The following is a 448,428-nucleotide window of genomic DNA, read 5'->3' on the forward strand; positions in this document are numbered from 1 at the left end:
GCCCGGGGGCGCCACGCTGCTCGGGTCGGGCCTCGGCCGGGACAGCGAGATCGCCACGCAGAGCGCGCCGTCCGACGACAAGGCCTGGCCCACGTTCGAGGAGCGCAGCTTCGAGGCCTTCCGCAGCTACTTCGAGTACCTGCCGCGGGGCAAGCACGTGGTCGAGTACACCATGCGGCTGAACAACCCGGGCACGTTCTCGGTGCCGCCCACGCGCGTGGAGGCGATGTACTCGCCCGAGACCTTCGGTGAAGCGCCCAACGCGGCGATCGAGGTGAAGCCGTGAGAGTCCGTCGGGCGGCCGTGATGGTGCTGCTCGCCGCCGTGTCGGCGGCAGCCCACGCGGTGCCCGCGTTCTCCGAGGTGAAGGCGGCGTTCAAGCCGTCCGACGTGACCCTGCTCGACCGCCGCGGCGTGCCGGTGCAGACGGTGCGGGTCGACACCACCGTGCGCCGGCTCGACTGGGTGCCGCTGCAGGCGATGTCGCCGGCACTGCTGCAGGCCATCGTGCTGAGCGAGGACCGGCGCTTCCACGAACACAGCGGCGTCGACTGGGGCGCGGTGGCGCAGAGCGCGTGGGCGAATGTGTGGAACACACGCACGCGCGGGGCCTCCACGCTGACGATGCAGCTCGCGGGCCTGCTCGACGAGGACCTGGCGCGCCCCGTCGGCGGGCGCTCGATCGGCCAGAAGATGGGCCAGGCGTGGACCGCGACCCGGCTCGACGGCCGCTGGAAGAAGAGCGAGATCCTCGAGGCCTACCTGAACCTCGTGCCGTTCCGCGGCGAACTGGTGGGCATCGGCGCGCTGTCGCAGACGCTGTTCGGCAAACACCCGAGCGGGCTCGACACGCAGGAGGCCGCGATCACCGCGTCGCTGCTGCGTGGCCCCAACGCCGGAGCCGATGCGGTGGCCAAACGCGCCTGCGGCGTGCTGCAGCTGCAGAAGCAGTCGTGCACCGGCGTGGCCGCGCTCGCGTCGACCTCCTTGGTGCGGCGCGGCGGACCGGTGCTCGGCGAACAGCTGGCGCCGCACTTCGCGCGCCAGCTCGACCTCGCCCCCGGCAAGCCGGTCAAGACGACGCTCGATGCCCCGCTGCAGCGGTTCGCCCGCGACACGCTGCGCCGGCACGTCGCGTCGCTCACGTCGCGCAACGTCGAGGACGGCGCGGTGCTGGTGCTGGACAACGCGACCGGTGAGGTGCGCGCGTGGGTGGGGTCGAGCGGCGACCTGTCCGACGCGGCACAGGTGGACGGGGTCGTCGCGCGGCGCCAGCCCGGCTCCACGCTCAAGCCCTTCGTCTACGAGCTGGCGTTCGAGCGCCGGCTGCTGTCGCCCGCGAGCCTCGTCGACGACTCGCCGGCCGAGATCTCGACGCCCACGGGCCTCTACCTGCCGCAGAACTACGACCGTCAGTTCAAGGGCTGGGTCAGCGCGCGCACCGCGCTCGGCGCGAGCCTGAACGTGCCGGCCGTGCGCGTGGGCGCGCTGCTCGGCCCCGACGCGCTCGTGGGCCGCCTCGATGCGCTGGGCCTGGCGCTCGCGCACGACGGCAGCCACTACGGCCCGGCACTCGCACTCGGCAGCGCCGAGGTCACGCTGATGGCGTTGACCAACGCGTACCGGGCGCTCGCCAACGGCGGGCTGTACGCGCCGGTGGCGCTGAAGCCGCCGAAGGCCGCGCCGAAACGCGTGGCCGATGCGGCGTCGGTGTTCCTCGTCTCCGACATCCTCTCCGACAACAGCGCGCGCGTTCGCACCTTCGGCCTCGACAGCGCGCTCGTCACGCGCGGCTTCGCCGCGGTCAAGACGGGCACGAGCAAGGACATGCGCGACAACTGGTGCATCGGCTACACCGACCGCTACACGGTGGGCGTGTGGGTCGGCAACGCGAGCGGCGAGGCGATGCACGACGTGAGCGGTGTGAGCGGTGCGGCACCCGTGTGGCAGGCCGTCGTCAAACACCTGCACGAGGGCCGGCCGTCGGTGCGTCCCGCCGCACCCACGGGCGTGGTCGCTCACCGCGTGAGCCCGGGTTCCGAACCGCCGCGCGACGACTGGTACCTCGCGGGCCTGCAACCGGCGAACGACCTGTCCGCGCCGCCGGCCACCGGCCGCTTCGGCATCGTCACGCCGCGCAACGGCAGCATCTACGCGCTCGATCCCGACATTCCGCCGGCCGCGCAGCGCGTCGTGTTCGAGGGCGAACGCGGCACGTGGACCCTCAACGGCCGACGCCTGGGACAGGGCGAACGCCTCACGTGGGCGCCGTGGCCGGGGCGGCACGAGCTGTCGCTGCTGGGCGCGGGCGGGCGCATCGTGCAGACGGTCACGTTCGAGGTGCGGGGCGCGTCGCTCAAGCAGGCGAAACGCTGACACGGCGGCAGGGACTTCGGCTAGGATGGCTCCCAGCCGTGCCCCATTGCACGGCGACGTCGCTCGGACGGTTCCGGGCGCTCACGTGAAAGACCATTCCATGTCCTCTCCGGGCAAGCGCCGCTTCGCGCGCATCGATCGCCTTCCCCCCTACGTCTTCAACATCACCGCCGAGCTCAAGCTCGCGGCGCGCCGCCGAGGTGAAGACATCATCGACCTGAGCATGGGCAACCCCGACGGGGCCACGCCCGAGCACATCGTCAGGAAGCTCACCGAGACCGCCCAGCGGCCGGACACCCACGGCTACTCGGCCTCGAAGGGCATCCCGCGGCTGCGCCGGGCCATCTCGCACTGGTACCGCGACCGCTACGCCGTCGACATCGACCCCGACAGCGAGGCCATCGTCACCATCGGCTCGAAGGAAGGCCTCTCGCACCTGATGCTGGCGACGCTCGACCGCGGCGACACGGTGCTGGTGCCGGACCCGAGCTACCCGATCCACATCTACGGCGCGGTGATCGCCGGGGCCGACATCCGCTCGGTGCCGGTGGGCCCGGGCATCGACTTCTTCGGCGAGCTGGAGCGCGCCATCCGCGGCAGCTACCCGAAGCCGAAGATGATCATCCTCGGCTTCCCCAGCAACCCCACCGCGCAGTGCGTGGAGCTCGACTTCTTCGAGCGGGTCATCGCGCTCGCGCGCAAGCACGACATCTTCGTCGTGCACGACCTGGCCTACGCCGACATCGTCTACGACGGCTGGAAGGCCCCGTCGATCATGCAGGTGCCGGGCGCGAAGGACATCGCGGTGGAGTTCTTCACGCTGTCGAAGAGCTACAACATGGCGGGCTGGCGCATCGGCTTCATGGTGGGCAACGCGGACCTCGTGGGCGCGCTCGCGCGCATCAAGAGCTACCACGACTACGGCACGTTCACGCCGCTGCAGGTGGCCGCCATCGCCGCGCTCGAAGGCGACCAGCAGTGCGTGAAGGACATCGCCGCGCAGTACCAGCGCCGCCGCGACGTGCTCCACAAGGGGCTGACCGAGGCCGGCTGGGCGGTCGAGTTGCCGAAGGCGTCGATGTACATCTGGGCGAAGATCCCCGAGGCCTACCGGTCGCTCGGCTCTCTCGAGTTCGCGAAGCTGTTGCTGGAGCGGGCGAAGGTGTCGGTGTCGCCGGGGATCGGGTTCGGGGACCAGGGCGACGACCACGTGCGCTTCGCCTTGATCGAGAACGAGTCGCGCATCCGCCAGGCCGTGCGTGGCATCAAGCAGATGTTCAAGGAGGATGGTCTGACGCGGTGACGGACACCCGCCCCGGCGCCAGCCGGGGTGCCTTCTTCAGCCCTTGAAGAGGCCTTCCAGGGCGACGTCGATGATGACGCCGCACGCGCTGTAGACCAGCGACCCCAGCAGCGCCCAGCCGAAGCCTGCGACGGACAGGCCGCTCAGCAACTGCGCGGCGAAGTAGAACATCAGCGCGTTGATCACGAAGAGGAACAGCCCCAGCGTGATCAGCGTGACCGGGAGCGTGAGGATCACGAGGACCGGGCGGAGCAGGGCGTTCAGCAGCCCGAGCACCGCGGCGGCGAACAGGGCGGACCCGAAGCTCGCCACGGAAACCCCTGGCAGCACGTAGGCCACGAACAGCAGCGCGGCGGCGAGCAACACCCAACGGACGATGATCTTGACCATGGCGGCAAGCATACCTGCCCGCTATGACCGGGCGTTCGGCCATCGCCAGAAAAAATTGAGTCGAATCAAATGAGAATCGTTCTTGTTCTGTTAGACTCGTTTTTCCCGTTGTGTTGCACGCAATGGGTGTTTCTCCCGAATCCATGTCCACCACCACCCTGATGGCCGCATCCTCCACCTCCGCTCCGTCCCCGATGGCAACCGGGTCGGCGCCGCGTGTCCGGCGAAACGACGCGCTGCAACGCCGCGACGGCCTGACCAAGGGCCAGTTGCGCGCCGTCATCGCGGCCATCGCGGCCATCCACGTGGGTGGGGGCTGGGCCCTGCTGCAGATCCCCGCAGTGCGCGATGCCGTCACCGAGGCGGTGCCCATCTTCGTGAACTTCGTGCCGGCCCCCGAGCCGCCGAAGCCCGACCTGCCGCCGCCTCCCCCGCCGCCGCCGCGTCCCACGCCGCGTCCGCCGGCACCCGCGCCCATCGTGGCCGCGCCGCCGTCGCCGGCCCCCGCGCCGTTCACGGTGCCGCCGCCCCCGCCCGTTCCCGAGCCGGCCCCGGCGCCGCCCGCCCCGATCGAGGCGCCCCCCGCACCTCCGGCGCCGGCGCCGCCGGCGCGCAACCTCCCGCCGGAGGCCGCGAGGTTCGACGGTGAGCCGCGTGTCGTGTACCCGACCGCCTCGAAGCGCTTGCGCGAGGAAGGCACCGTGACCCTGCGCGTCTACATCGGCGAGGACGGTCATCCCAAGGATGTGCAGCTGTCGAAGTCCTCGGGCTTCCCGCGGCTGAACGACGCCGCCATCGAGGCCATTCGCAAGGCCCGCTTCAAACCCTACGTGGAAAACGGTCGAGCCCTTGCGGGCTGGGTGACCGTCCCCCTTGTCTTTACCCTGGAGAATTGACTGTGAACACCGAAACCGCCGCCGCGGCCTCGCAGAACGCCCTCGGCTTCGGCCACTTCATCATGCAGGCCGACTTCGTCGGCAAGGCGCTGCTGGTCATCCTGGTGCTGATGTCCATCGCCTCCTGGGCCATCATCGTGATCAAGGGCATCACGCTCGTGGCGCGCAAGCGCCGCAGCGAGTCGTTCCTCAACTTCTTCTGGAACGCGAGCTCGCTCGAGTCCGTCGAACACGAGATCACCACGCACGGCGCGAACGACCCGTTCTCGCACCTCACCATCCACGCGATCCACTCGCAGGCCCACCACGCCAAGTACGGCGCGGCCAAGCTCGAGGAGGCCGGTTCGGCCGGTGACTTCGTCACGCGCACCATCAAGAAGGTGCTCGACGAGGAAACCACCCGCCTCGAGAACGGCCTGGCCATCCTCGCGACCGTGGGCGCCACCGCCCCGTTCGTGGGCCTCTTCGGCACGGTGTGGGGTGTGTACCACGCCCTGGTCGCCATCGGCGTGAGCGGCGCGGGCACGCTGGACAAGGTCGCCGGCCCCGTGGGCGAGGCACTGATCATGACCGGCCTGGGCCTCGCCGTCGCGATCCCCGCGGTGATGGGCTACAACTGGCTCACCCGCTCGAACCGCGTGATCCTGTCGAAGCTCGACGCCTTCGCGTACGAACTTCACACCTTCGTGTCGATGGGCCAGCCGCTGGCGGCCGGCACCGACAACGCCCCGCTGCAGAACGTGCGTCCCGGCCCGGGCGCCAACCGTCCGCGCGCGGCCTGATCCGCTGAACCTCCGAGGAGCATCCCATGGCATTTGCCAGCTTCGATTCCAAAAACGCCGGCGCCCCGATGGCCGAGATCAACATGGTGCCGCTCATCGACGTGATGCTGGTGCTGCTGGTGATCTTCATCGTCACCGCGCCGCTGCTCACGCAGGCGGTGAAGCTCGACCTGCCGAAGGCGAGTTCGCAGCCGAACGTCGTGAAGGCCGAGAAGATCGAGTTCGCGATCGACGCGTCCGGCCAGCGCTTCTGGAACGGCGAGCCGGTCGACCGCGCCGAGGCCGCGCGCCGCTTCCAGGCCGAAGGGCAGAAGCAGCCGCAGCCGGAAGTGCACCTGCGCGCCGACCAGAACGCCGTGTACCGCAACGTCGCCGAGACGCTCGCGGACGCCTCGAAGGCCGGCCTGAGCAAGGTCGGCTTCATCAGCGAACCCGAGACGCCCTGAGCCATGGGCACCGAGCCGCTCCAACCTCACGCGTCGGTCCCGGGCGATGACCGCGAATCGCTGGCGATGCGCGACGTCGTGCGGGTCCCGGTGCGCAGCGTGCCCCGCTCGCCGGTGGTCTGCATCTCCAGCGAGTCGCTGCTCGCCGGCGCCAACGAGGTGCAGATCGAGCACCGGGGGGCGCTGTACCGGCTCAAGCAGACCTCGCTCGGCAAACTGATCCTGACCAAGTAGTCAGACCTCCGCACCAGCCCGCTCCAGCCAGCCCGTGCAACGCAGCAAGGACATTCCCTTTCTCGTCGCGATGGAGTCCCCGGCCATGTGTGAACCCAAACCCCCCGTCTTCACGTCGCTGGTCGCTCCCGACCTGCCGCCCGAACCGCCGCCGGCCACCGGCTCGCGGCGCAAGCGGCTGTGGGAGGTGCCCCGCACCGCGCACTGCCCGGTCGTCGGCGTGTGCCTGCCGCTCGACACGCTGCGCCGCGTCGTCAACAAGGCGCTGGGGGGCGAAACCGTCGCGGACGACTACGACCTGCACGTCGGTGTCGTCACCGAATGCGGCATGCGCAACCGCGTCTCCGAAGCGGTGCAGCGCGAGCTGGAACGCCGCTGCGCTCACGCCGTGCGCCACTTCAGCCGGGCCAAGTCGGGCGAAGCCATGATGGCCCTGTGGGACACGGCCATCCAGGCCGGTGACGTGGCCGCGCCGCTGTGGGCCGCGCTGACCCACCCGCGCTGCACGCAGGAGCTGCACGACCGCATCTGCCGCGACATCCACATGATCCAGCACCAGGCTGGCGCCACCGTGCGGGCCGACGTGCGGCAGCTCGCCGAGGTCACGCGCGAGAACCGCGAGTTGTCGCGCGAGATCGGTGAAGCCCGCGCGCGGGTCGCGCAGGCCCAGTCCGAGCGTGCCCTCGACCACGACCGCCTCGCCGCGCAGCTGATGCAGGCCCGTGCCACGGCCATCGGCAAGGACACCACCATCGAGGCCCTGCGCAACGAGAACGCGTCGCTGCGGGAATCGATGCCCGAGCTGCAGTCGCGCCTGCACCTGTCGCAGCGGGTCGCCGACCTCACGGCGCGCAACCGCACGCTGGACGCCGAGGTCGACGAACTGCGCCGCCAGCTGGCCGCCGCCGAACGCGAGGTGGACGAGGCCCGGGTCCGCGCCGAGGCCGCCGTGGCTGCCGCGCGTGCATCGGCCGACGACACGGCCGCGGTGCCGGTGCAGCTCGCCGAACGCAGCATCCTGTGTGTCGGCGGCCGCCATGCGCAGATCCCCATCTACCGCGACCTCGTCGAGCGCCACGGCGGCCGCTTCAGCCACCACGACGGTGGCATCGAGGACAACGCCCACCGGCTCGACGCGAGTCTGGCCGCGGCCGACCTCGTCATCTGCCAGACCGGCTGCCTGAGCCACAACGCCTACTGGCTGGTCAAGGACCACTGCAAGCGCACCGGCAAGCGTTGCGTCTACCTCGACCAGCCGAGTGTCGCGAGCTTCACCCGCAGCCTCGCCGCGCTGCCGGTCGAGGACACCTCCACCTCCTGATCTCCCTCACTTCGAAAGCCACCCATGCGTCTCCTTCCCGCGATCTTCGGCCTCGCCTGCATCGTCTCGCTGCCCGCGTCGGCCCACCAGATCTGGATCGAGCAGGTCAACGGCAACGCCCGGCTGTACTTCGGCGAGTTCGGCGACAACCTGCGCGAGACCTCGCCGGGCACGCTCGACAAGCTGCCGGCGGTCGAGGCGCAGGTGGTGACGCTCGAGGGCAACACGTGGCTGACGCCGAAGAAGACCGCCGACAGCTACGACCTCGGTGCGCGCATCACGCGCGGCCAGGTGCTCCTCGCCCAGGACAGCAAGTACCCGTCGTGGGAGAAGAAGGACGGCGACAAGACGATCCGCACGATCTGGGTGCCGGCCGCGCGCTTCGTGCCCGACATGGGCCCGCAGGAACCGAACCTCGCGCTCGACGTGTTCCCCACCCGGTCGTCGGGACAGTTCAAGGTCACCTACCTGAACAAGCCGCTGGCCGGCGCGAAGGTCGAGGTGGTGGCCGCCTCCGGCTGGAAGCGCGAGTTCAAGAGCGACGCCGAGGGCTTCTTCACCGTCGAGCTGCCCTGGAAGGGCCCGTGGGCGGTCGAGGTCCAGCACACCGACAAGAACCCGGGTGAACGTCCCGGTGCCTCGGGTCCCGAGAAGTACGACGTGGCGATGTTCGTCACCACGCTGACCTTCGACCAGCCCACCGGCGCGAAGCCGCCCGCACCGTTGCCGCTCGCCAAGCACGACAAGTAAGTCACGCGCCCCCCGGCGCGACGCGACACACCCCGGAATCGGCCGCCCGCCCGCGCGGCCGGCTCCGGGGTGTTGTCGTGTCCGGGGACGAAACCGATTCCATCCACCCGAGCCAGCCGACCGACGCCAGCCTTCACAAAAAAGTACCGAGAAAGAGAGAGGACCTTCTCCATGCTGTCGCTGTCGTTGTCATCCCGTCCCGCGTTCGCCCTGTGCGTGCTCGCCGCCGCCGTTTCGGGTGCCTGGGCCCAGTCCGAGGTGAAACCGCCGGAGGGCCCGGCCCAGGCCACGCTGCCCGCCGTCAAGGTGCGCTCCGCCGCGAGCGAGGAGTCGGCCACCTCGCCCGTCGCCGGCTACCGCGCCACGCGCCAGATCAGCGCGACCAAGACGGACACGCCGCTCGCCGAAACCCCGCAGTCGGTCACCGTGATCACGCGCGACCAGCTCGACGACCGGGGCGTGACGTCCATCGGGGATGCGCTGCGCTACAGCTCGGGCGTCGTGCCCTCCGCCTTCAACTACGGCGGCGACGTGTTCACCATCCGCGGCTTCGACGTCGGCGTGGCCGGGCTGTACCTCGACGGCCTGCGCGCGTTCACGAACGTGTTCTCCAGCTCCATCGAGACCTACGGTGCCGAACGCATCGAGGTCGTCCGCGGTCCGTCGTCCGTGATCTTCGGGCAGGCGACGCCGGGCGGTGTCGTCAACGTCGTCAGCAAGCGGCCGCAGGCCGAGGCCGTCAACGAATGGGGTTTCGAGATGGGCTCCCCCAGCAGCGGCCAGGTGATGGCCGACGTGGGCGGTGCGCTGACGAAGGACGGCAACCTGCTGGGCCGCGTGGTGTTCCTGGGGCGCGACGGCTCCAGCGAGTACGACTTCGTCCAGGACGACCGCCTCTACGTGGCGCCGTCGCTGACGTGGAAGCCGCTCGCCGGCACCACCCTCACGCTGCTGGGCTCGTACAACGAGGACCGCAACATGTACGTGTGGGGCAACCAGTACCGCCACATCGGCACGCCGGGCCACCCCATCGCCCCGGTCGCCGACACGTACAACTTCGCGGGCCCGGGTGCCGGCTACCACCGGGTCTCGAAGAACATCGGCTACGAGCTCGAACAGAAGTTCGATGCGGGCCTCACCCTGCGCCAGAAGCTGCGCTTCACCGACATCACCACCGACCGCCGCGAGGTGTGGGACAGCTATTTCCTGCCGATGCTGGGCCTTCAGCCGGACGGCCGCACGCTGCTGGTCCTCGGGGTCAACCGGCCCGACGCCGACCAGAGCCTGGGCGTGGACACCAACGTCGAGTGGCAGGGCCGCACCGGGGCCGTGTCGCACACGCTGCTCGCCGGCGTCGACCTGCGCCGCAACCGGATGAGCCAGGGCATCTACAGCGACCTGAACGTGCGGCCGATGGACCTCTACAACCCGGTCTACGTCGAACCCGACTGGAAGTCGTTCGGGGTCAAGGCCTACGAGTCGCACGACGAGGTGCGCAGCGCCGGCCTGTACCTGCAGGAGCAGGCGAAGTTCGGCGAACGCTGGGTGGGTCTGGCGGGCATCCGCCGCGACCGTGTCCACCAGGTCACCACCGGCAGCACCATCAACCCGGCCACGGGGGGCTACTTCGACAGCTTCACCGACGAGGTGACCTGGGACACCACCGGCCGCGTGGGCGTGGTGTACCTCGCCCCGAACGGCCTGTCGCCATACGCCAGCTACTCGACGTCGTTCGAGCCCAACATGGGCACCGACGCCTCGGGTGCCGCGTTCAAGCCGAGCCAGGGCAAGCAGTTCGAGATCGGCGCGCGCTACCAGCCGGCGAACCTGCCGCTGAACGTGCTCGCCGCGATCTACGACCTGCGCAAGACCAACGTGCCGATGTCGGCGGGTCCCACGTCGCCGTTCCAGGTGGCCGAGGGCGAGGTGCGTTCGCGCGGCGTCGAGTTCGAGGCGAACTACGAGGTGCTGCGCGGCTGGGCGCTGCTGGCCAACTACGCCTTCACCGACACCGAGTCGCTCAAGGGCGACAACGTGGGCGAGGCCACGGTCAACATCCCGCGCCATGCGGCGTCCGTCTGGACGAAGGCCCGCATCGACGCGCTCGTGCAGGGCCTGACCATCGGCGGCGGCGTGCGCTACGTGGGTGAGTCGCGCAGCTTCGACCCCGACACCATGAACCCGGCGTACACGCTGGTCGACGTGATGAGTTCGTACACGAACGGCCCGTGGACCCTCTCGGCCTCGGTCGAGAACCTCGCCGACCGACGCGTCCTCACCAACTGCACCCCGACCGTCTGCACCCTCGGGTACGGGCGCGAGATCAAGGCTCGCGCCGTGTTCCGCTGGTGATCCAACACAAGGAGCCCTGAACCATGAACGCCCGCCGCCTGAAGACCTGGGCCTGGATCCACAAGTGGTCCAGCCTCGTGTGCACCGTGTTCATGCTGCTGCTGTGCCTCACCGGCCTGCCGCTGATCTTCCATCACGAGATCGGGCACCTGCTCGGCACGGAGATCGAGGCGGCCCCGATGCCGGCGGACACGCCGAAGGCCAACCTCGACGAGGTACTGCAGGCGGCGAGGGCGTTCTTCCCCGGCAAGGTGCCGCTGTTCGGCGCGCGCGAGGAAGAGGAGGGCAACCTCTGGTTCTTCACGTTCGGCGACTCGGTCACCGACGAGAAGCCGCGCAACGTGGCGGTCGACGCGCGCACCGCGCAGGTCGTGCGCGAGAACGAGTTCACCGGCGGGTTCATGTGGGTGATGTTCAAGCTCCACGTGGACCTGTTCGCCGGCCTGCCGGGCAAGCTGTTCCTCGGGCTGATGGGCCTGCTGCTGCTCGTGGCCATCGTGTCGGGCGTGGTGCTGTACGCGCCGTTCATGCGCAAGCTCGGCTTCGGCGATGTGCGCCGCGACCGGTCCGTCCGTGTCAAGTGGCTCGACCTGCACAACCTGCTCGGCATCGTCACGCTCGTGTGGGCGCTGGTGGTGGGCGCCACCGGCATGATCAACACGTGGGCCGACCTGATGATCAAGTACTGGCAGTTCACGGAGCTGGCCCACATCCTCGAACCCTACAAGGGCAAGACCGCGCCCGCCGCCCTCGGCTCGTTCGACGCCGCGGTGAAGGGGGCGAGTGCCGCACACCCCGGCATGCGGATCGATTTCGTCGCGTTCCCCGGCACCCAGTTCTCCAGCCCGTTCCACTACGCCGTCTTCCTGCGCGGCAACGAACCGCTGACCTCCCGCCTGCTCACGCCGGTGCTGATGGACGCGGTCACCACGCAGCACCACCAGAGCGTGGACCTGCCGTGGTACCTGAAGGCGCTGCTCGTCTCGCAGCCGCTGCACTTCGGCGACTACGGCGGTGTGCCGATGAAGATCCTCTGGGCCCTGCTCGACCTCGCCACGATCGTGGTGCTCGGCAGCGGCCTCTACCTGTGGTGGGCCCGCCGGGGCCGGCCGCAGGAACTCGCGCGCGAGCTGGCCGAGGTGGCCACCGCCGCACCCCAGCCGGTTCCCTCCGCATCACCCCTCACCGAGCCAGCCCGCGCCAGCCAGGACACCTAAGAAAGAAGTACACCGATGAAACATCCCGTCCTGCCTGTCTTCACCCTCTGTGCGCTGGCCGCCGCCGTCAGTGGCGCGTGGGCCCAGTCCGCCACGGACACGCCCGCGGCCGAACCCCAGTCCACCACGCTGCCCGCCGTCAAGGTGCGTGCGGCGGCCGAAGAGTCCGCCACCGGTCCGGTGAAGGGCTTCCGCGCGAAGAACGCGCTGTCGGCCACCAAGACCGACACGCCCATCGCCGAGACGCCGCAGTCCATCACGGTGATCACGCGCGACCAGCTGGTCGACCAGGGCGTCACGAGCGTGCAGCAGGCGCTGAACTACGCGGCCGGCGTGCGCGGCGATGCCTACGGCCTCGACTCCCGCACGGACTCCGGCCGCGTGCGTGGCGCCACACCCGACGAGTACCTCGACGGCCTGCGCAAGTCGTTCAACTGGTACACGAGCCAGTTCCGCGCCGACCCGTACATGCTCGAACGCATCGAGGTGCTGCGCGGCCCGGCGGCCATGCTGTACGGTCAGGGCAGCACCGGCGGTGTGATCAACCTCGTCAGCAAGCGCCCGCAGGCCGAGCGCGTCAACGAGATCGGCGTGCAGTACGGCAGCTACAACCGCAAGCAGGTGCAGGGCGACTTCACCGGCGCCTTCACGCCCGATGGCGACTGGCTGTACCGCGTGATCGGCGTGGCACGCGATGCCGACACGCAGGTGGACCACGTCGAGGACGACCGCCTGCTGCTCGCCCCGTCGCTCACGTGGCGCCCGAACGCGGCCACGTCGGTGACCTTCCTGGGCCTGGTCCAGAAGGACCACACGGGCAGCACGTCGCAGTTCCTGCCCTGGTCCGGCATCCTCACGCCCAACCCGAACGGCCGCCTGCCCACCGACCGCTTCATCGGTGAACCCGATTGGGACCGGTATGACACCGAACGGGCGTCGATCGGCTGGAACGCCGAGCACCGCTTCAGCGACGCGTGGACGTTCCGCCAGAACGCCCGCTACTCGCAGAACAAGGTGGACTACCGCCAGCACTACGCGAACTCGTTCAGCAGCGACCCCACCTTCGGCGATCCGGCCGACCCGACCGAGCGCATCGTCCAGCGCTACGCGGATGCCGGGATCACCAAGGTGAAGATGATCCAGTTCGACCAGAACGTCGAGGGCCGTCTCGCCACCGGCAGTGTCGATCACACCGTGCTGGCCGGCTTCGACTTCACGCGTGGCACGACCACCGGCGAGGCCGGTGCGCTGTATCCCGGCACCGCCACGAACATCGACGCGTACAACCCGGTCTACGGCAACTACGTGGTCCCGACGCTGTCGCCCATCAACAAGGAAACGATCGAGCAAGGCGGCCTGTACCTCCAGGACCAGCTGAAGTGGGGCAAGCTGATCGGCCTCGTGGGTCTCCGCTACGACACCGCCCGCAACAGGACGCAGAACGAGGCCACCGAACGCGATGAAGCGCTGACCAAGCGCCTCGGCGTGATGTACGAGGTGGCCGACGGCCTGCGTCCGTTCGTCAGCTACAGCGAGTCGTTCACGCCGCAGGCCAACCGCGACGGCGTCAGCTTCGATCCGCTGCGCGGCAAGCAGTGGGAACTGGGCGTGAAGTACGAACCCGCGAACGCCGGCTTCGCGCTGGGTGCCACCGCCTACGAACTGAACGAGACGAACCGGGTCGCGGGTTACACCGTGGCGGACTTCCGCCAGCTCGACGACACCAAGACCAAGGGCTTCGAGCTCGAGGCCCGTGGTTCGGTCACGAAGGCACTGGACCTGGTCGCGTTCTACAACTACACGCACGTCGACGACCAGATCGAAGGCCTGCCCGCCCGCCAGGCCGGGGTGTGGGGCACGTACCGCTTCGCCGTGGCCGGCATCACCGGCCTGAGTGCCGGTGCAGGCCTGCGCTACCTCAGCGCGTTCCACGATGGCGTGGCGCCGGAGGTGCCGGCGGTGACCCTGCTGGATGCGATGGTGGCCTGGGACAGCGGCAACTGGCGCGCGGCCCTCAACATCACCAACGTCACGGACAAGATCTACGTGTCCACCTGCCTGAACCGCGGTGACTGCTGGTGGGGCAGCCGCCGGAACGCGATCGCGAGCGTGACGTACCGCTTCTGATCCCGGCGCGCTGAACCCGGGGGGCCCGGCCGCGCCGCGAGGCGCGCCGGGCCCTGCCGCTTTCACAGTCTTTCCTCATTTCAGTTGAGATTGATTCTCATCTGAAGATACACTTCCCCGACACGATTGCCCGCCGACGCCACGCGAATCCGGCTTCTGGGATCCGATGGACACGACGAACCACACTCAACGGCGGGCCTACTGGCTCAAGACACTCCACCAGTGGCACTGGATCAGTTCGGCCCTGTGCCTGCTGGGCATGCTGCTCTTCAGCGTCACCGGCATCACGCTCAACCACGCGGGACAGATCGAGGCGAAGCCGCGGGTGACGACCCGCACCGCCGAACTGCCCGAGGCCGAGCGGGCCACGCTGGCCGCGGCGCCCGATGCGAAGGACTCGCCGCTGCCCGTGGACGTGCGGCGCTGGGCCGCGAAGGCCCTCGCCGTCGACGTGCCGGCCGACGCGGCCGTGGACTGGTCGCCCGAGGAAGCCTACGTCGCGCTGCCGCGCCCGGGCGGCGACGCCTGGCTGCGCATCGACCGCACGAGCGGCGAGGCCGAATACGAACTCACGGACCGCGGCTGGGTCTCCTATTTCAACGACCTGCACAAGGGGCGCCACACGGGCACCGCCTGGAGCTGGTTCATCGACATCTTCGCGGCGGCAGCACTGCTCTTCTCGATCACGGGCCTCTTCATCCTGAAGATGCACGCGGCCAACCGGCCCACCACGTGGCCCATCGTGGGCCTCGGCATCGTGATCCCCGTCGTGCTGGCGCTGCTCTTCATCCACTGAATCACCACTTCCCTCCCACGAGGACTTCCCATGCGAATGCGCTACACCGTTGCCATGACCGCCGTGATGGGCGTGCCGTCCGTGTTCGCGGCCGACCTGACCGTGAAGGTCGAGATCCCGCGCCTCACCGTCGCCGAGTACCACCGTCCCTACACCGCGCTGTGGATCGAGAAGGCCGACCAGTCGTTCGCCGCGAACCTGTCGGTCTGGTACGACCTGAAGATGAAGAACAACGAGGGCACCAAGTGGCTCAAGGACATGCGCCAGTGGTGGCGCAAGAGCGGCCGCGAGCTGCAGATGCCCGTCGACGGCCTGAGCGGCGCCACGCGCGCGCCCGGTGAACACACGCTGACGTTCGGAGGTGCCAAGTCGCCGCTCGACAAGCTGCCGGCCGGCGAATACGCCGTGGTGGTCGAGGCCGCCCGCGAGGTCGGCGGCCGCGAGCTGGTGCGTGTGCCGTTCACGTGGCCGCCCACCGCCGCGCAATCGAACCAGGCCAAGGGCGAACACGAACTCGGCGCCGTCTCGGTCGCCGTCAAGCCCTGATCGATCCGTTCTCCCACCCGAGGAACAAGACATGAACCACCTGATCTCCCGCGCCGCCGCCCCGATCGCCCTGGCCCTCGCCGCGCTGCTGCCCCTGTCCGCCCAGGCCCACCGCGGCTGGATGCTGCCGTCGGCCACCGTGCTCTCGGGCAACGACCCGTGGGTCACGGTCGACGCCGCGATCTCGAACGACCTCTTCTACTTCGAGCACAACGCGATGAAGCTCGACGGCCTGCTGGCGTTCGCGCCGGACGGCTCGAAGGCCACGCCCGAGAACCTCGCCACCGGCAAGTACCGCAGCACCTTCGACCTGAAGCTCGTGCAGAAGGGCACGTACAAGCTCGCGATGGTCAACGACGGCCTGATGGCCAGCTGGAAGGTGGGCGGCGAGAACAAGCGCGCCCGCGGCACCGCCGAGTCGCTCGCGAAGGAGATCCCCGCGAACGCCGAAGGCCTCAGCGTTTCGCGCAACCAGTCGCGCCTGGAAGTGTTCGTCACGTCGGGCAAGCCCACCGACACCGTGCTCAAGCCCACCAACCAGGGCCTGGAGCTCGCGCCCATCACCCACCCGAACGACCTGTTCGCCGGTGACACCGCCTCGTTCCGCTTCCTGCTCGACGGCAAGCCGGCGGCCGACGTCGAGGTCACCGTGATCCCCGGCGGCGTGCGCCACCGCGACGCGCTCGGCGAGATCAAGGTGCGCACCGATGCGGAGGGCAAGTTCAGCGTCAAGTGGCCGTCGGCCGGCTTCTACTGGCTGAGCGCCACGCACGGCGCCGCGCAGCGTCCGGCTCCGGGCGCGGCACCGGCGGGTCCCGCCGGCACGCTGGACAAGCCGGCGCGCCGCGCGAGCTACTCGACCACGCTCGAGGTGCTGCCGCAGTGACGATCGCACGATGAGGCGTGTCCTCGTCCCTGCCGACATCGACCCCGCGGGCCCGGCCCTCGGCGGGCACCTGCACCTGGTGCAGGGGCGGACGATGGGCACGACCTGGTCGGTGCGGTTCGTCGGCCCGGCAGACGCCGACCTGGCCGCGCGTTCGCGTGGCATCCAGGCGGTGCTCGACGCCGTGGTCGCCGAGATGAGCACGTGGGAGGCGGGGTCCGACCTCTCGCGCTTCAACCGCGCGCCCGCCGGCCACTGGCAGACGCTGCCGCCCGATTGCTTCGAGGTGCTGTCCTGCGGCCTCGACGTCGCACGGCGCAGCGGCGGGGCCTGTGATCCCACCGCCGGACGCCTGGTGGACCTGTGGGGTTTCGGTCCCGAAGGCCGCCACGACCAGCCCGGCTTCCAGCCTCCCACCGAGGCGGACGTGCGGGCCGCGCGCGAGGCGAGCGGGTGGACCCGCCTCGAGATCGGCGCCGCGTCGCGCCGCGTGCGCCAGCCCGGCGGGCTGTCGCTCGATTTCTCCGGCATCGCGAAGGGCTTCGGCGTCGACCAGGTCGCGCGCCACCTGCTGCGCCTCGGCGTGCGCGACCACCTCGTCGAGGTGGGCGGTGAACTGCGTGGTGCGGGCGTCAAGCCCGATGGGTCGCCGTGGTGGGTCGACCTCGAGGTGCCGCCCGTTTTCGCGGCGTCGCTGGAGGCCACGCGGGTCGCGCTGCACGGCCTCTCGGTCGCGACCTCGGGTGATTACCGCCGCCACTACGAGCGGGACGGCGTCCGCCACGCCCACACCATCGACCCGCGTGACGGCCGGCCCGTGCGCCATGGCGTGGTGTCGGTGACGGTGCTGCACCGCGACTGCCTGTGGGCCGACGCATGGTCCACGGCGCTGACGGTGCTGGGCGCCGACGCGGGCCTCCCGCTCGCCGACACCGAAGGCCTGGCGGCGCACTGGATCGAACGGGGCGCCGACGGACAACCGGTGGAACGCTGGAGCCGCGCGTTCGAGGACCTGATGACATGAGCGTCTTCGAATGGGGAAGCGCCGCGGCGCGCCAGGGGGCCGCGGCCGCCGTGGTGCTGTTCTGGCTGCTGCTGTGCATCTCGATCGCCCGGGCGCAGCGGCGTGCCCGGCAGGGTGTGGTGCAGGCCGCGGCCGGTTCGGGCGTGCCGGTGCTGGTGGCCTACGCCAGCCAGACCGGTTTCGCCGAACAGGTCGCGCGCCAGACGGCCGATCTGCTGCACACCGCCGGCGTGCCGTCGCGGCTGCTGGCGCTGTCGAGTGTCACGGCCGACGACCTCGCCGCCGCCGAGCGGGCGCTGTTCATCGTCAGCACCTGCGGCGAAGGCGACCCGCCCGACAACGCCGCGGCATTCGTGCGCCGCGTGATGACCGACGGGCGCACGCTGCCGAACCTCCACCATGGTGTGCTGGCGCTGGGCGACAGCGAGTACCGCCACTTCTGCGGCTTCGGCCGCTCGCTCGACGGCTGGCTCGCCGGCACCGGCGCGTCGCCGCTCTTCGAACGCATCGAGGTCGACAACGCCAACGAGGCCGCGATGGCCGAGTGGCATCACCGGCTGAGCCATCTCGCCGGCACGAGCGACCTGCCCGACTGGCAGGCGCCGGCCTGGGAGCCGTGGCGCCTGCTCGCACGCGAGCACCTGAACCCGGGCAGCGCCGGCGGGCCCACGTTCCACCTGGAACTCGCGCCGTCGTCCGGTGTGGCGGCCGACTGGCGCTCGGGCGACCTCGTGCAGGTGCGGGCCCCGGCCGATCCCTCGCGTCCGCGCGAGTACTCGATCGCCTCGATCGCGGCCGACGGCCGCGTGCACCTGCTCGTGCGCCAGGAGCGGCACCCCGACGGGTCGCTCGGCGTGGCCTCGGGCTGGCTCACCGAACAGGCCGAGGTGGGCGCTTCGATCGACCTGCGGCTGCGGCCGCACGCGAACTTCCAGCTGGGCGACAACGCCACGCGGCCGCTGATCCTCGTGGGCAACGGCACCGGCCTGGCCGGCTTGCGGGGCCACCTGCGCGCGCGTGCGGCGGCCGGCGCGGGCCGTTGCTGGCTCGTGTTCGGTGAACGCCAGGGCGCGTTCGACGCGTACTACCGCGACGAGATCGAGGGCTGGCTCTCGAGCGGCGTGCTGGCCCGCGCCGACCTCGTGTTCTCGCGCGACACGCCGCAGAAGGCCTACGTGCAGGACCGCCTGCGCGAGGCCGCGGCCGACGTGAAGGCCTGGCTCGACGACGGCGCCGCGGTGTACGTGTGCGGCAGCCTGCAGGGCATGGCCGGCGGCGTGGACGCCGCGCTCACGGAGATCGCCGGGGCCGACGGCGTGGCGCGGTTGATGGACGGCGGGCGCTACCGCCGCGACGTGTACTGACGACGGGTCAGACGTCGCTCCATTGGCGGAGCAGGTTGTGATAGTGGCCGGTGAGGCCCACGATCTCGGGGCCGTCGCCCACGCGTTGCCGCAGCGACTGGATGTTGCGGTCCAGTTCGAACAGCATCGAGCGGCGCCAGTCGTCGCGCACCATGCTCTGCACCCAGAAGAACGAACACACCCGCGCGCCGCGGGTGACAGGCTCGACCCGGTGCACGCTCGAGGCCGGGTAGACGATCAGGTCGCCGGCCGGCAGCTTGACCTCGTGGGTGCCGTAGCTGTCCACCACCACCAGCTCGCCGCCGTCGTACTCCTCGGGCTGCGTGAGGAACAGCGTGCACGAGATGTCGGTGCGCAGGCGCAGGTTCGTGCCGGGCACCGAACGCACCGACCCGTCGATGTGGTCGCCGTAGTGTTCGCCGCCTTCGTAGCGGTTGAAGAGGGGCGGCACGGTGCGCAGCGGCAGCGCGGCCGAGAAGTACAGCGGCTGCGCGGCGAGCGCGTTCAGCACGATGGCGCCCAGTTCCCGCGACACCGGCGACGACTCGGGCAGCTGCCGGTTGCGCTTCACGAGCGCGCCTTGCGGGCCCACCGTCTCGCGTCCGTCGACCCAGTCGGTGGCATCGAGGCGGCGGCGCAGGTCCGCGACCTGGTCGAGTGTCAGGACGTTGGGGACATGCAGCATCATGGTCGTGGACTCCAGTGAAAAGGCCCCTTCCGGGGAAGGGGCCTCCAGTGTCGCACCGCCGGGTGGGGCGGTGCCTTGCGCGCGGTCAGGTCAGAAGCGCAGGTTGGCCGTCAGCGACGCCGCGCGCGGCGTGCCGAGGGTGTAGCGCGAACCGCCGCTGTTCATGCTCTGCATGTAGAACTTGTCGGTCAGGTTGTAGATGTTCAGCTGGAGCGACAGGTTCTTCGTCACGTCGTACGTGGCCATCGCGTCGAGCACCCAGTAGTCGGGCAGCGTGTCGAGGCCGGCGCCGGTCGAGGCGTTGTTGATCGCCTCGGCGTTGCTGTTGCGCTTGGCCTCGCCCTGGTAGCGGGCGCCACCGCCGATCGTCAGGCCCATCGGCAGGCGGTAGGTGGTCCACGACGTGAACGCGACCTTCGGCGACCACGGCAGCGGCTGGCCCGCCTGGTTGGCGTTGTTGGTCACTTCGACTTCGGTGTCCATCAGCGCGAGGCCGGCGCTCACCTGCCAGGCCGACGTCAGCATGCCGGACGTGGCCAGCTCGATGCCGTCCACCCGCTTCTTGCCGAGCGACGTGATGCCCGTGACCGCGTCGGTCGCGACGACGTCGTTCTTGTTGATGGCGCGGTAGATCGCGGCGGTGACCGCGAGGCGGTTGTCCAGCAGCTCCCACTTCGTGCCGAGCTCGATGTTCGTGGCCTTCGAGGGGTCGACGTTCGGGTTGTTGTTGCTGGTGCCGGACGAGCTCAGCGTGCCGCCGTCACTGCCGGGCGGGCGCTCGGCCGTGCCGTAGGCGATGTAGACGCTGCCGTTCGTGGCCGGCTTCCACAGCGCGCCGAGCTTCCAGGTCGACAGCAGGTCACCCTTGCCGAGCGGCTGGGCACCCGTGGCTTCGTAGGTGGTGCGGTAGCGGTCGAGACGCAGGCCGCCGTTCAGGCGGAAGGCCTCGCTGACCTTCAGGGTGTCGAAGGCGTAGAGGCCCACGGTGGTGGTTTCACCGGTGCCACGGCCGGTGGCCACGGGAATGTTCAACGAGACGTTGGGGTTCGGGTTGTACAGGTTGGCCGCGGGCGCGGTGGTGGTGCCGAACGAGGACGACGACTGACGCTCCTGCATGAACTCGAGGCCGGACACGACGGAGTGCTGCATGCCACCGGCTTCGAAGTCCGCGTTGACGCTCGTCTGGTTCGTCAGGATCAGGTTCTCCTGGTCCTTGGCCTGGCGGCTGCGCGAGACGACCCAGCTGTTCGGGTTGCCGAAGGTCACGCCGGCCGGCGGTGGGGTCACGGTGCCGTTGGTCGCGGTGGTCGAGTTGCCGATGTTGACCGCGTTGACGCCGGTCAGCACGTACTTCTGTTCCGTGCGGCCGAAGCGCGAGACGTTGCGCACGACGACCCCCGGCTTCAGGTCATGCTCGAAGCGGGCCGTGAACATGTCGGCCTTGATGCGGTTGTAGTCGCCGGTGCTGCCGTAGAAGTTGCTGCTGTCCGGTGCGGCCAGCGAGGTCACGCCAGCGGGGTCCATCACGGTGTGGTGGTCGGCGCTGTAGCGGTAGCCGGGCAGGCCGAACGTGGGCACGCCGCCGTCGGGCACGTTGTCCTGGTCCATGTGGAGGTAGTACAGGAACACGCGCGTCGGGGTGCCGAGGCCCAGGGCCAGCGACGGTGCGAAGCCCCACGATTCGTTCTTCACCTCGTCACGGCCGTCGACGCCGTTGTTCTGCGCCATCACGTTCAGGCGCAGCGCGGTGCCCGAGCCCAGGGCCGGCACGGCGCGGTTCAGGTCGGCGGTGACGCGCTTGCGGTCGGCGGTGCCGAGCGTGATCGAGCCGGCGTTCAGCTCCTCGAGCGTCGGGAGTTTCGTCGCGAGGTTGATGTAGCCGGTGGGGGAGCCGCGGCCGATGTCGGCGCCGGCCGGGCCCTTCACGACTTCCACCTGCTCCAGGTTGAACACGTCGCGGCTGATGGAGCCAACGTCGCGGATGCCGTCCACGAAGATGCTGTTCTGCGTGTCGAAGCCGCGCATGAAGATCGAGTCACCGGTCTGCGTGTTGCCGTTCTCGCCCATCTGGAACGTGATGCCGGGCGTGTTGCGCAGGGCCTCGGACAGCGTCGTGCCGCCCTGTTCCTGGATCAGTTCCTTCTTGATCACCGTGATGGTCTGCGGCGTGTCCACCAGGGGCTGGTTGAGCTTGGGCGACACCGACTTGTCCGCCTTGTAGTCGTTCTCGACGGCGGCCTTGACCTTGACCGCCGGCAGGGCGGAGGTGGGTTCCGAGGCCTGGGCCATCGCGAGCGCGGGGGCCATCAGGGCCAGGGCGGCGGTGGTGTGGGTCAGCCGCGAGGGCAGGGGACGGGCCGCATGCTTGCGGCTGATGATGTGAGCCATGGCTCTTTCTCCAACGACGTTGATGATCTTTTTTGTGGGACCGGCAACGTGGGGGAGAGGGCTCAACGCAGCGTGCCGATCGAAGGAGAAGTGGCGGCGGCTGCTTTTCCGAAGCTGCGGATGATAAGTATTCTCATTTCAATTCGTCAAGAAGAGCGTCAAGAATGTGTCGCAATTGACACATGAGGGCCGGGACGCCGGTGGACGAAAAAAAGCCCCGCGGGAGTGGGGCTTCGGTAGGAGGCGGGGTGAGTGTCAGCGCGACGCGCGCGCCGCCGTCGGATCGCTGGCGGGCATTTCCCAGCCGCCGCCGAGCGCCTTGAACAGGTCGACCGACGCCCCGAGGCGCGCCTGCACCACGAGCGCGAGTTCGTTCTCCGCGGTGAACAGCGCACGCTGCGCGTCCAGCAGCGTGCTGAGCGTGGCCGTGCCTTCGCGCAGCTGCACCTCCGACAGCCGCAGCGACCGCGCCGCTTCGTCGCGGATCACCTCGCGCGTCTTCTGCTGTTCGCGGAAGCGGCCCACGTTCGCGAGCGCATCGTCGACCTCCTTCAGCGCGGCATGCACGTCGCGACGGTAGGCCTCGACGAGCGCCCGGCGGGAGGACTCGTTGACCTCGACCTGGTTCTGCTTGCTGTCCGCATCGAACAGCGAGCGCAGCACCGACGCGGTGATGCCGACGCTGAAGGCGGGGTTCGACAGCGTCAGCAGCGAGTCGCTCGCGAGCCCGGCCGCGCCCGACAGCGAGATCGTGGGCAGCAGCGCCGCACGGGCCGCCGCCACGTTGGCGTCGGCCGCGGCGAGCGACGCCTCGGCGCTGGCGATGTCGGGGCGGCGGGTGAGCAGTGTCGACGGTAGCCCGGCCGCCGGCTCCGGCACCGAGATGGCGCTGAAGTCCATGGCCGCCACCGTCATGCCTTGCGGCGGACGGCCGAGCAGGATGGCCAGTGCGCTGAGCGATTGCCGTTCGGCCACCTCCAGCGGCAGGATGGTGGCCCGCTGCGACAGCACCGTCGTGCGCTGCTGGCTCACGTCGAGCGCCGAGGCCACGCCGTTCCGGTAGCGGGCCTCGACGATGCTGAACAGCTTCTCGGCGATCGCGAGGTTGCGGCGGGTGACGTCGAGCTGGATGCGGGCGGCGACCACCTGGAAGTACGCGTTGGCCACGCCCGTCGTCAGCGAGAGGCGCGCCGTCTCGAGGTCGTACCGGCTGCCGCGCAGCGAGGCGCGGGCGCTTTCGTTGACGGCGGCCACACGACCCCACAGGTCGATCTCGTAGTTGATGCCGATGGTGGCGCTGGTGGCGTCGCGCGTGACGCCGGCCTCGCCGCGGGTGCGGCTGTACTGCGAGCCCATGTCGGCGCCCACGCTCACCTGCGGGTACAGCGACGAGCCGGCGAGCCGAGCCGACAGCTCGGCCTGGGTCACGCGTTCGGCGGCGATGCGCAGGTCGGGGCTGCCGGCCTGGGCTTCGTCGATCAGGCGGGCGAGTTCGTCGGAACCGAAACCGCGCCACCAGTCGCGTTCGACGGCGCGGTCGGCCGCGTTCGCGAACGAGGCCTCGGCCCAGGTTCCCGGCAGCGCGAGGTCGGGGCGGGTGGTGGCGATGGGTGTGGCGCAGGCGGCGAGCGCGGCGGCCGCGGCCAGCGCGAGGAGGCGATGGCGCCAGGGGAACGAAGAGGAATGGGTCATGGAATCACTCCGCCGACAGCGCGACCACGGGGTCGAGCTTGGCGGCCTTCTTGGCCGGGAGGTAGCCGAACACGAGGCCGGTCGCGAACGCGCAGCCGAAGGCCAGCACGACCGGCGCGACCGAGTACTGGATGGGGGTGCCGAAGGCGCCGATGATGGCGGCCGTCGCGAGGCCGCCGGCCACGCCGATGGCGCCGCCGAGGGCCGAGACCACCACCGCCTCGATCAGGAACTGCTGCATGATGTTGGCCTCGCGGGCGCCGGTGGCCATGCGGATGCCGATCTCGCGGGTGCGTTCGGTGACCGACACCAGCATGATGTTCATCACCCCGATGCCGCCCACCAGCAGCGAGATCGCCGCGATGGAGCCGAGCAGGATCGTCAGCGTGTTCTGCGTCTGTTCGGTGGCCTCGATGATCGAGGCCATGTTGCGGATCTGGAAGTCCACCACGCCGTGGCGGTCGGCCAGCAGCTTCTCCACCTCGTCCTGCGTCTCGTCGATGCGCTTGACGTCGTCCACCGCCACCGTCACGTTGCGGAGGTAGCGCTGGCCCGACAGCCGCAGGCTGCTCGTGGCGTACGGCACGAACACGATGTCGTCCTGGTCGGACCCCATCGGCGAAGCACCGCGGGGCGTCATCACGCCCACCACCTGGAACAGCAGGTTGTTGATCAGCACGAACTGGCCCACCGGCTCGGTGTCGGGGAACAGGGCCTTGGCGACGGTCTCGCCCAGCACCGCCACCGTGGCGTAGCCCGCCTCGTCGTCCTCGCTGAAGAAACTGCCCTTGGCCACGGGCCACTGCCGGGCGATGGGGAACTTGAACGACGTGCCGTTGACGCTGGTGCTGACGTCCGACGTGCCCACGCGCAGCGTGGCCGTGCTGGTCTGTTCGGGCACCGCGGCGAGCACGTTGGGCACCTCGTCCACCGCGTACACGTCCGACAGCACGAGCGTGGCAGTGCTGCTGAAACCCCGCTGGTTCGGCGCGCCGGGGCGCACGAGCAGCAGGTTCGAGCCCATGGCGCTGATGCGGTCGATCACCTGCTGCTTCGCGCCGTCGCCGATCGCGAGCATGGCGATCACCGAGCCCACGCCGATCACGATGCCGAGCAGCGTGAGCGCCGCCCGGAACACGTTCGCGCGCAGCGAACGGAAGGCCATGCGGGCGGCCTCGACGATGTCGCCGAGGTGCGTGCCCTCGCGCGGCACCACGGGCCGCACGAACGGTTGCTGCGTGGGCGAGACGGGGGCCGGGCCCTGGTCGGAGAGGATGTCGCCGTCGCGGATCTCGATCAGGCGGTGCGCGTGGTCCGCCACCTCCTTCGCGTGGGTGATCAGGATCACCGTGTGCCCGCGGGCCGACAGGTCGGCCAGCAGGCGCATCACGTCGGCGCCGCTCTTGCTGTCCAGCGCGCCGGTGGGTTCGTCGGCGAGCACGATGCGCCCGCCGTTCATCAGGGCGCGCGAGATCGACACCCGCTGCTGCTGGCCACCCGACAGCTGGTTCGGGCGGTTCTGCAGCTTGTCCTGCAGGCCCAGCTCGCTCAGCAGCGCCTTCGCGCGCTCGTGGCGTTCGACGGTGTCCAGGCCCGAGTAGATGGCCGGCACCTCGACGTTTTCGGCGGCGCTGGCGCTCGGGATCAGGTTGTACTGCTGGAACACGAAGCCGAAGTCGTCGCGGCGCAGGCGCGCGAGTTCGTCGCGGTCGAGCTTCGAGACGTCGCGGCCCATGAACTCGTACGTGCCGGTGCTGGGCTTGTCGAGCGCGCCGAGGATGTTCATCAGCGTGGACTTGCCCGACCCGGACGCGCCCATGATCGCGACGAACTCGCCTTCATAGATGTCGAGGTCGACGCCATGCAGCACGGTGACCGCGAGTTCGCCGCTGCCGTAGGTCTTCGTGACCTTGCGCAGGCGGATCAGCGGCACCTCGGTGTCGGGCCGTTCACGCCGCACGAGCGGCGCGGTTTCCTGGGCGCGGTCCATCAGCGGCCCCGGTTGCCACCACCGGCGCCGGGAGGCATGCCGCCCGGCCCTTGCTGCAGGCCGCCGCCCGGGCCCTGTTGTGCGGCCTTCTGCGCGGCCGGCGGCGGCTTCAGGCCGGTGACGACCTCGTCGCCTTCCTTCAGGCCGGACAGCACCTGCGCCTGCACCCGCGTCGTCACGCCCAGTTCGACAGGGCGTTCCTCGATGTGGCCGTCCGCGTCGATCACCTTCACGGTGCCCTTGCGCGGCGCGCGCTGGCCGGCGGTGCCGACGAACCCGCCGGTCATGCCGCGGTTGACGGGGCCGGACGCGGCCGGCTCGGCGGCATCGGCTTTCGCGGCGTGGCGGCGGGGCGACGAGGCCGGGGCCTCGGCCGGACGCGGCGGCGGGGCGGATTCGCCCGCGGCTTCACGCATCGCGCGGCGGCGTTCGCGCATCGCCTGGCGTTCCTCGGGCGACATGGCCTCGAACGCGGCGCGGCGCTCCTCGGGGCTCATCGAGGCGAAGCGGTCGGCGGCCGCATCCCCGGCCGGCGCGGACGCGCGCGGAGCGGGGGCGGAGGCCGCCGTCTCGGGGCGGGGGCGGCGCGGTGCCGAGGCCGCGGCCTGCGGCGCGGACGCCGCACGCGACGGGGCCGATGCGGCCGAAGCGGCTTCACCCGCCGACGCCCGCTCGCCACGGCGACCGCCGCGGCCGCCGGCGCCACCGGGGCCGCGCTGCAGCGTCACGGCCGACGTGGGCACGAGCAGCACGTCCTGCGCGGACGCGGCGATGAAGAAGACCTGCGTGGTCATGTTCGGCATCAGTGCGTTGTTGGTGTTCGTCACGTCGAACAGCGCGTTGTAGAGCACCACGTTGTTGGTCACCGTGGGGGTGGGCTCGACCTTGCGGAGCGCGCCGTACCAGCGCCGGCCCTGGCCGCCGAGCGTGGTGAAGTACACCTCCATGCCCTGGCGCAGCTTCGAGACCTCGGCTTCCGACACCTGCGTCTGCACGGTCATCGTGTTCAGGTCGGCGACGCGCAGGATGGTCGGCGCGGTCTGGTTCGCGTTCAGGGTCTGGCCCTGGCGCGCCGTCACGGACACCACGGTGCCCGACATCGGCGCGAAGATCTTCGCGTAGTTGAGGTTCGCCTCGTCGGCGCGCAGCTGCGATTCGGTCTGCTCGATCTGCGCGGTCACCGCGGCGATCTGGGCCTTGGCCGACCGCAGCGAGGCCTCGGCCACCTGCACCGATTCCTTCGTGGTGGCGTCGGCCGCCATCAGGTTCTTCTGGCGCGTGGCCTGCAGCTGCGCGAGCTCGAGGGCGGACTGCCGATCGAGCAGCGTGGCCTGCTGGTTGCGCAGGCTCGCGCGCCGGCCGTCCACGGTGGCCTTCAGCACGGTGGGGTCGATCTCGGCGAGCAGGTCGCCCGATTCCACCCGCGAGCCCACCTCCACGTACAGCTTCTTGAGCTGGCCGGAGACCTGCGCACCCACGTCCACGTAGTCGCGCGGCTGCACGGTGCCGGTGGCGGTGACGAGGTCCTCCAGGTCACCCTTCTGGACGGTGGCGATCTGATAGAGGTCACGCGGATTCTTGCCCACGCCGAAGGCCTGCCAGGCCCACCACCCGCCGCCGGCCAGCGTGAGCACGAGCACCGACACCGAATACGGATTCAACGCCCGCCGAACCCAGGACTTGCGCGCAGAGACATTCATGAAGAAGAGACCGTCGAGGAATCGATTGAAGAACGATGGCGCCAGTGTCCTCACCGAATGAAGAGCCACTGAGGAAGGAAAAAGGAGAAAATGTAATCCGATGTAACCGAGGCCGCCGGAACCCCATTTCCACAGTGTTTGCCCGATTGGCGCTTAGTCTGCGGAGCATGTCTTCCGAGCTTCCTCCTTCTTCGGCCCCGGGCTGGCGCTGGCCCGCGCGGTTCGACACCCTGCGCATCAAACTGTTCCTCGCGATCGCCGGTGCGAACGCGGTGCTCGCGCTCGCCACGTTCCTCGTGTTCAGCTGGAGCTTCGACCAGGGTTTCGTCGAGTACCTCAACCGCGCCGACGAGGCCCGCCTGCAGCCCGTGATCGCGCGCCTGGCCGAAGGCCACGCACGCGAGGGCAGCTGGAAGTGGGCGACCGAGGACCGCAAGCGCTGGTTCGACGTGCTGCGCGACGTGCTGGGCTCGCGCGTGGTGCGCCGCGGCGACGAGCCGGCGTCGGCCGCGTCGGTGCCCGCCGAACCCGCCGCGTCCGCGCCCGGCGACGCGCCACCACCGGGTCCGCCGCCCGATCCGCTGCTCACCATCGACCCGCGCCTGATGCTGTTCGACGCCGACGGCAAGCTGCTCGTGGGCCGCCCCGAGATGGCGGCCGAGGCGGTGCAGAAGCCCATCGTGGGCAACGGCCAGGTCGTCGGCTACCTCGGCTACGTGCCGCGGCTGAAGACGGTCGCATCGCTCGAGAAGCTCTTCGCCGCGCAGCAGAACCGCAAGTTCGGCGTGATCGCCGTGGGCATGCTGGTGGCCGGTCTCGCGGTCAGCGCGCTGCTGTCGTGGTGGCTCGCGCGCCGCATCCGCCGGCTCGCGGCGGGGGCGCATGCGCTGATCCAGGGGCACTACGAGGTCCGCATCGCGGTCCAGGGTGCCGACGAACTGGCCCAGCTGGCCGGGGACTTCAACCACCTCGCGCGCACGCTCGAGGCCGCGCAGCGCGCCCGCCAGCAGTGGATCGCCGACATCGCGCACGAACTGCGCACGCCGCTGGCCGTGCTGCGCGCCGAGATCGAGGCGCTGCAGGACGGCGTGCGCCCGCTCGGAGCCGCGAGCCTCGGCTCGCTCGCGCAGGAGGTGGCGCACCTGTCGCGGCTGGTGGACGATCTGCGCATGCTCTCCCTGTCCGACACCGGCGCGCTCACGTACCACAAGGAGGCGCTCGACATCGCCGACGTGGTCGACGACGTGCTGCAGGCGCACCGTGCCGCGCTGCACGACAAGGGCTTCGACGTGTCCTTCGAACCGGGGACCGCCGCGCGGGTCTTCGGCGACAGCGCCCGCCTTGCCCAGGTCTTCGGCAACCTGCTGCAGAACACGCTGCGCTACACCGATGCGCCCGCGCGGCTGGCCGTGCGGGTCGGAAACGACGGTGGGCAGGTGCTCGTCACGTGGGAGGATTCGAGCCCGGGTGTCTCCGAGGCCGACCTGCCGCGCCTGACCGAACGCCTGTTCCGCGTGGAGGGGTCGCGCAGCCGCGCCGGCGGCGGATCGGGCCTCGGCCTCGCGATCGCGGTGGCCATCGTCTCGGCCCACGGCGGCGAGATGGCGGCCGGCGCGAGCCCGCTCGGCGGGGTCCGGTGGCAATTGAGGTTCCCGAAGTTCGATGGTGGAGGTGCCCATGGCTGAGCGGATCCTGATCGTCGAGGACGAGGACAAGATCGCCGACATCCTGCGCGACTACCTGCTGCAGCACGGCTTCGAGGTGTCCCGCCTCACGCGCGGCGACGAGGTGGAGGCGTGGATGCGCGACCACGGCGCCGACCTCGTGCTGCTCGACCTGATGCTGCCGGGCAAGAACGGCCTCGACGTCTGCAAGGCGCTGCGCCAGCAGACGCAGGCCGCGATCGTGATGGTGACCGCGCGCGTCGAGGAGATCGACCGCCTGCTCGGCCTCGAGCTCGGCGCCGACGACTACATCTGCAAGCCGTTCAGCCCGCGCGAAGTGGTCGCGCGCGTCAAGGCGGTGCTGCGCCGCACCCATGGCGGTGCATCGGCCGAACACGACCTGGTGCTCGACGATGCCGGCTGGCGCGCCACGCTCGGCGGCCGCGACCTCGGCCTCACCGCGGTCGAGTACCAGCTGCTGAAGGTGCTCGCGGCCCAGCCGGGCCGCATCTTCTCGCGCGAACAGCTGATGGATGCGATGTACCGGGACACGCGCGTGGTGTCCGATCGCACCGTCGACAGCCACGTGAAGAAGCTGCGCAAGAAGGTCGCGGACGTGTCTCCGCACCGCGAGATCATCCACTCGGTGTACGGCGTGGGCTACAAATTCGAGTGGGGTGCGGGCGCGTGATGGCGCACGAGTGCAGCAGACATTGACGCAGCGGGGCGACAAATCGGCTTCCCACGGGGGAAGAATGCGCGTTTTACCTATGAAAACTGCTTCTCAATGCAGCACTCTCGCAGTAGTATTCGCTCCGCACGTGGTCATGGAGAACAGGGGGCTCATGCGGCCTTCACCCAACCCGGGCACATCAACCAACCATTTGATGGAGAAAATTCAACATGGCAACTGCGAAACCCCCCGCCAAGAAGGCGGCTCCTGCGAAGAAGGTAGCGGCTAAGAAAGCCGCGCCGGCCGCCAAGAAGGCAGCCCCCGCGAAGAAGGCCGCTCCGGCCAAGAAGGCAGCTCCGGCGAAGAAGGCCGCTGCAAAGGCTCCCGCGAAGAAGCGCACGCCGAACGCCGCGTTCATGAAGGCCATGACCCCCAGCCCGCAACTGGCCGCCGTGATCGGCGCCACCCCGGTGCCCCGCACCGAGGTCACGAAGAAGGTCTGGGAGTACATCAAGGCCAACAACCTTCAAGACTCCGCGAAGCGCACCATGATCAACGCCGACGCCAAGCTGAAGGAAATCTTCAAGAAGGCGCAAGTCTCGATGTTCGAGATGACGAAGCTGATCAACGGTCACCTGAAGTGATCTCTCGAACCCCGCCAGGGGTTCGTTGCAAAGGCCGGTGTCCGCGAGGATCCCGGCCTTTTTACTTGTGCATCCGCTCGCGCACCGGGAGGGTCAGCCGAGGATCTCGGCGAGCCCGCTGAGCACGTTGGGCACATGCACGGGCTTGGTCCAGTAGGCGTTGTAGCCCGCCGCCAGCGCCGCGTCGATCTGCGGCTGCATGGCATCGGCGGACAGCGCGATGCAGTGCAGGTCGCCCGTGGCCGGCGCCTCGCGCACGCGGCGGATCAGCTCCAGCCCGTTCATGTCGGGCAGGTTCATGTCGATCAGCACGAGGTCCGGGCGCGCGTTCGACAGGTGCGCGAGGCCCGTGGCGCCGTCACCGGCCACGTGCAGCGTCCAGTGGGGCTGCGAGCGGAACAGCTCCTGCATCAGCAGCTGGTTCAGCGGTTCGTCCTCGATGTAGAGCACGTTGCGCGACCGCGCAGACGGCCGTGCCGGCGGAAGCGCCGGGGCCTCGGGCTTCGCCTCGACCCCCTCGGGGGCGCTGCCGGCCGGCAGCGACAGCGTGAAGGTGGAGCCGAGGCCCGGTGCGCTCAGCAGCCGCAGCTGGCCGCCCATCGCGTGCGCCAGCGCCCGCGCGATCACGAGGCCGAGGCCGGTGCCCTCGACCCGGCGCTGCTCGGCGCCGAGGCGGTTGAACGGCTCGAACAGGTGCGCCTGCTGTTCCGGCGTGAGGCCCTGACCCTCGTCGCTCACCGAGAGGTGCACCCACCCGGTCTCGTGCCGCAGCACCACGCGCACCTCCCCGCCGGGGCGGTTGTACTTGATCGCGTTCGACAGCAGGTTGATCAGCACCTGCTCCACCGCGCGGACGTCCGCCACGGACCAGTGCGGCGACGGTGGCGGCATGGCCACCCGCACGTTCGCCTTGTCCGCCAGTGGCTGGACCAGCGCGATGCAGGCCGACACCGAGGCCATGAGGTCCACCGGCTCGCGCTGCATCGACACGTCGCCCTGCTCGATGCGGGCGAGGTCCAGCACGTCGTTGATCAGCTCCAGCAGGTGCCGACCGGCGTACAGCACGCTGTCGAGGCGGTGGGCCTGGTCGGGCGCGAGGGTGTGCACCTGGTCGAGGGCCATCAGCTGCGCGAAGCCGAGGATGCCGTTGAGCGGCGTGCGCAGCTCGTGGCTCACGCGGGAGAGGAACTCGCTCTTCGCGCGGCTGGCCCGCTCCGCCGTTTCCTTGTCGCGGCGGAGCTGCTCGTGCGCCACCTGCTGCGTGACGTCGCGGCAGGTGCCCAGCATGCCGTTGACCTGCCCGCCGTCGTCGACCGTGCAGTGCGCGTGGATCTCGAGCGTGCGCGTCGACCCGTCGGGCAGGGTCATGCGGTACCGCGCCTCCAGCGTGCCACGCCGCGCCATCGCCTGCTCCAGCGCATGCCGGGCGCCGCTGCGGTCGCCGGGATGGAAGTGCTGCAGCCACTCGGCCATCGTCAGTTCGGCGCGCAGCGGCGCGAGGCCGTGGTTCGCGCAGGCGATGGCGTCGAGCGAGATGCGGTCGGAGGGGCGGTCGAACTGGGCGATGCCGATGCCCGCGGCACGGGCGGCCATGCTCCAGCGACGCTCGCCGGTGCGCAGCGCGAGCTCGATCTCCTTGCGCGCGGTCACGTCGGCCGTGAAGCCGTGCCACAGCAATCCGCCGGCCGGATGCGGCTCGGGCAACGCGCGGATCTCGAGCCAGCGCACCTTGCCGTCGCGCAGCGTGCGGTACTCGCGGTTCCACGGCGTGAGCGACCGCGCCGCCTCGACCAGGCTGCGCATGAACCCCGCCCGGTCGTCCGGGTGGACGGAGCGGCACACCACCTCGCGGTCTCCGCCGTCGCCCTCGTGCGGCGGGTCGGCGCCGAACATCTCGCGGCACGCGTCGCTCGCGTAGAGATAGTGAACGGTGTGGTCGGGCAGCAGCCGGAACTGGAAGATCACGCCGGGCACCTGCGACGACAGCTTGCGCAGCAGCTCGGCCTGCGCGTGCGCGCCGCGTTCGCCCGCCACCCGCGCCGACACGTCGCGCGCGGTGCCGCGGTAGCCGCAGAAGCGGCCCTGGGCGTCGTAGGCCGGCACGGCGCTGCGCGAGATCTGCAGCACGCCGCGCTGGGTGGTCTTGTCGGTCAGCACGCGCGTGACGTGCCGCCGCGCGCGCAGCAGGCCGTGGAACGTCTGGCCGCCGGGGAGCGGCTCGCCGAGGTCGTCGAGCAGCGGCGAGTCCGCAATGGTCTGGCCGATCAGCGAGACGGGGGGCATGCCGGTCACCGCCTCGAAGGCGCCCGACACCCACGTGTAGCGCAGGTGTTCGTCGGTCTCCCACATCCAGTCGCCCGAGGCCCGCGCGAAGTCGAGCAGCCGCGCGCGCTCCTGTTCCAGCGACGTGAGCCGCTCGAGGCCGCGCATCAGGCCCAGCGCCACCTTGGCGAGGCGGCGCAGGGCGTCGCGCTGCGCGGGTTCGAGCGAACGCGGCACGACGTCGACCACGAACAGCGAGCCCACCATCACCCCGTCGACACACAGCGGCATGCCGGCGTAGAGCCGCACGTGCGGCTCGCCGGTGACACCGGGGTGTTGCACGAAGCGCGGGTCGAGGCGCGCGTCGGGCACCTCCATCACGTCGGTGCCGAGGATGGTGTGGGCGCAGAAGGTCTGCTCGCGCGGCAGTTCGATGGGGGGCATGCCGACCACCGCCTTGAACCATTGGTGGCGTTCGTCGATGAGGCAGATGGCGGCGATGGGGCAGCCGGTCAGCTGCGCCGCGCAGGCGACGAGTTCGTCGAAGCTTTCCTCGGGAGCGGTGTCGACGATGCCGAACGCCTGCAGGCTGGCGAAACGGCGGTGTTCATCGGGCAGACGCTCTGAATGCATGGGCGGGCACCTGGGAGGAATCCGTCGATTGTCGGTCATGCCCGACTCAGGGAGAACCCGCGGCACGCGTGACATGCCGCACGCGCACGGGGTGTAGGTCGCGTCCGACGGTCTCTGCCCGGCTTGTCCGGCAGACCCTTCATGGCGCCGAACCTAACCTTCGTTTCGTTGGCACATGTTCCGTGCACCCCGCAGGAACCCATCACGACAAAGGAGATTCGACATGAACCACTTCAACCCGATCGCCCGAGCGCTCATCGCCGTGACCGGCGCCTTCGTCTTCGCCGCCGGCGCACACGCCGCGGGCGACAAGGCCACGTACGAACAGCACAAGGCCACGGCCAAGGCCACGTACGAGTCGTCGCACAAGCAGTGCGATTCGCTGTCCGGCAACGCGAAGGACATCTGCCAGGCCGAAGCGAAGGCCGCGCGCAAGAAGACCGAAGCCATGGCCGAGGCCGACTACAAGGGCACGCCGAAGGCGCGCTACGACGCGGCCGAGGACATCGCCAACGCCGACTACGACGTGGCCAAGGAGCGCTGCGACGACAAGGCCGGCAACGACAAGGACGTCTGCGTGAAGGAAGCCAAGGCCGCACGCGACAAGGTCAAGGCCGACGCCAAGGCCGAACGCGACACCAAGAAGGCCCACAACGAGGCCGTCGAGGACAAGAACAAGGTCGCGTACAAGGCCGAGGCCGAGAAGTGCGACGCGCTGGCGGGCGACGCCAAGACGGCGTGCACGAACCAGGCGAAGGCCAAGTACAAGCAGTAAGCACCCCCCGCGGGGCCTCCTCCTGGAGGCCCCGTTCCACATCGAACCCCTCTCTTCCCATTCGCATCGGGAGTCGACCTTGAGCCTCCTCGTTTCCTTCCTCGTGGTCACCGCCGTGCTGGCCCTCGTGATCGGCCTCGGCTTCTGCCTCGTCCACCCGCACGTCTGCGCGCTGATGCAGGGCGACTGGTGCTCGGAGCCCGAGAACGACCCCACCCGGTCGTGACCCGGCCCCCCGCCGGGGCGAGGTGACGGCGCTTCCGGTTTGGCAGACAATCAACCGGCAGTTCCCCCCGTCAACTTCCCCGCCGGTGATCCATGAGCGATCGATTCCGACTGGTCTTTGCCGGTGACGTGCTCGAAGGTCACCGCGTCGAAGACGTCCAGCGCAAGATGGCCGAACTGCTGCACCTGAGCCAGGCGCGGCAGGACTCGATGTTCTCGGGCAAGCGCACCGTGCTCAAGAAGGGCATGGTGTTCGACGATGCCACGCGCTACGTGGCGAAATTCGAGCGCATCGGCGCGAAGGTGCTTGTCGAGCCCGACGAGTCCGAGACGCGCGCCGACCTCGCGGAATCCCGCCGCGACGACAGCGTGCCCGCTTCCGAACCCGCGCCGCGCGCGGCCGCCGCGAAGGCCTCCGCGTCCGCATCCGCCAAGGTGCCTCCGCGCCGCACGGTGGTGATCGCCGGCGCCGCCGCCGTCGTGCTCGCGGTGCTGGCCGGCGCCGGCTGGTACGTCTGGGGCGGCGGTTCGCCCGTCGCGCCGCAGGTCACCGACGAGCGCCTGGGTGTCTACGGCCTCACGGCCGACGCCCGCACCGTCTTCCGCTCCGACTACTGGCCCGCCGGTGGCAACAAGGCCTTCGCGGCGTCCACGGGTGGTGCCTTCGGCTACGTGGCCGGTGCGGCGTCCGACCAGGAGGCCGCGCAACGTGCGCTCGCGGATTGCGAGGGGCGCCGCAAGCCCGAGATGTCGGCCTGCCGGCTCGTCAACCTGACGGGCAACTGGGCACCCGTGGGCCCCTGACGGTTCAGCGGGAGAGCAGCGGCGCGAGGTAACGTCCCGTCACGCTGTCGGGCGCCGCGGCGACCTGCTCGGGGGTTCCCTGGGCCACCACCCGGCCGCCGCCGGCCCCACCTTCCGGGCCCATGTCGATGATCCAGTCGGCCGTCTTGATCACGTCGAGGTTGTGCTCGATCACCACCAGCGTGTTGCCGGCGTCGCGCAGCTGGTGCAGCACCTTCAGCAGCAGGTCGATGTCGGCGAAGTGCAGGCCGGTGGTGGGTTCGTCGAGGATGTAGAGCGTGCGGCCGGTGTCGCGCTTGCTCAGTTCGAGCGCGAGCTTCACGCGTTGCGCCTCGCCGCCCGACAGCGTGGTGGCGCTCTGGCCCAGGCGGATGTAGCCGAGGCCCACGTCCAGCAGCGTCTGCAGCTTGCGCGCGAGGTTCGGCACGGCGCTGAAGTACGCGTGGGCGTCCTCCACCGTCATGTCGAGCACCTCGGTGATGTTCTTGCCCTTGTACTGCACCTCGAGCGTCTCGCGGTTGTACCGCCGGCCGTGGCAGACGTCGCACGGCACGTACACGTCGGGCAGGAAGTGCATCTCGACCTTCAGCACCCCGTCGCCCTGGCACGCCTCGCAGCGGCCGCCGGCCACGTTGAAGCTGAAGCGGCCCGGACCGTAGCCGCGCTCGCGTGCGGTGGGCACCTCGGCGAACAGCTCGCGGATGGGCGTGAAGAGGCCGGTGTACGTGGCCGGGTTGCTGCGTGGCGTGCGGCCGATGGGGCTCTGGTCGACGTTGATGACCTTGTCGAACGCGTCGAGCCCCTCGATGCCGTCGTGGGCCTCGGGTTCGGTGTGGCTGTTGTAGAGGTGGCGGGCCACCGCGGCGTACAGCGTGTCGTTGACGAGCGTGCTCTTGCCCGAGCCGGACACACCGGTCACGCACGTCATCACGCCCACCGGCACGTCCACGGTCACGCCCTTGAGGTTGTTGCCACGGGCGTTGAGGATGCGCAGGCCGGCGATGGGCTCGCGGCGCTGTTCGGGCACCGCGATGCGCAGCACCTGCGCGAGGTACTTGCCGGTGAGGGACTCGGCGTTCGCGGCCACCTCCGCCGCCGTGCCCTGGGCGATCACCTGCCCCCCGTGCACGCCGGCGCCGGGGCCCATGTCGATCACGTGGTCGGCGGCGCGGATGGCGTCCTCGTCGTGTTCGACCACCAGCACGCTGTTGCCGAGGTCGCGCAGGTGGCGCAGCGTGCCGATCAAGCGGTCGTTGTCGCGCTGGTGCAGGCCGATGCTCGGTTCGTCGAGCACGTACATCACGCCGGTGAGGCCCGAGCCGATCTGCGAGGCGAGCCGGATGCGCTGCGCCTCGCCGCCGCTCAGCGTGTCGGCGCTGCGGTCGAGGCTCAGGTAGTTCAGGCCCACGTCGTTCAGGAACTTCAGCCGCGAGCGGATCTCCTTGATCACCTTGTCGGCGATCTCGGCCTTCGCGCCTTTCAGTTCGAGGCGGCCGAAGTCGTCGAGGCACTGGCGCAGCGTCTTGTGCTCCACCGTGTAGATGGGTTCGCCCTTGGAGCCGTCGGCCCCGGACAGGAACACGTGCCGCGCCTCGCTGCGCAGCCGCGCGCCGTGGCACTCGGGGCACGGGCGCGGGGCCTGGTAGCGCGACAGGTCCTCGCGCACGGCGGCCGAGTCGGTCTCCTTGTAGCGCCGCTCGAGGTTCGGGATGATGCCCTCGAACGCATGCGTGCGCCGCACGCTGCGCATCTTGCCGTTGGCGCCCTCGGCCTCGTAGACGAACGCGATCTCCTCCTCGCCCGAGCCGTACAGCAGCGCCTTCTGCGCCTTCTTCGGCAGCTTCTCGTACGGCGTGTCGATGTCGAACTTGTAGTGCCTGGCCACGCTCTCGAGCAGCGAGAACGTGTAGCCGTTGCGCCGGTCCCAGCCCTTGACCGCACCGCTCGCGAGGCTCAGCGACGGGAAGGCGACCACGCGCTCGGGGTCGAACGCGGTCACGTGGCCGAGGCCGTCGCAGCTGGGGCACGCGCCCACCGGCGAGTTGAACGAGAACAGGCGCGGCTCGAGTTCGCTCAGGCTGTAGCTGCAGACGGGGCAGGCGAACTTGCTGGAGAACAGGTGCTCGGCACCGGTGTCCATCTCGAGCGCCATCGCGCGGCCGTCGGCGATGCGCATCGCGGCCTCGAAGCTTTCGGCGAGGCGCTGCTGCAGGCCCGGCTGCACCTTCACGCGGTCGATCACCACGTCGATGTCGTGTTTCTCGCTCTTCTTGAGCTTGGGCACGTCGGTGGCCTCGTACGTGTCGCCGTCCACGCGGAAGCGCACGTAGCCCTGGGTCTGCATGTCGGCGAAGAGGTCGCCGAACTCGCCCTTGCGGTCGCGCACCACCGGGGCCAGCACCATGAGCTTCGTGCCGGCGGGCAGCGCGAGCACCGCGTCCACCATCTGGCTGGTGCTCTGCGCCTGCAGCGGTTCGTCGTGCAGCGGGCAGTACGGCGTGCCGGCGCGGGCGTACAGCAGGCGCAGGTAGTCGTGGATCTCGGTGACCGTGCCCACGGTGGAGCGCGGGTTGTGCGACGTGGCCTTCTGCTCGATGCTGATCGCGGGGCTCAGGCCCTCGATCACGTCGACGTCGGGCTTGTCCATCAGCTGCAGGAACTGGCGCGCGTACGTGCTCAGGCTCTCGACGTAGCGGCGCTGGCCCTCGGCGTACAGCGTGTCGAACGCGAGGCTCGACTTGCCCGAACCGCTCAGGCCGGTGATGACCACGAGGCGGTTGCGCGGGATGTCGAGGTCGATGTCCTTGAGGTTGTGGGTGCGTGCGCCACGCACGCGGATCGTGGGGGCCTCGATGGAGGCTTCCGCGGTCAGGGCCGCCTCGATCCGGGCGGCGGGGTCGTCGGTCAGGGCAGGGCGGGGCGGCATGAGGGTCACGCGGAAGGGAAACGGAAGATGATAGCGAGGCCCCCTGCCAACGCGCGTCAGCAGGGGCACCGTTCAGGGGAGCGTCTCGAGGGCTTCCAGCAACCGGCGTGCCGCGGGCGCCCCCACCGGGGCCTGCCACGTGCCGCCGGGCGAGAACCAGAACACCGCCTGGTCGGTCACCACCCAGCGGTGCGCGGGCTGGCCGTCGAGCAGCAGCTGCAATTCGGCGGCGCCGGTGCGGGGGCCGGAGGCGGCGGTCCAGCCTGAACCGGCGGAGGCGTCGAGCAGGGCGAGCCAGTCCGACACCGGTGTGCCCGCCGGCTGGGCCATGCCGCTCTGGCGCTGCCAGGTCCAGCGGTCCGGCGTGGCGGCGAGGGCGGCGCGCACGTCGGCCAGGCGCGCCGGGGTGGGCGCGAAGGCCGCACCGGCGGACGCCTCCGCCTGGCGGCGCAGCGCGCCGCTCGGGGCCATCGACTTGCGCTGGCTGTCGGCCCGGGCGGATTCGGCGGCCGCTGCGCGGCGTTCCGCCGGGGCCTCGGCGGCGGGTGGGGGCGGGGCGGCTGCCACTGCCGGCGCGGGTGCGGGCGGCGGTGCGGGGAGGGGGACCGCCGTCGTCTCCAGCATGGGCGGTTCCGACCGTGCCGCGGTGTCGGCGGCCGGGGCGGGTTTCATCACGGGCGGCGCCACCTCGCGGGCCTTGGGCGCGGGCGGCCGGGCCGGCGCGGGCTTCGCAGGAGGCGGCTCCGCGACCGGCGCAGGGGCCGGGGCGGCCGGCACCACGGGCGCCTCGGCGGCGGGTGCCCGTGCCGCGGGCGGGGTCGAGGCGGGCATCGGCGGCAGCGGCTCGTCGTGCCACAGCAGCCCCGCCACGGTGACCATCGCCACGCTCGCGAACCCGGCGGCCACCTGCGGCCGCACGATCCAGGCCGACAGCCGCGACCACCACGGCACGGCGGCCGGTGCCGGCCCCGGCGACCGCGATGCGCGCAGGATCGTCTCGCGCAGCGCCGGCGGCACGGGGGTGTCGGGCGCGTGGTCGAGCGCCTTCTTGAGCCAGCCGTCGCGGGGTTCGTCGGTGCTGTGCATCACGGCTCCGAGGTCTGCAGCGGCGCGAGGTGCGCGCCCATGCACGTGCGCAGCTTGGCCATCGCGTAGCGCAGCCGGGTCTTCGCGGTCTCGAATCCCACCTCCAGCGCGCGGGCGACGTCCGCCAGCGGCAGCTCGTCGTCGTGGTGCAGCAGGAACGCGCTGCGCTGCGCGAGGGGCAGCTGTTCGAGGCAGTGCAGCAGGCGTTCACCGGCCTTGCGCCAGAAGGCGATGTCCTCCGTGTGGGGCGCGGGCCAGCGGGCCCAGGCCGAGCCGGCCTCGGCGTCGGGCTCCCACGGTGCATCGCCGTCGTCGACGGGCGTGACCTCGCGGCCGCTGCGCCGCCACACGTCGATCACGCGGTGGTGGGCGAGCGTGAAGAGCCACGTGCGGAAGCTCGCGCCCTGCGGCATCCAGCCCTTGCGGGCGTTCACCACCCGCATCCACGTGTCCTGGAACACCTCGTCTGCCTGCGCGGCCAGCGCCGGGCCGAGCAGCCGCCGCACGAAGCGGTACAGCCCGGCTTCGTGGCGCGTGTACAGGCGCTCGAAGGCGGTGTCGTCGCCGTTGGCGTAGGCGGCCATCAGCAGGTCATCCGGTTCGTCGTCGGGGCGGGCGGTGGGCATCGGTCGAGAGTCTGCCTCATGACGGGGTGATACGTCCGGCGGTGGCGAACGGGGTGATCGGCGGGTGCGAAAAAAAGTTCACCCCGTCCGGCGGCGTGGTGCGTGTCAGTGGAGGCATTCCATCGCGTCCACTGGAGAAGACCATGACCCCGTTCGCCCATTTCGTCCGCCGGCTGCGTGTGCCGGCCGCCCTGTCCGCCCTTGCGCTCGCCCTCGGCGCCCAGGCGCTGTCGCCCCAGCCCTGGCCTCCGTCCTGGAACGACACGCCCGCGGATGGCACCGACTTCTCGCCGGTGCGGTTCACCGCGCCGCAGGCGGCCGACTGCCATCGCCTGCCCGCGGTGCGCGAGGTGCCGGGACCCCAGGCCGAATCGCAGGGGCGGCTGCGGCGTGAGGCCCCGATGCTCGAGCCCGCCGGCGCGTCCCGCGCGCGGGAGTCGGCCGCCGCGGCCGACGAGGCCCGGGCCGTGAGCAAGTCCGCCGCGGCGGCACCGGCCTTCGCACCGCCGCCTTCCCCCGCGCCCAAGCCCCGTCCGCAACAGGAGCCCGCGGTCACCGTCACCGCCGGCGTGGTGGACGACAACGCCGACTTCGGCGAGTACCTCGCGTACCGGCAGCGGCGTGCCCAGGGCGTCACCGTGCGCGACCGCGACGTCAGCGAGCGGTATCCGCTGGAGGTGGTGGACGCCGACGGCCGCCCGGTGCACGACGCCGAGGTCGCGGTGCAACGCCCCGGCGTCGCCGAGCCCGTGGCCTGGGCCCGCACGGACACCGCGGGCCGCGTGTGGCTGCACCCGCGCGCGTTCCTGCCGGGCGACGGCAACGCCGACCGCGTGCTGGGCATCGCCGTGCGCAAGCAGGGCGCGATGGGCCGCGCGACGCTGACCCGCGGCCAGGCCCATGCGGTGCAGGTGCGCCTCGACCGCGCGGCGCCCGTGGCCCGGCCGCGCCTCGACCTCGTCTTCCTCGTCGACGCGACCGGCTCGATGGGCGACGAGATCGCGAAGCTGAAGTCCTCGATGCTCGCGATGTCGCAACAGATCGGCAAGCTGCCCGGCCAGCCCGACATCTGCTACGGCCTCGTCGCCTACCGCGACAAGGGCGACGCCTTCCTCACACGCACGGCCGACTTCACCGACAACCTCGGCGCCTTCCAGTCGGCCCTCGGCCGCGTGCAGGCCGGGGGTGGCGGCGACACGCCCGAGGCGCTGAACGAGGCCCTGGCCGAGACCGTGCACGGCCTCGCGTGGCGCCGCGACGCGGTGCGCCTCGTCGTGCTCGTGGCCGACGCCCCGCCCCACCTCGACTACGGCGGCCCGCAGTACGACCGCGACATGCAGGCCGCGCTCGCGAAGGGCATCAAGCTGTTCCCGGTGGGTGCGAGCGGCCTCGACCCGTCCGGCGAATACGTGTTCCGGCAGCTGGCGCAGTACACCGCCGGCCGCTTCGTGTTCCTGACGTACCGCGACGGCGCCGACCCGTCGAGCGGCCCGGGGTCGGAGACCGTGCACGACGTGCGCCAGTACTCGGTGCAGACGCTCGACCGGCTCGTGGTGCGGCTCGTCCGCGAAGAACTGGCGAAACTCCGCCGGACCTGACTGAAGGCCGCGGGGGATCGGGTATGGTCGCGCGATGCCGAAAACCGCCGTCCTCCTCGCCCGCTCCGCCGCCCTCGCGGGCGTGCTGTTCTCCAGCGCCCCCGCATGGGCCCAGGCCACCGTGCCGGCCGAGACCCCCGTGACTTCGGAGGACGCGCCCCCGGCCGTTCCGCCCGAAGGGCGCCCGTTGTGGGAGGCCGGGGTCGCGGTGCTCGGTGCCAACGGGCCCGACTACCCGGCGGCCGGCACGCGGCGCACCCGCGGCATCGTGGCCCCCATCGTGATCTACCGCGGCGCGTGGCTCAAGTCCGACGACGACGGCGTGCGCAGCGAGGTGCTCAAGCAGGGCAACCTGCAGATCGACCTGTCGGCCTCGGCGGGCTTCAACGCGCGCTCCAACGGCGCCCGCCAGGGCATGCCCGACCTCGACTACATGCTGCAGCTCGGCCCTCAGGCGGTGTACCGCGTGCCGCTCGACGGCGGCCAGCAGGTCAGCGCGCACCTGAAGGCGCGGGGTGTGGTGTCGACCGACTGGCACAGCGTGAACAGCCGGGGCTGGGTCGTCGAGCAGGAGTTCCGCTGGGTGCGCCGCGGCTGGCCCGACGCGGCGAGCCAGGTGATCGCCGGCGCGCAGTTCTTCTGGGCGAGCGAGAAGCTGCACGACTATTTCTACCAGGTGGACCCGACGCAGGCCACCGCGGTGCGGCCCGCGTACGACGCGCGGTCGGGCTACTTCGGCAGCGCGGTGCGTGCGGGGTACTCGCGGCGCCTCTCGCCCACGCTCACGGCCACGGCGGGCCTCACGGTCAACCTGTACGGCGGCGCGGCCAACCGCGACAGCCCGTTGTTCCAGAAATCCACGAACACGAACCTGCTGGTGGCGCTGGTCTGGGTGCCGCTCAAGAGCAGCACGCTCGTCTCGCCCTGACGATCGATCACATCTCCACGGCGATGTGCAGCACGTGCGAGCCGATGCGCTTCTCGATGCGGGGAATGAAGGCGAGCCGGGCGGTGACCCCGTGCACGGTGAACAGGCCCATCGACGGCACCAGCAGCAGCTGCGCGCCGTGCGTGTAGCCGGTGACGGCGCCCGTCGTCAGGTCGAAGCGGCCGTACTGCCAGGTGTAGCCGGCGTAGACGCTGGTCCGGCGCACCGAGTTGCGGTAGATGCCGGCCACCGGCCCCTCGGCCAGGCGGTAGTAGATGCCGGGGTTGATGTTGTTGTAGTCGTCCGCCGGCAGGTGCTGGCTGAACAGGTGGAAGCCGAGGGTGTCCTTCGGCGTGTCGCCGTCGGCGCCCCACGCGGTGGCACAGCACACGGCCGACAGGAGGACCAGCAGACGACGAACGAGATGACGCATGAACCACGACCCGCAACACACTTGTCTCCGGTCATCGGCCGAATGGCCGGCGGGGCAAGGGTCAGGGTGTACCCGAGTGCGTCCGGCGTGCGGAAGCGCACGGCACTAGTTCGCGGAGGCCGTTTTCTGTCGCGGGATGGACACTACGGTCGGGTCGACGGCGCGCCGGGCCAGACCCGGTGGACCTTGCCGCGGAGCTCCGGGGCGTCCATCTCGCTGATCGAGAAGTAGATCCAGCTGGTGTTCACCACCTCCACCGCGCGCTGCTCCGCCGTGATGCGGGCGCCGGCGAGGTCGAGGGTGCTGCCGTCGGTGCGCAGGCCCACCCGGCCGCTGACGTTCACGTTGGTGGCGGTCACGTGGCTGCGGCGCGCATCGACGGCCACACCGTCGGCGACGATCGCGACGTTGTCGAGCAGCACCGACGAGTTGTTCAGCACCAGGCCGTCGAGGTGGGCGTCGCGGATCACCACGTCCTGGCAGTTCCGCAGTTCGACGAGGCCCAGGCGGCCGGTGTAGCGTGCGCCGAGGCGGGCGTCGCACTGGGCCCCGCCCTGGAACGTGTCGATGGCCGGCACGGCCGCGTCGCGCGGTTCCACCGGGCCGGTGAGGGCCTGCATCAGCAGCGGCTCGAAGGCGTCGGGCCGCTGGGTCATCGGTGCGTGGCCGGTGTCGGGGATGACTTCCAGCCGGGCCTGCGGCATCCGCGCCGCGAGCAGGCGGCCGGTGCGCAGGGGCGCGACCGGATCGTCGCGGCCCCAGATCAGCGTGGTGGGCGCGCGCACGTTGAACACCGCCTCGCTGAAGTCGTGCTGCACGAGCCCCACCGCGGCGTCGACCTGGGTGTAGGGGCCGAGCAGCGCGTTGCGCACCGCCGGGTTGCGCTCCAGCCAGCGGGATGGGTCCATGCGGTCGTCGACGCGGCCGGCCACCGAGCGGCTCAGGCCGTTGAAGCCCGCGTCCATGCGGCGCATCAGGCGGTCCACCGGCGTGAAGCCCACCTCAGGGATCGCGAGGCGCGGCGGCATCGCATACAGGTTCATCAGCAGGATGCCGGCGGCGTCCACCAGCACGAGCCGGTCGACCCGTGCGGCATGCCGGTGCGCGAAGTTCAGGGTGACCGCGCCGCCGAGCGAGTGGCCCACGACGTGGGCGCGCCCGCCGCGCGCGAAGCGCGAGACCACCTCGTCCAGCACACGGTCGAGGCCGGCGAAGGAATAGCCGTCGGGCAGGGCTTCGGACGCGCCGAAGCCGGGCAGGTCGATCGCGAGCACGTGGAACTGGCGCGACAGCGGGCCGATCACGTTGCGCCAGTCGCGGTGGGCCATGTGGCCGAGGCCGTGCACGAGCAGCACGGTGGTGTCGTGCTGGCGGCCGGTCTCGCCCATCCACAGCGAGCGGCCGTTGGCCTCCAGCGTGACGCACTCGTAGAGCAGCTCGGGCAGCCGCGCCGGCACGCCGGCGGGGCGTTCGGCCGGAGGCTGGCGGTCGGTACAGGCCGCGGCGGCCGGAGCGGCGAGGGCGGCCCCGAGGGCGAGCGGGAGCAGGGCGCGGAACAGGTGGCGGAGCATCGGGGCGCATTGTGCCTCGGGCCGTGTCCGACATCGGGGGGATGACAGGCGCCCGGCGCCTGCCTACAGTGGCCGCACCACCCGCCGCCGTGCCATGAACGCCGTCGACCCTTCCCCTCGCACCGCCTCCGGCGCCGACACCCCGGAGGCCCTCTTCGCCGAGGAACGGGTGGCCCTGCAGGCGCGCCGCGAAGCCGCCCTCGACACCGCCCCCGGCCAGGCGAACGGCACCCAGCAGGCCGAGCTGAAGCTGCCGCGCGTGGGGCTCGCGTTGTCGGGTGGCGGGGTGCGCAGTGCCACGTTCGCGCTGGGCCTCGTGCGCGGCCTCGCGCAGGGCCGGCGCAGCCCGACGGCGGGGCCGCCCGATCCGTCGCGCCGCACGCTGTCCTCCGACGGTCTGCTCGGGCGCATCGACTACCTCTCCACCGTCTCCGGCGGCGGCTACGTCGGCGCCATGTTCGGCCGCCTCGTCGACACGTACGGCCTCGCCGCGGCCCAGGCGCTGATGACCCGCAGCGATTCGCCCGTGCTGCACTGGCTGCGGCGCTACGGCCGTTACCTGTCGCCGTCGGGGTCGCGCGACATCGGCATCGCGGTCGTCACGTACCTGCGCGCGTGGATCGCCATCCACACCGAGTTCATGTTCGCGTGCATGCTGCTGGGCCTCGTCGTGGTGGCGCCGCACCTGCTCCAGCACAGCACGCAGGCCCTCGACGCGAACGGCTGGTCGCGCTGGGTCACGCCGTGGTGGCCGCTGGCGACGGCGCTGTGGTCGCTGACCGCGCCCGGGCTCATCACCGGCTACTGGGCCGCGCGCGACGACCCCAACCCCGACGCCCGCGGCCACGGCCCCGCGTGGCGCGACCTGCTGCTGCTGGCGGTGATGGCCGCGCTCGCCCTCGTGTTGCTGGGCCACCTGTGGAACGGGCGGTTGATCGTGCTGCACCGGGACGCGCTCAACTGGCCCACGGTGATCGCCTTCGGGCTGGCGTCGGGTGTGGTGGGCCAGGCCCTCGTGCAGGGCTGGATGGCGGTGGGCCGTGAACCGCACGCGCTGCTGGTCGCGCGGGTGCGCAACCGGCTGACGCGGGCGCTGCGGGTCGCCACGCTCGTGTCGCTCGGCATCGCCGGGCTCGGGCTGCTCGACGCGGCGAGCTGGTGGGTGCTGGAGGAACTGCAGTCCGGCAACGACTGGCTGTGGGGTGGCTTCGGCCTGGGCAGCGCCGCGGTCGTGGTGCTGCGCACGATGGTGCAGCCGCTGCAGCGCATGGCCTCGGAGGCCGGGGCACACGCGCGCGACCTGCTGCCGCGCCTGATCGACCTCGCGAGCCTGCTGGGCCTGCTGGTGCTGACCACCGTGTGGCTCGTGGTGATGCAGTGGTTCGTGTTCGCGCCCGAGACGTTCGCGATGTTCCGCAACTGGCCGGCCGCGATGCGCGCCGCGCTGGTGGCCGTGGCCTGGGCCGGCTGGGTGCTGCTCACCGCGTGCAACGCCCAGATGGCCAACACGTCGTCGCTGCACAGCTTCTACCGCGCGCGGCTCGCGCGGGCCTACCTCGCCGTGGGCAACCGCCGCCGCGCGCTCGACGGCAGCTCGCCGCAGGGCCGCGGCGACGTCACGGTCGTGGTCGACGGCGACGACACCGCGCTCGACGACTACCGACCGGAAGCGAAGGGCGGTCCCATCCACCTCGTCAACACGTGCCTGAACCAGACCCGCGACGACCGCAGCGGCCTCTACAACGCCGACCGCAAGGGCACGGGCGTGACGGCCACCTGGCGCGGCCTGGAACTCGGCCCCTCGGAGTTCGTGCCGTTCCGGCCCGGGCACGACATCGGCACGCTCGGCCGCTGGGTGGCGGTGTCGGGCGCGGCGGCGTCGCCCGGGGCCGGGTCGTACACGTCACGCGGGCTCGCGCTGCTCGTGTACTTCCTCGGCGTGCGGCTGGGGCACTGGGTGCGTGCGCCGCAGGAGCGCGTGCAGCTGCGATGGCTCAGCCGGCTCGGCTGGCGCCACCTGCCGAAGCCGCTGATGCTCGCGAGCGAGGCATCGGCCACGTTCTACGGCGTCGAGCGGCCGTGGTGGTACCTGTCGGATGGCGGGCACTTCGAGAACACCGGCGTGTACCCGCTGATCAAGCGCGAGCTCGACTTCATCATCCTGTCGGATGCCAGCTGCGACGCCGCGTACGCCTTCGGCGACATCGAGAACCTCGTGCGCAAGGCCCGCATCGACTTCGGCGCCGAGATCGACTTCTACACGCGCGAGGAAGCGGCGCGCCTGTTCACGCTGGCCGGCGCCGACCTGACGGTGGTCTCGCCCGAGGACATGGCCGACAACCACTCGTGTCGTGGCGTGCTGCTCGCGCGCATCCGCTACCGCGAGCGGCCGGGGCCCGACGGCCTGCCGTTCCGGCCCGAGGGCACGCTGCTCGTCGTGAAGCCCAACCTGCACGACGCGCTCGACGTCGACCTGCTCGCCTACGCGCAGCAGCATCCCACCTTCCCGCACGAGAGCACGGGCGACCAGTCGTTCGACGAGGCCCAGTGGGAGAGCTACCACCGCCTCGGCGAGGACTTCGGCCGCGCGATGCACGACACCTGGCTCGCGCAACTGCCCGGCTGGCGCGCGCCGGCACGCCACGGCATGCGCGTGGCCGCGCGGCTGAGCGGGGTCGAGCCGGCGGCGGGGACGCGGTCCGAACCGCTGTGGCGGCGCAGCGCGCGGGCCGCGGCGCTCGGCACCACGCTGGGCATCGGCGCCTCGGGCACGCTGCTGCTGTCGGTGTGGCAGGTGCAGGAGGCCTTCGTGCGCAACCGCGCCGACCAGCAGGCCGAGGCACGGCAGCTGTTCGGCGAAGTGTCGAAGGGCCTGCAGGCCATCGATGCAGCCTGCCCCGTGGTGCCCGAGGTGCTGGTGTCGCAGGTGTCGCTGCTGCTCGACCTGCGCGGCAGCCCGGCGATGCGGCCGCTGGAGCGGGCGGGCCTCGAGCGCCTCACCGCGCGGCTCGCCGACCAGTGCGTGCGGCCGCTCACCCCGGGGCCCACGTGTGCCACGGCCCCGGGCGGCACGTTCACCGACCTCTGCTCGCTGGTGCTGAAGCCCGCCACCGAAAACACCGCGCTGAACTACTGGCACCCGGGCATCTCGCCGGCCGAGCAGTCGCGCGCGGCCGGGCAGGTGCTCGGCAACGTGGTCGCGGCCTGGTCGATGTCCACGGGCGAGGTGGCTCCGGCGGCGGTGACCCGGCCCGGCTTGCCGGCGCGTCCGGAACCCCCGACCCCCGCGGGCGATCCCGCGGTGCCCCCGCCACCACCGGCGGCGTCGGGGCCGATGACACTCGCCGCCGCGTGCCAGCGGGCCTCGGGCTACACCACGCTCTACATCCAGGTGTACGACGAATCGAGCCGCGTCGCCGCCTCGTCGGTGGCGCGTGCGCTGCGACGCGCGTCGGCGGGGTCGATGCAGATCGCCCCCATCGAGAACGTCTCGCGCACGGCGGAGTTGCGCCAGCAGCGGCGCCCCGCGCCATGGGCGCAGGCGACCTTCGTGCTGCACGATCCCGCGAGCCGCGCCTGTGCCGCGGCGATGGCGGCCCATGTGCGGGCGCCGTGGGTGGTGGGCAGCGACCCGGGGCAGGTGTGGATCCGCGACCTGCCGGCGACGTTGCCGACGCGGCGGGCCGGGGTGATCGAGCTGTGGCTGCCGCCGGTGGCGGTGGCGCCGTCGCCCTGAACGTGCCGGTTCAGTCGAGCGCGGCTTCGAGGCTGTTGCGCGCGTCGCCGAGGGCGTCGAGGCCGGCCAGCCGCTTGCAGTACAGCAGCAGCGCCTCGATCTCGTTGCTCTTGTCGAACAACGCGTCGGCGCCCAGTTCCAGGCACTTGCGGCGCATGTCGGGCGTGGAGTGGTTGGTCAGCACGATCCAGTGGCCGGTGGCGGCGACCTGGTGGCGCGCGGCCAGCACGCCGAGGCCGGAGCCGTCCTTCAGGAAGATGTCGACGATGACGAGGTCGGCCGTCGCGGCGCCATCGCGCAGGGCGGCGATGGCTTCGGTTTCGCTGGAGGCGGAGCCCATCACGGTGAGCGGCAGCGTCTCGTGCATCAGCGCGAGCAGGTTGTCGCGGATGATCGTGCTGTCTTCCACCAGGTAGACGGTCAACGGATCGGCGGCGCCGCCGCGGGGGAACGGCGGGGAGGTCGGTTCGGTGGTCATGGCGTGGCCCGGTGGATGGGAGGAGGGTTTCCCCCAATGATGCCCGCCGGCGGAAAGGCCCTGGGCGCCGGCGGGATTGAGGCGCTGTGTCAGCGCCGTTTCAGTAGCGCGAGCGGCCCATCCACGACAGCAAAGCGGCGAGCGCGGCGCCGGTCGCGGCGGCGATCAGCAGCGACTTCATCGGCTGCTCCTCGATGTAGTGCTTGCCGGCGTCGGCCTTCGAGGAGACCTTCTCCATCAGCGGGCCGGCACGGCCGCGCAGCGACTCCACCCCGCCCGACAGCTTGTCGAAGGCCTTGTTGGTGGCGTACTGGGTGGAATGGATGGCGGAGTCGGCCGACAGTGCGAGGCGGTCGGCCAGGTTCGACTTGGAGTTTTGCATCGAGGTGGCAGTCATGGCGGATCCTTTCTTTGCCGTTTTTGGCGTCGCGCCCTGTGTGCGATGCCGAGCGGCCAGTCTGGACCTCGACGCTGGCGTTGGGAAGGGGCCGATCCACCAAAGCGGTGTCGGACGAGTCCGACCGATGTGGCCGGTCAGCCGCCGAGGACGCGGAGGATCTCGCTGCCGTAGGCCTCGAGCTTCTTGACGCCCACGCCGCTGATCTCGGCCAGCTCGTCGAGCGACGACGGCGCGACCCGCGCCATCTCGGCCAGCGTGGCGTCGTTGAAGACGATGTACGCCGGCAGGTTGTGCTCCTTCGCCACGGCCCCGCGCCACGCCTTGAGGGCATTGAAACGTGCGGTGCCGTCGGCGTCCATGGGGATCGGCGGCGGGCGTTCCTTGCCGCGGCCGGTGGCGCCCCGCGAGCCCTTCGAGCGCCCCTTCGTCTCGCTGGGCACGCGCAGCAGCAGCTGCACCTCGCCGCGCAGCACGTCGCGGGCGCTCGCGGTGAGTTCGAGCGTGTTCCACTCGCCCTCGGTGCGCACGTGGCCCAGCGCGATCAGCTGGCGCAGCACGGCGCGCCATTGCGTCTCGGACAGGTCGGCGCCGATGCCGAACGTGGAGAGGCCCTCGTGGCGGTACTGCGTGACTTTGTCGGTGACCTTGCCACGCAGCACGTCGATCAGGTGGCCCGCGCCGAAACGCTGGCCGTTGTTCTGGTGGAAGCGGTAGATGCAGCTGAGCGCCTTGCGCGAGGCCTCGGTGGCGTCCCACGTGGCGGGCGGGCTCAGGCAGTTGTCGCAGTTGCCGCACGGGCTGCTCGCTTCGCCGAAGTAGTCGAGCAGGCGCACGCGGCGGCAGTCGTGGGCTTCGGCCAGGGCCAGCAGCGCGTCGAGTTTGGCCCGCTGGCCGCGCTTGAACTCTTCGCCGGCCGGGCTTTCATCGATCATGCGGCGCTGGTTGACGACGTCGGCCAGGCCGTAGGTCATCCACGCGTCGGCCGGTGCCCCGTCGCGGCCACCCCGGCCTGTCTCCTGGTAGTAGCCCTCGATGTTCTTCGGCAGGTCGAGGTGGGCGACGAAGCGCACGTCGGGCTTGTCGATGCCCATGCCGAAGGCCACGGTGGCCACCATCACGATGCCGTCCTCGCGGAGGAAGCGGTCCTGGTTGCGCTTGCGCACCGAGGCGTCGAGGCCGGCGTGGTACGGCAGCGCGTTGAGGCCCTCGCTCACCAGCCAGTCGGCGGTTTCGTCGACCTTCTTGCGCGACTGGCAATAGACGATGCCGGCGTCGCCCTCGTGTTCGTCGCCGATGAAGCGCAGCAGCTGGGTGCGCGCGTTGTCCTTCTCGACGATGGCGTAGCGGATGTTCGGGCGGTCGAAGCTGCTGATGAAGACGCGGGCGTCCTGCAGCTGCAGGCGCTCGATCATGTCGGCACGCGTGAGTTCGTCGGCCGTGGCGGTGAGCGCGATGCGCGGCACGTTCGGGTAGCGCTCGTGCAGCACGTCCAGCGAGAGGTAGTCTTCGCGGAAGTCGTGGCCCCACTGGCTCACGCAGTGGGCTTCGTCGATGGCGAACAGGCTCAGCAGGCCGCGTTCATACAGCGAGTCGAGCTGGGCGAGGAACCGCGGCGTGGCGATGCGCTCCGGCGCGGCGTACAGCATCACGAGGCGGCCGCTCATCATCTCGCGCTCGATGCGCATGGCGTCCTCGCCGGTGAGCGACGAGTTGAGGAACGACGCGTGCACGCCGGCTTCCTCGAGCGCGCCCACCTGGTCGTGCATCAGGGCGATCAGCGGGCTCACCACCAGCGCCACGCCCTGGCCCGCGCGGTGCCGCGCGATGGCGGGCACCTGGTAGCAGAGGCTCTTGCCGCCGCCAGTGGGCATCAGCACCAGGGCATCGCCGCCGGCGGTGACGTGGTCGACGATGTCCGCCTGCTGGCCGCGGAACGCCGCGTAGCCGAACACCTCGTGGAGGATGTGGGACGGCACGGCGGACGAGGGGGAAGCGGAGGCGAGGACGGGTTCAGCGGACATGGCGGATCGGGGTGCGGCAGGCGGGTGCCGGAACGCATCGTACCTCCCGCCGCCGGCCCGACCCGCCGGAACCGGCCCCGAAAGGGCGTGGGCTACGACCCGGCGCCGGTGTTCAGGTACTCCCGGAACCGGTTGCCCGACGGGCTGAACGCCCGGCCGGACGTGGACGCCCCCCAGGGCGCCTGCAGCTTGATGTGCCCGTCCATCGTCGACTGCCGGATCACCGCCTGCCCGTTCGGGGACACGCCCGCGCGGTACATGCCCGTGGAGACCCCCTCGTCCCAGCTGCGGCCGATCGACACGCTGTTGCCCGAAGCGCCGTCGTGGGTGAAGCGGCTGTTCACGAACAGGAAGCCGTAGGTGTTGCCGGCCGCGGTGGCGGGGGCGATGTGGTTGCCGCCGTTGCCCTTGCGGCCCTTCAGGTACTTCACCGTGCAGCCGTCGAACACCGCGGTGCCGCGGCCGAAGATGAAGTCCACGTCGCCCTGCACGAGGCTGTTCTTGAAGTAGGACCGGGCCACCACGTCGTAGCCGCCGCTCGAGACGAACAGCGTGTCCTGGTGGCCGAGGAACCGCACCGAGTCGAAGATCAGCCGGTCGCCGGTCGACATCAGCGCGACGGCCTGCTGGCCCGAGCCGGCGTAGGTGTCTTCCACGTAGTCGTTCGAGAAGGTCAGGTTCTTCGCGTGGAAGTCGTTGGCCGCGACCGTGAACGTGGCGCTGCCGGTGGTGCCGTAGGTGGTGGACCCGGTGTTGGGATTGCACGCGTTGGCGGCGGTGTTCGACGACTTCGGCTTCGGGCCTGCGTTGTTGAAGACGATCACGGCCTTCGTGTTGTCGCTGCCGGTGCCGTACAGCGTGATGGGCGGCTTGCCGCGCGGCACGCACACCGTGGCCCGGTAGGTGCCGGGCTTCACCGCGATGTAGACACGTGCGGAGCCCGATGCCGCGTTGACGGCCGCCTGCACGGTGGCGTGGGTGCCGCTCCCGTCGGCCGCCACGGTGTACGTGGCGCGGAACCCGGCGGTGTCGCCCGCGCCGGCCGTGGGCGACCAGCCGTCGCTCACGAGCGCACCGATCGTGCCCGACCGTTGCAGGTACTTCTCGAGGGTGTAGTTCGCCGCGGTGGTCGACGTCAGCATCGGGCGGCTGGCCGAGACGGTGGCGGCGTGGGCGGCGGCGGCGAGTCCGGCGGCGGCCAGCAGGGCGGCGGCGCGCAGGGTCGCGCCGGTCCGGTGGGACGGTTGCATGGTGTTGTCTCCTCGGTGCGCCGTCCGGCGGCGCGTTGTGGTGGATCGCGCCGGGTCGAGCCGGCGCCGTCCCATTGTGGGAAGGGCGCCCGGGGACACCATCCGGGGAACCCAGGCCGGCTGTTCCGTCAGGGAGATTCCGTCGGCCGCCCTGCCGCGCTTCGGCCCGCCTGCGTGAGCGCCTGCAGGCCCAGCCCGAGCCGGGTGACCGTGTGCAGGGCGGCGGACACGGGAATGTCGAGCGGCGTCACCCGGGAACGCTCCACCAGCAGCACGTTGCCGGCCGCCGGCGTCGGCGCGGCCGGCACGAACACGGTGACCATACCGTCCACCGGATCGGCCTGCTCGACGATGAACCCCAGCACGACGTTGTCGTCGAAGGCCACCAGCGCGGGGATGACCCCGGCGTCGCGCTCCTCGGTCGAGAAGCCCGAGACGATCGACTTGTAGAGCAGGAAGCCCGGGATCTTGCGCAGCACGATGCGTTCGATCCACGCGGAGAGGCGCCGCCCCGTCCCCGACCGGGCGAACGCGCCGATGACCACCAGGCCCAGCACCAGCACGGCCACGGCCAGCAGGTCCACCACGCCCAGCCCGAACCAGCTGGCGTCGGGCAGCAGCCGCTGCGCGGGGGCCAGCAGCTTCGTGATCGCCGCGATCACTTTCTGGAGCAGCACGAACACCACGGCCAGCGGCAGCGCCAGCAGCAAGCCGTCGACGAGGAGGTCGCGAAGGCGGCCGATCATGGGGCCTCCCGGGGGTGTGGCCCGGAGGATCCGGACCGGAGCGGGCAGTCTGGCACCGTCACGGGACGCGGTCCATTGGCCTTTGGTGCCGACCCGAAACGGCGGCCTCGCGAACCCGGTCCGGGTTCCGGCCTGAGCGATAATGCGCCGTCCGGCATCTGGGCTGGCCAGATCAGCCCCCCAGCGCGCTGCCCCTCGTGCGGCGCGCACTTTCAGGATTCAGACACCCATGGCGAGCATCAACAAAGTCATCCTCATCGGCAACCTGGGGCGCGACCCCGAGGTCCGTTACACCGCCAACGGCGCCGCCATCTGCAACGTCACCATCGCCACGTCGCGCAACTGGAAGGACAAGAATTCCGGCGACAAGATGGAAGAGACCGAATGGCACCGTGTGGTCTTCTACGACCGCCTGGCAGAGATCGCCGGCGAATACCTCAAGAAGGGCCGCTCGTGCTACGTCGAAGGCCGCCTGAAGACCCGCAAGTGGCAGGACAAGGACGGCGCCGAGAAGTACACCACCGAAATCATCGCCGACAACCTCCAGCTGCTGGGCGGCCGTGAAGGCGGCGGCGGTGGTGGTGGCGACGAAGGCGGCGGTGGCGGCTACGCTCCGCGCGAACGCAGCGCCCCGGCCCCGCGTCCGTCTGCCGCGCCCCGCCAGGCGCCGGCTCCTGCACCGAAGTCGTCGACCGGGTTCGACGACATGGACGACGACATTCCGTTCTAAGTCCTATCAAGCAGATTATCTGTTGGTAGAGGCCCCTGCTCCTTCGGAGCAGGGGCCTTTTTCTTTACCCACACACCTTTTTGTGCTGAAGTGTCGAGGAGCTCAACTGTTCCACAGATGAAATGGTGGGTAGATGACGCAGTTCGTGGCGAAGCGGGTCAAGTTCCGCAACGGTGAGCGCTGCTCAGTGCTCGTGCGTGTCGGAGGGCTGCCGGTTCACGAGGCGACCCTCTTCCTCAACAGATTCAGGATGCGGGGATGCGCAGCGAACACCCTGCACGGGGTCTGCACAACCTTGGCGTTCTTCTACCGTTGGCTAGAGGATATGGAAATAGACCTTCTTGCAAGACTGGAAGAGGGCAAATTTCTGACCGATCCGGAGTTGTACCGCTTGGCTGACATCACTCAGTATCGGGCGGAGGATCTCCCCGACGATAAGGACCGCAAAAGCAGCAAGACTCAGGTCATCAGCCTGAACCGCGTCGGCGTGAACGGAAAGCGTAAGCAGGACGTGCGCCAATCGGTAGTCGTGGGGAGCCAAGCGACGCGACTGCGCTACATCAAGAGCTACTTGGCGTTCTTGGCCGGCTACATCGCCGCGACGTTGACTGCGACAAAGAGTGCGAAGCTGGAGGTCGAAGCCAAGCGCGGAGTGGCGACGTTGTCAGCGCAGATTCCTTGGAAGTCCAACCGCGCCACTCTGGGATCCCGCGTGGGCGTGACGAAGGAACAGCAGGACAGGTTGTTGGCCGTCGTGAACCCCAATTCGCCGGCGAACCCTTGGGTTCGAGATTTCGTTAGGCAGCGCAACTGGCTGATCATCCTGCTCTTGCTTGCTTCAGGGATTCGCCGCGGAGAGTTGCTGAACCTCCAGATTTCAGACTTGATGCAGTGCGAGCCCAGATTCAATGTGCTCCGCCGACCTGATTCCGCGGCTGATCATCGGGTTCTTCAACCCACGCCGAAGACGCGGGAGCGGACCATCGAACTCCTTCCGGCGGTCATGAGGCAGGTTTGGAGGTACGTCTCCCTGAGGCACAAGATCAAGGCTGCTCGTCAACATCCTTTCCTGATCGTGTCCGAGGATGGTGATGCACTGTCGTACAAGACCATCGACAAGATCTTTGCGGACGTAAGGCGTGCTTGGCCCGACCTCAACACCGGCCTCTCCAGCCATGTCATGCGTCACACGTGGAACGAACGCTTCTCCGAGCAGGCCGAGGAAATGGAGATCGACGCTACCGCAGAAGAGCGGGCGCGTGTCGAGCAGCAAGGGTGGAAGGACAACTCTAAGACTTCGCAGGTCTACACCCGGCGGTACGCGGCCCGCAAAGGTCGAGAAATATCGCGCAAGCTACAGGAGAAGCTCGATGTCCCCGATCAATGATCTGAACGCGTCTGCCGAGCTTGGACAGATGCTTCCGACACGAGTGCTCACAAGAGGCGGCGCTCAACTTGATCCGCGACTCGATGTTTGGGAATGGACCGACGGAGTCTTCAAGCTCCGCATCGATTTCTCGTACTACAAGGGGGGCTACGAACGTCACGTGCCGTCGCTAAAGCTGGCACTCGTTCCGTACCTGAAAGGCCACTCCTCATCACATGTGGTCAACCTTGAGCGCGCATATCGGTTTCTCGTGGAGTCCTCGGGCCCTTGCTTGGAGCGAGAGTTTTTGCCGACTCATCTCTCCAACTTCATGGCCGCGCTTGGGCCAAATGAACAATGGAGGGTCGGCACACTTAACGGCCTCATTCAGCGGTGGGTCGCGCTGGGGCTACCTGGAATGCATTCCGAGTGCGCAACGTATTTGGCGCAGCGACGGAAGCCTGGCAACAAGAAGGGCGAAGCCGTCGCAACCAGAGATCCGTTCAAAGGACCATTCAGCGAACTCGAGTACACGGCACTGCATTCGGCCGTGAACGCTGCCTACGGGCGAGGCGACATCCCCCTCTGGCCTGTGATTCTCAGCCGACTTCTGCTTGCCTGTGGCGGTCGCATCTCTCAGTACGCATCGCTCAAGATTTTGGATTTTGATACTGACACGCGCGTGCTTCAGTTGCCGCAAGCAAAGAGTCGACAAGAACATTCGCGTGTGCAGTTCTTGGAATTTGACATCGGCTCGCAGACCAGCGGTTTGTTGGCGAAGTATGTCAATGAGTTGCATGCCGCAGGGTTTCCGGAAGTGGCGCCACTGTTTCCTGAAGATCTAGTCATGGCGCGAAAGGCCGCCAAGCAACTGAGAGCTCCGGAGGACCTTTTCTTTGGGCATTGCGACGCAGCGACCTTGTCTCGGCGCTACCAACGATCTATCGAAGATGTCGCTCCACCCACCCCTCGCCTTGACTTCGCTCCGATGCCGCTGAATCCTCAGCGCTTTCGCTACACGTACGGAACCCGGAACGTTGAGGAGGGCGCGAGTAAGGCCGTGCTTGCCAATCGACTTGGACATGTCGATCTTCAGCACGTGGACGTGTATTACTCGGCTTCACCAAAGGTCGTCGAGAACATCGACAAGGCGATCGGCGTGCAACTGGCGCCGCTGGCGAGGGCGTTCCAAGGTACTCTGGTGGAGGACGAAACGAGCTCCACCCAAAAAGGCGCTTTGGGGAGCCGCATCATCGACTTCCGCGTGTCGACAGATCCGGTGGGGGGATGTTCGCAATGTGCCCGCGATTGCAGCTTCAGCAAGCCTGTTGGTTGCTATACCTGTTTTCGGTTTGAGCCGTTCCTGGATGCTCCTCATGAAGCTCTCTTGCAACTCCTGCTGAGAGAACGCGAGAGGTGGATCGACGATGAGCGAATGGCAGCCATCAACGACGAATCGATCCGGGCGGTGGAGGAAGTCATTGCGCTCTGCAGGCAAGTTCGTGAGGAACGCGCGTTCGGTGAGGAGGCGAGCACATGAGCGCAGCCGTTCTGCATTTTGTACCTCATTCGGAGCTTGATGCCGCGACGAACGTCGAAGCGTTCGTTAGTCTCTGCAGAACGTCGAAGGTGCTCGACTCAAATCTCCAGTTCGGGAAGAACACGTGGAACGTGGGGCATTTCAAGGGCAGGAACGGACTGCATCGGGTGACGTTCAGCACCCTTGAAACCCTCGGCAGGGGGCAAGGGAACGATGCCTTCCCAACCCCGTTCCTGGACTTCGCCAAGGCGATGATCGTTTATTTGCAGGACATGCGACCGGTTAAATCTCAAGGGCCACGGATCGGCGCTCTTCGTTGCCTGGAAGCGGCACTTCGCCAGATGAACAAGGCCTCACGGCCGACAGCAGTCACCCCCGAAGTGCTGGATGTCGCCGTCGAATTAGGCAAGGACCAAGTGAGCCCATCAGTGGCTTACCGCTGGGCGGGGCAACTGGAATTGATCTCGAGGACCATGCACTTAAACGGGTTCATCAAGCTTCGTCAGGCATGGATGCATGGACAGAAGAAGCCTGCGGAGACCGGGACACGGATCTCCAGAGAAGCCCTGGAGGAACGTCAAAAGAAGCTGCCGTCAGGCGCGTGCCTTCGAGCACTGGCCGGCATTTTCAATCAGGCAACGGAGGCACCGGACGTTCTGGTGTCAAGCTTCACCGCCCTCATGCTTTGCGCGCCAGAGCGCATCAATGAAGTTCTGCGGCTGCGCCGGAATTGCCTCGTGCCCGGCGAAGGTGAGTTTGAGGGAAAGCTGGGGCTGCGCTGGCCTGGTTCGAAGGCGTTCCCGAACACGACAAAGTGGCTTCCAACTGAGATGGCGCCTGTGGCCCGCGAAGCATTGGCAAACCTTCTCCAGGCGACTGCAGAAGCACATGCGTTGGCCCACTGGTACACCCAAAACCCCGGCGTCGTCTTTCTGCATGAAGACGCCAAGCATCTCAGGACCCAGCCCTACTTGGCGGCATCAGATATCGCGCTGCTGCTGTGGGGCGACGAGCGGAAGAAGGTGTCAGCAGAGGCTTGGGCAGGCACCACCCACAAACTGTCGCGTTGCAAGGGGCCTGAGGGTGTCGCGCTGTACCGATTCGAGGATGTGGAGCGAGCCGTACTCGGCCTGCTGCCGCGGACTTTCCCGTTCATGCCTGGTGATGCGAATCTTCGATGTGAGGACGCGCTGGCGGTCATGGCAGTCGATGCCATGCACTCGCGCAAGCGCGCGTTCAAATGCATGTTCACCTCTATCGATCACCAAGCGATCTCCAACCGCTATGGTACGACCGACAAGATGGAGTCGATCTTCGAGCGGTTCGGCTACACGGAGGATGACGGATCCAAGATCGGGCTGCGCAGTCACGCCTTGCGCCACTACCTAAACACGTTGGCACAGACTGGGGGGCTTAGCAGCGCGGAGATCGCCCTGTTCTCTGGCCGGAAGGATCAGCGTCAGAACCGCTTCTACGACCACATGACGTCTGATGAGGTGCAGGCACCCATTTCTGTGGCGTTGAAGAACGGATTCACTTCGGAGTTGGTCCCCCTGAAAGGGCGCCGTAGCCTGATCGAACGGCCGGAGTTCCGTGGCTTGGGAATCCCCGCGGCACATACCACCGAATTCGGTTGGTGCCAGCACGACTTTGCCAGCGAGCCGTGCCAGATGTACCGGGACTGCATCAACTGCGAAGAGCATGAATGCATCAAGGGCGAGGCGACCAAGGAGCGCAACCTTAGGCTCCTCGAGGAGGAGACACGTTCTCTTCTGGAACGTGCCAAATCGGCATTGTCCGAGAGCGAGTACGGAGCCGACATCTGGGTGAAGCACCAGACCAAGACACTGGAGCGAGTGCAGAAGATGCTCGCCTTACTTGCCGATCCATCCATTCAGTCAGGTGCGCGGATTCGGCTCGACTTGACGAATGCGCCACTGATCACCACCGATCGAGCGCGGATCGCGTTCGCCGATCCACCCGTTCCGTCGGCGCTCCTGGAAACTCCGCTGGCGCGCTTGGCGAGGCGCGCTCCCCTTGGAAAGCCATACGTGACAGCCGTTGCATTGGTAGAACTCACGTGAGGAAGGCGCGTGCTCCCGACCTGACAGACCAGCTCATCTTGACGGTGATCGAGATCTTGGATGAATGGAAAGGCAAGCTGACCTGGGACCTGCTCCTGAACGTCGTTAAGGAAAAGACGGGCATCTCCTACTCCCGGTTCACGTTCGCGGAGTACCCCAGGATCGCTAACGCTTTCACGCTCCGAAAGAAGGCGCTCAGTGGCACCTGGACGGGCGAGCCAAGCCAGCCGAGAGACGCGCAGGTGCGTGCCGCACTTGAGCAGGCAGAACGGTACAGAGTAAAGGCAGATCGCCTTGAGCAGGAGAACAGGCTGCTGCTCGAACAATTCGTGACCTGGGCGACCAACGCAGAACGGAAGGGCGTCACGATGGCCATGCTCAATGCGCCTCTGCGGAAACCAAACCGCGATTCGTCCGAAGACTCGAAGTGAAAGCTGCCGCGGTACACCTCGTCTCACCGCGAGGCTGGTAGCCGGCTCGTGCTGATCATGAGAATCGCCGTAGCGCAAGGTGGAGACGTTCAAGTACCCCGGAGGCGCTGATTCCGGAAAACGGATGCGTGAGAATGAGGTTGTTCCTCGCATCCTGCGGCCAACCCTCGTCGGTGTCATCAACCGCAAGCCAACGTCGAGGCCTTCGGCGACCCACGTCTGCAAGCACCTCTTCTCCCCGGAGCGCCGTGGGAAACGGGCGCACACCGTCTTCCTTGCCTGTTCGGTGATGTCGAGAGTGGAAAGTGGCGCCGATGCAGCGCTGCTGCAGCTCGTGAGGGAGTCGGCCGCGGGCCCTGTCATAGCCTAGAACCCGCACCCAAGACGTCGAAAGTACTAGCCTCAGACTCGGGTACGGCTCCAGCTCATCGATCAGGACCCGAGCGTTCTCAAATAGCCTCCTGCCGAACGCGCCTCGCAGGTGGATGCCTCGATGCGCATCGATGAAAACGGACTCAGGGTGAAGCACTCCGTCGAAATCAAGGTAGAGGATGTCCGGGGCGTCGTCCATGGTCGTTACCGACTGGCCAGAGCCGTGCTGGCCGGGGAGCAATGGAACGGCGTGAAGCGGTCGAACGTAGAACGGGGCGGTTCCATCATGGTTTACCTCGCCGCTTCTCCTTCCGGTGACCCACCATCGCCGTCACTCCGCGAGGCTCAAGCTTCGCAGACCGAGCGATCGCCTGCGCGGTGAAGGGGCTCGCCGCGAGAGCTTTGCGCAGTCTCTCCTGGACCTCTTTGCGGATCATGACGTATTTCCCTGGTGCTACCTTGACTCGTTTCACGGCTCTTCGTCCTCGATCTTGTCCCGTTGGTCTTTGCGTAGTCTCCGGATTCGGAGCTGGCAATGCGAGCGGGGTGAAACCCACGTCAGTGGAAGACGTTCGACCAGCAGCGCCTTGGATGGAAGGGTTGAACTGCAGATGGCCTCAGATCCTCATCAGCAGGACCCTCTGTTTGAAGCCATCCGCTGTGTCGTGCCAGTTCAACCCATCGAAGAATTTTCCAGGCCGAACTTGAGCCAAGACTGTTCTAACGTTCATGTCGGGGACGGATGCACTCCAGAACGACTCGACATCGTGGCTGTCCCACCCGTCGCCGTGCTCAGCGGGCACCATGACCTGCACGGAGACAACACGCTCGTCGGCAATGGGTTGGAAGCAGTCTCTGAGATGCGGACCCCAACCAGTCAGTGTCGTCTGGAGGAAGCTGTCCCCGTCGTCGACGATCCGGCACGTTGCGATCAGCCACGGCAGTCGGGCAGCCACCTCCATTGACCGAAAGTGATGGCGACCCGGCCAAAGCCCAGCTGGTGAAGGAGCTTCGAAGTGCGGTGCGGATACGAACATCAGATGCATCGAGCAACCGGTGGGGCGCTCCCGTTGAACATCCAAGAATTGTGTTGGAAACCAACGATGGCGGACAGCAGGTTGTCGCGCCAGCTCGGATTTAGATTCAGATTCCGATTATTCCGATGGTGGCCGCAGGAAGTCTTGGTGCAGGAATGCAGATACGGCATATATGCCGTGGCCAAGTTCGAAGCCAAGCCCGAACCTTCGGGCCGTGCCGAGAGTTCCCAGTCCTTCCGCCAGCCCCGCCAAGCGTTCGACTTCGTTCGAGCCGGACGTTGCACGACTTTTGGGGCAGGTGATTCGCAGTGCACGAGAGGTACAGGGGATCGCGCAAGATGCGTTTGCGCTCCGTGCGGGGATCGATCGTTCCTACTACGGGAAGCTGGAACGAGGCGAACGTCAGCCCACCGTTGGCCTCTTGCTTCGGATCGGCCGCGCACTCGAGATTCCAGCCTCCGAGTTGCTCGCCCATCTCGAACTGAACCTGCGAGGATCAAAACCTCGTCGGCGTCAGAAGCCCTAACTAGGGCTCTTCTGGCTGGCCAACGACGCTACGCTCCCCTGGTTGAGAGCAGGAACCTGAACTGCCAGTACCGAGTTGCCCGTCGAGCTGCGTAACGAACGTGAGCAGGTCCGAGTCGAGGGCGCGCAACCAAGCCACGAGCTCCACGATATCGAGTCTGCGCTCTCCCGACTCCACACGGCTGACGATGGCTTGCGATCTCCCAAGGCGGCGCGCCAGATCAGACTGGCGCAAGCGGCGTGCCCTGCGCATGTCGCGCAGGAGGGAAACAAGAACGTCGTTCGGTCGGCTGTAGAGAGACTTGTGCATGGCTTGCTCTGCCCCCAAGCCTAGGCCCTACAGGACAGTATCCAGTTACTGCATGCGCATTCTTCATCCCCGAGGAGGCGCAAAGTTGAACATCGTACGGCATATATGCCGTGCATGCGGTAGATGGAATGCCGCTTACTCGTCCACAGCGAAGACACCGCCCCCCCAGTCGATGCGAGGAGAACCGTTGCCTGCGCGATTCGCAGACAGCGGCGGGCGCGGACCGGGATACGGCGGAATACATCACGCGTGATCGAAATCAGCCGGCACTAGCGTTCAAGCGAATAGCCTCCCTTCATTAGCGCAGCGCTCGGGGATGCAGAGGCGGGTGTCCGTTGTTATTGGCGGCTTCGTGCTTGGGGAAGTGGCCACGTAGAGAAGGCAACGCTCACGAATTTGGCTCAGAGCGGCTTGAGCGTACGCATGGAGCGGTGATCAGCATGTTCGAACGCGGATCGTCCGAGAGTCCGCTTGAACGAGAATTCGTGTTGCCGAGGCGCCGCGAAACGACGGAACACCGTGCTGGAAAGCGCGGATTGCGTTAACCTGGCGGGCCTCGCGCCGAGCTGCCCAGTGGCGTGCTACTCAAAGAATATCCAGCGAAGTTCGATGTTGCGCAAGACCATTCCTGTTGTTGACCTGTTTGCTGGGCCTGGAGGCCTAGGGGAAGGCTTCTCCTCCATCGTAGGCAACGATGGCCGAAGACGATTCGAGGTCAAGGTTTCGATCGAGAAGGAAGAGATCGCGCACCGCACCTTGACGCTACGCGCGCTCTTCCGTTCGTTTCCCAAAGGTAAGGTTCCCGACTGCTACTACGATTACCTTCGCGGTTCGATCACGCGCGAGGCTCTCTTTGCACACCCGGACGTCCCTGAGGAGTCGCGCCGAGCCGCGGAGGAGGCCAAGTGCGCCGAGCTTGGCGTCACGCCGCACGACGAGATCGACGGCTGGATCAAAGCGGCCTTGAACGGAGCCAAGGAATGGGTGCTGATTGGCGGCCCACCTTGCCAAGCCTATTCCATGGCGGGCCGGTCCCGCATGCGGCCGGGGGACTCTGAGAAGTTCGAGAAGGACAAGCGGCACTTCCTCTATACGGAGTACCTGCGAATCATCAAAGAGTTCGGGCCGGCGGTGTTCGTGATGGAGAACGTCAAGGGCATCTTGACGTCGAAGCACGGTGGGTCGCCCATCTTCGATCGTATCCTCGGTGATCTGCGCGACCCGGGAAACGGCTTCAAATATCGGGTGCGCTCTTTCGTGGTTGATGACGACGATCCGTCCCCTCAGGATTTCCTTATCGAGTCGGAGAAGTTCGGGCTGCCTCAAGCACGGCACCGCGTCATCCTTTTCGGCATCCGCTCCGATCTCGCAGAGGCTTCGTGGAAGTTGCTGGGGCAAGCGCGGCGCTTTCGATTGGCGGAGACCTTCCGCCAAGTCAGCGTGCGCGAGGCGTTGGCTGGCTTGCCTCCGCTTCGCAGCAAGCTGTCTCAAGAGCCTGACAGTCGAGAAGCGTGGCTGTCGGCTGTCAGGGAGGCACCCAACGGTTTGAAGGGGTGGCAGGACCCACTTCGCAAAGCGATAGAGACTGAGATGACACGGGCTGTTCACGCGGCGCGAAACAGTGAGGCCTTTGGGGGACGCTTCATCAAGCAGCCCGTTCCACTGGGCGTTGACATGCCCAAGAAATTACGAGACTGGATTGGCGATCCGAAGCTCGGCGGAGTGATACAGCACGAGACCCGAAATCACATGAGGTCGGACCTTAGCCGATACATGTTTGCCTCGTGCTTCGCCGCGATCCGCGGATGCTCGCCGAAGCTGCCGGAGTTCCCGCAAAAGCTGCTTCCTGCTCACGGGAACATGGACGCCGACACCGTACCGTTCCTCGACCGCTTCCGCGTGCAGGTCGCCGGACTGCCTTCCACTACAGTCGTGTCGCACATTTGCAAGGACGGGCACTACTACATCCACTACGATCCGTCGCAGTGCCGTAGCTTGACGGTGCGCGAGGCCGCGCGCTTGCAGACGTTCCCGGACAACTACCTGTTCGAAGGCAACCGCACCCAACAGTATTGGCAAGTAGGAAATGCCGTGCCGCCGTTTCTCGCGCGCCAGATCGCCGAGGTAGTCGTCGATTTCATAGATTCTTCGCGGCGCTGATTTCTCCGCGGTCTTCGAGGCCTTCGATCCATTCGGACAGCATTTCGGACAATTCCGCGACCGTCCTGGGATTGCGCGTGCTGCATTCCCAGACTGTCAGGACGCGCCAGCCAAGTAGTCTCAGCGCGTCGGCAGCGCGCGCGTCCCGGTCGACATTCGCCAGAAGCTTGGTCTTCCAGAACTCGGGACGGGTCGCAGGTAGCTTGGCGTTCCTGCACCCCGAATGCATGTGCCAGAAGCATCCATGCGTGAATATCGCAACCTTGTGGCCCGGGAGGACAACGTCTGGCGACCCCGGCAGGTCCTTGCGGTGCAGTCGAAAGCGGTAGCCCGCTGCGAAGAGAGCTTTGCGCACCACCATCTCGGGCTTCGTGTTCTTCGGCCGGATGTTGGACATCATGCGGCTCCGCACGGCAGGTGACACGACGTCCGTCATGGCGCTAGCTGTGAAGCGTCAAGAGGTTGTATCTCGGCCCGGGTAGTCGAGAGGCCGGCGGCACGCGACCGATGCCGTGGTGAGGCCGGTGCCAGTTGTAGTGATGCTGCCAGCTGTGCAGGACTTCGCGTCGCTCCTCGGAGTTCCGGTACGTCCAGCCGTAGGCCCACTCGCGCAGGGCCGACTGGATGAAGCGCTCGGCCTTGCCGTTGGTTTGTGGACGGTAGGCGCGAGTGAACTTCTGCTGGATGCCCAGCTGCTCGCAAGCGGCCCTGAATAGCTTGGAACGGAAGGCTGAACCGTTGTCGGTCAACAGCCGCTTGATGGTCACGCCCAAACGGTTGTAGTACGCCACGGCATCGCGCAGGAACTGCACCGCGCTCTCTGTGCGCTCGTCGGGGTGCATGGCCGTGAAGGCCACGCGCGCGTGGTCGTCTACTGCGACGAACAGGAACTCCCAGCCTGCGCCATTGACCGAGTCGCGGCGATTGCCGGTTACGCGATGACTCGGGCGCTCGATGCGTCCAAGCTTCTTTGTGTCGATGTGCAGCAGGTCGCCCGGCTGCTTGTGCTCGTATCGCTGTACGGGCTCGCGCGGCTCCAGGTCCGAGAGCTTGGACAGGCCGGCCCGTGCCAGCACACGGCTGACGGTCGCCTCCGACACGCCGACGCTCTTGGCGATGCGCGATTGCAGCATCCGGCGCTGGCGCAGTTCAACGATAAGCAACGCCTTGCCCGGCTCGATACTCCGGGGCGAGCGAGCCGGCCGAGACGATGCATCAGCCAGGGCGGCAACACCTCCTGCCAGGTACCGCCCCAGCCACTTCCTGGCCGTGGGGGGCGTTACCCCGTGCTTGGCGGCCGCTTCACAGGCGCTCAGGCCCTGCTCGGTCATTTCTTTGACCATCTCCGCTCGGCGCGCGTAGGTAAGTCGGGCATGCTTATGGGTGTTCATCCGGTTGGGCCCCTTGGGTGGATTGGGTGTTTGGCGACTTCCAGTCTCTCAAACCCAATCCGGATGAACACCGGATACAACCTATTGAAGCATCACAGCTAGCTAGCGAAGCTCAGGGATGCCCTTGGCAGGCTTGGAGAAGGTCGAACCCATGACCAAGTCGCGGCATTCGGGTTTTTTGGCCCATTCGGAGACCAAGCGGCCATTGGCGGATCGTACGAAGATGTCGTTCACCTCGCCGGCCCAGACCTTGATCTGCTCGAACAACTCGGGCGAGGGCCCCTGGGCGTTCCACACCCGCTCAAGGTCGATTCGATCACCGAGCTGTTGCGCGACGATCGAGATGGTGTAGGCCGCCACGTTGTTCTGACCGGCCTTGAAGGCTTTCAACGTGTACTTGGCGGTGTCCCGGAACAGTTTTGCCTTGGCGATCATCACCTTGTAGTCAGCGACGGTCGGCGCCGGGGCCTCCGCGCCTTCCACTGTGAGCGAACTCATGAACTTGTCGAAGTTCTTCTGCGCCCCAAGGCTCACGAAATCGGGCTGCTGATCCCAGGCCACGATGTACTTCGCGAGGTCCGTCTTCGTGATGCGCCGGGTTGCAGGAATGGCTTCCTTCAAGGCCTTCAGGCGGGCCTCGGTGTTGCCGTCACGCGCCAGCATGGTGGCATAGCTACCGGCTGCGCGCTCATAGAACCATCGCCCGACTCCGTCCGGGCAGTACACGGATAGCGAGAGCCGCTCGATCGCGACATGGAACGGTTTGTTTGCCGAAAGGTCCGATTGGCTCACAGCGTTCTGACTGTTTGCATACCTCGAAATATCCGAGACCAACGCCTCCTCGGCGGCCGCGTCCTGGGTCCGCATGACAATGATCTTGGCCGGGACACGCACTCGAGACAGGTCCGTCTCCGGATACTTTTTCTTCGCGAAGTAAAGCGACGCCGTGGTCTGACCGCCATTGACGATCTGCAGGCCCTTGAGCCAAGCGATTCCCTTCGCGCCATCGACGGCGGTCGCCATGCGCATCTCGTCCGCCACCAGCACGATGCCGTTGTTGTAGGCCATGAATCTGCCTGGAGTGGTCCGCAGCGTCGTCTGGATTCCGGCGTTTACAGTTTTGCGTCCCTTGACGCTCAGAAAGGATCGGACGTTGGCTTCGAGGAGGCGTGCGCCAAATTTCTCGTATAGCAACCGCAGCGCCTCGCCCGGAATGGCCGTGAGTGCGTAGTCGTAGTCGTCGTTGTCGCCCGGAACGAACACGCATGGCAGAGGGGCTCCCGAGACGTCGGTGAAGTCCACCAACAGTTCGTCGCGGGGTTTGCCTTCGGAAAGGTGGCGATGCAACCGCTCGATGTCCATGATCTCCATGCGAACGGCTTTGCCAGCGACCACTCTGGTCTTGAAGAACTTCGACTTGGCGACGCGGTCGGTGAGCAGATAGACGCGCACATTCTCCAGCTCGTCATAGGCGTCGTGCAGGATCTGGGCAAGCGTGCGCGCGTCGTCCGACTCGTCGAGCAGGGGGGCGAGTTTTCCCGCAGCGCTGAGGGAGAGAAAGCTCAGGCACTGCTCTGCAGCTTCTCTGATCTCGGAGGGCGGCACGGAGGTCGGTTTCTCCACTCCGTCGTACAGCGTCACGAACAGGTCGAGCTGAGTGTCGTCGTCAGAGATGGCGTAGCCGCTAAGGCGGAACTGCTCCCGATTCACCGAGTTCTTGACGTGGCATGCAACAGGCTCAAAAGTCATGCCGATCTCAGACATGTGCTTCATCACGATCTCCGTGAATGCCAGCTCGGAATGGGGAACGCCGTCTTCCACCATGGTCGCCACGTCCGCCTGGGTCTCTCGCAAGAATTCCGTCAGATCCATCAGATCGCTCCCAATTTTTTCAATGCTCCATCGAAGCCCACACTTGCTCCGGGAGCGTTCTCGAAGTCGACCTCATACGAGGCGGAAGTCACGCCATGCGGCACTTTCGACGGCGTCAGCCGCGGAAATCCGTCGTCTACGTGAAGAACCCTCGTGCCGGCGACGGTAAAGCGCCTGGAGTACCTGACTGCGTGCGAGTCTCGATAGCCTGCTGCCAAAAGACGGTCCTCCAGGAGTACCTTGGCGACCGAGGTTACGCTGGGGTCGGAGCGAAGCTCATCGACCGTCTCCGGAAGTGTCTTTCCCGAAGCTGTCTCGCGCAGTCGAACGCCCGCCAAGTAGAGTGGCTGCCGAACGGCGTCGTCCAGCTGTTCAAGCGAGCCGATGCGAACTTTGAACCCCGAAGAGGCGTTCGTTGTTTTCACCTCGATGGCCCCGGTTCCGATCTCGAAGTCACGCAAGCCGTCGTTGGGGCCGGTCCAAGCTTCGATCGCAGCGACGGGTTCGACACCTAGAATGAACATCGAGGACAGTGCGTGGAGTTCACCCAAAAGGCCGATCTCTTTTTCGGCGCTCAAAGCCAGCGCACCGTTGCGCATGAACTCCTGCCAGGCGCGGATGCGCCCAAGCATGACTCGCAATGCATGCGCCTCGTCGTCCCCGGGGCAGGCGTCGAGCGCTTCAGCCACGTTGCAGGCCATTTCCGAGAAAAGTTCCAAACCGCCCGACTCGGTGCGCGTCAACGCCAACCAGACCCCGCCGTCGGGCAACGGGCCTGCACGCTCGACGGTAAAACCCAATCCGGCAGGCAGATTCTGCGCAGCCGGTAGCGTCGCCCTGTCGAAGCGCGTCATCAGCGCCTCGAGACCACCGGGATAGCGCCTCCCCGCACGCAGAGGCATCGCCCCAGGTCGCGACATCGGCACAGCTCTCCACCCAGGTCGTGCGTCGCCGTCGACTGGCAACGAACTCCACGCGAGCGAGAGCTCTTCACTCAGACGCGCCATACTCGTTCTTCCAGTAGAGGTGATCGACCATGTATTCGACTTTGACGGTCTTTTCGCTGGACGGGAAACTGGCCGCGAAGGCCATGATCGGATCGTTCCAATCCTCGGGCACCGCGCCCGCCGCGCCGCTCGGCGTCAGCGGATAGAGAAGCAGCAAACCACGGCTGGCTTCACCAATGGCTTCCGGCGACACCAACTGGCGGAGCGCCTTCCCATTGGGGCGGGACGGCGGATCAAATCGGTTACGCGCGGGATCCGGTTTCCACGATTTCAGTGTGGCGTTGAGCGCACTCTTCCACATGTCATAGCCTACGTCGATGGCCTCATCCTCGGGCTCGGTCAACGCCCCGATCGAGTACCTGGACGCATCTCCGCGGTGTGACCGAGAAGGCAAACTCTTCAACGAGATGCCTCGCGGGAAGTGATACGTCTTCTCGCCGTCGGCTCCTTCCGCGACCAACGCGACTGTCCACTTCTTCAACAAACCGATCTCGTTCATCTTCTCGATGAACTCGGCCATCACGCTGCTATTGGCACGCTCGATGCCGGCGGGCACGACGTACGCCTTCAGGAAGTCAATGACGACGCCTGCATCGACCTCACGCCAGATGTACGAGCGCTTCCATTCGTCCGGCTTCTCGTCGCGCTCTTGTCTGGGGGCGCCGGAGGCCGGGGCGCCCATGGCTTGGATCAACTCGAAGGTCGCATTGAGGTTGGATTGAAGGGATGCCTTGTCGTTCTTGAACGTGATCGTCTGAACCGCGCTGCCACTGTATGAGAGGGACAGATTCTGCGCGGTGCGCATCTTTAGTGGGGAAGTAACGAGTAGCGTGTCATGAGAGGCGACCCGGAGCCCGTACTGCTCAGGTGTAGCGCCGCTGGCAGCCATGGCATCGAATTCCTCGCGAAGTTCCTCGGATGCGTCGGCGATGTGACCGAACCAGTCGACCAGATCCTCCGTGGTATAGAGGCGGCAAAGGTCCAAGTAGCCAGGACGGTACCCAAACCAACGTCCCATCTGCAGCAGCGTGTCATACATCTTTGTCGTTCGGACAAAGTAACTGGTGGTCAGGCCTTCGAGTGTGAGGCCACGCGCCAGCTTGTCGCCTCCGATTGCGATCACCTTGAGCCCAGTGGCCTCGCGCTCCGCGTATTCGAAGGCCTCCTTCGCCGATCCGTTGATCGTTCTGAGGGCTATGTCACCTATGGTCTCTGGCAGGATGGCCTCGATTTCGGACCAGGAGTGCATCGGCGAAGTCTCCTTCAGCTCGTCCATCGTTTTCGCGATGACGGCGCTGGTAGGCAAGAAGTCGCGCTCCCACAGATCGCGCAAGTCGGCCAGAACCTTTTCATGATTGATTCTTCGGGTCAGTGCCTGGCGCAGATCCTTGACGACCTGCTCGACCTGCCTGCGCACCTCTGCCTGCACACCCGTGAATCGGGTCACGTGGACCAGCATGGAGGCATGCTTGGTCTTCTGACCTCGGAGTGAGCGCATCGCACATGTGATCAGGAATGAATGGATGGCCTCGCGAAGTGAAGGCGTCACCATCTCTTGGCCCGCGTAAGTGGGCACATGATCTTTCTTGTGCTTCTCAGGCATCCAGCCGTGTGGGCCTTCCCCGTCGATGTGATCCTTGATGATTCGGGTCAGCGGCAACCCACCGACACGTCCGTTGGGCCCTCTCGCCCCGAAGACTCGTGCGGGGCCAACGTAGTTGGAAGGCGCAGTCAGATTCTTGATGAACGAGCGAGGAAAGAGGTCGGATCCTTCTTCCCTGGTTGCAGCCTGCCGGTGGATGAAGATGTTGGCGAACGGTGTCGCGGTGTAGCCAACGTAGGCCGACTTCGCGAAGGAACTGAGAATTCGGCGAATGAGGCTGTTGATTGCCTTCGGCTGATGATCTGGGTCGGCCACGCCCTCGGAGTCGAAAGTCTGCTCGCCGGTGTCCACGGATGCATGGTCGGACTCGTCGTCGATGACCAAGAGCGGCAACTTGGTGACGATTCGCCGTCCGGTGGCTGCGTCAGTTGCATCTGCCACGTGGTGGCCCTGGATCCATTTGAGCAGACGGGCCATCACCGTCTTGTTCTTCTTGATCACGAACAGCCAAGGCCGCTCCTCGGGCGAAATCGCAAAGTGTTTCGCAATGCCTGCATTGAAGTCGCCGTTGTCCTCGCGTGTGGTCGCGCAATGCGGGTGGATTTCCGGATCGCTGTCCTCAAAGAAGACACCGAGCGGCTTGCCAGGATCACGGTTGGGCGATGTCTCGTATCCGAGGAACGCCTCTTCAAGCCGGATCTGCGTCTGCGAGCGCAGGTTGTTGTGCAGACCTGCCAAGACAATGATGATCTTGTATCCCGCGTCTGCTGCTTTACAGATCAGCGCGGAATAGCTGCTGGTCTTTCCGGACTGAACGTGACCAACAACCAGTCCTCGGCGATCCCAGTGACCTTCGCGCTCCGGATCTTCGAGAAGCCCCAGAATTTCGTCTGTGGAGCGGTCAAGAGCGTCGACTACGTCGGCCGCCAGCGTCCTCTCCATGTAGCGGCTGAGTCGATGCCAGTAGCGCCAATCCTTCTTGCGAGCTGCGTTGAGCCAGTCGACATGGCCGGTGACGTCGCTGAGCGTTGCGTCGGTCGAGATCCAATGGCTGAACCGCCGGATCAGCTCCGCAACGGCGGCGGGTTGGTTGATTTCCTCAGCTCTCGACTTGAAGTGGAGTGAGGCGATACCCGCGACAACCTCGGCGATCAGCGTCGGAGAGCGTTTGGTCTCGTCGGGCTCATCGCGCAGCAAGGTCTGTGCGATAGAAATGAGCTTGCCTTGGGTGGGACTTGCATCTGCCATGTCTGGTTCCTAGCTTGCGGCCTGTGTGGATGCTTCGTCGCCCAACCGCTCGACGAGTGCGGGGTAGTTCTGAAAGGGTTCGGTCGAAAGCAATGCTTTGCGAGCGAGTTCGGCGCCCATTCCCTTGCGTCCGACCATGTCGTTGTAGAGCGTGCGCAGAACCTTGCTGACAGACTCATCGGTCTCTCCGGAGAATCCCGTCCGCGGCGTTGTCTTGTTCTCTGCTGTATCGAGCCAGATGCGCTGAACTGGGACCGTCTCTTCGAGGACGCGGAGCATCGCTCGAATCAGCTCACCTTGGTCGGCGCAGGCGTCGAGTACCGCAGCCACCGCTGGGTGTTTTTCGTCGATCCGGAAGCGCGCTCCCGAACTTCCGTGGTCAGTTCTCCAAGCCATCTCGATCGGCGCGCTACCGCGGGGCGCAATCGGGGCGCCGCGAAACGCGAAGACCTTGCGGGCCCTGTCACGCGTATCTTCCGCGAATCGGGTCAGCCAAGGGCGGATCGACACAGGCACCCGAGCTGTGGACTTGCGAATGTCGATCTTCCAATCGGCGTCGGCAGTGTTGGGAATGTCTAGGCGGATGCGCGCCAAGCGAAATGCTTCTTCGCGGTTCCAGGCTCGGCCTTGACCGAGACCGAGCCAGCCACCGGCCACCAACAGCCGCTCATTGCGATAGACGTAGAAGCCTTGCTGAGCATTCCAGCCGCTTTCGCCAGCGCCACGAGAGAAGTCTCCGGGCGACAACTTGTCCTTGTGCGGGAGGACGTGGCACTCCACGGCGACCACGCCGGAGTCGGACCGGAACCTTTCCACGGGGGAGTTCCACGTCTTGGCGGGATGACCCATCATGAACGGATCCCAGGGCTCGACGAGTTTTCCGTTGATGGTCAGTCGAAGCCGCGGCTTGGGCCCATCGAGCAGACGGTGAAACACCATGGCCAAATGCGCCTCGACGCTGTCGATGAGATCGAGGTAGTCCGCCGACGTGTAGCCTTGAGTGACGATGCGATCCATCTCCTCCCACAAGACCAGAGTGCCGTGCTCCTTTTCGGCAAGTGCGTTGAAGTGAGAGTCCGAGCCAGCCGCCGGCCCTTCAAACAAAAGCCAGCCCCCGGTCGGATCCTTCATCAACTCGTCGAGATCCCAACGAAGGCACGAGTGAGCGCCGTCGCGCGCAGTGCCTACGGTGAGCCGGCGGCACTGCGACAAGGATGCGGTCTTCAATCCCATTCCGAAGCGTCCGAGGTCGCCTGCATCGCGCGTGTCGAGAGGGCTCTTGTCGCCGAGCGTCATGGCGCTTTGCAGTTCTTCGTCATGCATGCCTCGCCCGTCGTCCAGTACGCTGACGCTGCTCTTGCTGCCCGCCCATGCGAAGACGATGTCAACCTGCGAGGCCTTGGCCGAAATGCTGTTGTCCACGATGTCCGCCAACGCCGCGCCGGTCGAGTACCCAAGCCCGCGCAGGGCCTCCAGCATTGCTCCGGCGCGAGGCGGCGCCGCTCGTGTGTTGCCGGTCATTTCAACTATCCGTTTCCGTCGTGATGGATGAAGTCCGTTCGCATCGATTCGATCAGTCCCGCGAGTCTGCGCTCTGCGACTGGTCGAACGGTATTCGTGTTGTCTTGGTACTGCCCGCCTCGGCGACGAGTGATCCCAACTTTCGTTGTCCGGCCTGGTCGAGCTCGTCGCCATGAGCCTGCTGCACGGCATCGTCGCTCGGGCGGCAGAGAGTCGCGTCGCGCCCGAGCGCGCTGGCCAGGGTGGCTAAGCGCGCGGGATGCATGAGCGTGAGAATCGCCTTGGCTTCGATCTGGCGCACGCGCTCGCGAGTCACGTCGTAGATCTTGCCGACCTCCTCGAGCGTGCGCGGCTCGACGTCTGCGAAGCCGTAGCGCAACTTGATTACTCCCGCGCTCTTCTTGCCAAGCGATTCCACCGCGTTCCTCAGAACCTTGGCGATGGCGCGCGACTCCGCCTCCGCGAACGCGTCTTGATCGCTGTGCCGTTTCATGTCCAGGTCGAGGGCCATCTCGACGCCCTCAAGAGGGAGGGGATCCGAGATGCATCGCCATAGCTGCTCGAATTTGGGTTCCGGAATGCCGACACGATGCGCAAGCTCAGATGATGTCGGTTCGCGCCCGAGCGCGGCTTCCAGCGCCGCGATCTCCCGCTTGAAGCGACTCGCGATTTCGTAGACGTGCGCGGGGAGGCGAATCGTGAGCGCCGTATTCGCGACCGCACGGCCGATGGCTTGACTGATCCAGGGCACAGCCATCGTCGCGAACCTCGTGCCTCGGCGCCAGTCGAAGCGGTCGACTGCCCGCATCAGACCCAGATTGCCTTCCTGCGACAAATCTTCGATCGGAAGTCCAGTGAAGAGATACCGCTTCACCTCGGGGAAGACCAAGCGAAGGTTGGCCACGGTCATTCGGTCCCGATGCCTTCGCAGTTCGAGTACTGCTGTTCGGAAGGCCAAGGCAGCGCTGGAACAATCGTCGCCCGCTTGGCTTTCAAGCTCGACCAAGAATGAGCGCCTGAAATTGATTGCACTCACCACCGGCCTAACAACGCTCGGTTCCGGCCAGCTGCCGCCGTTAGCAGCCGCGAGCGCATGAAGCTGTTCGAGAGCATCCACCGCATCAGTTTCAACTGCCTCAGGCAATGCCCGTGGGAGCTCGCTGCCAGCTTCTTCGAGATCGTCACCGATGTTGGCAATGCTCGCTGATATGTCGGCGGCTTGTACCGGCGGATCGGAGGGACCTCCGACGTCGTCGTGGCCATCGCCAGCAATCTGAGTCCGCAGCCGACGGCCGGCGCGAACGTCATCGACGATTCGTGCGACTGCGTACAAACCCGCAGGCCAAGCCGACATTGCGTCCAGACAGGTCTCGACGGCGAGATCCATGGCCTTGCCGATCTCGATTTCTTCATCCCGCGTGAGCAGGGGTAGCCTCTGGGTATGCTTCCGCTGCAGTCGCAGGGGATCTTTGGGGCGTCGAGCTGAGGCCTCCAACTCGGCCAGGCCATCGGCGATTGCATCGGCCTCTTCGCGGTTCGCTTCGGCGCCTGTTTCCACCCGGAAATCGTCGAACGGCGATGCGTACTCGAAGCGCTCGTCCACCTCAGCCCCGAGATCGTTGATGACACGCAGTAACGTCGCGTCCGCGTCGAATTCTTGCGAGTGTTCACCGCGGCCCAATGCGTAGACCTGTTCGACAATGTGCGCCGGCACGCTGCCCTCGCGCAAAGCACGCAGAAGCAGTGACTGGAGAGCCTCCTGCAACTCGGCGTCTTCAGCGCGGAGCAGGGGCGCTGCGGTTTCCGGCAGGTAAGCCGCAACTTCGGTCCAGTCGTCGGCGTCGTCGATGGGCACGTGATCGCTGATCGCGCGCTGCGCAGCTGCTTGGTCGCGCGAGGCTGCGGGGTCGTGCTGCGGCGGCGCGAGTTGTTCTTCCTCTTCCCAGTCCCCATAGCCTTCAGAACTTCCTGACCGGTCTTCACCGCAGGGCTTCAGCGAAGCCCCTTCGGGTTGGACGGCCCGTGGGGCAGCGGTCGACGTCAAAACAGCGCCAGTCCGCGTTGGTTCCTGCCGATCCTCTGTGCGGTCTGCGTTCTTCCCTGGCCCCGCTTCGTCAGCGAATGCTGAGATGGCTTCCGCCGCGAGGCCGGCACCTGCATCGAGGGCGATGGCCAGTGCGTCGCGTCCCGCCGCGTCGGTCACAGCCCGATCAACGCCCGCAGCCATCAAGAGAACGCAGACGCCTGCTCGATTGCGCGACGCCGCGATCATCAAGGGCGTAAAACCACGATCGTCGCGCCATTCGAGATCGTCGCCACGGGCGATGTGCTGCCGGACAGCGCTTTCAGAACCGGCGGCAATGGCCAGCTTGAGGAGCCGGTTGACCCCGCGGGCTGCAGGATGTGGGCGGTCGCTCATGGGCGCAGCCACGTTTCGCCTTGATCTGCGGCGGCCCGCGAGATGTCGTCGGCTGTTCTCCCCTTGCTCGACCTGGCTCGCTGATGCGCGGGGCGGTCGGCCACATTCCCGATGGCCATATGGGCTCTATTCCAAAGAATGCACAAATTCTACAGAGGGCCGATTCAGCTCCGCGCGAAATCCGACCGCTTTTTGATTCGGATCTCTGAAGTCGGACAATTGACGTCGTAGGCGCAAATGTGCCGAGGCGATCACCTCGGGTCGCAAGGATGTGGGACGGCAAGCTCATAGGATGAGCGAGCTTGCAAATTTCGTTCGTGCTCCGCTCGACTGAGGAGTCCCCGCTCAGGAAGCATGTGTTGCCGCGCCGCGGGTCGTTGAGCGCGCACGGCACCGAGCCGGTATCATGCGACCCATCCCCCCGGTAGCAGCTGACCCCTATGCAAAGAGAAGTGCAATGAGGATCGAGGCGTTTCAGCGCGTCGTCTATGAGCACAATCCTCTCGCCGAGGTTGTCTGCCAAGTGGCTTTTGAGCGGCTTGAATCCTTGGACGAACGAGTAAGTGCGGCGATGCGCGCGGCGTTTGCTGATTTGGGATATTCAGAGGCCGAGCAGGTCGGAGTGACCGTGGGACTTCCCCCGGGAATCGTCGTCGCGAGCAGTGGCGCCCAGCCCCAAATGACGCAGCACCTGCGGGTTGATCATTTTGGAACTCCGGACGGCGTGTGGAAGGTTTCGTTCTCGGCAGACTTCCTCGCTTTGACCTGCTTGAAGTACTCGGGTTGGAAAGAATTCCTGCCGCGGATGCTTTGTGCAGTCCAAACTGTCGTTGGTTTCTGCGTTATTGACTCACCGAAGCGGCTGGGGCTTCGGTACAGGGATGTGGTCGAGCGCGAGCCATTAGGGCTCGGAGGGAGTTCTTGGCATGAACTCATCGAACCATTTCTCCTTGGCCCGATGGCACCAAATGCTCTCGCGAGCGGGCAAATACCGTCAGAGGATGAAGTCGAGAGCTTCGTTTCTCAGTCGGTCCTGAAGCTCGATAACTCGATGGTTTTTCTCCAAAGCTCTCTCCTACGCTCGCTGGAGGGCAGTCGAAGGGCTTTCATGATCGACGCCGATTTCTACAACGACAGCGGCTTGGAGGCCGATTTGCTCGGCAATGACGCGTCGCTCGAGTTGCGTCTTAATACTTTGCATGAAAACGCCGGCGCGCTTTTCCGACGCGGTATAACGGATACCCTGCACAATGCATTACGTCCACGTTGAACCCTCAAGGGCGGTGATTCTTAGCCCGGCGGGACTCGGCAGTTACGCGGGTGCGCAGTTTCGTGACGCTTGGATGGATTCGGTGCGGGCGCCGCAAACGAATAGCGAATACTCGCAGATGTTCGTGCACGCCAGTTCCGGAGAGGTTCTGGAAGCTGCGAGCGTGAAGTCATATCGACTGGCCGCGGGTGCAAAGAGATGGCAGCGACACGTCTTGGATCCGCATGCTACGGCCGACGTCGATGCCTTGACGGAAACGGTGGAGGCTGCGCTTGAATTCATTTCTGAGTTCGGTCCACCCACTCTATCGCTGGAATATTTTCGAAGCGGCTCAGTCCAGTGCGAGCACTTGGCCGCTGTATTGCGCGCGTCGTGCAGTTGGCGGCAAGAAATCCCCGGTTGGGATGAAGCGGTGGAAGTCGCGAGAGTGGCGGCCGAAGCCGCTGGCCTCGACCCCGAAGATGTCCTCTACGGACTGATCTGACCGAACATGACCCTGGCGAATCTCACTGCAGTCCCTTTCACTCGGGATCAGATCGCAGTGGCCATTTCGCATAGTTCGATGGGGGCGGGCCATGTGGGGATCGGTTTTCACTCCGTCGCGGACGGACCCCAAGTGCTGCATCTTGCGTGGCACCGAAAACTCAAAATTGAACGAGTTCTTGACGAGCTCACCCAATGTTGGGCAGCTGAGCCTTGTGCCCTCCCTCCATCCGCCGGCAAGCAGGTCGTGGCCTTTGTTCGTGCCGTCGCCAAACGTGGTCCGACAATCAACTACGCCGTCGACTTTATTGCTTCAAGAGGCTCATTCAGTGGAAACGGTGCATATAAGGCGCCGAAGGGCAGTCACGGGTTGACGTGCGCGTCGTTCGTTGCAGAGGTGTTCCGTGGGGCCGGTGCTCCACTGGTCAAGAGTGAAACTTGGCGGGACGACTTCGCGAACCGTGAATGGGGCGAGCGGGTCTGCAAACAGCTGGAAGCAGACGAGCACGTCGAGGTTGGCCATGCCGAGGCCGTGCGCAAGACCATTAGTAGCCTTCGCCTGAGGCCATTCGAGGTGGCCGGCGCCTGTCGTGTGTCGCCAAAGGAATGGCCGGCGACGTTTGACGCGGTGCAAGGGCCAGCAGCGCAGATTGCTGCCGAGCTGCCGGGCATCTGCCCGCTTCCCGCGCAGCCCGCCTAACGAAGGGCGGCGTTGCCTCTTGCTCCTACCCACAGCCGGCTTTAGGGCATGAGGACTCCTGTAGACCATTCGGCCCGGAGCCTTCTTATCAACAAAAACATGTGGTGGAAGTGGTCGACCCCGCTCGTAACCCACACTTTTTGGTAGGCATAACCGTTCTGATCGGACCTTTCCGGGATTCGAACAAGGGACCGCGGCGAAAGCCCCGGTCCCTTTTTTGTCGCCTGCAACGTCATGGCTTCCACCGCGTGAACACGTAGTCGCGATCCTTGACCAGCGCCGCATGGCAGGCGAAGCAGGTCTGGTGCTGCGCGAGGTCGGCCGGCTTTCCGTCCACGAACCTTCCGAAACCCCAGCCGCCCGTCTCCGGGTACCGGCGGGCGTCCTTGACCATCACCTGCACCGTGGTGGCCGCGCCGGGCACCAGCGCGGCGCCGAACTCCTTCGAGGGCTCGTGTTTCCACGCGAGCTTCACGAGCACGGTCCCGTCCGGGAAGGGGAGCCGGCCGCGCTGGTAGGCCTCGATGGCCCGCGGGTTGCCGAGCACCGCCCGCAGTTCGTTCAGGGGCGCCGATTCGAGCGCCGGCGCCACCAGTTCCCATCGGCGGTAGCCTTCGGGCACCGTGACACCGTAGATCGGCGAGGCGTCCGGCTTGGCGGGCGGGGGCGCCGCGACGGCGGCGCACGACAGGACGGCCAGCGCGGCGCGGGCGAGGGACTGAAGAGGGTTCATGGTTGCTCCGGACATGTGTGTCACAAGGTCATGACGACCTTGGCCTCGAGGAAGGACTCGAGTCCCTGCACGCCGTACTCCCGCCCCCAGCCCGAGGCCTTGTAGCCCCCGAACGGGGCGAGCGGGTCGTGCTGCATGCCGTTGATGGCCACCCGGCCGACCTGCATCCGGCGCGCCACCGCCTGCGCCCGAGCGAGGTCGGACGAGAACACGTAGCCATGCAGGCCGTAGAGGGAGTCGTTGGCGATGCGGACGGCCTCGTCCTCGTCGCGGTACGTGAGGACGCACAGCACCGGTCCGAAGATCTCTTCCTGCGCGATCGCCATGTCGTTCGTCACCTGCGAGAAGACGGTGGGCCGGACGAAGTAGCCGCGCGGGAGTCCGTCGGGACGGCCCTCACCGCCGGTCACCACCGTCGCGCCTTCTTCGATGCCGCGCCGGATGTAGCGCTGCACGCGTTCGAACTGTGCGGCGTTGACCATCGGGCCGATGGTGGTGGACGGATCGGACGGATCGCCGACCCGCAGCGCGGCCACCCCACGTCGCACGCGGTCGAGCACCGCGTCCAGCCGGTGCTCGGGCACCAGCAGGCGCGAGCCGGCGATGCAGGCCTGCCCGCTGTTCTGGAAGGCCGCGGTCAGCGCGGCCGGCACTGCCGTGTCGAGGTCGGCGTCGTCGAGCACGATCGTGGGGGACTTGCCGCCCAGGCCGAGGCTGAGGCGCTTGAACGTGTCGATGGCCATCCGCGCGATGGCCTTGCCGGTGGCGGTGGAGCCGGTGAACGAGATCTTCGCGACGTCGGGATGCGTGCACAGCGCGCTGCCCACCGCATCGCCCCGCCCGTTGACGAAGTTCACGACCCCCGGAGGCAGGCCGGCCTCGTGCACCGCCTGGGCGACGAGGAGGCTCTGCAAGGGGCTGAGCTCGCTGGGCTTGACGACCGACGGGCAACCGGCGGCGATGGCCATCGCCACCTTCCCGCAGATGGAGCCGGCCGTGCTGTTCCAGGGCGTGATGAGGGCGGCGACGCCCACGGCCTCCATCACGAGGGTGGAGTGACCCACCGGACGCTCGAACGCATAGTCCCGGACCGTCGACGCGGCGTCGAGGAAGGTCTGCGCGGCGAACTTCGAGACCCACGTGGCACGGGAGACGGGGCCGCCGTACTCCTCGATCGTCGCGTCGCGCAGTTCGCCGGTGCGTGCGAGCACGGCGTCGTGCAGGCGCTCCAGCATGCCGATGCGCTCCGCCGTGCTCGTGCGCGAGAAGCCGGGCAAGGCCCGGTGCGCCGCCGCGACGGCGCGCCGGGCGTCCTCCGCGTCGCCCAGCGCGGCGGAGCCCATGGCGATTTCGGTGGCCGGGTCGATGCGTTCGATGCGCTCCCGTCCGTGCGGCTCGACGAAGGCGCCGTCGATGTAGAAGTGATCCAGGGTGTGCGGCATGGTGACGTCTCCCGCCGGTCAGCCGATGGCCAGTTCGATCTCGATGTTCCCGCGCAGCGCGAGGGAGTACGGGCACAGGTCGTGGGCCCCGTCCACGAGGGCCCACTTCTGCGCGTCGCTCAGGCCCGGCAGGTCGACCTTCAGCCGGACGGCGAGCGCGAAGCCGCCGTCACCGGCGACCCCGAGCGTCACCTGCGCCTCGATCGACGCGTCGTCGGGCACGCGGGTGTGGTCCGCCGTCTTCACGCGGCGCATCGCGCCGAGGAAGCACGCCGAGTACCCCACCGCGAGCAGCTGTTCGGGGTTGGTGCCGCGGCCCCCCGAGCCCGGCAGGCTCAGGGCCACGTCGAGCGCGCCGTCTGACGAGGTGCCGGTGCCTTCCCGCCCTCCGGTCGTGACGGTGGTGGCGGTGTAGATCGATTTGTCGATGGTTCGGATCATGGGAGGGTCCTGTTCGGAAAACATGGGAATGGCGTGGTCGCCGCGGGGGAGCCGCGGTTCACCAACGGCTGACGTCGACGATCGCCTTCACGAACGCGTCCGGCGCCTCCTGCGGCAGGTTGTGGCCGATGCCGCCGGTGAGGTTGCGGTGCTCGTACTTGCCGGTGAAGCGCGATGCGTAGGACGCCGGCGCCGGATGGGGGGCGCCGTTGGCATCGCCCTCGAGGGTGATGGACGGCAGGGCCACCGACTTCACCTTGGCGAGCTTCTCCTCCAGCGTGTCGTACTGCGGGTCACCGTCGGCGAGGCCGATGCGCCACCGGTAGTTGTGCACGACGAGCGCCACCTGGTCGGGGTTCACGAGGCTCTGCGCGGAGCGCTCGAACGTGGCGTCGTCGAAGTGCCATTCCGGCGAGGCCTGCTGCCAGATCAGCCGCGCGAACGCCTTCAGGTTCTTCTCGTAGCCGAGCCGGCCGCGTTCGGTCGCCAGGTAGAACTGGTACCACCAGGACAACTCGTCGGCCGGTGCGAGCGGCACGGCTGCGGCCGCCCGGTTGATGACGAGGAAGCCGCTGACCGAGACCAGCGCCTGGCACCGTTCGGGCCACAGCGCCGCCAGCACGCAGGCGTTGCGGGCGCCCCAGTCGCACCCGGCGACGATCGCACGGCGAATGCCGAGCGCATCCATCAGCGCGATCGCATCCGCGGCCAGTGCCGTCTGCTGCGCCGATCGCAGCGTCGCGCCCGACAGGAAGCGCGTGCTGCCGTAGCCGCGCAGGTGCGGCACCACGACCCGGTAGCCCAGCGCGGCCAGCTGGGGGGCGACGTCCTCGTAGCTGTGGATGTCGTAGGGCCAGCCGTGGAAGAGCAGGACGGGCGTGCCGTCGCGCGGGCCGAGGTCGACGTAGCCGACGTCGAGCGGGCCGGCGTCGATCTGGCGCACGGGGCCGAAGGCGGATCGCGCGGTGCCGGCCGGCGACGATGCGTTGGCGGACGCGGCCAGCCCGGCCAGGGCGATGCCGGCGCCGCTGGCGGCGGCCATCGACAGGAACTTGCGGCGAGAGGTTTCGTGGGTCATGGGAATCTCCGGGTGGGATTGGGGGCGGGCGGTTTCAGTCGGCCGACCGGGCCGCGGCTTCGATCAGCGATGCCACGGCGTGCGGATGGCTCACCTGCGGCACGTGCGAGGCGTGCTGGATGACGACCGCCTGGCGGGCGTGGGCGCGCTCGGCCATCCATGCCATCGCCGCCGACGGAATGTTCTTGTCGCCCGAGCCGTAGATGAAGTACGACGGGATGCCCTTCCACGCGCTGCCCGGGCTGCCCTCCTTGAGGGCGGCCTCGGCCACCGGACGCTGGCCGATGGCCATCAGGCGGGCCGCGCCGGGGTTGACGTCGGCGGCGAACTGGCCGCGGAAACGGGCCTGGTCGATGTACAGGTCGACGCCCCCGTCGGGCAGCGGAACCGGCTTGGCCAGCGCGTCGCCGAGCGAGCTGCCCGGGAACTTGCCCGCCAGGTCCGCGACCGATTCGCCGGCCTCGGGCGCGAAGGCGGAGACGAACACCAGCGCCCGGACCTGCGCCTTGCCGACGGCCGCGTTGCTGATGATCGAGCCGCCGTAGGAGTGGCCGACCAGAACGATCGGACCGGTGATCTGGTCGAGCACGCTGGCGGTGTAGCGGGAGTCGCCGGACAGGCTGCGCAGCGGATTGGCGACCGCGACCACGGGGTAGCCCTTGCCGCGGAGTTCACCGGCGACGCCGTTCCAGCTGGACGAATCGGCGAACGCCCCATGGACGAGCACGATGGTCGGCTTGGCGGCCGCCACGGGGTCCTTGGCGACGGTGGCACCGGCCGCGGCCACGAGGGCGAACGGCAGGACGAAGGAGCGGAAGAATCGACGGGACATGGTGGGCCTCTGATGGAGTGGATCGGTCGCCTGCACCCTCGCAAGTCAAGGGTGCCGCGATGTCCCGTATCAGAGCAGTCCGGCCGCGTTCGCAGTATTGAACGCTGGTGTCCCGGACTCATACCTCGGTTTACCCGCCGGCCGCCGGTTTGTCGGGACCGCGCACGCTGTGTATGATCCGCATCTCATGTAGTGATCACTACATGTAAATGATCGAGAGCACATGACGCAACTCAAGCAAGGCAAGCCGGTGCGTGGCACGGGTGTGCGCGAGGCCGCGGCGCAGGCCACGCGTGACAGCATCCTCCGCGCGGCCACGAAGGTCTTCGCCCGCTACGGCTACGACGGCGGCAGCGTCGAGAAGATCTCCCAGACGGCCAAGACGTACGATCGGATGATCTACTACTACTTCGGCAACAAGGAAGGCCTCTTCATCGCCGTGCTGGAGGACATCTACCAGCGCATGGACGACGCCGAGGCGAAGTTCGCCCCCGACCCGTCCGACCCCGTCGAGGCCTTGAAGACCGTCGTGCGCTTCAAGGTCGCGTACTACCGGAAGAACCCCGACTTCATCACGCTGCTGAACACCGAGAACCTGCACAAGGGCAAGCACGTTTCCAAGTCGCCCCGCGCCCGCGAGTTCTCCGCCCAGGCGGTGACCCTGATCGCCGACATCCTCGCCGTGGGGGCCGAACGGGGTCTTTTCCGAAGCGACCTGGACGCCCGCGACGTCTACCTGCTGATCGTCTCGATGTCGTACTTCTACACCTCCAACCGCTACACGATGTCGGCATTCCTGGGCGAAGCCCTCGACGGCGCCGAGGCCGTGGCGCGGTGGGAGGCCGTGGTCATCGACTGCATCCTCCGGACCGTGCGCGTGGACGCACCCTCCCGCTGAGCCTGGCCGTGACCTACCTCGTCGCAGACCGCCTCGACGACGCCCTGTCAGCGCTCGCGCGCGAGCCGCACCGCATCGTGTGCGGCGCGACCGACTGCTACGCCGAGCCGGTGCCCGGCACACCGGGCCCGTGGCTCGACATCAGCCGCATCGGGGCGCTGCGGGGCATCCGGCACGACGGTGACTGCGTCCACATCGGCGCCATCACCTCGTGGGACGACATCGACACCTCCCCGCGGGTGCCCCGAGGGCTGCGCGAGGCGGCCCGTGGCATCGGCTCGCGCCAGATCCGCGTGCAGGGCACGGTCGGCGGCAACCTGTGCCATGCGGCACCCGCCGCCGATGGCGTGCCGGCCCTGCTCGCGCTGCAGGCGCGCGTGCAGCTCGCCAGCGCCCGCGGGCTGCGGGAGCTGCCGCTCGAGCAGTTCGTGCTCGGCCGGCGGCGCACGGCCCTGCGTTCCGACGAACTCCTGAGCGCCGTGGTGTTCGACGCGCCCGGCGCGGCCGACACCACCGCGTTCGTCAAGTGCACCCATCGCGAAGGTCCGGCCCTGGCGGTCGTGTCGGCCGCCGTCCGCCTGCGCTGGCGTGAATGCGGGGTTGTCGCGAGTGCGATGGTGGCGGTCGGCGCGGCGTCCGAGGTCCCCTGCCGCGTGCGGGCCGTCGAAGCCGGGCTGGAAGGCGCCGACCCATCGGAGATGGCCCGGCGCATCGCCGCGTCGCCACTGCCGGAACTGGCCCCCATCGACGATTGCCGCGGCTCGTCCGCCCTGCGGCTGCACCTCGCGCGGGTGGCCATCGCGCGGGCCTGCGAACGCGCCGGGAGACCTGCATGAGCCACGACCCGCACGGCTGGATCGTGGTCAACGGTCAGCGCCACGCCGCGCCGGCCGACGGCTCGCGGCCGGCCACCGACTACCTGCGCGACGAGCTGGGCCTCACGGGCACCAAGGTCGGGTGCGGCCAGGGCGACTGCGGCAGCTGCACCATCCAGGTCGACGGCGAGGCCCGGTACGCCTGCCTGATCCCGGTCGCGCAACTGACGGGCCGCCACGTGCTGACCGTCGAGGGGCTCGCCACCGGCAGCCGCTGTGGGCAGCGTCTGCAGCAGGCCTTCCTCGCCCACCAGGCCGTGCAGTGCGGCTTCTGCATCCCGGGCATGCTGATGGCCTCGGCCGCGGCGATCGACGCCGGCCGCGTCCACGACCGCGGCAGCGCCTGCGATGCGATCGACGGCGTGCTGTGCCGCTGCACCGGCTACCGCAAGATCGTCGAGGCCGTCACCGAGGTGGCGACCGCCGCCGCGCCGCGCGCCCTCACGGTGGCATCGGAAGATGGCCCCGCGGTGGGCCAGCCGGTCACGAGGCTCGACGGACCCGGCAAGGTCGATGGCAGCCAGCAGTTCGGCGCCGACGGCTTTCCGCCGCACTGCCTCTACCTGCGCGCGGTGCGCAGCCCGCACGCGCGGGCCGCGTTCCGCTTCGGCGACCTGGAGTCGTTCGTGCGCGCCCATCCGGGCGTCTCGCGTGTCCTGACCCATGCCGACGTCCCCGCGCTGAACCTGCATGGCGTCGCCACCCCGTACGCCGACCAGCCCGTGCTGCCGGACCGGGAGGTGCGGCACCACCTCGAGGCGGTGGCCCTGGTCGCCGGAGAGCGCGACGCGCTGGCCGCCCTCGACCTGTCCGTGTTCCCGGTGATCTGGGATCCGCTGCCGGCGGTCTTCGATGTCGACGACGCAGCGGGCGGCGACAGCCCGCGGCTGCACGCGCACCGGTCCGGGAACCTGCTGATCGAGGGACTCGTGCGGCAGGGCGACGCGGCCGAAGCGCTGCGCACGGCGCCGCACGTGGTGCACGGCACGTTCGAGTCCAGCTTCGTCGAACACGCGTACCTGGAGCCCGAGGCGGGCTGGGCCCGGCGGGTCGGTGACACGGTCGAGGTCCACACGACCACGCAGGCGCCCCACCCGCACCGCGCCGACCTGGCGCGCATCCTGGGCGTGCCGCCGGAGCAGGTGCGTGTGGTGCCCACTGCCGTGGGTGGCGGGTTCGGCGGCAAGCTCGACATGACGGTGCAGCCGCTCCTCGCGCTGGCGGCCTGGCACCTGGATCGTCCCGTCGCCATGGTGCTGACCCGCGAGGAATCGATGGCCACGTCGACCAAGCGCCACCCCGCCCGCATGGTGTCGAGCATGGCCGCCGACGCGCAGGGCCGGCTGTGCGCCGTCTCGTTCGAGGGCCGCTACAACACCGGTGCCTATGCCTCGTGGGGCACGGCCGTGGCGAACCGCGTTCCCGTGCACGCCGGAGGCCCGTACCGCGTGCGGCACTACCTGGCCAGCGCCCGGGCCATCCACACGCACATCACGCCGGCGGGGGCGTTCCGCGGCTTCGGCGTGCCGCAGACGTTGATGCTTCAGGAGCAGCTCGTCGACGAACTCGCGATCCGGGTGGGCATGGACCCGCTCGAGTTCCGGGCGCGCAATGCGCTGCGGCCCGGTGACCCCATTCCCACCGGCCAGGTGCTCGACGGCAGCGTGGGCTTCCTCGCCTGCCTCGAGGCGCTGCGCCCGGCCTGGGCCGAGGCCCAGGTTCGGGTGGCCGCGCTGAACGCGGCGGCCCCGGCCCACCTCCGCCACGGCGTCGGGCTCGCGGCGTTCTTCTACGGCTGCGGCAACACCGCGCTGCCCAATCCGTCCACGGTGCGCATCGGCCTGCGGCCCGATGGCGCCCTGGTGCTGCACCAGGGCGCCGTCGATGCCGGACAGGGCGCCAACACCGTCATCCCGCAGATCGCGGCCGACGCCTTGGGCGTCCCCCTCGACCAGCTGGTGATCGTCGGCCCCGACACGCATCTGACGCCCGACTGCGGCCGCACGTCGGCGTCCCGGCAGACCTTCGTCACGGGCCGGGCGGCGTTCCTCGCCGGCACGTCGCTGCGCCGCCAGGTGCGGCGACTGCTGGATGCCGGCGAGGACGCCCCCGTTGCCTTCGGCGACGGCTGGGTCGCGGCGGGCGGCGCCCGGATGGCGCTGCAGTCCCTGCCCACGGACCGGCACGGCTACGTGCTGGCCGCGGAGGAATCCTTCGATCCCCCGTCCACCGCGCTGGATGCGGACGGACAGGGACGCCCCTATGCCACCTACGCCTTCGGCGCCCAGCTGGCCGAGGTGCAGGTCGATTGCGAGACCGGGCGCGTGCGCGTGCGCCGCGTCGTCGCGGCCCACGATGTCGGCAAGGCGGTGAACCCGACGCTGCTCGAAGGACAGGTGGAAGGCGCCGTCGCACAAGGGGTGGGCATGGCGCTGATGGAGAAGTACCATCCGGGCCGCCACAACAACCTGCACGACTACCTGATCCCCACGGTGCACGACATGCCCGACGTCGAGACCTTCTTCATCGAGTCGCCGACCCCCGACGGACCCTACGGGGCCAAGGGCATCGGGGAACCGGCCCTGGTGCCCACCGCGGCCGCCATCCTCAACGCCGTCCACCACGCCACCGGTGCGCGCGTGCGCGAGGCACCGGCATCGCCCGACGTCGTGTTGCGCGCGCTGGCGGCGCGCGGTGACGCGCCGTCGCAGGCCACCCCCTCCTGACCATGCGACTGCACCACGCCATCGGGCTGCTGCCCTTCGCCTTCAGTCTGGGCGGTCTCGCCTTCGCCGACCGGGTCCATCCGTTCGTGTTCGGCCTGCCGTTTTTCCTGGCCTGGACCATCGCGGGCGCGCTGCTGTGCGCGGCCGCGATGGCCTGCGTGTACTGCCTCGATCCCGCCAACCGGGGCCCGGACGAATGAACGCCGCCGCAGCGGTCATCGCGCTGACGCTGCTGCTGTCGGTGGGGGTGGGCCTGCGTGCGCGGCGCGGTGCGGCGATGAACCTCGAGCAGTGGGGCGTGGGCGGGCGCGGATTCCCGGCGGTGCTGGTGTTCGTGCTGATGGCGGGCGAGCTCTACACGACGTTCACGTTCCTCGGCGCCAGCGGCTTCGCCTACGGACACGGCGGGGCGGCGTTCTACATCATCGTCTACACCTGCCTGGCGTTCGCGATGTCGTACTGGCTGCTGCCTCCGATCTGGCGATTCGCCCGGCAGCACGGGGCCATCACGCAGCCGGAAGTGTTCGCGAAGGCGTACGGCAGCCCGGCGCTCGGGTGGCTGGTGGCGGTGGTGGCGCTGGTGGCGCTGGTGCCGTACCTCATCGTGCAGTTCAAGGGGCTCGGCCTCATCGTGCAGCTGACCTCGTATGGCGCGCTGACCCCCGCCACCGCGGTGTGGCTCGGTGCCGCCGCCATGACGCTGCACGTGACGCTGTCGGGCATGCACGGCTCGGCCGTCACCGCGGTGGTCAAGGACGTGCTGGTGCTGGCGGTCTGCGTGTTCCTCGGGCTCTACCTTCCGTTCCACCACCATGGCGGACTGACCCCGATGTTCGAGCGCATCGAGGCCGTGCGGCCGGGATTCCTGGCACTGCCGGAGACGGGGCAGAACCGGGTCTGGTTCGCCTCCACCGTCGTGCTGTCGAGCCTCGGCATGTACCTCTGGCCGCATGCGTTCAGCGCCACCTTCACGGCGAAGTCGGAACGCAGCTTCCGCAAGAACGCGATGGTGATGCCGCTCTACGCGCTGGTCATGCTGTTCTCGATGTTCGCGGGCTTCGCCGCCGTGCTGCAGGTGCCCGGCCTCGCCGGCGGGCAGGTGGACCTCGCCCTGCTGAAGCTGTCCATCCAGACCTTCGACCCCTGGTTCGTCGGCGTGATCGGCGCCGCGGGCATGCTGACCGCCCTGGTGCCCGGTTCCATCATGCTGATCTCCGCAGCGACTCTGCTGGTGCGCAACCTCTACCTGCCGCTGCGTCCCGGGAGCAGCGACGCGCACCTCGGGCGTGTGTCCCGCATCGCGGCCCCGCTGTTGACGCTGCTCGCCGTGTCGCTGACCCTGCATGGCGGCTCCAGCATCGTGTCCCTGCTCATCATGGGCTTCAGCATCGTGACGCAGCTGGCCCCGAGCCTGCTGGCCGCGCTGATCGGCCGACCCCGCGTCAACCGGTTCGGCGCGATGGCCGGCATCCTGACGGGGGTGGGGATGGTCGCCTCCACCGTGCTGTCGGGGGCCACGACGAAGACGCTGCTGCCCTTCGCGCCCGGCTGGGTGCACGACCTCAACGTGGGCGTGGTGGGGCTGGCCCTCAACGTGGCGGTGATGCTGGGGGTGAGCCGCGCGACACGTGCCCGCGGTGCCGGCGCGGCGATGCGCGGGGTGCCGGTCCGGTCGCCTGCCTGATGCCGGTGGTGCGCGGCGGCGGGTGAACGTCAGCCGCGCGCCGCGGCCGACAGCGCCCGGCGCACCCAGTCTTCCAGCTCCGCCGCGTCGATCGGCTTTTCGATGACGCACAGCGCGCCCTGTCGGAGCGCCCGTTGGCGGACGCCCTCCGAAGCGAGTGCGGTGATGAACACGGTCGGGACCTGCTGCCCGTTCTCCTGCAGGCGCGCCAGCAGGCCGATGCCGTCGAGTTGCTCCATGCCGATGTCGCACACCAGGCAGTCGGCGAGCGGTGCCACGTCCGCCGCCAGGAAGTCCAGGGCGGACGGAAAGGTGCGCGCATCCCAGCCGAAGGAGCGGACCAGGCTGCTCGTGGCCGTGCGGACGAACGGGTCGTCGTCGACGATCGTGACGAGCGCGCGGACGGTGGAGCCGGTTGTCACTGCGGACGCCTCAACCGACCTCGGGGAGCACACCCAGCGCCTGCATCTTGCGCACGAGTTCCGCGACCGAACGCGACCGCATCTTGCGCATGCCCTGGCCTCGGTGGATCTTCGCGGTGATCTCCGCGATGCCCATCTCTCCGGCGATCTGCTTGTTGAGGCGCCCGGCGGCCACGTGCCTGAGCACTTCACGCTCGCGCGGCGACACCTGCGCCCAGCAGTCGCGCAGCCCGTCGAGCGACCGCTCGGCGGCCAGGCGCCGCGCGTCCGCGTCCAGCGCACCGACGACCGCGTCGATCATGTCCTGCTCGCGGAACGGCTTTTCGAAGAAGTCGCGCGCGCCGGCCTTCATGGCCCGGACGGTCATCGCGATGTCCCCGTGGCCGGTCATGATGATCACGGGCAGGCGGGCGAGGCCGCTGTTCGCCAGCGACTGCTGGAACGCCAGCCCGCTCTCGCCCCGCAGCCGCACATCGAGCACCAGGCATGCCGGGCCCGGCGCCTTGGGCGCCGCGAGGAAGTCCTCGGTGGCCCCGAAATCGCAGACCTCCAGGCCCATGGACCGGAACAGCCCTTTCAGCGAGGTGCGCACGAGGGGCTCGTCGTCGACGACGTAGACCGTGCGCGCATCGGGTGGCGTGGCCACGCTCCGGTGGGGGGTGCCGGCCTCGCCGGCAAAGGAAGCGGAATGCTGCATATCGGGACCTGGGTGGACGCTGGATCTGAAGGTAGCAGAAAGCACGTGCTGCGCGGGCCCACCTATACCAACGCATAGGTCGGTGCGGGCACCACCGTTCAGCCGAACGTGAAGGCGTAGGCGCGGACGCCCGGATCGAGGAAGCGGATCTCGACGCGCCGGTCCCCCGACACCGCCGGCTGTCTCACCAGCTGGTAGAGCCGGCTCGCGTCCACCGTGCCGTGGCCCTGGGCGTCCACGTCGACACCGTGTGCATCGCCCGGTGGTTGTCCGTCGATCGTGAGCACGAAGCGCAGCGGGGCGCCTTGTGGCGGGCGGCCCATCACCAGGTGCAGGTCACGGGCATGGAAGCGGACGGTGAGCTGGCCACCCGCCTCGTCCAGCGTGGCGAACTCCGGGCCCACGGTCCAGAGGCCCGCGAGCGCCCATTCGTCGCGGCCCAGCGGTCCTGCGGCGTACCGGTGAGCCTGATCCCGCACGGCGGCACCGGGAGGCGCCATCGCCGAGGCCTGGTCGTAGCCCAGGTAGGTTTCCGGAGACGCCAGGACCGCCGGGTCCGCGGGCAGGCCCACACCGGTGGTGTCGGGGATCGCCGGCGTGGCGGTCGGGCCCTCTTGCAGCAGCGACTGGATGACCCGCTCGGTGTCCTGCTCGCCGCCTTCGCCGAACTGGTGGTGGCGGATGCGCCCCTGGGCATCCACCACATAGATCGCCGGCCAGTAGTGGTTGCCGAAGGCGCGCCAGATTCGGTAGCCGTTGTCGAGCGCGACGGGGTACGCGACCTTCAGGTCCTTCGCCGCGCGAGCGACGTTGCCGGCGTCCTTCTCGAAGGCGAACTCCGGCGTGTGGACCCCCACCACGGCGAGCCCGTCGCCGGCGTACCGCTCGGCCCAGGCCCGCACGTACGGCAGGGTGCGCAGGCAGTTGATGCACGAGTAGGTCCAGAAGCTCACCACCGTCACGCGGCCGCGCGCCGCGACCGGCCCGCCCGGTGCGGCGTTGAGCCAGGCGGTGGCGCCGCCGAATCCGGGGGACAGCCCCTCGATGGCTGGCGACGGTTCGTTCGCCGAGGGGCGAGTGTCGCCGCCGCCCCACCACGCGGCCCGCTCCAGGCCTTCCGGCACCTGGGCGGCGCCGTCCACGTCCGCGGGGCCGCCGTTGGACCGTGACAGGCGAAGCAGCGTTTCCTCCAGCGTCGCGGTGGCGGCCGACGGGAGTTGCAGCAGCGCGCGTTCGGACACCCCGCTCGCCAGCGCCGCCGCCGAGAGCAGCACCAACGCGCCGAGCACGCGGCGCGGCACGTCGCTGAAGGCGGAGGCCCGGCGAAGGGCGCGTGTCAGGCGCGCACCACCCGCCAGCGCCAGGGCCAGCGCACAGGCCGCCCCGGCCGCGAAGGCGAGCAGCTGCAGCGAGGTGCCGAGGTGCAGACCGCCCAGTGCGGCGCCGGTCAGCACGAGGCCGAGGATCGGTCCGGCGCACGGCGCCCAGAGCAGACCGGTGGCGATGCCGGTGAGCACCCGTGGCCACCATCGTTCTCCTTCATGAGGGGGCGGCAGCAGCCGCTGTCCCAGCGCGACCAGTGGCGAGGCCAGCCGCGTGGCCAGCGCCGGCAGCAGCAGGGACAGGCCGAGCAGGCACAACCAGGCCAGCGCCAGTGCCCGGCCACCCGCACCGGCCCGAGCGGCCCATTCCCCGCCCAGGGCCGTCAGTGAAGCGGCACAGGTGAAGGCCCCGGCCATGCCGAGGAGGACCGGCAGCGCACCGCGGCGGAACGGCCCGTGCGCGCCGGCCAGCACGAACGGCAGGACCGGCAGGATGCACGGGCTCAACAGCGTGAGGGCACCGGCCGCGAACGAGAGAAGGAAGAGCGTCATGGAGGACTCCATCGGGCGAGCGGGTCGCCGCCCATCGCGGAGCGCGAAGGCGGCGACGGGCGGTGCGGGACCGTCAGCCGGCGTGCCCGCCGTGCTGGCCGATCTCCTTCACCAGCGCGGCATAGCGGCCGTTGGCGCGCAGCGCCGCGTAGCGGGCCTGGGCGGCCTGGTAGCCCGGCAGGTCGCCACTCGACACACCTTCGCCGCGGTCGTACTCGTCGAGTCCGGCTTCGCGGTAGATCTGCAGGTCCGCCAGCACTTCGGCGCGGGTGAGCGGGCGGGCCTGCATCATGTCGTTCATCGCGAGGGCGTCGTAGCGGGCGCGCGCCTGCTGCAGCGCGCGCGTCTCGATGCTGTCGTCGCCGTCGCGCTGCCCGAACGCCGCCAGGCCGGACGCTTCATAGCGCTTCAGGTCGGCGACGACCTCGGCGCGGGACAGCATGCGACCCGAGGTCGGGTCGATCATCACGTGCCGCAGCGCCAGGTAGCGTGCGCGTGCGGCCTCCCAGGCGGGCGTGCCGACGCGCGACTGGGTGTCGTCGCTCTCCAGGTCGGCGAGGCCGGAAGCCCGGTAGGCGTCGAAGTCCTGGCGGACCTCGGCGCGCGTGAGCGGGGCGGCGGCTGCGGGCTCGTCGGCCAGCGCGACGGACACGAAGCCGGCGAGCAGCGCGAAGCCCAGGGTGCTCGCGAGCAGGAACTGCTGCGGCATGGAGCGGGAAGGAATGTGCGGTGTGGTCATGGTGGAACTCCTTGGGGTCAGGGGGGCCCGCCGGCAGGGTCGCCGCCGGGCTGGCGGATCGCGGCAATCAGCCCCTTCGAGGCCCTGTCCGCGATGGCATCCATCTGACCAAAGAAGGCCTCGCCGGCCCATCAGACCAAGCGTCGGCCGGGTCCATACGACCGTATGGCCCGGACCCTCCGCGCGATGGCAACGCGCGAACCCCCGAGGGGTCACACCTGTACGAACCGCTCATCGGTGCGCTGCGACGGGACGGGCGGAAGCGAGCGGGTCGCTCGTGGCGGGGCCGGGCCCGTCCACTTCGGAGGGGATCCGGAAGGTCACGCGGGTGCCCCCTTCGCATCGGGCAACGAAGGTCAGCGTGCCGCCATGCGCGTCGGCGATGGACTTGCAGATGGCCAGCCCCATGCCCATGCCGGCACGCTTGGTCGTGAAGAACGGCTCCATCAGCCGAAGTGCCGCTTCGGCGGAGAGGCCCGAACCGCAGTCCTCGACCACGACCTCGACGAAACCTTGCCCGGCGTCCCGCCAGGACAGGAGGAGATCGCGCGTGCCGGCAGGCCGGTTCGCCATCGACTCGGCCCCGTTCATCAGCAGGTTGACGACGACCTGCTGGAGCTGGATCCGGTCTCCGCGGACGCGGCACGCCGCCTGCGGCCCGTCGATCGCCAGCGAGGCGCCCAGGTCCGCCAGCGCGCCGGTCGTCAGGCTCGCGCATTCACGCAGGGCGTCGACCAGATCGATGTCCGAGAATTCCGGCTCGGCTTTCCGTGCCATCGCACGCAGCCCCTGGATGATGCTTTTCGCCCGCTTCGCGCTGAGGCCGACGTGCGTGATCATGGCCCGCGCCTCGTCGATCTCCGGCTCGGCACGGTCGAGCCAGCGGCCGGCCGCGCTGGCCGACGTGTCGATGGCACTGAGCGGCTGGCCGATCTCGTGGACGATGGATGCGACGAGTTCTCCCATGGCCTTCAGCCGGCTCGAACGCTCCAGCTCGGCCAGTGCCGAGCGAAGCTGCTCCTCGGCGCCCATCCGCTGGCGGTGCTGCTCGATCAGCGCTTCGTACAGCCGCATGTTCTCGAGTGCGAACGAGGCCTGGGAGGCGATCACGTCCAGGAGCTCCGCCTTGGCCGCCGTGAACACCCGGGGTGCCAGGTCGTTCTCCAGGTACAGGACCCCGACCAGCTTCGCATAGCGCATCATCGGCACGCACAGCAGCGAGCGGGGACGAGACCGGTTGACGTAGTCGTCCTGCGCGAGCGCCTGGACCGTGCGGACGTCGTCCACCTGCGTGGCCTGCTGCGTGCGTGCCACGGTGAGGGCCACCGTCATCGGCACGACGTCCGCGGAAAGCGCGACGGGCTCCTGTGTCACGACGATGCTGCGGCCTGCCGTGCGCGCGCGCGCGCGCACCTGCCAGACGCCCTCTCGCCACAGGGCCAGTGCACCATAGGACGCTCCCGTGTTCTCGAGCGCGGTGCGCATCGTGGTCTCGATGAGGCGCTCCGGCACCAGGTCGCTGGCGAGGGCGTTGGTGATGCGCAGCACGGCCTGCACATCGAGTTCCCGGAGCCCGCGCGCCGACGGGTCGGGCACATCGGCGTCGAGCAGGCCCGGAAATCGCAGCTGCAGTTGCCGGGCCTTGGCGGCGGCACCCCACCGCTGCCAGGTGGCCACGGCATGGCGCGCATAGGCTCGGGCCTCGATCTCGCGCCGGCGGCCCGCATGAAAGCCGGCGGCCAGCTCGGCGGCCAGGGCCTCGACCTGCGTGAAACCGTGCTCGCGGGCCTCGGACACCGCATCCGCGTAGTGCACGAGGGCCTCCGCATCGTTGCCCGTCACACGCGCCAGTTCCGCCCGCACGAGCGCATGCCGGGCGCCGAAGTTCTCCGGGCAGGTCGCGTCCCACTCGGCCAGCGCGGCGAGATGGCGGTGGAGCAGGGCCTGCTGATCGGGATCACGTGCCGGCAGGGCCAGCAGGGCGAGCGCACCGTAGTACGGCAGCTCCCCGAATTCGGCGAAGGACCGTGCCACCATCTTGCAGGCCTCGGCACGCCGGCCGGCCTCGAGCGCGCCCGGCAGGTCGCCGAAGAGCAGGTCGACTTGCAGGCGGTGCACCCAGTAGGCGAGGTCGACGAGCGTGGCTGGCGCGCCCTCGACGGGTTCGGCCATCACGTCGGCGTCGTACCGTCCGTCCTGAAGCTGGCCCAGCAATGCCCGCTGCGCCAGCAGCGCATCGACGACCAGAACGAAGTTGGCGTCGCGCGCGCGCGCCAGGGCCTGCTCCACCGTCTCGCGCACCTCTTCCAGCGACTCTCCCGCGAAGAGCATGCCCGTGGCCTGGTTCCTGCCGCAGTACAGCGCGAAGGTGTGATCACCCACGCGGTTGGCGATGTCGAAGGCCTTCACGATGTAGCCGCGGGCCTCTCGCGCCGGTGCGGTCCACGGAACCACGAAGGTGCCGTACGTGTGATAGACCCGCGCCTGGTAGCGCCGCAGGCCCCGTTCGTCGACGAGGTGCAGTGCGAGCGCACCGAAGTCGCGGGCCTGCGCGTGGTCGCCGTACCGCATGCCGACGATCTGGTTCATGCACACGTAGCCGTTGGCGGAGGCGTCGGTGTGCCCGTTCCGGATCGCCAGGTGCACCATGCGCACGAGCATCAGGTCGAGCAGGTTCTGGTCGGAGTACAGCGCCGGCGGCAACAGCTCGGCGAAGATGTCGACGATCGCCCGGCGCAGCGGGTCGGTGTCGATCGGCAGGTCTCGCAGCGCCTGGACCCCGTTCACGTCCAGCCAGTCCCGCAGTCGCAGGTACTCGTCCTGCACCTCGGTCTCGCCGGGGTGCGCGGGCACCTCGATGCCCGCCTTGGCGAGGAACCCGAGGCCGACATCGAGCGCCTGTTCGAACGCCCCGAGCGTGGTGTAGAGCGCCGCGCGCAGGCGGGCCAGATCGGCGCCGAACAGCCCGTCGCCGGCGCGGCGCTGAAGCGCCGAGAGCCGGTCTTCCGCGGCTTCGAGCGCGCCGGTCAGGAACTCCGCTTCGCCGCACAGCAGGGTGGCTTCCATGGCGAGGGGAGAGGTGGTGTCGTCCGCGAGGCATTCGAGCGCGGAGCGGAAGAAGGTCAGCGCGGCATGGTGCGCCGTGGCCGCCCGCGCTCGCTTGCCGGCCTGCACCTGGAGGTCGGCGAACGCAAGCCGCTCTTCGCGCGCCTCGACCGCAGGCCGTGCGAGCCGCGCCTGAAGGGCTCTCGAGAAGACGGGCACCACGTCGGCGTGCGCCTGCTGGCGCCGCACGATGCCGAGGTGCCAGGCGGCCCGTTCGGTTTCGGGGATGGACGCGTAGGCGGCGTCACGGAGGTGGTCGTGGGTGAAGGCCCACGCGTCGCCGTCGCGCTCGACGAACCCCGACGCGATGGCGGCGGCCAGCCGCACGGGCACGTCGGTGTCGTCTCCATCGGTGGCAATGGCGAGATCGATCGTGGAGGCGCGGTCGCCGAGGCAGGCCAGTGCCCGCAACAGGCTGCGGGTCGTTGGCGGAAGGTCCTGGACGTCTCGCGCGAGCAGGTCACCGATGCCTGCCAGGTAGTCGTGGGCGGCGGCCGGCCCATCCTGCCAGGTCCAGCACCCGTGCAGCGGGTCGTAGGCGATCACGCGGTCGTTGACGAGGCGACCCAGCAGGCGCCGCATGAAGAACGGGTTGTGCCCCGTCCGCCGCGCGACCACGTCGACCAGCGGACCGAGTTCGCCTGGGTCCCGGCCGAACATCTGGGCGAGGAGTTGGTGCGCGGATTCGGCGTCCAGGGGATGCAGCTTGATGTGCACCGCACGGGAGGTTCGATACAGCGGGGTCGCGCACACGGGATGCTCGTCCGGTGCGCCGGTCGAACGCAGCGACCCCAGCAGCAGGAGCGGCACCTGGGCATGATCGGACAGCAGACGTTCGAGCACGTGGACCGTTTCGACGTCGGCCCACTGGAGGTCGTCGAGCAGGAGCACCAGCGGCCGTTCGGGCACCGCGAAGCAGGTGATCAGGCGCGCCATGGCCCGCTGCACGATCTCGCGCTCGAACCCGCGCGAAGCCTCCACCGGAGCGATGGACGCCGGCACCTGCGGCGAGGCGGCTCCCAGGATCGCGCCGAGGCTCGGCAGGAGCCGGACCAGCGTGGAGACGGCATCGCGTGCCGCATGGGAGAGCCGCTCCCGCCACGTGTCGAACGCCGCATCGGGACTGCCCAGCACCATCTGGAGCAGAGGCTCCAGGGCCTGGGCAAGCACATGGAACGGTTGACCGCCCCGATCGGAAGAAGCCTTGCCCGTCGCCACGCGGGGGGCGGCGGTGGACGTCGCCATGCGTGCCACCGCTTCCCGCAGCAGGGCCGACTTGCCCAGGCCGGGCAGGCCCGACACCCAGCAGATCCCCATGCCGGCGCCGGACTGCACCTCGGCATGCACACTGAGGAGCTGCGCCAGCTCGCGGTCGCGGCCCACGAACACGGAGAGATCCTGGGAGCCTCCCGCGATGGCCGCCCCCGCGTCCAGCGGAAAGGCGGGGATGAGGCCATCGCGCTGGAACAGCGCTTCGCTGGCGCGCAGGTCGGTCAGCAGGCCGGCCGAATCCGCGTACCGCCGTTCCGGCGCCTTCTCCAGCAGCCGGAGCACCAGCCGTGACAGCTGCTCGGGCACCTCGGGTCGCAAGCGGTGGAGAGGCTCGGGGGCGAGGGTGGCGTGGGCGTGAAGGCGTGCCGTCGTGTCGCCCTCGTTGAACGGCGGCACGCCGACGAGCAGCTCGTGGAAGATGCAACCGAGGGAATACAGATCCGCTCGCACATCGATCCGGCGGTTCATGCGCGACCCGAGCTCCGGCGCCAGGTAGTCGATGTCTGCGGCCTCCCAGGCCATCGAGTCGACGATCACCCGGTGCGTGGCGTCGTCGCCCAGGCGCAGCGCGCAGCCGAACCCCGTGAGCATCACGCGGCCCGTGTCTTCGTGCACGAGGATGCGATCGGGCGCCAGGGCGCAATGAACCAGACCCGCGGCATGCATCCGCAGGGTGGCGGCGGTCAATGCAACGGCCAGTGCGAGGAAGCGCCCGGGCGCCAGCGGCCCGGCGTCGCGCTCACGCAGCGGCACGGCTCCGGTGTCCCGCAACAGCAACCGGGTGTCGCCGTTCCGGGACACGAGTTCCAGCGGCATGACCGCCCAATCGTCGTGCAGCGCCACGCGCAGGTCGTACTCGTGTTGCAGCGCCGAGGGTGGAGTTCCGCCCTCGCTGCCCGCTGTTCGAACGAGCACGGACACCCCATCGGAGGTGAAGCCGCGGCGCAGGCGCTCCCCTGGACGGGGTGACTCGGGACAGGCTGACATGGGCAGTCGAATCTTCGTTTGATGTAGGGAACACTACATGAACGAATCATACGCGATGCGTGTCGCCCGGTGCAAGCGGCGCACGTTCTGGTCTCTGTTCCGGAAAAGCGCGAGGGCCTCCAGCAGGAACTGCTGAAGGCCCTCGTGGAGAGCATGCGGCGCCGATGCGGCGGCTTCTCAGTCGCGGGACGGACGTTCGCGCACGGGTTTGAACGCGGCTCTCATCTCGCTGGCGAACAGCTCGGGCTGCTCCCAGGCGGCGAAGTGCCCACCCTTCGCGACTTCGTTGAAGTAGCAGAGCGTGGGGTAGGCGCGCTGTGTCCAGCTCTTCGGCGCACGGTAGATCTCGTGGGGAAACACCGTGACCGCCACCGGAATGGTGATCTCGGTGGTCTTCTGTGCCGCCGAACTGAAGTTGTTGTTGTTGTTCTCCCAGTAGAAGCGGCTGGCCGAGGCGCCGGTGTCGGTGAGCCAGTACAACGTGATGTTGTCGAGAATGCCGTCGCGTGTCAGCACGCGCTCGGGGTCACCATCGCTGTCGGTCCACTCGTAGATCTTTTCGTACAGGAACGCCGCGAGGGTGGCCGGCGAGTCGCACAACCCGTACCCGATCGTCTGGGGCCGCGTCACCATCAAGGCGCCATACGCCGCGTTGCGGGCGAAGAACCTGGCCAGCGTCTCGAACGCGAGGCGCTCGGACTCGGACAGCCCGGGCGGTGGCGGGTCGCCCGCGTTGATCCCTCGGACATGCTCCGCGGGAACGGTGGGCGGCATGTTCACGTGAATGGCCAGGAGGCCGGGGGGCTTCTGCCGGGCCATCGCGTCCGAGATCACCGAGCCGTGATCGCCGCCCTGTGCGACGTAGCGCTCGTGGCCGAGGCGCTTCATAAGCACGTCCCAGGCGCGCCCGATCCGCTCCGGACCCCATCCCGGTTCGCGTGGCTTGCCCGAGAAGCCATAGCCGGGGATCGAGGGGATGACCACGTCGAAGGCGTCCTCGGCCCGGCCGCCGTGAGCTTCGGGATGGGTGAGCGGGCCGATCGTGCCGACCATTTCCAGGATGGAGCCCGGCCAGCCGTGGGTCATGAGCAGCGGCAGTGCGTTGGCGTTGCCCGAACGGACGTGAATGAAATGGATGTCCACCCCGTCGATCTGGGTGATGAACTGCGGCAGGGCGTTCAGGCGTTTCTCCAGCTTGCGCCAGTCGTAGGCTGTCGCCCAGTGCGCGCACAAGGCCTGCAGCCGCGCCAGTTGCACGCCCTGCGAGGTGTCGGCCACCGTCTCGCGGTCAGGCCAGCGCGTGGCAACGAGACGTCGCCGCAGGTCGGTGAGTGCAGCCTCCGGAACGCGGATGCGGAATTCTCGAACCCGCTCGTCGCCGAGCGCGACGGAGGTGGCGCCCGAGGGGTTCGCAGCGCCGACGCCGTCGCTCTGGGCCGCGTGTGTGCCGGACGAGAGCTGCAGCAGGCCGAGGCCAGCGCCGCCGATGGCGGCGGAGCGGGCCAGGAACTGGCGCCGAGGAGGTGGTGCGGTGGGGAAGTCGGACATGTTCTCTCCTGTGGGGATGGGTGACTGCGTACCGGCCTGCTGCGGGCCGTTGCACAGGAAGAGATGACATCAGAACGGGGGCCGGTCGAACATCCAGCGGACGTCTCGTGTGCTCCTACCTAGGTGTTACCCAGCGATGCGGACGCAGGCTTCCGTTCGCGGCACGCCTCGCGGCACCATGTGCGGCACGTCGGCGATGTCGCCGGCCAGCAGGCCCCGCCGCTGCGCGACATGGGCGGCCTCCGTGCGCGTTCGGGCATTCAGCTTTTCGAGGATCGCCTTCACGTGGGTCTTGACCGTGGCCACCGCGGTGCCGAGTTCGTTGGCCACCATTTTGTTGCTCCAGCCCGCTGCGACGAAGTGCAGCACTTCGGCCTCGCGGCCGGTGAGGGACTGGAAACACAGGTGTTCGGCTGCACGCATGGCAGCTGCCTGCGTCAGGTACCGCTGGCCACGGGACAGCGCCGTCACGCCGTCGACGAGGTCGTCGAGCGCGCTGCCGAGCAGCAGGTAGCCCTGCACGCCGCGCGACAGGGCGTGCCGGACGTCGGTCTCGCCATCGCGGTGGGTCACGATCATGACCCGCGGTGGACGGCCGACGTGGCGGGTCGCTGCGGCGAAGGCCACGCCATTCTCGTGGTCGGCGACCACCACGTCCGCGGCGCCCGTCGTGGCGAGGGTGTCGTCCGTGCGGACGCTGAAGCGACCGTCGTCGCGCAGCGCCGCCACGATCCCGAGATGCAGCAGGGGATCGCGATGGCGCACCACGACGGTGATCGCAGGTTGGAGAGATGCGTTGAGGGTGGATGCCACGATGTGCTCCTGCGGGTGGAGTTGAAGGTCACTCCACGATAGGAGGTCGTGCCCGCGGCGCCCATCACGCCTTCGTATAGGTCGCCTGCATCCTGCGGGCGGCGGCACGGGCCTTCCGGATCCGGAAGGCCCGTGCCGCGGGTTCCTCAACGCGCCACGTCCTTCGACCACGCCGCATACCAGGTGCGGAACAGCTGGTACTGGTTCTCCGCGTAGTGGCGCTGCGCGTCGGTCAGCACGTCGGTTTCGTTGAAGTGCAGGGTGTACTCCTTCTGGCCGTTCAGCACGAGCAGGTACTTGTAGTACAGCACCAGGTCGGTCCCTTCGTCGAACGAGGACAGCACGGCCAGCGCCGCTTCCAGTTCGCGGGCCTGGCGGCGCGCGACGACGTCGCCCTGCGCGGCCTTCTTGCACAGGTCGACGAGCTGCAGCACTTCCTTCGGCAGCGCGTTGCCGATGCCGGTGATGGCGCCGGTGGCGCCGCAGTTCACGAAGCCGTGGAAGACCTGGGTGTCCACGCCGACCATGAGGGTCACGGCGTCGTCCTGCGAGGTGATGTGTTCCGCGGCATAGCGCAGGTCCGCGCCGCCACCGAATTCCTTGAAGCCGATCAGGTTGGGGTGCTGGCGGCGCAGTTCGAAGAAGAGGTCGGCGCGCGTCGCGAACCCGTAGTACGGGCTGTTGTAGATGACCGCGGGCAGGTTCGGTGCGGCGTCCAGGATGGCCGAGAAATGGGCTTTCTGGGCGGTGGCCGAGGATCCGCGGGACATGACCCGCGGAATCACCATCAGGCCGTGTGCACCAACCTTGGCCGCATGTGCCGCGTGCGACACCGCTTCCTTCGAGTTCACCGCACCGGTGCCGACGATGACCGGGATCCCGGCGGCCACCAGGCGGGCCACGCCTTCCTGGCGCTGCGCCGCGGTCAGCAGGGGCCAGTCGCCCATGGAGCCGCAGTAGACCACCGCGCTCATGCCCGCGGCGATGAGCTCCTTGCCCTTCGCGACGAGCGCGTCGAAGTCGGGCTGCCGGTCCGCGGTGCAGGGGGTCATCAGGGCGGGGATGGTGCCGGTGAAGATGTTGAGGTTCATGAGATCTACCTTTGTCGAAGAAGAATCACGCCGGGTTGGCGCAAATAGGCTGGAAATATATTAAAGAGACGGAGGTGAGGGCGGCGTGGTCGTTCGGATCAGGGGTGTGGAAGGTGAGGCGCCACGCGAAGCGGCGCGGGCGCCGGGCCCGGCACCGCCACGGGTCGAGGGCGGCGGCCGGGCCGGACGTGTGTCAGAGCGTGGCGCCGACCTTGCGCAGTTCGGCGATCTGCGGCGCCTTCGGCAACCAGATCTTGTCGAACGCCTCGATGGCGGGCTTGATGTCGAAGTCGTTCAGGTCGCGGATGGTGATCGACTCCTTCTTCAGCTTGTCCAGCAGCCCGGCTTCGGTGGTGACGATGTCGTTGATCTGGGCGTCCAGCGCCTGCGCGGTCAGCTGGCGGATCAGCTCGCGGTCCTTGTTGTCCAGCGTCTGCCAGACACGGCCCGAGAACAGCGGCGCGAACGGCATGAACAGCGCGTTCATCGGCATCATCACCTTCGAGACCTTGTCGAAGCGCTGGTTCCAGGAGAACTCCACGTCGGCCTCGAGCCCGTCGACCTGGCCGTTGGTCATGGCGTCGAACACGGCGGGGGTCGGGATCGGGGTGGGGGCTGCGCCGAAGTACTGGTAGAAGTCGCGGTAGACCGGCGTGGGGTTGATGCGCAGCTTCAGGCCCTTGAGGTCGTTCGGGGTCTTGATGTCCTTGGTGGCGAACACCACGCGCATGCCGGTGATGCCCCAGCCGAGGCCCACGCAGCCCGTCTCGCGCGGCAGCACGTCCAGCAGCTTGAGCGCGGTGGGCGTCTTGACCAGCTTGCCCACCGCGGCGGTCGACCGCACCAGGTACGGCGCGTTGATCGACGCCACGCTGGCGACGCGGGTGCCGAGTTCCGCGGCCTGGATCCAGCCCATGTCCAGCGCGCCGGACTGCATCTGCTGCATCATCACCGACTCGTTGCCCAGCTGGCCCGAGTGGAACACAGTGACCGTCAGGCGGCCGTCGGTGGCCTTGGACAGCGCCTCGCCGAAGCGCAGTGCCGCGCGGTTCCACGAGTGGCCGGCGGGGGTGATGATGCCCAGGCGAAGTTCCTTCGCGGCGGCGGCGCGCGAGGGGGTCACGAACGCCATCGGCGCGGCGGCGGCGGCCGAGGTCAGGAGGAAGTTGCGGCGGTTCAGGGTCATGGAAAGCTCCGGGGGAACGACAGGACTACAACAGCCCCAGCGACAGGCTGGGGAACAGCGACAGCATCACCAGCGCGATGCAGCTGATGATGAAGAAGGGCAGGGTGACGATGAACATCTTCCCGGGCTTGGCGCCGGTCACCGCGGCGGCCACGAAGAAGCTCAGGCCCACCGGGGGCGACATCAGGCCCAGCACGAGGTTGATCACGATGACCACGCCGAAGTGGCGCGGATCGATGCCGTAGACCTCGGTGGCGATGGGCAGCAGGATGGGGGCGGTCATGATGAGGCCCGGGATGCCGTCGATCACCGTGCCGATGATCAGCAGGATCACGTTGACCAGCAGCAGGAACGTGACCGGGTCCTTCGCCACCGTCTGGACCCAGGCGGTCACCATCTGCGGCACCTTGCCGTAGATCAGCAGCCACGAGAACACCGACGCCGCGGCCACCAGGAACAGCACGATGGCCGAGTAGATGGCCGAGCGCAGCATGATCGCGCGCAGTTCCGAATACTTGAACTCTCGCGTGACGTAGCGGCCCACCAGCACGGCGCTGACGGCGCCCACCGCGGCCGCCTCGGTCGGGTTCGCGAACCCCGTCAGGATGGAGCCCACGATCACCAGCGGGATCAGCAGCGTGGGGCTCGAGACCAGCACCGTGCGGGCCCGCTCGCGCAGCGTGCGCTTGGCGCTGCGCGGGTAGTTGTACACCCAGCCCATGCACGCGATCACGATGAAGAACAGCACGGTCAGCAGGATGCCGGGCAGGATGCCGGCGATCAGCATGTCGCCCACCGCCACCTGGGCCAGCACGCTGTAGACCACGAACATCACGGACGGCGGGATGATGGGCCCGAGCATGCCGCCATAGACCGTGAGGCCGGCGGCGAAGGTCTTGTCGTAGCCCTGCTTCTCCATCTCCGGCACCATCACCTGCGACATGATCGCCACCTGCGCGGTGGCCGATCCGATGATGGAGGAGACCAGCATGTTGGCCAGGATGTTCACGTAGGCGAGGCCACCCTTGACCGAGCCGATGAAGGCCATGGACAGGTCCACGAGGCGCTTGGTGATGCCACCGCTGTTCATCACTTCGCCGATCAGGATGAACAGCGGGATCGCGATCAGGCCGTAGCTGTCCACGCCGGCGAACATCTGCGTGGCGTAGGACTGCAGCAGGACGGGGTTGTCGATGCTGTAGATGTAGAAGATGCCGGACAGGCACAGGCACAGGCCGATGGGCACGCCCACCAGCATGATGGCCAGGAAGAAGGCGGAGGTCAGCATGTCAGTTCACCACGTCGGCGCTGCCGGTCTTGAATTCGGGGTGCTTGCGCGGGGGCGCGAGCTTCAGGTCTTCCAGCAAGTTCGCCAGGGCGTGCACGCTCATGCACACCGCGAAGAGGGGCATGATCAGCTGCAGCACCCACACCGGCCACTCCAGCGTCTGGGTGCGTTCGGTGTAGAGGAAGTTGAAGGACTCCGCCGCGAAGTCCTTGGCGTCGAAGCCGTGGCGGGCGATGCCCACCGGGTCCATCCAGAGCCAGCACATGGCGATCAGCGCGAGGGCGAAGAACAGCACGCCGCCGGACGCCAGCAGCTTGGCCACGTGGGCGGCGCGCGGACCGAGTTTGTCGGTGACCATGGTGACCGCGAAGTCGAGGCGAAGCCGTGTCATGACCGAGGCGCCGATGAAGGTCAGCCACACCACCGTATAGACCGAAGCCTCGTCCACCCAGTAGAGCGGCATGCCGGTGTATCGGGTCACCACGTTCAGCAGCACGAGCCCCACCAGCAAGGTCATGGTGTACGTGAGCAGCCCGCGTTCGACACGCAGGAGCGCATCGGACGCGTCGAGGACAAGTCGGACGGGCAGCCGCGGCGGGCGGGGGTGATCGGGGGCGAGGGCGTTCATGGGCGGCTGGGGCGGGGTTCGGGGAAAAGCGTGCTGCGCGGAGCTTCGAAAGATGTCTAAAATATATTTACCGTATCCTGATCGGACATCAGCAGAAACCATGCCTAGCGCTCCGCACGTTTTCGTGGCATACCACCGCGCTCGGTGCGTTGCCGCGAATGTGCGTGCGCACCGGCATGGGGATGTTGTCCGATCGGGCTGATCCATCAACACCAATCCGGGGCAGCCGTGCGCTGTCCGCACTCGTCCACCCTTGGAGTCCGTCATGTCCCAGATCACCGGCGAAATGCTCATCGGCGCCCAGGCCGTCCGCGGCCAGGAAGGCCAGCAACGGGCCTTCAACCCGGCCACCCATGCCGACATCCCGGAGCCCGTGTTCGGCCAGGGCGGCACCGCCGAGGTCGACCGTGCCGCCCTGCTCGCGAGCCAGGCGTTCGACACCTACCGCAACCTGCCGCTGGAACGCCGCGCCGCGTTCCTCGAAGCCATCGCCGACAACATCGTCGCGCTCGGCGATGTCCTGATCGAGCGCGCCCATGCCGAGACCGGCCTGCCCGTGGCCCGCCTGCAGGGCGAACGGGGCCGCACCGTCGGCCAGCTGCGCCTGTTCGCCAAGGTCGTGCGCGACGGCCGTTTCCTCGGCGCCACCATCGACCCCGCGTTGCCCGAACGCCAGCCGATGCCCCGCGCCGACCTGCGCCTGGCCAAGGTGCCACTCGGCCCGGTCGCCGTGTTCGGCGCGAGCAACTTCCCGCTGGCATTTTCAGTGGCGGGCGGCGACACCGCGTCGGCCCTGGCCGCCGGCGCCCCGGTGATCGTCAAGGCCCACGGCGCCCACCTGGGCACGTCGGAACTGGTCGGCCGCGCCATCCAGAAGGCCGTGAAGGACATTGGCCTGCCCGAAGGCGTGTTCTCGCTGCTGTTCGGCGCCGGCCGGAAGATCGGTGAAGCGCTGGTGGCCCACCCGGCCATCAAGGCGGTGGGCTTCACGGGCTCGCGCCAGGGCGGGCTCGCCCTCGTGCGTGTCGCCAACGCCCGCCAGGAACCCATCCCGGTCTACGCCGAGATGAGCAGCATCAACCCGGTGTTCCTGCTGCCTGCCGCGCTGGCCGCGCGCGCCGAGGCCATCGGCAAGGGGTTCGCGGATTCGCTGACGATGGGCGCGGGGCAGTTCTGCACCAACCCGGGCATGGTGATCACCATAGGCGACGACCACGTGCAGCGTTTCATCACGGCCGCCGGCCAGGCACTCGCGGCCAAGGCCGCGCAGACCATGCTGACCCCCGGCATCCACGAGGCCTACCTCGCCGGCACGGCGAAGGTCGACGGTGTGGACGGCGTCGAGAAGGTGGCCCAGGGCCTGCCCGCGGACGCGCAGCCGAACGCGGCCCAGGCCGCGCTCTACGTGACCGACGCGGCCCGCCTGCTCTCGTCGCCCGCGCTGGAGGAGGAGATGTTCGGTCCGGCGTCCATCGTGATCCGGGCGAAGGACTTCGACGAAGTGTTGCGGATCGCCGAGCACCTCGAAGGCCAGCTCACCGCCACGCTGCAGATCGATCCGGACGACCATGAGCTGGCCCGCCGCTTGCTGCCGGTGCTGGAGCGCAAGGTGGGCCGCATCCTCGCGAACGGCTTCCCCACCGGCGTGGAAGTGAGCCACGCCATGGTGCATGGCGGCCCGTTCCCCTCGACCTCCAACGCGATGTTCACGTCGGTCGGGGCCACGGCCATCGACCGGTTCCTGCGCCCGGTGTGCTACCAGGACCTGCCCGACGCGCTGCGTCCGCAGGCCCTGCAGGACGCCAACCCGCTGGGCCTGTGGCGTGTGGTCGATGGTGAACTGAAGCGGGCGTGACGGCATGGGGCCGGCCTTGCCCGGCCCCGCACAAACACTCGTTGCATATCTTGTGGATATATCGCACAGTGCGTCAACTTCGCGCTCCCACCAACCTGAAGCTCTCGCCAGTGTCCGCAGCCACCTCCAAGCTCCCGAAGCGTCGCGCCGCGGACGTGGCGTACGACGCCATCGAATCGCTGATCTCCACGATGCGGATCGAGCCGGGCAGTCCCGTCGTCGAAGGTGAACTCGTGGAGCTCACCGGCCTCGGCCGCACGCCGGTCCGGGAAGCCCTGCTCCGCATGACCGCCATCGGGTTGATCACGCAGCAGCCGCGCCGCGGGTTGCTGGTGTCGAACATCGATCTGGCGGACCACCTGGACGTGATCCAGACGCGCCGCGTGCTCGAGGACGTGATCGCGCGCTGCTCGGCGCGGCGCGCTTCCGCGGCGCAGCGCAAGGAGATCGTCCGCTGCGCCGAGCGCATGGTGAAGGCGGCCGAACGCGGCAACCTCACCGAGTACATGCGCGCGGACCACGAGCTCGACCTGATCAACCACCTCGCGTGCCAGAACAAGTCGGCCGTGAACGCCGTCGTGCCGCTGATCGTGCAGTGCCGGCGTTTCTGGTACGCGTACCAGCACCAGGGCGACATCGTCGCCGCCGCGAACGCCCACCTGCAACTGGCCGAGGGCATCGCGACCGGCGATGAAGACGACGCAGTGACCGGCGCGAACAAGCTCCTCGACTACCTCGAGGCGTTCGCGCGGCGCATCATCGACCGATAGGCTCCGCCGCTACAGGTCCACGCTGGCCGACAGCGCGAGCGTGCGCGGCGCCCCGGTGGAGAGCTGCCCCGACGAGGCGGAGGCCGAGGCCCAGTAGTCGCGGTCGAAGGCGTTGGTCAGTCGCGCGCGCAACGTGAGCGGCCGGCTCGCCACGTCCAGGCGATAGGACACGCCGAAGTCCGCTCGTGTCCAGGCCGGGATGGACAGCGCGTTGTTCGCGGTGACGTACTGCCGTCCGGTGTGGACCAGGCCCGCGCTCAGCGTCAGCCCGGAGGCGGCCGGTACGTCCCAATCGATGCCGGCATTGGCCTGCACCCGCGGCGCGCCGACGGCGTGCGCACCGTCGTTCACGCCACCGGCCGTCTTGCGCTGCTCGGCATCCAGCAGCATCAGGCCGGAGATCAGGCGGGTCCCTCGGGCCACTTCGCCGAAGGCATTCAGCTCGACCCCGCGGTTGCGCTGTTCGCCGTCGACGCGGTAGACCGGCAGGCCGCCGCCGGCCACGGGCACGCTGAAGGCGCTGGGCTGTTCGATCTGGAACAGCGCGATGGTGGCACCCCAGTCGTGCTGGTCGAACTTGGCGCCGACCTCGTGCTGCCGCGCGACGTAGGGCGCGAAGACCTCGCCCGCATTGGCGGTGCCCACCGGCGCCACCGGCCCCTGCGCGAGGCCTTCCATGTAGTTGCCGTACAGCGTGATGCCGGGCCGGACCTTCACCGCGAGGGCGACGGCCGGGGTGGCCTTGCGCCGGTCGTAGACGGGCGGGTTCACCGTGCCGTTGGCCGCGTAGTTGGTGTTCTTGACCGACTGCTGCCGCACGCCGAGCGTGAGTTGCACCCGCTCGTCGAGGAGGGAGAGCGTGTCGGCCAGCGCGACGCCGGACAGGCGTTGCCGGTTGATCAGCGGCGGGTCGGTGGCATAGGCCGACAGGTCGGGCGGCGGCAGGAACACGGGGTCGTAGAGGTTCGAGGTGCCCGTGGAGACGGTGTGCGTGAGGTTGTGGCGTTCCTGCCGCAGCGTGCTGGCGTTCAGCACCACGCGGTGGTGCACGCCGCCCGTGTCGAACCGGCCGCGCAGGCCCACCTCGCCGGTGCGCGAGGTGACGTCGTCGAAGAAATAGAGGTTGCGTTCGGTGAACGTGCCGTCGGTGCGGGTGAGGGTGGGCACGCTGACCAGCAGGTCGGTCGGGTTGTCGCGAAAGCCGACGGCCGCGTAGGCGGTGAGGTTGCGGTTCAGGTTCACTTCGCCGCGCACCGCACCGTGCAGCGACTCGAGCGTGACGCTGCCCCAGGGCTCCGCGAAGTTCGTCCCCGCCTTCGGCGCCGCGGGCACCGCGGTGAGGCCGGCGGCCACGCTCGCCGCGCGCATCGGCGCGCGGGTCGTGCGCTTGAGCGAGCCCAGATCGGCGCTGAGCCGCACGCCGTCGGTCCGGTAGTCCATCCCCGCGGCCAGGTGGCGGATGCGTGCGCCCTGGCGATCGATCGCCGTGTCGCCGTCCCCGTAGACGGCGTTCACGCGCAGGCCCAGGTCGCCGGTGGGGCCGAAGCGGCGGCCCACGTCGATGTGGGCTTCGGCATAGCCGCCGGTCTCGACACTCGTGGTCACGCGGGCGAGCGGGGTGTCCCCGGCCCGCTTCGGGACCAGGTTGATCACGCCCCCGAGCGAACCCCCGGGCGACACCCCGGACAGCAGCGCGCTGAGCCCGCGAAGCACCTCGACACGCTCGACGCTCTCGAGCGAGGTGAAGGTGCGCGGCACGATGCCGTAGAGCCCGTCGAACGCGATGTCGCCCGCTCCCAGCGCGAAGCCGCGCATCGTGAAGCTGTCGCTGTAGCCCCCGCGCGAAGACCAGTCGCTGCGCACCGAGGCCTCGTTGGCCAGCAGGTCCCCGAGCGACTTGGCCTGCTGCTGTTCGATGAGTTCCGACGTGTAGCTGGTGATGGAAAACGGCGCATCCATCAGGTCCTCGTTGCCCAGCACACCGACACGCCCGCCACGCGCGACCTGGCCGCCGGCGAAGGCCGGGGGCAGCGAGCCGCCGGACTCCGCGCTGGCGGTCACCCGCACCGCGCCGAGGGTCGCGCCGTCCGCGGAGGGGGTGGCCGCCGCCGGGTCCTGCGGCTGCAGCGTGTAGCCGCCCGTGGCCGTGGCCCGGAGTTCGAGCCCCGTGCCGGCCAGCGCCTGGCGCAACGCCGCGGCCGCGTCGAATCGCCCCTGCACCGCGCCGGCGCGGCGATCCGCCACCAGGCGTGCGTCCACGGTCAGCACGAGACCGGCGTCGAGCGCGATGCGGTTCAGCGTCGTGGCCAGCGGTCCGGCGGGCAGGTCGTAGTCGCGGACGGTGCCCGTGTCGGGCACGGCGGGCGTCGTGGCGGCGGCGGCCGCGGGCAGCGGCTGGGCGCAGGCCAGCAGGACAGCGAGTGCCCAGGGGGCGAGGTGGAACGGCGGACGGGACAGGGGAATCGGGCGGACAGGCACGGCGGGCTCCGGCAAGAGGAACGGTCGACAGGGAGAGTGGCTTTCATTCCCTTGCCGTTCGAGCGCGCGAAAGTGAGAGGGGGTGCGAGAAAAAAACTCAGGGCCTGGGCCGCACGCGCACCCACCACCGTGTGTAGGAGACCACTTCCACGGGCACGGCCGCCTCCAGTGCCGCCAGCGCGTGGTCGGTGTCGTCCAGCGGGAACGTGCCGGTCACCCGCAGGCCGGCCACAGCCGGGTCCACGGACACATGCCCGACGCGGTAGCGCGCGATCTCTGCCACGGCCCGGGCCAGCGGCTGGTCGTCGAGGGCCAGCATGCCGTCCTTCCAGGCCGGCGCGGCTGCCGGCACCGCCACCGGCGCGTCGACCTGGCCGCCGTGCAGCAGCACTGACTCGCCACGCTGCACGACGCGCTCGGCCGAACACACGACGGAAGGGGCGGCGATGCAGCCGTCCGGCCGGGCCGCCACCGCCGAGGCGACGACGGTGAGCCGCGTCGCCTGCGGCCGGGCCAGGCGCTCCACCGTGAAGCGGGTGCCGAGGGCTCGCAGGCTGCCGTCCGGCGTGCGGACGACGAAGGGGCGGGGCTCCGGCGACACACCGTGCGCGGTCTCCACATGGATGGCGCCCGCGCGCAGCACCACGGTGCGTTCGGTGCCGCTGAAGTCGACGTCGATCGCGCTGCCGGTGTCGAGGTGGACCACGCTGCGGTCCGGCAGCGTGACCGCGAGCCGTTCGCCCGTGCCGGTGCGGTGGTCCGCGAGCCAGGCGCCGGCGGGGCCGGCCTGTTCCAGGACGGCCCACCCGAGTGCCGTGGCGGCCAGGACGAGCGCGAGCAAGGGCCCGCGGCCGCGCCAGCGCGGGGAGGGCGCCAGCACCGCGGCACGTGCGGCCGGACCCGCGGCGGGGCGCAGCGATGCGTCGATCTCGCCGAGCTGCCGCCATGCCCGCGCGTGTTCGCTGCGGGCCGACAGCCATTGGCGCAGGCCCGATTCGTCGGCCGCGGCGGCCTCGCCGGAGCCCATGCGGAGTTGCCAGGCGATGGCCTCGTCCAGCACGGCATCGGCGACCGGCTGCGAATCGTCGGGGGGGTGGGCGGAGGTCATCCGCGGACGGTTGCGTCCGGCGCCGGCCCGAAACGCAGCCGATAGGCCTGTCGCGCCGCGCTGGCCAGGTACTGCCGCACCCGGGGCACGGAGACCCCCAGTTCACCCGCGATCTCGGCGTGGGACAACCCGTCGAGCCGGCTGAGCAGCCAGGCCGTGCGGGTCTTCGGTGTCATCGACTCCAGCAGCCGGCCCACCGCCTCCAGCATCTGCAGGGCCTCCAGCCGGTCCTGCGGCGACGGCTGGAGGGCCTCGGGCAGCGTCGCGAGCGCGGCGAGGTAGGCACGCTCCAGGTCGGCGCGCCGGAAGAAGTCGACGACGAGCGCGCGCGCGATCGTCGTGAGGAAGGCCCGCGGTTCACGCAGGCCGGGCAGGTCGTCGGCCCGCGACGTGCGCGAGGCGATGCGCACGAAGGTGTCCTGCGCCAGGTCCGCCGCGTCCTGGGCCGACCCGAGTTTCCTGCGCAACCAGCCCAGCAGCCAGGCGTGGTGGTTGTCGTAGAGCGCGTGCAGTTGCTGCTGCTGGAAGGACTGGGTGGTGGCCGACATCGTCCGCGGCGGACGGACGTGTGGCGCCCGTCAGTGGCAAATGGGAATTGTTCGCATTGTAGGCAGTTCCGGACGCGCTGTCGGCCCCCTGCCTTCAGCGCAGCGGGATCTGCAGGCCCTGGTAGTCGGCCACGACGGGATGAGAGGACGCGACCGGGTGCGAATGCGTGGCCGTGATCACGAGCACCGCCGCCCCGGCCGCCTCGCCGGCCGCGATGCCCGCCGGGGCATCCTCGAACACGAGGCAGTCCTCGGCCGCGACCCCCAGCCGCCGCGCCGCGAGCTGGTAGCCGTCCGGCGCGGGCTTGCCGCGCTCGACGTCCTCCGCCGTGACCATCACCGCCGGCACGGGCAGCCCGGCGGCGGCGAGGCGGACGGTCGCCAGCGCGCGCGACGCGGAGGTCACGACGGCCCAGCGGTCCGGGTGCAGCGATGCGAGGAACGCGGGTGCCCCCGGGATCGGCGCGACGCCTTCGGTGTCGGTGATCTCGGCCTCGGTGACCCAGGCGACTTCCGCGGCCACGTCGATGCCGGGCAGGTTCTGGCGCCGCACGGTGTCCTCGCAGCGCACGCCATGGATCGTGGGCAGGAACGTGTCGACGTCGAGGCCGTGGCGGCGGGCCCAGGCGGCCCACACGCGCTCGGCGGCCAGGATCGAGGTGAGGAGGGTGCCGTCCATGTCGAACAGGCAGGCGGCGAAGCGGCGGTCGGGGAAGGGCGTGTGGGTCATGGGGGTCGGAACTCCAGCGTGGGAGTATCCCTGGTTCGTGGTCCTGACACGTGCACCGCCGGGCTGCGATGATCTCGCCATGAGCTCCACCTTCGCGAACCCCCTCAAGGTCGTCGTGCTGTCCGGCGCCGGCATCAGCGCCGAAAGCGGCCTCTCCACCTTCCGCGGCGCTGGAGGCCTGTGGCGGCAGCACCGCTTCGAGGATCTGGCGAGCCCCGGGGGCTTCGCCCGCGACCCCCAGCTGGTGCTCGACTTCTACAACCAGCGGCGCCGCGACGCGTGGGCGGCCGAGCCCAATGCGGCACACCGCGCGCTCGCGCGGCTGGAGTCGACCCACGAGGTGGTGGTGATCACGCAGAACGTCGACGCGCTGCACGAACGCGCCGGCTCCACGCGGGTGCTGCACGTGCACGGTGAGCTCGCGTACGCGCGTGGCCAGCGCGAAGGCGGCCACCGCGTGCGCCTCGACGACCGCCCCATCGCGCTGGGCGACCTGTGCCCGCGCGGCAGCCAGCTGCGCCCGGACGTGGTGTGGTTCGGCGAGAACGTGCGCTTCCTCGACGAGGCCCGCGACCACCTCCGCGGCGCGGCGAAGGTGCTGGTCGTCGGCACCTCGTTGTCGGTGTGGCCGGTGGCCGGCCTCGTGCACGAGGCGCCCGACGCGGCCGAGAAGGTGCTGGTGGCGCTGGAGGTCGACAGCCCGCCGCCGCGGTTCGAGTTCCTGCGCGACCTCGCGTCCGAGGCCGTGCCGGGGCTGGTGGATCGCTGGCAGGCCGAGGCGCGGTCCTCCTAGCCGAACACGGAGTCCTGCGCCGCCGGCACCGACCGCAGCCACGTGCCGAACGCCTCGGGCGGCAGCGGCTTCGCCAGCAGGTAGCCCTGCGCGACGTGGTAGCCCTGGCGGGCCAGCAGCGCATGCTGCGCGTCCGTCTCGACGCCCTCGGCCACCACGGTGAGCCCGAGCGTGGACCCGATCTGCGCGACCGCGCGGCTCAGCGCGCGGGCCGTGGGGTTGCGCTCGAGGTCGTTGATGAAGCTGCGGTCGAGCTTCAGCTCGCTGATGGGCAGGCGGCGCAGCGAGCTGAGGCTCGAGTAGCCGGTGCCGAAGTCGTCCATCGCGAGCCGCACGCCCATCGTGCTCAGCGCCTGGATGGTCGAGGCCACGCTCGGGTGTTCGTCCATCAGCACGCTTTCGGTGATCTCCACCGTGAGGTCGGTCGGGTCGAGGCCGTGACGGGCGAGGGTCGCGGCCACGAACTCGGGCAGGCCCAGGTCGTGGAAGCTCGTCGGCGAGAAGTTCACCGACACGGATGGCACGCGCAGGCCCTCCGCCCGCCATGCGGCGAGCTGCGTGCAGGCGAGGTTCAGGGCCCACTGGCCCAGCTCGCCGATCAGGCCGCAGTCCTCGGCCAGCGGCACGAAGCGGCTGGGCGGCACCGCGCCGAAGTGCGGGTCGGTCCAGCGCGCGAGGGCTTCCACGCCGTGCAGTTCGCCGGTGTTCATCGACACCTGCGGCTGGTAGTGCAGGGCGAGCCCGCCGTTCTGCAGCGCGAGGCGCAGCGCGTCCTCCATCGCGAGGCGCTCCTGCGCGGCGACGTTGAGCTCGTGGCTGAAGAACGCGAACCGGCCGCGGGTCTCGCCCTTGGCCTGGTACATCGCCATGTCGGCGCGCTGCAGCAGCGTGTCGATGTCGTTGCCGTCGTGCGGGAACATCGCGATGCCGATGCTCGCGGAGCACTGCGTCCGCGTGCCCGCCAGCTCGATGGGCACGGCGAGGCTCGCCTGCAGCCGCTCGACGATGTCGGTGGCGTGGGCCGCGCTGCAGTCCGGCAACACGAGCACGAACTCGTCGCCCGACAGTCGCCCGGCGATGTCGCTGTGCCGCCGAGCCGCGCCGATGCGGTCGGCCACGTGCCGAAGCAGGTCGTCGCCGGCTGCGTGGCCCAGCGAGTCGTTCACGCGCTTGAAGCGGTCGAGGTCGATGAACAGCACGGCCACCGGCGCCCCGTTGCGGCGGGCGGTGGCGAGCGCCTGCGCCGCCTTGCCGAGCAGCAGCGTGCGGTTGGGCAGGTGCGTCAGCGCGTCGTAGAAGGCGAGCTGGCGGATGCGCTCCTTGGCGCGCTCCCGCGTCAGCGCGAGCGCGCACAGGTGCACGGCCGCGTCCATCAGTCCGCGCTGGAAGGCGTCGATGGGCTGCGGCTCGCGGCCGTGCAGCACGACGCCGCCGATGAGCTTGCCGTCGCCGTCGAACACCGGGAGTCCCCACACGTGGCGGTAGCCGAGGGCCAGCAGTTCGTCGCGCAGCGGCATCTCCGCGTCGGCATCGAACTGGAATTGCACGAGCGGGTCGACACCTTCCACGGCGCGGTCTCCGCCGGGCCAGCGCACGCGGCCGCTGTGGCGGCGCAGCGAATCGGTGGGCAGGCGCGGGGCCGCCAGCAGGTGCACCATGCCGTCGGGCGAGGCTTCCAGCACGGCCGACGCCATGTCGGGCAGCATGCGCTCCACCTCGGCGCAGATCATCTCCAGCACGTCGAGCAGCGGGCGCTCGTGCACGATGGCCTCCAGCACACGCTGGTGCAGCACCTGGTGCATCTTCGACTGCGTGATGTCGGTGATCACGGTGACGGTGTTGACCAGGCGGCCCTGCTCGAACACGGGGCTCGTCGCGATGCTGCACCAGTAGCGCTCCTGGCCGCGGGCGCGCAGCACCTCCTCGCGCCGAACGTCGCGGCCCTGGCGCAGTTCGCGGCGCATGTCGCGCAGCACGTCGCCCGACAGGTGCGGCGCCAGCGTGAACGTGGGCTGGCGGCCGCCGATCTCGTGCGGCTTCAGGCGAAACTTTCGAACGAAGCCCTGGTTGACGTACACGGTGCGCCAGCGGCCGTCGGTGATGAGCACCGCGTTGTCGGTGGCGTTGGCCACGAGCGAGAGGCGGCGCACGTTCTCGTGGGCCAGGTGGTCGCGGTGCACGCGTTCGGTGACGTCGCTCGCCATCTTCAGGATGCGCGTGATGACACCGTCCTCGCGCACCGGCGCGTAGGTGGCCTCCAGCCAGCAGACGGACCCGTCCTTGCGCCGCCGCTCGCAGAGGTCCGTGTACGCTTCGCCGGCGCGCAGGCGCTGCCAGAAGTGCGCGTACTCGGGCGAGGCCACGAAGGCCGGGTCGCAGAAGCGCCGGTGGTGCGAGCCGATCGCCTCGTCCCGCGTGTAGCCCAGCAGGTCGAGGAAGATGTCGTTCGCCGTCACCAATTCCCCCTGCGGGGAGAACTGCGCGAAGGCCTTGACGTGGTCGAGGGTCGAGACCAGCGCGTGCTGGCGCAACGCGTCGTCGGAGAGCGGCGTGATCGGAGGGTTCGGCGAGGTCATCGGGGCCACCAGGGGGATCCGCGCACCGGTGGCGCGCGCACTGCCCCAGGGATATCGGCACGGCCGGTCAGCCGCTTCTGCCCCGTCTTCGTGTGCCATTTCACGCGCCGTACGGGAAAGTCCCCGTGCGGCGGTTCAGCGCGGCAGCTGTTCGGTGATCACCGACCCCTCGTAGAGGAATCCGGGGTACTGGCCGTTGAACCACGTGGCGAACGCCTCGCGCGACGTGCGCTTGCGATAGGCGTCGTGCAGCCGCGTGAGGAACGCGTCGTTCTCGAACTTGCCCTTCATCGGCAGCGGCTTCGCGTACGGGTCGGCCTTCAGCCGGTCCGTCAGGTTGCGCAGCCAGGCCATGAAGGCGGTGTCGTCGGCCGGGGCCACGGCGGGGTCGGGGGTGCCCGCGCAGGCCAGCAGGACGGGGAGGGCGGCGATGGCGAGCAGCAGATGGCGTTTCGGGAGCAAGGCGGTTCCTCGGTCGGGCGACGGGTCGGACGAGTCTAGCGCGGCCGCGTTCACTTCTTCGTGCCCCGCCCCGCCGCGATTGGCAACGGCCTCTCCGCCCCTTTGATTCGATACTGACCGCGTTGATGCAACAGGCCGGACGACCGGTGGAGAGCGACAGATGATCAGTGCCGAGCTGAACGACTTGATGACCCGCGTGGGCCCGGGTGCCCCGGCCGGAACGCTGCTGCGGCGCTACTGGCAGCCGGTGGCCCTCGTCGACGAACTGGCCGGGCCGCGGCCCGTGAAGGCCGTGCGGCTGCTCGGGCAGGACCTCGTGCTGTTCCGCGACGAACACGGACACCTGGGCCTGATGGACCGCGACTGCCCGCACCGCGGCGCCGACCTCGCGTACGGCCGCCTCGAAGGTGGCGGCCTGCGCTGCCCGTTCCACGGATGGCTGTTCGACAAGAGCGGCCAATGCCTCGAGACCCCGGCCGAACCCGCGGGCAGCAAGCTGTGCACGCGCATCCGCCAGGCGGCCTACCCCGTGGTCGAACGCAGCGGCATCGTGTTCGGCTACCTCGGCGACGGCGAGCCGCCGGCCTTCCCGGAGTTCGACTGCTTCGTGGCGCCCGACTCGCACACGTTCGCGTTCAAGGGGCTCTTCGACTGCAACTGGCTGCAGGCGCTCGAGGTGGGCATCGATCCGGCCCACGCGTCGTACCTGCACCGCTTCTTCCAGGACGAGGACACCTCGGAAAGCTACGGCAAGCAGTTCCGGGGCGCATCGGCCGACTCGTCGATGCCCATCACGCAGGTGCTCCGCGAGTACGACCGTCCCGAGATCCGGGTCCACCCCACCGACTACGGCATGCGCCTCACCGCACTGCGCCAGCTCAACGACCGCGACATGCACGTGCGGGTCACGAACGTCGTGTTCCCGCAGGCGTTCGTGATTCCGATGAGCTCGGAGATGACGATCTCGCAGTGGCACGTCCCGGTCGACGACACGAGCTGCTACTGGTATGCGATCTTCACGAGCTTCACCGGCCCGGTGGACAAGCAGCAGATGCGCGCCCAGCGCCTCGAACTCTACGAACTGCCCGACTACGTCCCGCGCAAGAACCGCGCGAACGGCTACGGCTACGACGTGCAGGAGCAGCTGACCGAAACCTACACCGGCATGGGCATGGACATCAACGTGCACGACCAGTGGGCGGTGGAGTCGCAGGGGCGCATCCAGGACCGCACGCGCGAGCACCTCGGCACCACCGACAAGGGGATCATCGCGTACCGCAAGCTGCTGGTGAAGGCGATCGAGGACACGCAGGCGGGTGAGTCCGCGCCGATGCTGATCCGCGCGGACGAGGCTGCGAACTTCAGCGGCCCGCCGTCCATCGACGGCATCGGCCTCGCCGAGAACCCCGATGCCTACTGGCGTGACGCCGACCTGGAGCGTCGCCGGAAGTCCGATTGGGCGTCGGCGCGCCTCGGCGCCTGAAGGGACATGCCATGAGCTTCGTCGAACGGCACGGCCTCTGGTCGGACGCGCAGCGGGATGCGGCCGCCGAGATCGCGGGCCGCATCGAGGCCGGCGACATCGAGGTGCTGCGTTTCGCGTTCCCCGACCAGCACGGCATCCTGCGGGGCAAGACGCTGATCGCGTCGGAGGCGGTGTCGTGCCTGTGGAACGGCGTGAACATGACCACCACGCTGCTCGCGAAGGACACGTCGCACAAGACCGTGTTCCCCGTCTTTTCGGCCGGTGGCGGCTTCGCGTTCGAGGGCATGCAGGGTGGGGCCGACTTCACCATCGTCGCCGACCCCACGACCTTCCGCATCCTGCCGTGGTCGCCGAAGACGGGCTGGGTGCTGTGCGACGCGATGATGGCCGACGGCCGGCCGTCGCCGCTCGGCACACGCCAGGTCCTGCAGCGCGCGGTGCGCCAGCTCGACACGCACGGCCTCGAGTTCGTGGCGGGGCTCGAGGTGGAGTTCCATGCGTTCCGGCTCGACCGCGAGAACCTCGCGCTCGCCGACTCAGGGCAGCCCGGCACGCCGCCCACGGTGTCGCTGCTGTCGCACGGCCACCAGTACCTCACCGAGCTGCGCTACGACCGCGTGGAGCCGCTGATGGAACTGCTGCGCACGAACCTGCAGGCGCTCGGCCTGCCGCTGCGTTCGCTCGAGGTGGAGTTCGGGCCGAGCCAGTTCGAGCTCACGTTCGGGCCCACGGCGGGCACGACCCCGGCCGACACGATGGTGCTGCTGCGCAGCGCGGTCAAGCAGATCTGCCAGCGCCACGGCTACCACGCGACCTTCATGTGCCGCCCGCGCATCCCGAACGTGATGTCGAGCGGCTGGCACCTGCACCAGTCGCTGCGCGAGCGCAGCACCGGTCGCAACGCCTTCGTGCCCACCGAACCGGGCGCGCCGCTCAGCCCGCTGGGCATGGCGTACCTGGGCGGGCTCAAGGCCCACGCGCGCGGCGCCGCGGCCCTCGCGAGCCCCACGGTCAACGGCTACCGCCGCTACCGCCCGATGTCCCTCGCGCCCGACCGCGCGAGCTGGGCGCGCGACAACCGCGGCGCGATGCTGCGGGTGCTCGGTGCGGTCGGCGATCCGGCCTCGCGCATCGAGAACCGCGTGGGCGAGCCCACCGCGAACCCGTACCTCTACCTCGCGTCGCAGCTCTTCTCCGGGCTCGACGGCATCGAGCGCCGGCTCGACCCGGGGCCGTCCGCCGATGCCCCGTACGAGACGCAGGCCGATCCGCTCCCGCGGTCACTCGGCGAGGCGATGCAGTGCCTGCGCGAGGACCCCGTCCTGCGCGAACAGCTGGGCCGCGGCTTCGTCGACTACCTGTGCCACATCAAGGACGCCGAGATCGCACGCTTCAACCTCGAGGTGACCGAATGGGAACACCGCGAGTACTTCGACCTGTTCTGACACCATGCCCGCCATCCACTACATCCTGAAGGACGGCGCGGTGCGCACCGTCGACGTCCGCGACGGCCTTTCCGTGATGGAGGCGGCGGTGCACGCGAACGTGCGGGGCATCGACGCCGAGTGCGGCGGCTCGTGCGCCTGCGCGACGTGCCATGTGTACGTCGCCGAAGCCGACCTGGACCGCCTGCCGCCTCCCGACGAACTCGAGGCCGAGATGCTCGACGCGGTGGCCGCCGAACGCCGCCCGACCAGCCGGCTCTCGTGCCAGATCATCATCGGCCCCGCGCTCGACGGCCTGACCGTCGAGGTGCCGGCCACGCAGTCGTGAGCGCACGCACGCTGGTGATCGCGGGGGCGTCGTGCGCGGGCGTGCAGCTCGCCGCGTCCGCGCGCGAGATGGGTTTCGACGGCCCCATCGTGATGGTGGGCGACGAACCGCACCTGCCGTACCAGCGGCCGCCGTTGTCGAAGGGTGTGCTGAATGGCCGGACCGCGGTCGACCAGATCGGCCTGCGTGGCCCGGCCTTCTACGACGAACAGCGCATCGAGCTGCTGCTGGGCCGCCGGGCGGTCGCGCTCGATGTCGCCGCGCGCCGTGTCACGCTCGACGACGGGTCGGCGCTGGCCTACGACCACCTCGCCATCACCACCGGCGCCCGGGCGCGTGTGCTGGCGTTGCCGGGTGCCGCGCTGGACGGGGTCTTGAGCCTGCGCTCGCTCGACGACGCGCTCCGAATCGCCGGGGAACTCGGCCGGGTGCGCCGCGTGTGCGTGATCGGCGGCGGGTTCATCGGCCTGGAGACCGCTTCGGCGCTGACGGCCCGTGGCATCCACGTCACGGTGGTCGAGACCCAGACGCGGCTGCTGCCGCGCAGCTTCACGCCGCGCCTGTCGAAGTACATCGCCGACGTGCACTGGCACCGCGGCGTGAACGTGCTGTGCGGGCGAGGGGTGCGCGCCTTCCTCGGCACGTCGCGGGTGGAAGCCGTCGAACTCGACGACGGCCACCGTGTCGAATGCGACCTGGTCGTCACCGGCATCGGCGTGATCCCGAACACCGAGTGGGCCCGTGCGGCCGGCCTGCCAGGCGACCGCGACGGGGCACTGCTCGTCGACACCCGGGGCCACACGCCCGTCCCCGGCGTGCTGGCCGCGGGCGACTGCGTGGCGATGCCGAGCCCGTTCACCGCCCGGCCAGGCCGGCCGGTGCGGCTCGAGTCCATCCAGGCCGCCAACGATGGCGCCCGTGCGGCCGCGGCCACGCTGGTGGGCCGCGATGCACCGTGCGTGGCGGTGCCGTGGTTCTGGAGCGAACAGCACGACCTCAAGCTGCAGATGACCGGCCTCGGCGAGGCCTCCGACACACTCGTGCTGCGCGGTCGTCCGGATGACCACCGCTTCACGGCGTTCCACCTGCGCGACGGCCGCGTCGCCGCAGCACACTCGGTGAACCGGCCGGCCGAACACCTGCTGAGCCGCAAACTCGTGGCGGCCGGCGTGGCGATCGATGCCGAACGGCTCGCCGACGAATCCTTCGACCTCAAGTCGACGCTCGCACCTGTCTGACGGTTCAGCAGCCCGCGCAGCCCCAATGGCCGCGCACCGCCTGGTGCAGCCGTTCGATGGCGGGCCGGTCCGGGGGCGACACCCGCTCCACCTCGCGCGCCTCGGCGAGCAGGGCCGCTTCGAGCGCCGGCAGGTCGACACGGCTGCAGGCAGCCTCGTGCACCACGGTGCGGCCCGCCACGACAAGCCGGTGCACGTCGCGCCGGGTTGCCCGCCCCACCAGCAGGTCCAGCAGTGCCGGCCGGTCGTCGGTGATGCGGTCGCGGGTCGAGTGGCGCGTGTCGAGCACGAGCAGGTCGGCGGGTGCACCTTCGGCCAGCACGCCCCCGCCGTCGGGGCCGGTGACGGTGGTGCGCCCGTGCACGCACGCGGCGCGGAAGAGGTCGGCGAAGGTGAAGCGCCCCCGACGGTCGCTCGCGGCCAGCAGGTGCCAGGCGAGGCGAAGTTCGCGCAGCATGTCCTCGTCGTCGTCGAGGCTCATGCCGTCGAGCCCGAGGCCGAAACACACGCCGGCGTCGAGCAGGCGGGTCCATGGCGGCACGCCCGAGCGGAGCCGCAGGTTCGACGAGACGTTCACGCTTATCGTCACGCCGCGCCGGGCCAGCAGCCGGCAGTCCGCATCGTCAAGCCAGACGGCGTGCGCGAGCGTGAGGCGCGGGCTCAGCAGCCCGATGTCGTCGAGGTGGTGCAGCAGGCCGCCCGGGTGTTCGGCGTCGGCCCACGCACGCTGGCGTTCCGTCTCGAAGAGGTGCATGTGCACGCACCGGCCGGTGTCGGCACTGGCGCGGGCGATGGCCGCGAGCGTGGTGTCGTCGACCCATTGCGGGCCCACCGGGCCGTACTGCACCGAAAAGCAATCGTGTTCCAGCCGCGCGATGGCGTCGACCAATGCGAAGTTCTCGGCCGTGGTGCGCGCGGGCGTGCGCATGCGCTTCACGCGTGCATGGTCCCCGTCGGGCAGGCGCGCGAGCAGTGGCTCGATCGGTCCGTACACCACGCCGTTGCGGCCGGCGAACGGCACCGCGAAGGCCACGCGCACGCCCACGTCGCGGGCCGCGCGGGACACCCCCTCGGCCTCCTTCAGAAGCGCCGTGCCGTCCTGCGTGTTGTGGCAGTGGTTCGCCACCGCGATGCCCCCTTCGGCCATGCGGGCGAAGCCCACCGCGGCGCGCAGGTAGGGATCCACGCGCGGCTCGTACGCCAGTTCGGGCAGCCACGTCTCGAGCGACTGGTCCCGCGCGCCGAAGGCGAGGGTGCGCAGGCCGCGGCCGTGGTCGTGCGCGTTGGCGAGTGCGGGCAGCGCGACGAGGTGGCGTGCGGCAGCGGGCACCTGCGGCAGCGCTTCGATGCGCGCGATGCGGCCCTCGCGCAGGTGCAGCCGAGACGGCCCGAGCGGCGCCTCGGCGCCGGGCCGCGCGAACACGTGCGCGACCTCGATCGTGTTGTTCACAACGCGGCCCAGCCGCCGTCCACCGGCAGGTCGACCCCGGTGATCTGGCGTGACACGTCGGACGCGAGGAACAGGCACGCATTTGCGACGTCGGTCACCGTGGTGATGCGGCGCAGCGCGTACTCCTCGGCGTGCCGCACCTCGGCCTGTGCCTCGTCGAGCCCGAACTTCGTCATCGCGTCGGGGATCCACTTCTTGCGGAAGCGTTCGTCGTCCACCATGCCCGGGGCCACGAAGTTGACGTTGATGTTGTGCGGGCCGGCCTCGATGGCGGCCGACTTGGTCACGCCGCGCAGGCCCCACTTCGAGGCCGAGTACGCCATGCGCCCGGCGCGGGCGCGCATGCCGTAGGTGCCACCCACGTTGACGATCTTCCCGTAGCGGCGCGCGATCATGCGCGGCAGCACCGCCCGCATCGTGTTGAAGCAGCCGAGCAGGTTCACCTGCATCGTGTGCTCGAACTCGTCGGGTGACGTGTTCCAGGTCGCGTCGCCGATGGGGCCGGTGTCGCTCGCCACGTTGATCAGTGCGTCGATCTGCCCGAAGTGCTGCACGGCCAGCTCGGCCATGCGGTCCGTCTCGGCCGGCTTCGTGATGTCGCAGCGCACCGGCAGCGCGAGGCCGCCGTTGCCCTCGGTCTTCATCGCGATGGCCTCGATGGCATCGAGGTCGCGGCTCGCGAGCACGAGTTTGCAGCCTTCCTTCGCGAACGCGAGGGTGATGGCCGGGCCGAGGCCCTTGGCCGGTCCGGTGATGACGACGACTTTGCCGCGCAAGCCGAGATCCATGGTCGATGCTCCCTGTTCGTGATGTGGTCCGCTGTTGTCCGACAACTGGCACCTCGCTTGCTTGAAGGAACCCGCGTCTGCCGCGTGAGTGCCCCTTCTGGTGCGTGTGTGCGGTGATCACGTTAGTGGATCGCCGTTCAGCTGTGGGGTGCCAAATTCGCGCGGGTGCGTTGACTTTCGTGTTCGAGGAGTACCCCGTGGCCTTGAGAAACATGCGCGTCTGGCGCTACCTGGAAGAAGTCGCCCGAGTCGGGTCCGTCCGGCAGGCCGCCGAACGGCTTCATGTCACCCCGTCGGCGCTGCTGCGCCGCATCCAGGACGTGGAGTCCGACCTCGGGGCCGCGCTCTTCGAGCGCACCTCCTCGGGGGTGCAGCTCACGGCCGCCGGCGAGATCTTCATCGGCTGGATCAAGAACCAGAACGCCGACCTGCGCCGCGTCTATTCGCAGATCGAGGCCTTGAACGGCCTGCGTCGCGGCGAGATCCGCATCGCGGTGAGTCAGGCGGTGGCGCGCGGCTTCCTGATGAAGGAGATGATCGAGTTCCGCGCTAAACACCCGCTCGTGAAGCTGTCGATCACGGTGTGCGACCACACCACGGCCATGCGCCACCTGCTCGCCTACGAGGCCGACCTGATCCTCGTGTTCCGGCCGCCGCATGCGGCCGAGCTGCAGCCGGTGATGTCGATCGGGCAGGGCATGGTGGCCGTGATGGCGCACGACCACCCGCTTGCCGCGAAGGCCCGCCTGCGCGTGCGCGACTGCCTGATGTACGACCTCGCGCTGCCCGAGCCGAGCTACTCGGGCCGCGAACTCATCGACCAGATCCTGGCCCGCGGCTCGGTGCAGCCGAACCCGGTGATCGAGTCGAACTCGTTCGACCTGCTGGCCGACATGGTCAAGGGCACCGAGGTCATCAGCTTCCAGGTCGACATCGGGGCGAGCCGCTGGCGCGAGGACCCCGAGCTCGCGGTGCGTCCCATCGACGAGGCCGACGGCGCCCATGGCCCGCTGGTGCTGGGCCAGCTCAAGGGCCGCACGCTGCCGCTGCCGGCCGCGCGGTTCGCCGAGCAGCTGGCGCGCCGGCTCGACGAGATGCGCTCGCTGCCGATGGACGAGGCCGCCGCGCGGGCGCTTCACACCGCCAAGGCGACACGGTCCAAGGCCACCGAGGCCGAGACCGAGGACGAACTCGACTGAGCGTTTCCGAAAGCGTGGCGAGGCCGCGCGGAAACGGCGACACGCGCCGGCCCGGGGCTGCCTAGGATGGGCCTTCGATCCACACGAAGGTCCGTGCCGTGTCCCCGTTCTGTTCCCATTGCCAGGAGGTCGGTGCCCTCGGCCGCCGCGGCTTCCTGACGTTCGGCGGTGCACTCGCCGCGGGCCTCGCCACCGACTTCGCCTGCGCGGCGCCGGCCGAGCCGTTCGATGCCCCGCTCGACGAACAGGCCGAGTGGGGCGACTCCCCCGTCGTGCTGACCCAGGGCACCAACCTCGCGATCGCACTGTCGCCGGACGGGCGCACGCTCGCGATGGACCTGCAGGGCCTGCTGTGGGCGCTGCCGCGCGAAGGGGGCCCCGCGCGCCGCCTCACCGGTTACCTGCACGACGTGGCCCGGCCCGACTGGTCGCCCGACGGCACCACGCTCGTGTTCCAGTCCTACCGCGACGGTAGCTTCCAGCTGTGGACGGTGGGCGCGGACGGGCGGGGCCTGCGCCAGCTCACGCGGGGCGAGGCGGACTGCCGCGAACCGCGCTGGTCGCCCGATGGCCGCGAGATCGCCTTCGCGACCGACCGCGACGGGCGGTACGCGGTGCACGCGCTCGACGTCGCGAGCGGCCGCACGCGGGTGCTGGCCGACACCGGTGGGCAGGACGCCGAACCCGTTTGGTCGCCCGACGGCGTCCGGGTCGCCTTCGCGAGCAGCGGCCGCATCCTGTCGGTCGGGGTGCTCGGCGAAGCGGTGTCCGGCGTGCGGGTCGAGGCCGAGGGGCCGGGGGCCAGCGCACCGGCCTGGTCGCCCGACGGCCGGCTGAGCTGGCGTTCGGTCGCCGGCACGCCGCGCGACATCCGCGAGAGCCGCCTCGTCGTGGCGGGCATTCCCGTCACCGACGTGGCCGAGGACGTGTTCCCGCTGCCCGCCGTCTGGCTGTCGAAGGACGAGCTGCTCTACACCGCCGATGGTGGCATCCACCACTGGCGCCGGGACCAGGGCCGCGTCGGCCGGGTGCCGTTCGCGGCCACGGTGCGGGTCACTGCGAACCGGCCCGCCGCACGGCGACGCCGCGATTTCGACAGTGCGGCGCCGCGGCGCGTGAGGGGGATCTCGTTCCCGGTGCTGTCGCCCGATGCGGGGCGGGTCGCGTTCACCGCACTGGGCCAGCTGTGGGTGCTGACCGTCGGGGACCCGCACCCGAGCCGCCTCACGTCGGACACGAGCGCGAAGCTCGGCCCCGCATGGTCGCCCGACGGGCGTTCGCTGGTGTACGCCTGCGACCGCGGCGGCTCGATGCAGCTGTGGCGCCTGGACGTGACGGGCGGCGAGGCCCGCCAGCTCACCTTCGCTGACAAGCCGCTGAAGCAGGCGGCCTGGTCGCCCGATGGCCGCACCATCGCCTGCGCGAGCGAGGACGGCTGGCTGTGCCTCGTCGATCCGGACTCCGGTGTGCTGCGCCGCGTGGCGCGGCAGACCGTGTGGTCGGGGCGGCCGAGCTGGTCGCCCGACGGCAGCCGGCTCGCGCTCGCCGCGGTGCGGCCGCTGTCCGCGCGGTACCGCGAGAGTTTCACCGCGATCCTCGTCGTGCACCTCGCCACCGGCGCGATGCGCTACCAGCTGCCCGCGCCCGGGACCTCGCTCGACGTGCGCAACGTCAACGGCCCGCTGTGGTCGGCCGACGGACGCCACTTCATCTACACGCTCGGCGGCACGCCGTGGCGCTCGCCCATCGAGGCCGATGGCACGCTGCGCGGCGCCCCCGAACCGCTGGGCGACGACACGGCCGACGCCCTCAGCCAGAGTGGGGACGGGAAACACCTGCTCTACCTGTCGAACGGCACGCTGCGCCTGCGCGACCTGGTGTCGGGCACCACCCGCGACGTGCCGTTCGGCCTGCGCTGGCAGGTCGCGCGCCCGGAGGGCGTGACGGTGGTGCACGCCGGCCGCCTGTGGGACGGCGTGGCCGACACGTGGCGCACCGACGTCGACGTGGTGATCCATGGCCACCGCATCGCGGTCGTCGAGCCGCACCGTGCCCACCGGCCCGGGGTGCGTTGGATCGACGCGAGTTCGCAGACGGTGATGCCCGGCCTCGTCGACATGCACACCCACCGCGAGATGGGCATCCAGTTCGGTGCACGCGAGCCGCGCCTCTTCCTCGCCTACGGCATCACCACGACGCGGGGCCTGAGCGACAACGCCTACCTCGCGCTCGAGAACAAGGAGTCGGTCGACTCGGGCCGCCGCGTGGGCCCGCGGCATTTCGGCACGGGCGAGGCGCTCGACGGGGCCCGCGTGTTCTACGACGGCATGCACCCGGTGCGCGATGCATCGCAGCTGGTGCGCGAGTTCGAGCGCGCCCGCGCGCTCGACTACGACCTGCTCAAGACCTATGTGCGCCTGCCGCTCGACCTGCAGGCACGGGCCGTGCGCATCGCGCAGCGTCTGGGTGTTCCGATCACCTCGCACTACCTGTTCCCGGCCGTGGCCTTCGGCGCGCCGGGGCACGAGCACATGGGGGGCACGAGTCGCTTCGGCTACTCGCGCACGGGCAGCATGCTCGGCGTGGGCTACCAGGACGTCGTCGCGATTGCCGGCGCGAGCCGCAGCTTCCGCGTGCCGACGATCTTCGGGCTCGAGGGATTGCTCGGCGACACGCCGGACGAGGTGCTCGCCGATCCCCGCGTGCAGGTGCTGATGCCGCCCGACGAACGCGCGCCGCTCGAACGCGCTGCGCGCGGCGGCCCGAGCCGGCCGGTGCGGATGGTGGTCAACCAGGTCAAGACGATCCTCGCGCAGCAGGCCGCGGGCGTGACCATCGTGTGCGGCAGCGACTTCCCGATCGTGGCGCCGGGCCTGAGCCTGCACCTGAACCTGCGGGCGATGGTGAAACACGGCATGCGGCCGGTGGACGCGCTGCGCACCGCCACAGCGAACGCCGGCCGGGTGCTGGGGCACGACGTCGGGACTCTTGTGCGGGGACAACTCGCCGACCTCGTGTGTGTCGACGGCAATCCGCTCGAGGACATCGGCGATGCGTCGCGGGTGCGGCGCGTGATGGTGGGTGGGGTGGACCACACCGTGGCGGACCTCGTCGCGCCGTTCGGGGCGCTGTCTCCGACGCCGGCGGTGGCACGGACGGCCCGCCCGCTGGCCGCGGACGAACCGTGGTGGCACGACCCGCACTGGGTGGCGCAGGTGAGGGAGGGATGCTGCCTGCCGATGGTGTGACCACCGGCCGGCGTGGGAGGGTCAGCCGACCAGCCCCGCCTTGCGGTCCGCGGCCAGGGCCGACGGGTCGCGCGCGGCCGGATTCCCCAGCCCCGCACCGCCCGGCAGTTCGAGCACCAGCCGGTCGCCGGCCGGGATGACTTGCAAGCCCTTGGCGCGCAGCGGCGCGCCGGACCCCAGCCGCACGACCCCGGCCGCACCGTCACCACCGCCCGACCGGCCCTTCGCCGGCGTGGCCACCCGCTCGTACATCGCCAGCACCTCGAACGCGCTGCCGTCCCGCGTGCCCACCTCGACCGTCTGGCCGAGTCCGCCGCGGTGCCGTCCCGCGCCGCCGCTGTCCGGCCGCAGTTCCTTCTTCCAGATCACGATGGGCGCACCGTGTTCGGTCACTTCGACCGGCATCGCGCGCACGCCGCTCGGGAACGCGGTGGCGTCGAGGCCGTCCTGCCCGGGGCGGGCGCCGGCACCGCCGCTGTTGAAGAACACGGTGTCGAACGTGGCCGCCGCCGAGCTCGGCACACGCCCGCGCAGCTGCACGCTCCACAGACACGACGATCCCTCCGCCGGCACGCGGTCCGGCAGCGCCTGGTCGAGGCAACCGAGCACCACGTCGGGCAGCATCTGGCCGATCACGTGGCGCGCGGCGACGGGCGAGGGGCGCTGCGCGTTGAGGATGGAGCCCTCCGGCGCGTGCACGACGAACGGAAGCAGCGCGCCGTGGTTGTTGGGCACCTCGGGCGAGATCAGGCACTTGAGCCCGAACACCGTGTACGCACGGCAGTAGTTCATCACCACGTTGATGCCTTGCGGCACCGCGCCGTCGGTGCCGGCGTAGTCGACGGTCACGGTTTCGCCGTCGACGGTCAGCGCGGCGCGCAGCGTGATCGGGTGGTCGTAGCCGTCGATCACGAGTTCGCTCGTCCACGTGCCCTTCGGCAGCGCCGCGATGCGCTCGCGCGTGGCGGCCAGGGACTGCGCGAGGATGTAGTCGCCGAGGGCGTCGAGGCTCTCCTGGCCGAACTCCTTCAGCATGGCGACCAGGCGGCGGGCGCCCGTGTCGTTGCTCGCGATGTACGAGAGCACGTCGCCCTCGACCTGCAGCGGCGTGCGCACGTTCTGCTTCAGGATCGCGAGCAGGTCCTCGTTGATGCGGCCACGCGACGCGAGTTTCATCAGCGGGATCTGCAGGCCCTCCTCGTAGATCGAGCGGCCGTCGGGCCCCTGGCCCAGGCCGCCGATGTCGAGCTGGTGGCAGCAGCAGCCGAGCAGGCCCACCACCCGGCCGCCGGTCACCACCGGGCTCACGACGGTGATGTCGTGCAGGTGCCCCGCGGTCAGCCACGGGTCGTTGGTGATGTAGTGGTCACCCTCGGCCATTGTGTCGATGGGGAAGCGGGCGAGGAAGTGGCGCACGCCCTCGGCCATCGAGTTCACGTGGCCGGGGGTGCCGGTCACGGCCTCGGCGATCAGGCGGCCCCGGGTGTCGAAGACGGCGGCGGACAGGTCGCCGGCGTCGCGCACCGTGGTCGAGAACGCCGTGCGCATCAGCGCCTGGGCGGCCTCCTCGACGACGGAGATCAGGCGGGTCCACATCACCTGCAGCCGCAGGTCCTGGAGCGTGTCGTGGGGGGATGGAGCGGTCATCGGAGGCTTTCAGTTCGTCACGCCGCGAGGCGGCGGGTCATCACGATGTAGCCGTGGCCGTCGATGTGGGCATCGAACGACGGCGACACGACGGTGGTGGTCTCATCCTCGACGATCAGCGCCGGTCCGGCGAGCCGGTGGCCCGGCCGCAGGTCGGTGCGGCGGTACAGCGCGTGGCGCCGCACCTCGCCGAGGCCGGGGTCCAGCACCTCGCGGTGGGCATGGGGCGTGGCCGTGAAGGGTTTCGTCGGGTCGGCCACGGGTTCGGGCGGCGGCAGCACGGTGGCCACGGACACGCGCCATGTCAGCACCTCGATGGGCAGCTTCACCGCGAGGCCGCCGTAGTGGGCGCGGTAGGCGGTTTCGAAGGACTCGGTCAGTGTCTGCGCATCCGCCGCCTCCAGCGTGCGGGCGGGCACGTCGATCGCGATCTCGTGGCCCTGGCCGCGGTAGCGGGCGAACGCGGTGCAGCGCACGGCGCGGGGCGCGGCCGCGTCGCCGTGGCGCACGATCGCATGGGCCTCGGCGGTCATGGTCGACAGCAGCGTGTTGACCGCGTCCACGTCGAACGTGTCCAGCGCCTGGTGCAGGCTGCGGGCGATCTCGTAGGCGATCGGGGCGTTGAGGAAGCCGACGGCCGAACCGACGCCCGCGCTGCGCGGGATCACGACCTCGTCGAGGCCCAGCTTCTCGGCCACGCGCGCCGCGTGCAGTGGCGCGCAGCCGCCGAACGCGACCAGTGTGCGCCGGTCCAGCGTGAGGCCGAGTTCCACCGCGTGGACCCGCGCGGCGCTGGCCATCGCCTCGTCGACGATCTCGCTGATGCCGAGCGCGCGGGTCGCCGCGTCGGCCTGGCGCAGGCCGGGCAGCGCGAGCAGCGCGCGTTCGCACGCGGCGGTGTCTAGGGGCAGCTTGCCACCCGCGAAGGCATCCGGGGCGATGCGCCCGAGCATCAGGTCGGCGTCGGTCACGGTGGGTTCGGTGCCACCCCGCCCGTAGCAGGCCGGCCCGGGTTCGGACGCCGCGCTCTTCGGGCCCACCGTGAGGCGGCCCGCGCCGTCGATGCGGGCGATGGAGCCGCCGCCCGCGCCGATCTCCACCATCTCGACGACGGGGATGCGCAGCGGCAGCCCGCTGCCCTTGCGGAAGCGGTGAACACGCGCCACCTCGAACACCTGCGAACTCTGTGGCCGGCCGTCGTCGATGTAGCAGATCTTCGCGGTGGTACCGCCCACGTCCAGCGCGAGCATGCGCGAGATGCCGCGTTCGGCCGCGACCCCCGCGGCGAACAGCGCGCCGCCGGCAGGGCCCGATTCGACGAGCCGCACCGGGAACTTCGCGGCGGTCTCCACCGTGGTGAGCCCGCCCGACGACAGCATCAGGAACAGCGGGCAGCCGAAGCCGAGCGCGCGCAGCTTCGCGTCGAGGCGGCCGAGGTAGCTCGCGACGATGGGCTGCACGTACGCATTGGCGGCCGTCGTCGAGAAGCGCTCGTACTCGCGCATCTCGGGGGACACCTCGCTCGACAGCGAGATCGTCACGCCCGGCAGCGCTTCGCGCAGCAGTTCGCCGGCCCGCTGCTCGTGGACCGGGTTCACGTAGCTGTGCAGGAACGCCACCGCCACGCTCTCCACGCCTTGCGCCTTGAAGAGCGTCGCGGCCTCGCGTACCGCCGATTCGTCCAGCGGCAGCAGTTCGGTGCCGTCGGCCGCGAGGCGCTCGCGCACCGTCACGCGCAGGTCGCGCGGCACGAGCGCGGGGGGCTTGTCCATCGCGATGTCGTACTGGTCGAAGCGGCTTTCGGTGCCCATCTCCAGCACGTCGCGGAAGCCCTCGGTGGTCAGCAGCGCGGTCTTCGCGCCGCGCCGTTCGATCAGCGCGTTGGTGGCGAGCGTCGTGCCGTGCACGACGAGGCCCACGTCGCCGGCGGTCAGGCCGGCCTCCGCGAGCAGGACCGCGATGCCGTCGAGCAGCGCGCGTTCGGGGGCGTCGTAGGTGGTCAGCACCTTCGTCGAGTGGCGCTTCGTCGGCGTCTCCAGCACCACGTCGGTGAAGGTGCCGCCGATGTCTGCGCCGATGCGGGCGAGGCCCCTGGCCGTCGTCGTGGGGTTCACGTCAGGCTCCGGTCAGAGGAAATCGCCGGGCGACTTCTCGAGCCGGGCGTAGAAGCGCTTCAGGTGGGTCGCCACGTGCACGGGCTCGAAGTTCGCGACACCGCCGTCGCGCGCGACCAGCTCGGGAAGCGGGGCGACGATGGTGTCGCGGTCCGGGTTCAGGAAGAAGGGGATCGAGAAGCGCTCGACCCCCGCCTTGTTGCGCACGCGGTGGAAGTTCGAGATGAACTTGCCGTTCGACCACCACATCATCATGTCGCCGATGTTGATGGTGTACGCGCCCGGCACCGGCGGTGCCGAGATCCACGTGCCGTCGCGGCGCTTGACCTCGAGGCCGCCCACCGAGTCCTGCGCGAGGATGGTCAGCGGCCCTTCGTCGGTGTGCGACACGGTGTTCGACACCTCGACGTCGGACCCCTCGGGGATCGGGATGTAGTACAGCAGGCTCAGCTGGCAGATGGGCAGGTCGAAGTAGCCGTCGAAGGTGTCCTCGGCCACGTCGAGGCCGATCGCGAAGGCACGCAGCAGGTCGCGCGACAGCGCGAGCATCGCCGCGTAGTGGGTCTCGCAGGCGTCGCGGAACGCCGGCATGTCTTCCGGCCAGCGGTTCGGGCGGTTGAAGATCGGGTCCGGGTTCGGCACGTCGGGGAAGTCGGCCTGGATGCGGTACTGCTCGAAGAGGCGGCTGTTGCGGTCGAGCGCGCCCTCGCGCTTGGGCATCGGGATCCAGCCGCGGTACCACTGCAGCGTGGCGGCCGACGCGCGGCGCTCCTCGACGGGACGGTGGAAGAACGCCTTCGACTGGTCGAATGTGTCGCCGAGCACCTTCGGCGGCACGTCGTGCCCCTTCAGGTAGAAGAACCCGATCTCGGTGCAGGCGCGCGCGATCTCCGCGGCCACGGCGCGCTTGCCGGCCTCGCCGCCATGGCGGAACGGCGAGAAGTCGATGATGGGGATCTCGGCGAGGTCGACCGTCTTCGCGACGATGCGGTCCTCCACGCCTTCGGTGCTGCGGCTCATGGGAACGGGTCCTTTCAGTGTCGGGGGCGTGCCGGCTTCGCGGGGCGGTGCGGCGGCATCTGGAACGTCACGGTACCGGCAAGGTCCTTCGGGCGGGCTGCCTTTTGCGTCACCGCGGCTTGCGCAAACGGCTACAGGCGGCGCGCCCGTTCGTGGGCAAGATGAAGGCTCAACAACCCCACGACCCCGATGCCTACGAGTCTTCCGTCCGCCGCGAGAGTGAACCGGCGTGGTGCGCTGGCCGCGCTCGGCGCACTGCCGCTGCTCGGGATGGGTGCGCTGTCCGTCAACGTGCTCGCGCCCGGCGCCGCACCCGCTTCACGAGGTCTCATGAAATTCGAACACCAGCTCGGCTGGGTCAAGGGCATCCAGTTCGGCGGCTACCTGGCCGCGCTGGACCGGGGCGACCTCGCGCGCGAAGGGCTCGACGTCGACATGGTGGCCGGCGGCCCCGGCACCGACTACCGCACGCTGGTGTCGAGCGGCCGCGCGCTGGTCAGCGAGAGCAACGTGGCCGGCATGATCGACGGCGCGCTGCGCGGCCAGCCGCTGGTGGCGTTCGCCGCGGTGATGCAGCGCGACCCCGGCGCCATCATGAGTCCGGCCGACCGGCCCATCCGCACGGTGCACGACATGGTCGGCAAGACGCTCGGCGTGCCCAACAGCGTGCGCGCGCAGCTGCTGCCGCTGATCCGCCGCGCGGGCATCGACCCCGAGAGCGTGCGCCTCGTGCCGGTGGGCAGCGACCCGTCGCTGCTGGCGTCCGGCCAGGTGGACGGCTACTACAGCTGGTCCACCACCGCCGTGCCGGCCCTGCGCAAGATCGGGTTCGAGCCGCACTGGCTGCACGTGTCGGACCTGGGCGTGCCCGGCTACGGCCAGGTGCTGATCGCGCGCCGCGACACCTTCGAGCAGCAGCGCGACGTGCTGGTGCGCTACACCCGCGCGCTGATGCGTGGCTGGCGCTGGGTCGTCGACCACCCGGCCGAGGCGGCCGAACTGATCGTGCGCAAGTACGCCCCGCCGGGCACGGACCTGACTGAACAACTGGGCCAGGCCGAGATGATGCGCGACTACATCCTGGCCGGCGACGCGCGGCGGCACGGCCTGCTGTGGATCGACCCGGGGGTGTTCGAGAAGGCCGTGGCGCTCGGGCGCGAGGCGGGCAGCGTGCCGGCCGACGCGGTGGTGGACGTCTCGCGCCTCGTCACGCAGGACATCGTGAAGGCCGCCACGGCGTGATCCCGATGCCCCCGGTGACATTCCCGCACCGCCGCGCGAACCAAACGGCACCCCGGCGGCGGGCGGCCTTCGGTAGCCTGATCTCACCCTCCGACACGCGCCCCTGACGCGCGCCAGCCGAAAGCGATCCCGATGTCCGGCCTTTCCATCCAGAACGTTTCCAAGTCCTTCGCGCTCGACGGCCAGGCCGTGCCCGCGCTGTCGGGCGTGAGTCTCGACCTCGAGCCGGGCCAGTTCGGCGCGCTGATTGGGCCGTCGGGCTGCGGCAAGTCGACACTGCTGCGCATGGTGGCCGACGTGTTCGCCCCCACCGACGGCCGCATCACGATCGACGGCGCGCCCACGCAGCAGGCGCGGCGCGACCACCAGATCGGCTTCGTGTTCCAGGAGGCCACGCTGCTGCCGTGGCGCAGCGTGCTCGAGAACGTGCGCCTGCCGCTCGAGGTGCTCGGCCGCGACGGCCCGCCGGCCGCGCGGTCGCCGGAGGAGCTGGTGCGGCTCGTGGGCCTGTCCGGCTACGAACACGCGTGGCCGTCGCAGCTGTCGGGTGGCATGCAGCAGCGCTGCGCGATCGCGCGGGCGCTGGTGGCCTCGCCGAAGATCCTGCTGCTCGACGAACCCTTTGGCGCGCTCGACGAGGTGATGCGGTACCGCATGAACTTCGAGCTGCTGCGCATCCGCGCGGAGACGCAGACCACGGCGCTGATGGTCACGCACTCGATCGAGGAGGCGGTGCTGATGGCCGACCGCATCTTCGTGTTCGCCGCGAAACCCGGCCGCATCGTCGAGCGGGTCGAGGTCGACCTGCCACGCCCGCGCCGCCTGACGACGATGGACGATCCGCGGTTCAACGCGACCGTCGACCGCGTGCGCCGCGCGCTGTTCGGCCAGCTGCCCCACGCGCTCGACCACGAGATCGCCCATGCCTGACGTCTTCGGCTCCTGGGCCCGGCGCGGGCTGCCGCCGCTCGCGGTGTTCGGCGTGCTGCTCGCCGGCATCGAGGCCTGGGTGGGGGCCGGCCGGGCGCCGATGACCATCCCGCGCCCGAGCGACGTCGCCGCGCTGCTGTGGGCCGAACACGCGGCGCTGCTGCACCAGCTCGGCATCACGCTGCTGACGGCGGGCCTCGGCTTCGGGCTCGCGCTGCTGGCAGCTCTGGCGATCGGCTTCGCTGTGTACGCCTGGCCGCGCACCGAAACGCCGGTGCTCACCGCGGGGGCCGTGTTGAGCAGCATCCCGATGATCGCCATCGCGCCCATCCTGAGCGTCTGGCTCGGCCTGTCCATCGGCACCCGCGTGCTGATCACCGTGGTGATCTGCGTGTTCCCGCTGCTGGTGTCGGTGGTGCAGGGGTTGCGCGAGAGCAAGGCCACCGAGCAGGAACTCTTCACCGTGCTGGCCGCGTCGCCGCTGCAGCGCTTCCGCCTGCTCGCGCTGCCGAGCGCCGTGCCGCTGCTGTTCGTGGGCCTGAAGATCGCCGCGCCGCTGGCCGTGCTGGGCGCGCTGATCGGTGAATGGAACGGGGCCGAGACCGGCCTCGGTGTCGTGATGCTGAACGCGATGTTCGGCCTGCAGGTGCAGCGCCTGTGGGCCACCGTGCTGATCGCTTGCGCCGTGTCGTCGCTCGCGTACGCCTACATCTGCCTGATGGAACGGGTGGCCGGCTTCGACCGCAGCGCCCCGGGAGCCGCATGAACCCCGCCGAGATCTCGATCCCCGACGCCGCGGTCGCAGCGTCCACGCCCCGTGTCCGCCGCGGCCTGCCGCTGGCCGGCGCCGCCGTGCTGAGCGCGCAGCGCCTGGCCGGCTACGTGGCCGTGGTCGCCGTGGTGGCGCTGCTGTGGCAGCTCGCCATCTGGCTGTTCGACGTGCCGCCGTACCTGCTCCCGAGCCCGGCCGACGCGGGCGCGGCCCTGGTGGCCCACGCCGGCGAGGTGGGCGAGGCCGCGTGGCTCACCGTGCAGAGCACGGTGATCGGCATGCTGGTGGCCACCGTGGTGGCCGTGCTGTTCGCACTGGTGTTCATCGCCTCGCCCTCCCTCGACGCGGCGCTGATGCCGCTGATCGTGTTCGTGCGCACCGTGCCGATGATCGCGATCGCACCGGTGCTCGTGCTGATCTTCGGCCGCGACCGCTGGAACGGCGTCGGCATGGTGGCGCTGCTGTCGTTCTTCCAGATCATGCTGGCCGCCCGCAAGGGCTTCGAGGCGCCCACCCGCCACATGCTCGAGCTGATGCACTGCTGCGGCGCGGGCTTCTGGCAGACCCTCTTCAAGCTGCGCCTCCCGTGTGCGCTGACCCACCTCTTCACAGGCCTGCGCATCGCCTCGGCCTCGGCCATCCTGTGCGCGATGTTCGCCGAGTGGCTTTCGGGCGCGCCCGGCCTCGGCAGCCTGATCCTCGACGCCAACTCGCGCCAGCACTTCGCGCTGATGTGGGCCGCCGTGGGCGCGGGCACGACGGTGTCGTACCTCTTCTTCACCTTCACGATCGCGCTCGAACGTGCGGTCAAGGACTGGAACCACTGACCATGGATGCGTTGAAAGGCAAGGTGGTGTTCGCCACCGGCGCCACCAAGGGACTCGGTGCGGAGCTGGCGCTCGCGATGGCGCGCGAAGGCGCCCACGTGGCCGTCGTCGGGCGCGACACCGACGCGGGCGAGACCGTGGCTGCCGCGGTGCGCGCCACCGGCAGCGAGGCGCTCGTGCTGCAAGCCGACGTGACGGACGGCGCCGCGCTGGACACCGCCGCGCGCCAGGCACGCGACCACTTCGGCCGCGTCGACCGCCTGCTGTGCACCGCCGGTGTGGGCAGCCCGCGGCAGCCCGTGTGGGCCGGCACCGCGGAGGACTACCACGCCTGCTTCGACATCAACGTGCTCGGCGTGATGCTGGCGATGCGTGCGGTGATGCCGCTGCTGATCGAGCAGCGCGACGGGCGGGTGGTCGTGATCGGCGGCACCTACGGCCACAAGGGCGTGGCCGATGCTTCGATCTACGCCGCGTCGAAGTGGGCCGTGCGCGGCCTCGTCAAGTCGGCCGCGCTCGAGGCCGGGCCACACAACGTGACGGTCAACGTCGTGGCGCCGGGCGGCATCGCCGGGCCGCGGCTGAAGCGCCTCTTCGAAGCCTCCGCGTTGCGCGAAGGCGTTCCCTACGAAACCGTGCTGCGGCGTTTCACGTCGAAGTCGGCGCTCGGCCGCCTGGTCAGCGGCGACGACGTGGCGCACGCGGTGATCCACCTCTTCGGCGACGGCGGCCGGCTCATCACGGGCCAGGACATCGTCGTCGACGCCGGAACCCTCGTCTGAACTCCCGATGAACACCGACACTCTCGCCCCCGACACCCAGCTCGTGCACCTGGGCCGCGACCCCGCCGCCAACCACGGCATCGTCAACCCGCCCGTCTACCACGCGTCCACCTTCATCTTCGAGTCCGTGGCGCAGTTGCTGGAGACCCGCCGCGACCGCGCGAGCGGCGCCTTTGAGCAGTTCACGTACGGCCGCGAGGGCACGCCGACGACCCGTGCGCTCGAGGATGCCGTCACGAAACTCGAAGGCGGCTACCGCGCCGTGGTCACGTCGTGCGGCCTCGGCGCCATCTGCGCGTCGCTCACCGCGTTCCTGTCCGCGGGCGACCACCTGCTGATCGTCGACAGCCTGTACGGCCCGGTGCGCCAGTTCTGCGACGAGTTCCTCGTCAAGTTCGGTGTCGAGGTCTCGTACTACGACCCGCTGATCGGCAGCGACATCGCCCACCTCGTGAAGACGAACACGAAGGTGATCTACCTCGAGTCCCCGTGTTCGCTGACCTTCGAGATGACCGACGTGCCGGCCATCACGAAGGTGGCCCGCGCCCGCGGCATCACGACGATCATGGACAACACGTGGGCGTCGCCGCTGTGCTTCAAGCCGTTGTCGCACGGCGTCGACGTCTCGATCCACGCGGCCACGAAATACATCTCGGGCCACTCCGACCTGATGCTCGGCATCGCGGTGTGCAACGAGGCGTCGTTCGTCCCGGTCAAGAAGACGGCGTCCGCGTCCGGCTACTGCGGCGGCCCCGACGACATCTATCTCGCGCTGCGCGGGCTGCGCACGCTGGGCATCCGCATCGCGCGGCACCAGGAGACGGCCACCGCGATCGCCCGGTGGCTGCAGCGCCGCCCCGAGGTCTCGCGTGTGATGTACCCGGCGCTCCCCGACGACCCGGGCCACGCGATCTGGAAGCGCGACTTCACCGGCGCGAGTGGGCTGTTCGGCGCCGTGCTGAAGCCGTGCAGCGAGGTGCAGTTCGCAGCGATGCTCGACCACATGGAACTGTTCCCGATGGGCTACTCGTGGGGCGGTTTCGAAAGCCTCGCGGTGCCCACGTACCCGGCCACGCTGCGCAGCGCGCGGCCGTGGACGGAGAAGGGGCCGTCGTTGCGGCTGCACGCCGGCCTGGAAGACCCCGACGACCTGATCCGCGACCTGGAGCGCGGCTTCGCGCGCCTGGTGGCGGCGCGCTGAGGAGTCCGCGATGAACCTCGACCCCGCAACCGACCGCCACCCATTCCTCGACGGGCTTCCCAAGCGCATGCTGATCGGCGACCGCTGGGTGGCCGCCGCGTCGGGGAAAACCTTCGAGACCCGCAACCCGGCGACCGGCGAGGTGCTCGCATCGGTGCCCGAGGGCGATGCCGAGGACGTCGATCGCGCGGTGGCCGCCGCACGCGCCGCGTTCGAAGGCCCGTGGCGCCGCCTCAAGCCCGACGAGCGCCAGGCGCTGATGTTCCGTTTCGCCGACCTCGTCGACGCGCACTGGGACGAACTCGCCTGGCTCGACACGCTCGACATGGGGGCGCCCATCCGCCACACGCGAGGCAGCCGACGCCACCTCGTCGGCCTCATGCGCTGGTTCGCCGGCCAGGCCACCGCGATCTACGGCCAGACGGCCGACACGTCGATGAACGGCAGCATGTTCGCCGCGACGCTGAAGGAGCCCGTGGGTGTGGTCGGATCCATCATCCCGTGGAACGGGCCGCTGTGGGCGATGGTGTTCAAGACCGCGCCGGTGCTCGCCACCGGCTGCACCCTGGTGCTCAAGCCGGCCGAGGACGCGCCGCTCACGCCGCTGCGCTTCGCCGAACTGGCGCTCGAGGCGGGCATTCCGCCCGGCGTCATCAACATCGTCACCGGCTTCGGGCACGGCGCGGGGGCGGCCATCGCGGCGCACCCGGGCATCGACAAGGTGTCCTTCACCGGATCGGTCGCCACGGGCCAGGCCATCGTGCGGGCGTCGGCCGGCAACCTCAAGCGGCTGTCGCTCGAACTGGGTGGCAAGTCGCCGCACATCCTGTTCGACGACGCGGACCTCGAACGCGCCGCGCCGGCCGCGGCGATGGGTGTCTTTGCGAACGCGGGCCAGATCTGCACCGCGGGCACCCGCGTGTTTGTGCAGCGGGGCATCTACGACCGGGTGGTCGAGGCGATGGCGAAGGTGGGCGATGGCCTGCGGGTGGGGGCCGGCACCGACCCCGACAGCGACATCGGCCCGCTCGTGTCGCCCCGCCAGCTCGACCGGGTGCTCGGCTACGTGGGATCGGCCCACGAGGACGGCGCGCGGCTCGTGACCGGCGGCACGCGGTTCACCGACGCTGCCCGGGCGGCGGGAAACTTCGTCTCGCCCACGGTGTTCGCCGACGTGTCGGACCCCATGCGCATCGCCCGCGAGGAAATCTTCGGTCCGGTGGCCTCCGTGATGCCGTTCGACACGCTCGACGAGGTGGTGCAGCGCGCGAACGACTCGCCGTTCGGCCTCGGTGCGGGGGTGTGGACACGCGACGTGGGCCGTGCGCACGCGATCGCGCGGCGCCTGCAGTCCGGCTCGGTCTGGGTCAATTGCTACAACCAGATGGACCCGTCGATGCCGTTCGGCGGCGTGAAGATGAGCGGCTACGGACGCGAGTCGGGGCCGCAGCAGCTCGACGAGTACCTGCACGTGAAGGGGTTGTGGATCCAGCACGACTGAGCCGGGCGAGACTCCCTCGAACCACGGGCCGTGCGGCAGCGCACGGCCCGTTTTTCATGGGTTCGTCGCCGACCCGCGTTGCCGTTTTGTCTCGCGCCCTCCGCGAAAGCCGTGTGCCGCACGCGCGTCACGCGGTACCGGGGCCGACGTAGCGCTTAACGCAACGAGCGCCGACGAAAAAGGCAATTCTGGCGAACGCGGCTTCTCGATAAATTGACTTCGCCCTCTTGCAACGGACCTCCGCCGTCGCTCCCAACGACTTCAGCAGCCATCGAAAGCCCCTTCATGAAAAGCCCCTTCATCGCCACCGTCCTGGCCGCTGCGGCCGCCGCTGCGGTCGCGCAGACCGCAGCGCCCGCACCCGCCAGCACGGACAAGACCGACATCGGCCGTGTGAGCGCATCCGGCGCGTCGAACGCGAACCCGCTCGAGACGCCGTCGGCGACGGGCGTGACGCGCAAGGAGATCGGCGGCGGCCTGATGGTCGACGAGAACGTCTCGAAGACGAAAAGCTCGGTCACGCGCGACTTCATCCAGAAGCAGGCCCCGACCGCCGACGTCTTCCAGCTGCTGAAGTACTCGCCGGGTTCCACGTCGGCCACCAGCGACGCCTGGGGCCTGAGCCCGGGCGTGATCTCGGTGCGCGGCATGGACGGGGGCCAGATGGGCTTCAACTTCGAAGGCATGCCGCTCAGCGTGGCGTCGAACTGGTCGGTGTTCCCAGGCCAGTACATCGACACCGAGAACACCGACGTCGTCACGCTGAACCAGGGGTCCGCCGACCTCGCGTCGCCGAACGTCACCGCCACGGGTGGCATCGTCGACATCTTCCTGCACACGCCCTCGAAGAAGCCGGGCGGCCTGCTGACGCTGGCCGTGGGTTCCGACAACGCCCGCCGCTTTTTTCTCCGCGGTGAAACCGGCGAGATCGGCGAGAGCGGTTTCCGCGCGTTCGGCTCCATCTCCGAGATCGACGCCGACCACTTCCGCGGCCCGGGCAAGGACCGCAAGCAGCACCTGGCCGTGGGCGCCGTGCAGGAGTGGGGCGGCGGCAGCCGCACCAAGCTCGCGCTGACGTACTCGAAGTTCATGCGCGACGTCTACAAGAACCCGACGCTGGCCCAGTGGAACAACGGTGGCATGGACGGTGCGGCCTCGAACTACGACGCGACCTACACCCCCGGCAGCCTGACCTACTACCGCATGCTGCAGAACCCGTGGGAGAACCTGCTGGTTTCGGCACCCACCGACCTGCGTGTGAACGAGAAGCTGTCGTTCAACGTCACGCCGTACCTGTACTACGGCTTCGGCGGCTCCGGCTCGGCCGGGTCGCTCAACGAATCGTCGGTGGCCTGGGGCAACACGGTGGGACCGGTGGACCTCAACGGCAACGGCACCACCACCGACACCGGCGTCACGTTCTACAACCCGATCCTCGAGAAGAACATCCGCACCGGCGTGACCTTCAAGGGCAACTACCAGCTCGACAACCACGCGCTGGTGGCGGGCGTGTGGATGCAGCACTCGCGCGACCAGCTCTACCGCCCGTACAGCCGCATGAACGCCGACGGCACGCCGGCCGACATGAGCGGCACCTCGTCGTTGATCACGACGGGCTCCGGCCACGTCGTGGAGCAGTGGAACCAGGACACCCACGACAACTTCTACGCGCTGTTCGCCGGCGACACCATCAGCCTGATGGAAGACCGCCTCGCGATCGACGTGGGCGTGAAGAAGATGTGGCTGCAGCGCGAGGGCTACAACCGCGTGCCGAGCGACGTCGCGTACACGCAGGCGCAGAACAACCCGGTGCTGCCCACCGCAGCCATCCGCTTCAAGCTCGACGACGTGAACTCGGTGTTCGGCAGCATCACGAAGGGCTACCGCATCCTGCCGGCCGGCGCGCTCTACCCGCGCTACAACGCGTCCACCGGCGCGCAGACCACCCGCGCGAACCCCGACCAGGCCTCGGAGGAGTCGCTCGCGCTCGAGGCCGGCTACCGTTACCAGGGGCCCCAGGTCAGCCTGTCGACATCGGTGTTCAGCTACGACTTCAAGAACCGGCAGATCTCGGCCCAGGTGTGCGACCCGGGCTGCGTGAGCTCGCCGATCAACGGCGGCAAGCAGAGCGCGTACGGCATCGACTTCGAGGCCGGCCTGCGCCCGTACATGAACTTCCGGCCGTACGCCTCGCTCGAGCTGATGAAGACGAAGGTGGAGTCGGACATCCCGGTGTCGGGCGACTTCCTGCCCACCACCGGCAAGGAAGCCGTGCGCGCGCCGAAGGTGCAGGCCGCCGTCGCGGTCGACTACGACAACGGCTCCTTCTTCGGCAACCTGGGCGTGAAGTACGTCGGCAAGCAGTACGCCACCTTCATGAACGACCAGGAGATCCCGGGCTACGCCACCGTCGACATGGCGCTCGGCTACCGCTTCGCGCTGCCGGCCTCGTCGGGTTTCACGAAGCCGGAAGTGCGCTTGAACCTGATGAACATCGGCGACCGCAAGTACCTGTCGGGGGTCAACAGCCCGACCACCAACGCGACCGCCACCACCGGCGTCAACGGCGCCACGATCGCCGCGTCCCAGCCCACCTACCTGGTGGCCAACCCCTTCGCCGCGATGCTGACCTTCGCGGTCGGCTTCTGAGGAACCCCCGCCATGTCCATCAGCCAGGACTTCATGCACGCCGCGACGATCAACCTGCTGTACGCGGGCATCGCCATCCTGACCTTCGTGATCCTCGAACGGCTCGTGTACTACGTGTACCTCACCACGCGCCGCACGCGCATCGCGAAGGCCATCGCCTCCGCGGTGGCCACCGACGCCAGCAGCCCGCTGCCCGACCTGCCCCCCGGCAACGACGTGCTCACCACGTCGATGCAGGAGTACGTGGACGTGCAGCGAAAGGGCAGCGTCACGCGCAACCGCATCGAGGACCTGTCGGCCGCGCTGTTCCTGCGCGTCGACGGCCGCATCAATCGCGGCCTGTGGATCCTCGACACCATCGTGACGGCGGCTCCGCTGCTGGGCCTGCTGGGCACGATCCTCGGGATCATGGACACGTTCCAGGCCCTGTCGGCGGGGGGTGTGTCCGACCCGTCGGCGGTCAGCCGCGGCATCGGTTCGGCGCTGTTCGCCACCGCGATCGGCATCGGTACCGCGCTGTACGGCCTGCTCGGCCACAACGTGCTGCACCGCCTGGGCGAGTGCATCACCGAGGATTTCAAGAGCTTCCTGCTCGAAACGACCAAGTGAGCGGAGGCCCGCGATGAGATCCTTCCCCCAACGCAAGCAGCGCCAGGCGCGCATCGAGATCATTCCGATGATCGACGTGATGATGTTCCTGCTGGTGTTCTTCGTGCTCATCAGCACCAACGTGCTGCCCGCGCTGGGTCTGAACGTGGCGCTGCCCGGTTCGGCCCAGCCCGACCCGATCAAGGACGAGCCGCTGCGCATCACGCTCACCGTCGACAAGGACGGTGCCGTGTACGTCGACGGCCAGGCCACCCCGATGGCGGACGTGGCGGGCAGGCTCAAGACGCTCGCCGGCGTGAAGCAGGCGAAGGTCATCATCGCTGGCGACGGCAGCTCGAACCTGCAGACGCTCGTCGAGGTGCTCGACCAGCTCAAGAGCGCGGGCATGCCGGCCGCGTCCATCGTCACCAAGCGCCAGACGTGAGCCCCCGACCGTGAGCATCCGCGACCCTTTCGAACGGGCCTCCAACGGCTTCGCGCTGCTGGCGACGGCGGCGGCCGTGATGGCGATGGCGCTGGCGCCGAAGCCGTCGATGGCACCCAGCCCGCCGCCGCCGGAGGACCCGCCGGTGGTGACGCTGCAGGCCGTCGAGCTGCCGCCCGAGGTCGTTCCCCCGCCGCCTCCACCCCCGCCACCCCCGCCACCCCCGCCGCCGAAGCCGGAGACACCGCCGCCGCCCCGCCCATTGCCGCCGGCTCCGGCACCCGCGCCCGTGCCGTCGCCCGCGCCGTCCCCAGTTCCAGTGCCGCCTCCGCCGCCCCCGCAGCCGGTGGCTCCGGTGCCACCGCCCGCACCAGTGCCTCCGCCCCCTGCGCCGCCACCGCCGAACACGGCGAACGTGGAGGCGGGGTACGTGGGCCGGCTGCGCACGTACATCCGCGGCATCACCGAGTACCCGACGTCGGGCGACGCGCGCCGCCTGCGGCCCGAGGGGTCGAGTGTCGTGCGCTTCACGCTCGGCCGCGACGGTTCGCTGAAGAACGCCGAGATCGAGAAGGGGTCCGGTTCGCCGATCCTCGACCGCCAGGCGCTGCAGATCGTGCGCAACGGCAAGTACCCGGCCTGGCCGGCCGACGCCTGGGGCGGCTCGGATGAACACACCTTCACCGTGACCGTGCAGTTCGTGTCCCCATGACCGCCGTTCCCGACTTCGACACGAACTCGCCGAAGGCCGTGCGCGCGGCGATCCGAAGCGGCGCGTATCGCGGCTTCACGAACGCCGTGGCCCGCCGCCACGTGCAGGGCAACCTGATGGTGGTGCCCGCGGCCCACGCCGACGACTTCGCGGCGTACTGCGCGCTGAACCCGCGCGCACTGCCGGTGCTCGGCCGCAGCCGGCCGGGGTCGCCGTTCATCCCGTCGCTGGGCGAGGACCTCGACCTGCGCACCGACACCGGCGGCTACATGGTGTTCCGCGGCGGCGAACTGGTGGACACGCCGTGCGAGGTCGCGTCGGTCTGGCGCGACGACCTGGTGGCCTTCGTGCTCGGCTGCTCGTTTTCGTTCGAGGGTGTGCTGCAGCACCACGGCGTGCGGCTGCGCCACCTCGACGAAGGCAACGTCTCGGCGATGTACGAGACCGGCATCGCCACACGCGCCGCGGGCCCGTTCGGCGGCCCGCTGGTGGTGTCGATGCGCGCGCTGCGCGCGGCCGACGCCATCCGGGCCATCGGCGTGTCCCGCCACTACCCCGAATTCCACGGCGAGCCGGTGCACCTCGGCGACCCGTCGCTGATCGGCATCGCCGACCTGGCCGACTCGTACGGCGGCCACGGCCTCAAGACGCTGCATGCCGACGAACTGCCCGTCTTCTGGGCCTGCGGCGCCACGGCCCAGACGGCGGCGCTGCAGGCGCGGTTGCCGCTGTGCATCACCCACTTCAAGGCGCACATGGTCGTGACGGACCTTCCGGTCGACATGGCGCGCGCGACCCCTTCCGAATGACGGCCGCGAGCCGTTTCCCTACACGACGAGGAACCGAACGATGAACACCGAACAGATGTACCAGCAGTACCAGGAGGAAGGCTACGTGCTGATCCCCGGCGCGCTGAGCGCCGACGACGTGCGCGAGCTGCAGGCCACCACGGACCGCATCACGGCCCAGGCGCGCGGCCTGACCGAGGAAAACGCGATGTTCGACTTCGAGGCCGGGCACACGCCCGACGCGCCGCTCGTGCAGCGCCTGAAGAAGCCGCACCGCATCGACCCGCTCTACTTCGCGCTCGCGAAACACCCGGCCATCTTCGGCCTGGTGCAGCGCATCTGCGGCGAGAACGTCCGGCTGAGCCACAGCAAGATCAACATGAAGGCGGCCCGCGCGGGATCGCCGCTGGAGTGGCACCAGGACTGGGCCTTCGCGCCGCACACGAACATGTCCACCTGCGTGGCCTCGGTGATGATGGACGACGTCTCACTCGAGAACGGCGCGATGCAGGTGCTGCCCGGCAGCCACAAGGGCCCGCTGCTCGAACACCACGACCCGGAGTTCGGCTTCGTCGGCGCGGTGGACGTCGTGCAGCAGAAGGTCGATCTGTCGAAGGCGGCGTCGCTCGTGGGTCCCGCCGGCACGGTGTCGATCCACCACCCGATGACGATGCACGGCTCGGGATCGAACCGGTCCGGCAAGCAGCGCCGCATCCTGTTCCTCGAGTACGCCGCGAGCGATGCCTTCCCGCTGTTCTACGACGTGGACTGGGCGGAATACAACAGCCGGCTGCTGACCGGCCCGGCCACGAGTGCCGTGCGCACCGAGCCCAACGTCATCAAGCTGCCGTTCCCGTCGCGGGCCGGCAGCTCGATCTACAAGGCCCAGGCGCTCGCCCGCGAACGCCAGTTCGACAAGGTGGCCTGACATGAACACGATTGCCGACACGGTCCGTCCCGTCGCCCTCGTTACCGGCGCGAGCAGCGGCACCGGCCGCGACGTCGCCATCGCCCTCGCCGAGGACGGCTGCGACGTCGGAGTGCTGGGCCGCCGCACGGACGCGCTCGAAGCCACCGCCGACCGCATCCGCCAGCTGGGCCGCCGGGCTTGCGTGCTGACCGCCGACGTGCGCGATGAACAGGCAGTCGCCGGCGCGCTGCAGGTGTTCCTCGCCTGGTCGGGCGGGCGCGCCGACGTGCTGGTCAACGCCGCCGGCATCCCGGGCCCGTTGGGTGACCCGGTGGGCGAGCTGCAGCTGGGCGACTTCGACGCCGTGATGGCGACGAACCTGCGCGGCCCGTTCCTCACGATGACCCACCTGCTGCCGGTGATGTGCCGGCAGGGCAACGGGCGGGTCATCAACATCGGCGGCACCCACGGCATGCGCGGCCGGGCGGGGCGTGCGAGCTACGCGACGTCGAAGTGGGCGTTGCGCGGCCTCACGCGCAGCGCGGCGCTGGAGGTCGGCGCCCACGGGGTCACCGCGAACGTCGTGGCGCCGGGCGCCATCGCCGTCGACCGCATGCGCAAGCGCTGGGCCGAGCAGGCCGAGGCGGAGGGCGTGAGCGAGGAGGAGGTGCTCGACCGCTATGTCCACGCGATGGGCATGGCGCTCAAGCGGCCGAACGAGACGTCCGACGTGGTGGCCACCGTGCGCTTCCTCGCGGGGGAGGGCGGTCGGAACATCACGGGGCAGGAGATCGTGGTGGATGGGGGGGTGATCGTCTGACAACCCGGACGAACTCGAAAGCACCCGTCATCCCGGCCTGCGCCGGGGTGACCGTTTATCTTTCGTGAGGCTCAGCCCGCCACCTGCCGCCCGCCATGCAGGTGGAACGGCGACTTCCCCACCCCGCAGCAGAACGCACTCACCCACGGCCGCATCGCCTGCGCCAGGTTCCGGCCCTCGGCGTTCAGCGCGTCGAGCCGGTCGGCCGCGGCCTGGGCCTCGCGGCGCAGCGCGGCCTCGTCCACCGTCAGCACCTTGCCGCCGGCCACCACCACCTCGCCGCCGACGAGCACACGGTCGATCGCCGCGCCGTTCTCGCCGTGCACCACCTGGCGCACCGCGTGTCGCAGCGGCACGTAGATGGGCTGGGACAGGTCGAGCAGCACGAGGTCGGCCTCGCGGCCCGGGGCGATGCGGCCGAGGCGGTCGCCCCAGCCGAGCGCGTGGGCGCTGCCTTCGGTGGCCATGTGCAGCGCCTCGGCCGCGTCGATCCAGCGGTCCTCGTCGGCGCTCATCACGCGCGAGAGGAAGGCGGCCAGGCGCGTGGCCTCGAAGAGGTTCTGGGTGTCCGACGTGTTCGCGCCGTCGCTGCCCACGCCCACGCGCAGGCCCCGTTCAAGCATGCGCCGCACCGGCGCGATGCCGGAGCCCAGCCGCAGGTTGCTCAGGGGGTTGTGGATCGCGGTGACGTCCGCCTTCGCAAGGATCTCGATGTCCTCGTCGCCGATCCAGATGGCGTGGGCCGTGCTCAGGCGCGGGCCCAGCAGGCCGATGTCGGCGAGGTGCGCGACGAGGCTCTTGCCGTAGCGCTGCTCGCCGAACACCGCCTGCATCTTGCTTTCGGCCAGGTGCGTCTGCATCGGCAGGTTCCAGGTCTCGGAGAGCCGGGCGCAGCCGCGCATGAACTCGTCGGAGCAGTGCAGCGGGATCGTGGGGGCGATGCCGAGGCGCACGCGCGACGGATCGAACGGCCAGTCGCGCGCGGCGGCGTCCACCGCGGCGAGGTTGTCGGCCGGCGACGCGCCCTTCAGCGCGGCCGCGCCGGCGCGCAGCGGCTCGGGGAGCGAGGCCAGCAGTTCCGGGTAGGCCTGGTACAGCGTGCGGTCGGCCAGCATCGGTGAGACCACCGCGCGGATGCCGAGGCGCGCGTAGGCGCCGGCCACCGCGTGCAGGCCCTCGACGGTGGGCAGCGGGAACTGCGTCGTCATGTCGAAGAGGGCCGTGCAGCCCTTGCGCAGCAGTTCGACCCCGGTCAGCGTGGCGCTGAGCGCGAGGTCGTCGAGGCCGCGGTGCCCGTTGATGGCGGGCGATGCGGCAAGGAACCCTTCGAGCGCGACGTCTTCCACGGCACCGCGGCCGAGGCCGCCGTGCGCGTGCGTGTGGCCGTTGACGAGGCCGGGCATCACGAGGCGGTCGGTGGCGTCGAGGCGTGGCACGGCGGCGTCGACCCCGGAGGCGCCGGGGGAGGTGAGCGCCTGGACGAGACCGTCCTCGACGAGGATGTCGGCGTGGCGCGGCGCGCTGGACGCGTCCGTGACGACCAGGCCCCCTTCGATCAGCAGGCGGCCCTTCACAGCGAGAACTCCACGTCCTGCGCACCTTCCCACAGCGTCTTCACGCCCAGCGCGCGCAGGTTCTCCTTGCCTTCGACGATGGTGAGGAAGTGGTTGCCCGCGAGCTGCCCCATCTTGCTGGAGAAGCTGCAGCTGCCGTACGCGAGGATGATCTCGGTCTCGCTGTAGCCGCCCGGGTAGAACAGGATGTCGCCCACCGACGGGTGGCTCGTGTGGTTCTCGTAGCCCACGCCGAGTTCGAAGTCGCCCATCGGGATCCAGCAGCCTTCGCCGCTCCAGCGCACGTGGATCAGCTTCTGCCGGTACGGCAGCAGCTTCAGGAAGGCGGCGACGGTCTTCGGGGCGTCGGGGTGGGTCTCGGCGACGAAGCGGTGGCCGCCGGCGGTCATCTGGATGCGTGTCATGGGAATTCTCTTCAGGAACCGGGTTGTCCGATCCACTTGGTGACGGTGGGGGCCTGCCAGGCGGCGAGGGCGTCGAGCAGGGCGGCGGGGTCGGGTTCGATCACCATCATGTCGCGGTGTTCCGGCTTCATGAACCCCTCGTCCGTCGCGGTGGCGAGCAGCGCGCGCAGCGGCTCGTAGAAGCCGCGCACGTTGAGCACGCCGCAGGCCTTGGTGTGGTCGCCCAGCTGCGTCAGCGTGGCGGCTTCCAGCAGCTCTTCGAGCGTGCCCAGCCCGCCGGGCAGCGCGATGAAGGCGTCGGCGAGGTCGGCCATGCGGGCCTTGCGTTCGCGCATCGACACGGCCACCTCGTGGGCGGTGAGCTTCGGATGCAGGTGGCCGCGGTCGAACAGGCGCTGGTTGATCACGCCGGTGACCCGGCCGCCGGCCTCGAGCACGGCGTCGGCCACCACACCCATCAGGCCCTTGGTCGTGCCTCCGTAGACGAGGCCGATGTCCCGCGCGGCCAGCGTGCGGCCGAGGGCGGCGGCGGCCTCGGCATAGGCCGGGGACACGCCGAAGTTGGAGCCGCAGAACACGGCGACGGTTGTCAGTGCAGTCATGTGCGCATCATCCCATCGCCAGGTCGTTCTTGCGCTGCGCCCAGCCGGTCATCCGCAGTTCCACCCACGACGAGATGGCGTACAGGATGACGCCCAGCACCGCCAGGATCACGAGACCGGCGAACACCATCGGCACGTCGAAGTTGCCGCTCGCGATCATCATCAGGTTGCCGATGCCCTTGTTCGAGGCCACCGTCTCGGCGAGCACCGTGCCGACGAAGGCGAGCGTGATCGCGATCTTCAGCGACGCGAACAGGTACGGCAGCGCGCGCGGCAGCGACACGTTCCACAGGATGTCGCGCTTCTTCGCGCCCAGCACCTTCAGCACGTCCTCCAGCTCCGGTTCGGTGTTGGCGAGGCCGGTGGCCACGTTCACCACCACGGGGAAGATGCTGATGACCATCGACGTGAGGATCGCGGGCACCGTGCCCGAGCCGAACCACACGACGAAGATGGGCACCACGGCCACCTTCGGGATGCTGGAGAACCCGACGAGCAGCGGGTAGGCCACGTCGTACGCGGTGCGCGACGAGCCGATCAGCAGCCCGAGCAGGATGCCGATCACCACGCCGAGCGCGAAGCCCGCGAGCGTGGTGTTGAGCGTCTGCACCGCGTGCGGCCACAGCAGCGGCAGCTTCTCGTACAGCACGTGCGCGATCTGCGAGGGGCGGGGCAGGATCAGGTCCGAGACGCCGCTCGCGACGCAGGCCATCTCCCACAGCACGAAAAAGCCCACGAGGGCGGAGGTGGACAGCAGGCGTTGCCGCAGCTTGGGGGACATCGCGGCGCTCATGCGGCCACCTTCTCGGGTTGGGTGGGAACGAGCGCCACCGGTGCCGTGCGCGCCTCGGCGATGCGCATGCGCAGCGCCTGCACGAGCGATGCGAACTCGGGCGCGTAGCTCATCTCGAGCGTGCGCGGGCGGGGGAAGTCGACCGCGCGGTCTTCGAGGATGCGGCCCGGGCGCGAGGTCATCACGCAGATGCGCGTGGCGAGGTACGCGGCTTCGCGCAGGTCGTGGGTCACCAGCAGCACGGTGGGCTTCTTGTCGAGCCACAGCTGCTGGGTCAGCGACCACAGCTCCTCGCGCGTGAACGAATCCAGCGCACCGAACGGTTCGTCGAGCAGCAGCAGCTGGGGTTCGTGGATCAGCGCACGGCACAGCGAGGCCCGCTGCAGCATGCCGCCCGACAGCTGCCACGGGCGCTTGTCGCCCATGCCGGCCAGACCCACCTGCGCGAGCAGCGCCTCGGCGCGTTCGGCGTATTCGCCGCGCTTCTTGCGCGCGTAGTCCTGCCGGAAGGGCTCGACGATCTTCAGCGGGATCATCACGTTGTCGCGGATGTTGAGCCACGGCATCATCGTCGGATTCTGGAACGCGAGGCCGATGCGCACGGCGCCCGCGGGGCTCTCGCGGCCCGCCACGATCAGTCCACCGGAGCTGGGCTGCAGCAGCCCGGCCACGAGCTTCAGGATGGTGGACTTGCCGCAGCCGCTCGGCCCCACGAGGGCCACGAACTCGCCCTGCTCGATGCGCAGGTCGGTCGACGAGAGGGCCAGCGTGCCGTTGGCGCCGTAGCGCACGGTGACGTCGGCGAGGTCGATGATCGGTGAGGTCATGCGGGGTCTCCGAGGTGAAGGATGGCGGCCACCGGGCCGCCGCCGGCGGGGCCCTGGTGTTCGGCGCCGCCGGACACGTACAGCGCGGTGTGGCCGGCGAGGGACGCCAGCACGCCGCCCACCGCCGCGCGGGCGTGGCGCGTCGCGTTGATGTCCGAGTCGTTGAGCATCGTGTGGCGTTCGCCGCGCACCCGGCCGTCGGGGCTCGCCTCGGCCTTGGCCAGCAGGTTGACGAGGCGGCCGGGTTCGCCGAATGCGGCCAGCAGACCCGACACGGCCCGGCCGTCGATCGCGTCGCTCATCACCGTGTGGGCGATGCGGTACGGCGACGCGGCGCCCGCGGCCTCGCCGAGCACGATCACCACGTTGTGGTCGAGTTCGATGCCGGCCGACGCCGACGCCCGGCCCGAGTACAGCGAGAAGTCGCGCAGCACCACGTCGTCGGTGACGGCGTCGCGCGGCACCTCGCGCAAGGCCACCGCGATGCCCAGCGACGAGGCGCCACGCGAGTAGCCCATGGATTCGTAGGTGTCGCGCGTGACCGGCTCCAGACCGGTATCCACCGACCGCTGGACGGCGGAGGAAGTCAGCAGCGGGCACTTGACCTGCACGAAGTGCACGTCGGCGGCCGTGTCGATGCCGGCCTCGCGCATCGCCTCGCGCACGGCCTCGGCCGTGGCGTCCACCTGCGCGGCGCGGCCCAGCTCGTGGGGTGCGAAGTCGCGCGTCTGCGCGGTGCCGATCACGAGGCGCTTGGGACCGGCCGGCGCGGGGCCGTCGATCCAGCGCCGCGTGAAGACGGTGAAGTGGGGGGACAGCACACCCTCGGTGCCCCCCGACATCACGAGCGCCACGCGTTCGCCGGCTTCCGTGGGAGAACACCCGAGCTGGCCGGCCAGCCAGTGGCACCACGCCACGCTCGCGTACTCGCGCGTGTGATCGTTGACGCAGCCGTTGCCCTCGGTTTTCCCCATCACCGCGACGATGTCGGCGGCCACGAGCCGACCCGCGTCCGCCAGGGCCTGAACCCCGGACAGATCGCCAGGCCCGCGGCACGGCACCCGGCACACCTCGACGGCCTGATGCCTCATGTGAGGTCCCCGTTGGTGAACTTCGCCACGTCGGCGCGCGGCGCACCTTCGGGTGTGGCCAGCACGGCGCTGATGCGGTGTTCGGTGTTGCGCGGGCGCGGCGTGGGCATGCGCTGCACGGTCTTGATCGACTTGCCCCAGCCGGCAGCATCTTCCACCAGCTTGCCGTCGCGCATCACGAAGCGGCCGCGCACCAGCGTGTGCAGCGGGTGGCCCATCACCGGACGGCCGTGCCACGGCGAGATCTTGCTGATCGACTGCAGCTTGCCTTGCGACAGGATGCCCTTGGCGTTCATGTCGACGATCGCGATGTCGGCGTCGGCGCCCGGCGCGAGCACACCCTTCGTGCCGTACAGGCCCCACGCCTTCGCCGGCGCCACCGCGCTCCACTTGACGTAGTCCATCAGCGAGGCACGCTGGCGGTTCACCTCGGTCAGCATGATCGACATCTGGGTCTCGACGCCGGGGAAGCCGCAGTCGCAGGCCCAGATGCTCTCGCGCGTCTTTTCCTCTGGCGTGTGGGGCGCGTGGTCGGTGGCGATCATGTCGATCGTGCCGTCCATCAGCGCGTCCCACAGCGGCTGGTGGTGGCGTTCCTCGCGGATGGGCGGGTTCAGGCGCAGGATGCCACCCAGGCGGGTCATGTCGCCGGTGTGCAGCAGCAGGTACTGCGGGCAGGTCTCCACCGTCACATCGACGCCGCGGCGCTTCGCGTCGCGCAGCACGAACAGCGAGTCGGCCGCGCTGTGGTGGGCGATGTGCACACGGGCGCCGGTCCATTCGGCGAGTGTCAGCACGCGCCCGATGGCCTCGATCTCGGCGACGGCCGGGCGCGCGGCGAGGTGCGCCCACGCGTCGTTGCGGCCGGCGGCTTCGAGGCGGCCCTGGCGGCGGGCCATGATCGACGAGTTCTCGGCGTGCACCACGGTGCGGATGCCCAGCGGCGCGAGGATCTCGAACCCTTCGAGCAGTGCGCCGTCGGTGGGCGCGGGCAGGTTGCCGAAGGTGTTGCCGACGAAGGCCTTGAAACTCGTGGCGCCGGCGTCCAGCAGGTCCTCCAGCCGGTCGATGGTCTCGTCGCCCAGCAGCGCGTGGATGCCGAAGTCCACGTACGACGCTTCGGCGGCGCGCAGCTTCATCTGCAGCGCCTCCACGGTGCCGGTGGCCGGCTTCGTGTTGGGCATGTCGAACACGGTGGTCACGCCGCCGCAGGCCGCGGCGGCCGAACCGCTCTTCCACGTCTCCTTGTGCGGATAACCCGGGTCGCGGAAGTGCACATGGCTGTCGATGGCGCCGGGCAGCAGGTGCAGGCCGTCGGCGCGCAGTTCCGTCCTGGCCGAGGGCATCAGGTCGTCGTGGCCGATGGCGACGATGCGGCCGCCGTCGATGGCGATCGACGCGTCGATGATCTGTTCGGGCGAGACGATCTTGCCGCCCCGGATGACGAGGTCCACGTTGCTCATGTCGTCGTCTCCTTCAGAGCATGGCCCAGCCGCCGTCGACCGGGAGGTCGACGCCGGTGACCTGGCGCGAGACGTCGCTCGCGAGGAACAGGCAGGCGTTGGCGATGTCCTCGTCCTGCGACACGCGCTTGAGCGCGTAGTCGGCCGCGTGGCGTTCCATCGCTTCCTCGAGCGTGATGCCGAGCTTCTTGGCCATGTTCGCGCAGACCTTCTCGCGGAAGCGCGGGCCGTCCACCATGCCGGGGGCGACGCAGTTGACGTTGATGTTGTGGGGGCCGGCTTCCAGCGCGAAGCTCTTCGTGATGCCGCGCAGGCCCCACTTCGAGGCCGAGTACGCGGTGCGGCCGGCGCGGCCGCGCATGCCGAAGGTGCCGCCCACGTTGACGATCTTGCCGCTCTTGCGCGCGATCATCGACGGCAGCACGGCGTGCATCGTGTTGAAGCAGCCGGTCATGTTCAGCTCGACGATTTCGTTGAACTCGGCCGCCGTGGTTTCCCAGCCGGTCTTGCCGATGGGGCCGGAGCCGCCGGCCACGTTGACCAGCACGTCGATCTGGCCGAAGGCCTCCAGCGCGTGTTTCGCGAGGGCCTCGGTCTGCGTGTCGTCGGTCAGGTCGCAGGCCACCACGACGGCGGGCACGCCCATCGCGCGGGCCTCGGCGGCCACCGGTTCGATCGCGGCCGTGTCTCGGCCGGCCAGCACGAGCTTGCAGCCTTCCTCGGCGAAGGCGAGCGTCACCGCGCGGCCCATGCCCTTGGCGGGGCCGGTGATCACCACCACCTTGTCGGTCAGTTTCAGTTTCATGGCGGGGAGTCCTTTCAGAGTTTGCTGGCGCGGTCGGCGCGGGCCGGCAGGAAGCTGCGGTCGAAGACCTCGGCGGCGGTGGGCGTGCGGGCCAGCTGGTTGGCTTCCACCACGACACCGATCGAACGGGTCAGGCGGGCGGTGTCGATGTCGCCGAGGCCGATCTTCGCGATCTCGGGGTGGTTCATCTCGTCCTTCAGCGTGGCGGCGAGGCGGTCGCGCTCGATGTCGCGCTTGAGCAGCGGCTCGCGTTTCATCACCGAATCCATCGCCATCTCGGGGTTCGCGAGCGAGTCGTTGATGGCGCGGTTCAGCGCCTTCAGGAAGCCGGTGACGGCCTTCGGGTTCTCCTTCACGAACGCGCGCGAGAACACCACGGCGTTCGAGTACAGGTCGAGGCCGTTGTCGCCGTAGTTGATGAAGCGCAGGTCCTTCTCGGGGTCGAGGCCCACGAGGCGGGCGCTGAACGCGATGGTGTTGATGTAGCCGAACACGCCGTCGACCTGGCCGCGCATCAGCATCTGCTCACGCAGGTTCGGGGCCATGTTGCTGATCGAGACCTTGCTCGGGTCCACCTTCGCGGCCTTCGCGAACGCGGGGAAGAGCTTGAGCGCGCCGTCGTTGGCCGGGGCGCCGAGCGTCTTGCCTTCCAGGTCCTTCGCAGTGCGGATCGGGCTGTCCTTCTTCACGACGATGGTGAAGGGCGGGGTGTTGTAGAGCATGTATACGGCCACGGGCGCGTCGGCCGGGCGCTTGGCCGCGAGGTCGATCACCGCGTTGATGTCGCCGAAGCCGGCCTGGTAGGCGCCCGCGGCCACCTTCGTGATCGACGCGGCCGAACCCTCGCCCTGGTCGATCGTCACGTCGAGGCCCTCGGCCTTGAAGTAGCCCTTGTCCTGCGCGACGAAGAACCAGGCCTGCGGGCCCTGGTACTTCCAGTTCAGCACGACCTTGATCGGGGTGTCGGCGAAGGCGACGGCGGGGAGCATCGCGGCGGCGGTGGCGAGGGCGGTCAGCCAGCGGACGGGTTTCATCGAGTTTCCTTTCGGGAGGAGGGCTTGGGGGTGCGCACGAGGGCGGGGATCAGCGAATCGGCGGAAGCCACGAACCCGTGGAGCTTCTCGACGAGGAAATGGATGGCGCGCGTGACGTACGCGGGCGACGGGGTGCCGCACGCGTCCTTCAGCAGCACGCAGTCGTAGCCGAGGAAGGCCGCGTCCTGCAGCGTCGAGAACACGCAGCGGTCGGTGTTGACACCCGCGAACAGCAGCGTCGTGATGCCTTGCTGGCGCAGGATCGAGTCGAGCTCGTTGTCCCAGAAGCCGCTCAGGCGGTGCTTGAACACGGTGATGTCGGCCGGGTCGACGGGCAGGTCGTCCACCACCTGCGCGCCCCACGAGCCGGGCACGACGCTCGGGCCGTGGTCGAGTGGCGAGACGTCGCCGTAGCCCACGCCGGGCTGGCCGTCGGCGCCGGGGCGCGAGGCCTTGAACTGCACGAGCGGGCTCAGGTTCAGCGTGTCGGCGCGGACGCCCCAGTTGAGCCACACCACCTGGCCACCGGCATGCCGCCATGCGGGCAGCAGTTCGGCGATCGTCGGGATCGGCTTGCGCGTGGCCTTCATCGACACGCCCTTCTGGCCGAACCAGCCCTCGGGGTGGCAGAAGTCGTTCTGCATGTCGACGACGATCAGCGCGCTGCGCACCACGTCGATCTCGACCATGTCGTCCTGCGTGGCGAGCCGCACCGGGCGAGGCGTGCGGGCCTCGCGCACGAGGCTCACGCCGTCGGGCGACCACGTCCACGCGTTGTGCGGGGCGGGGCCGAAGCGCAGGCGGTCGTTCATTTCAGGCGCAGCTGGCGGTCGGCCAGCGGGGGCAGGAAGCGGCGGTCGAACACGTCGGACGGAGCCGGCGCACGCGCCAGCTCGAAGGCCTCCTTCACCTGGCCGATGGCCAGGCGCAGGCGTTCGTCGTCCACGTCACCCACGCCGCGGCGCGCGGCCTCGGGCGTCAGCACCACGTTCTGCAGCGCGTAGAGCAGGCGGCGCTTCTCGATCGCCTTGTTGACCAGCGGCTCCTGCTTCGCGAGGGCCTCGATCGCGGCATCGGGGTCGGCGACCGTGTCGCGCAGGCCCTTGTGGATCGCGCGCACGAGGCCGGCCACGGCCTCCGGCTTGTCCTTGAGCAGCTGCGGCGACACGAGCACGCCGTTGCCGTACAGCGCGATGCCGTTGTCGGCGTAGTGGAACCAGCGGATGTCCTTGTCGGGGTCGACGCGCTGCGCCACGAGGTTCATGTAGGCCGTGACCGAGAACACGGCCGAGGCGTCGACCTGGCCCTGCAGCAGCATCTGCTCCTGCAGGTTGGGCGCCATGTTCGTCCACGACACCTTCGTGGTGTCGATGCCGCTGCGCTCGGCGAGCGCCGGGAACATCTTCATCGCGGCGCCGCCGGCCGGCGACCCGACGTTGCGGCCTTCCAGGTCCTTCAGCGAACGGATGGGCCCCGAGGCCTTCGCCATGATCGCGAACGGCGCGCGGTTGTAGATCATGTAGACCATCACGGGCACGTTGGGGCGCGACGCGGCGGCGTTCTGCACGATGGCGTTCAGGTCACCGAACGCGGCCTGGTACGTGCCGGCCATCACTTTCGTCACGGCGCTCGCCGAGCCATCGCCCTGGTCGAACGATACGTCGACCTTCTCCTGCGCGAAGTAGCCGCGTTCCTTCGCGAGGAAGTACCACGCGTGGATGCCCTGGAACTTCCAGTCGAGCACGAACTTGATCGGGGTGGTTTCCTGCGCGCGGGCCGGCGCGCCGGCGAGCAGCGCGGCACAGGCCAGCAGGGAACAGAGGACTCGGGACATGGGGACTCCGGCGGTGGCAAGTGGTCGGTCTCTTGCACCCTGCGTGCCGGACAGCGTGTCCGCGCCATGCCGTTTTCGCGATGCACCGTTGCCGATGCGGCAACACGAGGCCGGTTCTCATGGGTGGCGGCGCACGGGGGTGATGTCGCGGACGGGGCCTGGAACGGGGCACTGCAGCGTCCGGAGCCCAATCGTGACCGCTCCGCCGCGTGCGGTCCGCGCGCGAACGTGCGCCAAAAGGGCGCGCCGCCGCACGGTCCCGTGGCACACGCACCGTTGCGGATCAGGCGCGGAATCGCGGTCGACCGTTGCCGCCTCGGCAACACCCGGCACCGAACCTGCTTGGGCCCGGTTCCATGAACCACCTCCGCTTCCTGCGCTACGTCGACGAGGTCGCGCGCGCCGGCTCCATCCGCCAGGCGGCCGAACGCCTGCACGTGGCCCCGTCCGCGGTGAACCGCCGCATCCTCGACCTGGAGGACGAACTCGGCACGCCCATCTTCGAGCGCTTGCCGCGGGGCATGCGGCTCACCACGGCCGGCGAGCTCTTCGTGCGGTACATCCGCGGGCGCACCGCCGAGCTGGACGAGGTGCGCTCGCAGATCGAGGAGCTGAAGGGCCTGCGGCGCGGCCGCGTGAGCCTGGTCGCCAGCCAGGCGCTCGCGCCCGCGCTGCTGCCGGCGGTGGTCGCCCGCTTCCGCGACGCCCATCCGCTCGCGGGCTACGCGGTGCGCATCGGCGACCACCACCAGGCGCTCGAGGCGCTGCGTGCGTACGATGCCGACCTCGCGCTCGTCTTCAACCTCGCCCCCGAGGCCGACATCGAAGTGCTCGCCGCGTTCGACCAGCAGCTGGTGGCCGTGATGCACCGCGACCACCCGCTCGCCGGCCGCACCGGCGTGCGCCTGCGCGACTGCGCGGGCTACCCGCTCGTGCTGCCCAACCGCGACATCGCGGGCCGCCAGCTCATCGAGCAGTTCCTCGCCCGCAGTTCACTGAAGCTGCAGCCGATGGTCGAGAGCAACTCGTTCGAGTTCCTGCGCGGCTGCCTGTACCACGGGCAGGCCATCACCTTCCAGATCGCGGTGGGGGCAGTGACGGACGGCGGCGAGCTGGTCACGCTGCCGCTGGAGGACCGCCAGTTCCCGCACGGCCGCCTCGTGCTCGCGCGTTTGCGCGGGCGTCAACTGCCGGTGATCGCGCATGCATTCGGGGAACACCTGATGGCGGCGTTGCAGGAGATGGACATGGCGCCGGCAGAGGCGTGACACCGGTTCCGAATCGTCGGAACTGACGATACGCACGGGGACCCCGGATGACGATCTTCCTGCCCTGGCTCGGACCGATGGGTATCGGACGCTGGGCCCATCCAAGGGAGATCTCCGATGAGTTCACAACACCCCTGGGCGCCCGCGCGGCGCCTGTCGATGGTCCTGCTGCTCGGTCTGTCCGCCGGGCTCGCCGCCAGCGCCCAGGCCGCGACGGACCTGATCCAGAGCAGCCGGGGCGGCTCACCACTGTGGGACTACTGCGAGGGCAAGCCCGCGGCCACCGTCCTGCCCGCCGACCCGCGTTCGCTCGTGCAGCCGGGCATCAGCACGGGCAAGGCGGTCGCGTTCAACGCGTACTGGAAGGACTGCCACACCGACCCGGCCGCGGTCCAGGAGGCCGGGCACCCGAAGACCTGCGGTGACCTCCGGGACCGCTTCTATCGCGGGGGCGGCCTGCTCGAGACGGGCTCGCCGACCGTCGCCGCGCTGTTCACGGGCGACAACACCCGCACGCTCGAATCGGTGTTCGGCGCGAGCACGCTGACGGCCACGCAGTACAACGCGCTGTGGACCACCTGGGGCGGCTTCGTCGTCCGCCCGGACAACTTCGACCAGCTCGTGGCCGAACGCTACGGTTCGGTGTTCGGCACGGGCCGCAACCCGTACCCCAAGCCCTTCGAGGACCCGAACCGCACGAACGGTGGCACCGGCCGCCTCCCGGAGATGTTCACGCAACTGCGCAATCCCGACGGCACGTGGAGCGGGCGCATCGGCGTCACGTGCCACGCGTGCCACAGCGGCGCGGCCAACGGCGTGCCGGCCCCGGGCGGCGGCAGCAGCCTGCAGGACCTGCACCTGTTCCTGCGCGACGCGCTGCCGCTCGGCTACCTGGCCTCGCTCGCGTCGATCGCGAACCTGACGCGAACCCGCGGCACGAACAACGCCAGCGACATCAACCTCGCCTTCGTGTTCCCCGACCAGGGCCTGCTGCCGCTCGACACGTTCCTCGGCGTGCTCGCGTCGGGCTCCACCGCGTCGATGGACACGCCGGCCTGGTGGAACATGGGCCACCGTCCGGTGAAGTTCGTCGACGGCGTGTTCCCGATGGACGCACCGCGCGTGGACATGGTGTTCTACACGCCGCTGCTGGGCCTGTTCGGCTCGGTGGGCGGCCCGCTGTCCGAGGCGGGTCAGACCTGGATGCGCGCGCACGGACCCGACGCCAACACGTGGATCGAGTCGCTGAAGTCGCCGCCCTATCCCGGCACCATCGACACCGCGCTCGCCGAGCAGGGTGCCGTGCTGTTCCACACGCTGAACCTGTGGGCGACGAGTCGCAACAACCCGGTGCCGAAGCCGAACGAAGGCAACGGCTCGTGCGCGAGCTGCCACGGCGCCTACGCCCCGCGCTACGTCAACGATCCCGCGTTCCTGGCGACACCCGCGCTGGAAGGCATGGCGTCGTACATCACGCCGCAGCGCATCATCCAGACGGACATCGTGCGGCAGAAGACGAACAACGAGGCGGTGCAGGTCGCGGGGGCCAGCAATTTCTTCGGCTACCCGACGACCAAGGGCACGGTGAACGACTGCGGCCCGCAGAACCGCGCGGACCTGCGTGGCAACCGCGAACTGGGCTACCTGGCGCCGCCGCTGTACGGCGTGTGGGCGACCGCGCCGTACCTGCACAACGGGTCGGTCCCGAACGTGTGGGAGGTGCTCAAGCCCTCGGACCGCAAGCCGCTGTGGCGGCGTGTCTCGAACCCGCCGCGCTGGGACCAGGTGGGCCGCACGATCATGGGGTACGACACGCGCATGTCCGCGTACGACACGCAGAAGATGGGCTGGAAGTACGACACGCTGCAGTGCCGGAAGCCCACGCTCTTCGACCCGATCCCGTCGCCGTACTGGCGCTGCGACCCGAAGGACGAGCAGCTGCAGGCCTGGTACAACGAACTGGTGCGGGGCCTCTACTCGAACGTCGCGCTGACCTGGAACGTGCTGTTCCCGCCCACGATCACGAACAGCGACATCGAGGACCGCAAGATCTACAACACGTACATGTTCGGGCAGGGAAACGGCGGGCACACGTTCAACTCAGTGCTCACCGATGCCGAACGCAAGGCGCTCATCGAGTACCTGAAGACCCTGTAGCGGCGTCCACGCGCTGGAGCCACCGCGCGAGCGCGGTGGTGACGGCGGCGGGCTGTTCCAGCGTGGACATGTGCCCGGCCGTCGCCACCGCCACGCGCTCGACCCCGCCGGGCAGCAGGCCCGCCATCTCGTCGCTCAGCTCGGGCGGGGTGACCTTGTCGTCGGCACCGCACAGCACCAGCGCCGGCGCGCGCACCCCGCGCAGCACCGCGCGGTTGTCGGGGCGGTTCATCGCAGCGGTCTGCTGCCGCTTGAAGCCGTCGCGGCCCACGGCCCGGGCCATGTCGGCGAGCAGGCCCACCAGGGCCGCATCTTCGACGTGGGCCGGGTGCAGCAGCTTCGGCGGGAACGAGCCTGCGACCTCGGCGTACGTCGAGTTGCCGCTGTCCAGCGCCTCGATCATCTGGCGGCGGTTGCCGCTCGATTCGGGCGTGTCGGACCGCGCGCCGGTGTCGATCAGCGCGAGGCCCGCGATGCGGTCGGCCGCCTGCCGGCACACCTCGAGCGACACGTAGCCGCCGAGCGAGAAGCCGGCCACGGCGAACGGCCCCTCGGGCATCAGCGAGATCGCGGCCGCCGCGATGGCGGTGACGTGGTCGTGGAGGTCCGTGCGGGCCACGACGAGGGGGCGGTCGGTCTGCACGAAGGCGCCCCGGACCGGCATCCACACGCGGCCGTCGTTCATGATGCCGGGGAGCAGAAGCAGGGGCGTCGTCATGTCGTGTTCCTTGCAGGAGTGAGTCGAAGGGTCAGGGGCGGTCCGCCTGCATGCGCTGCACCAGCAGCGCGAGCAGCGTGTCCAGCACGGGCGTGTCGACACCGCCCTGCCGCGCCAGGTCCTGCACGGCCAGCAGCTGCGCGTCGATCTCGAGCGGGCGACCCGCGACCAGGTCCTGCAGCATCGACGGCGGGTGCCGCACGGTGCGCATGCGCGCGATGCGGGCCTCCTCGTCGGCCGCCACCGTGATGCCCAGTGACGCGGCCACGCGCACGCCTTCGGCGAGCAGCTGGCGGTACACCGCGAGCATGGGTTCGTCGTGCGAGAACGTGATGGGCGGGCGCATCGTCAGCGTCGCGAGCGGCGACGTCGTGATGTTGAGCATCAGCTTCGACCACACCACGTCGCGGATCGCGGTGGACGTGGACAGGCCCGGCAGCGCGGGCTTCATCACCGCCGCGATCTGCTGCAGCCGCGGCGACAGCGTGTTGTCGGGTTCACCGATCACGAAGGTGTTGCTGGTGGCGTTGTTGCGGATCACGCCGGGCGACGACACCTCGTTGGGCGACGTCACCACGCAGCCGATGGCGCGGCGCACGCCCAGCGTGTGCCACAGGCACGCGCCCGGGTCGAGCCGGGCGAGGCGTTCGCTCGCGGGTGGCTGGCCCGGTTCGGCGGGGAGGCCATGGAAGTACCACCAGGGCACGCCGTTGATCGCGAACATCACGGGCGTCTCCGGTCCCAGCAGGGGCTGCATCGCATCCACCACGTGCGGCAATCCGTGTGCCTTCACGGCAGAGATGACGAGGTCCTGCGGGCCGAGGTCGCGCGCGTCGCTGCTGGCGTTCACGCGCACCGTGAAGTCTTCGGCATCGGAGACGTAGCGCAGGCCGTTCGACCGGATGGCTTCGAGGTGCGGGCCGCGGGCCACCACGGAGACGTCGAGCCCGGCGCGTGCGAGCCAGGCGGCGAGGTGGCCGCCGACGGCGCCGGCCCCGAAAACACAGATGCGGGTCATGGGAATTCTTGATGTCACGGATAGGTGGTTTCGATCATAGGGCGTCGCCCCCTTTCATCGTGGCGCGGTGGGTCATTCGACGCCGACGTGGGATTGGAGGCGAGACCTAGCATGGCCCGGCCCCAGGCATCCACCCACCCAAGAAGGGAGAAACCCATGGCCCATCCACTGCCGTTGTCACGCTGGCTGTTCGCAGCCGGTCTCTTCAGCCTCGCTGGTGTCTCGCCGGCCGCGGACCCGCCTGCGAAGAAGCCCCCGCCCACGAGCTACGCCCCGGTCGTGATGGCCGAGGACTTCGCCACCACCATGGCCCGCATGAAGGCCGCCAGGCCGGGCATCGCGTCGCGCCACCAGGGGTTGCTGCAGCAGCGCTACGACCTCGCCGACCGGCCCGCGGCGGGCGTGACGATGTCGCGCGGCAAACCGGTGCAGGACGGCGTGCGCGTGAAGCTGCCCGCCGGCATGACGTGGGACCGCCTTGCCGCGATGAGCCCCGAGGAGGTCCGCCGCGCCGATGCGTTCCCCGCGGGCTTCCTGCCGCTGCCCCACCCGAACCATCCCGAGGGCGGCATGGTGTTCCCGAAGTTCCACATCGACGAGGTCAAGCGGCAGGAAGCGCGCGACCTCACGCGCTTCGACCTCGACTTCGACCTGCCCGACCACGTGCTGCCCGAGTTCCCCGCGCCGATCTTCCTCACGACACGGCCGGACCTGGGCGACGTGTCGAAGGGCAAGCTTGTCACCCTCGACAACTACTTCGAGCTGTTCGACGGCGTGCTCAACCCGAAGCAGCTCGAGGGCCTGCGCCTGCTCGTCACGCCGTTCGCGCAGCAGCAGTTCAACCAGACCAGCGACCGCCGCTCCGAACGTCCGAGCCGCGGGGTCGCGTGCCTCGACTGCCATGCCAACGGCCATGCGAACGGAGCGACCCACCTCGCGGGCGACGTGCGGCCGCAGGGCTTCCGCCATCGCATCGACACGCCCACGCTGCGGGGTGTCAACGTGCAGCGGCTGTTCGGCTCGCAGCGCGCGCTCAAGTCGGTGGAGGACTTCACCGAGTTCGAGCAGCGCGCCGCGTACTTCGACGGCGACCCGGTGATCGCGACGAAGAAGGGGGTGAACATCCTGGAGCGTGGCAGCCAGGTGCACTTCATGGGCGAGTTCCAGGCGCTGCTCGACTTCCCGCCCGCGCCCAAGCTGGGTGTGGACGGCAGGCTCGACCCGCGCAAGGCCTCGCCCGCGGAGCTGCGCGGCCAGGCGGTGTTCTTCGGCAAGGGCACGTGCGCGTCGTGCCACGCGCCGCCGTACTACACCGACAACACGATGCACAACCTGCGCACCGAACGCTTCTTCGCGCCGCGCGACATCCTCGGTCGCACCGCGAACATGGACGGTCCGATCAAGACCTTCCCGCTGCGCGGCATCAAGGACTCGCCGCCGTACCTGCACGACGGGCGGCTGCTGACCCTCGACGACACGGTCGAGTTCTTCAACCTGGTGCTCGAGACGAAGCTGACGGCCGAAGAGAAGAAGGACCTGGTGGCGTTCCTGCGGGCGCTGTGACGGCACGCGCCGGCCGGTGGGCGGCCGTGGACCACACCACGCCGCCCAGCAGGCACACGACCGCGGCCACCTCCAGCACGGTGGGGCCGCGGCCTTCCCACAGGAAACCGTACAGCATGCCGAACAGGGTCTCGAACACGATCATCTGACCCATCAGGGCCAGCGGCAGCAGGCGGCCGGCGCGGTTCCAGCACGCGTTGCCCACCACGGAGGCGAACACCGCGACGGTGAGGGCCATGCCCCAGAAGCCGAGCCACTCGGCCGGGGTGTGTCCGGAGGACGGGCCCGCGAAGGCGGGAACGGCGAGGACGAGCGCCAGCGCGCCGGTCATCACGCCGACGAGCAGCGAAGCGTCGTGGGCCGACAGGTCGGTGCGGCGTGCGAGCCAGCGGCGGTTGACCACCGTGTAGCCGGTCCAGCAGGCCAGCGCCCCGAAGCCGCACAACAGGCCCACGGCCCGGGTGAGCAGGTCGCCGCCCGGCCCGTGGCTGCCCTGCAGGGCCTCCCAGCCGACCAGCGCGGTGCCCAGGCCGCCGAGGGCGAGCGGCGCCGCGAGGGTGCGCAGCGGCACGGCCCCCGGCTCGCGGCTCCCGAGCACCGCGACGACGAGGGGCATCAGCCCGATGATCAGCGCGGTGGCCGCGCCCCCGGCCCACTGAACCGCGGTGGCGAGCATCAGGTAGTAGACGATGTTTCCGAGCAGGGCCAGCTGCACGAGGGCGAGCAGGTCGGCGCGCCCGAGGCGAAGCCACAGCGCGCGCCAGCGCGGGGCGATCAGCACCGCGGCGATGGCGCCGTAGGCGAGGTAGCGCGCGGCCGACAGCTGCAGCGCGGCGAAGTTGCCCAGCACCTGCGGCGCGAGGAAGACGAGGCCCCAGAGGGCGCCGGCGGTCACGCCCTGGGCGGTGCCGCGGAAGAGCCGCGTGTCGCGCGGGGGGGTTGTGGAAGTGATCGAGGAGTGCATGCCTCCAGCTTCGCTGCGGATTAGCGCGACGTCTTGGCCTGGGCTCGCAGGCGCCTGACCGAGACTACTGTCGACGTTAGGACGCAGGGGATCGCAGGAAATTCTTCGGCGGAGGCGCCTAGGCCAGTATGTAAATATTACATTGACTGGTAGAGTGCACTTGTCGGACCGCCGAAATGAAAGGCCTAAAACCGACTACACCTCACCTACCTACACCTGCGGGGAGACAGAAAGATCATGGCTTATCGGAACGGAAACTACGCTGCTTTCTATGTAATCGAACCGTTTAGCACGAGCTCCCTCGGAGCTAACGCGACCAAGGACTTTTGCTACTACAACACCTTGAGGATGTGGAAGGGTGCTGACCCGAGCTTTCCTTTTGTGGATTCGCACGAAAAGACTTATAGCGTTCGCGATGGAAGTGATTGGGAGTCGACGTTGAAGCCTCGTCTGCGGGAGCGGCTTCGAAATTCGAAGAACCTCGTCCTGTTTCTTAGTTCGGGCACCGTCAACTCTCGCGCCGTGAAGGAGGAGGTTGACTACGCAATTAACGACCAAGGATTGCCAGTTATTGTGATTTACCCGGAGTACTCAACAAAAGAAAGTCTTCTGTTGAACGGGGCACTGAGGGATGAGGTGAAGGGGCTGTGGGGCAAAATCCCCGTGCTCAAGGACTCAATTAATAAAGTTCCCACGCTTCACGTACCTTTGAACAAGGCGGTTATCAAAGATGCCCTGAGTGATCCCGGTTTCATGGTGGGAAGTAAGAATAAGCCGGACATTTATCGATACAAGGCCTGATATCGGTGCTAGCCAATGGCAAAAGTTAAACTATTTGACAGCCGCGTATACAGGAAATTTCTCGAAGTCACCTCGGCAATTAGCGCGACATTGTCGGCGGTTGTTCTTTTTGTTGATATTCCGGCCGCCCACAAAATAAAAGGGGGCTGGATATTTTTGGGGCTCTTGGCGGTAATCTATTTTGCTATCTGGGCTTGGTCCAGCAACCTCAATAGCATAGAGATTAATGTGGAGGGCAGTGATGTTGCGATCAAAGTTGGCGATATTTTTCAACAGCCCGGGCTGAAGGCTATTGCGTTCAATGAGTACTTTGACACGCAGGTGGATAATGTCATCATCAGCGAAAGATCGGTTAATGGAATTTTTCTTCAAAAGCACCTAGATATTTCTGTTTCCCAGTTGGATGCTCACATTGAGAGCTATGATTTTGAGAAGGAAGAGGTTGTCGGGGTCGATGCAATGCGAAGGCTGGGGAAAAAGCGTAAACATCAAATAGGCAGTATTTGCGTTTACAAAGATTTCTTGTTGACGGCATTCTCAAAGTTTGACGCAAGTAACAAAGCTTCGCTGACGATGCCGGAGTACCTGGAGTTCCTCATAAACTTCTGGGATCGAGTAAACAATGTTTATGCTCAGAAAAGTGTTTCCACCACCGTATTTGGTTCAGGTATTACCCGTATCAAAGGGCATAAAAATATTGCCGACGAGGATCTGCTAAAAATTATGCTTTGGACGTTTCGGATAAGTGAAATGCGGTTCAAGCATCCTGCTAAGTTAACGGTTGTTATCCATCCCGACAAGATTGGTCAAATCAACCTGCTGGACATCAAATCAGCGAGGAATGGGATTTGATGGGTTGATCGCCTGCGCGGGGGCTTCGTCCCCACTGCCGATGGGGCCTGTGGACGATTTGCTTGCCGTCAGCGAGCGGAGCGATGGGATTTTCGATATGCGGCCGGCGTGAGCCCTGTGGCCCTGCGCAGCGCGCGGGTGAGGGCGGTCTGGTCGGAGTAGCCGGCGTCCAGGGCCAGCTGGGCGATGGGGGTGGTGGTGCCGGCGAGCGCGTCCTGCACGGCCCGCAAGCGCAGGTCCGACAGCCAGGCCTGCGGCGTGCGGTCGTGTTCGGCGCGGAACACCGCGTGCAGCCGGCTGACGCTCAGGCCCGCCTCGACCGCCATGCGGGCCGCGGGCCAGGCTTCGCCGGGCGCGGCCTCGATGCGGCGCAGCAGCGGGTCGAGGCGCGAGGCGGGGCGGCGTTCGGCCGCCAGCGCGTCGATCAGCAGCGGCGCGCAGTGCCGGGTGATCGCGTCGGGCACGCCGTCGGCCGGGGACGCGAGCTGCACGAACTCGACGAGCCGGCGCACGGCCGCGGGCACCGGCAGGAAGGTCTGGCGGCGCAGGCGTTCGACGGCGTCGTCGCCCATGTCGGCCAGGGTGCAGTCGAGCACCAGGAACTGGTTGTGGCCGTCGCCCGATTGCGCGTGGTCGCTGCCGGGCGCGATGAACGCCGCGAGGCCGTTGTCGACCCGCCCACCGCGGCCCTCGACCTCCAGCTCGATCCGGCCGTGCACGCCGATCACCACCTGCACGTGGTCGTGCCGGTGGGGCGCGCCGTCGGCGCCGTAGCGGCGCAGGCTCAGGGCGCCCTGGGGAAGGATCGGGGAGGACATCAGGACACGAGCATACGCCCGCCGCCCGCTCAGCTGGTCATGGCCTCCCGGGCACGCATCTTCGCGGCGATGTAGTCGCCGTGCGGGATGTAGAGCAGGTCGGCCAGCTTGCGCATCACGTGCTGCTCGTGGGCGTCGAGCCGCCCGTCGGCGTAGGCCACCTGCCACATGTACTCGACGATGCGGGCCTTCTGCTCGGGCTCCAGCTGGTCGTTCAGGCGCGACGTGAAGGTGTGCAGGTCGTGGGCCTCGCGGGCGGTCTGGTCGGCCACCACCATCAGCGCCTCGACTTCGTCGGCATTGAGCGCGAACCGGTCGCGCAACGCGACGATCACCGACGCCCGCTCCGACAGGCCGATGTGGGCGTCGGACCGCATGACCTCGACCAGCAGCACCGCGGTGGCCACCTGCAGCGTGTGTTCGAAAGCGGCCCGGGGGGCGGCCTGCGGCAGCAGCGGTTCGAGGAAGGACTTGAGGGTGGTGAACATGGGCGGCTCCGTCGGCGGGGTCCGGGTCGGACCCGGGCGGGCCGCGCAGGTTCCGTGCCCGCGGCCGGTCAGCGCGGCCAGGCCCGGTCGATCAGCGCCTCGAACGCCGCCGGATCGGGCAGCGTGCCGAACACCCGGCCCCATTGCGGCTCGAAGCGGCTCGTGACGAACGCGTCGGCCACGACCGTGGGCGCGTGTTCGCGCAGCAGTGCGGCCTGCAGCAGCAGCACCAGCTGCTGCGCGAGGCGGCGTGCCCCGGCCTCGACCGACTCGGGCGGCTGGCCCAGCACGGCCTTCAGGCCGGCGAGGTGAGGGCGCAGGCGGGTGTCGCCGCCCAGGCGTTCGCCGAGGTGCTCCGCCAGCGCGGCCAGCGCCTCGGGTTCGCGGCCGATGGCACGCAGCATGTCGAGGCCCATCACGTTGCCCGACCCCTCCCAGATGGAGATCACCGGCATCTCGCGGAAGAGCCGCCCCATCGGGCCGTCCTCCACGTAGCCGTTGCCGCCGAAGACCTCCATGGCCTCGGCGCCCAGTTCGATGCTGCGCTTGGCCACCCAGAACTTCGCGGCCGGCGTGACGATGCGCTTGTACGCGCGTTCGAGCGGGTCGTCGGCCGCGCGGTCGAAGGACTGCGTGAGCCGCATCATCAGCGCGGTGGCGGCTTCGCTCTCGAGCGCCATGTCGGCCAGCACGTTGCGCATCAGCGGCTGGTCCACCAGCAGCTTGCCGAAGGCCTTGCGGTGGCGCGTGTGGTGGATGGCCTGCACCACCGCCTGGCGGATCAGCCCCGCGCTGCCCATCACGCAGTTGAGCCGCGTGTACGTGGCCATCTCGATGATGGTGGGCACGCCGCGGCCTTCCTCGCCGACCATCAGGCCCCACGCGCCGTTGAACTCCACCTCGCTGCTGGCGTTCGAGTGGTTGCCCACCTTGTTCTTGAGCCGCTGGATGAACACGGCGTTGTGGCTGCCGTCGGGCCGGAAGCGCGGCACGTAGAAACACGAGAAGCCGCCGGGCGCCTGTGCCACCACGAGGTGGGCGTCGGACTGCGGCGCCGAGAAGAACCACTTGTGGCCGGTGAGCTCGTACTGCGCGCCGCGGCCCTCGCCGCGCACCGGCACGGCCCGCGTGGTGTTCGCGCGCAGGTCGGAGCCGCCCTGCTTCTCGGTCATGCCCATGCCCACCAGCATCGCGGCCTTCTGCTCGACCGGCACGTCGCGGGCGTCGTAGGTGCGCGAGTACAGCTTCGGCTCCAGCTGCTTGAAGAGCTGCGGCTCCTGCTGCAGCACGGGGATGGCGGCGAAGGTCATGGACCCGGGGCACTGCGAGCCCGCCTCGACCTGCATGTGCATCGAGAACGCCGCCGCGTAGGCGCCCCAGGCGCCGGGGCGTGGGTCGGAGAAGGGCTGCGAGATCTGCCCGCTCTCGCGCTGCAGCCGCATGATGGCGTGCCACGACGGGTGGAACTCGACGCGGTCGATGCGGTGGCCCACGCGGTCGAACGTGTGCAGCTCCGGCTTGAACCGGTTGGCCTCCTCGGCCAGCCGCAGCGTCTCGGCGCTTCCCAGGCGTTCGCCGTACGCGGCGAGGTCCGCCACGTGCCCGGCCGCACCGGCCCGGGCCACGGCCTCCTGCAGCGCGGTGTCGGTGGTGAACACGTTGTAGTCGGCCAGCGGGGCGACGACGTTCGTGACTTCGTGGGTGGCGCCGTGCATGGGGAGTCTCCTCGGTGCGCATTTCGGGGCGGATGGCAGTGTCCTCCTGTTGTTCCATCCAGTAAACTGGCGTCGTGGAAAACCCCGTCTATGTCGTCGCGGTGCGTGCGTTGTGCGAGTTCGCGGCGAAGGTCGGTGACCTCGACCACCGCTTCACGCCCGGCCCGTCCGCGGCGGAGGGCGTGGCCGGGCACGCGGCCGTGGCCATGCGGCGGGGGCCCAATGCGGAAAACGAGGTGTCGCTGTCGGGCGAACACGGGCCGCTGCGCGTGCGCGGCCGCGCCGACGGGTACGACCCCGACCGCCAGCGCCTCGAGGAGGTCAAGACCTACCGCGGCGACCTGGCCGCCATGCCCGCCAACCACCGTGCGCTGCACTGGGCCCAGGCCAAGGTGTACGGCGCGCTGCTGTGCCGCGAACGCAAGCTGGAGCGCCTGACGGTCGCCCTCGTGTACCACGACGTGGGCACGCTGCACGACACGGTGATGTCCGAGAAACATTCGGCCGCCGACCTCGATGCCTTCTTCGTCGGGCTGTGCGAACGGTTCATGGCGTGGGCGCGGCAGGAGCTCGTCCACCGCACCGCACGCGATGCGGCGCTCACCGCGCTCGCGTTTCCGCACGGTGACTTCCGCCCGGGCCAGCGCCAGCTCGCCGAGGCCGTCTACAAGGCCGCCGGGGCGGGGCGCTGCCTCGCGGCGCAGGCGCCCACGGGCATCGGCAAGACGCTGGGCACGGTGTTCCCGATGCTGAAGGCCTGCCCCACGCAGCGGCTCGACAAGGTGTTCTTCCTTGCCGCGAAGACGCCCGGCCGCGGCCTCGCGCTCGAGGCGCTGCACACCGTGGTGAAGAGCGAGGGCGGCCAGCCGCTGCGCGTGCTGGAACTGGCGGCGCGCGACAAGACCTGCGAGCACCCCGGGAAGGCCTGCCACGGCGACAGCTGCCCGCTCGCCCGCGGCTTCTACGACCGCCTGCCCGAGGCGCGCAGCGCCGCGGTGGCGGCCGGCTTCCTCGACCGCGCCACGCTGCGCACCGTCGCCGCCACCCACGGCGTGTGCCCGTACTACCTGGGCCAGGAGATGGTGCGCTGGGCCGACGTGGTCGTGGGCGACTACAACTACTTCTTCGACCTCGCCGCGATGCTGCACGGCCTGACGCTCGCCAACGGGTGGCGCGTGGGACTGCTGGTGGACGAAGCCCACAACCTGCTCGAACGCGCGCGCAAGATGTACTCGGCCACGCTGGCCCAGGTGCAGCTCGACGCCGCGCGGCGCATCGCGCCCGAGCCGCTGAAGAAGCCGCTCGAACGCCTGCACCGCGCGTGGGTGCAGCTCAACGGCGAATGCCCGTCGGCCTTCGAGGTGTTCGACGAACTGCCGCAGCGCTGGTTCGGCGCGCTCGCCAACGCCATCGACGCGATGGCGTCCTTCCTCGGCGACCACCCCGACCAGGTGCCGCCCGACCTGCTGCGCTTCTACTTCGACCTGCTGCACTTCGCGCGTGTGTCCGACCGCTTCGGCACGCACTCGCAGTTCGACATCACGGTGGAAGAACACGGCCACCGCAAGCGCTCCGTGCTGTGCCTGCGCAACGTGGTGCCGGCGCCGTTCCTGCGCCAGCGCTTCGACGCGGCGCACACCACCACGCTGTTCTCGGCCACGCTGTCGCCCCGCGCGTTCTACGGCGACACGCTGGGCCTGCCCACCGACACGCGGTGGATCGACGTCGACTCGCCGTTCACGCGCGACCAGCTCGCGGTGCACGTCACGCCCCACATCTCCACGCGCCATGCCGACCGCCCCGCGTCGGTGGCGCCCATCGCCGAACTCATCGCCCGGCAGTACCGCGAGCGGCCCGGCAACTACCTCGCCTTCTTCAGCAGCTTCGAGTACCTGAACCAGGTGATGGCGAGGCTGCAGGCCGATGCGCCCGACCTGCCCGTGTGGGCGCAGTCCCGCGCGATGGACGAGGGCGCGCGCGCCGACTTCCTCGCGCGTTTCGTGCCGCAGGGCCGCGGCATCGGCTTCGCGGTGCTGGGCGGCGCGTTCGCCGAGGGCGTGGACCTGCCGGGCGACCGGCTGATCGGCGCGTTCATCGCCACGCTGGGGCTGCCGCAGGTCAACCCCGTCAACGAGACGCTGCGCGAACGGCTCGAGGCCTCGTTCGGCGATGGTTACGCGTACGCCTACCTGTACCCCGGCCTGCAGAAGGTGGTGCAGGCCGCGGGCCGCGTGATCCGCACGCCGGCCGACCAGGGCGTGGTGCACCTGATCGACGACCGCTTCACACGCCGGCAGGTACGCGAGTTGCTGCCGGGGTGGTGGCCGGTCGCCCGCCCCGTGCGCAGCCGGCCCCCTCCCGAACCGGTGCAGGAAGACCCCGCATGAAGATCGCCTCCTGGAACATCAACGGCATCCGGGCCCGCGAGCCGCTGCTGCTGCGCTGGCTCGCGGAATACGAGCCCGACGTGGTGTGTCTCCAGGAGCTGAAGGCGCCCGACGACGCATTCCCGGAAGACGCGATCAACAAGGCCGGCTACGGCGCGCTGTGGCGCGGCCAGAAGGCCTGGAACGGCGTGGCCATCCTCGCGCGCGATGCGCAGCCCATCGAAATCCGTCGCGAGCTGCCCGGCGATCCCGACGACGTGGAGGCACGGTACCTCGAGGCGGCCGTGGAGGGCATGATCGTCGTGTCGCTGTACCTGCCCAACGGCAACCCGCAGCCGGGCCCGAAGTTCGACAAGAAGAACCAGTGGTTCGACCGGATGGTGCGCCACGCGGCCTCGCTGCTCGACACCGACCTGCCGGTGGTGCTGGCCGGCGACTGGAACGTGGTGCCCACCGACTCGGTCGCCGACATCTACGACACACGTTCGTGGCTCGACGACGCGCTGCTGCAACCCGAGCCGCGGGCGGCGTGGCAGACGCTGCTGGCGCAGGGCTGGACCGATGCGATCCGGGCGCTGCATCCCGATGCCCCGCTCTACACGTTCTGGGACTACCTGCGGAACCGTTGGCCGCGGGATGCGGGGCTGCGCATCGATCACCTGCTGCTGAGCCGGCCGCTGGCGGACACGCTCAGTGCGTCGGGGGTCGACAAGGAAGTCCGGGGGTGGGAGCACACGAGCGACCATGCGCCGGTGTGGCTCACGCTCGGTTGAGGAAGAAGCTCGTCATCCCGGCGCAGGCCGGGACCCCGGCTGCATGTTCGAAGGCACAGGGTCCCGGCCTGCGCCGGGATGACAGGGCGCTTTCATGTGGCTTCTGCGCCAGCCACCTTCACCACCACCCCTCTGGCCTCCAGCTCCGGCCACGGCCGGTCCGTCACCAGCGTGTGCACCTGCGCCCAGTCCGCCACGTGGTACGGCGCCACCCCGCCCACCTTCGAGTGATCGGCCAGCACCAGGGTGCGGCGCGCGGCGCGGATCATCGCCTGCTTGAGCATCGCGTCGGGTTCCTCGCTGGCCGTGGCGCCGGCGTCGAGCGCCACCGCGCAGGCGCCGGGCACGGCCCAGTCGGCGCGGTGGTGGGCCAGCATCTGGCACGTGGCGTGGCCCCAGAACGCGCGCGCGTCGGGCTGCCACACGCCGCCCAGCACCACCAGTTGCACGAGCGGGTCGCGGTCGAACACGGCGGCGATGTCGAGCGAGTTGGTGATCACGGTGAGCGGCCGCACGGTGAGCGCGCGCGCCATCTCGAGCGTGGTGGAGCCGGCGTCGAGCACGACCGACTGGCCGGCCTCGATGAGTTCGGCCCCCAGGTGCCCGAGGCTCGACTTCACGTCCGCGAGCACGGCGGACCGCCCGCCGAAGCCGAGGCGCCGCGTGTCGATGGCCACCGCGCCGCCGTGCGTGCGCTGGAGCACACCGGCCTCCTGCAGTGCGTCGAGGTCGCGCCGGATCGTGTGCTCGGACACCTCGAGCAAACGAGCGAGTTCGAGCACCTCGACCCGGCCGTGCGCGTTCAGCCAGTCGACGATGCGGGCATGCCGTTCATGGGTGAAGCGGGGCGGGTTGGTGATGATCATGCATTCATTGTAATTGCTCGAATGTGCTCGATGCTGGTCGATTGCTTGCTCGAAACGAGCAAATACCCTAACATCCGCGCATGCCCGCCGCCAGCCTGACCCAGACACCGTCCCGCGTGTCCGCCGCCCACCGCGCCATCGCCGCGGTGTTCTTCTGCAACGGCCTCGGGTTCGCGAGCTGGGTGTCCCGCATCCCCGCCGTGCGCGACGGCATCGGGCTCGGCGAAGGGGAACTGGGCACCGCGCTGTTCGCGCTGGCCGCCGGTGCGATCGTGGCCTTCCGGCTGTCGGCCAAGGGCGCCGACATCCTCGGCACGCGGATGCAGCTGCTGCTCGCCGCGGCCCTCTATTGTTTCGCGCTGCCCCAGCCGGCGCTCGTCGGCTCGCACATCTCGCTCGCCGTCACGCTGTTCGTGTTCGGTGCGGCCAACGGCGCGGTCGACGTGACCATGAACGCACTCGGGGTCGAGGTCGAACGCCAGGCGGGCCGGCCGGTGATGTCGTCGCTGCACGGCATGTGGAGCGCGGGCGGCCTTTCGGGCGCCGTGCTCGGCAGCCTCGCGGCGCACCAGGGCCTGTCGCCCGCCGTGCACCTCACCCTCGTCGCGGTGCTGCTGGCCGGGGTGATGCTCGCGGTGCGGCCGTCGCTGCCCGAGGCCTCGCCCGCACACGACACGCCCGCGGCCAAGGGCCGCCCGGACGCCACGATGCTGCTGCTGGGCGCGATGGCGCTGTGCGCCTTCCTCGTCGAGGGTGCCATGGCCGACTGGAGCGCGGTGCTGCTGCGCGACACGCTGTCCACGAGCGAGGCCGTGGCCCCGTGGGGCTACGCCGCGTTCGCCGTCGCGATGACCGTGATGCGTTTCGCCGGAGACCGTGTCACGCTGAAGTTCGGCGCGGTCGGCGTGCTGCGTTTCGGCAACCTGCTCGGCGCCGTGGCGCTGGCGGCCGCACTCTTCACGCAGTCGCTCGGGCTCACGCTGTTCGCGTTCGTGCTGGCCGGTGTCAGCCTCGCCATCGTCGCGCCCGTGGTGTTCGCCACGGCCGGCCGCCGCAGCCGCACCACGCCGGGCCATGGCATCGCGCTGGTTGCGAGCGTGGGCTACGCCGGCTTCCTGCTGGGTCCGCCGGTCATCGGCTGGATCGCCTCGCTGGTCGGCCTCGGAACCGCGTTCGGTCTGCTCGTGGTGCTGATGGCGGCCCTCGCGGCGATGTCCGGACAGCTGCGCGAGCAGTGACCCTCGGGTCGTCGCGGTCGACGGTGGCAGGGCGCCGGACCACCGCCTAAAGTGCGCTCCAATGCCGCCGTCCGCGGCGAGGGAGCGAGGCCATGAAGAGCCTGTCGACGGTCCTGTGCACGGCCCTGCTGGCCTGTGCGCCCGCAGTGTCGGCCACGCCGCACTACACCTTGTCGCTGCTCCCCGAGCCACCCGACGGTGCGCTCGGCGTGCACGACCTCGGCGGCTTCAACAACGCGGGGCAGCTGGCGGCCACGTGGACCACCGCCGCCTTCGCGGCCCACCCGTACCTCTACACGCCGGGGACGGGTTTCGAGAGCCTGCTGCCACCCGGCCCGGCGCCCGGCGGGTTCGACGATTGGCGCATCTACGACCTGAACGACCGGGGCGTGGCAGTGGGCAACCGGATCGACCGGGCGTGGCAATACGCCCCGTCCGGCGGCGGCCCCGTGCCGGGAACGGCCGGTGTCGCCGACAGCGTCGCCTCGGCGATCAACGACGCGGGCCAGGTCGCCGGATGGGCCAACGGGGGCGGCTACCTGTACACCCCGGGCCAGGGTTCGGTGGCGCTGCCGGCCGACCGGTGGGCGATGGACATCAACAACACCGGCACCGTGCTGCTGGGCAGCCCCGGCGGGCCCCTGAGCACGCTGTATCGCTACGACATCGCGACGGCCGTCTCGACGCCGATCGCGATGGACCCGACGCTCGACCCGGCCAACCTCGCCGTGCTGAATGACCGCGGCGACGTGGTGGCCGGCCACGGCGTGCGCCTGAACCTCGGCGTGGCCATCTACCACCCCGACGGTACGTTCACGCGCCTGCCCGACATGTTCCCCGGCAGCGGCGAACTGGCGAGCGACATCAACAACGAGGGGTGGGTCGTGGGCCGGGCCATCCGCGAAGGCCCGGTTCCCGGGGACGACGTGCTGTTCCTCTACACCCCGGAGGGCGGCATGCAGGACCTCGTCGCGCTGATCGACCCGACCACGCTGCAGGGCTGGCAGAACCTCTCGCCACAGTTCATCAACGACCGCGGCGACATCGCCGGTCTGGGGTATTTCGACGGCGAGCGGCGGGTGTTCGTGCTGTCGTCCGTGGCGGCGCCGGTGCCCGAACCGGGGCTGGCGCTGCTCACCGGACTGGGCCTCTTCGGCGTGGTGGCCGGCGTGCGCCGCCGTCAGGCCGCCGCGGCCTCGCGCAACCGCGCGAACCACGCCGACTGCCCGGTCTTGTAGAGCTGGTACCAGGCCTCGAGCGCGTCGTCGTCGTACACCTCGAGCAGGCGGAAGATCTCGCGGGCGAACTCGAGCGGCGCCATGCCGGCCGCCGTGATCAGGTTGCCGTCCACCACCACCGGTTCGTCGAGGTACCAGTCGGCACCGTCGTAGCCCGTACCGTTCAGGTACGCGGCCGCGTTGCTCGTGTGCGGCCGGTCGTCGAGCAGGCCCGCTTTCGCGAGGCCCGCGGTGGCGCCGCAGATCGCGGCCACCGGCGCGCCCTGGTCGAGGAAGTCGGCGGCCTTGTTGACGGCCCACACGTGGGCGCCGTCGGCCTCCCAGCCGCGCCCGCCCGGCACGATCAGCATCGCGCTGTCGGCCGGCCGCAGCTGATCGAGGCCCAGGTCGGGCACCACGGTCAGGCCGCCCATCGACTGCACCACGGTGTCACGCTGCGCACCCACGGTGCGCACTTCGAACCGCCCCGGCTCGCGCTGGAAGTCGGGGTTGTTCAGGCCGGCGGTGGCGAACGCGGGCTCCCAGTCGGCGAACCCGTCGAAGACGTACAGATGCACGGTGGAACGCATCGGGTGATTCTTCCGGAATGGTGGAGGGATACGCGGGCAGGGGCATTCGGCGTGCCCGCGCGGGGTCACTTCGCCAGCGTGTCGAGGTCGATGGCGCCGGCCATCGCGCGGTAGCCGGTGTCGCCGGGGTGCAGGTGGTCGCCCGAGTCGAACGCGGGCCGCAGGCGCGCGGGGTGCGCCGGGTCGCGCAGCACGGCGTCGAAGTCGACCACCGCGTCGAAGGTGCCGCTCGTGCGGATCCAGTGGTTGACTGCCTGCCGCACGCGGTCCTTCGCGACGCTGTGGTGGCCTTCGAGCGGCGTGCCCTGCAGCGCGCCCTCGAACGGCGGCACCGTGGTGCCGATCACCCGCACGCCGTGCACGCGCGCACGTTCGGCCAGCTGCCGGTAGCCCGCGGCGAGGCGCTCGACGGTCATCGCCGCCTCGCCCGGGGCGAACGGGCCGCCCGGCCAGCCGATGTCGTTGGTGCCCAGGGCCACGATGACGGACCGCACCCCGGGCCACGCGAACACCTCGCGGTCGACCCGCGCGGACGCGCTGTCGCCCATGCCGTCGCGCAGCAGCCGTGCGCCCGAGATGCCCGCGTTCTGCACGGCCACGCCGCGTGGCGCGAGGCGTTCGGCCAGCACGTCGGGCCAGCGTCGGTCGGTGCCCGGGGTCGAACCGTTGCCGTCGGTGAGCGAGTCGCCCAGCACCACCACCGAGCCCGCGCCGCCCTCGACGAGCAGGCGGCTGACGAAGGCGCGCACGGGCATCGGCGTGGCGGCGGCGAACGTGGGGGCGGCCACCTGGTCGCCGTCGGCGGTGTAGCCGGTTTCGCGGGCATCCCAGTGGAACGTGGCCGGGGCGACGGGCCCCGGGAGGTGGAGCGACACGGCCACGCGGCCGAGCGCCGGCACCGCGAGGGCCACCGGATCGCTCACCGCTTCACCGCCGGCGGGGATCTCGACGCCGGGCTGGCCGCCGAAAGTGAGGCGCCGCGACGCGTCCGGGTCGATCGCCACGCCCCCGGCCGACCGCGCGAACGCCGCGGCGCCGATGCGCAGCGGCTGCGTCCCGTAGGTGTTGGACACCACCACGCGCCAGCGATCGCCGCCGAGGCTCACGCGCATCGGCTGGCGCAGCGTCTGCTGCACGAACTGGAAGGGCGCCATCGTGGGCAGCACGAAGTTGCCGGACCACAGCGGCTGCGGGCTCGCGCGCCAGGTGCCGGTCCAGGGGCCCTCGGCGGACGCGGCGGCCGAGAAGGCGAGGGTGGTGGCGAGAAGGAGGGCTTTCGTGTTCATCGGGAACGTTCGAAGTGGAGAAGGCCTCCACGGTAGGTTCATGCCGATGTCGAAGGAAGATGGAAGAATCGCATGCCTCCCATTCGAGATCGGAATGACCCCATGGACACCCTGAACGCGATGGCGACCTTCGTGCGCGCCGTGGACCTCGGCAGCCTGTCGGCCGCCGCCCGCGAGCTGCGCACCACGCAGCCCACGGTGAGCAAGGCCGTGGCGGCGCTCGAGCGGCACGTGGGCGTGCGCCTGCTCGAACGCAGCACCGCGCGGCTCGCGCCCACGGACGAGGGGCGTGTGTTCCTCGATCACGCGCGCCGCGTGCTCGACCTGCAGGCCGAGGCCCTCGACCAGGTGCGAGGCCATGCGCGTGCGCCCACGGGTCAGCTGCGCATCAACGCGCCGCTGGCCATCGGGCAGCTGCGGCTCAACGCGTGGCTGCTCGACTTCCTGAAGATGCACACCGCCGTGTCGGCCGAGCTGATCCTCAACGACCGCTTCGTCGACCTCGCCGAGGAGGGCATGGACGTGGCGCTGCGCCTCGGAGGGGCGCCGCCGCCGCACGTGGTGGCCCGCGAGGTGGGCCGGTCGCGCCGCGGTGTGGTCGCCTCGCCCGCGTACCTCGCGTCGGCCCCGCGCATCCGCCGGCCGGCGGACCTGTCGCGCCACGAGGTGCTTCGGTTCGCGTGGGCGGCCTCGCTCGACACGCTGGTGCTGGACGGCCCGCGCGGCACGCGCGAGACGGTACCGGTGGCCGGTCGCTACCGCGTCAACAGCTCGATGGCGATCCGCGAAGGCCTGCTGCTCGGCGCCGGCCCGGGCCTCGCACCCGACTGGCTGGTGCAGGACCTGCTGGACAGCGGCGCCCTGGTGCGGGTGCTGCCCGCGTGGCACGCCGAGCCGCAGCGCGCGTGGGTGATGTACCCGTCGCTGCGCTACCGGCCGGCGCGTTCGCGGATGCTGGTGGACGCGCTGTGTGATTCGGTGCCGTCGTGGCCGGGGTTTCGCGCCGCGTGACGGGTCACATGCGTCCGCCGTCGGTCAGCAGCGATCGGCCGGTGACCCAGCGGGCGTCGTTCGACGCGAGGAAGGCCACGGCATCGGCCACGTCCTCCGGCTCCGCGAGGCGGCCGAGCGGCGTGCGGGCCTGCTCGTCGGCCAGCACGTCCGGCGGCAGATCGGCCGTCATGTCGGTGCGGGTGATGTGCGGCGCCACCGCGTTGACGCGGATGCCGCGCGGTCCGAGTTCCTCCGCGAAGGCGCGCGTGAGGGCGTCCACCGCGGCCTTGCTGGCGGTGTAGACCGACAGCCCGGTGCCGGGCGAATGCACGAGGCTGGTCGACACGTTGACCACGTGGCCGCCAGTCTTCGGAAAGTGCGGCAGCGCGGCCTGGGTCATCGCCACGACGCTCCACGTGTTGACCGCGAACTGCGTGTCGAAGTGCGCGCGGTCCAGCTCGCCGACGCTGCGGTATTCGGCGATGCCGGCGTTGTTGACGAGCACGTCGATGCGGCCGAACCGATCGACGATGCCGCGCACCAGCGCGGCCACGGACGCGGCATCGGACACATCGCCCGTGAACGCCGCGGCTCGGCCACCGGCGCGTTCGATGTCGGCCACCACGGCGTCGCCGGGCGCCTGGCGCGACACCACGGCCACCGTGGCGCCGTCGGCCGCGAGGCGGCGTGCGATGGCCGCACCGATGCCGCGCGAGCTGCCGGTCACGACGGCAATCTTCTGGTCGAGTCGTTTCATGTTCACATCCGGGAGTTGAGGGATGCGGGAAGCGTAGGCAGCCACGCCCGCGAGGCCCAGCCCCGCCGGCGCAACGTCCCGTTCCATCAGCGCAACGCGCGCATGCGTTTTTCGATGAACGCGATCAGGTGGCGCACGGCGGCGCTGGCGCCGCGGCGGCTCGGGTACACCGCGTACGCGGTGGTGGGTGGCGGCGCGAGGGCGGGCAGCACCTCGCGCAGCGCGCCTGCCGCGACGGCCTCGTCGCAGGCGCCGTCGGGCAGCTGCACGAGCCCCGCACCCGCGATCGCGGCGGCCCGCGCGGCGAGGATGTTGTTGACGAGGAACCGCGACGGCGGCACGAACGACACGGCCTCGCCAGCCGTGCCGGTGAACACCCAGGGGCGCGGCCGCTCCAGCCGCCCGAGCACCACGGCGGGCAGCACCCGCAGCGCGTCGAGGTCGGCCGGCTCACCGTGCGTGGCGAGGAAGGCCGGGCTCGCGTACAGCCGCATGCCGCTCTGCCCGAGCGGCCGGGCCACCACATCGGCATCGGCGAGCGGTGTGCTGGAGTAGCGCAGCGCGAGGTCGAACCGTTCGGCCAGCAGGTCCACGTACCGGTTCGACAGTGACATCGCCACCCGCACCTTCGGGTGTTTCACCGCGAACTCCCCGACCCAGCCCGCGAGCCACAGTTCACCGGCCAGCGGGGCGGCGGCCACCCGCACGAGGCCCGCGGGCTCGTCGCGGGTCTCGGCGACCGACGCGGCGAGGGCGTCGGCCTCGTCGGCGATGGCGCGGGCGTGGCGGTACACCCGCTCGCCGGCCTCGGTCACGAAGAAGCGGTTCGCGGTGCGCTGGATCAGGCGCACGCCCAGCTCGCCCTCCAGTGCGGCAACCCGCCGGCTCAGCCGCGACTTGGGCACGCCGGTCTGCCGTTCGGCGGCCGAGTAGCCGCCGGCGTCCACCACGCTCGCGAACAGGGTCAGGTCGTTCAGGTCCCGGGTCATGCCCGGCATTGTGTCGGTCCGGGTGGAAACCCGCGTGCGCGGGGCAGTATCCTCTGCCCCCATGTACGCGAAATTCTTCGGCCTGAAACAGCAGCCGTTCTCGATCGCGCCCGACCCCCGCTACCTGTTCATGAGCGAGCGGCACCGCGAGGCGCTGGCCCACCTGCGCTATGGCGCCACCGGGGGCGGGGGCTTCGTGCTGCTCACCGGCGAGATCGGCGCGGGCAAGACCACGGTGTGCCGCTGCTTCCTCGAGCACCTGCCGAAGCGCTGCAACGTCGCCTACATCTTCAACCCGCAGCTCACCGTGATGGAGCTGCTGAAGACCATCTGTGACGAGTTCAACGTGCCGGTGAACGCGCCGGACCCCACGCTGCTCACCGTCAAGGACTACATCGACCCGCTCAACGAGTTCCTGCTGCGCACGCATGCCATCGGGCTCAGCAACATCCTGATCATCGACGAGGCGCAGATGCTCGCGGCCGAGGTGCTGGAGCAGCTGCGCCTGCTGACCAACCTCGAGACCAACGAGCGCAAGCTGCTGCAGATCATCCTGATCGGCCAGCCCGAGCTGCGCGAGATGCTCGCGCGGCCGGAACTCGAGCAGCTCGCGCAGCGGGTCACCGCGCGCTTCCACCTGCCGGCGCTGTCCGAGGCCGAGACGTCGAAGTACATCCGCCATCGCCTCGCCGTGGCCGGCCAGGCGGGCCTGCGCCCGTTCGACCGCCGGGCGCGCCGGCGCATCCACCAGCTCACGCGCGGCGTGCCGCGGCGCATCAACCTGCTGTGCGACCGCGCGCTGCTCGGGGCCTATGCCGAGAGCAAGCAGACGGTGAGCGCGGCCACGCTCGAACGCGCCGCGAAGGAAGTGTTCTACAAGACCGAGCCCGAACCGCCGCCCATCGCCGCGCCCCGCCGTGGCCTGCTGGTCGGGGCCGGGCTTCTGGGCGGTGCGCTGCTGTTCGGCGGGGCGACGTGGCTGTTCGAACGCGAGCGGTCGGCACCCGTCGTGCCGCCCGCGGCCATGGCGGCCGCGGTGGTCGCGGCGCCGGCGTCCGCTCCTGCTCCGGTCGCACCCGCACCCGCACCCGCACCCGTGGCCGCGGCCCCCGAGGTCCGCACCGGCATCGGGTCCCCCACGCGCGTGGAGGACGATGCCTGGCGCGCGCTGGGCGCGGTGTGGAAGGCCGACGTGTCGGGCGCCGATCCCTGCGCGGCCGCGAAGCTGCACGAACTGCAGTGCTTCCGCCGCAGCGCCGACCTCACGCTGATCCGCCAGCTCGACCGCCCGGGCATCGTCACGCTCCACGACGAGAGCGACAAACCCGCCTACGCGCTGCTCACCGGCCTCGGCGAGCGGCATGCGGTGCTGCGCATGGGCGACGTGTCGCAGCGCATCTCGCTCGTGTCCCTCGCGAAGATCTGGCGCGGCGAGTTCGCCACGTACTGGCGCCAGCCGCCGGGTTTCACGAACCGCATCGACAAGGGCCAGAAGGGCGTGATCGTCGACTGGCTGTCGGCGAGCCTCGCGAAGGCGGCGGGTGAGACCGCGCCCACGAAACCCGCCGTGTTCGACAACCAGATGCAGGCCCGCGTGGCCGCCTTCCAGCTGGCCCAGGGCCTGAAGCCCGACGGCCTGCCGGGCCCCACCACGCTGATGCAGCTGAACCGCGTGGCCGGCGTGGACGAGCCGAAGCTCACCGCCGTGCCCGTCACTCCCTGAAAGACCGCCATGTCCTACATCCTCGATGCCCTGCGAAAGGCCGACGCGGAACGCCGCGGCGTGACGGCCCCCGCGGCCCTGGCCGAGCCGGCGGTGCTGGTGGCCCCGGACGATCCGGACGCGGACCTGCCGCCCACCCCTGCCCGCCCGTGGATCTGGGTGCTGGGCGGTATGGGGGTCGCGCTGCTCGGCGTGCTGGGCTGGCAACTGCTGCGTGGCAACGGAGCGCCGGTGCCCGCGCCGGTGGTGGCCGCCGCGCCGGCCGTGGCCGTGCCGCCGCCCGCGCCCGCACCGGTGGTGGCCCCGCCACCTCCGGCCGCACCGCCCCCGCCGAACGAGGACGCGCTGCCGAACTTCCCGCCGCCGCTGCCCACGCCGGCTCCGGCGCCGAAACCGGAGGCGCGTGCCGCCGCGCCCGCACCGGCTCCGGCCGCCCCACCGGCCGAGAAGGCCGCGCTGCCCCCAGGCATCGCCGTGGTCAGCCCGACGCCGGCCGCCGCGCCCGCCGAACGCATCTACACCGTCAACGAACTGCCGGACGCGCTGCGCCGGGACTTCCCGAGGCTGTCGGTGGGCGGGGCGATGTACTCGGAGCGCGCGGCCGACCGCATGGTGGTGCTCAACGGCCAGGTCTTCCACGAGGGCGACGCCCTGGGCAAGGACCTGAAGCTGCGCCAGATCAAGCTGAAGTCCGCGGTGCTGGAGTTCCGCGGTTACCGCGTCGAGATCGCGTACTGAGGGCCAGGAGGGTCAGGAGGGCCCGGGCAGCGACTTCAGCCCGGCCCACGCCACCAGCGCGGTGGCGTTGAACGACACGCTCAGCACCCACGGCATGTAGAGGAAGCTCGACAGCACGGGCGCCGCGAACACCTGCTCGACGAACACGCCGCCGAGGTACAGCACGAGGCCCATCACGAACCACCGTCGCATGTACGTGAGCAGCCAGTGGGCCTGCGTCTGGTTGTGCCGCCAGGCGGCGGCCCGTTCGAACAGGTTGCCCCGGTTGACGTCGTGGAAGAGCCAGCCGAAGAAGAAATAGCGGTAGAGCAGGGTGCGGAAAGCCACGTGGACCTCCGTGACGATCGGGTGTCACGCCACGTTAGCGCAACGGCACCCGGCCGCGGCGGTTTCGACCAATGGCCGAGGCCGCCGTAGGGCCGACTGCACCGCTCTGGGGCTCGCGCCCCGAGCTTGCGGCGCCTCAGCCGGCTTCGCGAGGGCGTGCGTCGAGCACCGGGAGCGGTCGATGTCACTTCTTCAGCAGCATCTTCGCGTGCCCCGTGGCCAACTCGGACTTGCTCAGCGTGCCGTCGCTGTCGGCGTCCATCGTGATGAACATCTTCTGGGACGCGGTGCGGTGTTCCTCGGCGCTCAGCGCACCGTCGCCGTCGGTGTCGACCATGCGGATCTTCTCGGCGGACGGCTTTTCCTTCGCGGCGTCGCGCACCGTGCGCTTGGCCTGGTACGCGTCCATCTCGGCCGCGGTGACCCGGCCGTCCTGGTTGCCATCCATGGTCACGAACATCGTGCGGGCGCCGGCACCATGTTCGGCGGCGGTCAGCACGCCGTCGCCGTTCTTGTCCATCGCGAGGATCTCGGCCTCGGCCGATTCGGTGCCGGCCGCGGCCGCGCTCGTCGCGACGGCGAGGCCCAGCAGCGCGGCCAGCGCGACCGCGAGGGGCTTGAGCACGTGGTGATGAAGGCGGTGGTGCATGAGGTTCCTCCTGGGGGGTGGAAACCTCCATTGCACGCCCGTCCGGCGGGCTTGCCCTCCGGACGTCCGCTCAGCCGCGGGTAGGAAATGTCCGGTCCAGCCACGCCGTGAGGAGGGCCCGCCCGGCGGCCGCGGCGGCTTCTCCGTGGCGCAGCGTGTCGGCCCGCAGCGAGGCGAGGTCCATGCCGGCGCCGGCCAGTTCGGCCGTGTGGCCGATCAGCCAGGTCTCGATCCGCTGCGGATCGATCTCGGGGTGGAACTGCAGGCCGAGCACCGTGTCGCCGATGGCGAAGGCCTGGTTCGGCGTGATGGCCGTGGACGCGAGGCGCGTGGCACCTTCGGGCAGGTCGAAGGTGTCGCCGTGCCAGTGCAGCACCGGCTTGCCGTCGAGCGCGGCCAGCGGCCCGGCGCGCCCGGCCTCGGACAGCTCGACCGGCGCCCAGCCGATCTCCTTGGCCGTGCCCGGGTACACGCGCCGGCCGAGCGCCGCCGCGATCAGCTGCGCGCCGAGGCACACGCCGACCGTGGGACGCCCGGCCGCCAGGCGCCCGCCCAGTTGGGCGGTGTAGTGGTCGAGCCACGGGTACCGGTCGGTCTCGTAGGCCCCGATGGGGCCTCCGAGCACGACCGCGAGGTCGGCGTCGCGCCATTCGGCATCGGACACCGTGTCGACGCCGGCCTGCCGGACGTCGAACGAGAAGCCACGCTCGGCCAGGGGCCCGGCGAACACGCCGAGGTCCTCGAACGCCACGTGGCGCAACACCAGACACTGTTTCATCGTGGTCAGGCCGCGCGCTGGAGCGGCACGGCGGGGAAGTCGACAGGAACGTCGAACGCGATGTTCACATAGTTCGTGAACAGATTCAGCGCGACGTGGGCCACGACCTCGACGATTTCCGCGTCCGTGAAGCCGGCGGCCCGCAGCGTGGCGAAGTCGGCGTCGCTCACCTGGCCGCGGCCGTCGACGAGGCGCAGCGCGAAGCGCATCGCGGCTTCGGCCTTCGGGTCGGCCGACACCCCATCCCGCGCGGACGCCAGCTCGGCGGCGTTCACGCCGGCCTTGCCACCGATCGCGGTGTGGGCGGCGAGGCAGTATTCGCACGCGTTGCGGTTGGCCACCGCGATCGCGATGCGTTCACCGATGGCGGCGCCCAGCGTGCCGGTGGACAGCGCGCCGAACGAGCCCCACATGCTGGCGAGCGCGGCCGGCGAGTTGGCGACGGCGCGGAACATGTTGGGCGTGGCGCCGAAGGCCCGCTGGATGCGGTCGAGCGTGTCGCGCGTGCCGGCGTGGGTGGGGTTCTGGACGAGGGGAAGGCGGGACATGGTGGTTCTCCTGGAAGTCGTGCAACAGCGCACGGTGTCCACTGTCGGGCCGGATGCGATACGATGGGTGTCGAAACGTCCTGAAAACATGTCCGATCGACCTGCTGCCCCCGCCGACCCGGTGGACCGCCTCTCGGCGCTGCTGGAGCGCTTCCGTGTGCGCGCGCACCTGTTCCATGCCGGGCCGCTGTGTGGCGTCACGCACTACGCCGAACGTCCGGGCATCGGTTTCCTGCACGTGATCCGCCGCGGCGAGATGGTGGTCACGCACGGCGACGACCCGTCGGCACCCCGGCGCATCGAGGTCACCGAGCCGAGCGTGCTGTTCTACCCGCGCCCGCTCGCCCACACCTTCCACAACCCGCCCGAGGAAGACAACGACTTCACGTGCGCCACGCTCGCGTTCGACGGTGGGGCATCGCATCCCCTCGCGCGGGCGTTGCCGCCGGTGGTGGTGCTGCCGCTGGCGAAGGTGGAGGGCATCGACCACACGCTCGCGCTGCTGTTCGCCGAGACGACGCGCGTGCGCTGCGGCCAGCGGCTGCTGGCCGACCGGCTGTTCGAGGTGCTGCTGCTGCAGCTGCTGCGCTGGCTGCTCGACCACCCGGCCGAGGGCGAGGTGCCGCTCGGGCTGCTGTCGGGGCTGTCGCACCCGGCACTTGCCCGTGCGCTGGTGGCGATGCACGAACGGCCGGGCGATGCCTGGTCGCTCGAATCGATGGCGCACGAGGCGGGGTTGTCGCGCAGCGTGTTCGCGGCCACCTTCAAGGCCCACGTGGGCGAGACGCCCGCGGAGTACCTCGCGCACTGGCGCCTGTCGATCGCGCAGGCGGAGCTGCGCAAGGGCGCCTCCATCAAGCAGCTCGCGGGCGACCTGGGCTACGCGAGCGCGGCGGCGCTGTCACGGGTGTTCGCGCAGAAGGTGGGGATCTCGCCGCGGGAGTGGCTCAAGCGGCGATCCCCGGAGGACTTCAGCGCCGGAACTTCCCGTCCTCGCTGATGATGGACATGTCCGTGTAGACCAGCCCGGTGTGGTCGTTCGCGCTGAAGCTCAGCTCCATGCCGCCCAGGTCGACCTTCTGCATCGTGTTGAGCGCGGCGGTCAGGGCCTGGCGGGTGAACTTGCCGTTCGTGCGCTTGAGGCCTTCCACCAGCACCTTCGCGGCGCTGAAGCCTTCCATGTGGGCCGGCGAGACACCGTCCATGCCTTTCGCGCGGGCGAGGTCGGCGGCTTCCTTCACGATGGGTGCGGACATCGAGCGTTCGTACGGGAACACCTGCGTGACGATGGTGCCGTGGCCCAGCGGGCCCATCTGCTTGATGAACCCGGTGGAGGCATTGTTCGAGACGGTGACGATGGTGGCGCGCGAACCCAGCGCGCGCAGGGCCTTCGTGGCGTCGACCACGGCGTTGGCCGAGCCGATGATCAGCACGGACTGCGCGTCGGCCTTCACGATGGCCGGCGCGGCCTGCGAGAAGTCGGGTTTCGTGCGGTCGAACGCGAGCTTGACGACGGGCTTCTTGCCCACGCCTTCGAAGCCGGCGTCCGCGCCCGCGGCCACGTCGTTGCCGAAGGAATCGTCCACCTGCAGGATGGCGATGCGGTCCTGGCCGATCAGGCTCAGGTGGCGCACGGCGCGTTCGGCTTCGCGCTGGTACGTGGCGCGCACGTTGAAGACGTACGGGTTGACGGGCTTGTGCAGCACCATCGCGCCGGTGCTCGGGGCCACGAGCGGCACCTTGTGCTGCGCCAGCAGCGGAAGGATGGCCTCGGTGTGCGGCGTGCCGCGCGTGAGGAACAGCGCGATCACGTTCTTCTCGGTCACCAGCTGGCGTGCGTTTTCGGCGGCGACCTTCGGGTCGAACTTGTCGTCGAGGCTGATCAGCTCGATCTTCTGGCCGTTCACGCCGCCCGCAGCGTTCACCGCGTCGAAGTAGAGGCGCGCGCCTTCGGTCAGTTCCTTCACGGAGGCGGCGACGGGGCCGGAGAAGCCCGAGGTCTGGCCGACCACGATCTGGGCGGAAACGGGCACGGACACGGACAGGGCCAATGCAGCGGCGGCCAGCAGGCCGGAGAGGGGGAACTTCAAGGGGGTACTCCAGACACCGTCGGCCATCCGGCGAGCGCCGTGGCCATTGAGGACAAACCCGTATCCTTTCACAAACCCCCGGGTTCATGGGATGCCGTCTGTCACCCGCCCGGGGTCGATGCAGCGACATATGTCACGGTCTCCCTTCGCGGATGCGACATGGAAACATTCCAGACATCGGAGAAAATCCAGCCCCATCGCCCGGACGGTCCGGGCGCCTTCGACTCGACACAGACAAAGGATCGGCCATGAAGTGGACCTCGGTGCGTGTGGTGGCTCTGGCGGCGTCGCTCGCCGTGGCGGGTGCGGCGCATGCAGCGGACGCGGTGAAGGTGGGGCTGCTCAGCACGCTCTCGGGTCCGGGCTCGGGCCTCGGCATCGACATCCGCGACGGCTTCCAGCTCGCGGTCAAGCACGCCGGCGGCAAGCTGGGCGGCCTGCCGGCCGAGGTGGTGGTGGTCGACGACCAGCAGAACCCCGAGGTCGCGCGCCAGAGTGCCGAACGCCTCGTCAAGCGCGACAAGGTCGACTTCATGACCGGCATCGTGTTCTCGAACCTGCTGCTGGCCGTGGCGCCGCCGGTGTTCCAGTCGAACACGTTCTACATTAGCGCCAACGCCGGCCCGTCGCAACTCGCCGGCACGCAGTGCAACCCGTACTACTTCAACGTCGCGTACCAGAACGACAACCAGCACGAGGCGATGGGCAAGACGGTCACGGACAAGGGCTTCAAGCGCGTGGCGCTGCTCGCGCCGAACTACCCGGCGGGCAAGGACGCGCTGGCCGGCTTCAAGCGCTACTTCAAGGGCGAGGTGGTGTCGGAGACGTACACGCCGCTGAACCAGCTCGACTACGGCAGCGAGGTCTCGAAGATGCGCGCGGCCAAGCCCGACGCCGTCTACATCTTCCTGCCGGGCGGCCTCGGCATCAACTTCATCAAGCAGTTCGTGGGCGCGGGCCTGTCGAAGGAGATGACCCTCTTCGGCCCCGGCTTCTCGGCCGACGAGGACGTGATCCGCGCGGTGGGTGAACCCATGCTCGGCATGTTCAACACGTCGCAGTGGGCGCACGACCTCGACAACGCGGCGAACAAGCGGTTCGTGGCCGACTTCCAGAAGGAATACGGCCGCCTGCCCACGCTGTACGCCGCGCAGGGCTACGACGCCGCGCGCCTGATGGACGCCGCCGTTCGCGACACGAAGGGCAAGCTCGACGACAAGAAGGCCGTCCGCAAGGCCCTCGAGGCGGCGAAGTTCGAGTCGGTGCGCGGGGCGTTCAAGTTCAACACGAACCACCACCCGATCCAGGACTACTACCTGCGCGTGATCACGAAGGATGCGCAGGGGCGCGTGACGAACCGCACCCTCGGCACCGTGTTCAAGGCCCACGCCGACGCGTACGCCAGCACCTGCAAGATGCCGTCGTGACGGGCATCCTCGTCCTCGAGCAGTCACTCAACGGGCTGCAGTTCGGCCTGATGCTGTTCCTGCTCGCGGCGGGGCTCACGCTCGTGTTCGGCATCATGGACATGATCAACCTCGCGCACGGGTCGCTCTACATGGTCGGGGCGTACCTGATCGCGGCGGCGAGTCTCGCGTCCGGGTCGTTCTGGCTCGGTCTCGTGGCGGGCGTGGCCGGCACCGCGCTCTTCGGCGTGCTGCTCGAGACCACGGTGCTGCGCCGCCTCTACGAACGCGACCACCTCTCGCAGGTGCTCGGCACCTTCGCCATCCTGCTGATGTGCAACGAGGGCGTGCGCTGGATCTGGGGCTCGCAGCCGATGACGCTCAACCCGCCGCCCGCGCTGTCGGGCCCGGTCGAGCTGCTGCCCGGCTTCTCGTACCCCGCCTTCCGCCTGCTCGTGATCGCGACGGGCCTGCTCGTGGCCGGGGGGCTGTGGGTGCTCGTCACGCGCACGCGGCTGGGCATGCAGGTGCGCGCGGGCGCGTCCGACCGCGAGATGGCGCTCGCGATGGGCGTGAACGTGCGGCGCCTGTTCACCGCGGTGTTCGGCCTGGGCGCGGCGCTGTGCGCGGTGGCGGGCGGCATGCTCGGCCCGCTGCTCGCGGTGCAGGTGGGCATGGGCGAGAACATCCTGATCCTCGCGTTCGTGGTCATCGTGATCGGTGGCATCGGGTCCGTGCGCGGCGCGTTCATCGGCGCGCTGCTGATCGGCGTGATCGACACCGCCGCCCGCGCGCTGCTGCCGCCGCTGCTGGAGCGGCTCGCCGGACCGGCCGCGGCCTCCGACGTGGCACCCGCGCTCGCATCCATCCTCATCTACGTGCTGATGGCGGCCGTGCTCTTCTGGAAGCCGCAAGGCCTGTTCCCTTCGCATGGCTGATTTCTTTTCGTCTCCGCTCGACCATCGGCTGCGCAAGGTTCCCGCGCTGGTGCTGCTCGCCGCCCTGGTGGCACTGCCGTGGATGCTGCAGGCCGCGGGCCAGGACTTCTACCTCGGTCTCGCCACCCGCGTGCTGATCTTCGGCCTCGCCGCCACGAGCCTGAACCTTGTGCTCGGCTTCGGCGGCCTCGTGAGCTTCGGCCACGCGGCCTTCGTGGGTGCCGGCGCATACACCGTGGCCATCCTGATGCAGGACGGCATCGCCAGCGCGTGGATCGCGTGGCCCGCCGCGGTGCTGGTGAGCGCGCTGCTGGCCGCCGCGATCGGTGCCATCAGCCTGCGCACGCGCGGCGTGTACTTCATCATGATCACGCTCGCGTTCGCGCAGATGCTGTACTACGTGATGACCTCGCTGAAGGCGTACGGCGGCGAGGACGGCCTGTCGCTGATGTCCAAGTCGCTCGTCGCGGAAGCCGTCGACCTCGGGGACGAGCGCACCTTCTACCTGCTCACGCTCGCCGTCTGCGCGCTCGCGTTCCTGTTCGTGCAGCGCCTGCTCAACGCCCGCTTCGGCCACACGCTGCAGGGGCTGCGCGAGAACGAGACGCGCATGGCCGCCATCGGCTTCCCCGTCTTCCGCTACCGCCTCGCGGCCTTCGTGCTGGCGGGGGCGCTGGCCGGCGTGGCGGGGGTGCTGCTCGTGAACCAGAGCGGGTTCGTGAGCCCGTCACTGCTCGACTGGCACCAGTCGGGACTGCTGCTGATGATGGTGATCCTCGGCGGCGTGGGCCACCTGTACGGTGGCCTCGCCGGGGCGGCGATCTTCCTGCTGCTGGAGGAACTGCTGTCGGGCTACACGACGCACTGGAAGTTCGTGCTGGGCCTCGTGCTGCTCGCCGTGGTGCTGCTGGCCCCCAACGGCGTGATGAGCTTCCGGAGGCGCCGATGAGCGCGACGATCCTCCACGTCGACGGCCTCGTGAAGCGCTTCGGCGGCCTCGCGGCCACCGACGGCGCGACGCTCGACGTGCGGGCCGGTGAAGTGCATGCGCTGATCGGCCCCAACGGCGCGGGCAAGACCACGCTGATCCACCAGATCGCCGGCAGCCTCGCACCCGATGCGGGCCGCATCGTGTTCGACGGCGCCGACGTCACCGCGCTGCCGATGGCGAAGCGTGTGCACGCGGGCCTCGCGCGCTCGTACCAGATCACCAACGTGTTCGGCCGCCTGCCCGTGCTCGACAACCTCGCGCTCGCGGTGCAGGCGCGCTCCGGCGGCAGCCTGCGCTTCTGGCGCCCTGCGCGGTCCGAACGCGCCCGCTACGACGAGGCCGCTGCCGTGGCCGAACGTGTGGGCCTCGCGGCCAAGCTCGGGCGCCTCGCGAACGAACTCTCGCACGGCGAACAGCGGCAGCTCGAGGTGGGCCTCGCGCTCGCGACGAACCCGAAGCTGCTGCTGCTCGACGAACCCATGGCCGGCATGGGCCCGGACGAGACCGCACGGTTGCTGGCGCTGCTGCAGTCGCTGCGCGGTGGCCTGACCCTCGTGCTCGTCGAACACGACATGGACGTGGTGTTCCAGCTCGCCGACCGCATCTCGACGCTGGTGTCGGGGCGGGTCATCGCGTGCGGGACACCGGACGAGATCCGCGCGCATCCCGATGTGCGTCGTGCTTACCTCGGGGATGAGATCGCATGAGCCACGCCGGGCCGCCCCAAGGGGCTCACACCGCAGCCCGTCAGGGCGAAGGTTCTCAATGAGCGAAGTCTTGCTCGAAATCCAGGGGCTCGAAGCGGCATACGGCCCGAGCCAGGTGCTGTTCGGCATCGACCTGCGCATCGGCGCGGGCGAGGTGGCCACACTGCTGGGCCGCAACGGCATGGGCAAGACGACCACGATCCGCACGCTCGCGGGCCTGATGCCGGCGCGTGCGGGTTCGGTTCGCTTCCGTGGCGACCGCATCGATGGCCTCGCCCCCGACCGCATCGCGCGGCTGGGCCTCGCGCTCGTGCCCGAGGGGCGGCGCATCTTCCCGAACCTGTCGGTGCACGAGAACCTCGTGGCCTTCGCGGCCAACCGCACGGGGCGCCGCGATCCGTGGACGCTGGCGCGTGTCCACGCGCTGTTCCCGCGCCTGCAGGAACGCGCCGACCACCGCGGCAACCAGCTCTCGGGCGGCGAGCAACAGATGCTCGCCATCGGCCGCGCGCTGATGACGAACCCGCACCTGCTGGTGCTGGACGAGGCCACCGAGGGCCTCGCGCCCCTCGTGCGCGAGGAGATCTGGCGGTGCCTCGCGGCGCTGCGCGCCGAGGGGCAGGCCATCCTCGTCGTCGACAAGTACGTGCAGCGGCTGGTGGGCCTCGCCGACCACCACACGATCGTCGAACGCGGGCGCGTGGTGTGGCAGGGCGCGTCGCCGGCGCTCGCGGCCGACGAGTCGCTCTGGCACCGCTACCTGGGGGTCTGACAACCAGAAGCAGGGCACGCGCGCTTCGCGCTCTTCGCTCTTGTTCGCGCCCGGGAAGATGCGGTTGATGCGCCGCACGCAGAAGCCCGTGTAGCGCCACTGGCCGGTGTCCATCTGGCCCGCGATGATGGTCGTGATCAGGTAGCCCGAGATCACGAAGAAGATGTCCACGCCCGCGAACCCGGCCGGAAAGTGGTTCGGGAAGAAGTGGAACAGCACGACCCAGCCGACCGCGATCGCCCGCAGGCCGTCGATGTCGGCCCGGTAGGCCGGGTGCGCGGCCGGGTCCACCCGGTGCGTGCCGGCGGCGGGTCGGGTGGGGGGGTCAGGGCGCTGGGATCAGCGCCTGCAGCGTCGCGAGGGTGTCGGCCTCGTCGACCGGCTTGTCCCAGCGCAGCCGCAGCATGCGCGGGAACCGCACGGCGATGCCGGACTTGTGGCGGGGCGAACGCTGCAGCCCCTCGAAGCCGAGTTCGACGACCAGCGTGGGCGTGACGCTGCGCACCGGGCCGAATTTCTCGGTGGTGGTCTGGCGGATGCGCTGGTCCACCTGGTGCATCTCGTCGTCGGTGAGGCCGGAGTAGGCCTTCGCGAACGGCACGAGGCGGCGCGGGTTCTCGGGATCCGACGTGTCGCCGTCCCACACCGCGAAGGTGTAGTCGGTGTAGAGGTTCGCGCGGCGGCCGTGGCCGCTCTGCGCGTAGATCAGCACCGCGTCGATCGTGTACGGGTCGACCTTCCACTTCCACCAGACGCCCGCGTCCTTCGTGCGGCCGGTGCCGTAGCGGCCGTCCCGGTGCTTCAGCATGAACCCCTCGACGCCGCGGGACCGCGATTCCTCGCGCAGCGTGGCGAGCGAAGGCCAGTCGGGGGCGTCGACGAGCGGGGACAGCTTCAGCGGACCTTCGTCGGCGACGAGGGATTCCAGACGTTCGCGCCGCTGCCACTGCGGCATCGACCGCAGGTCCTCGCCCGCCTGTTCGAGCACGTCGTACGCGAGGAAGGCCACGGGCAGGTCGGCGAGGATCTTCTTCGTGACGTTCTTGCGCCCGATGCGCTGCTGCAGCTGGGCGAACGGCATCACGTGGCCGTCGCGCCACACGACGATCTCGCCGTCGAGCACGGTGTGGTCAAGCAACCGGCCATGGGCTGCGTCGATCTCCGGGAAGCGGCCGTTCAGCAGGTCCTCGCCGCGCGACCACAGCCACGCCTCGCCGCCGCGGCGGATGAACTGCGCGCGGATGCCGTCCCACTTCCATTCGACGAGCCAGTCGGTGCGGTCGCCGAGCGTGGCGACGTCGGCCTGCAGCGGGTGGGCGAGGTAGAACGGGTAGGGCTGGCCGCTGGCCGTGGCCACGTGGTCCGGGTCGGTGAGCGCGGTGAACGCGGCGGCCGACGGGGTGTGCTGCTTGTCGGTGTAGCCCATCATCCGCTGCGCGAGCACCTTGGCGTCGAGCCCGGCGGCCTGGGCCAGCGCGCGCACGACGAGGTTGCGGGCGACGCCCACGCGGAATCCACCGCCGATCAGCTTCGTCAGCAGGAAGCGGCCGGAGGTGTCCAGCTCGTCCCACCAGCCGCGCAGCGCGGCGGCGACGACCTCGGGCGGCTGGCCGCGCAGCGCGATCAGGCGCTCCTGCATCCACACGTGCAGGGGCGTTTCCACCCCACGCCCGGCGGGCGGCAGGATGTGGGCCACCGTTTCGGCGAGGTCGCCCACCACGTCGTAGCTCTCGTCGAACAGCCACTCCGGGATGCCGGCCATCTCGCGCGCGGTGGAACGGATCAGCGCGGTGGGCACGGTCTGGCGCGGTTTGCCGCCCGCCAGCACGTAGAGCGCCCAGGCGGCGTCGGCCGGCGGTGCGTTGCGGAAGTACGCCTCCAGCGCCTCGGTCTTCGCCTTCGTCGAGGTCGTGGTGTCGAGGTCGGCGAACAGCGCCGCGAAGGCCTTCACGCGGCCGCCTCCGGATCCCCCGCGGCCTCGTCGCCGTATTCGGTGCGGAAGGCCCCGGCGTCCAGGCCCTGTTCGGCGAAGTACCGCACGAGCGGGTCGACGTAGCCGTGCGTGACGATCACGCGCGGGGCGCCGGTGGCGGCCACGGCCTCCAGCAGCCCGGGCCAGTCGGCGTGGTCGGACAGCACGAAGCCGCGGTCCAGCCCCCGCCGCCGGCGCGTGCCGCGCAGCTGCATCCAGCCCGACGCGAAGGCGTCGCTGAAGTCGCCGAACCGCTTGAGCCAGGGGCTGCCCTGGGCGGACGGCGGGGCCATCACCAGCGCCCGCTTCAGGTCGGCCGGGTCCGTCTCGGAAACGAGGCGGGTCGGCGGCAGCGCGACGCCGGCCTGGCGGTAGGCGTCGTTCAGCGCAGTCATCGCGCCGTGGACCACGATGGGCCCGGTGGACGGGTCGATGCCGGCCAGCACCCGCTGGGCCTTGCCGAACGAGTAGGCGTAGAGCACCGAGGTGCGGCCCGCGGCGGCGTTCGCGCGCCACCAGGCGTCGATCTCCGCGAACACGGCCTGCTGCGGTTTCCAGCGAAACACCGGCAGGCCGAACGTGGATTCGGTGATGAAGGTGTCGCAGCGCACCGGCTCGAACGGCGGGCAGGTGGGGTCGGGGCCGGTCTTGTAGTCGCCGGAGACGACCCAGGTGCGCCCGGCGTGTTCCAGGCGGATCTGCGCGGAGCCGAGCACGTGGCCGGCCGGGTGGAACGAGACGGTCACGCCGCGGTGGGTGATGCGTTCGCCGTAGGGCAGCGCCTGCAGCGGCACGTCGCCGACCCGGGCGCGCAGCACGCCGGCGCCGGGCGCCGCCGCGAGGTAGTGCCCGTGGCCCGGGCGCAGGTGGTCGCCGTGGGCGTGGGTGATCAACGCGTGCGACACCGGCCGCCACGGATCGATGTAGAAGTCGCCCGGCGGGCAGTACAGCCCCTGGGGCCGGGCCACCACCAGGTCGTTGTCGTCCGAGATGGGCATGTGGGCGGAGTATCACGGTCGCCGAATGCCCGCGCTGTCGGACGGCGGCGGATTCGAAAGCCGGAACTGGCGTCAGGAACCGCACATTTTCCGGTCAACCGGGATCGGGGGCCGCCGTTAGATTGGAGCCTTCACAGCGAGTCCCCCATGAGCAAGTCCCCCGCCACCCCCTTCGCCGTTTCGCCCAAGACCCTGGCCTGCGCCGCCACCGGCCTGCTGATGGGCCAGATGGTGATGGGCATCTCCGCCTTCCACAACGGCTCCATCGTCGGCCTGACGCTGGCGCTGGTGTTCGTGCTGTCCGGGGGCGCTTCGCTCGCCTTGTTCCTGAACCACCGTCACGTGATGCAGCGGCCGCGAACCGAGCCGGCGCCGATCCAGGCGTGGCTGCTGACGCTCGGCGCAGCGATGATCGCGTCGATCTGGTTCGGGCGATTCATGTGATCTGACGCCCCGCTGGGGCGCGACCCTGCGGGGTCATTCGATCAAACTGTTTCCCATTCTTTACAAACCACTCGGTTTGCCTAGAATGAGAAACACCATGCCGGCCAGCAACCCGTCGCTCATCCAGGCCCATGCGGATCAACTCGCCGCTTGGGGCGAACGCTTGCGCGCCCACCGCAAGGCCTTGCGGATCAGCGCTACCGCCGCGGCCGAGGCCGCCGGCATGTCCCGGGTCACCTGGCATCGCATCGAGAACGGGGAAGCCTCCGTGACCGTGGGCGCGTGGCTTGCGGCCATGTCTGCGATGGGATTGAAATGGGACATCGAGGGACCGCAGTCCACGCCTGCGCGTGCGCCGATGTCGTCGATCCCGCTGCGGGTGCGGATCTCCGACTATCCCGAGCTCCAGCGGCTGGCATGGCAGGTCCATGGGACGGACGAGCTTTCGCCTTCGGAGGCGCTGGACATCTACGAGCGCAACCGTCGCCATGTCGACGAGGCCTCGATGGCGCCCCACGAGCGGGACTTGCTCGGAGCCCTGCGCTCGGTGCTGGGCGGGAGGTCTCGCGATGTTTGAACGCCCGCATCACCGGCGCATCGCGGTGGTCCTCGAGTCGCTGGACGCGGCCCTGTTGCGCGAACATGGCGCGTACTTCGGGGGCGGGACCGCGATGGCACTCCGATTCGGCGAGTACCGCGAGTCGGTCGACATCGACTTCCTGGTGTCCCGTGTCGAGGGGTACCGCACGCTGCGTCACTTGCTGACGGGGCCGGCCGGATTCGCCTCCATCGTGAGAACGGGTGCTTTGGTGCCCGATCAGGTTCGGGACATGCGCGCCGACCAGTACGGCGTTCGGACCGCGATTCGCACCGGTGGCCAGGACATCAAGTTCGAGCTGGTTCTGGAGGGACGCATCGCGTTCGACACACCGGGTGCGGACGATGTGGTGTGCGGGGTGTCGACCTTGACCCCCCTTGACCTGGCGACCGGCAAGCTGCTCGCCAATTCCGATCGTTGGCGCGACGACGGCGTGTTCTCGCGTGACCTGATCGACCTGGCGATGATGCCGATGCGAGCGCCTTTGCTGCGCGCCGCGTTGGACAAGGCGAAGGCGGCCTACGGGGACTCGATCCTGCGGGACCTGGGCAAGGCCATCGGCGGCCTTCGCGATCGCGACGGCTGGCTCGAACGGTGTCTGAACGCGATGGACATGCAGGTTCCCAAGGCGCTGGTGTGGCAGCGGGTCCGCACGCTGGCGCGGGCGTCCGGCGCGGTGGGCGCCTGATGGAGGCCCGCCGTGGCGCGGCGGGCCTTCTTGCCGACGACAGGCTCAGGGCGCGTTCCACCCCCCACCCAGCGACCGGATCAACCCCACCGTATTCGCCGCCTGCAGCCCGCGCAGCTGCACGGCCTGCCGCTGCACCGTGAGCAGGTTGCGCTGGGCGTCCATCAGCTCGAAGTAGCTGTCTTCCCCCGCGCGGTAGCGCTTGTCGGCGAGTTCGGCCGCGCGGCGGGCCGAGCCCACCGCGTTGTCGATGTAGGCCACCTGCTCGCGTGCGCTGCGCAGTCCCGCGAGGTTGCCCTCGACGTCGGCGAACGCCTGCAGCACCGCGTCGCGGTACGTCGCCACGGCGCCGTCGAGCTGCGCCTCGGCGAACTTGATCGCCGCCTTGTTGCGGCCGCCGTCGATGATCGGCAGCGAGAACACCGCGCTCACGAGCCACTCGCGCGCGCTGCGCTTGAACAGGTCTTCCAGTTCGGACGACGCGAAGCCTGCGTTCGCGGTGAGCGCCAGCGACGGGAAGATGGCCGACTTCGCCGCACCCACGCGGGCGGTGGCCGCCTGCATGCTCAGCTGCGCCGCGGCCACGTCGGGGCGCCGCTCGAGCAGCGCCGACGGCAGGCCGGCCGGCACGACCGGCAGGGACGCCGAGTCGGGCAGCGGGGCCACCTCGAAGCGGAAGCTCGACGGGGCCTCGCCCAGCAGCAGCGCGAGGCTGTGCTCGAGGCGCGCCCGCTGGCCGCGCAGCTGGGCCACTTCGGCCTGCACCGTGGCGAGTTCCGTGCGCGACCGCGCCACGTCGATCTCGGCCACGTCGCCGGCCAGGAAGCGCTTGTCGATCAGGCGGGCCGTCTCGTCGCGCAGCTTCACGGTGGAGTCGAGCTGGGCGATGTTGGCATCGGCCGTGCGCAACGCGTAGTAGGTGATCGCCACGTCGCCCTGCAGCGCGAGCAGCACCGAGCGGTAGCTGGCCTCGACCGCGGCCGCGTCGGCCTTCGCCGCGTTGATGGTGTTCTCGACGCGCTGGAACAGGTCCACCTCGTAGCTCACGCCGAGGCCGGCCTGCCACAGCGTGCCGGGCGACATGGCCGTGCCGTCGGGCAGGCCCTGCGTGGCGGGCGCCGAGCGGGCGCGGCGGCCGCCGGCCTGCAGGCCCACCTGCGGGATGCGATCGGCCTCGCTCACGCGCAGCTGCGCGCGGGCGGCCTTCACGCGGCTGGCGGCGAAGGCGAGCGTGGGGCTCGCCTGGGCGGCCTGCGCCTCGAGGGCGTTCAGGCGCTCGTCGCCGAACACCGTCCACCACTCGCCCCGCGCGACGGCCTCGGACGGGGCGGCCGGCTTCCACAGGCCCTGGGCGGCCGGGATGTCCGGCACCGGGTTCTCCTTGTAGGCCGAAGGCACGGCCAGGTCCGGCTCCGGCACGGCCGGGGCCAGCGAGCAGCCGGCCAGGACCAGCGCGGCGGCCAGCGGGGTCAGCAAAGAAACGTTCAGGAAAGTCATCATCAGGCTCCTCAGGCCTCGATCACGTGCGACGCGGTGCCGGCCGCCGGGGCGCGGTTGCGCTCCAGGCGGACCGCCAGCTTGCGCAGCAGCACATAGAACACGGGGGTCAGGAACAGGCCGAACAGCGTGACGCCCAGCATGCCGGCGAACACCGCCACGCCCATCGCGTGCCGCATCTCCGAACCCGCACCCGACGAGAACACCAGCGGCAGCACGCCCATGATGAACGCGAAGGACGTCATCAGGATCGGGCGCAGGCGCAGGTGGCAGGCCTCGAGCGCGGCTTCCACGATGCCCTTGCCCTGGTGTTCCAGGTCGCGGGCGAACTCGACGATCAGGATCGCGTTTTTCGCGGACAGCCCCACCAGCACGAACAGCGCGATCTGCGTGAAGATGTTGTTGTCACCCTTGGTCAGCCACACGCCCAGCAGGGCGAACAGGATCGACGCCGGCACGATCAGGATCACCGCGAGCGGCAGCGTCCAGCTTTCGTACTGGGCGGCCAGCACGAGGAACACGAGCAACACGCACAGCGGGAACACGAGGATCATCGTGTTACCGGCCAGGATCTCCTGGTAGGTCAGGTCGGTCCACTCGATGGCGATGCCACGCGGCAGCGTCTCGGCGGCGATCTTCTCCATGATGGCCTGGGCCTGGCCCGACGACACGCCAGGGGCCGGGCCGCCGTTGAAGTCGGCCGCCATGAACGAGTTGTAGCGCTCCACGCGGTCGGGACCGTAGGTGCTCGACACGTTCATCAGGCTGCCCAGCGGCACCATCTCGTTCGTGGCGGTGCGCACCTTGAACTGGCCGATCGACGCGGCGTCGGACCGGAACGGCGCATCCGCCTGCGCGATCACCTGGTAGGTGCGGCCGAACTTGTTGAAGTCGTTCACGTACAGCGAACCGAGGTTGATCTGCATCGTGTCGAAGATGTCCGACAGCGGCACGCCGAGCTGCTTGGCCTTCGTGCGGTCGACCTTCGCGTCGAGCTGCGGCACGTTGATCTGGTAGCCCGAGAACACGCCCGCGAGTTCCGGCGTCTGCCAGGCCTTCATCTGCAGGGCCTGCACGGCCTTGTAGAGCTCGTCCTGGCCGAGGTTGGCGCGGTCTTCCACGTACAGCTTGAAGCCGCCGATCGTGCCGAGGCCGTCCACCGGCGGGGGCGGGAACACCATGATGAAGGCGTCCTGGATGGCGCCCAGCTTCTGGTTCACCTGCGCCGCGATCTCGCCGCTGCTCAGGCCGGGGCCCTTGCGCTTGGAGAAGTCGTCGAGCGTGTAGAACACGATGCCCGAGTTCGGCGCGTTCATGAAGCCGTGGATCGACAGGCCCGGGAACGCGACGGCGTTCTTCACGCCCGGAACGCTCTTGGCCACGTCGGTCATGCGGCGGATCACGTCTTCGGTGCGGTCGAGCGAGGCCGCGTCGGGCAGTTGCGCGAAGCCCACGAGGTACTGCTTGTCCTGCGCCGGCACGAAGCCCGACGGCACGACGCGGAACATCACGACGGCGAGCACCACGAGCACGGCGTACACGGCGAGGGTCGCGGTCTTGTGCGACAGCACGCCGCCCACGCCGCCCTGGTAGCGGTGCGATGCGCGGTCGAAGAAGCGGTTGAAGCGCTTGAAGAAACCGCCCAGCGCCCAGTCCATCGCTTTCGAGAGCTTGTCCTTCGGCGCGTCGTGTGGCTTGAGCAGCGCGGCGGCGAGGGCCGGCGACAGCGTCAGCGAGTTGAAGGCCGAGATCACCGTCGAGATGGCGATGGTCAGCGCGAACTGGCGGTAGAACTGGCCCGTCAGGCCCGACACGAAGGCGATGGGCACGAACACGGCGCACAGCACGAGGGCGATGGCGATGATCGGGCCGGACACTTCCTTCATGGCCTGGACCGTGGCCTCGCGCGGTTTCAACCCGTTCGCGATGTTGCGTTCCACGTTTTCCACCACCACGATCGCGTCGTCCACCACGATGCCGATGGCCAGCACGAGCCCGAACAGCGACAGCGTGTTGATCGAGAAGCCCATCGCGAGCAGCACCGCGAACGTGCCGATGACCGAGACGGGCACCGCCAGCAGCGGGATGATGGACGCACGCCAGGTCTGCAGGAACACGATCACGACGATGACCACGAGGGCCACCGCTTCGAGCAGCGTGTGGATCACGGCGCTGATCGAGTCACGCACGAACTGCGTGGGGTCGTAGACGATGGCGTAGTCGACGTCCTGCGGGAAGTCCTTCTTCAGCTCGTCCATCAGCGCGCGCACGTCGGTCGACAGCTGCAGCGCGTTCGACTGCGGCGCCTGGAACAGGCCCATGGCCACGGCCGGCTTGTTGTCGAGCAGCGAACGCAGCGAGTACTGCTGCGAGCCCAGCTCGAGGCGGGCCACGTCGCGCAGGCGCACGACGCCGCCGGTCTCGGTGCCGGTCTTGATGATGATGTCGCCGAACTCCTGCTCGGTGCTCAGGCGGCCCTGCGAGTTGACGGACAGCTGAAACGGCGCGTCCTTCGCGGGCGCGGCGCCCACGACACCGGCGGCCACCTGCACGTTCTGCTCGCGGATCGCGCGCACGACGTCGGGGGCGGTCAGGCCACGCGCGGCCACCTTCTGCGGGTCGAGCCAGACGCGCATGGAGTAGTCGCCCGCGCCGAACACCTGCACCTGGCCCATGCCCTGGATGCGGCTCATGCGGTCGCGCACGTTGAGCACGATGTAGTTGCGCAGGTAGGTCTCGTCGTACGTGGAGTTCGGCGAGATCAGGTGCACCACCATCGTGATGTTCGGCGAGCTCTTGACGGTGGTGACACCGACCTGGCGCACTTCCTCGGGCAGGCGCGGCAGCGCGCGCTGCACGCGGTTCTGCACCTGCGTCTCGGCCTGCTCGACGTTCGTGCCGACCTTGAACGTGACGGTCAGGTTCATGCCGCCGTCACCGGTGGCCTGCGACGACATGTACAGCATGTCCTCGACGCCGTTGATCGCCTCTTCGAGCGGCGCGGCGACGGTCTGCGCGATCACGGTGGGGTTCGCGCCGGGGAAGCGGGTGCTGACCACGACCGACGGCGGCACGACCTCGGGGTACTCCGAGATCGGCAGCTTGAAGATCGCGATCAGCCCGCCGAGGAAGATGAGGATGGACAGCACGGCCGCGAAGATCGGCCGGTCCACGAAGAATCTGGAGAAGTTCATGAGGGTCTTCTTGTCTGTCTTGTCTTACTTGGCGGACGCGATGGTCACGCCCGACGCGGCCGGTGCCGCCATCGGCACCTCCTGCGGGGTGACGGGGGCGCCCGGGCGCACGCGCTGCAGGCCGTTGACGACGATCTTGTCGCCCGGCTTCAGGCCGGTGCGGGCCACGCGCAGGCCGTCGATGGACTGGCCGAGCTCGACCACCCGGTACTCGGCCTTGTTGCCTTCACCCAGCACGTAGACGTACTTGCGGTTCTGGTCGGTGCCGACGGCCGTGTCGTTGATGAGCACGGCGGCCGTGCTGTTCGCCTCGGCGCCGATCTGCACCCGGGCGAACAGCCCCGGGGTCAGCGTGCCGTTCTTGTTGTCCACCACCGCGCGCATGCGCACGCTGCTCGACGTCGGGTCGATGCGGTTGTCCACGAAGTCGAGGCGGCCTTCGCGCGGGAAGCCGGCCTCGTTCGCGAGGCCCAGGCGCACCTTCACCGCTTCGGCGCCGCCGCGGGCGGCCGGTCCGAGGGCGAGGTAGGTGGTCTCGTCGCCGTCGAAGGCCACGTAGACCGGGTCCACCGACACGAGCGAGGTCAGCACGATGTTGCCGTCCACCAGGTTGCCGATGGTGACCTCGGCCTTGCCGATGCGGCCGCTGAACGGGGCGCGCACCGAGGAGTATTCGACGTTCAGCTTGGCCGAGGCCAGCGCCGCCTGTTCGGCGCGGGCGGCCGCGTCGAGCTGGCGGGCGTTCGCGGCGCGTTCGTCGAAGTCCTTCTGCGCGATGGCGTTGTCGGCCAGCAGGCGCTTGGAGCGTTCGAGTTCGGTGCGGGCCAGTTCGGCCTTCGCCGCGGCGGCGGCGGCCGAGGCCTCGCCGCGCAGCGCTTCGGCGTGGTACGCACGCGGGTCGATCGTGAAGAGCAGGTCACCCTTCTTCACCATCGAGCCGGGCTTGAAGTGGATGGCCTCGACCGTGCCGCGCACGCGGGCACGGATCTGGGCCGATTCCACCGCCTCGATGCGGCCGGAGAACTCGCTCAGCTCGGTGACCTTCTTCGCGACGACGGCGGCGACGCTGACGGGCGGGGGCGGCGGGGCCGTCTGCGCCTGGGCGTCGATGCCCTTGGAGCACGCGCCGAGGGTGAGCATGCCGGCCGATGCGAGTGCGAGGGAGGTGATGGTCAGGGCAAGGGAGATGGGGCGGTCAGTCATGGGGAACCTCGGGTGTTTTCTTGTGGAGGACGGATGCAACGGACTTCGACGGATGGGACCGTGCCGGAACGGTGAAGGGGGCGAGGAAGGTCTTGACCGCCTCGCAACAGGGATCGCTGCCGGCGGCCTCGCAACGCTCCTCGACGTTCGCGAGGGCGCTGGCCGGCAGCACCGTGCGCTGCACGGCGACGCCGGCGCGTTCGAGCTTGTCGGCGTAGGCGACGGCGCCCGCCGACAGCGGATCGCCGTCGGCGTAGACGAACAGGGCGGGCGGCAGCCCCGCCAACCGGCTCGATTCGAGCGGGCAGGCGTACGGGTGCACGCGGTCGGCGGCGCGGGGCAGGTAGTCGCGGAAGGCATCCGTGAGCGCCTGCGGCACCGGGGCGTATTGGGAGTCGCGGCCCTCGCGCATGCTCGGGTCGAGCATCGGCATCAGCAGCACCTGGCCGGCCACCTTCGGGCCGAGGCGGTCGCGGGCCATCAGCGTCGAGACGGCGGCGAGGTTGCCGCCGGCCTCGATGCCGCCCACGACCAGGTGCCGCCCGGTCCAGCCGCGCAGCCGGCTGCCCCGGGAGCCGGCGAGCTTCAGCACGGCGTGGGTGTCCTCGATCGCGGCGGGGAAGGGGTGCTCGGGCGCCACCGCGTAGCTCGGCGAGAGGATCGTCACCTGGCACAGCTCGGCGAACGACTTCAGGCAGTCGTCGGCGGCGTCCAGGTCGGCCTCCACGAACCCGCCCGGCGGGAAGAACACGAGCAGCGCTTCGGACTTCCGCGGGCCGGGGGTGTAGAGGCGCAGCGTCAGCCGCCCGCTCGCACCCGGCCACTCGAACGTCTCGTCCGCTTGGCCGCGAGGCAGGGAATCCGGGTCGGTGGAAGGGGTGGTCATGGACTACTGGTAAACACGGAGGAACAATGCACGCGCCGGCACTTGTGCGGCGCAGCAGAACTTTATTTGTCCGACCGGTTGAGATAAAGTGTCTTTTCCGAGAAGCACTGTTCAGGAATCCGGACAATGGACACGATCAAAGCCATGCGCGCCTTCGTCGGGGTGGTCGACACCGGCGGTTTCACCAAGGCGGCCGAGTTGCTCGGCACGCCGAAGGCCACGCTGTCGGCGAGCGTCTCCGAGCTGGAAGCCCACCTGAAGGTGCGGCTGCTGCACCGCACCACCCGGCGGGTGTCGGTCACGGCCGACGGGGCGGCCTACTACGAGCGCTGCGTGCGCATCCTGGAGGACATCCGTGACGCGGAGGAGTCGTTCTCGTCCCGCCAGGCGAACCCGCGCGGGCGGCTGCGGGTGGACGTGGCCACGGCCGTGGCCAGCCGGCTGCTGATCCCGTCGCTGCACACCTTCTTCGAGCGCTACCCCGACATCCAGCTGGAACTGGGCTGCAGCGACGGCCCGCTGAACCTGCTGAGCGACGGGGTCGACTGCGCGCTGCGCGGCGGCGAGATCGAGGACCAGTCGATGATCGCCCGACGCGTGGGCACGATGCACGTGGTCACCTGCGCCACCACCGCCTACCTCGCGAAACACGGCCGTCCGCAGCACCCGCAGGACCTGAGGGACCACGTCTGCCTGAACTACTTCGGGCAGCGGTCCGGGCACCTCTTCGACTGGGACTTCTCGCGCGACGGCCAGCGGGTGACGCTGCCGGTGTCGAGCCCGCTGACCCTCAACGACACCAACGCCTACGTCGACGCCTGCCTCGCGGGCCTGGGCGTCGGGCGGCTGCCCACCCACGTGTTCAACCAGTACCTCGAGTGCGGGGCCCTGGAAATCGTGCTGGGCGAATGGATGTCCGACCCGATTCCCTTCCACGTGGTTTACCCTTCGAACCGCCACCTGTCGCCGAAGGTGCGCGTGTTCGTCGAATGGGTCGCCGAGATCTTCGAACACCACGCCGGCATGCAGCTGTGCACCCGCCTGAATCCGAACCAGTGCGACTGGATCAGGCACGACAATGCGGAAGGCGCAGTCACGGCCTGACGGACGTGGGGCCCGAGAGGCTCCTGACAACGAGACGAGGTCAAGCATGGGCTGGATGCGGCGCATCGCGGCGGCGGTGTGTGCGGTGGGGGCGCTCGGGGGAGTGACGTCGGCAGCGGCCGACGACGAGGCCCACCCGAAGGTCGGCCTCGTGCTGTCCGGCGGCGGCGCCCGGGGCGGCGCGCACATCGGCGTGCTCAAGGTGCTCGAGGAACTCAACGTGCCGGTCGACATCGTCGTCGGCACGAGCGCCGGGGCCATCGTCGCGGCGGCGTACGCCACGGGCATGCCGCTCTCCGAGATCGAAGCCGAGATGAAGGGGCTCAGCACGTCGCTGCTGCTGCACGACGTCGACCGCTCCGAGGTGCCGCTCAACAGCAAGATCCACGACTCGTTCAACTACATCGGCCCCGAGGTGGGCATCCAGAACGGCTCGCTCGCGCTGCCCAAGGGCGCGGTGGCCGGCGTGTCGCTCGAGGCGGTGCTGCGCCGCCTCACGCACCGCCAGCGCACCGACAACTTCGACCGCCTGCCCATCCCGTTCCGCGCGGTGGCCACCGACCTCGCCACGGCCGAGATGGTGGTGCTGTCGCGCGGCAACCTCGCGCAGGCGATCCGGGCCAGCATGGCCATCCCCGCGGTGATCGAACCGGTCGAGCTCGATGGCCGCCTGCTGGTCGATGGCGGCCCGAGCCGCAACCTGCCGGTGGACGTGGCGAGGGCGATGGGCGCCGAGGTCATCATCGCCGTCAACATCGGCACGCCGCTGCTCAAGCGCGAGGAGATCAAGTCGCTGCTGTCCGTGTCGGACCAGATGACGCGCATCCTGACCAACACCAACGTCGCGAAGTCGGTGAGCGAGATCGGTCCCGACGACATCCTGCTGATCCCCGACCTCGGCACCGTCACCACGGCCGACTTCGACCGGCTCAGCGAGGCCGCCGCGGCGGGCGAGGCCGCCGCGCGGCTGGCCATCCCCGACCTCATGCGCTACGCCATCGACGGCCCGCGCTACGCGGCCTGGCGGGCGAGCACGGTGCGGTCCGGCGAGCAGGCGCCGTTCACCGTCGCGGAGGTGCGCGTGAAGGGCACCGAACGCGTGAACCCCGAGGTGGTCACCGCGTCCATGCACACGAAGGCGGGCGACACGTTCGACGTGAAGAAGGCCGATGCCGACATCAAGCGCATCTACGCCCGCGGCGACTTCGAGGGCGTGGCCTACACGGTGAGCGAGGAGCCCGGCGTCGGCCATGTGCTCACGGCCGAGGTGACCGAGAAGTCCTGGGGGCCGCAGTACCTGCGCTTCGGCCTCGGGCTGTCGAGCGACTTGAAGGGCAACTCGTTCTTCAACCTCGCCGCCAGCCACCGCGCCACGTGGCTGAACCACCTCGGCGCCGAATGGCGCAACGACGTGCAGATCGGCCACACCGACCGCCTCGCCACCGAGTGGTACCAGCCGCTGACCGCCGCGCAGCGCCTGTTCGTCGCGGCCCGTGCCGAGTTCACGCGCAATCCGTTCGACCTCTACGACAACAGCGACGGCAGCAGCGACGGCGACGGCAGCCGCATCGGCCAGTACCGGGTGCAGTACATCGGTGTGGGGCTCGACCTCGGCACCCCCATCGGCCGCAGCGCCGAATTCCGCGTGGGCCTGACCCGCGGGCACGTCAAGATGCTGCTCGACACCGGGCTCGTCCCGCCGGAGCTGCTGCAGCCCCCGCAGGAGACCGGTGGCGTGCTCGCGCGGCTGCGTTTCGATTCGCTCGACAGCATCCGCTTCCCCACCCAGGGCTGGCAGGGCGAAGTGAGGTTGTACGCGTCACGCCCCACCTTCGGTGCCGACGAGACCTACACGAAGGCGTCCGCGAACCTCAACGCCGCGCAGGCCTTCGGCCGCCATTCGTTGCAGGTGGGATTGCGTGGCGCGAAGGCGCTGGGCGACGACGATCTGCCGGTGCACGAGCTCTACAGCCTGGGAGGCTTCCTGCGCCTGTCGGGTTATGCCACGGGTCAGTTCCTCGGACGCGAACTGGCGTTCGGCCGCCTCGTCTACAACTACCGGCTCTCATTGCCTGGCTTCCTGTCGGGGGCATTCATCGGCGCGTCGGCCGAGGTGGGACGCATCGGTGACAGTGTCTCCAAGGGAGGCGACGCGTTCACACGTCATGGCTTCTCGATCTACGCCTCCATGGACACGCCGCTCGGGCCGATCTACGGGGCGTTCGGCCGGGGAGGAGACGGAGCCAACGCGGTGTACCTGTACCTGGGGCAACCGTGACGAGGAGCCGGACATGATCACACTTTCCGCGCGGGCGGCCACGCTGGTGGCCACGGCCCTCGTGCTGCCGCAAGTGGCACGGGCCAACGAACTGGACCGAAGCGCCTGGGTGCAATTGGGCGCCTACCGGCCGGCCATCGACTCCCACCTGCGGGTCGACTCCAGCAGCGGCCAGGGCACCACCATCGACTTCGAGCGCGACCTGGGCCTCGACGACAGCAAGACCGTGGGCTCGCTGCTGATCGGCGCGCGCTGGGCCGAACGTTGGCGCTTCGAGTTCGAATACTTCGAGCTCACGCGCGGCGCGCGCCAGCACCTGATCGACCGCGACATCGTCATCGACGAGATCACCTACCCGGCCCAGGTCGAGATCACCAGCGAGTTCGACACCAAGGTGTACCGTGCCGGCGTGGGCTACGCGTTCCTGCGCGAGCCCGACGCCGAGGCGGGGGTGATCGGCGGGCTGCACGTGACCACGTTCCGCGCGGCCTTCGAAGGGCTCGGGTCCTTCAACGGCAGCCTGCTCGCGGTGCAGAAGGACCGGCGCGACGAGACCGTGCCGCTGCCCACCGTGGGCGCGTTCGGCACGTGGCTCGTGTCGCCGCAGTGGCTGCTGTCGGGACGGGCCGACCTGTTCTACCTGAAGTTCGACCACTACCGCGGGCGCCTCTTCAACCTGCAGGGCAACGTGATGTACCGCGTGAGCCCCAACGTCAGCCTCGGCGCGGGCTATCGCCTCACCGACTACCGGCTCGACGCCGACGACACCGGCTGGCGCGGCCGGCTCGAGCTGACCTACAAGGGCCCCCAACTCATGCTCGAGGCCGGCTTCTGAGATGGACGCACACGCCGCGGACCCCAACGTCTTCGTCCACGTGCGCGTGGTGCTCGGCATGGTCGTCAGCCTGGGCATGGCCCGGCTGCTGACGGGTGTCGCGGGGTTCGTGCAGCACCCGGGTCGCCTGAAGCCCGATGCCATCCACCTGCTGTGGGTGGCTTCCACGCTGCTCCTGCTGCTGCACTTCTGGTGGTGGGAGTACGAACTCGCGCGGGTGCAGGGCTGGCGCTTCGAGGTCTACCTGCTGGTGCTGTACTACGCGGTGGTGAACTTCCTGCTGTGCGCGTTGCTGTTCCCCACCGACCTCGCCGAGTACGCGGGCTACCGCGACTACTTCCTGTCGCGCCGGCGGTGGTTCTTCGGGCTTCTGGCGATGGGCTTCGTGGTCGACGCGCTCGACACGCGTCTCAAGGGCCCCGAGTACGTCGCCGCGATGGGCCTCGAGTTCCCGATCCGCCTGACCGTGTACCTCGGGCTGTGCGGCGTGGCGGCGGTCGTGAAGGACGTGCGCTTCCACCTCGCGTTCGCGGTGGCGAACCTGCTGTACCAGGTGTCGTACATCGTGCGGCGGTACGACGTGCTGGCGGGCTGAACGAGCAACGAAAAGGGGTGGAAAGAAGGTTGTCATCCCGGCGGAGGCCGGGACCTTCGGCGCCGGCCCAGGGTCCCGGCCTTCGCCGGGATGACATTTTTTTCAGTCGTGCGTCCGGTACCGGTGCACCTCGAGCGCCGTCACCGCCGTGCCTTCGTTCCCGAAATGCGTGCGCACGTACGTCAGCACCGCGGCCACGTCGTTCTCGTCGAGCACCGTGGCGAACGGCGGCATGCCGTACGGCCGCGGGTTGCCGGCCGTGGCCGGGGCGTAGCCGCCCAGCAGCACGGCGCGCACGAGGTTGGCGGGCGGCTCCATCGTGACGGCCCGGTTCTTCGCGAGCGCGGGGTAGGCGCCCGACACGCCCTGGCCCTCCACGCCATGGCATTGCGCGCAATGCAGTTCGTACACCTCGCGGCCGCGGGTGTTCAGGCGCATGGCCGCGGGGGCGCTGGCCGCACTCGCCGCGCTGGCGGGTGGCGCCGGCTCGCGGGGGCGTTGCGGCAGGGCCTTCAGGTACGTGGCCATCGCCTGCAGGTCGGCCGCGGCCAGGTGCTGGGTGCTGTTCCGCACCACCTCGGCCATCGGGCCGATCACCGTGGCGCGGGGCGAGACGCCGTCGCGCAGCAGGGCCACGATCTCGGCGACCTCCCAGTCGGCCACGCCGGCCTCGTCGGGTGACGCGAGCGACGGGGCGTACCAGTTCTGCATCGGGATCAGCCCGCCGCTCAGGTCCAGCACGCCGGTGGTGCCGCCGAGCAGGTTGCGCGCGGAATGGCACGCGTTGCAGTGCCCGAGGCCCTGCACGAGGTAGGCGCCGCGGTTCCAGTCGGCGCTCTGCGACGCGTCGGCGAGGCTGCCGCCCGGCGAGAAGAACAGCGCGCGCCACACCGCGAGCGCGGGGCGCGTGTTGTACGGGAAACCCACGGTGTGGGCCGTGTTCGTTCGCCGCACCGGCGCGAGGGTGCGCAGGTACGCGTAGATCGCGTCCGAGTCCTCGCGGGTGACGTGCGTGTAGTTCGGGTACGGGAAGGCCGGGTACAGCATGCGCCCGTCGGCCGAGCGGCCATGGTGCAGCGCACGCCACAGGTGGTCGGCCGACCAGGTGCCGATGCCGGTGTCGGGGTCGGGCGTGAGGTTCGACGAGAAGACGGCACCGAACGGGGTGTCGATGGCCCGCCCGCCGGCGTAGGCGTCGCCGCCGGGCACCGTGTGGCAGCCCTGGCAGTTGCCCGCGGTGGCGAGGTAGCGGCCGCGGGCCACCTGCTCGGGCGTGCCCTGCGTGGGGGCGGCGCCGGCGGGGATGGGGTCTTCGCCCCGCGAGTTGAGCCACACCACCGCCGCGGCGAGCAGCAGCGCGAGGGCCAGCAGCACGAGGGCGATGCGGCGGATCATTTCGCCGCCTCCTGCGGCACGCCGCCGCAGGGCATCGGCAGCGGCTTCGGCAGCGAGGTGTCGGCCTTCGCCGGCACGGGCACCGGCCGCGAGGCCAGCCAGGACGAGACCGCGTTGATGTCGGTGAGGTCCAGGCGCTTGGCGACCTCGAACATGCAGTCGGGCCCGTGGGCGCGGCGCTTGCCGGTGCGCCAGGCGCCGAACTGGGCGTTGAGGTAGTCGCGCGGCAGGCCCAGCAGGCCCGGGATGGCCGGGGCCACGCCCGTCAGGCGTTCGCCGTGGCAGGACACGCAGGCCGGCACGTCGCGCATCGGGTCGCCGCGGTACACGAGCGACTCGCCGCGGGCCACCACGTCCGCGGGCGGCTGGCCGGCCGGCGGCGGGTAGGGCACGTCGAGCTGGGAGAAGTACGTCGCCATCTCGAGCAGGTAGGTGTCGGTCAGCGGCGCCACCAGGTGGGTCATCAGCGGGTAGTGCCGCCGCCCGTCGCGGAAGTTCAGCAGCTGGTGGTGCAGGTAGCCGGCCGGCTTGCCCGCGAGGCGCGGGTAGAAGCCGTCGGGGCCGGCGCGGCCCTGGTCGCCGTGGCAGCCGGTGCAGGCCTGGACACGCTGGGCGATGGAGTCCTCGAACGGCGGCGGCGCAGCCAGCGCCGGGGCGGCCAGCAGGGCGCCGAGGGCGGCGCGGGTCAGCAGCGAACGGAGGGACATGCCCCCGAGCGTAGCAGCAGGGGGCGTTTCCTGCCTGCGCGTGTGTGCGTCAGTGCAGCGTCACCGTGATGTCGGAGCCGCTGCCGGCGGGCAGCGCGGGTTGGGCGTGGCGGGCCGTCCACAGCATGGACCAGCGCAGGAACTCGTCGGCCGGCAGCGGGCGGCTCATGTGGAAGCCCTGGGCCTCGTCGCAGTGCAGCGCGCGCAGCAGCTCCCAGGACTGCGCGTTCTCCACGCCTTCGGCCACCACCGTCAGGCCGAGGCCGTGGGCGAGGTCGATGGTCGAGCGCACGATGCGGGCGTCGTCGAGGTCGCGTTCCATGCTGAGCACGAACGACTTGTCGATCTTCAGTTCGTCGACCGGCAGGCGCTTCAGGTAGGCGAGCGACGAATAGCCCGTGCCGAAGTCGTCGATCGACAGGCGGAAGCCGAGGCCGTTCAGGCGTTCGAGCGTGCCGAGGGCGCGCTCGGGGTCGTCCATGATCGCGCTTTCGGTGATCTCGAGGCAGAAGGCCTCGGCCGGCACCGTGTGGCGGATCAGCAGGGCCTCGAACTTCTGCGGCAGCTCCTGGTCGAGCAGGTCGCGGGTGGACAGGTTGACCGACAGCGTCAGCTGCAGGCCGTTGTCGTGCAGGCGCTTCCACTCGCGGGCGGCCTGCTCGAACACCCACATCGTCAGCACGCGCACGAAGCCGGTCTGTTCGGCGAACGGGATGAACTCCATCGGCGGCACGAGGCCGCGCTGCGGGTGCTGCCAGCGCATCAGCGCCTCGGCGCCCACGACCCGCGCGGTGTCGAGGCCGAGCTTCGGCTGCAGGTACAGGCGCAGCTCGCCATGGTCCACGGCGTGACGCAGTTCGGTGAGAAGCGACAGCGTCTGGCTGCTCGCGGCGTCGAGCTTCGCGTCGTAGACGGTCGGCCCGTCGCGGCGGCGCTTGGCCGAGTACATCGCGACTTCCGCGCGGCTCAGCAGCGTGTCGGTGTCGGCGGCGTGGTGCGGCCACAGCGCGACGCCGATGCTCGCGCTGATGTCGACGGCCTGGTCCTCCAGCGTGAGGCTGCGGTCCATCGCCTGGTTGATGCGCTGTGCCACGGCCAACGCGAGCGCCTGGTCGTTGGCGGGGTCGAGGTCCGCCAGCAGCACGGCGAACTCGTCGCCGTCGAGGCGGGCCACCAGGTCACCCCCGCGCACGGCCTGCTGCACGAGGCGTTCGGCCACGCCCTTGAGCATCAGGTCGCCGACGCGGTAGCCCAGCACGTCGTTGACGTGCTTGAAGCGGTCGAGGTCCAGCATCACGACGGCCACGGACCGGCCCGCGGTGCGCGCGGCTTCGGTGGCCTCCGTCACGGCGTTACGGAAGCGCACGCGGTTGGGCAGGCCGGTGAGGGTGTCCCAGTACGCGAGCTTCAGGATCTCCTGCTGCTGGTCCGCGATGCTGATGCGCATGCGCTCGAAGGACTGGGCCAGCTCGCCGATTTCATCGGCGCGGTGACGGCCGGCCAGCGGGGTCGTGTAGTCACCGGCCCCCAGGCGTTCGGCCGCCGCGGCGAGGCGGCGGATGGGGGTGGTGACGCGCCGGGCGGTCAGCACGCTGCCCACGGCGAACACCACGACGCCCAGCAGGGTGAGCGCGGCGAGGCCGAACTGCAGCCGGCGGTACGGCGCCACGGCCTCGTCCACCGAACGCATCAGCAGCGCCGACACCTCGCCGGTCACGCCCTGGGCGAGCATCACCTGGCGGCTGCTGTATTCGCCGTCGGGCAAGCGCAGCGGGGCATCGGGAACCTGAGCCTCGAGCGCGGCCACGGCGTCGGGTGGCAGGGTCGAGACCGCGGTGCGCCACTCGGTCGAGCCGTGTTCGCGCACCTGCAGGCTCACCTGCAGCGACGAGAGGTCGCGCATCTCGTCCGTCAGCGGCCGGTCGATCGGGAAACCCATGAGCACCCAGCCGACCACCACCGGCGCGCGCATCGGCACCAGCACCAGCTGGAACGGGCGGCGCCCGAGCACGACGACCTCGCTGGCGGGCTTGGAGCTCCCGGCCCGTTCGGCCAGCCGGTGGATGGCGGGCTGCAGTTCCTCGAGGCCGGGCTGCGCGGCAGCGCGCAGCGCGAAGCCGGTGTCGAGCAGCGCGGAAACGGTGGCGCCGATGCGGTCGCCGTGGTTGGCGAGCACCGAGGCGATGGTGTCGTTGTCGTGGCTCGCGAGCGCCGAGCGGAAGCCGTAGTCGGCCGCGAGCAGGCTCGCGCCCTGGATCAGCTTCTGCGCGTTCTGGTCGAGCAGGCGGTGCAACAGGTGGTCGCCGGCGAGGAGCGAGCTGGCGATGGACGTGCGGGCATTGCGGTCGATGGTGGCGCGGATCGCGATGAAGCTCACCGCCTGCACCGCGAGCAGCAGCCCGAGGAACAGGAGCACGATGCGCACGCCCAGCGAGCGCCGCGTCATGCCCCTCAGGGTCTGCATCAGGGGTTCGGGCCGGTTCATGGAGTGACCCGGGTCGCGAGGCGCATGGTGGCCGCCTGGTCGTCCGTACCGACGGTCACCACCGTGGCCTGCGGGGCCATGTCGACCGGCAGCGTGGGGTGCCAGGCCTTGAGCCGGTAGTTGCCGGGCGGGATGCCGGCCAGTTGCGCGGGGCCGGCGGTCGTGCGCGCGAAGTGCGGGGTGTCGACGACGACGATCCACGCGGCCATCTGGTCGTGGATGTTGCAGCCGAGCACGGCCACGCCGGGCTTGTCGAACACGACCGGCGTGGCGGGCACGCCCGCGTACAGCTTGAGTTCGAAGGTCTTGGCCGGCGAAAACGAATAGACGTGGTGACGAACCGTGTCGTGGTTCGGGAAGCTCACCGAGGTGCCCACCGTGACCACGGTCACGGCCGGCGTGAACTGCCGGGCGGACTGCCCGACCTCGACCGCGGTCATCGGCTTGACCGGCAGGCGGCCGTTGACCGGCTCCAGCATGACGACCGCGTCGGGCAGCGGCCGGCCGGCGGCGTCGTTGACCGTCACGGACAGGGTCGCGGCCCCGACGATGCCGTGGGACAGCAGGGTCAGGACGAGGGCCAGGGAAGGGGGCAGGCAGGACACGGGCATCGGGAATGGGTGGAAAAGCGCTGCAGGCTCGTGGCCCGCTCAGCAGGGTATCGGCCCCCGGCGCGGCGTCCTTGAACCGCGGCGCCCGATCACGTGACGGACCTCACGACATGGTGGGACCGTTTTCACCGGCTGTGACACTTTCACGCAGCAAGCGGCCAGGCGAACCGATAGTCTGGCCGTCATGATCAAGCTCGACCTTCTCTTCCGTGTCGTCACCCTGTCCTGCGTCGCCGCGCTCGCGGCCTGCGGCGGTGGTGGCGACGACGCGCCGGCCTCCACCCCGACGGCCAGCGAAACCCCGACCGACACCGCGGGCGGCACCGGCTCCACCGGCGACACCTCCCCGCCGGGCGACACCGTCACGGCGACCCCATACACGGGCAACTGCGACGTGGCCAACTTCCAGGCCGACGCACTCGCCCAGGTCAACGCCTTCCGGGCGCAGCCCCGCACGTGCGGCAGCACCACCTACCCGGCGGTGCCGGCGCTCGCGTGGAACGACAAGCTGACGCAGGCGGCCTACGGCCACTCGCTGGACATGGCCACGAAGAACTACTTCAGCCACACGAGCCAGGACGGCCGCACGTTCGACCAGCGCATCAGCGCCACCGGCTACACGTGGAGCTCCGTGGCGGAGAACATCGCCGCGGGCCCGCGCACCATGAGCGCCGTGATGAGCGGCTGGCAGGCGAGCCCCGGGCACTGCGCCAACATCATGAGCGGCACGGTCACCCAGATCGGCCTCAGCTGCGCCAAGTCCGCCGGGTCCACCTACGGCACCTACTGGACGATGGAACTCGCCAAGCCGCGTTGAAGCGTGGGCGCCTCGCCCGGCGAGGCGCTGGCGATCACGCCCCCGCCCAGGCACACCTCCCCGTCGTACAGCACGGCCGACTGGCCGGGTGTCACGGCCCACTGGGCCTCGGGGAAATCGAGCATGAAGGTGTCGCCCGCACCCGCACCGATCGCACACGCGGCATCGGCCTGGCGGTAGCGGGTCTTCGCGGCCAGCGCGCCGCCCGTGGGCGCATGGCCGGCCACCCAGCTCGTGTCGTCGGCCGTGAGGCGGTGCGACAGCAGCCACGGGTGTTCATGGCCCTGCACCACGTACAGCGTGTTCGCGGCCATGTCCTTGCGGGCCACGAACCACGGCGCCGCGTCGGCGTGCTTCAGGCCGCCGATGCCGATGCCCTTGCGCTGGCCCAGCGTGTAGAAGCTCAGGCCCACGTGTTCGCCGATCTTGCGGCCCTGGTCGTCCTTGATGGGGCCGGGCTTGTTCGCGAGGTAGCGGTTCAGGAACTCGCGGAACGGGCGCTCGCCGATGAAGCAGATGCCCGTCGAGTCCTTCTTCTTCGCGTTGGGCAGCCCGATCTCGGCGGCGATGCGGCGCACCTCGGTCTTCGGCAGCTCGCCCACCGGGAACAGCGTCTTCGACAGCTGGGCCTGGTTCAGGCGGTGCAGGAAGTAGCTCTGGTCCTTCAGCGGATCGAGGCCCTTGAGCAGCTGGAACGAACCGGGCACCTCGCGCACGCGGGCGTAGTGGCCCGTGGCGATCTTCTCGGCGCCCAGGCGCATCGCGTGGTCGAGGAAGGCCTTGAACTTGATCTCGGCGTTGCAGAGCACGTCGGGGTTCGGCGTGCGGCCGGCCTGGTATTCGCGCAGGAAGTCGGCGAACACGCGGTCCTTGTAGTCGGCGGCGAAGTTGACGTGTTCGATCTCGATGCCGAGCACGTCGGCGACGCTCGCGGCGTCGAGGAAGTCCTGGCGCGACGAGCAGTATTCGCTGTCGTCGTCGTCCTCCCAGTTCTTCATGAAGATGCCGACCACCTCGTGGCCCTGCTGCTTCAGCAGGTGGGCACTGACGGCCGAATCCACGCCACCACTCAATCCCACGACCACACGTTGTTTCACCATGCGGCGATTTTAAGGAAGCCGGCGCCCGCCCGCCCGCGCGGGGCGATTCACTTCCGCTCGGGGTCGATCAGCGTGGGGTCGGCGTACACCGTGTCGAGCGGCAGGCGACGGCCCGCGGCGTGGTCTTCGATGCACCGCAGCAAAAGGCTGCTGCGATGGCGCTCGTGGCTCGCGCGCACTTCGTCGAGTGTCATCCACAGCGTGCGCACGATGCCGTCGTCGAGCGACCGCGTGGGGTCGGCTTCGCCCGCGGTGCCGCCGTACGCGAGCCGCAGGTACGTGACATCCTCGCCGGTGGCCGCGCGCTGGAAGCGCGAGAGGTACAGGCCCACCACGCATTCCGGAACGAACGTGCGTGCGGTTTCTTCGAGCGCCTCGCGCACGACACCTTGTTCGGGCGTCTCGCCGGCCTCGAGGTGACCGGCCGGGTTGTTGAGCCGCAGGCCTTCGGGCGTCTCCTCTTCGACGAGGAGATAGCGGCCCTCGTGTTCGATCACGGCGGCCACGGTCACGCTGGGTTTCCATCGGTCGTTCATGGGCCGGCATGCTAGGGGAAACGGGCCTCCGGGTAAACCCGGAGCGCTGCCGATCGGTTACGCTTGCGGCCCGTTCGTCTTTGTAAGTTGGGTGAAAGTTCCGGTTCGCCCACGCCTGAGGAGGCTTTCATGTTGATTGGGGTTCCGCTCGAAACGGCGGCTGGGGAATCGCGTGTCGCCGTCACGCCCGAGACCGTGAAGAAGCTGAAAGCCCAGGGCCACACCGTGAAGGTGCAGTCCGGTGCCGGCGTTGCCGCCAGCGTGACCGACGAGGCCTACGTGGCCGCGGGGGCCGAGATCACCGACCAGGCCGGGGCCTTCGGCGCCGAGCTGGTGCTGAAGGTGCGCGCACCGGTCGACTCCGAACTGAGCCTGATGGACCGCGGCGCCGCACTCGTCGGCATGCTGAACCCCTTCGACCGCGACAACCTCGTCCGCATGGCCGGTGCCGGCATCACGAGCTTCGCGCTCGAAGCTGCCCCGCGCACCACGCGCGCGCAGAGCATGGACGTGCTGAGCTCGCAGGCCAACATCGCCGGCTACAAGGCCGTGATGATCGCGGCCGACCGCTATCAGCGCTTCTTCCCGATGCTGATGACCGCCGCCGGCACCGTGAAGGCCGCGCGGGTCGTGATCCTGGGCGTCGGTGTCGCGGGCCTGCAGGCCATCGCGACGGCCAAGCGCCTGGGCGCCGTGATCGAGGCGAGCGACGTGCGCCCCTCCGTGAAGGAGCAGGTCGAGTCGCTGGGCGCGAAGTTCATCGACGTGTCGTACGACACGCCGGAAGAGAAGGAAGCCGCCGAGGGCGTGGGCGGCTACGCCAAGCCCATGCCGCAGAGCTGGCTCGACCGCCAGAAGATCGAGGTCGCCAAGCGCGTGGCCGCGGCCGACATCGTCATCACCACCGCGCTGATCCCGGGCCGTGCCGCGCCGGTGCTCGTCACCGAGGAGATGGTCAAGGCGATGAAGCCGGGCTCCGTGATCGTGGACCTCGCCGCGGCGCAGGGCGGCAATTGCCCGCTGACCGAAGCGAACAAGGTCGTGATCAAGCACGGCGTCACGCTGGTCGGCGAGACCAACCTGCCCGCGCTGGTCGCGGCCGACGCGAGCGCGCTGTACGCGCGCAACGTGCTCGACTTCCTGAAGCTCGTCTTCACGAAGGAAGGTGCGTTCCAGGTTCCGATGGACGACGACATCGTCGCTGCCTGCCTCATGACGCAGGGCGGCGAAGTCAAGCGCGCCTGAAATTCTTGTTCTTGTGTTTGTGAGTCAGTAGAGAAGTCATGAGTAATCGAGTCATGCTGCGGGCCAAGCTGCACCGCGCCACCGTCACCGAAGCCGACCTGCACTACGAAGGGTCGTGCGGCATCGACAGCACCCTGCTGGAGGCTGCCGACATGAAGGAGTTCGAGCGCATCGAGCTCTACAACATCAACAACGGCGAGCGGTTCTCGACGTACATCATCAAGGCGCCGCCGGGTTCGGGCGTCATCTCGCTCAACGGCGCCGCCGCGCGCCGCGCCCAGGTGGGCGACCTGCTGATCATCTGCACCTACGCCACGATGTCCGAAGACGTGGCCGCGACGTACAAGCCCAAGGTGGTCCTGCTCGACGAGCAGAACGCCATCAAGGAAATCCGCAAGTTCTGATCTTCAACCAGGAGCACGTCGGATGGACATCATCTCGCCGACCATCATCAACCTCATCATCTTCGTGCTGGCCATCTACGTGGGTTACCACGTGGTGTGGACGGTCACGCCGGCCCTGCACACACCGCTGATGGCGGTGACGAACGCCATCTCGGCGATCGTGATCGTGGGGGCGATGCTCGCGGCGGCCCTCACCGAGACGGGCCTCGGCAAGACGATGGGCGTGCTCGCCGTGGCGCTCGCCGCGGTCAACGTGTTCGGCGGGTTCCTGGTGACCCGGCGCATGCTGGAGATGTTCAAGAAGAAGGACAAGAAGAAGGACGGGGTGTCGGCATGAGCATGAACCTCGTCACGCTGCTGTACCTCGTCGCCAGCGTCTTCTTCATCCAGGCCCTGAAGGGCCTGAGCCACCCCACCACGTCCATCCGTGGCAACGTGTTCGGCATGCTGGGCATGGCCATCGCCGTGCTCACCACCGGCGCGCTGATCTGGAAGATCGCGGGCCAGCTGGGCGCCTCGCCCGTCGGGGGCCTCGCCTGGGTGCTGCTGGGCCTGCTGGCCGGCGGCACGCTCGGCACCGTGATGGCCAAGCGGGTCGAGATGACCAAGATGCCCGAGCTGGTGGCCTTCATGCACAGCATGATCGGCCTCGCCGCGGTGTTCATCGCGGTGGCCGCGGCCGTCGAGCCGTGGGCGTTCCACATCTCGGCCAAGGGCGAGGGCATCCCGCTCGGCAACCGCCTCGAGCTCGCGCTCGGCGCGGCCATCGGCGCCATCACCTTCAGCGGTTCGGTGATCGCCTTCGGCAAGCTGTCGGGCAAGTACAAGTTCCGGCTGTTCCAGGGCGCCCCGGTCTCGTTCAAGGGCCAGCACCTGCTGAACCTCGTGCTGGGTCTCGGCCTGATCTTCTTCATCGCCGGCTACACCATCAGCCAGGCCAACGTCGACTTCGTCCTGCTGCTGGCCATCGCCTTCGTGCTGGGCGTGCTCATCATCATCCCGATCGGCGGTGCCGACATGCCGGTGGTGGTGTCCATGCTCAACAGCTACTCGGGCTGGGCGGCGGCCGGCATCGGCTTCTCGCTGAACAACAGCATGCTGATCATCGCGGGCTCGCTCGTCGGTTCGTCCGGCGCGATCCTGAGCTACATCATGTGCAAGGCGATGAACCGCTCGTTCTTCAACGTGATCCTGGGCGGCTTCGGTGGCGACACTGCGGCGGCCGGCGGTGGCAAGGCCGAGGCCCGGCCGGTCAAGAGCGGCAGCGCCGACGACGCGGCCTTCGTGCTCGGCAACGCCGAGACCGTGGTGATCGTGCCCGGCTACGGCCTGGCCGTGGCCCGCGCGCAGCACGCCGTGAAGGAGCTGGCCGCCAAGCTCGTCGAGAAGGGCGTGACCGTGAAGTACGCGATCCACCCCGTGGCCGGCCGCATGCCGGGCCACATGAACGTGCTGCTCGCCGAGGCCGAGGTGCCTTACGACCAGGTGTTCGAAATGGAAGACATCAACGGCGAGTTCGGCCAGGCCGACGTCGCCATCATCCTCGGTGCCAACGACGTGGTGAACCCCGCCGCGCACACCAAGGGCAGCCCCATCTACGGCATGCCCATTCTCGAGGCCTACAAGGCCAAGACCATCATCGTGAACAAGCGCTCGATGGCCGCCGGATACGCCGGCCTGGACAACGAGCTGTTCTACATGGACAAGACCATGATGGTGTTCGGCGACGCGAAGAAGGTCGTCGAGGACATGGTCAAGGCCATCGAGTAAGTCACACCGCGGGGAGACAGGCGCACGTCCGGGATGAAAACCCGGGGATCGGACGTGCGGGTTTCTGACCAGAATCACGTGAAGAAATATTGCTAAGGGGCACCCAATGGAAAAGACCTGGTTGAAGCACTATCCCGCGGGAGTGGTGCAGCACATCGACGCCGGTCAATACAGTTCGCTCGTCCAGCTGCTCGACGAGAGTTTCAAGAAGTACCGCGACCGCACGGCCTACCGCTTCATGCGCAAGTCGATCGGCTACGCCACGGTGGACGACCAGTCGCGCGCGTTCGCCGCGTACCTGCAGTCGCAGGGGTTCGTGAAGGGCGACCGCGTCGCCGTGATGATGCCCAACGTGCCCCAGTACCCGGTGGCGCTGGCCGGCATCCTGCGCGCGGGCTGCGTGCTCGTGAACGTGAACCCGCTCTACACGCCGCGTGAACTCGAGCACCAGCTCAAGGACTCGGGCGCCAAGGGCATCGTGATCCTCGAGAACTTCGCGGCCACGCTGCAGCAGGTGGCCTCGGCCGTGCCGACCAAGAAGGTCATCGTGGCGTCCATGGGCGACATGCTCGGTTTCCCGATGTCCCTCATCGTCAACTACGTCGTGCGCAACGTGAAGAAGATGGTGCCGGCGTGGGACCTGCCCGGCCACGTCACGTTCAAGGACGCGGTGGCCCAGGGCCGCAACGGCACGCTGCGCCCGCCCACCGTGGGGCCGGACGACATCGCCGTGCTGCAGTACACCGGCGGCACCACCGGCGTCAGCAAGGGCGCCGTGCTGCTGCACCGCAACCTCGTGGCCAACACGCTGCAGTCGGAAGCCTGGTACCAGCCCGCGCTGAAGAAGGTGCCGGCCGGCGAGCAGGTGGTGGCCGTCTGCGCGCTGCCGATCTATCACATCTTCGGTTTCACCGCGAGCGTGATGCTGGGCATGCGCACCGGCAACTGCAACGTGCTGATCCCCAACCCGCGCGACCTGCCGGCGGTGTTCAAGGAGCTCAAGGGCATCAAGTTCCACAGCTTCCCGGCCGTCAACACGCTGTTCGGCGCGATGGCCAACCACCCGCAGTTCAACACGGTGGACTGGAGCCACCTCGTGATCTCGGTGGGCGGCGGCATGGCCGTGCAGAGCGCCACCGCGAAGCTGTGGCTCGAGAAGACCGGCTGCCCGATCGTCGAGGGCTACGGCCTGTCGGAGACCTCGCCCACGGTGAGCTGCAACCCGGTCGACAGCACCGCCTACAGCGGCGACATCGGCTTCCCGCTGCCCGACACCGACATCCGCCTGCTCGACGACGACGGCAACGAGGTGCCCGTGGGCACCCCGGGCGAGCTGGCCGTGAAGGGCCCGCAGGTGATGGCCGGCTACTGGCAGCGCCCCGACGAGACCGCCAAGGTGATGACCGCCGACGGCTTCTTCCGCACCGGCGACATCGCCACCGTGGACGCCAACGGCCACTTCAAGATCGTCGACCGCAAGAAGGACATGATCCTGGTCAGCGGCTTCAACGTGTACCCGAACGAGGTGGAAGACGTGGTGACACAGATGCCGGGCATCCTCGAGTGCGCGGCCGTGGGCATTCCCGACGCGAAGGCCGGCGAAGCGGTCAAGCTGGTCATCGTGCGCAGCAACCCCGCCATCACCGAAGCCGACGTCAAGGCGTATTGCGAGACCAACATGACCGGCTACAAGCGTCCGAAAGTGGTGGAATTCCGCACGGATCTGCCCAAGACTCCGGTGGGCAAGATCCTGCGGCGGGAACTGCGCGACAAGGTCTGAGTCGCACACGCCAGCGTAGATCCACAACTACAAGAAGTACCGAGACGAGCCGCCCGGCCCCTTCCGCGGGGTCGGCGGCCGCCATACCCGACGCGGAAACGCGGCCTGTATCCCAGGCCATGATGACAGCAGTGCCCGCAGGGTCGTACCCGCCTGCGAAGGCATCGCGTTCGATTGGGAGTCGTTCGGAATGATCTGGTCCAAGACCGATGCAGGCCGCGTGGAAATGCAGTCCCGCGCGCTGGTGAAAGAGCGCACGCAGCGCAACCTGCTGCTGCTGATCGATGGCGTGAAGAGCCAGGAGATGCTGCTGGGCAGCATCGCCGGGGTCTCCAAGGCGGACTTCGACGCGCTGGCCGCGCTGGGGCTCATCGCCCCGGTGGGCGGCTCGGCCTCGTCCGGTTCGAAGGCCGCGGCGCCCGCGCCCGCCGCGGCCGCGGCCGCGCCGGCCGAGCCCACCGACTACGCCAACTTCACCCAGACCCTCACCCAGCTGATTTCGTCGGAACTCGGCCTGCGTGGCTTCACGCTGACGCTGGCGGTGGAGAAGGCCGGCACCCCCGACGAGCTGCGCGACGTGGGTGAACGGGTGCTCAAGCAGATCCTCGAGCGCAAGGGCGAGGATGCGGCCGACAAGGCGCGCCGCAAGCTCTACGGCGGCTGACCGCCGCCTCCGCCACCCCACCGTTTCCGTTGCTGCGCCTCCTCCTTCGTGCGTTGCGCGGGCTGCTGCTGGTCCTGGCAGCCGCCGTGCTGTTCATCGAGGAATGGGGGTGGCGCCCGCTGACCGCGCTGGCGGCCCGCCTCGGGCGCTGGCCGCCGTTCGCGCGGCTCGAGGCCCTCGTGCGCCGCGTGAGTCCTCGTGTGGCGCTGGTGCTGTTCGTCGTGCCCGCGGTCGCCCTGTTCCCGCTCAAGCTCGTGGCGCTGTGGTTGATCCACGTGGGCCAGACGGCGCTCGGGGTCACCGTGATCGTGCTCGCCAAGCTGGTGGGCACCGCGATCGTCGGCCGGCTGTTCCTGCTGCTGCAGTTGCAGCTGATGACCTTCCCGTGGTTCGCGGCCGCCTGGACGTGGTGGCGGAACACCAAGGCCCGCGTGGTGGCGTGGGTGAAACACTCCGCCCCCTGGCGGGCCGCGCGCAGGTTCGCACGGCGCGTGCGGGCGCGGTGGCGCCGGCTGCGCCACCACGGGAACGGCTGAGGCACACTGTGGGCCTTGCTCCTGCGTTTGCGCTCGATCCCATGCCCCCTCGCTTTTTCGTCGACCTGCCGCTCGCCGCTGGGGCCTCGCTGTCCCTCCCGCCCGGTGCGTCGCGCCATGCCCAGGTGCTGCGGTTGCAGCCGGGCGATCCGGTCACGCTGTTCGACGGATCCGGGGGCGACTGGCAGGCCGAGATCGCCGAGATGGGCCGCAAGGTGGTCGACGTCACCATCGGCGCCTTCGAGGCCCGCGACCCCGAGCTGGCGCTGGCCGTCACGCTCGCCGTGGGCATGCCCGCCAACGAACGCATGGACGACCTCGTCGAGAAGGCCACCGAACTCGGTGTCGCCCGCATCCAGCCGCTGATGTGCGAACGTTCGGTGCTGCGCCTGTCGGGCGAGCGGGCCGAGAAGAAGCGCGAACACTGGCAGGCCGTGGCGGTGTCCGCGTGCGAGCAGAGCGGGCGCACGCGCGTGCCGGTGATCGAGCCGGTGCGCACGCTCGCCGCGTGGCTGCGCGAGGCGGTGCCGGCGGACGCTCGCCGCGTCGTGCTGAGCACGTCCGAGTCACCGCCGCTGCCAGCCGTGCCCGCGGGTGCGGTCGTGGCGCTGAGCGGCCCCGAGGGCGGCCTGTCGCCCGCCGAGGAGCAGGCCGCACGGGGCGCGGGCTTCGAACCCGCGAGCCTCGGCCCCCGCGTCCTGCGGGCCGACACCGCGCCACTCGCGGCGCTGGCCATCTGGAGCCTGGGCGGCCTCACGGCCTGACCCCCGCGAGTGCACGGCGCCTCTCCCATGCACGCCTTCGACATCTACGGACTCTGCGCAGCGCTCGCGAGCGGTGCGCTGGCCGTGCTCTATGGCGTCGTGTGGCGTGCGCAGCGGTTGCGCTGGTCGCTGATCTTCGGCCTGGCCTTCCTGATGCTGGCGGTGCTGTACGGCTTCGATGCGCAGCTGCGCCCGCGCAACGGGCTGTCGCAGCCGCTGTCGGCGTTCATTTCGGTCGCCACGGCCGTCGCGTTGACCCTGGGCATGATCGACTACGTGCAGGTGACCGGCCGCGCGGCGTGGGTGCTGCGCGTGCTCTCAGTGGCGCTTGGCGTGCTGCTGATCGGGCTCATCTTCTCGCGCCAGATCACGCGCATCGTGGGGTTCGGCGTGCTCTCGATGTTCCTGGTGGCGCAGGCGGCGCTCGCCCTCCGGGCGCGGTGGCAGGAGCGAGGCCGTGGCCACGGCCTCGTGTTCCTCGCGCTGATCAGCTACCCCGCCGTGATCGGCGCGGCGGCGCTGGGGCTCTTCGACATGGCGCTGCTGCGGTACGCCGCGGCCGTGCCCACCACGATGATGGGCATGACGGTGCTCACCACCGGGCTGCTGCGCGCGCAGCAGCAGGCGCGCGACGAACTCCATCGCCGCCGGGATGCCGAGGAGGCCCTGCGCCGCTTCAACGAGGCGCTGGAGCAGCGCGTGCTGCAGCGCACGGCCGAGCTGCACGAGATGGTGGCCGCGCTCGAGAGCTTCAACCGCAGCATCTCGCACGACCTGCGCGGTCCGCTCGGCGGCATCGCCGGGGTGTCGCGCCTGGCCAGCGAGGCGCTGGAGGCCGGTGACACGGCCACCGCGCGGCGCCTGCTGCCATCCATCACGCAGCAGGCCGAATCGTCGGCCGACCTGGTGGCCTCGCTGCTGGCGCTGGCGCGGGTGAACGATTCCGAGTTGTCGCCCCGCCCGGTGCCGCTGAACGACGTGGTCGAGGAGACGCTGGCCCACCTGCGCCTGGCCGACCCGGACGCCCAGCCGCTGCCCGTGCACGTGGCGCCGCTGCCCACGGTGGAGGCCGACCCGGGCCTGATTCGGCAGGTCTACGTGAACCTCATCGGCAACGCGTTGAAGTTTTCGCGGGACGCGGGCGCGCCGCAGGTGGACGTGGGCGCCTACCCGGAAGGGGGCGGTCACGTGATGTTCGTGCGGGACAACGGCATCGGCTTCGACCCCGCGTCGGCCGAGCGCCTGTTCGAGCCGTTCCAGCAGCTGCACGCCACGTCCTTCGACGGCCACGGCGTGGGCCTGAGCATCGTCAAGCGCGTGGTGGAACGCCACGGCGGCCGCGTGTGGGCCCGGTCCGGGCCGGGCGGTGGCGCCGCGTTCTACTTCTGGCTGGGACCGCGGCTGGCGGTGTCCTGACCCGTGGGCGCCCGGTTCGACCCGGCGACCAGGTCGAAGCGGTAGAGGCGGCACTCGATGGGGCCGTTCCACATCGGCACCCGGCGAGACTCCTTCAGGCGCATGCTGCCGGCGAGTTTCATGTCCGGGCTCAGCACCCAGGCGGTCCAGCCGGCCGGGTGTTTCGTGTAGGCGCGTTTCCAGTGGGCCGACAGGCGCGGGAAGAAGTCGTCGGGCGTGTCGCGGTCTTCTGCCGACGGCCGTGCGGCCTTGCCGGCCACCTCGATGCGCTCGCCGTAGGGCGGGTTGATCATCAGCGTGCCGGGCAGGCCCTCGGGCAGGTCGGGTGCCGGGCGCTCCAGCGCGTCGCCGCCGTTGAACTGGATGGCATCGGCCACGCCGGCGCGTTCGGCGTTGCGGCGGGCGAAGTCGACCATGCGGAACGACACGTCGCTCGCGTAGATGGGCACGGCGCTCGGGTGGATGCGGGCCTGCGCGTGGCTCTTCTGGCGCTGCCACTCGGCACGCGAGTCGTCGTCGGTGAACGGCAGCAGGCGTTCGAACGCGAAGCGGCGCTTGAGCCCGGGGGCGATGCCGCAGGCGATCTGCGCGGCCTCGATGGCGATGGTGCCGGAGCCGCAGGTGGGGTCGTGCAGCGCGCCGCCCGCCTCCGGCGTGCCGCGCCAGCCGGCGGCGGCGAGCATCGCGGCGGCCAGCGTTTCCTTCAGCGGGGCATCGCCCTTGTCCTCGCGCCAGCCGCGCTTGAAGAGCGACTCGCCGGACGTGTCGACGTACAGCGAGGCGCGTTCGGTGCCCACGTGCAGGTGCAGCGGCAGGTCGGGGTGGCGGATGTCGACGCTCGGGCGCTCGCCGGTGGCCTCGCGCATCACGTCGCACACGCCGTCCTTGATGCGCAGCGCGGCGAAGTTCAGGCTCTTGAGCGGGCTGTGGGTGGCGGTGGTGTCCACCCGCAGCGTGTGCTGCGGCGTGATCCACTGCAACCAGTCGACCGACCGGGCGAGGCGGTACAGGTCGTTCTCGTTCTGGTACGGCCCCTCGGCCACCTCGGCCAGCACCCGCATGGCCAGGCGGCTGTGCAGGTTGAGCTTCATCACCTCGATGGGGCCGCCATCGAGCCCGACCCCGCCCCGCGTGGGGTACAGGATCTTGCTGGGCAGGATGCGCTGGATCTCCTCTTCGAGCAGCGGTTCGACGCCGGCGGCGCAGGGGAGGAAGAGGGGCAGGGCCATGGGGGCGATCGGTGGGGACTGACCGCCCATTGTCGCTGGTTCAGGCCGGCTCCGACTGCTTGAAGGGGCTGCGCTCCGGGGCTTCGTCGTGCGACGCGGTGCGGGTCAGCGCCGTCGTGATCCAGTTGAGGGCGGACACCCGGTGGCGCACCGCGCAGGCGAGCGGCTCCGGCTTGCACCCCATCTTGGCCTTCGGTTCGAGGGCGGTGCGGCCGAGCGACAGGCGTGCCGCGCCGAAGCCGATGGCGTCGGCGATGGTCGACTGCAGCAGTGCGAGGTAGATCGGCGCGTCGGCGTTCGCGGGGCGGTCGTAGCCCACGTAGTAGCCGACGGCGGTGTCCCCGTCGAGCACCGTGGTCACGAACCCGATCCAGCGTCCATCGCGTTCGGCGACGCGGCAGATGAAACGCCCGGCGCCCAGCGCCTCGGCCATCGCCGGCAGGTAGCCCTCGGCGAGGGAGGCCAGGCGCAGGCCCTGGGCCTGGTGCACCTGGTGGTACAGGTCGTGGAGGTCGTGCCGGCGCTCGGCCATCTCGGCGGCCGTCACCGTGCGAAGCACGATGCCCGCGGCGGTGCAGTCCTTCTCGAGGCGCTTGGCCGCGCTGCGGTAGCCGGACGTGAGGCTCGCGAGGTAGTCGTCCCAGGTCTTCCACGAGGGCTTCAGCGTGAGCACCATGTCGGGGTCGGTCTCGACGGAGCGGTAGCCCAGCAGGCGCAGCGAGTCCTTCGCGGTGTCGTCGCCCGCGGCGAAGTCCTTGACCATGGCCAGGTCCGACTCGCCATGGAGCTTGTCGGCGCGCCGCAGCCGGTACATGGCCTCGCCCACGCCGTGCCAGACGAGTGCGGGGTCGGTGCCGGGCACGAACGCGAAGGCGCGGGCGCCCCACACCAGCAGGTTGCCGCACACGAGCAGGTGTTCGTCGAGCTGCTTGAGCGGCGTGTCGATCAGCTTGCGCGGGCCGGGCTTGCGCAGGCGGTCGCCGGTGATGCGTACGCGCTGGAACAGCATCACGGCGACGGGCTGGCCGTCGGCGTCGCAGGCCATCGCGTAGCGCGGCTGCACGTTGTCGGGGCCGTGGGCCTCCAGCACGCGGAGGTAGTCGCGCGAGAGGAACACGCTGGCGCCGGCCAAGCGGTCCCATAGTTCCGGGTTCAACAGGTCGATGCGGTCGGCCAGCACGAAGTGGAGGCCCGAGGCCTGCCGCCGGGCGACACGGCGCCGCTTGATCGTGTCGACGCTCTCGATCGTGGGCTTGAGCTTCTTCAGCGTGTTGCCGGTGCGCCGCAGCGACTCGTTGAGGGCGTTCAACCGGGTCTTGAGGGCGGGCTTCGGCGTCTTGCGCGGGGCGGTGGGCATGCGGTGGGGCATCGGCAGTGGCGATGCGGCAATCTACCGCGCGCTGCCCCCGCCGCGAGGCCCACCGATGGGGGTGATCCCCCTACATGTCCTTGCGCAGGTTGGCCGGCGCGATGCGCAGCGCCTCGCGGTACTTCGCGACCGTGCGGCGCGCCACCTGGATGCCCTGCTCCTCGAGCATGCGGCTCAGCTGGCTGTCCGACAGCGGCTTGTTGGGGTCTTCCGCGGCCACCAGCTGCTTGATCAGCGCGCGCACCGCGGTGCTGGACGCGTTGCCGCCGGCCTCGGTGTTCAGCGACGAGCCGAAGAAGTACTTCAGCTCGAAGGTACCGAACATCGTGGCCATGTACTTCGCGGTGGTCACGCGCGAGATGGTGGACTCGTGCAGGCCCAGCTCGTCGGCGATCTCGCGCAGCACGAGCGGCTTCATCGCGATCTCGCCGTGCGTGAAGAAGCTCTTCTGGCGTTCGACGATGGCCTGCGACACCCGCTGGATGGTGTCGAAGCGCTGCTGGATGTTCTTCATGAACCAGCGCGCTTCCTGCAGCCGCGAGCTGAGCGCGGCACCCGCGCCGCTGCCGGCCGCACCACGCGTCTGGCGGATGGCCTGGGCGTACAGGTCGTTGATGCGCAGCTTGGGCATCACGTCCGGGTTCAGCACGACCTTCCAGTTGCGGCCGGACTTCTGCACGATCACGTCGGGCACGATGATGTTCGCCTCGGCGCGCGCGAAGCGCCGGCCCGGCTTGGGTTCGAGCGCGACGATGAGCGACTGCGCCTCCTTGATCAGCTCCTCGTCGGCCCCGGTGGCCGCGACGAGCTTCTTCATGTCGCGCTTGGCCAGCAGCTCGAGGTGCTGCTTGCAGATGATGATGGCGATGGTCTGCGCCTCGCAGCGCTCCTGCGCGCGCAGCTGGATGGCCAGGCACTCGCCGAGGTTGCTCGCGCCCACGCCGAGCGGCTCCATGTTCTGCAGCCACTTCAGCGCGACCTGCAGCCGCTCGAGCAGCGTCTCGCGGTCTTCCTCGTTGTCGGCCAGCTGGGCGGCGATGTCCTCCAGCGGGTCGTCGAGGTAGCCGTCGTCGTTGAGGGACTCGATCAGCACGTGCACGGCCGCCGCGTCCTCCGCGCTCAGGCGCATGCCGAGCAGCTGGTCGCGCAGGTGGTCCTGCAGGCTCGGGCCGACGGGGTTGCGGTCCTGCGGCTCGAAGTCGTCGTTGTCGTTCGACGACGAGCTGCCGGAGCCCGGGGTCTCGCGGATGCCGTCGAAGTCGTCGCGTTCGGTGCCGTTTTCCCAGTCGTCCCGTTCGGTGGTGCCGAACTCGGCGCTGTCGACACCGGCGGTGTCGTCGGACGCATCGGAGGCCGGGGACTCGGTGGCGCGGTCCACCTCGCGTTCGGCGGTGCGTTCGGCGGCGGACGTGCGTTCGGCGAGCGGCTCGAACGGCGTGCTCGAATCCTCCTCGACGTCGAGGAACGGGTTCTGCTCGAGCATCTGCTCGACTTCCTGGTGCAGCTCGAGCGTGGAGAGCTGCAGCAGGCGGATGGACTGCTGCAGCTGCGGCGTCAGCGCCAGGTGCTGCGACAGGCGGACCTGCAGGGACGGTTTCATGCCGGGCTCCCTGTGGAAGCCACGGGCCGGACGGCGCCGGCGAAGCGGAAGGGGACTGCGGTGCTGCTCATGCCGCGCTCACATGCGGAAGTGTTCGCCGAGGTAGACCTTCCGGACATCGGCGTTCTCGACGATCTCGCCGGGCGTGCCTTCGGCCAGCACCCGGCCCTCGCTGATGATGTAGGCGCGGTCGCAGATGCCCAGCGTCTCGCGCACGTTGTGGTCGGTGATCAGCACACCGATGCCGCGGGCCTTGAGGAAACTGATGATGCGCTGGATCTCGATCACGGCGATGGGGTCCACGCCGGCGAACGGTTCGTCGAGCAGGATGAAGCGGGGCTGCGTGGCGAGTGCGCGCGCGATCTCGACCCGGCGGCGTTCGCCGCCCGACAGCGCCGGGGCGGGGCTGTCGCGCAGCTTCTCGATGCTGAGGTCGTTCAGCAGGCCGTCGAGCAGTTCGTCGATGCGCTTGTTCGGCAGCGGCTTGCCGTCGGGGCTGGTCTGCAGCTCGAGCACCGCGCGGATGTTCTCCTCGACGGTGAGCTTGCGGAAGATCGATGCTTCCTGCGGCAGGTAGCTGAGGCCGAGGCGCGAGCGCTGGTGGATGGGCAGGCGCTCGACACGCTGGCCGGCCAGCGTGATCTCGCCGGCATCGGCCCGCACGAGGCCCACGATCATGTAGAAGCTGGTGGTCTTGCCGGCGCCGTTCGGGCCCAGCAGGCCCACGACCTCTCCGCCGTGCACCGACAGGCGCACGTCCTTCACGACCTTGCGCGCGCCGTAGGTCTTCTGGAGGCCGTTGGCCACCAGGCTCTGGGAGGTGGCGGTCATCGCGAGCTCCCCGAGGCGGACTGGGACGCCGCTTCCGCGGCGTCGGCCTCGGCGGCCGCCTTCGTGCCCTTGCGCGGGGCGATCACCACGGTGACGCGGCCCTTCGGGTTCTCGGGGGTGACGGCCTTCTCGCCGCCCGAGACCGTGAAGGTCTCGAAGGCGTTGTCGTAGACGATCAGGGCGCCGGAGGCCTGGTCGGCCACCTCGGTGCCGTTGAGCCGGCGGGCGCTGGCATCGTTGATCAGCTTGAGCGTGTTGCCGCGGCCGCTGAACTCGATGCGACGGGCCTGGCCCTCGACCCATTCGTTGACCCCGTCGCGCTTCTGGCGGAAGCGGGAAAGGCCTTCCGGCCCGCCGATGGCGACGCCGGACTGGTAGCCGTCGGCGTCCTCGCGGACCTCGATGCTGTCGGCCTTGATGGACATCGTGCCCTGGGTGACCACGACGTTGCCATTGAAGGTGACGATCTTCTTCTGGATGTCCACCTTGCCCGGCTGGTCGGCCGTGATCTCCATCTTCTTCAGGCGATCGGCCTTTTCGGCGAACACGGGCGAAGCCGCTCCAGCCAGGACCAGCGAGGCAGCGGTGGCGAGCAGGAGTTTGTAAGAGGATGAAGTCATAACGGCATGAAACTTGCAGACCATTTTAGCCACAAGTTGCATGCCGCTTCGAACTAAAAGTGCGCCGGGGTGGCGCACCGGGGGATCAACCCCCCTTGCGGACGCGGTCGACCAGCGCCTCGGCCACCACCAGGGCCCGGTCGGGGGAACCCGCCAGCTGGCCCGAGGTGAAGAAGCGGCCGTGGATGCCCAGGGCCGGCACGCCGTCGATCTTGTAGGCATCGACCAGGCGGGTGGCCTGCTTGGCCTTCGTGGCGACGGTGAAGGAGGTGAACACCTCCTTGAACTTCACCGGGTCCACGCCGTTCTTCTGCACGAACGCGAGGATATCCTCTTCCTTGTCGAGCTTCTGGCGTTCGACGTGGATGGCCTGGAACACCTTGCGGTGAAGTTCCTCGACCTTGCCCATCGCCTCGATGGCGTAGAACAGGCGCTGGTGGATGGAGAAGCTCTCGCGGAAGGCCACCGGCACGCGGCGGAAGGCCACGTCGGCGGGCAGCTTCTTCTGCCAGGCGTCCAGCGACGGCTCGAAGGCGAAGCAGTGGGGGCAACCGTACCAGAAGAACTCCAGCACCTCGATCTTGCCCTTCTCGACGGACAGGGGCTGGCTCAGCTTGACGTAGTCCGAGTCCTTGATCTGGGCCTGCGCCTGAGCCAGCAGCGGCGTGGCGAGCACGGTGGAGCCCAGGCCGAGGCCGGCGAGGCGGGCGGAAAAATCGCGACGTTTCATGTTCGAGTCCAAACAGGGTACGGGGTGTGGAGTGAATCGGGCCTCGAAAAGTTCAGCCCGTGATTACCGCTGGACCTGGATCAGCGCCGATTCCACCCCGGCGCCGTCAAGGCGTTCCTTCGCCGACACCGCGTCTTCCTTCTTCTCGAACGGGCCGAGGCGCACGCGGAACACCGTGCGGCCGGACTGTTCGCGTTCGGTGACGCGGGCCGTCATGCCGAGCATCGCGAGTTTGCCCCGTTGCGCTTCGGCATCCTCCGCCTTGCCGAACGCGCCGGCCTGGACGAAGTACGTGATCAACGGATCGGAGGGCGATTTGGTGGACGAGGCCGCTGCGGCCGGCGTCGCCGGCTTGCCGTCCAGGATGGCGGCCGGGTCGCGCGTGGACTGCGGGGCGCTCGCCGGGGGCACGGCCACCGGCGCGGACGGCACGATCGAGGGCAGCGGCGGCACGACGCCGCTCGACGAGGCCGACGGCCGCGCCGGGGCGCGCGTGGACAGGCCGCTGTTCGGGTCCCAGTTCTTGTTCTTCTCGGCCTCGGCCGCGTCCTGCTCGGCGCTGCGCTGCGGCACCTTGTTGACGAACGGCACCGGCACCTTGGCGATGTAGAGCGCGACGCCGAGGGCGAGCGACAGGCCGACCAGCAGGCCGACGATCAGGCCCAGGAAAAAGCCACCACGTTGGTTCTTCATTCGTTCTCCATCACATCGAGTCGGGGGCGCTCACGCCGATCATCGCGAGCGCGTTGCGCAGCACCTGCCGGGTGGCGGCCAGCAGGGCCATGCGCGAGCGGGTCAGTTCCGGGTCGTCGGCAAAAAAGCGTTCGGCGGCATAGTAGCTGTGGAACGTGCTGGCCACCTCGCGCAGGTAGAACGCCACGTCGTGCGGCGCGAGCGATTCAGCCGCGCTCGCCAGCATGTCCGGGTACTCGGCCAGCTTCAGCAGCAGGGTGGCCTCGCTCGGGGCCGACAGGCGCGAGAGGTCGGCGTCCTTCAGCGCGGCGAGGTCGCCGCCGTGGTCGGCCACCCAGTCGCGCAGCACCTTGCTCAGGCGCGCGTGGGCGTACTGCACGTAGAACACCGGGTTCTCGTCGTTCGTCTTGAGGGCCAGGTCGATGTCGAACGTGAATTCCGTGTCGGCCTTGCGGCTGATCAGGAAGAAGCGGACGGCGTCCTTGCTGGTCCAGTCGATCAGGTCGCGCAGCGTGATGTAGCTGCCGGCGCGTTTGCTGATCTTGACCTCGGCGCCGTCGCGCACCACGCGCACCATGGTGTTGAGCACGTAGTCGGGGTAGCCCTGCGGCACGCCCTGGTTCGAGCCCTGCAGGCCGGCGCGCACGCGGGCGATGGTGCCGTGGTGGTCGGTGCCCTGCAGGTTGATGGCCTTCGTGTAGCCGCGCGAGAACTTGTTCAGGTGGTACGCGACGTCGGGCACGAAGTACGTGTACGTGCCGTCGGACTTGCGCATCACGCGGTCCTTGTCGTCGCCGTAGTCGGTGGTGCGCAGCCAGAGGGCCCCGTCCTGCTCGAAGGTCTTGCCGGCGGCCACGAGGCCGGCGACGGTGGCTTCCACCGCGCCGCTCGTGTAGAGGCTCGATTCGAGGAAGTAGTTGTCGAAGCGGACGGAGAAGGCCTGCAGGTCCAGGTCCTGCTCGTGGCGCAGGTACGCGACGGCGAACTGGCGGATGCCGTCGAGGTCGTCGATGTCGCCCGACGCCGTGAACTCGCGGTCGTCGGCCTTGACGGTCTTCTTCGCGAGGAAGTCGGCGGCGATGTCGGCGATGTAGTCGCCGTTGTAGGCCGACTCGGGCCAGCCGGCGTCGCCAGGCTTGAGGCCCTTCAGGCGCGCCTGCGTGGACGCGGCGAGCGTGGCGATCTGCACGCCGGCGTCGTTGTAGTAGAACTCGCGGTTGACCGTCCAGCCCTGGCTCTCGAACAGGTTGCAGATGGCGTCGCCCAGGGCGCCCTGGCGGGCGTGGCCCACGTGCAGCGGCCCCGTGGGGTTGGCCGAGACGAACTCGACGATGGCGCGCTGGTCGGTGGCGGGCTGGCGACCGAAGGTGTCGGCGGCGGCCAGCACCTCGGCGACGACGGCCTGCTTGGCGGCGGCCTTCAGGCGCAGGTTGATGAAGCCGGGGCCGGCGATCTCGAGGGTGTCGACCCAGCGGCCGATGGCCGGCTGGCGGTGCAGCGCGTCGACCAGGGCCTGGGCCACCTCGCGCGGGTTCTTCTTCAGCGGCTTGGCCAGCTGCATGGCCGACGTGATGGCGAAGTCGCCGTGGGCGACCTGCTTCGGCAGCTCGAAGGCGGCGCGCACCGTGCTGCCGGGGCTGACTTCCGCGGTGGCGGCGGCCAGCGCGTGCAGCAATTCCTGTTTGGCTTGGATCATTCCGGGATTCTAAGTGGCCGTTCCGGACCGTTCCGTCTCGGGAACTGGCGGTTGAAACGTGTGTAATTTGGCATGCGGGGCTTTTCGGACGGTGCCAAGATGTACGTCCCGGACCTCCCTCGGCCCGGCCCCCCGACGATGTCCATACCGAACTCCGCCGATTTCAGCCCCACCACGAGCCAGCTGCCGCTGCCCGCGCAGATCGGCAAGTACCCGGTCATCGGGCGGCTGGGCGACGGCGCCACCAGCGAGGTGTTCCTCGCCCGCGACGAGTTCCACCAGCGCGACGTCGCCATCAAGCGGGTGCGGGCCGGCTCCGTCAACGACCCGAGCGACGGCCGCTTCTTCGAGCGCTTCTTCGCCGCCGAGGCCGCCCTCGTGGGCCGCCTCAACCACCCGAACGTGGTGCAGATCTACGACGCGGTCGCCGACCCCGTCGAACCCTACCTCGTCATGGAGTACGTGCCCGGCAGCACGCTGCGCCGCTACTGCCGCGCCGACCAGCTGCTGCCGCTCGAGCTCATCGTCGAGATCGGCTTCAAGTGCGCCATGGCCCTCGGCTACGTGTACCGCCAGGGCCTCATCCACCGCGACGTGAAGCCCGCGAATCTGCTGGCCGTCATCAGCAACGGCAACATCACCGACGTGAAGGTGAGCGACTTCGGCAGCGTGCTCAACATGTCGGCCGAGACCACGCAGGTGTACCGCGTGGGCTCGCTCGCCTACATGTCGCCCGAGCAGCTCGACGGCAACACCCTCGACTGCCGGGCCGACATCTACTCCCTCGGCGCGGTGCTGTACCACCTGATCGCCGGGCGGCCGCTGTTCGACGCGAGCTCGCAGTCGGCCATGATGAACCAGATCTACACCGCCGAGCCGGTCTTCCTGAGCCAGCTGCGCTCGGGCGTGGGCCCGGGGGTCGACAGCGTGATCCTGAGCGCGGTGGCCAAGCGCCCGGAAGACCGCTACGCGAGCTGGGACGCCTTCGCCCAGGCCCTGTCCGGTCTCATCACCACCCAGCAGGTGCCGCGCGGGCAGCTGCAGGGCGTGCTCGACTCGGAACGTTTCAACCTGTTGCGAACGCTCGACTTCTTCTCGAACTTCGGCGACGTCGAGCTGTGGGAAGTGGTGCACCGCGCCCGCTGGCAGCGCTTCGCGTTCGGCCATGCGCTGTACCGCAAGGGTGAGGAGGGCGGCAGCTTCCACATCATCGCGCAGGGCGAGGTCGAGGTGTTCCGCGACGGGCAGCGGGTGGCCCAGCTGGGCGCCGGCACGTCGGTGGGCGAGATGGCCTACCTCGCGCCGAGCGACGACCTGCGCACGCACAGCACCGACGTCATCGTCACCGAGTCCACCACCACCATCAGCTTCACGCCCGACACCCTCGCCCAGGTCAGCCCCAACTGCCGGCACCTGTTCGACGAGGCGTTCATCCGCGTGCTGGTGCGACGGCTGCATGCCGCGCACGAGGCGCTGGCGCATCCGCGGCGCATCCTCTGACCCTGCTGTGTCCACCGCGCGACGGTCGGTTGCGTTGGGTCATCCGGGTGGCATGAGCCGGGCGCATACTGCGACCGCGGGCGCCGCCCGTCTTCCAAGGAGCTGACCCGATGAAACGCCTGATGACTGTGCTGGCCGTGGTTGCGGCCGTGTTCTCCACTTCCGCCTTCGCCGCCGATTCGTGCGACTCGCAGGCCGATGCCAAGAAGCTCGCCGGTGCCGCCCGCACCAGCTTCGTCAAGAAGTGCGAGAAGGACAATCCGCCGACCGATGCCGCGTCGTGCGAGGCCCGGGCCACCGACAAGAAGCTCGCCGGGGCGGCGAAGACCAGCTTCGTGACCAAGTGCGAGAAGGATGCGAAGGGCACGACGGCGAAGGCCAGTTGCGACGCGCAGGCCGCCGAGAAGAAGCTGGCGGGGGCTGCAAAGAACAGCTTCGTCAAGAAGTGCGTGGCCGACGCGGGTGCCTGACACCCATGCCACGGGGTCGCCCCGGCGGACGCCGGGGCCCACTGCGGGCAGTGGATCCCGACGTTCGTCGGGATGACACCCTTCAGGACTCCGGCGGCCGCCAGTAGTGCTCGTCGCTGTAGGTCTGCTTGAGAAAGTCGATCCACAGCCGCACTCGCAGCGGCATGTGCTTCGCATGCGGGAACACCGCATAGACGCCGTTCGGCGGCGCCGCGAAGTCGTCCAGCACGCTGACCAGGCGCCCGTGCCGCAGGTCGTTCTGCACTTCCCACGTCGACCGCCACGCGAGCCCGAGCCCCGCGAGGCACCAGTCGTGCAGCACCTGGCCGTCGCTGCAGTCGAGGCGGCCGTTCAGGCGCAGGTGGGTCACCGCGCCGTCGATCGAGAAGGCCCAGCCGCGGGTCTGGCTGGCGTCGCTGGAGAGCGTCAGGCATTCGTGCCGGGCCAGTTCGTCCGGGTGGGCCGGCGCCCCCATGCGCTCCAGGTACGCCGGTGACGCCACGCACAGCCGGCGGTTGTCGGCGAGCCGCACGCTCACGAGGCTGCTGTCGGGCAGGTCGCCCACGCGCACGGCGCAGTCCACGCCCTCGTGGACGATGTCGACCACCCGGTCGCTCAGGTTCAGCGACACCTTCACCTCCGGGTGCGCCGCCAGGTAGCGGGGCACGAGCGGTGCCACGTGCCGCCGCCCGAAGCCGGCCGGGGCCGTGACCCGCAGGTGGCCGCTGGCCCGCACGCCGCCGGCGCTGACGCCCGACTCCGCGCTGGCCAGGTCGGCCAGCAGCCGCTGGCAGCTTTCGAGGAAGGCGCTGCCCTCGTGGGTCAGGCTGATGCGCCGGGTGGTGCGCACGAACAGTTTCACGCCGAGGCGTTCCTCGAGCGCGTCGATGCGGCGCCCCATGACCGCCGGCGCCACCCCCTCGGCCTGCGCCGCGGCGGTCAGGCTGCCCCGGGCGGCCACCGAAACGAACGATTCCAACTGCTTGAACTTGTCCATGGCCCCTCCACTATATTCATGAAAGTCACAAATCAAAGACTTTTCAAGCGCTTAATGAAAGTGCGCGTCTCGAATAGAGTCATGGAATGCTGCGCCGCAGCGCCCGTTCCGTCCCGTCTCTCCCACCTTCGCAGAAAGACCGCACCATGAGCCTCTCCCTGCCCCAAGGCATGCAGATCAACGCCCCGATCCTGCCCGGCTTCGAATCCATCCTGACGCTGCCGGCCCTGGAGCTGGTCGCGAAGCTGCACCGCCAGTTCGAGCCCACGCGCCAGGCGCTGCTCGCGAAGCGGGTCGAGCGGGTCAAGGAGCTGGACGGCGGCGCGAAGCTCGACTTCCTGGCCGAGACCGCCCACATCCGCAACGGCGACTGGAAGGTGGCCCCGATCCCGCAGGCGCTGCACTGCCGCCGCGTGGAGATCACCGGCCCCGTCGACGCGAAGATGGTCATCAACGCGTTCAACTCGGGCGCGGACAGCTACATGACCGACTTCGAGGACAGCAACTCCCCGCTGTGGACGAACCAGATCCAGGGCCAGATCAACCTGGGCCAGGCCATCCGCCGCACGCTGACCCTCGAGCAGAACGGCAAGACCTACAAGCTCAACGACAAGATCGCCACGCTGCAGGTGCGCCCGCGCGGCTGGCACCTCGACGAGAAGCACGTGACCATCGACGGCCAGCGCGTGAGCGGCGGCATCTTCGACTTCGCGCTGTTCCTCTTCCACAACGCCAAGGAGCAGATCGCCCGCGGCGCCGGCCCGTTCTTCTACCTGCCGAAGATGGAAAGCCACCTCGAGGCACGCCTGTGGAACGACATCTTCGTCGCAGCCCAGAAGGAGATCGGCCTGCCCCAGGGCACCGTCAAGGCCACCGTGCTGATCGAGACGATCAACGCGGCCTTCGAGATGGACGAGATCCTGTACGAGCTGCGCGAGCACAGCGCCGGCCTGAACGCCGGCCGCTGGGACTACATCTTCAGCTGCATCAAGAAGTTCAAGGTCGACCGCGACTTCTGCCTCGCCGACCGCGCCAAGGTCACGATGACCTCGCCGTTCATGCGCGCCTACGCGCTGCTGCTGCTGCAGACCTGCCACAAGCGCGGCGCCCCCGCGATGGGCGGCATGAGCGCACTGATCCCGATCAAGAACGACCCCGAGAAGAACGCCGTCGCCATGGCGGGCATCATCGCGGACAAGAAGCGTGACGCCACCGACGGCTACGACGGCGGCTGGGTGGCCCACCCGGGCCTGGTCGAGCCGGCGATGAAGGAATTCGTGGCCGTGCTGGGCGACCGCCCGAACCAGTTCGACAAGCAGCGTCCGGACGTGTCGGTCACCGCCGCCGACCTGACGAACTTCCAGCCGGAAACGCCCATCACCGAGTTCGGCCTGCGCATGAACATCAACGTGGGCATTCACTACCTCGGCGCCTGGCTGGCCGGCAACGGCTGCGTGCCGATCCACAACCTGATGGAAGACGCGGCCACGGCCGAGATCAGCCGCTCGCAGGTGTGGCAGTGGATCCGCTCGCCGAAGGGTGTGCTGGAAGACGGCCGCAAGGTCACGGCCGACCTCGTGCGTTCGCTGGTGCCGGAAGAACTCGCCAAGATCAAGGCCGGTGGCTTCGAGGGCAAGTTCGACCGTGCCGCCGAGATCTTCACCACGATGAGCACGCAGGACGCGTTCGAGGAATTCCTGACGCTGCCGCTCTACGAAGAGATCTGATCGAGACCTGCTGAACGAAAACGGCGCCCCGCGGGGCGCCGTTTTCACTACCGGACCGCCTTGCCGTCCACGAACACCTTGAGCTCGCCCGGCTTCATCGCCGTCCACGGCTCGTCCTGCGTGAGCGGTTCGGTGACGACGATGGCGACGCGGTCGTCGGGCGTGGTCACCGTGGCGAAGTCGATGCTCATGTCCTCGTCCTGCAGCTTCGCGCGGCCGAACGGGTGCTGGCGCTCGACGTAGTGCAGGTGGGTGGAGCAGTGCGCCCAGAGCGCCTGCCCGTTGCTCAGCATGAAGTTGAAGGTGCCGTGTCTTGCGGCGATGGGCGCGAGTTCGGCGAGCGTGGTGGTGAGTTCGGCCACCGACGGCACGCTCGCGTGCGCCTTCGCGAGTTCCTGCATCAGCCAGCAGAACGCGCGCTCGCTGTCGGTGGAGCCCACCGGGCGGAAGGCCGCGTGCAGGCGCGGGTGGAAGTCGACGAGGTTGCCGTTGTGGGCGAACACCCAGTAGCGGCCCCACAGCTCGCGCACGAACGGGTGCGTGTTCTCGAGCAGCACGGCGCCCTGCGTGGCCTTGCGGATGTGCGCCACGATGTGGCTGCTGCGGATGGGGTAGCTGCGCACCATCTGCGCCACCGGTGATGTGCTCGCGCTCTGCGCGTCGACGAACAGGCGCACGCCGGCCCCCTCGAAGAAGGCGATGCCGAAGCCGTCCTTGTGTTCCTCGGCCCGCCGCGCGAACCCGGTGAAGCTGAACACCAGGTCGGTGGCCGTGTTGGCGTTCATGCCGAGCAGCTGGCACATGGGCGCGTCACCTCGTGAAGAGCCGGGCCACGCCGCGCACGCTGACGAGGTTGCCCGGGTTGCTGGTTTCCTCCAGCACGCCGCTCATGCGTTCGAGGATGCGCGGGCTGCGGCGGGCCCGCCACACGAGCAGGTCGGCGAGCCAGGGGTGCGCGTTCACCTGGTTGGCACGTTCGTAGAGGTCGAAGCGTGGCTTCAGCCGGCGCAGGCCGTTCTCGTAGTCGCTGCGGGTCATCTCGTCGTCGCCGCCGCCGAGGATCGCCTCGGCGCACAGCATGCCGGTTTCCATGGCCTTGCCGATGCCTTCGCCCGTGAACGAGTAGGTGCTGCCCACGGCCTCGCCGGTCACGAGCAGCCCGGGCTTCGACCACGCGGCGCCTTCGAGCGTGCAGCGCAGCGGGGCGCCCTTGAGTTCGCCTTCCATCGTGCCGCCGGTCATCAGGTCGCGGGCGGGGCCGTAGATCCTCTTGAAGGTGTCGAAGATCTCGCGGAGGTTGGCGTCGTCCTTCTTGCGCTTGCCACCGTCCTGCAGCTGGCGGTGGCTGTGGGCGATGCCGACGCCGATGTTGAAGAGCCCGTCGCCGCACGGGAAGATCCAGCCGTAGCCCGGCCGCAGCCCGCGGTGCCACACGATGTCGAGCGCGTCGATGCGGCCCGTCATGGCGGGGTTGCGAACGTACCCGCGCAGCGCGACGCCGCTCGGCAGCTGGCGCTCGCAGACGCCCGCGGCGAGCAGGGCCTGCGGCACCGCCCCGGTGGCGAGCACGACCCAGCGCGCACGCACGTCGCGCACCGCCTGCGCGCCGCGCAGCCGCGCGCCCACGATGCGTTCCGATTCGAGGAGCGGTTCGACGAACCGCGCCGGCGCGATCATGCGGGCGCCCGACAGCACTGCGGCACGGCACAGCAGGTCGTCGAGTTCGCGGCGCGGCAGCACCGCGAGGGTGCCCGGCACGTCCACCCGGCCGCCCCGCGGCGCCACGCAGCCCACGTGGGCGACCCGGTGCGCGCGGGCCATCACGGCGCGCAGCATGCCCAGGCGCTTGAGCGCGGTGTGGGCGTCGGGGATCAGCGCGTCGCCGCACACCTTGTCGCGCGGGAACGTGTGCTGGTCGACCAGCACGACGTCGAGGCCGCCCCGGGCCAGCTGGATGGCGGTGGCGCTGCCGGCCGGTCCTGCGCCCACGACCAGGACGTCGCAGGAGGGTGGGAGGTGCTCGATGGAGAGGTTCATGGCCCCGGATTGTCGCCGGGACCGGCGGGTTTGTCGGCCTCTTCCGGTTTCATCCGCCACGCGGCGACCACCGCCGCGGCACAGATGGCGCCCAGCAGGAAAAAGGTCTCGTGGAAGGCCCGCACCGGATCGGCGGCGTGCACGACCAGGCGCCACTGCAGCACGATGCCCACCACGCTCACGCCCACGGCACCCCCCAGCTGCCGCAGGAAGTTGATGCCGCTCGCGCCGTAGGGCAGCAGCGCCATCGGCAGTGAACGCACCGCGCCGAGGTTCAGCGAGGGCAGCACGAGCCCGAGGCCGATGCGTCCGACGATGGCCCACAGCGTGATGATCCCGAGCGCGGTGGTCAGCCCCACCGACAGCATCAGCCAGAACGACACCGCGAGCAGCAGCACCCCGGCCGACAGCGTGCGGTGGAAGGCCAGCCGGTCGGCCAGGCGGCCGGCCACGGGGATGGTGACCGCGAGCGCGATGCCCGCGGGCAGCAGCACGGCGCCGGCCTGCGACGGCGGCAGCTTCAGCGCGAGCTGCATGAACACCGGCACGAGGTACGTGGACCCGAACAGCGCCATGCCGTAGATGAAGGCCACGACCCCGCCCCACGAGAACGTGTGGTTGCCGAACAGGCTCAGCTGCATCATCGGGTGGGCGGCACGGCGCTGGCGCGTGATGAAGCCGAACGTGGCGACGGCCGACGCCAGCAGCAGACCGATGGCGAGCGCATGGGCCTGGTCGTGCAGGTGCACGAGGCCGTTCAGCAGGCACAGCACCGCGGCGGTGAGCAGCAGCAGGCCCGGCACGTCGAGCTGGCGGCGGTGGTGGTTCACGGGCGCGCCGCCCGGCGACGAATGGGGCAGGTAGCGCCAGCCGAGGGCGAAGGCGGCCACGCAGAACGGCACCACGACGAAGAAGATCGAGCGCCAGCCGAAGGCCTCGACCAGCACGCCGCCGATGCTGGGCCCGATGGCCGGCGCCAGCACCACGCCGAAGCCGAAGATGCCCATCGCCTTGCCCTGCTCGTGGCGGCCGAAGGTCTGCAGCACGATGATGGCCGGGATGGGCTGCAGCACGCCGGCGGCGAGCCCTTCGACGGCCCGCATCGCGAGCACCCAGTCGATGTTCCAGCCGACCCCGCCGCCGATGCCCCCGAGCGCCAGCAGCGCGATGGCGCCGCCGTAGGTGTGCCGGTAGCCGAAGCGCTCGAGCAGCCACGGCGTGAGCAGCATCGAGATGGTCATGGCCGCCATGAAGCCCGCCGACAGCCACTGCGCCCGTTCCTGGCCCAGCGTGAACACGTGGCTCATGTCGGGCACCGCCACGTTGACGATGGTGGACGCCATGATCGAGGCCATGGTGCCGAGCATCACCGTGAGCAGCACGCGCCAGCGGTACCCGGTGCCGTGGCGCGCCTGGAGGGCTTCGGGGGAGAAGGGGTGGTCGATCACGCGGGACATCGTACCCGCCACCAGGGCCAGGGCGCTGTCACCTCCGCCCTGGCGTGAAATGTTTCACCAGCTCGGGGTTCAGTCGTCGCCCAGTTCGGTGCTGGACGCCTGCCGCGGCACCAGCGGTGCCTCGCTCATGGCCTCGCGCCACACCTTCTTCGGGATGAAGGTGCGCAGCTGCTCGATGGCCTTGTCGAGGAGTCGCGGGTGCAGTTCGTGCCCCACGCCCGGCAGCACGTCGGCCGTGACGTCGCCGCCGAGCGCCACGAGGCGTTCCGCGGAGTCGATGACCGGGCCCGGGGAGATGACCTGGTCGGTCATGCCGTGGAACAGGTGGATGGTGGTGTCTTCCGGTGCGTGGGCGGGCGGCGTGGCATGGCGCCCGCTGAACGCGAGCACACGACCGGCGAGGTGCGGTTCGGCCTGCACGGCCTCGAGGCACATGATGGCGCCCTGCGAGAAGCCGGCGAGCGCGGTGTGCTGCCAGGGCAGCCCGAAGCGGCGCGTGAGCGAACGCACCACGGCAGTGAACTCGGGGAGGGCGCTGGCGACCCGCTCACGGCGCAGGTCGTCGGTGAGGCCCTGCGGGGAGAACCACTGGTAGCCGGCGCTGCCGGAGGTGGGGCCCTCGTAGGCCCGCGGCGCGTTGACACTGACGACGGCGGCCTGCGGGTATTCGGCGGCGAGCTGCTCGGCCAGCGGTTTCATCGCGTCCGCATTCAGGCCCACGCCGTGGAACAGCACGAACAGCAACTGGGGGTGGCCCGACTCGGGCAGGATCTCGACGGTGGCGCTCATGAACAGGGGACCGGGCAAATCGACAGTGTGCCCGTGAAGCCCGGCGGGCGCAAAAAAACGGCGCCCGAAGGCGCCGTTCAAGACGAGGTTTCCCCGGAGCCTGTTCAGTAGGTGAGGCGGATGCCGGCACCGTAGCTGTTGCCGCTGCTCAGATTGGTCTTCTTGTCGTTCATGTAGACGGCGTAGACGTCGGTGCGCTTCGACAGGTTGTAGTCGTAGCCGACCGAGGTCGTCTTGCGGGTCACTTCGGTGGCGGCGGTCTCCGCCTCGGCCTGGCCGTAGGCGAACAGCACCTTGCCGTTGCCGATCGGCGCGCTCGCGCCGACCTGGAAGATCTTGTTCTTCAGTTCGGCCACGCCTTCGTTCTTGACCTGCCCGTACTGGGCGAAGACCTTCACGACCTTGAAGTCGGCCGCGCCGCCGAGCTGCCACGATTCCTGGTTGTCCAGGCCCGCGGCCAGGCCACCGGTGGCGTTCTTGACGTTCTGGTAGGCGACCGTGCCCGAGAACATGCCGCTGAAGTACAACACGTTGCCGCCGAAGTTGTTGCCCTTCTGGCCCGCGCCGTTTTCATCGAGGTTGGCCAGCAGGTTCACGCTTGCGCCGCCGAAGCTCGGGCTCTTGTAGGCCACCGAGTTGCTCCAGCCGGAGTCGCCCACCAGCGCGCCGCCGGCCTGGAAGTAGTGCAGGATGCTCGGCGAGTAGCTGAACGAATCGCCGAACGCGTTGAAGACCAGCGTCGACACGAAGAACGGCGTGGTGTTGCGGCCGAACGTGACGGCGCCGTACTCGCTCTTGAGGCCCACGTAGGCGCTGCGCGTCCAGAAGCCATCGCCGTTGAAGCGGCCGGCCTGGCCCACGTCGGGGCGGAAGAAGTGCTCGAACGTGAAGATGGCGCTCAGGCCGCCACCCAGGTCCTCGGCACCCTTGAAGCCGAGGAAGCTGGTGGTCATGTCGCCGCTCGACACTTCCTTGTTCTTGTCCGTGCCCGCGGTCTGGTACGACCGCACGCCGGCGTCCATCAGGCCGTACAGGGTGACGCTGGATTGGGCGAACGCGCCGGCGCTGGCGCACAGGGTGGCCGCAGCGAAGGCAACGGCGCGGAGGGAACGGCTCATGAAAGACTCCAAAAGATGTTTTGAGGTGGGCGCGAAGATCGCGAGCACTTGTATGCAAGGTGCGTACCCGATTGTCACAGTCGTTGTTTTCGTGCCGCGCATCACGCTTTGGAGAGAGTGCGTTGGCCTGAGAATGGGTCCTCCGTCCCGGGCCGAGCCCGCGCACCAGATTGACGCATGAACCTCCACCTGAACGGACACGCCCGCCCGCTGCCTGACGATGCCGTCGACGCCGACATGCCCGTGCTGTGGGTGCTGCGCGAGGTGCTGGACCTGACGGGCACGAAGTACGGTTGCGGCATCGCCGCCTGCGGCGCCTGCACCGTCCACGTCGACGGGCAGGCCGTGCGCTCGTGTGTCACGCCGCTGTCGGCCGTGCAGGGCAAGGCCGTGCGCACCATCGAAGGCCTCGGGGCGCCCGGGCATCCCCACCCGCTGCAGCAGGCTTGGCTCGCGCACCAGGTGCCCCAGTGCGGCTACTGCCAGAGCGGCATGCTGATGGCCGCGGCCGCGCTGCTCTCGCGCAACCGCGACCCGAGCGACGCCGACATCGACGCGGCCATCACCAACCTCTGCCGCTGCGGCACCTACCCGCGCATCCGCGAGGCCATCAAGACCGCCGCGCGGCAGCTGCGCGCGGGGGCCGCCCGATGAGGCGCCGCAGCCTGCTGCTGGGCGCCGCCACCGCCACCGGCGCCCTGGTGGTCGGCTGGGGCGCGCTGCCGCCGCGCAGCCGCCTCGGCAAGTCGGCCCGTCAACCCGCGGCCGACGGCACCATCGCGCTCAACGGCTGGCTGCGCATCGCGCCCGACGGCCTGGTGCACCTCGTGATGCCGCGCAGCGAGATGGGGCAGGGCATCCACACCGCGCTGTCGATGCTGGTGGCCGAGGAACTCGACGTGCCGCTGTCGATGGTGCGGCTCGACCCCGCCGGCCCCGACCGCATCCATGGCAACGTCGCGCTGCTCGTCGCGTCGCTGCCGCTGCATCCGTCGTCGGTGGACACCGAGGCGCCCGACCTCACCGTGCGCGGCAGCCGCTGGATCGTCAGCAAGCTCGGCACCGAGCTGGGCCTCGTCGTCACTGGCGGCTCGTCGAGCGTGGCCGACGCGTGGGACGTGCTGCGCCTGGCCGCGGCCACCGCCCGCGCGCAGCTGCTGGGTGCGGCATCGCTGCAATGGAAGCTCCCGGTCGACGACCTCGAGATCGAGCGCGGCATCATCAGCCACGGTTCGGGCCCGGCGGCGCACTTCGGCGAGTTCGCGCGGGCGGCGGCCGCCACGCCGGCCACGGGGGTGACGCTGAAGCCGCGCAAGAACTGGTCGCTCATCGGCACATCCGCGCCCCGCACGGACCTGCCCTCGAAGGTCGACGGCTCCGCCGTGTTCGGCCTCGACGTGCGCCTGCCCGGCATGGTGTACGCCGCCGTGCAGCACGCCCCCATGCTCGACGGTTCGCCGGGCCGCCTGGACACCGCCGCCGCGCTGCGCGCGCCCGGGGTCGAGCGGGTCGTGCGGCTGGGCCGCTACGCCGGCTCGCACGAGGCGGTCGCCGTGGTCGGGCGCAGCTTCTGGCACGCCCGCCGCGGGCTGCAGGCGCTCGACACCGAATGGCGCGCGCCGCCTGCAGCCGGTCCCGACACCACCCGCATCATGGCCACGCTGGAGCAGCAGGCCCGCGACGGCGGCGGCTTCACGTTCCACCGCCGGGGCGACGCCGCCGCGGCCCACGCGGCCGCCCTGAAGCGCCTCGAGGCGGTCTACAGCGCGCCGTACCTCGCCCATGCGGCCATGGAACCCATCAACTGCACGGCCCGCGTGGCCGACGGCCGGGTCGAGGTCTGGGCGCCCACGCAGTTCCCCACCGCCGCGCGTGCGGTGGCGGCGCGGGTCGCCGGTGTGGCGGAGGAGGCGGTCACGCTCCACGTCACGTACCTCGGCGGCGGATTCGGTCGCCGGCTCGACGTCGACTTCGTGGGCCAGGCCGTGCGCGTGGCCGTCGAGACCAACGGCCGCCCCGTGCAGCTCACGTGGCCGCGCGAGGAGGACATCACCCACGACTTCTACCGCCCCGCCGCCGTGGCGGTGCTGCGCGGCGGGCTCGATGCCGACGGCCAGGTGGCCGCGTTGAGCATCACGAGCGCCGGCGACGCCATCACGCCGCGCTGGCTCGGCCGCACGGTGCCCGCGCTGGCGCTGGCCGACACCCCCGACCGCAGCAACAGTGAGGGCCTGTTCGACCTGCCGTACGGCATCGGCCACCAGCACATGGCCCACGTCGCCACGTTCAGCGGCGTGCCGGTGGGCTACTGGCGGTCGGTCGGGCATTCGCACAACGCCTTCTTCTCCGAAGGGTTCGTCGACGAACTGGCCCATGCCGCCGGGCGCGATCCGCTGGCCTTCCGCCTGGCCCTGCTCGAGCACGCGCCGCGCCACGCGGCCGTGCTGAAGCTCGCCGCCGAGAAGGCCGGGTGGGGCACGCCGCTGCCCGCCGGCCGCGCGCGCGGCGTGGCGCTGCACGAGAGTTTCGGCAGCATCGTGGCGCAGGTGGTCGAGGTGGTGCTGGCCGACGGCAAGCCGCGGGCCACCCGCGTGGTGTGCGCGGCCGACGTGGGCACCGTGGTGAACCCCGGCATCGTCGCGCAGCAGATGGAAGGGGCCATCGTCTTCGGCCTGTGCGCCGCGCTGCACCAGCGCATCGACATCGAGGGCGGGGTGGTGAAGCAGACCAACTTCCACGACTACCGGCTGCTGACGCTCGCCGAGAGCCCGCGCATCGAGACCTGGCTCGTGGCGAGCGAACGCGCGCCGGGCGGTGTCGGTGAACCCGGGGTGCCGCCGGTCGCGCCGGCGGTCGCCAACGCGCTGTTCGCCCTCACGGGCCGGCGCCTGCGGAGCCTGCCGCTCGTGGCGTAGTCCCGCCCACCCTCCCGCCGCCCGCCAAAAGGATCAGAATGGGTGGTCCCGGCGCCCCGGGAGAATCGACAAGAACACCGCAACGGGAGGGTGTGATCATGGGACGCAGAACCACGAGGGGGTGGATCCGCACGGCGTGCGCGTTCGCCTGCCTGGCCACGGCCGCGGCGCGCGCCGAACCGGCGGCTCCGGACGAATGGCACTACCGCATCGCCCCCGGTGACACGCTGATCGGGCTCGGCCGCCTGTACCTCGACGGACCGCTGCGCTGGCGCGAGGTCCAGGCCCTCAACCGCATCAAGGATCCCTACCGCCTCGTGCCCGGGTCCGTGGTGCGCCTGCCCCTGGGCTGGGTGAGCCATCAGGTGGCCATGGCCGAGGCCGTGTTCGTGCGGGGCGACGCGTCGGTGCAGCGGGAGGGCGAGGCCACGCCCCGGCCGCTGGCCGCCGGCGCCGCGCTTCGCACCGGCGACCTGCTGCGCACCGGCGCCGACGCCTCCGCCACGGTGCGTTTCGCCGACGGATCGCGCCTGATGGTCGTGCCGGGCACCACGCTGAAGGTCGGTCGCCTCCTCAGCATCGGGAAACCCGCCGTGCCGGACATCTCCGTGCAGTTGATCGAGGGCACTTCGGAGCTGAGGGTGCCGCCCACCAGCGCGCCCACGCGCCGCTTCGAGGTGCGCACCCCCGCCGTCAACCTCGGCGTGCGGGGCACCGAGTTCCGTGCGGGGGTCGATCCCGCCGGAGAACGCAGCCGCCTCGAGGTGCTCGAAGGCCGCGTGGCCGCGGACGGCGAGAAGGCCAGCGTGTCGGTGCCCGCGGGCCGCGGCCTGGTGGCCACGCCGGGCGGGGCCCTCGCGGCGCCCCGGCCGTTGCCGCCGGCGCCCGATCTGTCCGGCCTGCCGGCCCGCCTCGAACGCCTGCCGCTGCGCCTGGGCTGGCCCGCCATTCCCGGTGCCGTGGCCTACCGCGCCCAGGTGTTCGCGCCGAACGCGCCGGACCAGCTGCTGCTCGACGCCACCCCCACCGCGCCGGAAGCCCGGTGGGCCGACCTGCCCGACGGCCGCTACGTGCTGCGCGTGCGCGGGCGCGACGCCGACGGCCTCGAAGGCCGCGACGGCGACCGCCCCTTCGAGCTGAAGGCCCGGCCCGACGCGCCTTTCACGCTCGCGCCGGTGCCGGACGCCAAGGCGTACGGCGATGCCGTCACGCTGACCTGGGCCCAGGTCGAGCCGGCCGAGCGGTACCACGTGCAGGTGGCTGCCGATGCCACCTTCGCGCAGCCGCTCTTCGACCGGGAGGACGTGTCCACGCCGAAGGTGGCGGTGCCGCTGCCGCCCGGCCCGTACCACTGGCGGGTGGCCAGCATCGCCGCGGGCAACGACCGCGGCCCCTTCGGTGATCCCGTGCGTTTCGAGCAGCGGGCCATGCCGGCGTCTCCGGCGCTCGAGGCGCCGCAGGTCTCGCCGGACGGCCTCCAGGTGCGCTGGGGCCAGTTGCTGCCGGGGCAGACGGCCCACTTCCAGGTCGCCGAGGACCCCGGCTTCACGGTGCTGGTGGACGATCGGCGCACGACCGAGCAGCCCGCGGCGGTGGCCACGCCCGCGCCGGGCACCTACTACCTGCGCGCGCGCACGATCGACGCCGACGGCTTCGAAGGCCCGTTCGGCGCGGCGCAGCGGGTCGAGGTGCCGCGCTCGAACTGGTGGCTGCTGATGCCGGCCGTGATGATGATCTTCCTGCTCTGACCATGACCCTTCCGCCCCTGCGCCGCGCCTGGCCGCCCCTCGTGGCGCTGCTGGCCGCCGTGCTCGTGGCCGTGGTGCCGGGCTTCCGCGGCACGTCCGACGCGCTCGAAGACACCGTGCGCCGCCTGGCGGCCCGCGACAGCGCCTTCGAGGGCGTGCTGGTCGTCGACATCGACGACGTGTCCCTCCACAGCCTGCAGGAACGCCTGGGCCCCTGGCCGTACCGTCGCGACATCCACGCGCTGCTGCTCGACTACCTCCGCGACGCTGGCGCGCGGGCGGTCGCGTTCGACGTGGTGTTCGACGAGGCGCGCGACGGCGACGCGCTGCTGGCGCAGTCGATCGCGAAGCGGCCGGACGTCGTGCTGGGCATGGCAGGGCTGCGGCAGGAGCTGGACCACCGGGCCGTGCCGGCGCCGCTGCGCGAGCGTCACGCGCTCGGGCCCGCCGGCGGCGAGGGCGCGGTGCGCTGGGCCGCGATGACCTGGCCGACGCCCACGCTGCTGGTCGCCCTGTCGCCGCCCGGTGCCCTCGGCATGATCTCCACGCCGCTGGAGGCGGACCGGCGCCTGCGCAAGGTGCCGCTGCTGCACGATGCCGAGGGGTACCGCCTGCCGTCGCTGCCGCTCGCGCTGTTCCTGATGCAGGCGGGGCCGCCGGCCGGGGTGACGTCGTCGCCCGGCACCGTCGCGGTCGGCGACCACCGGTGGCCGGTGGACCGCGACGGACGCGCCAGCGTGCTGCTGCCGGCCAACGCGACGCAGGTGCCCACGCTCGCGTACCGGTCCGTCATCGAGGCCGCCCTCGGCGAACGGGTGGACCAGGACCTGCGCGAGGCCATCGCCGGCCGCACCGTGTTCGTCGGCAGTTCGGCCTTCCTCGGCGACGAGGTGCTGACGCCTCACGGTGTGCTGCCCGGCACCGCCGTGCTCGCGAACGTGCACGACGCGATGGCCCGGGGCGAGGTGGCCGGCACCGCGCCATGGCCCGGCCTCGCCGGCCTGGTGGCGCTGGCCCTGCTGCCGCTGTTCGCGGGGCTCGTGCCCGGCCGGCCGCTGAACGGGTGGCGGCTCGCGGCGTGCCTCGCGGTTCCCCTGCTCATCGCATTCACCGCCTTCGCGGCGCTGCGCTGGCTGCGCGTGGAGGTGTCGATGCTGCCGGCGCTCGTCGCGTGGGCCGTGCTGATGGCGCTGCATGCCGCGCGCCACGCACGGGTGATGTCGCTCGCGAACCGCCGCCTCGCGGAGGACCGCCGCATCGCCGAGGCCGCCAACGCCGCGAAGAGCGAGTTCCTCGCGAACGTCAGCCACGAACTGCGCACGCCCCTCAACGCGGTGCTGGGCATGGCCGAGGTGCTGCTGCACACGCCGCTCACCGAGGAGCAGCGCCGCTACGTGACGATCTTCCAGCAGTCCGGCGAATCGCTCACCGCGCTGATCGACGACCTGCTGGACCTCTCGAAGATCGAGGCCAACCGCCTGCAGGTCGAGGCGCTGCCGTTTTCGCTGCGGCAACTCGCCGGCGACGTGATGGCGCTGCTGGGGTCGCGGGCCCGGAACAAGGACGTGGTGCTCGAGCACCATGTCGATGCCGACGTGGCGGACGCCGTGACGGGCGATGCGCGGCGCCTCACGCAGGTGCTCGTGAACCTGCTGGGCAACGCGGTGAAGTTCACCCACGAGGGACGGGTGCACCTGCGGGTGACCCGCGGCGAGGGGCAGCGCGTGGTGTTCGAGGTGAGCGACACCGGCATCGGCATCGCGGCGGCGAAGCTGCCGATGATCTTCGAGCCCTTCGTGCAGGCGGACCCCGGCATGGCGCGGCGCTACGGCGGCACGGGGCTCGGTCTCGCGATCACGCGGCGCCTCGTCGAGCTGATGGGCGGGCACATCGACGTGCGCAGCATGCCGGGCCTCGGCTCCACGTTCGTGTTCGACATCCTGCTGCCGCCGGCGCCCGCCGAGGCCGGCCCCGTGGCCGCGGCGCCGGAGGCGCAGCCGGCCGATGGCGTGGCCATCCTGCTGGCCGAGGACAACGACGTGAACATCACGGTCGTCGAGGCGATGCTGCAGCGCACGCCGCACACCATCCACGTCGCGGGCAACGGCGAGGTCGCGCTGAGCATGTTCCGCCAGCGCAGCTATGGCCTCGTGCTGATGGACATCCAGATGCCCGGCATGGATGGGCTCACCGCCACGCGGGAACTGCGCCGCTTCGAGTCGGACACGGGCATCGCCCGCACCGCGGTGGTGGCCCTGACCGCCAACGCGTTCGCGGAGGACGAGGCGGCGAGCCACGCGGCGGGGTGCGACGGGCACCTCGTGAAGCCGCTCGCGCGGCAGCGCCTGCTGGAGGTGATCGCGGCCCACGGCCGGCCGGGGCCGGCGCGGGAGCGGGCGACCTGAGCGTCAGGTGGCGGCCAGCGCGTCCACGGGGGCGCATTCGGCCGAGCCGCAGCCGCGGATCTCCGAGCGCGGCAGCGCCGAGGGCACCAGCACCTCGCCCGTCGACAGGTCGTAGCCCACGCGGCGAAGGTGCAGCGCGAGCGCGGCGTCCATCGTCTGCGTGTGCTGCGTGAACCAGGTCGCCAGTTCCTCGGCCATGCGCCGCACCACGCCGTGCGCGCCGGCCTGGCCGGCGAGTTCGCCCTCGTGCATCACGCGCAGCACCACCTCGTGCTGTGTCGAATGGCAGTTGCTCGACGCGAAGCGGGTGTCCCGCATCCAGCGGTCCTCCTGCGCGAAGTGCTGGGCCGTGTGGGCGATCAGGTCGGTCCAGGCGGCCGTGATCGTGGCGTCGGGGGCCCGCTGGACCGCCGCCAGGAGTTCGGCGAACTCCTGGTGCGTGTGATCCATCTCGGGCAGGTCGAGGGCCAGCGCGGCCGACCATTGCATCGCTTGCATCGTGAACTCCACGTCGTTGGGGAGGAACAAGGTGGAGCGTGAAGGGTCGCCGCCGTGCTGTCCTTGATCCGGATCAGACCGGCACCAGATCCGCGGCGGCCTGGTGGGCGGCCTGCAACTGGCGCAGCGCATCCGGACCGGCCGGGGTCATCGGCGCGCGCACGCCCGGCTCCAGCTGGCCGAGCCGGGCCAGCATGCCCTTGAGCGGCCCCGGGCTGGGTTCCGCGAAGGCCGCGGCGATCATCGGTGCGAGGCCGTGGTGCAGCCTGCGTGCGTCGAGCCAGCGGCCGGCCGCCACCGCCTCGTGCAGCGCGACGAACGCGCGCGGGTGCAGGTGGGCGCTGGCCGCGATGGCGCCGCGTCCGCCCTGGCACAGCGTGGTGAAGATCTGGTGGTCGTCGCCCGCGAGGACGGCCAGGCGCCCGTCCGCGATCAGCGCCTGCGTCTTGCGCGCGTCGCCGCCGCAGTCCTTCAGCGCGGCCACGTTCGGCAGCTGGGCGATCACGCGCAGCGTCGGGAGGGTCATCTCCACACCCGTGCGGTACGGGATGTCGTAGACCACGAGCGGCTTCGGTGCGGTGGCGGCCACCTCGGCGAAGAAGTCCACGAGCCCGCGCTGCGACGGGCGCACGTAGGCGGGCGGGGCCACGAGGAAGCCCGCGAGCTCCTGCGCCTCGGCCCAGCGCCGGCACTGGGCCGCCACCTCGCGCGGCGCGATGCCACCCACGCCCATCACCAGCGGCACGCCGGGGCAGGCCGCGGCGACGGTGTCGAGCACCTTCGCCTTCTCCTGGTCGTCGAGCGTGGCCGGCTCGCCGGTGGTGCCGCACACGACGAAGCCGCGGATGCCGGCGAACGCGAGGTGGCGGGCCAGCGCGGCGAGCCGCGGCGTGTCGACGCGGCCGTCGGCCGCGAACGGGGTGACGAGCGGCACCCAGATGCCCGAAAAAGTGTGTTGCATGAACTGTTCTCTCCACGAGACCGATGGAAGTCCGTGCGAGACGTTCGAGTGCGAGCCGGGAGGAGGGGGTCGGTCAGCAGGTGCGGCCGGATCTCCGGGAGTCGGTGTGCCTTCGCTCGTCTGCGAACGGCACAGCCGCTCCGGTCAGACGAGCTGCTGTTTTTTCGATTTGCGCGCGACCGCGGCCGGGCGATGCCGGTCGGGTGGTCGGGGGTGGGACGTGCGCGCATGGGGGTGGAGGATAGCAGGTCGTTGTGGTGAATGCCCATCGCTGTAGGGAGCGTCAAGGCGCTCTCAAAACACTCGTCGTCCCGGCGCAGGCCGGGACCCTGGACCTGCCCCGAAGCGCGGAGGGCCCTGCTCGATCAGGCCGTGCCGGCTGCGCGCGCCACCGTTCCCCTCGTGAGTGAGACCGCGCCGGGAGTTCGCCCCGGCGGGCGAGTCACTTATTTGCTGGTGCAAATAAGTAACCAACAAAGCACCTGAACACCAGCTTCGGCTTATTCGGCTCTGCTGCTCCTGCTCCGCGGGACTCGCGCGTCGAACGCCGAGAACTCGATGACGCCAGGACTTCTCGCCAGGCTCTGACTCGCGGGGTCTGCCTTCGCGAACGCTCGGTTCAATCGAGCCACTCGCGTCGTTCCGCGCAGGGCGGAACATCCTGCTGAGCGCAGGCGCTGGCGCCTGCACGCGGTGGCATCGGGTTCTGCGATGACGCTGTGTTCGCGCGCCAGGCCCAGGGTCCCGGCCTTCGCCGGGACGACAGTTTGTTTTTTGCGGCGCGATCGAGTCGAGAGACCGGCAGCTTCGTTGCAGTCCGCTTCAGAGCGGGTCAATCAGTCGATGCCTCGATTTTCCCAAGACAGCAATGGGCGTTCGACGGCAATGCACAGAAGGCGTTCCGACGGCCAGTCGCTGAAGGACCGCGGCCGCTCCCGGCGCAAACCCAGCCTCAACGAAGGCTGACGCGCTTGAAATCATCCGTGAAGTGGAAACGGCTCCTCCTCGGCGCGTTCGGATCTTCGCGTTCAACAGCGACCATTCCGCCAGCTGCCTGGGCCTCGGCCAGCAGCTTCTCCACCTCAGGCTCAAGATGGGACTCATCGCCCTCATCTTCGGGCGCAGCGTCGAGTCGTTCCCGCCATCTGATCAAGGGCACCCACCGCTCGAACTCCGGAGTCGGTGAGAACGCCGCGGTGACCCAGGGCGTCTCGTATGCGAGGAACGTCATCTCGCCCAGCTTGCTCTTGCCCACAACCAGATCCCACATGAGCCGTGCTTCAGGCACGTCAGCCGGAGCCGGTTGCGTCGCACCGCGCGAGAAAAGCGCTTTGACAGCATGCAGCAGAGTCATGCGTCACAGCATACTGCGCCAAGCAGGAAGCCAACAGCTGCTCTGTGCCTGAAGCCGCTTCTCGCTGCGCTGCCAGCGCGATGGAGGCACCCTGGATGCCCTTTGATGCGCCGTGCCGTGAGGCGTTGGCCCCCGGCGTTCGTCGGGGTGACAGCGTGTGTGCGAAGAACTCACACGCTCAACGACCCGAACTGCGAGTGCCCCTCGATCACCCGGATCAACGCCCGCCGCAACCGCTGCGCATCGATGGGCTTCGTGAGGAAGTCGTTCATCCCCGCCGCCAGCGCCTCCTCGCGTTCCGACACGAGCGCCGCGGCAGTCAGCGCGATGATGGGCAGCGCCTCCGCGGAGTGGTGCTCGCGCAGCCGTCGCGCCGCCTCGTGGCCGCTGAGCTGCGGCATCTGCACGTCCATCAGCACCACGTCGAACGGGCGCCGTGCGCGCACGGCGCGCTCCACCGCCGCGATGGCCTCGTGGCCGTCGTGGGCCTGCACGACGTCGACGCCCCATTGCTCGAGCGTCGACACCCCGATCAGCATGTTGACGGGGTTGTCCTCGACCAGCAGCACGTGGATGCCCGACAGCCGCGCCACGTCCTGCGCCTCGTCGTCGGCGAGGGCGTCGGAGGCTTCGGTCTCGGGCATGGGCAGCTCCGCCCAGAAGCGGCTGCCCTCGCCGATGCGGCTGTCGACGCCGATGCGCCCGCCCATCAGTTCGGCGAGCTCCTTGCAGATGGACAGGCCGAGGCCCGTGCCGCCGAAGCGCCGCGTGGTGGACTCGTCGGCCTGCGTGAACGGCTGGAACAGCCGGCGCTGGGTGTCGCCGTCGATGCCGGGCCCGGTGTCCGACACGCTGAAGCGGATGAAGCCGTCGCCCGCGGGCGCTGCCTCGATGCGCACGTGGCCGCGTGCCGTGAACTTCAGGCCGTTGGTGATGTAGTTGCTGAGGATCTGCCGCAGGCGCAGCGGGTCGCCGCGCACCGTGGCCGGCAGCGACTCGTCGATGTGCAGCTGCAGCCCGAGCGAATGCGCATGCGCGAGCGACTGGTAGGCGTGGTGCACGGCGGCGAGCAGCGCGCGCAGGTCGAACGGCACGGACTCGACGCTGAACTTGCCGGCCTCGATCTTCGAGAGGTCGAGGATGTCGGAGATGATGCCCGCGAGGCTTTGCGCGCTGTCGTGGATCTGCGCGAGGTACTGGTGCCGACGGCGTTCGTCGATGCCCTGCTGCATCGCGAGGCGGGCCAGGCCCAGCAGGCCGTTGAGCGGTGTGCGGATCTCGTGGCTGGTGTTCGCGAGGAACGCGCTCTTGGCACGGTTCGCCGCTTCGGCGCGGTCACGCGCCTCGGCGAGGGCCTGGTCGATCTGGCGGCGTTCGGTGATGTCCTCGACGATCCAGATGGTGCCGTCGAGGCGCGGGTGCGGCGACGAGACGGGCTTGGCCATGGCCCGGCCCGTGAAGGTGCTGCCGTCGCGGCGGCGCATCACGCGTTCGAGTTCGAGCGGGGTGTCGGGCTGACGCTCCTCCGGCGCCTCGCCGTGCAGCCACACGACCTGTTCGTCCTGGCCCACGAGTTCGCCCGCAGGCCACCCGAACATGCGCTCGAAGCGGTCGTTGACCTGCACGAAACGGCCACCGCGTGTGAGCGCGATGCCGATCAGCGCATTCTGCAGCATCGCCTCGTGCTCGTGCTGCACGCGCTGCGACTCGGTGACGTCGCGTCCGTTGACCACCATGTAGACCCGCCCGTCGAGCTCGAACCGCGCGGCCGACAGCAGCAGCGACACGGGCTGCTTCGCCTTCGTCACGAAGGTCACGGGCAACTCGTGGATCTCGCCGTTCGTCTCGATGGCCTCGACGAGCGGCCGGCGTTCCTCGGGGTCGTACCAGATGCCCAGTTCGAGGGCCGACTGGCCCGCGACCTCGTCGTTCGTGTACCCGAAGATGCGCGAGAAGCTCTCGTTGACCATCAGGTAGCGGCTGGTGTCGAGTTCGCTCAGCGTGATGAAGTCGGGGCTCGTCGCGAACATGTGCGTGAGCATCACCTCGGACCGCCGCAACGCGTTTTCGGTGGCGACCCGCGCGGTGATGTCGTGGTAGATCGACAGCGTGGCCGGGCCGTCCACCTCGTTGACGCGCACGTCGGTGGCCTGGGCCGTCAGGCGGCGGCCGTCCTCCGAATGCAGCTGGAAGTCGGCGAGTTCGAGCGCGCTGCCCATCGGCATGTGCTCCAGCTCGGCCAGGCGGCGGGTCTGCAGGTCGCGCGACGGTCCGGCCGCGTAGCGCGGCAGCAGCGCCGTGCCCACGAGCTGCTCCGGGGTCGCGAAGCCGAACATGCGGGCGGCCGATTCGTTGGCCACGAGCACGACGCCGCCGCGGTGGATCAGCAGCGGCGCCGGCGAACGCGCGAACAGCTCCTTGTAGCGGCTCTCGCTCGCCCGCACGGCCTGCTGCGCGAGCAGTTCGGCGGTGATCTCCTTGCCCACGCCCCAGTAGCCGAGGAAGGTGCCTTCGGCATCGAAGCGGGGGCGCCCGCTGATCACGAACTGGCGCATGCGGCCGTCGCGGTCGGTGCGCTGCATGCGCAGCTCGGAGAAGGGCCGGCGGGCCTCGATGGCCGAGCGCGCGGTGATGCGGTCTCGTTCGCTCAGGCCCAGGTCGAGCTCCCACGGGTGGGCCCCGGCCGAGCCCTGCGGCGGGCGCAGGAAACCGGGGGACAGGTCGTCGGGCACGTCGACCAGGCGCAGGTCCTGGTCGACCTCCCAGTACAGGTCGGCCGCGAGGGTGAGCAGGCCGCGGAAGCGCTGCTCGCGTTCGTCGGCCTGGCGCAGCGCGTGCTGCAGCGTGCGGGCCATCAGCGCGGCGCCGACCACGGCGGTGGCGAGCAGCAGCAGGTGGGTCAGCAGGTGCTGCAGCGTGGTGTCGGGCGGCGTGGGGCCGAAGGCCTCCGAGGCCCAGAGTCCCGCCACCCCGAGCGCGCAGGCCAGGGCCAGCTGGAGGCCGCTGCGCACGCCGGCGAGCACTGTGACGAGGCACACGAAGAGGCTCAGGTAGCCGAGGCTGGGCGTGTGCACGCCCTGGCCGGTGGACACCGCCGACAGCAGCGCCACGCCCGCCGCCCACCACGCGGCGTTGCGCACCACCTTGCCGATGGGCTGGGTGGCCAGCTGGCGGATGGCCCACAGGAACACGATGCCGAGCCAGATGCACGCGACCACGAGCACGTCCTGCCAGGCGGCACTGACGTGCAGGGGCACGAAGGCATAGAGGAGGGCGTTGCCGATCGCGATGAGCGCGGCGGCGCCGAAGTAGAACCGTCCGACGTTCCGGCCGGAACCGAGCCGGGCGCGGGCGGCCGGCTTCGGTGCCACGGGGTCTTTCGGGGCGGTCATGCGGTGGGGTGGGGCGGCGTGGGTGACACGTTGAAGCGGGTGTGCCTCAGTGTGTCATCGCCACCACCGTCACGCGCAGTCTCGTTTTCCCGCGCGTTCCGCCTGTCAGACCGTGCTGCGTGCGGAATTCAGCAGATCGCGGGTTTCCATCGCCACGCGGCGGGCCGCCGTGGCGAAATCGTCGCCCGCGGAGGCGTAGAGCACCGCCCGCGAGGAGTTGACGACGATGGGCGCGTCGGGACGCCAGCCCGCCTTCACGGTGGCCACGGCGTCGCCACCCTGCGCCCCGACGCCGGGGATCAGCAGCGGCAGCGTGGGGGCGAGCTGGCGCACCCGTTCGATCTCGGCGGGGAACGTGGCTCCCACGACGAGGCCCAGCTGGCCGTTGCGGTTCCAGTCGGTCTGCGCCAGGCGGGCGAGGTGCTCGAACAGGCGCGGCTGGCCGTCCACGTCGGCGAGGCGCTGGAACTGCCAGTCGCTGCCGCCCGGGTTGGACGTGCGGCACAGCACGATCACGCCCTTGCCGGGGTAGCGCAGGTACGGCTCGATCGAGTCGAAGCCCATGAAGGGCGACACGGTGACCGCGTCGGCCTGGTAGCGCTCGAAGGCCTCGCGGGCGTATTGCTCGGCCGTGGAGCCGATGTCGCCGCGCTTGGCGTCGAGGATCACCGGCACCTCGGGGGCCACGCGGCGGATGTGCGCCATCAGCAGCTCGAGCTGGTCTTCCGCTCGGTGCGCGGCGAAGTACGCGATCTGCGGCTTGAACGCGATCACGAGGTCCTTCGTCGCGTCGACGATGCGGGCGCAGAAGTCGAAGATGCGCGCGGGTTCGCCGCGCATCGTGCCCGGGAACTTCGTGGGTTCCGGGTCGAGGCCGACACACAGCATCGACTGGTTCTTGCGCTCGGCGCGCTGCAGCTGGGCGAGGAAGTCCATGGGGTGGCTCCCCTCAGATCTTGCGGGCGAGCGCGGCGGCCTGGCCCGTGTAGGTGGCCGGGGTCATGGCCAGCAGGCGCTGCTTCTCCGCCTCGGGCAGCGACAGGCCGGCGATGAAGCCCTGCATCAGCTCGCGCGTCATCGGCTGGCCGCGCGTGAACTTCTTCAGCTGCTCGTACGGCTCGGGCAGGCCGAAGCGGCGCATCACGGTCTGGATGGGTTCGGCGAGCACTTCCCACGCACCGTCGAGGTCGTCCGACAGGGCCGCCTCGTTGAGCTGCAGCTTGTCGAGGCCGCGCAGCAGCGAGTCGTAGCCGAGCAGCGCGTAGCCGAGGCCCACGCCCATGTTGCGCAGCACCGTGCTGTCGGTCAGGTCGCGCTGCCAGCGGCTGATGGGGAGCTTCTGGCTCAGGTGCGTGAGCAGCGCGTTGGCCAGGCCGAAGTTGCCTTCGGCGTTCTCGAAGTCGATCGGGTTGACCTTGTGCGGCATCGTGGACGAGCCCACTTCGCCTTCCTTGGTCTTCTGCTTGAAGAAGCCGAGGCTGATGTAGCCCCACACGTCGCGCGACCAGTCGATCAGGATGGTGTTCGTGCGGGTGACCGCGTCGAACAGCTCGGCCATGTAGTCGTGCGGTTCGATCTGGATGGTGTACGGGTTGAAGGTCAGGCCCAGCTGCTTCTCGATCACGCGCTGGCTGAAGGCTTCCCAGTCGTGGTCGGGGTAGGCCGACAGGTGGGCGTTGTAGTTGCCGACCGCGCCGTTCATCTTCGCGAGCAGCTTGACCGCGGCGATGCGCTCGCGGGCGTTCTTCAGGCGCGCGACCACGTTGGCCACTTCCTTGCCCACGGTGGTGGGGCTGGCGGTCTGGCCGTGCGTGCGGCTCAGCATGGGCACGGCGGCGAAGTCGTGGGCGAGCTGGGTGAGCTTCGCGATGATCTTGTCGACGGCCGGCAGGATCACGTCCTGGCGCGCGGCCTTGAGCATCAGGCCGTGGCTGGTGTTGTTGATGTCCTCGCTGGTGCAGGCGAAGTGCACGAACTCGCCGGTCTTCTTCAGCTCGGCGTTGCTCTCGAAGCGGTCCTTGAGCCAGTACTCCACGGCCTTGACGTCGTGGTTGGTGGTCTTCTCGATGTCCTTGATGGCCTGGGCGTCGGCCTCGGAGAAGCGGGTGACGAGGCCGCGCAGCAGGCCGCGGGCGGCTTCCGACAGCGGCTTGAATTCGCTGAAACCGGCGTCGGACAGGGCGATGAACCATTCGATCTCGACCTGCACGCGGCGGTGCATCAGGCCGAATTCGCTCAGGAGGGGGCGCAGCGCGGCGACCTTCGAAGCGTAGCGGCCGTCGAGGGGCGACAGGGCGGAGAGGGCGGAGAGGTTCATGGCGGGGGCGACCGGGGGGGACACGGTCGCGGCAAGGGGGTGGAGAAGATGCCGCCGCAGCGTTGGGGGGGCAAACCGGGATTTTAAGGGCCCGCGGGTGTCCTGGCGCGGGGTTGGCACTTTTTGTGCTCTCCCCGGGCCGTTGCCCTAAAGTGGCAGCCTGTTTCCCCGGATCCGAGATCATGAGCAACGTCCACCACATCACCCACCCCCTGATCCAGCACAAGCTCACGCTGATGCGCCAGAAGGACCGCAGCACCAGCGGCTTCCGCCGCCTGCTGGGCGAGATCAGCATGCTGATGGCCTACGAGGTCACGCGGGAGATGCCCACCCAGCTGATCGACATCGAGACCCCGCTCGAGCCCATGAAGAGCCCCGTCATCGACGGCAAGAAGACGGTGTTCGTGAGCATCATGCGCGCGGGCGACGGCTTCCTCGACGGCATGCTGAGCATCGTGCCCGGCGCACGCGTGGGCCACGTGGGCCTCTACCGCGACCCGAACACGCTCCAGGCCGTCGAGTACTACTTCAAGATGCCCCAGGGCATGGACGAGCGCGAGGCGATCGTGCTCGACCCGATGCTCGCCACCGGGAACTCCGCCATCGCGGCCGTGACGCGGCTGAAGGCCACGAACCCGAAGTCCATCCGCTTCGTGTGCCTGCTGGCCGCGCCCGAGGGGCTCGCGAAGTTCGTCGCGGCCCATCCGGACGTGCCGGTCTACACCGCCGCCATCGACCGCGGGCTGAACGAACACGGCTACATCGTGCCGGGCCTCGGCGACGCGGGCGACCGCATCTTCGGGACGAAGTGACCCCCATGGCCGACGCCGACCGCACCTTCTGCCTGCGCCACGTCACGCTGCCCGACGGGCGCACCGGCCAGGACGTGTTCGTCGACGCCGGCCGCGTCGAAGCGGTGGGGCCGGTGCTGGCCGTGCCCGCCGGCACCCCGGAGATCGACGGCGGCGGGTGGCTGCTGTCGCCCCCGTTCGTCGACGCCCATTTCCACATGGACGCCACGCTCAGCCACGGCCTGCCGCGCGTCAACGCCAGCGGCACGCTGCTGGAAGGCATCGCACTGTGGGGCGAGTTGAAGCCGCTGCTGACCCAGGAGGCGCTGGTCGAACGGGCGCTCGCGTACTGCGACTGGGCGGTGGCCAAGGGCCTGCTGGCCATCCGCACCCACGTGGACGTGTGCGACGACCGGCTGCTGGCCGTGGAGGCGCTGCTGCACGTCAAGCGCACCGTGGCGCCGTACCTCGACCTGCAACTGGTCGCGTTCCCGCAGGACGGTGTGCTGCGTTCGCCGAACGCGCTCGCGAACCTGAAGCGGGCACTGGACCTGGGCGTGGACGTGGTGGGGGGCATCCCGCACTTCGAGCGCACCATGGCCCAGGGCGCCGAGAGCGTGCGCCTGCTGTGCGAGCTGGCGGCCGAACGCGGCCTGCCGGTCGACATGCACTGCGACGAGACCGACGACCCGATGTCGCGCCACATCGAGACGCTGGCCGCCGAGACGGTGCGCCTCGGGCTGCAGGGCCGGGTCACCGGCTCGCACCTGACGTCCATGCACTCGATGGACAACTACTACGTCAGCAAGCTGATCCCGCTGATCGCCGAGGCGCGCGTGCATGCGGTGGCCAACCCGCTGATCAACATCACGCTGCAGGGCCGGCACGACACCTACCCGAAGCGCCGCGGCATGACGCGGGTGCCCGAGCTGATGGCCGCCGGCGTCAACGTGGGCTTCGGCCACGACTGCGTGATGGACCCGTGGTACTCCCTTGGCTCCGGCGACATGCTGGAGGTGGCCCACATGGGCCTGCACGTGGCGCAGATGACCTCGCAGGCGCAGATGCGAGCCTGCTTCGACGCCGTCACCCGCAACAACGCGGCGGTGCTGGGGCTCGACGGCTACGGCCTCGCGCCGGGCAACCGGGCCGACATGGTGCTGCTGCAGGCCCGCGACCCGGCCGAGGCCATCCGGCTGCGCGCCACGCGGCTGCTGGTGGTGCGCGGCGGCCGGGTGGTGGCCCGGTCGGCGCCGGCCACGGCCACGCTGGACCTGCCGGGGCGGCCGGCGTCGGTGGACTGGGTGCTGCGCCGCTGAGCGCGGGTCAGAGCCGCGATTGGGCGGCGTCGCGGAAGAACTGGATGCGCTCGGCGTCGTCCGGGTGCGACGCGATGGCCAGGCCCATCCAGCGCGGGGTGGCCTCCGTGGCGGGCTCGGCCGACACGCGCGCGGCCAGCTTCTCGAAGAAGGTCACCATCACGAGCGGGGAGATGTTGCTGGCCTTCAGCACGCGCACGCTCGTGGCGTCGGCCTCGCGTTCGGCATCGCGCGAGTAGGCGGCCTGGCCCAGCATCACCGGGGCCGCGGCCACCACGCCGCTGAAATCGCCCAGCACCCAGCCCGCCAGCACCCCCAGCACGCTGGTCTGCACGAAGAGCCGCATGCCGTGGCGGGCCTCGACGTGGCCCAGTTCGTGGGCCATGACCCCGAGCACGGCGTCCTCGTGGCCGTCGAGCAGCTCGACCAGTTCGTCGGTCACGACGATGGTGCCGCCGGGCAGCGCGAAGGCGTTCGGTCCCATGGCCGGGTCGCGCGACTTGCGGAAGAGCAGCTCGTGCCGCGGCGGCGGCAGGTCGCCCCAGGCCTGGCGCACCACGCCGGCGAACGCGAGCCGCAGCCGGGCCTGGCGGGCCTCGGCGAGTTCGCTCGGGGCGAGGTCGTCGGCCTCCACGGATTTCAAGGCGGCGTCGCCCAGTGCCCGGTCGACCTCGGCGGGCACCATCGCGACGAGCGTGCGGGCGGCCCAGGGCAGGGCCCAGACGTACAGCGAGGTGCCGAGCGCCACCGTGCAGGCCAGCGTGGCGATGAACAGCGCGGTCCAGGCCCACACCGGGTTGGCCCGCGGCACGAGGCGGCGGCGCAGGCCGGCGGCGGTGGCCCAGCGGTCCCAGGCGGCACCGTCGGGGCAGTACAACACCCCGCCGTCGCGCAGCGGCAGCGACCGGCCCCCGTCGGTGGTGCGTTCCGGCGCCAGCAGGTCGTCGAGCGCCAAGCTGCGCGCGAGCCCCTTCCCGGCCACCAGCAGGCGTTCCTGGCCCATGCGCAGCGTCGCCGGCAGCGGGCGGGCGCCCTTGCCTTCGCGGAAGTCGATGGGCAGGTCCAGATTCATCGGAATGAGGGGGTGGGGAAGTGCATGGTTCTTGCTGTCCGAAACTCTATCATCGGCTCCAGGATGTGAGATTGGTCACACCCGCCTTCGCTAGAATCCGCCGGATTGAGGGAAAACCCACAACCATGAAACTCATCGGTTCGCTCACCAGTCCCTACGTCCGCAAGGTCCGCGTCGTGATGGCGGAGAAAAAGCTCGACTACCAGCTCGAGCTGGAGGACGTGTGGTCCAACGACTCGATCCTGAAGTCCAACCCGCTCGGCAAGGTGCCGTGCCTCGTGATGGACGGTGCCGAGGCGGTCTTCGATTCGCGCGTGATCGTCGAGTACGTGGACACGCTGTCCCCCGTCGGCCGCCTCATCCCCGAACGCGGGCGCGAGCGCACCGAGGTGCGCACCTGGGAGGCTCTGGGCGACGGCGTCATCGACGCGCTGATCCTGGCGCGCCTGGAACGCACCTGGGCCGGCCGCACCGCCGAGCAGCGCAGCGAGGCCTGGGCCGAGCGGCAGATGGTCAAGGTGCATGCGTCGCTGGCCGCCATGAGCCAGGGCCTCGCCGAAAAGCCCTTCTGCACCGGGATCCACTTCTCCCTGGCCGACGTGGCCGTGGGCTGCGCGCTGGGTTACCTCGACTTCCGGTTCCCGGAGATCGCCTGGCGCGACCAGTACGCGAACCTCGCGAAGCTGAGTGCCAAGCTGGCGTTGCGGCAGAGTTTCATCGACACGGCGCCGCCGCAATAAATCGCTGCAGGAACGGGTGTCATCCCGGCGAAGGCCGGGACCCTCGGCGTGCCCACGCGCGCCGATCGGTGAACGCACGCCCAGGGTCCCGGCATGCGCCGGGATGACGGCTGGGGTGGGGTGATCGTTGCAGGGACTCAGGCCAGCGACAGCCCGCCGGCCCGCAAGTCGAACTGCAGCTTGTGATAGACCCTGCGGATGCCGCAGGCCACCGTGTGCACGCTCGCGTGCCACTGCTGGGCGATCTCGTCGATCAGGTAGCCCTGGGCGAGGCGGCTCAGGATCTCGCGTTCGGTGCCGGTGAGCTCGAACGGCCCCGTGGGCGCCGTGCCGCGGGCCGAGGCGTGGCGGTCGAAGTGGTTCAGCAGTTGCCGCGCGATCATGGGCGACATGGGCGACTCGCCGCGGGCGAGCTGCTCCAGCGTGGCGATCAGCAGCTCCGGCGAACGCGAATGCACCCAGTACCCGTCGGCGCCGGCCCGCAGGGCCTCGAGCAGCAGGCCGTCGTCGTGCGAGACCATGCTGACCAGCACGTGCGGCCGGGCCGGACGCTGCGGGCGCGCCGGCTGGCGGAGTTCCTTCAGCAGCCCGGTGACCTCGCCGTCCTGCACGCGCAGGTCGGCCATCAGGATGTCGGGGCGACAGGTCTTGAGCAGGGCCCGGGTGTCGGCGACGGTGTGGGTCAGGCCCAGCACCTCGAAGCGCCCGGTCGCCTGGATGAGGGATCGCAGGTGCGGGCTGGCTTCATGGTCGCGTTGCAGCAGAACGAGGGACGGCATGTTGGCGGGCAGGAACAACAGGTACGGCTGGCCGCCCAGACTCCCAGGAGGCTTAACGAATTCTTGTCGACTTGCAGTCCGAACGCATCCCCGCGAACAAAGGGCTGCCCCCCTGATCAGAAGGCCGCCAGGGCCTCCTCGGGCGCCATCGCGAAGCTGTCGGCCCGGGCCATGGGCCAGTAGACCTGGAACACGCGGTGTGGCAGTTCGCCGCCCAGCAACACGCCGGGCCGCAGGAACGGCAGCATGTTCGCGAGCAGCTTCACCTCGTGGTCGCTGGTGCGGCGCACGATGTGCGACGCGGTGATCTGCCCCGGGTGGGTGAGGCCCGCGGCCTGCACCAGCTCCTGCAGCGCCTTCAGCGTGTTTTCGTGGAACCGGTACACCCGCTCGGCCTTCGTGGGCACGACGATGGCTTTCTCGCGGCGGGCGTCCTGCGTGGCGACCCCGGTGGGGCAGTTGCCGGTGTGGCAGGTCTGGGCCTGGATGCAGCCCAGCGCGAACATGAAGCCGCGTGCTGCATTGCACCAGTCGGCCCCGAGCGCCATCATGCGGGCGATGTCGAAGGCGCTGACGACCTTGCCCGCGCAGCCGAGCTTGATCTTCGGGCGCAGGTTCAGGCCCACGAGCGTGTTGTGCACGAGCAGCAGGCCTTCCTGCAGCGGCGCGCCCATGTGGTCGATGAACTCGAGCGGGGCCGCGCCGGTGCCGCCCTCGGCGCCGTCGATCACGATGAAATCTGGCGTGATGCCGGTCTCGACCATGGCCTTCGCGATCGCGAACCACTCCCACGGGTGGCCGATGCACAGCTTGAAGCCGGTGGGCTTGCCGCCCGACAGCTCGCGCAGCTGCGCGATGAACTTCATCATGCCGATGGGCGTGTCGAACGCGGTGTGGCGCGACGGCGAGACGCAGTCCACCCCGATGGGCACGCCGCGGGCCGCCGCCACCTCGGCGGTGACCTTGGCGCCCGGCAGCAGGCCGCCGTGGCCGGGCTTGGCGCCCTGGCTCAGCTTGAGCTCGATCATGCGCACCTGCGGGTCGCGGGCGTTGGCGGCAAAACGTTCCGGATCGAAACGGCCTTCGGCATCGCGGCAGCCGAAGTAGCCCGAGCCGATTTCCCAGATCAGGTCACCGCCGTGCTGGCGGTGGAAGCTGCTGATCGAGCCTTCGCCGGTGTCGTGCGCGAAGCCGCCGCGCTTGGCGCCCGCGTTCAGCGCGAGGATGGCGTTGCCCGACAGCGCGCCGTAGCTCATCGCCGAGATGTTGAAGATGCTGGCCGAGTAGGGCTGTTCGCGGCCCTCGCCGATGGTGATGCGGAAGTCGTGGCCGGGCAGTTCGGTGGGGGTCAGCGAATGGTTGATCCATTCGTACCCCTGCAGCGAGACGTCGATCTGGGTGCCGAACGGGCGCTTGTCGGAGTCACCCTTGGCGCGCTGGTACACGAGCGAACGCTGGTGGCGCGAGAACGGCGCGGCGTCGTGGTCGCCCTCGATGAAGTACTGCCGGATCTCGGGGCGGACGAACTCGAGCAGGAACCGCAGGTGCCCGATGACCGGGTAGTTGCGCAGGATGGAGTGGCGTGTCTGGCGCGTGTCGCGCACGCCCAGCGCCGTGAGGGCGAGGCACACCAGCGCGGCGAAGCCGCCGATGCCGAAGGCCACCCAGGTGAACAGCGTGAGGAGCGCGCCGACCGCGGAGAGCAGCCAGACGGCGTAGCGGATGGGGAACTGCTCGTTCAGTCGCTGGAGCCAGAGGAACATGATGGCCATCTCCTTGTTCGGGAGATGGTAGCCGCACCGGATGTCGGGGCCCGGTGCGGCTTGCCGGGAGTTACTTCGCGGGGGCGCTGGCGGCCTTCGCGGCCTTCTCGGCCTTCTTCTCGGCACGCGTCTTCTTCTTCGGCTTCGGCGGCAGCTGGTCGGCCGTGGGCATGCGCTCGCCGCTGATGTTCTGGTCCTTCATGCGCTCGGACGGCGGGGGCACCTGAGCCTTCACTTCGGCGCGCGTGGGAGATGACGCGGCGGTCTGGGCCAGCAGGGGCTGGGCACCGAGGGCACCGAGGACGAGCGCGGAAACAACAACGAGTCGGTTGGTCATGAGGTGTCTTCCTTGGGTTGTGTAGTGCCGGATGGCGGGACGTGCGCGAAGGGTGTCACGACAGGCGGCCGACCCATTTGAACCGTGGTTTCGCGTCAGGCGCAAGCCCTGGAAGACCACTGTGTATTTTGGGCAACTCGACCTTGCCTTGTCCCTTCAGAGACACAAACGCGCCACCGCCAGTGGCAGTTGACGTGCCTGGACGATGCCGCTGTGCTGCCGCGCGCCGAAGATGCGGCGCAGCACCGGACTGTCCGCGGGCTGCAGGCTGAAGCAGAACACGCGCACGCCGGAGCGCCTCGCCTCGCGCACGGCCTGGCGGGCGTCCTCGGCGAGGTAGTGGGGTTCGAACACGTCGATGTCGTGCGGTTCGCCGTCGGTGATCAGCACGAGGTGGCGCGCGCGCGAGGCCGTGTGTTCGAGCAACGCGCGCGTGCCGTGCCGGATGGCCGCGCCGAGCCGCGTCGACCAGCGGCTGCGAAGGCCCGCGAGGCGCGCGGCGCACCGCGCGTCCATCGGGTCGCCGAAGTCCTTGACCCGCTCCACGTGCACCGAGGCGCGGCCGTCGGAGCAGAAGGCCTGGATGGCACAGCCGTGGCCCGCGTGTTCGAGGGCCTCGCCACACAGGCGCGCGGCGTCGCGGGCGGTCTGCAGCAGGCTGGGCGCCCCGGGCTGCGGCGAGTCGGCGCTCGACGCCGAGGTGTCGACCATCAGCAGCACGTCGGCCGGCCGGGGCTGGGGGAGGGCGCGCGTGTGGACCCGCGGGTCGAACGCGTTGCCGGCCGCGTGGCCGGTCCACGAGCGCACCAGCGCCTCCAGGTCGAGGCCATCGCCGTCGGGCTGGTGGCGCAGGCGGCGGCGGGCCGGGCCGTGGCGGTGCTTGAGCGCGTCGCCGAGCCGGCGGCGCAGCGTGTCGGCGTGGTCCGGGACGGGCGGAACCACGGCCACCGACGGGGCGACTCGCTCGACCACGGTGGCCCAGTCGGGCCGGTGGCAGGCGATGCGTCGGTCCCACTCGGGGTAGTGGCGCGTGCGTTCGGCGGGCGGCGCGGCCATCACCGTGGCGGCGTGGTCCGCGCCCGCCCCGCCACCGTCCTCGGGCGCCCGGGCCTCCGGCGGTTCGTCCGCGGCCCAGAGCCACTGGTTGTCGTCGCGGTAGCCGGCGGGAGGACGGTAGGTGCGCGCGTTGAGCGGCAGGCGCATCTGGCCGAGGTCGTTTCCGAGCAGCGATGCCGCCTGACGCACCGCCTCGAACTGCCGCAGCGCGAGCACCTGCTGGCCGTCGTCGAGGAACATCAGCCGGCGGCCCTTCTCGACCCACGGGTGCGGGTCGGCGTAGCGTTCGTCGGCGAGGGCCCGCGCGAGCCGCTGCATCAACGCCTCGGCGCTGGTGCCGTCGGCGGGCGAGGCCGTGTGCAGGGATGCCCACAGGCGCCGCAGGCCGGGCAGCTCGCGGCCCGCGAGCCATTCGATGCGGGCGTCCTCCAGCAGGCCCGCGAGCGCGCGCGAGGTGGGGCGCAGCGCGCCCACGGCGGCACTGGGGCGCGAGTACACGAGGTGCGCGCCGGCATGTGCGGCGGCCGCGAGCACGAGGTCGTCCGACAGGTGGCCGATCGGCAGGTGCAGTCCCGCCGGGCTCAGGAACGGCGTGTCCGCGGCGGGCACCGTGTGCAGCGGCGGGGCGATGTCCCACAGCGTGCGCAGCCAGGCCTGGAGCATCGCGGTCGTGGGCATCGCGGGGTCTTGCTCAGAACGTGGCGTCCACCGCGGCCGACAGCGCCTGCTGCAGCTCGGGATCGTCGGTGAGGGGGGTCACGAGCGCCATGCGGCAGGCCGCGCGGGGGGCGATGCCGCGGCGGATCAGCGAGGCCGCGCGCACCAGCATGCGGGTCGATGCCCCTTCCTCCAGTCCGTGCTGCCGCAGGCGCCGGGTGCGCACGCCCAGCGCGACGAGGCTCGAGGCGAGCTCGGGGCTCGCGCCCGATTCGTGCGCCACCACCGCCACCTCGGTCTCGGTGGGCGGGTGGTCGAAGCGCAGCGCGCAGAAGCGCTGCAACGTGGCCGGCTTCAGGCCCTGGGCGTGCAGGTCGGGGTTGTACGAGACGACGAGCGCGAAGTCGGGGTGCGCGCGCAGCAGCTCGTTCAGCGGGGCGATGGGCAGCACGCGGCGGGTGTCGGTGAGCGGGTGGATCACGACGGTGGTGTCGGGCCGCGCCTCGATCAGTTCGTCCAGGTAGCAGATCGCACCGCCGCGCGCGGCCGCCGTGAGCGGGCCGTCCTGCCAGCGGGTGCCGCCACCGTCGATCAGCCAGCGGCCCACGAGGTCGGCCGCGCCCAGGTCCTCGTTGCAGGCCACGGTCACGAGGGGCTTTCCGAGCCGCCAGGCCATGTGTTCGACGAAGCGGGTCTTGCCGCAGCCGGTGGGCCCCTTGAGCAGCATGGGCAGCCGCTCGGCGTACGCGGCCTCGAAGGCCGCGCATTCGTCGCCGCTCGGCGCGTAGTACGGCTCGGCGGCGATGCGCCAGGCGTCCATCGTGCGGGCGGCGTTCAACGGTGGCCGGCGGTGGTGGCGTTGGGGATGCCGTCGATGGGCGCCTCGTCGGTGCCCACCGTCGAGCGCGTGAACGACTCGACCTTCGCGCGCGTGCCCTCGGGGTCGTTGACCCACTGCGCGTAGAAGTCGTACGGGCACGCGGCCACGCCCTTGTCGCCCTCGCGCGAGTTGATGAGGCCGGTGTAGCCGCGGTGCACGAGCTTGAAGAGGTGGTTCTCCGACTGGCCGTTCCTGCGGAAGTCGCGGATCAGGCTCTTGCTGAGGGCGGCGTACTGGATGCCCATCTCCTCCTCGCCGCATTCGCCGAGCGTGCGGCCGTCGAAGCCGATCAGCGCGGAGTGCCCGAAGTACGAGTAGACGCCGTCGAAGCCGGCCGCGTTCGCCACCGCCACGTACACGTTGTTCGCGAAGGCCATCGCCTTGCTGATCAGGATCTGCTGCTCCTTGGCCGGGTACATGTAGCCCTGGCAGCGGATGATGAGTTCGGCGCCCTTCATCGCGCAGTCGCGCCAGATCTCGGGGTAGTTGCCGTCGTCGCAGATGATGAGGCTCACCTTCAGGCCCTTCGGGCCGTCGCTCACGTACGTGCAGTTGCCCGGGTACCAGCCCTCGATGGGCACCCACGGCATGATCTTGCGGTACTTCTGGACGATCTCGCCCTGGTCGTTCATCAGGATGAGCGTGTTGTACGGCGCCTTGTGCGGGTGCTCCTCGTGGCGCTCGCCGGTGAGCGAGAACACGCCCCACACCTTCGCCTGGCGGCAGGCCTCCGCGAAGATCTCGGTCTCGGCGCCCGGCACCGTGGCCGCGTTCTCGTACATCTCGGCGCTGTCGTACATGATCCCGTGGGTGCTGTACTCCGGGAACACGACGAGGTCGAGGCCGGGCAACCCCTGCTTCATGCCCACCACCATCTTCGCGATGGCCCGGGCGTTGTCGAGCACCTCCGCGCGGGTGTGCAGCCGCGGCATCTTGTAGTTCACGACGGCGACGCCGACGGTGTCCTTGCTGCTGGAAATGTCGCCGTGGATCATGGTGGGTTCGTCTCGGTGGCTGGGTTGAGCCATTGTGGAAATGGGTCCCGCACCGGCGAATACGTCGAACGACGTACGGCCCCCACGAGGGCCGATGACAGTTTCTGGTCAATAGAAGTTTTCAATCGACCATATTGTCCTAATGCACAGACAATATCGGCGGGCGATTCTAAGATTCAGTTCGTCCCGTTCACCTACAAACCCAGAGGAAGCAAGTCATGTCGCTGATCAACACCGAAATCAAACCGTTCAACGCCGTCGCGTACCACAAGGAAAAGTTCGTTCCGGTGACGCAGGACACCCTGAAGGGCAAGTGGTCCGTGGTCGTGTTCTACCCGGCCGACTTCACCTTCGTCTGCCCGACCGAGCTGGAAGACCTGGCCGACAACTACGCCGAGTTCCAGAAGCTGGGCGTGGAAATCTACGGCGTGTCGACCGACACCCACTTCGCCCACAAGGCCTGGCACGACACCTCGGACGCCATCAAGAAGGTCAACTACCCGCTCGTCGGCGACCCGACCCTGACGCTGTCGCGCAACTTCGAAGTGCTGATCGAGGAAGAAGGCCTGGCCCTGCGCGGCACCTTCGTGATCAACCCCGAAGGCCAGATCAAGCTGTGCGAAATCCATGACAACGGCATCGGCCGTGACGCCAAGGAACTGCTGCGCAAGGTCAAGGCCGCCCAGTACGTCGCGTCGCACCCGGGCGAAGTCTGCCCGGCCAAGTGGACCGAAGGCGCGAAGACGCTGACCCCGTCGCTCGACCTCGTCGGCAAGATCTAAGCAGCCAGACCCCCGCTCCCGGAGACCCCTCCGGGACGGACCCACCCCCGGCCGCCCACGAGGCGGCGGGGGGTCCCCGAAGTACCGCAAGACACGAATACACAAGGAGCCCGCGATGCTGGACGACACCCTGCAATCCCAGTTGAAGACCTACCTCGAGCGCGTGACGCAGCCGTTCGAGATCGTCGCGTCGCTGGACGACGGCGAGTCCTCGCGCGAGATGCTCGCCCTGCTGAAGCAGGTGGCCTCCCTGTCGGCCCACATCACGCTCAAGACCGACGGCACCGACGCACGCCGCCCGTCCTTCAGCCTGAACCGCACCGGGTCCGACATGAAGCTGCGTTTCGCCGCCATTCCCCTCGGCCATGAATTCACCTCGCTGGTGCTGGCCCTGCTGTGGGTGGGCGGCCATCCGCCGAAGGTCGAGGCCGAGACCATCGAACAGATCAAGCACCTCGAAGGCAAGTACGACTTCGAGGTCTACATGTCCCTCACATGCCACAACTGCCCGGACGTGGTCCAGGCGCTGAGCCTGATGGCCGTGCTCAATCCGAACATCAGCTCGGTCGTCATCGACGGCGGCCTGTACCAGAAGGAAGTGGAAGACCGCCAGATCATGGCCGTCCCCATGGTGTTCCTGAACGGCGAACACTTCGGTCAGGGCCGCATGAGCGTCGAGGAGATCGTCGCGAAGCTGGACACCAACGCCGGAGCTCGTGACGCCGCCAAGCTGAACGCCCGCGACCCGTTCGACGTGCTGATCGTCGGGGGCGGCCCCGCCGGCGCGGCCGCGGCCGTGTACGCCGCGCGCAAGGGCATCCGCACCGGGGTCGTGGCCGAACGTTTCGGCGGCCAGGTGCTGGACACGCTCGCCATCGAGAACTTCGTGTCGGTGCTGGCCACCGAGGGCCCGCAGTTCGCCGCGGCGCTCGAGCAGCACACGAAACACTACGACGTCGACATCATGAACCTGCAGCGGGCCGACAAGCTCGTGGCCGGCGGTGACCTGATCGAGGTGCACACCGAAGGCGGTGGCGTGCTGAAGTCGAAGTCGGTGATCCTGTCCACCGGCGCCCGCTGGCGCGAGGTCAACGTGCCCGGCGAGAAGCAGTACCGCAACGCTGGCGTGGCCTACTGCCCGCACTGCGACGGTCCGCTGTTCAAGGGCAAGAAGGTCGCCGTGATCGGTGGCGGCAACTCGGGCGTCGAGGCCGCGATCGACCTGGCCGGCATCGTCGAGCACGTGACGCTGTTCGAGTTCGCCGACCAGCTGCGCGCCGACGCCGTGCTCGTGAAGAAGCTGCGCAGCCTGCCGAACGTCGTGATCCACACGAACGCCCAGACCACCGAGATCACCGGCGACGGGTCCAAGGTCAACGGCATCACGTGGACCGACCGCGTGAGCGGCACGTCGACGCAGACCGCGCTCGAAGGCGTGTTCGTGCAGATCGGCCTCGTGCCGAACACCGAATGGCTCAAGGGCACGGTGGAGCTGTCGCGCCACGGCGAGATCGTGGTGGACGCCAAGGGCGCCACGTCGATCCCCGGCGTGTTCGCCGCCGGCGACGTGACCACGGTGCCGTACAAGCAGATCATCATCGCCGCGGGCGATGGTGCGAAGGCGGCCCTGGGGGCGTTCGACCACCTGATCCGCACGTCGGTGCCGGCCTGACCGGCTCAACGCCCACGGATCGAGGGACGGCTGCGGCCGTCCCTTTTTTCGTTCAGGCGCCGTTCAGTCCCAGGTGGGTTCCCGGCCCCGGGCTTGCGCGACGTTCACCTTGCGCGCCACCAGCTGCGCGCAGTGCCGCAGGTTCACCAGGTCGCGGTCGCGCAGGTGGCGGCTCGGCGCCAGGCTGAAGCAGCACAGCGTGCCGTAGACGCTGCCGTCGGGCAGGCGGATGGGCGTGCTCAGGTGGCCGCCCACGGGGAATGGCGTCGGCGGCAGGCCGGGCACCTTGGCGGCGTCCTGCACGAGTTCGGCCAGGCGCCCGTCGACCACCCGCTGGCAGTACGACTCCTCGAGCGGGTCGGCGCCGCCCACGGGCACGGTGGGCGCGCCGGGCGCGCTGTCGACGAAGCGGAAGACCCGCTGGCCGTCGGCGAATTCCGAGACAAACACGACGTCCATGCGCAGCTGCTCGCGCAGCAGGCGCAGCACGGTGGTCACCGCGCGGTCGATGCCGGGATCGGACGATTCGGCCGTGGCGACGAGCAGCTCGGAGATGTGCACCGAGAGGGCGGACGGGTCGAGCAGATCGTTGCGGATCATCATGGGCCGAAACTTTAGCGAGTGCCGGAACCCCCTGCGAAGGTCATGCCTTCTCCCGGTCGCCTTCCGATCAACCGGGTTGGCCCGCCAGCCGCCGCCCTTCCCGCAGCGCCCGCGTGCAGTCCGCCACCGGCAGCGGTCGCGAGAAGAAGAAGCCCTGCATCTGGTCGCAATCGTGCGAGCGCAGGAACTGCAGCTGGTCGGCCGTCTCGACGCCTTCGGCCACCACGTCGAGGCGCAGGCTGTGGGCGAGGCGGATGATCGCGAGCGCGATGGACGCGTCGTTCGAGTCGGTGGTGACGTCGCGCATGAAGCTGCGGTCGATCTTCAGCGCGTCGAGGGGGAAGCGCTTCAGGTACGACAGGCTCGAGTACCCGGTGCCGAAGTCGTCCACCGAGAGGCGCACGCCGTAGGCCTTCAGCGCTGCGAGGGTGCGCGTGGCCGCGTCGGCGTCGGCCATCAGCATCGACTCGGTCAGCTCGAACTCGAGCAGCGCCGGGTCGCCGCCTTCCTCGGCGACGATGGCGCGCACCACCTCGTCGAGCCCGCGTTCCTGGAACTGGCGGGCCGACAGGTTGATGGCCACCGGCCGCGGCACGAGGCCCTGCGCCTTCCAGGCGGCGAGCTGGCGGCACACGGTGCGCAGCACCCATTCGCCCACCGGCACGATCAGGCCCGTGTCCTCGAGGATGGAGATGAACTCGAGCGGCGGCACCATGCCGCGCTCGGGGTGCAGCCAGCGCAGCAGCGCCTCGAAGCCGCTGATCTCGCCGGTCGCGACGTTGACCTTGGGCTGGTAGTGCAGCAGGAACTCGCCGCGTTCCAGCGCATTGCGCAGCTGGGCCTCGAGCCGCAGCCGCTGCACCGCCTGGTCGTTCATCTGCGGCAGGTAGAACAGGAAGGTGTTGCGGCCGCGCTGCTTGGCCTGGTTCATCGCCGTGTCCGCGTTCTTCAGCAGCGTGTGGGCGTCGGGGCCGTCCTCCGGGTACACGCCGATGCCGATGCTCGCCGACACGTAGACGTCCTGGCCGCCGAGGTGGAACGGTTGGGCCATCGCGGCCATGACCCGCTTGGCCACCGTGGCGGCGTCGTCGGGCTTGGGCAGCACGATGGCGAACTCGTCGCCGCCCAGGCGCCCCACCGTGTCGCTCGCCCGCACGCACCCCTTCAGGCGCTGGGCGGCCTGTGCGAGCAGGTCGTCGCCCATCGCGTGGCCCAGGGTGTCGTTGACGATCTTGAAGCGGTCGAGGTTCAGGATCATCACGTCGACGCGCCAGTCGTGCCGCAGCGCATGGGCCAGCGCCTGCGACAGCCGGTCGAGCACCAGCGTGCGGTTGGGCAGGCCGGTGAGGGTGTCGAACTGGGAGAGCTGCTGGAGCCGGCCCTCGGCCTCGACGCGGTCGATGGCCGTGGCGAGCGTGTTGGCCACGCTCTGCAGGAAGTTGACCTGTTCGTCGTTGAACCGCCACTCGCGCGGCGAGTAGACGCCCAGCACGCCGCGCGGCCCCTTGGGCCCGGGAATGGGCACGCCGAGGCCGGACTGCACACCGTGACGGTCGAGCAGCGCGCATGCGCCGGGCAGTTCCTCGGCGTGGCGCCGCACGGTGACCGCGGCGTTCGTGCGCAGCACGCGGGCGCTCTGGGTGTCGCGGCCGTCGCCGGCCATGGGGTGGCCGATGTGGGCCTCGTCGAAACCGGCGCAGGCCACGAGCAGCAGGCCGTCGCCCGTGGGCGCGCGCTGGCTCACTTCCGCGTATTCGATGTTCAGGCCTTCGGCGGCGACGGTCGCCGCGCGTTCGAGCAGCGTCTCGAGGTCCGTCTGGCTCAGGGCCAGGTGGCCGAAGCCGGCGATCAGGCCCTGCTGGCGCGCGGCGCGGCGCACGCCTTTCTCGGCGCGCTTGCGGGCGCTGACGTCGCGCGAGATCGTCACGATCACCCAGCCGTCGGCCGTGTGCAGCGCGCGGCGGCGGATCTCGACGTACACGCGGCGGCCGTTCACCGTGCCGGCCCATTCGACGGGCGCGACCGCGTCGCCTTCGGCGATCACGCCGTCGTACACGGCCTCGAGCGCGGGGCGGGAGATCTCGAGCGCGCCCATCGGTCCCATCGCCATCAGTTCGGCGCGGGTGCAGCGCCGCATGCGGCAGGCGGCCTCGTTGAAGTCGATGAAGGACAGCGTGGCGCGGTCGACGAGGTAGATCGCGTCCGACGTGGTTTCCATCGCGTGGCGGAAGCGTGCGAGGGCCTCGTCGCCGCGTTCCGCGGCGGACACGTCGTCGAGCGTGAGCAGCGTGCCGTCGAGCGTGCCGTGCCGGAAGCGCGTGGCGCGCACCAGCAACTGGCCGGGCATCGCATGGAGGTTCGCCGACGCGGCGGGCTGTCGGCCCTCGATCACGGCCCGCACCGCCGGCGGGAGGCCGTGGACGGACGAGCTCGCGAACACGTGGTCGCCGTCGACACCCCAGCCGGCCGCCGCGTGGTCCCGCCACGGGCGGTTCGTCTGGCGGATCACGCCCTGGGCATCGACCAGGCACACGCGACCCGGCAGGGCGTCCAGCATGGCCTGGGCCAGGGTCACGTCCTGCGCGGCGGGGAGGGGTACGGCGGTTCGGGTCACCGCAGGATTCTCCCGGCTCGGGCCGGCCTTGGCGGCCACGGCATTGCCCACAACGTCACGTTTGTTGCACGGACGTTCACCGAGCCCCCCGCCTTGTCACCTTCGTGTCAGGGTGGACACGGAGATCGCGCGCTCACTCCTCGTCGGCGACCACCCGCAACCGGAGGCGGCGGACCCGGTGGACCTCGGTGACGGCGTTGATGCGCAACGGTTCGCCCAACGGAACGGTGCGGCGCATGCGGTAGTCGAGCGAGTCGCCGCCGTCCGGGTGCGTGGGCACGCGGCGCGCCCACTGCTGGGCGCCGTTCACGAGCACGCGCAGCTCGTGCCAGGGGCCGTCGGCGTCGGGCACGGCCTTCACCGCGAAGTCGATGGCGACCTCGAAGGTGCGGTCGCGGAAGGCATCGGCAGGAATGTCGAGGAGGGCGACGCCGTGGTCGCCGGCATCGGTTTCCCAGTGTTCGGGCATGGGGAGCGGGGAAAAGCGTCGAGGGGCCGGATGATAGGCAACGCGACGCGCGGGCGCGCCCATGCGGCAGAATGCCCGTTCGATGAGCCTGCCGATCCGCACCGTCTGCGCCACCCGTTATGTCACGCCCCTGCGCGAGGGCGGCTCGCTGCCGGCCATCGTCGAGGCCGACGACGACGGGCTCTACGTGCTGAAGTTCCGCGGCGCGGGGCAGGGCCCCAAGGCCCTCATCGCCGAACTGGTGGCCGGCGAGATCGGCCGCGCGCTCGGCCTGCCGGTGCCCGAGATCGTGTTCATCGACCTCGACCCCGAACTCGCGCGCACGGAGCCCGACCCCGAGATCCAGGAGCTGATCCGCGCGAGCGGCGGCCTGAACCTCGCGCTCGACTACCTGCCCGGCTCGGTCACGTTCGACCCGCTGTCGGACCGGCCCGACCCCGGCCTCGCGTCGCGCATCGTGTGGTTCGACGGCTTCGTCACCAACCTCGACCGCACCCCGCGCAACGCCAACCTGCTGATGTGGCACCGGTCGCTGCGGCTCATCGACCATGGCGCGTCGCTGTACTTCCAGCACCAGTGGGGCGACCCCGCGGAGATGGCGGTCAAGCCGTTCGCGCTGATCAAGGACCACGTGCTGCTGCCGTTCGCGTCGGCGCTCGACGAGGCCGACGCCACGCTGCCCGCGCTGCTGCCCCCCGAGCGCCTCCGGACCATCGTCGACACCATCCCCGAGGCCTGGCTGCGCCACGACTCGCCGTTCCCCGATGCCGCCGCGCACCGCGAGGCCTTCGTCCAGTATTTCCAGCGCCGGCTCGCCGCGCCGCGCGCCTTCGCCGAGGAGGCACGCCGTGCCCACGCCCTTGCACACGTATGACTACGCCATCGTGCGGCTGGTGCCGCGCGTCGAGCGGGGCGAGTTCATCAACGCGGGCGTGATCGTCTCGTGCAAGACGGCGGGCTACCTGCGCGCGAAGGTGGCGTTCGACGAGTCCCGCTTCGCCGCGCTCGCGCCGAAGGCCGATCCGCACGACCTCCGCGCGGCGCTGCTGAGCATCCCCGCCATCTGCGAGGGCGGCGAGGCCGCTGGCCCGCTGCGCCACCTGTCGAGCCGCGAGCGCTTCGACTGGCTCGTCGCGCCGCGCAGCAGCAGCCTGCAGGTGTCACCGGTGCACACCGGCCGCTGCACCGACCTCTCGCTCGCGCTCGACAAGCTGTTCGACCGGATGGTGGCGGTCTCGGCCTGATCCGGGGTGTCAGCGGGTGGCGGCGGTGGCTTCCACCTCCACCAGCATGCCGTCCAGCGCGAGCCGCGGCACCGGAATCAGCGTGCACGCGGGCGCGGGCCTGCCCTCGAAACGTTCCCGCACGATGCGGCTCAGCACCTCGAGCTTCGCCATGTCGTGGGCCACGACCAGCACGGTGATCCGGACGACGTCGCGCAGCGTGGCGTTCGCCGCGGCCAGGGCGGTGGCGATGTTGTCGAACGCCTGCCGCAGCTGCACGGCGAAGTCGGGCGACAGCGCGCCGTCGGCCGACTCGCCGCCCTGGCCCGCGAGGAGGATCCAGCGGGGCGTGCCTTCGACCACCGCGACGTGGGAGTAGCCGTTGGGTTCGGGGTCGTAGAGGCCGGGCGGGTTGATGAAGGTGAGGGGAGTCATGCGAGGTCCTGTGGGTGAATCGGACCTTCAGCATGGGACCTCGACCGCGGTTGAGGTCAAGTGGCTGGCATGATGGGGGTCGTTGCTTCGCTGTTCTCCCGCTTCTTCTCCATGATCTCCCCCTTCCTGCGCCTGGCCCTGGTGCTCGGCCTGCTGTCGGCCATCGGGCCGTTCGCCATCGACATGTACCTGCCGGCGCTGCCGGCCATCGGAAACACCCTCGTCGCCGACGTCGGCGCGGTGCAGATGAGCCTCACGGCCTTCTTCGCCGCGGTGTCGGTCAGCCAGCTCGTCTACGGTCCGGCCTCGGACCTCTTCGGCCGCAAGAAGCCGCTGTACTTCGGCATGGCGCTGTTCACGCTCGCGAGCATCGGCTGCGCGCTCGCGCCCAACATCGGCACGCTGGTGGCGTTCCGCTTCGTGCAGGGCCTGGGTGCCGGCGCGGCGATGACCGTGCCGCGCGCGGTGGTGCGCGACGTGCACACCGGCAACGACGCGGCGCGGCTGATGTCGCTGCTGATGCTCGTGTTCAGCGTGTCGCCCATCCTCGCGCCTCTCGTGGGCAGCTTCGTGGTCGAGGCGTTCGGCTGGCGCGGCATCTTCTGGTTCGTCACGGGCGCGGGCGTCGCCGGCCTCGCGCTGCTGGCCTTCGTGCTGCAGGAGACCCGTCCGCCCGCCGAGCGCGCGGGCAGCACGTGGCGCGGCTCGCTCTCGGCCTACGGCCAGCTGATGCGCGACCGGCACTTCCTCGGGCTCACCTTCATCGGCGCGTTCGGCCTCGCGAGTTTCTTCGTGTACCTCGCGAACTCGTCGTTCGTGATGATCAACCACTACGGGCTCTCGCCGCGCGAGTACAGCTTCGCGTTTTCGATCAACGCCGTGTCGTTCATCGGGGTGTCGCAGCTGACCGGCTGGTTCGCGAAACGCTTCGGCCTGCGGCGTACGGTGCGTGGCGCGGTGCTCGGCTTCACCGTCACGATGACGCTGCTGCTGGTGCTGTTCACCGCCGGGGTCGACCGCTTCGACGTGCTGGCCGGCCTGCTGTTCGTCGGGTTCGGCTTCCTCGGCCTGGTGATCCCGGCCACCTCGGTGTTGGCGCTGGAGGACCACGGCGACATCGCGGGCGTGGCGTCCGCCTTGATGGGCACGCTGCAGCTCGTGACGGGGGCCGTCGTGATGGGCTTCACCGGCCTGTTCCTCGACGGCACGGCGTTCCCGATGGTGGCGGGCATCACGCTGTGTGCGGTGATGTCGATGGCGTTCACGCAGGCGACGCTGGGGGCGCCGGGGCGCACTGCAGCGGCGTTCTGATCACCAGTCCCGCATCCGGATCCGCAGCTTCGCCACCGTCGCCTGGTGGATCTGCGAGATCCGCGACGGACTGAGCCCCAGCAGCGCGCCGATCTCCGCCAGGTCGAGCTCGCGCGCGTAGATCATCTGCATCACCTGGTGCTCCTGCGGCTCCAGGGCGTCGAAGGCCTTCGCGAGGGCTTCGTGGCGCTGCTGGCGCTGCAGCAGGCGCTGCGGGTCGGCGTGTTCGTCCACGGCGAGCGCGTCCGGCTCGCCGGCCACCACCGCGGGATCGTCGGACGACGGCTCCAGCGCCTCGTCCTCCAGCCGCGTGGGCGCGGCGCCCGCGTCGAGCATCGCGCGGTAGAACACCTCGAGGGTCCAGCCCAGTTCGTTCGCGACCTCCTTCGCGCGTGGCGCGCGGCCGAGGCGGTGTTCGAGCGCCTGCACCGCGGCGCGGATCTGCCGCTGCTGGCTGCGCACGTGCCGCGACAGTTCGTCGCCGGCGCGCAGCGAGTCGAGCATCGACCCTTCGATGCGGCGCGACGCGTAGGTGTCGAACGTGGCGCCGCGGCCCTCCTCGAAACGCGACAGCGCCTCGTTGAGGCCGATCATGCCGGCCTGGACGAGTTCGTCCATCGCGACGTTCGCCGGCATCCGCGCCAGCATGCGGCCCGCGATCCGCTGCACGAGCGGACGGTGCGCGAGCAGGCGCACGTTGCGATCGTCGGGATCGGGGGGAAGGACCTTCGGGTTCAAGCGGCAACCTCGCTGAGACGTCCACACGAGGATATCGTTCACAACCGAATCCGCCCTCCGAAGAGGGGCATGCTCAGCGGACGGTCGCGTGCGGATGCTGCGGGTGTTCGAGCGTGTCGGCGATCAGTCGCAACGCATCGTCGCATTCGTTGCGCGTGAGCGGCCCGCCGAGGCACACGCGCACCGCGTCGGGCGGGTCGCCATCGGTCGAGAACGCGGCGCTCGCCACCACGGCCACGCCCTGCGTGCGCAGGTAGGACGCGAACTCCACCACGCTCCAGGACGACGACAGCGGCAGCCACAGGTGGAAGCCCTCGGGCTGCGACAGCACGCCGCGGCCCGCGAGGTGGCGCGAGGCCATCGCCTGGCGCGCCATCGACTCCGCTCGGATGGCCTGGACCATGGCCTCGGCCGTGCCGTCGAGCACCCAGCGGCTCGTGAGCGCGTTGGTGATGGGCGACGCCATCACCGTGGTGGCCCGCAGCGCGCCGGCCAGCCGCTGCGCCTGCCGTTCGCTGGGCGCACACACGTACGCGGTGCGCACGCCCGCGCCCAGGCACTTGCTGAAGCCGGTGACGTACCACGTGAGCTCCGGCGCGAGCAGCGCGATGGGCGAGGGCTTCTCGCGCGGCAGCATCGCGTAGGCGTCGTCCTCGATGATCGGGATCGAGAAGCGCAGCGCCACGTCGGCCAGCGCCTCGCGGCGGGCAGGCGAGATCGACGTCGTGGTGGGGTTGAGCACGGTCGGGTTGCAGTACAGCGCCTTCGGCTTGAGCGTCTTGCAGGCCAGTTCGAACGCGGCGGCGCTCGGGCCCTCGTCGTCGAGCGGCAACGCATGCAGCTGCACGCCCAGCTGGTTCGCGAGCGCCTTGATGCCCGGGTAGGTGAGCGACTCCACGCAGATCAGTTCGCCGGGTCGCGCGAGCTGCGACACCAATGCGGCCAGCGCGCTGTGGATGCCGGGGCACACCAGCACGTGTTCGCCACGGCAGTCGGGCAGCACGCGGCGCAGCCACTGCACCGCGGCGCGGCGGTCGTCGGGGGCGCCGCCGAAGTCCTGGTAGCGCATCAGGTCGTACAGGTCGGTGCGGGCCATCACGTCGGCGGCGCTGTCGTGCATGCGGGCCAGCAGCGCCGCGTCGGCGGGCTCGGGTGGCATGTTCATCGTCATCTCGGCGCCGCTGCCGCCGCGCAGCGGCAGCGACGGGCTCGTGCCGCGCACGAAGGTGCCCATGCCGGGCCGCGAGTCGATCAGCCCGCGCTTGCGCGCCTCCGCGTACGCGCGGGCCACCGTCGTGTAGTTCAGCCGCAGCAGGTCGGCGAGTTCGCGCAGCGTGGGCAGGCGCTCGCGGGCCGAGAGCCGGCCGTTGCGCACGTCCTCGGCGATCAGGTCGGCGATCAGCAGGTACGCGGGCTGCGCGCTCGCCTCGAGGCGGCGGGACCAGTGGGCGACGGGGTGGTTCATCGGATTGATCGCACGGGTTGATCGGATCGGCAGGGGGATTGATCGCATATCGCGTGCCCGCCGATCGCCCGAATGCGGTGCGCCGGGAGGGCTTGATCGGAGGCATTGATCGGATGGGAAAGCCTCGTGCTGGTGCGGGTTGTCGGCCGTCCGCAGGGGTTTTCCGGGGCTCGAAAAAAAGTTGATCGACCGCCACGCGGCCCGAATGCGTGTTGATCGCGGATTGATCGCATGGCGGGTGCCATCGAGTGGCACACCGCATGCAAAGGAGGAGGGCGCGCAACCCCATCACCCCGATCCTTTCCACGGAGAACCTCATGCCCAAAGTCACCCAACCCGCCAGCAAGAAAGGCGACTTCCTCGTCGACTACGAAGAGAAGGTCTTCGAGGACGTGAAGGCCGAGCCCGGCGAGAAGGCGCTCGTCACGTTCCACACCGTCGCGTTCGAGGGCTCCATCGGCTTCGTGAACCTGCTGCAGGCCACGCGCCTGCAGCGCAAGGGGTTCGAGACGTCGATCCTGCTGTACGGCCCGGGCGTGACGCTCGGCGTCAAGCGCGGCTTCCCGACCCTCGGCGACGAGGCCTTCCCGGGCCACCAGAACTTCAACAACCAGATCGGCAAGTTCATCGCCGAAGGCGGCAAGGTGTATGCCTGCCGCTTCGCGCTGCAGGCGCTGTACGGCCACGGCGAAGGCTCGCTGATCGAAGGCATCCGCCCGATCAGCCCGCTCGACGTGCTCGACATCGTGCTGCTGCACCGCAAGTCGAACGCGTTCATCCTCGACACCTGGACGCTGTGAAGGCCGGGGGACCTCGATGAACGACTCCCCGAAGACGGTGCGCGCGGCGGCGGTGCAGATCGCCCCCGACCTCGACCACCCCGAACGCACGCTCGACCGCGTGTGCGACGCGATCGACCGCGCGGCCGACCAGGGGGCGCAGCTCGCCGTGTTCCCCGAAACCTTCCTGCCGTACTACCCGTACTTCTCGTTCGTGCAGCCGCCGGTGCAACAGGGACCGGCGCACCTGCGCCTGTACGAGCACGCGGTGGTGGTGCCCGGCCCGGTGACCCAGGCCGTGGCCGAACGCGCCGCCGCGCGCCGCTGCGTGGTGGTGCTCGGCGTCAACGAACGCGACCACGGCAGCCTCTACAACACGCAGCTGGTCTTCGACGCCGACGGCTCGCTCAAGCTCAAGCGCCGCAAGATCACCCCCACGTACCACGAGCGGATGATCTGGGGCCAGGGCGACGCCGCGGGCCTGAAGGTGGTGGACACCGCCGCGGGCCGCGTGGGGGCGCTCGCGTGCTGGGAGCACTACAACCCGCTCGCCCGCTACGCGCTGATGACCCAGCACGAGCAGATCCACTGCGCGCAGTTCCCCGGCTCGCTCGTGGGCCCCATCTTCGCGGACCAGATGGCCGTGACGATCCGCCACCACGCGCTGGAGTCGGGCTGCTTCGTCGTCAACGCCACCGGCTGGCTCACCGACGCGCAGGTGGCCAGTGTCACGAAGGACCCCGCGCTGCAGGGCGCGCTGCGTGGCGGCTGCCACACCGCGATCGTTTCGCCCGAGGGCAGGTACCTCGCCGAGCCGCTGACCGAAGGCGAGGGGATGGTCGTCGCCGACCTCGACTTCGCGCTGATCACCAAACGCAAACGGATGATGGATTCGGTGGGCCACTACGCCCGCCCCGAACTGCTGGGCCTGCTGGTCAACGACCGGCCCGCCGTGACCCGTGTGCCGATGAACCCCACCAGGAGCCCCTCCGATGAACACGCCCCCTCCGATCTCGCCGGCCAGCCGGCAGCTGATGACCGAGCTGCAGTCCTTCGGGTTGCGGCTGGCTGATCCCGGTGCCGCGAGCGGCGTCGCGAGCCGCCGCGGTGGGGCGGGCCCGTCGGACCACAAGGCCGTCACCGTCGACGGCCACACGATCATGGTGCCGGTGCACACGTCGAGCGCGTGGCAGTCGCCGTTCGTGGCCCAGGCGCCCGATGCCGAGGGCCGCAGCGCGCTGACGCGCGGCAGCATCCCGATCGCCCGCATCGAGTTCCCGAAGGCGCCGCGCTTCTACGCGCTGCAGACGATGGACGGCGTGCCGTACTCGCACATCGCGACGCTGCACGGCGCCGACGTGCTGGCCACGACCGTGCTGCAGACCTGCATCCGCTACGAGAGCCGGAAGAAGACCTGCAAGTTCTGCGCGATCGGACAGTCGCTCGCCGCGGGCCGCACCATCGCGCACAAGACGCCCGAGCAGCTCGCCGAAGTGGCACGGGCGGCGGTGCTGCTCGACGGCGTGCGCCACATGGTGATGACGACCGGCACGCCGAACGCCACCGACCGTGGCGCGCAGGTGCTGTGCGACAGCGCCTTCGCGATCAAGGCGGCGGTGGACCTGCCGCTGCAGGCCCAGTGCGAACCGCCGGACGACGACCGCTGGTTCGAGCGTTTGGCCGCCGCCGGCATCGACACGCTGGGCATGCACCTGGAGGTGGTGACGCCCGAGCTGCGCGAGCGGCTGATGCCGGGCAAGGCCACGGTGCCGGTGTCCCGCTACCTGACGGCCTTCGAGGCGGCGGTGAAGGTGTTCGGCCGCGGGCAGGTCAGCACGTACATCCTCGCGGGCCTGGGGGACACCCGCGAGGCCATCCTGTCGCTGTGCGAGACGCTGCTCGCGATCGGCGTGTACCCGTTCGTCGTGCCGTTCGTGCCCATCAGCGGCACGCCGCTCGAGGACCATCCGGCGCCGTCGCCCGACTTCATGCGCTCGGTGCTGGAGCCGCTGGGGCGCATGGTGGGTGACGCGGGCCTGCGGTCCGGCGACATCAAGGCCGGTTGCGGCAAGTGCGGCGCGTGCTCGTCGCTGTCGGTGTTCGAGACATGATCGATCTGGCCCCCGCCCCGCCGTTCGTGCCGTGCGAGTTCCGCGTGAAGTGGGCGCACGGCGACTGGGAACTCGACCACGCCCGGCGCCTGCGCCGCGCGGTGTTCTGCGTGGAGCAGGGCGTGTTCGTCGGTGACGACACCGACGACATCGACGCTCACGCCCAGCTGCTCGTGGCCGTCGCCCACGTCGCCGGCCTGCCGGAGCAGGTGGTGGGCACGGTGCGCATCCACGAGGAGGCGCCGGGCCGCTGGTGGGGCTCGCGCCTCGCGGTGCACGCGGCGTTCCGCCACCACGGCCGCATCGGGGCCACGCTGATCCGCCTGGCGGTGGGCAGCGCCCACGCGCGCGGCTGCCACACCTTCCTCGCCCACGTGCAGGCGCAGAACGTGCCGATGTTCGAGAAGCTCGCATGGACCGGCCTCGCCGACGAGGTGCTGCACGGCCGGCCGCACCGGTTGATGTCGGCGGACCTGGCGGCCTATCCGCCGTGCCACACGCCCTACGCGGGCCACGTGGCCGCGTCGAGGAGCCGGCCATGACGATGTCGGACCTCGCCGCGGCCCTGCGCGAGAGCCGCGGCTTCGCGCACAAGCGCGACATCGGCGACGCGGTGGGCGCGCTCGGCGCCCAGGCCGTGGGCACCGGCGACGACACCGCGGCGATCCCCGACGGCGACGGCTGGCTGCTCTTCGCGATCGAGGGGTTCGTCGCCGACTTCGTCGCGACGATGCCCTGGTTCGCCGGCTGGTGCGGCGTGATGGTCAACGTGAGCGACATCGCGGCGATGGGCGGGCGTCCCGTCGCGGTGGTCGACGCGGTGTGGAGCCGCGGGGCCGAAGGCTCGGCCCAGGTGATGGCCGGCATGGCCGCGGCCTCCGAGCGCTATGGCGTGCCGGTCGTGGGCGGCCACAGCAACCACCGCGCGTCCGAGTCGCAACTGGCCGTCGCCATCGTGGGTCGTGCGAAACGCCTGCTGACGAGCTTCGACGCGCGACCGGGCCACGACCTCGTGATGGCGATCGACCTGCGCGGCGCGTACCAGGAACCGCATCCGTACTGGAACGCGGCCACCGAGGCGCCGGGTGAACGGCTGCGCGGCGACCTGGATCTGTTGCCCGCGATCGCCGAGGCGGGGCTGTGTGGCGCGGCGAAGGACATCAGCATGGCCGGGGCCGTGGGCACGGCGCTGATGCTGCTGGAGTGTTCGCGCGTGGGCGCCGTGATCGACGTCGACGCGATTCCGCGCCCGCCCGGTGTGCCGCTCGCCCGCTGGCTGCTGAGTTTCCCGAGCTTCGGCTTCGTGCTGAGCGTGCCGCCCGAGCACACCGGCGAGGTGCTCGCGCGGTTCGCCGCGCGGGGCATCGCCGCGGCGGTGGTCGGTGGCGTGGACGACTCGCAACGCGTGACCCTGCGCAGTGGTCCCGACGAGGCCGGGCTGTGGGACCTGCGATCGACCCCCTTCATTCTTCCAGGAGGACCGGCCCATGCGTGACACGTCCATCGAGCGCTGGTCCGCGCGGCTGCGCATCGGCCTGCTGACCCATTCGGTGAACCCGCGGGGGGGTGTGGTGCACACGCTGGAACTCGCGAAGGCACTGCACGAGGCGGGGCACCACGTCACGGTGTTCGCGCCGGCCGGGCCGGGGCAGGGGCTCTTCCGGCCGGTACCGCACGCGGTGGAGCTGATGCCGTTGTCGCTGGCCTCGGGCGGTCTCGCGACCCGCGTGGGCGCGCGCATCGACGATTGCGTGAACCACCTGCGGCGCCGGCGTCCTGCCGACAGCTTCGACGTGCTGCACGCGCAGGACAGCATCAGCGGCAACGCGCTGGCGGTGCTGCGCGACGAGGGCGCCATCGGCGGGTTCACGCGCACCGTGCACCACCTCGACACCTTCGACGACCCGCGGCTGACGGCCTGGCAGCAGCGCGCGTTCCGCGCCGCCGACCAGGTGTTGTGCGTGAGCCGGCTGTGGTGCGACACGCTCAAGCGCGAACACCAGGTGGAGGCGTCGCTGGTGGCCAACGGCGTCGACCGCACGCGCTTCTCGCCGGGGCCTGGCCACGGCGACGACCGCGTGGCGCTGTCGCTCGGCCTGCGTCCGGGCAGCCCGCTGTTCCTCGCGGTGGGGGGCATCGAGGAGCGCAAGAACACCCGCCGCGTGCTGGCCGCCTTCGCCGAGGTGCGTCGCTCGATGCCGGCCGCGCAGCTCGCGATCGTGGGCGGCGCCACGCTGCTGGACCACGGCGACTACGTGCGTGCGTTCGACGTCGACCTCGCGGCGAGCGGCCTCGTGCCGGGCCGCGACGTGGTGCTGACCGGCGCCGTGCCCGATGCCGACATGCCTGCGCTGTTCCGCCTCGCCGACGCCCTGGTGATGCCGTCGCTGCGCGAAGGCTTCGGCCTCGTCGTGCTCGAAGCACTGGCGAGCGGCACGCCGGTGGTCGTCTCGCGCATCGCACCGTTCACCGAATACCTCGACGCCGCGGAGGGCGGTTGGCTGTGGTCCGACCCGGAACGGTCCGGGTCGATCGCCTCGGCCATGGTGCGTGCCGCCGACCCCGCACGCGCCGCGTCCTTGCGCCGGTCACCGCCCGCGGTGCTCGACCGCTACAGCTGGACGGCCAGCGCCGCCCGCCACGTCGCGCTCTACCGCGCCCACCATGCCCTCGCGGGCCATCCTTGCTGAGACCACCATGCCTGTCATGCACTTCACCGTCCGCTGGCCGGACGCCCAGGAATCCCGTTGCTACTCGCCCTCGCTCGTGGTGAAGGACTTCCTGGAACCCGGCCGGCACTACCCGCTGCCCGACTTCCTCGCACGCACCCGCGAGGCGCTGAACATCGCCTCCGAGCGCGTGCGCGCGAAGTACGGCTTCGCCTGCTCCGCCGCGATGGACCAGCTCGCCCGCATCGAAGACACGGCCGGGCGGTTCATCGACTGGCCCGAGGCCGGTGTCGACGTGATCGCCTTCGACGACAACCCCTGAGGACTTCCATGAACACCCCAACCGAACACCACGACGTCGTGATCGTCGGCGGCGGCCAGGCCGGCCTGTCGCTCAGCCACTACCTGCAGCAGCGCGGCGTGGACCACGTCGTGCTCGAGAAACACGCGCCGATGCACACCTGGCGCACGCAGCGCTGGGACGCGTTCTCGCTCGTCACGCCCAACTGGCAGTGCAAGCTGCCCGGCTGGGAGTACGCAGGCGACGACCCGCACGGCTTCATGACCAAGCCGCAGATCCTCGACTACCTCGACGGCTTCGCGAAACACGTGGGCGCGCCGGTGCGGTCCGGCGTGGCCGTGACCCGGGTCGTGCCCCGCGCCGGTGGGGGCTTCGACGTGGCGACGTCGGCCGGTGCGATGACGGCGGGCCAGGTGGTGGTGGCCTCGGGCGGGTACCACGAGCCCATCGTGCCGCGCATGGCCGAGCGGCTGCCGGCCTCGGTGCGGCAGGTCCATTCCGAGGCCTACCGCAACCCGGCCTCGCTGCCCGAGGGCGCGGTGCTGGTGGTGGGCTCGGGCCAGTCCGGTGCGCAGATCGCGGAGGACCTGCACCTCGCCGGCCGGAAGGTGGTGCTGGCCGTGGGCCAGGCGCCGCGCTGCGCGCGGTTCTACCGCGGCCGCGACGTGGTGACGTGGCTCGCCGACATGGGCTACTACGACATGTCGGTGCAGGACCACCCGCTGCGCGAGGGTGTCCGCGACAACACGAACCACTACGTCACCGGCCGCGACGGCGGACGCGACATCGACCTGCGCCGCTTCGCCACCGAAGGCATGGAACTCTACGGCGCGCTCGACGGCCTCGAGGACGGCGTGCTGCGGTTCAAGGGCAACCTGCGCGAGCACCTCGACCATGCCGATGCCATCTACAACGGCATCAACGCGTCGATCGACCGCCACATCGCGGAGAAGGGCCTCGACGCACCGCAGCCGTCTACCTACACGCCGGTGTGGCAGCCCGGGGCGGAGCGCACGACGCTCGACCTGGCCGCGTCGGGCATCGGCAGCGTGGTGTGGTGCATCGGCTTCCGTCCGGCCTTCGGCTGGGTGGACGCGCCGGTCTTCAACGGCCGCGGGGAACCCATGCACGTGCGCGGGGTGTCGCCCGTGCCGGGCCTGTACTTCCTCGGGCTGCCGTGGCTGCACACGTGGGGGTCGGGACGTTTCTCGGGTGTGGCGCGTGACGCGCTGTTCCTGGCGGAACGGATCGAAGGGGCGAACGGGATGCGGGCGCCGGCCTCAGCCGAGCCGCGCGTTCACGCGAGCGCGGTGTAGGTCGCCTGGACCGCCTCGGACCAGTGGGCGACCTGGTCCGGGTCTTCCGCGACCCGACCGGCCGACACCAGCACCCGCCGCGCGGCGAGGCGGTTGCCGGCGAGCAGCACCTGCGCGAGCGCGTCGTCGGCCTGTTCGAAGCCGCCGGCACCCTTCACCGCGCGGGCGGCCGCGTGCAGCGGCGCGCTGAGCTTCCAGCCGATCACGAACTGGCTGAAGAGGCGCTCGCGCCGTGCCTGGAACGCGTGGCGGAAGCCGCGGCTGAAGGCCAGGCCCGGGGGCGGCGACAGCTTCTCGAACACGTGGTCGAGGGCGCGCCAGCCGGCGGTCCAGCCGACGTCGTACAGCAGGCCGCCGAGGTAGGCCTCGAACGGGTCGATCCCGCGGTCCTGGGCGAGCGCGCGGCACAGGTCGGCCTGGGCCTGCGAATGGGCCCAGATGTGGCCGGCGGCCCGTGTGGAGAGCTGGCCGGGCTGGGCGCCGAACATCGGCTTGAGCACGACCTTCGCGATGGCCTGGCGCAGGCCGGTGGTGCCCACGCGGCGCACCGCGTCGGCGAGTTCGGTGACCGGCTCGTGCCCGCGGAACGCGAGGCTGTTGGCCAGGCGCGTGACCTCGGCCACGAGGTTCGGGTCGCGCGAGACCCGCTGCGCGAGTTCGCCGGCCGACTGGCTTTCGTCGCGCAGGCTGTTGAGGAGCTGGGGGATCAGGCCGGCGGCGCGCGGCAGCAGCTCGCCGCGGCCCTTGTCGGCCGTGATCAGCGTGTCGAGCTCCTCGAGCCAGCGGGCTTCGTCCGGAGGGGCCGGGTGGTCGGTGGCCGGGAGCTGGTCGAGCATCCAGGCGAAGACCTCGCCGTCGAGGTCGGCCAGGGGGACGGGGGCGCGGCGGTCGGGGACCGGGAGGGACGAGGGGGTGGCCGTGTCGGGCGGCAGCGTGGTCCGCACCGAGGTGTCTCTGGAGAGCAGGTTGCTGACGCGGCGCACCCAACTTGTCATGGCGACCCACGGTCCGGATGAAGGGAAGTGGGCCGCAGTATCGCAGCCCGCGAGCGTCCTGGAATCAGGATTTAGGCCACAGAACCCACACCCGGAGCGGTTGTTTCATCCGCCCGGCCTGCTGTTCCGCGGTGGTGCCCCAGCCCCAGAAGAAGTCCGCGCGCACGGCGCCGACGATGGCGCTGCCGGTGTCCTGGGCCATCACGAGGCGCTGCAGCGGCTGGTTGGACAGCGGCTCGGTGGTGTCGAGCCACACCGGCGTGCCGTACGGGATGCTCTGCGGATCGACGGCGATCGAGCGCCCCGGGGTGAGTGGCACGCCCTGCGCGCCGCGGGGGCCCACGGACGGGTCGGCCAGCGCCTCCTCGCGGAAGAACACCGTGCGCGGGTTGCTCCACAGCAGGTCGTTCAGGCGCTGCGGGTTGCGCTGTGCCCACGACTTGATGCCGGGCCACGAGGCCTGGTCGGCGCGCAGCTCACCCTGGTCGATCAGCCAGCGGCCCACCGACTTGTACGGGTGGTTGTTGTGGCCGGCGAACGCGGCGCGCACGAGGCGCTGGGTGCCGTTGGGCTCCTGCACCATCAGGCGGCCGGAGCCCTGGATCTGCAGGATCAGCGCGTCGAGCGGGTCCGCCACGTAGGCGAGTTCCCGGCCGGCGAGGCCGGCCTTCGCGGCCGGCACGGTGTCGAGCTGCTGCCGGGTCCAGTACGGGTTGCGGGACGCGAGGTCGGCCGGTGGCCCGTACAGCGGCACGCGGTAGGGGCCGCGGGGCTTGCGGCTCGCCTCGATCAGCGGCTCGAAGTAGCCGGTGATCATGCCTTCGGTGGCACCTTCGGCCGTCTCGACGCGCCACGGGTCCAGGCGCTGGCGCAGCCAGGCGCGGGCGCTGGCGTCTGTCATCGGGCCGGCGGCGCGGGCATCGACACACACGCGGGCCCAGTCGAAGGCCGGGCGTTCGCAGCCGCGCAGCAGCGCGGGCCACAGTTCGGTGGTGGCGTCCGACTCCCAGCCGGGCAGGTCGGACCACTGGGCCGGGGTCCAGCGCGAGCGTTCGCGCACGATGGCCGCGCCGGGGCGGGCGGGGGCGGACGGGGTGGCGCCGGGGTGGCTTTCCACCGGGGCGGGCGGCGTCGAGGGGCCGGTCGCGCATGCGGCCAGCACCCCTAGAATCATCGCCGACAGGGCCGGCCGCAGCGCGCGGGCCGGACGAAGGAATCGCATCATGGGCTTGATCCTGCTCGAGGCGCTGGGCGCACTCGTCGTGTTGGTGTTGATCGTCTGGTGGACGATGTTCTCGGGCCGGCGCGGCGGCGAGCGGCGCGACGACGACCCCGAAAAGTGACGGGCCAGGCTCACCGCGGCGGAACGATGAAGCTCAGCGGCTTGTGCCACAGCCGCTGGCGGATCGCGCGATAGATGCGGCTGCGGTCGCGCAGGCGGATGCCCCGCGAGCGCAGCGCCACGCGGAACGCCAGCAGGAAGCTCACGCTCAGGTTCAGCACCCCGGTGACCGGGATGGCCGCCACGCACCACCAGAACGCAGGTTCGTGCAGCACCTGGGTGCCGAGCGCACCGGCGGCCGCGGCGATCTGGCCGGTGGAGAGGGTCACGTGGCGCACGTCGAGCGGCAGGCCGAAGAACGCGGACACCACCGGCACGATGCCGAGCATCAGGCCCAGCGAGATGTTCGACGTGAAGCCCGAGATGTTGTTGCGCCAGAACTCCGCCCAGCGCTGCGCGCGGGCGCGGCCCAGGTGCGAGACGATGCGCGGGTTCCACATGATCGCGCTGTCGAGCCGGTGCCAGACGAACCAGTTCTCCACCCAGCCCGCGATGATGGAGCTGGCGAACAGCAGCACGCCGGTGAAGGCCGCGTAGAACGGTGTGGGGCCGAGCAGGGTCAGCGAGTCCAGCACGTGTTCGGCGCTGGCCTCGCCCACGAGCGGCCGGCCGAACAGCGCGTTCGCCGCGAGCTGCACGCCCAGCACCAGCGGCGCCACGACGGTCAGGTTGCCGAGGATGCCGGCCGACTGCGAGCGGATCAGGTGGGCCACCTCGTCGACGAACCCCTCCACCGCCGCGTCGTTCGAGACGTCGCGCAGCTTCTCGGCCATGGCCGGCGCCGTCATCGCAGGCTGCTTGGTGGCCACCGTCCAGTGCGCGAGGTGGATTAGCACGAAGCTGCCCGCGTAGTTGACGCCGGCCCAGAAGCCCGCCCAGAACGCCGTGAGGCCGAGCGCCATCACGAAGAACTTCATCAGCGTGGTGCCGGCCAGCACCGCGCCGCCGCCGGCCGCGGCCTTCAGCATGCGCGCGTAGGCGCCGCGGTCGCGGGTGATGTAGTGTTCTCCCGTCTCGGCGCTGCGTTCGGCCACCTTGCGCGCGAGCATCGAGTAGTGCCGCGTGAACGGCTCGCGCAGGCTGCGGCGTTCGCCGGCCGTGCGCACCAGCTGCGCGAGCAGGCGGGTGACCTCCGTGCCGGGGTTGTTGCTGATCACGCAGTTCAGCAGGTCCTCGATGCGGTGGGTGCGGCGGTCGAGCTGGTCCAGCTCGAACACGAGGTCGACCGAGATGCCGTGTTCCTCGAGGTGGTCGTTGACCGAGAGGGCGCAGCGGCGGCAGGTGTCGAGCAGCGCGCGCAGGTACTGGGCCGAGACCAGCAGCGCCTCGGCGTTGCCGTTCTCGGCGTGTTCGCGGATGTCCTCGGCGACACGGGCGAGCTGGCGGAACGGCTTGGCGACCAGCAGCTCGCGGCTCATGCGCGCGCGGATCATCGGCGAGAAGCCGAGCGCTCGGATCGACGTCGCGAGGAACATGATCGCGTCGAGGAAGGGCGCCTTCCAGTTGACGGCGTCGGCGTGGTCCTTCGGGGTCAGCAGCGTGATCAGGCGCTGCAGCGTGGGCGGGTCGATGGCCTCGAGCCACTCGGCATCGCGTTCCTGCGGGAACAGCAGCGTGAACAGCTCGCCGAGGTCGCGCGTGTCCGGCGTGCCGGGCAGCACGCGCAGGCGCAGGCGCTGGCCCAGTTCGCCGAGCAGCGACGTGCGCGGCGAGAAGCCGTAGTCGGCGAGCAGCGCGGCGGTGTCCACCTCTTCCCAGAACCGGCGCAGCACGCGGCGCACCTGCACCTCGTGCTGCGGATGGCGCTCGAGCACGTTCAGCAGGTGGCGCAGGCGCAGCAGCGGCGTGGGGGTCTGCGCCTGCATCGGCTGCTGCTGCGGCAGCGGGGCGTGGCGCAGCCATTCGAGCAGGCGCACGAGCCAGAGGTGGCGTTCGGGCAGCGACGCGTCGGCGTCGGCGGAGGTCAGCAGGGCACTCAGGTCCCAGGGCCCTTCGGCCGGGACCATGGGGTTTCGCAATTTCAGCATCAGTGCAGGGCGGACGCGATGGTCAGGCCGAACTCGGGGATGGGCGCCTCGAAGAGGTGGGCGTCCTCGGTCATGCAGAAGAAGGTGCCGCGCATGCTGCCCTGGGGCGTGCTGATGCGGGTCCAGCTCGTGTACTCGAAGCGTTCGCCCGGCTGCAGCAGCGGCTGCTGGCCGATGACACCGAGCCCGCGCACCTCTTCCACCCGCCCCGTGGCGTTCGTGATGATCCAGTGCCGCGCGATCAGCTGCGCCGCCACGTCACCGGTGTTGCGGATGGTGATGGTGTAGGCGAAGGCGTGGCGGTGGGCTTCCGCGTCCGATTGTTCGGGCTGGTGGCGCACGACGGCGCTGCAGGTGAATTCGGGCTTGCTCATGCGGCCCATTCTAGGAGGGCAGCCGCCCGGAACGTGCAATATGCCCGGCCGGCGCGGGACGGGCCTCTTAAAATCGCGGGATGAGCCATACCCCCACCTACCGCATCGCCCCGAGCATCCTGTCCGCCGATTTCGCCCGCCTGGGCGAGGAAGTGCGTTCGGTGATCGATGCCGGCGCCGACTGGATCCACTTCGACGTGATGGACAACCATTACGTCCCGAACCTGACCTTCGGCCCGATGATCTGCGAGGCGCTGCGCAAGCACGCAGTCACTTCCACCGGCACCCGCGTGCCCATCGACGTGCACCTGATGGTGCAGCCGGTCGATTCGCTGGCCCAGGCCTTCTGCAAGGCCGGCGCCGACATCGTCACCTTCCACCCCGACGCCAGCACGCACGTGGACCGCACGCTGCAGCTGATCAAGGCCGAAGGCTGCCAGGCCGGCCTCGTGTTCAATCCGGCCACGCCGCTCGACGTGCTCGAGTGGGTGATCGACAAGGTCGACGTGGTGCTCATCATGAGCGTGAACCCGGGCTTCGGCGGCCAGAGCTTCATCCCGTCGGCGCTGAAGAAGATCGAGCAGGCGCGCCGCATCATCGACGCGAGCGGCCGCGACATCCGCCTCGAGGTGGACGGTGGCATCAAGGCCGCGAACATCCGCGAGGTGGCCGCCGCCGGCGCCGACACCTTCGTGGCCGGCAGCGCCATCTTCACGCAGAAGGACTACCAGGCCGCCATCGGCGCGATGCGTGCCGAGCTGGCCCGTGCCGGCTGAGCGCGACGACGGCCCCGTTTCCCTCCGCCCGATGCAGCCGGCCGACGTGCCGGCGGTGATGGCCGTGCAGGCCGCCTGTTATGGCGAGCACCTGCTGGAGCCGGCCGGCGTGCTGCACGACCGGCTGGTGGCCGCGGCCGACACCTGCTGGGTGGCGCTGCGGGGAGACCGGGTGTGCGCGTACCTGGCCGCGTACCGATCGCGCCTGGGCGCCGTCACGGCGCTGAACGGGCCGTTCAAGCCCGTGCCGAGCCCCGACACGTTGTACCTGCACGATCTGGCGGTGCACCCGGACGCACACGGCTCGGGTCTGGGCGGTCGCCTGGTCGACGGCCTGATGGTGCTCGCGCGGCGCGAAGGCCTGCGGTGGTCGGCCCTGGTGGCGGTGCAGGGGGCCACGTCGTTCTGGCGCCGGCACGGCTACGAGCCGCACGCGCCGGCCCAGCCGGAACGCCTGGGCGCGTACGGCGGCGACGCGCACTACATGGTGCGGCCGCTGGTGGCCTGACGCCGCGCGGGGTCAGGCCGGGCCCGGGTTCGAGCCGGTGACCTCGGCGCCCGGGGCCAGCGGCCCGCCGAGCTGATCGCCGACGCGGCTGCGCAGGTGGGCGCGGACGCGTTCGGCGATGGCGGCGGCCTCCTCGGGGCCGATGCACTCGGCGATCTGCTGCTCGGTGGTGAAGTGCATCACCAGCAGGCCGCGCAGCTTGGTGAACGCGCTGTCGCGCGAGGTGTCCCAGACCATCGGGTCCTGCTGCAGCAGCCGCTCGGCCACGCCGGGGTCGAGCAGCCGCACCTTGCACATGATGGCGCTCTGGGCGATCTCCAGGTCGACCTCCTCGAGCAGGTGTTCCCAGCGTTCGGTGGTGAAACGATCGATGTCGGTCATGGCGAGTTCTCCCGGAAGGTGTCGAGCACCCGCTCCGTGTGGCGGGCGATCATCAGTTCCTCGTCGGTGGGGACGACGAAGGCCGCGCAGCGGCTGCCCGGTGCCGAGATGCGCGTGGTGCCGGCGCGGTTGGCGGCCTCGTCGAGCGTGGCGCCGAGCCAGGCGCAGCCGGCCACCACGCGGCGCCGCACCTCGGCCGCATGTTCTCCGATCCCGGCCGTGAACACCAGCGCGTCGAGCCCGCCGAGCGCCGCGGCCAGCGAGCCGATCTCGCGCACGATGCGGTTCACGAACAGGTCGATGGCCAGCCGCGCTCGCGGCGTGTCGCTGCCGAGCAGCACGCGCATGTCGGCGCTGAGGCCGGACACCCCGAGCAGGCCTGATTCGCGGTAGATCAGCCGCTCGATGGCGCGGGCGTCCAGGCCCCGTTCGTCCATCAGGTACAGCAGCACGCCGGGGTCGATCGTGCCACAGCGCGTGCCCATCACGAGGCCGTCGACCGCGGTGAAGCCCATCGTGGAGGCGACGCTGCGCCCGCCCGACATCGCACACAGGCTCGCGCCGTTGCCGAGGTGGGCGGCGATCACGCGGCCGGCGGCCCGTTCCGCGTCGATCCGCGGCAGCCGTGACGCGATGTACTCGTACGACAGGCCGTGGAAGCCGTAGCGGCGGATGCCCGCCTCGTGCAACTCGAACGGCAGCGCGAACATCTGCGTGACCTCGTCGTTGTCGCGGTGGAAGGCCGTGTCGAAGCAGGCCACCTGCGGCACGTCGGGCAGCACCTCGCGCGCGAGGCGGATGGGGGCGAGGTTGTTCGGCTGGTGCAGCGGGGCCAGCGGCGTCAGGGCCTGCAGCGCGGCCAGCCGTTCGGGGGTGACGAGCACCGGTTCCGAGAAGCCGGTGCCACCGTGCACGACCCGGTGGCCGATGCCGGCGAGCGAGACGCCGGGCATCAACCCCTGCACGAACTCGATCACGTGGTGCAGCGCGGCGTCGTGGCCCAGCGCGGCGCCCGTGTCCCAGGCCTGTTCGCCGACCACCTCGCCCGAGGGAGAGCGCGCCGTGAAGCGGGGCGTTTCCCCGAGGCCGTCGATCAGGCCGCGCAGCACGGGCTCGGGTTCGCCCGGGCCGCGCCGGTACAGCGAAAACTTCAGGCTCGACGACCCCGCGTTGGCCACGGCGATGAGGTCGCCTTCGGGCGCATCCGGTGTGTCCATGTCCATGGTCCGATCATGCCGAGGCTTTGCGGCGGGACTTCGGTGCCGGCAGCGACGGCGTGTCCGGTACACCGCCCACGGCCTGCGCGAGCGACATCGCGAGGGCGGCCACGCGGGCCGGGTCCACGCCGAGGCGCTCGCGCACCGCACGCGCCACGGGCGATGCCGGGTCGGCGAGGGTGGGCGCCATCATGAGCACGGCGGCGGCGAGCGCGACGGCCCGTTCGCGGTCGGAGGTGGAGGGCAGCAGCAGAGGCAGGGCGGCCAGGGCTTCGTCGCCCGCGAAGGTCATCACGAGCGCCTGGCGCTCGAGCAGGCCCTTCCAGTCGTCGGCGGACGGCTGCGCGGCGCGGTGGGCCCCCGGCGCCGAGGCCATCTCGCGGTGCGACTGGGCGATCAGCTGGCCGAGGCGCAGCGTGCGCCGTTCGATCACGCCCTGGCGCGACAGCCCGACCAGCACGAGCCGGCAGACGGCCTCGGCGAACCCGCCCTGGCCGGCGAGGCCGAGCGCGATGCGACGGGCCTCGGCTTCGGACGTCTCGGCCCGCGCGAGCGCGGCCTCCTCGTCGCTGGCGTGCGGCGGCAGCAGCGCCCCCAGCCCCTGCGGGCCGTAGGCGAAGGTGACCCAGCGGGTGGAGCTGTCGTCGCGCAGCCCGCCGATGCGGTTCAGGGCTTCGGTGATCCAGTCGGAGCCGAGGCGTTCCCAGGCGCGCCAGACGTTGTCGGGCGCCGCGGGCTGTCGGTCGGCCTCGGCGCGCCGGGCGGCCTCGCGCACCCAGGGGGCGGCGGGGCTGAAGCTCGACAGTGCGAGGTGCTGCTGGCGCAGCGGGTGCAGCCAGCGCAGCGCGTCGCCGAGCGGGCGGCTGCCGACCGCCCGGACCCAGGGCTGCCACAGCGTGCGGTAGGCCGCCATGTTCGCCTCGGACAGCTGCGCGACGGTGCTGAACATCGCCTCGTCCTGGCGGCCGTCGGGGGCGAGCGCGCGGATGTCGTCGACGGTGCGGGGCTCGAACTGCACCGAGAACGCGCCGGGCTCGAGTTCGGCGAACGGGGCGTCCGGGTCCTTCGGCAAGATGTTCATCTCGTACAGGCCCGGTGGCAAGCGTTCGACCAGGTCGAGTGTGTTGACGATCTGGTCATGTTCCTTGCGGGCCACCGCCCCGCCCACGAAGATGCCCAGGTGGCCGATGGTGGGGTGCAGCATGTAGACGATGGTGCGGCCCGCGGCCACGAGCGCCTTCTCGCTGCCCCAGGCGTCGATGATCCAGTTGAGCGCCTGCTGTGGCGGCGTGATGTTGTCGCCCCAGGACGCGAAGATCACGATGGGCGACGTGATGTTTCGCAGGTCGATGGGCACCCCGTCGGCCACCACCTCGCCGCGCGCCAGGCGGTTGCCGACGAAGAGGTTCTCGACGATGGACTCGATCTCCTCGCCGGTCATGCGGAAGTAGCCGCCCCACCAGCGCTCGAACTCGAGGAAGCGTTCGCGCTCGGTGTCGACGTTGGCGTACAGGTGGTCGTACTTGCCCCACCAGGTGTTGCCGAGGTTGAGGTTCTCGAAGTTGCTGACGAGCCAGGCGCCGTCGAAGCGGTCGCCGGAGAGGTCGGCGGTGAAGGCCGACAGCCAGGCGCCGCCGAGCAGGCCGCCCGCGTACCGCATCGGGTTCTGCGCGGGGCTGCCACCCCAGTACGAGAGCGGGGCCCCGTTGAGGACGATGGGGCCCATGATGTCGGGCCGAACGGACGCGAGGCCGGCCACGGCCCAGCCCGCCTGGCAGTTGCCGATCACGGCGGGCTTGCCGGGGCACTTCGGGTGTCGTTCGCGCACGTGTTCGATGAAGGCCGCCTCGGCACGCGCGACGTCGATGAGCGTCTGCCCGTCGACCGGTTCGGGCGCGAAGGTCACGAAGTACACGGCGTGGCCCGCCTTCAGTGCGACGCCCACCTCGGAGTCGGGCTTGAAGCCGCCGATGCCGGGGCCGTGGCCCGCCCGAGGGTCGATGATGACGATGGGCCGCCTCGTGGGGTCGATCACCGCGCCCTGCGGCGGCACGATGCGCAGCAGCGCGTAGTTGCAGGGAGCGGGCAGCGACCGGCCGTCGACCAGCAGCTCGTGCTCGAACTGCAGCAGCGGCGGTTTCCCGGCGATGAGGTGGGCGAGGAAGATGTCCCCGCGTTCGCGCAGCACGTCGAGGGTCAGCGCGCTGCGCTGCCACGTGTCGGTGACGTAGGCGGCGGTGTCCCGCTGCAGCCGGGAGAGGAAGTCGGGAGCGGAGATCACGATCGACGAGCCCCTTTGCCAGTGTTGGAACGGCCGTGGTATGTTGCGTTGCAGCATGCCTGAATCCCGGCTTCCGGCCCGTGACAACCCCCGCGCTTCGTCAGGTATTGGCGAGGCGCCCTGGAGCGTTCGATGTCCCTTCCGACCACCGCGCCGCACCCCCACTACGACCGCCTGATCGCCGCCGCGCGCGAGCGTCCGCCGCTGCGGGTCGCCGTGGTGCACCCGGTGAACGACGTGGCCATCGCCGCCGCCATCGAGTCCGAACGCATGGGCCTGACGGTGCCGGTGCTCGTCGGCCCGAAGGCCCGCATCGAGGCCGCGATGGCCGAGGCGGGGCTGGAAGCGGGGCGGCTCGCCATCGTCGACGCGCCGCACAGCCACGCGGCGGCCGAAACCGCGGTGGCGATGGCCCTCAAGGGTGAGGTCGACGCGCTGATGAAGGGCAGCCTGCACACCGACGAGCTGATGGGCGCGGTGGTGCGCCGCGAGGGCGGGCTGCGCACGTCACGCCGCATCAGCCACTGTTTCGTGATGGACGTGCCGGGCCACGCGCAGCCGCTGATCATCTCCGACGCGGCCATCAACATCGCCCCCACGCTCGAGGAGAAGGTCGACATCGTCCAGAACGCCATCGACCTCGCGCATGCGCTGCACCTGCCGGAAGTGCGCGTGGCCATCCTGTCGTCGATGGAGGTCGTGAATCCGAAGGTGCCGTCGACGCTCGACGCCGCGGCGCTGTGCAAGATGGCCGACCGCGGGCAGATCACCGGTGCCGTGCTCGACGGGCCGCTGGCGATGGACAACGCGATCGACGCCGAGGCCGCGCGCATCAAGGGCATCGTGTCGCCGGTGGCCGGGCGGGCCGACGTGCTGATCGTGCCGGACCTCGACGCCGGCAACATGCTCGCCAAGAGCCTGACCTTCCTCGCGGGGGCCTATGCCGCGGGCATCGTGCTCGGCGCGAAGGTGCCCGTGATCCTGACGAGCCGGGCCGATTCGGAGGCGGCGCGGCTCGCCTCCTGCGCGGTGGCCTCGATGCTGGCGCTGGCCGCGCGCGACCAGCGCATCAAGGCGGTGGGCTGACTCAGGCCTCGAAGAGGTCCTTGACCTCGCGCGGCTGCGAGCGCCAGAACTGCGGCGGGGCCTGCACCCGGGCGCCCAGTTCGGCAGCCGCGTGCCACGGCCAGCGGGTGTCGTAGAGCACCGCCCGCGCGATTCCGATGGCATCGGCGTGGCCCTCGGCCAGCACGGCTTCGGCCTGGGCCGGCGTGGTGATCAGGCCCACGGCGATGGTGGGCAGGCCCGACGCCTCCTTCACGCGCCGGGCGTGAGGCACCTGGTAGCCCGGGGCGAGCGGGATGGCCTGTGCGGTGGACACGCCCCCGCTCGACACATGGATGGCCGCGCAGCCGCGGGCCTTCAGCGCCTGCGAGATCGCGACGGTGCCGTCGAGGTCCCAGCCGCCGTCGACCCAGTCGGTGGCGGACAGGCGCACCCACACGGGGCGGTCGGCCGGGAAAGCCTCGCGCACCGCGTCGAACACCTCGAGCGGGAAGCGCATGCGGTTCTCGAGCGAGCCGCCGTATGCGTCGGTGCGCTGGTTGGCGAGCGGCGACAGGAACTGGTGCAGCAGGTAGCCGTGCGCGGCGTGCACCTCGATGCCTTCGAAGCCGAGCCGCGCGGCGCGGCGGGCGGCCTGGGCGAAGCCGTCGCGCACGCGCTGCAGGCCGGCGGCGTCGAGCGCGACCGGCGGGGTGTCGGTGGCGGCATGGGGCACCGCCGAGGCGCCCACCGTCTGCCAGCCGCCGGGCTCGCCCGGGTGCACCTGTGCGCCACCTTCCCACGGCCGGCGGGTCGAGGCCTTGCGGCCGGCGTGGGCCAGCTGGATCGCGAGCGGCATCTTCGAATGCGCCCGCACGCCGGCGATCACGCGGGCCAGCGCCGCTTCGTTGTCGTCGTTCCACAGGCCCAGGTCGGCGCCCGAGATGCGGCCCTCCGGCACGACGGCCGTGGCCTCGAGGATCAGCAGGCCGGCGCCCGAGTGGGAGAGGGTGCCGAGGTGCATCAGGTGCCAGTTCGTGGCGTTGCCGTCCACGGCCGAGTACTGGCACATGGGGGCGATGACGATGCGGTTGGGGAGTGCGAGGGGGCCGATCTGCAGCGGCGTGAAGAGGTGCGACATGGGGCAGGGGAGAGAGGTCGGATGGAGCGCACTGTGCCCGGCGGGCAGAGGCCGTGCACGGCCGGGGCTTCTCGTCGCGCCGGCCTCGTTGGGCGATGGGCGCCCGCCGGTCAGGCCCGTGTCATGGAGCTGCCCCTAAGATCGCCCGGACGCTGCCTGAATGACAAAAACACCGTGAACGCCCATTCATCTTCCCGCTACACCGCCGCCATCGTCGACCTCGACGGCACGATGGTCGACACCCTCGGCGACTTCCAGGTCGCGCTGAACGCCGCGATGGCCGACCTCGGGCTCGACCGCGTCGGACGCGAGTTCATCGAACACACCGTCGGCAAGGGCTCGGAGCACCTCGTGCGCCAGACGCTCGCCGCCGTGGGAGCGTCGGAGAGCCGTTTCGCCGAGGCCTTCGACCGCTACCAGCACCACTACGACCGCATCAACGGCAAGTACGCCGACGTGTACGACGGGGTGATCGAGGGCCTCGTGCGGCTGCAGGCGGCCGGGCTCGCGCTCGCGTGCCTGACGAACAAGCCGGTGGCCTTCGCGAAGGCGTTGCTCGAGATGAAGGGGCTGGCGCCGTTCTTCTCGATGGTGTCGGGCGGGGACAGCTTCGAGCGCAAGAAGCCCGATCCGCTGCCGGTGGTGCGCACCTGCGAGGCGCTGGGCAGCGAGCCCTCACGCACGCTGGTGGTGGGAGACTCGGTGAACGACGCCACTGCCGCGCGGGCGGCGGGGTGTCCCGTGGTGCTGGTGCGCTATGGCTACAACCACGGCCAGCCGGTGGCCGAGGTGGACTGCGACGGGACGGTCGACCGGCTGGACGCGATCGATCTCCACTGAACGCCGGGTCAGTCGAGGTGGCCGAGCAGGCCTTCCTTAAGCAGCGTGTCGGCCGGGGACTTGCCGAGCCAGATCTTCAGCAGCGCCGAGTAGAACTCGGGTTCCTTGATGGGCTGGCCGGCCTGCTTGCCGTTGACCGAGATCACGGTGCCGGTGCCGGGCACCCAGTCGGCGGTGAAGTACTCGCCGGGGGACAGCTTCTTGTACTGGAAGAAGATGTCGCTCATGGTCAGCACGCCGGCCACCGACTTCGAGAACTCTTCGCGCGGAGCGTTGTCTTCCATGCCGCGGGCGAACAGCTTGCCCAGTTCGGCCGCGTTGATCTCGCGCAGCATCACGATGTGCATGCGCTTGGCGCCCGGCTGGGCGATCACGGCTTCGGGGGTGGTGGCCTTCGCGGGCAGGTACAGCGCCGCGGTGTAGACCTTGAAGATGGCCTTGGAGCGCAGGCCGGCGCCGTTGAGCACCAGCTTCGAGGTGCCCACCTGGGTGGAGTCCTCGTACTTGACGCCGGCCACGGTGACAGGCGCGGCCAGGGCGGCGAGGGGCTGGGCCAGGACCAGGCTGGCGGCGAGGAGGATGCGACGGATCACGGGTGGGCTTCCATCAGGTTGTCTAACGGGTCGATCGGGCTCCGGCCCGCCCGGCCCGGATACGCTTTTGATTGTGACAGCGGCTGTCCTGAATCGGTCCCCCCGGATTCGTGGGGCAGTTCCCGTTTTGGCCCGCCGCGTGCAGGGCCTGCTACACTTTTCCGATGTTCATCGCGCGCAAACAAACCAAAGGGTCGCACGACCGGGGAGCCTGGCCCTGGCGGGGCCGGACCACGTTGGTTTGAATTTGCCGCGGGCGCAGTCTTCCTCTGCCCTCCGGCGCCGTGGGCAGGCCCGATGCGGCCCGCCTTGCCAAATCGTTCACACGCGGGCGCACCCATGCCGCCCGCCGGGCCGTGGAGGGCCCTGATCCGTGATCACCCAATCCGAGTTCAACCGGCTGGCCGCTGAAGGCTACAACCGCATCCCGCTGACCGCCGAGGCCTTCGCGGACCTCGAAACCCCGCTGTCGCTCTACCTGAAACTGGCCCATGGCCCGAGCGGCGGCAAGCACAGCTTCCTGCTCGAGTCCGTCGTGGGCGGCGAGCGCTTCGGGCGCTACTCGTTCATCGGCCTGCCCGCGCGCACCCTGCTGCGTGCCACCGGCTTCAGGACCGAGGTCGTCACCGACGGCCAGGTGGTGGAGACCGACGAGGGCAACCCGCTCGATTTCATCGCCGACTACCAGAAGCGCTTCAAGGTGGCGCTGCGCCCGGGCATGCCGCGCTTCTGCGGTGGCCTGGCCGGCTACTTCGGCTACGACGCGGTGCGCTACATCGAGCCGCGCCTGGCCGGCACGGTGCTGCCGGGCGGCATCGACACACCCGACATCCTGCTGCTGCAGTGCGAGGAACTGGCCGTCATCGACAACCTGTCGGGCCGCCTGCACCTGATCGTCTACGCCGACCCGGGCCAGCCCGAGGCCTACGTGAACGCGCAGCGGCGCCTGGCGCAGCTGGCGGACCGGCTGCACGACAGCGTCGTGGCGCCCACCGTCAAGCGCGGCACGGCCCACCCGGTGGAGCGCGGCTTCGCGAAGGACGACTACATCGCCGCCGTGCTGCAGGCCAAGGAGTACATCGCGGCCGGCGACATGATGCAGGTCCAGATCGGCCAGCGGCTGCAGAAGACGTTCACCGAATCGCCGCTCAGCCTGTACCGCGCGCTGCGTTCGCTGAACCCGTCGCCCTACATGTACTTCTACGACATGGGCGACTTCCAGATCGTGGGCGCGTCCCCCGAGATCCTGGTGCGCCAGGAGCACACGCCCGAGGGCGACAAGGTCATCATCCGGCCGCTCGCCGGCACCCGCCCGCGCGGCACCACGCCCGAGGAGGACAAGGCCCTCGAGGTGGAGCTGAAGGCCGATCCGAAGGAGCGCGCCGAGCACGTCATGCTGATCGACCTGGCCCGCAACGACATCGGCCGCATCGCCAAGACGGGCAGCGTGAAGGTGACCGAGGCCTTCGTGGTCGAGCGCTACTCGCACGTGATGCACATCGTCAGCAACGTCGAAGGCCTGCTGAAGGACGGCATGACCAGCCTCGACGTGCTGCGCGCCACGTTCCCCGCCGGCACGCTCACGGGCGCGCCGAAGGTGCGGGCCATGGAGATCATCGACGAGCTGGAGCCCGTCAAGCGCGGCATCTACGGCGGCGCCTGCGGCTACCTGAGCTTCGCGGGTGACATGGACGTGGCCATCGCGATCCGCACGGGCATCGTCAAGGACGGCAAGCTCTACGTGCAGGCCGCGGCCGGGGTCGTGGCCGATTCGGTGCCCGAACTCGAATGGAAGGAGACCGAGGCGAAGGCCAGGGCCCTCCTGCGCGCCGCCGAACTCGTCGAGGAGGGCTTCTGACATGCTGCTCATGATCGACAACTACGACAGCTTCACCTTCAACCTCGTGCAGTACTTCGCCGAGCTGGGTGAGGACGTGCGCGTGTTCCGCAACGACGAGATCACGCTCGAGGGCATCGCGGGCCTGAACCCCGACCAGCTGGTGCTGTCGCCCGGTCCCTGCTCGCCGAACGAGGCGGGCGTGTGCGTGCCGGCCATCCGCGAGTTCACCGGCAAGCTGCCCATCCTCGGCGTGTGCCTGGGGCACCAGTCCATCGGCGCGGCGCTCGGCGGCAACGTGATCCGCGCGCAGAAGCAGATGCACGGCAAGACCGACGTGATCACCACCGACCGCAAGGGCGTCTACACCGACCTGCCCGAGCGCTTCACCGTCATCCGCTACCACTCGCTGGTCATCGAACGTTCGAGCCTGCCGGCCGAGCTGGAGGTCACTTCCACGTCCGAGGACGGCGAGATCATGGGCGTGCGCCACACGGCGCTCGCGGCCACGAAGAAGCCGCTCGAAGGCGTGCAGTTCCACCCCGAGTCCATCCTGACCGAACACGGCCACGCGATGCTGAAGAACTTCCTGAACGCCACGCGGGGGAGCTGAGATGAACATCACCGACACCCAGGCGCTGCAGCGGGTCATCGAGCACCGCGAGATCTTCCACGACGAGATGCTGGGCCTGATGCGCCGCATCATGACGGGCGAGATGTCGCCCGTGATGGTGGCTGCGCTCGCGATGGGGCTGCGCGTGAAGAAGGAGAGCATCGGGGAGATCACCGCGTCCGCGCAGGTGATGCGCGAGTTCGCCACGCCCGTGCCCATCGCCGACAAGCGCAACCTCGTCGACCTGTGCGGCACCGGCGGCGACGGCGCGCACACGTTCAACATCTCCACCGCGTCGATGTTCGTGGCGGCCGCGGCCGGCGCGCGCGTGGCCAAGCACGGCGGGCGCAGCGTGTCGTCCAGCACCGGCAGTGCCGACGTGCTGGACGCGCTGGGCGCCAACGTCAACCTGACGCCCGAGAACGTGGCCCGCTGCCTCGAAGAGACCGGCATCGGCTTCATGTTCGCGCCGAACCACCACGGCTCGATGAAACACGCCGCCCCCATCCGCAAGGAGCTGGGCGTGCGCACCATCTTCAACATCCTCGGTCCGCTGACCAACCCGGCCGACGCGCCGAACCAGCTGATGGGCGTGTTCCACCCCGACCTCGTGGGCATCCAGGTGCGTGTGCTGCAGCGCCTGGGCTCGGACCACGTGATGATCGTGCACGGGGTCAACGGGCTCGACGAGATCTCCATCTCGGGCGAGACGCTGATCGGCGAACTGCGCAATGGCGAGGTGCGCGAGTACGCGGTGCACCCGAGCCAGTTCGGCCTGGCCACGGCCGAGATGGCGGCGCTGAAGGTGTCGGGCAAGGAGGAATCCGTGCGCTGCATCGAGCGGGCGCTGGCCGACGAGGCGGGCCCGGTGCGCGACATCGTGCTGCTGAACGCGGGCGCGGCCCTCTATTGCGCGAACGTGGCCGACTCGGTCGCCGACGGCATCGAGCGCGCGCGCGACGCGGTGGCGTCGGGCAAGGCGAAGGCCAAGCTCGCGCAGTTCGTCCACACCACCCGGCAACTCCAGCCGTCGAACCCATGAGCGACATCCTCGACAAGATCGTGGCGGTCAAGCGCGAGGAGATCTCCGCCGCCCGCCGCCACCGTGACCTGCCCTCCCTGCGCCGCGACGCCGAAGGCCGCACCGACACGCGCGACTTCGTCGGCAGCCTGCGCGGCAAGATCGCCGCCGACCACGCCGGCGTGATCGCCGAGGTGAAGAAGGCGAGCCCGAGCAAGGGCGTGCTGCGCGAGAACTTCGTGCCGGCCGACATCGCCGCCAGCTACGAGCGCCACGGCGCCGCCGCGCTGAGCGTGCTGACCGACCGCCAGTTCTTCCAGGGCGAAACGGCCTACCTCGAGCAGGCCCGCGCGGCCTGCGCGCTGCCGGTGCTGCGCAAGGACTTCATGGTCGACGCCTACCAGGTGTACGAGGCGCGCGCGATGGGTGCCGACTGCATCCTGCTGATCGCCGCCTGCCTCGACGACGCGCTGATGGTCGACCTGGAGGCGCAGGCGCACGAGCTCGGCATGGCCGTGTTGGTGGAAGTGCACGACGGGGCAGAACTCGACCGCTCGCTGCGCCTGAAGACGCCGCTCGTGGGCATCAACAACCGCAACCTGCGCACCTTCGAGGTCACGCTGGACACCACGCTGGGCCTGCTGCCCCGGGTGCCGGCCGACCGCCTGCTGGTGACCGAGAGCGGCATCCTCGGCCGGGCGGACGTGACCCGCATGCGCGAGGCGAAGGTGAACGCGTTCCTGGTGGGCGAGGCGTTCATGCGCCAGCCCGACCCGGGCGTGGCCCTCGAGGCGCTGTTCGCTTGAGCGACCTGCCGCTGTTCCCGGCGGACGGGCGCCTCGCCGAGCCGCTGTCGGCGCTGCTGGACCGGGTGCCGGACGGCTGGCGGCCCATCGTCGAGCGCTGGCGGGCCTCCGAGGCCGGCCGGTCGCTGGTGGCATACGTCGACGGCCGCGTGGCGGACGGCGCCACGGTGTACCCGGTGGACGTGTTCCGGGCGCTGCGGCTCACGCCGCTGCCGGACGTGAAGGCCGTGATCGTGGGCCAGGACCCGTACCACGGGCCGGGCCAGGCGCAGGGCCTCGCGTTCTCGGTGCCGTCGGGCCTCAAGACCCCGCCCAGCCTGCGCAACATGTTCGTCGAGCTGCGCCGCGACCTGGGCGGCGCGCCCGCGGGCAACGACCTCTCGGGCTGGGCGCGCCAGGGCGTGCTGCTGCTCAACACGTGCCTCACGGTGGAGGACGGCCAGCCGGCCAGCCACGCCCGCCGCGGCTGGGAGGCCCTGACCGAGCAGCTGCTGCACGCGGTGGCCGCCCGGCCCGAGCCGTGCGCCTACCTGCTGTGGGGTGCCCACGCGCAGCGGTTCGAGGGGCTGATCCGGGCCACCGCGCCCGAAGGGGCGCCGGCGCCGCTGATCCTGATGTCGAACCACCCGTCGCCGCTGTCGGCCCGCCGGCCACCGGTGCCGTTCCTCGGGAACGGGCACTTCGGCGAGGCGGCGCGGTACCTGGCGGCACACGGCCGCCCGGTCGACTGGCTCGGTTGAAGCGGGTCAGTTGAAGTAGAAGACGCCGTAGACGCCGGCGTGCGAGCCGTCGAACTTCTGGCCGCGGTACACGCCGTCCTTGCCTTCGAACTTCTCGCTGACCGCGCGGAACTTGATGCCGATGCGGTGCCACGGGAAGTACTCGGCCTCGACCACGAAGCCGGTCTTGGCGTCGAAGCTGGAGTCGAGGCCGCCCACCACGCCGTTCGAGTCGACGTGGGCGTCGAACGACTGGCGCACGCCGCCGCCGATGCGGAACTGCGGGTTGATGCTGTAGTAGCCGAGGAACTCGAACGGCACGCGGCTGAACGAGTAGTCGCCGTTGGAGCCGTTCACGCCGTCGAAGTGGTAGCCGATGCTGGCCTGCATCGAGAACGGGCCGCCCACGAGGAAGTCGACGCCGGCCTTCAGGTCGACGAGGTTGCCGGCCCGCACGGTGCTGCTGGTGTCGTTGCTGAAGTCGAAGGACTCGAGTTTGTCGCCCCCGTACGTGAGGCCGAAGCCCAGGAAGGGCCGGACGTCGCCACCGGGGCGTTGCTGGGCGTGGGCCGCGCCGGCCAGGAGCAGGGCGCCGGTGAGGCCCGCGAGGGTTCTTTTCATGGGTGTTCTGCTTTCGTGATGACAGGGGTAAGGGCTTGCGGATTATCGGGTGGAGGTGTCCGGACCTGAGGGGCACAATGCGGGAAGAAGGGCTCGTCATGACGACTCGTGCGCAGAACCGTTGCCAGCCGACTTCTGACGATGTATACTCCCGAGTTCGCTGCGGAGGGGTGGCCGAGTGGTTAATGGCAGCAGACTGTAAATCTGCCCTCTTTGAGTACGCTGGTTCGAATCCAGCCCCCTCCACCACAGCGCCGAATTCGGTTTGACAGAAGTGTTCGACTCTCGCGAGTGCCGCCGCAAGGTGGTGTCCGAGGGGCTCCCGGGCGGGAGTAGTTCAATGGTAGAACCCTAGCCTTCCAAGCTAATGACGCGGGTTCGATTCCCGTCTCCCGCTCCACGTCGTTCGCTTCGATGAATTTGGTGATGTGCCCGGCGAGGCCCGTACAGGCTTGATCATCGCGAGGTGGTCAAGCCTGTACCGGTGACGGTAGCAGGTACCCTGCCCATATGGCTCAGTGGTAGAGCACTCCCTTGGTAAGGGAGAGGTCGCGCGTTCGATCCGCGCTATGGGCACCAAGTTTTGTGGTCGACGTCGACGGCAAGGAGCAGAAAATGGCAAAAGGCAAATTCGAACGGACCAAGCCCCACGTGAACGTGGGCACCATCGGCCACGTGGACCATGGCAAGACGACGCTGACGGCCGCGATCACGACGGTCCTGTCGACGAAGTTCGGCGGCGAAGCCAAGGCGTACGACCAGATCGACGCGGCGCCGGAAGAAAAGGCGCGTGGCATCACGATCAACACCGCGCACGTCGAGTACGAGACGGCCAACCGCCACTACGCTCACGTGGACTGCCCGGGCCACGCCGACTATGTGAAGAACATGATCACGGGCGCCGCCCAGATGGACGGCGCGATCCTGGTGTGCTCGGCCGCTGACGGCCCGATGCCCCAGACCCGCGAGCACATCCTGCTGGCCCGCCAGGTGGGCGTGCCTTACATCATCGTGTTCCTGAACAAGTGCGACATGGTCGACGACGCCGAGCTGCTCGAGCTGGTCGAAATGGAAGTGCGCGAACTCCTGGACAAGTACGACTTCCCGGGCGACAACACCCCGATCGTCAAGGGCTCGGCGAAGCTGGCCATGGAAGGCGACAAGGGCGAGCTGGGCGAAGGCGCGATCCTGAAGCTGGCCGAAGCGCTGGACACCTACATCCCGACGCCGGAACGTGCCGTTGACGGCGCCTTCCTGATGCCGGTGGAAGACGTGTTCTCGATCTCGGGTCGTGGCACGGTGGTGACGGGTCGCGTCGAGCGCGGCATCATCAAGGTCGGCGAAGAAATCGAGATCGTGGGCATCCGCGACACGCAGAAGACGACCTGCACGGGCGTGGAAATGTTCCGCAAGCTGCTGGACCAAGGTCAAGCCGGCGACAACGTGGGCATCCTGCTGCGCGGCACGAAGCGTGAAGACGTCGAGCGCGGCCAAGTGCTGTGCAAGCCGGGCAGCGTGAAGCCGCACACCCACTTCACGGCCGAGATCTACGTGCTGTCGAAGGAAGAGGGCGGCCGTCACACGCCGTTCTTCAACAACTACCGCCCGCAGTTCTACTTCCGCACGACGGACGTGACCGGTGCCGTGGAGTTGCCGGCAGACAAGGAAATGGTCATGCCTGGCGACAACGTCAGCATCACCGTGAAGCTGATCGCCCCGATCGCGATGGAAGAAGGCCTGCGCTTCGCCATCCGTGAAGGTGGCCGCACCGTCGGCGCCGGCGTGGTTGCCAAGATCCTCGCCTGATATCGGTTACCACAGGGGTGTAGCTCAATTGGCAGAGCGCTGGTCTCCAAAACCAGAGGTTGTGGGTTCGATTCCCCCCGCCCCTGCCAGGTCAGGGTCCTGAAAAAGTCCTTCTCCTGGTGATCACGGCAGCCCGCACGAAGGTTTCGACCTCGGCGGGCTTTGCTGCTGAAGGGCAGCCCGTGTTTCGAGTGAACGAAATCGAGTGTGAGTGACCGGGCAGCGGCGTCAAGCCGCGGCTCGCAACAATCTGACGAAGCGAAATGTCGAATCCGCAAATCGAAACGGTCTCTACCGGGGCCGACAAGGCCAAGCTCGCGGTCGCGGGCATCCTGGTCATTGCCGCCGTGGCCGTGTTCTACGTGCTCGGCAAGCAGGAGCTGTGGATGCGCGTCGGCGCGCTGCTGGTGCTGCTGGCCGCCGCGGTCGCCACGTTCTTCGTGTCCGAGCCGGGCAAGCAGCTGATCGCCTTCGGCCGCGATTCCGTGCGCGAGGTGAAGAAGGTCGTCTGGCCTACCCGCAAGGAAGCCGGGCAGATGACGCTGTACGTGTTCGCGTTCGTCATCGTCATGGCCTTGTTCCTGTTCCTGACGGACAAGACGCTCGAATGGGTGCTGTACGACCTGATTCTCGGTTGGAAGCACTGAGGAAACACTGATGAGCGAAGACATCGCAATCACCGACGCCGCCGCACCCGCGCCGGCGCCTTCCAACAAACGCTGGTACGTCGTCCACGCCTATTCGGGCATGGAAAAGGCCGTCGAGCGCAACCTGCGCGAGCGCATCGATCGCGCCGGCATGCAGGACAAGTTCGGCCGCATCCTCGTGCCGATGGAAGAAGTCGTCGAGCTCAAGAACGGCAAGAAGGCCGTGACCGAGCGCCGCTTCTACCCGGGCTACGTGCTGGTCGAGATGGAAATGGCCGACGACACCTGGCACCTGGTGAAGCACACCAGCAAGGTGACCGGCTTCGTGGGTGGCGCGAAGAACCGCCCGTCCCCCATCTCGGAAGCCGAGGTCGCCAAGATCGTCACCCAGATGCAAGAGGGTGTCGAGAAGCCGCGTCCGAAGGTCGAGTGGGAAGTGGGCGAGACCGTGCGCGTCAAGGAAGGCCCGTTCACCGACTTCAACGGTGCGGTGGAAGACGTCAACTACGACAAGTCGAAGGTGCGCGTCTCGGTCACGATCTTCGGTCGTGCCACCCCGGTGGAGCTGGACTTCTCGCAGGTCGAGAAGGTCTGACCCTGCAAAGACAAGGGCCCTGGCAGGAGGCCCGCGGCGACCGCAAGGACGTTGCCTTTCCCGCCCGTAGCCAGCCGTCGACGAGATGACGGCAAGAGGAGCAAAGGTAACCAGCCCTTTGCGTTAGCACTCAGGGGCCCGCAGGTCGGGCCTTCACTGGAGTAGAGCATGGCCAAGAAAGTTGTCGGCTACATCAAGCTGCAAATCCCGGCGGGTAAAGCCAACCCGTCGCCCCCGGTCGGTCCGGCGCTGGGTCAGCGCGGTCTGAACATCATGGAGTTCTGCAAGGCGTTCAACGCGCAGACCCAAGGCATCGAACCGGGCCTGATGCTGCCCGTGGTGATCACCGCGTTCGCGGACAAGTCGTTCACCTTCGTTCTGAAGTCGCCCCCGGCGACCGTCCTGATCAAGAAGGCGCTCAAGCTCGACAAGGCTTCCAGCACGCCCCACACCGTCAAGGTGGGCAAGCTGAGCCGCGCCCAGGTCGAGGAAATCGTCAAGATGAAGCAGAAGGACCTCACGGCAGCCGATCTGGAAGCCGGTGTCCGCACGATCGCAGGTACCGCCCGTTCGATGGGCGTGACGGTGGAAGGGATCTGATCATGGCAAAGCTGACCAAGCGCCAAAAGGCCCTCGTGGGCAAGGTCGACTCGACCAAGCTGTACCCGATCGACAACGCGCTGGCCCTGGTGAAGGAATTCGCCACCGCCAAGTTCGATGAATCGATCGACGTCGCCGTGCAACTCGGCATCGATGCGAAGAAGTCCGACCAGGTCGTGCGTGGCGCCGTCGTGCTGCCGAACGGCACCGGCAAGACCAAGCGCGTCGCCGTGTTCGCCCAAGGTGCCAAGGCTGAAGAAGCCCGCGCCGCCGGCGCCGACGTCGTCGGCATGGAAGACCTGGCCGAGCGCGTCAAGGCTGGCGACATGCCCTTCGACGTCGTGATCGCCTCGCCGGACACCATGCGTGTCGTCGGTACCCTCGGCCAGATCCTCGGCCCCCGTGGCCTGATGCCGAACCCGAAGGTCGGCACGGTGACGCCGGACGTGGCGCAAGCCGTCCGCAACGCCAAGGCCGGTCAAGTGCAGTTCCGCGTCGACAAGGCCGGCATCGTGCACTCGACCATCGGTCGCCGTTCGTTCGACTCCGACAAGCTGGTGGGCAACCTCCGCGCGCTCGTCGAAGCCCTGAACAAGGCCAAGCCGGCGTCGAGCAAGGGTGTGTACCTGCGCAAGGTCGCCGTCTCGTCGACGATGGGCGTGGGTGCCCGCGTGGACGTCGCGTCGATCGCGGCAACCGCCTCGAACTGATGTGAATCGAGGGTCCGCGCGAGTCTGGCGCGGACCTGATGAGTTTGGTGGGCCGGATCCGGAGTTCGCTCCGGGCCCGGGTCATCCAAGACCGCAGGTGTGGCGAAAGCCGCTTAATCCCGGGGACGGGTCCGCAAGGACCATGACCTGGAACCCGCGCAGATGGCGGTCCCGCTGAAAAGGAATGAATCCGCAAGATGGGTTCCTGGACAGAAGGTCGCTGATTTTGAGTGTGCCGGAGGGCCCGTCTCCCACGAGGCGGGTTCGAAGGCACGAGATGTGAGGAGTAGACCTTGAGTCTCAATCGCAACGAGAAAGCAACCGTCGTGACGGATGTGGCGGCCCAGGCGGCCAAGTCGCAAACGCTCGCGCTGGCTGAATACCGTGGCCTCACCGTCGCTCACCTGGACGCACTGCGCAAGCAGGCTCGCGAAAAGGGCGTGTACCTTCACGTGCTGAAGAACACCCTGGCTCGCCGTGCCGTCGCTGGCACGCCGTTCGAGGTGGCGTCGGAGAGCATGGTCGGCCCGCTGATCTACGGTTTTTCGGAAGACGCTGTCGCCGCAGCGAAAGTCATCGCTGACTTCGCCAAGGGCAACGACAAGCTGGTCATCAAGGCCGGTGCGCTCAACGGCAAGGCCCTGAACGCCGATGGCGTGAAGGCTCTGGCCGCCGTGCCGTCGAAGGAAGTGCTGCTGACGCAGGTCGCCGGGCTGCTGCAGTCCCCGATCGCGCGTTTCGCTCGCGCCCTCGCGGCCGTGGCGGACAAGAAGGGTGGCGGCGCCGAAGCGCCTGCTGCCGAAGCCGCTGCAGCCTGATCTTCCGATTCAACATTCACCTATCTTAGGAACCCAAAATGGCATTCGATAAAGACGCTTTCCTGTCCTCCCTGGACTCCATGTCCGTCCTGGAACTCAACGAACTGGTCAAGGCCATCGAAGAGAAGTTCGGCGTGTCCGCTGCTGCCGTGGCAGCCCCGGGCGGCGGTGGCGGCGGCGCTGCTGCCCCGGCCGCTGAAGAGAAGACCGAGTTCAACGTCGTCCTGCTGGACGCCGGCGCGAACAAGGTTTCGGTCATCAAGGCCGTGCGCGAACTGACGGGCCTGGGCCTGAAGGAAGCCAAGGACCTGGTCGACGGCGCTCCGAAGAACGTCAAGGAAGCCATCGCCAAGGCCGACGCGGAAGCCGCGGTCAAGAAGCTGGTGGAAGCCGGCGCCAAGGCCGAACTCAAGTAATTGCGTTCGCCGCAGGGGGCTGGGTGCCGAACAGGCCCCCAGCCTTTTGCGCTTCCAGGGGAACCCGCCTTTTCGAGGCAATTCCCCTTGGAGGACACCTGAAAAAGCCTTCCGAGCAACAATCGAAGGCTTTTCCAAGTGTTCTCTGATCCGACTGCAGAGAACGGGTTTGGTCGGGCCTCGGTGCAATGCCGGGGTTGTCCGCCAGCGGTTGGTAGTGGCCAACCACCAAGCTTCGAACGCAAGGTTCGAAAGACAGTCGCCTTCGGGGACGGCGCCCTGGGCCCGGGCATCGTTCCCTGAGACGGAGTGAGAAATCACATATGGCGCAGCATACAACCCCCTACAGCTATACCGAGCGCAAGCGGATCCGCAAGAGCTTCGGTAAACGCGAAAATGTCCTCAACGTCCCCTATCTGCTGACGATGCAGAAGGAGTCGTACGTCGCCTTCCTCCAGAAGGACGTGCCGCCGCAGAAGCGCAAGCCGGAAGGCCTGCAGGCCGCCTTCATTTCCGCGTTCCCCATTGTTTCGCACAACGGGTTCGTCGAGATGAAATTCATCGAGTTCAACATGGCCAAGCCGGCGTTCGACACGCGGGAGTGCCAGCTGCGCGGGCTGACCTACGCGGCCGCCGTGCGCGCCAAGCTGCAGATGATCATCTATGACCGTGAATCGCCCCAGGCGAAGACGGTCAAGGAAATCAAGGAACAAGAGGTCTACATGGGCGAAGTGCCCCTGATGACCGACTACGGTTCCTTCATCGTGAACGGCACGGAACGCGTGATCGTGTCCCAGCTGCACCGTTCGCCGGGCGTGTTCTTCGAACACGACAAGGGCAAGACCCACTCGAGCGGCAAGCTGCTGTTCTCGGCCCGCATCATTCCGTACCGTGGCTCGTGGCTCGACTTCGAGTTCGACCCGAAGGACATCCTGTACTTCCGCGTCGACCGCCGCCGCAAGATGCCGGTCACGATCCTGCTGAAGGCCATCGGCCTGAACCCGGAATCGATCCTCGCGCACTTCTTCGTGTTCGACAACTTCCGCTTGATGGACTCCGGTGCCCAGATGGAGTTCGTCGCGGATCGCCTGCGCGGTGAAATCGCCCGCTTCGACATCACCGACAAGAACGGTGCCGTCGTCGTCGAGAAGGACAAGCGGATCACGGCGCGCCACACGCGCCAGATCGAACAGTCGGAAACCCAGTTCATCAGCGTGCCCGAGGACTTCCTCGTGGGCCGCGTGGTGGCGCGCAACATGGTCGACCCGGACACGGGCGAGATCATCGCGAAGGCCAACGACGAGCTGACCGAAACGCTGCTGAAGAAGCTGCGCCAGGCCGGTGTGAAGGACCTGCAGTGCCTCTACACCAACGAACTGGACGAAGGCGCCTACATCTCGCAGACGCTGGCCACCGATGAAACGGCAGACCAGCTGGCCGCGCGCGTCGCCATCTACCGCATGATGCGCCCCGGCGAGCCGCCGACCGAAGACGCCGTCGAGGCCCTCTTCAACCGGCTGTTCTACAACGCCGACACGTACGACCTGTCGCGCGTGGGCCGCATGAAGTTCAACGCCCGCGTGGGCCGCGACACCGCCGAAGGTCCGATGACCCTCAGCAACGACGACATCCTCGACGTGGTGAAGATCCTCGTCGAGCTGCGCAACGGCCGTGGCGAAGTGGACGACATCGACCACCTCGGCAACCGCCGTGTGCGTTGCGTGGGCGAACTGGCCGAGAACCAGTACCGCTCGGGCCTCGCCCGCATCGAGAAGGCCGTCAAGGAACGCCTCGGCCAGGCCGAGACCGAAGCGCTGATGCCGCACGACCTGATCAACTCCAAGCCGATCTCCGCGGCGCTGAAGGAGTTCTTCGGCGCGTCGCAGCTGTCGCAGTTCATGGACCAGACCAACCCGCTCTCCGAGATCACGCACAAGCGCCGCGTCTCGGCCCTGGGCCCGGGCGGTCTGACCCGCGAACGTGCCGGCTTCGAAGTCCGCGACGTGCACCCGACCCACTACGGCCGCGTGTGCCCGATCGAAACGCCGGAAGGCCCGAACATCGGCCTGATCAACTCGCTCGCGCTGTACGCCCAGCTGAACGAGTACGGCTTCCTGGAAACGCCGTACCGTCGCGTGACGGAAGGCAAGGTCACGAACCAGATCGACTACCTCTCGGCCATCGAGGAAGGCAAGTACGTCATCGCGCAGGCCTCGGCCACGCTGGACGAAGAAGGCCGCCTGATCGACGAGCTGGTGAGCGCCCGTGACAACGGCGAATCGGTGCTGACCTCGGCCGAGCGCATCCAGTACATGGACGTCGCCCCGACCCAGATCGTGTCGGTCGCCGCCTCGCTCGTGCCGTTCCTCGAGCACGACGACGCGAACCGCGCGCTGATGGGCGCCAACATGCAGCGCCAGGCCGTGCCCACCCTGCGTCCCGAAAAGGCGCTGGTCGGTACCGGCGTGGAACGCGTGGCCGCGAAGGACTCGGGCACCGTGGTGGCCGCCCGCCGTGGTGGCGTGGTGGACTACGTCGACACCAACCGCATCGTGATCCGCGTCAACGACAAGGAAACGGTGGCGGGTGAAGTCGGCGTCGACATCTACAACCTGATCAAGTACCAGCGTTCCAACCAGAACACGAACATCCACCAGCGTCCGATCGTCAAGCGCGGCGACCAGGTGGCTGCGGAGGACATCATCGCCGACGGCGCGTCCACCGACATCGGCGAACTGGCCCTCGGCCAGAACATGCTGGTCGCGTTCATGCCCTGGAACGGCTACAACTTCGAAGACTCGATCCTGATCAGCGAACGTGTCATCGCCGAAGACCGCTACACCTCGATCCACATCGAGGAACTGGTGGTGATGGCGCGCGACACCAAGCTGGGCTCGGAAGAAATCACGCGCGACATCCCGAACCTGAGCGAGCAGCAACTGGCCCGCCTGGACGAATCGGGCATCGTGTACGTGGGTGCCGAAGTGAACCCGGGCGACACGCTGGTGGGCAAGGTCACGCCGAAGGGCGAGACCACGCTGACCCCGGAAGAGAAGCTGCTGCGCGCCATCTTCGGCGAGAAGGCCTCGGACGTGAAGGACACGTCGCTGCGTGTCGACCAGGGCACGAGCGGCACCGTCATCGACGTGCAGGTGTTCACCCGTGAAGGCATCGTGCGCGACAAGCGCGCCCAGCAGATCATCGACGATGAACTGAAGCGCTACCGCCTCGACCTGAACGACCAGCTGCGCATCGTGGAAGCCGACGCGTTCGACCGGATCGAGAAGCTCCTGGTCGGCCGCATCGCCAACGGTGGCCCGCAGAAGATCGCCAAGGGCACGGCCATCGACAAGCCGTACCTGGCGAGCGTCGAGCGCTACCACTGGTTCGACATCCGCCCGGCGGAAGACGACATCGCCAACCAGCTCGAGTCCATCAAGAACTCGCTGGAGCAGACGCGCCACAGCTTCGACCTCGCGTTCGAAGAGAAGCGCAAGAAGCTCACGCAAGGCGACGAGCTGCCCGCGGGCGTGCTCAAGATGGTCAAGGTGTACCTGGCCGTCAAGCGCCGCCTGCAGCCTGGTGACAAGATGGCCGGCCGTCACGGCAACAAGGGCGTGGTCTCCAAGATCAACCCGGTTGAAGACATGCCGTACATGGCCGACGGCACCCCGTGCGACATCGTGCTGAACCCGCTGGGCGTGCCGTCGCGGATGAACGTCGGCCAGGTGCTCGAGGTTCACCTCGGCTGGGCCGGCAAGGGCATCGGCGAGCGCATCGGCGCGCTGCTGCAGGAGCAGGCCAAGATCGCCGAACTGCGCAAGTTCCTCGACGAGCTCTACAACAAGTCGGGCGGCAAGACCGAGCGCCTGGACCACCTGAGCGATGACGAGATCCTCGAGATGTCGCGCAACCTGAGCAAGGGCGTGCCGTTCGCGACGCCGGTGTTCGACGGCGCGAAGGAAGAGGAAATCCGCGGCATGCTGAAGCTGGCCTACCCGGACGACATCGCGAAGGCCAAGGGCCTGACCGACTCGCGCACGCAAGCCCAGCTGTACGACGGCCGCACCGGGGACGCCTTCGAGCGTCCGGTCACGGTCGGCTACATGCACGTGCTGAAGCTGCACCACCTGGTCGACGACAAGATGCACGCCCGTTCCACCGGTCCGTACTCGCTCGTCACGCAGCAACCGCTGGGCGGCAAGGCCCAGTTCGGTGGCCAGCGTTTCGGCGAAATGGAAGTGTGGGCCCTGGAAGCCTACGGCGCGTCGTACGTGCTGCAGGAAATGCTGACCGTGAAGTCCGACGACGTGAACGGCCGCACCAAGGTGTACGAGAGCATCGTCAAGGGCGAGCACGCCATCGAGGCCGGCATGCCGGAATCGTTCAACGTGCTGGTCAAAGAGATCCGTTCGCTCGGCATCGACATTGAACTCGAGCGCAACTAAAGGAGAGATGTATGAAGGGTTTGCTTGATCTCTTCCGCCAGTTCACCCCTGATGAGCATTTCGATGCCATCAAGATCGGACTGGCTTCCCCCGAGAAAATTCGGTCGTGGTCCTTCGGCGAAGTCAAGAAGCCGGAGACCATCAACTACCGCACGTTCAAGCCTGAGCGTGACGGCCTGTTCTGCGCCAAGATCTTCGGCCCGATCAAGGACTACGAGTGCCTGTGCGGCAAGTACAAGCGCCTGAAGCACCGTGGCGTGATCTGCGAGAAGTGCGGCGTCGAAGTCACGCAGACCAAGGTGCGCCGCGAGCGCATGGGTCACATCGACCTCGCCGCGCCCTGCGCGCACATCTGGTTCCTGAAGTCGCTGCCGTCGCGTCTGGGCCTCGTGCTCGACATGACGCTGCGCGACATCGAGCGCGTGCTGTACTTCGAAGCGTACGTGGTGGTGGACCCGGGCATGACCCCGCTGAAGAAGTTCAGCATCATGTCCGAGGACGACTACGACCAGAAGCGCACGGAATTCGGTGACGAGTTCATCGCGCTGATGGGCGCCGAGGGCGTTCAGAAGCTGCTGGCCGAGATCGACCTCGACGTCGAGATCGAACGCCTGCGCGGCGACATGACCGGCTCCGAGCTCAAGGTCAAGAAGAACTCCAAGCGCCTGAAGGTCATGGAGGCCTTCAAGAAGTCCGGCATCAAGCCGAACTGGATGGTGATGAACGTGCTGCCCGTGCTGCCGCCGGACCTGCGTCCGCTGGTGCCGCTGGACGGTGGCCGTTTCGCCACGTCGGACCTGAACGACCTCTACCGTCGCGTCATCAACCGCAACAACCGCCTGGCCCGCCTGCTCGAACTGAAGGCGCCGGAGATCATCGTGCGCAACGAAAAGCGCATGCTGCAGGAAGCGGTGGACTCGCTGCTCGACAACGGCCGTCGCGGCAAGGCGATGACCGGTGCGAACAAGCGCGCGCTGAAGTCGCTCGCCGACATGATCAAGGGCAAGAGCGGCCGGTTCCGTCAGAACCTGCTGGGCAAGCGCGTCGACTACTCGGGCCGTTCGGTCATCGTGGTGGGCCCGACGCTCAAGCTGCACCAGTGCGGCCTGCCGAAGCTGATGGCGCTCGAACTGTTCAAGCCGTTCATCTTCTCGCGCCTGGAAGCCATGGGCATCGCCACCACCATCAAGGCGGCGAAGAAGGAAGTGGAATCGGGCACGCCGGTCGTGTGGGACATCCTTGAGGAAGTCATCAAGGAACACCCGGTCATGCTGAACCGCGCGCCGACGCTGCACCGCCTGGGCATCCAGGCGTTCGAGCCGGTGCTGATCGAAGGCAAGGCCATCCAGCTGCACCCGCTGGTCTGCGCCGCGTTCAACGCCGACTTCGACGGTGACCAGATGGCCGTCCACGTGCCGCTGTCGATCGAAGCGCAGATGGAAGCCCGCACGCTGATGCTGGCCTCCAACAACGTGCTGTTCCCGGCCAACGGCGAACCGTCGATCGTGCCGTCGCAGGACGTGGTGCTGGGTCTGTACTACGCGACCCGCGAGCGCATCAACGGCCGCGGCGAAGGCATCATCTTCTCCGACGTGATCGAAGTGCAGCGCGCGCTCGACAACGCCCAGGTCGAGATCACCGCCAAGATCAGCGTGCGCCTGACCGAGTGGACCAAGAACCGCGAAACCGGTGAGTTCACGCCCGAGACCAAGCTCGTCGACACCACCGTCGGCCGTGCCCTGCTGTCCGAGATCCTGCCGAAGGGCCTGCCGTTCTCGAACATCAACAAGGCGCTGAAGAAGAAGGAAATCTCGCGCCTGATCAACACTTCGTTCCGCAAGTGCGGTCTGAAGGAAACGGTGATCTTCGCCGACAAGCTGCTGCAGTCGGGCTTCCGCCTGGCCACGCGCGCCGGCATCTCGATCGCGATCGACGACATGCTCGTGCCGAAGGAAAAGCACACGCTGATCGAACGCGCCGAGAAGGAAGTCAAGGAGATCGAGCAGCAGTACGTCTCCGGTCTCGTGACCGCTGGCGAGCGCTACAACAAGGTCGTGGACATCTGGGGCAAGACCGGCGACGAAGTCGGCAAGGTCATGATGAGCCAGCTGTCCAAGCAGAAGACCACGGACCGCCATGGCAAGCAGGTGGACCAGGAGTCGTTCAACTCCATCTACATGATGGCCGACTCCGGTGCGCGCGGTTCCGCCGCGCAGATCCGCCAGCTGGCCGGCATGCGCGGCCTGATGGCCAAGCCGGACGGCTCGATCATCGAGACGCCCATCACGGCGAACTTCCGCGAAGGCCTGAACGTCCTGCAGTACTTCATCTCCACCCACGGCGCCCGGAAGGGTCTCGCGGACACGGCGCTGAAGACCGCGAACTCCGGCTACCTGACCCGCCGTCTCGTCGACGTGACCCAGGACCTGGTGGTCACGGAAGACGATTGCGGCACCCAGAACGGCATGAACATGCGCGCGCTGGTCGAGGGTGGTGAAGTCATCGAAAGCCTGCGCGACCGCATCCTCGGCCGCGTGACGGCCATCGAGGTGCAGCATCCGGAAACGGGTGAGGTGCTGATCCCCGCGGGCAAGCTGCTCGACGAGGACTCGCTGGACGACCTCGAAGCCGCCGGCGTCGACGAAGTCAAGGTCCGTACCGCACTCACCTGCGACACGCGCTTCGGCCTGTGCGGCAAGTGCTACGGCCGCGACCTGGGCCGTGGCGGCCTCGTGAACCGCGGCGAAGCCGTGGGCGTGATCGCTGCGCAGTCGATCGGCGAACCGGGCACGCAGCTGACGATGCGCACGTTCCACATCGGTGGCGCTGCGTCGCGTGCAGCGGTGGCCTCGAGCGTCGATGCGAAGTCGGACGGCATCATCGGGTTCAACCCGACGATGCGCTACGTGACCAACGGCAAGGGCGAGCTCGTCGTGATCTCGCGCTCCGGCGAGATCGTGGTGTCGGACCCGCACGGCCGCGAGCGCGAGCGCCACAAGGTGCCGTACGGCGCCGTGCTGAACATCAAGGCCGACCAGTCCATCAAGGCCGGCCTGGTGCTCGCCACGTGGGACCCGCTGACCCGCCCGATCATCACCGAGTTCGCCGGCCGTGCCGTCTTCGAGAACGTCGAAGAAGGCCTGACCGTGGCGAAGCAGCTGGACGAAGTGACCGGCCTGTCGACCCTCGTCGTGATCGACGCGAAGCGCCGCGGTGCCCTGAAGGTGGTGCGTCCGCAGGTCAAGCTGCTCGACCCGCAAGGCAACGAAGTGAAGATCCCTGGCACCGACCACTCGGTGACCATCGGCTTCCAGGTGGGCTCGCTGATCCAGATCCGCGACGGCCAGGACCTCGCCCCGGGTGAAGTGCTCGCACGCATCCCGGTGGAAGGCCAGAAGACCCGTGACATCACCGGCGGTCTGCCGCGCGTGGCCGAACTGTTCGAGGCGCGCACGCCGAAGGACAAGGGCACGCTGGCCGAGATGACCGGCACGGTGTCGTTCGGCAAGGAGACGAAGGGCAAGGTTCGCCTGCAGATCACCGATCCGGAAGGCAAGGTCTACGAGGAACTCGTCGCCAAGGAAAAGAACATCCTGGTGCACGAAGGCCAGGTGGTGAACAAGGGCGAGTCCATCGTCGACGGTCCGGCGGACCCGCAGGACATCCTGCGCCTGTTGGGCATCGAGGAACTGGCGCGCTACATCGTCGACGAAGTGCAGGACGTCTACCGCCTGCAGGGCGTGAAGATCAACGACAAGCACATCGAGGTGATCGTTCGCCAGATGCTCCGTCGTGTGCAGATCGTCGATCCGGGCGACAGCACCTACATCGCCAACGAACAGGTGGAGCGTTCGGAGCTGCTTGACACGAACGACAAGCTGCGTTCGGAAGGCAAGCTGATCGCCACCCACAGCGACGTGCTCCTGGGCATCACGAAGGCGTCGCTGTCGACCGACAGCTTCATCTCCGCGGCGTCCTTCCAGGAAACCACGCGCGTGCTCACCGAGGCTGCCATCATGGGCAAGCGCGACGAGCTGCGTGGCCTGAAGGAAAACGTCATCGTGGGTCGCCTGATCCCCGCCGGCACCGGCATGGCCTTCCACGACGCCCGCAAGGTCAAGGAAGAGCTGGACGACGCCGAGCGCCGTGCGATCTCCGCGGCGGAAGCCGAGGTGTTCGTGTCGGCCGACGCGATCGACTCGACGGCGGACGCCGCCGGCGATTCGACGGAGTAAGCCGGAGAGGGGCGGGCGACCGCCCCCTCGCTCGACTCGAAAGGGTGGCCTCGGCCACCCTTTTTTCGTTTCAGGCCTCGGGCGGGGTCCAGCGCTCCGGTGTCGTGAAGACCACGCCGAGCGCGGCGGCGCGTTTGCCGAGCTTGAGCACGGCGCGGTCGCGGGTGATCAGCCACCGGGCGCCGTGCAGCGCCAGGTCGATGTACTTCTGGTCGTCCCGGTCGGTGCAGCGCAGGCGCGGCACGAGGGTGGGGAGGGGCGGTTCGACGAAGTGCGCCCAGCGCGTCCACGCCTCGTCGATCACGGCCCGGTCGGGTGAGTAGGTGCTCGCCACACCGCGCCCCAGCACGTGGGCGAGTTCGTCGCGCATCGCCTGGGTCGCGATCCAGCGGAACCGGCCCGCCTCGAGGGCTTCGACCAGGGGCGCGCACCCCGGGTTGCGGAACACTAGCCAGTCCATCAGCACGTTGGTGTCGATGACGGCGCACAACAGCGGTGCCGATGGCGGAGACGGGGGAAGGGGCAGTGACACGGTCGTTCAGGCGCGTGAAAATCACGCGTTCGGGTTGTTTCGGGCGGGCGGTGGAGCGCCGCGGACGGGGCGTTTCCCCGGGCGGATGGCCTGTTTCCTCCGGGAAAGGCCGGGTTGCTTGCGGCTGCTTCGCCCCAGCCATATAATCGCAGGCTTTTCAGCAGATTTTGCTGCGCTCTTTGTCGGGCGGCTCACCGCAATCGCTTGCGGCTTCGGGCCGGCTTCCGGGTCTCAACGCCCGGCGAGGGCTCCGGCAACCTGAAGGGAAAGACAAGCTCAAAGCGCTCCAGCCCAGGTGGGTCCTTCACCCGGGTGCCATCATTGGCCGGGGCGCCGTGTGACTTCAAACGGGAACAAGTTACCAAATGCCTACCATCAATCAACTCGTGCGTCACGGTCGCGAGACCGAGGTCACGAAGTCCAAATCGCCGGCGCTGCAGGGTGGTCCCCAGCGCCGTGGCGTGTGCACCCGCGTGTACACCACGACGCCGAAGAAGCCGAACTCCGCACTCCGCAAGGTTGCCAAGGTTCGTCTGACCAACGGCTTCGAAATCATTTCCTACATCGGCGGCGAAGGCCACAACCTCCAGGAACACAGCGTCGTGCTGGTTCGTGGCGGCCGGGTGAAGGACTTGCCGGGTGTGCGTTACCACATCGTGCGCGGTTCGCTCGACCTGCAAGGCGTGAAAGACCGCAAGCAGGCGCGTTCCAAGTACGGCGCGAAGCGCCCGAAGAAGGCCTGATTCTCAAAGGCCTTGGAGTCCGCTGTGGCTCCGGTGTGAGAAGAAAATCAAGTTGTCACGGTCAAGCGTCAAGCTGGCCGGATGTGTGGTGAACCCCTCGTGGTCACCAAGTAAGTGGGCAGCCAAAGCGTGGTTGTCCGCGGTGCAGCGGAAACGTTGCGCCAACTGAAGCAGAAGGAAGAGAAATGCCTCGTCGTCGCGAAGTCCCCAAACGGGAAATCCTGCCTGATCCGAAGTTCGGGTCCGTCGATCTGTCCAAGTTCATGAACGTCATCATGGAATCGGGCAAGAAGGCCGTTGCAGAACGCATCATCTACGGCGCCCTGGAGCAAGTGGAGAAGAAGTCGGGCAAGGATCCGCTCGAAATCTTCACCGTGGCTCTGAACAACATCAAGCCGATGGTCGAAGTGAAGTCCCGCCGCGTTGGCGGTGCGAACTACCAAGTTCCCGTGGAAGTTCGCCCCGTCCGCCGCGTGGCCCTGGCCATGCGCTGGCTGAAGGAATCGGCCCGCAAGCGCGGCGAGAAGTCGATGGCCCAGCGTCTCGCGAACGAGCTGCTGGAAGCCGTCGAAGGCCGCGGTGGTGCGATGAAGAAGCGCGACGAAGTGCACCGCATGGCTGAAGCCAACAAGGCCTTCTCTCACTTCCGCTTCTAAATCTTTAGTCCCGACGCAGCCCGTTCGGCCATGTGGCCGCCGGGCGCGTTTCAGTTTCTGGAGTGCCACCATGGCCCGCAAGACCCCCATCGAGCGCTATCGCAACATCGGCATCTCGGCTCACATCGACGCCGGCAAGACCACGACGACCGAGCGCATCCTGTACTACACCGGTGTGAACCACAAGATCGGTGAGGTGCACGACGGCGCCGCAACGATGGACTGGATGGAGCAGGAACAAGAGCGCGGCATCACGATCACGTCGGCCGCGACGACCTGCTTCTGGAAGGGCATGGAGCTCAACCATCCGGAACACCGCATCAACATCATCGACACCCCCGGGCACGTCGACTTCACCATCGAGGTGGAGCGTTCGATGCGCGTGCTCGACGGCGCCTGCATGGTGTACTGCGCCGTGGGTGGCGTGCAGCCGCAATCGGAAACCGTCTGGCGCCAGGCCAACAAGTACAAGGTTCCCCGCCTCGCGTTCGTCAACAAGATGGACCGCACCGGCGCGAACTTCTACAAGGTCTACGAGCAGATGAAGGTTCGCCTGCGCGCGAACCCGGTGCCCGTCGTGCTGCCGATCGGCGCCGAGGAAAACTTCAAGGGCGTGATCGACCTCATCAAGATGAAGGCGATCATCTGGGACGAAGCGTCCCAGGGCATGAAGTTCAACTACGAAGACATCCCTGCCGACCTGCAGGCCGATGCCACCAAGTGGCGCGAAAACCTCGTCGAAGCGGCTGCCGAAGCCAGCGAAGACATGATGAACAAGTACCTCGAGTCGGGCGAGCTGACCGAGGAAGAGATCAAGAAGGGCATCCGCCTGCGCACCATCGCCGCTGAAATCCAGCCGATGTTCTGCGGCACCGCCTTCAAGAACAAGGGCGTGCAGCGCATGCTCGACGGCGTGATCGACTTCATGCCCTCGCCGATCGATATTCCCCCGGTCCCGGGCACCGACGACGACGACAAGGAAGTCACCCGCAAGGCCTCCGACGACGAGAAGTTCGCCGCCCTGGCGTTCAAGCTGATGACCGACCCGTACGTCGGCCAGCTGACGTTCGTGCGCGTGTACTCGGGCGTGCTGAAGTCCGGCGACTCGGTCTACAACCCGATCCGCGGCAAGAAGGAGCGCATCGGCCGGATCCTGCAGATGCACGCGAACCAGCGCGAGGAAATCAAGGAAATTCTGGCCGGCGACATCGCCGCCTGCGTGGGCCTGAAGGAAGTGACCACGGGCGAAACCCTGTGCGATCCGGACGCCATCATCACGCTCGAGAAGATGATCTTCCCGGAGCCGGTGATCTCGCAGGCCGTCGAGCCGAAGACCAAGGCCGACCAGGAAAAGATGGGCATCGCCCTTGGCCGCCTGGCCCAGGAAGACCCGTCGTTCCGCGTGCGCACCGACGAAGAGTCGGGCCAGACCATCATTTCCGGCATGGGCGAGCTCCACCTGGAAATCATCGTCGACCGCATGAAGCGCGAATTCGGCGTGGAAGCCAACGTCGGCAAGCCGCAGGTGGCCTACCGCGAAACCATCCGCAAGACCGCCACCGACGTCGAAGGCAAGTTCGTTCGCCAGTCGGGCGGCAAGGGCCAGTACGGCCACGTCGTGCTGACGGTCGAGCCGCAGGAGCCGGGCAAGGGCTTCGAATTCGTCGACGCCATCAAGGGCGGTGTGGTGCCCCGCGAATTCATTCCCGCGGTCAAGAAGGGCGTGGAAGACACGCTGCCGAACGGCGTGCTGGCCGGCTACCCGGTCGTGGACGTGAAGGTCACGCTGACCTTCGGTTCGTACCACGAAGTGGACTCGAACGAAAACGCGTTCAAGATGGCCGCCTCGATGGGCTTCAAGGAAGCCTGCCGCAAGGCCACGCCGGTGATCCTCGAGCCGATGATGGCCGTGGAAGTGGAAACGCCGGAAGACTACGCCGGCAACGTGATGGGCGACCTGTCGTCCCGTCGCGGCCTCGTGCAGGGCATGGACGACATGCCTGGCGGCGGCAAGCAGATCAAGGCTGAAGTTCCGCTGTCGGAAATGTTCGGCTACTCGACCACGCTGCGCTCGATGTCGCAAGGTCGTGCCACGTACACGATGGAGTTCAAGCACTACAGCGAAGCTCCGAAGAACGTGGTCGACGCGATCATCACCGCTCGCGGCAAGTAAACAACGCTAGACCCAGCCGGTCTTCGGCCAGGTGCCGTTCGCTGCCAGTGGCGAACGGACGAGCACCCGGTCCGGAGACCTTAAACATCGCACTGGCAGTGCTCTTTATCTGGAGAATCTGAAATGGCAAAAGGTAAATTCGAACGGACCAAGCCGCACGTCAACGTCGGCACCATCGGCCACGTGGACCATGGCAAGACGACGCTGACGGCCGCGATCACGACGGTCCTGTCGACGAAGTTCGGCGGCGAAGCCAAGGCGTACGACCAGATCGACGCGGCGCCGGAAGAAAAGGCGCGTGGCATCACGATCAACACCGCGCACGTCGAGTACGAGACGGCCAACCGCCACTACGCTCACGTGGACTGCCCGGGCCACGCCGACTATGTGAAGAACATGATCACGGGTGCTGCCCAGATGGACGGCGCGATCCTGGTGTGCTCGGCCGCTGACGGCCCGATGCCCCAGACCCGTGAGCACATCCTGCTGGCCCGCCAGGTGGGCGTGCCTTACATCATCGTGTTCCTGAACAAGTGCGACATGGTCGACGACGCCGAGCTGCTCGAGCTGGTCGAAATGGAAGTGCGCGAGCTCCTGGACAAGTACGACTTCCCGGGCGACAACACCCCGATCGTCAAGGGCTCGGCGAAGCTGGCCATGGAAGGCGACAAGGGCGAGCTGGGCGAAGGCGCGATCCTGAAGCTGGCCGAAGCGCTGGACACCTACATCCCGACGCCGGAACGTGCCGTTGACGGCGCCTTCCTGATGCCGGTGGAAGACGTGTTCTCGATCTCGGGTCGTGGCACGGTGGTGACGGGTCGCGTCGAGCGCGGCATCATCAAGGTCGGCGAAGAAATCGAGATCGTGGGCATCCGCGACACGCAGAAGACGACCTGCACGGGCGTGGAAATGTTCCGCAAGCTGCTGGACCAAGGTCAAGCTGGCGACAACGTGGGCATCCTGCTGCGCGGCACGAAGCGTGAAGACGTCGAGCGCGGCCAAGTGCTGTGCAAGCCGGGCAGCGTGAAGCCGCACACCCACTTCACGGCCGAGATCTACGTGCTGTCGAAGGAAGAGGGTGGCCGTCACACGCCGTTCTTCAACAACTACCGCCCGCAGTTCTACTTCCGCACGACGGACGTGACCGGTGCCGTGGAGCTGCCGGCCGACAAGGAAATGGTCATGCCTGGCGACAACGTCAGCATCACCGTGAAGCTGATCGCCCCGATCGCGATGGAAGAAGGCCTGCGCTTCGCCATCCGTGAAGGTGGCCGCACCGTCGGCGCCGGCGTGGTTGCCAAGATCCTCGCCTGATCCACTTTGTGTGATGGGGCCCGGTTCGCGGTGAGTCCGCGGGTCCAGGCCTTCTCATCGCGGCCCCCCGGAATGGCGGGCCGCATCGCTCTTTAAGGAAACATCATGCAAAAGCAAAAGATCCGCATCCGCCTGAAGGCCTTCGATTACAAGCTGATCGACCAATCGGCCCTGGAAATCGTCGACACCGCCAAGCGCACCGGCGCGATCGTCCGTGGTCCCGTGCCCCTGCCGACCCGCATGCAGCGCTTCGACATCCTGCGTTCGCCGCACGTCAACAAGACCTCGCGCGACCAGTTCGAGATCCGCACGCACCAGCGTCTGATGGACATCGTCGATCCGACCGACAAGACGGTCGACGCGCTGATGAAACTCGACCTGCCGGCCGGCGTCGACGTCGAGATCAAGCTGCAGTAATACCGTGTCGCCGGTGGGGCGCGTTGCAAAGCGCGCTTCATCTGCTACACTCGCAGGCTTTCCGCAATCCACGGGTGTGAACTCGTGGGTTGCGAAACCCATTTGGCGGCTCCTTTCGGGGGGTACGCCAAGAAGTCAGCCCGACCAATCGATGTCGGGGATGTGAAACAAAGGCTCCGCAAGGGGCTGGAGAAAAACCATGAGTCTTAGCAATCGCCTCGGATTGCTGGGCCGCAAGGTGGGCATGATGCGCATCTTCACGGACGACGGCGACGCCGTGCCCGTGACGGTGCTCGACGTGTCGAACAACCGTGTGACCCAGGTCAAAACCGCAGAGACCGACGGCTACGCTGCCGTCCAGGTGGCGTTCGGTGCCCGCAAGGCATCCCGCGTCAGCAAGCCGGAAGCCGGCCACCTCGCCAAGGCGGGTGTCGAAGCTGGCGAACTCCTGAAGGAGTTCCGTGTCGCCGCTGATGTCGCCGCTGGCTTCAAGCCCGGCGCGCAAGTCCCCGTGACCACGTTCGCCGTGGGCCAGCTCGTCGACGTGCAGGGCACCTCGATCGGCAAGGGCTTCACCGGCACGATCAAGCGCCACAACTTCGGCTCGCAGCGCGCGTCGCACGGCAACAGCCGTTCGCACAACGTGCCGGGCTCGATCTCGATGGCCCAGGATCCGGGTCGCGTGTTCCCGGGCAAGAAGATGTCCGGCCACCGCGGTGACGTGACCAAGACCATCCAGAACCTCGACATCGTCCGCATCGACGAAGCCCGCCAGCTGCTGCTGGTGCGCGGCGCCGTGCCGGGTGCCAAGAACGGCCACGTGGTCGTCAGCCCCGCGGTCAAGGTCAAGGCGAAGAAAGAAGGAGCCAACTGATGCAGCTCGAGCTCCTGAACGAACAAGGTCAGGCTTCGTCGAAGGTCGACGCGCCGGACACCGTGTTCGGCCGTGATTACAACGAAGCGCTGGTCCACCAGGTCGTCGTCGCGTACCAGGCGAATGCTCGCCAAGGCACGCGCGCCCAGAAGGACCGCGAACAGGTCAAGCACACCACGAAGAAGCCGTGGCGTCAAAAGGGCACGGGCCGCGCCCGCGCCGGTATGTCGTCGTCGCCGCTGTGGCGCGGGGGTGGTCGGATTTTCCCGAACATGCCCGACGAGAACTTCACGCAGAAGATCAACAAGAAGATGTACCGCGCCGGCATGGCCGCCATCTTCTCGCAGCTCGCTCGCGAAGGCCGCCTGGCCGTCGTCGACTCGCTGACGGTCGATGCCCCGAAGACCAAGCTGCTGGCTGCCAAGTTCAAGGCCATGGGCCTCGAATCCGTGCTGGTCATCGCCGACCAGCTCGACGACAACCTGCTGCTGGCTTCGCGCAACCTCGCCAACGTCCTCGTGGTCGAGCCGCGCTACGCCGATCCGCTGTCGCTCGTGCACTTCAAGAAGGTGCTCGTGACGAAGGGTGCGATCGAGCAACTCAAGGAGATGCTGGGATGAGCACCGTGAAGCATGATGAGGGCCGTCTGGCCCAGGTGCTGGTGGCGCCGATCGTTTCCGAAAAAGCCACTTCCGTTGCCGAGAAGAACAACCAGGTGTTGTTCAAGGTCCTGCGCGACGCGACCAAGCCTGAAATCAAGGCCGCCGTTGAACTGCTGTTCAAGGTCGAAGTCGAGTCCGTCCAGACCGTGGTGCAAAAGGGCAAGGTCAAGCGCTTCGGCCGTTCCATCGGCCGCCGCGACCACGTCAAGAAGGCGTACGTGTCGCTGAAGGCTGGCCAGGAGCTCAACTTCTCCGGGGAGGCCGCGTAATGGCCGTCATCAAAGTCAAACCGACGTCGCCCGGCCGCCGTGCCGTGGTGAAGGTGGTGCACAAGCACCTCCACAAGGGCAAGCCTGAAGCGTCGCTGCTGGAGCCGCAGTTCCAGCACGCCGGCCGCAACAACAACGGCCACATCACGATCCGCCACAAGGGCGGTGGTCACAAGCACCACTACCGTGTCGTCGACTTCGTGCGCAACAAGGATGGTATCCCCGCGAAGGTCGAGCGCATCGAGTACGACCCGAACCGCACGGCGCACATCGCGCTGGTGTGCTACGCCGACGGCGAGCGCCGCTACATCATCGCCCCGCGCGGTCTTGAAGTGGGTTCCACCGTCCTGAGCGGCGCCGAAGCGCCGATCAAGGCTGGCAACACGCTGCCGATCCGCAACATCCCGGTGGGTTCGATCATCCACTGCATCGAACTGCTGCCCGGCAAGGGTGCCCAGATCGCGCGTTCGGCGGGCACGTCGACCACGCTGCTGGCCCGTGAAGGCACGTACGCGCAGGTTCGCCTGCGCTCGGGTGAAGTGCGCAAGATCCACATCGACTGCCGCGCCACGATCGGCGAAGTGTCGAACGAAGAGCACAGCCTGCGCCAGTACGGCAAGGCCGGTGCGATCCGTTGGAAGGGCATCCGCCCGACGGTCCGTGGCGTTGCCATGAACCCGGTGGATCACCCGCACGGTGGTGGTGAAGGCCGTACCGGCGAGGGCCAGGCGCCTGTGTCGCCGTGGAACACCCTCACCAAGGGCTACCGCACTCGCAACAACAAGCGCACGCAGACGTTCATCGTTTCGCGTCGCAAGAAGTAAGGGGCCGCCACAATGACCCGTTCGCTCAAAAAAGGTCCGTTCGTCGACCATCACCTTCAGGCCAAGGTCGAGAAGGCTGTCGCCACGAAGGACAAGAAGCCGATCAAGACCTGGTCGCGTCGTTCGACCATCCTTCCGGATTTCATCGGTGTGACGATTGCCGTGCACAACGGCAAGCAGCACGTCCCCGTGTATGTCACCGACCAGATGGTCGGCCACAAGCTCGGCGAATTTGCGCTCACGCGCACGTTCAAGGGGCACCCGGCCGACAAGAAGGCCAAGAAATAAGGAATGACGATGGAAACCCGTTCAATCGTTCGCGGTGTCCGCCTCTCTGCCGACAAGGGTCGGCTGGTGGCTGACCTCGTCCGCGGCAAGAAGGTGGACCAGGCGCTCAACATCCTGACGTTCACCCCCAAGAAGGCTGCCGGCATCATCAAGAAGGCCCTCGAGTCCGCGATCGCCAACGCCGAGCACAACGATGGCGCTGACATCGACGAGCTCAAGGTCAAGACGATCTTTGTGGAGCAAGGTGCCACGCTGAAGCGTTTCTCCGCGCGCGCCAAGGGCCGCGGCAACCGCATCAGCAAGCCCACCGCCCACATCTACATCACTGTCGGCAACTGAGGCGCATAGCACCATGGGACAAAAGATTCACCCCACCGGGTTCCGCCTGCCGGTGACGCGCAACTGGGCGTCGCGCTGGTACGCGTCGAACGCCAACTTCGCCACCATGCTGGCCGAAGACCTGAAGGTTCGCGAATACCTGAAGGCGAAGCTCAAGAGCGCGGCCGTCTCGCGCATCCTGATCGAGCGCCCCGCCAAGAACGCGCGCATCACGATCTTCTCGGCTCGTCCGGGCGTCGTGATCGGCAAGAAGGGCGAGGACATCGAGAACCTGAAGGCCGAGCTGACCCGCCGCCTCGGCGTGCCGGTCGCTGTCAACATCGAAGAAGTGCGCAAGCCTGAAGTCGATGCACAGCTGATCGCCGACAGCATCACGCAGCAGCTGGAAAAGCGCATCATGTTCCGTCGCGCCATGAAGCGCGCCATGCAGAACGCGATGCGCCTGGGCGCCCAAGGCATCAAGCTGATGTCGTCGGGCCGCCTGAACGGCATCGAAATCGCACGTTGCGAGTGGTACCGCGAAGGTCGCGTGCCCCTCCACACGCTGAAGGCCGACATCGACTATGGCTTCTCCGAAGCCAAGACGACCTACGGCATCATCGGCGTGAAGTGCTGGGTCTACCGTGGTGACCGCCTCGCCAATGGCGAAGCGCCCACGCTCGCCACCCCGCCGGGTGCCGAGGATGATCGCCGTCCGCGCCGCAACGCGCGTCCCGGCGACCGTCCGGGCGCTCCGGGTGGCCGTGGCCGCCCGGGTGGCGACCGTGGTCCCCGTGATGGCGCTGCCCCTGCAGCCGCCGCACCGGCTGGTGATGGCGCGAAGACCGCCGCCGTGAAGCGCGTGCGCAAGGCCCCGGGCCCTGACGCAGCCGCTGGCGGCGAAGGCAAAGGAGAATAAGCATGCTGCAACCCGCACGCAGAAAATACCGCAAGGAACAGAAGGGCCGTAACACCGGCGTCGCCACCCGTGGCGCCGCAGTGTCGTTCGGCGACTTCGGCCTGAAGGCCACGGAGCGCGGCCGCATCACCGCTCGCCAGATCGAAGCCGCTCGTCGGGCGATCTCGCGTCACATCAAGCGCGGTGGCCGCATCTTCATCCGCATCTTCCCGGACAAGCCCATCTCGCAGAAGCCCGCCGAAGTCCGGATGGGTAACGGCAAGGGCAACCCCGAGTACTACGTGGCTGAGATCCAGCCGGGCAAGGTGCTCTACGAAATCAACGGCGTGCCTGAAGAGCTGGCCCGCGAAGCGTTCAAGCTGGCCTCGGCCAAGCTGCCGCTGAGCACCACCTTCGTGTCCCGCCAGGTGGGCGCTTGAGCCCGCACGGAGAACGACATGAAAGCATCTGAACTCCGCGCCAAGGACGTCGCCGGCCTCGAAAAGGAGGTCGCCGACCTCCTGAAGGCCCACTTCGGCCTGCGCATGCAGAAGGCCACGCAGCAGCTCACGAACCACACGACGCTTGGCAACACCCGTCGTGACATCGCGCGCGCCAAGACCATCCTGGCTCAGAAGAAGAAGGAGGCCGCGAAATGAGCGCCACGCAAGCCACTGAGAAGAACACGCGTACCCTCATCGGCCGCGTCGTGAGCGACAAGCGCAGCAAGTCGATCACGGTGCTCGTCGAGCGTCGCACGAAGCACGAGCTGTACGGCAAGATCGTTGCCAAGACCAGCAAGTACCACGCGCACGACGAAAAGGGCGAGTACAAGATGGGCGACGTCGTCGAGATCTCGGAATGCCGTCCGATCTCGAAGACGAAGGCCTGGACGGTCACCCGTCTGGTCGAGAAGGCCCGCGAGGTCTGATCGACGCCCGGCTTGCGGGAAACCTCTCCGGAGGGTTTCCGCGGCACGAGGCATCATCACGGTCGGTTCACCGAGTCTTCGGTGGCCGGCCGTTTTTCATTGCACAGGTTCAGGAGCGCACCATGTTGAAAGTTGGCGACAAGCTGCCCGCAGGGGCACTGCAGGAATTCATCGAAGTCGAGGGCAACGGGTGCTCGCTGGGCCCGAACAGCTTCGACGTGGAAAAGGCCACGGCCGGCAAGACAGTCGCGATCTTCGCGCTGCCGGGGGCGTTCACGCCCACCTGCTCCGCGCAGCACGTGCCGGGTTACGTGAAGCGTGCCGCCGAGTTGAAGGCGGTCGGCGTGGATGAGGTGTGGTGCGTTTCGGTGAACGATGCCTTCGTCATGGGCGCCTGGGGCCGCGAGCAGAAGACGGCCGATGCCGTGCGCATGATGGCCGACGGCAGTGCCGAGTTCACGAAGGCCACCGGCCTGACGCTCGACCTGACCGCCCGCGGCATGGGCGTGCGCTCGCAGCGCTACTCGATGCTCGTGCAGGACGGCGTGGTCCGCACGCTCAACATCGAGGCTCCGGGCAAGTTCGAGGTCAGCGACGCCGACACGATGCTCAAGCAGGCGGCTCAGCTCAAGGGCTGATCGGCCGGGGGCCTGGCGGGATGGCCGGGCCGGGCAGGGTGCTCCGGCACCTTGTTTTCGCATTCGGGTGAGAAAGACTGTTGACAGGTCTCTCTACCCGGTGCACAATCCAAAGCTTCGCCGAATTTCCGGCTGCATCAGTTGGGCTGCTCTGCCTGCCCTGCTAACGGTGCATGTCGGCGTCGGCTCCGCCCAAACAGTGAACCTCCTCGAGGCGATCTGACGGGCCCAAGACTGATCGCAGCGGCTTCCATGGTGGTCATGGAAGCGTTTGTGGCCAAGTTGGGGACTGAACATGATTCAAATGCAATCGCGGCTCGACGTCGCGGACAACACTGGTGCGAAGTCCGTCATGTGCATCAAGGTGCTCGGCGGTTCCAAGCGTCGTTACGCCGGTATTGGCGACGTCATCAAGGTCAGCATCAAAGAAGCTGCGCCGCGTGGCCGCGTCAAGAAGGGCGAAATCTACAGCGCCGTGGTCGTGCGTACGGCCAAGGGCGTCCGTCGTCAAGACGGTTCGCTGGTGAAGTTCGACGGCAATGCCGCCGTGCTGCTCAACGCCAAGCTCGAACCCATCGGCACCCGCATCTTCGGCCCGGTCACGCGTGAACTGCGTACCGAGCGCTTCATGAAGATCGTGTCGCTGGCCCCCGAGGTTCTCTAATTCGCCGGGCCACCAGGTCAGCATCGAGCCGGTTGAAGGACAGCTTATGAACAAGATTCGCAAAGGCGACCAAGTCATCGTGTTGACGGGTCGCGACAAGGGCAAGCGCGGCGCGGTCGTGTCGCGTGTCGATGACGATCGCATCGTCGTCGAAGGCGTGAACGTCGTGAAGAAACACGTCAAGCCGAACCCGATGAAGGGTACGACGGGTGGTGTGGTCGACAAGACCCTCTCGATCCATCAGTCGAACGTCGCCATCTACAACCCGGCGACCGGCAAGGCCGACCGCGTCGGCTTCAAGCTGCTGAGCGAAAGCGAGCAGCAGTCCCGCAAGACGAAGGAGAAGGCGGTTCGCGTCTTCAAGTCGAGCGGCGAAGAAATCAAGGCATAAGAGGTCCGTCATGGCTCGTCTGCAACAGTTCTACCGCGAAAAGGTGGTGGCCGACCTCACCGCGAAGTTCGGCTACAAATCCAGCATGGAAGTGCCGCGCCTGACCAAGATCACGCTCAACATGGGTGTGAGCGAGGCGGTGTCGGACAAGAAGGTCATGGAGCACGCCGTGAGCGACCTGACCAAGATCGCCGGCCAGAAGCCCGTGGTCACCAAGTCGAAGAAGGCCATCGCCGGCTTCAAGATCCGTGACGGCGTGCCCATCGGCTGCATGGTCACGCTGCGTGGCGTCCAGATGTACGAATTCCTGGACCGCTTCGTGACGATCGCCCTGCCGCGCGTCCGCGACTTCCGCGGTATCTCCGGCCGTTCGTTCGACGGTCGTGGCAACTACAACATCGGCGTCAAAGAACAGATCATCTTCCCCGAAATCGAATACGACAAGGTGGATGCGCTGCGTGGTCTGAACATCAGCATCACGACGTCGGCGAAGAACGACGAGGAGTGCAAGGCACTGCTCGCCGCCTTCAAATTCCCGTTCAAGAACTGAGGCAGCCCATGGCTAAAACTTCCCTCATTCAGCGCGAAGAGAAGCGCGCCGCGCTCGTCGCCAAGTACGCCAAGAAGTACGCCGAACTGAAGGGCATCGCGAACGATGCCAAGAAGTCGGACGAAGAGCGTTATGCCGCCCGTCTCGAGCTGCAGAAGCTGCCCCGCAATGCGTACCCCACCCGCCAGCGCAACCGCTGCGAACTGACTGGCCGTCCGCGCGGCACGTTCCGCAAGTTCGGCCTGGCCCGCAACAAGATCCGTGAACTCGCCTTCAAGGGCGACATCCCGGGTGTTGTCAAGGCCAGCTGGTAATCGGCACGACGATCAGGAGATATCCGTATGAGCATGAGTGATCCTATCGCCGATATGCTGACCCGCATCCGCAACGCACAAATGGTCCAGAAGGCCACCGTGCGTCTGCCGTCGTCGAAGCTGAAGGTGGCCATCGCCCAAGTCCTGAAGGACGAGGGTTACATCGAGAACTTCGCCGTCCGCGGCGAGTCGGCCAAGCCGGAACTCGAAGTTGCGCTGAAGTACTACGCCGGCCGTCCGGTGATCGAGCGCATCGAGCGCGTGAGCCGTCCCGGCCTGCGCATCTACAAGGGCCGCCACGACATCCCGAACGTGATGAACGGTCTGGGTGTGGCCATCGTCACCACGCCGAAGGGCGTGATGACCGACCGCAAGGCGCGCCAAGCCGGCATCGGCGGCGAAGTGCTTTGCTACGTCGCCTAAGGAAGGGGTAGAAAGAATGTCCCGCGTAGGAAAAATGCCGATCGCCCTGCCGCAAGGTGTGGATGTCGCGATCACGGCTGAACAAATCAGTGTGAAGGGCTCGCTCGGTACGCTGGTGCGTCCGGTGAACCCGCAAGTCACGGTCAAGAACGAAGGCGGCAAGCTGCAGTTCGCCCCGGCGAACGAGTCGGTCGAAGCCGACGCGCTGTCGGGCACGTACCGCGCCCTGGTGGCCAACATGGTCAACGGCGTGAGCAAGGGCTTCGAGAAGAAGCTGACGCTCGTCGGCGTGGGCTTCCGCGCTGCCGCCGCCGGTTCGAAGCTGAACCTGCAGATCGGTTTCTCGCACCCCGTGTCGAAGGACATGCCGGCTGGCGTGACCGTGGCCTGCCCGTCGCAGACCGAAATCGTGATCAAGGGCTCGGACCGCCAGGTCGTGGGCCAGATCGCCGCCGAAGTCCGCGCGATCCGTCCTCCCGAGCCCTACAAGGGCAAGGGCATCCGCTACGCGGATGAAAAGGTCGTGATCAAAGAGACCAAGAAGAAGTAAGGAGCGCATGACATGTTGAACAAGAAAGATCAGCGCGTTCGCCGCTCCCGCCAGACCCGTGCCCGCATTGCCAAGCAACGCGTGGTCCGCCTGTCGATCTTCCGCACGAACCTGCACATCTACGCCAGCGTCATCTCCGATGACGGCGCCCGCGTGCTGGCCAGCGCCTCCACCGCCGAAGCCGATGTCCGCAAGGAACTGGCTGGCAAGGGTGGCAACGTGGCCGCCGCTGTCCTGATCGGCAAGCGCATCGCCGAGAAGGCGAAGGCCGCCGGCGTCGAGAAGGTCGCGTTCGACCGCGCTGGCTTCGCGTACCACGGCCGCGTCAAGGCCCTGGCCGACGCAGCCCGTGAAGCCGGTCTGCAGTTCTAAAGGAATTCGAAATGGCAAAGTTTCAACCCCGCGCGCAGACCGAAGGCAACGACGACGGCCTGAAGGAAAAGATGATCGCGGTGAACCGCGTCACGAAGGTGGTGAAGGGCGGCCGTACGCTGAGCTTCGCTGCGCTGACTGTCGTGGGTGACGGCGACGGCCGCATCGGCATGGGCAAGGGCAAGGCGAAGGAAGTTCCTGTCGCTGTGCAGAAGGCCATGGAATCGGCTCGCCGCAACCTGGTCAAGGTTTCGCTCAAGAACGGCACCATCCATCACCGCGTCGTGGGTGAGCACGGCGCTTCGCACGTCCTGATGATGCCCGCTCCCGAAGGTACCGGCATCATCGCCGGCGGCCCGATGCGCGCCGTCTTCGAAGTGATGGGTGTCACCGACATCGTCTGCAAGAGCCTCGGTTCGCCGAACCCGTACAACCTCGTTCGCGCCACGCTGAACGCGCTGAAGAACACGCACACGCCGGCAGAAATCGCCGCGAAGCGTGGTCTGACGGTCGAAGAGATCACTGGCTGATCAGCCCGTCCGGAGAATTGCAATGACTGACAAGCAAAACGCCAAGAGCGGCGCCACGCTCAAGATCAAGCTGGTCCGCAGCATCGCCGGTACCCGCGAATCGCACCGTGCCACGGTGCGTGGTCTGGGCCTGCGCAAGCTGAACAGCGAATCTGAACTCGAAGACACGCCCGCGGTTCGCGGCATGATCAACAAGGTCTCGTACCTGGTCAAAGTGCTCTGAGCGGAGAGAAGAACATGGAACTCAACACCATCAAGCCGGCCGCTGGCGCCAAGCACGCCAAGCGTCGCGTCGGTCGCGGTATCGGTTCGGGCCTGGGCAAGACCGCAGGTCGCGGCCACAAGGGTCAGAAGTCGCGTGCCGGTGGCTACCACAAGGTCGGCTTCGAAGGCGGCCAGATGCCGCTGCAGCGTCGCCTGCCGAAGCGTGGCTTCAAGTCGGCTTCGCTCAAGTACAACGCTGAAATCACGCTGGCCGACCTGGAAGCGCTGGGTCTCGACGAAGTCGACCTGCTCGCGCTGAAGCAGTCGAAGCTCGTGGGCGAGATCGCCAAGGTCGTCAAGGTCATCAAGACCGGTGAACTGACCAAGAAGGTCGTGCTCAAGGGCATCGGCGCCACGGCGGGCGCGAAGGCGGCCATCGAGGCCGTCGGCGGTTCGCTGGCTTAATACTTCGCATCCACAGGACACGTCTCAGTGGCAACCAACCCGAATCAGCTGGCCAAGAGTGGCAAGTTCGGCGACCTCCGTCGTCGGCTTGTGTTCTTGCTGCTCGCACTGGTGGTGTATCGCATCGGTGCGCACATCCCGGTGCCCGGCATCGATCCGGTCGCGCTGCAGCAGATGTTCAAGGGGCAGCAGGGCGGCATCCTGAGCCTGCTGAACGTGTTCTCGGGCGGCGCGCTGTCCCGCTTCACCGTCTTCGCACTGGGGATCATGCCGTACATCTCGGCGTCGATCATCATGCAGCTGATGGGCTACGTCGTGCCCAGCATCGAGGCGCTGAAGAAGGAAGGCGAAGCCGGTCGTCGCAAGATCACGAAGTACACGCGCTACGGCACCCTGGCCCTCGCGCTCTTCCAGTCGCTGAGCATCGCGCTCGCGCTCGAGAGCTCGGCCGGCCTGGTGATCAACCCCGGCTTCGGCTTCCGCGTGACCGCGGTGGTCAGCCTGGTGGCCGGCACGATGTTCCTGATGTGGCTGGGCGAGCAGATCACCGAGCGTGGCCTGGGCAACGGCATCTCGATCCTGATCTTCGGCGGCATCGCCGCGGGTCTTCCGGGCGCCATCGGCGGTCTGTTCGAGCTGGTGCGCACGGGTGCGATGAGTTCGCCGGTGTTCCTGTTCATCGTCGTGCTGGTGCTCGCCGTGACCTTCGCCGTCGTGTACGTCGAGCGGGGTCAGCGCAAGATCCTCGTCAACTACGCGAAGCGCCAGGTGGGCAACAAGGTGTATGGCGGTCAGTCGTCGCACCTGCCCCTGAAGCTGAACATGGCCGGCGTGATCCCGCCGATCTTCGCGTCGTCGATCATCCTGCTGCCGGCCACTGCGGTGGGCTGGTTCGCCACGGGCGACAGCCTGCGCTGGCTGAAGGACATCGCCGGTGCGCTGTCCCCGGGTCAGCCCATCTACGTGATGCTGTATGCCGCGGCCATCGTGTTCTTCTGCTTCTTCTACACGGCGCTGGTGTTCAACAGCCGTGAGACGGCGGACAACCTGAAGAAGAGCGGCGCGTTCATCCCGGGCATCCGCCCGGGTGACCAGACGGCTCGTCACATCGATCGCATCCTGTCGCGTCTGACGCTGGCCGGTGCGGTGTACATCACGGCAGTCTGTCTGCTGCCGGAGTTCCTGGTGCTGAAGTACAACGTTCCGTTCTACTTCGGTGGCACCTCGTTGCTGATCCTGGTGGTCGTGACGATGGACTTCTGGGCGCAGGTCCAGTCGTACGTGATGAGTCAGCAGTACGAGTCGCTGCTGAAGAAGGCAAGTTTCAAGTCGAGCTGAGGCGAGGGCCTCGGACGACACCAAGCTGGACAGCGGATCGAAGACAACGAAGCAGAGCGCATGGCGAAAGACGACGTCATCCAGATGCAGGGCGAGATTCTCGAGAACCTCCCCAACGCTACGTTTCGCGTGAAGTTGGAGAACGGGCACATCGTGCTCGGTCACATCTCCGGAAAGATGCGGATGCACTACATCCGGATCCTCCCCGGGGACAAGGTCACTGTCGAGCTGACGCCTTACGATCTGAGTCGGGCGCGCATTGTGTTTCGGGCGAAGTGAGCCCCCAGGTGGTCCGAGTGGGCTCGCTGCCTGCGGATCACGAAGTATTGAATTGTTGAAGACGGTCTGAAGAAGGCCTAGGAGAAGAGCATGAAAGTTGCTGCATCGGTCAAAAAGATGTGCCGGAACTGCAAGGTTATCCGTCGCAAGGGTGTGGTTCGCGTGATCTGTACCGATCCGCGCCACAAGCAGCGCCAAGGCTGATCGCCTTCGACATCGCGAAGAATAGAGGACGCACATGGCACGTATTGCTGGTATCAACATTCCGCCCCAGAAGCACACCGAGATCGGCCTGACCGCCATCTACGGGATTGGCCGCACCACGGCGCAGAAGATCTGCACCGAATGTGGCGTCCCGTTCGATCGCAAGGTCAAGGACCTCACGGACGCTGATCTGGAAAAGATCCGTGAAGAAATCGGTCGCATGACGATCGAGGGCGACCTGCGCCGCGAGATGTCCATCAACATCAAGCGCCTGATGGACCTCGGCTGCTACCGTGGTTTCCGCCACCGCCGTGGCCTGCCCGTTCGTGGCCAGCGCACCAAGACGAATGCCCGCACCCGCAAGGGTCCGCGCAAGTCTGGCGTGGTCAAGAAGTGATTTGAGAGAAGGTCGATATGGCTAAAGCACCGAACACCGCCGCTCAACGCGTCCGCAAGAAAGTCCGCAAGAACGTTGCCGACGGCATTGCGCACGTCCACGCGTCGTTCAACAACACGATCATCACGATCACCGACCGCCAAGGCGGCGCCCTCTCCTGGGCCTCCAGCGGTGGCCAGGGCTTCAAGGGCTCGCGCAAGTCGACGCCGTTCGCCGCCCAGGTGGCTGCGGAAGTGGCCGGCCGCGCTGCTCAAGAGCAAGGCATCAAGAACCTCGACGTCAAGATCAAGGGCCCGGGCCCGGGTCGCGAGTCTTCGGTTCGCGCCCTCGCGTCGCTGGGCATCCGGATCAACTCGATCTCGGACGTGACCCCGGTTCCGCACAACGGCTGCCGCCCCCAGAAGCGTCGTCGCATCTGACGGTTGCAGCTGATCGGATCGATCAGTTCTTCCCTTCGCCGGCAATCACCTCGTGTGCTTGCCGGCGGTTCCGTTGAAGCCGAAAGGTTTCACTAAGCCCACCGTCTGAGCGACCACAACAACACGCGCCAGACTCGCGCGAGCCGTCCCGTCCACCGGGGGCACGCGTCAGATTGAAAAAGGAAATCACGTGGCACGTTATCTCGGCCCCACTGGCAAACTCGCCCGCCGCGAAGGCACCGACCTCTTCCTGAAGAGCGCCCGCCGCCCCATCGGCGACAAGGTCAAGTTCGAAGCGAAGCCCGGCCAGCATGGCCGCACCTCGGGTTCGCGCACCTCCGACTTCGGTCTCCAACTGCGTGAAAAGCAGAAGGTCAAGCGCATGTACGGCGTGCTGGAGCGTCAGTTCCGCCGCTACTTCGCCGAAGCCGAGCGTCGCCGCGGCAACACCGGTGCCATGCTGCTGACGCTGCTGGAATCGCGCCTCGACAACGTCGTCTACCGCATGGGCTTCGGCTCCACGCGCGCTGAAGGTCGTCAGCTGGTGTCGCACAAGGCGATCACCGTGAACGGCCAGGTCGTCAACATCGCCTCGTACCAAGTGAAGGTCGGCGACGTGGTGGCCGTGCGTGAAAAGGCGAAGAAGCAGCTGCGCATCGCCGACTCGGTGAAGCTCGCCGAATCGCAAGGCATGCCGTCGTGGGTGCAGGTCGATGCCTCGAAGCTCGAAGGCACGTTCAAGAAGACGCCGGACCGCGACGAGTTCGCCGCCGACGTCAAGGAAGCCCTGATCGTCGAACTGTATTCGCGCTGATCCAAGCGCAGGCCGCGTTCTGGTTGCCCTGTGGGGCGACCGGTCGCGGCCGACTGTGTTTTCCTCGTTCGGTGGCGGTTCCAGCCGCTCCGGTTGGTCCCTCAGCCTTATCGGTGTAACGAGCCGAGGGTATTGAAAGAAAGACCTCATGCAAACAAACTTGCTCAAACCCAAAGCCATCAATGTGGAGCCGCTCGGCGGCAACCGCGCCAAGGTCACGCTCGAGCCTTTCGAGCGCGGTTATGGTCACACGCTCGGCAACGCGCTTCGCCGCGTGCTGCTGTCGTCGATGGTCGGGTATGCGCCCACGGAAGTCACCATCGCCGGTGTGCTCCACGAGTACTCCACCGTTGACGGTGTGCAGGAAGACGTGGTCCACATCATGCTGAACCTGAAGGGTGTGGTGTTCCGTCTGCACAACCGCGACGAAGTGACGCTGGTGCTCCGCAAGGAAGGCGAAGGCCCGATCACCGCCGGCGACATCCAGACGCCGCACGACGTCGAGATCATCAACCCCGACCACGTGATCGCTCACCTGGCCCAGGGCGGCAAGCTCGACATGCAGATCAAGGTCGAGAAGGGCCGTGGCTACGTGCCCGGCAACATGCGCCGCTACGGCGACGAGCCGACCAAGTCGATCGGCCGCATCGTCCTCGACGCCTCGTTCTCGCCGGTCTCCCGCGTGAGCTACACGGTCGAAAGCGCCCGCGTGGAACAGCGCACCGACCTGGACAAGCTGGTCATGGAAATCGCGACCAACGGCGCCATCACGCCGGAAGAAGCCATCCGTGCCTCGGCGAAGATCCTCGTTGAACAGCTCGCCGTGTTCGCCCAGCTGGAAGGCAGCGAGATCGCCGCCTTCGACCAGCCGGCGCAGCGCAGCACGCAGTTCGACCCGATCCTGCTGCGTCCGGTCGACGAGCTCGAACTGACGGTGCGTTCGGCCAACTGCCTGAAGGCCGAGAACATCTACTACATCGGCGACCTGATCCAGCGCACCGAGACCGAACTCCTCAAGACCCCGAACCTGGGCCGCAAGTCCCTGAACGAGATCAAGGAAGTTCTGGCCTCCCGCGGCCTGACCCTGGGCGCCCGCCTCGAGAACTGGCCGCCGCAAGGTCTCGACAAGCGATAATCGCTCTCCCGGGCCCGCGACAGCGGGTCCACCTTCCTGGGTGGCCGCAAGCCACCCGGTGCCCCGGCAGTACCTGACACGGCTGCCGGTCTCAAACTCAAAAGGAAATGCACCATGCGCCACCGTAATGGCCTCCGCAAGCTGAACCGCACCTCGTCGCACCGCCTGGCGATGCTGCGCAACATGACCAACTCGCTGCTGACGCACGAAGCGATCAAGACCACGGTCCCCAAGGCCAAGGAACTGCGCCGCGTCGTCGAGCCGCTGATCACGCTGGCCAAGGAAGCCACGCTGGCGAATCGCCGCCTGGCCTTCGACCGCACCCGTGACCGCGACGTCGTCACGAAGCTCTTCAACGTGCTGGGCCCGCGCTACAAGGCCCGTCCGGGCGGCTACACCCGCATCCTGAAGATGGGCTTCCGCGTCGGCGACAACGCGCCCATGGCCTTCGTCGAACTGGTGGACCGTCCGGAACCCACCGAAGCCGCCGAAGACACGTCGGCCGAGTAATCCACTCGATCGATCGACGATCTGCCGAAGGGCCAGCGAATGCTGGCCCTTCTGCTTTTGGGGCGCGACACGACTTGTCGTGAGGACTAACCCGTCCCCGGTGACGGGCTGCGGAATCCTTTGGCACACTGCCTCCCCATGCCCACCCCGATCTTCCGCATCAGCAACCTGCGCAAGGCCTTCGGCGACAACACCGTCGTCAACGACCTGTCGCTCGAGATCCAGCCCGGCGAGTGTCTCGGCGTGATCGGCCCGAACGGCGCCGGCAAGACGACGACCATCCGCATGTGCCTCGGCCTTGTCGGGCCCGACGGCGGCCAGATCGAAGCCTTCGGCCTGCCGATCCCGCAGCAGGTGCGCGAGGCGAAGAAGCGCATGGGTGTTGTCACGCAGTTCGACAGCCTCGACCCCGACTTCACCTGCGCCGAGAACCTGCGCGTGTACGGCCGCTACTTCGGGTTGCCGCACAAGACCATCGACGAGCGCATCCCGAAGCTCCTCGAGTTCGCCGCGCTGCAGTCGAAGGCGAACGCGCGACCCGGCGAACTGTCGGGTGGCATGAAGCGCCGCCTGAGCCTCGGCCGTGCGCTGATCAATGACCCGCAACTGCTGCTGCTCGACGAACCCACCACCGGCCTCGACCCGCAGGCCCGGCACGTGATGTGGGAGCGGCTGCAGAACCTGCTGCAGCAGGGCAAGTCCATCCTGCTCACCACCCACTTCATGGACGAGGCCGAGCGGCTGTGCGACCGCCTGCTGGTGCTCGACCACGGGCGCAAGATCGCCGAGGGCACCCCGCGCGGGCTGATCAGGGAGCACCTCGAGAGCGACGTGGTGGAGGTGTACGGCGATGGCGCGCTCGACACCGCGGCCTCGCACGCCCAGTGGGCCCAGCGCATCGAGACGCGCGGCGAGACCGTCTTCTTCTACACGACCGACCCGGGCCCGCTGCTGCAGGCCCTGGCGCCGCTCAAGACCCTGCGCGTGCTGCACCGTCCGGCCAATCTCGAGGACCTGTTCCTCAAGCTCACCGGCCGCCAGATCCGCGACGACTGACCGAATCGAAGCACAAGACCGACCATGCTGATCTCGATGTACGCGACCCCGCGCCTCACCCGTGGTTTCTGGCCCGTGGTGCTGCGCAACCTGCTCGTCTGGAAGAAGCTCGCGGTGCCGAGTGTCATCGGCAACATCGCCGAGCCGCTGATCACGCTGGTGGCGTTCGGCTACGGCCTCGGTTCGATGATCGGCAAGGTGCAGGGCCTGCCGTACATCCTGTACCTCGCGTCCGGCAGCATCGCCGTGAGCTGCGCGCTGGCCGCCACGTTCGAGGGCCTCTATTCCGCGTACTCGCGCATGGAGGTGCAGAAGACGTGGGAGAGCATCATGAACGCGCCCATCGCGCTCGACGACATCGTGTTCGCCGAACTGCTGTGGGCGTCCATCAAGTCGATGTTCACGGTGGCCGCGATCCTGGTCGTGCTGTTCGCCATCGGCATCAGCCGCGAGCCCACGATGCTGCTCGCGTTGCCGGTGCTGTGGCTCGTGGGCCTCACCTTCGCCGCCATCGCGCTCGTGTTCAACGCGCTCGCCCGCGGCTACGACTTCTTCACGTACTACTTCACGCTCGTGATGACACCCATGACCTTCCTGTCTGGCGTGTATTTCCCCATCGAGCAGATGCCCGTGGTGCTGCAGTGGCTGGCCCAGGTGCTGCCGCTCACGCACGCGGTTTCGCTCGTGCGCCCGCTGATCATCGGCGAGTTGCCGGCCCAGCCGCTCGTGCCCGCGCTGGTGCTCTGCGCGTACGCGGCGGGGGGCTACTACCTGTCCCTCGTGCTCACGCGCCGCAGATTCTTCAAATGAATGTGTGACAGCGACACCAAACGGTGCTAAACTAGCAGGCTCAGTCGCGGGGTGGAGCAGTCTGGTAGCTCGTTGGGCTCATAACCCAAAGGTCGTTGGTTCAAATCCAGCCCCCGCAACCAAAATACCGCAGCAGCCCGTCATCGCAAGGTGACGGGCTGTTTGCATTTCGGGCAGGCTCCGGTCATGTCGATCCGTGACGCTCTGCGCCAATGGGCGCGCCGCATCAAGTCCGACGCCGTCGCGCTGTGGTTCGCGGCACGCCATCCCGACACACCGCGTGTGGCGAAGATCCTGTGTGCCGTGGCCGTGGCCTATGCGCTGAGCCCCATCGACCTGATCCCCGATTTCATCCCGGTGCTGGGCTACGTCGACGACGTGCTGCTGCTGCCGGCGTTGATGTGGCTCGCGCTTCGGCTGCTTCCACCCCCGGTGCTCGCCGACTGCAGGCGCCAGGCCGAGGCCTGGCTGGCGGAGCGGCACGGCCGGCCCGTGAGCCGCGCAGGAGCCGTGGTCATCGTGCTCGTGTGGATCGCGGTGATCGGCGGGGCTGCAGCCTGGTGCGGCCCATGAAAAAGGCCACCCTCGCGGGTGGCCTTCGGAAAAACCTGAAACGGGGATCGCCCGATCAGTACTTCCAGCCCACGTAGAGGCCCAGCGTCCACGGGTTGAGCTTCGTTTCGATGCTCTGGCCGGTGCTCAGCGTCGTGGTGGTCTTGAGCAGGCTCTTGGCCACCATGCCCTCCACGAACACCTTGTCGTTCACGGCATAGGTCAGGCCCACCTGCGGCGTGAGGCCGAAGTGGTCCTTGATCTTCATCGTCGTGGGCGTGCCACCCGGATTCGTCAGCGCGGTCAGCGTGCCGTTGGCGGTCTCGTCGAAGAAGATCGCATACGTGAGGCCGAGGCCCACGTAGGGGCGCACCTGCGCCTGTGCCTCGAAGAAGCGGTACTGCGCGAACAGCGTGGCCGGGGCCACCTTCGTCGTGCCGATCTCGCCCGAACCCGCGATGCTGCCCGCGCCCTTGATGTGGTGCTTGAGCGGCCACGCGAGCGGCAGGTCGACCGACCAGTTGTCGGTCACCATGTAGCTGATGCCGCCGGCCACCGTCGTGGCCGACTCGACGTCGATCTTGGCACCCGGCACCGTGGGGGCGCTCAGGTCGTCGCTGGTGACGTCCGGGATGATGGACATCACACCACCGCGGAACAGCCATTGACCGGCTTGCTGGGCGTGGGCGGGCACCGCGGCGCACAGGGCGGCGGCGAGGGCGAGGGGGGCGTACAGGGAAGACTTCATGGATGCGGTTCCTCGCTCAGAGCCAGCCGGCTTCGGTCAGGCGCTTGGCCACCATCTGCGCGAGCAGCTGGTGTCCATACGGGGTGGGGTGGAAGTTGTCGGCGAAGAGGTACTTCGTCCACCAGCTGCTCGTGCCGTCGGCGGCGACGGCCGGGGTGATGGCCGAGGCGTTCACGTCGGTGCAGGCGGCCATCGTCGACGGCGTCGACAGCGCGGTCACCGCCGGAGCCTGCCCCTTCGTGACGATCTGGTCGCACACGGTCGCGGTGACGTTGCTCAACCCGTACTGCGGCGGGTCGTTCATCTCGTTGTTGAAGTTGGTGAAGAAGTCCACCACGATCACGCTGCTCGTGCCGGCCTTGTTCAGTTCGGCGACGTTGGCTTCCAGCTTGTCGTTGTAGGCCTTGATCCACGCACGAACGAGGGCCTGCACCTGCGTGGCCTGCGCGGCGCCGCCCGGGCCGGCGGCGATCTGGGCGAGGGCACCCTGCAGCTTCGGCGTGCGCGAGACGTCGAGCGTGTTGAGGATCGCGATGCGCTTGGCCCCCTTGTCGATGGCGTTCGTCTTGACCGCGTTGGTCAGCTTGTCGGCCACGTCCTGCATGTAGATCGCGCCGAGCGCGGCGGACTCCGTGGTGCTGGCGAGTTGGGCTGGCGTCAGCAGCGAAGCGAGCAGGGCCTGGAACGAGGCCGGGCTGCCCGCGGCCGCGGTCAGGAACGCCTCGACCAGCGTGGCGGTGTCGTTCGCGCTCAGTTCACCCACGATCAGCAGGTCGCCGGCGGCGTAGCCCGCGTTGCCGGCATCGACCAGCTGGCGGATGCCCGAGACGGGCACCGTGTCGACGGCGGCGGTGCCGTTGTTCACGTGCACCTTCGCGCCGGCCACGGCGTAGTTCGTGCAGCCGGCGTTGACCGTGGCGGTCATGCCGTTGGCCGTGGTGTAGCTGTTGCACAGCGGCACGCCGTACGTGGCGGCGATGCGCTGCGTGTAGACCTGATAGCTCGTTCCGGCGACGCCGGGTTGCACCGTGAACTTGGCGCCGCCGAAGGCGCCGCTGTCGGCCAGGCTGGCGCCGACGACCTTCACGGACGTGGCCGAGCTCTTGTTCTCGCCATCGTTGCCCCCGCCGCCGCAGGCGGCCAGGACGGCTGCGGCAAGGGCAGCCAGGATGTGGTTCTTCACTGTGTTGTTCTCCAGTACGGCAGGCCGGCCGCCCGATTGCGGCCCGACCCAGGGCGTGGACCGTAACACGGCGTTTCGTTGAGCGGAACGCGGGATACTCTTTAGACACGAACGTTCGTTCGAAAAGTTATGTTGCTGAGGCCGGGACAAGCGGCATTCCCGGGAGCGCTCCTGCAGGCTGTGGATATCTCCGGGGATTTCCTGTGGGGTGCCTGTGGGACGGCTGTGGACGGCGGCAAGTGCTGTTTCCGTGCCGCCGCCCCCCGGGGAAGATGCGGGGAACCACCCGGGGGCGCTGGTGGTCCGAGCCCCGGCTGCCGCATACAATCGAATGCTTTTCCGTTGGCAGCGCGCCGCCGGCCGTCGCCGGTTTCCACAGAGGATTTCACGTGTTCATTTCCGAAGCTTTTGCTCAAGCCGCCCCGGCGGCCACCACCTCGGCCACGTCTGGGGCATTCGGCGGGCTGACCGGCATGCTGCCGATCGTGCTGATGTTCGTGGTGCTGTACTTCGTGATGATCCGGCCCCAGATGAAGCGCCAGAAGGAGCACAAGGCCATGATCGACGCCATCGCCAAGGGCGATGAAGTCGTGATCGGCGGCGGCGTCCTCGGCAAGGTCGCCAAGACCGGCGACAGCTACCTCCACGTCGAGATCGCCAATGGCGTCGAAGTCCAGGTCCAGCGCTCGGCCGTGGTTCAGGTCCTGCCGAAGGGCACCATCAAGTAAATCCAACCGCGTGCTGTCGGGCGGTGCCGCACGTTCGCGGGGCCGCCGACCCGCAGCGGGTCCGTCCCGCGAAAGAGCCGTCTCATGAACCGCTACCCTTGGTGGAAGTACGCGATCATCGCGATCGCATTGCTGGTGGGCTTCCTCTACACGTTGCCCAACTTCTTCGGTGAAGCCCCGGCCGTGCAGGTGAGCAGTGGCAAGGCCACGCTCAAGCTCGATGCCTCGCTCGAGGCCCGTGTGAGCCAGATCCTCGTCGACGCCGGCGCGAAGGCCGACTTCGTCCAGTTCGAGGGCAACTCGATCAAGGCCCGCTTCGGCGACACCGACACCCAGCTCAAGGCCAAGGACGCGCTCACCCGCGCCCTGAATCCCGACGCCGACAACCCGAGCTACATCGTCGCGCTGAACCTGCTGTCGCGTTCGCCGCACTGGTTGTCGGCCATCCACGCGCTGCCGATGTACCTCGGCCTCGACCTGCGCGGTGGCGTCCACTTCCTGATGCAGGTGGACATGAAGGCCGCGCTGACGAAACGCGCCGAAGCCATCACCGGTGACATCCGCACGCTGCTGCGCGACAAGAACCTGCGCCACGCCGGCATCGCCCGCGACGGCAACAACGTCGAGGTGCGCTTCCGCGACCGTCCCACGTTCGACCAGGCCCGTGCCCTGCTGACCGACCAGGTCATCGACATGACCTGGACGCCGGTGGCCGATGCCAACGACATGAAGCTCGTGGGCGTGCTCAAGCCCGAGACGGCCCGCCGCGTGCAGGAAACCGCCGTCAAGCAGAACATCACCACGCTGCACAACCGCGTCAACGAGCTGGGCGTGAGCGAACCCGTGATCCAGCAGCAGGGCATCGACCGTGTGGTCGTGCAGCTGCCGGGCGTGCAGGACACCGCCAAGGCCAAGGACATCATCGGCCGCACCGCCACCCTCGAGGTGCGCCTGGTCGACGACAGTGCCGAGGCCGGCGCGGCGGCGGCGGGCTCCGGCCCGGTGCCGTTCGGCACCGAGCGCTACCTCGAGCGCGGCGGTCGCCCGATCATCGTCAAGCGCCAGGTGCTGCTCACCGGCGAGAACCTCACCGACGCCCAGCCCGGCTTCGACAGCCAGACCCACGAGGCCACCGTCAACCTGACGCTCGACGCCAACGGCTCGCGCATCTTCAAGGACGTGACCCGGGAGAACATCGGCAAGCGCATGGCCATCCTGCTCTTCGAGAAGGGCAAGGGCGAGGTCGTGACGGCACCGGTCATCCGCTCCGAGATCGGCGGCGGCCGTGTGCAGATCTCCGGCTCCATGACGTCCGTCGAGGCCACCGACACCGCGCTGCTGCTGCGCGCCGGCTCGCTCGCGGCCCCGATGGAGATCATCGAGGAACGCACCATCGGCCCGACGCTCGGCGCCGAGAACATCGGCAAGGGCTTCAACAGCGTGCTGTACGGCTTCGCGGGCATCGCGCTGTTCATGTGCATCTACTACCGCCTGTTCGGCGTGTTCTCCACCATCGCGCTGGCGGTGAACCTGCTGCTGCTCGTGTCCATCCTGTCGATGCTGCAGGCCACGCTGTCCCTGCCGGGCATGGCGGCCATCGCGCTCACGCTCGGCATGGCCATCGACGCCAACGTGCTGATCAACGAACGCGTGCGCGAGGAACTGCGCTCGGGCGCGTCGCCGCAGGCGGCCATCCATGCCGGCTACGAGCGTGCGTTCGCCACCATCCTCGACTCCAACGTCACCACGCTGATCGCCGGCATCGCGCTGCTCGTGTTCGGCTCGGGCCCGGTGAAGGGCTTCGCGGTCGTGCACTGCATCGGCATCCTGACCTCGATGTTCTCCGCCGTGTTCTTCTCGCGCGGCCTCGTGAACCTCTGGTACGGCCGGCAGAAGAAGCTCAAGGACGTGTCGATCGGCGCGGTGTGGGTGCCCCCCACGGCCGCCGCCGACGAGCCGGCCAAGTCCTGACCTCCACACCAAGAACAACAGAGGACCATCATGGAGTTCTTCCGAATCCACCGCGACATTCCGTTCATGCGGCATGCGCTGGTGCTGAACGTCATCTCGGCCGTCACGTTCCTGGCCGCGGTGTTTTTCCTCGTGACGCGGGGGCTGCACCTGTCCATCGAGTTCACCGGCGGCACGGTCATCGAGGTGGCCTACGCGCAGTCGGCCGACATCAACAAGGTGCGCCACGGCGTCGAGGCCCTGGGCCTGGGCGAGGTGCAGGTGCAGAACTTCGGCACCACCCGCGACGTGCTGATCCGTGTGCCGCTGCGTGAAGGCGTCAAGCAGGACGAACTGGTCGGCCAGGTGTTCGGCGCGGTCTGCAAGGCCGAGAACGGCACCGTCGGTGTTCACCAGGAAGTGAGCGACAAGGGCGAGCAGATCTCCCGACCCGATTGCCGGGCGGGCGACACCGAACCGGTGACCTTCAAGCGCAGCGAGTTCGTGGGCCCGCAGGTGGGCAAGGAGCTGGCGCACGACGGCGCGATGGCCCTGGCCTTCGTGGTCGTCGGCATCATGATCTACCTCGCCATCCGCTTCGAATGGAAGTTCGCCGTGTCGGCCATCCTCGCGAACCTGCACGACGTGGTCATCATCCTGGGCTTCTTCGCGTTCTTCCAGTGGGAGTTCTCGCTCACCGTGCTGACGGCCGTGCTCGCGGTGCTCGGCTACTCGGTGAACGAATCGGTCGTGATCTTCGACCGGATCCGCGAGGCGTTCCGCAAGTACCGCAAGCTCACCACGCCGCAAGTGATCGACCACGCCATCACCAGCACCATCAGCCGCACCATCATCACGCACGGCAGCACGCAGCTGATGGTCATCTCGATGCTGTTGTTCGGCGGCCCCACGCTGCACTATTTCGCCGTCGCGCTCACCATCGGCATCTGCTTCGGCATCTATTCGTCGGTGTTCGTGGCCGCGGCCATCGCCATGTGGCTGGGCGTCAAGCGGGAAGACCTTGCCAAGTCGGTTTCCAAGGACCTGGATCCGGACGACCCCAACGCCGGGGCGGTAGTGTAGAGTTAGGCAATCTTCATTCTCCAAGCACCAACCACCCTCCATGGCGACCACTGCCGATTCGTTGGCCCTGGCCGCCCAGGCAAGGCGCTCGTATGTCGAGCGCCTGCTGAGCGGCGTGCCGGGCGTGGTCCATGCTGTCGAGGACGGTGCCCGGCTGCTGGCCACGCAGTCCGCTGAGCACGGACTGCAATACAAGCGGCGCGATGTCGCGGTCGACCTGCGCAAGGCTGCGCCCGCCTGGATCAACGGCATCGTGGCCGCGCTTCGGGGTTCGCTCGGCAACGGCATGGTCGTGCCGTCGCGGCCCGGCGACCTGATGCCCGCCGCGGGCGGTCGCTCGCGCGGCATGTCGCTCGTCGACGACGACACCATCGAGGTCGAGATCCTGAGCTCCCGCCTGGCACTCGCGATGATGGACCGGGCCTCCTGGGAATTCACCGACCTGCGCTCGCGCATGTCCTCGCTCGAGCAGCGCGACGAACTCGACACCCACGACGTGCTGCGTCCGCACGTGCTCGCCCGCATCGTCACCACCACCTGGCGGTCCGCCTCGCTGGGCCAGGACGCCTGGCGCACGCTGCAGGGGGTGTTGCACGAGGAGTTCGCTCACTTCGCCGAAGAGGCTTACCACGAGACGAACCGCTGGCTGATCCAGCAGCGGGTGCTGCCCGAGATCGACCTCCGGCCGTTCATCCGCCGCGCCCGCGCGGCCGGTACCGGCGGGGGCGGTGGCATCGGCGGCCCGGCCATCGTGAACGCGCCGCCGTCCGGGGCCAACAGCGCTTTCGCCCGCACCAACGTCGGCGAGGAAACCCGCCTGATGACCCGCGCCGGCGGATTCGCCCGCGGGTCCGACCACGCCGAGGCCGTGCTCGGGCGCCTCAACCGCCTGATCGGCCGCCAGCTGCCCGACTTCGCCGGCACCGCGCCCATGCCGCCGGCCTCCGCCGAACTGAAGAACGCCATCGCCGACGCCCAGCAGGGCATCCAGCGCCGGCTGAGTGCCGGCCAGGTGGCCGGCGAGGCCGTCAGCACCCCGGCGCTGATGGACGAACTGCACCAGCGCAAGCAGGCGCTGAAGTCGGCTGCCACGTCGCCCGTCGAACGCGCCACCATCGAGATCGTCGCCCTGCTGTTCCAGAGCATCCTCACCGAGGAGCGCATTCCCGCCGCCGTGCGGGTGTGGTTCGCCCGGCTGCAGATGCCGGTGCTGCGGGTGGCCGTCAGTGAACCCGATTTCTTCGCCACGGTGGACCACCCGGCTCGCCGCCTGATCGACCGCATGGGCGCCTGCGTGATGGGGTTCGACAGCACGAGCCGCGCCGTGGGCGACACGCTCGAGAAGGAAATCAAGCGCGTGGTCCAGGTGGTCGAGGCCTACCCCGACACCGGCCGGCGCGTGTTCCAGACCGTGCTCACCGAGTTCGAGAAGTTCCTCGAGAACTACTTCAAGAACGAGAACGAGGCCAGCCGGCGCGGCGTGTCGCTCGCGCAGCAGGTCGAACTTCGCGAGACCCTCGCCATCCAGTACACCATCGAGTTGCGCAAGATGCTCAACGAGGTGCCGGTGCAGGAGGGCGTGCGCGAGTTCCTGTTCCACGTCTGGGCCGACGTGATGGCGATGACGTCGGTGAAGTTCGGCGTCCACAGCGCCGAAACGAAGACCATGAAACGCGTGGCGGCCGACCTGATCTGGTCCGCCAGCGCGAAGGTGTCCCGCGAGGAGCGCGCCGAGGTGATCCGCCGTTTGCCGCCGCTGCTGAAGACGCTGCGCGAGGGCATGGACCACGCCGGTCTGACGCCCGACAAGCAGGACGAACACATCCAGCGCCTGAACAACTCGCTGGCCGCCGCCTTCACCGCGAAGACCGCGGCCATCCCGCGCGAGCGCCTCGAGGAACTGATGGTCAAGCTCGAGACGCTGGAAGAGCTGCTGCCCGACACCGACGACATGGAGATCGACGAGTCCCTCGTGCTCGACCTCTCCGGGCACGAGTCGTCCGAACTCGAGGTGGTGGGCGAGGGCGGTTCCATGCCCACCCCGGCCATGCTGACTTGGGCCCGCGAACTGCAGGTGGGTGGCTGGTACATGCTCGACTACCGCGGCCGCAACGAGGTCGTGCAACTCGCCTGGCAAGGCATGCGCCGCCAGCTGAGCCTGTTCGTCTCGCCCCACGGCCGCGGCATCCTGTTCCAGCAACACCGCCTCGCCGCCTTCCTCCAGGCCGGCCTGCTGGTGCCCGCCCAGGACGAGTCGCTGACGGTGCGCGCCACGCGCAGCGCACTCGCCAAGCTCGACGTCGATCCTTCCCGTTTGCTGAATTAGGCCCCCCAGTCGGCTGGCGCCTCCTGCCCCCGAGCAACTGTGTTCGAAGTCAAGCCGGCAGGCCGTGAATCTCCGGATTCCAGGTCTGCCCGGTACGGGCCATGGCGTTGAGGATGCGCAGCAGCTTGTGGGAACAGGCGGTCAAGGCGACCTTCTTGGGCTTCCCCGCCCCGACGAGCCGAACGTAGAAGGCCTTGATCACCGGATTGAACCTGACCGCCGCCAGGGTGGCCATGTAGAGGGCGCAGCGCACGATGCTGCGACCACCCCAGATCGATCGCTTGCCCCGCTGCTTGCCCGAATCGTTGTTCAACGGGGCCAGCCCGGCGAGCTTGGCTGCTCGGCGACTACCAACGGTGCCGAGTTCGGGCATGAATGCGATCATCGTCGCGCTGGTGGTCTGCGCAACCCCCTTGATGCTCTCCAACCGTGCGTCCAACTCCTGGAAGTGTTCCTTCAGGTGCGTGTGGATGTCGTCGTTGAGCGCGGCGATCTGCTCGTTGAGCGTGAGGATCACGGCATCGATGCTCTTGCGTAGCACGCGCATGGCCCCGGCGCGGCGATTCCTTTCGGCCGTTCGCATGTCCAGCAGCTGGTGACGGCGAACAATCAGGACCCGCAAGGCCTCGACCTGCTCTGGCACGGGTACGAAGCGAATGCCGGCCTGATTCGCCTTGTGCGCCAGGGTGTGGGCGTAATGCGAGAGCGCCCTGGCGTCGATGGCATCCGTCTTGGCCAGGTGACCCTGGCTGCGAGCGAACTCCCTGGCCGCGCGCGGGTTCACGCGGGACACGGACAAGCCTTGGCCGATGAGAAAGCCGATGAGGGCGTTTTCAAGGCCCCCGGTGGCTTCAACCACGATCAAGTTGATCTGTCGGTCGCGCAAATCCTGCCAAAGCAACTCGAATCCGACAGAGTCGTTGCAGGCAGAGTGAGAAACGGCAGAGCCATGAGTGTTCCAGTCGAACTTGGCCTTGGCCACATCGATGCCGATGAACTCACCTGCGGCGACTGCCGGAGTGTCGGAAACAGCAGCGTTTGTCATAGTCCCATCCTTGCAACATACGAAGTGCGTTCAGGTAACTGTTCGGGCTTGGAGACAAACGCAGAACCGTGCACTCACGACTGCTTGGGGGCGAGATCAAGGTCTCAGAGGGGCGACTGGATATGCACGGCGCTGCAAACCTCCACAATCGAGGTTCTCTGCCGACTCGGTGCGGCAGTCAAGCCTCAAGACAAACATACAAGGGGCGCCACGGGTCGGCCGGGAAACCCGGGCTCGCGTGTGGCTTGATCGGACGGCGTCACTTCGCTTGCCTCCCCGCTTCGCGCCCTCGTGTCAGGGCATCGCTGCGCATGCCCGTGGATGTCCGGTGGTGTGCTTGCGAGCCGCATTGCGTGAATGAACCTCGGCGGCCCTGCCCCGGGCCGAGCGCAGCGATGCTCCGACGCGAGAACGCGAATGCGGAAGGCGAGAGAAGCGACGCCGCCGATCAAGCCACCCGCGAGGACGGGTCTCCCGGCCGACCCGGGGCGCCCCTCGGGGGCAGGAGGCGCCAGCCGACTGGGGGGCTCAATGAATCAATCGGTCCGCCTCATCGACGAACAGCTCGTCGAGGATGAGCGCATCCGGCTCTTCGCCCAGGCTCCAGAAGACCATCAGCACGATGATCTTCAGGTCTTCCAGGTCCACGGGGCCACCCGGGATGGCCGTGGCCCGGTCGACGACCATTTCGCGCATGGGCGGGGGCAGCACGCCGGCGGATTCGAGGAAGCTGATGAAGCCGATGCCGTGTTCGCCCAGGTGTTCCTGTTCGCTGGCCGTGTAGACGCGGAGGCTGTCGGCCTTCTGTTCCGTGGCGTACGACTCGCTGGCGTTGGCCAGGCCGTCGAGCCAGGTGAGGGCTTCCTCGATCTCGTCGGTCTCGAAGCCCATGGCGGACAGCTTGCGCGTCAACTGGGCATGGTCGGGACAGGCGTCGGGACGCCAGTAGTTTTCGTACAGGTAGACAAGCACGTCAAACATGAATCCACTATACCCCAAGGTCGGCCGCGCCAAGCCGCCGGGAAACCGTGTTTGCCAAGCAGTTCCGAAGCTGGCCGCGGCGTGGGGTTCAGGGGCTGCCGAGGCGCTGGAAACGCTGCCCGGGCAGGCGGGCGATGCGGCCTTCGATCTCGAGTTCGAGCAGCCGGGCGTTGAGCACCTGGGCGGGCTCGCCGGTGCGTGAAGCCAGTGTGTCCAGGCCGATGGGGTCGTGGCCGAGCGCCGCCAGCACCGGGTCGCGCTCGCCGGCGGGCGCCGGGGCGGCGGCCACTGGAGGCCGGGGCTCCCGGGCGAACCCGTCGACCTCCTCGAGCACGTCCTCGACCGTCTCGACCAGCTTGGCGCCTTGCTTCAGCAGCGCGTGGCAGCCGCGCGACTGGGGCGAATGGATCGAACCCGGAATGGCGAACACCTCGCGCCCCGCGTCGGCCGCGAGCCGGGCCGTGATGAGAGACCCGGAGGCCAGCGCGGCCTCCACGACGAGCGTGCCGCGCGACAGCCCGGCGATGATCCGGTTGCGCTGCGGGAAATGGGGCGACCGGGGTTCGGTGCCCAGTGGGTACTCGCTCACGATCAAACCCTGGTGGCGGATGCGTTCCGCCAGCGCCTTGTGCGGGCGCGGGTACACGAGGTCGAGCCCGGTGCCCACCACCGCGACGGTGCTGGCGGCATGGGGCAGGGCGCCCTCGTGCGCGGCCCCGTCGACGCCGGCGGCGAGCCCGGACACGACGGTGTGGCCGGCTGCGGCCAGCTGGCGGGCGAAATCGGTGGCGTGGGCGAGCCCCTGAGGCGTGGCATGGCGGCTGCCCACCATCGCGATGGCGCGGGCCTGGAGCAGGTCGTGCCGGCCTTCGGCATGCAGCAGAAGGGGCGGGTCGCCCGCTTCCAGCAGGAGGGTGGGGTAGCGCGGGTCGCCGAGCGGGATCAGCGCGCGCGGCGATCCCGGTGGCGGGGCGGCCAGCCAGTCGAGGGTGCGGGCGACGAGGTGCGCGTGGGACGGGGGCGGGCGCGAGAGGGCTGCGCCGAGCGCCTCACCCGCGACGGCGCGCCGGGCCGCCGGACTGGCGGCAAAGATGGCTTCGGCCGACCCGAAGGCGGCGAGCAACCGCCGTGCGGCCGCACGGCCCACGCGGGGTGTGGTGACCAGGCGCAACCACGCGTCCACTTCGCCGGGATCGACGTCGTGCATGGCAGGTCACGCGTGGGGCCGGGCGCAGGGTCGCGGTGGAACTGCGCCCGGGTCGAGGGTCAGGGCGCGGTGAAGCGGTCGCCGGCGCTGACCGGTTCCTTGACCGAGAGGATCAGCGCGTACGACATGCGGTCGAACGTGCGGAACACGTACAGCAGGCCGTGCCGTTCATCGGGCAGCTTCACCGACGGGTTCTTCGGATCGGTGCGGTCGACGATGGTGCGGCCGTTGGTCCACAGCGCGAGCACGTGGCCGGGCTCGAGCCCGTCGCGCTTGCCGCGGTTCAGCGCCACGATCTGGTTCTGGCCGGCGCGCACCGCCTCGCCGTACACGGAGACGATCTGGCCCACCATGTCGCCTTCCGGGGCGCGCGGCACGTGGTTGTAGAACTCGCGTGCCGGCACCGGGGCCAGGCGGTCACCGGTGGTGATTTCCTGGCGGGTGCTGGTGATGGTGAAGGTGTCGGGGACGATGGCCGTGGTGTCGGCCAGGTTCGTGCCGGGGGCGTCGGCGCGGCGGGTCAGTTCGACGGTGCCGAGGTACACGGCTTCGTAGCCCAGGATCTCGCGGGTGGTGGGGTCGACCAGGGGCGCCGGCTCGCGGAAGACGCGGAAGTTGCGCTGGCCCTGCAGGTCACCACGGGTGTAGGCGAGGTCACCCTTCGTGAGCAGCTTGCGGTTTTCCTGGGCGGCGACGATGCGCGGCGCGGCTGCGAGCGCATTGGGCTCGAAGATGACGGCTTCGTTCAGGAACGGCTCGATCTGGGCCAGGTTGATGGCCGGGATGCCCGCGTTGACGTCGGACGCACGGATGCGCGGCGACAGCCGGCCACCGGCGCCCACGGGTTCACCGACCCGCAGGCGGCCACGGCCGTTCGACTTGTCGAGGAACAGCACCTGGCCCGGGTAGATCAGGTGGGGGTTGCGGATCTGGTCCATGTTCATGCCCCACAGCTCGGGCCAGCGCCACGGGCTCTTGAGGAAGAGCTTGGAGATGTCCCACAGCGTGTCGCCGGACTTGACGGTGTAGCTGTCAGGGGCGTTCGGGGACAGCTCGGACAGCGGAACGCCTTCTTGGGCGACCTGCTGGGCGGTGCTGCGCTGCTTGGGCGTGATCGGGTAGTTGCCGGCCTGGGCCCACGCGACACCGGCGCCGAACGCCAGCAGGGCAGCCAGGGCGGTGGCGCGAGGAGCGGTCAAGGCCGCTTTTTTGGCGGAACGCAGGGCAAAACGATGGCTTCGGATCATGAAGGTAGGTCTCCGGTCGCGCAGGCAGCACAATGGCTGAAATGTAAGCTTGCCGAAGCCCGCTGGGCGCCGGGCGCCTCCAGTTCGGCGAAAATCTTCATTCAGTTTCACAGATTCTGCCCATAAACCCTTGATATCGCAACGAAAGTGACCAGCTGATACCTCTGCGACAAGCCGCATTACGGGGCCTGTTGTTGTGTGGTGTCCACACGGGATCCATGCCAGGAGTCCTGTCCGGTTGCCGACTCGAACGCCGTTTTTGCCATGGCCAAGCTCTCCATCCTCCGCTATCCCGACCCCCGTCTGCACACCGTCGCCAAACCTGTCTCGGTGGTGGATGACCGCATCCGCCAGCTGGCGGACGACATGCTGGAACTCATGTACCAGGCCGACGGCGTCGGCCTGGCCGCCACGCAGGTGGACGTGCACGAGCGGGTGATCGTCATCGACACGTCCGAGGGCCGTGACGACCCGCGCGTGCTGATCAACCCCGAGCTGATCGCCCGCAGCGAGGAGATGACCTTCGCCGACGAAGGCTGCCTCTCCGTGCCGTCCGTCTACGACAAGGTCAAGCGCCACGCCCGCGTGACCGTGCGCGCGCTCGGCCGCGACGGCCAGCCGTACGAGTTCGAGGCCGAGGGCCTGCTGTCCGTCTGCGTGCAGCACGAGATGGACCACCTGATGGGCAAGGTGTTCGTCGAGTACCTGAGCCTGCTCAAGCGCGACCGCATCAAGACCAAGATGCTCAAGAAGACCCGCGACGAGCAGTAATGAACGTCGTTTTCGCCGGCACCCCCGAGTTCGCCCAGGTCGCGCTCGAGGCCCTCGTGGCCGCGGGGCACGTGGTGCCCCTCGTGCTGACCCAGCCCGACCGGCCGTCCGGCCGCGGCATGAAGCTCCACCCGTCGCCGGTGAAGGCCGCGGCGCTGGCCCATGGCATCGAGGTGGCCCAGCCGCGCAGCCTGCGGCTCGATGGCAAGTACCCCGACGACGCGGCCGCCGCGCGCGAGCGCCTGCTGGCCGCGAAGCCCGACGTGATGGTGGTCGCCGCCTACGGCCTGATCCTGCCCCAGTGGGTGCTGGACCTGCCCGCCCGCGGCTGCCTGAACATCCACGCCTCGCTGCTGCCGCGCTGGCGCGGCGCGGCGCCCATCCACCGCGCCATCGAGTCGGGCGACGCCGAGACCGGCATCACCATCATGCAGATGGATGCGGGCCTGGACACGGGCGACATGCTGCTCGAGGCTCGCGAGCCCATCGGCCCGGACGACCGCACCGCCTCGCTGCACGACCGCCTCGCCGCCATGGGCGGCCGCCTGATCGTCGACGCGCTGGCCCGGCTCGACCAGCTGACGCGCGTGCCGCAGCCGGCCGAGGGCATCACCTACGCCCACAAGATCGAGAAGGCCGAGGCCGAGGTCGACTGGACCCGACCCGCGGCCGTGATCGAGCGCCGCATCCGCGCGTTCGACCCGTTCCCCGGCGCCTCGGGCAGGCTCGGCGGCGACACGGTGAAGCTGTGGTCCGCCCGGGTCGGCACCGACTCCGGCGCGCCGGGCACCGTGCTGGGCACGTCCTCCGACGGCGTGCGCGTGGCCTGCGGCGAGGGCAGCCTCGTCGTGACCGAACTGCAGCGGCCCGGCGGCAAGCGGGTGTCGGCTGCGCAGTTCCTGCAGTCGGCCGGCGACCTCGCCGGGCAGGTGTTCGCGCCCCACGGCGCTTGAACTTCCGGGCGCGGCGCGCATCTGAGGGGGCGTAGACGTCCTTCTTTTACGGAAACCACCATGTTCAACATCCTGAAGACCGCCGTGCTGATGGCCGCGATCACCGCGCTGTTCATGGCGATCGGGTCCCTGATCGGCGGGCAGAGCGGCATGATGATCGCGCTGCTCGTGGCGATCGGCATGAACTTCTTCAGCTACTGGTTCTCGGACAAGATGGTGCTGAAGATGTACAACGCGCAGGAGGTGGACGAAACGTCCGCCCCGCAGTTCTACAACATGGTGCGCGAGCTCGCGCAACGTGCCCAGCTGCCGATGCCGAAGGTCTACCTGATCCAGGAGGACGCCCCCAACGCGTTCGCCACCGGCCGCAACCCCGACCACGCCGCGGTGGCCGCCACCACGGGCATCCTGCGCGTGCTGTCCGACCGCGAGCTGCGCGGCGTGATGGCGCACGAACTCGCCCACGTGAAGCACCGCGACATCCTGATCAGCACCGTCAGCGCCACCATGGCCGGTGCCATCTCCATGCTCGCGAACTTCGCGATGTTCTTCGGCGGGCGCGACAGCGAGGGCCGCAGCCACAACCCCATCGTCGGCATCCTCGTGATGTTCCTCGCCCCGCTGGCCGCCAGCGTGATCCAGATGGCCATCAGCCGCGCCCGCGAGTTCGAGGCCGACCGTGGCGGCGCCGAGATCTCGGGCGACCCGCAGGCGCTCGCCAGCGCGCTGCAGAAGATCGAGCACTACGCCCGCGGCATCCCCATGGCCGCCGCCGAGCGCCACCCCGAGACCGCGCAGATGATGATCTCCAACCCGCTGTCCGGCGGCGGGCTGCGGGGGCTGTTCTCGACCCACCCGTCCACCGAGGAACGTGTGGCGCGCCTGCTCGCGATGCGCTGAACGCCCCTGGGGCGCGGGACGGGCCCTCAAGCAGGGCCCGTCTTGACCGATATCCCGTGCAGAACTACCCTCTCGCCCCATGTTTCGCCTGCCCCTCCTGACCGCCGCCGCCCTGTCCGCCCTGCTGCTGGCCGGGTGCGACCTCCTCGGGGACTCGCCGGAGAAGATCGCCGCCGCGCGCGAGGCCGACGGCCGGGCCATCGGCGGGGCGTGCCGCCATGCGGGCCGCGCCATCGAGGACTGCTACGCGCTGAACAAGAAGGCCGACAAGGCCGCCGTGTTCGCCGGCTGGCGCGACATGAACGACTACATGCGCGAGAACAAGATCGACACGGTGGCCCCGCAGGTCACCCCGCCGGTCGCCGGCGCCCGCAAGGGCGAGGCGAAGGCGGACGAGGGCAACGTCGCCTCGTCCGAGCCGGGCGAGAGCGTGGTCCAGATCGAGCGCAAGCCCGCCAAGGCCACCGCGAAGCCGCACGACGGCGAACACTGATCCCCGGCGGGTCGGCGCAAGACCCAGTGCCCGCGTCGGACGGGCACGTCCCCGTACCATCGCGCCCATGCATTCGTTCCGCTCGGCCTTCGCCCATCCGCAGTTCCGCGTGGGCGTCAAGGACATGGCCGACGTGTCGCCCGGCGTCGCCGCCTGGTCCCTCGTGACCGGGGTCGCGATGGTCAAGGCCGGCCTCGGCGTGCCCCTCGCCCTCTTCATGAGCTTCACCGTGTACGCCGGCAGCGCCCAGCTCGCCGCGCTGCCGCTGCTCGCCGTCGGCGCCCCGCTGTGGGTGATCTGGGCCACCGCCGTCTGCGTGAACCTCCGCTTCGTCATCTTCAGCGCCCAGCTGCGCCCCTACTTCCAGCACCTGCCGCTGCGGTGGCGCCTCGCCGCCGGCTACCTCACGGCCGACCTGACCTACGTGCTCTTCATGAAGCGGCATCCGGTGCCGGGCGACCGCGAGAGCCAGATGGCCTACTTCTGGGGCAACGCGTCGATGAACTGGCTGTCGTGGCAGGTGCCGTCGGTCGTGGGCATCCTGCTCGCGAACGTGATCCCCACCGACTGGGGCCTCGGGTTCGCCGGCGTGCTGGCGCTGCTGGGCCTCGGCTACTCGCTCACGTCCGACCGCGCGACCGCCGTCTCCGCGGTCATCGCGGGCACCGCGGCCGTGGCCGCGTTCGCGCTGCCGTTCCGGCTGCACATCGTCGTGGCCATCGCCGCGGGCGTGTGCGTGGGGCTGCTGATGGACCGCACCGCGAAGGCCGCGCCATGACCGGCTGGTTCGCCATCGTCGCGATCACGGGGCTCGCGCTCATCACCGTCGCCACCCGCTGCTTCTTCATCGCCACCGAACGCGAGCTGCCGATGCCTGGCTGGCTGCGCCGCGGCCTGCGCTACGCGCCGCTCGCCGCGCTGGCCGCCGTCGTGGTGCCCGAGGTGGTGATGACGCAGGACCACCTGATCCACACGTGGCGCGATGCGCGCCTCTTCGCCGTCGTGGCGGCCACCGCGTGGTTCTTCTGGCGGCGCACGATGCTCGGCACCATCGTCTCGGGCATGGTGGTGCTCGTCCCGCTCAAGCTGTGGCTCGGATGGTGACGATCCCATGACACGCGGGCGAACGATCGTGCTGGAAGTCGTTCGCAAAAACGGGCCGCTTTGATGTCCAATAGGGGGTTGACGGGAGCACGCTCCCCACCGAACTCATCACTACCCCCAAGCGTCAATCCATGAACGTCATCCGCTTTGAAGATCTCGTGGCCCAGGGCCAGGCCGCCGGCAAACGCGTGTTCATCCGCGCCGACCTGAACGTGCCGCTCGACGATGCCGGCCAGATCACCGAAGACACCCGGGTGCGTGCATCGGTGCCCTGCATCGAGCTGGCGCTGAAGGCCGGTGCCGCCGTGATGGTCACGTCCCACCTGGGCCGTCCCGTCGAAGGCGAGTTCAAGCCGGAAGACTCGCTCGCCCCGGTCGCCAAGCGCCTGGGCGAACTGCTGGGCCGCGACGTGCCCGTGGTCGCCAACTGGGTCGACGGCGTCGACGTGAAGCCGGGCCAGGTCGTGCTGCTCGAGAACGTGCGCGTCAACAAGGGCGAGAAGAAGAACAGCGAGGAACTCTCGAAGAAGCTCGCCGCGCTGTGCGACATCTTCGTGCACGACGCGTTCGGCACCGCCCACCGCGCCGAGGCCTCCACCTACGGCATCGCCCAGTTCGCCCCGATCGCCTGCGCCGGCCCGCTGCTGGCCGCCGAGATCGACGCCGTCACGAAGGCCCTCGCCGCTCCCAAGCGCCCGCTGGTCGCCATCGTCGCCGGCAGCAAGGTCAGCACGAAGCTCACCATCCTCAAGTCTCTCTCCGAGAAGGTCGACGGCCTGATCGTCGGCGGCGGCATCGCCAACACCTTCCTGCTGGCCGCCGGCCTGCCCATCGGCAAGTCGCTCGCCGAGCCCGACCTGGTGAATGAAGCCAAGGCCGTGATCGAGGGCATGAAGGCCCGCGGCGCCGCGGTGCCCATCCCCGTCGACGTCGTCACCGCGAAGGCCTTCGCCGCCGACGCACCCGCCACCGTCAAGGCCGTGGCCGACGTGGCCGCCGACGACCTCATCCTCGACATCGGCCCGAAGACCGCAGCCATCCTCGCCGACCAGCTCAAGGCCGCCGGCACCATCGTCTGGAACGGCCCGGTCGGCGTGTTCGAGTTCGAGGCCTTCTCGCACGGCACCGAGACGCTCGCCCGCGCCATCGCCGCGTCCAGCGCGTTCAGCATCGCCGGCGGCGGCGACACGCTCGCGGCCATCGCGAAGTACGGCATCGAGAAGGACGTCGGCTACATCTCCACCGGCGGCGGCGCCTTCCTCGAGGTGCTGGAAGGCAAGACCCTGCCGGCCTTCGAGATTCTCGCGAAGCGCGCGGCGGGCTGAGCGCCCCGCCGCCGCCCAGGTCCACAGTTTCCCTCGGGGCCCGCGACACCCGCAGCCCCGTTTGCTTCCTCACCGATCGGCGGTCGATCCCGTCGATCCCTCTTCACCGCTACCCCTGTTCGGAGAATCGATTCATGCCCCGCGCCACCAAGATCGTCGCCACCCTTGGCCCCGCTTCCAGTTCCCGTGAGGTGCTCGAGCGGATGATCCGCGCCGGCGTCGACGTGGTCCGCATGAACTTCTCGCACGGCACCGCGCAGGACCACATCGACCGCGCCACGCTCGTGCGCGAGGTCGCCCGCGCCGCCGGCAAGGAAGTGGCCATCATGGCCGACATGCAGGGCCCCAAGATCCGCGTCGGCAAGTTCGAGGGTGGCAAGACCGTGCTCGAACCCGGGCAGGCCTTCATCCTCGATGCCACGATGAAGGAACTGGGCAACAACGAACGCGTGGGCCTCGACTACAAGGAACTGCCGCGCGACGTGCGCCCCGGCGACACGCTGCTGCTCAACGACGGCCTGCTGCGCCTGACCGTCGAGAAGGTGGTGGGCGAGCAGGTCCACACCACGGTCGTGATCGGTGGCGACCTGTCCAACAACAAGGGCATCAACAAGGCCGGCGGCGGCCTGACGGCCCCGGCGCTCACCGCGAAGGACATGGAAGACATCAAGACCGCGATGAGCTTCCAGTGCGAGTACCTCGCCATCAGCTTCCCGAAGAGCGCGACCGACATGGAGATGGCGCGCCAACTGGCGAACGTCGCCGGCGAACCGTGGCGCCACAAGCCCGCGCTGATCGCCAAGATCGAGCGCACCGAGGCCATCCCCGCGCTCGAGGCCATCCTGCGGGCCAGCGACGGCATCATGGTCGCGCGCGGTGACCTGGCGGTCGAGGTGGGCAACGCCGCGGTGCCGGCGCTGCAGAAGCGCATGATCAAGATGGCCCGCGAGATGGACCGCGTCGTGATCACCGCCACGCAAATGATGGAGTCGATGATCGTGAACCCGGTGCCCACGCGCGCCGAGGTGAGCGACGTCGCCAACGCCGTGCTCGACGGCACCGACGCCGTGATGCTCAGCGCCGAGACGGCCGCGGGCCGCTATCCGGTGGAGACCGTCGAGATGATGGCCGCCATCTGCGTCGAGGCCGAGAACGCGGAAGAGATCGCGCTCGACGCGAGCTTCACGAACAAGAAGTTCGGCCGCATCGACCAGTCCATCGCGATGGGCGCGCTGTTCACCGCGTACCACCTGGGGTGCAAGGCCATCCTCGCGCTGACCGAGTCGGGCTCCACGGCGCTCTGGATGAGCCGCAACAAGATCCACGTCCCGATCTACGGCCTCACCTCGCAGCTCGCCAGCCAGCGCCGCATGGCGCTGTACCGCAACGTGAACGCGGTGCTGATGCCCAATTTCAGCGACCGCGAGGAGGCGTTGCGCCACGCGGAGGCGCTGCTCATCGAGCAGGGCGTTCTGAAGCCGGGCGACACCTACGCCATCACCTGCGGCGAGCCGATGGGCTACCCGGGCGGCACCAACATGCTGAAGGTGGGCCGGGTCGGCTGACCCGGCGCGGGGTCAGGCGGGGACGTTCAGTCCCACTTGACCCCGATGCCCGTGACCCACACGGTGTCGACCTTGTTGACGCCGATGCCGGGGTCGCTGTCGAAGCGGTAGGTCCAGCCGGCCGTGAGGCTGAGCGCGGAATTGATGGCCACCGACAGGCCCGCGTCGAACACCACGCGGTACTCGCCGCTGTTCTTCAGGTTCGGGAACACGCCGAGCTTCTGCCGGATCGACGTGGTGTCGGTGAGCTTGTGGCTCGACGATTCGCTGAGCACGCCTTCCACGCGGCCGTACTCGTCGCGCAGCGCGCCGGCCACCTGTGCGGGGCGCACGTACCGGTCTTCCGTGTAGCCGAGGCCGCCGGACACGTCCCAGGTGTTCTCGGACGTGCGCACCACGTGGTAACCCACGCCGGTGAACGCCGAGGTCCGCAGGTGGATGTTCGCCGGGTGGTCGCGAAGCGCGTCGAGCTTGCCGAAGCCGAACCAGTCGCGCGTGAAGTCGCGGTCGTACTGGGTGTTGAGGTACAGGTTCGCGCCGGTGCGGGTGTCGTTGGTCTCGGCGTAGAAGCCGCGCACCGCGAGGTTCAGCTTGCTGTCGTCGGTGATGCGCGCGGCCTCGCCGGTGACGTTGAGCTGGGTCGAGTCCGTGTTGCCCGAGGTCTTGCTGCCGCCCAGGCTCGCGGCGAACTTCCACACCGCATCGCTGCCCAGATCCGGCGCGTCCCCGGGGACGACCCGGCGGTCCGGCACGGTGAGCAGGGGGGGGACCTGGGCCAGCGCAGGCCCCACCGTGGCCAGCCCGAGGGCGCTGGCGAACAACAACTTTCCACGGCGGGACATGGCCGACTCCTGCTTCAAAGGGGGGTGAGGGAATGGAACACACGGGCAAGCCGCGTGCCGACACCACTATAGGGAGCAGGAATGGCCAGGGCCTGTTCGGCCCTTTGCTGCAGTGCGGTAATTTTTTCAGGCGCGCACGCTGCGCACCATTGCGGCTACGGCCGCCGACATGTTCACGGGCTGCAGGTCCAGGCCGGGGTGATCGGCCGCCTGCACGCGGAAGAGCTCGTCGGCGAAGCCATGGCCGATGCGGTCGACGCCGTCGAAGTCGATCTCCGCACGCAGGAACTCCCCGAGGCGCGAGGCCACGCGGCGCGCCTGGGCGCGCGATTCGAGGCCCACGTCGGGCGAGGTCATCAGGCGGACAGGCACCACGGTGCGGTCGAAGCCCACGCCGGCGCCGTCGAGGCTCCAGGCGTTGAGCACGGTCTCGAGCGAACGGGTCGTGTCGAGCGCAATGGCGGCGTACACCGAGGTGCCGCGGCGCTTGAGGGCGCGGGCCGGGCGCCAGCCCGAGGTCTCCCAGTCGCGCTGCTGGAAGGCGACCTCGTTGGCGTGCAGGTCGAACACGTCGGCGAGCTTCGAGGTGAAGAAGAGGCCTCGGCCGGTGTGGCGCTTGGCTTCGCTCGTGAGCTTGCCCTTGCTCAGCTCGAAGATGGCGAGGTGCGGGTCGTCGATGTCGAAGGCCGCCTCGATCTTGTCGAAAAGGCCGCGGCCGTCGTCGGACACCAGCAGCTGCACGTGGCTCGGCGTCTGGCGCAGCGACACGGTCACGCTCGTGCCTTCACTGTGGTCGATCGCGTTGTTGAGCAGCTCGACGAACGCGTGCTGGGTCATCTGGCGCACGTGCGGCGGCAGGTGGAAGAAGGGGGCGAAGTCGCGCGACCAGGGCACGTCCTCCTGCAGGCCCGACAGGGTGTACTGCTGCACCACCTGGCGCAGCAGGCCGGGGCGGTACATGGGCTTGCGCGGCGTGCCGCTGCGCTCCAGCCAGTTCAGCGCCACCAGTCGGGCCAGCGCCTTGTTCACCGTCGCACGGGTCAGGCCGGTGCGCTCCACCACCTGGCGCGCGAGGTCGTTCGGGTGCTGGACGGCGGCGGCCGTGATCCAGAGGCACAGGGAGTGGATGTCGATGCGGGCCATGGCAAGGTCGGGTTCCTGACGGACAGGAAACCAGTGTCCGGCCGGTCCGGCCAGGCCTTGAGCCGGAAAAGAAGGTGTTCCGCGGTGCAGTTCCGGCGTTGCGCCGAAACCTCGGGCTTCATCGATCAAGCGATCTTTCCCCCTGATCGAGCGTGGCGGGCATGGGGGTTGCCAAGAGGTCTGACGACTAAAATCAACCCATCACGGCCGCCCGCGGCCCGTTGTGCGCCTTCCGGCGCACGCGCTCAAGGTTTTTCACTCTCTGGACGTTCCATCATGCCTCTCGTCTCAATGCGCCAGTTGCTGGACCACGCCGCCGAAAACGGTTACGGAATCCCGGCCTTCAACGTCAACAACCTCGAGCAGGTGCAGGCCGTCATGGCCGCGGCCGACGAAGTCGGCGCCCCGGTGATCCTGCAGGCCTCGGCCGGCGCCCGCAAGTACGCCGGCGAGCCCTTCATCAAGCACCTGATCCAGGCCGCCGTCGAAGCCTTCCCGCACATCCCGCTCGTGATGCACCAGGACCACGGCACCTCGCCCAAGGTCTGCGAGGGCGCCATCGGCCTCGGCTTCGGCTCGGTCATGATGGACGGCTCGCTGATGGACGACGGCAAGACGCCCGCGTCCTTCGACTACAACGTCGACGTGACCCGCCGCGTGGTCGAGATGGCCCACAAGGTGGGCGTCACCGTCGAAGGCGAGCTGGGTTGCCTCGGCAACCTCGAGACCGGTGACGCCGGCGAGGAAGACGGCATCGGCGCCGTCGGCAAGCTGGACCACAGCCAGATGCTGACCGACCCCGAGGAGGCCGCCACCTTCGTGAAGGCCACGCAGCTCGACGCGCTGGCCATCGCCATCGGCACCAGCCACGGCGCCTACAAGTTCTCGCGCAAGCCCACGGGTGACATCCTCGCGATCAGCCGCGTGAAGGAGATCCACAAGCGCATCCCCAACACCCACCTCGTGATGCACGGCTCGTCCAGCGTCCCGCAGGAACTGCTGGCCATCATCAACCAGTACGGCGGCAAGATGAAGGAGACCTTCGGCGTGCCCGTCGAGGAAATCCAGGAAGCCATCAAGTACGGCGTGCGCAAGATCAACATCGACACCGACATCCGCCTCGCGATGACGGGTGCGGTGCGCAAGTTCCTGGCCGAGAATCCCGACAAGTTCGACGCCCGCGAATGGCTCAAGCCGGCCCGCGAAGCCGCGAAGGCTGTCTGCAAGCAGCGCTACCTCGAGTTCGGCTGCGAAGGCCAGGCCGCCAAGATCAAGGCGATCCCGCTCGACCAGATCGCCACGAAGTACGCCAAGGGTGAGCTGGCGCAGACCGTGAACTGAACGCCCGGTCCGGTTTCAACCGCCCACGAAGGCCCGCGTTCTAGAATGCGGGCCTTCTTCTTTTGTTTTACCGAAAGCCCGGCCCATGACTGCCGCCCTGCTCCAATCGACGATCCGCTCCCTCCCGCTGCTGGCCCAGGGCAAGGTCCGGGACAACTACGCGGTCGGCGAGGATCGCCTGCTGATGATCGCCACCGACCGCCTCAGCGCGTTCGATGTGGTGATGGGTGAACCCATCCCCGGCAAGGGCGCGCTGCTCACGCAGATGGCCCTCTTCTGGTTCGACCGCCTGGGCGGCATCGTGCCGAACCACCTGACCGGCGAGAACCCGGAATCGGTGGTGGCCGCCGACGAGCGCGAGCAGGTGCGTGACCGCGCCATGCTGGTCAAGCGCCTGAAGCCGCTGCCCGTCGAGGCCGTGGTGCGCGGCTACCTCGCCGGCAGCGGCTGGACCGAGTACCAGGCCAGCCGCTCGGTGTGTGGCGTCAAGCTGCCCGAAGGCCTGAAGAACGCGAGCCGCCTGCCCGAGCCCATCTTCACGCCGGCCACGAAGGCCGAGATGGGCGACCACGACGAGAACATCTCGTTCGAGCGCATGGTGGAGATCATCGGCGCCGACCTCGCCACGAAGGTGCGCGACGTGTCGATCCGCCTCTACAGCCGCGCCGCCGAGATCGCGCTGGCCAAAGGCATCATCATCGCCGACACGAAGTTCGAGTTCGGCCTCGACGAACACGGCACGCTCACGCTGATGGACGAGGTGCTCACGCCCGATTCGTCCCGCTTCTGGCCGGTGGAAGGCTACGGCGCCGCGTTCGCCGCCGGCAAGAACCCGCCCAGCTACGACAAGCAGTTCGTGCGCGACTGGCTCGAGCAGGCGCGTGTCGACGGCCAGCCCTGGAACAAGACGGCGCCGGCCCCCGCGTTGCCTGCCGACGTGGTGGCCAACACGGCGGCCAAGTACCGCGAAGCGCTCCAACGGCTGACGGCTTGACGCGATGGCCTCGCGCCTTCTGAGCCGGCTCGACGCGGAGATCGCTGCGGCCCGGCATCCGCTGAAGGCCGACTGCCTGCGCGCCGAGCGCGCGGGCTTCCTCGCACGCCAGGGGCACCTCGACGAGGCCCGCCAGGTGCTGTCCACGCTGCACATGCAGTACGCGGCCAACCCGCACGCGGTGATGAGCGCATGGCTGAGCCTCGGGGAAGGCCTGCTCAGCCACTTCAGCGACCTGGGCCCGGCCGCGCACGACCGCATGCGCCGGGCGTACGCGCTGAGCGGTGCCGCGCGCGACATGAAGCTCCATGCGCTGTCCGCGGCCTGGCTCGCGCACATGGACTACACCCAGTACGACTTCGACGCCATGGTGCGTCACGTCGGCGAGGCGCTGTCGCTCGCCGAACCCGGCGACCACGGCACCCGTTCGCGTGCCTGCCTCGTGATCGCGCAGGCCTACCACTTCGGCGGCCGCTACGACCTCGCCCAGCCCTGGTACGCGAAGGTGCGCCTGCACGGCAACGCCGACGGCGACGAGGCCACGCTGAGCGCGCTGATGCACAACATGGCCTGGCTGCACGCGAGCCATGCGCGCCAGCAGGCGCTGACCGCGTCCGGCGAGGGCGTGGCCACGCCGCAGATGCTGATGAGCGCGGAGTCCACCGGCAACTTCGACCAGCTGGTGGGCACCGCGTCGCTCGACGCGCTGGTGCCCATCCTGCGCGCCCAGATCCTCTCGCTGCAGGGCCGGCCCGCCGACGCCCTCGTGCTGTACGACCAGCACCTGGCCTCGGCCATGGTGCAGGGCCTGGCGCGCATGCAGGGCAGCCTGCGTGCCGACATGGCGTGGTGCCGCTACCAGCTGGGCCAGCACCGCGAGGCCATGCGCGACGCGGTGGAAGCCGCCCAGGCCGCCGAACACGAGACCGACCTCGACGACCGCGCCGCGGCCCACAGCCGCCTGTTCCGGGTGTTCACCGAACTCGGCGAGCCCGAAACGGCGGCCCGCCATGCGGTGCGCGCCGACAGCGACTGGAAGGCCCACGTGCGCGACCAGCTGGCCGTGGTGGCCAGCCTGAACCGGCTGACCGAGGCGCTGCCCGCCTGAAGAAGCATGTCATCCCGGCGGAGGCCGGGACCTTCGGCGTCTGCCCGGGGCCCCGGCTTTCGCAGGGGTGACGGCTTGTTCTTTTCAGAACAGCGTCATGCTCAGCCGGCGGCGGTACTGGTCGACCACCGGATCGGCCGGCGCGGTGTTCACCTTGCCCGCCACCTCCAGCGCCCCCTTGGGCGCGGCATCGGCCTTCGGCGCGGCCGCCGGCTTGGTCATCAGCTCGAGGATGGCCACGTAGGTCTTGCGTGCCAGTTCTTCCTTCCACGCCTTGTCGCGCATCAGGATCTCGAGCAGTTCGTCCATCGCCTCGGTGAAGCGCTGGGCGGCGAAGTGGGTCTGGGCCAGCTCGAAGCGGGCGTCGAAGTCGCGCTTGTTGGCGGCGATGGCGGCGGCCAGGGCTTCGGGCGCGCGGGCCGTGGCGGCCTTCTCCTGGGCGTCGATCCAGTGGCCGGCGGCGGCCAGTCGGGCGTCGAACTGCACCTTGCTGGCCACCGGCTCGAACGCGCGGCGGGCTTCGTCGGTGCGGCCCAGCGTCAGCAGGGCGCGCAGGTAGTCGTTGCGGATCGCGTCGTTCGCGGGGTCGATGGCCACGGCTTCCTGCAGGCGCTCGAGCGCGCTCTCCGGGTTGCCCTCGGCCAGCAGTTCGTCGGCCAGCGCGGCTTCCTCGCCGGCCTCGGCCTCCTCGGGGCTCGCCACGTGCTTGTCGAGGAACTCGCGCAGCTTGGCCTCGGGCAGGGCGCCCACGAAGCCGTCGACGGGCTGGCCTTCCTTGAAGAGCACGCAGAACGGGATGCTGCGCACCCCGAACATCTGGGACAGCTGGCCGGAGATCTCCGGCTGTTCGTCGGCATTGAGCTTCGCAAGCTTGAACCGCCCGGCGTACGAGACCTCCAGGGCCTCCAGCACGGGGGTGAGCTGCTTGCAGGGACCGCACCACGGCGCCCAGATGTCGAGCAGCACCGGCTGCTCCAGGGATGCGTTGATCAGGTCGGTCTCGAAATTCTGAATGGTGATGTCCATGGTGTCCCAGCCGTCGGGCAATGAGGGGCGGCCGGCCCGCGCCGCCTACAATCCGGTTCTGTTCAGCACTTGGAGCGAGCCTTGAGCAGCGCCCCCGTGGTAGGTGTGGTGATGGGGTCCAGCAGCGACTGGGAGACCCTTCGCCTCTCTACCGAGATTCTCGCCGAGTTCGGCATTCCCTTCGAGGCCCGCGTGGTCTCGGCCCACCGCATGCCGGACGACATGTTCGCGTATGCCGAAAGCGCGGCCGGCCGCGGCCTGCGCGCCATCATCGCCGGTGCCGGCGGCGCGGCCCACCTGCCGGGCATGATCGCGGCCAAGACCACGGTCCCCGTGCTCGGCGTGCCGGTCGCCAGCCGCCACCTGCAGGGTGTCGACTCGCTGCATTCCATCGTCCAGATGCCCAAGGGCATCCCGGTCGCCACGTTCGCCATCGGCACGGCCGGCGCCGCCAATGCGGCGCTGTTCGCGGTCGCGATGCTCGCCACCGGAGACGAGTCGCTGCGCGCGAAGCTCGATGCCTACCGCGCCCGCCAGACCGAGGTGGCCCGCGCGATGACCGCCGACCTGAAGTAACCCCAAACGCCGCCCGTCCGTTCGTGTCCAAGACTTCCTACATCGCCCCCGGCGCCACGCTCGGCGTGCTCGGCGGCGGCCAGCTCGGCCGCATGTTCGTCCATGCCGCGCAGCGCGCCGGCTACTTCACCGCCGTGCTCGACGCCGATGCCGACAGCCCGGCCGGCACCGTCTCCCACCACCACGTGAAGACGGGCTACCGCGACGAGGCCGGCCTGGCCGAACTCGCCCGCGTGTCGGCGGCGGTCACCACCGAGTTCGAGAACGTGCCGGCCGACGCGCTGCGCACGCTCGCGGCCACGCGCCCGGTGGCGCCGTCGGGCGACGCGGTGGCCACGTGCCAGGACCGCGCCGTCGAGAAAGCCCACATCGTTCGCTGCGGCGTGCCGTGCGCGCCCCACGCGGTCATCGAGACCGAGGCCCAGCTCGCCGCGGTCACCGACGACCTGCTGCCGGGCATCCTCAAGACCTCGCGCCTCGGCTACGACGGCAAGGGCCAGGTGCGGGTGAACACCCGCGCCGAGCTGGCCACGGCCTGGGCCGACCTCAAGCGCGTGCCGTGCGTGCTCGAGAAGCGCCTGCCGCTTGCCTACGAGGTCAGTGTGATCGTGGCCCGCGGCGCCTCCGGCGACGTGGTGCACTTCCCGCTGCAGCAGAACCTGCACCGCGACGGCATCCTGGCCGTCACCACGGTGCCCGCGCCCGACGTCACGCCGGCCGTGCAGCAGCAGGCCGTGGCCGCCGCGGAAAAGATCGCGTCCACCCTCGGCTACGTGGGCGTGCTGTGCGTCGAGTTCTTCGTGCTGGCCGACGGCAGCCTCGTCGCCAACGAGATGGCCCCGCGCCCGCACAACTCCGGGCACTACACGATGGACGCCTGCGACCGGTCCCAGTTCGACCTGCAGGTCCACACGCTCACGAACACGCCGCTCGTGGCCCCGCGCCTGCATTCGAGCGCGGTGATGCTGAACCTGCTCGGCGACCTGTGGTTCCCGGGTGGCGCGGCCACCGCCGTCGAACCCGCCTGGGACCGTGTGCTGGCGCTGCCGGGCACCCACCTGCACCTGTACGGCAAGACCGAGGCGCGTGCCGGCCGCAAGATGGGCCACCTGAACGTCACCGCGGCCACCCCGGCCGAGGCGCGCGACGTGGCGCTGCGCGCCGCCGCCGTGCTGGGCCTGGCGGCCTGGTGAGCGGAGGGCCTCCGATGCTGCTCGACGGCCGGGATCCCGCCGCCATCGACCGCGCCGCCCAGGCGCTGGCCGACGGCGACCTCGTGGGCATTCCCACCGAAACGGTCTACGGCCTCGGTGCCCGCGCCGACGACGACGCGGCCGTGGCCAAGGTCTTCGCCGCGAAGGGCCGCCCGGCCGACCACCCGTTGATCGTGCACGTGGCGGACGCCGCCGGCGCACGCGCCTTCGCGGCCGACTGGCCGGCCGTGGCGCAGCGCCTCGTGCAGGTGTTCTGGCCGGGCCCGCTGACCGTCATCGTGCCGCGTGCCCCCGGCATGGCCGCCGCCGCCGCGGGCGGGCAGGACACCGTCGGCCTGCGCTGCCCGGGCCACCCGGTGGCGCACGCGCTGCTGGTGGCCGCGCGCGAGCGGGGCGTGGCCGGTGTGGCCGCCCCCAGCGCGAACCGTTTCGGCCGCATCAGCCCCACGCGTGCCGAACACGTCGTCGACGAGTTCGAGCCGGGCCTGCTGGTGCTGGACGGCGGCGCGTGCGACGTGGGCATCGAGTCGAGCATCGTCGACTGCTCGCGCGGCCACCCCGTGCTGCTGCGCCCCGGCGTGCTCACCCGCGCGCAACTGGAGGCCGCGGCCGGTGAACCGCTGCGCGACCGCGACCAGCAGGCGCCGCGCGCGTCCGGCACGCTCGAGGCGCACTACGCCCCGCGCGCGAAGCTGCGCCTGATGGCCGGCCCCATGCTCAAGACGGCGCTCGAGATGGTCGACGGCGCCCCATTGAAGCTGGCGGTATATTGCCGGACGGTGCCCTTCGGGGCCGCCGGCCGGGCGCTCTGGCGCCGGATGCCCGACCGCCCCGATGCCGCCGCCCACGAATTGTTCTCTGTCCTGCGCGAACTCGACGCGGAGGGCGTGGCTCTGATCTGGGTCGAGGACCCGCCGCCCGGCCCCGAGTGGGACGGGGTGCGGGACCGCCTTTCGCGAGCCGCCGCGTCGTGACGCGCGCGGCCCTTCATGTTTCTGGAGTGTTCATGTCTTTTTTCCGTGACCTGTCGATCGTTTCCGCCCGCCGGCCCCTCGTGGCCACCGTGCTGGCTTCGGCATTGCTGGCCGCCTGTGGCGGCGGCGAACAGGAGGAAACCTTCCAGCCCACCCGCATCGTGGCGGTGGGCGACGAGAACACGCTGATCAACCCCGATGGCAGCCAGTACTCGGTGAACAACGTCAGCGTCTCGGCCACCACGAATCCGAACGGCGTCCCCTGCATCAACAACCCGATCTGGGTCCAGTACGTCGCCGCCGACTACGGCCTCTCGTTCGGTGAATGCCGCGGTGCCGCCACCGACGCCACGCGCAAGTACGCCGTGATGCTCGCCCAGGTGGGCCAGACGGTGGACCAGGCCGCGGCGGCCCTGGCCGGCGTGTCGCCGGCGCTCAACCAGAACGACCTGGTCACGCTGATGGTCGGCTCGCACGACCTGCTGGCCATCGTGGGCACGAACAAGACGCCCAACGCCGCCGACCGCGAGGCGATGATCACCGCCGCGGAGAAGCGGGGCGAGGCGCTCGGCGACGTGGTGCTGAACACGATCGCCACCGGCGCGCGCATCCTCATCACCACCGTGCCGTACCTGAACACCGCGCCCGTCGTCGTGGCCGAGGGCTACGACGCCAACCTGCTGTACGAGATGTCCACCGCCTTCAACGACGGGCTGAACGCGCGCATGTCGCTGGTCCCGGGCGGTGGTGGCCGCAGCGGTGCCATCGTCGAGGTCGACCAACTGGTGAACTCGTACTACCTCAACAGCGGCGCGGCCTACAACGCGATCACCAACCGCGTGGCGGCGGCCTGCCAGACGGCCGGCGCGCCCACGCCGGACGCCGACCTGGACACCTGCAAGACGACCGACGTCACGACGGCCAGCCCGATCTACTACCTGTGGGCCGGCCGCATGCAGTACGGCACCATCACCCACGGCCTGCTGGGACAGACGGCCCTGCAGCGCATCCGCGCGAACCCGCTCTGATCGTCGTCAGTCGGCGGCGGTCCACTTGACCAGCGCTTCGAGCGCAGGCCGGGCCGCCGCGGCGTTGGGGTGGTTGATCACCCCCACCACCACGTAGCGCCGCCCCGAGTTCGCGAGCACGTAGCCGGCGATGCCGGTCACGTCCCGCAGCGAGCCGGTCTTCAGGTGGGCGCGGCCCGTGTTGGCGTTGCGGGTGCGGCGCATCGTGCCGTCGATGCCGCTCACCGGCAGTGAACTCATCAGCTCGGACATCGCCGGGCCCGCCCACGCGGCCTGCAGCACGCGGGCCAGCAACTGCGCGGTGACGCGCGAATCCCGCGACAGCCCCGACCCGTTCTCGACCACCGTGCCCGCCACGTTGTCGCCGAAGCGGTCCACCAGCCACTGCCGCACCACGTCGCGCGACTGGTCGGGCGAACCGGTGCCACGCTGCGTGGCGCCGAGCGTGAGGAACAGCTGCTGCGCCATCACGTTGTTGCTGAACTTGTTGATGTCGCGGATGGTTTCGGCGAGCGGCTCGGAGGTGACCTCGAACGTGGGCGGCGTGGCCGGTGCCGCACCGTCGCGCACGCGGCCCGACAGCTTTCCGCCCAGCTCGCGCCACAGACCCGTCAGCGCCCGTTCGTTGTAGGCCTTCGGATCGGCGTAGGCCGTGGGCCACTGCCGCTCGCCGCAGCTCGCCGCGTAGCCGCCCGCGAAACGCACGCGGGCCGGGTCGGTGAAGTCGGCCCGCAAGTCGCCCCGCCAGTCGTCGCAGGGGCCCTTGAGCAGCGGCACCGTGGTGTCCACCCGCACGCCCGCGAGCGGGATGTCCGCAGCCACCAGCGCCACGTTGCGCGCCGGCTGCGGCGTGAACGTGTAGGTGACCGACTTGTAGTTGAGCATCAGCGCGTCGGGCCCCGCGTTCGACGGGCGGTACGGCTCGCCGTCGAACGCCGCCGGGTCGTGGAGTGGCACCGCGAAGGCCGAGCGGTCGAGCACGATGTCGCCCTGGATGTCGCGCACCCCGAGCTGCTGCACGCGCCGCAGCAGCAGCCACAGCCGCTCCACCACCAGCTTCGGGTCGCCGCTGCCCTTGATGACCAGCGAGCCCTTGAGGACGCCGTCGGTGAGCTCGCCCTGGATCCACACGGGCGTGGTCCACGACCAGGCCGGCCCCAGCAGGTCGAGCGCCGCGCTCGTGGTCAGCAGCTTCTGGAGCGACGCCGGATTGACGGGCTGGTGCGGCTGCCACGCGAGCCGGTTCGCCGGCTGTCCCACCTCCTGCACGAGGGCCACGAGGCTGTCCCGGGGCACCTGCGCGCGGGCGAGGGCGGCGTCGACTTCGGGGGGGAGCGGGGTGGGACCGGCGAGGGCGGGCAGGGCGGTGGCGAGCAGGCACAGCGGCAGCGCCGTGCGCCGGAAGAAGGGCGTGATGGGCATGGATCGATGATCGCATGGCCTAGACTTCTGAAAATGACGACAACGAACACGCTGCTGGCCTTCGACACCTCGACCGACCTGCTGAGCCTGGCCTTGTGCACGCCGTCCGGCGACTTCGTGCACGAGTCGGCCGGGGGGGCGCTCGCGTCGGCCCGCCTCGTGCCCGAGGCCATGGCCCTGCTGGCCCGGGCCGGCATCGCGCTGGCCCAGGTCGACGCCATCGCGTTCGGCGCGGGTCCCGGCGCGTTCACCGGCCTGCGCACGGCCTGCTCGGTGGCGCAGGGTTTCGCGCTCGGCGCCGGCAAGCCCGTCGTGCCGGTCGACAGCCTGATGCTCGTCGCCGACGATGCCCGCGACCAAGTGGGCCCCGAGGTCGCCGCGGTGGTGCATGTGGCGATGGACGCCCGCATGGACCAGGTCTATGCCGGGGCCTACCGCTGGTCCGGCGCCGGCTGGGCCGTGCTGTCGGCGCCCGAACTGCTCGATCCGTCCGTGCTGGCCGCCCGCTGGCGCGACGACCCGCCGGCCGTGGTGGCCGGCTCGGGCCTGCCGGTGTTCGCCGCCGCGTTCGACCTGCCCGCCACCACGCGGCAGGTGCCGCAGGCCCGTTCCCGTGCCGCTGCGGTGCTGCGCGTGGCACGCCAGCGGTGGGCGGCCGGTGGTGCGGTGGATGCCTCGCTCGCGCTGCCCGTGTACGTGCGCGACAAGGTCGCCCAGACCACGGCGGAGCGCGAGGCCGCCCGGGAGGCGAAGTCGTGAATGCCGTGATCGACGATCGGCGACAATGGGTCCCGATGACGGTGCTGCACCTCGATGCCGTGCTCGCCATCGAGAACGAGGCCTACCCGGTGCCTTGGACCCGGGGCAACTTCATCGACTCCATCGCGGCGGGCTACGACGCCTGGCTGCTGGTGGATGCGCGCCAGACCCTGCTCGGCTACTTCGTGGCGATGGACGGGGTCGACGAGATGCACCTGCTGAACCTCACCGTGGCCCCGCCGCTGCAGGGCCGCGGGCACGCGCGCGAGATGCTCGACCGCCTGGTGGCCCTGTGCCGCGAGCGGCACGCGCAGATGCTGTGGCTGGAGGTGCGGGTGAGCAATGAACGAGCGAAGGCGCTGTATGCCCGGTACGGGTTCCAGCCCATCCGGATGCGCCGCGGCTACTATCCGCTGCCGCCGGGTCAGATGGGCCGGGAGGATGCGGCCGTGATGAGCCTGAAGGTGGAGTGGGAGTGATGGGTTTCAGCGAACGCCAGGCCTTGATGCTGGAGGAGATGGGCATCCGTGTCTGGACGCGGGCCGAGGTGGCTGCGCCCGTCGAGGCGGTGGCCGAGGCCGCGCCCGAGCCGGCACCGGCCCCCGTTCAGGCCCGGGCACCGGCGCCCATCCCCGCACCTGCACCCGCGCCCCGCGCGCCAGCCGCCCGGCCTCCCGCCATCGAGGTCGTCGCCCGCGGCGACCGCCCCACCGGCACGGAAACGATGGACTGGCCCGCGCTTCGCGAGGCCGTCGCCGGCTGCACGGCCTGCGGCCTGTGCCAGGGCCGCACGCAGACCGTGTTCGGCGTGGGCAACGAGCGGGCGCACTGGATGGTCGTCGGCGAAGCCCCGGGGGAGCAGGAAGACCGCCAGGGCGAACCGTTCGTCGGCAAGTCGGGCCAGCTGCTCGACAACATGCTGCGCGCGCTGGGCCTGACCCGCGACGAGGCGGGCCCCGAGCGGCAGGTCTACATCGCCAACACGGTCAAGTGCCGGCCACCGGGCAACCGCAACCCGGAACCGCAGGAACTCTCCCAGTGCGAGCCGTTCCTGATGCGGCAGATCGCGCTGGTGCAGCCGCGCGTGATCCTCGCGATGGGCCGCTTCGCGGTGCAGAGCCTGCTGCGCAGCAACGAGCCCATCGGCCGGCTGCGCGGCCGGGTCCACAGCTACCAGGGCGTGCCGCTGGTCGTCACCTACCACCCGGCCTACCTGCTGCGCAATCCCGAGGACAAGGGGCGGGCCTGGGACGATCTGTGCCTTGCACGCGAGGTTCTGGCCCCCGAAGGCTGAATGTCGTCGTTATCATGAGCGAGCGAGGGCCGCACGCGGGCAGAGCGGCTCCGATCGACCTCGCTGTCAACCCACAACAAGACGATGAACGAGCCCCGAGCGTTGCTCGACCGTGACCTGCCCGAACCGGAGGCTTGGCCCTGCCTGCTGGCCTGCCTCGCCGACGACGGCGCCGTGCTGCAGGCCAACCGGGAGTTCACGCGCCACCTCGGCATCGCCCACGAGACCCACCCGGGCTGGGTCTGGTCGGCGCTGCTGACGCCCGACTCGCTCGCCGCGCTGCAGGCCGCGCTGCCCCGCCGGGCCGACTTCGCCCTCACCCTGGTCCTCAAGGGCACCCCGCAGGCCCCGGACGGCACCTGGCTCGACGGCCGCGCCCGCTGGGACGCCGAGGGCGCCCGGTACCTGTGCACCTTCCAGGACGTGTCCGACCGCGTGCGCGCCGAGGGCGTGGCCCGCGATCGCGCCGACCAGTTCCAGCTGCTGGCCGACAACGTGCCGGTGCTCATCGCCTACTTCGAGGCCGGCACCTTCGCCTGCCGCTTCGCCAACCGGCAGTACGCCGCCACGTTCGGCTGGGACGAGGCCTCGATCCTCGGCCGCCCGTTCCGCGAGATCATCGGCGACGCCGCCACCCGCGAGATCCAGCCCTACGTCGACATGGTGCTGCGCGACAAGGTCACGGCCTCGTACGAGCGCGAGCTCGTGGGCCGCAACGGCCAGACGCAGTGGCTCGAGGTCAACCTGATCCCGCACCTGGGCCCCGACGGCGAACCCGCCGCCGCCTTCGTGCTGATCGCCGACATCACCCGCCACCGCGCCGCCGAACGCGCGCTGCAGGAAACGCAGGACCGGCTCTCCAAGTTCCTCCAGGCCTCGGCCGAAGGCATCGCCTTCCTGCAGGACGGGGTCATCACCGACGTGAACCCCGCGGCCTGCCAGCTCGTGGGCTTCCCGCCCGAGGAACTGGTGGGCATGCGCACGCTCGACATCGTCGCCGCCGATCAGCGGGCCAAGGTGTCCGACATGATCCGCGCCGGCAACGAGACGCCGTACGAGAGCGCCCTCGTGCACAAGAGCGGCCTGCGCCTGCCGGTCGAGCTCATGGGCCGCTCGATGACCCACAAGGGCGAACGCGTGCGCATGACCATCGTGCGCGACATCCGCGAGCGTTACGCCGCGCAGGAGCACATCCGCTACCTCGCCCACCACGACGCGCTCACCGGCCTGCCCAACCGGGTGAGCCTGATGGAAGACCTGTCGCACCAGATCGCCGCCGCGCGGCGCTCCGACTCGCAGTTCGCGCTGCTGTTCATCGACCTCGACCACTTCAAGCGGGTCAACGATTCGCTCGGCCACCTCGTGGGCGACACGCTGCTGCAGACCATCTCGCGGCGCATCACCGACTGCCTGCGCACCACCGACCGCGTGGCCCGTTTCGGCGGCGACGAGTTCATCGTGCTGCTGCCCAACACGCTGCAGCGTTCCGACGTGGAGGAGGTCTCGAACAAGCTGCTGGCCGCCATCGAGGTGCCGGTCAACGTCGACGGCCGGCTGATCTCGGTCACCCCGTCCATCGGCATCTCGATGTTCCCGCACGACGCGGGCACGGCCGACGCGCTCATCAAGAACGCCGACACCGCGATGTACCTCGCGAAGTCGCGCGGCCGCGCCAACCACCAGTTCTTCACCCCGGCCATGGCGCGGTCCGCGCTCGACGCACTGGTGATGGAAAGCCAGATGGCCCAGGGCCTCGCCCGCGGCGAGTTCGTGCTGCACTTCCAGCCGCAGGTGAGCGCGGCCGACGGCCGCCTGCTGGGCGCCGAGGCGCTGATGCGCTGGCACCACCCCGAGCGCGGCCTGCTGATGCCCGACGCGTTCATCGAACTCGCCGAACAGCAGCGGCTGATGCTGCCGCTCGGCCAATGGGCCTTGCGCGAAGCCGCACGTTGCGCGAAACGCTGGCACGACGCGGGCATCCGCCACGCCCCGGTGGCCGTGAACCTGTCGAGCGTGCAGTTCCAGACGAGCGGCTTCACGGCGCTCGTGGAGCAGATGCTGCTCGAGGAGGACGTGTCCGGCACCCTCGTGGAACTCGAGATCACCGAACGCATGCTGATGGACGACCTGCCCGAGGTGCGGCGCAAGCTCACCGAGCTGAAGGCGCTGGGCATCCGCATCGCGGTGGACGACTTCGGCACGGGCTACTCGTCGCTGGCGCACCTGAAGGAGTTGCCCATCGACAAGATGAAGATCGACCGCTCCTTCGTGCACGATCTGCCGGGCGACCCGGAGTCGAACGCCATCGCGCGGGCCATCATCCAGATGTCCCGCGGGCTCGGGCTGAAGGTCATCGCCGAGGGCGTGGAGACCGCCGCGCAGCGGGAGTTCCTGCAGCAGGCGGGGTGCGACGAACTGCAGGGGCTGCTGGTCAGCGGGCCGCTGACCGAAGAGGCGTTCGAGGCGTGGGCGCTCGGGTTGAAGGTGACGAGCGCCTGAAGAAGGCCGTCACCCCGGCGCACGCCGGGGCCCACTGCGGTCAGCTCACTTCTTCTGCTTCACCGGCCGCGCCCACCCTTCGAGCGAGACCTGCTTCCCCCGCGCCACCGCCAGGTTGCCCGCCCCCACGTCCTTCGTGATGGTGGAACCGCCACCGATGGTGGCGCCGGCGCCCAGGGTCACCGGGGCCACCAGCACGCAGTTGCTGCCCACGTGCACGTCGGCCTCGATCACGGTGCGGTGCTTGTTGGCGCCGTCGTAGTTGGCGGTGATGCTGCCCGCGCCGTAGTTGACGCGTTCGCCCACGGTGGCGTCGCCCAGGTAGGCGAGGTGGTTGGCCTTCGCGCCCTTGGCGAGCGTGGAGTTCTTCACCTCGACGAAGTTGCCGATGTGCACCTCGTCGCCGAGGTCGGCGCCGGGCCGCAGGCGCGCGAACGGACCGATCAGCGCGCCGGCGCCCACCTTCACGCCGAGGGCTTCGCCGTCGATGTGGGTGAACGGATGGATCACGGCGCCGGCCGCGATGCGGGCGTTGCGGATCACGCAGTTCGCGCCGATGCGCACGTTGTCGCCCAGCGAGACGTCGCCTTCGAACACGCAGTTGACGTCGATCTCGACGTCGGCGCCGCACGACAGCGAACCACGCACGTCGAAGCGGGCCGGGTCGGCCAGGCGCACGCCGGCGTCCATGAACTGCACGGCCAGCGCGCGCTGGTGCAGGCGCTCGAGCTCGGCGAGCTGCACCGGGCTGTTGACGCCCAGCACCTCGACTTCGGCGGCCGGCTGCGCGGCCACCACGGGCACGCCGTCGGCCACGGCCATCGCGACGATGTCGGTCAGGTAGTACTCGCCCTGGACGTTGTCGTTCTTCAGTTGCGACAGCCAGCGCTTGAGCAGCGCGGTGGGCACGGCCATCATGCCGGTGTAGACCTCGCGGATGGCGCGCTGCGCGGGCGATGCGTCCTTGTGCTCGACGATGGCGCGCACGGCGTCGCCCTCGCGCACGATGCGGCCGTAGCCGGTGGCGTCGGCCAGGTCGATGGTGAGCAGCGCGAGGCGCGTGCCGCCGCAGGCCTCGACCAGCGCGCGCGCGGTCTCTGCGCGGATCAGCGGCACGTCGCCGTTGAGGATCAGCGTGGTGCCGTCGTCATGCAGCGCGGGCACGGCCTGCTGCACGGCGTGGCCGGTGCCCAGCTGCGGCATCTGGCGCACGAAGGTGAGGTGCGGCGCCTGCACGGCGGTTTCCACCTGCTCGGCGCCGTGGCCGGTGATGGTGATGATGCGGTCGGCCTGCAGCGTGCCGGCGGTGTGCAGCACGTGTTGCAATAGACTGCGTCCGGCGAGCCTGTGCAGCACCTTCGGCAGGCTGGATTTCATGCGGGTTCCCTTGCCCGCGGCCATGATCACGATGTCGAGTGCCATGCAGCATCCTTTTCTGAAGTCCGCAATTATCGGGGTGGTGTTGCTTTTGACCACCCTGCTTTCAGGGTGTGGGGCACTCCGTCTGGTCTATGGCCAGGCCCCCGAACTGGTGTATTGGTGGCTCGACGGCTACGTCGACTTCGACAGCACGCAGAGCGAGAAGGTGCGTGACGACCTGGCCCGCTACGCCGAATGGCACCGTGCCACGCAGTTGCCCGACTACGCCCAGCTGCTCGTGCGCGCGCAGGCCCAGGTGCTGTCGCCCGACCCGATCACGCCGGCCGGGGTGTGCCGCTGGTACCAGGACGCCTTCGCGCGCGGCGCGCCGCTGATCGAACGCGGGCTGCCGGCCGCCACCGAGGCCGTGATGCAGTTCACGCCCGAGAACCTGAAGCACCTCCAGCGCAAGTACGAGAAGGTCAACGCGAAGTTCCGCGACGAGTACCTGCAGCCCGACCCCGAGGACCGCCTGGAGGCGGCGGTGGACCGCGTGGTGGACCGCACCGAATCGCTCTACGGCCGCATCGACGGCCCGCAGAAGGAACGCATCGCGAAGCTCGTGGCCGCGTCGCCGTTCGATCCCGAGGTGTGGTTCGCCGAACGGCAGCAGCGCCAGCGCGACACCCTCGCCACGCTGCGGTCGCTGCTGGCCGCGAAGGCCCCGCCCGACCAGGTGCAGGCGGGCCTGCGCACGCTCGTGGCGCGGCTGCAGCAGTCGCCGCGCGAGGCCTACCGGGAGTACGACGAACGGCTCAAGGCCTACAACTGCATGGTGGGTGCCGAGGTGCACAACAACATGACCCGCGAGCAGCGCCAGGAAGCCGCCAAGCGCCTCAGGGGCTGGGCCGACGACTTCCGGGCGATGTCGGCGGCGCGCTGACGGGCGCGTCAGGGCGACAGCGGCACCGCGACCCGGCGCGGGTTCACGCCGGTGCTCGGGAAGTCCATCATCGCCGCGCGGAACATCGCGGCGAGCAGGTTCTTGCTGCCCGGGGTGTTGCCGTCGTTCTCGGCGCGCGCCTCGTACAGCGGCTCGCCGGACTGGCGGTCGCGGATCAGCACCACCACCTCGCGGTCGTAGCGCGGCGCGTCGAAACGGTACGCGAGGCCCGGGCCGTAGTAGGGGCCCCAGTACGGACCCGCGTACGGGTAGCGGCCGTAGCGCCCGTAGTAGAGGCCGCCGCGCCACCACAGCGGGTCGTCGTACGGCGAGCGGTCCATGCGGCTCGCGCGGGCGCCCAGCTGCACGGTCACGTCGGCGGTCGCCGGGTCGGTGGCGGGCTGGAAGCCCGAGGCCTCGACCGCGGCCCGGGCCACCGCCTCCAGGCGGTCCTGTTCCTTCGCGCGGGCCTGCTGCGACGGCAGCCGCTCGAAGGCATAGGTGGACGGCTTGCGGTCGACCGGCCACTTGCTGAACGTGGACACGTCGCTCTCGATCGTGTTCATGCCGGCGCAGCCGGCGAGCGTGGCCACGGCCAGCAGGGCGGGGAGGGTGGTCTTCAGGGACATCATCGCGGGGTTCCAGGGCGGTTCGACCCCTCCGCCCGGCGAGAGGTTCCGGCCGGGCGCTGGCGCCAGGCCTCCAGGAACGCGAGGGTCACCGCCGCCTCGTTCGCCTCGGCCAGGCCGCTCGCGAACAGGGCGCCCACGTCGGCGTCGAACCCCTCGCCGCCGGCGAGGTCGCTCAGCGAGCGGAACGCGAGGTACGGCACGCCGTTCGCATGGGCGACGTGGGCCAGCGCCGCGGTTTCCATCTCGAAGGTCTGCGCCTGCAGCACGCGGTGGAGGTACTCGCGGTACTGGGCATTGGCGAGGAACACGGTGGCCGACACACCCCGCCCGCCCACCTTCAGCCGCGGCTGCTCGCGCACGCACAGCTTCTCGTCGAGCGTGCCGTCCGCGCGCCGCGCCTTCGGGCCGCAGCGTTCCAGCGGGGGAGACAGCGCGCGGGCCACCGCCAGCATCTCGGGATCGACGGGGTAGTCGAAGTACCACGCGCCTTTCGGTCCGGTGGTGGCGTTGACGACGTGGTTGCGCCGCATGTAGAGGCCCGTCTCGACGGGGCCGGACGGGCCCTCGAGCACGAACGGCGGGAGCGGCTGGCCGTCGGGGCCCGTGGCCAGCTGCAGCCCGAGGCACGACAGGTCGAGCGGCGTGCCGCACGGCGACGGCAGCGCCGAGCCGCTGTTCCAGAACACTTCCATCGGCATGGCCCAGCGGTCGGGCACGGTGACGTCGCCCACGCGGTTGGCCGGGTCGACGCCACCCGCGATGCCGCTCATCAGCAGCCGCTCGATGCGGAAGTGGTCGAGCATCTGCTGCGTCACGAGCGTGCTGTTGACCATGCTCACGCCACTCAGCACGATCACGACGCGGTTGCCGCGCAGCACGCCGGTGGTGAAGGTCTTGCCGCTGATGGTGTGCACGCGCTTGGCGCGGGTCTGCGCGAGCAGGATGTCCGCCTCGGCGCCGAAGGCCGAGACGATGCCGATGCGCGGGGTGCACTCCGTGAGGCAGCGCCGGTCGGCGGCCGAGGCGGTGGCGAAGGCGAGGGCCAGCGCCAGCAGGCAGCCCAGTCGGCGGAATGTCGTCATGGGCGGTCCCGGGTGCGGTCTCGTCAGCGCTGGATGGTGATCACCGACGGCGGCGCGCAGTCGTCGTCCTCGTCGAACGCGCGGTCGCCCTGCGGGTCGGGCACGCCGGTGGCCTTCAGCGACGCGAACGGGAACAGGTTCCGGTCCATCAGGTGCGACGGCACGATGTTGCCGAGCGCCGAGAACAGGTTGTCGACGCGGCCCGGGAAACGCTTGTCCCAGTCGCGCAGCATCTGGCTGATCTGCACGCGCTGCAGGTTGTCCTGGCTGCCGCACAGCGTGCACGGGATGATCGGGAACTGCCGGTGCTCGGCCCAGCGCTCGAGGTCGGCTTCGGGCACGTAGGCCAGCGGGCGGATCACCACGTTGCGGCCGTCGTCGCTCACGAGCTTGGCCGGCATGCCCTTGAGCTTGCTGCCGAAGAACATGTTCATGAACAGCGTCTGCAGGATGTCGTCGCGGTGGTGGCCCAGCGCGATCTTCGTGCAGCCCAGTTCACCGGCCACGCGGTACAGGATGCCCCGGCGCAGCCGCGAGCACAGCCCGCAGGTGGTCTTGCCTTCGGGAATGACGCGCTTGACGATCGAGTACGTGTCCTGGTTCTCGATGTGGAACGGCACGCCGCGCGAGGTCAGGTACTCGGGCAGCACGTGCTCGGGGAAGCCCGGTTGCTTCTGGTCGAGGTTCACGGCCACGAGCTCGAAACGGATGGGCGCGCGCTGCTGCAGGTTCAGCAGGATGTCGAGCATCGCGTAGCTGTCCTTGCCGCCGGACATGCACACCATGACCTTGTCACCTTCTTCGATCATGTTGAAGTCGGTGATGGCCTGGCCGGCCAGGCGGTGCAGGCGCTTCGAGAGCTTGTTGATCTCGTACGCGGCTTTCTCGGCCTTCTTCGCCTCGTCGGGCGTGTCGAACACGGCGCTCATCTCACGACTCCTTCTTCAGGCCGAACACTTCGCAGCCCACCGAGTCGCAGTCGGGGTACACGTCGGGCTTTTCGGTGGACACCTTCGCGGCGCGCACGAGCGGGTGCGCGAGCATCAGCGCCAGCACGTCGTCGCACAGCGTCTCTTGCAGGTGCACGTGGCCCTGCTTCACGCGCTGGCCGATGGTGCGGCGCATGAAGTCGTAGTCGAGTACCTCGGCGAGGTCGTCTTCCTTCGGGGTGGACACGGCCAGCGGGATGTAGAGGTCGACGTTGATCAGCACGCGCTGCTCGCCGCGCTTCTCGAAGTCGTGCACGCCGATGTTGATCCAGACCTCGTAGTTGCGCAGGAACAGGCGCCGGCAGTCCATCAGGCTCGGGTGACTCAGGAGACTTTGCATCTCAGGCTTTCGGGGCAGCGTCGCGGGCCAGGAACATCACGTCGCGCGACTGGGGCTGCAAATGCTGGCCGCCGTCCACGAGCATCGTGGTGCCGGTGATGGCCGGGGAGTCGATCAGGAAACGCACGGCGCGGGCGATGTCTTCCGGCTGCGAGGAGCGTTTCAGCGGGGTGAGGGCATGGGCCTCGGCGAATTCGCCGTCGGTCATCGCCCCCGACAGCAGCGTGACACCCGGTGCCACGCCGCACACCCTCAATTGTGGCGCAAATGCCTGCGCCAGCATCACGGTGGCGGCCTGCAGGGCCGCCTTGGACAGGGTGTACGAGAAATAGTCCGGGTTCGGATTCCACAGTTTCTGGTCGAGCAGGTTCACGACGCAGCCGGTGCCGCCCGCGGCCAGCAGGTGGGCGTGGAAGGCCTGGGACAGCAGCACGGCCGGCGCGGTGTTGGCCCGCCAGTGGGTTTCCATGGCCGCGAACCCGGCGGTGGCGGCGTCGTCGTACTCGAACGTGGAGGCGTTGTTGACCACGGCGTCCAGCCGGCCGAACCGTTCCAGCACCGCGGGCAGCAGGCCGCGGCAGGCCACCTCGTCGGACAGGTCGGCCGCGAACGCCTCGGCCCGGGCGCCCAGCGCCTGCAGCGCGGCGACGGTCTCCAGCGCCTCGTCGCGGGAGTGCCGGTAGTGCACCGCGATGTCGAACCCGCCCTGGGCGAGGTGCCGGGCGATCTCGCGCCCGAGGCGGCGGGCGCTTCCGGTGACGAGGACGACGGGTCGGGTGGTCATGGTTCCTACAATGGCGGGATGCAATCCAACGAGTCCGTCAGTGTATCGGCGGCCCTTCCCCGGCTGATCCACGAGGCCATCGCCCGGAACGGGGGCTGGCTGCCGTTCGACCGCTTCATGGCCCTGGCGCTGTACGCCCCGGGCCTCGGCTACTACGCGAACGACAGCCGCAAGTTCGGCCACCTCCCGCAATCCGGCAGCGACTTCGTCACCGCACCCGAGCTGTCGCCCCTGTTCGGCCGGGCGCTGGCCCGCCAGGTGGCCCAGGCGCTGGCCGGCACCGGCACGTCCGACGTGTGGGAGTTCGGCGCCGGTTCCGGGGCCCTGGCCGAGCAACTGCTCGACGCGCTGGGCGAATCGGTGGCCTCGTACACCATCGTCGACTTGTCCGGCAGCCTGCGCGAACGCCAGCGTGAGCGGCTCGCCCGGTTCGGCGCCCGCGTCCAGTGGGTGGACGCACTGCCCGACACGATGACCGGCGTGGTGGTGGGCAACGAGGTGCTCGACGCGATGCCCGTGCAACTGCTGCACTTCGACGGCGCCGTGTGGCAGGAGCGGGGGGTCGTGACCGACGGCGAGGGATTCGCCTGGAGCGACCGCCCGTCCACGCTCGTGCCGCCCTTCGAAGGCCCGTTCGTGCCGGACACCGTCACCGAGATCCACCCCCAGGCCGAGGCCTTCATCGCGACGCTGGCCGACCGCCTCGAGCGCGGCGCGGCGTTTTTCCTCGACTACGGCTTCCCCGAGTCCGAGTTCTACCACCCCCAGCGCCACGGCGGCACGCTGATGTGCCACCACGCCCACGTGGCCGACCCCGACCCGCTCGTGAACGTGGGCCAGAAGGACATCACCGCCCACGTCAACTTCACCGGCATCGCGCTGGCCGGGCAGGACGCCGGGCTCGACGTGCTGGGCTACACCTCGCAGGCGAACTTCCTGTTCAACTGCGGCCTCATGGACCTGCTGCCCCCGGGCGACCTGCGCGCCAACGCGCCGGTGCAGATGCTCGTCAACGAACACGAGATGGGTGAACTGTTCAAGGTGATCGGCTTCGCCCGCGGCGGCGATGCGGCCTTCGTGAACGCCCCCCTCGGCTTCTCGGCCGGCGACCGGTCGCACCGCCTGTGATCCGCTGGCTGATCGGCGTCTTCATCGTGTTGCTGCTGTTCGGCAACTTCCACCGCTGGCTCGAGAAGATCGGCCTCGGCCGCCTGCCGGGCGACTTCCGCTTCCGCCTCTTCGGCCGCGAGTTCTTCCTGCCGTTCGCGAGCAGCGTGCTGATCTGCGTGACCATCCTGCTGGTGGGCAAGCTCTTCTAGCCGCGGCGTTCCCCGTCACGTCATCGTCATCAGATGTCGTCATCATCCGGCGACACAATGACGAGACGGGTAGGGGGAGATGCGCAAGTTCCTGGCGCCGGCGCTGGTGGTGGTGCTGCTGACCGCGGTGGGCGGTGGCATCTGGTACTCGAACACCCGGGTCGGTGACGACCGCGCCACGGCGGAGGCCGCGCGGCTCACGCAGGCGCGCGAGGTCAGCGTGCGCGGCCTCATCGGCAGCGAGAAGGAAGCCTTCTTCGCCGACCCGCGCGTGGCGCAGGCCCTCGCGAAACACGGCATCACCGTGTCGGTGGAGAAGGCCGGCTCGCGGTCCATCGCCAACCGCTACGACCCGAAGAAGTACGACTTCGGTTTTCCGAGCGGCGCGCCGGCCGCCTCGCAGCTGAAGACGCAGGCCCAGGCCGCCAACGTCTACACGCCGTTCTACACGCCGATGGTGGTGGCGAGCTGGAAACCCATCGCCGACATCCTGATCGCCAACAAGATCGCCGAGAAGCGCGGCGATGTCTTCTACGTGGTGGACCTGCCCGCGCTGATGGCCCTGATCGAGAAGGGCACGCGTTGGCGCGAGCTCGAGAAGAGCCAGGCCTTCGCCACCAGCAAGGCCGTGCTGATCGCGAGCACCGACGTGCGCACGAGCAACAGCGCGGCCATGTACCTCGCGCTCGCGAGCTACCTCGCCAACCGCCAGCAGATCGTGCAGAGCCAGGAGGACGTGGACCGCGTGCTGCCCTCGGTGGTGCCGCTGTTCCTGCGCCAGGGCCTGCAGGAGCAGTCGTCGTCGGGCCCGTTCGAGGACTACCTGGCCCTCGGCATGGGCAAGGCGCCGCTGCTGATGGCCTACGAATCGCAGATGGTGGAGTTCTGGCTGAAGAACCCCGACAAGGCCAAGGGCGAGATGGTGCTGATGTACCCGTCGCCCACCGTGTACTCCAAGCACGTGCTGGTGCCCTACACGCCCGCGGGCGCACGCCTCGGCGAGGCGCTGGAGAAGGACCCCGCGCTGCAGGCGCTGGCGCACGAGTACGGCTTCCGCACCGGCGGCACCGAGAAGGGCCCGGCGCAATGGGCGCGCCAGGGCGTCGCGGTGCCCGACACGCTGGTGGACGTCATCGACCCGCCCAGCCAGGAATGGCTGGAACGCATGATCTCGGCCGTCGAGGCCCGTTTCAAGTGAGCAGACTCCCATGAACACGACCCAGACCACGACCTCCACGGAACTCGTTCCGCCGCAGGCCTTCACGCTCGAACCCCCGGCGCCCGTGGCCGTGGTGCCGGTGGAGAGCGCCAGCGGCCGCGTGCGCCTGAAAGCGGAAGACGTCGCCGCACTCGACGAGCAGGTGCGCCAGTTCATCGACGACATCACGTCGCACGACAGCCAGCACCCGAAGTTCAAGGACGCCGTGGCCCGCATCCACAGCATGGGCAGCAAGGACATCGAGGCCTCGGCGTCCGTCAGCAACCGCATGCTGGACCGGCCCGTGAAGACGCTCGACAACGGGCTGTTCGACAAGGGCTCGCAGATCGGGCAGGGCCTGATCGACCTGCGCCGCCAGATCGAGGACCTCGACCCGTCGCGGCAGGGCGACCTCTTCAGCGCGCGCAAGCTGCTGGGCCTGATCCCGTTCGGCAACAAGCTCGCCGACTACTTCGACCGCTACCAGAGCAGCCAGTCGCACCTGAACGCGATCATCGAGGCGCTCAAGCGGGGCAAGGACGAACTGCTGCGCGACAACGCCGCCATCGAGGTCGAGAAGACGAACCTGTGGGGCCTGATGGAGCGGCTCGAGAAGTACGTGCACATCGGCAAGAAGCTCGACGTCGAACTCGAGGCCAAGGCCGTGGCGCTGGACGCCGCCGACCCGGAGAAGGCCCGCGTGGTGCGCGAGGAGATGCTCTTCTACACGCGCCAGAAGGTCACCGACCTGCTGACCCAGATGGCGGTGAACATCCAGGGCTACCTCGCCCTCGACATGATCCGCAAGAACAACCTCGAGCTGATGAAGGGCGTGGACCGGGCCACCACCACCACGGTCAGCGCGTTGCGCACCGCGGTGATCGTGGCGCAGGCGCTGGCCAACCAGAAGCTGGTGCTCGACCAGATCGGCGCGCTCAACACCACCACGTCCAACCTCATCGCCAGCACCAGCGAGCTGCTGCGCGACCAGAGTTCGGCGATCCACCAGCAGGCGGCGAGCAGCACCGTCGACCTCGCGAAGCTGCAGCTCGCGTTCGACAACATCTACCAGACGATGGACACGATCGCCGACTTCAAGGGCAAGGCGCTGTCGGCCATGCAGACCACGGTGAACACGCTGACCGACGAGGTGGCGCGCTCGCGCACGTACCTCGACCGTGTGCGCCGGCAGGAGGCCGCCGAGGCGGCGGGGGCGGGCACCGAGGTGCGGCTGTGAACTGGCGGGCCGCGGCCGCGGTGCTGCTGCTCGCGGCTGGCGCGCTCGCCGGCTGTGGCCGCAAGGAGGCGCAGCCCGCGGCGGCCGCCAGCAGCGGTGGCAGCGGTGGCGCCGCGTTCACCGTGCTCGCCGGCTCCGAGGTGCGCGACATCGAGCCCGCGCTGGTGCAGGCCGCGCGCGACGCCGGCGTCGCGCTGAAGCTCACGTACGCGGGCACCCTCGACATCGTCGAACGGGTCAATGCCGGCGAGGCGGTCGACGCCATCCTGCCGGCGAGCGGCGCCTACCCCGCGCTGGCGCTGGCGACGAAGCCGCTCGCGCGCGAGAAGCTCTTCTACTCCCGCGTGGCCCTGGGCGTGAAGGCGGACACGCTGAAGGCCCTCGGCTGGGACCGCAAGCCGCCCACCTGGGCCGACATCGCCCGCGCGGCCGGCAACGGCAAGCTGCGTTTCGCGATGACCAACCCCGCCAGCTCGAACTCGGGCATGAGCGCCGTCTTCGCCGTGGTGTCCGCGGTGGCGGGCAAGACCGAGGACCTGGCCGCGGCCGACGTCGACACGAAGGTGCTCACCGCGTTCCTGTCCGGCCAGAAGCTCACGGCGGGCAGCTCGGGCTGGCTCGCCGAGGCCTTCGCGAAGGCGCCGGGTGAGCTGGATGCGATGGTGAACTACGAGAGTGTCCTGCTGCGCAACAACGCGAAGCTGCCGACGGCGGACCAGCTGGTGCCGGTCTACCCGCAGGACGGCGTGATCAGCGCCGACCACCCGCTGATGCTGCTGGCCGAGGCCCGGCGCGCCGACTACGAGAAGCTCGTGGCCGCGTTCAAGGCACCGGCCTTCCAGCAGCGCGTGGCCACCGAGGCCTTCCTGCGGCCGTCGGTGCAGGGCGTGGCGCTCGCGCCGGGGCTCAGCGACGCGGTGGCGGTGGAGCTGAGCTTCCCGAACCGCCTCGAGGTGATCGACGCCGTGCTCGCCAGCTACCAGGGCGAGTGGCGCCGGCCCGCCACGTCGATCTTCGTGCTCGACACGAGCGGCTCGATGGCGGGCAAGCGCCTCGAGGACATGCGCACGGCACTCAAGGTGCTGGCCGGGGCCGACGCCAGCACGGCCAGCGCGCGCTATGCCCGCTTCCAGAGCCGGGAGCGTGTGGTGCTCATCAGCTTCTCCGACCGGGTCGACGACCCCGTGCAGGTGGGCTTCACCCCGGACGCGCTGGACGCGGCCCGCCGCAAGGTGCTGGGCTACGCGGACGGGCTGCACGTGAAGGGGGGCACCGGCATCTACGCCGCGCTGCTGCAGGCCGAGGCCGTCGCACGGAGCGAACGCGCGGCGGACCCGGACCGCTTCGTGAGCATCGTGCTGCTGACCGACGGCGAGAACAACGCGCCGCCGGACCTCGCGGGCTTCCGCCGGCAGATGGCGGGTGCGGCGCCGGTGCGGATCTTCCCGATCCTCTTCGGCGAGGCGAACAACGCCGACATGGCGGCGCTGGCCGACGGCTCGGGCGGCCGGGTGTTCGACGGGCGCAAGTCGTCGCTCGCGCCCGTGTTCAAGGAGATCCGGGGGTACCAGTGAACGACGTCGCCACGACCCCGGCGCGGCGCCCGCTGAAACTGCGGCTGATGCTGTTCGTCTACGGCACGCCCAACATCGCCGGCTGTGCGCTGGCACTCGCCGGTCCCGCGCTGCTGTTCGCCGGGGTCATCGGTCCCGGCTGGGGCTGGATCACGCTGGGCCTGTACGCCGCGGGGTGGGTCGCGGGCGGCCTCGTGGGCAACACGCCCGAGGTCGAGCGGCGCATCGCCGACACGATGACCGTCTCGCAGACGCTGGAACACCTGGACGACGTCATCGCCCGCGTGCAGTCCCACCTGACCGAGGAGATGCGCCAGCGCCTGGCAAGCGTGCGCGGCTCGGTGGCCGAGGTGCTGCCGCGCCTGCTGGCCGCGCGTTCGCACGACGCCGACCTCTTCACCGTGCGCGAGACCGTGCTGCGCTACCTGCCCGAGACCCTCGCGAACTACGTGACGCTGCCCGCGGCCTTCCGCTTGTCGCAGGTGCTGAAGGACGGCAAGACCGCCCGCCAGCTGCTGACCGAACAGCTCTCGCTGCTGGACGAGAAGCTGCAGGAGATCGTCGCCAACGTCTCCGGCGCCGACGCGCAGGCGCTGGTGGCGAACGGGCAGTTCCTGGAGATGAAGTTCCGGCAGCCCGACTTCCTGGCACGTTGACCATGGCGCGCACCATCATCGACATCCCCCAGGCGCAGCTCGGCGAGGTCGACGACCTCTGCAAGCTGCTGGGCATCTCCCGCGCGGAAGCCGTGCGCCGCGCGCTGCGCGACTTCGTGCGGAACAACCGCAGCGTGGGCACCGACGGCTTCGGCCTGTGGAAGGACCATGCCGAGGAGGTGCGGCGGGCCATGAAGCTCGCGCACGACACCGACCCGGGGGGCGCATGAGCGACGCCGTGATCGACACCGGCGTGCTGCTGGACTACCTGGCCGGCGACGAGCGGGCGCAACGCGCCATCGCGCCGTGCGTGCATCGCGCCATCAGCGTGGTCACGTGGCTGGAGTTGATGGCCGTGTGTCCCGCCGGGCAGCTCGATGCGGCGCGTGGCTTCCTGCGGACGTTCGAGCGCTTGTCCATCAGCGAATCGGTCGCCGACGAGGCGCTGCGGCTGGTGCAGGCGCGCCCGGGGCTGCCGCTGAACCGCGCCCTGGCATGGGCCACCGCGCGCGTGAACCAGCTCTACTTCGTGACCAGCGAACCGGCGTGTGCCGGCCTGGTCCTCGCCTATCAGGGCACGAAGGGGACGTAGAGCGGCGGCAGCTTCAGCGCCACCTTGTCCTGCGCGGCCCGCGCCGACAGGTCCGCCATCACCACGCTGAAATCGTCGATCAGCAGCGGCATGGCCTGCAGCGGTTCGTCGAGGGGGCGCCAGAAGTTGTCCCAGTGCACCGGGATCACCCGCCTCGCGCCCACGGCCCTGACGGTCTCGTTCCAGTAGGCGGTGCGGTACGCCTCGTCCTTGCGGCCCAGCGTGCCGGTGCCGAGGAACACCGTGTCGGCCTTCAGGCCCGCGAGCGCGCCGGGCACGTAGCCGGCGCTGCCCTGCACGAGCCAGCTGCCGCCGTCGGCATGTGTGACCAGGAGCGACCACACCGTGCCTTCGCGCCACGCGGTGGCACGCGCCGGCGGCACGAGCGGGGCCTCGATGGGCTCGAGCGAATGCCCGTCGCTGTACGGCGTCGGGCTGTGGCGGCTCGCGATGAAACGCAGGCTGAACTTGCCGAGCTGCACCACGTCGCCCGACTTCACCTCGCGCATGCGGCTGGCCGGCAGGCCGAGGCCGCGGCCCACGTTCAGCGTGGACACCGAACCGATCAGCGTGGCGCCGGTGCGCTGGGCCACGACGGGCGAGTCCATCGCGTGGTCGTAGTGCGAATGCACCGGCACCACCGCGGCGAGGCGCGTGACCCCCAGCCGCTTCAGGGCCTGGTCGATGCGGGCCGCGTCGGGGGCGATCTTTTCGGTGAAGGTCTGCCACGCGCCGGGCCGCGAGAAGAAGCCGTCGGTCATCCACGCCGTTTCGCCGTCGTCGAAGACCAGCGTGCTGACGCCACCGAAGCGCACCCGCACGCCCGTGGACGAATGCGCCTCGGGCAGCACGAGGGCCTGGTACGGCAGCAGCGGCGGGTGGCGCTGGAACTGCACGAGCGCGAACCCCATGACCCCCACCACGGCGGCGAGGGCGAGCCCGGTGATCCAGCGCCAGGCGGTGAAGCGGGGGGTCTCGGGCATCGGGGTCTCCGGGAACGTCGTTGAGGAGGGCGGTCAGCCGCCCGCGGCGATGCGACGCAGCGCGTCGGGGTCGAGGATCTCGAGGGCACCATACCGGCGCTTCAAGACACCTTGCGCTTCGAACGCACGCAGCACCTCGCTGACCGTCTGGCGCGTGAGGCCCAGCATCGCGCCGAGCTGGCGCTGGTTGACGGTCAGCGCATGCCGCGCATGGCCGGGCACCACCATGCCGTGGGCGTCGGTCATCGCCTGCAGCCGGCGCGCGAGGCGCACGGGCGAGGGCAGGGTGCTGCTGCCCTCGGTGCTCTCGAACAGCGCGCGCATCTTCTCGACGACGAGGCTGCCGAGGTGGCGCCACAGCACGGGGTCGTCGTGCAGCATCGCCTGCAGGTTCGCGAGGGGCACGAGCAGCAGCGTGGCGGCGGTGCGGGTCCACGCATCGTGGGTGCGCGGGCCGTCGTCGAAGGCCGCGATCTCGCCGAACCACTGCGGCGGTTCGGCCACGGCCAGCAGCATCTCGCGCCCGCCCAGGTCCACCGCGCCGATCTCCACCGCCCCGGTGAGCACGCAGTAGAGGCCCGCGTTCGGGTCGCCGCGCGAGAAGAGGCGTGTGTTCGCCGGCACCGGCCGCAGCTGGGCGTGGCCGAGCAGGCGGTCCTTCACGGCCGGGGGCAGCGCGGAGAACCACCGGCCTTGTTCGAGCACGGGGAGGAAGTCGCGCGGTTGCTGGGGCACTCGTTGGAATCTCCGCTGGGGTGGTCCGAGCGGAGTTATACCCGGCCTGCGGTGAGTTCCTCGATGCGCCGCACCATCTCGGCATTGCGCGGGGCCGTGGTGCCGAGACGCGCGGCCAGGCGCACGAACTCGCCGCACAGCGCGTCGACCTCGGTGCGGCGGCCCTGGGCCACGTCGTCGGCCATGCTGGAGCGGGCCTTCGCGTCCATGCGCAGCATGCGCGCGGCCAGGACGCGGAAGACCGGCGTGGGCAGGCGCAGGAACGCGGGCATCCACCGCCACGGCAGCGGCGACAGCGTCGCCGGCTCGATGCCGGCGCGCCCGAGCAGTTGCAGCGCCTCGGCCATCAGCGCGGCGAGGGTGCGGCGGTGGCCGCGGTCGAGCAGCTGCGCCTGCAGCGGCAGGCCCGACAGCGCGTTGACGGGGTTGTTCAGGTTGAGCAGCAGCTTGCCCCATTGCACCGGGGCGAGGTCGTCGAACACGTCGAGCGGCAGGCCCGCGCGTTCGAAGACGGGGCGCCACGGATCGAGCGACGGATCGGCCTGCACCGCGATGCGGCCTTCGGTGCCGCGGTGGAAGTGGCCCGGGCCCAGTTGGGCCACGTTGAACGGCACCATGCCCGGGATGACCCGCAGCGACGGGGCGGCGGCCGCGGCCACGGCCGGGTTGCCCACGCCGTTCTGCAGCGACACCACGGGCGTGCCGGGCGGCACCTGCAGCGAGGCGGCCGCCTCCGCGGTGGCCGGCGACTTCACGCACAGCAGCACCAGCGAGGGCGTGTGGGAGGAGGGCGGCGACTCGTGGAGGCGCAGGGCCGACGGCGGCACCGTGTCGTCGCGGCCATCGAGGTCGGACACCCGCAGGCCATCGGCGGCGAGGCCCGACAGCACCCGCGGCCGGCCGATGAAACGCACCTCGGCGCCGGCCGCCTGCAGGCAGCCGCCCACGAAACAGCCGATGCTGCCGGCGCCCAGGACCCAGACGGGGCCGGTCACGGGGTCAGCGCGCGGCCGCATCCAGGCGCGCCGGCCGGCGCACCGGGCCGCTCGCCTCGGCGATCGCGGCCTCGACGTCCTTGCGCCAGCCCAGCAGGAAACCCGCCTCGGCCAGCACGAACAGCGGGCCGATGATCAGCCCCATCAGGTCGTCGACGAACGCGGGCTTGCGGCCCTCGAACACGTGGCCGACGAACTGGAACACCCAGCCGACGACGAAGAGCCCGATGCCGGCCGACAGCCACGCGGCGAACGGCAGCGCCGCGACCTCCATCGACACCGCGACGGCCGCGGCCAGCAGCGCGGTCATCACGGCGCCGTAGCGCAGGTCGAGCCGCAGGTAGTAGGCGCTCGACAGCGCGGCACACACGATCGCGAGGTTCATCGGCACGCCGAGCCCGCCCCACGCGGCCCGTGCGAGCAGCACCGTGATGCCGAGCACGATCATCGGGATGCCGACGAAGTGGGTGGCGATGTTGCGGCTGTCGCGGTGGTACGCGGCGTAGGCCGACAGCTGGTCGTGGAGGGTCTTCATGGTGTCTCCCGAAAGGGGTCCTGGAGCGCCGATGATGGCAAAGGGGCTCCGCCGCAAATGTCGGGTACTTAACAAAGCGGCCTCGCTTACGGGTTTGTTCGCGGGTCGAAACGTCGGCTGGCCGGCATTCTGTGGGCCAGATCGCGGCCACCATCGCCGCTCCCTTCCTTCGTCCCGAGGCCCCGCATGCAAAGCGACCTGATCTCCTCGATCCTGCTCCCGCTCATCCTCGCGTTCATCATGTTCTCGCTCGGGCTCGGCCTCACGGTGGCCGACTTCAAGCGCATCGCCACCGCGCCGCGGGCGCTGCTGGTGGGCTTCGTGTGCCACTTCATCCTGCTGCCGGTCGTCTGCTACTTCATGGTCTCGGCGGCCGGCATCGGGGGCGCGTTCGCCGTGGGCTTCATGCTGCTGGCCTCGTGCCCCACCGGCACCACCTCGAACCTGCTCACCTACGTCGCGCGCGGCGACGTGGCGCTCGCGGTCAGTTTCACCGCGGTGGCGAGCGTGGTCACCATCTTCACGCTGCCGCTGGTGGTGTCGTGGTCCATGAACCACTTCCTCGGCGCGGCGCGGGCCGTCGACATGCCGGTGGGCACCATGATGGCCCAGGTCTTCCTGATGCTCGGCGTCCCCGTCGCGCTCGGCATGTTCGTCCGGCACCGCGCGCCGCGCTGGGCCATCGCCTTCGAACCCAGGGCCACGCGCATCGCCACCGTGCTGTTCGTGCTGATCGTCGCGGGCGCCGTGGCCAAGGGCTGGCCCCTGCTGCGCGACAATTTCGCCACGCTGGCACCCCTCGCGCTGTGCCTGAACCTCACGATGCTCGCGGTGGGCTTCCTCGCCGCGTGGCTCGTGCGCCTGTCACGCCGCCAGTCGGTGACCCTCGGCATCGAGACGGCGGTGCAGAACGCCACGCTGGCCCTGGTGGTCGCGAGTTCGGTGCTGAAGGACGACGCGATGGCCATCCCGGGGGCACTCTACGGCGTGCTGATGTACGTGGGCGGGCTGGCGTTCGCGTTCGGGATGCGGGCGTTCGTGCGCCCCGAAAACGATCAGGCGGACAGGAGCGCCGCGATCGCCTCCTGACGAGCCCGCCGGATGGCGTCGGCGATGGCAGGCCCCTGGCGGCCCTGCTCGGCGGCCTTCGCGGCCACAGCCGCGGTGTCCACCGACCGTGCCGCTTTCAAGGCCTCCAGCAGCCGCTGCCGCTGCGGATAGGGCTCGTCCTCCTTGTCCAACCGCCCGCGCGCATCGCACTCGCACGCGAACAGCACGTCGGCGAAGCGCTCGGGGCGGCGCCACGCATCGCAGCGATCGAGCAGCCGCACCACGGCTGCCGCGTCGAGCGTGCCGCTGCGGTGCACGTTGCCGTGTTCACGCGCCACCGTGACGGCGGTCTCGCGGCATTCGTTGGGCACCCGCAGGCGTGCGCTGACCGCTTCCACGAGCTTCACGCTGCGCGCCTCGTGGGCGATGTGGCGCGGCCATTCGTCCTCCGGCGTCGTGCCCTTGCCGAGGTCGTGGCCCAGGCACGCGTAGCGCACGGCGAGCGGGGCGCCCAGGCGGGCGGCGGTGTCCAGCACCATCATCAGGTGCACGCCGGTGTCGACCTCGGGGTGGTGCAACTCGGGCTGGGGCACGCCCCACAGGCAGTCCACCTCGGGCAGCAGCCGGGCGAGCGCCCCGCAGCCGCGCAGCACCTCGAACATGCGCGAGGGGCGTTCTTCCATCAGGCCGCGCGACAGCTCCTGCCACACGCGTTCGGCCACCAGGGCATCGACCTCGCCGTCCTCGACCATGCGCGACATCAGCGTCTCGGTCTCCGGCGCCACCGTGAAGTCGTGGAAGCGGGCGGCGAACCGCGCGATGCGCAGGATGCGCACCGGGTCCTCCGCGAACGCCGGTGAGACGTGGCGCAGCACGCGCGCTTCCAGGTCCTTGCGGCCGCCGTACGGGTCGACGATCAGGCCGTCGTCGTCCTGCGCCATCGCGTTGATGGTGAGGTCGCGGCGCTGCAGGTCCTCCTCGAGCGTGACTCCGGGGTCGGCGTGGAACGTGAAGCCGTGGTAGCCGGGCGCGGTCTTGCGTTCGGTGCGCGCGAGGGCCACCTCCTCGCGCGTTTCCGGATGCAGGAAGACCGGGAAGTCCTTGCCGACCGGCAGGTAGCCCTGGTCCACCAGCTCCTTCGGCGACGCGCCCACTACGACCCAGTCGTGGTCGTTCACGGGCCGCCCCAGCAGGGCGTCCCGCACCGCGCCGCCGACACGCCAGGTCTTCATGCGCGGGACGTGCGGTAGTTCTCCTCGAACTGCAGGAAGTCCTGCTCGGCCAGCGCGTCGCGGCGCCAGGCCGAGAGGCTGCGCAGCGCGAGCACCCGGTCGACGTAACCCTGCACCACGGGCGGCACCGGCACGCCGTACGTCACGAGGCGGGTGACCACGGGGGCGTAGAACGCGTCGGCGATCGTGAAGTCGCCGAACAGCATCGGGCCGCCCGACTCGGCGAGCAGCGAGGTCCACATCGACACCAGGCGGTCGACTTCCTTGCGCACGTCCGGTTGCTCGGCCAGCACCTTCGCGCCCACCTCGGGCAGGCGCGCCTCGATGTTCATGCCGAAATGGTTGCGCACGCCGTTGAAGCCCGAGTGCATCTCCGCCGTCACGCTGCGCGCGCGGGCGCGGCGCTTCGGGTCGGCCGGCCACAGGTTCTTTTCCGGGAACTTCTCGGCGGCGTACTCGGCGATGGCGAGCGAGTCCCACACGGCCAGGTCGCCGTCGACCAGCACCGGCACCTTGCCCACCGGGTTGTGCTTCAGGATCTCGGTCTTGAACTTCGAGCCGGGGTCGAACGAGTCGAAACGCACCACCACCTCCTCGAACGGGATGCCGGTTTCGGTGAACAGCACCCACGGGCGCATGGACCAGGACGAGTAGTTCTTGTTGCCGATGTAGAGCTTCATGGTTCCTCCTTGGGGTTGTTCTTCAGCGGCCGGCGGTGCGGCGCCAGGGTTCGAGGCGCGCCACGCTGTCGCGGCGCGCGAGCAGCGGCGGCATCACGGCCTCCAGCGCGGCGGGCGTGATGCCCAGGTCGGCGAGGTCCGGCAGCGTGCCGGTGGCGACGTTGTCGACCGACAGCGAGTCGACGTTGTCGCGCGAGAGCATGGGTTCGCCCGGCAGGCACTCCATCGCGAGCGCCTGCAGCTTCGCGAGCGCGTTCGGCAGGCCGAACACCGGACGCGGGTGGCCCGACCATTGGCCGGCCAGGCGCACGAGGTCGGCGAGCGTGTAGACGGTGGGGCCGGCCAGCTCGTAGGTCTTGCCGATGGTCTCGCGCCATTCGATGGCCTGCACGAGGGCTTCTGCCACGTCGGACACCCACACCGGCTGCAGCCGGCTGCGGGCGCCCGCGAGCGGCATCACCGGCAGCACACCCTGCAGGCCGGCGAAGAGGTTCATGAACTTGTCCTGTGCTCCGAAGACGATCGACGGGCGGAACACGGTGACGTCGAGCGTGGAGACGGCCAGCACGGCCTCGCCCTCGGCCTTGGTGCGCTGGTAGACCGAGGGCGCGTCGGCCGACGCGCCGAGCGCGCTCACGTGCACCAGGCGCCGCACACCCACCTGTCGGCAGGTCTCGGCGATGCGGCGCGGCAGATCGACGTGGGTGCGCTCGAACTCGGCCTTCGAGCCCTGCAGCCGCGCGATCAGGTTGACCACCACGTCGCTGCCGGCGACGAGCCGGCGGAGGTCCTCGTCCCGGTCCACGTCGGCGGGGATCACGTCGACGGTGGGCAGGTACTGCACGCGCCGTCCGCGCTGGATCTGCCGCGTGGGGACCATCAGGCGCGGCCCGGCGCCGCCGTAGCGTGCGGTCAGGTGTTCGCAGAGGCTTTGTCCGATGAAACCGGTGCCGCCCAGGACGAGGATCTTTTTCATGGCAACTCCGCATCCGGGGCCGGTTGCCCCGCTTCCCGTGGTCCGATGCTGCGCCCGAGGCGCGCCTTGAGCGACGGCGCCTGCGTGGCGTTCGGATTGATCAGCAGCGCCGAGTAGAAGGTGGCGTTCGACAGCACCTTCTTCACGTAGTCGCGCGTTTCCGAGAACGGCACGTTCTCCACCCAGATCGCGGGCTCCAGGCGCGGGCCCTCTCGCCAGCGGCGCGGGCGGCCGGGGCCGGCGTTGTACGCCGCGGCGGCCATGGCCTGCGAGCCGCCCAGGTCGTCCAGCACCAGCTTCAGGTAGCTCATGCCGAGCTTCAGGTTCATGTCGCGGTCGGTGATCATGTCCTGGGTGAACGGCGTGCCGGTCTTCTTCGCGGTCCAGCGTGCGGTGGCGGGCATCAACTGCATCAGGCCGGCGGCACCGACGCCCGAGCGGGCGTCGGCGATGAAACGCGACTCCTGGCGGATCAGGCCGTAGACGTAGGCGGGGTCGAGCGAGGCGTCCTTGGCCTTGCTGGTGAGCTCGCGGCGGAACGGCGTGGGGAAACGCTGGGCCATGTCGATCTCGGCCTTCGTGCGGTCGCTGGTGTTGATGCAGCGGTCCCACAGCGCGCGTTCGCAGCCCAGTTCGGCGGCGGCGCGCAGCGTGCGGTCGTCCATGCCGCGCAGCGTGAAGTTCCACTCGCGGTTGCCTTCGCTGCGCAGGCCGGCGTTGATCAGCAGGATCGCGCGGGTGAGACCGGGCACCCGGGCCGCGGCCTCCTTCTCGGCCGAGGTCAGCGGCGTGGGCACGGCCGGCATCGCGATGGGCCGCCCCAGCTCCTCGGCCGCGAGCGAGCCGTAGAAGTGGTACTGGCCGGCGATGGAGGCGAGCATCTCCTGCGACTGCGCGTTGAACGCGGCCGGGTCGGACGAGTCGCGGGCGAGGGCCTGCAGCGCGCGGGCCTTCCAGTACACCCAGGTGGGGTCGGCCTGCTCCTTCGGGTCCATCGCGTTGACGGCCTGCATCACCTGCTGCCAGCGCGGGCCGCCGTCGTTGCGCAGCGCGGCGCGGGCCTTCCACGCGAGCACCTCGTCGGCCCACACCAGGTCGCGCTCGGTCTTCGTCGCGAGCAGGTCGGCCTGCTGGAAGTAGGTGGGCGCGGCGGGCATCAGGGCCAGCGCCGCCTTCTTGCCGACCGTGGCCCACGCCCACGCGGCCTGGTCGGGCCGCAGGCTGTTCTGCCAGGTGGTGTTGAGCAGGTTGACCGTGGCGTCGATGTCGCTCGCGGCCAGGCGCATCAGCGCGAGCGTGACCAGCTCCTGCTGCGCGCGGTCGCCCCCGGGCTTCTTCTTCGCGAGGTAGCGGGCGGGGCTGTCGAACACGTCGCTGACGTCACTTACGAACGACGGCGCCACCAGCTGCACCGCGGTGCGGGCCACGGCGGGCTTGTTCGCATCGACCGCGGCGCGGGCGCGGCGCCACACGTCGGAGGCGCCGAGCTGCTTCGCCTCGAACAGCGTGGTGGCGAGCAGCGTGCAGCCGTCGTCGCCTTCCTTCTGTGCGAACCAGGCGTCGCGGCCGGCTTCGCGCACGTCCTTGCCGGCGAGGTGGTCGGCCAGCAGCGCGTAGCAGATGACCTGGCGGTCGTCGTTCATGCGGAAGCGCGGGTAGTCCGCCGCGAGGGCCTTCCAGTCGCGCCGGCGGCCCAGTTCGAGCAGCCAGTCGTTGCGCAGGCGGTCTTCCACGTAGGTGCCGGGCCAGCGCTGGTAGAACGCCTCGACCTCGTCCACCTGGACGGTGTTCAGGCGGCTGTTGAGGTCCCAGTAGTCGACCCACGGCGCGAGCGCCTGGTTCTCGCCCACCGCGGTGGCCCGCAGCGAGGCGAGCTTCGCACGGTCGCGCTTGCGGTAGGCATCGCGGGCCTCGAGGATGTTGCCGGGGGTGGCGACCTGGGCCGCGGCCGGGAGGGCGGGCAGCGCCGTGGCGGCCGCGAGGGTGAGCGCCGCCAGGGGGCGCCCATATACTCGTTTGAAGTTCTTCAACGTGTCTTTCATGGGTTGATCATGCCGACTCACAGCCCGGCTCCCGAGCGAACCGCCTTGCGCCAGCACCTGCTGGCCGAGCGTGAGCGTTTTGTCCTGTCACCTGCGGCCGCCGACGCCGCCCGCGCGCTGGAGGACCGGTTGGTGGCCGTGCTGGCCCAACTGGTTCCCGAATGCCTGGGGGTGTACTGGCCGATGCGATCCGAATTTAACGCAGCCCACCGTTGGCGCGTGGACGACGTGGATGTGCCGTTGGCACTTCCGTTCGCCCGGCGCGACCCGCCGTCGATGCAATACCGCGTATGGGACGGCCGCGAGCCGGCCGAACGCGACGACTGCAACATCCCGACGGCCAGCGGCGGGCCGGTGACACCCGACGTGGTGCTGGTGCCCTGTGTGGGTTTCACCGACGACGGCTACCGGCTCGGGTACGGTGGCGGCTTCTTCGACCGGTACATGGAAAAGCACCCCGACACCACCGCCATCGGCGTGGCCTGGTCGGTGGGGCGCATCGAGCCCGGGGCGTTCGTGCCGCAGGCGCACGACCGGCCGCTGATGCTCGTGGTCACCGAGTCGGGCGTCGTCGGCTAGCCGGCTTGGCGGCCTTGCCGGGTTTGTTGCGGGCCCGCAGCGCGGCTTCGAAGGCGAGCCGGGCCCACGGCTGCATCAGGGCGGGCGATTCCATCGCCTCGTCCGGCGCCGTCCAGTAGCTCACCGTCACGGACTTGCCCGCGGCGTCGTAGACGAATGGGGCGCATCCGGCCGCCTCGAATTGCGCCCGCGACGTGCTGTCCGTCTTCAGGTACAGCTGCTCGCCCAGGACGAGCGCCACGAACAGGTCGTCGGCATAGAGCCCGAAGCCCCCGAACATGCGGCGCGCGCGGGTGGGGCCCAGCGGGGCGAGCAGTTCCAGGCAATGCTGGATGTAGTCGGGCATCGGTGCAGGCATGCCGCCAGTCTTGCACAATGCAGGCGCAAACGACACGGGATGGCCATGACTCCGACCGAACGCGACACGCTGCGCGAGAAACTCATCAAGGACCGCCAGGCGCTGCCGGACCGGCTCGAACGCGCGGTCCAGCTGCAGCAGGTGCTGCGCAGCTGGCTCGTGAGCCGCAAGGAATCCACGATCGGGGCCTACTGGCCCATCAAGGGCGAGTTCGACCCGCTGCCGGCGCTGTTCCGCTGGAGCGAGGGCGGGCCCGAAGGGTCGCCGCGCCGCATCGGCCTGCCGGTGACGGACCGCGAGACCGAGTCACTGCGTTTCCACGTGTGGTTCCCGGGCTGCCCGATGGAGCTCGACGCCCACGACATCCCGAAGCCCAAGGACACCGACGTGTTCCAGCCGGCCATCCTGGTGCTGCCCTGCGTGGGCTACGGCCCGGGCGGCGTGCGCCTGGGTTACGGCGGTGGGTTCTACGACCAGACGGTGGCGGCGCTGAAGCCGCGGCCGCTGACGGTGGGTGTGGGGTATGCCCACGGCTTCCTGCCGCTGCTGCGCGCGCGCCCTGACGAGGAGCCCCTGGACGTGATGATCACCGAGGAAGGGGTGATGTTCTCGAGGGTGTGAGGCACCTCCCCGGAGGCCCTCGCGTTTCCTACTTCTTCGCGGTCGCCTGCGCGGCCCGGGCATCGTAGTTCGAGTACTCCACGCGCCAAGTCGCACCGTCGTCCGTCGAACGGCTCACCGAGAACAGCCCGAACTGGCCCGAATCCACGGTGAGCAGGGCACCGGATGGCAGCACGACGAGGCGGCGGTCCAGGGCGAACGGCGCGCGGTGCTGCCAGGTTCGGCCGCCATCCTGGCTGGCCTGGAGTTCGGGCGTGCCGAAGACGCCTCCCATCACCAGCAGCGTGCCGGACGCGAGTTGCCGCGGCGGCGCGACCTTCACCTTGAACTCCGGCTTGACCTCCTGCCAGTGCTGTCCCAGGTCCTCGGAGAGGTAGAGGCTCGCGAAGATGCCGGCGAAGCCGCCTCCCGGCGACGTGAGGATGCCGATGGAACCGTTCGGATTCGCCTCGACGGACACGAGCCGGTTGCCGTTGGGCGCCTTGGTCATCGACCACGCCCCGCTCGCGAAGTCGAGCGTGTGGATCGAGCCTTCGGACACCGCGTAGCTGAAGCCACCCGGGCGGCGCCAGAACCAGATGCTGTTGGCCCCGTTCCAGAAATCGAAGCCCACCGTCTCCTGGCGAAGGGGCGACCAGCGGCCGCCTTCGAGCTGCGCTGAATGGAACAAGGTCAGCGTCTTGTCCTTCTGGTGTCCGATGTACCAGCCGGCGCGTTCGTCGCCGGCGATGAAGAGCAGGTTGCCGGCCGGCAGGTCCCCGCTGTCCAGGGGCTCGAGCTTGTCCGATCCCGCGGGCAGCCGCATCAGGGCACCGAACTCGCCGACGGCGAGCAGCGTGGTGTCGCTCCGATGGCCGGGCATCACGTAGAGAAAGGAGTCCAGCGTGTCGCTGCGCACCGGCCGCCAGCGCCCCTGGTCGTCCCGGATCAGCACGCTGCCGAGGCGGCTGGCCGCGGCGATCCGTCCGTCGGCGAGCTCCACGGGGTGGTCGGCGCCGACGGGGCGCTGCAGCGCGTATTCCTCGACGCGGTCGTTGTCGCCGCGCGCGGTGTTCCAGCCCGAGGACAACTCGCCCTCGAAGAACTTCATCTGATCGGGGGCGAAGCGCCGCATCAGGGGCACGTTCGACGTGACGCGGGTGCTGCGCCCCACGACGACCAGCTGGTTCACTGGGGTCAGGATCAGGCGGCCGAGGTCCACCGGCTGCCCGTTGCGCACCGTGAACTTGCCGATGCGCTGGCGCATCGACTCGTTGAGGTTGAGGAACCGCTGGGTCTGGTGGTTCCGGAAGACGGTGAACTCGTACTCGCCTTCCGGCAGCACGCCGGCGAAGAGCGAGGTGTCGCGGGACACGCCCTTCGACACCTGGTTCAGCACGTGCAGGATCGTCACGTTGCTGCCCGCGACCTGGTTGACCTGCCGTACCGTGATTTCGTCCAGCGCGGTGACCTGGGCCGTGTTGCCGGTCAGGCTCAGCACGACGACGCTTTCACCCGCGCGTGGGGGCGACTTCGCGGGGTCGCGCACCTGGTTCACGGAGGCGCAGCCCACGAGGGCGACCACCAGAAACACCGAACCAAGGCGCCGCGCCCATGCGCGCACCGAATGAACCGGACCCATGGGCCCCTCCCTGCAATTGTTGTTCGAATCCGCCGCGGCGGCGGTTTCGCACAGTGTAGGTGAGGTGCAGGCCCGGCGGGGGCGTCCGGTCAGAGTCCCAGGCGTTTCGCGAGCGCGAGGCTCGCTGCGCTCGCGTTCATCGTGTAGAGGTGCAGCCCCGGCGCGCCGCCGGCCTTCAGCCGCTCGCACAGGTCGCTCACCACGTCGAGGCCGAAGGCCTTGATGGACTCCACGTCGTCACCGAACGCCTGCAGGCGCAGGCGGATCCAGCGCGGGATCTCGGCGCCGGTGTTGTCGGCGAAGCGGATCAGGCCGCTCGCGTTCGTGATGGGCATGATGCCCGGCACGACCGGCACGTCGGCGCCCAGCGCGCGGGCGTCGTCGACGAAGCGGAAGTACGCGTCGGCGTTGAAGAACAGCTGCGTGATGGACGAGTTCGCGCCGGCCTTCACCTTGGCCGCGTAGGCCTGCAGGTCGGCCTGCGGCGACTTCGCCTGCGGGTGGGTCTCGGGGTACGCGGCCACCTCGACGTGGAAGTGGTCGCCGGTCTCGGCGCGGATCAGTTCGACGAGGTCGCTCGCGTAGCGGAGTTCGCCGTGGCTGCCGTAGCCGCTCGGCAGGTCGCCGCGCAGCGCGACGATGCGGCGGATGCCGGCCTCGCGGAACTGGCCGAGCGCCTCGACGACGGAGGCCTTGCTGGCGCCCACGCACGTGAAGTGCGGCGCACCCTCGAAGCCTTCGGTGAAGATGTCGCGCACCATGTCCAGCGTGCCCCGGTGCGTGGAGCCGCCGGCGCCGGCCGTGACCGAGCAGAACGCGGGCTTCAGCGCATACAGCTCCTGGCGCACCGCGGCGTACTTCGTGACGCCGTCCGGGGTTTTCGCCGGGAAGAATTCGAGGCTGATGGGGAAGGGTTGGCTCATTGGGTACTCACTGCGGTTGAACCGCCTGGGCCCACACGAAGAACTCCGTGTTGCCGTTGCCGCCCGTGATCGGGCTCTGGAAATACGCGCGCAGCTGCAGCTTCTGCTCGCGGCAGGCCTGGCGGATGCGCGTCTCGACCTCCTGGAACAGCGCCTTGTCGCGCACGATGCCGCCCTTGCCGATCTGGTGGGGCTGCAGTTCGAACTGCGGCTTCACGAGCAGCAGGAGGTGGCCGAGCGGGGCGAGGTAGTGCACGAGCGTGGGCAGCACGTGGGTGCTCGAGATGAACGACAGGTCGCCCGTCACGAAGCCGAAGCTCTGCGGCGCCACGGCCGCGGCGAACGGCGTGCCGGCCACGTCGCGGGCGTTGATGCCCTCGAAGGCCTGCACGCGCTCATCGGCCGCGAGCTTCGGGTGCAACTGCCCGTGGCCCACGTCGATGCCGACGACCTTCGCCGCGCCGCGCTGCAGCAGCGCGTCGGTGAAGCCGCCGGTGCTCTGGCCGGCGTCGAGGCACACGAGGCCCGTGACGTCGATCTTCGTGTGCTCGAGGGCGCCTTCGAGCTTGAGGCCGCCACGCGACACGAACTTGAGTTCGGCGTCGTCGGTGACCTCGAGCTGGCAGTCCTCGGGCACGTCCTCGCCCGCCTTCTTCGGCACCGTCCAGCCCTTCGGGCCGAGCCATCGCACCGCCCCGCGTTCGATGAGCCGCTGGGCGGCGGAACGCGTGGGGGCGAGGCCCTTCTGCTGGATGAGCTGGTCGATGCGCATGAAGGCGGGGTCCGATCAGTAGCGGTAGGTGTCGGGCTTGTACGGGCCCTTCTTGTCGACGCCGATGTACGCGGCCTGCTCGTCCGTGAGTTCGGTCAGCACGGCGCCGACCTTCTTCAGGTGCAGGCGGGCGACCTTCTCGTCGAGGATCTTCGGCAGCACGTACACCTTGCCGACCTGGTACGCGTCGGGGCGCGTGAACAGCTCGATCTGGGCGATGGTCTGGTTCGCGAAGCTCGACGACATCACGAAGCTCGGGTGGCCCGTGCCGCAGCCGAGGTTCACCAGGCGGCCCTTGGCCAGCAGGATGATGCGCTTGCCGTCCGGGAACTCGATGTGGTCGACCTGCGGCTTGATCTCTTCCCACTTGTACTTCTCGATCGAGGCGATGTCGATCTCGTTGTCGAAGTGGCCGATGTTGCAGACGATGGCCTGGTCCTTCATCGCGGCCATGTGCTCGTGGCGGATGATGCCCTTGTTGCCGGTGGTGGTCACGAAGATGTCGGCCTTGTCGGCGGCGTACTCCATGGTCACGACCTTGTAGCCTTCCATCGAGGCCTGCAGCGCGTTGATGGGGTCGATCTCGGTGACCCACACCTGGGCGCTCAGGGCGCGCAGGGCCTGGGCCGAGCCCTTGCCCACGTCACCGTAGCCGGCGACCACGGCGACCTTGCCGGCGATCATCACGTCGGTGGCGCGCTTGATGCCGTCGACGAGGGACTCGCGGCAGCCGTACAGGTTGTCGAACTTGCTCTTCGTCACCGAGTCGTTCACGTTGAACGCGCGGAACAGCAGCGCGCCCTTCGCGCTCATCTCGTTCAGGCGGTGCACGCCGGTGGTGGTCTCTTCCGTCACGCCGATGATCTCGGCGCTCTTGCGGGTGTACCAGGTCGGGTCGACGGCGATCTTGGCCTTGATGGCCGCGTACAGCACGGTCTCTTCCTCGCTCGTCGGGTTGTTCAGCACCGACAGGTCCTTCTCGGCGCGCTGGCCGAGGTGCATCAGCAGCGTGGCGTCGCCGCCGTCGTCGAGGATCATGTTCGGGCCTTCGCCGGCCGAACCCTTCGGGCCGAAGTCGAAGATGCGGTGGGTGAAGTCCCAGTACTCGGCGAGCGTCTCGCCCTTGTGCGCGAACACCGGCGTGCCTTGCTCGACCAGCGCGGCGGCGGCGTGGTCCTGGGTCGAGAAGATGTTGCACGAGGCCCAGCGCACTTGCGCGCCGAGGGCCTGCAGCGTCTCGACCAGCACGGCGGTCTGGATCGTCATGTGCAGGCTGCCGGTGATGCGGGCGCCCTTGAGAGGCTGCGACTTCGCGAACTCTTCGCGGATGGCCATCAGGCCGGGCATCTCGGTCTCGGCGATGCGGATTTCCTTGCGGCCCCAGCTGGCGAGGGACAGGTCGGCGACGGCGTATTCGGCGGGGGTCTTCAAGACGGCGTTCATGGAGGGGCTCCTGGTGTTGGGAACCCGCACGCGCGTGGACGAAGGAGAGTGTGGTGTGGCCTGATCGGGCGACCAGTTTCAGCTCACTCACCCTCGAACACGGTCGAGGTGCGGGTGAGCGCGGTTGCAGATCGAAGTTCCGAGCCTGGGGCGCCTGGCGGCGGCCTCGCAACGCTCCTCGGAAAGTTCGGGGATTGTAGTGCTTCGGGAAATCACCCGGGGGAAGAAATGCACGGATTCATGCGGGTCATCGCGGCCGGGCCGAAGATCGTGGCGAAGGCCACGTCCTTGGCGTCCCGGCCCATCGCGATGCGCACCAGGTCCTCAACCGGGGACATCCGGGTCGGGTCGAAGGCGACCCAGCCGCCGTCGAGCCAGGCCTCGAACACGGCGTGGAAGTCGGGCGGAGGGTCCTCGAAGATGGCGTAGCCCACGACCAGGCGGGCCGGGATGTTGAGGGCCCGGCAGAACGTGACACCCAGGTGGGCGAAGTCCCGGCAGACGCCGGCCCGCTGCAGGAACACGTCGCGTGCGGTGGTGGTGGCCGTGGTGGAGCCCACCACGTACTCGATGTTGTCGTGGATCCAGTCGCTGATGGCCTTCACCCGCGTGTAGCCGGGCGGCACGTCGCAGAAGAGCTTCTGGGCCGCACGGCCGAGCAGGTCGGACTCGCAGTAGCGCGTGGGCATCAGGTTGTGCAACACGTCGTCGGGCAGTTCGGCGATGGGCACCTCGCGGGCCTCGGTGGGGTCCGGCGGCGGCGCGAGGCGGACCTGCGCGCGGTAGTGCACCGTCAGCGGCCCCGGCGCGGCGTGCAGGCGCAGGAAGCGATGGCCCACGTTCGGATCCGCGTGCACGGTGTGGGGCAGGTCGGGTGTGATGACCAGCGATTCCTCGACCAACTGCTGGCGGGTGCCCTGCAGCGCGTGGATCTGGAAGACGAAGTCGCACTCGCCGGTGAGGTCGTAGGCGAGTTCGCAGTCGATGTCGAACAGCTTGCCGGCCGGCGTGTCCGTGGCGTTGGCGATGTGGATCACCGGGTCGGACGGCTCGGCGGTCTGGGGCAGCGGGGCTTCGAGCTCGAGGGTGTTCATGGCGGGTCCGTCGGAGGGAGGGCAGGGTGCGGACATTGGAGCCGGACGGCGTTCGCCGGGCCATCGGCCCCGGGCGCAAAAGGCGGTAGGACAACGGGCGTGAAAACGCACCAGCCCTGTGCGACGATCACGCGATGCCGTCCCCCGACTCCCGTTCCACCCTGCGCGTGGCCATGGCGCTGGCCCTGGCCACCGCCGTGTCGCTGGGCCTGGCCCGCTTCTCGTACGCGCTGATGCTGCCGCCGATGCGTGCCGACCTCGGCTGGAGCTACCTCACCGGCGGGGCGATGAACACGGTCAACGCCGCGGGCTACCTGCTGGGTGCGATGCTCGCACCCTGGTGGCTGCGCCGCTTCCACGCACGGCCGGTGCTGCTCGTGAGCACCGTGCTGACCGGTGTGCTGCTGGCCCTGCACGGCGCGGTGCGCGGCGACGTGGCGCTCTACCTGCTGCGTTTCCTGACGGGCTGGGCCAGCGCCGGCACCTTCGTGGGCGGCGGCCTGCTGGCCGCTCGGCTCGCGAGCAGCGGCGGGGCGCCACCGGGGCTCGTGCTGGGCATCTACTACGGCGGGGCGGGCGTGGGCATCGTCGTGGCGTCGCTGCTGGTGCCGCCGCTCACGGCGCTGCCGGTGGCCCATGCGTGGCAGTGGGCCTGGATGGGGCTCGGCGCCGGCGGGCTGCTCGCGGCCGCCGTCACCGGCACCGCCACCCGCGGCTGGCAGGACGACGCGGCCACCGCCGGTCCGCCCGAGCCGTTCCCGCTCCCCCGCTTCGCGTTCGGCCTGGCGGCGTACCTGTGCTTCGGCCTCGGCTACATCGGCTACATGACCTTCATCGTCACGCTGCTGCGCGAACAGCAGCGCGGCGGCGGGTTCATCACGGCCTTCTACACGCTGCTGGGCGTGGCCACCGTCGCGTCGTCGTGGCTGTGGGCGGGGCTGCTGCAGCGGCACCGGGGCGGCGTGCCGCTCGCGGTGCTCAACGCGCTGTTGGCCGTGGCCACGCTGCTGCCGGTGGCCAGCGCCCATCCAGTGGCGGTGTTCCTGTCCGGCGCGCTGTTCGGCAGCGTCTTCCTGTCGGTCGTGGCCTCCACCACCGCCCTCGTGCGGCACAACGCGCCGCCGGGCGCCTGGCCGCGCGGCATCAGCGCGTTCACCATCGCGTTCGCGGCCGGGCAGATCGTGGGGCCGAGCGGCGTGGGCTGGGTGGCCGACGGGCCGTGGGGCTTGCGCGGCGGCCTCGCGGCGTCGGCCGGCGTGCTGCTGCTGGCCTGCGCGCTCGCGCTGCTTCAGCGGCCGCTGGCGAGCAGCGAGCGTGCGAACCCGGCGTAGGCCGAGAGCGGGTCGAGGTCGGACCAGGCCAGCGGGCCGAGCGGCGTGTTCGCCGCCGTGAGCGGCGCGGCGGGATCGGGCGCGAACGCCGAGAACGCGGCGCGCCAGCGCGCGAGGGTGGTGTCGGACGGACCCGGGCGGGCCACGAACACCGGGCCGGCCACGTCCCCCACCGACTTCAGGATGCGCTCCGCACGGGGCGTGTCCGCTGGCAGCGTCAGCAGCTGTGACGACGCGACCGCGAGGGCCTCGATGTCGCCGCGGGCGAGGGCGTAGAGTCCGCTGTTGACGGAGGTCTGCGGCACGAACAGCAGGTCGCGCCCCGGCACCAGGCCCTGCGACTGAAGCCACGCGAGCGCCGAGGCCACGATGATCGACAGCGGGTCGAGTCCGCCGACACGCCCGCCGCGCAGGTCGATCGCGGACCGGACGAGGCTGTCCTGCCGCACGAGCAGCAGTGTGGTGGTGACGGGCAGGGTGCGGGCCACCGGGGCGAAGCCCCAGTCTTTCAGGGCCAGCAGGCCGATGTGGGCGGGCAGCAGCGCGAGGTCGTAGTCGCCGCGCCGGACGTTCTCGAAGTAGGTGCGGAGGTCGCGGGCCGTGTAGGTGGCCACCGGCGCGGCCAGCTCGCGCTCGAGGTGTTCGCGCAGGCGGCGGAAGGCGGCGAGCAGTGCCGAGGGCGAGAGGAACGGTGCGAGCCCGAGCACGAGCGGTGCCGTGGCGGCCTTGGTCGGCAGGGCCCCGGCCGCGAGCGCGGCCAGCAGGGCCCGGCGCGGGAGCAGGGGCGCCGTCATGCGGGCGCCAGCCGGTCCATCTCGGCGAAGAGTCGCACCACGTCGAGCGGCTTGGTGAGGTACACGTCGAAGCCGGCGGCCCGCGCGCGATCGACGTCGCTCAGCATCGCATTCGCGCTGAGCCCGATCAGCGGCAGCGCGGCCGTGCGCGGGTCGGCGCGCAGGCGGCGGCACAGCTCGAGGCCGTCCATGCCGGGCAGGTCGATGTCGACGATGGCGATGGCGGGTGGTGCGGCGGTGGCCATCGCGAGGCCGGTGGGGCCGTCGGATGCGACGTGCAGCTCGTGGTGCTGGCGCAACGCGAGGGCGTGGCGCAGCAGGTCGACGTTGGACGGGTTGTCCTCCACGTACAGCACGGGGCGCGGCGCGCGGGTGGCCGGCGGCGAGGCCGGCGGGGCGTCGAGCGGGGGCAGGGTGGTGGGTGGGAGCCGGTGCGGCGCCTCGGCGCACGGCAGTTCGAAGGCGAACGTGGTGCCCACGCCCTCCTCGGACTCGACCTCGATGGTGCCCTCCATCAGTTCCACCAGCCGCCGCGTGATCACGAGGCCGATGCCGGTGCCCTGGACCACCTCGCCGGCCTTCTCGAACCGCGTGAACGGCTCGTACAGCCGCGCGAGTTGCGCGCGGTTCATGCCGCGGCCGGTGTCGGCGACCCGCACCCGCACGGTGTGGTGGGGCGTGGCGGCGAGGTCGATGGTGACCTGGCCGCCCGCGCGGTTGTACTTCACCGCGTTCGACAGCAGGTTGTTGAGCACCTGCTTGAGCCGTTTGCGGTCGGCCGTGACCCAGCTGCGGCCGTCGACCGGACACAGATCGACGAGGCGCACGTTCGCGGCCGCGGCCTGCGTGCTCACGAGCGCGACGGATTCGCCGATCACCGCGCACAGGTCCACCGTCTCGGGCGACGTGGTCATCGCGCCCGCCTCGATGCGCGACAGGTCGAGCACCTCGTTGATCAGCTCGAGCAGGTGCCAGCCGGCCAGCTCGATCTGCTTGACCTTGTCGGCGTCGGCCGGCGGCAGGCGCGTGTTCGACAGCTGCAGCAGCTGCGCGAAGCCGAGGATGGCGTTGAGCGGCGTGCGCAGCTCGTGGCTCATGCGCGAGAGGAAGTCGGACTTGGCCCGGCTCGCCTGCTCGGCCTGTTCCTTGGCCTGTTGCAGTTCGGCGGTGCGCTCGCCCACGCGCCGCTCGAGGTCCTCGTTGGTGTGGCGCAGGGCCTGTTCGGCCAGCACGTGGCGGGTCACGTCGGTGAAGGAGGTCACCGCGGCATAGGGGGTCGTGGCCCCGCCGCGGAACAGCGGCGACACGTTGACGGAGCACCAGACGGACGTGCCGTCCGGCCGCAGGATGTTGACGATGCGGTTGCGCACCGGTTCGCCGGTGACGAGGGCGTGGTGGGTGGGGCGTTCCTCCAGGGGCAGGTCGGTGCCGTCCGGGCGCAGCAGGCGCAGGCCCTGGTACGGGCCCTTCAGGTCGGCGTCGCGCGAGCGCGAGGCGCGGTACATCGCGGCCGCGGCCTCGTTGCGGTCGAGCACCTGTCGGGTCTTCGCGTCGGTGACCATCAGGCCTTCGGTGAGCGTCTCGATCAGCGAGCGGAGGTAGGCCTCGCGCTCGTGCACGGCCTGGGCCATGCGCTTGAACGCGTCGGACACCTGGCGCACCTCCAGCACGGGGCTGTCGGGGATCTCGATGCCGGAGCCGCCGGCCGCCAGCTGCTGGCTGGCCTCGGCGATGCGGCGCAGGCCCTTCGTGAGCCAGGTCATGCACAGCGTGAGCAGCGCGGTGCCCAGCGCCAGCACGAGGCCGCCGATCAGCAGCCCGTTGCGGGACATCGCGGCCTGCGCCTCGGCGATGGCGCGGGTCTGGATGCCGAAGCGCAGCGCGCCGAGGTGCTGGCCCTCGATGGTGAGCGGCATCGCGACGTCGAGCGTGGGCTGCCCCGCGGGCATGGTGCCCGACGCCGCCACCTGGGAGCCCTGCGCGTCCACCACCTCCAGGTACGCGAGGCCGCGCTCGGCCACGCTTTCACGGACGACGGTGCTGAGGGTGGCGTAGTCGCGGCTGGCCAGCAGCGGCGAGACGGCGGCGTTGAGCAGCGGGCGGAGCTGGTCGGCCTCGGTGTCGAACTGGCGCGCGAGCGCGGTGGTGACGAGGCTGTTGGCGTTCCAAAGCAGCAGCCCCAGCATGACCACGAAGATGGCCACGCTGCCGACGATCAGTTGAACTCGCAGGGTGCGGAACAAGGCGGTCGCTGGCTCGGGGCGGCCCGAAGGCCGGTCGCCCATTCTGCAGCAGCAACTGCACACATCGGCTCAGGGTCGGCCCGGGGAAACCGGGGCCGACAACGTTGTCATCCCGGCGGAGGCCGGGACCCCGTGCGGTCGATCACGCCTCGGCGCCTGTTGCGGGCGCCGAGGGTCCCGGCCTTCGCCGGGATGACGGGCCTTTTACTTCAGGCCAGCCGCGGCGCGAAGCACGGCGGCCTTGTCGGTGGCTTCCCACGTGAACTCCGGCTCTTCCCGGCCGAAGTGGCCGTACGCAGCGGTCTTCTCGTAGATCGGGCGCAGCAGGTCGAGCATCTGGATGATGCCCTTCGGACGCAGGTCGAAGTGCTCGTTGACGAGCGCGGCGATCTTGTCGTCGGGGATCACGCCCGTGCCTTCGGTGTAGACGGTCACGTTCATCGGGCGGGCCACGCCGATGGCGTACGCCACCTGCACCTGGCACTGGCGGGCGAGGCCGGCGGCCACGACGTTCTTCGCGACGTAGCGGGCGGCGTAGGCGGCCGAGCGGTCGACCTTGCTCGGGTCCTTGCCGCTGAAGGCGCCACCGCCGTGCGGGCAGGCGCCGCCGTACGTGTCGACGATGATCTTGCGGCCGGTCAGGCCGCAGTCACCCTGCGGGCCGCCGATGACGAAGCGGCCGGTCGGGTTGATCAGGTACTTCGTTTCCTTCAGCCACTCCTTCGGGAGCACCGGCTTGATGATCTCCTCGATGACGGCCTCGATGAACGAGGGCTTCATCTTCGACGAGGTTTCGCTCTGGTCGGGGTGGTGCTGCGTGGAGAGCACGACGGTGTCGATCGAGTGCGGCTTGCCGTCGACGTAGCGCATCGTCACCTGGCTCTTGGCGTCCGGGCGCAGGAACGGCAGGCGGCCGTCCTTGCGCAGCTGGGCCTGGCGCTCGACGAGGCGGTGGGCGTAGTGGATCGGGGCCGGCATCAGTTCCGGCGTCTCGTCGCAGGCGTAGCCGAACATCAGGCCCTGGTCGCCGGCGCCGATGTTGAGGTGGTCGTCGGACGCGTGGTCGACGCCCTGGGCGATGTCGTTGCTCTGCTTGTCGTAGCAGACCATCACGGCACAACCCTTGTAGTCGATGCCGTAGTCGGTGTTGTCGTAGCCGATGCGCTTGATGGTGTCGCGCGCGACCTGGATGTAGTCGACGTGCGCGTTCGTGGTGATTTCACCGGCGAGCACCACGAGACCCGTGTTAGTCAGCGTCTCGGCGGCGACACGCGAACGGGGGTCTTGCTTGAAAATGGCGTCGAGGATGGCGTCCGAGATCTGGTCGGCGACCTTGTCGGGGTGGCCTTCGGAGACGGATTCGGAAGTGAAAAGGAAATCGTTCGACACTCTTAAACTCCAGGCAATGGTTGGAAACGCGTTGCCGGACCGGAGGGTTTTCGAGCGGCGAACGCTTTAGCAGAATTTTTGAGTCGCCCTGCAAGTAGTTCAATAACTCGGCGACCCGAGCATTATAGAGACTTCCCCACCCGATGCTGACCCTATTCCGTTGGTTCTCCAGGTTTCCGCTGCGCGTGCTGCATGCCCTCGGCGCGCTGCTGGGCTGGATCACCTACGCCTGCTCGCCCACCTACCGGCGCCGGCTCCAGGCCAACGCCACCCTCGCGGGTGTCCCCGAGGCCGAATGGCGCGGTGCCATCGCGTCGGCCGGGCGCATGGTGGCCGAGATCCCGTACCTGTGGGGCCGCCCGCCCGGCGAGCCCATCCTCCCGAAGGTGCGCTTCGAGAACGAGGGGCTGCTGGCCGACGCGCTGGCCCAGGGCCAGGGCGTGCTGCTGCTCACGCCGCACATGGGCAGCTTCGAGGTGACGGCCCAGGCCATCGCCGAGCGGTTCGGCGCCACCCAGCCCATCACCGTGCTGTACCGGCCGGCGCGCCACCCGCTGCTGAAGGAACTGGTCCGTACCTCCCGCGAGCGGCCGAACCTGATGGCCGCGCCGGCCACGCTGTCGGGCGTGCGCCAGATGATCCGGGCCCTGCGCAAGGGCGAGATGGTGGGCCTGCTGCCCGACCAGGTGCCGCCCGACGGCATGGGCGTGTGGGCCCCGTTCTTCGGCCAGCCCGCGTACACGATGACGCTGGCCTCGCGCCTCGTGCAGCAGACCGGCGCCACGCTGCTGCTCACCTGGGGCGAACGGCTGCCTCACGGCGCGGGTTTCGTGCAGCGCTTCCTGCCGTTCCCGGAGGCGCTGCCCGCCGATGCGGCAGAATCCGCGGCCGCGATCAACCGGGCGATGGAGGGGCTGATCCGCCAGCGCCCGTCGCAGTACCTGTGGGGCTACCACCGGTACAAGGCCCCGCGCGAACAGCCCGCGGCCTCGGAGAACAAGGAGTAAACGCGTGGCGACACGACTGCTGTTGGGGTTCCTGTGGCTGCTGCAATGGCTGCCGTTGTCGGTGCTGGCCGCCCTCGGGCGCGGGCTGGGCAGCCTGCTGTGGCGTGTCGCGTCGTCGCGCCGCCGCATCGCGTTGCGCAACCTCGAACTGTGTTTCCCGGACCTGACCCTGGAAGACCGCCGCAAGCTCGGCAAGGAACACTTCCAGTGGCTGGGCCGCAGCATCCTCGAACGCAGCCTGCTGTGGTTCGCGTCGGCCGAGCGCCTGAAGAAGGTGATCCACGTCGAGGGCGACGTGAAGCTCGCCGAGCGCAGCAGCAAGCCGGTGATGTGGCTCGTGCCGCACTTCATGGGCCTCGACGTGGCCGGGGTCGCGGTGCTGCTGTTCCAGGAGCACGAGGGCTGCTCGATGTACCAGGAGCAGAGCAACAAGGCGATGGACGCGGTGATCCGCCGCGGCCGCCTGCGCTTCGGCCATGCGCAGATCTTCCCGCGCAGCGACAAGGCGTTGCCGCTGATCCGGGCCATCCGCCGCGGCGTGGCGTTCTTCAACCTGCCCGACATGGACTTCGGCGAACGGGACGCCGCGTTCGTGCCGTTCTTCGGGGTGCCGTGCGCCACGTTGCTGGCCCCGTCGCGCATGGCCAAGGCGCTCGACATGGTGGTGCAGCCCGTGATCGCCGAGATGCTGCCGGGCGGGCAGGGCTACCGCGTGCGCTTCGGCGAGCCGTGGACCCACTTCCCCACCGACGACGCGCTGGCCGACACGGCCGCGATGAACAAGTGGATCGAGGCGGAGATCCGCCACAACCCGGCCCAGTACCTGTGGGTCCACAAGCGTTTCAAGACCCGGCCGGCGGGTGAACCCTCGTTGTATTGAACCGCCGGGCGGATAATCGCGGGATGCGACTGCCATTCACCAAGATGCATGGCGCGGGCAACGACTTCGTCGTGCTCGACGCCACCCGCGCCCCGCTCGACCTGACCGAGGCGCAGCTGCGCCACCTGGGCGACCGCCACTTCGGCGTGGGCGCCGACCAGATCCTCCTCGTCGAACGCACCGCCACGCCGGGCGTCGACTTCCGCTACCGCATCTTCAACGGCGGCAGCGGCGAGGAGGTGGAGCAGTGCGGCAACGGCTCGCGATGCTTCGTGCGCTACGTGGTCGACAAGGGCCTCACCGACAAGTCCACCATCCGCGTCGAGACCCTGAACTCGCTGCTCGAGCTGCGGCTGCAGAACGACGGCCGTGTCACGGTCGACATGGGTGCGCCGGTGTTCGAGCCGGCCCGCGTGCCGTTCGATCCGTCGGGCCTGGAGCCCCGTGTTGTCGCCGACTCGCCGCTGTGGCCGCTCGACGTGAACGGCGAACGGGTCGAGATCGCCGCGGTGTCCATGGGCAACCCGCATGCGGTGCAGGTCGTGACCGACGTCGACACGGCACCGGTCGCCACGCAGGGGCCCGCCATCGAATCCCATCCCCGTTTCCCGCGGCGCGTGAACGCCGGCTTCCTGCAGGTGGTGGACCGCCGCCACGTGCGCCTGCGCGTCTACGAACGCGGCGCCGGCGAGACGCTGGCCTGCGGCACCGGTGCATGCGCGGCCGTGGTCGCCGGCATCCGGCGGGGGCTGCTCGACGCGGTTGTCGACGTCGAGACGCGCGGCGGCCGCCTGACGATCGAATGGCAAGGGGGCGACGCGCCGGTCCTGATGACCGGCCCGGCCGTCACCGTCTACGAAGGAGCAATCGAACTGTGAGTAGCATGAACCTGCAAGGCATCACCGAAACCGACATCGCGAACTACCTGGTCAACACGCCCGGGTTCTTCGAACGCCACGCCGAACTGCTGGCGTCCATCCAGCTCACCAGCCCGCACGGCCAGCGCGCCGTCTCGCTGCAGGAGCGGCAGATGGAAATGCTGCGCGACAAGCACAAGGGCCTGGAGCTGCGCATCGTCGAGATGATCCGCTACGGCCAGGAGAACCTCGCCATCGCCGACCGGCTGCACCGCTGGACGCGCCAGATCCTGCTGACGCAGAACCCGAGCGACGTGCCCGAGGTGCTGGTCAGCGAGCTGCAGCACCAGTTCATGATCCCGCAGGCGGGCATCCGCCTCTGGGGCGCGGCCGAGATGTTCCAGGGCCAGCCGTTCTCGCGTGACGTGAGCGTCGACGCGCAGAGCTTCGCGACGAGCCTCACGCAACCGTACTGCGGCATCAACTCCGGGTTCGAGGCCTCGTCGTGGCTCGACGACCCGTCCACCGTCACGTCGATGGCACTGATCCCGCTGCGCCACGACCTCGCCACGCCGGCCTTCGGCCTGCTGGTGCTCGGTTCGCCCGATCCCACGCGTTTCAGCGCGGACATGGGCACCGACTTCCTCGTGCGCATCGGCGACCTCGCCAGCGCCGGCTTGTCGCGGCTGCTGCCGCCGCGCTGAGCGCATGGCGACCGGTGTCGATGCCAACGCCGCCCCTTCGGAGGCGGCGCTCGCGCCCGACATCGCGTCCCACCTGCAGCACCTGCAGGTCGAGCGCAAGCTCGCGCCCCGCACGCTGGCGCTGTACCACGAGGCGCTCCTGCGCCTGCAGCGTTTCGCCGAGGGGCAGCCCGTCGAGCTGCGCCGGGCCCAGGTGCACCACGTGCGGCGCTGGGCCGCGCAGCTGCGCGCCAGTGGCCTCGCGCCGCGCAGCATCGCGCTGGTGCTGTCGGCCTGGCGGGGCTTCTACCGCTGGCTGGGGCGCGACGGGCTCGTCGACCTGAACCCGGTCGAAGGCGTGCGCGCGCCGAAGGCGGCCATCCCGCTGCCGAAGGCGCTGTCCGTCGACCAGGCGGTGACCCTCGCCGAAGCGCCCGCGGAACACGACGACCCCGCCATCGCCGCGCGCGACCAGTGTGTCGTCGAGCTGCTGTACGGCTGCGGGCTGCGGGTCGGTGAACTCGAGGGCCTCGACCTCGTGGCCGGGCCCGAGACCGCGGGCTGGATCGACGCGGCCGACGGCCTCGCCCACGTGTTCGGCAAGGGCAGCAAGCGGCGCGGTGTGCCGGTGGGCGGGCCCGCGCTGAAGGCGCTGGCCGGGTGGCTCGCGCTGCGGTCCACGATGGCGCGGGCCGACGAGCCGGCGCTGTTCGTCAACCAGCGCGGCACGCGGCTCACCGCGGCGCAGGTGCGCGCGCGGCTCAAGCGGCGCGCGGTGCAGGCGGGCCTGCCCACGCACGTCCATCCGCACATGCTGCGGCACTCGTTCGCGTCGCACGTGCTGCAGTCCAGCGGCGACCTGCGCGCGGTGCAGGAGCTGCTGGGCCACGCGAACATCCGCACCACGCAGGTCTACACGAAGCTCGACTTCCAGCACCTCGCGAAGGTGTACGACGCGGCGCATCCGCGGGCGAAGAAGAAGTAGCGCGACAATCCGGGGCATGAAGACGATCGTTCTGAGGGAGGGCAAGGACCGCTCCCTGCGCAAGCGCCACCCCTGGGTGTTCCCGGGCAGCATCGCCAGCGGCAAGGCCGACCCCGGCGAAACCGTGCGGGTCAACGCCCACGACGGCAGTTTCCTCGCGTGGGCGGCCTACAGCCCCGCGTCGCAGATCCGCGTGCGGGCCTGGAGCTTCGACCAGGCCGAGCGCATCGACGCCAGCTTCTTCGAGCGCCGCATCCGCGAGGCCGTGGCCATCCGCGCGCGGTTGCCCATCGCGAGCGACGGCGTGCGCCTGATCCATGGCGAGGCCGACGGCCTGCCGGGCCTGATCGTGGACCGCTACGGCGACACGCTGAGCGCCCAGTTCCTGTCGGCCGGCATCGAACGCTGGAAACAGGTCATCGCCGACCATCTGCTGAAGGCCACGGGCCTCACGCGCCTGTACGAACGCAGCGACGCGAATGCACGCGAACTCGAAGGCCTGCCGCAGGTGACCGGCTGGCTGCGCGGCGATGGCCCCACCGAGATCACGATCCGCGAACACGACTGGCAACTGACCGTGGACGTGGCCGAGGGCCACAAGACCGGTTTCTACCTCGACCAGCGGGACAGCCGCAAGCTCTTCGCCGACACCGTGCGCCACTTCGGCTGCCAGCGTGTGCTCAACTGCTACAGCTACACGGGCGGCTTCAGCGTGGCTGGCCTCTCGGGCGGTGCGGCCCACGTGACGAGCGTGGACTCGTCGGGCCCGGCGCTGGCGCGGGCCACGGCCCACGTCGCGCTCAACGGTTTCGACGCGTCGCGCCACGAGGCACTGGACGCCGACGTCAACGCCACGCTGCGCGAGTTCGTGCGCCAGGGCCGGCGCTTCGACGCCATCGTGCTCGACCCGCCGAAGTTCGCGCCCACGGCCGCCCACGCCGAACGCGCGGCACGCGCCTACAAGGACATCAACCGGCTCGGCTTCATGCTGCTGGAGCCGGGCGGCCTGCTGTTCACGTACTCGTGTTCGGGCGGCATCAGCGCCGACCTGTTCCACAAGATCGTGGCGGGCGCCGGGCTGGACGCGCCGGCCGACGGGCTGATCTACGCCCGCACGGGCGCGGCGCCGGACCATCCGATGACGGTGACGTTTCCGGAGGGGGAGTACCTGAAGGGGTTGGTGGTGCTGAAACGCTGAGCGTCATCGGGTCGCGAAAACAAGGTTGCCATCCCGGCGTAGGCCGGGATCCTGTGCGTCCGCCGATGATCCCGGCCTGCGCCCATTGCTGTCCGGGGAACTTGTATCAAGCAAAGGCCAGATCCATCTGGCCCGCCTTGAAGGCTCTTAGCTCGGTTCGTCGTCGTCGGCTCTCGGTGGTTTTCTCGCGCCGCCCGACTCGCTCGAACAGTGTTGCTGTCAACTCGTTCAACCGCGTTCGCAAGCTGCTCTCGCCCTGCTTTCCTGCCTGCTCCAGCACCAGGAGCAGGTAGGTGATCAGTGCCGTCATCACCTGGATCCGAACAGCATTCTCTGTTCGCGCGCAGAACTTCTTGATGTTCAGGTTCTGCTTGATCCACTTGAAGAACAGTTCCACCGCCCAGCGCTCCTTGTAGAGCGCTGCGATCTCTGCGGCGGGTGCGTTCAGATCGTTGCTGGCGAACACCAGCGGCGTGTCGCCGGGCCGGTGCACTTCGATCCGACGCAGCGGTTCGACGTAGCGGTTGTATCGGCCACCGCCGGGCCTGCGGTTGGTCAATCGAACAACTTGATCCTTGAGGATGACGCCCTCGTCTGCCTCTACGATCTCCCGCTCCGCCACCACCTCCAACTTCACGTTCATCTTGAACCGGGTCACGAACCGCGCGCCCTCAGCGTCGATGTCGTGCCACCAATTGAAGTCGTAGTACCCCTTGTCGAAGACGTAGGTGGCGTCCCGCTCGATCGGTACGGGCAGCGCCGCCGTCAGATCGTTGACGTTGGTGGCCGTCATGCTCTGCCACCAGGGCGTTGCACTCCCGTGCTCGTACACCATGTGCAGCTTCAGGCCCTGCGTGGAGCGCACCTTCGTCGGAGCCGCCCACTCGTCGAAGCCGCGTCCCTTCAGGCTCACCGTCGTCGAGTCGATCAGGAACAGCAGGTCGCTGTACTCCCTGCGCACCTTCGGCTTGAGCATGTTCATCAACGCTCGAGCCGTGTCGCCGAACACTCGCCAGTCACGGCGCTTGTTGGCGTCGCCCAGCGTCGAGTGCGTCAGGCGTCCCGCGCCCAAGTGGTAGTGGTGGTTGCTCTGAGCGTTGAAGCCGGTCGCGATGTCCCGCAGCGAACTCGACTTGGACACCTGGGCATAGACCATCGCCACCAAGTGCCCCCAGCTGTCGAAGCTCTTGCAGTATCGATCAGCGTCGTATCTCTCGACTGCCTTGTCGAACGCCCCGCGTGGGAGCAGCTTCAGGAACTGGTGGAACCGGCTTATGCTTTGCATGTTGCGGGGGTTTGTTGATCGAGTTGGCGCTCTGGGATTTATCCCAAATCACCAACCCTCGCAACAACTTACCGCTCAGCACTCAAACTTTCCCCGGACAGCAATGGGCCTGCGCCGGGATGACATGCTGTTCAGGGCTGGGTGCAAAGGGCTATCAGCCCATCCGCACGCAGTCGCGCCCCGCATGCTTGGCCGCATACAACGCCGCATCCGCCCGCGCCAGCAGCTCCTCCACCGTCTCCTCCGGCCGGCACACCGCGACCCCGAGCGACACCGTGACCTTCAGGTCCGGATGCAGCCGGTTCCATGCGTGTTTGGCCACCCCGTCGCGCACCCGCTCGGCCGCGATGTGGGCCGACGATTCGTCTTCGGTGGCCGTGAGCACCGCGAGGAATTCCTCGCCGCCGTAGCGGCCCAGGCGGTCGGACGTGCGCATCTCCGCCGAGGCGCGGCGCGAGAAGGCGCGCAGCACCTCGTCGCCCACCGGGTGCCCGAAGCGGTCGTTCACCTGCTTGAAGTGGTCGATGTCGAGCAGCACGATGGAAAACGACTGGCCGGTGAGCTCGAACTTGCGGTGCTGCTGGTCGAGCAGTTCCATCACGCTGCGCCGGCTCAGCGTGCCGGTGAGGCCGTCGCGCGTGGCGCGGCGGTGCATCTTCTCGAACTTGGCCTTGAGCTTCGCGTTGCGCTGCATCAGCACGTCGCGCAGCTGCAGCCCGTACAGGTCCAGCAGCGTGACCCGGGCCAGCACGAGGGCGAACCACGCGGCGCTCACCACCCGCTGCCCGAGGTTGCCCGTGGGCAGCGCCACGTTCAGGCCGCCCCAGGCGAGCACCCCCGCCACCCCGATGGCGATCAGGGCGGACGTGGACAGCACCGCCATGCGCGACACCCGCATCGCGCCGAAGGCGTTGATGACCAGCAGCATCATCAGCAGCGGCACGCCGACGGCCGGCACCCACATCACGAAAGCGAGGTGGATGGCGGAGTGCACCAGCATCTGCGGCACCACGAGGAACGGGTCGGCGAGGCCTTCGCTCTTGCCCGAGCGGAGCAGCACCCAGAACACGCCGCACGCCACGGCGCCGGCGCCCGCGTAGGCCCAGGGCGCGAAGCCGTCGATGGCGCCGAAGCGGGCGAAGCCGAGCAGCAGCAGCGTGTCGAGCGTGTAGCTGGCGAGCACGACCCCCAGCATGCGCAGGCATTGGCGCTGGCGTTGGGCACGCGCCGCGGCCGTCAGGGGCTGCGACTCGTCGTCTTCGTCGTCACGGGCTCGGGCAGAAGCGATGGCGGACATGGATGGTGGCGGCGGCAAGGCATGGCGTGGCCACGCGCAGGCGCGGCCCATCGGGGTCGTTATCGGCGGGCGGCCGCCGGGCTTGAACGGCGGATGGGCGGCAACTCGACCGCGGGCTCGAACTTGGCACGCTTCACGCTGAAAAATGCCTTCACGTTGCGCACGTTGGCGTCCTGCGTGAAGAGGCGGTGCACCACGGCGTCGTACGCCGCCATGTCGGCCACCTGCAGCACCAGCACGAAGTCCGGACCCGGGGCGACACGGTAGCACTGCTGAACCGCCGCGTCCCCTGTGGCACGGGCCTCGAAAGTGACCAGATGTTCGGCCCCTTGCCGGTCCAGCGTCACCTCGGCGATGGCCGTGAGGCCGGCCCCCAGCTTTTCCGTCGACAGGATGGCCACCCGCCGCTCGATCACCCCGGCCTCCACCAGGCGCCTGACCCGGCGCAGGCAGGTGGCCGGGGAGGTGGACACCGCGGCCGCCAGGTCCTGGTTGGACATCGACGCGTCGCGCTGCAGCACCCCCAGGATGCGGTGGTCGGTCTCGTCCAGATCGTCGAAAACGAGAGATTCTTTCGTTCTTTCTTCGTTCATGAACGAATTATCCGTGATTGCGAGGTAGTGATGGATTATTTCGATTTTGCGCAAACTTCGCAAACTTCCATCTTGAATCCCTCCCTACCATCCCCGAACTTTGTAGACACCCTGGGGAGAGATTTCATGTGTGGCATCGTCGGCGCCGTCAGCACCCGCAACATCGTTCCGATCCTGATCGAAGGCCTCAAGCGCCTCGAGTACCGCGGCTATGACTCCTGCGGCGTGGCGGTCCACCAGAACGGCCAGCTGCGCCGCGCCCGCAGCACGGCCCGCGTGTCGGAACTGCAGCTGAACGTGGAATCCGACGGCGTCGCCAGCGGCACCGGCATCGCCCACACCCGCTGGGCCACCCACGGCGCCCCGGCCGTGCACAACGCCCACCCGCACTTCTCGCACGGCCCCGGCTCGGACGCCAACACCGCCACGTCGGGCCGCATCGCCCTCGTGCACAACGGCATCATCGAGAACCACGACGAGCTGCGCTTCGACCTGAAGAACAAGGGCTACGTCTTCGACAGCCAGACCGACACCGAGGTCATCGCCCACCTGGTCGACCACCTGTACGACGGCGACCTGCTCGACGCCGTCCAGCGCGCCACGCTGCAGCTGCGCGGCGCCTACGCCATCGCCGTCTTCTGCAAGGACGAGCCGAACCGCGTGATCGGCGCCCGCGAAGGCTCGCCGCTGGTGCTGGGCGTGGGTGAGGGCGGTGCCGAACACTTCCTCGCCAGCGACGCGATGGCCCTGGCCGGTGTCACCGACCAGATCATCTACCTCGAAGAGGGCGACGTGGTCGACATCCAGCTGGGCAAGGTGTGGATCTCCAGCCGCACCCCCGAAGGCCGCGTGTACGGCGCCACCGCGGCCACCGCCGCCCAGGCCTTCAAGCCCGTGCAACGTGAAGTGCGCATCGTGCACGCCCACACCGGCGCCGCCGAACTCGGCCCGTACCGCCACTTCATGCAGAAGGAAATCTTCGAGCAGCCGCGCGCCATCGCCGACACCCTCGACGCCGTCGAGAGCGTCACCCCCGAACTCTTCGGCGACGGCGCCTACCGCGTCTTCAAGGACATCGACTCGGTGCTGATCCTCGCGTGCGGCACCAGCTACTACAGCGGCTCCACCGCGAAGTACTGGCTCGAAAGCATCGCCAAGATCCCCGTCAGCGTCGAGATCGCCAGCGAGTACCGCTACCGCGACAGCGTGCCGAACCCGCGCCAGCTCGTCGTCACCATCACGCAGAGCGGCGAAACCGCCGACACCCTGGCCGCCCTGAAGCACGCCCGCAGCATGGGCATGAACCACACGCTGACCATCTGCAACGTGGCCACGAGCGCCATGGTGCGGGAATGCGAACTCGCGTACATCACCCGCGCCGGCGTCGAGATCGGGGTCGCCTCGACGAAGGCCTTCAGCACGCAGCTCGTCGGGCTGTTCCTGCTGACCCTGTCGCTGGCCCAGGTGCGAGGCCACCTGACCGAAGCGCAGGAACTGGCGCACCTGAAGGCGCTGCGCCACCTGCCTGTCGCCGTGCAAGCCGTGCTGGCCCTGGAGCCGCAGGTCATGGCCTGGGCCGAGGAATTCGCCCGCAAGGAAAACGCGCTGTTCCTGGGCCGCGGTCTGCACTACCCGATCGCGCTGGAAGGTGCGCTGAAGCTGAAGGAGATCAGCTACATCCACGCCGAGGCGTACCCGGCGGGTGAACTGAAGCACGGCCCGCTCGCCCTGGTCACCTCGGAGATGCCGGTCGTGACGATCGCGCCGAACGACGCGCTGTTGGAGAAGCTGAAGAGCAACCTGCAGGAAGTGCGGGCGCGGGGTGGCGAGCTGTTCGTGTTCGCGGACTCGGATTCGCGGATCGAGTCGTCGGAAGGCGTGAAGGTGATCCGGATGCCGGAGCACTACGGGGCGCTGTCGCCGATCCTGCATGTGATTCCGCTGCAGTTGCTGGCGTATCACACCGCCTGCGCTCGGGGCACGGACGTGGACAAGCCGCGGAACCTGGCGAAGTCGGTGACGGTGGAGTGATTGAAAGGGGCTTCGGCCCCTTTTGTGGTTTGGAACAATAAAGTCTGTCGGGCGTCAATCAAGTCCGTCGGACTCGTGCTCTGAGCAAGGGAGGCTGACGGTCATTGCCATGATGTCGAAGAGGCCGCCGGTGACGCCAAGCTCAAGACCGGACTCTCACGTCCCGTCCTCCGGTCCAGGAAGAGCGTTCTGGCGGGGGGGCCTCCGTCGAAGCCCGTGACCCGTGGGGCGCCAGTTCCTGATGTCGTTCCACGAAGACCGCAGCGCTTGCCTCAGGCCCTTGCCCTCGGACTCCGGATCGAGCAACTCGGCAACGGGTCGAGCCAGCCGTGCGCCGAACACCAGGGCCCAGATCGGGAGGAGCGCGAAGTACGGGGTCGGTTCGAACAGGTGCGTTGACTTGTAGATCTCGTGCATGGGGGTTTGGTCCATGCGTTCCCTGGTCGTCCGGTAGGCCGTCAACGATGCGTCCGCGTGGAGCTTTCGTCCCGGAGGGATCAAATCTCTGCCGATTCCGAGGACCTCTTTTTCCTGCATGCAGCGTGCGCTCATGCAGGGGGTGGCCGAGTCCGTTGCGATGCAACTGGCGCCTGGGCTCAGGGCTACCGAGGTCGAGAAGTTGCGGGAGACGTAGCGCACGTCGGTACGGGGGCAGTGCTGGACGATGTCTTTGGTGTGCTCGTCGACCCGGGTGCGACGATGGGCGATCCGGCTCGCTGCAAGACAAGGTGAGTCCGCGGCCTTGACGTCGTGGTCCAAGTCGAGCTGGGCATCCGCGACGGCGATGCCGCCGGGGCAGTTGGCGGCGACCAGCCGCGCGCCATCGAGCGATGCCAGCTGATCCCAACTCGATCGCAAGGCCTCGTCCCACTGCTGCGAATGATCTTTCCAGAGAAGCTGACCAAAGGCGAGAAGCGCGACGGCGATGCTTGCGGCTGAGGTCGAGGTCCAGAGGAGATCGATCCCCGCCGAGAGCCGGCGCCGAGCGGCGCTGGACGTGTGCAGCAAGCCGCGGAGGGCCACGCCGAAGCCGAACAACGCGGCCAGAGAACAGAACCACCAGGAAGCAAACCACGACATCGACTGCAAGGCTGACGGATACAAGCTCTCTCCTGTTCGAGGTGGGCGCCCCCGCGTTGAAGTCGACGGGGCGAGGATGGGTGAAGTCAAGACGTTGTCGACACTCCGAAGGCCCTCTTGAGTCTGAGGACGACGCCAGGTCATCCGGGAAGGTCGGGGTCGGGGCTGCCCGCTCGCTGAGGCACAGCGTCACGCAGCGGACACCTGGAAGCGCTAGCGTGCCGGTTGTTACCACTGTCGCCTCTCCCCCATGTCTTTCGCTGTCCCGTTCCACCGTGCCCGCTGGGCCGCCTTCACGCTCGTCGCCCTGATCGCCGCCTGCGGAGGCGACGACGACGAGGTCGCTCCGCCCGCTTCGCAGATCGCCTCGCTCAAGCTCGTGGGCAGCACCTCCATCGCGACCGGCACGATGTTCGACGGGGTGGAGTTCGGCGGCATCTCGGGCCTGGACCGCGCGGCCGATGGCACCTTCTGGGCCATCTCGGACGACCGTGGCGGCGAACGCGGCACGCCGCGCTTCTACAACCTGGCGATCGACCACGACGCCGCGGGCGCCGTGACGGTCCAGGTGCGCTCGCAGCGGTACATGCTGCGCGAGGACGGCACGGCGTTCCCCGCCAACGCGCGCACGGTCGACCCCGAAAGCATCCGCCTCGCCCCCAACGGCAACCTGTACTGGTCGTCGGAGGGCAACTGGTCGGCCACGGCCGGGAGCCTGTTCCAGCCCTTCGTGCGCGAAATGAAGGTGGACGGGACGCACGTGCGCGAGTTCGCGATGCCGGCGATGTACCGCTACGTCGACAACACCACCACCGGCGCACGAAGCAACAAGCTGTTCGAGGCGCTGGCGGTGGCGCCCGACGGCACCGTGTACGCGGCGAACGAGGATGCGCTGGTCCAGGACGGCCCGCTCACCACGATGCAGGCCGGCAGCGTCGTGCGCGTGACCGCCTTCGACCCGGCGACCGGCCAGCCGAAGGGCCAGTACGCCTACCAGGTGCCGGCCATCCCGGTGGACGCGCCCCCCGGCGCCGCATTCGGCCCCGACAACGGGCTGTCGGAGATGATCGCGGTGGGCAACCGCCAGTTCATCGCCGTCGAGCGCGCCTTCGCCGTCGGCATCGGCAACACCATCCGGCTCGTGCTCACCGAGATCCAGGAGGGCACGACGAACGTGCTGAACACCGCGTCGCTCACCGGGGCGACCTACACGCCGATGACGCGCCGCCTGCTGCTCGAGATGCCCATCACCTGGCAAGGCGTCAAGCTCGACAACATCGAGGGCATCGCGTGGGGGCGGACCCTCGCCAACGGCAACCGCACGCTGGTGCTGGTGGCCGACAACAACTTCACCGCCCAGACGCAGTCGACGCAGTTCATCGTCCTCGAAGTCGTGATGCAGTGACGGGGCGGACGCTGCCGGGAGGCGACCGCTCCCCCAGCACCCCCGCCATCGCCCCCAGAAACCGCTCGAACGCGATCGGCTTGGTCCAGTAGTCGTTCGCGCCTTCGGCCAGCGCTCGCTCGACGTCGCCGGGCATCGCGCTCGCGGACAGCACGACGATCGGCACGCGCCGGGTCGTCTCGTCCGCGCGCAGGGTGCGCAACACTTCCAGTCCGTCGACGTCGGGCAGCTGCATGTCGAGCAGCACGAGGTCGGGCACCAGTTCCCGCGCGCGGGCGATGCCGCTGCGCCCGTCGGTGGCGGTGTGGACGGTGACGCCGGGCCAGCGGGCGAACAGGCTCTCGATCAGCAGCGTGTTGACGGCGTTGTCCTCGACGTAGAGGACGGCGCCCGTCGGCAGGGCCGGCGCCGCCGGGCCGGGGAGGGCGCCGGGCACGGTGTCCTGCGGGATGGCCTGGAGTTCGGCGCGGGGGATGTGCACCCGCACTTGTGTGCCCACCTCCACCTGGCTGTCGACGGTGATCGATCCGCCCATCAGGGCCATCAGCTGCCGCGACAGGGCGAGGCCGATGCCGGTGCCCTCGACGGTGCTGCGTTCCCGCCCGAGCCGGTTGAAGGGCTCGAACAGCCGGGCGAGCTGCTGCGGGGTCATGCCGATCCCGGAGTCGGCGACCTCGATCGCGACGTCGCCGTCCTCGGTGGGCAGGACACGCACCCGCACGCCGCCGTCGGGCCGGTTGTACTTGATGGCGTTGGAGAGCACGTTGAGCAGCACCTGGCGGAGCCGGGTGGCGTCGGCCCGCACCGCGGTCGCCGGTGGCGTGTGGTGTGCGGCATCCAGCGTGACGCCGAGCTGGGCGGCGAGCGGGCGCGCCATGTCGAGCACCTCGTCCAGCAGCGATGGGAGCAGCAGGGCGCGGGCGTCCACCTTGATCGTCCCGGACTCGATGCGCGCGAGGTCCAGCACGTCGTCGATGAGGGTGAGCAGGTGCCAGCCCGCGTGCCGGACATGGTCCAGTTGCACGCGCTGATCGGGCGTGAGGCGTTCGGCGGCTTCCTCGCGCAGGATGGTCGAGAACCCGAGGATGGCATTGAGCGGCGTGCGCAGCTCGTGGCTCATGTGCGAGAGGAACTGCGTCTTCGCCCGGTTGGCCGCCTCGGCTTCGGCCTGCGCACGGCGGGCCTCCTCGGCCTCCTGCAGTTCGGTGATGTCCAGCACGAGGATCAGCAGGCAGGCCTGCTCCAGGTACTCCAGCGGCTCGGCATTCACCAGCACCCGGCGCGCCCGGCCGCGGATGTCGATGGAGCGCGCGAGGAAGTTCCGGGCGCGTCCCTCGCGGGCCACGAGGGCGTAGAAGACCTCGCGGTCCTCGGGCACCACGCCGAACCCGAAGTCGGCGGTGGCCTTGCCGATGAAGTGTTCCCGCGGCAGGCCGTCCCGCTCGCAGACGGCCTGGTTCACGTCGAGCACGCGGCGGTCCCGGGTCGACACGATCGCCGCCGGCACGGGCGCCGCCTGGAACAGCTTGCTGAAACGCTCCAGGCTCGCCTGGGCCTCCCGCATCGAGTCCACTCGCTGCTGTTCGCTCGCGAGGAAGTCCAGCGCGAAGGACACATCCTGGCTCATGCGGTCCAGCAGTTGCAGCAGGGGCGCGTCGAAGTAGTCGCGCTCCGTCGCCGACAGCATCAGCACCGCGGCCACGCGCTCGCCCCGCCGGAAGGGCAGCCACACCATCGCATGGATGCCGTTCTGCGCGGCGAGGCGATGCCAGCTGGTGGTGAGCGGGTCGTGCTGGTAGTCGTTGCAGACCCGGCGCTGGCCGTCCCCCAAGGCGCGGGCCGTGTACGAGTCGCGGTACGAGGGCGACGCGGGATCCCATTCCACCGGGATGCCGGCGAGGATGCGGGCCGCGGGGCCGGCCGTGATCTCGCGGCGCGCCAGGCCGTCCCGCATCAGGTACAGGCAGGCCATCTGCGCGTGCCCGGTCTCGACGCAGATGTCGCAGATGGCCTGGTACAGGGCCGCGGGGGCACGGATCCGCAGCACGGCCTGGTTGGTCTCGGTGAGGGTCTGGTAGTAGTTCGACATGCGTTCGGCTTGCGCCCGGGTCGAACGGTGGTCGAGGGACTGCTGGAGCAGTGAGGCGGCCAGCTGGGCGATGCCGGAGAGCACCGCCGCCGGGACGGCGTAGCCTGCCAACAGGTGCAGCGGGTCGGACCCGCCCGCGAGCGCCACCAGCAGGCCGGCGGGCGCGGCGATCAGACCGGCCGCCAGCACCCACGGGCTGGCGCGGCGAGGCCGGGCGCCCAGGCACAGCACCGCGCCGCCCAGGTCGATCCACACGAGGGCCAGGGCCGCCCAGGTGGGCGAGCCCGCGAGGGACGCGGCGAGGGCCAGCGCGAGCGCGGGAAGGGCGAGCGCGAGGAGTGGCCCGCGGCGCCGCGCGAACGGCCAGGCGAGTTGCGCCAGCAGTCCGACCGACCAGCCGATGCGGGCGCCGCACGCGATGACGAGCCCCGCTCCGGCGGGCACGACCGCGGCCGGCCCCGGCATGCCTTCGGCCCACGCGAGCACCGCCGTGATGGCGGACGAGGCCCCGAACCAGCGGAAGGCGGGGTCGCGGTCGATGCACCACACCGCCCACTGCAGGAGCGCGACGATGGTCAGGATGACGGCGATCGCGCCGGGGCCTGCCAGCTGCGGAGCAACGGGAGCCATCTTGCACCTCCCCTCGTGGCCGTGAGATCCCTTCACGCGAGGCGGCGAGCCGTGCGCCGCCGGTCCCGGGCCGGTGGCGAATCATGCGCCTTCCCGGCGCGGACCGCCAGCGTGCGGTCCCTCCCGTGAACCGGCGTCTTCCCGGCGGGTCCGAAGTCCATCGGGGCGCAGACCGTGCGAACGGCGTGATGGTCTGTGCAGCGCTCTTCACCAGGAAGCGATGGCGCCCCTTGTGCCGACAGCGCTCGAACAGCGGGTTCGGGCACTCGACCGTTGCTCGAATCGACGATGACGGTCAGGTCGATTCGGCTCTCGCCATCGCGCGACGCAGGAGGCGAACGAGGCGCACCTTGAGCCTGCTCGTGGTCCAGCGGCCGGCTTGGCGGTTGCCGCGCCGACTGACCGCTTCGCAAGTGGCGCACACCCCGGTCGGCAATAATTCCGTCCCCTCGTCCTCGCCTCCGCCCCCACTTGACCCTCGACCCGCCCCCCGACCGCAAGGCCCGCCCCTGGTACCTGGCCGCCGCCCTCGTGGTCCTGCTGCTGTCCGCCGTCCTGGGCGCCTCCTTCGTCGGCTGGGCCTACTGGCGCCAGCAACCGGACTACGCGAACACCTATCTGACGAACCGCGGCGCGCAGCTCGACGTGGCCCTGCCCGACACGACGCGGATGACGCTCGATTCGTCCACCCGCGCCGAGGTCCTGCTGTACGGCTCGCGCCGTGTGGTGCGCCTCTCGACGGGGCAGGTGGTCTTCGAGGTGCCGCAGGACGGTCGCCCGTTCGAGGTGCAGGCGGGGCCGTGGCGCATCGAGACCGCCGGCGCGCGCTTCGCGGTGCGCCATACCCCGAGGGTCGACAAGGACACCCGGGGGCAGGTGGCGGTGGAGGAGGGCCGTGTGCAGGTGCGGATGGGCGGTGCCACCGTGGACCTGGGCGCGGGCGAGCAGGTGGCGGGCGATGCGACGGGTCGGCTCGGCGCGGTCTCGCGGGTCGCCCCGGACGCCATCGCCTCCTGGCGATCGGGCCGCGTGTCCTTCGACGCCACGCCGCTCGTCGAAGTGCTCGCCGAGTTCGAGCGCTACGGGTCCACGGGCCTCGTGCCGGCCGACCCGCAGGTCGGCGCGTTGCCCGTCACCGGGATCTTCGACCCACGCCGGCCCGAAGACCTCCGCCGCAGGTTGCCCGAGCTGCTGCCGGTGCGGCTCCAAGCGCGGGGCCAGTTCACCGAGGTCGTCGACGCGCGTTGACGGCGCCCGGCCGTGCGGATCCTGGATCGGCGTGGACGTGCGATGCGGGATTGAAGAACCGCCGCGCCCGGCCTAGTGTGGGTGGTGACTTCGTGTCCTCTCACCCGCATCAGGAGAACCCCATGTCTCATCCCCTGCGTTCCAGCTTGCTCGTGCTGACGCTCGCTGCCGCTCCCTGGGCCGCGCAAGGCGCCACCCCGTTCCACATCTCCGGCACGTTCTCGGGCACCACGTGGGCTGACCATGCCTATTACACGGAACCACGCCCGCCGCTTTCCTATTACCAGGACGCGCCGGCCACCGGCACCTTCGACATCTTCGTGCCCGCGCCGGTCCATCACCCGGTGGCGGATCCCGACGACCGCTCCTACTGGCTCAACGGCGCGGGCGGCTACCTCTCGATGACGTTCGACATCCAGGGCGAACACTTCGAGGTGTTCCAGGGCTCCCCGAGCGAACCGTGGGGCTTGCCGAGCATCATCCTGCTGAGCGACTACGGTTCGACCACCCAGACGGTCCACTTCATGACCGACTTCATGCCCAAGTACGGTGGTGGCGGGGCGTCCATCACCGGCCTGCAGGGCAGCCTCTTCGATGATCACGATGCCACCACGCTGCGGGCCAACGCGGGCGATCCGCTGACCTTCAGCTTCGGGTTCGTGTCGTCCGAGCTCGGCTACCGATTCAGCTTCGAAGACCTCGACGTGACGTGGGCTTCGGTCGCCGCACCGGTGCCCGAACCCGCCACGGCGGCCCTGCTGCTGGCCGGACTGGCCCTCATCGGCGCAACGCGCCGGCGTCGCTGATGCTGACCGTCGCCATGGTCAGAACGTCGACGGCGCCAGGTACGGCATGCTCCACAACGTGACCTGCAGCGTCACCGACTTGAACCACGCTGCATGCATGGCGTCCACTTCCGCGGCCGTGTGGCCCTTCTTCGCGAGGAACGGCTTGATGGTCGCCGTGATCGGCACGATGAACGCGATCAGGTAGCGCAGGTGGATGTGCTGCGACGGCGACACGATGCCGTCCGTCAGGTTCTTGCGCGCGCTCGTGTGGCGCAGCCCGATCTCGTACTGGTAGTCGAGCCACGCGCGGTCGTACTGCGCGGCACAGGTGTCCTGGATCCACTGCCCGAACCGTCGCCGCACGGCGCCGAGGTAGGCCGGGCTCGGCTGGCCGTCGGCGCCGCTGAAGTACTTCACGAGGTGCGGGTGTCCGCCGACGAAGCCATACCAGACGTCGAGGACGGCTTCGACCTGGTCGCCGAGCACCTCGCCCGCGAGCCGCAGGTGGTGAAGATCGGCGTCGCCGAGCAGAACGGTCTGCTTGAGCAGCGCGAAGTCGGCATCGCTCAGCGGCGAGGGGGTGACCTGGGCGGTGCCGTACGTGTAGCCGGGAATGGCGGTGGTGGAGGCGTTCATCGGGATTCCTTTCTGCGGGGCGTGTTCACCCGGTTCGGGCGCAGGCTGAGCCTACGCACGCGCCGCCGAACGAAGAAGGGTCCGATGGGAGAGAAGGACGCCGTGCCTGGGATGAGTTCCCTGCTCCACCAAAGCAGGAGGACGGGATGGGCCGACCGCGGGTCGGCCCATGCGTCTTGTCACTGGTTCAGGTCGACGCGGTACACCGTGTAGCTGCCGTCACCGGCGTTGATGCCGGTGTCGTCGGCCCGCTCGACGCTGATGTTGCCCAGGCCCGCGGCCTGCGCCACACCCAGCGAATCCTTGGCGGACTTGAACAGCACCTTGCCCGCCGTCGCCACCTTCGTGAACGTCCAGCTGCGCGCCGAGCCGTTCGCCGCACGCGTGATGTTCTGCTTGCCCTTGACGTAGTTCAGCACCACCTCCCGGTTCGCATCGGGCGACGCCCACACGATGTCGAACGCCTTGCCCGTGCCCAGGATGAACGGCGCACTGCTGTTCGCGCGGTAGTTGTTGGTGGCGATGATGAACTCCTGCGTCGCGCTCATCGGCTGGCCCTTGTAGGTCAGGTTCTTGATGCGTTCGCCGCCCTGGCTCGGGTTGTTGACGTTGTACTTCGGTTGCGTCACGTCGATCTCGTAGGCGATGTCGGGCGAGGTGAACGCGTCGAAGTTGTAGCCCGGGAACGAGGAGCCGGGCTGCACGCCGGTCTTGCTGTCGTTGATGAGCCACTGGTCGGTGGTCTTGGTCGGGTCGATCTGGTTGAAGCGGTTGGCCGCGTTTTCCAGCCACATCTTCACTTGTGCGCCGTTGACCTTCACGGCGTTGATCGTGTTGTTGTCGTACAGGTAGAGGTCGGCGGCGGCCACGACGGACAGCGTGCCGGAGGCCACGTTCGTGTAGTCGCCGCTGTTGCCGTAGCCGGCCTTGAACGGCGCGGTGACGGACAGCACGGGCAGGGCCGCGTACTGCGGCAGGCTCTTCTGGACGTACTGGGCCACGTACTCCTGCTGCGCCTGGTTGACGACCTGCAGCGCGCTCGGGTCACCGAGGTCGGCGAACATCGAGGCGAGGCGGAAGTCGCTGTTGCCGATGGGCGAGGCGACGTAGGTGCGGGTCTTGTCGTGCAGGGCCTGCACCGCGGCGATCACGGCGGCGTCGGGTGCGACGTACTCGGTGCCGTTCTGGATGTTGCGCACTTCCACGGCAGTCTTCGTGGTGTCGATCGACCACTTCTTCGCGGTGTTGTCCCACTTGAGCGAGTAGTTGATGACGCCCAGGCCCTTGCCCCACGAGCTGGCCATCACCGCGGGCACGCCGTTGACGGTGCCCTTGGTGTTGTCCGCGCCGTCGAACTTGTACGACGGGTTGGCGCCGCGGTTGGGGAACACGTTGTGTTCGTGGCCCATCACGATGCCGTCGATGCCCGGCACGTCCTTGGTGATGTAGTAGCCGGGGTTCTCCATGTTGGCGCTGTAGCCGCTGGCGGACATGCCACCGTGCAGCAGCACGAACACGAGGTCGGCGCCCTTGGCGCGTACCTCGGGCACGTACTTCTTCGCGGTCTCCAGGCCGTCCTGGGTGCTGATCTTGCCGTCGAGCTTGTCCTTGTCCCAGTTCATGATGCCGGGGGTGGTGATGCCCACGACACCGATCCTGATGGGCACCGTGCCCTTCGAGCCGTCCGCCATCGTGGCGGTCAGGTTGCGCTCGAGGATGACGTAGGGGGCGATCAGCGGCTTGTTGGTCTTCAGGCTCGTGACGTTGGCCGTGACCATCGGGAAGCCGGGGCCGTTGGCCGGGGTGGCGGCGGCCGGGTCCACGCCGGCGACGTCCAGGCCACCGCCGAGGATCTGGTTCAGGTAGGGCAGGCCGAAGTTGAATTCGTGGTTGCCGAGCACGCCCACGTCGTACTTCAACGTGGCCATCGCCTTGTACATGGTGAGCTGCTGCGTGGCCGGGATCGGGGCCACCTGCGCTTCGTAGGTCCCGAGCACCGTGCCCTGGATGGTGTCGCCGTTGTCGACCAGCAGGGTGTTGGCGAACTCGGTGCGCGCCTGGTGGATCAGCGTGGCGGTGCGCTCCAGGCCGACCGTCTTGTCTTCCTTGTCGGAGTAGTAGTTGTAGCTCCGCGCGTAGTAGTGCAGGTCGGTGGTCTCGAGCAGCGCCAGCTGGGCCGTGCCGTTCTGCGTGACAGTGGGCGGGGGCGTGACCGTGTCGTTGTCACCGCCGCAGGCGGACAGGGCCAGCGCGGTGGTGCCCAGGGCGAGCAGCGCGCGCCAGTGGGGACGGGACATGGGGGAGGTGGAGACTTCGTGCGACATGAATGATTCCGTGAACGAGACATCTTTCGTGGCGCCATGTCAGCCGCCACGCGAACGGATCATTCTTCGTGTCCGCTTTGACATCTCTGTGAAGACCCTTCGAGGGCGTCTCCGGGGGGCCATGACACGAAGGTGACGGCGCGCCGCCGGCTGCCCGGGCAACATCGACGCCACCCGATCGGTCATCCGTCCCCACCGCCATGGACCACTTCATCCTGTACGGCTCCCCCATCAGCTATTTCACCGGCAAGGTGCGCGCGTACCTCGACTGGAAGCGGGTGGCCTACCGCGAGGTGCTGTCCTCGGCCGAGGTCTACCGGGACGTGATCCTCCCGAAGGTCGGCTTTCCGGTGATCCCGGTGCTGGAGACCGGCCGCGGCGAGGTGCTGCAGGACAGCACCGACATCATCGAGACGCTGGAGCAGCACATCGGTGGTCCGTCGATCACGCCGGCGGGAGGTGTCCAGCGGCTGGCCGCGACGCTCCTCGAACTCTACGGTGACGAGTGGCTGGTGATTCCGGCGATGCACTACCGGTGGCACCACAACCGCGACTGGGCCCTGCGCGCGTTCGGCGAGCTCAACGCGCCCGGGGCCACGCCGGACGAGCAGTGGGCGATCGGCAGCAAGCGGGCCGGTCCCTTCGCGCAGGCGGCGGTGCTGCTGGGAGCCTCCACGCCCGAGATGCAGGCCGCCATCGAGCGGTCCTACGAAGCCCTGCTGGCCGAGCTGGATGCACATTTCCAGGCGGTGCCATATGCCCTCGGCTCGCGCCCGTCGATGGCCGACTTCGGGCTCTACGGCCCGTTGTATGCCCACCAGTACCGCGACCCGGCCAGCGGTGCGCTGATGCGGCGCGCGGCCCCGAACGTGGTGCGGTGGGTGCAGCGACTCGAATCGCAGACCACGCCGCTCGGTGGCGACTTCCTGCCGCACGACGAGGTTCCCGCGTCGCTCGACCCGGTGTTCCGGCGGCAGATGCGCGAGCAACTGCCCGTGCTGGCCGACAGCGTGGCGCGCCTGCGGGACTGGCTCGCCGCCCATCCCGCGGAGCCGGTGCCACGCGCCATCGGCAAACACGGGTTCCTGCTCGAAGGATTCGAGGGGGAGCGGATCATCCGGCCGTACAGCCTCTGGATGCTGCAGCGTGCGCGGGACGTGTACCGCTCGCTGGAAGGGGCCGACCGCGAGCGTGCCGACGCCTGGCTCGACCGCGTGGGCGGTCAGGGCTTCCGCCTGCTGCCCGATGGGCCGCGGCTGAGGCGGAGCGGCCTGAGCGTCGCCGAGGACCGCTGAGCCCGGGGACAGAAGCCCGGCCCCGAAGGGCCGGGAAGGCGGGCCGATCAGTGCCGGTCCGCCAGACAGATCGATCGGAAAACGGCTGCGACGCTCAGCTGCAGCGCTCGGTGCGGAAGCTCGAGAACCCGAGGGCGTTCGGGTTGCTGCAGGCGAAGCTCGTGTAGCGCGTGTCGCCGTCGATGAACCGCTTCATCCACGCCACGCCCTTGAGGCCCACCGTGGGGTTGGCGTTGTTGAAGCAGAAGTGGTCCCCGGCGGTGCGCTCGAGGTACTGCTTCGGGTTGCGCGACATGCTGTTGTAGAACGGCACGGCGTGCGACAGGATCGGCGCGACCACGTCCGCCTGGCAGGCGAAGATCAGCGTCGGCACGGTCAGCGACGAGAAGTTGGAGGTCGTGTTCCACGGGGCCTGCGGTGCCGCGGCCTTGATCGAGGGGCGGTTCTGCGCCGAGATCAGCGAGCCCCCGCCACCCATCGACCAGCCCATCACGCCGGTGCGGCTGCCGTCCACCTTGTTGTAGAGCGGGCTGGTGCTCTTGCTGCCCAGGGCCACCACCTGGTCGAGCGCGCGCAGCTGCTGCGACGAGCGGCTGGACGGCTGGTCGTAGATGGTCAGCGTGTCGATGGTGACGACCGCGAAGCCGTGCGAGGCGAGGCGCGGGCCCCACCATTCGATGCTGCTCTGGTACGACAGGTACCCCGGCACGATCGCGATCACGCCGACCTTCGCGCCCGCGTTCGTGGGGTAGTAGATGGTGCCGCCGCCGTGGCCGTTGGCGGAGAGGCGGGTGGTGGCCACGGTGAACGGGCCGCGGCTGGCTTCCAGCGAGGCCTTCGTGGGGGCGGGGCCGATCTGCACGGCGGACGCCGCGGTGGCCGTGACGAGTGTGGCGGCGAGGCATGCCACCTGGAAGAGTCGATTGAGTTTCAAGGCTTGTCTCCTGTTGTGATGTGGCCGTGCCTCGACGATGTCGTGGCCGGCGATGCCGATCGTCGCGGGATCGCGTCGCCGTGGCATCGGCACATGTCACCCCCCAGATCGCACAAGCGACGGGATGGTGCGTGTGCTAGCCGGCCCCCGAGGGCGGGATTTCCTGGATCGCCGGGACACCCCGCTCTCGGTCACAGTGACGGGCCATGGAACGCTCCCGCTCCCGCTCCGCTGCTTCGCCCTCGCCGGTGACGACGAACCCCGGGGGCCGTCGATTGCACCTCGGGCGCAACGGCTTCCTCTACGCCGGCGCCATCGACGACACCACCACGCAGCGGAACTCGGTGGTGCTGTGCGTCGCGCTCACCGGCCACCCGTTCACGGTGCACACGCGCAGGGAATCGCTCGCGGTCACCGACGCCGTGCTGGTGGCCCCGGGCTGGCTCCGGATCGACACGTGCGGTGCACCCGTCGCCCTGCTCGACGTCTGTCCCACCGACTACCACTTCCGCGCGCTGGCGCGCGCCGTCGTCGGGACCCGGGTGTGGCCGTGCGCGCACTTCGCGGAGCTCTTCGACGACCTCGCGTCGTTTCGCAGCGGACGCATGCCCCGCGGGGAGGCCGACGCGCTCCACGTGCGTGTCCTCGAACTCGCCATGCAGCGGGTGCCGCCGGTTCCGCCCCTGGACCCGCGCATCCGCCAGGTCATGCGGCGGATGCGCGAGGAACCCGGCCTGCCCGTGGCCGACCTGGCCGCGGCGGTGGACCTGTCGGCCGATTGGCTCCGCCGCCTCTTCGCCGCCGAGGCCGGCCTGCCGCTGGGCCGGTACGAGATGACGCTGCGTCTGCAGACGGCCGCGGCCCACCTGCACCTCGGCGTCAGCCTGACGCAGGTGGCGGCGAACGCGGGCTTCGCCGACCTCGCCCATTTCTCGAAGTTCTGGAAACTGCACTACGGCTTTGCGCCGAGGCGTGCCTTCGCCGGCTCGGAGGTGGTGATCGACGAGGTGCCATGGCCGTGCATGGAGACGACCCATCCGGGGACCGAACAGCGGGCATCTCCCGGATGGGCGCGACTCAGCGCCGAAGCACCTTGATCAGCGCCGCCAGCTCCTCTCCCTCCAGCCCTCGGGCCGACGCTTTCGCGAGCCAGCCGTCCACCAGTCCCGGCAGTTCCGTGTTGATGCCCAACCCGCGCGACGTGTCGAGGATGCGCCGAACCGCCGGCACCGAGATGCGCAGCGGGCTTTCGGTGGCGCGGAAGTCGCCGCCCGCCACCACGCCGCCCTGGTGCTCGAAGAAGGCGCCGAAGCTCGGGGCGATCGCGTGCACGAGTCGGCCGTACGTGGCGACGTCGATGCCGGTCACCTCGGCGATGTGCGCGCCGTGCAGGAAGCCGGCGTACGCGCCGTAGACGTACGACAGGGTCGCGAGGTCCATGAACGCGGCGGCGTCCACGGCGTCGCCCAGGTGCAGCAGGTGGCCGGCGACGATGCGCAGCAGCGGCTCGGCCTGCGTGAAGGCGGCCGTTTCGCCCGACACGAACAGCGGGGTGTCGGGGCGGCCCATCTGGCTCGGTGCGGCCTGGATCGCACCGTCGAGGTACCGCGCGCCGTGCGCGTGGGCCCAGGCCTCGGCGCGGCGGGCGTCCTCCGGGCTGCCGGTGCCCAGGTTGACGACGAGCCGGCCGCGCACGGCATCGGCCACGCCGTCCTGCGCGAGGATCGTTTCGGCCGCCGCGTAGTCGAGCACGCAGACCAGCGTCGTGCCGCTGGCGGCGATCGCCTCGGCGGGGGACGCCGCGAGCACGGCACCGCGTGCCACGAGCGCGTCGGCCTTGCCGGGACTGCGGTTCCAGAGGGTGACGGTGCGGCCGGCCTTCAGCAGCAGGTCGGCGAGGGCGAGGCCCATCGGGCCCAGTCCGATCACGGTGACGTCGGTGGTGGTGTTCAAGCGCTTCTCCAGGGTCTGCCACATGGCGGTGCCATGGTTGCGCGCGGGCCGCCGCCCATCAATTACCTCGCTGTTCAGTCCGGGTTCGCGGCGGCGGCCGGCGGACGGCGCGGGCAACGCCCACAATCGCGCGATGCACCATGAACTCGCCGCGTTGATGAAGACGGCCCGCGAAGCGAGCCAGCTGAGCCAGATGGCCCTCGCGCTGCGGCTCGGGGTGTCGCAGCGCCACGTGAACTTCATCGAACGCGGCCGTTCGCGGCCGAGCCGCGTGCTGCTGCTCGACTGGCTCACGCACACGGGCCGTCCCGCGTCGATGTTCAACCCCGCGCTGCGGCTGGCCGGCTTCTCCGCCCTGGACGGCGGCGACCACGTGAACCCCTGCACGCTGCCCTGCGACGCCGCGGCGCGCCGCACGATCGAGCTGCACCACCCCAACCCGGGCCTGCTGTTCGATGCCGACTGGCACCTCGTGGCAGCCAACGACGCCGCCGGCTGGGTGCTGCCACCCGCGGAGGACGGCGCACCGCTCGACCTGATCGCCGCGTTGACCCATCGCGAGGGCTGGCTCGCCCGGGCCGACGACCCGGTCCCGGTGGCCGGGGCGCTGCTCGGGCAGCTGCGAGCGGAGCAGTGGGCGCGGCCGTCGCTGGCCCCCCGCGTGGACGCGTTCGAGGCGGCGGTGGTGGCGGCCTACGGTACCGGCGTGCGCCAGGCCGTGCGCGACCCGTTCTCCACCGTCGTCGAGGTGACGCTCCGCAGCGAGGCCGGCCCGTTGCGCTTCTCGGCGGTGCAGACCTGGACGGGCCTGCCGCTGGACCAGGACATGGCGGCGGTGCGGGCCGAGCTCTGGTACCCGTTGGACGACGCCACGGCCCGGGCGGTGCGCGATCGGCTATGACCCCGGCGGGCGGAGACGCTCGAGGAACGGGCGCACCAGGCCGACCACGTCGTCGAGGTGTGTCTCCAGCAGCCAGTGACCCCCGTCGAGCAGGTGCAGTTCGGCATCGGGCAGGTCGCGCAAATAGGCGCGTGCCGATGTCTCGGGCATGTAGTGGTCCTGCGGCCCCCACACGATCAGCGTGGACGGCCGGTGCTCGCGAAGGTACCGGCGGTGCAGCGGGAACCACGCGCGGTTCTCCTTCAGGCCCAGCGCCGGGCGCATCTCGGCGGGCGGCAGCGACCAGGTCTTTTCGATCTCCGCGTACTTCGGCCCGAGGGCGTCCTCGTAGGGGATGTCGCCGTTCTGGATGATCAGCGCCACGATGGGCTCCGGCGCCCGGATGGCGAGCCGGGTGCGACCAGCCGCCAGCGGTCCGCCAGCCGTGGCATGAAGTTGCGGAACTCGAAGGACGAACACGGGTAGCCGTGCGGCAGCAGCACGACCGGTGCGTCGTGCGGCCCCGCCTCGCGGTAGAAGGTGTCCACCGGGCCGATGGTGATGCGCCGGTGCCGAACGCGTGTGTCCATGGGGATCTCCTGCTTCGTCTCCTGGGCAGGGGATCCTGCCTTCAACGGGCAAGACCCGCGCGTGAAAGCGGTTGATGCGGGAGGCTCACGGCACCTTGCGCACCTCGTTCAGCACGGCCGACACCGGCTGCGACGAGTGTGTCGTGAAGGTCAGCACCGGGCCGTCGGCCGCACGCTCGAGCTTGAAGCGCATGCCGGGGTCGGGGCGACCCGTGATGCCGGTGGTCACCTTCGGCAGGCCCAGCACGCCGTCGACGATCTGCGGCGTGTCCTCGAACGCGAGGTTCTCGAACTGCGACGTGCCGGGCACGTACCAGTTCATGACCCCCGCGACGCGTGTGGCATCGGCCTGCTTCACGTCCATCGTGAAGCGGCCGCTGGCGCCGCCCTCGGCGAGTTTCCACGTGCCACGCCAGCGGCCGGCGAATTCGCCCAGGCGCTCGGGGACCCAGGCCTCGGCGGTGCGCCGTTCCGCGCCGGGCGCGGGCAGGTCCGGCTTCGCGAACGCGAGTTCGCGCGAGTTGACGGGCAGGCGCCGGCCCTCGAAGAAGTCGCTGGCCTGCGACAGCATGCGGGGCGTCAGTCCGCTCCAGTAGTGCCAGTCGTGGCCGCCCTGCGTCTGCGAGTAGAAGAAGCGCTTGCCACCGGCCTTGAGCAGTCCGGCGAGGTCCTGGCTGTTCTGCAGTACCGCGTCCTCCGTGCCACACAGCAGCTGCAGCTGGAACGGCGGGTTCACGGGCTGGGGCAGCGCCGCGAGGTAGTCCACCGGGAACGGAGCGGACATCGCGTGGACGAAGCCGAAGCGCGAGGGCGTCTGCAGGCCCAGGTGAAACGCGCCGAACCCGCCCATCGACATGCCGGCCACCGCGGTGTGCTCGGGCCGGAGCGTGACGCCATGGTCCTTCCGCAGCCGCGGCAGCAGTTCGTCGAGGATGAACTGCTGGCTCTTGCCGGTGTAGGGGACGGCGCCGCTCGTGGGCATCGCGACGACGAACGGGCGGATGCGGCCCTTGGCGATCAGCGTGTCCATGTAGCGGTCGATCAGGCCGGTGCGGAGCCACTGGTCGGCGTCCATGCCGCGGCCATGCAGCAGCAGGAGCAGCGGCGCGGGCCGTGCGGCGTCGTGCCCCGGCGGCAGGTACACGTGGTAGCGCGACGGCGTACCCCAGGCGGCTGACGGCAGGTCCACCGTCACCACCTTGCCGCGCGGTGCGCCGTCGGGCACCTGCCAGTCCCCGTTGCCCAGCAGCAGGATGGAGTGGCGTCCACCCTGGCCATCGTTGTCCGACAGCGGGTTGCCGGGGTCGGCGATCCACTGGCCATCGACGACGAGCTTGTAGAGCCACAGGCCCTCCGGCACGTCGAGGGACAGCGTCCAGCGGCCCGACGCATCGCGCGCCAGCGGCTTCTTGCCCGTGTCCCATTGCGTCATCTCACCGGCGAGGAACACCTCGCGGGCCTGCGGTGCGTCGAGCTGCACCGTCCACGGCACGGCCCAGGCCGCCGAGGCGAACCACCCCATCGCGAGTGCCAGCAGCACGCGCCCGAACGTCACGATCCTCGATTTCATCTGTACGCTCCCTTGTTGTATCGGTCGGTACAATATCGGGGTGAGCTTGATCGGTCAAGTCCTCTCGGGAAAGCACTCAGCGGGGGCGGGGCAGGGGCGCGTCGGGGGCGAGCAGGCCGGGTGTGTCGGCGGGCGCGAGCAGGTAGGTCGGCATGCGCGCCATCAGCGCGCGGTAGAGGCCCTGGTCGCCCAGCACGCGGGTGCAGACGAGGGCGCCTTCCCACACCACGCGGAACTCCCACGCGCGGCGCAGCGCCACGTCGCGCGGTATGCCGCATGCCGCCATCAGTTCGCTCATCATCTCGACGAGGCCGTGGAAATGGTCCTGCACGTGGCCGGTGTACTGGTCGGCGGCGTCGCCGATGCAGAACGCATTGGCCGGGCTCAGCTGCGAAGGCCGCGCGTGCAGCGCGTCGAGGTTGCCGACGATGCGCAGCAGCCGCTCGGATGCCGGGCGGGCGCCGTCCTGCACGACACGCATCAGGTGGTCCACGCCCCACTGGTCCGACGCGACGAGCACGGCGCGCGCCATCTCGGTCTTGCCGCCGGGAAAGTAGTTGTAGAGCGAGGCCCGCCCGAGGCCCGTCCGCGCCTCGATCGCCTTGAGCGACGTGCCTTCGTAGCCGAGCTCGAAGAAGAGTTCGACCAGCCGCGAGACCGCGGTCTCGCGGTCTTCCATCTTCCTGTTCGCCAATCGGGTTCCTTCGGAGCGGGGTCCGTGATTATCGGGAATCGAGGCCGGGCCGCTCACGATTCCACACAGAACCGACGTTCGGCGCACGCGGCGCCACGTGCGCGCGCCACATCCGGCCGCGTTTTGTCATCGACCGGGGCTCCCGCGCACGTTTCCCGCAGGGCGCACTTCCTGCTTCCCGTCGCCCTCGCGGCACAGCGGGTCTTTCGAAACGACGTGGGGAGAGGACAGATGAGGAACAGCACGCTTCGGCGCGCCCGGTGGTGGTTCGTGGTGTCGTGCATGGCGCTCACCGCCTGCGGTGGCGGCTCCGACAACGTGGCATCGACAGGCGGGACCCCGGCTCCCGCATCCGCGCCTGCGCCAGGACCTGCACCCGCCCCCGGCCCCGCGCCGTCGACCGGGTCGCTCACCTTCCCGATCGAGGTCCTCGGCCCCGGTGCCCCCGACGCGCCCACCGTGGTCGCCACGAACCTCACGCTGGATGCGGACGCCGTCACCCAGGCCACCCGGCTGGCGGTGCAGTGCCATCGGTGCGGGCAGTACAACTCGCCGGAGTTCCAGGCCCTGAGCAAGCCGCTCACGAAGGTGACCGGGAGCCTGCGCATCGTGGGGGCACGCGACGGGAACAACGCGCCCTGGATCGACATCACCGACGCGAACGTCACGCTGCCCGACAACGAACGCGCGCACGGCGGCATCAATGGCGGCCTGCTGACCCTCCGTTTCAGCGTCCCGGTGGACGCCGCCACGCGCGCCCGGCTCACGGCCTCGGGCGACAACCGGGTCGAGTTCCGGTTCAACGGCACGGACGGCAACTCGAACGGGTTCCGCATCCTCGACCTGCAGCTGCAGGACGCGGGCGGCCGTGACCTGCTGTCGATGCCGCGCACCTGGGCCGACATCGGGGCCGAGAAGACGGCGGGGCGGGAGGCCTCCTCGGCCGACACGGCCGCCGGCCAGGCGTTGTGGTCCGGATCCAACCTGCTGCGCAAGTCGCCCATCGTCGACATGAAGCTGCGCGCGTCCTGTTCGTCCTGCCATGCCAGCGACGGGCGCGACCTGCAGTACTTCAACTACTCGAACCACGCGATCGTCCAACGCTCCCGGTTCCATGGCCTGACCGAGGCCCAGGGCCGGCAGATCGTCGCCTACCTCCGGTCCACGCTCTTCAGCAAGGTGCCCCATGTGCCTCAGGCGGCGCCGTGGAACCCGCCGTACCAGCCGGGGCCCGGCCTCGATGCCCGGCCCATCGCCGAATGGGCCGCCGGCGCCGGTCTCGGTGCGGTGCTCCCGGATGCAAAGGCCTTCGTCAACGTCTTCACCGGCAAGGCAGCGAACAGCACGGCGTCGGTCACCCAGGCCCAGCTGGATGCGGCCATGGACCCGGGCCCGGGCAAGGTCCTCAACACGCGGGAGATGCCGGTGCCGCTGCAGTTCCCGGACTGGAACGCGTGGCTGCCCATCGAGCACCCGCTGGACATCTGGACACCGGAGCCCGGCCAGGCCCAGGGCCTGTTCGAGACGCAGGGCAACGACGGGACCAATCCCATCAAGGTGGTCAAGCGCATCGACGACTTCCTGAAGGCGAACCGGAATCCCAACGGCGCCTACGGTGACTGGAGCCACCTGAATGCCGAGCTGCGCGAGCGCGCGCAGGCGTGGCTGAACGACGTGGGCAGCAAGACGATCGACTTCGCCGGGGGCGGCCGCGGTTCTCGCGTCTCGGGGAACCCCGCCCAGCCCTTCGGCGGTGAAATCGGCGGACGCAAGCTGCAGGCGCTGATGTCGAGCCAGACGGCCGCCACCGCGGGCCTTCCGGCCGCCTTCACCCAGGAGGCCTTCATCGAACGCGCGCTGTTCGGGGTCATCCGGTGGATGGGCGTCAAGCAGTGGGAGCTGGCCCACACGCACGGCCTGGAAGGCCGGCAGGACTGGCTGCACGGCACGCGCAACGGCAACCAGTGGACCGGTGTCGGGGAAGCGCGGGGCTGGCCGTTCAGCTGGCCGAGCGTGTTCTACATGGCGCCGCACATCCTCTACGTGCCGGCCAACGGCCGCGAGAACTACTTCTCCTGGGAGCCGCGGCTCGTTTCCTTCTACCGCACCAACCAGTGGTACCAGCTGCAGATGACGGTGAACCCGGGGTGGCCCGGTGCGTCGGAGGGACCGATGGACTGGCCGTATCACCTGGGCTTCACCACCGCGGTGGTCGACGACCTGATGGCGGCCAAGGCGCCGGAGGCGGTGTCGGCCACCCACCTGGCGCGCTACTTCCAGGTGCGCACGAAGCTGGCCCAGCTCGCCAACACCGACCTGCCGTTCAACCAGCCGGACCCCGCGGCACCGACGGACCTCTTCCGCAACAAGGGACACCAGAGCCGGGCGTCGCTCGCGATCCACAAGCTGGGCGTCGGCGAGGTGGTGGACCGGGGGCCGGAGAGCTGGGAGAAGACGCGCTTCCGCCTGCTGGACTCGGTCACGCCGGGCCTGCACCTGATGTTCGTCAACAGCTCGATCTCGCTCTACAACACGCTCTACGCCACCACGACCTACGAGCAGTGGCGCCGGTGCGATCCGAACGTCCTGTTCGGCAGCGACCCCGAACCGAAGTCCGGCTTCCGGTTCTGCCTGGACGCGAAGCGCACGCCCCTGCCCACCACCAGCCAGGGCAAGCCGCACCTGGTCGGCGGCTGGGTCGACTGGACGGGCGAGCAGTACATCACCTGGAGCGTGCTGTCGGCACGCAACCACGGCGCGGAGACCCAGCGCCTGAAGACCTTCTCGGACTGGGCCGACCGCATGTGGCGCGAGTAGGGGATCGGCCCTCAGCGCGGCGGCGCCAGCGGCTCCCCCAGCATCCGCCGGCCCAGCCACGGCAGCACGCGGCCCATGTCGGGCCGCTCGACGATCTGCTCGGGCACGTCCAGCGGCACCGCCGCGCTGTGCCGCTGCGCCACCGCGAAGGTGAATGTGTAGAAGGGCTCCTGCCCCATGCGCAGGTCGCTGATCAGCACCTTGCCGCCGGCCTCGCTCAGCCGGTAGAAGCCCTGGCTGAACGCGGTGATGCGCTGCACGGCGTCGATGTCCCGCGTCTCGGCCAGCAGCGCGTTGCCCCGCGGGAAGCGGTCGAACGCGATGCGGGGCGATTCGTCGAGCAGCGAGTGGAAGCCTTCGTGGTACGAGTCGCCCGACATCGCGACCACGCGCCACAGCAGTGTGTTGAAGGGCGCCGGTGTCACCAGCACCCGCTCGGCCGCGATGCCCTCGCGGGCCAGCGAGTCGCGTGCGAGGCGGTCCACGTGCCACTGTGCCGCCACGCCCCAGGCGAGGTAGCCGGTGCTCAGCACCAGCCCCATGGCGTTCGCGAACAGGCCGCGGGGGCTGCCCTTCGACCGGAGGGCCCACGTCGTCCCCACGAGCAGGGGCACCGTGTAGAGCAGGTCGATGATGAAGACGCTGCCCACGCCGTAGGGATGGTTCGTGAACGGCAGGCCGAGCTGGGTGCCGTAGACGGTCATCGTGTCGAGCAGCGGGTGGGTCACGAGCGCGAGCCACATCGCGAGCCACCAGCGCCGCCACTGCGGCCACTCGCCCAGCAGCCGCGCCAGCGCCGCGGAAAACGGCAGCGAGAACAGCGTGAGCCAGAAGAGCGAATGGCTCTCGGCGCGGTGCAGCACCATGTCGTGCACCGGGTTGCCGTGGCGCACCAGCACGTCGAGGTCGGGCAGCGTGCCCGCGACGGCGCCCCACAGCGCCGATTTCCAGAGGGCGGTGCGGCGGCCCATCACGGCCACGCCCACGGCGGCCCCGAGGGCGATCTGGGAAAGCGAGTCCATGCGCGGTGCGGGTGGAAGCGGAGACGGGGGCATTGTCGCCCCGGCGGGCCGGCGCGGAGCGCGCGACCTCGTCCTACAGCACGCTCTGCGCCATTGGTCTACGCTCTGACCTCATCCAATGAAGGGGAACGGTCCATGGAAACCACCAACCACGAGTTCCACGAACTCTTCGAGCAGCTGGGACTGCCTTCGTCCGAGCAGGACATCCGGGCCTTCATCGACAGCCACCGCCCGCTGGCCGGCGACGTGAAGATCACCGAGGCGCCGTTCTGGAGCCCCGCGCAGGCCGGCCTGCTGAAGGAGCTCCTGCTGCAGGACGCGGACTGGGCCGAGGTGGTGGACCAGCTGAACGTCGCGCTGCACTGACGCGCGGCTACCGGGTCATCCCCATCGCCTCGAAGCGCCGGATCGTCGGCGTCAGCGTGAGCGTGTCGGACGAGGTCCGGCACTTCACGAGCGCCACGCGCCGGCCTTCACGCGTCACCTCGATCTCCCCCGCCGCTTCCATCGCTTCGCGGAGTTCGTACGAGTAGGCCCCGTTGGCGAAGCTCACCTGCGCGCTCTTGTTGAAGAGCTGGTACAGGAAGAGCCCGGCGGGCGGCCGGGGCTGTTCGGGAAACACGAACTCGGTCCGCTCGCCCTGCCGCACGCGGTACTGCACGTGGCCCCGGTCGCGGGCCGCGTCCTTCGACGCGCACAGCGCGTAGGTCTTCGAGCGGGTCTCGCAGGACCACAGCACGTCCTCGCCCGCGGGGCAGGTTTGCGCCCACGCGGACGAGGCGGCGAGCAGGCCGGCCGCGGCGCCGGCGATGAGACGGCGGTCCGGCATCAGGCCGGCACGGGCGGCAGTTCGGGGGCGGTCAGCCCTGCGAACGGATCGGCCCAGGCCGGCAGCGCCATCAGCCGCTGGTGCCAGGCCGCCACGGCCGGGTAGTCCGACAGGGGCAGCTTCGCCACGTCGTTGAAGGGCAGGAACGTGGCCATGCGGAAGTCCGCGTGGCTGAGCCCGCTGGCCAGCAGCCAGGGGCGCTGGCTCAGCCGGGCCTCCAGCACCGCGGCGCTGTCGCGGAAGAGGGCCAGGCCCTGGGACAGCACGCCCTCGTCGAGGGGGCCGAGACCGTAGCGCTTTTTCGTGCCGCGCTCGAAGTGCACCATGTCGCAGGCGCGCATGAAGTGGTCGCGCGCCCAGCTGATCCAGCGGACCATGTCCGGCTGGTCGGGGCCGGTGCGCCAGAAGTCCGAGCCCTGCTGGTGCGACAGGCGGCAGGCGATGGCGTCGGCCTCCCACAGCGAATCGCCGCCCTCGGCGAGGATGGGCAGGCGCAGCGACGGGTTGAGGTGCCGGTAGCGGTCGGCCTGACCGGGGGCGAGCGGCTCGGCGAACTCGAACGTGACGGGGGCCTGCAGGTGCCGGGCGACGGCGACCGCGAGGCGCGGGTTGGGATTGCGGGAGAAGTACAGCGTGCCGGTCATGGGGGCCTTTCTCTGGATGCATTCGGAGCCCGGCGAGTATTGGCACCGGCTGGCCACGCGTCAATGTGGCGGTGCCGTCCGGATCGGACCGGGTTTCTCCTGACGCAGCCGGGGCCGGGGCGTGCCGATACACGATGGGTGCGCCGCCGTTGGCAGGCACAGCCGTTGCCTGAACACGATCCATGGAGCCACCGAAGATTTTCACCCGCTGGCGCGACATCCGCATCGGATACCGGCTCGGCCTGGGTGTGTCCGTGCTCCTGGTGCTGATGGTGGCCATCGCGTTGGTGGCGGTCATGG

The 448,428-nt window shown here is 69.4% G+C and carries 415 protein-coding genes, 5 tRNA genes, 1 pseudogene and 1 riboswitch (2 of these 422 running past the window's edge); of the genes and pseudogenes, 235 read left to right on the plus strand and 186 right to left on the minus strand.

Annotated elements, in window-relative coordinates; genetic code table 11:
* The 3 genes from A4W93_RS01235 to alaC all read left to right on the plus strand — a co-directional run.
* Positions 1 to 286, plus strand: the end of a protein-coding gene (locus A4W93_RS01235) for an alpha-2-macroglobulin family protein (RefSeq protein ID WP_085748878.1). The gene continues 5,474 nt to the left of window position 1, outside the view; only the last 286 of its 5,760 coding nucleotides appear in the window; the start codon falls outside the window, past its left edge; it ends in the stop codon at positions 284 to 286.
* 20 nt (positions 287 to 306) lie between these two features.
* Entirely contained in the window at positions 307 to 2,376 is a 2,070-nt protein-coding gene (pbpC, locus tag A4W93_RS01240) for a penicillin-binding protein 1C (protein WP_085748879.1), read from the plus strand.
* A gap of 100 nt (positions 2,377 to 2,476) precedes the next feature.
* Positions 2,477 to 3,679 (plus strand): alanine transaminase, encoded by a 1,203-nt coding sequence (gene alaC, locus A4W93_RS01245; RefSeq protein ID WP_085748880.1) that lies wholly within the window; start codon positions 2,477 to 2,479, stop codon positions 3,677 to 3,679.
* A 36-nt stretch (positions 3,680 to 3,715) separates the two neighbouring features.
* Here the strand turns inward: alaC and A4W93_RS01250 are convergent, their stop codons facing one another.
* Positions 3,716 to 4,069: a phage holin family protein gene (locus A4W93_RS01250; protein WP_237357660.1), complete on the minus strand. Its 354-nt coding sequence runs from the start codon at positions 4,067 to 4,069 to the stop codon at positions 3,716 to 3,718.
* A 143-nt stretch (positions 4,070 to 4,212) separates the two neighbouring features.
* On the opposite strand from A4W93_RS01250, the gene A4W93_RS01255 reads away from it, so the two are divergent.
* The 14 genes from A4W93_RS01255 to A4W93_RS01320 all read left to right on the plus strand — a co-directional run bounded on the left by A4W93_RS01255 (position 4,213) and on the right by A4W93_RS01320 (position 18,810).
* Positions 4,213 to 4,965, plus strand: coding sequence for an energy transducer TonB (locus A4W93_RS01255; protein WP_157131565.1), 753 nt, complete (start codon positions 4,213 to 4,215; stop codon positions 4,963 to 4,965).
* On the plus strand, positions 4,962 to 5,747 hold the full coding sequence (locus A4W93_RS01260) for a MotA/TolQ/ExbB proton channel family protein (protein ID WP_407081701.1): 786 nt from the start codon (positions 4,962 to 4,964) through the stop codon (positions 5,745 to 5,747). The genes A4W93_RS01255 and A4W93_RS01260 overlap by 4 nt, the downstream gene beginning before the upstream one ends.
* A gap of 26 nt (positions 5,748 to 5,773) precedes the next feature.
* On the plus strand, positions 5,774 to 6,193 hold the full coding sequence (locus A4W93_RS01265) for an ExbD/TolR family protein (protein WP_085748882.1): 420 nt from the start codon (positions 5,774 to 5,776) through the stop codon (positions 6,191 to 6,193).
* A 3-nt stretch (positions 6,194 to 6,196) separates the two neighbouring features.
* Positions 6,197 to 6,427 carry a hemin uptake protein HemP gene (hemP, locus tag A4W93_RS01270; RefSeq protein ID WP_085748883.1) on the plus strand — a complete coding sequence of 77 codons (231 nt, stop codon included), beginning with the start codon at positions 6,197 to 6,199 and terminating at the stop codon, positions 6,425 to 6,427.
* A gap of 85 nt (positions 6,428 to 6,512) precedes the next feature.
* The gene (locus tag A4W93_RS01275; protein ID WP_085748884.1) at positions 6,513 to 7,748 is read left to right on the plus strand and encodes a DUF2325 domain-containing protein; all 1,236 of its coding nucleotides are present in this window, start codon (positions 6,513 to 6,515) and stop codon (positions 7,746 to 7,748) included.
* Positions 7,749 to 7,772: 24 nt separating this feature from the next.
* Positions 7,773 to 8,498, plus strand: a complete 726-nt coding sequence (locus A4W93_RS01280) for a DUF4198 domain-containing protein (protein ID WP_085748885.1) — start codon at positions 7,773 to 7,775, stop codon at positions 8,496 to 8,498.
* A 171-nt stretch (positions 8,499 to 8,669) separates the two neighbouring features.
* Positions 8,670 to 10,850, plus strand: a complete 2,181-nt coding sequence (locus A4W93_RS01285; protein WP_085748886.1) for a TonB-dependent siderophore receptor — start codon at positions 8,670 to 8,672, stop codon at positions 10,848 to 10,850.
* Positions 10,851 to 10,873: 23 nt separating this feature from the next.
* The gene (locus A4W93_RS01290) at positions 10,874 to 12,067 is read left to right on the plus strand and encodes a PepSY-associated TM helix domain-containing protein (protein ID WP_085748887.1); all 1,194 of its coding nucleotides are present in this window, start codon (positions 10,874 to 10,876) and stop codon (positions 12,065 to 12,067) included.
* A gap of 15 nt (positions 12,068 to 12,082) precedes the next feature.
* Positions 12,083 to 14,194, plus strand: a complete 2,112-nt coding sequence (locus tag A4W93_RS01295) for a TonB-dependent siderophore receptor (protein ID WP_085748888.1) — start codon at positions 12,083 to 12,085, stop codon at positions 14,192 to 14,194.
* A gap of 166 nt (positions 14,195 to 14,360) precedes the next feature.
* Positions 14,361 to 14,990, plus strand: coding sequence for a PepSY-associated TM helix domain-containing protein (locus A4W93_RS01300; RefSeq protein ID WP_085748889.1), 630 nt, complete (start codon positions 14,361 to 14,363; stop codon positions 14,988 to 14,990).
* Between the two features lie 30 nt (positions 14,991 to 15,020).
* Positions 15,021 to 15,536: a DUF2271 domain-containing protein gene (locus tag A4W93_RS01305; protein WP_085748890.1), complete on the plus strand. Its 516-nt coding sequence runs from the start codon at positions 15,021 to 15,023 to the stop codon at positions 15,534 to 15,536.
* Between the two features lie 31 nt (positions 15,537 to 15,567).
* Positions 15,568 to 16,422: a DUF4198 domain-containing protein gene (locus A4W93_RS01310; RefSeq protein WP_085748891.1), complete on the plus strand. Its 855-nt coding sequence runs from the start codon at positions 15,568 to 15,570 to the stop codon at positions 16,420 to 16,422.
* A gap of 10 nt (positions 16,423 to 16,432) precedes the next feature.
* Entirely contained in the window at positions 16,433 to 17,446 is a 1,014-nt protein-coding gene (locus A4W93_RS01315; protein WP_085748892.1) for an FAD:protein FMN transferase, read from the plus strand.
* Positions 17,443 to 18,810 (plus strand): sulfite reductase subunit alpha, encoded by a 1,368-nt coding sequence (locus A4W93_RS01320; RefSeq protein WP_085748893.1) that lies wholly within the window; start codon positions 17,443 to 17,445, stop codon positions 18,808 to 18,810. The genes A4W93_RS01315 and A4W93_RS01320 overlap by 4 nt, the downstream gene beginning before the upstream one ends.
* A gap of 7 nt (positions 18,811 to 18,817) precedes the next feature.
* Here the strand turns inward: A4W93_RS01320 and A4W93_RS01325 are convergent, their stop codons facing one another.
* The 5 genes from A4W93_RS01325 to A4W93_RS01345 all read right to left on the minus strand — a co-directional run bounded on the left by A4W93_RS01325 (position 18,818) and on the right by A4W93_RS01345 (position 27,268).
* Positions 18,818 to 19,498: a Fe2+-dependent dioxygenase gene (locus A4W93_RS01325; RefSeq protein WP_085748894.1), complete on the minus strand. Its 681-nt coding sequence runs from the start codon at positions 19,496 to 19,498 to the stop codon at positions 18,818 to 18,820.
* A gap of 90 nt (positions 19,499 to 19,588) precedes the next feature.
* Entirely contained in the window at positions 19,589 to 21,886 is a 2,298-nt protein-coding gene (locus A4W93_RS01330) for a TonB-dependent siderophore receptor (protein WP_085748895.1), read from the minus strand.
* 255 nt (positions 21,887 to 22,141) lie between these two features.
* The gene (locus A4W93_RS01335; protein WP_085748896.1) at positions 22,142 to 23,578 is read right to left on the minus strand and encodes an efflux transporter outer membrane subunit; all 1,437 of its coding nucleotides are present in this window, start codon (positions 23,576 to 23,578) and stop codon (positions 22,142 to 22,144) included.
* 4 nt (positions 23,579 to 23,582) lie between these two features.
* Positions 23,583 to 25,568, minus strand: a complete 1,986-nt coding sequence (locus tag A4W93_RS01340) for a MacB family efflux pump subunit (RefSeq protein WP_085748897.1) — start codon at positions 25,566 to 25,568, stop codon at positions 23,583 to 23,585.
* Positions 25,568 to 27,268: an efflux RND transporter periplasmic adaptor subunit gene (locus A4W93_RS01345; RefSeq protein ID WP_085748898.1), complete on the minus strand. Its 1,701-nt coding sequence runs from the start codon at positions 27,266 to 27,268 to the stop codon at positions 25,568 to 25,570. Before A4W93_RS01345 ends, A4W93_RS01340 begins: the two co-directional genes overlap by 1 nt.
* 167 nt (positions 27,269 to 27,435) lie before the next feature.
* Between A4W93_RS01345 and A4W93_RS01350 the strand changes: the two genes are divergently transcribed.
* From A4W93_RS01350 to A4W93_RS01360, 3 genes are all read left to right on the plus strand, one after another.
* Positions 27,436 to 28,953 (plus strand): ATP-binding protein, encoded by a 1,518-nt coding sequence (locus A4W93_RS01350; protein ID WP_169726493.1) that lies wholly within the window; start codon positions 27,436 to 27,438, stop codon positions 28,951 to 28,953.
* Complete coding sequence (locus A4W93_RS01355; protein ID WP_099960020.1) at positions 28,946 to 29,623, plus strand: response regulator; 678 nt, start codon at positions 28,946 to 28,948, stop codon at positions 29,621 to 29,623. Before A4W93_RS01350 ends, A4W93_RS01355 begins: the two co-directional genes overlap by 8 nt.
* 212 nt (positions 29,624 to 29,835) lie before the next feature.
* A complete protein-coding gene (locus tag A4W93_RS01360; protein WP_085748901.1) occupies positions 29,836 to 30,249 on the plus strand; it encodes an SWIB/MDM2 domain-containing protein in 414 nt (137 codons plus the stop codon).
* A gap of 93 nt (positions 30,250 to 30,342) precedes the next feature.
* On the opposite strand, the gene A4W93_RS01365 is transcribed toward A4W93_RS01360, so the two are convergent.
* Positions 30,343 to 33,144 carry a hybrid sensor histidine kinase/response regulator gene (locus A4W93_RS01365; protein ID WP_169726494.1) on the minus strand — a complete coding sequence of 934 codons (2,802 nt, stop codon included), beginning with the start codon at positions 33,142 to 33,144 and terminating at the stop codon, positions 30,343 to 30,345.
* 223 nt (positions 33,145 to 33,367) lie between these two features.
* On the opposite strand from A4W93_RS01365, the gene A4W93_RS01370 reads away from it, so the two are divergent.
* The 3 genes from A4W93_RS01370 to A4W93_RS01375 all read left to right on the plus strand — a co-directional run bounded on the left by A4W93_RS01370 (position 33,368) and on the right by A4W93_RS01375 (position 34,948).
* Positions 33,368 to 33,919, plus strand: a complete 552-nt coding sequence (locus tag A4W93_RS01370; RefSeq protein ID WP_085748903.1) for an invasion associated locus B family protein — start codon at positions 33,368 to 33,370, stop codon at positions 33,917 to 33,919.
* Between the two features lie 79 nt (positions 33,920 to 33,998).
* A complete protein-coding gene (locus A4W93_RS29415) occupies positions 33,999 to 34,145 on the plus strand; it encodes a hypothetical protein (protein WP_157131566.1) in 147 nt (48 codons plus the stop codon).
* Between the two features lie 92 nt (positions 34,146 to 34,237).
* Complete coding sequence (locus A4W93_RS01375) at positions 34,238 to 34,948, plus strand: hypothetical protein (protein WP_157131567.1); 711 nt, start codon at positions 34,238 to 34,240, stop codon at positions 34,946 to 34,948.
* A 4-nt stretch (positions 34,949 to 34,952) separates the two neighbouring features.
* Here A4W93_RS01375 and uvrA read toward each other — a convergent pair whose 3' ends face one another.
* The 3 genes from uvrA to A4W93_RS01390 all read right to left on the minus strand — a co-directional run bounded on the left by uvrA (position 34,953) and on the right by A4W93_RS01390 (position 39,586).
* Complete coding sequence (uvrA, locus tag A4W93_RS01380) at positions 34,953 to 37,874, minus strand: excinuclease ABC subunit UvrA (protein WP_085748905.1); 2,922 nt, start codon at positions 37,872 to 37,874, stop codon at positions 34,953 to 34,955.
* Positions 37,875 to 37,946: 72 nt separating this feature from the next.
* A complete protein-coding gene (locus A4W93_RS01385) occupies positions 37,947 to 38,960 on the minus strand; it encodes a hypothetical protein (protein WP_085748906.1) in 1,014 nt (337 codons plus the stop codon).
* Positions 38,960 to 39,586: a sigma-70 family RNA polymerase sigma factor gene (locus A4W93_RS01390; RefSeq protein WP_085748907.1), complete on the minus strand. Its 627-nt coding sequence runs from the start codon at positions 39,584 to 39,586 to the stop codon at positions 38,960 to 38,962. Before A4W93_RS01390 ends, A4W93_RS01385 begins: the two co-directional genes overlap by 1 nt.
* Positions 39,587 to 39,729: 143 nt before the next feature.
* On the opposite strand from A4W93_RS01390, the gene A4W93_RS01395 reads away from it, so the two are divergent.
* Positions 39,730 to 41,184, plus strand: a complete 1,455-nt coding sequence (locus tag A4W93_RS01395) for a vWA domain-containing protein (protein ID WP_085748908.1) — start codon at positions 39,730 to 39,732, stop codon at positions 41,182 to 41,184.
* Positions 41,185 to 41,218: 34 nt separating this feature from the next.
* Entirely contained in the window at positions 41,219 to 42,112 is an 894-nt protein-coding gene (locus tag A4W93_RS01400) for a MipA/OmpV family protein (protein ID WP_085748909.1), read from the plus strand.
* Positions 42,113 to 42,119: 7 nt separating this feature from the next.
* On the opposite strand, the gene A4W93_RS01405 is transcribed toward A4W93_RS01400, so the two are convergent.
* Both A4W93_RS01405 and A4W93_RS01410 read right to left on the minus strand, forming a co-directional pair.
* Complete coding sequence (locus tag A4W93_RS01405; RefSeq protein WP_085748910.1) at positions 42,120 to 42,545, minus strand: hypothetical protein; 426 nt, start codon at positions 42,543 to 42,545, stop codon at positions 42,120 to 42,122.
* A gap of 143 nt (positions 42,546 to 42,688) precedes the next feature.
* On the minus strand, positions 42,689 to 44,116 hold the full coding sequence (locus A4W93_RS01410) for an alpha/beta fold hydrolase (protein WP_085748911.1): 1,428 nt from the start codon (positions 44,114 to 44,116) through the stop codon (positions 42,689 to 42,691).
* Between the two features lie 94 nt (positions 44,117 to 44,210).
* Between A4W93_RS01410 and A4W93_RS01415 the strand changes: the two genes are divergently transcribed.
* Positions 44,211 to 47,852 (plus strand): hypothetical protein, encoded by a 3,642-nt coding sequence (locus A4W93_RS01415; RefSeq protein ID WP_085748912.1) that lies wholly within the window; start codon positions 44,211 to 44,213, stop codon positions 47,850 to 47,852.
* Positions 47,853 to 47,862: 10 nt separating this feature from the next.
* On the opposite strand, the gene A4W93_RS01420 is transcribed toward A4W93_RS01415, so the two are convergent.
* The 5 genes from A4W93_RS01420 to A4W93_RS01440 all read right to left on the minus strand — a co-directional run bounded on the left by A4W93_RS01420 (position 47,863) and on the right by A4W93_RS01440 (position 52,747).
* The gene (locus A4W93_RS01420) at positions 47,863 to 48,330 is read right to left on the minus strand and encodes a response regulator transcription factor (RefSeq protein ID WP_085748913.1); all 468 of its coding nucleotides are present in this window, start codon (positions 48,328 to 48,330) and stop codon (positions 47,863 to 47,865) included.
* A 100-nt stretch (positions 48,331 to 48,430) separates the two neighbouring features.
* Positions 48,431 to 48,727: a hypothetical protein gene (locus A4W93_RS01425; protein WP_085748914.1), complete on the minus strand. Its 297-nt coding sequence runs from the start codon at positions 48,725 to 48,727 to the stop codon at positions 48,431 to 48,433.
* 137 nt (positions 48,728 to 48,864) lie between these two features.
* Positions 48,865 to 50,751 (minus strand): DNA helicase RecQ, encoded by a 1,887-nt coding sequence (gene recQ / locus A4W93_RS01430; RefSeq protein ID WP_085748915.1) that lies wholly within the window; start codon positions 50,749 to 50,751, stop codon positions 48,865 to 48,867.
* Positions 50,752 to 50,843: 92 nt separating this feature from the next.
* Positions 50,844 to 52,001 carry a pectinesterase family protein gene (locus A4W93_RS01435; protein ID WP_085748916.1) on the minus strand — a complete coding sequence of 386 codons (1,158 nt, stop codon included), beginning with the start codon at positions 51,999 to 52,001 and terminating at the stop codon, positions 50,844 to 50,846.
* 128 nt (positions 52,002 to 52,129) lie between these two features.
* Positions 52,130 to 52,747 carry a DUF502 domain-containing protein gene (locus A4W93_RS01440; RefSeq protein ID WP_085748917.1) on the minus strand — a complete coding sequence of 206 codons (618 nt, stop codon included), beginning with the start codon at positions 52,745 to 52,747 and terminating at the stop codon, positions 52,130 to 52,132.
* Between the two features lie 229 nt (positions 52,748 to 52,976).
* Between A4W93_RS01440 and ssb the strand changes: the two genes are divergently transcribed.
* The 5 genes from ssb (at position 52,977) to A4W93_RS01465 (ending at position 58,898) form a co-directional block, all read left to right on the plus strand.
* Entirely contained in the window at positions 52,977 to 53,477 is a 501-nt protein-coding gene (gene ssb, locus A4W93_RS01445; RefSeq protein ID WP_085748918.1) for a single-stranded DNA-binding protein, read from the plus strand.
* A gap of 133 nt (positions 53,478 to 53,610) precedes the next feature.
* On the plus strand, positions 53,611 to 54,864 hold the full coding sequence (locus tag A4W93_RS01450; protein WP_085748919.1) for a tyrosine-type recombinase/integrase: 1,254 nt from the start codon (positions 53,611 to 53,613) through the stop codon (positions 54,862 to 54,864).
* Complete coding sequence (locus A4W93_RS01455; protein WP_085748920.1) at positions 54,848 to 56,383, plus strand: site-specific integrase; 1,536 nt, start codon at positions 54,848 to 54,850, stop codon at positions 56,381 to 56,383. Before A4W93_RS01450 ends, A4W93_RS01455 begins: the two co-directional genes overlap by 17 nt.
* Positions 56,380 to 58,467, plus strand: a complete 2,088-nt coding sequence (locus tag A4W93_RS01460; RefSeq protein WP_174694872.1) for an integrase — start codon at positions 56,380 to 56,382, stop codon at positions 58,465 to 58,467. The genes A4W93_RS01455 and A4W93_RS01460 overlap by 4 nt, the downstream gene beginning before the upstream one ends.
* Positions 58,468 to 58,511: 44 nt before the next feature.
* Complete coding sequence (locus A4W93_RS01465; RefSeq protein ID WP_237357838.1) at positions 58,512 to 58,898, plus strand: hypothetical protein; 387 nt, start codon at positions 58,512 to 58,514, stop codon at positions 58,896 to 58,898.
* A 55-nt stretch (positions 58,899 to 58,953) separates the two neighbouring features.
* Here A4W93_RS01465 and A4W93_RS29995 read toward each other — a convergent pair whose 3' ends face one another.
* Positions 58,954 to 59,469, minus strand: a complete 516-nt coding sequence (locus A4W93_RS29995; protein WP_099959838.1) for an HAD domain-containing protein — start codon at positions 59,467 to 59,469, stop codon at positions 58,954 to 58,956.
* On the opposite strand from A4W93_RS29995, the gene A4W93_RS29420 reads away from it, so the two are divergent.
* Together A4W93_RS29420 and A4W93_RS01475 are read left to right on the plus strand one after the other, a co-directional pair.
* Positions 59,392 to 59,652: a hypothetical protein gene (locus A4W93_RS29420; protein WP_157131568.1), complete on the plus strand. Its 261-nt coding sequence runs from the start codon at positions 59,392 to 59,394 to the stop codon at positions 59,650 to 59,652. The genes A4W93_RS29995 and A4W93_RS29420 overlap by 78 nt on opposite strands.
* Positions 59,653 to 60,479: 827 nt before the next feature.
* Positions 60,480 to 60,833 (plus strand): helix-turn-helix domain-containing protein, encoded by a 354-nt coding sequence (locus A4W93_RS01475; RefSeq protein ID WP_085748923.1) that lies wholly within the window; start codon positions 60,480 to 60,482, stop codon positions 60,831 to 60,833.
* On the opposite strand, the gene A4W93_RS01480 is transcribed toward A4W93_RS01475, so the two are convergent.
* Positions 60,834 to 61,142 carry a helix-turn-helix domain-containing protein gene (locus A4W93_RS01480; RefSeq protein ID WP_085754002.1) on the minus strand — a complete coding sequence of 103 codons (309 nt, stop codon included), beginning with the start codon at positions 61,140 to 61,142 and terminating at the stop codon, positions 60,834 to 60,836.
* A gap of 609 nt (positions 61,143 to 61,751) precedes the next feature.
* On the opposite strand from A4W93_RS01480, the gene A4W93_RS01485 reads away from it, so the two are divergent.
* Positions 61,752 to 63,302, plus strand: a complete 1,551-nt coding sequence (locus tag A4W93_RS01485) for a DNA cytosine methyltransferase (RefSeq protein ID WP_085748924.1) — start codon at positions 61,752 to 61,754, stop codon at positions 63,300 to 63,302.
* On the opposite strand, the gene A4W93_RS01490 is transcribed toward A4W93_RS01485, so the two are convergent.
* The 7 genes from A4W93_RS01490 to A4W93_RS01520 form a co-directional block, all read right to left on the minus strand.
* The gene (locus tag A4W93_RS01490) at positions 63,280 to 63,738 is read right to left on the minus strand and encodes a very short patch repair endonuclease (RefSeq protein ID WP_085748925.1); all 459 of its coding nucleotides are present in this window, start codon (positions 63,736 to 63,738) and stop codon (positions 63,280 to 63,282) included. The genes A4W93_RS01485 and A4W93_RS01490 overlap by 23 nt on opposite strands.
* Before the next feature lie 4 nt (positions 63,739 to 63,742).
* On the minus strand, positions 63,743 to 64,693 hold the full coding sequence (locus A4W93_RS01495) for an IS481 family transposase (protein ID WP_085748926.1): 951 nt from the start codon (positions 64,691 to 64,693) through the stop codon (positions 63,743 to 63,745).
* A 102-nt stretch (positions 64,694 to 64,795) separates the two neighbouring features.
* Positions 64,796 to 66,565, minus strand: coding sequence for an AIPR family protein (locus A4W93_RS01500; protein WP_085748927.1), 1,770 nt, complete (start codon positions 66,563 to 66,565; stop codon positions 64,796 to 64,798).
* A complete protein-coding gene (locus A4W93_RS01505; protein WP_085748928.1) occupies positions 66,565 to 67,572 on the minus strand; it encodes a PD-(D/E)XK motif protein in 1,008 nt (335 codons plus the stop codon). Before A4W93_RS01505 ends, A4W93_RS01500 begins: the two co-directional genes overlap by 1 nt.
* A complete protein-coding gene (locus tag A4W93_RS01510; protein ID WP_085748929.1) occupies positions 67,556 to 70,423 on the minus strand; it encodes a Z1 domain-containing protein in 2,868 nt (955 codons plus the stop codon). The genes A4W93_RS01505 and A4W93_RS01510 overlap by 17 nt, the downstream gene beginning before the upstream one ends.
* 9 nt (positions 70,424 to 70,432) lie before the next feature.
* Positions 70,433 to 71,944, minus strand: a complete 1,512-nt coding sequence (locus A4W93_RS01515) for an ATP-binding protein (protein WP_237357662.1) — start codon at positions 71,942 to 71,944, stop codon at positions 70,433 to 70,435.
* A gap of 52 nt (positions 71,945 to 71,996) precedes the next feature.
* Positions 71,997 to 74,363, minus strand: a complete 2,367-nt coding sequence (locus A4W93_RS01520; RefSeq protein ID WP_085748931.1) for a sigma-70 family RNA polymerase sigma factor — start codon at positions 74,361 to 74,363, stop codon at positions 71,997 to 71,999.
* A 457-nt stretch (positions 74,364 to 74,820) separates the two neighbouring features.
* Here A4W93_RS01520 and A4W93_RS01525 point away from each other — a divergent pair, with 457 nt between their 5' ends.
* The 3 genes from A4W93_RS01525 to A4W93_RS29430 are packed head-to-tail and all read left to right on the plus strand — an operon-like array spanning position 74,821 to position 76,816.
* Positions 74,821 to 75,633: a TIGR04255 family protein gene (locus tag A4W93_RS01525; RefSeq protein WP_157782100.1), complete on the plus strand. Its 813-nt coding sequence runs from the start codon at positions 74,821 to 74,823 to the stop codon at positions 75,631 to 75,633.
* The gene (locus tag A4W93_RS29425) at positions 75,614 to 76,117 is read left to right on the plus strand and encodes a hypothetical protein (protein ID WP_157131569.1); all 504 of its coding nucleotides are present in this window, start codon (positions 75,614 to 75,616) and stop codon (positions 76,115 to 76,117) included. The genes A4W93_RS01525 and A4W93_RS29425 overlap by 20 nt, the downstream gene beginning before the upstream one ends.
* Positions 76,118 to 76,123: 6 nt before the next feature.
* Entirely contained in the window at positions 76,124 to 76,816 is a 693-nt protein-coding gene (locus tag A4W93_RS29430; RefSeq protein ID WP_157131570.1) for a hypothetical protein, read from the plus strand.
* A 232-nt stretch (positions 76,817 to 77,048) separates the two neighbouring features.
* Here the strand turns inward: A4W93_RS29430 and A4W93_RS01530 are convergent, their stop codons facing one another.
* From A4W93_RS01530 to A4W93_RS01550, 5 genes are read right to left on the minus strand one after another with little or no spacing between them, the layout of a single operon-like run.
* Entirely contained in the window at positions 77,049 to 77,549 is a 501-nt protein-coding gene (locus A4W93_RS01530; RefSeq protein WP_085748933.1) for a cytochrome P460 family protein, read from the minus strand.
* Positions 77,550 to 77,569: 20 nt separating this feature from the next.
* Positions 77,570 to 78,991 (minus strand): aldehyde dehydrogenase family protein, encoded by a 1,422-nt coding sequence (locus A4W93_RS01535; RefSeq protein WP_085748934.1) that lies wholly within the window; start codon positions 78,989 to 78,991, stop codon positions 77,570 to 77,572.
* A gap of 18 nt (positions 78,992 to 79,009) precedes the next feature.
* Positions 79,010 to 79,432: an Ohr family peroxiredoxin gene (locus A4W93_RS01540; RefSeq protein WP_085748935.1), complete on the minus strand. Its 423-nt coding sequence runs from the start codon at positions 79,430 to 79,432 to the stop codon at positions 79,010 to 79,012.
* A 58-nt stretch (positions 79,433 to 79,490) separates the two neighbouring features.
* A complete protein-coding gene (locus A4W93_RS01545) occupies positions 79,491 to 80,510 on the minus strand; it encodes an alpha/beta fold hydrolase (RefSeq protein ID WP_085748936.1) in 1,020 nt (339 codons plus the stop codon).
* A gap of 34 nt (positions 80,511 to 80,544) precedes the next feature.
* A complete protein-coding gene (locus A4W93_RS01550; RefSeq protein WP_085748937.1) occupies positions 80,545 to 81,342 on the minus strand; it encodes an alpha/beta fold hydrolase in 798 nt (265 codons plus the stop codon).
* Positions 81,343 to 81,565: 223 nt separating this feature from the next.
* Here A4W93_RS01550 and A4W93_RS01555 point away from each other — a divergent pair, with 223 nt between their 5' ends.
* From A4W93_RS01555 to A4W93_RS01575, 5 genes are read left to right on the plus strand one after another with little or no spacing between them, the layout of a single operon-like run.
* The gene (locus A4W93_RS01555) at positions 81,566 to 82,240 is read left to right on the plus strand and encodes a TetR/AcrR family transcriptional regulator (RefSeq protein ID WP_085748938.1); all 675 of its coding nucleotides are present in this window, start codon (positions 81,566 to 81,568) and stop codon (positions 82,238 to 82,240) included.
* A gap of 8 nt (positions 82,241 to 82,248) precedes the next feature.
* The gene (locus tag A4W93_RS01560) at positions 82,249 to 83,076 is read left to right on the plus strand and encodes an FAD binding domain-containing protein (protein WP_085748939.1); all 828 of its coding nucleotides are present in this window, start codon (positions 82,249 to 82,251) and stop codon (positions 83,074 to 83,076) included.
* Entirely contained in the window at positions 83,073 to 85,841 is a 2,769-nt protein-coding gene (locus tag A4W93_RS01565; protein WP_085748940.1) for a molybdopterin-dependent oxidoreductase, read from the plus strand. Before A4W93_RS01560 ends, A4W93_RS01565 begins: the two co-directional genes overlap by 4 nt.
* A 2-nt stretch (positions 85,842 to 85,843) precedes the next feature.
* On the plus strand, positions 85,844 to 86,041 hold the full coding sequence (locus A4W93_RS01570; protein WP_085748941.1) for a DUF3311 domain-containing protein: 198 nt from the start codon (positions 85,844 to 85,846) through the stop codon (positions 86,039 to 86,041).
* Complete coding sequence (locus A4W93_RS01575) at positions 86,038 to 87,525, plus strand: sodium:solute symporter family protein (RefSeq protein WP_085748942.1); 1,488 nt, start codon at positions 86,038 to 86,040, stop codon at positions 87,523 to 87,525. Before A4W93_RS01570 ends, A4W93_RS01575 begins: the two co-directional genes overlap by 4 nt.
* A gap of 29 nt (positions 87,526 to 87,554) precedes the next feature.
* Here the strand turns inward: A4W93_RS01575 and A4W93_RS01580 are convergent, their stop codons facing one another.
* The 11 genes from A4W93_RS01580 to A4W93_RS01630 all read right to left on the minus strand — a co-directional run bounded on the left by A4W93_RS01580 (position 87,555) and on the right by A4W93_RS01630 (position 103,175).
* Positions 87,555 to 87,947, minus strand: coding sequence for a response regulator transcription factor (locus A4W93_RS01580; RefSeq protein ID WP_085748943.1), 393 nt, complete (start codon positions 87,945 to 87,947; stop codon positions 87,555 to 87,557).
* Positions 87,948 to 87,957: 10 nt separating this feature from the next.
* Positions 87,958 to 88,644: a response regulator transcription factor gene (locus A4W93_RS01585; protein ID WP_085748944.1), complete on the minus strand. Its 687-nt coding sequence runs from the start codon at positions 88,642 to 88,644 to the stop codon at positions 87,958 to 87,960.
* 98 nt (positions 88,645 to 88,742) lie between these two features.
* Positions 88,743 to 90,518 carry a redoxin family protein gene (locus A4W93_RS01590; protein WP_085748945.1) on the minus strand — a complete coding sequence of 592 codons (1,776 nt, stop codon included), beginning with the start codon at positions 90,516 to 90,518 and terminating at the stop codon, positions 88,743 to 88,745.
* 73 nt (positions 90,519 to 90,591) lie between these two features.
* Complete coding sequence (locus A4W93_RS01595; protein ID WP_085748946.1) at positions 90,592 to 91,257, minus strand: DUF4148 domain-containing protein; 666 nt, start codon at positions 91,255 to 91,257, stop codon at positions 90,592 to 90,594.
* Positions 91,258 to 91,488: 231 nt separating this feature from the next.
* Complete coding sequence (locus A4W93_RS01600; RefSeq protein WP_169726495.1) at positions 91,489 to 96,477, minus strand: trifunctional serine/threonine-protein kinase/ATP-binding protein/sensor histidine kinase; 4,989 nt, start codon at positions 96,475 to 96,477, stop codon at positions 91,489 to 91,491.
* Between the two features lie 321 nt (positions 96,478 to 96,798).
* Entirely contained in the window at positions 96,799 to 98,169 is a 1,371-nt protein-coding gene (locus tag A4W93_RS01605) for an epoxide hydrolase family protein (protein WP_085748948.1), read from the minus strand.
* A 126-nt stretch (positions 98,170 to 98,295) separates the two neighbouring features.
* Complete coding sequence (locus A4W93_RS01610; protein WP_085748949.1) at positions 98,296 to 98,982, minus strand: LuxR C-terminal-related transcriptional regulator; 687 nt, start codon at positions 98,980 to 98,982, stop codon at positions 98,296 to 98,298.
* Between the two features lie 146 nt (positions 98,983 to 99,128).
* Positions 99,129 to 100,073: a dihydrodipicolinate synthase family protein gene (locus A4W93_RS01615; RefSeq protein WP_085748950.1), complete on the minus strand. Its 945-nt coding sequence runs from the start codon at positions 100,071 to 100,073 to the stop codon at positions 99,129 to 99,131.
* Between the two features lie 193 nt (positions 100,074 to 100,266).
* Positions 100,267 to 101,259 (minus strand): TRAP transporter substrate-binding protein, encoded by a 993-nt coding sequence (locus A4W93_RS01620; RefSeq protein WP_085748951.1) that lies wholly within the window; start codon positions 101,257 to 101,259, stop codon positions 100,267 to 100,269.
* A gap of 25 nt (positions 101,260 to 101,284) precedes the next feature.
* A complete protein-coding gene (locus A4W93_RS01625) occupies positions 101,285 to 102,547 on the minus strand; it encodes a TRAP transporter large permease (RefSeq protein ID WP_085748952.1) in 1,263 nt (420 codons plus the stop codon).
* Between the two features lies 1 nt (position 102,548).
* Entirely contained in the window at positions 102,549 to 103,175 is a 627-nt protein-coding gene (locus tag A4W93_RS01630; protein WP_085748953.1) for a TRAP transporter small permease, read from the minus strand.
* Between the two features lie 265 nt (positions 103,176 to 103,440).
* Here A4W93_RS01630 and A4W93_RS01635 point away from each other — a divergent pair, with 265 nt between their 5' ends.
* Positions 103,441 to 105,030: an aldehyde dehydrogenase (NADP(+)) gene (locus A4W93_RS01635; protein ID WP_085748954.1), complete on the plus strand. Its 1,590-nt coding sequence runs from the start codon at positions 103,441 to 103,443 to the stop codon at positions 105,028 to 105,030.
* A 110-nt stretch (positions 105,031 to 105,140) separates the two neighbouring features.
* The gene (locus A4W93_RS01640; RefSeq protein WP_320409210.1) at positions 105,141 to 105,800 is read left to right on the plus strand and encodes a GntR family transcriptional regulator; all 660 of its coding nucleotides are present in this window, start codon (positions 105,141 to 105,143) and stop codon (positions 105,798 to 105,800) included.
* 9 nt (positions 105,801 to 105,809) lie between these two features.
* Here the strand turns inward: A4W93_RS01640 and A4W93_RS01645 are convergent, their stop codons facing one another.
* The 4 genes from A4W93_RS01645 to A4W93_RS01660 form a co-directional block, all read right to left on the minus strand.
* Positions 105,810 to 108,278 (minus strand): TonB-dependent receptor, encoded by a 2,469-nt coding sequence (locus A4W93_RS01645; RefSeq protein WP_157131572.1) that lies wholly within the window; start codon positions 108,276 to 108,278, stop codon positions 105,810 to 105,812.
* Between the two features lie 97 nt (positions 108,279 to 108,375).
* On the minus strand, positions 108,376 to 109,386 hold the full coding sequence (locus A4W93_RS01650) for a FecR family protein (protein WP_085748957.1): 1,011 nt from the start codon (positions 109,384 to 109,386) through the stop codon (positions 108,376 to 108,378).
* Positions 109,383 to 109,934 (minus strand): sigma-70 family RNA polymerase sigma factor, encoded by a 552-nt coding sequence (locus tag A4W93_RS01655; RefSeq protein ID WP_085748958.1) that lies wholly within the window; start codon positions 109,932 to 109,934, stop codon positions 109,383 to 109,385. Before A4W93_RS01655 ends, A4W93_RS01650 begins: the two co-directional genes overlap by 4 nt.
* A 94-nt stretch (positions 109,935 to 110,028) precedes the next feature.
* Positions 110,029 to 110,664: an HAD-IA family hydrolase gene (locus A4W93_RS01660; protein WP_085748959.1), complete on the minus strand. Its 636-nt coding sequence runs from the start codon at positions 110,662 to 110,664 to the stop codon at positions 110,029 to 110,031.
* Positions 110,665 to 110,743: 79 nt separating this feature from the next.
* Here A4W93_RS01660 and A4W93_RS01665 point away from each other — a divergent pair, with 79 nt between their 5' ends.
* On the plus strand, positions 110,744 to 111,457 hold the full coding sequence (locus A4W93_RS01665; RefSeq protein ID WP_085748960.1) for an SIR2 family NAD-dependent protein deacylase: 714 nt from the start codon (positions 110,744 to 110,746) through the stop codon (positions 111,455 to 111,457).
* Here A4W93_RS01665 and A4W93_RS01670 read toward each other — a convergent pair.
* Together A4W93_RS01670 and A4W93_RS01675 are read right to left on the minus strand one after the other, a co-directional pair.
* Complete coding sequence (locus tag A4W93_RS01670) at positions 111,454 to 114,033, minus strand: sensor domain-containing protein (RefSeq protein WP_085748961.1); 2,580 nt, start codon at positions 114,031 to 114,033, stop codon at positions 111,454 to 111,456. The genes A4W93_RS01665 and A4W93_RS01670 overlap by 4 nt on opposite strands.
* A 135-nt stretch (positions 114,034 to 114,168) precedes the next feature.
* Positions 114,169 to 114,495 carry a hypothetical protein gene (locus tag A4W93_RS01675; RefSeq protein WP_085748962.1) on the minus strand — a complete coding sequence of 109 codons (327 nt, stop codon included), beginning with the start codon at positions 114,493 to 114,495 and terminating at the stop codon, positions 114,169 to 114,171.
* Between the two features lie 160 nt (positions 114,496 to 114,655).
* On the opposite strand from A4W93_RS01675, the gene A4W93_RS01680 reads away from it, so the two are divergent.
* The 4 genes from A4W93_RS01680 to A4W93_RS01695 are packed head-to-tail and all read left to right on the plus strand — an operon-like array spanning position 114,656 to position 118,992.
* A complete protein-coding gene (locus tag A4W93_RS01680) occupies positions 114,656 to 115,978 on the plus strand; it encodes an aromatic ring-hydroxylating dioxygenase subunit alpha (protein WP_085748963.1) in 1,323 nt (440 codons plus the stop codon).
* 11 nt (positions 115,979 to 115,989) lie between these two features.
* Positions 115,990 to 117,426 carry a glutamine synthetase family protein gene (locus A4W93_RS01685; RefSeq protein ID WP_085754003.1) on the plus strand — a complete coding sequence of 479 codons (1,437 nt, stop codon included), beginning with the start codon at positions 115,990 to 115,992 and terminating at the stop codon, positions 117,424 to 117,426.
* Between the two features lie 4 nt (positions 117,427 to 117,430).
* Positions 117,431 to 117,754, plus strand: coding sequence for a 2Fe-2S iron-sulfur cluster-binding protein (locus A4W93_RS01690; protein WP_085748964.1), 324 nt, complete (start codon positions 117,431 to 117,433; stop codon positions 117,752 to 117,754).
* Positions 117,751 to 118,992, plus strand: a complete 1,242-nt coding sequence (locus A4W93_RS01695; RefSeq protein WP_237357663.1) for an NAD(P)/FAD-dependent oxidoreductase — start codon at positions 117,751 to 117,753, stop codon at positions 118,990 to 118,992. Before A4W93_RS01690 ends, A4W93_RS01695 begins: the two co-directional genes overlap by 4 nt.
* Positions 118,993 to 118,996: 4 nt before the next feature.
* Here A4W93_RS01695 and A4W93_RS01700 read toward each other — a convergent pair whose 3' ends face one another.
* Both A4W93_RS01700 and A4W93_RS01705 read right to left on the minus strand, forming a co-directional pair.
* A complete protein-coding gene (locus tag A4W93_RS01700; RefSeq protein WP_085748965.1) occupies positions 118,997 to 120,442 on the minus strand; it encodes an amidohydrolase family protein in 1,446 nt (481 codons plus the stop codon).
* Positions 120,439 to 121,230, minus strand: a complete 792-nt coding sequence (locus A4W93_RS01705; protein WP_085748966.1) for an SDR family NAD(P)-dependent oxidoreductase — start codon at positions 121,228 to 121,230, stop codon at positions 120,439 to 120,441. Before A4W93_RS01705 ends, A4W93_RS01700 begins: the two co-directional genes overlap by 4 nt.
* Positions 121,231 to 121,427: 197 nt before the next feature.
* Between A4W93_RS01705 and A4W93_RS01710 the strand changes: the two genes are divergently transcribed.
* A complete protein-coding gene (locus A4W93_RS01710) occupies positions 121,428 to 122,429 on the plus strand; it encodes a LysR family transcriptional regulator (RefSeq protein WP_218919183.1) in 1,002 nt (333 codons plus the stop codon).
* Between the two features lie 98 nt (positions 122,430 to 122,527).
* Complete coding sequence (locus A4W93_RS01715; protein WP_085748968.1) at positions 122,528 to 125,677, plus strand: amidohydrolase family protein; 3,150 nt, start codon at positions 122,528 to 122,530, stop codon at positions 125,675 to 125,677.
* 21 nt (positions 125,678 to 125,698) lie between these two features.
* Here A4W93_RS01715 and A4W93_RS01720 read toward each other — a convergent pair whose 3' ends face one another.
* Genes A4W93_RS01720 through A4W93_RS01730 form a run of 3 tightly spaced genes read right to left on the minus strand, consistent with a single transcriptional unit; the run spans position 125,699 to position 130,458 of the window.
* Positions 125,699 to 127,324: a hydantoinase B/oxoprolinase family protein gene (locus tag A4W93_RS01720; RefSeq protein ID WP_085748969.1), complete on the minus strand. Its 1,626-nt coding sequence runs from the start codon at positions 127,322 to 127,324 to the stop codon at positions 125,699 to 125,701.
* Positions 127,325 to 127,341: 17 nt separating this feature from the next.
* A complete protein-coding gene (locus A4W93_RS01725) occupies positions 127,342 to 129,438 on the minus strand; it encodes a hydantoinase/oxoprolinase family protein (RefSeq protein WP_085748970.1) in 2,097 nt (698 codons plus the stop codon).
* 12 nt (positions 129,439 to 129,450) lie between these two features.
* Complete coding sequence (locus A4W93_RS01730; protein ID WP_085748971.1) at positions 129,451 to 130,458, minus strand: isopenicillin N synthase family dioxygenase; 1,008 nt, start codon at positions 130,456 to 130,458, stop codon at positions 129,451 to 129,453.
* A gap of 330 nt (positions 130,459 to 130,788) precedes the next feature.
* Here A4W93_RS01730 and A4W93_RS01735 point away from each other — a divergent pair, with 330 nt between their 5' ends.
* The 14 genes from A4W93_RS01735 (at position 130,789) to A4W93_RS01800 (ending at position 144,625) form a co-directional block, all read left to right on the plus strand.
* Positions 130,789 to 131,700 carry an ABC transporter substrate-binding protein gene (locus tag A4W93_RS01735; protein WP_169726496.1) on the plus strand — a complete coding sequence of 304 codons (912 nt, stop codon included), beginning with the start codon at positions 130,789 to 130,791 and terminating at the stop codon, positions 131,698 to 131,700.
* A gap of 132 nt (positions 131,701 to 131,832) precedes the next feature.
* The gene (locus A4W93_RS01740) at positions 131,833 to 132,630 is read left to right on the plus strand and encodes an ABC transporter ATP-binding protein (protein WP_085748973.1); all 798 of its coding nucleotides are present in this window, start codon (positions 131,833 to 131,835) and stop codon (positions 132,628 to 132,630) included.
* Entirely contained in the window at positions 132,623 to 133,396 is a 774-nt protein-coding gene (locus tag A4W93_RS01745) for an ABC transporter permease (protein WP_085748974.1), read from the plus strand. The genes A4W93_RS01740 and A4W93_RS01745 overlap by 8 nt, the downstream gene beginning before the upstream one ends.
* Entirely contained in the window at positions 133,393 to 134,229 is an 837-nt protein-coding gene (locus A4W93_RS01750) for an ABC transporter permease (protein WP_085748975.1), read from the plus strand. The genes A4W93_RS01745 and A4W93_RS01750 overlap by 4 nt, the downstream gene beginning before the upstream one ends.
* Before the next feature lie 2 nt (positions 134,230 to 134,231).
* On the plus strand, positions 134,232 to 135,011 hold the full coding sequence (locus A4W93_RS01755) for an SDR family NAD(P)-dependent oxidoreductase (protein ID WP_085748976.1): 780 nt from the start codon (positions 134,232 to 134,234) through the stop codon (positions 135,009 to 135,011).
* A gap of 7 nt (positions 135,012 to 135,018) precedes the next feature.
* Complete coding sequence (gene metC, locus A4W93_RS01760; RefSeq protein WP_085748977.1) at positions 135,019 to 136,212, plus strand: cystathionine beta-lyase; 1,194 nt, start codon at positions 135,019 to 135,021, stop codon at positions 136,210 to 136,212.
* A gap of 10 nt (positions 136,213 to 136,222) precedes the next feature.
* The gene (locus A4W93_RS01765; RefSeq protein WP_085748978.1) at positions 136,223 to 137,713 is read left to right on the plus strand and encodes an aldehyde dehydrogenase family protein; all 1,491 of its coding nucleotides are present in this window, start codon (positions 136,223 to 136,225) and stop codon (positions 137,711 to 137,713) included.
* Positions 137,714 to 137,998: 285 nt separating this feature from the next.
* Positions 137,999 to 140,362: a TonB-dependent receptor gene (locus tag A4W93_RS01770; protein WP_085748979.1), complete on the plus strand. Its 2,364-nt coding sequence runs from the start codon at positions 137,999 to 138,001 to the stop codon at positions 140,360 to 140,362.
* 12 nt (positions 140,363 to 140,374) lie between these two features.
* Positions 140,375 to 140,971, plus strand: coding sequence for a MotA/TolQ/ExbB proton channel family protein (locus A4W93_RS01775; protein ID WP_085748980.1), 597 nt, complete (start codon positions 140,375 to 140,377; stop codon positions 140,969 to 140,971).
* Positions 140,972 to 140,984: 13 nt separating this feature from the next.
* A complete protein-coding gene (locus A4W93_RS01780; protein ID WP_085748981.1) occupies positions 140,985 to 141,395 on the plus strand; it encodes an ExbD/TolR family protein in 411 nt (136 codons plus the stop codon).
* A gap of 10 nt (positions 141,396 to 141,405) precedes the next feature.
* Positions 141,406 to 142,107 carry an energy transducer TonB gene (locus tag A4W93_RS29435; RefSeq protein WP_099959841.1) on the plus strand — a complete coding sequence of 234 codons (702 nt, stop codon included), beginning with the start codon at positions 141,406 to 141,408 and terminating at the stop codon, positions 142,105 to 142,107.
* Positions 142,104 to 142,916, plus strand: coding sequence for a putative hydro-lyase (locus A4W93_RS01790; protein ID WP_085748982.1), 813 nt, complete (start codon positions 142,104 to 142,106; stop codon positions 142,914 to 142,916). Before A4W93_RS29435 ends, A4W93_RS01790 begins: the two co-directional genes overlap by 4 nt.
* 40 nt (positions 142,917 to 142,956) lie before the next feature.
* A complete protein-coding gene (locus A4W93_RS01795) occupies positions 142,957 to 143,823 on the plus strand; it encodes a phytanoyl-CoA dioxygenase family protein (protein ID WP_085748983.1) in 867 nt (288 codons plus the stop codon).
* Between the two features lies 1 nt (position 143,824).
* On the plus strand, positions 143,825 to 144,625 hold the full coding sequence (locus tag A4W93_RS01800; protein WP_085748984.1) for an SDR family NAD(P)-dependent oxidoreductase: 801 nt from the start codon (positions 143,825 to 143,827) through the stop codon (positions 144,623 to 144,625).
* 71 nt (positions 144,626 to 144,696) lie between these two features.
* Here A4W93_RS01800 and A4W93_RS01805 read toward each other — a convergent pair whose 3' ends face one another.
* The 11 genes from A4W93_RS01805 to A4W93_RS01855 are packed head-to-tail and all read right to left on the minus strand — an operon-like array spanning position 144,697 to position 155,052.
* Positions 144,697 to 146,199: an amidohydrolase family protein gene (locus tag A4W93_RS01805; RefSeq protein ID WP_085748985.1), complete on the minus strand. Its 1,503-nt coding sequence runs from the start codon at positions 146,197 to 146,199 to the stop codon at positions 144,697 to 144,699.
* A complete protein-coding gene (locus A4W93_RS01810; protein ID WP_085748986.1) occupies positions 146,196 to 146,603 on the minus strand; it encodes a DUF3830 family protein in 408 nt (135 codons plus the stop codon). The genes A4W93_RS01805 and A4W93_RS01810 overlap by 4 nt, the downstream gene beginning before the upstream one ends.
* Before the next feature lie 11 nt (positions 146,604 to 146,614).
* Positions 146,615 to 147,205 carry an LOG family protein gene (locus tag A4W93_RS01815; protein ID WP_085748987.1) on the minus strand — a complete coding sequence of 197 codons (591 nt, stop codon included), beginning with the start codon at positions 147,203 to 147,205 and terminating at the stop codon, positions 146,615 to 146,617.
* A gap of 7 nt (positions 147,206 to 147,212) precedes the next feature.
* Positions 147,213 to 147,986 (minus strand): ABC transporter permease, encoded by a 774-nt coding sequence (locus tag A4W93_RS01820; protein WP_169726497.1) that lies wholly within the window; start codon positions 147,984 to 147,986, stop codon positions 147,213 to 147,215.
* A gap of 8 nt (positions 147,987 to 147,994) precedes the next feature.
* Entirely contained in the window at positions 147,995 to 148,825 is an 831-nt protein-coding gene (locus A4W93_RS01825; RefSeq protein WP_085748989.1) for an ABC transporter ATP-binding protein, read from the minus strand.
* Positions 148,822 to 149,916 (minus strand): cyanuric acid amidohydrolase, encoded by a 1,095-nt coding sequence (atzD, locus tag A4W93_RS01830; RefSeq protein WP_085748990.1) that lies wholly within the window; start codon positions 149,914 to 149,916, stop codon positions 148,822 to 148,824. The genes A4W93_RS01825 and atzD overlap by 4 nt, the downstream gene beginning before the upstream one ends.
* The gene (gene allB, locus A4W93_RS01835) at positions 149,913 to 151,379 is read right to left on the minus strand and encodes an allantoinase AllB (protein WP_085748991.1); all 1,467 of its coding nucleotides are present in this window, start codon (positions 151,377 to 151,379) and stop codon (positions 149,913 to 149,915) included. Before allB ends, atzD begins: the two co-directional genes overlap by 4 nt.
* 13 nt (positions 151,380 to 151,392) lie before the next feature.
* Positions 151,393 to 152,184, minus strand: a complete 792-nt coding sequence (locus A4W93_RS01840; protein ID WP_085748992.1) for an SDR family NAD(P)-dependent oxidoreductase — start codon at positions 152,182 to 152,184, stop codon at positions 151,393 to 151,395.
* Positions 152,185 to 152,198: 14 nt separating this feature from the next.
* Positions 152,199 to 153,218 (minus strand): ABC transporter substrate-binding protein, encoded by a 1,020-nt coding sequence (locus A4W93_RS01845; protein ID WP_085748993.1) that lies wholly within the window; start codon positions 153,216 to 153,218, stop codon positions 152,199 to 152,201.
* Positions 153,215 to 154,030 (minus strand): cysteine hydrolase family protein, encoded by an 816-nt coding sequence (locus tag A4W93_RS01850; protein WP_085748994.1) that lies wholly within the window; start codon positions 154,028 to 154,030, stop codon positions 153,215 to 153,217. Before A4W93_RS01850 ends, A4W93_RS01845 begins: the two co-directional genes overlap by 4 nt.
* Entirely contained in the window at positions 154,027 to 155,052 is a 1,026-nt protein-coding gene (locus tag A4W93_RS01855) for an ABC transporter substrate-binding protein (protein ID WP_085748995.1), read from the minus strand. Before A4W93_RS01855 ends, A4W93_RS01850 begins: the two co-directional genes overlap by 4 nt.
* Before the next feature lie 356 nt (positions 155,053 to 155,408).
* Between A4W93_RS01855 and A4W93_RS01860 the strand changes: the two genes are divergently transcribed.
* Together A4W93_RS01860 and roxB are read left to right on the plus strand one after the other, a co-directional pair.
* Positions 155,409 to 156,320, plus strand: a complete 912-nt coding sequence (locus tag A4W93_RS01860) for a LysR family transcriptional regulator (protein WP_085748996.1) — start codon at positions 155,409 to 155,411, stop codon at positions 156,318 to 156,320.
* Between the two features lie 117 nt (positions 156,321 to 156,437).
* On the plus strand, positions 156,438 to 158,477 hold the full coding sequence (gene roxB, locus A4W93_RS01865; protein ID WP_085748997.1) for a rubber dioxygenase RoxB: 2,040 nt from the start codon (positions 156,438 to 156,440) through the stop codon (positions 158,475 to 158,477).
* Here roxB and A4W93_RS01870 read toward each other — a convergent pair.
* Both A4W93_RS01870 and A4W93_RS01875 read right to left on the minus strand, forming a co-directional pair.
* Positions 158,452 to 159,195, minus strand: a complete 744-nt coding sequence (locus tag A4W93_RS01870) for an alpha/beta fold hydrolase (protein WP_085748998.1) — start codon at positions 159,193 to 159,195, stop codon at positions 158,452 to 158,454. The genes roxB and A4W93_RS01870 overlap by 26 nt on opposite strands.
* Before the next feature lie 31 nt (positions 159,196 to 159,226).
* Positions 159,227 to 160,213, minus strand: a complete 987-nt coding sequence (locus A4W93_RS01875; protein WP_085748999.1) for a ketopantoate reductase family protein — start codon at positions 160,211 to 160,213, stop codon at positions 159,227 to 159,229.
* Between the two features lie 156 nt (positions 160,214 to 160,369).
* Between A4W93_RS01875 and A4W93_RS01880 the strand changes: the two genes are divergently transcribed.
* Positions 160,370 to 161,776 (plus strand): cytochrome B6, encoded by a 1,407-nt coding sequence (locus A4W93_RS01880; protein ID WP_085749000.1) that lies wholly within the window; start codon positions 160,370 to 160,372, stop codon positions 161,774 to 161,776.
* Here the strand turns inward: A4W93_RS01880 and A4W93_RS01885 are convergent.
* Complete coding sequence (locus A4W93_RS01885; protein ID WP_085749001.1) at positions 161,703 to 162,740, minus strand: DMT family transporter; 1,038 nt, start codon at positions 162,738 to 162,740, stop codon at positions 161,703 to 161,705. The two genes, A4W93_RS01880 and A4W93_RS01885, sit on opposite strands and share 74 nt — an antisense overlap.
* Before the next feature lie 237 nt (positions 162,741 to 162,977).
* On the opposite strand from A4W93_RS01885, the gene A4W93_RS01890 reads away from it, so the two are divergent.
* Together A4W93_RS01890 and A4W93_RS01895 are read left to right on the plus strand one after the other, a co-directional pair.
* Positions 162,978 to 163,541 carry a TIR domain-containing protein gene (locus tag A4W93_RS01890; RefSeq protein WP_085749002.1) on the plus strand — a complete coding sequence of 188 codons (564 nt, stop codon included), beginning with the start codon at positions 162,978 to 162,980 and terminating at the stop codon, positions 163,539 to 163,541.
* Positions 163,542 to 163,556: 15 nt separating this feature from the next.
* Complete coding sequence (locus tag A4W93_RS01895; RefSeq protein WP_085749003.1) at positions 163,557 to 164,393, plus strand: macro domain-containing protein; 837 nt, start codon at positions 163,557 to 163,559, stop codon at positions 164,391 to 164,393.
* 68 nt (positions 164,394 to 164,461) lie between these two features.
* Here the strand turns inward: A4W93_RS01895 and A4W93_RS01900 are convergent, their stop codons facing one another.
* The 3 genes from A4W93_RS01900 to A4W93_RS01910 all read right to left on the minus strand — a co-directional run bounded on the left by A4W93_RS01900 (position 164,462) and on the right by A4W93_RS01910 (position 167,414).
* The gene (locus tag A4W93_RS01900) at positions 164,462 to 165,211 is read right to left on the minus strand and encodes a helix-turn-helix domain-containing protein (protein ID WP_085749004.1); all 750 of its coding nucleotides are present in this window, start codon (positions 165,209 to 165,211) and stop codon (positions 164,462 to 164,464) included.
* Between the two features lie 29 nt (positions 165,212 to 165,240).
* Complete coding sequence (locus A4W93_RS01905) at positions 165,241 to 165,699, minus strand: tellurite resistance TerB family protein (protein WP_085749005.1); 459 nt, start codon at positions 165,697 to 165,699, stop codon at positions 165,241 to 165,243.
* Between the two features lie 68 nt (positions 165,700 to 165,767).
* Complete coding sequence (locus A4W93_RS01910; protein ID WP_085749006.1) at positions 165,768 to 167,414, minus strand: isovaleryl-CoA dehydrogenase; 1,647 nt, start codon at positions 167,412 to 167,414, stop codon at positions 165,768 to 165,770.
* Positions 167,415 to 167,488: 74 nt separating this feature from the next.
* Here A4W93_RS01910 and A4W93_RS01915 point away from each other — a divergent pair, with 74 nt between their 5' ends.
* Complete coding sequence (locus tag A4W93_RS01915) at positions 167,489 to 169,801, plus strand: ATP-dependent DNA helicase (protein ID WP_085749007.1); 2,313 nt, start codon at positions 167,489 to 167,491, stop codon at positions 169,799 to 169,801.
* Complete coding sequence (gene xth / locus A4W93_RS01920) at positions 169,798 to 170,574, plus strand: exodeoxyribonuclease III (RefSeq protein WP_085749008.1); 777 nt, start codon at positions 169,798 to 169,800, stop codon at positions 170,572 to 170,574. Before A4W93_RS01915 ends, xth begins: the two co-directional genes overlap by 4 nt.
* Positions 170,575 to 170,666: 92 nt before the next feature.
* Here the strand turns inward: xth and A4W93_RS01925 are convergent, their stop codons facing one another.
* Positions 170,667 to 171,440, minus strand: a complete 774-nt coding sequence (locus tag A4W93_RS01925) for a DeoR/GlpR family DNA-binding transcription regulator (protein ID WP_085749009.1) — start codon at positions 171,438 to 171,440, stop codon at positions 170,667 to 170,669.
* An 80-nt stretch (positions 171,441 to 171,520) separates the two neighbouring features.
* On the opposite strand from A4W93_RS01925, the gene A4W93_RS01930 reads away from it, so the two are divergent.
* Positions 171,521 to 172,678: an MFS transporter gene (locus A4W93_RS01930; protein WP_085749010.1), complete on the plus strand. Its 1,158-nt coding sequence runs from the start codon at positions 171,521 to 171,523 to the stop codon at positions 172,676 to 172,678.
* A gap of 92 nt (positions 172,679 to 172,770) precedes the next feature.
* Entirely contained in the window at positions 172,771 to 173,916 is a 1,146-nt protein-coding gene (locus A4W93_RS01935) for a PEP-CTERM sorting domain-containing protein (RefSeq protein ID WP_085749011.1), read from the plus strand.
* Here A4W93_RS01935 and A4W93_RS01940 read toward each other — a convergent pair.
* Together A4W93_RS01940 and A4W93_RS01945 are read right to left on the minus strand one after the other, a co-directional pair.
* Complete coding sequence (locus A4W93_RS01940) at positions 173,859 to 174,485, minus strand: type 1 glutamine amidotransferase family protein (protein ID WP_085749012.1); 627 nt, start codon at positions 174,483 to 174,485, stop codon at positions 173,859 to 173,861. The two genes, A4W93_RS01935 and A4W93_RS01940, sit on opposite strands and share 58 nt — an antisense overlap.
* 65 nt (positions 174,486 to 174,550) lie before the next feature.
* Entirely contained in the window at positions 174,551 to 175,771 is a 1,221-nt protein-coding gene (locus A4W93_RS01945) for an SGNH/GDSL hydrolase family protein (RefSeq protein WP_085749013.1), read from the minus strand.
* Positions 175,772 to 175,873: 102 nt separating this feature from the next.
* Here A4W93_RS01945 and A4W93_RS01950 point away from each other — a divergent pair, with 102 nt between their 5' ends.
* Entirely contained in the window at positions 175,874 to 176,782 is a 909-nt protein-coding gene (locus tag A4W93_RS01950; protein WP_085749014.1) for a LysR family transcriptional regulator, read from the plus strand.
* Between the two features lie 4 nt (positions 176,783 to 176,786).
* On the opposite strand, the gene A4W93_RS01955 is transcribed toward A4W93_RS01950, so the two are convergent.
* Positions 176,787 to 177,521: an SDR family NAD(P)-dependent oxidoreductase gene (locus A4W93_RS01955; RefSeq protein ID WP_085749015.1), complete on the minus strand. Its 735-nt coding sequence runs from the start codon at positions 177,519 to 177,521 to the stop codon at positions 176,787 to 176,789.
* A gap of 86 nt (positions 177,522 to 177,607) precedes the next feature.
* Complete coding sequence (locus tag A4W93_RS01960) at positions 177,608 to 178,510, minus strand: LysR substrate-binding domain-containing protein (RefSeq protein WP_157782102.1); 903 nt, start codon at positions 178,508 to 178,510, stop codon at positions 177,608 to 177,610.
* A 61-nt stretch (positions 178,511 to 178,571) separates the two neighbouring features.
* On the opposite strand from A4W93_RS01960, the gene A4W93_RS01965 reads away from it, so the two are divergent.
* A complete protein-coding gene (locus tag A4W93_RS01965) occupies positions 178,572 to 180,233 on the plus strand; it encodes an ExeA family protein (RefSeq protein ID WP_085749017.1) in 1,662 nt (553 codons plus the stop codon).
* A 9-nt stretch (positions 180,234 to 180,242) separates the two neighbouring features.
* Positions 180,243 to 180,971: a general secretion pathway protein GspB gene (locus A4W93_RS01970; protein WP_085749018.1), complete on the plus strand. Its 729-nt coding sequence runs from the start codon at positions 180,243 to 180,245 to the stop codon at positions 180,969 to 180,971.
* Positions 180,972 to 180,983: 12 nt separating this feature from the next.
* Here A4W93_RS01970 and A4W93_RS01975 read toward each other — a convergent pair whose 3' ends face one another.
* From A4W93_RS01975 to A4W93_RS01990, 4 genes are all read right to left on the minus strand, one after another.
* Positions 180,984 to 181,298, minus strand: a complete 315-nt coding sequence (locus A4W93_RS01975; RefSeq protein ID WP_085749019.1) for a hypothetical protein — start codon at positions 181,296 to 181,298, stop codon at positions 180,984 to 180,986.
* 184 nt (positions 181,299 to 181,482) lie between these two features.
* On the minus strand, positions 181,483 to 181,947 hold the full coding sequence (locus tag A4W93_RS01980; protein ID WP_085749020.1) for an EF-hand domain-containing protein: 465 nt from the start codon (positions 181,945 to 181,947) through the stop codon (positions 181,483 to 181,485).
* A gap of 70 nt (positions 181,948 to 182,017) precedes the next feature.
* Positions 182,018 to 182,725 (minus strand): glutamine amidotransferase, encoded by a 708-nt coding sequence (locus tag A4W93_RS01985; RefSeq protein WP_085749021.1) that lies wholly within the window; start codon positions 182,723 to 182,725, stop codon positions 182,018 to 182,020.
* 5 nt (positions 182,726 to 182,730) lie between these two features.
* Positions 182,731 to 183,273, minus strand: a complete 543-nt coding sequence (locus A4W93_RS01990; RefSeq protein WP_085749022.1) for a carboxymuconolactone decarboxylase family protein — start codon at positions 183,271 to 183,273, stop codon at positions 182,731 to 182,733.
* Positions 183,274 to 183,361: 88 nt separating this feature from the next.
* On the opposite strand from A4W93_RS01990, the gene A4W93_RS01995 reads away from it, so the two are divergent.
* The gene (locus tag A4W93_RS01995; RefSeq protein WP_085749023.1) at positions 183,362 to 184,273 is read left to right on the plus strand and encodes an AraC family transcriptional regulator; all 912 of its coding nucleotides are present in this window, start codon (positions 183,362 to 183,364) and stop codon (positions 184,271 to 184,273) included.
* Here the strand turns inward: A4W93_RS01995 and A4W93_RS02000 are convergent.
* Positions 184,245 to 185,363 (minus strand): ABC transporter substrate-binding protein, encoded by a 1,119-nt coding sequence (locus A4W93_RS02000; protein ID WP_237357664.1) that lies wholly within the window; start codon positions 185,361 to 185,363, stop codon positions 184,245 to 184,247. The two genes, A4W93_RS01995 and A4W93_RS02000, sit on opposite strands and share 29 nt — an antisense overlap.
* A 248-nt stretch (positions 185,364 to 185,611) precedes the next feature.
* On the opposite strand from A4W93_RS02000, the gene A4W93_RS02005 reads away from it, so the two are divergent.
* From A4W93_RS02005 to A4W93_RS02025, 5 genes are read left to right on the plus strand one after another with little or no spacing between them, the layout of a single operon-like run.
* On the plus strand, positions 185,612 to 186,790 hold the full coding sequence (locus A4W93_RS02005) for an ABC transporter substrate-binding protein (RefSeq protein WP_085749025.1): 1,179 nt from the start codon (positions 185,612 to 185,614) through the stop codon (positions 186,788 to 186,790).
* Complete coding sequence (locus A4W93_RS02010) at positions 186,787 to 187,707, plus strand: branched-chain amino acid ABC transporter permease (protein ID WP_085749026.1); 921 nt, start codon at positions 186,787 to 186,789, stop codon at positions 187,705 to 187,707. The genes A4W93_RS02005 and A4W93_RS02010 overlap by 4 nt, the downstream gene beginning before the upstream one ends.
* The gene (locus tag A4W93_RS02015; RefSeq protein ID WP_085749027.1) at positions 187,700 to 188,656 is read left to right on the plus strand and encodes a branched-chain amino acid ABC transporter permease; all 957 of its coding nucleotides are present in this window, start codon (positions 187,700 to 187,702) and stop codon (positions 188,654 to 188,656) included. Before A4W93_RS02010 ends, A4W93_RS02015 begins: the two co-directional genes overlap by 8 nt.
* Complete coding sequence (locus tag A4W93_RS02020) at positions 188,653 to 189,405, plus strand: ABC transporter ATP-binding protein (protein WP_085749028.1); 753 nt, start codon at positions 188,653 to 188,655, stop codon at positions 189,403 to 189,405. Before A4W93_RS02015 ends, A4W93_RS02020 begins: the two co-directional genes overlap by 4 nt.
* A gap of 58 nt (positions 189,406 to 189,463) precedes the next feature.
* On the plus strand, positions 189,464 to 190,177 hold the full coding sequence (locus tag A4W93_RS02025) for an ABC transporter ATP-binding protein (protein WP_085749029.1): 714 nt from the start codon (positions 189,464 to 189,466) through the stop codon (positions 190,175 to 190,177).
* 66 nt (positions 190,178 to 190,243) lie between these two features.
* On the opposite strand, the pseudogene A4W93_RS02030 reads toward A4W93_RS02025, so the two are convergent.
* The 3 genes and pseudogenes from A4W93_RS02030 to A4W93_RS02040 all read right to left on the minus strand — a co-directional run.
* Positions 190,244 to 190,468: pseudogene (locus A4W93_RS02030) on the minus strand (acyltransferase family protein); the annotation flags it as partial.
* A 34-nt stretch (positions 190,469 to 190,502) separates the two neighbouring features.
* Positions 190,503 to 192,128, minus strand: a complete 1,626-nt coding sequence (locus A4W93_RS02035) for an ATP-dependent DNA ligase (protein ID WP_085749030.1) — start codon at positions 192,126 to 192,128, stop codon at positions 190,503 to 190,505.
* Positions 192,125 to 193,147 (minus strand): ligase-associated DNA damage response exonuclease, encoded by a 1,023-nt coding sequence (locus A4W93_RS02040; protein ID WP_085749031.1) that lies wholly within the window; start codon positions 193,145 to 193,147, stop codon positions 192,125 to 192,127. Before A4W93_RS02040 ends, A4W93_RS02035 begins: the two co-directional genes overlap by 4 nt.
* A 147-nt stretch (positions 193,148 to 193,294) precedes the next feature.
* Between A4W93_RS02040 and A4W93_RS02045 the strand changes: the two genes are divergently transcribed.
* The 3 genes from A4W93_RS02045 to A4W93_RS02055 all read left to right on the plus strand — a co-directional run bounded on the left by A4W93_RS02045 (position 193,295) and on the right by A4W93_RS02055 (position 194,877).
* Positions 193,295 to 193,591: a hypothetical protein gene (locus A4W93_RS02045; RefSeq protein ID WP_085749032.1), complete on the plus strand. Its 297-nt coding sequence runs from the start codon at positions 193,295 to 193,297 to the stop codon at positions 193,589 to 193,591.
* Between the two features lie 97 nt (positions 193,592 to 193,688).
* Positions 193,689 to 194,168, plus strand: a complete 480-nt coding sequence (locus A4W93_RS02050) for a helix-turn-helix domain-containing protein (RefSeq protein ID WP_085749033.1) — start codon at positions 193,689 to 193,691, stop codon at positions 194,166 to 194,168.
* A complete protein-coding gene (locus tag A4W93_RS02055; protein WP_085749034.1) occupies positions 194,161 to 194,877 on the plus strand; it encodes a nucleotidyl transferase AbiEii/AbiGii toxin family protein in 717 nt (238 codons plus the stop codon). The genes A4W93_RS02050 and A4W93_RS02055 overlap by 8 nt, the downstream gene beginning before the upstream one ends.
* 45 nt (positions 194,878 to 194,922) lie before the next feature.
* Here A4W93_RS02055 and A4W93_RS02060 read toward each other — a convergent pair whose 3' ends face one another.
* From A4W93_RS02060 to A4W93_RS02075, 4 genes are read right to left on the minus strand one after another with little or no spacing between them, the layout of a single operon-like run.
* Positions 194,923 to 196,377: an efflux transporter outer membrane subunit gene (locus A4W93_RS02060; RefSeq protein ID WP_085749035.1), complete on the minus strand. Its 1,455-nt coding sequence runs from the start codon at positions 196,375 to 196,377 to the stop codon at positions 194,923 to 194,925.
* 8 nt (positions 196,378 to 196,385) lie between these two features.
* Positions 196,386 to 199,568 (minus strand): efflux RND transporter permease subunit, encoded by a 3,183-nt coding sequence (locus A4W93_RS02065; RefSeq protein ID WP_085749036.1) that lies wholly within the window; start codon positions 199,566 to 199,568, stop codon positions 196,386 to 196,388.
* 24 nt (positions 199,569 to 199,592) lie between these two features.
* Positions 199,593 to 200,771, minus strand: coding sequence for an efflux RND transporter periplasmic adaptor subunit (locus A4W93_RS02070; protein ID WP_085749037.1), 1,179 nt, complete (start codon positions 200,769 to 200,771; stop codon positions 199,593 to 199,595).
* Positions 200,764 to 201,657 carry an alpha/beta hydrolase gene (locus A4W93_RS02075; RefSeq protein WP_085749038.1) on the minus strand — a complete coding sequence of 298 codons (894 nt, stop codon included), beginning with the start codon at positions 201,655 to 201,657 and terminating at the stop codon, positions 200,764 to 200,766. The genes A4W93_RS02070 and A4W93_RS02075 overlap by 8 nt, the downstream gene beginning before the upstream one ends.
* 126 nt (positions 201,658 to 201,783) lie before the next feature.
* On the opposite strand from A4W93_RS02075, the gene A4W93_RS02080 reads away from it, so the two are divergent.
* From A4W93_RS02080 to A4W93_RS02095, 4 genes are read left to right on the plus strand one after another with little or no spacing between them, the layout of a single operon-like run.
* Positions 201,784 to 202,761 carry a LysR family transcriptional regulator gene (locus tag A4W93_RS02080; RefSeq protein WP_085749039.1) on the plus strand — a complete coding sequence of 326 codons (978 nt, stop codon included), beginning with the start codon at positions 201,784 to 201,786 and terminating at the stop codon, positions 202,759 to 202,761.
* Between the two features lie 46 nt (positions 202,762 to 202,807).
* Positions 202,808 to 205,039 carry a patatin-like phospholipase family protein gene (locus A4W93_RS02085; RefSeq protein WP_169726498.1) on the plus strand — a complete coding sequence of 744 codons (2,232 nt, stop codon included), beginning with the start codon at positions 202,808 to 202,810 and terminating at the stop codon, positions 205,037 to 205,039.
* A gap of 13 nt (positions 205,040 to 205,052) precedes the next feature.
* A complete protein-coding gene (locus A4W93_RS02090) occupies positions 205,053 to 205,874 on the plus strand; it encodes a porin family protein (RefSeq protein ID WP_085749040.1) in 822 nt (273 codons plus the stop codon).
* A gap of 1 nt (position 205,875) precedes the next feature.
* A complete protein-coding gene (locus A4W93_RS02095) occupies positions 205,876 to 206,469 on the plus strand; it encodes a hypothetical protein (RefSeq protein WP_085749041.1) in 594 nt (197 codons plus the stop codon).
* 102 nt (positions 206,470 to 206,571) lie between these two features.
* Here A4W93_RS02095 and A4W93_RS02100 read toward each other — a convergent pair whose 3' ends face one another.
* From A4W93_RS02100 to A4W93_RS30175, 4 genes are read right to left on the minus strand one after another with little or no spacing between them, the layout of a single operon-like run.
* Positions 206,572 to 207,864 carry a cytochrome c gene (locus A4W93_RS02100; protein WP_085749042.1) on the minus strand — a complete coding sequence of 431 codons (1,293 nt, stop codon included), beginning with the start codon at positions 207,862 to 207,864 and terminating at the stop codon, positions 206,572 to 206,574.
* Positions 207,861 to 208,571 (minus strand): c-type cytochrome, encoded by a 711-nt coding sequence (locus tag A4W93_RS02105; protein WP_085749043.1) that lies wholly within the window; start codon positions 208,569 to 208,571, stop codon positions 207,861 to 207,863. Before A4W93_RS02105 ends, A4W93_RS02100 begins: the two co-directional genes overlap by 4 nt.
* A 49-nt stretch (positions 208,572 to 208,620) precedes the next feature.
* Positions 208,621 to 211,035 (minus strand): putative bifunctional diguanylate cyclase/phosphodiesterase, encoded by a 2,415-nt coding sequence (locus A4W93_RS02110; protein WP_237357665.1) that lies wholly within the window; start codon positions 211,033 to 211,035, stop codon positions 208,621 to 208,623.
* Positions 211,036 to 211,052: 17 nt separating this feature from the next.
* Complete coding sequence (locus A4W93_RS30175; RefSeq protein ID WP_085749045.1) at positions 211,053 to 211,667, minus strand: methylamine utilization protein; 615 nt, start codon at positions 211,665 to 211,667, stop codon at positions 211,053 to 211,055.
* Positions 211,668 to 211,851: 184 nt separating this feature from the next.
* On the opposite strand from A4W93_RS30175, the gene A4W93_RS02120 reads away from it, so the two are divergent.
* The gene (locus tag A4W93_RS02120) at positions 211,852 to 212,484 is read left to right on the plus strand and encodes a CAP domain-containing protein (protein ID WP_085749046.1); all 633 of its coding nucleotides are present in this window, start codon (positions 211,852 to 211,854) and stop codon (positions 212,482 to 212,484) included.
* Here the strand turns inward: A4W93_RS02120 and mnmA are convergent.
* Together mnmA and A4W93_RS02130 are read right to left on the minus strand one after the other, a co-directional pair.
* Positions 212,451 to 213,584, minus strand: a complete 1,134-nt coding sequence (gene mnmA, locus A4W93_RS02125) for a tRNA 2-thiouridine(34) synthase MnmA (protein WP_085749047.1) — start codon at positions 213,582 to 213,584, stop codon at positions 212,451 to 212,453. The two genes, A4W93_RS02120 and mnmA, sit on opposite strands and share 34 nt — an antisense overlap.
* Positions 213,585 to 213,631: 47 nt before the next feature.
* Positions 213,632 to 214,120: an NUDIX hydrolase gene (locus A4W93_RS02130; RefSeq protein ID WP_085749048.1), complete on the minus strand. Its 489-nt coding sequence runs from the start codon at positions 214,118 to 214,120 to the stop codon at positions 213,632 to 213,634.
* A 129-nt stretch (positions 214,121 to 214,249) separates the two neighbouring features.
* On the opposite strand from A4W93_RS02130, the gene A4W93_RS02135 reads away from it, so the two are divergent.
* The 9 genes from A4W93_RS02135 (at position 214,250) to A4W93_RS02175 (ending at position 222,699) form a co-directional block, all read left to right on the plus strand.
* The gene (locus A4W93_RS02135) at positions 214,250 to 215,365 is read left to right on the plus strand and encodes a Re/Si-specific NAD(P)(+) transhydrogenase subunit alpha (protein WP_085749049.1); all 1,116 of its coding nucleotides are present in this window, start codon (positions 214,250 to 214,252) and stop codon (positions 215,363 to 215,365) included.
* A 38-nt stretch (positions 215,366 to 215,403) separates the two neighbouring features.
* Entirely contained in the window at positions 215,404 to 215,769 is a 366-nt protein-coding gene (gene panD, locus A4W93_RS02140) for an aspartate 1-decarboxylase (RefSeq protein WP_085749050.1), read from the plus strand.
* 22 nt (positions 215,770 to 215,791) lie between these two features.
* Entirely contained in the window at positions 215,792 to 216,106 is a 315-nt protein-coding gene (locus tag A4W93_RS02145) for an NAD(P) transhydrogenase subunit alpha part 2 (protein WP_085749051.1), read from the plus strand.
* On the plus strand, positions 216,103 to 217,539 hold the full coding sequence (locus A4W93_RS02150; RefSeq protein ID WP_085749052.1) for an NAD(P)(+) transhydrogenase (Re/Si-specific) subunit beta: 1,437 nt from the start codon (positions 216,103 to 216,105) through the stop codon (positions 217,537 to 217,539). The genes A4W93_RS02145 and A4W93_RS02150 overlap by 4 nt, the downstream gene beginning before the upstream one ends.
* Positions 217,540 to 217,645: 106 nt before the next feature.
* On the plus strand, positions 217,646 to 219,319 hold the full coding sequence (locus A4W93_RS02155) for a long-chain-fatty-acid--CoA ligase (protein WP_085749053.1): 1,674 nt from the start codon (positions 217,646 to 217,648) through the stop codon (positions 219,317 to 219,319).
* Positions 219,320 to 219,509: 190 nt separating this feature from the next.
* Complete coding sequence (locus tag A4W93_RS02160; protein ID WP_085749054.1) at positions 219,510 to 219,983, plus strand: hypothetical protein; 474 nt, start codon at positions 219,510 to 219,512, stop codon at positions 219,981 to 219,983.
* Positions 219,984 to 220,012: 29 nt separating this feature from the next.
* Positions 220,013 to 220,519, plus strand: a complete 507-nt coding sequence (locus A4W93_RS02165) for a hypothetical protein (RefSeq protein ID WP_237357666.1) — start codon at positions 220,013 to 220,015, stop codon at positions 220,517 to 220,519.
* 41 nt (positions 220,520 to 220,560) lie between these two features.
* Positions 220,561 to 221,283, plus strand: a complete 723-nt coding sequence (locus A4W93_RS02170) for a 16S rRNA (uracil(1498)-N(3))-methyltransferase (protein WP_085749055.1) — start codon at positions 220,561 to 220,563, stop codon at positions 221,281 to 221,283.
* 27 nt (positions 221,284 to 221,310) lie between these two features.
* Complete coding sequence (locus A4W93_RS02175; protein ID WP_085749056.1) at positions 221,311 to 222,699, plus strand: sensor histidine kinase; 1,389 nt, start codon at positions 221,311 to 221,313, stop codon at positions 222,697 to 222,699.
* On the opposite strand, the gene A4W93_RS02180 is transcribed toward A4W93_RS02175, so the two are convergent.
* From A4W93_RS02180 to argS, 8 genes are all read right to left on the minus strand, one after another.
* Complete coding sequence (locus A4W93_RS02180; protein ID WP_085749057.1) at positions 222,663 to 223,928, minus strand: THUMP domain-containing class I SAM-dependent RNA methyltransferase; 1,266 nt, start codon at positions 223,926 to 223,928, stop codon at positions 222,663 to 222,665. The two genes, A4W93_RS02175 and A4W93_RS02180, sit on opposite strands and share 37 nt — an antisense overlap.
* Positions 223,929 to 223,968: 40 nt before the next feature.
* Positions 223,969 to 225,285, minus strand: coding sequence for a GNAT family N-acetyltransferase (locus A4W93_RS02185; protein WP_157782103.1), 1,317 nt, complete (start codon positions 225,283 to 225,285; stop codon positions 223,969 to 223,971).
* 82 nt (positions 225,286 to 225,367) lie between these two features.
* Positions 225,368 to 226,897, minus strand: a complete 1,530-nt coding sequence (locus tag A4W93_RS02190) for an RNA polymerase factor sigma-54 (protein ID WP_085749059.1) — start codon at positions 226,895 to 226,897, stop codon at positions 225,368 to 225,370.
* Between the two features lie 78 nt (positions 226,898 to 226,975).
* Positions 226,976 to 227,728, minus strand: coding sequence for an LPS export ABC transporter ATP-binding protein (gene lptB, locus A4W93_RS02195; RefSeq protein WP_085749060.1), 753 nt, complete (start codon positions 227,726 to 227,728; stop codon positions 226,976 to 226,978).
* Positions 227,725 to 228,276, minus strand: coding sequence for a lipopolysaccharide transport periplasmic protein LptA (gene lptA, locus A4W93_RS02200; protein WP_157782104.1), 552 nt, complete (start codon positions 228,274 to 228,276; stop codon positions 227,725 to 227,727). The genes lptB and lptA overlap by 4 nt, the downstream gene beginning before the upstream one ends.
* Before the next feature lie 157 nt (positions 228,277 to 228,433).
* A complete protein-coding gene (locus A4W93_RS02205) occupies positions 228,434 to 229,078 on the minus strand; it encodes a thiol:disulfide interchange protein DsbA/DsbL (protein ID WP_085749062.1) in 645 nt (214 codons plus the stop codon).
* Positions 229,079 to 229,141: 63 nt separating this feature from the next.
* Entirely contained in the window at positions 229,142 to 229,771 is a 630-nt protein-coding gene (locus tag A4W93_RS02210) for an SPOR domain-containing protein (protein ID WP_085749063.1), read from the minus strand.
* 10 nt (positions 229,772 to 229,781) lie between these two features.
* The gene (gene argS, locus A4W93_RS02215; protein WP_085749064.1) at positions 229,782 to 231,467 is read right to left on the minus strand and encodes an arginine--tRNA ligase; all 1,686 of its coding nucleotides are present in this window, start codon (positions 231,465 to 231,467) and stop codon (positions 229,782 to 229,784) included.
* Between the two features lie 138 nt (positions 231,468 to 231,605).
* Between argS and A4W93_RS02220 the strand changes: the two genes are divergently transcribed.
* Both A4W93_RS02220 and A4W93_RS02225 read left to right on the plus strand, forming a co-directional pair.
* Positions 231,606 to 232,967, plus strand: coding sequence for a serine/threonine-protein kinase (locus A4W93_RS02220; protein ID WP_085749065.1), 1,362 nt, complete (start codon positions 231,606 to 231,608; stop codon positions 232,965 to 232,967).
* 110 nt (positions 232,968 to 233,077) lie between these two features.
* A complete protein-coding gene (locus tag A4W93_RS02225) occupies positions 233,078 to 233,437 on the plus strand; it encodes a hypothetical protein (RefSeq protein ID WP_085749066.1) in 360 nt (119 codons plus the stop codon).
* An 82-nt stretch (positions 233,438 to 233,519) separates the two neighbouring features.
* On the opposite strand, the gene A4W93_RS02230 is transcribed toward A4W93_RS02225, so the two are convergent.
* The gene (locus A4W93_RS02230; protein ID WP_085749067.1) at positions 233,520 to 234,434 is read right to left on the minus strand and encodes a LysR family transcriptional regulator; all 915 of its coding nucleotides are present in this window, start codon (positions 234,432 to 234,434) and stop codon (positions 233,520 to 233,522) included.
* Positions 234,435 to 234,580: 146 nt separating this feature from the next.
* Here A4W93_RS02230 and aceB point away from each other — a divergent pair, with 146 nt between their 5' ends.
* Positions 234,581 to 236,161: a malate synthase A gene (gene aceB / locus A4W93_RS02235; protein WP_085749068.1), complete on the plus strand. Its 1,581-nt coding sequence runs from the start codon at positions 234,581 to 234,583 to the stop codon at positions 236,159 to 236,161.
* 47 nt (positions 236,162 to 236,208) lie between these two features.
* On the opposite strand, the gene A4W93_RS02240 is transcribed toward aceB, so the two are convergent.
* From A4W93_RS02240 to A4W93_RS02260, 5 genes are all read right to left on the minus strand, one after another.
* Complete coding sequence (locus tag A4W93_RS02240) at positions 236,209 to 236,964, minus strand: class II glutamine amidotransferase (RefSeq protein WP_085749069.1); 756 nt, start codon at positions 236,962 to 236,964, stop codon at positions 236,209 to 236,211.
* A gap of 7 nt (positions 236,965 to 236,971) precedes the next feature.
* A complete protein-coding gene (locus tag A4W93_RS02245) occupies positions 236,972 to 238,198 on the minus strand; it encodes an NAD(P)/FAD-dependent oxidoreductase (RefSeq protein WP_085749070.1) in 1,227 nt (408 codons plus the stop codon).
* Positions 238,195 to 239,646: a DHA2 family efflux MFS transporter permease subunit gene (locus A4W93_RS02250; RefSeq protein WP_407081702.1), complete on the minus strand. Its 1,452-nt coding sequence runs from the start codon at positions 239,644 to 239,646 to the stop codon at positions 238,195 to 238,197. The genes A4W93_RS02245 and A4W93_RS02250 overlap by 4 nt, the downstream gene beginning before the upstream one ends.
* A 78-nt stretch (positions 239,647 to 239,724) precedes the next feature.
* A complete protein-coding gene (gene ypfH / locus A4W93_RS02255; RefSeq protein WP_085749072.1) occupies positions 239,725 to 240,444 on the minus strand; it encodes an esterase in 720 nt (239 codons plus the stop codon).
* 104 nt (positions 240,445 to 240,548) lie between these two features.
* Positions 240,549 to 241,562: a porin gene (locus tag A4W93_RS02260; RefSeq protein WP_085749073.1), complete on the minus strand. Its 1,014-nt coding sequence runs from the start codon at positions 241,560 to 241,562 to the stop codon at positions 240,549 to 240,551.
* A gap of 177 nt (positions 241,563 to 241,739) precedes the next feature.
* Here A4W93_RS02260 and A4W93_RS02265 point away from each other — a divergent pair, with 177 nt between their 5' ends.
* The 4 genes from A4W93_RS02265 to A4W93_RS02280 all read left to right on the plus strand — a co-directional run bounded on the left by A4W93_RS02265 (position 241,740) and on the right by A4W93_RS02280 (position 248,630).
* The gene (locus A4W93_RS02265; RefSeq protein WP_085749074.1) at positions 241,740 to 242,216 is read left to right on the plus strand and encodes a (2Fe-2S)-binding protein; all 477 of its coding nucleotides are present in this window, start codon (positions 241,740 to 241,742) and stop codon (positions 242,214 to 242,216) included.
* Positions 242,213 to 244,477: a xanthine dehydrogenase family protein molybdopterin-binding subunit gene (locus tag A4W93_RS02270; protein ID WP_085749075.1), complete on the plus strand. Its 2,265-nt coding sequence runs from the start codon at positions 242,213 to 242,215 to the stop codon at positions 244,475 to 244,477. The genes A4W93_RS02265 and A4W93_RS02270 overlap by 4 nt, the downstream gene beginning before the upstream one ends.
* Positions 244,478 to 244,575: 98 nt before the next feature.
* A complete protein-coding gene (locus A4W93_RS02275) occupies positions 244,576 to 246,225 on the plus strand; it encodes a FecR family protein (protein WP_169726499.1) in 1,650 nt (549 codons plus the stop codon).
* Between the two features lie 2 nt (positions 246,226 to 246,227).
* Positions 246,228 to 248,630 (plus strand): CHASE2 domain-containing protein, encoded by a 2,403-nt coding sequence (locus A4W93_RS02280; RefSeq protein ID WP_085749077.1) that lies wholly within the window; start codon positions 246,228 to 246,230, stop codon positions 248,628 to 248,630.
* 3 nt (positions 248,631 to 248,633) lie between these two features.
* Here the strand turns inward: A4W93_RS02280 and A4W93_RS02285 are convergent, their stop codons facing one another.
* From A4W93_RS02285 to purB, 6 genes are all read right to left on the minus strand, one after another.
* Positions 248,634 to 249,128, minus strand: coding sequence for a hemerythrin domain-containing protein (locus A4W93_RS02285; RefSeq protein WP_085754006.1), 495 nt, complete (start codon positions 249,126 to 249,128; stop codon positions 248,634 to 248,636).
* Positions 249,129 to 249,201: 73 nt separating this feature from the next.
* A complete protein-coding gene (locus A4W93_RS02290; protein ID WP_085749078.1) occupies positions 249,202 to 250,089 on the minus strand; it encodes a 4-hydroxy-tetrahydrodipicolinate synthase family protein in 888 nt (295 codons plus the stop codon).
* 952 nt (positions 250,090 to 251,041) lie between these two features.
* On the minus strand, positions 251,042 to 251,443 hold the full coding sequence (locus tag A4W93_RS02295) for a hypothetical protein (RefSeq protein ID WP_157131573.1): 402 nt from the start codon (positions 251,441 to 251,443) through the stop codon (positions 251,042 to 251,044).
* A 170-nt stretch (positions 251,444 to 251,613) separates the two neighbouring features.
* The gene (locus A4W93_RS02300; RefSeq protein ID WP_085749080.1) at positions 251,614 to 254,835 is read right to left on the minus strand and encodes a PAS domain-containing hybrid sensor histidine kinase/response regulator; all 3,222 of its coding nucleotides are present in this window, start codon (positions 254,833 to 254,835) and stop codon (positions 251,614 to 251,616) included.
* Between the two features lie 105 nt (positions 254,836 to 254,940).
* Positions 254,941 to 255,771: an orotidine-5'-phosphate decarboxylase gene (gene pyrF / locus A4W93_RS02305; RefSeq protein ID WP_085749081.1), complete on the minus strand. Its 831-nt coding sequence runs from the start codon at positions 255,769 to 255,771 to the stop codon at positions 254,941 to 254,943.
* Positions 255,772 to 255,784: 13 nt separating this feature from the next.
* Positions 255,785 to 257,152 (minus strand): adenylosuccinate lyase, encoded by a 1,368-nt coding sequence (gene purB, locus A4W93_RS02310; protein ID WP_085749082.1) that lies wholly within the window; start codon positions 257,150 to 257,152, stop codon positions 255,785 to 255,787.
* A 182-nt stretch (positions 257,153 to 257,334) separates the two neighbouring features.
* Here purB and upp point away from each other — a divergent pair, with 182 nt between their 5' ends.
* Positions 257,335 to 257,964, plus strand: a complete 630-nt coding sequence (upp, locus tag A4W93_RS02315) for a uracil phosphoribosyltransferase (protein WP_085749083.1) — start codon at positions 257,335 to 257,337, stop codon at positions 257,962 to 257,964.
* 5 nt (positions 257,965 to 257,969) lie between these two features.
* On the plus strand, positions 257,970 to 259,262 hold the full coding sequence (locus A4W93_RS02320) for an amidohydrolase family protein (RefSeq protein ID WP_085749084.1): 1,293 nt from the start codon (positions 257,970 to 257,972) through the stop codon (positions 259,260 to 259,262).
* 7 nt (positions 259,263 to 259,269) lie between these two features.
* On the opposite strand, the gene A4W93_RS02325 is transcribed toward A4W93_RS02320, so the two are convergent.
* Positions 259,270 to 260,334, minus strand: coding sequence for a M48 family metallopeptidase (locus tag A4W93_RS02325; RefSeq protein ID WP_085749085.1), 1,065 nt, complete (start codon positions 260,332 to 260,334; stop codon positions 259,270 to 259,272).
* A gap of 125 nt (positions 260,335 to 260,459) precedes the next feature.
* Between A4W93_RS02325 and A4W93_RS02330 the strand changes: the two genes are divergently transcribed.
* Positions 260,460 to 261,074, plus strand: coding sequence for a glutathione S-transferase N-terminal domain-containing protein (locus A4W93_RS02330; protein WP_085749086.1), 615 nt, complete (start codon positions 260,460 to 260,462; stop codon positions 261,072 to 261,074).
* A gap of 137 nt (positions 261,075 to 261,211) precedes the next feature.
* Here A4W93_RS02330 and A4W93_RS02335 read toward each other — a convergent pair whose 3' ends face one another.
* The 6 genes from A4W93_RS02335 to A4W93_RS02360 form a co-directional block, all read right to left on the minus strand.
* Positions 261,212 to 261,853, minus strand: a complete 642-nt coding sequence (locus A4W93_RS02335) for a LuxR C-terminal-related transcriptional regulator (protein ID WP_157131574.1) — start codon at positions 261,851 to 261,853, stop codon at positions 261,212 to 261,214.
* Between the two features lie 116 nt (positions 261,854 to 261,969).
* Positions 261,970 to 263,616: an FMN-binding glutamate synthase family protein gene (locus tag A4W93_RS02340; RefSeq protein WP_085754007.1), complete on the minus strand. Its 1,647-nt coding sequence runs from the start codon at positions 263,614 to 263,616 to the stop codon at positions 261,970 to 261,972.
* A gap of 70 nt (positions 263,617 to 263,686) precedes the next feature.
* Positions 263,687 to 263,953 carry a hypothetical protein gene (locus A4W93_RS02345; protein ID WP_085749088.1) on the minus strand — a complete coding sequence of 89 codons (267 nt, stop codon included), beginning with the start codon at positions 263,951 to 263,953 and terminating at the stop codon, positions 263,687 to 263,689.
* 156 nt (positions 263,954 to 264,109) lie between these two features.
* Positions 264,110 to 265,687 (minus strand): nitric oxide reductase activation protein NorD, encoded by a 1,578-nt coding sequence (locus tag A4W93_RS02350; protein WP_085749089.1) that lies wholly within the window; start codon positions 265,685 to 265,687, stop codon positions 264,110 to 264,112.
* 13 nt (positions 265,688 to 265,700) lie between these two features.
* Positions 265,701 to 266,486 carry a CbbQ/NirQ/NorQ/GpvN family protein gene (locus tag A4W93_RS02355; protein WP_085754008.1) on the minus strand — a complete coding sequence of 262 codons (786 nt, stop codon included), beginning with the start codon at positions 266,484 to 266,486 and terminating at the stop codon, positions 265,701 to 265,703.
* Between the two features lie 14 nt (positions 266,487 to 266,500).
* Positions 266,501 to 267,541, minus strand: coding sequence for an aliphatic amidase (locus A4W93_RS02360; protein WP_085749090.1), 1,041 nt, complete (start codon positions 267,539 to 267,541; stop codon positions 266,501 to 266,503).
* Between the two features lie 218 nt (positions 267,542 to 267,759).
* Here A4W93_RS02360 and ahpC point away from each other — a divergent pair, with 218 nt between their 5' ends.
* A complete protein-coding gene (gene ahpC, locus A4W93_RS02365) occupies positions 267,760 to 268,323 on the plus strand; it encodes an alkyl hydroperoxide reductase subunit C (protein ID WP_085749091.1) in 564 nt (187 codons plus the stop codon).
* Positions 268,324 to 268,438: 115 nt separating this feature from the next.
* Positions 268,439 to 269,995: an alkyl hydroperoxide reductase subunit F gene (gene ahpF / locus A4W93_RS02370; protein WP_085749092.1), complete on the plus strand. Its 1,557-nt coding sequence runs from the start codon at positions 268,439 to 268,441 to the stop codon at positions 269,993 to 269,995.
* A 63-nt stretch (positions 269,996 to 270,058) separates the two neighbouring features.
* Here the strand turns inward: ahpF and A4W93_RS02375 are convergent, their stop codons facing one another.
* From A4W93_RS02375 to A4W93_RS02385, 3 genes are all read right to left on the minus strand, one after another.
* A complete protein-coding gene (locus tag A4W93_RS02375; protein WP_085749093.1) occupies positions 270,059 to 270,598 on the minus strand; it encodes a GAF domain-containing protein in 540 nt (179 codons plus the stop codon).
* Between the two features lie 67 nt (positions 270,599 to 270,665).
* Positions 270,666 to 273,212: an EAL domain-containing protein gene (locus A4W93_RS02380; RefSeq protein WP_157131575.1), complete on the minus strand. Its 2,547-nt coding sequence runs from the start codon at positions 273,210 to 273,212 to the stop codon at positions 270,666 to 270,668.
* Positions 273,213 to 273,345: 133 nt separating this feature from the next.
* Complete coding sequence (locus tag A4W93_RS02385; RefSeq protein WP_099959846.1) at positions 273,346 to 273,681, minus strand: hypothetical protein; 336 nt, start codon at positions 273,679 to 273,681, stop codon at positions 273,346 to 273,348.
* Positions 273,682 to 273,763: 82 nt separating this feature from the next.
* Here A4W93_RS02385 and A4W93_RS02390 point away from each other — a divergent pair, with 82 nt between their 5' ends.
* Complete coding sequence (locus A4W93_RS02390) at positions 273,764 to 274,555, plus strand: HipA family kinase (RefSeq protein WP_237357667.1); 792 nt, start codon at positions 273,764 to 273,766, stop codon at positions 274,553 to 274,555.
* Complete coding sequence (locus A4W93_RS02395; RefSeq protein WP_237357668.1) at positions 274,530 to 274,925, plus strand: DUF3037 domain-containing protein; 396 nt, start codon at positions 274,530 to 274,532, stop codon at positions 274,923 to 274,925. Before A4W93_RS02390 ends, A4W93_RS02395 begins: the two co-directional genes overlap by 26 nt.
* Positions 274,926 to 274,934: 9 nt before the next feature.
* Here the strand turns inward: A4W93_RS02395 and A4W93_RS02400 are convergent, their stop codons facing one another.
* A complete protein-coding gene (locus A4W93_RS02400; RefSeq protein WP_085749097.1) occupies positions 274,935 to 275,339 on the minus strand; it encodes a RidA family protein in 405 nt (134 codons plus the stop codon).
* Between the two features lie 111 nt (positions 275,340 to 275,450).
* Here A4W93_RS02400 and A4W93_RS02405 point away from each other — a divergent pair, with 111 nt between their 5' ends.
* Positions 275,451 to 276,650, plus strand: coding sequence for a multidrug effflux MFS transporter (locus tag A4W93_RS02405; protein WP_085754010.1), 1,200 nt, complete (start codon positions 275,451 to 275,453; stop codon positions 276,648 to 276,650).
* Here the strand turns inward: A4W93_RS02405 and A4W93_RS02410 are convergent, their stop codons facing one another.
* Positions 276,651 to 277,388: a sigma-70 family RNA polymerase sigma factor gene (locus tag A4W93_RS02410; protein ID WP_085749098.1), complete on the minus strand. Its 738-nt coding sequence runs from the start codon at positions 277,386 to 277,388 to the stop codon at positions 276,651 to 276,653. It abuts the gene before it with no gap.
* Between the two features lie 73 nt (positions 277,389 to 277,461).
* The gene (locus A4W93_RS02415) at positions 277,462 to 278,853 is read right to left on the minus strand and encodes an aminotransferase-like domain-containing protein (RefSeq protein WP_085749099.1); all 1,392 of its coding nucleotides are present in this window, start codon (positions 278,851 to 278,853) and stop codon (positions 277,462 to 277,464) included.
* A gap of 317 nt (positions 278,854 to 279,170) precedes the next feature.
* On the opposite strand from A4W93_RS02415, the gene A4W93_RS02420 reads away from it, so the two are divergent.
* Genes A4W93_RS02420 through A4W93_RS02455 form a run of 8 tightly spaced genes read left to right on the plus strand, consistent with a single transcriptional unit; the run spans position 279,171 to position 286,029 of the window.
* Positions 279,171 to 279,653: an MSMEG_0572/Sll0783 family nitrogen starvation response protein gene (locus tag A4W93_RS02420; RefSeq protein ID WP_085749100.1), complete on the plus strand. Its 483-nt coding sequence runs from the start codon at positions 279,171 to 279,173 to the stop codon at positions 279,651 to 279,653.
* 16 nt (positions 279,654 to 279,669) lie between these two features.
* Positions 279,670 to 280,704, plus strand: a complete 1,035-nt coding sequence (locus A4W93_RS02425; RefSeq protein WP_085749101.1) for a Nit6803 family nitrilase — start codon at positions 279,670 to 279,672, stop codon at positions 280,702 to 280,704.
* On the plus strand, positions 280,667 to 281,743 hold the full coding sequence (locus tag A4W93_RS02430) for an MSMEG_0568 family radical SAM protein (protein WP_085754011.1): 1,077 nt from the start codon (positions 280,667 to 280,669) through the stop codon (positions 281,741 to 281,743). Before A4W93_RS02425 ends, A4W93_RS02430 begins: the two co-directional genes overlap by 38 nt.
* The gene (locus A4W93_RS02435; RefSeq protein ID WP_085749102.1) at positions 281,740 to 282,285 is read left to right on the plus strand and encodes an MSMEG_0567/Sll0786 family nitrogen starvation N-acetyltransferase; all 546 of its coding nucleotides are present in this window, start codon (positions 281,740 to 281,742) and stop codon (positions 282,283 to 282,285) included. Before A4W93_RS02430 ends, A4W93_RS02435 begins: the two co-directional genes overlap by 4 nt.
* Positions 282,282 to 283,238: a sll0787 family AIR synthase-like protein gene (locus A4W93_RS02440; protein ID WP_237357669.1), complete on the plus strand. Its 957-nt coding sequence runs from the start codon at positions 282,282 to 282,284 to the stop codon at positions 283,236 to 283,238. The genes A4W93_RS02435 and A4W93_RS02440 overlap by 4 nt, the downstream gene beginning before the upstream one ends.
* Positions 283,231 to 284,433, plus strand: coding sequence for an MSMEG_0565 family glycosyltransferase (locus A4W93_RS02445; protein WP_085749103.1), 1,203 nt, complete (start codon positions 283,231 to 283,233; stop codon positions 284,431 to 284,433). The genes A4W93_RS02440 and A4W93_RS02445 overlap by 8 nt, the downstream gene beginning before the upstream one ends.
* A 7-nt stretch (positions 284,434 to 284,440) precedes the next feature.
* Positions 284,441 to 284,734 carry an MSMEG_0570 family nitrogen starvation response protein gene (locus A4W93_RS02450; RefSeq protein WP_085749104.1) on the plus strand — a complete coding sequence of 98 codons (294 nt, stop codon included), beginning with the start codon at positions 284,441 to 284,443 and terminating at the stop codon, positions 284,732 to 284,734.
* 8 nt (positions 284,735 to 284,742) lie between these two features.
* On the plus strand, positions 284,743 to 286,029 hold the full coding sequence (locus A4W93_RS02455; protein ID WP_085749105.1) for an MSMEG_0569 family flavin-dependent oxidoreductase: 1,287 nt from the start codon (positions 284,743 to 284,745) through the stop codon (positions 286,027 to 286,029).
* On the opposite strand, the gene A4W93_RS02460 is transcribed toward A4W93_RS02455, so the two are convergent.
* The 4 genes from A4W93_RS02460 to apaG form a co-directional block, all read right to left on the minus strand.
* Complete coding sequence (locus A4W93_RS02460) at positions 286,011 to 287,024, minus strand: HDOD domain-containing protein (RefSeq protein WP_099959848.1); 1,014 nt, start codon at positions 287,022 to 287,024, stop codon at positions 286,011 to 286,013. The genes A4W93_RS02455 and A4W93_RS02460 overlap by 19 nt on opposite strands.
* 64 nt (positions 287,025 to 287,088) lie before the next feature.
* Entirely contained in the window at positions 287,089 to 288,246 is a 1,158-nt protein-coding gene (mltA, locus tag A4W93_RS02465) for a murein transglycosylase A (protein ID WP_407081722.1), read from the minus strand.
* A 131-nt stretch (positions 288,247 to 288,377) separates the two neighbouring features.
* The gene (locus A4W93_RS02470; protein WP_085749108.1) at positions 288,378 to 290,372 is read right to left on the minus strand and encodes a site-specific recombinase; all 1,995 of its coding nucleotides are present in this window, start codon (positions 290,370 to 290,372) and stop codon (positions 288,378 to 288,380) included.
* 20 nt (positions 290,373 to 290,392) lie between these two features.
* On the minus strand, positions 290,393 to 290,767 hold the full coding sequence (gene apaG, locus A4W93_RS02475) for a Co2+/Mg2+ efflux protein ApaG (RefSeq protein ID WP_085749109.1): 375 nt from the start codon (positions 290,765 to 290,767) through the stop codon (positions 290,393 to 290,395).
* A gap of 80 nt (positions 290,768 to 290,847) precedes the next feature.
* Between apaG and rpe the strand changes: the two genes are divergently transcribed.
* The gene (gene rpe, locus A4W93_RS02480; RefSeq protein WP_085749110.1) at positions 290,848 to 291,543 is read left to right on the plus strand and encodes a ribulose-phosphate 3-epimerase; all 696 of its coding nucleotides are present in this window, start codon (positions 290,848 to 290,850) and stop codon (positions 291,541 to 291,543) included.
* Positions 291,533 to 292,051 carry a GNAT family N-acetyltransferase gene (locus A4W93_RS02485; RefSeq protein ID WP_237357670.1) on the plus strand — a complete coding sequence of 173 codons (519 nt, stop codon included), beginning with the start codon at positions 291,533 to 291,535 and terminating at the stop codon, positions 292,049 to 292,051. The genes rpe and A4W93_RS02485 overlap by 11 nt, the downstream gene beginning before the upstream one ends.
* 12 nt (positions 292,052 to 292,063) lie before the next feature.
* On the opposite strand, the gene A4W93_RS02490 is transcribed toward A4W93_RS02485, so the two are convergent.
* The 3 genes from A4W93_RS02490 to A4W93_RS02500 are packed head-to-tail and all read right to left on the minus strand — an operon-like array spanning position 292,064 to position 295,930.
* Positions 292,064 to 292,432, minus strand: coding sequence for a hypothetical protein (locus tag A4W93_RS02490; protein WP_085749111.1), 369 nt, complete (start codon positions 292,430 to 292,432; stop codon positions 292,064 to 292,066).
* Positions 292,429 to 293,655, minus strand: coding sequence for an acetate/propionate family kinase (locus tag A4W93_RS02495; RefSeq protein ID WP_237357671.1), 1,227 nt, complete (start codon positions 293,653 to 293,655; stop codon positions 292,429 to 292,431). Before A4W93_RS02495 ends, A4W93_RS02490 begins: the two co-directional genes overlap by 4 nt.
* A 7-nt stretch (positions 293,656 to 293,662) precedes the next feature.
* Entirely contained in the window at positions 293,663 to 295,930 is a 2,268-nt protein-coding gene (locus tag A4W93_RS02500; RefSeq protein WP_237357672.1) for a DUF3141 domain-containing protein, read from the minus strand.
* A gap of 132 nt (positions 295,931 to 296,062) precedes the next feature.
* On the opposite strand from A4W93_RS02500, the gene A4W93_RS02505 reads away from it, so the two are divergent.
* Positions 296,063 to 297,016 carry a phosphate acetyltransferase gene (locus A4W93_RS02505; protein WP_085749113.1) on the plus strand — a complete coding sequence of 318 codons (954 nt, stop codon included), beginning with the start codon at positions 296,063 to 296,065 and terminating at the stop codon, positions 297,014 to 297,016.
* A gap of 1 nt (position 297,017) precedes the next feature.
* On the opposite strand, the gene A4W93_RS02510 is transcribed toward A4W93_RS02505, so the two are convergent.
* Positions 297,018 to 298,115, minus strand: coding sequence for an NADH:flavin oxidoreductase/NADH oxidase (locus A4W93_RS02510; protein ID WP_085749114.1), 1,098 nt, complete (start codon positions 298,113 to 298,115; stop codon positions 297,018 to 297,020).
* A 174-nt stretch (positions 298,116 to 298,289) separates the two neighbouring features.
* Here A4W93_RS02510 and gph point away from each other — a divergent pair, with 174 nt between their 5' ends.
* Positions 298,290 to 298,955: a phosphoglycolate phosphatase gene (gene gph / locus A4W93_RS02515; RefSeq protein WP_257790071.1), complete on the plus strand. Its 666-nt coding sequence runs from the start codon at positions 298,290 to 298,292 to the stop codon at positions 298,953 to 298,955.
* 8 nt (positions 298,956 to 298,963) lie between these two features.
* On the opposite strand, the gene A4W93_RS02520 is transcribed toward gph, so the two are convergent.
* Entirely contained in the window at positions 298,964 to 299,548 is a 585-nt protein-coding gene (locus A4W93_RS02520; RefSeq protein ID WP_237357673.1) for a chalcone isomerase family protein, read from the minus strand.
* Positions 299,549 to 299,921: 373 nt separating this feature from the next.
* Between A4W93_RS02520 and trpE the strand changes: the two genes are divergently transcribed.
* Genes trpE through A4W93_RS02545 form a run of 5 tightly spaced genes read left to right on the plus strand, consistent with a single transcriptional unit; the run spans position 299,922 to position 304,565 of the window.
* Positions 299,922 to 301,406, plus strand: coding sequence for an anthranilate synthase component I (trpE, locus tag A4W93_RS02525; RefSeq protein ID WP_085749116.1), 1,485 nt, complete (start codon positions 299,922 to 299,924; stop codon positions 301,404 to 301,406).
* A gap of 1 nt (position 301,407) precedes the next feature.
* Positions 301,408 to 301,998 carry an aminodeoxychorismate/anthranilate synthase component II gene (locus tag A4W93_RS02530; RefSeq protein WP_085749117.1) on the plus strand — a complete coding sequence of 197 codons (591 nt, stop codon included), beginning with the start codon at positions 301,408 to 301,410 and terminating at the stop codon, positions 301,996 to 301,998.
* A gap of 1 nt (position 301,999) precedes the next feature.
* The gene (trpD, locus tag A4W93_RS02535) at positions 302,000 to 303,040 is read left to right on the plus strand and encodes an anthranilate phosphoribosyltransferase (protein WP_085749118.1); all 1,041 of its coding nucleotides are present in this window, start codon (positions 302,000 to 302,002) and stop codon (positions 303,038 to 303,040) included.
* Positions 303,037 to 303,825, plus strand: a complete 789-nt coding sequence (gene trpC / locus A4W93_RS02540; RefSeq protein ID WP_085749119.1) for an indole-3-glycerol phosphate synthase TrpC — start codon at positions 303,037 to 303,039, stop codon at positions 303,823 to 303,825. The genes trpD and trpC overlap by 4 nt, the downstream gene beginning before the upstream one ends.
* Positions 303,822 to 304,565, plus strand: a complete 744-nt coding sequence (locus A4W93_RS02545; protein WP_085749120.1) for a uracil-DNA glycosylase — start codon at positions 303,822 to 303,824, stop codon at positions 304,563 to 304,565. Before trpC ends, A4W93_RS02545 begins: the two co-directional genes overlap by 4 nt.
* Before the next feature lie 6 nt (positions 304,566 to 304,571).
* On the opposite strand, the gene A4W93_RS02550 is transcribed toward A4W93_RS02545, so the two are convergent.
* Positions 304,572 to 305,165, minus strand: a complete 594-nt coding sequence (locus A4W93_RS02550) for an outer membrane beta-barrel protein (RefSeq protein WP_085749121.1) — start codon at positions 305,163 to 305,165, stop codon at positions 304,572 to 304,574.
* A gap of 164 nt (positions 305,166 to 305,329) precedes the next feature.
* On the opposite strand from A4W93_RS02550, the gene A4W93_RS02555 reads away from it, so the two are divergent.
* From A4W93_RS02555 to rpoC, 13 genes are all read left to right on the plus strand, one after another.
* Positions 305,330 to 305,414, plus strand: a tRNA-Tyr gene (locus A4W93_RS02555).
* Between the two features lie 77 nt (positions 305,415 to 305,491).
* Positions 305,492 to 305,565 (plus strand) — tRNA-Gly (locus A4W93_RS02560).
* 104 nt (positions 305,566 to 305,669) lie between these two features.
* Positions 305,670 to 305,744, plus strand: a tRNA-Thr gene (locus tag A4W93_RS02565).
* Positions 305,745 to 305,780: 36 nt separating this feature from the next.
* A complete protein-coding gene (gene tuf / locus A4W93_RS02570; protein WP_085749122.1) occupies positions 305,781 to 306,971 on the plus strand; it encodes an elongation factor Tu in 1,191 nt (396 codons plus the stop codon).
* A 13-nt stretch (positions 306,972 to 306,984) separates the two neighbouring features.
* A tRNA-Trp gene (locus A4W93_RS02575) sits at positions 306,985 to 307,060 on the plus strand.
* A 174-nt stretch (positions 307,061 to 307,234) separates the two neighbouring features.
* Positions 307,235 to 307,618, plus strand: a complete 384-nt coding sequence (gene secE, locus A4W93_RS02580; RefSeq protein WP_085749123.1) for a preprotein translocase subunit SecE — start codon at positions 307,235 to 307,237, stop codon at positions 307,616 to 307,618.
* Between the two features lie 10 nt (positions 307,619 to 307,628).
* Positions 307,629 to 308,213 carry a transcription termination/antitermination protein NusG gene (nusG, locus tag A4W93_RS02585; protein WP_085749124.1) on the plus strand — a complete coding sequence of 195 codons (585 nt, stop codon included), beginning with the start codon at positions 307,629 to 307,631 and terminating at the stop codon, positions 308,211 to 308,213.
* A gap of 168 nt (positions 308,214 to 308,381) precedes the next feature.
* On the plus strand, positions 308,382 to 308,813 hold the full coding sequence (gene rplK, locus A4W93_RS02590) for a 50S ribosomal protein L11 (protein ID WP_085749125.1): 432 nt from the start codon (positions 308,382 to 308,384) through the stop codon (positions 308,811 to 308,813).
* 2 nt (positions 308,814 to 308,815) lie between these two features.
* Positions 308,816 to 309,523, plus strand: coding sequence for a 50S ribosomal protein L1 (rplA, locus tag A4W93_RS02595; RefSeq protein WP_085749126.1), 708 nt, complete (start codon positions 308,816 to 308,818; stop codon positions 309,521 to 309,523).
* A gap of 293 nt (positions 309,524 to 309,816) precedes the next feature.
* A complete protein-coding gene (gene rplJ, locus A4W93_RS02600) occupies positions 309,817 to 310,341 on the plus strand; it encodes a 50S ribosomal protein L10 (protein WP_085749127.1) in 525 nt (174 codons plus the stop codon).
* Positions 310,342 to 310,379: 38 nt separating this feature from the next.
* Positions 310,380 to 310,757 carry a 50S ribosomal protein L7/L12 gene (rplL, locus tag A4W93_RS02605; protein WP_085749128.1) on the plus strand — a complete coding sequence of 126 codons (378 nt, stop codon included), beginning with the start codon at positions 310,380 to 310,382 and terminating at the stop codon, positions 310,755 to 310,757.
* Between the two features lie 323 nt (positions 310,758 to 311,080).
* Complete coding sequence (gene rpoB / locus A4W93_RS02610) at positions 311,081 to 315,205, plus strand: DNA-directed RNA polymerase subunit beta (RefSeq protein WP_085749129.1); 4,125 nt, start codon at positions 311,081 to 311,083, stop codon at positions 315,203 to 315,205.
* Between the two features lie 11 nt (positions 315,206 to 315,216).
* On the plus strand, positions 315,217 to 319,440 hold the full coding sequence (gene rpoC, locus A4W93_RS02615; protein WP_085749130.1) for a DNA-directed RNA polymerase subunit beta': 4,224 nt from the start codon (positions 315,217 to 315,219) through the stop codon (positions 319,438 to 319,440).
* A 70-nt stretch (positions 319,441 to 319,510) separates the two neighbouring features.
* Here rpoC and A4W93_RS02620 read toward each other — a convergent pair whose 3' ends face one another.
* Entirely contained in the window at positions 319,511 to 319,930 is a 420-nt protein-coding gene (locus A4W93_RS02620; RefSeq protein WP_237357674.1) for a PIN domain-containing protein, read from the minus strand.
* Between the two features lie 407 nt (positions 319,931 to 320,337).
* On the opposite strand from A4W93_RS02620, the gene rpsL reads away from it, so the two are divergent.
* The 38 genes from rpsL (at position 320,338) to A4W93_RS02810 (ending at position 342,975) form a co-directional block, all read left to right on the plus strand.
* Complete coding sequence (rpsL, locus tag A4W93_RS02625; RefSeq protein ID WP_085749131.1) at positions 320,338 to 320,715, plus strand: 30S ribosomal protein S12; 378 nt, start codon at positions 320,338 to 320,340, stop codon at positions 320,713 to 320,715.
* Between the two features lie 185 nt (positions 320,716 to 320,900).
* Positions 320,901 to 321,371 carry a 30S ribosomal protein S7 gene (rpsG, locus tag A4W93_RS02630; RefSeq protein ID WP_025495256.1) on the plus strand — a complete coding sequence of 157 codons (471 nt, stop codon included), beginning with the start codon at positions 320,901 to 320,903 and terminating at the stop codon, positions 321,369 to 321,371.
* Between the two features lie 70 nt (positions 321,372 to 321,441).
* Positions 321,442 to 323,544, plus strand: a complete 2,103-nt coding sequence (gene fusA / locus A4W93_RS02635) for an elongation factor G (protein ID WP_085749132.1) — start codon at positions 321,442 to 321,444, stop codon at positions 323,542 to 323,544.
* Positions 323,545 to 323,667: 123 nt separating this feature from the next.
* Positions 323,668 to 324,858 carry an elongation factor Tu gene (gene tuf / locus A4W93_RS02640; protein WP_085749122.1) on the plus strand — a complete coding sequence of 397 codons (1,191 nt, stop codon included), beginning with the start codon at positions 323,668 to 323,670 and terminating at the stop codon, positions 324,856 to 324,858.
* A 105-nt stretch (positions 324,859 to 324,963) separates the two neighbouring features.
* Positions 324,964 to 325,275, plus strand: coding sequence for a 30S ribosomal protein S10 (gene rpsJ, locus A4W93_RS02645; RefSeq protein ID WP_046110754.1), 312 nt, complete (start codon positions 324,964 to 324,966; stop codon positions 325,273 to 325,275).
* A gap of 199 nt (positions 325,276 to 325,474) precedes the next feature.
* Complete coding sequence (gene rplC / locus A4W93_RS02650) at positions 325,475 to 326,149, plus strand: 50S ribosomal protein L3 (protein ID WP_085749133.1); 675 nt, start codon at positions 325,475 to 325,477, stop codon at positions 326,147 to 326,149.
* Positions 326,149 to 326,769 (plus strand): 50S ribosomal protein L4, encoded by a 621-nt coding sequence (gene rplD, locus A4W93_RS02655; protein WP_085749134.1) that lies wholly within the window; start codon positions 326,149 to 326,151, stop codon positions 326,767 to 326,769. Before rplC ends, rplD begins: the two co-directional genes overlap by 1 nt.
* Entirely contained in the window at positions 326,766 to 327,080 is a 315-nt protein-coding gene (rplW, locus tag A4W93_RS02660; RefSeq protein ID WP_056668530.1) for a 50S ribosomal protein L23, read from the plus strand. The genes rplD and rplW overlap by 4 nt, the downstream gene beginning before the upstream one ends.
* Entirely contained in the window at positions 327,080 to 327,904 is an 825-nt protein-coding gene (rplB, locus tag A4W93_RS02665) for a 50S ribosomal protein L2 (protein WP_056668527.1), read from the plus strand. The genes rplW and rplB overlap by 1 nt, the downstream gene beginning before the upstream one ends.
* Before the next feature lie 12 nt (positions 327,905 to 327,916).
* A complete protein-coding gene (gene rpsS / locus A4W93_RS02670) occupies positions 327,917 to 328,192 on the plus strand; it encodes a 30S ribosomal protein S19 (protein WP_085749135.1) in 276 nt (91 codons plus the stop codon).
* A 9-nt stretch (positions 328,193 to 328,201) separates the two neighbouring features.
* A complete protein-coding gene (gene rplV / locus A4W93_RS02675; protein WP_085754017.1) occupies positions 328,202 to 328,531 on the plus strand; it encodes a 50S ribosomal protein L22 in 330 nt (109 codons plus the stop codon).
* Between the two features lie 13 nt (positions 328,532 to 328,544).
* Positions 328,545 to 329,429: a 30S ribosomal protein S3 gene (gene rpsC, locus A4W93_RS02680; RefSeq protein WP_085749136.1), complete on the plus strand. Its 885-nt coding sequence runs from the start codon at positions 328,545 to 328,547 to the stop codon at positions 329,427 to 329,429.
* Positions 329,430 to 329,431: 2 nt separating this feature from the next.
* Entirely contained in the window at positions 329,432 to 329,848 is a 417-nt protein-coding gene (gene rplP / locus A4W93_RS02685) for a 50S ribosomal protein L16 (RefSeq protein ID WP_085749137.1), read from the plus strand.
* Between the two features lie 18 nt (positions 329,849 to 329,866).
* Positions 329,867 to 330,067, plus strand: a complete 201-nt coding sequence (gene rpmC / locus A4W93_RS02690) for a 50S ribosomal protein L29 (protein ID WP_056668511.1) — start codon at positions 329,867 to 329,869, stop codon at positions 330,065 to 330,067.
* Positions 330,064 to 330,339, plus strand: a complete 276-nt coding sequence (gene rpsQ / locus A4W93_RS02695) for a 30S ribosomal protein S17 (RefSeq protein WP_085749138.1) — start codon at positions 330,064 to 330,066, stop codon at positions 330,337 to 330,339. Before rpmC ends, rpsQ begins: the two co-directional genes overlap by 4 nt.
* A gap of 122 nt (positions 330,340 to 330,461) precedes the next feature.
* The gene (locus tag A4W93_RS02700; protein WP_085749139.1) at positions 330,462 to 330,977 is read left to right on the plus strand and encodes a peroxiredoxin; all 516 of its coding nucleotides are present in this window, start codon (positions 330,462 to 330,464) and stop codon (positions 330,975 to 330,977) included.
* A gap of 295 nt (positions 330,978 to 331,272) precedes the next feature.
* The gene (gene rplN, locus A4W93_RS02705) at positions 331,273 to 331,641 is read left to right on the plus strand and encodes a 50S ribosomal protein L14 (RefSeq protein WP_056668504.1); all 369 of its coding nucleotides are present in this window, start codon (positions 331,273 to 331,275) and stop codon (positions 331,639 to 331,641) included.
* Between the two features lie 46 nt (positions 331,642 to 331,687).
* Complete coding sequence (gene rplX / locus A4W93_RS02710) at positions 331,688 to 332,032, plus strand: 50S ribosomal protein L24 (RefSeq protein WP_085749140.1); 345 nt, start codon at positions 331,688 to 331,690, stop codon at positions 332,030 to 332,032.
* Positions 332,033 to 332,042: 10 nt separating this feature from the next.
* Entirely contained in the window at positions 332,043 to 332,582 is a 540-nt protein-coding gene (gene rplE, locus A4W93_RS02715; protein WP_085749141.1) for a 50S ribosomal protein L5, read from the plus strand.
* A gap of 8 nt (positions 332,583 to 332,590) precedes the next feature.
* Positions 332,591 to 332,896 (plus strand): 30S ribosomal protein S14, encoded by a 306-nt coding sequence (gene rpsN, locus A4W93_RS02720; RefSeq protein WP_085749142.1) that lies wholly within the window; start codon positions 332,591 to 332,593, stop codon positions 332,894 to 332,896.
* 27 nt (positions 332,897 to 332,923) lie between these two features.
* Positions 332,924 to 333,319, plus strand: coding sequence for a 30S ribosomal protein S8 (gene rpsH, locus A4W93_RS02725; protein WP_085749143.1), 396 nt, complete (start codon positions 332,924 to 332,926; stop codon positions 333,317 to 333,319).
* A 16-nt stretch (positions 333,320 to 333,335) separates the two neighbouring features.
* Positions 333,336 to 333,869, plus strand: coding sequence for a 50S ribosomal protein L6 (rplF, locus tag A4W93_RS02730; RefSeq protein ID WP_085749144.1), 534 nt, complete (start codon positions 333,336 to 333,338; stop codon positions 333,867 to 333,869).
* Between the two features lie 12 nt (positions 333,870 to 333,881).
* On the plus strand, positions 333,882 to 334,241 hold the full coding sequence (rplR, locus tag A4W93_RS02735) for a 50S ribosomal protein L18 (protein ID WP_085749145.1): 360 nt from the start codon (positions 333,882 to 333,884) through the stop codon (positions 334,239 to 334,241).
* 11 nt (positions 334,242 to 334,252) lie between these two features.
* A complete protein-coding gene (rpsE, locus tag A4W93_RS02740; RefSeq protein ID WP_085749146.1) occupies positions 334,253 to 334,771 on the plus strand; it encodes a 30S ribosomal protein S5 in 519 nt (172 codons plus the stop codon).
* Positions 334,772 to 334,793: 22 nt separating this feature from the next.
* Complete coding sequence (gene rpmD / locus A4W93_RS02745; RefSeq protein ID WP_085749147.1) at positions 334,794 to 334,994, plus strand: 50S ribosomal protein L30; 201 nt, start codon at positions 334,794 to 334,796, stop codon at positions 334,992 to 334,994.
* A gap of 14 nt (positions 334,995 to 335,008) precedes the next feature.
* Positions 335,009 to 335,440 carry a 50S ribosomal protein L15 gene (rplO, locus tag A4W93_RS02750; RefSeq protein WP_085749148.1) on the plus strand — a complete coding sequence of 144 codons (432 nt, stop codon included), beginning with the start codon at positions 335,009 to 335,011 and terminating at the stop codon, positions 335,438 to 335,440.
* A 27-nt stretch (positions 335,441 to 335,467) separates the two neighbouring features.
* A complete protein-coding gene (secY, locus tag A4W93_RS02755) occupies positions 335,468 to 336,778 on the plus strand; it encodes a preprotein translocase subunit SecY (RefSeq protein ID WP_085749149.1) in 1,311 nt (436 codons plus the stop codon).
* 60 nt (positions 336,779 to 336,838) lie between these two features.
* Positions 336,839 to 337,057 (plus strand): translation initiation factor IF-1, encoded by a 219-nt coding sequence (gene infA, locus A4W93_RS02760; RefSeq protein WP_025495304.1) that lies wholly within the window; start codon positions 336,839 to 336,841, stop codon positions 337,055 to 337,057.
* A 90-nt stretch (positions 337,058 to 337,147) separates the two neighbouring features.
* A complete protein-coding gene (gene rpmJ, locus A4W93_RS02765) occupies positions 337,148 to 337,261 on the plus strand; it encodes a 50S ribosomal protein L36 (protein ID WP_011830995.1) in 114 nt (37 codons plus the stop codon).
* 34 nt (positions 337,262 to 337,295) lie between these two features.
* Positions 337,296 to 337,658, plus strand: coding sequence for a 30S ribosomal protein S13 (rpsM, locus tag A4W93_RS02770; RefSeq protein WP_085749150.1), 363 nt, complete (start codon positions 337,296 to 337,298; stop codon positions 337,656 to 337,658).
* Between the two features lie 17 nt (positions 337,659 to 337,675).
* Entirely contained in the window at positions 337,676 to 338,077 is a 402-nt protein-coding gene (gene rpsK, locus A4W93_RS02775; protein ID WP_056668469.1) for a 30S ribosomal protein S11, read from the plus strand.
* A 190-nt stretch (positions 338,078 to 338,267) separates the two neighbouring features.
* A complete protein-coding gene (gene rpsD / locus A4W93_RS02780) occupies positions 338,268 to 338,891 on the plus strand; it encodes a 30S ribosomal protein S4 (protein ID WP_085749151.1) in 624 nt (207 codons plus the stop codon).
* A gap of 148 nt (positions 338,892 to 339,039) precedes the next feature.
* Positions 339,040 to 340,026, plus strand: a complete 987-nt coding sequence (locus A4W93_RS02785; RefSeq protein WP_085749152.1) for a DNA-directed RNA polymerase subunit alpha — start codon at positions 339,040 to 339,042, stop codon at positions 340,024 to 340,026.
* A 114-nt stretch (positions 340,027 to 340,140) separates the two neighbouring features.
* On the plus strand, positions 340,141 to 340,536 hold the full coding sequence (rplQ, locus tag A4W93_RS02790) for a 50S ribosomal protein L17 (RefSeq protein WP_085749153.1): 396 nt from the start codon (positions 340,141 to 340,143) through the stop codon (positions 340,534 to 340,536).
* 138 nt (positions 340,537 to 340,674) lie between these two features.
* A complete protein-coding gene (locus A4W93_RS02795; protein WP_085749154.1) occupies positions 340,675 to 341,592 on the plus strand; it encodes an ATP-binding cassette domain-containing protein in 918 nt (305 codons plus the stop codon).
* Between the two features lie 24 nt (positions 341,593 to 341,616).
* On the plus strand, positions 341,617 to 342,402 hold the full coding sequence (locus A4W93_RS02800; protein ID WP_085749155.1) for an ABC transporter permease: 786 nt from the start codon (positions 341,617 to 341,619) through the stop codon (positions 342,400 to 342,402).
* Positions 342,403 to 342,447: 45 nt separating this feature from the next.
* Positions 342,448 to 342,524 (plus strand) — tRNA-Met (locus A4W93_RS02805).
* A 64-nt stretch (positions 342,525 to 342,588) separates the two neighbouring features.
* The gene (locus tag A4W93_RS02810; RefSeq protein WP_085749156.1) at positions 342,589 to 342,975 is read left to right on the plus strand and encodes a YkvA family protein; all 387 of its coding nucleotides are present in this window, start codon (positions 342,589 to 342,591) and stop codon (positions 342,973 to 342,975) included.
* Positions 342,976 to 343,030: 55 nt separating this feature from the next.
* On the opposite strand, the gene A4W93_RS02815 is transcribed toward A4W93_RS02810, so the two are convergent.
* Together A4W93_RS02815 and A4W93_RS02820 are read right to left on the minus strand one after the other, a co-directional pair.
* Positions 343,031 to 343,702 carry an OmpW/AlkL family protein gene (locus A4W93_RS02815; RefSeq protein ID WP_085749157.1) on the minus strand — a complete coding sequence of 224 codons (672 nt, stop codon included), beginning with the start codon at positions 343,700 to 343,702 and terminating at the stop codon, positions 343,031 to 343,033.
* Positions 343,703 to 343,718: 16 nt separating this feature from the next.
* Complete coding sequence (locus A4W93_RS02820; protein ID WP_085749158.1) at positions 343,719 to 344,885, minus strand: SGNH/GDSL hydrolase family protein; 1,167 nt, start codon at positions 344,883 to 344,885, stop codon at positions 343,719 to 343,721.
* A 389-nt stretch (positions 344,886 to 345,274) separates the two neighbouring features.
* Here A4W93_RS02820 and yajC point away from each other — a divergent pair, with 389 nt between their 5' ends.
* From yajC to A4W93_RS02840, 4 genes are all read left to right on the plus strand, one after another.
* Entirely contained in the window at positions 345,275 to 345,613 is a 339-nt protein-coding gene (gene yajC, locus A4W93_RS02825; protein WP_085749159.1) for a preprotein translocase subunit YajC, read from the plus strand.
* Between the two features lie 84 nt (positions 345,614 to 345,697).
* On the plus strand, positions 345,698 to 347,584 hold the full coding sequence (secD, locus tag A4W93_RS02830; RefSeq protein WP_085749160.1) for a protein translocase subunit SecD: 1,887 nt from the start codon (positions 345,698 to 345,700) through the stop codon (positions 347,582 to 347,584).
* Between the two features lie 30 nt (positions 347,585 to 347,614).
* Entirely contained in the window at positions 347,615 to 348,646 is a 1,032-nt protein-coding gene (gene secF, locus A4W93_RS02835; protein WP_085749161.1) for a protein translocase subunit SecF, read from the plus strand.
* Between the two features lie 40 nt (positions 348,647 to 348,686).
* Positions 348,687 to 350,972, plus strand: a complete 2,286-nt coding sequence (locus A4W93_RS02840; RefSeq protein ID WP_085749162.1) for a DUF1631 family protein — start codon at positions 348,687 to 348,689, stop codon at positions 350,970 to 350,972.
* A 49-nt stretch (positions 350,973 to 351,021) separates the two neighbouring features.
* Here the strand turns inward: A4W93_RS02840 and A4W93_RS02845 are convergent, their stop codons facing one another.
* From A4W93_RS02845 to A4W93_RS02860, 4 genes are all read right to left on the minus strand, one after another.
* Positions 351,022 to 352,017 (minus strand): IS110 family RNA-guided transposase, encoded by a 996-nt coding sequence (locus tag A4W93_RS02845; RefSeq protein ID WP_085749163.1) that lies wholly within the window; start codon positions 352,015 to 352,017, stop codon positions 351,022 to 351,024.
* A gap of 528 nt (positions 352,018 to 352,545) precedes the next feature.
* The gene (locus tag A4W93_RS02850; protein WP_085749164.1) at positions 352,546 to 352,998 is read right to left on the minus strand and encodes a Smg family protein; all 453 of its coding nucleotides are present in this window, start codon (positions 352,996 to 352,998) and stop codon (positions 352,546 to 352,548) included.
* An 88-nt stretch (positions 352,999 to 353,086) separates the two neighbouring features.
* The gene (gene dprA / locus A4W93_RS02855) at positions 353,087 to 354,205 is read right to left on the minus strand and encodes a DNA-processing protein DprA (protein WP_085749165.1); all 1,119 of its coding nucleotides are present in this window, start codon (positions 354,203 to 354,205) and stop codon (positions 353,087 to 353,089) included.
* A 59-nt stretch (positions 354,206 to 354,264) separates the two neighbouring features.
* Positions 354,265 to 355,404, minus strand: a complete 1,140-nt coding sequence (locus tag A4W93_RS02860) for a LysM peptidoglycan-binding domain-containing protein (RefSeq protein ID WP_237357675.1) — start codon at positions 355,402 to 355,404, stop codon at positions 354,265 to 354,267.
* Positions 355,405 to 355,716: 312 nt separating this feature from the next.
* Between A4W93_RS02860 and def the strand changes: the two genes are divergently transcribed.
* The 8 genes from def to pyk all read left to right on the plus strand — a co-directional run bounded on the left by def (position 355,717) and on the right by pyk (position 362,563).
* A complete protein-coding gene (gene def / locus A4W93_RS02865; RefSeq protein ID WP_085749167.1) occupies positions 355,717 to 356,223 on the plus strand; it encodes a peptide deformylase in 507 nt (168 codons plus the stop codon).
* The gene (fmt, locus tag A4W93_RS02870) at positions 356,223 to 357,176 is read left to right on the plus strand and encodes a methionyl-tRNA formyltransferase (protein ID WP_085749168.1); all 954 of its coding nucleotides are present in this window, start codon (positions 356,223 to 356,225) and stop codon (positions 357,174 to 357,176) included. The genes def and fmt overlap by 1 nt, the downstream gene beginning before the upstream one ends.
* Before the next feature lie 60 nt (positions 357,177 to 357,236).
* Positions 357,237 to 358,076, plus strand: coding sequence for a zinc metalloprotease HtpX (htpX, locus tag A4W93_RS02875; RefSeq protein ID WP_085749169.1), 840 nt, complete (start codon positions 357,237 to 357,239; stop codon positions 358,074 to 358,076).
* A 79-nt stretch (positions 358,077 to 358,155) separates the two neighbouring features.
* Complete coding sequence (locus A4W93_RS29445; protein ID WP_085749170.1) at positions 358,156 to 358,569, plus strand: hypothetical protein; 414 nt, start codon at positions 358,156 to 358,158, stop codon at positions 358,567 to 358,569.
* A gap of 67 nt (positions 358,570 to 358,636) precedes the next feature.
* On the plus strand, positions 358,637 to 359,347 hold the full coding sequence (locus A4W93_RS02885) for an AzlC family ABC transporter permease (protein WP_085749171.1): 711 nt from the start codon (positions 358,637 to 358,639) through the stop codon (positions 359,345 to 359,347).
* Positions 359,344 to 359,673 carry an AzlD domain-containing protein gene (locus A4W93_RS02890; RefSeq protein WP_085749172.1) on the plus strand — a complete coding sequence of 110 codons (330 nt, stop codon included), beginning with the start codon at positions 359,344 to 359,346 and terminating at the stop codon, positions 359,671 to 359,673. The genes A4W93_RS02885 and A4W93_RS02890 overlap by 4 nt, the downstream gene beginning before the upstream one ends.
* Before the next feature lie 131 nt (positions 359,674 to 359,804).
* Positions 359,805 to 360,998, plus strand: a complete 1,194-nt coding sequence (locus A4W93_RS02895; protein WP_085749173.1) for a phosphoglycerate kinase — start codon at positions 359,805 to 359,807, stop codon at positions 360,996 to 360,998.
* A gap of 134 nt (positions 360,999 to 361,132) precedes the next feature.
* A complete protein-coding gene (gene pyk, locus A4W93_RS02900) occupies positions 361,133 to 362,563 on the plus strand; it encodes a pyruvate kinase (RefSeq protein ID WP_085749174.1) in 1,431 nt (476 codons plus the stop codon).
* A gap of 26 nt (positions 362,564 to 362,589) precedes the next feature.
* On the opposite strand, the gene A4W93_RS02905 is transcribed toward pyk, so the two are convergent.
* Positions 362,590 to 363,405, minus strand: a complete 816-nt coding sequence (locus A4W93_RS02905) for a DUF481 domain-containing protein (protein WP_085749175.1) — start codon at positions 363,403 to 363,405, stop codon at positions 362,590 to 362,592.
* A 126-nt stretch (positions 363,406 to 363,531) separates the two neighbouring features.
* Positions 363,532 to 364,548, minus strand: a complete 1,017-nt coding sequence (locus A4W93_RS02910) for an ATP-binding protein (protein WP_085749176.1) — start codon at positions 364,546 to 364,548, stop codon at positions 363,532 to 363,534.
* Between the two features lie 276 nt (positions 364,549 to 364,824).
* On the opposite strand from A4W93_RS02910, the gene fba reads away from it, so the two are divergent.
* The 3 genes from fba (at position 364,825) to A4W93_RS02925 (ending at position 367,991) form a co-directional block, all read left to right on the plus strand.
* The gene (fba, locus tag A4W93_RS02915) at positions 364,825 to 365,889 is read left to right on the plus strand and encodes a class II fructose-bisphosphate aldolase (protein WP_085749177.1); all 1,065 of its coding nucleotides are present in this window, start codon (positions 364,825 to 364,827) and stop codon (positions 365,887 to 365,889) included.
* An 85-nt stretch (positions 365,890 to 365,974) separates the two neighbouring features.
* Positions 365,975 to 366,883: a phosphoribosylaminoimidazolesuccinocarboxamide synthase gene (locus A4W93_RS02920; protein ID WP_085749178.1), complete on the plus strand. Its 909-nt coding sequence runs from the start codon at positions 365,975 to 365,977 to the stop codon at positions 366,881 to 366,883.
* Positions 366,884 to 366,887: 4 nt separating this feature from the next.
* On the plus strand, positions 366,888 to 367,991 hold the full coding sequence (locus A4W93_RS02925) for a tetratricopeptide repeat protein (RefSeq protein WP_085749179.1): 1,104 nt from the start codon (positions 366,888 to 366,890) through the stop codon (positions 367,989 to 367,991).
* 84 nt (positions 367,992 to 368,075) lie between these two features.
* On the opposite strand, the gene A4W93_RS02930 is transcribed toward A4W93_RS02925, so the two are convergent.
* Complete coding sequence (locus A4W93_RS02930) at positions 368,076 to 369,017, minus strand: tetratricopeptide repeat protein (RefSeq protein ID WP_085754018.1); 942 nt, start codon at positions 369,015 to 369,017, stop codon at positions 368,076 to 368,078.
* Positions 369,018 to 369,128: 111 nt separating this feature from the next.
* On the opposite strand from A4W93_RS02930, the gene purE reads away from it, so the two are divergent.
* From purE to A4W93_RS02950, 4 genes are read left to right on the plus strand one after another with little or no spacing between them, the layout of a single operon-like run.
* Positions 369,129 to 369,593 carry a 5-(carboxyamino)imidazole ribonucleotide mutase gene (gene purE / locus A4W93_RS02935; protein ID WP_085749180.1) on the plus strand — a complete coding sequence of 155 codons (465 nt, stop codon included), beginning with the start codon at positions 369,129 to 369,131 and terminating at the stop codon, positions 369,591 to 369,593.
* Between the two features lie 23 nt (positions 369,594 to 369,616).
* Positions 369,617 to 370,786 (plus strand): 5-(carboxyamino)imidazole ribonucleotide synthase, encoded by a 1,170-nt coding sequence (locus A4W93_RS02940; RefSeq protein ID WP_085749181.1) that lies wholly within the window; start codon positions 369,617 to 369,619, stop codon positions 370,784 to 370,786.
* A 14-nt stretch (positions 370,787 to 370,800) separates the two neighbouring features.
* Positions 370,801 to 371,781, plus strand: a complete 981-nt coding sequence (locus A4W93_RS02945) for an L-threonylcarbamoyladenylate synthase (protein ID WP_085749182.1) — start codon at positions 370,801 to 370,803, stop codon at positions 371,779 to 371,781.
* A gap of 32 nt (positions 371,782 to 371,813) precedes the next feature.
* Entirely contained in the window at positions 371,814 to 372,809 is a 996-nt protein-coding gene (locus tag A4W93_RS02950) for an SGNH/GDSL hydrolase family protein (protein ID WP_085749183.1), read from the plus strand.
* Between the two features lie 6 nt (positions 372,810 to 372,815).
* Here the strand turns inward: A4W93_RS02950 and dacB are convergent, their stop codons facing one another.
* A complete protein-coding gene (gene dacB / locus A4W93_RS02955) occupies positions 372,816 to 374,231 on the minus strand; it encodes a D-alanyl-D-alanine carboxypeptidase/D-alanyl-D-alanine endopeptidase (protein WP_085749184.1) in 1,416 nt (471 codons plus the stop codon).
* 33 nt (positions 374,232 to 374,264) lie between these two features.
* Between dacB and tsaB the strand changes: the two genes are divergently transcribed.
* The 4 genes from tsaB (at position 374,265) to A4W93_RS02975 (ending at position 378,783) form a co-directional block, all read left to right on the plus strand.
* Entirely contained in the window at positions 374,265 to 374,990 is a 726-nt protein-coding gene (gene tsaB, locus A4W93_RS02960) for a tRNA (adenosine(37)-N6)-threonylcarbamoyltransferase complex dimerization subunit type 1 TsaB (protein ID WP_085749185.1), read from the plus strand.
* Positions 374,991 to 375,025: 35 nt separating this feature from the next.
* Positions 375,026 to 375,469, plus strand: a complete 444-nt coding sequence (rimI, locus tag A4W93_RS02965; protein WP_085749186.1) for a ribosomal protein S18-alanine N-acetyltransferase — start codon at positions 375,026 to 375,028, stop codon at positions 375,467 to 375,469.
* Positions 375,469 to 376,284: a uracil-DNA glycosylase gene (locus A4W93_RS02970; protein ID WP_085749187.1), complete on the plus strand. Its 816-nt coding sequence runs from the start codon at positions 375,469 to 375,471 to the stop codon at positions 376,282 to 376,284. The genes rimI and A4W93_RS02970 overlap by 1 nt, the downstream gene beginning before the upstream one ends.
* A gap of 84 nt (positions 376,285 to 376,368) precedes the next feature.
* Entirely contained in the window at positions 376,369 to 378,783 is a 2,415-nt protein-coding gene (locus tag A4W93_RS02975) for a putative bifunctional diguanylate cyclase/phosphodiesterase (protein WP_085749188.1), read from the plus strand.
* Between the two features lie 45 nt (positions 378,784 to 378,828).
* Here the strand turns inward: A4W93_RS02975 and glmU are convergent, their stop codons facing one another.
* Positions 378,829 to 380,205 (minus strand): bifunctional UDP-N-acetylglucosamine diphosphorylase/glucosamine-1-phosphate N-acetyltransferase GlmU, encoded by a 1,377-nt coding sequence (glmU, locus tag A4W93_RS02980; protein ID WP_085749189.1) that lies wholly within the window; start codon positions 380,203 to 380,205, stop codon positions 378,829 to 378,831.
* A gap of 109 nt (positions 380,206 to 380,314) precedes the next feature.
* Between glmU and A4W93_RS02985 the strand changes: the two genes are divergently transcribed.
* The gene (locus tag A4W93_RS02985; protein ID WP_085749190.1) at positions 380,315 to 381,085 is read left to right on the plus strand and encodes a DUF6279 family lipoprotein; all 771 of its coding nucleotides are present in this window, start codon (positions 380,315 to 380,317) and stop codon (positions 381,083 to 381,085) included.
* An 8-nt stretch (positions 381,086 to 381,093) separates the two neighbouring features.
* On the opposite strand, the gene A4W93_RS02990 is transcribed toward A4W93_RS02985, so the two are convergent.
* The 5 genes from A4W93_RS02990 to A4W93_RS03010 are packed head-to-tail and all read right to left on the minus strand — an operon-like array spanning position 381,094 to position 384,912.
* Positions 381,094 to 381,717 (minus strand): DUF4136 domain-containing protein, encoded by a 624-nt coding sequence (locus tag A4W93_RS02990; RefSeq protein WP_237357676.1) that lies wholly within the window; start codon positions 381,715 to 381,717, stop codon positions 381,094 to 381,096.
* A complete protein-coding gene (locus A4W93_RS02995; protein ID WP_085749191.1) occupies positions 381,714 to 382,799 on the minus strand; it encodes a 5'-methylthioadenosine/S-adenosylhomocysteine nucleosidase in 1,086 nt (361 codons plus the stop codon). The genes A4W93_RS02990 and A4W93_RS02995 overlap by 4 nt, the downstream gene beginning before the upstream one ends.
* Before the next feature lie 23 nt (positions 382,800 to 382,822).
* Entirely contained in the window at positions 382,823 to 383,728 is a 906-nt protein-coding gene (gene ttcA / locus A4W93_RS03000) for a tRNA 2-thiocytidine(32) synthetase TtcA (RefSeq protein WP_085749192.1), read from the minus strand.
* Between the two features lies 1 nt (position 383,729).
* Positions 383,730 to 384,128 carry a dihydroneopterin aldolase gene (locus tag A4W93_RS03005; RefSeq protein WP_085749193.1) on the minus strand — a complete coding sequence of 133 codons (399 nt, stop codon included), beginning with the start codon at positions 384,126 to 384,128 and terminating at the stop codon, positions 383,730 to 383,732.
* Position 384,129: 1 nt separating this feature from the next.
* Positions 384,130 to 384,912 carry an SDR family oxidoreductase gene (locus tag A4W93_RS03010; protein WP_085749194.1) on the minus strand — a complete coding sequence of 261 codons (783 nt, stop codon included), beginning with the start codon at positions 384,910 to 384,912 and terminating at the stop codon, positions 384,130 to 384,132.
* 18 nt (positions 384,913 to 384,930) lie between these two features.
* Here A4W93_RS03010 and A4W93_RS03015 point away from each other — a divergent pair, with 18 nt between their 5' ends.
* From A4W93_RS03015 to A4W93_RS03050, 8 genes are all read left to right on the plus strand, one after another.
* Complete coding sequence (locus A4W93_RS03015; RefSeq protein ID WP_085749195.1) at positions 384,931 to 386,040, plus strand: class I SAM-dependent methyltransferase; 1,110 nt, start codon at positions 384,931 to 384,933, stop codon at positions 386,038 to 386,040.
* Complete coding sequence (locus tag A4W93_RS03020; RefSeq protein WP_085749196.1) at positions 386,037 to 386,231, plus strand: DUF2905 domain-containing protein; 195 nt, start codon at positions 386,037 to 386,039, stop codon at positions 386,229 to 386,231. The genes A4W93_RS03015 and A4W93_RS03020 overlap by 4 nt, the downstream gene beginning before the upstream one ends.
* A 79-nt stretch (positions 386,232 to 386,310) precedes the next feature.
* The gene (locus A4W93_RS03025) at positions 386,311 to 387,429 is read left to right on the plus strand and encodes a hypothetical protein (RefSeq protein ID WP_085749197.1); all 1,119 of its coding nucleotides are present in this window, start codon (positions 386,311 to 386,313) and stop codon (positions 387,427 to 387,429) included.
* Between the two features lie 10 nt (positions 387,430 to 387,439).
* Positions 387,440 to 388,666, plus strand: a complete 1,227-nt coding sequence (locus tag A4W93_RS03030; protein ID WP_085749198.1) for a toxic anion resistance protein — start codon at positions 387,440 to 387,442, stop codon at positions 388,664 to 388,666.
* Positions 388,663 to 390,240 carry a vWA domain-containing protein gene (locus tag A4W93_RS03035; protein ID WP_085749199.1) on the plus strand — a complete coding sequence of 526 codons (1,578 nt, stop codon included), beginning with the start codon at positions 388,663 to 388,665 and terminating at the stop codon, positions 390,238 to 390,240. The genes A4W93_RS03030 and A4W93_RS03035 overlap by 4 nt, the downstream gene beginning before the upstream one ends.
* Positions 390,237 to 390,896, plus strand: a complete 660-nt coding sequence (locus A4W93_RS03040) for a hypothetical protein (protein WP_237357677.1) — start codon at positions 390,237 to 390,239, stop codon at positions 390,894 to 390,896. Before A4W93_RS03035 ends, A4W93_RS03040 begins: the two co-directional genes overlap by 4 nt.
* 2 nt (positions 390,897 to 390,898) lie before the next feature.
* Positions 390,899 to 391,126: a ribbon-helix-helix protein, CopG family gene (locus tag A4W93_RS03045; protein WP_085749200.1), complete on the plus strand. Its 228-nt coding sequence runs from the start codon at positions 390,899 to 390,901 to the stop codon at positions 391,124 to 391,126.
* Positions 391,123 to 391,488: a PIN domain-containing protein gene (locus tag A4W93_RS03050; protein ID WP_085749201.1), complete on the plus strand. Its 366-nt coding sequence runs from the start codon at positions 391,123 to 391,125 to the stop codon at positions 391,486 to 391,488. Before A4W93_RS03045 ends, A4W93_RS03050 begins: the two co-directional genes overlap by 4 nt.
* On the opposite strand, the gene A4W93_RS03055 is transcribed toward A4W93_RS03050, so the two are convergent.
* Genes A4W93_RS03055 through A4W93_RS03070 form a run of 4 tightly spaced genes read right to left on the minus strand, consistent with a single transcriptional unit; the run spans position 391,467 to position 394,736 of the window.
* On the minus strand, positions 391,467 to 392,471 hold the full coding sequence (locus A4W93_RS03055; RefSeq protein ID WP_218919184.1) for an MBL fold metallo-hydrolase: 1,005 nt from the start codon (positions 392,469 to 392,471) through the stop codon (positions 391,467 to 391,469). The two genes, A4W93_RS03050 and A4W93_RS03055, sit on opposite strands and share 22 nt — an antisense overlap.
* 33 nt (positions 392,472 to 392,504) lie before the next feature.
* The gene (locus tag A4W93_RS03060; protein WP_169726500.1) at positions 392,505 to 393,206 is read right to left on the minus strand and encodes a Crp/Fnr family transcriptional regulator; all 702 of its coding nucleotides are present in this window, start codon (positions 393,204 to 393,206) and stop codon (positions 392,505 to 392,507) included.
* Positions 393,207 to 393,241: 35 nt separating this feature from the next.
* Positions 393,242 to 394,201 (minus strand): 2-dehydropantoate 2-reductase, encoded by a 960-nt coding sequence (locus A4W93_RS03065; RefSeq protein WP_237357678.1) that lies wholly within the window; start codon positions 394,199 to 394,201, stop codon positions 393,242 to 393,244.
* Between the two features lie 4 nt (positions 394,202 to 394,205).
* Positions 394,206 to 394,736 (minus strand): Mpo1 family 2-hydroxy fatty acid dioxygenase, encoded by a 531-nt coding sequence (locus tag A4W93_RS03070; protein WP_085749204.1) that lies wholly within the window; start codon positions 394,734 to 394,736, stop codon positions 394,206 to 394,208.
* A 129-nt stretch (positions 394,737 to 394,865) separates the two neighbouring features.
* Here A4W93_RS03070 and A4W93_RS03075 point away from each other — a divergent pair, with 129 nt between their 5' ends.
* Positions 394,866 to 395,825 carry a bile acid:sodium symporter family protein gene (locus A4W93_RS03075; protein WP_257790085.1) on the plus strand — a complete coding sequence of 320 codons (960 nt, stop codon included), beginning with the start codon at positions 394,866 to 394,868 and terminating at the stop codon, positions 395,823 to 395,825.
* On the opposite strand, the gene A4W93_RS03080 is transcribed toward A4W93_RS03075, so the two are convergent.
* Genes A4W93_RS03080 through A4W93_RS03095 form a run of 4 tightly spaced genes read right to left on the minus strand, consistent with a single transcriptional unit; the run spans position 395,792 to position 400,716 of the window.
* Entirely contained in the window at positions 395,792 to 397,018 is a 1,227-nt protein-coding gene (locus A4W93_RS03080) for a multifunctional CCA addition/repair protein (protein ID WP_085749206.1), read from the minus strand. The two genes, A4W93_RS03075 and A4W93_RS03080, sit on opposite strands and share 34 nt — an antisense overlap.
* On the minus strand, positions 397,015 to 397,698 hold the full coding sequence (locus tag A4W93_RS03085; RefSeq protein ID WP_085749207.1) for a glutathione S-transferase family protein: 684 nt from the start codon (positions 397,696 to 397,698) through the stop codon (positions 397,015 to 397,017). Before A4W93_RS03085 ends, A4W93_RS03080 begins: the two co-directional genes overlap by 4 nt.
* A 22-nt stretch (positions 397,699 to 397,720) precedes the next feature.
* Positions 397,721 to 398,674 (minus strand): complex I NDUFA9 subunit family protein, encoded by a 954-nt coding sequence (locus tag A4W93_RS03090; protein WP_085749208.1) that lies wholly within the window; start codon positions 398,672 to 398,674, stop codon positions 397,721 to 397,723.
* Positions 398,671 to 400,716: a lytic transglycosylase domain-containing protein gene (locus tag A4W93_RS03095; protein ID WP_085749209.1), complete on the minus strand. Its 2,046-nt coding sequence runs from the start codon at positions 400,714 to 400,716 to the stop codon at positions 398,671 to 398,673. Before A4W93_RS03095 ends, A4W93_RS03090 begins: the two co-directional genes overlap by 4 nt.
* A gap of 45 nt (positions 400,717 to 400,761) precedes the next feature.
* Between A4W93_RS03095 and A4W93_RS03100 the strand changes: the two genes are divergently transcribed.
* Positions 400,762 to 401,295 (plus strand): 5-formyltetrahydrofolate cyclo-ligase, encoded by a 534-nt coding sequence (locus tag A4W93_RS03100; protein ID WP_157782105.1) that lies wholly within the window; start codon positions 400,762 to 400,764, stop codon positions 401,293 to 401,295.
* Here the strand turns inward: A4W93_RS03100 and A4W93_RS03105 are convergent.
* Positions 401,270 to 401,653 (minus strand): TfoX/Sxy family protein, encoded by a 384-nt coding sequence (locus tag A4W93_RS03105; RefSeq protein WP_085749211.1) that lies wholly within the window; start codon positions 401,651 to 401,653, stop codon positions 401,270 to 401,272. The genes A4W93_RS03100 and A4W93_RS03105 overlap by 26 nt on opposite strands.
* Before the next feature lie 45 nt (positions 401,654 to 401,698).
* Between A4W93_RS03105 and A4W93_RS03110 the strand changes: the two genes are divergently transcribed.
* Positions 401,699 to 402,274: a 5-formyltetrahydrofolate cyclo-ligase gene (locus A4W93_RS03110; RefSeq protein WP_085754022.1), complete on the plus strand. Its 576-nt coding sequence runs from the start codon at positions 401,699 to 401,701 to the stop codon at positions 402,272 to 402,274.
* Between the two features lie 28 nt (positions 402,275 to 402,302).
* Here A4W93_RS03110 and A4W93_RS03115 read toward each other — a convergent pair whose 3' ends face one another.
* The 5 genes from A4W93_RS03115 to A4W93_RS03135 all read right to left on the minus strand — a co-directional run bounded on the left by A4W93_RS03115 (position 402,303) and on the right by A4W93_RS03135 (position 408,127).
* The gene (locus tag A4W93_RS03115; protein WP_085749212.1) at positions 402,303 to 403,895 is read right to left on the minus strand and encodes a WD40/YVTN/BNR-like repeat-containing protein; all 1,593 of its coding nucleotides are present in this window, start codon (positions 403,893 to 403,895) and stop codon (positions 402,303 to 402,305) included.
* An 89-nt stretch (positions 403,896 to 403,984) separates the two neighbouring features.
* Positions 403,985 to 404,818: a methylenetetrahydrofolate reductase gene (locus A4W93_RS03120; protein ID WP_085749213.1), complete on the minus strand. Its 834-nt coding sequence runs from the start codon at positions 404,816 to 404,818 to the stop codon at positions 403,985 to 403,987.
* 7 nt (positions 404,819 to 404,825) lie between these two features.
* Positions 404,826 to 405,590: a TlyA family RNA methyltransferase gene (locus A4W93_RS03125; protein WP_085749214.1), complete on the minus strand. Its 765-nt coding sequence runs from the start codon at positions 405,588 to 405,590 to the stop codon at positions 404,826 to 404,828.
* 15 nt (positions 405,591 to 405,605) lie between these two features.
* Positions 405,606 to 407,033 (minus strand): adenosylhomocysteinase, encoded by a 1,428-nt coding sequence (gene ahcY / locus A4W93_RS03130; protein WP_085749215.1) that lies wholly within the window; start codon positions 407,031 to 407,033, stop codon positions 405,606 to 405,608.
* Positions 407,034 to 407,142: 109 nt separating this feature from the next.
* Positions 407,143 to 407,219, minus strand: a riboswitch (S-adenosyl-L-homocysteine riboswitch).
* A 26-nt stretch (positions 407,220 to 407,245) separates the two neighbouring features.
* Positions 407,246 to 408,127, minus strand: a complete 882-nt coding sequence (locus A4W93_RS03135) for a transglutaminase-like domain-containing protein (protein ID WP_085749216.1) — start codon at positions 408,125 to 408,127, stop codon at positions 407,246 to 407,248.
* A 134-nt stretch (positions 408,128 to 408,261) separates the two neighbouring features.
* Here A4W93_RS03135 and A4W93_RS03140 point away from each other — a divergent pair, with 134 nt between their 5' ends.
* Positions 408,262 to 409,458 carry a YbfB/YjiJ family MFS transporter gene (locus tag A4W93_RS03140; protein WP_085749217.1) on the plus strand — a complete coding sequence of 399 codons (1,197 nt, stop codon included), beginning with the start codon at positions 408,262 to 408,264 and terminating at the stop codon, positions 409,456 to 409,458.
* Here A4W93_RS03140 and A4W93_RS03145 read toward each other — a convergent pair.
* The 3 genes from A4W93_RS03145 to metK form a co-directional block, all read right to left on the minus strand.
* A complete protein-coding gene (locus tag A4W93_RS03145; protein ID WP_085749218.1) occupies positions 409,416 to 410,252 on the minus strand; it encodes a phosphate/phosphite/phosphonate ABC transporter substrate-binding protein in 837 nt (278 codons plus the stop codon). The two genes, A4W93_RS03140 and A4W93_RS03145, sit on opposite strands and share 43 nt — an antisense overlap.
* Positions 410,249 to 412,495, minus strand: a complete 2,247-nt coding sequence (locus tag A4W93_RS03150; protein WP_169726501.1) for an ATP-binding protein — start codon at positions 412,493 to 412,495, stop codon at positions 410,249 to 410,251. The genes A4W93_RS03145 and A4W93_RS03150 overlap by 4 nt, the downstream gene beginning before the upstream one ends.
* A gap of 204 nt (positions 412,496 to 412,699) precedes the next feature.
* On the minus strand, positions 412,700 to 413,884 hold the full coding sequence (metK, locus tag A4W93_RS03155; protein ID WP_085749220.1) for a methionine adenosyltransferase: 1,185 nt from the start codon (positions 413,882 to 413,884) through the stop codon (positions 412,700 to 412,702).
* Positions 413,885 to 414,027: 143 nt separating this feature from the next.
* On the opposite strand from metK, the gene A4W93_RS03160 reads away from it, so the two are divergent.
* The 6 genes from A4W93_RS03160 to A4W93_RS03185 are packed head-to-tail and all read left to right on the plus strand — an operon-like array spanning position 414,028 to position 419,494.
* Positions 414,028 to 414,891 carry a lysophospholipid acyltransferase family protein gene (locus A4W93_RS03160; RefSeq protein ID WP_085749221.1) on the plus strand — a complete coding sequence of 288 codons (864 nt, stop codon included), beginning with the start codon at positions 414,028 to 414,030 and terminating at the stop codon, positions 414,889 to 414,891.
* A 4-nt stretch (positions 414,892 to 414,895) separates the two neighbouring features.
* Positions 414,896 to 415,771, plus strand: coding sequence for an LpxL/LpxP family acyltransferase (locus A4W93_RS03165; protein ID WP_085749222.1), 876 nt, complete (start codon positions 414,896 to 414,898; stop codon positions 415,769 to 415,771).
* Between the two features lie 23 nt (positions 415,772 to 415,794).
* Complete coding sequence (gene dapF / locus A4W93_RS03170; RefSeq protein WP_085749223.1) at positions 415,795 to 416,649, plus strand: diaminopimelate epimerase; 855 nt, start codon at positions 415,795 to 415,797, stop codon at positions 416,647 to 416,649.
* 5 nt (positions 416,650 to 416,654) lie between these two features.
* The gene (locus A4W93_RS03175; protein WP_085749224.1) at positions 416,655 to 417,332 is read left to right on the plus strand and encodes a DUF484 family protein; all 678 of its coding nucleotides are present in this window, start codon (positions 416,655 to 416,657) and stop codon (positions 417,330 to 417,332) included.
* Between the two features lie 4 nt (positions 417,333 to 417,336).
* Entirely contained in the window at positions 417,337 to 418,296 is a 960-nt protein-coding gene (locus A4W93_RS03180) for a tyrosine recombinase XerC (protein ID WP_085749225.1), read from the plus strand.
* A gap of 16 nt (positions 418,297 to 418,312) precedes the next feature.
* The gene (locus tag A4W93_RS03185; RefSeq protein WP_085749226.1) at positions 418,313 to 419,494 is read left to right on the plus strand and encodes a class I SAM-dependent rRNA methyltransferase; all 1,182 of its coding nucleotides are present in this window, start codon (positions 418,313 to 418,315) and stop codon (positions 419,492 to 419,494) included.
* A gap of 106 nt (positions 419,495 to 419,600) precedes the next feature.
* On the opposite strand, the gene A4W93_RS03190 is transcribed toward A4W93_RS03185, so the two are convergent.
* The 3 genes from A4W93_RS03190 to A4W93_RS03200 all read right to left on the minus strand — a co-directional run bounded on the left by A4W93_RS03190 (position 419,601) and on the right by A4W93_RS03200 (position 422,669).
* Entirely contained in the window at positions 419,601 to 420,779 is a 1,179-nt protein-coding gene (locus A4W93_RS03190) for an IS4 family transposase (protein WP_085749227.1), read from the minus strand.
* A gap of 154 nt (positions 420,780 to 420,933) precedes the next feature.
* Entirely contained in the window at positions 420,934 to 422,076 is a 1,143-nt protein-coding gene (locus tag A4W93_RS03195) for a GGDEF domain-containing protein (protein WP_085749228.1), read from the minus strand.
* Between the two features lie 59 nt (positions 422,077 to 422,135).
* Entirely contained in the window at positions 422,136 to 422,669 is a 534-nt protein-coding gene (locus A4W93_RS03200) for an Lrp/AsnC family transcriptional regulator (RefSeq protein ID WP_085749229.1), read from the minus strand.
* Between the two features lie 126 nt (positions 422,670 to 422,795).
* Here A4W93_RS03200 and glmS point away from each other — a divergent pair, with 126 nt between their 5' ends.
* Positions 422,796 to 424,700: a glutamine--fructose-6-phosphate transaminase (isomerizing) gene (gene glmS / locus A4W93_RS03205; RefSeq protein WP_085749230.1), complete on the plus strand. Its 1,905-nt coding sequence runs from the start codon at positions 422,796 to 422,798 to the stop codon at positions 424,698 to 424,700.
* A 156-nt stretch (positions 424,701 to 424,856) separates the two neighbouring features.
* Here glmS and A4W93_RS03210 read toward each other — a convergent pair whose 3' ends face one another.
* Positions 424,857 to 425,804 carry a hypothetical protein gene (locus A4W93_RS03210; RefSeq protein ID WP_157131578.1) on the minus strand — a complete coding sequence of 316 codons (948 nt, stop codon included), beginning with the start codon at positions 425,802 to 425,804 and terminating at the stop codon, positions 424,857 to 424,859.
* A 226-nt stretch (positions 425,805 to 426,030) separates the two neighbouring features.
* On the opposite strand from A4W93_RS03210, the gene A4W93_RS03215 reads away from it, so the two are divergent.
* Entirely contained in the window at positions 426,031 to 427,185 is a 1,155-nt protein-coding gene (locus A4W93_RS03215) for an esterase-like activity of phytase family protein (RefSeq protein WP_085749232.1), read from the plus strand.
* Here A4W93_RS03215 and A4W93_RS03220 read toward each other — a convergent pair.
* Positions 427,157 to 429,904 carry an ATP-binding protein gene (locus A4W93_RS03220; protein WP_085749233.1) on the minus strand — a complete coding sequence of 916 codons (2,748 nt, stop codon included), beginning with the start codon at positions 429,902 to 429,904 and terminating at the stop codon, positions 427,157 to 427,159. The two genes, A4W93_RS03215 and A4W93_RS03220, sit on opposite strands and share 29 nt — an antisense overlap.
* A 471-nt stretch (positions 429,905 to 430,375) precedes the next feature.
* On the opposite strand from A4W93_RS03220, the gene A4W93_RS03225 reads away from it, so the two are divergent.
* On the plus strand, positions 430,376 to 431,152 hold the full coding sequence (locus tag A4W93_RS03225) for a FecR family protein (RefSeq protein WP_237357679.1): 777 nt from the start codon (positions 430,376 to 430,378) through the stop codon (positions 431,150 to 431,152).
* Positions 431,153 to 431,274: 122 nt separating this feature from the next.
* Positions 431,275 to 431,958 (plus strand): PEP-CTERM sorting domain-containing protein, encoded by a 684-nt coding sequence (locus A4W93_RS30230; protein WP_085749234.1) that lies wholly within the window; start codon positions 431,275 to 431,277, stop codon positions 431,956 to 431,958.
* Between the two features lie 18 nt (positions 431,959 to 431,976).
* On the opposite strand, the gene A4W93_RS03235 is transcribed toward A4W93_RS30230, so the two are convergent.
* On the minus strand, positions 431,977 to 432,576 hold the full coding sequence (locus A4W93_RS03235) for a protoglobin domain-containing protein (RefSeq protein ID WP_085749235.1): 600 nt from the start codon (positions 432,574 to 432,576) through the stop codon (positions 431,977 to 431,979).
* Positions 432,577 to 432,755: 179 nt separating this feature from the next.
* Entirely contained in the window at positions 432,756 to 434,873 is a 2,118-nt protein-coding gene (locus A4W93_RS03240) for a bifunctional 2',3'-cyclic-nucleotide 2'-phosphodiesterase/3'-nucleotidase (protein ID WP_237357680.1), read from the minus strand.
* Positions 434,874 to 435,100: 227 nt separating this feature from the next.
* Here A4W93_RS03240 and A4W93_RS03245 point away from each other — a divergent pair, with 227 nt between their 5' ends.
* Complete coding sequence (locus A4W93_RS03245) at positions 435,101 to 436,195, plus strand: glutathione S-transferase (RefSeq protein ID WP_085749237.1); 1,095 nt, start codon at positions 435,101 to 435,103, stop codon at positions 436,193 to 436,195.
* 94 nt (positions 436,196 to 436,289) lie between these two features.
* Here A4W93_RS03245 and A4W93_RS03250 read toward each other — a convergent pair whose 3' ends face one another.
* Positions 436,290 to 437,129, minus strand: coding sequence for a poly(ethylene terephthalate) hydrolase family protein (locus A4W93_RS03250; RefSeq protein WP_085749238.1), 840 nt, complete (start codon positions 437,127 to 437,129; stop codon positions 436,290 to 436,292).
* Between the two features lie 206 nt (positions 437,130 to 437,335).
* Between A4W93_RS03250 and A4W93_RS03255 the strand changes: the two genes are divergently transcribed.
* Positions 437,336 to 438,226, plus strand: coding sequence for a helix-turn-helix domain-containing protein (locus A4W93_RS03255; RefSeq protein ID WP_085749239.1), 891 nt, complete (start codon positions 437,336 to 437,338; stop codon positions 438,224 to 438,226).
* On the opposite strand, the gene A4W93_RS03260 is transcribed toward A4W93_RS03255, so the two are convergent.
* Positions 438,207 to 439,082: an NAD(P)-dependent oxidoreductase gene (locus A4W93_RS03260; RefSeq protein WP_237357681.1), complete on the minus strand. Its 876-nt coding sequence runs from the start codon at positions 439,080 to 439,082 to the stop codon at positions 438,207 to 438,209. The two genes, A4W93_RS03255 and A4W93_RS03260, sit on opposite strands and share 20 nt — an antisense overlap.
* 133 nt (positions 439,083 to 439,215) lie before the next feature.
* Between A4W93_RS03260 and A4W93_RS03265 the strand changes: the two genes are divergently transcribed.
* Entirely contained in the window at positions 439,216 to 439,983 is a 768-nt protein-coding gene (locus A4W93_RS03265) for an MmyB family transcriptional regulator (protein WP_157782107.1), read from the plus strand.
* Here A4W93_RS03265 and A4W93_RS30775 read toward each other — a convergent pair.
* The 4 genes from A4W93_RS30775 to A4W93_RS03280 form a co-directional block, all read right to left on the minus strand.
* Entirely contained in the window at positions 439,978 to 440,346 is a 369-nt protein-coding gene (locus A4W93_RS30775; protein ID WP_237357682.1) for an alpha/beta fold hydrolase, read from the minus strand. The two genes, A4W93_RS03265 and A4W93_RS30775, sit on opposite strands and share 6 nt — an antisense overlap.
* Positions 440,337 to 440,552: an alpha/beta fold hydrolase gene (locus A4W93_RS30780; RefSeq protein WP_237357683.1), complete on the minus strand. Its 216-nt coding sequence runs from the start codon at positions 440,550 to 440,552 to the stop codon at positions 440,337 to 440,339. The genes A4W93_RS30775 and A4W93_RS30780 overlap by 10 nt, the downstream gene beginning before the upstream one ends.
* Before the next feature lie 85 nt (positions 440,553 to 440,637).
* Positions 440,638 to 442,122, minus strand: coding sequence for an alpha/beta hydrolase-fold protein (locus A4W93_RS03275; RefSeq protein WP_085749242.1), 1,485 nt, complete (start codon positions 442,120 to 442,122; stop codon positions 440,638 to 440,640).
* Between the two features lie 76 nt (positions 442,123 to 442,198).
* Positions 442,199 to 442,816, minus strand: coding sequence for a TetR/AcrR family transcriptional regulator (locus A4W93_RS03280; protein ID WP_157131580.1), 618 nt, complete (start codon positions 442,814 to 442,816; stop codon positions 442,199 to 442,201).
* 231 nt (positions 442,817 to 443,047) lie between these two features.
* On the opposite strand from A4W93_RS03280, the gene A4W93_RS03285 reads away from it, so the two are divergent.
* A complete protein-coding gene (locus tag A4W93_RS03285) occupies positions 443,048 to 445,633 on the plus strand; it encodes a hypothetical protein (RefSeq protein WP_157131581.1) in 2,586 nt (861 codons plus the stop codon).
* 11 nt (positions 445,634 to 445,644) lie between these two features.
* Here the strand turns inward: A4W93_RS03285 and A4W93_RS03290 are convergent, their stop codons facing one another.
* Positions 445,645 to 446,655 carry a metal-dependent hydrolase gene (locus A4W93_RS03290; protein ID WP_085749245.1) on the minus strand — a complete coding sequence of 337 codons (1,011 nt, stop codon included), beginning with the start codon at positions 446,653 to 446,655 and terminating at the stop codon, positions 445,645 to 445,647.
* Between the two features lie 135 nt (positions 446,656 to 446,790).
* Between A4W93_RS03290 and A4W93_RS03295 the strand changes: the two genes are divergently transcribed.
* Positions 446,791 to 447,021 carry a DUF2789 domain-containing protein gene (locus tag A4W93_RS03295; protein WP_085749246.1) on the plus strand — a complete coding sequence of 77 codons (231 nt, stop codon included), beginning with the start codon at positions 446,791 to 446,793 and terminating at the stop codon, positions 447,019 to 447,021.
* 7 nt (positions 447,022 to 447,028) lie between these two features.
* Here the strand turns inward: A4W93_RS03295 and A4W93_RS03300 are convergent, their stop codons facing one another.
* Both A4W93_RS03300 and A4W93_RS03305 read right to left on the minus strand, forming a co-directional pair.
* The gene (locus tag A4W93_RS03300) at positions 447,029 to 447,484 is read right to left on the minus strand and encodes a hypothetical protein (RefSeq protein WP_085749247.1); all 456 of its coding nucleotides are present in this window, start codon (positions 447,482 to 447,484) and stop codon (positions 447,029 to 447,031) included.
* The gene (locus A4W93_RS03305; RefSeq protein ID WP_085749248.1) at positions 447,484 to 448,128 is read right to left on the minus strand and encodes a glutathione S-transferase family protein; all 645 of its coding nucleotides are present in this window, start codon (positions 448,126 to 448,128) and stop codon (positions 447,484 to 447,486) included. Before A4W93_RS03305 ends, A4W93_RS03300 begins: the two co-directional genes overlap by 1 nt.
* 182 nt (positions 448,129 to 448,310) lie before the next feature.
* Here A4W93_RS03305 and A4W93_RS03310 point away from each other — a divergent pair, with 182 nt between their 5' ends.
* On the plus strand, positions 448,311 to 448,428 hold the 5' portion of the coding sequence (locus tag A4W93_RS03310) for a GGDEF domain-containing protein (protein WP_085749249.1). 1,325 nt of this gene lie beyond the right edge of the window; only the first 118 of its 1,443 coding nucleotides appear in the window; it begins with the start codon at positions 448,311 to 448,313; the stop codon falls past the right edge of the window.

This window comes from Piscinibacter gummiphilus, from assembly GCF_002116905.1.
Taxonomy (GTDB): Bacteria; Pseudomonadota; Gammaproteobacteria; order Burkholderiales; family Burkholderiaceae_C; genus Rhizobacter; species Rhizobacter gummiphilus.

Bases quoted from the DNA above. Each gene is read 5' to 3' on its own strand.
- pbpC (WP_085748879.1), top strand. From the start codon at position 307: ATGGTGCTGCTCGCCGCCGTGTCGGCGGCAGCCCACGCGGTGCCCGCG.
- alaC (WP_085748880.1), top strand. From the start codon at position 2,477: ATGTCCTCTCCGGGCAAGCGCCGCTTCGCGCGCATCGATCGCCTTCCC.
- A4W93_RS01250 (WP_237357660.1), bottom strand. From the start codon at position 4,069: ATGGTCAAGATCATCGTCCGTTGGGTGTTGCTCGCCGCCGCGCTGCTG.
- A4W93_RS01255 (WP_157131565.1), top strand. From the start codon at position 4,213: ATGTCCACCACCACCCTGATGGCCGCATCCTCCACCTCCGCTCCGTCC.
- A4W93_RS01265 (WP_085748882.1), top strand. From the start codon at position 5,774: ATGGCATTTGCCAGCTTCGATTCCAAAAACGCCGGCGCCCCGATGGCC.
- hemP (WP_085748883.1), top strand. From the start codon at position 6,197: ATGGGCACCGAGCCGCTCCAACCTCACGCGTCGGTCCCGGGCGATGAC.
- A4W93_RS01275 (WP_085748884.1), top strand. From the start codon at position 6,513: ATGTGTGAACCCAAACCCCCCGTCTTCACGTCGCTGGTCGCTCCCGAC.
- A4W93_RS01280 (WP_085748885.1), top strand. From the start codon at position 7,773: ATGCGTCTCCTTCCCGCGATCTTCGGCCTCGCCTGCATCGTCTCGCTG.
- A4W93_RS01285 (WP_085748886.1), top strand. From the start codon at position 8,670: ATGCTGTCGCTGTCGTTGTCATCCCGTCCCGCGTTCGCCCTGTGCGTG.
- A4W93_RS01290 (WP_085748887.1), top strand. From the start codon at position 10,874: ATGAACGCCCGCCGCCTGAAGACCTGGGCCTGGATCCACAAGTGGTCC.
- A4W93_RS01295 (WP_085748888.1), top strand. From the start codon at position 12,083: ATGAAACATCCCGTCCTGCCTGTCTTCACCCTCTGTGCGCTGGCCGCC.
- A4W93_RS01300 (WP_085748889.1), top strand. From the start codon at position 14,361: ATGGACACGACGAACCACACTCAACGGCGGGCCTACTGGCTCAAGACA.
- A4W93_RS01305 (WP_085748890.1), top strand. From the start codon at position 15,021: ATGCGAATGCGCTACACCGTTGCCATGACCGCCGTGATGGGCGTGCCG.
- A4W93_RS01310 (WP_085748891.1), top strand. From the start codon at position 15,568: ATGAACCACCTGATCTCCCGCGCCGCCGCCCCGATCGCCCTGGCCCTC.
- A4W93_RS01315 (WP_085748892.1), top strand. From the start codon at position 16,433: ATGAGGCGTGTCCTCGTCCCTGCCGACATCGACCCCGCGGGCCCGGCC.
- A4W93_RS01320 (WP_085748893.1), top strand. From the start codon at position 17,443: ATGAGCGTCTTCGAATGGGGAAGCGCCGCGGCGCGCCAGGGGGCCGCG.
- A4W93_RS01325 (WP_085748894.1), bottom strand. From the start codon at position 19,498: ATGATGCTGCATGTCCCCAACGTCCTGACACTCGACCAGGTCGCGGAC.
- A4W93_RS01330 (WP_085748895.1), bottom strand. From the start codon at position 21,886: ATGGCTCACATCATCAGCCGCAAGCATGCGGCCCGTCCCCTGCCCTCG.
- A4W93_RS01335 (WP_085748896.1), bottom strand. From the start codon at position 23,578: ATGACCCATTCCTCTTCGTTCCCCTGGCGCCATCGCCTCCTCGCGCTG.
- A4W93_RS01340 (WP_085748897.1), bottom strand. From the start codon at position 25,568: ATGGACCGCGCCCAGGAAACCGCGCCGCTCGTGCGGCGTGAACGGCCC.
- A4W93_RS01345 (WP_085748898.1), bottom strand. From the start codon at position 27,268: ATGAATGTCTCTGCGCGCAAGTCCTGGGTTCGGCGGGCGTTGAATCCG.
- A4W93_RS01350 (WP_169726493.1), top strand. From the start codon at position 27,436: ATGTCTTCCGAGCTTCCTCCTTCTTCGGCCCCGGGCTGGCGCTGGCCC.
- A4W93_RS01355 (WP_099960020.1), top strand. From the start codon at position 28,946: ATGGCTGAGCGGATCCTGATCGTCGAGGACGAGGACAAGATCGCCGAC.
- A4W93_RS01360 (WP_085748901.1), top strand. From the start codon at position 29,836: ATGGCAACTGCGAAACCCCCCGCCAAGAAGGCGGCTCCTGCGAAGAAG.
- A4W93_RS01365 (WP_169726494.1), bottom strand. From the start codon at position 33,144: ATGCATTCAGAGCGTCTGCCCGATGAACACCGCCGTTTCGCCAGCCTG.
- A4W93_RS01370 (WP_085748903.1), top strand. From the start codon at position 33,368: ATGAACCACTTCAACCCGATCGCCCGAGCGCTCATCGCCGTGACCGGC.
- A4W93_RS01375 (WP_157131567.1), top strand. From the start codon at position 34,238: ATGAGCGATCGATTCCGACTGGTCTTTGCCGGTGACGTGCTCGAAGGT.
- uvrA (WP_085748905.1), bottom strand. From the start codon at position 37,874: ATGCCGCCCCGCCCTGCCCTGACCGACGACCCCGCCGCCCGGATCGAG.
- A4W93_RS01385 (WP_085748906.1), bottom strand. From the start codon at position 38,960: ATGCACAGCACCGACGAACCCCGCGACGGCTGGCTCAAGAAGGCGCTC.
- A4W93_RS01390 (WP_085748907.1), bottom strand. From the start codon at position 39,586: ATGCCCACCGCCCGCCCCGACGACGAACCGGATGACCTGCTGATGGCC.
- A4W93_RS01395 (WP_085748908.1), top strand. From the start codon at position 39,730: ATGACCCCGTTCGCCCATTTCGTCCGCCGGCTGCGTGTGCCGGCCGCC.
- A4W93_RS01400 (WP_085748909.1), top strand. From the start codon at position 41,219: ATGCCGAAAACCGCCGTCCTCCTCGCCCGCTCCGCCGCCCTCGCGGGC.
- A4W93_RS01405 (WP_085748910.1), bottom strand. From the start codon at position 42,545: ATGCGTCATCTCGTTCGTCGTCTGCTGGTCCTCCTGTCGGCCGTGTGC.
- A4W93_RS01410 (WP_085748911.1), bottom strand. From the start codon at position 44,116: ATGCTCCGCCACCTGTTCCGCGCCCTGCTCCCGCTCGCCCTCGGGGCC.
- A4W93_RS01415 (WP_085748912.1), top strand. From the start codon at position 44,211: ATGAACGCCGTCGACCCTTCCCCTCGCACCGCCTCCGGCGCCGACACC.
- A4W93_RS01420 (WP_085748913.1), bottom strand. From the start codon at position 48,330: ATGACCACCGAACCGACCTCCCCGCCGTTCCCCCGCGGCGGCGCCGCC.
- A4W93_RS01425 (WP_085748914.1), bottom strand. From the start codon at position 48,727: ATGACTGCCACCTCGATGCAAAACTCCAAGTCGAACCTGGCCGACCGC.
- recQ (WP_085748915.1), bottom strand. From the start codon at position 50,751: ATGTCCGCTGAACCCGTCCTCGCCTCCGCTTCCCCCTCGTCCGCCGTG.
- A4W93_RS01435 (WP_085748916.1), bottom strand. From the start codon at position 52,001: ATGCAACCGTCCCACCGGACCGGCGCGACCCTGCGCGCCGCCGCCCTG.
- A4W93_RS01440 (WP_085748917.1), bottom strand. From the start codon at position 52,747: ATGATCGGCCGCCTTCGCGACCTCCTCGTCGACGGCTTGCTGCTGGCG.
- ssb (WP_085748918.1), top strand. From the start codon at position 52,977: ATGGCGAGCATCAACAAAGTCATCCTCATCGGCAACCTGGGGCGCGAC.
- A4W93_RS01450 (WP_085748919.1), top strand. From the start codon at position 53,611: ATGACGCAGTTCGTGGCGAAGCGGGTCAAGTTCCGCAACGGTGAGCGC.
- A4W93_RS01455 (WP_085748920.1), top strand. From the start codon at position 54,848: ATGTCCCCGATCAATGATCTGAACGCGTCTGCCGAGCTTGGACAGATG.
- A4W93_RS01460 (WP_174694872.1), top strand. From the start codon at position 56,380: ATGAGCGCAGCCGTTCTGCATTTTGTACCTCATTCGGAGCTTGATGCC.
- A4W93_RS29420 (WP_157131568.1), top strand. From the start codon at position 59,392: ATGCGCATCGATGAAAACGGACTCAGGGTGAAGCACTCCGTCGAAATC.
- A4W93_RS29995 (WP_099959838.1), bottom strand. From the start codon at position 59,469: ATGGACGACGCCCCGGACATCCTCTACCTTGATTTCGACGGAGTGCTT.
- A4W93_RS01475 (WP_085748923.1), top strand. From the start codon at position 60,480: ATGCCGTGGCCAAGTTCGAAGCCAAGCCCGAACCTTCGGGCCGTGCCG.
- A4W93_RS01480 (WP_085754002.1), bottom strand. From the start codon at position 61,142: ATGCACAAGTCTCTCTACAGCCGACCGAACGACGTTCTTGTTTCCCTC.
- A4W93_RS01485 (WP_085748924.1), top strand. From the start codon at position 61,752: ATGTTGCGCAAGACCATTCCTGTTGTTGACCTGTTTGCTGGGCCTGGA.
- A4W93_RS01490 (WP_085748925.1), bottom strand. From the start codon at position 63,738: ATGACGGACGTCGTGTCACCTGCCGTGCGGAGCCGCATGATGTCCAAC.
- A4W93_RS01495 (WP_085748926.1), bottom strand. From the start codon at position 64,693: ATGAACACCCATAAGCATGCCCGACTTACCTACGCGCGCCGAGCGGAG.
- A4W93_RS01500 (WP_085748927.1), bottom strand. From the start codon at position 66,565: ATGGATCTGACGGAATTCTTGCGAGAGACCCAGGCGGACGTGGCGACC.
- A4W93_RS01505 (WP_085748928.1), bottom strand. From the start codon at position 67,572: ATGGCGCGTCTGAGTGAAGAGCTCTCGCTCGCGTGGAGTTCGTTGCCA.
- A4W93_RS01510 (WP_085748929.1), bottom strand. From the start codon at position 70,423: ATGGCAGATGCAAGTCCCACCCAAGGCAAGCTCATTTCTATCGCACAG.
- A4W93_RS01515 (WP_237357662.1), bottom strand. From the start codon at position 71,944: ATGACCGGCAACACACGAGCGGCGCCGCCTCGCGCCGGAGCAATGCTG.
- A4W93_RS01520 (WP_085748931.1), bottom strand. From the start codon at position 74,363: ATGAGCGACCGCCCACATCCTGCAGCCCGCGGGGTCAACCGGCTCCTC.
- A4W93_RS01525 (WP_157782100.1), top strand. From the start codon at position 74,821: ATGAGGATCGAGGCGTTTCAGCGCGTCGTCTATGAGCACAATCCTCTC.
- A4W93_RS29425 (WP_157131569.1), top strand. From the start codon at position 75,614: ATGCATTACGTCCACGTTGAACCCTCAAGGGCGGTGATTCTTAGCCCG.
- A4W93_RS29430 (WP_157131570.1), top strand. From the start codon at position 76,124: ATGACCCTGGCGAATCTCACTGCAGTCCCTTTCACTCGGGATCAGATC.
- A4W93_RS01530 (WP_085748933.1), bottom strand. From the start codon at position 77,549: ATGAACCCTCTTCAGTCCCTCGCCCGCGCCGCGCTGGCCGTCCTGTCG.
- A4W93_RS01535 (WP_085748934.1), bottom strand. From the start codon at position 78,991: ATGCCGCACACCCTGGATCACTTCTACATCGACGGCGCCTTCGTCGAG.
- A4W93_RS01540 (WP_085748935.1), bottom strand. From the start codon at position 79,432: ATGATCCGAACCATCGACAAATCGATCTACACCGCCACCACCGTCACG.
- A4W93_RS01545 (WP_085748936.1), bottom strand. From the start codon at position 80,510: ATGACCCACGAAACCTCTCGCCGCAAGTTCCTGTCGATGGCCGCCGCC.
- A4W93_RS01550 (WP_085748937.1), bottom strand. From the start codon at position 81,342: ATGTCCCGTCGATTCTTCCGCTCCTTCGTCCTGCCGTTCGCCCTCGTG.
- A4W93_RS01555 (WP_085748938.1), top strand. From the start codon at position 81,566: ATGACGCAACTCAAGCAAGGCAAGCCGGTGCGTGGCACGGGTGTGCGC.
- A4W93_RS01565 (WP_085748940.1), top strand. From the start codon at position 83,073: ATGAGCCACGACCCGCACGGCTGGATCGTGGTCAACGGTCAGCGCCAC.
- A4W93_RS01570 (WP_085748941.1), top strand. From the start codon at position 85,844: ATGCGACTGCACCACGCCATCGGGCTGCTGCCCTTCGCCTTCAGTCTG.
- A4W93_RS01575 (WP_085748942.1), top strand. From the start codon at position 86,038: ATGAACGCCGCCGCAGCGGTCATCGCGCTGACGCTGCTGCTGTCGGTG.
- A4W93_RS01585 (WP_085748944.1), bottom strand. From the start codon at position 88,644: ATGCAGCATTCCGCTTCCTTTGCCGGCGAGGCCGGCACCCCCCACCGG.
- A4W93_RS01590 (WP_085748945.1), bottom strand. From the start codon at position 90,518: ATGACGCTCTTCCTTCTCTCGTTCGCGGCCGGTGCCCTCACGCTGTTG.
- A4W93_RS01595 (WP_085748946.1), bottom strand. From the start codon at position 91,257: ATGACCACACCGCACATTCCTTCCCGCTCCATGCCGCAGCAGTTCCTG.
- A4W93_RS01605 (WP_085748948.1), bottom strand. From the start codon at position 98,169: ATGTCCGACTTCCCCACCGCACCACCTCCTCGGCGCCAGTTCCTGGCC.
- A4W93_RS01615 (WP_085748950.1), bottom strand. From the start codon at position 100,073: ATGAACCTCAACATCTTCACCGGCACCATCCCCGCCCTGATGACCCCC.
- A4W93_RS01620 (WP_085748951.1), bottom strand. From the start codon at position 101,259: ATGACCCTGAACCGCCGCAACTTCCTCCTGACCTCGGCCGCCGCCGCC.
- A4W93_RS01625 (WP_085748952.1), bottom strand. From the start codon at position 102,547: ATGCTGACCTCCGCCTTCTTCCTGGCCATCATGCTGGTGGGCGTGCCC.
- A4W93_RS01630 (WP_085748953.1), bottom strand. From the start codon at position 103,175: ATGAACGCCCTCGCCCCCGATCACCCCCGCCCGCCGCGGCTGCCCGTC.
- A4W93_RS01635 (WP_085748954.1), top strand. From the start codon at position 103,441: ATGTCCCAGATCACCGGCGAAATGCTCATCGGCGCCCAGGCCGTCCGC.
- A4W93_RS01650 (WP_085748957.1), bottom strand. From the start codon at position 109,386: ATGACCTCCGCCCACCCCCCCGACGATTCGCAGCCGGTCGCCGATGCC.
- A4W93_RS01655 (WP_085748958.1), bottom strand. From the start codon at position 109,934: ATGTCGGCCACCACCCAGTCCTTCCAGCAGCAGCAACTGCACGCGCTC.
- A4W93_RS01660 (WP_085748959.1), bottom strand. From the start codon at position 110,664: ATGACCCACACGCCCTTCCCCGACCGCCGCTTCGCCGCCTGCCTGTTC.
- A4W93_RS01665 (WP_085748960.1), top strand. From the start codon at position 110,744: ATGAGCTCCACCTTCGCGAACCCCCTCAAGGTCGTCGTGCTGTCCGGC.
- A4W93_RS01670 (WP_085748961.1), bottom strand. From the start codon at position 114,033: ATGACCTCGCCGAACCCTCCGATCACGCCGCTCTCCGACGACGCGTTG.
- A4W93_RS01680 (WP_085748963.1), top strand. From the start codon at position 114,656: ATGATCAGTGCCGAGCTGAACGACTTGATGACCCGCGTGGGCCCGGGT.
- A4W93_RS01685 (WP_085754003.1), top strand. From the start codon at position 115,990: ATGAGCTTCGTCGAACGGCACGGCCTCTGGTCGGACGCGCAGCGGGAT.
- A4W93_RS01690 (WP_085748964.1), top strand. From the start codon at position 117,431: ATGCCCGCCATCCACTACATCCTGAAGGACGGCGCGGTGCGCACCGTC.
- A4W93_RS01705 (WP_085748966.1), bottom strand. From the start codon at position 121,230: ATGGATCTCGGCTTGCGCGGCAAAGTCGTCGTCATCACCGGACCGGCC.
- A4W93_RS01720 (WP_085748969.1), bottom strand. From the start codon at position 127,324: ATGACCGCTCCATCCCCCCACGACACGCTCCAGGACCTGCGGCTGCAG.
- A4W93_RS01730 (WP_085748971.1), bottom strand. From the start codon at position 130,458: ATGAGCCGCAGCACCGAAGGCGTGGAGGACCGCATCGTCGCGAAGACG.
- A4W93_RS01735 (WP_169726496.1), top strand. From the start codon at position 130,789: ATGAAATTCGAACACCAGCTCGGCTGGGTCAAGGGCATCCAGTTCGGC.
- A4W93_RS01740 (WP_085748973.1), top strand. From the start codon at position 131,833: ATGTCCGGCCTTTCCATCCAGAACGTTTCCAAGTCCTTCGCGCTCGAC.
- A4W93_RS01745 (WP_085748974.1), top strand. From the start codon at position 132,623: ATGCCTGACGTCTTCGGCTCCTGGGCCCGGCGCGGGCTGCCGCCGCTC.
- A4W93_RS01750 (WP_085748975.1), top strand. From the start codon at position 133,393: ATGAACCCCGCCGAGATCTCGATCCCCGACGCCGCGGTCGCAGCGTCC.
- A4W93_RS01755 (WP_085748976.1), top strand. From the start codon at position 134,232: ATGGATGCGTTGAAAGGCAAGGTGGTGTTCGCCACCGGCGCCACCAAG.
- metC (WP_085748977.1), top strand. From the start codon at position 135,019: ATGAACACCGACACTCTCGCCCCCGACACCCAGCTCGTGCACCTGGGC.
- A4W93_RS01765 (WP_085748978.1), top strand. From the start codon at position 136,223: ATGAACCTCGACCCCGCAACCGACCGCCACCCATTCCTCGACGGGCTT.
- A4W93_RS01770 (WP_085748979.1), top strand. From the start codon at position 137,999: ATGAAAAGCCCCTTCATCGCCACCGTCCTGGCCGCTGCGGCCGCCGCT.
- A4W93_RS01775 (WP_085748980.1), top strand. From the start codon at position 140,375: ATGTCCATCAGCCAGGACTTCATGCACGCCGCGACGATCAACCTGCTG.
- A4W93_RS01780 (WP_085748981.1), top strand. From the start codon at position 140,985: ATGAGATCCTTCCCCCAACGCAAGCAGCGCCAGGCGCGCATCGAGATC.
- A4W93_RS01790 (WP_085748982.1), top strand. From the start codon at position 142,104: ATGACCGCCGTTCCCGACTTCGACACGAACTCGCCGAAGGCCGTGCGC.
- A4W93_RS01795 (WP_085748983.1), top strand. From the start codon at position 142,957: ATGAACACCGAACAGATGTACCAGCAGTACCAGGAGGAAGGCTACGTG.
- A4W93_RS01800 (WP_085748984.1), top strand. From the start codon at position 143,825: ATGAACACGATTGCCGACACGGTCCGTCCCGTCGCCCTCGTTACCGGC.
- A4W93_RS01810 (WP_085748986.1), bottom strand. From the start codon at position 146,603: ATGACACGCATCCAGATGACCGCCGGCGGCCACCGCTTCGTCGCCGAG.
- A4W93_RS01815 (WP_085748987.1), bottom strand. From the start codon at position 147,205: ATGACTGCACTGACAACCGTCGCCGTGTTCTGCGGCTCCAACTTCGGC.
- A4W93_RS01820 (WP_169726497.1), bottom strand. From the start codon at position 147,986: ATGTCCCCCAAGCTGCGGCAACGCCTGCTGTCCACCTCCGCCCTCGTG.
- A4W93_RS01825 (WP_085748989.1), bottom strand. From the start codon at position 148,825: ATGACCTCACCGATCATCGACCTCGCCGACGTCACCGTGCGCTACGGC.
- atzD (WP_085748990.1), bottom strand. From the start codon at position 149,916: ATGAGGCATCAGGCCGTCGAGGTGTGCCGGGTGCCGTGCCGCGGGCCT.
- allB (WP_085748991.1), bottom strand. From the start codon at position 151,379: ATGAGCAACGTGGACCTCGTCATCCGGGGCGGCAAGATCGTCTCGCCC.
- A4W93_RS01840 (WP_085748992.1), bottom strand. From the start codon at position 152,184: ATGAAACTGAAACTGACCGACAAGGTGGTGGTGATCACCGGCCCCGCC.
- A4W93_RS01845 (WP_085748993.1), bottom strand. From the start codon at position 153,218: ATGAAACCCGTCCGCTGGCTGACCGCCCTCGCCACCGCCGCCGCGATG.
- A4W93_RS01850 (WP_085748994.1), bottom strand. From the start codon at position 154,030: ATGAACGACCGCCTGCGCTTCGGCCCCGCCCCGCACAACGCGTGGACG.
- A4W93_RS01855 (WP_085748995.1), bottom strand. From the start codon at position 155,052: ATGTCCCGAGTCCTCTGTTCCCTGCTGGCCTGTGCCGCGCTGCTCGCC.
- A4W93_RS01860 (WP_085748996.1), top strand. From the start codon at position 155,409: ATGAACCACCTCCGCTTCCTGCGCTACGTCGACGAGGTCGCGCGCGCC.
- roxB (WP_085748997.1), top strand. From the start codon at position 156,438: ATGAGTTCACAACACCCCTGGGCGCCCGCGCGGCGCCTGTCGATGGTC.
- A4W93_RS01870 (WP_085748998.1), bottom strand. From the start codon at position 159,195: ATGACGACGCCCCTGCTTCTGCTCCCCGGCATCATGAACGACGGCCGC.
- A4W93_RS01875 (WP_085748999.1), bottom strand. From the start codon at position 160,213: ATGACCCGCATCTGTGTTTTCGGGGCCGGCGCCGTCGGCGGCCACCTC.
- A4W93_RS01880 (WP_085749000.1), top strand. From the start codon at position 160,370: ATGGCCCATCCACTGCCGTTGTCACGCTGGCTGTTCGCAGCCGGTCTC.
- A4W93_RS01885 (WP_085749001.1), bottom strand. From the start codon at position 162,740: ATGCACTCCTCGATCACTTCCACAACCCCCCCGCGCGACACGCGGCTC.
- A4W93_RS01890 (WP_085749002.1), top strand. From the start codon at position 162,978: ATGGCTTATCGGAACGGAAACTACGCTGCTTTCTATGTAATCGAACCG.
- A4W93_RS01895 (WP_085749003.1), top strand. From the start codon at position 163,557: ATGGCAAAAGTTAAACTATTTGACAGCCGCGTATACAGGAAATTTCTC.
- A4W93_RS01900 (WP_085749004.1), bottom strand. From the start codon at position 165,211: ATGTCCTCCCCGATCCTTCCCCAGGGCGCCCTGAGCCTGCGCCGCTAC.
- A4W93_RS01905 (WP_085749005.1), bottom strand. From the start codon at position 165,699: ATGTTCACCACCCTCAAGTCCTTCCTCGAACCGCTGCTGCCGCAGGCC.
- A4W93_RS01910 (WP_085749006.1), bottom strand. From the start codon at position 167,414: ATGCACGGCGCCACCCACGAAGTCACGAACGTCGTCGCCCCGCTGGCC.
- xth (WP_085749008.1), top strand. From the start codon at position 169,798: ATGAAGATCGCCTCCTGGAACATCAACGGCATCCGGGCCCGCGAGCCG.
- A4W93_RS01925 (WP_085749009.1), bottom strand. From the start codon at position 171,440: ATGATCATCACCAACCCGCCCCGCTTCACCCATGAACGGCATGCCCGC.
- A4W93_RS01930 (WP_085749010.1), top strand. From the start codon at position 171,521: ATGCCCGCCGCCAGCCTGACCCAGACACCGTCCCGCGTGTCCGCCGCC.
- A4W93_RS01935 (WP_085749011.1), top strand. From the start codon at position 172,771: ATGAAGAGCCTGTCGACGGTCCTGTGCACGGCCCTGCTGGCCTGTGCG.
- A4W93_RS01940 (WP_085749012.1), bottom strand. From the start codon at position 174,485: ATGCGTTCCACCGTGCATCTGTACGTCTTCGACGGGTTCGCCGACTGG.
- A4W93_RS01945 (WP_085749013.1), bottom strand. From the start codon at position 175,771: ATGAACACGAAAGCCCTCCTTCTCGCCACCACCCTCGCCTTCTCGGCC.
- A4W93_RS01950 (WP_085749014.1), top strand. From the start codon at position 175,874: ATGGACACCCTGAACGCGATGGCGACCTTCGTGCGCGCCGTGGACCTC.
- A4W93_RS01955 (WP_085749015.1), bottom strand. From the start codon at position 177,521: ATGAAACGACTCGACCAGAAGATTGCCGTCGTGACCGGCAGCTCGCGC.
- A4W93_RS01960 (WP_157782102.1), bottom strand. From the start codon at position 178,510: ATGACCCGGGACCTGAACGACCTGACCCTGTTCGCGAGCGTGGTGGAC.
- A4W93_RS01965 (WP_085749017.1), top strand. From the start codon at position 178,572: ATGTACGCGAAATTCTTCGGCCTGAAACAGCAGCCGTTCTCGATCGCG.
- A4W93_RS01970 (WP_085749018.1), top strand. From the start codon at position 180,243: ATGTCCTACATCCTCGATGCCCTGCGAAAGGCCGACGCGGAACGCCGC.
- A4W93_RS01980 (WP_085749020.1), bottom strand. From the start codon at position 181,947: ATGCACCACCGCCTTCATCACCACGTGCTCAAGCCCCTCGCGGTCGCG.
- A4W93_RS01985 (WP_085749021.1), bottom strand. From the start codon at position 182,725: ATGAAACAGTGTCTGGTGTTGCGCCACGTGGCGTTCGAGGACCTCGGC.
- A4W93_RS01990 (WP_085749022.1), bottom strand. From the start codon at position 183,273: ATGTCCCGCCTTCCCCTCGTCCAGAACCCCACCCACGCCGGCACGCGC.
- A4W93_RS01995 (WP_085749023.1), top strand. From the start codon at position 183,362: ATGTCCGATCGACCTGCTGCCCCCGCCGACCCGGTGGACCGCCTCTCG.
- A4W93_RS02005 (WP_085749025.1), top strand. From the start codon at position 185,612: ATGAAGTGGACCTCGGTGCGTGTGGTGGCTCTGGCGGCGTCGCTCGCC.
- A4W93_RS02015 (WP_085749027.1), top strand. From the start codon at position 187,700: ATGGCTGATTTCTTTTCGTCTCCGCTCGACCATCGGCTGCGCAAGGTT.
- A4W93_RS02020 (WP_085749028.1), top strand. From the start codon at position 188,653: ATGAGCGCGACGATCCTCCACGTCGACGGCCTCGTGAAGCGCTTCGGC.
- A4W93_RS02025 (WP_085749029.1), top strand. From the start codon at position 189,464: ATGAGCGAAGTCTTGCTCGAAATCCAGGGGCTCGAAGCGGCATACGGC.
- A4W93_RS02040 (WP_085749031.1), bottom strand. From the start codon at position 193,147: ATGCCCATCTCGGACGACAACGACCTGGTGGTGGCCCGGCCCCAGGGG.
- A4W93_RS02045 (WP_085749032.1), top strand. From the start codon at position 193,295: ATGAGCAAGTCCCCCGCCACCCCCTTCGCCGTTTCGCCCAAGACCCTG.
- A4W93_RS02050 (WP_085749033.1), top strand. From the start codon at position 193,689: ATGCCGGCCAGCAACCCGTCGCTCATCCAGGCCCATGCGGATCAACTC.
- A4W93_RS02055 (WP_085749034.1), top strand. From the start codon at position 194,161: ATGTTTGAACGCCCGCATCACCGGCGCATCGCGGTGGTCCTCGAGTCG.
- A4W93_RS02060 (WP_085749035.1), bottom strand. From the start codon at position 196,377: ATGATGACTTTCCTGAACGTTTCTTTGCTGACCCCGCTGGCCGCCGCG.
- A4W93_RS02065 (WP_085749036.1), bottom strand. From the start codon at position 199,568: ATGAACTTCTCCAGATTCTTCGTGGACCGGCCGATCTTCGCGGCCGTG.
- A4W93_RS02070 (WP_085749037.1), bottom strand. From the start codon at position 200,771: ATGACTGACCGCCCCATCTCCCTTGCCCTGACCATCACCTCCCTCGCA.
- A4W93_RS02075 (WP_085749038.1), bottom strand. From the start codon at position 201,657: ATGACCACCCCTTCCACCGACCCGGATTCCCTGCCTCGCGGCCAAGCG.
- A4W93_RS02080 (WP_085749039.1), top strand. From the start codon at position 201,784: ATGGACACGATCAAAGCCATGCGCGCCTTCGTCGGGGTGGTCGACACC.
- A4W93_RS02085 (WP_169726498.1), top strand. From the start codon at position 202,808: ATGGGCTGGATGCGGCGCATCGCGGCGGCGGTGTGTGCGGTGGGGGCG.
- A4W93_RS02090 (WP_085749040.1), top strand. From the start codon at position 205,053: ATGATCACACTTTCCGCGCGGGCGGCCACGCTGGTGGCCACGGCCCTC.
- A4W93_RS02095 (WP_085749041.1), top strand. From the start codon at position 205,876: ATGGACGCACACGCCGCGGACCCCAACGTCTTCGTCCACGTGCGCGTG.
- A4W93_RS02100 (WP_085749042.1), bottom strand. From the start codon at position 207,864: ATGATCCGCCGCATCGCCCTCGTGCTGCTGGCCCTCGCGCTGCTGCTC.
- A4W93_RS02105 (WP_085749043.1), bottom strand. From the start codon at position 208,571: ATGTCCCTCCGTTCGCTGCTGACCCGCGCCGCCCTCGGCGCCCTGCTG.
- A4W93_RS02110 (WP_237357665.1), bottom strand. From the start codon at position 211,035: ATGCAGACCCTGAGGGGCATGACGCGGCGCTCGCTGGGCGTGCGCATC.
- A4W93_RS30175 (WP_085749045.1), bottom strand. From the start codon at position 211,667: ATGCCCGTGTCCTGCCTGCCCCCTTCCCTGGCCCTCGTCCTGACCCTG.
- A4W93_RS02120 (WP_085749046.1), top strand. From the start codon at position 211,852: ATGATCAAGCTCGACCTTCTCTTCCGTGTCGTCACCCTGTCCTGCGTC.
- mnmA (WP_085749047.1), bottom strand. From the start codon at position 213,584: ATGGTGAAACAACGTGTGGTCGTGGGATTGAGTGGTGGCGTGGATTCG.
- A4W93_RS02130 (WP_085749048.1), bottom strand. From the start codon at position 214,120: ATGAACGACCGATGGAAACCCAGCGTGACCGTGGCCGCCGTGATCGAA.
- A4W93_RS02135 (WP_085749049.1), top strand. From the start codon at position 214,250: ATGTTGATTGGGGTTCCGCTCGAAACGGCGGCTGGGGAATCGCGTGTC.
- panD (WP_085749050.1), top strand. From the start codon at position 215,404: ATGAGTAATCGAGTCATGCTGCGGGCCAAGCTGCACCGCGCCACCGTC.
- A4W93_RS02145 (WP_085749051.1), top strand. From the start codon at position 215,792: ATGGACATCATCTCGCCGACCATCATCAACCTCATCATCTTCGTGCTG.
- A4W93_RS02150 (WP_085749052.1), top strand. From the start codon at position 216,103: ATGAGCATGAACCTCGTCACGCTGCTGTACCTCGTCGCCAGCGTCTTC.
- A4W93_RS02155 (WP_085749053.1), top strand. From the start codon at position 217,646: ATGGAAAAGACCTGGTTGAAGCACTATCCCGCGGGAGTGGTGCAGCAC.
- A4W93_RS02160 (WP_085749054.1), top strand. From the start codon at position 219,510: ATGATCTGGTCCAAGACCGATGCAGGCCGCGTGGAAATGCAGTCCCGC.
- A4W93_RS02170 (WP_085749055.1), top strand. From the start codon at position 220,561: ATGCCCCCTCGCTTTTTCGTCGACCTGCCGCTCGCCGCTGGGGCCTCG.
- A4W93_RS02175 (WP_085749056.1), top strand. From the start codon at position 221,311: ATGCACGCCTTCGACATCTACGGACTCTGCGCAGCGCTCGCGAGCGGT.
- A4W93_RS02180 (WP_085749057.1), bottom strand. From the start codon at position 223,928: ATGGCCCTGCCCCTCTTCCTCCCCTGCGCCGCCGGCGTCGAACCGCTG.
- A4W93_RS02185 (WP_157782103.1), bottom strand. From the start codon at position 225,285: ATGCCCACCGCCCCGCGCAAGACGCCGAAGCCCGCCCTCAAGACCCGG.
- A4W93_RS02190 (WP_085749059.1), bottom strand. From the start codon at position 226,897: ATGAAACCGTCCCTGCAGGTCCGCCTGTCGCAGCACCTGGCGCTGACG.
- lptB (WP_085749060.1), bottom strand. From the start codon at position 227,728: ATGACCGCCACCTCCCAGAGCCTGGTGGCCAACGGCCTCCAGAAGACC.
- A4W93_RS02205 (WP_085749062.1), bottom strand. From the start codon at position 229,078: ATGAAACGTCGCGATTTTTCCGCCCGCCTCGCCGGCCTCGGCCTGGGC.
- A4W93_RS02210 (WP_085749063.1), bottom strand. From the start codon at position 229,771: ATGAAGAACCAACGTGGTGGCTTTTTCCTGGGCCTGATCGTCGGCCTG.
- argS (WP_085749064.1), bottom strand. From the start codon at position 231,467: ATGATCCAAGCCAAACAGGAATTGCTGCACGCGCTGGCCGCCGCCACC.
- A4W93_RS02220 (WP_085749065.1), top strand. From the start codon at position 231,606: ATGTCCATACCGAACTCCGCCGATTTCAGCCCCACCACGAGCCAGCTG.
- A4W93_RS02225 (WP_085749066.1), top strand. From the start codon at position 233,078: ATGAAACGCCTGATGACTGTGCTGGCCGTGGTTGCGGCCGTGTTCTCC.
- A4W93_RS02230 (WP_085749067.1), bottom strand. From the start codon at position 234,434: ATGGACAAGTTCAAGCAGTTGGAATCGTTCGTTTCGGTGGCCGCCCGG.
- aceB (WP_085749068.1), top strand. From the start codon at position 234,581: ATGAGCCTCTCCCTGCCCCAAGGCATGCAGATCAACGCCCCGATCCTG.
- A4W93_RS02240 (WP_085749069.1), bottom strand. From the start codon at position 236,964: ATGTGCCAGCTGCTCGGCATGAACGCCAACACGGCCACCGACCTGGTG.
- A4W93_RS02245 (WP_085749070.1), bottom strand. From the start codon at position 238,198: ATGAACCTCTCCATCGAGCACCTCCCACCCTCCTGCGACGTCCTGGTC.
- ypfH (WP_085749072.1), bottom strand. From the start codon at position 240,444: ATGAGCGCCACCGTCGAGATCCTGCCCGAGTCGGGCCACCCCCAGTTG.
- A4W93_RS02260 (WP_085749073.1), bottom strand. From the start codon at position 241,562: ATGAGCCGTTCCCTCCGCGCCGTTGCCTTCGCTGCGGCCACCCTGTGC.
- A4W93_RS02265 (WP_085749074.1), top strand. From the start codon at position 241,740: ATGAACCTCCACCTGAACGGACACGCCCGCCCGCTGCCTGACGATGCC.
- A4W93_RS02270 (WP_085749075.1), top strand. From the start codon at position 242,213: ATGAGGCGCCGCAGCCTGCTGCTGGGCGCCGCCACCGCCACCGGCGCC.
- A4W93_RS02275 (WP_169726499.1), top strand. From the start codon at position 244,576: ATGGGACGCAGAACCACGAGGGGGTGGATCCGCACGGCGTGCGCGTTC.
- A4W93_RS02280 (WP_085749077.1), top strand. From the start codon at position 246,228: ATGACCCTTCCGCCCCTGCGCCGCGCCTGGCCGCCCCTCGTGGCGCTG.
- A4W93_RS02285 (WP_085754006.1), bottom strand. From the start codon at position 249,128: ATGCAAGCGATGCAATGGTCGGCCGCGCTGGCCCTCGACCTGCCCGAG.
- A4W93_RS02290 (WP_085749078.1), bottom strand. From the start codon at position 250,089: ATGCAACACACTTTTTCGGGCATCTGGGTGCCGCTCGTCACCCCGTTC.
- A4W93_RS02295 (WP_157131573.1), bottom strand. From the start codon at position 251,443: ATGACTCTGCTGCATGCTGTCAAAGCGCTTTTCTCGCGCGGTGCGACG.
- A4W93_RS02300 (WP_085749080.1), bottom strand. From the start codon at position 254,835: ATGACCGCCCCGAAAGACCCCGTGGCACCGAAGCCGGCCGCCCGCGCC.
- pyrF (WP_085749081.1), bottom strand. From the start codon at position 255,771: ATGGACTTCCTCGCCCAGCTGCAGCGCGCCGAGCGCAAGAACCAGTCG.
- purB (WP_085749082.1), bottom strand. From the start codon at position 257,152: ATGAACCTCTCCGCCCTCTCCGCCCTGTCGCCCCTCGACGGCCGCTAC.
- upp (WP_085749083.1), top strand. From the start codon at position 257,335: ATGAGCAACGTCCACCACATCACCCACCCCCTGATCCAGCACAAGCTC.
- A4W93_RS02320 (WP_085749084.1), top strand. From the start codon at position 257,970: ATGGCCGACGCCGACCGCACCTTCTGCCTGCGCCACGTCACGCTGCCC.
- A4W93_RS02325 (WP_085749085.1), bottom strand. From the start codon at position 260,334: ATGAATCTGGACCTGCCCATCGACTTCCGCGAAGGCAAGGGCGCCCGC.
- A4W93_RS02330 (WP_085749086.1), top strand. From the start codon at position 260,460: ATGAAACTCATCGGTTCGCTCACCAGTCCCTACGTCCGCAAGGTCCGC.
- A4W93_RS02335 (WP_157131574.1), bottom strand. From the start codon at position 261,853: ATGCCGTCCCTCGTTCTGCTGCAACGCGACCATGAAGCCAGCCCGCAC.
- A4W93_RS02340 (WP_085754007.1), bottom strand. From the start codon at position 263,616: ATGTTCCTCTGGCTCCAGCGACTGAACGAGCAGTTCCCCATCCGCTAC.
- A4W93_RS02345 (WP_085749088.1), bottom strand. From the start codon at position 263,953: ATGACCAACCGACTCGTTGTTGTTTCCGCGCTCGTCCTCGGTGCCCTC.
- A4W93_RS02350 (WP_085749089.1), bottom strand. From the start codon at position 265,687: ATGCCCACGACCGCGATGCTCCAGGCCTGGCTGCGCACGCTGTGGGAC.
- A4W93_RS02355 (WP_085754008.1), bottom strand. From the start codon at position 266,486: ATGGACGCCTGGCGCATCGCCGCCGAGCCGTACTACGCGCCGAGCGGC.
- A4W93_RS02360 (WP_085749090.1), bottom strand. From the start codon at position 267,541: ATGATCCACGGCGACATTTCCAGCAGCAAGGACACCGTCGGCGTCGCC.
- ahpC (WP_085749091.1), top strand. From the start codon at position 267,760: ATGTCGCTGATCAACACCGAAATCAAACCGTTCAACGCCGTCGCGTAC.
- ahpF (WP_085749092.1), top strand. From the start codon at position 268,439: ATGCTGGACGACACCCTGCAATCCCAGTTGAAGACCTACCTCGAGCGC.
- A4W93_RS02375 (WP_085749093.1), bottom strand. From the start codon at position 270,598: ATGATGATCCGCAACGATCTGCTCGACCCGTCCGCCCTCTCGGTGCAC.
- A4W93_RS02385 (WP_099959846.1), bottom strand. From the start codon at position 273,681: ATGCCCGAACACTGGGAAACCGATGCCGGCGACCACGGCGTCGCCCTC.
- A4W93_RS02390 (WP_237357667.1), top strand. From the start codon at position 273,764: ATGAGCCTGCCGATCCGCACCGTCTGCGCCACCCGTTATGTCACGCCC.
- A4W93_RS02400 (WP_085749097.1), bottom strand. From the start codon at position 275,339: ATGACTCCCCTCACCTTCATCAACCCGCCCGGCCTCTACGACCCCGAA.
- A4W93_RS02405 (WP_085754010.1), top strand. From the start codon at position 275,451: ATGATCTCCCCCTTCCTGCGCCTGGCCCTGGTGCTCGGCCTGCTGTCG.
- A4W93_RS02415 (WP_085749099.1), bottom strand. From the start codon at position 278,853: ATGAACCACCCCGTCGCCCACTGGTCCCGCCGCCTCGAGGCGAGCGCG.
- A4W93_RS02420 (WP_085749100.1), top strand. From the start codon at position 279,171: ATGCCCAAAGTCACCCAACCCGCCAGCAAGAAAGGCGACTTCCTCGTC.
- A4W93_RS02425 (WP_085749101.1), top strand. From the start codon at position 279,670: ATGAACGACTCCCCGAAGACGGTGCGCGCGGCGGCGGTGCAGATCGCC.
- A4W93_RS02430 (WP_085754011.1), top strand. From the start codon at position 280,667: ATGACCGAGCTGCAGTCCTTCGGGTTGCGGCTGGCTGATCCCGGTGCC.
- A4W93_RS02435 (WP_085749102.1), top strand. From the start codon at position 281,740: ATGATCGATCTGGCCCCCGCCCCGCCGTTCGTGCCGTGCGAGTTCCGC.
- A4W93_RS02440 (WP_237357669.1), top strand. From the start codon at position 282,282: ATGACGATGTCGGACCTCGCCGCGGCCCTGCGCGAGAGCCGCGGCTTC.
- A4W93_RS02445 (WP_085749103.1), top strand. From the start codon at position 283,231: ATGCGTGACACGTCCATCGAGCGCTGGTCCGCGCGGCTGCGCATCGGC.
- A4W93_RS02450 (WP_085749104.1), top strand. From the start codon at position 284,441: ATGCCTGTCATGCACTTCACCGTCCGCTGGCCGGACGCCCAGGAATCC.
- A4W93_RS02455 (WP_085749105.1), top strand. From the start codon at position 284,743: ATGAACACCCCAACCGAACACCACGACGTCGTGATCGTCGGCGGCGGC.
- A4W93_RS02460 (WP_099959848.1), bottom strand. From the start codon at position 287,024: ATGACAAGTTGGGTGCGCCGCGTCAGCAACCTGCTCTCCAGAGACACC.
- mltA (WP_407081722.1), bottom strand. From the start codon at position 288,246: ATGCGATTCCTTCGTCCGGCCCGCGCGCTGCGGCCGGCCCTGTCGGCG.
- A4W93_RS02470 (WP_085749108.1), bottom strand. From the start codon at position 290,372: ATGGTCCCGGCCGAAGGGCCCTGGGACCTGAGTGCCCTGCTGACCTCC.
- apaG (WP_085749109.1), bottom strand. From the start codon at position 290,767: ATGAGCAAGCCCGAATTCACCTGCAGCGCCGTCGTGCGCCACCAGCCC.
- rpe (WP_085749110.1), top strand. From the start codon at position 290,848: ATGAGCCATACCCCCACCTACCGCATCGCCCCGAGCATCCTGTCCGCC.
- A4W93_RS02490 (WP_085749111.1), bottom strand. From the start codon at position 292,432: ATGACCGACATCGATCGTTTCACCACCGAACGCTGGGAACACCTGCTC.
- A4W93_RS02495 (WP_237357671.1), bottom strand. From the start codon at position 293,655: ATGGACATGGACACACCGGATGCGCCCGAAGGCGACCTCATCGCCGTG.
- A4W93_RS02505 (WP_085749113.1), top strand. From the start codon at position 296,063: ATGTCCCTTCCGACCACCGCGCCGCACCCCCACTACGACCGCCTGATC.
- A4W93_RS02510 (WP_085749114.1), bottom strand. From the start codon at position 298,115: ATGTCGCACCTCTTCACGCCGCTGCAGATCGGCCCCCTCGCACTCCCC.
- A4W93_RS02530 (WP_085749117.1), top strand. From the start codon at position 301,408: ATGCTGCTCATGATCGACAACTACGACAGCTTCACCTTCAACCTCGTG.
- trpD (WP_085749118.1), top strand. From the start codon at position 302,000: ATGAACATCACCGACACCCAGGCGCTGCAGCGGGTCATCGAGCACCGC.
- trpC (WP_085749119.1), top strand. From the start codon at position 303,037: ATGAGCGACATCCTCGACAAGATCGTGGCGGTCAAGCGCGAGGAGATC.
- A4W93_RS02550 (WP_085749121.1), bottom strand. From the start codon at position 305,165: ATGAAAAGAACCCTCGCGGGCCTCACCGGCGCCCTGCTCCTGGCCGGC.
- tuf (WP_085749122.1), top strand. From the start codon at position 305,781: ATGGCAAAAGGCAAATTCGAACGGACCAAGCCCCACGTGAACGTGGGC.
- secE (WP_085749123.1), top strand. From the start codon at position 307,235: ATGTCGAATCCGCAAATCGAAACGGTCTCTACCGGGGCCGACAAGGCC.
- nusG (WP_085749124.1), top strand. From the start codon at position 307,629: ATGAGCGAAGACATCGCAATCACCGACGCCGCCGCACCCGCGCCGGCG.
- rplK (WP_085749125.1), top strand. From the start codon at position 308,382: ATGGCCAAGAAAGTTGTCGGCTACATCAAGCTGCAAATCCCGGCGGGT.
- rplA (WP_085749126.1), top strand. From the start codon at position 308,816: ATGGCAAAGCTGACCAAGCGCCAAAAGGCCCTCGTGGGCAAGGTCGAC.
- rplL (WP_085749128.1), top strand. From the start codon at position 310,380: ATGGCATTCGATAAAGACGCTTTCCTGTCCTCCCTGGACTCCATGTCC.
- rpoB (WP_085749129.1), top strand. From the start codon at position 311,081: ATGGCGCAGCATACAACCCCCTACAGCTATACCGAGCGCAAGCGGATC.
- rpoC (WP_085749130.1), top strand. From the start codon at position 315,217: ATGAAGGGTTTGCTTGATCTCTTCCGCCAGTTCACCCCTGATGAGCAT.
- rpsL (WP_085749131.1), top strand. From the start codon at position 320,338: ATGCCTACCATCAATCAACTCGTGCGTCACGGTCGCGAGACCGAGGTC.
- rpsG (WP_025495256.1), top strand. From the start codon at position 320,901: ATGCCTCGTCGTCGCGAAGTCCCCAAACGGGAAATCCTGCCTGATCCG.
- fusA (WP_085749132.1), top strand. From the start codon at position 321,442: ATGGCCCGCAAGACCCCCATCGAGCGCTATCGCAACATCGGCATCTCG.
- tuf (WP_085749122.1), top strand. From the start codon at position 323,668: ATGGCAAAAGGTAAATTCGAACGGACCAAGCCGCACGTCAACGTCGGC.
- rpsJ (WP_046110754.1), top strand. From the start codon at position 324,964: ATGCAAAAGCAAAAGATCCGCATCCGCCTGAAGGCCTTCGATTACAAG.
- rplC (WP_085749133.1), top strand. From the start codon at position 325,475: ATGAGTCTTAGCAATCGCCTCGGATTGCTGGGCCGCAAGGTGGGCATG.
- rplD (WP_085749134.1), top strand. From the start codon at position 326,149: ATGCAGCTCGAGCTCCTGAACGAACAAGGTCAGGCTTCGTCGAAGGTC.
- rplW (WP_056668530.1), top strand. From the start codon at position 326,766: ATGAGCACCGTGAAGCATGATGAGGGCCGTCTGGCCCAGGTGCTGGTG.
- rplB (WP_056668527.1), top strand. From the start codon at position 327,080: ATGGCCGTCATCAAAGTCAAACCGACGTCGCCCGGCCGCCGTGCCGTG.
- rpsS (WP_085749135.1), top strand. From the start codon at position 327,917: ATGACCCGTTCGCTCAAAAAAGGTCCGTTCGTCGACCATCACCTTCAG.
- rplV (WP_085754017.1), top strand. From the start codon at position 328,202: ATGGAAACCCGTTCAATCGTTCGCGGTGTCCGCCTCTCTGCCGACAAG.
- rpsC (WP_085749136.1), top strand. From the start codon at position 328,545: ATGGGACAAAAGATTCACCCCACCGGGTTCCGCCTGCCGGTGACGCGC.
- rplP (WP_085749137.1), top strand. From the start codon at position 329,432: ATGCTGCAACCCGCACGCAGAAAATACCGCAAGGAACAGAAGGGCCGT.
- rpmC (WP_056668511.1), top strand. From the start codon at position 329,867: ATGAAAGCATCTGAACTCCGCGCCAAGGACGTCGCCGGCCTCGAAAAG.
- rpsQ (WP_085749138.1), top strand. From the start codon at position 330,064: ATGAGCGCCACGCAAGCCACTGAGAAGAACACGCGTACCCTCATCGGC.
- A4W93_RS02700 (WP_085749139.1), top strand. From the start codon at position 330,462: ATGTTGAAAGTTGGCGACAAGCTGCCCGCAGGGGCACTGCAGGAATTC.
- rplN (WP_056668504.1), top strand. From the start codon at position 331,273: ATGATTCAAATGCAATCGCGGCTCGACGTCGCGGACAACACTGGTGCG.
- rplX (WP_085749140.1), top strand. From the start codon at position 331,688: ATGAACAAGATTCGCAAAGGCGACCAAGTCATCGTGTTGACGGGTCGC.
- rplE (WP_085749141.1), top strand. From the start codon at position 332,043: ATGGCTCGTCTGCAACAGTTCTACCGCGAAAAGGTGGTGGCCGACCTC.
- rpsN (WP_085749142.1), top strand. From the start codon at position 332,591: ATGGCTAAAACTTCCCTCATTCAGCGCGAAGAGAAGCGCGCCGCGCTC.
- rpsH (WP_085749143.1), top strand. From the start codon at position 332,924: ATGAGCATGAGTGATCCTATCGCCGATATGCTGACCCGCATCCGCAAC.
- rplF (WP_085749144.1), top strand. From the start codon at position 333,336: ATGTCCCGCGTAGGAAAAATGCCGATCGCCCTGCCGCAAGGTGTGGAT.
- rplR (WP_085749145.1), top strand. From the start codon at position 333,882: ATGTTGAACAAGAAAGATCAGCGCGTTCGCCGCTCCCGCCAGACCCGT.
- rpsE (WP_085749146.1), top strand. From the start codon at position 334,253: ATGGCAAAGTTTCAACCCCGCGCGCAGACCGAAGGCAACGACGACGGC.
- rpmD (WP_085749147.1), top strand. From the start codon at position 334,794: ATGACTGACAAGCAAAACGCCAAGAGCGGCGCCACGCTCAAGATCAAG.
- rplO (WP_085749148.1), top strand. From the start codon at position 335,009: ATGGAACTCAACACCATCAAGCCGGCCGCTGGCGCCAAGCACGCCAAG.
- infA (WP_025495304.1), top strand. From the start codon at position 336,839: ATGGCGAAAGACGACGTCATCCAGATGCAGGGCGAGATTCTCGAGAAC.
- rpmJ (WP_011830995.1), top strand. From the start codon at position 337,148: ATGAAAGTTGCTGCATCGGTCAAAAAGATGTGCCGGAACTGCAAGGTT.
- rpsM (WP_085749150.1), top strand. From the start codon at position 337,296: ATGGCACGTATTGCTGGTATCAACATTCCGCCCCAGAAGCACACCGAG.
- rpsK (WP_056668469.1), top strand. From the start codon at position 337,676: ATGGCTAAAGCACCGAACACCGCCGCTCAACGCGTCCGCAAGAAAGTC.
- A4W93_RS02785 (WP_085749152.1), top strand. From the start codon at position 339,040: ATGCAAACAAACTTGCTCAAACCCAAAGCCATCAATGTGGAGCCGCTC.
- rplQ (WP_085749153.1), top strand. From the start codon at position 340,141: ATGCGCCACCGTAATGGCCTCCGCAAGCTGAACCGCACCTCGTCGCAC.
- A4W93_RS02795 (WP_085749154.1), top strand. From the start codon at position 340,675: ATGCCCACCCCGATCTTCCGCATCAGCAACCTGCGCAAGGCCTTCGGC.
- A4W93_RS02800 (WP_085749155.1), top strand. From the start codon at position 341,617: ATGCTGATCTCGATGTACGCGACCCCGCGCCTCACCCGTGGTTTCTGG.
- A4W93_RS02810 (WP_085749156.1), top strand. From the start codon at position 342,589: ATGTCGATCCGTGACGCTCTGCGCCAATGGGCGCGCCGCATCAAGTCC.
- A4W93_RS02815 (WP_085749157.1), bottom strand. From the start codon at position 343,702: ATGAAGTCTTCCCTGTACGCCCCCCTCGCCCTCGCCGCCGCCCTGTGC.
- secD (WP_085749160.1), top strand. From the start codon at position 345,698: ATGAACCGCTACCCTTGGTGGAAGTACGCGATCATCGCGATCGCATTG.
- secF (WP_085749161.1), top strand. From the start codon at position 347,615: ATGGAGTTCTTCCGAATCCACCGCGACATTCCGTTCATGCGGCATGCG.
- A4W93_RS02840 (WP_085749162.1), top strand. From the start codon at position 348,687: ATGGCGACCACTGCCGATTCGTTGGCCCTGGCCGCCCAGGCAAGGCGC.
- A4W93_RS02845 (WP_085749163.1), bottom strand. From the start codon at position 352,017: ATGACAAACGCTGCTGTTTCCGACACTCCGGCAGTCGCCGCAGGTGAG.
- A4W93_RS02850 (WP_085749164.1), bottom strand. From the start codon at position 352,998: ATGTTTGACGTGCTTGTCTACCTGTACGAAAACTACTGGCGTCCCGAC.
- dprA (WP_085749165.1), bottom strand. From the start codon at position 354,205: ATGCACGACGTCGATCCCGGCGAAGTGGACGCGTGGTTGCGCCTGGTC.
- def (WP_085749167.1), top strand. From the start codon at position 355,717: ATGGCCAAGCTCTCCATCCTCCGCTATCCCGACCCCCGTCTGCACACC.
- fmt (WP_085749168.1), top strand. From the start codon at position 356,223: ATGAACGTCGTTTTCGCCGGCACCCCCGAGTTCGCCCAGGTCGCGCTC.
- htpX (WP_085749169.1), top strand. From the start codon at position 357,237: ATGTTCAACATCCTGAAGACCGCCGTGCTGATGGCCGCGATCACCGCG.
- A4W93_RS29445 (WP_085749170.1), top strand. From the start codon at position 358,156: ATGTTTCGCCTGCCCCTCCTGACCGCCGCCGCCCTGTCCGCCCTGCTG.
- A4W93_RS02885 (WP_085749171.1), top strand. From the start codon at position 358,637: ATGCATTCGTTCCGCTCGGCCTTCGCCCATCCGCAGTTCCGCGTGGGC.
- A4W93_RS02890 (WP_085749172.1), top strand. From the start codon at position 359,344: ATGACCGGCTGGTTCGCCATCGTCGCGATCACGGGGCTCGCGCTCATC.
- A4W93_RS02895 (WP_085749173.1), top strand. From the start codon at position 359,805: ATGAACGTCATCCGCTTTGAAGATCTCGTGGCCCAGGGCCAGGCCGCC.
- pyk (WP_085749174.1), top strand. From the start codon at position 361,133: ATGCCCCGCGCCACCAAGATCGTCGCCACCCTTGGCCCCGCTTCCAGT.
- A4W93_RS02905 (WP_085749175.1), bottom strand. From the start codon at position 363,405: ATGTCCCGCCGTGGAAAGTTGTTGTTCGCCAGCGCCCTCGGGCTGGCC.
- A4W93_RS02910 (WP_085749176.1), bottom strand. From the start codon at position 364,548: ATGGCCCGCATCGACATCCACTCCCTGTGCCTCTGGATCACGGCCGCC.
- fba (WP_085749177.1), top strand. From the start codon at position 364,825: ATGCCTCTCGTCTCAATGCGCCAGTTGCTGGACCACGCCGCCGAAAAC.
- A4W93_RS02920 (WP_085749178.1), top strand. From the start codon at position 365,975: ATGACTGCCGCCCTGCTCCAATCGACGATCCGCTCCCTCCCGCTGCTG.
- A4W93_RS02925 (WP_085749179.1), top strand. From the start codon at position 366,888: ATGGCCTCGCGCCTTCTGAGCCGGCTCGACGCGGAGATCGCTGCGGCC.
- A4W93_RS02930 (WP_085754018.1), bottom strand. From the start codon at position 369,017: ATGGACATCACCATTCAGAATTTCGAGACCGACCTGATCAACGCATCC.
- purE (WP_085749180.1), top strand. From the start codon at position 369,129: ATGGGGTCCAGCAGCGACTGGGAGACCCTTCGCCTCTCTACCGAGATT.
- A4W93_RS02945 (WP_085749182.1), top strand. From the start codon at position 370,801: ATGCTGCTCGACGGCCGGGATCCCGCCGCCATCGACCGCGCCGCCCAG.
- A4W93_RS02950 (WP_085749183.1), top strand. From the start codon at position 371,814: ATGTCTTTTTTCCGTGACCTGTCGATCGTTTCCGCCCGCCGGCCCCTC.
- dacB (WP_085749184.1), bottom strand. From the start codon at position 374,231: ATGCCCATCACGCCCTTCTTCCGGCGCACGGCGCTGCCGCTGTGCCTG.
- tsaB (WP_085749185.1), top strand. From the start codon at position 374,265: ATGACGACAACGAACACGCTGCTGGCCTTCGACACCTCGACCGACCTG.
- rimI (WP_085749186.1), top strand. From the start codon at position 375,026: ATGACGGTGCTGCACCTCGATGCCGTGCTCGCCATCGAGAACGAGGCC.
- A4W93_RS02970 (WP_085749187.1), top strand. From the start codon at position 375,469: ATGGGTTTCAGCGAACGCCAGGCCTTGATGCTGGAGGAGATGGGCATC.
- A4W93_RS02975 (WP_085749188.1), top strand. From the start codon at position 376,369: ATGAACGAGCCCCGAGCGTTGCTCGACCGTGACCTGCCCGAACCGGAG.
- glmU (WP_085749189.1), bottom strand. From the start codon at position 380,205: ATGGCACTCGACATCGTGATCATGGCCGCGGGCAAGGGAACCCGCATG.
- A4W93_RS02990 (WP_237357676.1), bottom strand. From the start codon at position 381,717: ATGATGTCCCTGAAGACCACCCTCCCCGCCCTGCTGGCCGTGGCCACG.
- A4W93_RS02995 (WP_085749191.1), bottom strand. From the start codon at position 382,799: ATGACGACATTCCGCCGACTGGGCTGCCTGCTGGCGCTGGCCCTCGCC.
- ttcA (WP_085749192.1), bottom strand. From the start codon at position 383,728: ATGAGCGCCGTGTTCGACACGCCCGACGAGGCGAAGAAGGCCGAGAAA.
- A4W93_RS03005 (WP_085749193.1), bottom strand. From the start codon at position 384,128: ATGCAAAGTCTCCTGAGTCACCCGAGCCTGATGGACTGCCGGCGCCTG.
- A4W93_RS03010 (WP_085749194.1), bottom strand. From the start codon at position 384,912: ATGACCACCCGACCCGTCGTCCTCGTCACCGGAAGCGCCCGCCGCCTC.
- A4W93_RS03015 (WP_085749195.1), top strand. From the start codon at position 384,931: ATGCAATCCAACGAGTCCGTCAGTGTATCGGCGGCCCTTCCCCGGCTG.
- A4W93_RS03025 (WP_085749197.1), top strand. From the start codon at position 386,311: ATGCGCAAGTTCCTGGCGCCGGCGCTGGTGGTGGTGCTGCTGACCGCG.
- A4W93_RS03030 (WP_085749198.1), top strand. From the start codon at position 387,440: ATGAACACGACCCAGACCACGACCTCCACGGAACTCGTTCCGCCGCAG.
- A4W93_RS03045 (WP_085749200.1), top strand. From the start codon at position 390,899: ATGGCGCGCACCATCATCGACATCCCCCAGGCGCAGCTCGGCGAGGTC.
- A4W93_RS03050 (WP_085749201.1), top strand. From the start codon at position 391,123: ATGAGCGACGCCGTGATCGACACCGGCGTGCTGCTGGACTACCTGGCC.
- A4W93_RS03055 (WP_218919184.1), bottom strand. From the start codon at position 392,471: ATGCCCGAGACCCCCCGCTTCACCGCCTGGCGCTGGATCACCGGGCTC.
- A4W93_RS03070 (WP_085749204.1), bottom strand. From the start codon at position 394,736: ATGAAGACCCTCCACGACCAGCTGTCGGCCTACGCCGCGTACCACCGC.
- A4W93_RS03080 (WP_085749206.1), bottom strand. From the start codon at position 397,018: ATGAAGACCTGGCGTGTCGGCGGCGCGGTGCGGGACGCCCTGCTGGGG.
- A4W93_RS03085 (WP_085749207.1), bottom strand. From the start codon at position 397,698: ATGAAGCTCTACATCGGCAACAAGAACTACTCGTCCTGGTCCATGCGC.
- A4W93_RS03090 (WP_085749208.1), bottom strand. From the start codon at position 398,674: ATGAAAAAGATCCTCGTCCTGGGCGGCACCGGTTTCATCGGACAAAGC.
- A4W93_RS03095 (WP_085749209.1), bottom strand. From the start codon at position 400,716: ATGAAAGACACGTTGAAGAACTTCAAACGAGTATATGGGCGCCCCCTG.
- A4W93_RS03105 (WP_085749211.1), bottom strand. From the start codon at position 401,653: ATGCCTGCACCGATGCCCGACTACATCCAGCATTGCCTGGAACTGCTC.
- A4W93_RS03110 (WP_085754022.1), top strand. From the start codon at position 401,699: ATGACTCCGACCGAACGCGACACGCTGCGCGAGAAACTCATCAAGGAC.
- A4W93_RS03115 (WP_085749212.1), bottom strand. From the start codon at position 403,895: ATGGGTCCGGTTCATTCGGTGCGCGCATGGGCGCGGCGCCTTGGTTCG.
- A4W93_RS03120 (WP_085749213.1), bottom strand. From the start codon at position 404,818: ATGAGCCAACCCTTCCCCATCAGCCTCGAATTCTTCCCGGCGAAAACC.
- A4W93_RS03125 (WP_085749214.1), bottom strand. From the start codon at position 405,590: ATGCGCATCGACCAGCTCATCCAGCAGAAGGGCCTCGCCCCCACGCGT.
- ahcY (WP_085749215.1), bottom strand. From the start codon at position 407,033: ATGAACGCCGTCTTGAAGACCCCCGCCGAATACGCCGTCGCCGACCTG.
- A4W93_RS03135 (WP_085749216.1), bottom strand. From the start codon at position 408,127: ATGAACACCCTCGAGCTCGAAGCCCCGCTGCCCCAGACCGCCGAGCCG.
- A4W93_RS03140 (WP_085749217.1), top strand. From the start codon at position 408,262: ATGCCGTCCCCCGACTCCCGTTCCACCCTGCGCGTGGCCATGGCGCTG.
- A4W93_RS03145 (WP_085749218.1), bottom strand. From the start codon at position 410,252: ATGACGGCGCCCCTGCTCCCGCGCCGGGCCCTGCTGGCCGCGCTCGCG.
- A4W93_RS03160 (WP_085749221.1), top strand. From the start codon at position 414,028: ATGCTGACCCTATTCCGTTGGTTCTCCAGGTTTCCGCTGCGCGTGCTG.
- dapF (WP_085749223.1), top strand. From the start codon at position 415,795: ATGCGACTGCCATTCACCAAGATGCATGGCGCGGGCAACGACTTCGTC.
- A4W93_RS03175 (WP_085749224.1), top strand. From the start codon at position 416,655: ATGAACCTGCAAGGCATCACCGAAACCGACATCGCGAACTACCTGGTC.
- A4W93_RS03180 (WP_085749225.1), top strand. From the start codon at position 417,337: ATGGCGACCGGTGTCGATGCCAACGCCGCCCCTTCGGAGGCGGCGCTC.
- A4W93_RS03185 (WP_085749226.1), top strand. From the start codon at position 418,313: ATGAAGACGATCGTTCTGAGGGAGGGCAAGGACCGCTCCCTGCGCAAG.
- A4W93_RS03190 (WP_085749227.1), bottom strand. From the start codon at position 420,779: ATGCAAAGCATAAGCCGGTTCCACCAGTTCCTGAAGCTGCTCCCACGC.
- A4W93_RS03195 (WP_085749228.1), bottom strand. From the start codon at position 422,076: ATGTCCGCCATCGCTTCTGCCCGAGCCCGTGACGACGAAGACGACGAG.
- A4W93_RS03200 (WP_085749229.1), bottom strand. From the start codon at position 422,669: ATGAACGAAGAAAGAACGAAAGAATCTCTCGTTTTCGACGATCTGGAC.
- glmS (WP_085749230.1), top strand. From the start codon at position 422,796: ATGTGTGGCATCGTCGGCGCCGTCAGCACCCGCAACATCGTTCCGATC.
- A4W93_RS03215 (WP_085749232.1), top strand. From the start codon at position 426,031: ATGTCTTTCGCTGTCCCGTTCCACCGTGCCCGCTGGGCCGCCTTCACG.
- A4W93_RS03220 (WP_085749233.1), bottom strand. From the start codon at position 429,904: ATGGCTCCCGTTGCTCCGCAGCTGGCAGGCCCCGGCGCGATCGCCGTC.
- A4W93_RS30230 (WP_085749234.1), top strand. From the start codon at position 431,275: ATGTCTCATCCCCTGCGTTCCAGCTTGCTCGTGCTGACGCTCGCTGCC.
- A4W93_RS03235 (WP_085749235.1), bottom strand. From the start codon at position 432,576: ATGAACGCCTCCACCACCGCCATTCCCGGCTACACGTACGGCACCGCC.
- A4W93_RS03240 (WP_237357680.1), bottom strand. From the start codon at position 434,873: ATGTCCCGTCCCCACTGGCGCGCGCTGCTCGCCCTGGGCACCACCGCG.
- A4W93_RS03245 (WP_085749237.1), top strand. From the start codon at position 435,101: ATGGACCACTTCATCCTGTACGGCTCCCCCATCAGCTATTTCACCGGC.
- A4W93_RS03255 (WP_085749239.1), top strand. From the start codon at position 437,336: ATGGAACGCTCCCGCTCCCGCTCCGCTGCTTCGCCCTCGCCGGTGACG.
- A4W93_RS03265 (WP_157782107.1), top strand. From the start codon at position 439,216: ATGCACCATGAACTCGCCGCGTTGATGAAGACGGCCCGCGAAGCGAGC.
- A4W93_RS30780 (WP_237357683.1), bottom strand. From the start codon at position 440,552: ATGGACACACGCGTTCGGCACCGGCGCATCACCATCGGCCCGGTGGAC.
- A4W93_RS03275 (WP_085749242.1), bottom strand. From the start codon at position 442,122: ATGAAATCGAGGATCGTGACGTTCGGGCGCGTGCTGCTGGCACTCGCG.
- A4W93_RS03285 (WP_157131581.1), top strand. From the start codon at position 443,048: ATGAGGAACAGCACGCTTCGGCGCGCCCGGTGGTGGTTCGTGGTGTCG.
- A4W93_RS03290 (WP_085749245.1), bottom strand. From the start codon at position 446,655: ATGGACTCGCTTTCCCAGATCGCCCTCGGGGCCGCCGTGGGCGTGGCC.
- A4W93_RS03295 (WP_085749246.1), top strand. From the start codon at position 446,791: ATGGAAACCACCAACCACGAGTTCCACGAACTCTTCGAGCAGCTGGGA.
- A4W93_RS03300 (WP_085749247.1), bottom strand. From the start codon at position 447,484: ATGCCGGACCGCCGTCTCATCGCCGGCGCCGCGGCCGGCCTGCTCGCC.
- A4W93_RS03305 (WP_085749248.1), bottom strand. From the start codon at position 448,128: ATGACCGGCACGCTGTACTTCTCCCGCAATCCCAACCCGCGCCTCGCG.